This window comes from Mesorhizobium sp. P2_A8 (assembly GCF_056404935.1).
The window spans coordinates 278,249-732,174 of record NZ_JBFUDB010000001.1 but is presented as its reverse complement, the minus strand read 5'-3'; the positions used below and the strand labels follow the sequence as shown (position 1 = coordinate 732,174).

The window sequence follows — 453,926 nt, the reverse complement described above, 5'->3', positions numbered from 1 at the left end:
GCGCTGGGCAACCACCATCGACGACGCGCTCGGCGAGGCCTTCGACAAGACGGCCAAGATGCTCGGCCTTCCCTATCCCGGTGGACCGAATGTCGAAAATGCGGCCCAAACCGGCGACGCGTCGCGCTTTGCCTTTCCGCGTCCGATGAAGGGCTCGGCCCAGCCCGACTTCTCCTTTTCCGGCCTCAAGACCGCCGTGCGCCAGGCCGCAACCGCCATTGCTCCGCTGAGCGACCAGGATGTCGCCGACATCTGCGCCTCATTCCAGGCGGCGGTGGCCGATGCGCTGGCCGACCGTGTCGCGCGCGCGCTGGCGCGCTTTGGTGAAACATTTCCCGGCACCAAAAATCCGGCGCTGGTGGTGGCGGGCGGTGTCGCCGCCAACCGCACCATCAAGGCAACGCTGGAGCGGCAGTGCGCGGAGGCCGGTTTCGCCTTTGTCGCGCCGCCGCTCAAACTTTGCACCGACAATGCGGCGATGATCGCCTGGGCCGGCATCGAACGGTTGCGTGAAGGCATGGCGCAGGAGAACGGCTTCGACTTCGTGCCGCGCTCGCGCTGGCCGCTGGACAGCATCTCGACGCCGATGGTCGGCTCCGGCCGGCGCGGAGCCAAGGCATGACTGATCGGGACATGAGCGGCCAGGAAAAAAGCGGCTGGCGCGTCAGCGTGCTGGGCGGCGGCGCCTGGGGCACGGCACTGGCACTGGCCATGCTGCGCGCCGGCCATTCGGTGCGGCTGTTCGCGCGCGACCCGGACACCGTCGCCGCGATCGGCCGGGGCCAGAACCCGCGCTATCTGCCCGGCATCGCCATCGCGACCGGCATCGAGGCGACGAGCGACATTAAGGCAGCCCTCGCTGGGGCCGATTGCGTGCTGGCAGTGACGCCGGCGCAATCGCTGCGGGCAACCCTGGCGGTCGCCAAAGTCCACATGCCTGCCGGCGTCCCGCTTGTTCTCTGCGCCAAGGGCATCGAGCGCGACACCGGCGCCTTGCTGTCGGCGATTGTCGAGGAGATTCTGCCGCGAAATCCGGTCGCCGCTCTGTCGGGTCCGAGCTTCGCCACCGATGTCGCCCGCGGCCTGCCGACAGCGGTGGTGGTCGCCGCCCGCGACGAGGCCCTGGCCGCAGACCTCGCCGCCCGCTTTTCGGCGGAGAATCTGCGCTGCTATTCGAGTGACGACCTGATCGGCGTTGAGATCGGCGGCGCCTTGAAGAACGTCTTCGCCATTGCCGCCGGCGCGGTCACCGGCGCCGGGCTCGGCGCCAGCGCCCAGGCCGCCATGGTGACGCGCGGCTTTGTCGAACTGCGGCGCATCGGCGCCGCTTTCGGCGCCCGGCCGGAAACGCTGATGGGGCTTTCCGGCCTTGGTGACCTGCTGCTCACCTGCTCATCGACCCAGTCGCGCAATTTCGCCTATGGGCTGGCGCTCGGGCAAGGCAAGCCGCTTGCCGGATTACCGCTGGCCGAGGGTGTGCCGACGGCCGCCATCGCCGCCCGCATCGCCACCGAGCGCGACATCGATGCGCCGATCATCGCCGCCGTCGCAGCCATACTGGACGGCAGCATCACCATCCGGCAGGCTGTGACGGCGTTGATGACCCGGCCGCTGAAGACCGAAACCAACGATTGATCCCCAAGACAGTGATCCCAAGACCAGGAGAACGACCATGCTGTTTGCGCTGATTTGCAAGGACAAACCCGGAAGCCTGCAGGTGCGCCTCGACACGCGGCCCGAGCATGTCGCCTTTCTCGAAGGGTTGAATGGCGACAAGAAACTGGCTTTCGCCGGTCCGTTCCTTGACGCTGAAGGCAAGCCCAATGGCAGCCTCGTGGTCGTCGAGGCGCCGGATTTGGCCGGTGCACAGGCCCTTTCGGCCGCCGACCCTTACGCCAAGGCTGGGCTGTTCGAAAGCGTCGAAATCCGCCAGTGGAACTGGACGTTCAACAAGCCGGCGGCTAGTTAAATCCTGGTCGCTGGCGAGCGAGCGCAAGGAGGAGCAAAAGCATGAACTACTGGCTGTTCAAATCCGAACCCTCGGTCTTCTCCTTCGAGGCGCTGAAGGCGAAGGGCAAGGCCGGCACGCAATGGGATGGCGTGCGCAACTATGCCGCGCGCAACAACATGAAGGCGATGCAGATCGGCGATCTCGGCTTCTTCTACCATTCCAATGAGGGGCTGAACGTGGTTGGCATTGCCGAAGTCTGCGCGCTTGCCCATCCCGACACCACATCGGACGATCCACGCTGGGAATGCGTCGACATCCGCGCTTTCAAGGATGTGCCGAACCCGCCGACGCTGGAACAGGTCAAGGCCAATCCGAAGCTTGCCGAAATGGCGCTGGTGCGGCTCGGGCGGCTTTCCGTGCAGCCGGTAACGCCGGCCGAATGGAAGGAAGTCTGCCGCATGGGCGGCTTGACACCCGCTCCGTGACGGCGCTGACGCCGGACAGCGCGAAACAATTCATCCTCGACAACACGGCGCTGATGGCGCCGCCGCATGTGCCGGAGATTGCGCTTCATCTTGCCGACGAGGCGCACGATTTGTGGCAGCGGACCGAGGACGAGCTGGTCGAGATCGGCCTGCCGCCACCCTTCTGGGCCTTTGCCTGGGCCGGCGGCCAGGGCCTTGCCCGCTATGTCATCGACAATCCCGACGCGGTGCGGGGAAAGCGTGTGCTTGATTTCGCTTCCGGCTCAGGCCTTGTCGCCATCGCCGCCGCCAAGGCAGGTGCTGCCGAGGTGATCGCCACTGACATCGATCCGTTCTGCGTGACCGCGATCCGTCTCAATGCGCAAGCCAACGGCGTCGGGATCGAATTCCTCGGTACGGATTGCATCGGCACCGATGCGGGCTGGGACGTGATCCTGGCCGGCGATGTTTTCTACGACAAATCCTTCGCCGACCGGCTAATGCCATGGTTTGCAACGCTGAAGGCGCGCGGCGCGGATATCCTCGTCGGCGATCCCGGCCGGTCGTATATGCCGAAGGCAGGCTTGGAACCACTAGCGGTCTATGAAGTGGCGGTCACGAGGGCACTGGAGGATTCGCTGGTCAAGCGCACCACCGTCTGGCGGTTTGCTTGACGCCATCGCCGAACAGGCGTTCCATCAAATCCGCATCGGAGGGGGCTATTCATGGATTTTGAAGCGGTGAACTGGCTGGCGGTGATCGCCGCCGCCGTCGTGGCATGGTTGTTCGGCGCCGCCTGGTACATGGGCCTGAGCAAGCCGTGGCTGAAGGCCGCCAAGCTTGATCCGGCAACAATGAAAAAGTCGCCGCTGCCCTTCGTCATCAGCTTCATTGCCGAACTGGTCATGGCCTACACAATGGCCCTGGTCGTCGGCGCGATGACCGGCGGCGAGCCGACATGGCTGGCCGGACTTGTCTTCGGTTTCGTGCTTTGGCTGGGCTTCGTCGCCACGACGCTTTCGGTCAACCATCGCTATGAGAATTTCGGCTGGGACCTGACCCTCATCGACGGCGGCCACTGGCTCGGCGTGCTGCTGATCATCGGTGCGGTGATCGGCTGGTTCGGTGCGACAGCAAGCTGAGACGGTGCTTTGATGCTGGCAGACGATTCCGGATTTCCCCGCGAACTGGTGTTCACCCGGGTCTGCCATGTCAAACAGGGCTACGAGGACCGGCGCCGGCACATCGTCAGCGAGTTCGAGCGGCGCGGAGTGCCCGTTTACTTCTACACCGAATGGGACCAGGCGGACGTCACCCCGGAGATTCGCGATGAATTGATCGCCCCCGGCTTTGTCCACCCGGCAGGCGTCTCGCTGTCGCTGAAGCACGTCGGCATCTGGCGCGACTTCCTCGAGACCGACCTGCCCTATTGCCTGGTTTTCGAGGACGACGTGTTCCTGGCCCGCGACTTTAACGCCAAGTTCCGGCAAGGGCTGGCCGAATTCGGTGATCCCTTACGCAAGGCCGTCATTTCTCTCGGCAATGGCGGCAACTACTACACGCCGAGCTGGAAATTGCGCAAAGGCCGCAGGCTCTACCCGGCACGGCATGGCAGATGCACCGATTCCTATCTCATCACGCGTCCGGTCGCCGAAGCCCGCTGCGCCTGGGTCGCCCAGAACCGGATATCCAAAGTGATCGATCACCAGATCGAACAGATGGACGACGAACTGGGAATTGAAATGCTGTGGTTCGAACGGCCGATTGCCGAACAAGGAACCCACAACGGAACGTTCCAGACGTCCATTGGCGGGAAAAACTATCCGCTTCTCTACAGGCGTCTGAAATGGAACTGGGAAAAATACACCCGGATGATCCTCGGCCACAAAGCCCGGTAAACGGTTAAGTGGTCTGCGTCCTGGCGACCTCCTCGAGAATCCATTCGCGAAAGGCGACGATGCGCGGGTCGTCGGCACTGCTCTCCGGATAGACGAGGAAATAGGCGAACTCGGCCCCCACCCGCAGGCCGAGCTCAAAAGGCTGCACCAGCCTGCCCTCGGAGAGGTCGTTTGCCACCATGGCGAAGTCGGCGAGCGCGACGGCATTGCCCTCGATCGCCGCCTGAACGGCGTCGGTGGAGTTCCTGAACACGATGGTCCGGCTGTCGTCGAAATCGTTGATGCCGGCCGCCGCCATCCACATCCGCCAGTTCGGCCATGTCACGCCCTGTCGCGCCCATTCGATATGGGCAAGCGTGTGATTGAAGAGATCGCGGGGCTCGCGCAGCGGCGGACCGGAGGTCAGCAGGCCCGGGCTGCACACCGGAATGATGATGTTGTCGAACAGGCGATGGGCGCGAAGGCCCGGGTACTTCCCGACGCCGAACCGGATGCCGACATCGACGTCGTCGAGGTCGAAATCCCGCACTTCGTAGGCGATGTCGAACCTGAGCTCGATATTGGGCTGACGCCGGCGAAAATCGTCGACGCGCCGCATCAGCCATTTTGACGCGAACTGCGCGTCGAGCGTCACCTTCAGCAGTGCGGTGCCGCGCGTCAGCTTGCGCGCCCGCGACACGGCCCGGCCAAGCAGGTCGAGCGCATCGATCGAGGCCTCGAACAGCACCGTGCCAGCCGCCGTCAGCCGAATGGTGCGGCTGGTGCGGGTGAACAGCACGATGCCCAGCTGATCCTCGATTTCCTTGATCTGATGGCTGACCGCGGCCGGCGTCAGACCGAGCTCGTCTGCGGCACGGGTGAAGTTGAGGTGCCGGGCGGCGGCTTCCAGCGTCCTCAGCGCTCTGGTTCCAGGCAGCAAGCGGGACATGATATCCTCAAATAAAACTTGATGATCTCGAAAGAACTACTCGTTTCTCATTTAATTTTCAATGCAGCATGATGTTTTCATCGAAACACCATCAAGCCGGATTTGATATCTGGAGAAACCGAGCACATCATGTCCGTCACCGTTTTAAACCCACCCGCGCCCTCGCCGGTCTGGCTTCGCGCGGTGCTTGACTGGCTTCGTCATGCCAGGGTCGCCGTACGCCTCGCACACCAAGATGTCGCCCACCAGGACGTCGAGGATCTCTCCGATCGCCAGTTGCGCGACATCGGCGCCGAGCGCCGTGACGTCGCCCGCGCAATGGACAGGGAGCTTGGCCGGTTGGGCCTGCTCGACATCGGCTGGCAGCCGCCGCGCCGACCGAACCATTGATACGCTCGAAGGGCTGTTGAGAATCAGGCATTACCTGAATATCAACAGTCCTTACCGCACCACCTTCATCACGGTCCTGTCCGACAACAACGGCAGCAGCCGTGCCATCGTTTGCGCCGTCACCGCCACGCACCCTTGCGTCGGGGTGAAGCCAGGGCGCGCAAGATGGAAGAAGATGGCGCTGCCACGCCCACGCCGGCGTGGCGCCAGGTTCCAGTCGAGCACCAGGCAGGCGTCATAGAGCCGGTCGTCGCGCCGCATGCGTTCGTGGCTGGCGCCGTAGGGAATCGTGACCGGCCTGTTATAGTTGCGGTCGCCAGGCACTTCGCACCAGCCCAGATCAGGCCCGATCGGCGTCATCGCCAGACGGGTCCTGCGGCCGCTGGAGAACTGATCTCCCCGGAAATAGCCCGACAGGATTCGCATGTGGCCAAGCGGCGTGGCGCCGTCGCCTTCGCGCTTGTCGGCCGAGATGCCGCCCCGTCCCAAGGCACAGGCAAACACCGTTCTGCCGGCCTGCAGCAGGCCCTGGCTTGGGTTGCCGGGCCTTGCCCGCACGGTCAGCACGCGCAGCCCTTTTCGCAAAATTGCGCCGGCTGCATTGCGATCGCGTTTTTTCTTGTATGATCGTGCCACGGAACAAATCACTGTGATCGGCTGTTGTGTCGGTCAGCTTCCGCATAAACAGGCAGCGGTCAACTGAATTTTCTTTTCAAAACAACGGATTGATCCATGACTTCACGCACCATTCTAATCGTCGACGACGATGACGACCTGCGCGGCACACTGGTCGAGCAATTGTCCCTCTACGAGGAATTCGACGTGCTGCAGGAAGCGACTGCGGCAAAAGGCGTAGCCACGGCGCGCGGAGGCCTCATCGATCTGCTCATCATGGATGTCGGCTTGCCCGACATGGATGGCCGCGAAGCGGTAAAGATCCTGCGCAAGGGCGGCTACAAGGCGCCCATCATCATGCTGACCGGGCACGACACCGATTCCGATACCATCCTTGGTCTCGAAGCCGGCGCCAACGACTATGTGACGAAGCCGTTCCGCTTCGCCGTTCTGCTGGCGCGCATCCGTGCCCAACTGCGCCAGCATGAACAGAGCGAAGACGCCACCTTCTCGGTCGGGCCTTACACCTTCAAGCCGAGCCAGAAACTGCTGATCGACCCGCGCGGCGGCAAGGTACGGCTGACGGAGAAGGAGGCCTCGATCATCAAGTATCTCTATCGCGCCGACCAGAAGGTGGTGACGCGCGACGTGCTGCTCGAGGAGGTATGGGGCTACAATTCCGGCGTCACCACGCACACGCTGGAAACCCATGTCTACCGGCTGCGCCAGAAGATCGAGCGCGATCCTTCCAATGCGGAAATTCTTGTGACAGAAAGCGGCGGCTACAAGCTGGTTCCTTAAACATTTCATTATCCAATGAGCGATCGGGCGGGGCCGCTTTCGGGGTACGATCCAGTTGGAGGGGGTTTTGGATCGTACCGCAGAGGAGGGACTGGACTGACCGTTCGGGGACACAGCTAGATGGCGCTGGATGACGACATCCGCATCCTGTCCGCCGTGAGGCTCTTCGAGGGCTTCACGCAGGAACAGTTGCGCCTGCTCGCCTTCGGCGCCGAAAACACCGTGCTGCTTGCCAACCACAAGCTTTACCGCGAGGACGACGAGGCCGATTCCGCCTATATCGTGGTCAGCGGGCGCATTGTGCTCTATCGAGAGCAGAATGGCGAACGCATCCCGATAGGCACGGCCGGCCCCGGCACGATCCTGAGCGAACTGGCATTGATCGCCGACACCAACCGGCTGACCAGCGCCTCGGCCGAAATCGATTCGGAAGTGATACGGCTCAGCCGCAAGATGTTCCGCCGCATTCTGGAAGAATACCCGGAAATCGCTGTCAACCTGCACAAGCGCATCTCCGAGGAATTTCAGGCGATGATCCGCCGCATCGAGGAACTGGCGCCACGCTTCTCCGGCTGATGCATGTCGCCCAAAGTGCTTAGCGGTTTTGGGAGAACGACATGCTTGAAGACAAGACCTAAAGCGCGACGTGTTGGTCATCTCGCCCTGCCAACACCTGAGGGACGAGGTTCCGTTGACAGGCAAGGAGTGAAATCCTACAGAACCTCGACGGCGGGCGGCATAGCAGGCACCGCCACCACCAAGCTCCTTGGGGGGAGCGGCATGCTGCCAGCTCGCTACGAGACGATTATCCTGTATTCCCGGAACGACGCGTTCGGCGATGGATTGATCCGAGTCCCGGCTTTGCGGGCCGCCAGAACGGCATTTCCCGACAGTTTCATCGTATACGGAACCACCGGGGCATCGACCCTCGAACATGTGCTCAATCGCCATGTTAACCACCTGGTCGATGCCATCAATGTACGCACACCGCTGGCGCATATGGTGGCCAGCCACCGCAAGGGCAAGGAGCGGGTGGCCGTTGTCGATTTCCGCATCGTGGCGCCTTGGCTGATTCAGACCTGGGCCTCGCTGCTCGGACGCGGGATCGCCTATGAAGCGAACTTTCCGGCCTTCGCTCTGTCCTGGCCTCCCGGCCGAAAACCCGAAGCACGCCCCGAGCACAATGCATGGCGCTGCCATCGCCTTGTCGAGCGTCTTGCGGGGAGACGGTTGCCTTTCGATCATCGGCTGGAGCCCACCCCGGCCGCACGGGCGGCGGCCACGCGCCTGGCCGGCGGCAGGCATGGTCCATTGATCGTCATTGCGGCGCATGGCGATGGCGACAAACGAATGACAGCGGATCAAATTGTCGCGATATCCGACAGTATGATCACCGACGGGGCAAATCTTATCTATGTGAAAACGCCCGGTGATGGCCCCGACGTGGCTGAACTGGTTCAGCGCGTGCCGAAGTTGCAACTTGTCGATTCCGGCACGGTGGAGGATGTCGACGTCAGCGATATTCTGCTGGCGCTTGGAGAACTTGCCGATCTCTACATTGGCGCCGAAGGCGGTACGGCACATCTCATGGCCACGGTGATGACGCCGACGGTTATCGTCAGCGGCGGCGCCAACATGCGCCGTTGGCGGCCACTTTCAAACAACGTGGACGTGGTTGAGGCACGCCATGCAAGTCCAGCCGGCCTGGTCGCCAATGTTCCGGCGCCGAAAATCATCGAAGCGGCTGAACGCATGTTGTCGACGCGCCGCCGCGACCATCCCTATTTGCTGGATGGCGCTGACAAGGCAGGATGCCTGCCTGCGCAGCAGTCTTTGGACAACAACAAGCACACAGACGAAGACTTGAAACGCGCCGTTTGAACTGCCTGGTCGCGACGCAGATTTGACGGCGATCCCAGGAAGGCTTCAAAGTGTGTTGAGATTCAGGTCAGGCCGGCATCACCTGAATATCAACGCCAGCTTAATCGAGATCGAACCGCGCGATGACGGGCACATGATCCGACGGGCGCTCCCAGCCGCGCGCCAGGCGCAGGATCTCGTAGCCGGTAAAATCAGGCACAAGGTTTGGCGACGACCAGACATGGTCGAGCCTCCGGCCGCGGTCCGAGGCTTCCCAGTCCTGTGCGCGATAGCTCCACCAGGTATAGAGTTTCTGCTCATGCGGCACGTTGAGCCGCATCAGATCGACCCAGTTGCCGGCCAGCCGCATCGCCTCGAAATTTTCCGTCTCGACCGGCGTATGGCTGACCACGTTGAGCAGCTGCTTGTGCGACCACACGTCGTGTTCGAGCGGGGCGATGTTGAGGTCGCCGACCAAGACAGAGCCGGACACCTCGTCATGCTCTGCGCGGATGGCATTCATCTCGGCAACGAAATCGAGCTTGTGCTTGAACTTCCTGTTGATGACAGGGTCCGGTTCGTCGCCGCCCGCCGGAACGTAGAAATTGTGCAACAGGATCGCCTTGCCGCCGGCCCGCACCGTCACCGACAGGTGCCGGCTGTCCTCGATCTCGCAGAAGCGGCGCTTCTCGACCACCTCGATCGGTCGCCGCGCCACCGTCGCGACGCCGTGATAGCCCTTCTGGCCGTGGAAGGCGATGTGCTCGTAGCCGAGCTTGCGGAACGCTTTTTCGGGAAAAAGCTCGTCTGGAACCTTCGTTTCCTGCAGGCAGAGCACATCAGGCGCATGCTCGACAAGCAGGCGTTCGACGATCGGCATGCGCAGGCGAACGGAGTTGATGTTCCAGGTGGCGATGGAAAAGGGCATTGGCAATCCAGGGCAGCGTACGGCCAGCCAGAACCGATGGGCCCTGACGGGGAAGACGCCTTTTGACGGAGTCAGTCCGGGAAACTGCCAGCCGCAAGCCGCAAAGACAAGCCGGGCCGAGCCGGACAAGGCACAGCCCGCGACTTTCCACAGCCAATGAAAGGCTATCGCGACTTGGTGTTGACTTCGCGATTCGCGGTGTAGTCGATGGCGAAGGTATCGGCGGCGAAACTGACGCCTTCCTTGACGTTGAAGATCATCACCGTCGTGTCCTTGCCCTGTGCGTCGGTGATCGTCCACTGGCGCAGCTCGTAGGATTTGGGATCGAACATCATCGTGATCTTCGAATTGCCGAACACCGATTTGTCGGCGAGCTGGATGGTGGTGAGGTCGTCCTCCTGCTTGACGCTTTTAACACGGTCGCCCGAGAGGTCGATCTTGTCGTCGAGCAGCAGCTTCAGCGGTGTCTTCGCCAACGGATAGAGATCCGATGTGTTCAGCTTCTTGTTCAGGACGACCACCGACTTGCCGTCCGAGATCACCCGGAAATTCGAGGAACCGTCATAATTGAAGCGGATCTTGCCCGGCCGTTCGAGGAAGAACTTGCCGCCGGTCTGCTCGCCCTTGGGGCCGAATTGCACGAATTCGCCGCTCATCGATTTGACCGAGGAAAAATGGTCGGCGATCTTCTGTGCGGCAGGCGGCACGGCGGCCTGCGCCGAAGCCAGCAACTGGAAGCCTGGTATCACGTTGAAGGCTGCCGCCCCTGCAAACGCCAACCCTAGGCCCAGCAACTGGCGCCGCGTGGGGGCAAAATCGCTCAGCGTTGAAGGATCGTTTTTCATGTCGTTCACTCTCATCTGATTCCTGAGTTGCCCTAGTGCTTGGACCCCCAGTTGGGCTGAAGTTTGGCGGGTCGGCCGCCCCTCATTCGCTTCAACGCCTTGAACGCCTCAAGGTTGCCAGACAGGAGATGTCAAAGGTCGGGCCTTCTGGTCAGAACTTGTCGTCTTCGGTCGGCACCAGGATCTCGCGCTTGCCGGCGTGGTTGGCCGGACCGACGATACCTTCCTTCTCCATCTTCTCGATGATCGAGGCGGCGCGGTTGTAGCCGATGCCGAGCCGTCGCTGGATATAGCTGGTGGAAGCCTTGCCGTCGCGCAGCACTACGGAAACCGCCTGGTCGTAAGGATCATCGGAATCCTCGAAATTGCTGTTGCCGCCACCGCCGCCGGAACCGCCCTTGCCCGACGGCTCGTCGTCGTCCTCGCCGTCGTCCTCGGTGATGGCGTCGAGATATTCCGGCACGCCCTGCAGCTTCAGATGCGCGACGATCTTCTCGACCTCTTCATCGGCGACGAACGGGCCGTGCACGCGCTGGATACGGCCACCGCCGGCCATGTAGAGCATGTCGCCCATGCCGAGCAGCTGTTCGGCGCCCTGCTCGCCCAGAATGGTGCGGCTGTCGATCTTCGACGTCACCTGGAAGGAGATGCGGGTCGGGAAGTTGGCCTTGATGGTGCCGGTGATGACATCGACCGATGGGCGCTGCGTCGCCATGATGACATGGATGCCGGCCGCGCGTGCCATCTGCGCCAGGCGTTGCACGGCACCCTCGATGTCCTTGCCGGCGACCATCATCAGGTCGGCCATCTCATCGATGATGACGACGATGTAGGGCATCGGTTCGAGATCGAGGTTCTCGGTCTCGTAGATCGCCTCGCCGGTCTGGCGGTCGAAACCGGTCTGCACGGTGCGCGAGATCTTCTCGCCCTTCTTGTCGGCTTGCTGCACACGGGCGTTGAAACCGTCGATGTTGCGCACGCCGACCTTCGACATCTTGCGGTAGCGGTCCTCCATCTCGCGTACGGTCCATTTCAGCGCCACCACCGCCTTCTTCGGATCGGTGACCACGGGCGTGAGCAGATGCGGGATGCCGTCATAGACCGAGAGTTCCAGCATCTTCGGATCGATCATGATCAGCCGGCAATCCTGCGGCGTCAGCCGGTAGAGCAGCGACAGGATCATGGTGTTGATGGCGACCGACTTGCCCGAGCCGGTGGTGCCGGCGACCAGCACGTGCGGCATCTTGGCGATGTCCACGATGACCGCCTCGCCATTGATGGTCTTGCCCAACGCCAATGCCAGCTTGGCCTTGGTCGTCTCGAAATCGCGGCTCGCCAGGATCTCCCTGAGATAGACCGTTTCACGCTTGGCGTTCGGCAGTTCGATGCCGATGGCGTTGCGGCCGGGCACCACGGCGACGCGGCAGGCGATGGCGCTCATCGAGCGGGCGATGTCGTCGGACAGGCCGATGACCCGTGACGATTTGATGCCGGGTGCCGGTTCGAGTTCGTAAAGCGTGACGACCGGACCGGGACGGACGGCGATGATCTCGCCCTTGACGCCGAAATCCTCCAGTACGCCTTCGAGCAGGCGCGCATTCTGCTCCAGCGCGTCCTTGGACAGGCTGGCGTCGCGCACCACGTTCTTCGGTTCGGACAGGAAATGCAGCGACGGCATTTCGAACTTTTCCGACCCGATCAGCGATGTCTGCGCCTCACGCTGGACGCGGGCACCCGGAGCCGGACGCGGCGCCGGCGCCTCGACGCGCGTGGCGGCATCGGAGCGGAACTGCTGGACCCTAGCGGTTGGGGCCGCGCGGCGTCGCATGACTGGCTCATCGTCGAGATCGGCATCTTCGCCGTCATTGTCGAAACGATCGCCGAAGATATCGTCATCGTCCGGATCGACGGAAAGGTTGCGGTCGTTGACCATGGCGGCGAAGAATTCAGGCTCGACGCGGGCGCGGCCAGCCTGGCTCATGCGCGATTCGGCGAACTCAGCCGATTCGACCCGTTCGGCGGCGCGCCGCCAGGCAGTGGAGCGCTGCTCCATCTCCGGCTCGTACTCGTCCCGCTCCTGCCTGCGGCGCGCGGCGCGGCGATGCATCCAGGCGCGCAGCGACAGCCACCAGTGGGTGATCGCGCCGAGTGCCAGGATGCCCTCGTCGCCTTCATCCTCGTCATTGTCGAACAAAAGATCGTCCTCGCGCGGATCGGCGGCAGGCTCGTCCTCCATCACGGCGAAGCCGTTCTTGCGTCCGATCAGCGCCGAACCGTGGGCGAAAAGCCACAGCGCCGGTGCGGCCAGCAAGATGGCGATGATGCTGGCGAACAGCCCGGTCGGATAGCCGCCTATGACAACGCCGGGGATTTTCAGCACCATGTCGCCGAACACGCCGCCGAGGCCGGTGGGCAGCGGCCAGGTCTTGGGCGGCACCACGCAGCCGGCCATGGCGGCGGCCAGCAGCGCGAAACCGAACCAGGACAGCCCGCGCCTGGGCAGCCGGTCGACGCCGCGCGCGGAAAACAGCAGGAAGCCCCAGATGACGGTCGGAACCAGTGCCGCGACGGCGGCCAGGCCGAAGAACTGCATGGCAAGGTCGGAGAACACAGCACCTGCATAGCCCATGGCATTGGTGACGGTGTTGTTCGTCGCATGGGAGAAGCTCGGATCGGCGACGTTCCAGGTGGCCAGGCTGGCGACACCGAAGGCGGCCAGGACGAACAGTCCGGCACCGACCAGCCGCCCGACCTGGCGCCGCGCGAACGCCTGGATGCCGTGCCCCGTATCGGCCAGCGCGAGCGGTGCTGAAGCCCCTGAACGCATGCTCTTCCCCGTCTGTCATTGCTTCGTGCGGGTGCGTGGCGCACTCCGGCAGATTCGGGTCTCAGACTATCGGCGGGAAGGTTAAGGGCGCATTAACTATAAGAGGTTGAGATGATCAAACCTCGTTACCGCCGGTTGAGCCGCTTGCTGCCGAAGAAAGCGGTCCGAGCCGCAGGGCCATCAATTTGGGTAGGGGCATGCAATCTGTCATCCTTCGCGTGGCGCTCCTAGCCTGGGCAGGACTCAGTCTCCTGCTCGCCCTGCACTGGTTTGTCGACCTCGGCATGGTGGGCTTCCCGGATGGCTACGTGACGCCCTTTGCCAGGGCGACCGGCCCGCTCCTGCACATCCTCGCCACGGCCTGCCTGATGCAAGGCCTGTATTTTCTGTACAGGGGTGTTTTCGGTAAGGGGTTTGCGGTGCCGGGTCTCGGCCTGCAGATTCTGATCGCGGCGGTCCTGACGGTGGCGGCTGTGCTGATTGTCAGGAATTGCCCTCATTCGCTGACATGCAGCAGGGCCTATGAGGCGCTGACAAACACCATGATGGACGACGGCGCCGGCGGATAGAAACGTCTTTCCCAGCGCGGCTACGCGACCAAAAAAGAGGCCCGGACGTGATCCGGGCCTCAATGCGTGAACTCCTTTCGGGAGCGTCACGACGGGATCTTTTCAAAGCAATTCCAGGAAAACGTGCAGCGGCTTTCCGTTCGGAACTGCGAAACAAGGGGGCCGGCGGGAGGAGGGTTCCGCCGGCCCCGTTGGCTAAGCTGGCCTTACGGCACAACTTCGCCATGCTGGGAGATGTCGAGGCCTTCGACCTCTTCCTGGGTCGTCGGACGCAGGCCGACCAGCGCCTTGACGATGTAGAGGATCACGAAGGTGGCAATGGCCGTCCACACGATGGTGACGGCGACGCCATAGATCTGCTTGCCGAGCGAAGCACCCGACGACAGGCTGTTGATCGCCGGATCGGCCAGCACGCCGGTGAGCAGGGCGCCGATGATACCGCCGACGCCGTGCACGCCAAAGGCGTCGAGCGAGTCGTCATAGCCGAACATGTGCTTGACCTTCACCGCCGAGAGGTAGCAGACGACGCCGGCAACGATGCCGACGATGAAGGCGCCGGTCGGGTTGACGAAACCCGAGGCCGGCGTCACCGCAACCAGGCCGGCGACGGCGCCCGAGATGATGCCGAGCACGGAGGGCTTCTTGGCGACGATCCATTCGGCGAACATCCAGGCCAGCGCCGCAGCCGCGGTGGCAACCTGGGTGTTGAGCATGGCGGCGCCGGCAAGGCCGTCGGCCGCGAGTTCCGAACCGGCGTTGAAGCCGAACCAGCCGACCCACAGCAGCGAAGCGCCGATCACCGAGTAAACGAGGTTGTGCGGCGCCATGTTGGTGGTGCCGTAACCCTCACGCTTGCCGAGAACCAGCGCGCAGACGAGGCCGGCGACACCGGCGTTGATATGGACGACCGTACCGCCGGCGAAGTCGAGCACGCCGGCCGTGCCGAGGAATCCGCCACCCCAGACCCAATGCGCGATCGGCACGTAGACGACGAGCAGCCACAGCGCCATGAAGATCAGCAGCGCCGAGAATTTGAAACGTTCGGCGAAGGCGCCGGCAATCAGCGCCGGGGTGATGATGGCGAAGGTCATCTGGAACATCGAGAAGACGAATTCAGGAATGTTCGCGACGCCCGGCAGCCACAGCGAGGAGGTGGTGATGCCGTGATGGAAGAATTTCGAGGTGCCGCCGAGATAGGCATTCATGCCGCCGCCGTCGGAGAAGGCCAGCGAATAGCCGAACATGAACCACAGCACTGTCACCAGGCAGGTGATGGCAAAGCTCTGCATGATGGTGGCGAGCACGTTCTTCTTGCGCACCATGCCGCCGTAGAACAGCGCCAGACCCGGGATGGTCATCATCAGCACGAGGGCCGTCGAGGTCAGCATCCAGGCGGTGTTGCCGGTGTCGAGCACCGGGGTGGGGGCAGCAGCCGGTGCAGCCGCCGCCGCGGCCGGAGCCGCTTCCTGCGCGAAGGCGGCGACCGTGCCCAATGCTGCGAGAGCGAGCGAACCCAAAAGGGCGGCGCGTCCCGTCTTCTTCAAAGTGGAAGGAATATTCATTGAACTCTCCATTGGAATACGTGTTCGCCGCTCAGAGCGCGTCGGTGTCTGTTTCGCCGGTGCGGATGCGCACCGCCTGGTCGATGCCGAAAACGAAGATCTTGCCGTCGCCGATCTGACCGGTCTTGGCGGCCGCGGTGATGGCCTCGACGGCCTTGTCGACCAGGTCCGCACTGACCGCGACTTCGATCTTGATCTTCGGCAGGAAGCTGACCGCGTATTCCGCTCCGCGATAGATTTCCGTATGCCCCTTCTGACGCCCGTAGCCTTTGACTTCGGTGACGGTCAGGCCCTGGATGCCGACGGCGGTAAGCGCTTCGCGTACCTCGTCGAGCTTGAACGGCTTGATGATGGCCATCACGATTTTCATAAGGTTTCACCCTTTGCTGTTGCGGTCCCCCGCGTTTGCACGACTTCACCGATCCCAAAGAGCCGGAGAGTGCCCACGAGGATTCAAGCTCCGTGCCAATTGCCGAAGAAGGGTGTTAACCTGTTGTAAACAAAGGAATTGAAGCGACTATCTCGGCGACGTGCACGCAACGCCGGCAAAGCGACTGCTTAAAAATTAGGCAATTTTCTCAAATTGCCTACTATGCAGGCGATCGCTTGAGCCGGATCAGCCCTTCCTGCGCAACCGAGGCGATCAGCGTGCCGTCGCGGGCAAACAGCGAGCCGCGCGTAAAGCCGCGCGACCCTTGTGTCGACGGGCTGTCTTGCGTGTAGAGCATCCAGTCGTCGAGCGGATGGCTGCGATGGAACCACATGGCGTGATCGAGGCTCGCCGCCTGGATATCGCGATCGAAAATGGCGCGGCCATGCGCGAAGGTCGAAGTATCGAGCAGCGTCATGTCGGAAAGATAGGCGAGCACCGCCGCCTGGGTGGCACGATCCGCCGGCACCGGACCGGTCGTGCGGATCCAGATGTTCTGCTTCGGCTCCAGCTTTTCGCGGCTGGTGTAGTGCTTCAGCATCACCGGCTTCATCTCGATCGGCCGGTCGCGCTCCCAGTAGCGCTTGATGCCTTCGGGCACCGCTTCGCCGAACTTGCCCAGCAATTCGCGCTGCGACAGCAATGTGTCCGGCGCCGGTACGTCCTGCGGCATTGGCACCTGATGTTCGAGACCGACCTCGTCCTGCTGGAACGAAGCCTCCAGCGAAAAGATCGCCTGGCCGTGCTGGATCGCCACCACGCGGCGCGTGGTGAAGGAGCCGCCGTCGCGGATGCGGTCGACCTCGTAGACGATCGGCACCTTGGTGTCGCCGGGGCGCATGAAATAGCCGTGCAGCGAATGCACGTGGCGATCGGGGTCGACGGTTCGCTGTGCCGCCACCAGCGCCTGGGCGATGGTCTGGCCGCCGAAGACGCGCTGCCAGTCGAGCAACGGGCTGCGACCACGATACAGATTGTGTTCCAGCTTCTCGAGGTCGAGAATGCCGAGAAGCTCGTCCATGGCTGCCGTCATATTTCGCGCCCTCGCCGCAGAAGTGTTATGGCGGTTTCCGACAGGACGGACAGGCAGTCAAGGGCGCACCACCTGGTCTGAGCGCAAGGAGCGAAGAAGATGGAACGCAAGGCGGACGCGAAAACCAGGTCCGGGCTCGATGTTCTGGTCGCCGGCGCCGGCTATGTCGGCCTTGCCGCGGCCGTCTCGCTGAAGCAGGCGCGTCCGGGCCTCGCCGTGGCTCTCGTCGATGCCGCGCCCGCTGGCGTCTGGCAAAGGGATGGCCGCGCATCGGCCATTGCAGCCGCCGCCTGCCGCATGCTCGACCAGCTCGGCGTGTGGGCCGAGATCGCGCCGCAGGCACAGGCGATCACCGAGATGATCATCACCGATTCGCGGACCTCCGACCCGGTGCGTCCGGTCTTCCTGACCTTCGACGGCGAGGTCGCGCCGGGCGAGCCCTTTGCGCATATGGTCGCCAACCGGGCGCTGAACGGCGCCTTGCGGGCCAGCGCCGAAAAGCTCGGCATCGACATTATCGAAGGCGTCGCCGTGCAGGGTTTCGAGACCAATGGCGCCGGCATCACAGTGCATCTTGCCGACGGTGCGACGCTGAAGGCCCGGCTGCTGGTTGCCGCCGACGGCGTCAACTCGAAGCTGCGCGACATGGCCGGCATCAAGACGGTGAAGTGGGAATATGGCCAGTCCGGCATCGTCTGCACCGTGGCGCATGAACGCCCGCACAATGGCCGCGCCGAGGAGCATTTCCTCCCCGCCGGCCCGTTCGCCACGCTGCCGCTGAAACCCGGCGAGGACGGCACCAACCGCTCGTCGATCGTCTGGGTCGAGCGCACGCCCGATGCCGAGAAGCTGGTTGCCGGTGACGATCTCGTCTTCGAACACGAACTCGAACAGCGCTTCAGCCTCAAGCTTGGCGAAATCCGCGTCGCCGACAAGCCGCGCGCCTGGCCGCTCGGCCTGACCATCGCGCGCGCCTTCGTCGCGCCGCGCATCGCGCTCGCCGGCGATGCCGCCCACGGCATCCACCCGATCGCCGGCCAGGGCCTCAATCTCGGCTTCAAAGATGTCGCCGCTTTGGCCGAAGTGATCGTCGAGGCCGACCGCCTCGGCCAGGACATCGGTGGGCTCGACGTGCTCGAACGCTACCAGCAGTGGCGGCGCTTCGACACCGTGCAGATGGGCGTCACCACCGACGTCCTGAACCGGCTGTTCTCCAACGACATCGGTCCGCTGCGCACCGTCCGTGACATCGGTCTCGGTCTCGTCGAGCGCATGCCGCGCCTGAAGGAGTTTTTTATTCGCCAGGCGTCCGGGCTTTCCGCCAGCACGCCAAGACTGTTGAAAGGCGAGGCGATCTAAACCCTGTCGCTAGTTCACTTCGAAGCCTAGCTTCTGCCGCAGCCGCAATATGCGCTGGTCGGAAATTTCGAGGCGTTTCTCGCCGCCTTGTGCGGCGCGGTTGACCATCTGCAGCAGATCGTTTCGCTCGGCCACATCGAGCCGATCACGCAGGAACGGCGCTAGCTTGTCGATGACAACAGTGGTGTCGTCGATCTGTGACGCGGCCCATTTGGCGTAGATCACCGCCTCGTCGGTCTTCTTCTTGTCGGCGATTTCTGAAATCACGGCGCGAATGACTGCTTCGCGCTGCGGCAGCACGGGCCCATCCTCGGACACGATGGCGGTGATCAGCGTCGCCGCGGCCACCACCGGATCGTCAATTGCCGTCAGCGGCGACAAGGCCGCCTGCTTGCGCAGCTTCTTGCGGCGCACGGAGCCCTGAACCCGGCCGATGACATCGGCAACGTCGCGCGCGGCCTCATTCATCGCCTTCATCCGGTACCACCAGAACGCCGCCGCACCCAACGCGCCAAGGATAGCAATCAAGAACGGCATGCCGACATCCCCCAAGATCCCGGCGACGATAGGAGAACTCTTGCCTTGCTTCAACACGCAAAAGTTGCGCACGGAATGAACCAGGACGTTCGCTCAACCGCACGCCCGGGTTCCAGGTCGCTGCAATGCGTGGCGGGACTTTATGACCCCGGTATCTCGTAGATCGCCCGAACCTCGATGGTGCCGAATTCGGCCAGCGGAATGCCGGCGGCAATGTCCAGCGCCTCTTCGAGATTTCCCGCCTCGATCATGACGAAACCAAGCAATTGTTCCTTGGTTTCGGCGAAGGGACCGTCGGTGACCAGCCGCTTGCCCTTGCGCCGGCGCACGGTTTTGGCTGACGTCACCGACTGCAACGCCTGGGCGACGATCAGCAGGCCTTTTTGTTCCAGCAATCGGTCATAGGCCAGCGAATCGGCGTCGAGCTTGGCCGACCCTGCCGGGGTCAGCGCGTGAAGATCCTTTTCCTCACCATAGACCAGGCAAACATATTTCATTTCCAGCTCCCATGCTGTGACGAGGCGACAGGCACGTCGGCCCGGCTCTTGCCTGCCGCCGCATGGTCGAGAATGCACACCGCAACCCCGATGATGGCAACCGCCGCCAGAAACCGGCCAAACGCGGGCGCTGGCTGGTGCATCCAGTCGGCCTCGTGCCCGCCCGATCTGCGGCCGTCTTTCTTCCAGTGCGCACAAAACAACATATCCATATGATCCTCCATCCGGCCATCACTTGCGTGGCCGCCCGCAGGACGGGCGAGGCGGATCGAAGTCGACATTTTTGCACGCGCATTTTTTTCAAAGAAATCGAAGCCATCGCTGTCGACAGCGTGCAATGGCACAAAGAGCGCAGTGGCCTTCGCGTCCGCGCGCGCTATAGTTGACCGGACGCCGGGCCAAGCCCCGACCAAGCCTCGGCACCCAGCCACGACAACCAAGGAGGAATTCATGGACCGCACCGCAAACGCCGTCTGGAAAGGCAATCTGAAAGAGGGCAAAGGCACGCTCGACAGCCAAAGCGGGATCCTGAAGGGCACGCCCTATTCGTTCAAGGCGCGCTTCGAGGATGAAAGCGGCAAATCCGGCACCAATCCGGAAGAGCTGATCGCCGCTGCACACGCCGGCTGCTTTGCCATGCAGTTCTCGCATTTCCTGGCCGAAAACGGCACGCCAGCCACCGAACTCGACGCCAAAGCCGTGGTGACGCTGGTCCCAGGCACGGGGATCACCGGCAGCGCCCTCACGGTGGTCGGTAAGGTGCCGGGCATCGATGCGGCGAAATTCAAGGAATTGGCCGAGAAGGCCAAGGCCGAATGCCCGGTCTCCAAGGCACTCGGCGCCATAAAAGTGTCGCTCGACGCCAAGCTCGGTTGAACGAAAAACGACCTCGTACCAGGAAACGCCGGCCTCAGGGCCGGCGTTTCTATTTGTGGCGATCCTCAATGGCGAAAGGCAGAGATTGTGAAGGGCGGAGAACGAGCGTCGGGATCCTTCGCCAGTGTCTCAAATAATTGTCAGCTCCCTTCGCCGGTCAGCGCCTCGATGCGGGCGCGCAGTCTTGCGACTTCTTCCTCGAGCGCACTGATGCGCTCTTCGAGGCCGGATGCCGATGAAGCGCCCGATTGGGCGTGATGCACGGCGGTGGCCGCGATCTGCGGCGTCCCGCTGAGCAGATGCACAAAACGCTCCTCGCGCTGGCCGGGTCCGCGCTCGATCAGCATGACCAGCGGTGGCCTGCGGCCGATCAGCAGGTCGAGGTCGGTGCGCAGCGCATCGATCGACGAAAACCGCGCCATGCGCTCGGCGCGCGCCAGCAATTCATGCGCCGTCTGCGCGCCGCGCAGGAGCATCAGACCGATCAGCGCGATCTGCGCCGAGGTCAGCGAGAAACGCTGCGCCACCAGGTGCTCGTAGCGCTCGACGCGCGAAGCGAAGACCTGCCGGACCAGGCCCTTCTGCTCCAGCTGGCTCAGCGCCCGCCTGACCTCGACAAGCTCGGCCGCCATCACCGGTTCGCGCGCCGTCTTCTGGTTGGCGGCGGCATGCGCGCCGTTGAGCGTCAGCGGATAGACATCCGGCGTCAGCTCCTTTTTCTCGATCAAGCAACCGAGCACGCGCGCTTCGATGGGGGAGAGAATGGGAAGGTCGTCGCTCATTGAAGTTCAGCCTCCCGGCGGTAAAACTCGGTTGCAAGAGCACGGTTCCGCGCCTGACGGGCCTCATCACGGACCACGCCAGCAAGGTTCATTTCGTGATGACCATAGCGTGCCTCGAGATAGCGCGCGATTGCGGTCGGGATGAGACCGGACCCCATCTCTCGCGTATCGCTTTTCCGGTCGATCAGGCTGCGGATTTCGTCGCTTGCCTGCGTGGGCACTTCGGTCTGATCGAGGCACTCGCCAAGGTTCATCGGAGGCAGGCTGGCAAAGCCGTGCTGCTCCATCCAGTCCAGGGCCACCAGCGGGCGAATGAGGTAAAACAGCTTCTTCAGCTTCACCTCGCCAGAAAAGCTGCCGATCTTCGTGACATGCGAACGCGCGAGGCCGAGATAGTGGCGTGACACCTTTGCCGGATCGACGATTTCGGCCAGCAGGTCGAGAAGGCGCCGGCGAAATCCCGCGACCTCCTCGTAGACGATTGGCGACTTTGCCCATTCGACGATGACCGCGTTGCCGCCGAGCGCGAGCAGCAAGGCCTTGCGCAGATCCCAGCCGCCGGCATCGATTTCACTTTCGATGGGAAACTCGATCACGTCGCGTGCCTGCTCCAGCACGAGATGGTCGGACACAGGCCTGACATAGACGAAGCGGCAGTCATAGTCGCTGTCGGGAGACGGGAACCCCCAAGCGCGACTGCCGCTTTCAATGGCGAACAGGATTCTTACCCGTTGTGTTCGCACCAAGTCGAGACGAGCACGGATCGCCGCGACGGCGTCCGGCGAGAAATCAGCAGGCAGCGGCTCCATCCAGATGCCTAAACCCGCCGCTCCACCATCATCTTCTTGATCTCGGCGATCGCCTTGGCCGGGTTGAGGCCCTTGGGGCAGGTCTGCGCGCAGTTCATGATGGTGTGGCAGCGATAGAGCCGGAACGGGTCTTCGAGATTGTCGAGCCGCTCGCCCTTGGCCTCGTCGCGCGAATCGATCAGCCAGCGATAGGCCTGCAATAGCGTGGCCGGGCCGAGATAGCGGTCGCCGTTCCACCAGTAGCTCGGGCACGATGTCGAACAGCAGGCGCACAGGATGCACTCGTAGAGGCCATCGAGCTTTTCACGGTCCTCATGGCTCTGCAGCCACTCCTTGGCCGGCTCCGGCGACACCGTCTTCAGCCACGGTTGGATCGAGGCGTGCTGGGCATAGAAATTGGTGAGGTCGGGTACCAGATCCTTGACCACCTGCATATGCGGCAGCGGGTAGACCTTGACGGCGCCGGAAATGTCGTCGCAGCCCTTTGTGCAAGCGAGCGTGTTGGAACCGTCGATGTTCATGGCGCAGGAGCCGCAAATGCCCTCGCGGCAGGAGCGGCGCAAGGTCAGCGTCGGGTCGATCTTGTTCTTGATCCAGAGCAGCGCGTCGAGCACCATCGGCCCGCAATCGTCCATGTCGACGAAATAGGTGTCGATGCGCGGATTCTCGTCATCGTCCGGCGACCAGCGATAGATGCGGTATTCGCGCAAATTGGTGGCGCCTTCCGGCTTCGGCCAGGTCTTGCCCTGCTTGATCTGCGAGTTCTTGGGGAGCGTCAGTTCGACCATTACCTGCGGTCCTTTCGGATGACGAGCTTCAGCCCGGACCAGATTTCATTCACGGCGGCGACTTTCACATCGACCAGGTCGAGTTTCAGCGCCTCGGCGCGAACGACGCCCTCGGTGACGTCGGTCGGCACTTTCGATGCCTTCTTCGGCCAGGACACCCAGACCATGCCATCGCGCTTGATCGCAGCCTCGACATCGCCGAGGCGATCCTCGATCTCGGCGCGCTGCCGGGTGAAGGCATGAACGGCGTCGTATTTCAGGGTCGTTCCTGAAATACTGGACCAATCGGCCAGCCGGTCGACATCGGCAAAGGCCACGGCGCCGGTCAGGTCGTCGAGTTCCGATGGCAGTGCGACAAAGGCGGCGGTCATGCCGTCCTTCAGGCCGAGCTTGGCGGGAAGGGGCGTGCCGGAATATCCCGAGGCCGACATCGCCATCGTCAGTACACCCGTGCCTTGGGTGCTATCTTGGCGAGGCTGATGCCGCCGTCCTTTTCCGCCAAAAGCGGCTCGGTGTGCACCGGCCGGTACGAGAGCGTCACCTTGCCGTCTTCGCTGAGCCGCGCCAGCGTGTGCTTGCGCCAGACCTTGTCGTCGCGGGCTGAAAAATCTTCGCGCGCATGCGCGCCACGGCTCTCCTTGCGCGCCTCGGCGCCATAGACCGTGGTGATGGCATTGGCCATTAGGTTTTCCAGCTCCAGCGTCTCGACCAGATCCGAATTCCAGATCATCGAGCGGTCGAACACTTTGACGTCCTTGAGCTCGCCCCAGATCTGCGAAATGCGCTTGCAGCCGTTTTCCAGCGATTCCTGCGTGCGGAACACCGCCGCGTCTTCCTGCATCGCCTTCTGCATCTTCTCGCGCAGCACCGCCGTCGGCGTCGAGCCGTTGGCGTGGCGCAGACGGTCGAAGCGGTCCATGATCTTTTCGATAGAGGCTTCATTGGGTGCCGGGATTGCCGACTTGCGGTCGATGACCTGGCCGGCCCGGATCGCCGCCGCGCGGCCGAACACGACCAGATCGATCAGCGAGTTCGAACCCAGCCGGTTGGCGCCGTGCACCGAGGCGCAGCCGGCTTCGCCGACAGCCATCAGGCCGGGCGACACCTTGTCCGGGCTCCTCGGCGTCGGGTTGAGCACCTCGCCCCAGTAATTGGTTGGCACGCCGCCCATATTGTAGTGCACCGTCGGCAGCACCGGGATCGGCTCCTTGGTCAGGTCGACGCCGGCAAAGATCTTCGCCGATTCCGAAATGCCCGGCAGCCGCTCATGCAGCACCGCCGGATCGAGATGGTCGAGGTGCAGGAAGATGTGGTCCTTCTTCTTGCCGACGCCGCGCCCTTCGCGGATTTCCAACGTCATGCAGCGCGAGACGACGTCGCGCGAGGCAAGGTCCTTGGCCGACGGCGCGTAGCGTTCCATGAAGCGCTCGCCCTCGGAATTGACGAGATAGCCGCCCTCGCCGCGCGCGCCTTCGGTGATCAGGCAGCCGGCGCCATAGATGCCGGTCGGGTGGAACTGCACGAACTCCATGTCCTGCAGCGGAAAGCCGGCGCGCGCCGCCATGCCGCCGCCGTCGCCGGTGCAGGTGTGCGCCGAGGTCGCCGAGAAATAGGCACGGCCGTAGCCGCCGGTCGCCAGCACCACCATCTTGGCCGAGAAGCGGTGGATGGTGCCGTCGTCGAGGTTCCAGGCGACGACGCCGGTGCAGGTGCCGTCTGGCTCCATGATCAGGTCGAGCGCGAAATACTCGATGAAGAACTGCGCGTTGTTCTTCAGCGACTGGCCGTAGAGCGTGTGCAGGATGGCGTGGCCAGTGCGGTCGGCGGCCGCACAGGTGCGCTGCACCGGCGGGCCGTCGCCGTAATTCATCATGTGGCCGCCGAACGGCCGCTGGTAGATCTTGCCCTCTTCGGTGCGCGAGAACGGCACGCCGTAATGTTCGAGCTCGTAGACCGCCGCCGGCGCTTCGCGCACCAGATATTCCATGGCGTCGACGTCGCCCAGCCAGTCCGAACCCTTGACCGTGTCGTACATGTGCCACTGCCAGGAATCGGGGCCCATGTTGGACAGCGACGCGGCAATGCCGCCCTGCGCCGCCACCGTGTGCGAGCGGGTCGGGAACACTTTGGAGATACAAGCGGTGCGCAGACCCTGTTCGGCCATGCCGAGCGTGGCGCGCAGGCCCGCGCCCCCAGCGCCGACGACGACCACATCGAATTTGTGGTCGACATAGGTGTAGGCGGAACCGGTGTTGGCGGTTTTTGCGTCCTTGGCCAACTCAGCCTCCGAATGCCAGCTTGAGCAGGGCGAAGATCGAGGCGACGCCGACCGCTATGGTGAAAAACGTATTGAGCGCGATCAGCGCCAGCTTCATGCCTTCGCCATGCACGTAATCCTCGATGATCACCTGCATGCCGAGCCGCATATGGATGAGCCCGGAGATGAGCACCAGGGCCAGCACCAGCGCCACGAACGGATTGGCAAGCGCTGCCCGCACGTCGGCATAGCCGGCGCCGTTGAGCGCGATGAGAAAGCCGACGAAGAACAGCGTCAGCGGGATGTTGGCGATCGCGGTGAGGCGCTGGCGCCAGAAATGCCCGGTGCCCTCGCGGGCCGAACCGAGGCCGCGGACTTTCGCCAGCGGCGTGCGCATATCGGTCTTTCCAGTGCTCATGATCAGGCTCCCCGCGCCATGTAGCCGGCAATCCAGATCAGCAGCGTGAGTAGGATCGAGCCGGCCAGTGTCGCCCAGGCGATCTTCGAGGCCGTGTGCTTCTCCAGGCCGGCGCCGGTATCCCATACCAGATGACGTACGCCACCCAGCATGTGGTGCATCAGCGCCCAGGTGTAGCCGAACAGGATGAGCCGGCCGAGCCAGCTGCCGAAGGCCCAGTTGACCCAGTCGAACGTCGCCTGCGAGCTCGCCGCCGCCATCAGCCACAGAGCGACCAGCAGTGTGCCAAAATAAAGCGCGCCACCGGTGATGCGATGAATGATCGACATCGTCATGGTGATCGGAGGCCGGTACACGGTCAGGTGCGGCGAAAGTGGCCGTTCACGTCTGGCAAATTCGCGGGTGGCTGGTGATTTGCTCATGGCTCCCCCAGTTCGGCGTCCCTGGAGCCTCAGGTGGAAATGCGGCATTGCCGCTTTCGGTTGCGACTTCGGACAGCCGGTTTCTAATGCTCTTTTTGCACCGCGTCAAAGCCAGAAAACCGTTTCGAAAACGTAATTTAGTCTGACTTAAAGGCAGGCTTGGGCTTCAATCGATTAGGGGCTGGAGGCTGCAGCCGGCTCGGTATCGCTGCAGTGCAGCATGCGCATGGCATCCGCCGTTTCGGCTAGCGGGTGCAGGTCAAGGGCGTGGAGCCCGCCTTCATGACCAGCGCCTCGCGGCCATCGATCACAATCGCGTCATGCTCCTGGCCGAAGCGGCTGTGTTGATTGGCGGGCGAGGCCGGCAGATCTTCGCTGACTCCGTCGGCACCGAGAACGCGCACCGAGGTGCCGAGATTCTCGATGGTCATCTTGCCGCCATCGGCGCACGTGTAGGTCGCGGTGCGCGGCTGCGGCGCGGACACGTCGGTGACGGCGGCTTTCGGAGAATTATTCTGCGGCACGCAGGCCATGGCGACCATGAGCGGCGAAAGGGCAAGCGTCACCTGAAACGTCCGACGCAACGCCATGTGCTGTCCCTCCCGCGCGGCAAAACTGGCCGCGATGCATCGCTAAGATCAAGGTCGACGCCGAACTCAACGCCGGCCGCAATGGTGCGGCCAAGCATGGCCGAAAGATGGCCGCCGGGTTTTCCACCCAGTCGGATATTAACCATGTTTACCGAGACCTCGCCGCGAAACGCGTAAGCCTCTTAACAAAGGTTAAGAAAAGGTTAATTTCTGATTCGAGGAGGCTTTCCTCTAAACAAAGGAGGACGCCATGCGTTCGAACCCGGGAAGAATGCGCTTTGCGGCGCTCATGGTGGCGGCTTCCGTCGTTGGCCTGGCAGCGCCAGCCCTCGCCGGCGCACGTCATCAGGACCGTGTCTACGCCGATTCGTTCGGCAATCTCGTCATCGACAGCGCCGCCGGCTACAAGCGCATCCTGGTCGGCGAAGGCAAATTGGCCAAGCAACTGTCCGACTACACCAGCGCCGGTCAGCCCAAGGTGATCTACGAGAATGAATCGGACGAGATATCAGGCTCCAGCGACTGCTACCGGCCGCCGGTGTTCGTGAAGGGTCGCAGCTATATGTACGGCCTTTCCGACGGCGAGATGCCCGAACTCAGCCCCTGCCGCTGATGCGGATCTAACCAGCGCTGGCCGCAGCCACTCGTTCGCCGGCCGGCCCGGCCGACACCCGCACGCAATCGCGCCCGGCATTCTTCGCCTGATAGAGTGCCTGGTCGGCGCGCCGCATCAGCTCGGCAAAATCCTCGCTCGGATGAAGTTCGGCGACGCCGAAGCTCGCGGTGCAACGATTGTCCGCCGGCAGCCCGTCGATGGGCAGCGCACCGAAAGCGCTGCGTGTGCCCTCGGCGAACAGCCGGGCGGCGGCAAGGTTGGTTCCCGGCAGGATGATGGCGAACTCCTCGCCGCCGATGCGCCCGGCGACATGGTGACCGGCGGCGGCCTCGCGCAGGAAGCCGGCGAAAGTCTCGATCACCCGGTCGCCCGACGCATGGCCGAAACTGTCGTTGACGCTCTTGAAGTGATCAAGGTCGGCGATGACCAGCGCGACCGGCACGCCTTGCCGCATCGCGCCAAGCACCGCCAGTTCCGCGTGGCGGGTGAAGCCGCCACGGTTGAGCAGGCGCGACAGCGTGTCCGTCTCCGACCTCGACGTCACCTCGGCAAGCACGTCGCGAACCAGGATGGCCAGCATCAGCAGCGCCAGCGCCAGACCGAAGACAGTGCCGAGCGACTGCGACACCAGCGCGTAGCTACTTTGCACATAGGCCTGCGGGTTGGCGCCCCAGCCGCCGAGCGCATGCGCGATGAACGGCTTTGACGCAAACTGCAGCCCGCTGGCCGCGAGGACCGCCATCAAAATGCGATCGAGGCGGGCGCGCCTTTGCCTCGACGACCAGACGATCGCGAGACCGATGAACTGCATGACTGCATAGGGAAGCTGATAGGCCATCATGCGGGGCAGCGACTGGCGCGGCAGGTCCTGCACGACATACACCGCGACGGCGGTGGCGAGCAGGAAGAACAGCATTGGCGCCCATGGCGGCGCCACGGCGTATTTGTGCGCAAGCCCGCCGTTGAAGGCGATGGTGGCGCCAAGGAAGACGGCGAAGGCAGCGACGACCACCGGCCGCGCATTGTCGAAGGCGGGGATGCTGAATTCGATTGCGAAATAGACCATGCCCAGGAGATAGCCGAACGCCAGCCAGCGCGGCGCGGCGCGGCCGGTCTCATGCAACGCGACCGCCAGGAAGGATGCCGCCAGCAGGCCGGCAACCGCCAGATTGATCAACAGGATGAAATTGGCGCCGCTCATGTTCTTCCCGCACCCGCCCCGACAGCTAAGCATCGACGGGCGAAGAAGACGTTAACGCTGGCCCGGCCGGGCAGGATCAGCCCGCCTTGAGCGGTTCCGGCACGAACACCGTTTCTGGCCGCTCGTAGGACAGGCGCACGCTGTCACGGCCATTCTTCTTGGCCTTATATAGCGCGTCGTCGGCACGCCGCATCAGCGGCTCCAGGGCCTCGTCGCCGCTGCGGGCTGCCACGCCGAAGCTGGCCGTCACCTTTGTGCCGGCAGGAAGCCCGTCGACATGGCCGGCCGAATAGACCGTTCGCACCGCCTCGGCGAACAGCCGCGCCGCGGCGAGATCGCTGAGTGGCAGCAGCACGGCAAACTCCTCGCCGCCGATACGCCCGGCAACGCCGCGCGCGCCGGCGGCCAAGCGAAGCTTGCTGGCGAAGTCGGCGATTACGCGATCGCCCGCGGCATGCCCGTGCACGTCGTTGAGCGCCTTGAAATGATCGAGATCGGCCAGCACCAGCGCGACCGGGAAGCGCGCGGTGGCGCAGTGCCGCAGCAGCAGCATGCCTCGCTCCTCGAAACCACGGCGATTGAGAAGGCCCGAAAGCGGGTCGGTGTAGGTCTCGGTCTTCAGCGCTTTCAGCACGTCGAGTGCTGCGGCGGAGAACAGGCAGAGCGCAATGAGCAGCGACAGCAGTGCGTGCGACAGCAGCGCCGTCGTCCAGTAGGACGAGCCGTAGAACCCGTCATAGCTGGTGAAGGGTCCGTGCGCGATGACGACGACAAGGGTGCGCACGAAGAAGTTCAGGCCCGACAGCAGCGACAGCACGAACAGGATGTTTTCGGTCGGGCCGTTGCGGCGCACCGGTCGCAGTTCGGCGGCGACCAGGAGACTGATCCCGCCGAAAGCGAAATTCATCGCCAGGATGCGCCAGGTGAGATCCGGCACGACGAACAGGAACCAGCACAATGACGCGAGGCCACCGCCGGCCAGCACGCCGATCCCCACATAGGGCACCTTGCGGCCATAGCGGTGGATGACGGCGCTGGACAGGCAGCAGGCGGCAACGGCGAAGCAGATGTTCGACGTCACCTTGGTCAGCGGCATGCCGATGGGCAAGGTGAAATACTGCAGCAGGAAGCCGGCCGCCGAGAGACTGTAGCTGGTCGCCAGCACGGCGAGGTAAGGGCGGTGGCGCTGATAGGACCATAGCACGAGGAAGGCCGCGCCGAGCGCCAGCGCGATCGTCGGATTGAGCAGCGCTATCAACAGGCCGGTGTCCAAAGGACTGTGACTTCCCCTCGCTTACGTCAGGGAAGACCTTAGGGTGCAAGCCCAAACAAGCGGTTAAGCAAAATCGAATATGCGTTCGGGTGGATGAAAAAAGACCCCGGAGCCGCAAAGCTCCGGGCCTGGCATGCATTCGCAGCTGGAAGCTGTGCGCTATTTCCACTCGCGGATGTCGACGAAGTGGCCGGCGATCGCTGCCGCCGCCGCCATCGCTGGCGACACCAGATGGGTGCGGCCCTTGAAGCCTTGCCGGCCCTCGAAATTGCGGTTCGAGGTCGAGGCGCAGCGTTCATGCGGCTTCAGCCGGTCGTCGTTCATGGCAAGGCACATCGAGCAGCCCGGCTCGCGCCAGTCAAAACCGGCGGCGACGAAGATCTTGTCGAGGCCTTCGGCCTCCGCCTGTTCCTTGACCAAGCCGGAGCCCGGCACGATCATCGCATCGACATGCGGGCTGACTGTCTTGCCTTCGACCACCTTGGCGACGGCGCGCAGGTCCTCGATGCGGCCGTTGGTGCAGGAGCCGATGAAGACGCGGTCAAGCGATATATCGGTGATCTTGGTGCCCGGCGTCAGCCCCATATAGTCGAGCGCGCGCTGCTTGGAGGTGCGCTTGTTTTCATCGGTGATGTCGTCCGGGTTCGGCACGATACCTTGCACCGACACGACATCCTCGGGCGAGGAGCCCCACGAGACGATCGGCGGCAGCTTGGCCGCGTCGAGCACGATCACCTTGTCGAAATGCGCGCCCTCGTCGGACTGCAGCGTCTTCCAGTATTCGAGCGCCGCATCCCAGGCCGCGCCTTTCGGGGCGCGCGGCTTGTCCTTGACATAGGCGAAAGTCGTCTCGTCGGCGGCGATCAGACCGGCGCGCGCGCCGCCCTCGATCGACATGTTGCAGATCGTCATGCGGCCTTCCATCGACAGCGCACGGATCGCCTCGCCGGCATATTCGATGACATAGCCGGTGCCGCCGGCGGTGCCGATCTCGCCGATGATGGCGAGGATGATGTCCTTGGCGGTGACGCCATCAGGCAACTGGCCGTCGACGCGCACCAGCATGTTCTTGGCCTTGCGCTGGATCAGCGTCTGCGTCGCCAGCACATGCTCGACCTCCGAGGTGCCGATGCCGTGCGCCAGCGCGCCGAAAGCACCGTGGGTCGAGGTGTGGCTGTCACCGCAGACGATGGTCATGCCGGGCAAGGTAAAGCCCTGCTCCGGACCGATGATATGGACGATGCCCTGTCGGATATCGTTTTCGGAATAATATTCGACGCCGAAATCCTTGGCGTTCTTGGCCAGCGCCTCGACCTGGATGCGGCTTTCCTCGTTCTTGATGCCGAATTTGCGCTCGGGCGAGGTCGAGACATTGTGATCGACCACGGCCAGCGTCTTTTCCGGATGCCGGACCTTGCGGCCGCTCAGGCGCAGGCCTTCGAAGGCCTGCGGGCTGGTCACTTCATGGACGAGGTGGCGATCGATGTAGAGCAGGCAGGTGCCGTCATCCTGGCGGTCGACGACGTGGTCTTCGAAAATCTTGTCGTAGAGGGTGCGCGGTGCGCTCATGTGCGTAAATCCGTCGATATGAGAATGGGAAAGAGATGCCAGACCCCCGGCCCGGCGAAACGACCTGGACAGGTCGGCCTAGGTAAGTCGGCTGGTAAGTGCGCCGGACACGCGCGCGGAGAAACGCGACGGCAGGCGTTTTCTGTCCTGCAGCACGAACCCCTTGTAAGCCGGATCGCCAAAAAGCTCTTCCATGGCGTGGCTCATATCAATGTTTTGGGTTTTCGGCAATGTGGCGGTGTCACGCGCGCTTTCCCTTCTCCCCTTGGGAGAAGGTAAGGACGCCGCTCACAAAACCTCGAAGACAAAAGTCTTCACCAGCGCGTCGGGCTCGGCGATCGCGTAGCACCGGAACCACGGGCTCTGCTCGACCGGCCGCCATTTTTTCGCCTGCTCGAGTTCGTCGAAAACAGCCTGGAACCCGCCGCTCGCAAAAACCTGGTCGCGAACGGTGAAGATGGCGTGGCCACCCTTCCGGGTGATGCGCACCAGTTCGTGCAGGCCCGATGCCGGCGCATGGCTGATGGTGAAGACGCCGGTCGAGAAGAAGGCGCGGAAATGGCCATCCGGCCAAGGCAGCGGCCCGCCCAGCATCGCCTGTTTCAGCTCACTGTAAGCATTGCGGCTGCCGGCGATCTTCAGCATGTCGTCGGAGAGGTCCAGCCCGGCGATATCGTAGTAACTAAGCGCCTTCAGCGAAGGGCCCGACAGGCCGGTGCCGCAGCCGGCATCGAGCAAGGGGCCGTCGCCCGCCGGCACGTGGCGCGCCACCCAGGCGTTGATCAGGAAAGGCAGCAAATAACCGAGCGACGCGGTCTCGCTGTCATAGGTCGCGGCCCATGCGGCATAGGCCTCGGCGAGCGCTTCCGGCGTATCGGCCGTATAGACGGAATCCAGCGCCGCATTGGCTTTGTCGACGATCATGTGACCTCCTCAACGAGAATACCGACAACGATCGTAGCGCCGTCTTGGCCCGAAAACTATTCCTCTTGCTGGCGGCGCAGCCGCCGTTCCAGCGCCCGCAAGGCGAGCGACAGGCCGACGGTCAGGATGAGATAGACATAGGCGACGATCGAATAGGTCTCGAAGAAGCGGAACGAGCCGGCGGCGTAGACCTTGCCCATCTGCGTGATGTCGGCGACGCCGAGCACCGAGACCAGCGAGGAATCCTTGACCAGGGCGACGAAATCATTGCCGAGCGGCGGCAGGATGGTGCGGATGGCCTGTGGGAACACGATCAGCCGGAAGCGTTGCGCCCGCGTCAGCCCCAGCGCCTTCGCCGCCTCGATCTGGCCTTTCTCCACGGCCTGGATGCCGGCGCGAAAAACCTCCGAGATGAAGGCAGAGTAGCCGATGGTCAGCGCCATGATGGCGCGCCACAACAGCGACACGTCGCGCACCAGCAATTCGCCCACGAGGCCGGCATTCTGCAGCGGCGCTGTCAGCGCGTTCCAGCCCGCGACGAAGGCCGGCGCGCCGACGAATGCGATCCAGAACAACAGCACCAGGATCGGCACGCCGCGAATGATCTCGACATAGAAGCGGGCGACCTGGCGCAGCAAGCGCGAGCCCGACAGCCCCATCAGCGAAATGCCCAGTCCGATGGCGGACGCCAGCACGAAGGCGACCACGGTGACGAAGATGGTGATGCCGATGCCCTTGGCGACGGTGGCGAAAACCTGGGCGTAGAGGTTACTGGTCGCGACGAAGATGGCCACCGCGATCGCGATGGCCACGGCCACGACAAGCCACCATGGGAAGTCGGATCTGGGGGTGGCAGGGGCCTGCATCAGAAGGATTGCACCGCGGCATCCCTCGACGGTCGTGCAGGTTTCAGCGCGCTAGCATCACCCCACACCCGCGCCAAGACGAACTACTGCCCCATCTTGTAATCAAGGAACCACTTCTTGTTGAGCGTGTCGAACGTCCCATCCGCCTTGAGCGCCGCGATGGCCGCGTTGACCGGCTTCACCAGATCGGAACCCTTCGGGAAGATGAACCCGAAATCCTCGGTGCCGAGCGGCCCACCGATCAGCTTCAGCTTGCCGTCGGAAGCGTCGACATAGCCCTTGCCCGCGGTGCCGTCGGTCAACACGACATCGACGTCGCCCGACTTCAGTGCCTGCACCGTCGCGCCGAAGGTCTCGAACAGTTTGATGCGCGGGTTCTGCTCGTTGCCGTCGAGCACGCTGTAGACGGCGGTGTAGAACGGCGTCGTGCCGGCCTGCGCACCGATCAGCCCGTCCTTGAAGGCACCGAACGTCTTGGCGTCGGTGAAGCGGCTTTCGTCGCCACGCACCAGCATGAACTGTTCCGAACGCATATAGGGGTCGGAGAAATCCACCTTCTGCTTGCGGTCGTCCTTGATGGTGATGCCGGTCATGCCGATGTTGTACTGGTTGTCGGAAACCGCCTGGATCATCGCGTCCCAGGAGGTGTTCTGGTACTCGACGGTGAAGTTCAGCCGCTTGGCGATCTCGTTCATCGCATCATATTCCCAGCCGATCTGTTTTCCCGTCTTGGCATCGATGAACTGCAGCGGCGGATAGGCGTTTTCCGTCACCACCACCACCTTCTTGCCGCCGAGATCGGGCAGCGCCTGCGCGAAGGCGGCAACGGGCGCCAGCATGAGGGCAAGCAGGCCGGCCAGCAGCAGTTTCGATTTGGTCATGACACACTCCCCGGAAGTGAAAGCGCCCGGACATCGGCCGGGCTTGCAGGAAAATCCGGCGCCGACTTTAGCTTTCCGCAAGCGTCATGCAAGACGGTCCGCTGCGTCAGCGCACGCGAAAGCGGATTACAGTACCTTCAATCCGGGAATTCCAGGACGATCCTTGCGGGTCCGCTGTCAATCACCGTCCGCGGCATTGGCGCCCGCTTCCCGCAGACCGTCGATCAGCCGGGTCAAACTGTGATGCAGGGATTTCAGCTCGTCGCCATCGAGTACCGAATGGCACCGCATCGCGGCCGACACTGCCTTGGCGCTTTCCCGCAGTGCTTGGCCCCGATGTGTCGGTTCGACCAGCACCCGGCGTTCGTCGGCGGCATCGCGCCGGCGCGTCACCAGGCCGTTCGCTTCGAGGCGCTTGAGCAGCGGCGTCAGCGTTGCCGAATCGAGCCCCAGGGCATCACCGAGCTCGCCGACGGTGCGCGGTGCATGCTCCCACAGTGCCAGCATGGTCAGATATTGCGGGTAGGTAAGGCCGAGCGGCTCGAGCAGCGGCCGGTAGAGCCGTGTCATCAGCCCGCTCGCCGAATAGAGCGCGAAACAGAGATGCTGCTCAAGCTTCGGTATCCCGGCGAAATCCGCCGGGACGTCCAGGGGCGAAGCGGTCGTTCTGGTGGTCATGCTGCCTTTGCCGGAAGCGCCTTTGCCGAAATCGCCACTTCGATGTTGCCTTTGATCGCATTGGAATAAGGGCAAACCTGATGCGCTGCCGATACAAGCGCTTCCGCCGCCGCCTGATCAAGACCTTTCGTCTCGGCCGCGAGCGAAACGCCGAGCAGGAAACCGCCCTGGCCATTGGGATGCAGGCTGACATAAGCCGTCACCGAGGCATCCTGCAGCGGCAGTTTCTGCTTGCCGGCGATGAAGCGCATGGCGCTTTCGAAGCACGCCGCATAACCAGCCGCAAAAAGCTGCTCGGGATTGGTGGCACCGCCCTTGCCGCCCAGTTCCTTCGGCATGGCAAGGTCGAGGCTGAGCAGGCCATCGCCGCTCTGGACATGGCCGGCGCGGCCGCCGACGGCCCGAGCTTGAGTGGAATACAATGCGGTCATCAAGTTTCTCCATTTATCTTGTGCACGATTGTTTAGTACACGATGTAAATCGAGTCAACCGCGGATTTTCTGCCAGGCCATGAAACCTCAAAACGAAAAAAGGCGGCCGAAGCCGCCTTTTTGGAAACTTGTCGAAGACCTTATTCGGCGGTGGCTGCTTCCGCGGCCTTGGCTGCCTCGGCGGCGGCCTTCTTCTCGGCGGCGTCCTGGGCGGCCTTCTCGGCGGCCAAAGCCTCGGCGGCTGCCACCTTCTCGGCCTCGATGCGGGCCTTCTCGGCGTTCAGCGCATCGCGCTCCTCATCGTTCAGCTTGCGGGCGCGCACGCCGGTGTTTTCCGAGATACGGGCCGACTTACCGCGACGATCGCGCAGATAGTACAGCTTGGCACGACGCACCTTGCCGCGGCGGACGATCTCGACGCCTTCGACCATCGGCGAGTAGACCGGGAACACGCGCTCGACACCTTCGCCGTAGGAGATCTTGCGGACGGTGAAATTTTCCTGGAAGCCGGAACCGGCGCGGGCGATGACGACGCCCTCATAGGCCTGGACGCGGGTGCGGGTGCCTTCGGTCACGCGGACCTGGACGCGCACGGTGTCGCCGGGCTGGAATTCGGGAAGCTTGCGCTTGGCTTCGATCTTGGCGGCCTGTTCGGCCTCGAGCTGACGGAGAATATCCATCTCTAAAAATCCACTTCTTGTTCTTCCGACAGTCAGAGCGTCCGACACTCGCCTTGCAGTTCCAATGACCGCTCGGCTATGCCCTTTGTTCGAAAACATTGGGCAGGGGCGACTACACCGTCATTGTTGACGGGTCCGGCAGAGTTTTTCTTGCCAGTACGGGCGGGCACATACAGCTATTTCAGCGCTTTGTCACGCCTGACCCCGAGTCTTTTTTGCTCCCATGGCACCATCATAACCTTCCGGTGCCGGGTTGCGTCCGTCCTGCAAGCTTCCTAAGCCGGGCGCAGCACAGTCTTCCGCGGCGGCATTCCATGTCCATCTTCGACGCCATCCTGCTTTTCCTCGCGGGCTTTCTGTCCGGCGCCGCCAATGCGGTCGCCGGCGGCGGCACCTTCATCACCTTCGGCGCCATGACATTGGTTGGCCTGCCACCGATCGTCGCCAATGCCACCTCCTCGGTGACGCAATTTCCCGGCTACATCACCTCCACGCTCGCCTACTCGGCCGACATCAGGCATTTCTGGCGCGGTGCGCTGCTGCTGTGCCTGATCTCGGCGGTCGGCGCGCTGGCCGGTGCGCTGATCCTACTTGCGCTCGACAATCCGTCGTTTCGTGTCCTGGTGCCGTGGCTGCTGTTGGGCGCAACTGCATTGTTCGCCGCCGGGCCGTGGCTGAAGCCGGCGCCAAAACCCGGGCACGAAGCCGCCGTGGGGTCACTGGCCGGTTCGCTGGCGCAATTCGTCACCGCCGTCTATGGCGGCTTCTTCGGCGCCGGCATGGGCGTCATGATGTTGGCGACACTCGGCCTCACCCAGGCCGGCGACTATCACCGGCTGAACGCGCTGAAGAACATGCTGGCCATGGTCATCGCAGCGGTCGCGATCGTCGTCTTCGTATCGGGCGGCGTCGTCGCGTGGCCGCAGGCCATCATCATGATCCCCGGCGGCGCACTCGGCGGCTATGCCGGCGTCTGGATCGCCAAGCGCGTGCCGCAGAATTTGGTGCGCGGCTTCGTCGTCGCGGTCGGCCTGTTTCTCGCCTTTTACTATTTCAGCAAAGGCTGAGCGCCGGGCAAATCCGGCCGCCGCTCCTTCGTCAGCGCTTCCGATTGAGCGCGCCGCCATGCGGCGATCTTCTTGTGATTGCCCGAAATCAACACCTCGGGAATCTCGCGCCCCTCGAACTCCTGCGGCCGTGTATAGTGGGGATGTTCGAGCAGGCCGTTCTCGAAACTCTCCTCCTCGCCCGATACCGCATTGCCCATGACGCCGGGCAACAGGCGCACCACCGCGTCGAGCAGCACGAGTGCCGCCGGCTCGCCGCCCGAGAGAATGAAATCGCCGACCGAAACCTCTTCCAGACCGCGCGCCTCGATCAGCCGCTGGTCGACACCTTCGAAACGACCGCACAGGATGACCGCACCCGGCCCGGCGGCCAGTTCGCGCACCCGGGCCTGGGTCAGTGGTTTGCCGCGCGGGCTCATCAGCAGCCGCGGCCGCAAATCGCCCGCCGGCGAGGTGTGGTCGATGGCTTTCGCCAGAACATCGGCGCGCATCACCATGCCGGCGCCGCCGCCGGCTGGCGTGTCGTCGACGGTGCGGTGGCGGTCGGTGGCGAAGTCGCGGATCTGGATCGCTTCGAGCGACCACGTGCCGGCTTCGAGCGCCCGGCCGGCGAGCGACAGGCCAAGCGCACCCGGGAACATCTCGGGATAGAGCGTCAGCACCGAGGCTTCGAACGTCACCGGTTGCCCCCGGCGTCGCTTGGTCCGCGTGGCCTGCCCTTCGGATCGAAGTCTTCCTCGCGCGGGCCATCGCCGTCCTCGTCGTCGACAAGTCCGGCCGCCGCCGGGTCGACGCGGACAAAACCCTCGGCGATCGACACATCAGGCACGGCGGCCTGCGTGAACGGGATCAGCACGCCCTTGCGCCCGCCCAAGGTCACATCGAGAATGTCGCCACCACCGAAATTGTGCACGGCGACGACCTTGCCGATGGCAGCACCGGTCTCGTCCCGGACCTCGAGGCCGACGAGATCGGCATGGTAGAATTCGTCCTCCTCGCCATCGTCAGGCAGCATCGAACGGTCGACGAACAGCTCTGTGCCGGCGAGCGCCTCGGCGGCGTTACGGTCGGCAACACCCTTGAAACGGACCACGACAACGGTGTTGGCCGGCCTGATATCGATGATCTGGAAGGCGCGGCCGTCCCTGGCGTAGAGCGGCCCGTAATCGGCCAGCGCCAGCGGCTCACCGGTGAAGGTTTTCACCCGCAATTCGCCCTTGATGCCGTGGGCGGCGCCGATCACGGCCATCTGGACAGGGTTCTGGGGCTTGCTCATGGCGACATCCTTTGGCTTTGCTCTAACGCTCCCCGATTGTCATTTCAATGACGCGCTCTTCACCGCTTCCTAACCCGGTTGCCGGAAAATGGCCGCCAATGCATGTCTCCCAGAAGTGGTTCCCGGTTTTTGGGATGACGACATGCATGAAAGATTGGAAGCACGCCATGCAGGAATTCCTCATCCCGGCAAAACCCGATCTCCAGGCGGCGCGTGAAAGCTGGCTGAAGATGCTCGCGCGTGAACGTCGCCTGTCACCCGAGACAGTGGAAGCCTATGAGCGCGACACGCGCCAGTTCCTGCATTTCCTCACCGGCCATTGTGGCGGCTCGCCCGGCATCTCGGACATCGCCACTCTGCGCCCGGCCGATCTGCGCGGCTTCCTCGCCGCCCGCCGCAACGCCGGCGCCGGCGCCCGCACTCTAGGCCGCGGGCTGGCCGGCATCCGCTCGCTGCTGCGGTTCCTCGAACGGCGCGGCCTCGTCAATGCGGCGGGTGCTGCCGCGCTGCGCGCTCCGCGCCAGCCCAAATCGCTGCCCAAGCCACTGACGGCGAGCGATGCAAAGCATATCGTTTCGGTCGAAGGCCAACTGGCGGAAGAGCCGTGGATCGCGGCCCGCAATGCCGCCGTGCTGACGCTGCTCTACGGCTCCGGCCTGCGCATTTCCGAGGCGCTCGGCCTCGCCGGTGCCGATCTGGCATTGGCGACCGACACGGTGCTGCGCGTCACCGGCAAGGGCGGCAAGACGCGGCTGGTGCCGGTGCTGCCGGTGGCACTGCGGGCGATCGCCGAATACCGCCGGCTGTGTCCCTATCACCTCGACCCGAAGGGCCTGTTGTTTCGCGGCGCGCGCGGCGGCCCGCTCAACCCGGCCATCGTCCAGCGCGACATGGCCAAACTGCGCTCGGCGCTCAACCTGCCCGATACCGCGACGCCGCATGCGCTGCGCCATTCCTTCGCCACGCATCTGCTCGGCCGCGGTGGCGACCTGCGCACCATCCAGGAGCTGCTCGGCCACGCCAGCCTCTCGACGACGCAGATCTACACCGGCGTCGACACCGCAAGGCTGCTCGAAATCTACGAATCGGCGCATCCGAGGGCATGAAGCTTCAATTTTCCAGTGTCGGTTAACCGTTTTGCCGCTTTTTGCGTCTAGGAACGGTGTCATGAAACGCGTGATCGCCATCGCCGACCGGGCAGCTTCCATATCGCTGAAGCTGCTTGTAGCGCTCAATGTCCTGTTTTTCCTGTCGTTCCTCGCCGTCTTGCTGTTTGCCGCCGGCCGGGCGCATGCCGAAATCCCGACCTGCACCGGCGCCGACATGCTGTCCGCCTTGCAGACGAGCGATCCGGCTATCTATAGGAAGATCGAAGCGGAAGCCGCTGCAACGCCCAACGGCAAGGGCCTGCTGTGGAAGCTGGAAAAGCCGGGCGAAGAGCCGTCCTTCCTGTTCGGCACCATGCACATGACCGACCCGCGCGTCACCACGCTGCCGCCGGCCGCGCAGAAGGCCTATGACGCCGCCGCCACCATCGTCATCGAAACCACCGACGTGCTCGACAAGCAGCAGATGATGGCGGCGATGCTCAAGGAGCCGGACCTGATGATGTTCACCGACTCTACGACGCTGTCGTCTTTGCTGTCGCCGAACGATGCGGCGGCCATGAATGCCGCACTTGACGCGCGCGGCATCCCGCCGGCAACCGTTGCCAAGATGAAGCCGTGGATGCTCTCGGCCATGATGGCGCTCCCGGCTTGCGAACTGGCCCGCCAGTCCGGCGGCGCCCCGGTGCTCGACGTCAAGCTTGCGGAGGGTGCCAAGGCTGCTGGAAAGCCGGTGGAAGGCCTGGAAACGGCTGCCAGCCAGCTGCGCGCCATGGCCTCGCTGCCCCTCGCCTTTCACATGAAGGGCCTGGTCGACACGCTGAAGCTGGGCGACAAGGTCAACGACATCAACGAAACCATGATCGTTCTCTACCAGCGCGGCGACACCGGCATGTTCTGGCCGCTGTTCCGTGCGGCCATGCCGGACCAGCAGGACGACCCCGCGGGTTATGCGGCGTTCGAGGAAACCATGATCACCAGCCGCAACAAGGTGATGGTCGAGCATGCCGAGCCGATCCTTGCCAGGGGCAATGCGTTCATGGCGGTCGGCGCCCTCCACCTTCCCGGCCCCGAAGGCCTGGTCGAGGATTTCCGCAAGGCCGGTTATACCGTCACCGCCATGGGCCTTTAGCTTTTACTTGATCAAGATCTGAGCCAGCATCGCCGGAACGATGATCCGGTGAAACGGCTTGACGATCGCGAGATAGGCCCGTCCGAGCCAATTGTGCGTTTTGACGACCGTCGACGCAGCCACCTCCTGCCGGCCCATGCCAAGCTCCCTGACTTCGACCAGGACGCGGAAATCGAGATGCCGGTCGTCCAGTCCAAGGACGACCTTGCCTGGAACCCGGCTGATGAGCGGAAATATCCCGATCCTGCCGTCCGGCAACACAGCAGGTTCCAGGCCCGTCTTCAGTCGAAATGGCCGGACGGCAAAGTTGCGCAGCGCCATGAGCCTGCCGACCCATAAAGGTGTCCGCCCCAAGGCGCGCTCGGCCGCGTTGATTGCGGTCAACGCAAGACCTTCGGTGATCAGCACGTAGCGGTCGGCGAATTGGGCTCCGGCAAGAGCCTCGTTGGGATTCGGGACAATCTGCGCTGTGGGGTTTGTCACGGCAAAATCCTCTGAACCGACCATAGCCAACACAGACACGCCGCGTCGCGTGGCGAATCGCCGCCACTCCCGGCCCGGAAAGAGCGGATTGCCCTTGTTTTTGGCGTTTTCCAACCCTAGCGTGAAACCTGTTCAACGATTGCGCGTTGAGTCGTGTTGATTGATATTTTTCATCCACGGAGGACACTTTTATGGCGAACACACCGAATCCAAACGATCCGTTCAATTCAGCCACCACCCCCCCACCGCCACGCGGCGGCGGCGGTAGCACCTGGCTGATTGCGCTGGTCGTCGTTATTCTGGCGGTTGTCGCGTATTATGTTTTCGGAAGAAGCGGCGGTGAGCATCCGGCACCCGCCGAAGCGCCAGCGGCCAGCACACCGGCGCCTGCCCCGGCTCCTGCAGAACCGATGAAGCCAGCCGAACCCGCTCCGGCTGCACCCGCTCCGGCAGCTCCTGCCCCTGCAGAACCGGCACCTGCACCCGCGCCGGCCCCAGCGCCCGCACCGGCTCCTGCCGCACCGGCCAACTGATCGGCTCGATATCAAATACGAACGGCCCGCTTTTCAGCGGGCCGTTTTGCTTTTGACGGGAGGTCGCCTGAAAGCCCTTTAGATGTGGATCGGCTTGAAGAAGGTCGCCAGCGCCGCCTCCTTGACCGCCTCCGACATCGTCGGATGCGCGTGGCAGGTGCGGGCGAGATCTTCCGAGGAACCGCCGAATTCCATCAGCACCGCCGCCTCGTGGATCATCTCGCCGGCGCCGAAGCCGACAATGTGGACGCCGAGCACCCGGTCGCTCGCCTTGTCGGCGAGGATCTTGACGAAGCCGTCGGTGTGCAGCATGGCGCGCGCCCGGCCATTGGCGCTGAATGGGAACTTTCCCGCCTTGTACTCGATGCCGGCCTTCTTCAGCTCTTCCTCTGTCTTGCCGACCGAGGCGATTTCCGGGCTGGTGTAGACGACGCTCGGAATGACGTCATAGTTCACGTGGCCGGCCTGGCCGGCAATGGTTTCCGCCACCGCCACGCCCTCGTCCTCGGCCTTGTGCGCCAGCATCGGCCCGGCGATGACATCGCCGATGGCGTAGATGCCGGGCACGTTGGTCTTGAGATGGCCATCGGTTTTCACCCGGCCGCGCTCGTCGACCTCAACGCCGGCCTCCTTCAGCCCGAGACTGTCCGCATAGGCGCGGCGTCCGGTGGCGATCAGCACCGCGTCCGCCTCGATGGTCTCGGCGCCGCCGCCCTCGACCGGCTCGAAGGTGACTGTCGCGCCCTTCTTGGCCTTGGCGACGCCGGTGACCTTGGCACCAAGCTTGAACTCGAAACCCTGTTTCGACAGCAGCCGCTGGAACTGTTTGGAGACCTCGCCATCCATGCCGCCGAGGATGGTGTCGAGGAATTCGACGACGGTAACCTTGGCGCCGAGCCGCGCCCAGACTGAGCCGAGCTCGAGGCCGATGACACCGCCGCCGACCACCACCAGATGGCCAGGCACTTTCTCCAGCGACAGCGCGCCGGTCGACGACACGATGACCTTCTCGTCGATGTCGACCTTGACGCCGGGAATGCCGGCAACGTCCGAGCCGGTGGCGATGACGATGTTTTTGGTCTCGATCTCCTCGACCTTGCCGTCTTCGCCGGTTACCGACACCTTGCCGGCCGCGATCACCTTGCCGGTGCCGCGAAAGCTATCGATCTTGTTCTTCTTGAACAGGAAGGCGACGCCGTTGACGTTCGACGACACCGTCGCATCCTTGTGCGCCATCATCTTCTTCAGGTTCAATTTCGGCGCTGATACCTCGACGCCGAGCGTATCGAAGGAATGGCCGGCCTCGGCGAACATCTCGGAGGCGTAAAGCAGCGCCTTGGACGGGATGCAGCCGATGTTGAGGCAGGTGCCCCCGAAGGTCGCGTTCTTCTCGACCACCGCCGTCTTCAGTCCGAGCTGCGCCGCCTTGATGGCGCAGACATAGCCGCCCGGTCCCGATCCGATGATAACGACGTCATAAGCCATGATACTGTCCTTCTTCACTGGGGCTCAGCGGCCGCCGCTTACATTCAGGATGGCGCCCGTCGTATAGGACGCCGCGTCGGATAGAAGATAGAGAACCGCGCCGGCGACTTCATCAGCCCTGCCGGCTCTTTTCATCGGCAGCATATCCCGGAACCGCTCCACCCGGTCCGGCTGTCCGCCGGAGGCATGGATGTCCGTGTCGATGATGCCCGGCCGCACCGCATTGACGCGGATGCCTTCCATCGCCACCTCGCGGGCGAGCCCGATGGTGAACGTGTCGATGGCGCCCTTGGAAGCGGCGTAGTCGACATATTCGCCTGGCGAACCCAATGTCGCTGCGGCCGACGAGATGTTGACGATCGATCCGCCCTTGCCGCCATGGCGGGTCGACATGCGCTTGACCGCCTCGCGGGCGCAGAGAAAGGAACCCACGACATTGATGCGCATCATGCGCTCCAGACGCGAAACGTCCATCTCGTCGATGCGCGCCTTGACGTCGACGATGCCGGCATTGTTGACGAAGGCATCGAGCCGGCCATAGGCGCGGTCGACGGCGCCGAACATGGCAACGATATCGGCCTCAACGCCGACATCGCCCTTGACGGCAAAGGCTTCGCCACCGGCGGCCTTGATCTCGGCGACCAGCACATCGGCGGCGTCCTGATTCGCAGCGTAGTTGACCGCGACGCGGTAGCCGGCCTTCGAGCCGAGCCGGCAGATCGCGGCACCGATGCCGCGGCTGCCGCCGGTGACCAGCAGCACCTTCCCGCTCACTCCTGGCATCCCTTCAAGGCAAACACATCCCACGGCACTTTCGAAAATCCGCTGCCGCCATAGGCCGTCGACTGACGCAACCACGATCCAAGATCCGGCAGGATCAGCGTCTTCGGCGCGTCGACGCCTTCGGCCGGCAGCAGCCCGATGCTGCCCTTGTCATCCGACGTGTAGATGACACCGTGCCAGGACGTGCAGGCGGCAAGCTCCTCGCCGGTGACGTCGCCCTCCGGGCATTTGTACATCAGCGCGCCATTCGGCCGCGACACGCCCTCGTTCCACATGACGATGCCATTCAGCACCACATTGTTGTCGAGGATCATCCGGAACGAGTTGGTGACGGTCGCCGAGCTGCCGGTCGGGGTAAAATCGATCTCGCTACCGCTCTGGGCCTCGCCATAGACGGCAAGCTCGATCGGGCAGGCGGTGGTCGCGCCCAAGCCAGTGAACAAAGCTGCCAGAGACCCGGCTAGGCATGCGATTGCGGACGGCAACGGGCTTTGCATCGCGGCGACCTAACGGCTCTTGCGGCCATCGGCGTTTTCAAGCACTCCAAAATCGGTCATCAGGAGCAGCGGCTCGCCAGCCGCGCTGAGTCCCCAGAACGATGGATAGATTCCATCACCCCAGCCGCTCGAGAACATCGCAATGTTGGGGGGATTGCCGGCAACGGGGTGATGCATCACGAACCGATCCTGGTTGGGCGCAAACTCGGCTGCCAGCACGTCGTCATAGTAATTCTGCCCGGCTTCAAGCTTGTCCTGCTGCGCAGACATCAACGCCAGTGCCATCTTGTCCATGAACGAACCAAGACCGGCATCGACGGGATAGCCGAATACCTCGTCGCCCTTCAGCGTCGATGCATCCTGATCGGGCAAGGTTGCCAGTTCCCAGCGAAACGGCCTGCCGGGCCGGAAACGCAGGACTGCTGCGGCAACGCCGCCTTGTGCCTCAAGCAACGAAACAGGGTAGTGCCCTGGTTTGACCTTGCGGCTTAACGCTGGCCAGTCGGTTCCGGTAATCAGCGGATCGCAGGCGATAATTTCGCCTGTCGGCAAATCCAGCTCGCCGATCACCGTGACGGTTATCTCACGCTCCGCCATTTGCGCTTCGCTCAGGTCGAAGAGGCCGAGATTGCTGCTCGCCTGCGCCGGATCCCATTCGGCCGACACCACCGCCGGCGTGGACATAGAGGTCCAAGGCTCACGCCGTAAAATCCGTAGCGCACGGCCCAGCCTGAACCCTAACTGCTCCACCCAGCCGCTCATTGCGGATCAGCTCCGATCACAGGTCGAGAACCAGCCGCTCCGGATCCTCCAGGCTTTCCTTGACGCGCACCAGGAAGGTCACCGCTTCCTTGCCATCGACGATGCGGTGATCGTAGCTGAGCGCCAGATACATCATCGGCCGGATCACGATCTGGCCGCCGACCACCACCGGCCGGTCCTGGATCTTGTGCATACCCAAAATGCCCGACTGCGGCGCGTTGAGGATCGGCGTCGACATCAGCGACCCGTAAACGCCACCGTTGGAAATCGTAAACGTGCCGCCCTGCATGTCCGCAACCGACAGCTTGCCGTCGCGCGCCGCGATGCCGAGCCGGCCGATTTCCTTTTCGATCTCGGCGATCGACATCTGGTCGGCATTGCGCACGACCGGCACGACGAGGCCCTTCTCGGTGCCGACGGCGACGCCGATATGGGCGTAGTTCTTGAAGATGATGTCGGTGGCGTCGATCTCGGCGTTGACCGAGGGGATTTCCTTCAGCGCGTGGGTGACGGCCTTGGTGAAGAAGCCCATGAAGCCGAGCTTCACGCCATGCTTCTTCTCGAACACGTCCTTGTACTTCGTCCTCAGCGCCATCACCGCGCTCATGTCGACCTCGTTGAAAGTGGTCAGCATGGCGGCTGTCGACTGCGCTTCCTTGAGGCGGCGCGCGATGGTCTGGCGCAGCTTGGTCATGCGCACGCGCTCCTCGCGCGATGCATCGTCGCCCGAGGACGGCGCCCGCACCGCAACCGGCGCAGGGGCCGGCGCTGCCTTCGGCGTCTCGGCCGGCTGCGACGGCGCGCCCTTGGAGATAGCGTCGAGCACGTCGCCCTTCAGCACCTGGCCGCGCTTGCCCGAGCCGGAGACCTGATCGACCGCCAGATTGTTCTCGGCGATCAATTTTGCCGCAGCCGGCGCCGGCGGCATGGATCGCGGCTCGACCGCGCCGGCGTCGCCGGCGATCTTGGCGGTTTCGGCCGCCGCCTGCTTGCCGGTCGATGCCGCATCCGGCGACGAGGCCTGCGACACCGCCTGTGGCTTGGTCGCCGGAGCCGCGGCCCCGCCACCCGCCGAAATCGAACCCAGCAACGCGCCGACGCCGACCGTTTCACCTTCCTTGACGGTGATCTCACCCAGCGTGCCGGCGGCGGCGGCAGGCACCTCCACCGTCACCTTGTCGGTCTCGAGCTCGAGCAGTGGCTCATCGGCGGCGATCGTGTCGCCGACCTTCTTGAACCATTTGCCGACGGTCGCTTCGGTGACGGATTCGCCGAGAGTGGGAACGCGGATTTCGGTAGCCATTGTGCCTGTCCGTTTCTTTCGGTTCTGTTTTATTCGCCCGGATCTGTTCTATTCACCGAGCGCGTCTTCGAGCAAGGCGGCGAGCTGGGCAAGGTGCTTCGACATCAGTCCGGTCGCCGGCGAGGCGGCCGCGGGGCGGCCGGTGTAGCGCACCCGCTGATGCTTGGCGTCGATATGCGCCAGCACCCATTCCAGATACGGATCGATGAACGACCAGGCGCCCATGTTCTTGGGCTCCTCCTGGCACCACACCATCTCGGCGTTGCGGAAGCGCGACAGCTCGGTGATCAGCGCCTTGGCCGGGAACGGATAGAGCTGTTCGACGCGCAGCAGATAGATGTCGTTGATACCGCGCTTCTCGCGCTCTTCGTAGAGGTCGTAATAGACCTTGCCCGAGCACAGCACGACGCGGCGGATCTTCGAATCCTTGGTGAGCTTGATCGCCTGGTTGGGCAGCAGCTGCGCATCGTCCCACAACAGCCGGTGGAACGAGCTTTCGCCGGAAATTTCCGGCAGCGTCGACACCGCCCGCTTGTGGCGTAGCAGCGACTTCGGCGTCATCAGGATCAGCGGCTTGCGGAAGTCCCGCTTCAGCTGCCGGCGCAGGATGTGGAAGTAGTTGGCCGGCGTCGTGCAGTTCGCCACTTGCATGTTGTCTTCGGCACAAAGCTGCAGGAAGCGCTCGAGCCGGGCCGAGGAATGTTCCGGACCCTGGCCTTCATAGCCATGCGGCAAGAGACACACGAGGCCCGACATTCTAAGCCACTTGCGCTCGCCCGATGAGATGAACTGGTCGAACACCACCTGGGCGCCGTTGGCGAAGTCGCCGAACTGCGCCTCCCACAGCGTCAGCGCCTTCGGCTCGGCCAGGCTGTAGCCATATTCGAAGCCCAGCACCGCCTCTTCCGACAGCATCGAGTTGATGACTTCGTAGCCGGCCTGTGCCGCCGACAGGTTGTTGAGCGGGATGTAGCGGGTCTCGTCGCGCTGGTCGTAGAGCACGGAATGGCGCTGCGAGAAGGTGCCGCGCTCGGAATCCTGCCCCGACAGGCGGATCGGATTGCCGTCGAGCAGGATGGCGCCGAAGGCCAGCGCCTCGGCCGTCGACCAGTCGATGCCTTCGCCGGATTCGATTGCCTGGCGGCGGTTCTCGAGGAAGCGGATGATCGTCTTGTGCGCCTCGAAATCCTTCGGCACCTCGGTCAGCTTCTTGCCGATTTCCTTCAGCGTCTTGACCGGCACGGCGGTCTTACCGCGCCGCTGTTCGTCCTGGTTGTCGGCGGTGCGCAGGCCCGACCAGGCGCCGTCGAGCCAGTCGGCCTTGTTGGGCTTGTAGTGCTGGCCGACCTCCCACTCGGATTCCAGATGTGCCCGCCAGTCGGCCTTCAGCTGGTCGAATTCGGCCTGGGTGATGTGACCTTCAGCTATCAGCCGGTCGGCATAGATCTGCACCGTCGTCTGGTGGGTGCGGATGTTGCGATACATGATCGGCTGGGTGAAGGCCGGCTCATCGCCCTCATTGTGGCCGAAGCGGCGGTAACAGAACATGTCGACCACAACGGGCTTGTGGAACTTCATCCGGAATTCGATCGCCACCTTGGTGGCATGGACCACCGCTTCCGGGTCGTCGCCATTGACGTGGAAGATCGGCGCCTCGATCATCTTGGCCACGTCAGACGGATAGGGCGACGAGCGCGAGAAGCGCGGATTGGTGGTGAAGCCGATCTGGTTGTTGATGATGAAATGCAGCGTGCCGGCGACGCGGTGGCCGCGCAGGCCGGACAGGCCGAGGATTTCGGCAATGACGCCCTGGCCGGCGAAGGCCGCATCACCGTGCAGCAACAGCGGCAGCACCTTGGCGCGCTCTTCCAGAGGCACGATCTCCTCGCGGCTGCGGCCGAACAGGTAGTCCTGCTTGGCGCGCGCCTTGCCCATCACCACCGGGTCGACGATTTCCAGATGCGAGGGATTGGCGGTCAGCGACAGGTGCACCTTGTTGCCGTCGAACTCGCGGTCCGACGAGGCGCCAAGATGGTACTTGACGTCGCCCGAGCCCTCGACCTCGTCGGGTGCGGCCGAGCCGCCCTTGAACTCGTGGAAGATGGCGCGGTGCGGCTTGGCCATCACCTGGGAGAGCACATTCAGCCGGCCGCGATGCGCCATGCCGAGCACGATCTCCTTCATGCCGAGCTGGCCGCCGCGCTTGACGATCTGCTCCAGCGCCGGGATCAGCGCTTCGCTGCCATCGAGGCCGAAGCGCTTGGTGCCCTTGTACTTGACGTCGATGAACTGCTCGAAGCCTTCGGCCTCGACCAGCTTCTGCAGGATCGCCTTCTTGCCGGTGGCGGTGAAGGTGATCTCCTTGTCGGCACCCTCGATGCGTGCCTGGATCCAGGCCTTTTCCTCAGGATCGGAAATATGCATGAACTCGACGCCGAGCGTCGAGCAATAGGTGCGCGTGAGGATCTCCAGCATCTGCCGTATGGTGCCGAATTCGAGCCCGAGCACATTGTCGAGGAAGATCGGCCGGTCGTAGTCGGCTGATGTGAAGCCGTAATTCTCCGGCGACAATTCATTGTAGTCCTCGAGCGGCTTGGCGATGCCGAGCGGGTCGAGATTGGCGTGCAGATGGCCGCGCATGCGGTAGGCGCGGATCATCATGATGGCGCGCACCGAATCGCGCGTCGCCTGGTGCACGTCGGCATCGGAAAGCGCGACACCGTTGACGACGGCCTTGTCCTTGACCTTCTTTTCGATGTGCTTCTCGACGATGCCCCAGTTGCCGTCGAGCGCCGACACCAGTTCGCCATTGGCCTGCAGCGGCCAGGAGGGCTTTGCCCAGGAGGCGCCCTTGGCATTCTTGCGCACATCCCCTGAATCGTCCTTCAGCCCGGCGAAGAACTCCTGCCATTCGGGATTGACCGAAGCTGGATCGTCCTCATAGGCGGCGTAGAGCGCGTCGATATAGTCGGCGTTGCCGCCATAGAGGAATGAGGTGAGCGAAAATTGGTCGTTGGCCTGATCTTGTCTTGCCATGTCTCTATCGAAGCCTTGGCTTCGTCTCCTTGTCAGAGCGAATAGGGAGTAGCGAATAGCGAGCAGATTCCCCTGAGTCGCGCCGTTACTCTGTTTTCTCTATTCGCTATTCACTACTCACTTAACCCTTGATCGCCTCGACCAGCGTCGTGCCGAGCCTAGCCGGCGAGGGCGAAACTTTTATCCCGGCCGATTCCATGGCCGCGATCTTGTCCTCGGCGCCGCCCTTGCCGCCGGAGATGACCGCGCCCGCATGACCCATGGTGCGGCCGGCCGGCGCCGTGCGCCCGGCGATGAAGCCGGCCATCGGCTTCTTGCGGCCACGCTTGGCTTCGTCCTTGAGGAACTGCGCGGCGTCTTCCTCGGCCGAACCGCCGATCTCGCCGATCATGATGATCGACTTGGTCTCGTCATCGGCGAGGAACATCTCGAGCACGTCGATGAATTCGGTGCCCTTGACGGGGTCGCCGCCAATGCCGACGGCGGTGGTCTGGCCGAGGCCGACATTGGTGGTCTGGAACACAGCCTCATAGGTAAGCGTTCCCGAGCGCGAAACAACGCCGACCGAACCCTTGCGGAAGATGTTTCCCGGCATGATGCCGATCTTGCATTCGTTGGGGGTGAGCACGCCCGGGCAGTTCGGCCCGATCAGCCGCGAGGTCGAACGGTCGAGCCGCGCCTTGACCCTGATCATGTCCATCACCGGAATGCCTTCGGTGATGCAGATGATCAGCGGGATCTCGGCCTCGATCGCTTCCAGGATGGCTTCGGCGGCACCCGCCGGCGGCACATAGACGACGGACGCGTTGGCGCCGGTCTTTTCCTTGCCCTCGGCGACGGTGGCGAAGATCGGCAGGCTTTCGCCCTTCGAGCCGATCCAGGTCTCGCCACCCTTCTTGGGATGGATCCCGCCGACCATTTTTGTCCCGTGATAGGCCAGCGCCTGTTCGGTGTGAAACGTGCCGGTCTTGCCGGTCAGGCCCTGCACCAGCACCTTGGTGTTCTTGTCGACGAGAATGGACATGGTGGCCCTTTTCTTAGAAATCGTTGATCGAGGAAGGTGAGACACGGCTGTAGACGCCGCTCACCATGTCTTGCCAGGAATTGCCGCCGGCGGGCTGGAACTCCAGCCGCATGCGGTAGCGGTCATTGCTGTCGAAATCGTAGGTCACCCGGGCCGACCCGCGCGGCGATGAGCGCAGCAGCATCAGCCTATTGCCATCCCACGTGCCCGTTGCCGGTGTCGCTGGCACCAACCCCATCGAATCGAACTGATGCATGGTTACGGCACTGGTTTGTTGGTCGAAGCCGAACACGCTGTGCGCGCCGAACGAAACCGTGCCATCGCGGCGCTGGCGATAGCGCTGCACTACGAACAGGCCGCCAAATTCAGCCACGGCAACCGCTTCGGCCGTCGCTGTGCCGGCATCGGTCCATTGCGTGGCGGCCACCTGTTCTTCGCCACGCCACGTGCCGACCAGCGCCTGCAGGCGCTGGTGATCGGCCGAGAGCGAAGAAAAGGAGGCTGCGGTCATGGTCAGAGCCGCTTCAGATCGGCGACGGTGAGGTCGCTCTTGGCGTTGCCAGTGTTGAGCGTCGTCGCCGGCTCGAACATCAGCACGACAGGCTGTTCGCTCAGCGACCGCGGCCGATGCTCGACGGCGCGCGGCACGACGATGAACTCGCCGCTGGCAAGCTCCACCGTGCCATCGCGAAAATCGATGGCGATGCGGCCGCGCAGCACCAGGAAGGCCTCATCCTCGTTCTCATGCGCGTGCCAGTCGAAGACATCGCCAAACTTGGCGATCTTGACCTGCGATTCGTTGACGTCGCCGGCGATATGCGGATCGAAGACCTTCTTGATCTTTTGATCCGCCGCCTCGATGAGGTTTATCTTGTGCGGAGGCACCAGATCAGCCCTTCACCGCCGCCACGATCTTCTTGGCTGCGTCGTCGAGATCGTCGGCTGACACCACGTTGAGGCCGCTGTCGTTGATGATCTTCTTGCCGAGCTCGGCATTGGTGCCTTCCAGACGCACCACCAGCGGCACTTCCAGGCCGACTTCCTTGACCGCGGCAATCACGCCCTCGGCGATGATGTCGCACTTCATGATGCCGCCGAAGATGTTGATCAGGATGCCTTTGACCGCCGGATCCTTGGTAATGATCTTGAACGCCGCCGTCACCTTCTCCTTCGATGCGCCACCGCCGACATCGAGGAAGTTGGCGGGTTCGGCGCCATAGAGCTTGATGATGTCCATCGTCGCCATGGCGAGGCCGGCGCCGTTGACCATGCAGCCGATATTGCCGTCGAGCGCGACATAGGCGAGGTCGTATTTCGACGCCTCGATTTCCTTCTCGTCCTCTTCGGTGGTGTCGCGCAGTTCGAGCACGTCGGGATGGCGAAACAGCGCGTTGTTGTCGAACGACACTTTTGCGTCGAGCACGCGCAGCCGGCCGTTCTTCATCACGATCAGCGGATTGACCTCGAGCAGGCTCATGTCCTTCTCGACAAAGGCCTTGTAAAGGATCGGGAACAGCGTATCGCCATCCCGGCCCGCGTCGCCGTCGAGCTTCAGCGCGCCGTTGAGCGCCTTCAGATCTGCTGATGTGACGCCCTTTTCCGGGTCGATGGCGACGGTGATGATCTTTTCCGGCGTGTCATGCGCGACCGCCTCGATGTCCATGCCGCCTTCGGTCGAGACGACGAAGGCAACGCGGCCGACCGAACGGTCGACCAGGATCGACAGATAGAGCTCGCGCTCGATGTCGGCGCCGTCCTCGATATAGAGGCGGTTCACCTGCTTGCCGGCCGGGCCGGTCTGCTTGGTCACCAGAGTATGCCCAAGCATCTCGTTGGCGTTGGTGACCACGTCGGCCACCGACTTCGCCAGGCGCACGCCACCCTTGGCGTCGGGGCCGAGTTCCTTGAACTTGCCCTTGCCGCGGCCGCCGGCATGGATCTGGCTCTTCACCACATAGAGCGGGCCGGGCAGCGCCTTGGCCGCGGCTTCCGCCTCGCTCGCCTTGAACACCGGCACGCCTTCGGCCACCGGCGCGCCGAACGTCTTCAGCAGCGCCTTGCCCTGATACTCATGGATGTTCATCTTCGATATCTCCGGGTCGACTGCTGGGGGTCACTTCGAGGCGAGATGCGGCGCGATCTTGACGCAGGCCTCGGTCAGGCCCTGCACCGTCGCCACCGAACTGTCGAACATCTTCTGCTCGCTCTTGTTGAGGTCGATCTCGATGATGCGCTCGACACCGCCGGCGCCGATCACCACGGGAACGCCGACATAGGTGTTCTTGACGCCATACTGGCCGGAGAGATGCGCGGCACACGGCAGCACGCGCTTCTTGTCCTTGAGATAGGCTTCCGCCATCGAGATCGCCGAAGCGGCCGGCGCGTAATAGGCCGAGCCGGTCTTGAGCAGGCCGACGATCTCGGCGCCACCGTCGCGGGTGCGCTGGACGATCTGGTCGAGCTTTTCCTTCGAGGTCCAGCCCATCTTGACGAGGTCGGGCAGCGGAATGCCGGCAACCGTCGAATAGCGGATCATCGGCACCATGGAATCGCCGTGGCCACCGAGCACGAAAGCGGTGACGTCCTCGACCGAGACCTTGAACTCCTCGGCAAGGAAATAGCGGAAACGCGCGCTGTCGAGCACGCCGGCCATGCCCACGACATGGCTGTTCGGAAGGCCCGAGAACTTCTGCAGGGCCCAGACCATGGCGTCGAGCGGGTTGGTGATGCAGATGACGAAGGCCTTCGGCGCATATTTCTTCAGGCCGGCGCCGACCTGCTCCATGACCTTCAAATTGATGCCGAGCAAATCGTCGCGGCTCATGCCAGGCTTGCGCGGCACGCCGGCGGTGACGATGCAGACGTCCGCGCCCTCGATGCCCGCATAGTCGTTGATACCGGTGAGGCGGCTGTCGAAGCCATCGACCGGCGACGACTGCGCGATATCGAGCCCCTTGCCCTGCGGGATACCCTCGGCGATATCGAACAACACCACGTCGCCGAGATCCTTGAGGCCGATCATGTGGGCGAGCGTGCCGCCGATCATGCCAGAGCCGATGAGCGCTATCTTGTTGCGTGCCATGTCAGGATGTTTTCCCTTTGTCAGTGACGGCGCCATACGGCGTCGAGGAAGAGGCCGGAATGCTGCGAGGAAACCGCGGAATTTCGCCGCACCCAATAGCCCCAGCACGAAATAAATTCAAACGATTATTTCGGAGCTAGCGTTTTCAATCGGTTAGATAGATTGGGATTTACGTAAACGTCAAAGTTTGTGAGCCGACTTGGGAGAATTTAAACAATGAAGATGGAAATCAGAAGGCTATTCCCAGGCGATGACGCCCTTGTGATGCAGGTCGCTGAGGACGTCTTCGACGAGCCGGTCAGGCCGGATCGGCTGCCAGCCTATCTCCGTGAACCCGGCCATTTCATGATCGTAGCGCTCGCTGATGGCCTGGTCGTCGGGCAATGCGCCGCGGTCGTCCATCGCCATCCCGACAAGGTCAGTGAACTCTATATCGACGAGGTCGGCGTATCGCCCGCCTTCCGGCGCCAGGGCATCGCGCGGAAAATGCTCGACGCGATGTTCTCGATCGGCAGAGAGCATGGTTGCGAGCAGGCCTGGGTCGGCACCGAGCCGGACAATGTGGCTGCGCGCGCGCTTTATGAGTCGCGCAGGGAGGCACACGCGCCGGCGGAGAGCTTCGTCATGTATGTGTATGAATTATAGGCGTCGGCGGGACAGCGTCCCCTCTGTCCTGCCGGACATCTCGATTGGCAGCTGCAGCGCCTCGCACACCCTGAAGACTATCTAGGCCTGCGCCTGTTGCGCCTCGGATAGATGCGCCTTCGGCTTCCGCCGCTCCGCCCAATCCTCCAGCCAGTCGCGGCTTTGCATCTCGATCAGGCGTGATGCGGTGCGTTCGAACTCGAAGACCTCGACGCCTCGCTTGGCCACGTAGAGCTGCGGCGGCGGAGCCTCGGCGCTGACCACCAGCCGCACATGATGGTCGTACAGCGTGTCGATCAAAAGGATGAAGCGTTTGGCCTCGTTGCGCTTGCCTTCGGCGAGCACCGGGATGTGATCGATGAAGACGGTCGAGAAGCGCCCGGCAATCGCCAGGAAATCGCGGGCGCCGAGCGGCTTTTCGCAGAGATCGGCGAAGGAAAACCGCGCCGCATCGCCGGCAGCACGCGGCACGACCACTTGCCGTCCCTTGAGGGTCAGCGAGGTCTCGGCTGTCGGCACGCCACGCGTCATGGTCTGCCAGGCGTCGTCGAGCATATGGTCGGCCGCCGCATCTGCCGGCGTGACGTAGACCGGTGTGCGGGCAAGCTTTTCCAGCCGGTAGTCCTTGTCGGCGTCAAGTGACAGCACCTGCGCGTGCCGCTCCAAAATGCCGATGAACGGCAGGAAAAGCTGGCGGTTCAGGCCGTCGCCATAAAGATTTTCCGGCGCCACGTTCGAGGTGGCGACCAGCACCACGCCGCTGGCAAACAGCGCCGAGAAGAGCCGCGACAGGATCATCGCGTCGGCAATGTCGGTGACCGAGAACTCGTCGAAGCACAGCACCCACGCCTGCTCCGCAAGCGCCTTGGCCACCGGCGGGATCGGGTCGTCCTCCTTGACCGTACCGTCCTTGCGCGCCTGCCGGTGCTTCTGGATACGGTCCTGCACATCGGCCATGAAGTCGTTGAAGTGGACGCGGCGCTTGCGCCGCACCGGCAGCAATTCGAAGAACATGTCCATCAGCATGGTCTTGCCGCGGCCGACGCCGCCATGGATGTAGAGGCCCTTGACGGGCTCATGCGTCTCGCGCTTGCGGGCAAACAGCCAGCCCAGCGCACTGGACTTGTGTGCCAGCCGCTTGGCCGAGATCTCGTCGGTCAGCCGGTCGAGCGCGGCGGCGATCCGTTCCTGCGCCGGATCGCGTTCGATCGCGCCGGTTTCCACCAGATGGTCATAGCGCTGCCTGACGGTCGCATGGGTCTGGAGGCCGTCACGCAGATGCATCGGTCACGTCGTTCTGGAGCAATTCCAGGAAAAGTGTGTAGCGGTTTTCCATCCGGAATTGCGTAAAAAACAAATGAGGGGCAGGTCAGCCTATCTTGTAAGGGAAATCGCCTGGCCGTTGGAAGTCTGGCCGTCGAATTTCGAGCCGCCCGACGAATAGAGCCGCGCTAGCGTGCCGCCATTTTCGTCATAGAGCGTCAACTGCTTGCCGGCGACGTTCCACGACTTGATGCCGTCGATCGGCGCCGGGCAGTGCAGCGGTCCGGCGCGGAAGCCGGCGCCGAACTTGGTCTGCGGCGTCGCCACCTTGCAGGTCTGGCCGGAAACGCTGGCGTTCCAGACACCGGCAACGGCGGCCGCGGTCAGATCCGCGGCACCGGCGGGCGCCGAGCCGTCCGGCGGCAAGGATGCAACCTGCGTATTGGCCGGTGCGGTCGGGAATTGCGAGGGGTCGGTGGCGCCAGGTGCTGCCGGTGGCGGCAGCTGATTGGCGGTCACCTGGCCTGCCGGGGCCGGCTGCAACGGCGCCGGCTGCTGGTCATCCATCGACGAGAAGCGTGAGGTCGAACAGCCACTCGCAACGAGCGCCGCCAGCGATACGGCCATCAGGCCACTTTTCGAAAAAATCATTCCAACCTCCGTCGGATCCGGCTGGGGGGACGCCGTCCGCGCAATCTCACCCCCACCAAGATGGAGAAGGTGGCGAAATTTCAACCCGATATGGTTAAAATACGGTTTGCAGCAAAATCTGTTGCAAATTTATCGCAATCACAACGGCACTGCCGCCCGGCTCGCCGGGATCCGGTCTACGCCGTGTTGCTCCCGGCACTCGGCAAGCCGGAAGCCGCGCTTGCGGTCTTCCAAATGCTTGCGCCGGCCGGCATTGCTCCTATCTCTTGGAAACTGAAACCTGCCGGAGCCGGAAAATTGGCCGCGAGAAAGAGAGCCGCCAATCCCTACTACAGCGGCCCGCCAAGCGATCATTTCGACGGCACCTTGTTCTTCAATCCCGACGGCCAGCCACCTGGTCGTTTCGCCGATCTGCTGAAATGGCAGTTGAGCGGCAAGCGCTCGAAATGGCCGTCGACCATTCCGAGCCCCTTTCCGCAGGCAAAACCGGCGACACGGGTCGAAGGCACCGCGCTGAACGTGACTATGGTCGGCCATTCCACCTTGCTGATCCAGACGGCCGGCCTGAACATCCTCACCGATCCGGTCTGGGCGCCGCGTGCTTCGCCGCTTTCCTTTGCCGGGCCGAAACGGATCAACCCGCCGGGCATCGCCTTCGCCGACCTGCCGCCGATCGACCTTGTTCTGGTCAGCCACAACCATTACGACCATCTCGACCTCGCCACGCTGAAGCGGCTGAAGGCCAGCCACGACCCGCTGGTGATCACCCCGCTCGGCAACGATGTCCTGATTGGCGATGCGGTTCCAGCGATGCGGCTGTCGGCGCATGACTGGGGCAACAAGGTCGAGGTCGGCAACGGCGTTGCTGTCCATGTCGAGCCGGTGCACCACTGGTCGGCGCGCGGCGCCCGCGACCGGCGCATGGCGCTGTGGGCTGGCTTCGTCATCGAAACGCAGGGTGGCAAGGTCTATTTCGCCGGCGACACCGGCTTCCACGATGGCATCAACTACCGGCTGATGGCTGAAAAGCATGGCGGCTTCCGTTTCGCCATCCTGCCGATCGGCGCCTATGAGCCGCGCTGGTTCATGGCGCCGCAGCACCAGAATCCGGAGGAGGCCGTACAGGGCATGCAACTGTGCAAGGCCGCCTTCGCCGCCGGCTGCCACTGGGGCACCTTCCAGCTCACCGACGAACCGATCGACGAGCCGGCCCGGAAATTGACCGAGGCGCTGGAGGCGCAAGGCCTGCCGCAGGAACGCTTTCGCGCCCTGCGGCCCGGCGAGGTCTGGGACGTGCCAGCCATCTAGCCAGGCAGCTCACCAAGGAACCCAAATTGCTGAAACGCGTTGCTTCCCAACGCAATTTGGCTGGGAGCCTCTCCATGATCAAATGGATCATCATTCTGCTGATCGTCGCCGCGGCGGCGAGCCTGCTCGGCATGCCGGCGCTGGCAGGTGCCGCCGCCACCGGCGCGCGCATCCTCATCGGCATTGTCCTGGTCATCTTCCTGCTGGTGGTGCTCGGCATCTTCGCAGTGACGTGAGAGACCGTTTGGAAACTCTACTCTGGCGGCTATCTGAAGGCGTCTTTTTGCGCTTCCGGTGCTCACGGACCAAACGTCCGCTGTGCACCGGTTCTCGAAACCATCATCATATGGCTGCCAGAGCGAATTTCGAAACGGTCTCTAAGCCGCCTGCGCACTGGTAATTCCCGCCCGTTTCCGCCATATAGCGCCAAACGGACACGGAATTCGCGGAGCAATGGCCAGCACTGCCCCTTTCGCCAAGATGAACGGCATCGGCAACGAGATCATCGTTGCCGACATGCGTAGCCGTGCCGATCGGGTGACGGCGGCAGCGGCAATCGCGCTCAACGCCGATGCCGCGACCAGGTTCGACCAAATCATGGCGATCCACGACGCCAGGACGCCGGGCACCGCCTTTTTCATCGACATCTTGAATTCCGACGGCTCCAAGGCACAGGCCTGCGGCAACGGCATGCGCTGTGTCGTCCAGGCGCTCGCCGCCGAGACCGGCCAGAAGACCTTCACCTTCGAGACCGTGGCCGGCATCCTGAACGCACGCGAACATGCCGACGGGTCGATCTCGGTCGACATGGGCACGCCGCGTTTCGGCTGGCAGGACATCCCGCTGGCCGAGGAATTCCATGACACCCGCATGATCGAGCTGCAGATCGGCCCGATCGACGCGCCGGTGCTGCACTCGCCCTCGGCCGTCTCGATGGGCAACCCGCACGCCATCTTCTGGGTCGACCGCGACGTCTGGTCCTATGAGCTCGACCGCTTCGGTCCGCTGCTCGAAAACCACCCGATGTTTCCCGAGCGCGCCAACATTACCATTGCCCAGGTCACTTCGCCCGACACCATGGTCATCCGCACCTGGGAGCGCGGCGCCGGCCTGACCAAGGCCTGCGGCTCGGCCGCATGTGCATCGGTGGTCGCCGCGGCCCGCACCAACCGGACCGGCCGCAGCGTCAGCCTGGTGACCCCCGGCGGCGGCTCGCTGCATGTCGAATGGCGCGGCGACGACCACGTCATCCTCACCGGTGCCGCCGAATGGGAATTTTCGGGCAGCTTCGATCCGTCGACCGGCACCTGGGCCCGCGATACCGAAAGCGCGGCCTGATGACGTCCCTCTCCAAGGGTATCGATGTCGTCACCTTCGGCTGCCGGCTGAACACCTATGAATCCGAGGTGATGCGGCGCGAGGCGGAAAGCGCCGGCCTCGGCGCGCTTGAAGGCGGCGCCGTGATCTTCAATACCTGCGCCGTCACCGGCGAAGCGGTGCGCCAGGCCAGGCAGGCGATCCGCAAGGCGCGCCGCGACAACCCTGAGGCGCGCATCATCGTCACCGGCTGCGCCGCGCAGACCGAGCCGCAGAATTTCGCCGCCATGGACGAGGTCGATCTCGTGCTTGGCAATGAGGAGAAGCTGAAGGCGAACTCCTATCGCGCCCTGCCGGATTTCGGCGTCAACGACACCGAGAAGGCACGCGTCAACGACATCTTTTCGGTGCGCGAGACCGCCGGCCACATGGTCGACGCCATCGAGGGCCGGGCGCGCGCCTTCGTCCAGGTGCAGAATGGCTGCGATCACCGCTGCACCTTCTGCATCATCCCCTACGGCCGCGGCAATTCGCGCTCGGTGCCGATGGGCGCCGTGGTCGAGCAGGTCAAGCGGCTTGCCGGCAATGGCTATGCCGAGATCGTGCTGACCGGCGTCGACATGACCAGTTTTGGCGCCGACCTGCCGGGCGCCCCCAAGCTTGGCAGACTTGTAAAAACCATTCTCAAGCAGGTGCCCGATGTGAAGCGCCTGCGGCTGTCGTCGATCGATTCGATCGAGGCTGACGACGACTTGCTCGACGCCATCGCCACCGAACCGCGGCTGATGCCGCATCTGCACCTGTCGCTGCAGTCGGGCGACGACATGATCCTGAAGCGCATGAAACGTCGGCATCTGCGCGATCAGTCGATCCGCTTCTGCGAGGATGTTCGCAAGCTGCGCCCCGGCATCGTCTTCGGTGCCGACATCATTGCCGGCTTCCCGACCGAAACGGATGACATGTTCAAAAACTCGGAAAAAATCGTCGAGGAATGCGGGCTGACGCATCTGCATGTCTTTCCGTTCAGCCCACGCGAAGGCACGCCCGCCGCGCGCATGCCGCAGGTCCGCCGCGAGGTGGTCAAGCAGCGCGCCGCCCGGTTGCGCGCCGCCGGCGAAGCTGCGTACCGGCGCCATCTGTCGTCGCTTTCCGGAACGCGTCAGTCGATCCTGATCGAGCGTGACGGCCTTGGTCGCACCGAAGGGTTCACGCTTGCGGCACTCGGCGCGGGCGTGCCGGGTGAGATCGTCGAGGCCGATGTCACCGGCCACGATGGCGCCCGGCTGATCGCGGCGCCCCTTGCCGCCCGCGCCGCCTGAGAAACGCAAATCATGGCTGGTTTTTTCAAGAAGATATTTTCGTTCGGCAAGAAGGAAGTGGTCGAGGAGCGCGTCGACGAGACCGCCCCGCTGCCGCCGATCAAATGGGAAGCGCTCGATGCGTTGAAGCCGGCGGCCGAACAGGTTGTTCCGGAATTTTTGAAGCGCGACGAGCCTCAGCCCGAGGCGGAAATTGTGCCGACACCGCCGGCCGAGCCGGAAGTGCCGTCGCAGCCGGGGCCTGTCGAGGAACCAGCGCCCGAGCCGGCACCGATCGTTCCGCCCGAACCTGAAATCCAGCCCGAGCCTGCCCCGGTCGAAGAGCCGCAGCCGGTTGAACCGGAAGCGCCCGCCGAGGAGCCTGCGCCCGAGGAAATCCCACCCGCGCCTGTGGTGCCCGAGCCGGTTCCTGCACCGCAGCCGCAGGAAATTCCCGAGCCAAAGCGGCCGGAGGTCGTCCCGCCGCAACCGGAGAGACAGCCCGAGCCAGCGCCGGTCGAAGTGCCGGCACCGCCGGTCGAAGCTCCAGCCGAAACGCCGGCACCCGAAATCCCGCCGGCCGAAATCTCGCCACCCATTCGCCAGCCGGCTCCGTTCGAGCAGCAGCCGGTGCGCGCCGAGAGCGCGCCGGAGATCGAGATTGCACGGGCGCCCCGCACCCCCATCGAGGGGGAGGTACAGCCCGCGCCAGCGCCGGTCGAGGCTCCAGTCGAAACGCCGGCACCCGAAATCCCGCCGGTCGAAATCTCGCCACCCATTCGCCAGCCGGCTCTGTTCGAGCAGCAGCCGGTGCGCGCCGAGAGCGCGCCGGAGATCGAGATTGCACCGGCACCGCGCACCCCCATCGAGGGGGAGGTACAGCCCGCGCCCGAACCGCAGGCCGCCCCGCCACCTGGGCCAAAGCCCGTTCCCGCCCCCGGCAAGGTGACCGTCACCAAAAAGGTCGAGCAGAAAGCCGAACCGCTGAAGGCGCCGGAACCGGCACCGAGGCGTTCATGGTTCCAGCGCATGAGGGACGGGCTTGCCCGTTCGTCGCGCGAACTCACCGGCAACATCGCCGGCGTCTTCACCAAGCGCAAGCTCGACGAAGAGACCCTGCAGGACCTCGAGGACGTGCTGATCCGCGCCGACCTCGGCATGGAAACGGCGCTGCGCGTCACCGATGCGCTGGCTTCCAGCCGCTACGGCAAGGATGTCTCCGACACAGAAGTGCGCGCCATCATGGCGGCCGAAGTGGAAAAGGTGCTGACCCACGTCGCCATGCCGCTCGAGCTCGATCTCTCGCACAAGCCGCATGTCATTCTGGTGGTCGGCGTCAACGGCACCGGCAAGACCACCACCATCGGCAAGCTGGCGGCAAAACTGACCGATGGCGGCCTGTCGGTGATGCTTGCGGCGGGCGACACTTTCCGCGCCGCCGCGATCGAGCAATTGAAGATCTGGGGCGAGCGGACGAAATCGCCGGTCATTGCCTCCAAGATCGGCGCCGATGCCGCGGGCCTCGCCTATGACGCCTTCGAGAAGGCCAGGGAAGCCGGCTCCGACGTGCTGATCATCGACACTGCCGGCCGCCTGCAGAACAAGACCGAGCTGATGGCCGAGCTCGAAAAGATCGTCCGCGTGCTGGGCAAGCTCGACCCGGAAGCGCCGCACACGGTGCTGCAGACGGTCGATGCCACCACCGGCCAGAACGCGCTCAACCAGGTCGAGATCTTTCGCAATGTCGCCGGCGTCAACGGCCTGGTGATGACCAAGCTGGACGGCACGGCGCGTGGCGGTATTCTGGTGGCGATCGCGGCAAAGCACAAACTGCCGGTCTATTTCATCGGCGTCGGCGAACAGGTCGACGACCTCGAACCTTTTTCAGCCAGCGAATTCGCCAGGGCGATCGCTGGTGTGGCTTAACAAGCATATCCCAAAAAGTTGCAGACTTTTTGGATCAGATCATGCGCAAGAAAGAAACTCCATGAACCCACCCATTCTCGAACGCGATCCGTCCGACCCGCAAAAAGAGAAGAAGGAAGGCGTCAATCCGCTGCTCAAGCTGGTGCTGGAGCTGGGGCCTTTGATGGTGTTCTTCTTCGCCAATGCGCGCGGCGAATGGCTGGTGCGGAAATTCCCCGTCCTGGCCGAATTCGGCGGGCCGATCTTCGTCGCCACCGGCCTGTTCATGGCCGCCACGGCCATCGCGCTGATCGCCTCATGGCTGCTGATGCGCACCTTGCCGATCATGCCGATGGTGTCGGGCGTCGTCGTCTTCATATTCGGCGCGCTGACGCTCTATCTGCAGGACGACATCTTCATCAAGATGAAGCCGACCATCGTGAACACCCTGTTCGGCGGCGTGCTGCTCGGCGGCCTCTATTTCGGCAGATCGCTGCTCGGCTATGTCTTCGATTCCGCCTTCAGCCTCGACGCCGAAGGCTGGAGGAAGCTGACCTTCCGCTGGGGCTTGTTCTTCCTGTTCCTGGCCCTTGCCAACGAGGTGGTGTGGCGGAATTTTTCCACCGACGCCTGGGTTACCTTCAAGGTTTGGGGCATCATGCCGATCACGCTTCTGTTCACCTTCAGCCAGATGCCGCTGATCCTTCGCCATTCGCTCGAGGACAAGACCGGGAAGGAAGAGAGCGCCGGGAAATAGAGCAATTCCAGGAAAAGTGTGAAACGGTTTTCCGTCCGGAATTGTGCCAAACAAAGAGAAAGAGCGGCTCTGCGTTTTTGTGGAACGATGAACCGCTCTGGGGAGAGGGCCATGGAATTCGTCACCACGCGCGATGAGCTGCGGGCGATCTACAAGACGCCGCGCCCGACCGACGGCTCGATCCGCAAGGAATTGAAGGCGCTCGACGGCCATTGCCGCTCCTTCATCGGCAAGAGCCCGTTCGTGCTGATTGGCTCGTCCGACGGTGCCGGCAATGCCGACGTGACGCCGAAGGGCGACAGGCCAGGCTTCGCCGCCGTGCTCGACGACACAACCATCGCCATTCCAGACCGGCCCGGCAACAACCGGCTCGACACGCTGGAAAACATCCTCCTTAATCCGTCGGTCGGCCTGCTCTTCCTCATCCCCGGCATGAACGAGACGCTGCGCGTCAATGGCGACGCCCGCATCACCGTCGACGCGACCTTGCGCGAACGGCTCGCCGTCGACGGCAAGGAACCGCAAAGCGTCGTCGTGGTCACCGTCAAGGCCGCCTACATGCATTGCGCCAAGGCCTTCATGCGCTCGGATCTGTGGAAGCCGGAAACCTGGTACGACCGCGCGACGCTGCCGACGCTCGGCCAGATCCTGCGCGACCAGCTGGCGCTGGCCGAGACTGCCGGCAGCATCGACCGCGAGCTGGACCAGGATTACCGCAAGACCTTGTGGTAGTTTTTCGCGTCACGATTCACCTGTATCCGGCCGCTCTCCCTTGATCGAAATCCTAGCCATTTCCGGCAGCCTGCGGGCGGCCTCCACCAATTCCGCACTGGTCTCGGCATTGGCGCGCAACGCCCCGCCCGGCTGTCGCGTCACCGTCCATGACCGGCTTGGCCGCCTGCCGATCTTCAATCCCGACGATGAGGGCGACCGGACGCCGCAAGAAGCCTCCGCGCTGATCGACGCCGTCACTCAAGCCGATGGCGTCATCATCTCCTGTCCGGAGTATGCCCATGGCGTGCCCGGCGGGCTGAAGAACGCCCTCGACTGGCTGGTGTCGCGCGACGCCGCCGTCGCCAAGCCGGCCATGCTGGTGCACGCCTCGCCGCGCTCGCTGTTCGCCCGCGCCGCATTGGCCGAGATCATGCGCACCATGTCGTTTGCGCTTTGCGAAGATGTGCTGGAGATCGCCCTGCTTGGCAGGAAGCCGCCGGAAGTGGAGGGCATCCTGGCTGAGCCGGAAAACCAGCTGGTGATGCGCAACACGCTATCAGCCTTCGCGGACTTTATCCGCTCGCATTGAGCGGCGGCCACATGCCCTCGTCGTTCCAGGAGCAGACGGGGCGCTGTCCCGCCACCCTGCGTCGAGGAATTAGCCCTTCCGTCTCAGCGTCTCGACATCGGTCTTGCCGACATACCAGTCGCGGGCGTTGACCTCCTCGAAGACCACCCAGACATCGTCATTGCCCAGTCCGGTGGCGTCCATGATGGCCGCAGTGACCCTTTTGGCAATGTCCGCCTTCTTGCCCGCCGGATCGGCGGCGATCACTTCCTTGACGATGCGGATGTTGACGAATGGCATTTGTGTCCTCCCAGGATGTTCCTATTCGCGATCGTTTGACCAAACCACCTGCGCCGTAATCGAGACAGTCTCAATAGGTCTTGGCGCCGTTGACCATCAGCCGCACCATGTAGAGCGAAGTGGTGCCGGCGATGTAGAGGCAATTCAGCTTGTTGCCGCCGAACACGCAATTGGCGGTCACCTCCGGCACCTTGACCTTGCCGATCAGCGTGCCGTCCGGATCGTAGCAGTGGATGCCGTCGGCCGCACTGGTCCAGATGCGGCCGTCCTCATCAAGCCTGAAGCCGTCGAACAGGCCGGCCGTGCAGTCGGCGAAGACCTTTTCGCCCGACACCTTCTTGCCGCCCTTGCCGACATTGAACACCCGCATATGGGCCGGATTCTGCGCGCCATGCGTACGGCCGGTGTCGACGACATAGAGCTTGCTCTCGTCGAGAGAGAAGGCAAGCCCGTTGGGCCTGACCATGTCGGTGATGACGGCTTCGACCTCACCGGTGCCGGGATCGACCCGGTAGACATTGCAGGCACCGATCTCGCTTTCCGCCTTGTCGCCCTCATAGTCGGTGTCGATGCCGTAGCTCGGATCGGTGAACCAGATCGAGCCATCGGATTTCACCACCGTGTCATTGGGTGAATTCAGCCGCTTGCCGCGCCATTTATCGGCGATGGTGGTGACCGAGCCGTCAAACTCGGTGCGGCTGACACGGCGGCCCGAATGCTCGCAGGTCACCAGACGGCCCTGCCGGTCGACCGTATTGCCATTGGAATTGCCGGATGGCTGGCGGAAGACGCTGACATTGCCGTCGGTCTCGTCGTAGCGCAGCATGCGGTTGTTGGGGATGTCGGACCAGACGACATAGCGGCCGGCGGCGAACCAGGCTGGCCCCTCCGCCCACTGGCATCCGGTGAAAAGCTTTTCCACTTGCGCGTTGGAACTGAAGAGCCGCGCGAAACGCGGATCGAGAATTTCATAATAGTCTGCGGCGGCCATGCTTTTCCTCCCGGCGTTCAGGCTAGCGCATGACCCCGAAAATCGATTCCGATTTTCGGAACGGATCCTGCGCAAAGTGAAAGTGCTACAGCGTTCCTTGCGCGTCCGGAAGGACGTGGCGCTGCAGGCTCGATCAAGCCAGCCGGAGATCGATCTGGCAAGATCGATGATGAGTGCTTCACCGCATCTTGAGGTCTCGCGACAGGCGGAAGTGATGCCACCTCGTCAGAACTGCCGGTAAGGGCCGGTTAACCGGCTATGCGCTGGGCGCAATGGTGCATTGCAACATCTTCTTTTTGCAACGCACCATTACTATGTCATGCTTCGTATCGATCAAGGGAGGAAGAAACGTCCGCGAAAATGCGGCACCAAAAGGAACACCTTGCTATGATCATCGACAGCCTCATGACCCGCGCTCGTGCCAGCATTGCCAAGCGCAAGCACTACAACCGCCTGGTCGCCGAAATCGACAGCTTCACCAGCCGCGATCTGGCCGACATGCGCGCCGACCGCTCAGAAATGCTCTACCAGGTCCACAAGCAGATCTACGGTTGATCCTAAAATCCATCGACTCGGCGCCACCCGGGCGCGTTGAGATTCAGGTCAGGCCGAGCCGAAAACTGTGGCTTCCGAGAACCGGAGCGGAGCGTACTTTTCGTACGTGAGCACCTGAAGCGTAGGAAGCCGCCGTTTGCAGGCCGGCATCACCTGAATATCAATGCGCTGCCAGTGCCTTGTCGATCTGCGGCAACAGCAGCGTCTGCACCGCTTCGGCCGTCAACGGGCCGACATGTTTGTAGGCGATCTTGCCGTCCTTGCCGACGACGAAGGTCTCCGGCACGCCATAGACGCCCCAGTCGATCGCCGTACGGCCGGCTTCGTCGACACCGATCGCCTGGAACGGATTGCCGAGATCGCCGAGGAACCGCCGGGCGTTTTCCGGTTGGTCCTTGTAGTTCAGCGCCGCCATGACGAAACGCTTGTCCTGCGCCAGCGCCAGCAGCACCGGATGCTCTTCGCGGCACGGCGCGCACCACGACGCAAAGACGTTGACCAGCGTGACCTTGCCGGCGAACGCTTTCGAATCGAGCCCGGGCAGGTTGATGCCATCCAGCGCCGGTAGGTTGGTCTGCGGCGCCGGCAGGCCGATCAAGGCCGACGGCACTTCCGAAACGTCGCGCCCCGACAACAGCTGCGCCAGGAACAGTCCGGCCAGGCCGAGGAAGATCAACAGCGGCAAGAGCACGAACAGGCGGCGACGGGGCGTCGGCGTTTCCGTCTCTGTACTCATGGCTTGGCGCCCTTGTCGGAACGACGCCGCACCCCGGCCGCCTCCAGCTCCGCGAGTTCCCTCTTGCGCGCCCGTTGGTCGAGCAGGATCCAGCCCACCAGCCCGGCCAGCACCACGGCGGTGATCGTATAGGCGGCGGTCACATAGAGTGCGTGCGCGCTCATGCGGCAGGCCCCGCCAAACTGCCACTTTCCAAACCGATCGTTTCGCCCAATTCGAACATGCCTTCCCTTAGCCCCGCGCCATCGGCTTCGCAATCGGTCGCCGCGCCGCAGCCTTTGACGTTGCGCAAACCACGACTGACGTCACTCAATCCGTGCCGTGGCGCAGGGCCAGCGCCGCCGAGACCGGGCCCAGCACAGCCAGAAACAAGGTCAGCGCGGCAAGAATGAGGAAGGGCTGCAGAAACGGATCGGGATCGGCCGTCGCGCCATAGCTCGCCGAAACGCCGAAGATCAGCACCGGAATTGTCAGCGGCAGCACCAGCACCGAGATCAGCAGTCCGCCACGCGGCAGCGCCACCGCCACCGCCGCACCCGCGGCGCCGATGAAGGTGATCGCCGGGGTGCCGACCAGCAGCGTCAGCGCCGTGGCGCCGATGGCCAGCGGCTCCATGTTCATGAACAGGCCGAGCAAGGGAGCGGCGACGACCAGCGGCAGCACGCTGCCCGCCCAATGCGCGAGGCATTTGGTCAGCACCGTCAAGGCCAGCATGTGGCGGTCGTTGCCGAGAACCAGCAGATCGAGCGAGCCGTCCTCGCGGTCGGCCTGGAACAGCCGGTCGAGACCAAGCAGGCAAGACAGCAACGCACCAATCCACAGGATCGCCGGGCCGATGCGGGCAAGCAGCTTGAGATCCGGCCCGACCCCGAACGGGATGGTGGCGATGACAGCGAGGAAGAAGATGACCCCGGTCAACGCTCCACCGCCGGCGCGGATGTTGAGGCGGATGTCGCGCAGGAAGAGCGCCAGCATCTTACCCTCTCCCTAGTGGGGAGGGTGAGGCTCCCATCCTCAACGCTTCCGCCCCATCCAGCCCAAGCGGCAAATGCGTTGCCGCAACGATCATTCCGCCCGCTCCACAATGCTTCGTCATCAGCTCCCCGAAGCGCGCCTCCGAAGCCTTGTCCAGCCCCGCCGTAGGCTCGTCCAGCAGCCACAGCGGCCGCTGGCTGACCAAAAGCTTGGCGATCGCCGCCCGCCGTCGTTGCCCGGTCGAGAGATAGCCGAATGGCAGATGGCCGATGCCGCCCAGGCCGACCGTTTCCAGCGCCTCTTCGACGCCGACATCTCCATCGCCGTTGAAGTCGCGCCAGAAGCGCAGGTTTTCCGCAACGCTGAGCGCCGGCTTCATCGCGTTCTGGTGACCAAGATAGTGACAGGCTGAAGCGATCGACGGAAATGCCTCGCCCCCGTCTTCAATCTTCATAACGCCTTCGATCCGCACGCTGCCTTCCGCCACCGGCAGCAGCCCGGCGATGACCCGCAGCAAGGTCGATTTGCCCGCGCCGTTCGGCCCGGTGACGACCAGCGCCTGGCCGTCCTGCAGGGCAAAGCCGATGCCGGAAAACACCGTGTCGCCGCCGCGTTCGCCGCCCAGATTTTCGGCGATCAGCCGCATCCCTCGCCTGCCCTGAAAACCATCTGCCGCGGCAGCTGCCGCATCGCACAAATTTGCTTTGCAACTGTCTAGAACTATTCCAGAAAATTCTCTATATGCGGTGCATCCGTGCCAGCGGTCGGCGCGGGAACAGAATTAGCGCCGAACCAGCGCACGCGCCGCCTTGAACGGCTCGGGTTGCTTGGGAACGGACAGCGGAAATGGCCGTACCCGCACCTTTGCGCGTGATTGCATGCCATCGGCGTCCGTTCCCTTTCAGGCTGAACAGACAAGGATCGCACGTGTCAAAATCCCTCGATAGTTTCAATTGCCGCCGCACGCTGACCGCAAGCGGCACGGAGTATGTCTATTTCGATCTGATCGAGGCCGAGAAGAACGGCCTCACCGGCATCGCCCAGCTGCCCTATTCGATGAAGGTGCTGCTGGAGAACCTGCTGCGCAACGAGGACGGCCGCTCCGTCACCAAGGAATCGATCCAGGCGGTCGCCGGCTGGCTGACCGACAAGGGCACGGCGGGCGTCGAGATCGCCTATCGTCCGGCCCGCGTGCTGATGCAGGACTTCACCGGTGTTCCGGCCGTGGTCGACCTTGCCGCCATGCGCGACGCCATGGCCTCGCTCGGCGGTGACCCGCAGAAGATCAACCCGCTGGTGCCCGTCGACCTCGTCATCGACCATTCCGTCATCGTCGATGAGTTCGGCACGCCGATGGCCTTCGCCCGCAATGTCGAGCTCGAATACGAGCGCAACGAGGAACGCTACAAATTCCTGAAATGGGGCCAGCAGGCGTTCCGCAACTTCCGCGTCGTGCCGCCCGGCACCGGCATCTGCCATCAGGTCAACCTCGAATATCTCGGCCAGGTTGTGTGGACCAACACCGAGGACGGCGAAACCACCGCCTATCCCGACACCTGCGTCGGCACTGATTCGCACACCACGATGATCAACGGCCTTGGCGTGCTGGGCTGGGGCGTCGGTGGCATCGAGGCCGAGGCGGCGATGCTCGGCCAGCCCGTCTCCATGCTGTTGCCCGAGGTCATCGGCTTCCGGCTCACCGGCAGGCTGAAAGAAGGCGTCACCGCCACCGACCTCGTGCTCACCGTCACCCAGATGCTGCGCAAGAAGGGCGTCGTCGGCAAGTTCGTCGAGTTCTTCGGACCGGGTCTCTCCAACATGACGCTGGCCGACCGCGCCACCATCGGCAACATGGCGCCCGAATACGGCGCCACCTGCGGCTTCTTCCCGGTCGACAGCGAGACCATCCGCTATCTCACCATGTCCGGCCGCAGCGAGGATCGCATCGCGCTGGTCGAGGCCTATGCGAAGGCGCAAGGGTTGTGGCGCGACACCGGTTCGGCCGACCCCGTGTTCACCGACCTGCTCGAGCTGGAACTTGGTTCGGTCGTGCCGTCTATGGCCGGCCCCAAGCGGCCTGAAGGCCGCGTCGCGCTGGAAGGCATTCCGGAAGGCTTCGCCAAGGCGATGGAGACCGAATACAAAAAGGCCGCCGAGATCCACAAGCGCTACGCCGTCGAAGGCACCAGCCACGATCTCGGTCATGGCGACGTCGTCATCGCCGCCATCACCTCCTGCACCAACACCTCGAACCCGAGCGTGCTGATCGGTGCCGGCCTCCTGGCCCGCAATGCCAACCGCCTCGGTTTGAAGCAGAAGCCTTGGGTCAAGACCTCGCTGGCGCCAGGCAGCCAGGTGGTGGCCGAATATCTGGAGAAATCCGGCCTGCAGAAGGAACTCGACCAGATCGGCTTCAACCTGGTCGGCTTCGGCTGCACCACCTGCATCGGCAATTCCGGTCCGCTGCCGGCGCCGATCTCGAAAACCATCAACGAAAAAGGCCTGATTGCCGCCGCTGTCCTGTCCGGCAACCGCAATTTCGAAGGCCGCGTCTCACCTGACGTGCAGGCGAACTATCTCGCCTCGCCGCCACTGGTCGTCGCCCACGCGCTGGCTGGAACCGTCACCAAGGACCTCACCACCGAGCCGCTCGGCGAGGACAAGAACGGCAACCCGGTCTACCTCAAGGATATCTGGCCGAGCTCGGCCGAGATCCAGGAGTTCATCGAGAAGAACGTCACCCGCGAGCTGTTCGCCCGCAAATATGCCGACGTCTTCAAGGGCGACGAATACTGGCAGAACGTCAAGGCGCCGGAAGGCCAGACCTATGCCTGGGACGACAATTCGACCTATGTGCAGAACCCGCCCTATTTCGCCGGCATGACCGCTGGTTTCGGCAAGATCGGCGACATCAAGGGCGCCCGCGTGCTTGGCCTGTTCGGCGACAAGATCACGACAGACCACATCTCGCCGGCGGGTTCGATCAAGGCGGCCTCACCGGCCGGCAAATACCTCACCGACCATGGTGTCGGCGTCGCCGACTTCAACCAGTATGGCACGCGCCGCGGCAACCACGAGGTGATGATGCGCGGCACTTTCGCCAACATCCGCATCCGCAACCACATGCTGGGCGAGAACGGCCGCGAGGGCGGCTACACCATCCACTACCCGTCGAAGGAAGAGGAATCGATCTACGACGCGGCGATGGAATACAAGAAGGAAGGCGTGCCGCTGGTCGTCTTCGCCGGTGTCGAATACGGCAATGGCTCGTCGCGCGACTGGGCGGCCAAGGGCACCAATCTGCTCGGCGTGCGCGCTGTCATCGCCCAGTCCTTCGAGCGCATCCACCGCTCGAACCTGGTCGGCATGGGCGTCATCCCCTTCGTCTTCGAGGAGGGCACGTCCTGGGCCTCGCTCAATCTGAAGGGTGACGAGCTGGTCGAGATCGACGGGCTGAGCACCATCAAGCCGCGCCAGACGATGACAGCCAAGGTCACCTATGGCGACGGCACGGTGAAGAACGTGCCGATCATCTGCCGCATCGATACGCTGGACGAACTCGACTACTTCAAGAACGGCGGCATCCTGCAATACGTGCTGCGCGATCTTGCGGCCTAATGCATGTCGCCCAAAAGTGCGTAGCGGTTTTGGGACAACGATAAAAACAAAGACGTAAATGCCGAGCCGCCGGAGGAAACTCCGGCGGCTCTTCTTTGGCCGGACCTATCTGTATTCCGAGCGTGGCGCACCAAACCGCGCCGTTGCCGCCAGCAGCACGCCGAGCATTAGCCCGTTGAAAATATGCCAGAGGAAGTGCGTGCCGAGCGGGAAGCTGCCGCAGACCAGCGGGTCGATCATGCGGCAGATGACGGACACGACGAAGATCGCCGATCCCGCCAGATTGTACCAGCCGGCGCGATTGCCGCTCGCCGCCACAAGGGCGCCGAAGAAGGCGAGCGCCAGGAACGGCGGCAGATAGCCCGTTGTGCCGTTCGAGGCCTGGCGCAGCCAGTCCGGCACGGCGAAGGTTATCGCCCCGGCAATCACGTAGAAGATAACGAAGATGGCAATCGCCTTGCCCCATCGCATGCCGAGGAAGCGGCGCAGGTTGAACAGCGTGTAGGCCAGCGTGAAGCCGGCAATCGGCAGCACGTCGGCCCAGATCGTGCCCTTGGTGGCGAAGGTATGGAAGATCGTCGAGCCGATGCCGATCGCCACCACCCACCAGGCCAGTACCTCGGCGAAGGTGCCGGTGCCCAGTCTTCGCACCTCGCGCACGCCCCACAGACCTGCGGCGATGAAGACAAGGTTTGTCAGCGCGTTGACAGGTTCGGACCAGAATTCCGGCCCGGTCCGCTCGCAATAGAGATCGACCGGCGCCAAAAGAGATTGCCACATCGTGATTGCCGCCCGAATCGATTTCTACCCTTAAGTGCAAGCCTTTCTCCTATTGCGCCGTCACAGTCGGTTGCAATGGCAAAATTTCACCGCAACGTGACTTCCCGTTGACTTCCGGTTCTGCCACATATTTTAGCAACCAAAATAAAGCCGGCGCCACCGGCGGGAATCGGAATGGCCATGGCATCGCGAAAATCATTGTGGCTGGCAGCCTTTGCGCTGGCCTTCTCGGCGTTTGCCGGCGCCGGGCAAACCGCCGAGCCCGACAAACCCTTGGGCGTGGTCGAGCTGTTCACCAGCCAGGGCTGCAATTCCTGCCCGCCGGCCGATGCGCTGTTCGCCGAGCTTGCCGCCAAGGAAGACATCATCGCGCTCGCCTATCATGTCGACTACTGGGACTATCTCGGCTGGCAGGACACGCTGAGCCGCAAGGAGAACACCGAGCGGCAATATGACTATATGCGCGCCTTCGGCAGCCGCTCGGTCTATACGCCACAGGCGGTCATCAACGGTCGCGTCCATGTCAACGGCGCCAGCCGCGGCGAGGTCGATGGGGCGCTTGCCCGCATGGCCAGGAGCGGCGAAGGCATGCGCGTCGCCGTCAAGGTCAGCCGCACCAGCGACCGCGTGATGATCGACGCTGGCGATGCCGGGGCCGGCCCCAGCGATGCTCATGTCGTCATCGTCTATTTCGACCCGCCGCAGACGATCAAGATCGCCGAGGGCGAGAACACCGGCCGCAAGATGACCTACTGGAACGCGGTCTCGGGCATCCAGACCGCCGGCATGTGGCACGGCAAGGCGCAGCGCTACGAATTGCCGATGAGCGAGATTTCCAAGAAGGGCGGCTGCGCCGTGCTGCTGCAGTCGGTCGGTAAGGACGGCCTGCCCGGCCCCATTCTGGGCGCCGCCTTCATTCACAAGCCTTAGAGCAATTCCAGGAAAAGTGTGAAACGGTTTTCCCGAGAAAAACGCATAGCACTTTTCCCTTGGGAATTGCGTCAAAACAAAGAGATAGAGCGGTTCGGCGTTTCCGTGAAACGATGAACCGCTCTGGAAGCTTTCACATCTCGATTGAGGCGCTCCATTGAGATGTCGGCGGCACAGCGCCTCCCTCTGTCCTGCCGGACATCTCCCCCACGAGGGGGAGATCGGCAGCTTGGCCGTCCAGCCCGTCTTTCCGCGTTGAAGATTGGCGAAGGTGGAGATGACGGCCAGATGTCCGGCAGGACAGAGGGGCGCGAAGGAGCGCCTGTGTTGGATAGAACAACCGAATGCGGGGTACTTCCGCCTCGCGCTCCACCCTGAAAACAAAAAACCGACGTCAGCTTGCTTCTGACGTCGGTCATTTAGGTTTTGGGATCGTCGCACCCGGCTTTTCCAAGGAAAAACCGAGGTTGGTTCGATCCGACGCAGACCCGTGGGCGGGGGGCTTGGGGTTTACGAGCCGGTGCCGGACCGAACCGTCTCAGGCAACGCCGGTAAATTCGTCGGACATTGGGGCATGAGCGCGGATAAATAATGGCGAGAATGTGGCGAAGCATCACCAATTCCAACAGGGCGTTTCATAAAAGTGACTGGACGTTGCCAAAACAGCGCGGCGCCGCCCTCGCTTTGCCGGGTCTTGCAATTCAGCCGCGAACGCGCCAACTTTGGTTGGCAAAGATTCATTTTGAAGGATCGAGGCATGACCGATGACGGCAGCGGGACGGGGGATGGGGACGCATCCGCAATATTGATCCCGCTGCACGAGGCACGACGCGAGCGCCTCGATCAGCCGGTGCGCTTCGACCGGCGTGAACTGGACCAGATCCTCAGGCTCTACGGACGCATGGTCGCCGCCAATGAATGGCGCGACTACGCCATCGACCATCTCACCGACAGGGCGGTGTTTTCCGTGTTCCGCCGCGCCAGCGAAGTGCCGCTGTTCCAGATCGTCAAGGATCCCAAACTGGCCCGCAAGCAGGGCGCCTTTGCCGTCATCGCCGCGGGCGGCCGCATCCTGAAGCGTGGCCAGGAACTCGGCCGCGTGCTGGGCATCTTCGACGGCAAGCTGAAGCTCGTCGAGGCTTAACCCTTTATTTTTGCTGGCGGAATTTTCGCTCCGGCAGCGAGTCGGGATCAGGCGGAGCGAGCGCCCCGCCATTCAGCGACAGCTGCATGAACACCGTGTCCAGCCAGCGTCCATGCTTGTAACCGGAGCCTTCGAGGCGTCCCGAATGGCGAAAGCCGAGCTTTTCGTGCAGCCGCACCGAAGCGCTGTCCGGCCGCCCGTCGCCGATCACCGCGATGATCTGGCGAAAGCCCGCAGCTCGGCATGCCTCGATCAGGCTTTGCATCAGCATCAGCCCGACGCCCTGGCCCTTGGCCTCGGGCGCGACATAGACGGAATCCTCGACGATGAAGCGGTAGGCCGGGCGCGGCCGGAAGGCGCCGGCATAGGCATAGCCGAGCATGGCGCCGTCCTTTTCCGCCACCAGATAGGGAAATCCGCCAGCCATCAAACTGTCGAATCGCGCGCCCATCTCGGCGCGGCTGGGCGGCTCCAGCTCATAGCTCGCCGTTCCTTGAGTGACCGCATCGGCATAGATTTCCGTGATTCGGTCGAGGTCGGCCGCAATTGCCGGCCGGATGATGATGCTGCTCATTATTTATGCATGCCATTGTTCTGCCCGCGATAACAGCAAAACCCGACACAAAAGGAAAGGGCGGCCGTTGGGCCGCCCTTCAAGAACCAGATGGTCCACCGCTGCTGATTAACGGCGGTCGCCCATGAACTGCAGCAGGAACATGAACAGGTTGATGAAGTCGAGATAGAGCGTCAGCGCGCCCATGATCGCCTTGCGGCCGGCGACATCCGAAGCGTCGCCCTCGAAATACATCTCCTTGATCTTCTGCGTGTCATAGGCGGTGAGGCCCGAAAAGATCAGCACGCCGAGCGCCGAGACGGCGAAGGACAGCGCCGACGACTGCAGGAAGATATTGATCACCGACGCGATGATGATGCCGAACACGCCCATGATCAGGAACGAGCCGAAAGCGGTCAGGTCGCGCTTGGTGGTGTAGCCGTAGAGCGACAGCGCGCTGAAGGCCGCGGCGGTGGCGAAGAAGGTCTGCGAAATGCTGGCCGTGGTGTAGACCAGGAAGATCGACGACAGCGACAGGCCGACGAGGCCGGCATAGACCCAGAACGTCGTCTGCGCCGCCGAAACGCTCATCGACTGGACGCGGAACGACAGGAACAGCACGGCGGCCAACGGAGCCAGCATCACCACCCAGCGCAGCGGCGACCCGAAGATCGCGTAGCCGAAGGAGGTCAGCATCTCGCCGCTCGGCAGCGTAGCAACAGCCGAGGCCGGATCGGTAGTGGTGGCAAGCATGATCGTGCCAACGGCGGCAAGGCCGGTGATGAGGAGGCCAAGCCCCATCAGATTGTAGACCTTGATCATGTAGGCGCGCAGGCCCTGATCGATGCCTGCATCAACGCCGGCGCCGGGCACGGCGCGCGTCTGATAGTTGCGAATGGGTTCAGCCATGGGAGTCCTCTATTGCTTCTGCCCCGTCGGGTGTCAGGTCCATCGGACCCAGGCGCCGCTGGCGGGGCTCCAGCATGCCTGTGGCGAAATATGATGGTTATTCGCGTCAAGAACAAGTCCGTAACCGGGTGTAATGCTTCGTGAGGCACACACCATCGGGTTTTCCGGCCTTTGGCGGGGCAACATTACGCCGATTTAACCAAATCCCGGTCCCGACAGACGGGTTTCACAGGTTGCGCAGCACCGGCGCGGCCTTGTGGCCGAGCACCCGCCAGGTGCCGGCAAGTCCAATGCCGACCGTGATCACCAGCGCAAAGACGATGGTCGCCACCGCCACCTCGGGCATGAAATGCGATGGCAACGTCATGATGCGCGCGACGACGAACCAGGCAGCCGCACTGCCCGCCGCCAGGGCAAAGATCGCGGTGGCGAGCCCGATCAGCATGTATTCGAGCGAGAAGGCGGCAATCAGCGTCGTGCGTGTCGCGCCCAGCGTCTTCAGCACCACCGCGTCATGGATGCGCGCCCGGTTGCCGGCGGCAAGCGCGCCGGCCAGCACCAGCACGGAAGCGATCAGCGCCACGCCTGCCGCCGCCCGGATCGCCGTGCCGAGTTGCCCGACCAGCCGGTTGACGACATCGAGCGCATCCTTGACCCGGACCGTCGTCACCGCCGGGAAGGCGCGGGTGACGGCATTGAGGATGCGCGCGTCGTCGGCCGTCGAGGCATTCTTTTCGGTCAGGGTCGCCATCCAGCCATGCGGCGCGCCGGCAAATGTGTTGGGCGAGAACACCATGACGAAATTGATGCCCATCGTCTCCCATTCGACCTGGCGGAAATTGGCGATCCTGGCCGTCACGTTGCGGCCGAGCACGTTGATGGTGATGGTGTCGCCGAGCTTCAGGCCAATCTGTTTGCCTTCCTCGGCCGAAAACGAGACCAGCGGCTCGCCGGCATAATTGTCCGGCCACCAGCTGCCCTCGGTCAGCGTTGCGTTGTCCGGCTGCTTCGCGTCATAGGTCAGGCCGCGATCGCCCTTCAGCACCCAGGCGCCTTCCGCCGGCACCTTCACCTTGTCGACATCGACGCCGTTGAGCGCCATCACCCGGCCGCGCAGCATCGGCACCTTGGCCAGTGTTCCCTGCGGCGCTTGCCTGCCGATCAGGGCGGAGAACGCATCGACATCGCTGCTCTGGATGTCGACGAAGAAGAAGTTCGGCGCCCGCTCAGGCAGGCTGCCGGAAATCTGTTGCCTGAGATTGCCGTCGATCAGCGCCAGCGTCACCAGCAGCGTCAGGCCGAGCCCCAGCGACAGCACCACCGACGGCGTCAAGGCGCCGGGCCGGTGGATGTTGCCGACAGCGAGGCGCAGCGCCACGAAGCGCACGCGCGGGCTCTTCCTGGCCGCCCATTGCACCAGCGCGCCGACCAGCCGCAGCACCAGGAAGGCGAAGATGGTGGCACCGACGAAGATCGAGGCGATGCGGCGGTCGCCCGAAAACAGGATCGCCAGCGCCGCCAGCAGCAGCGTTATGCCGACGGCCGCCGCAACATAGACAGGGCGCGGAAAGCCGCGGCCCTCGAGCCCCATCTCGCGAAACAATGCGGTCGCCGGCACATCGCGGGCGCGGCCGAGCGGCAGAAGCGCGAAGGCCAGCGTCACCAGCAGGCCGAACAGCGCCGCCATGCCGAGCGCGCCGGGATAGAAGCCGCCTTCCGCCGGGACCGGAATAACAGACTGAAGTGCCGCACTGGCAGCGAACGGCATCAGCGCCCCGAGCACCAGGCCGAGCACAATGCCCAAGGCGGCGATGATCAGGATCTGCACCAGATAGACGGCAAAGACGAAGCCGCCCGAAGCGCCCAGGCTCTTGAAGGTGGCGATGACGCCGCGCTTGCCGTCGAGATACGCGCGCACCGCGTTGGCGACGCCAACGCCGCCGACCACCAGCGCCGTCAACCCGACCAGCGTCAGGAACTGCGAGAAGCGTTCGATGTTGGACGACAGCGCCGGCGCGGCATTGCTGCGCGTGCGGATCGACCAGCCGGCTTGCGGAAAATCCCTGGCCGCCTGATCCTGGATGGCCTTGAGCCGCGCCTCATCGGCATCAATGGGCAGCCGGATCTTGTAGGCATTTTCGACCAGGCTACCCGGTTGGACGAGACCGGAAGCGGCCAGCCCTTCGGTCGAGATCATCAGCCGCGGCGCGAAGCCGAACCCGTCGGACACGGCGTCCGGCTCGGTGACCAGCCTGGCGCGCAGTTCGAAGGTCGCGGTGCCGAGCTTCAGCCGGTCGCCGATCTGAAGATGCAGCCGCTCGAACAGCAGATCGGGGGCGGCGGCGCCGAAAACGCCGAACTCTTCGCCGAACAGTTCCTGCTTTGACAGTGCCGGCTCCGTCTCCAGCGCGCCATAGAGCGGATAGGCATGGTCGACCGCCTTGGCCTCGACCAGCGCCTGGTCGCTTCCGTCGGCAAGACGCGCCATCGAGCGCATGCTGGCGGTTCTGGAAATGACGCCCAACCCGTCAAGGAAGCCACCTTCGGCCTGGCTGGCGGCGCGCTGGTTGATCTGGAAGCGAAGATCGCCGCCGAGCAGCGTCTGGCCCTGATTGACGACACCGGCGGTGATCGACCGCGCCACCGAGTTGACGCCGCCGATGGCCGCGACGCCGAGCGCGATGCAGGCAAGGAAGATGAGGAAGCCCGACAGGCCGCCACGCATTTCGCGCAGCGAGAAACGGACGGCAAGCCTCAGCGTCCGTGACAACGGCATCAGGCGGTGACCTTGACGGCTGCCGGCGCCTCGATCCGCCCCGACCGCATCGAAACCTGGCGCGAGCAGCGCGCCGCAAGTGCCGGATCATGGGTGACCAGCACAAGCGTCATGCCGCGCTCGGCCGCCTTGGCGAACAGCAGATCGGCAACCTGCCGCCCTGTCGCCTGGTCGAGATTGCCGGTCGGCTCGTCGGCGATCAGAATGCGCGGCGACGGCGCCAGCGCCCGGGCGATCGCCACGCGCTGCTGTTCGCCGCCCGACAATTCGCCGGGATAATGGGTGACGCGGTCGCTGAGGCCAACGGCTGCCAGTTCGCGCGCCGCCACCGAAAACGGATCGGCGTGGCCGGCCAGCTCCAGCGGCACCGCGACATTTTCGAGCGCCGTCATGTTGGGAATGAGGTGGAAGGACTGGAACACGATGCCAATGTTTCGGCCGCGAAACGAAGCAATCTGGTCCTCGCTTTTGCCGTTGAGCAACTCGCCGGCGATTCGTACCGTTCCCGAATCGACCTTTTCCAGGCCTGCCAGAACCATCAGCAATGTCGACTTGCCCGAACCTGAAGGACCGACGATGCCGGTCGCCTCGCCAGGTGCCACATCGAGGCTGACACCCTTCAGCACATGCACGGACGACGCCCCTTCGCCAAGTGTCAGCGATACGTCTTTCAGCGCGATGACGGCTTCTGTCAAAATGAAAGCGTCCTATATGGGAGAATGAAGGCTCTGCTTGCCGGATGCCGTCGGAAGAATTCCTTGGTCATATGGGGCCTGCCGCATGTCTTTCAAACGCCTGATTGCCGCAGGCTTCGTCGTTTTCCTCGCCATTTGCGGCGCCATTTCGTCGACGCGTGCCGAGCCGTTCAAGATCGTCGGCTTCGGCGACAGCCTGACGGCGGGCTATGGCCTTGGGCCGGACCAGGGCTTTACCGACAAACTGCAGGCTGCCCTTCGCGCCAAGGGCCATGATGTGACGGTCGCCAATGCCGGTGTTTCCGGCGACACGACGAGCGGCGGCCTGGCGCGGCTAGACTGGTCGGTGCCGGACGGCACGCGGCTGGTCATTCTCGAACTCGGCGCCAACGACATGCTGCGCGGCGTCTCGCCCGACATCGCCAGAAAGAACCTGGATGAGATGCTGGGCAAGCTCAAAGAGCGCGGGATTGCCGTGCTCCTGGCCGGCATGCGCGCCGCGCCCAATCTCGGCCCCGACTACCAGAACGCCTTCGACGCCATCTTTCCGGACCTTGCCAAGAAATACAGTGTTCCGCTCTATCCGTTCTTTCTCGACGGCGTCGCCGGCCAGCCTGGCATGCAGCTCGAGGACGGCTTGCATCCCAGCGTGCAAGGCGTCGGCCAGATAGTCGAACGCATCTTGCCGACGGTCGAAAAGGCGATCGCGGCAGTGCCGGGAGGTTCGTGAGATCAGACCGATTGCTTCCGTTAGGGAAGCTTTTAGCAAAGCCTGCGACCAACAAACCTCTTGCTCCGTTTGATTTTCGATGATTCGCTAGGGCTAATGTTTCGATTCGAGGAAGGGAGGCTCTTCATGCCGCGTCTTTTCACCGCCCTCGAAATACCGCGTGACGCCGCACTTTCGCTGTCCCTGTTGCGGGGCGGCCTGCCCGGTGCCCGCTGGATCGACGTCGAGAACTACCATCTGACGCTGCGCTTCATCGGCGATGTACCGGGTCACGTCGCCGACGAGATCGCCAACGCGCTCGACCGCGTCCATCGCCCCTCCTTCTCGCTAACGCTGTCCGGCGTTGGCGCTTTCGGCCAGAAGAAACCGCACGCGGTGTGGGCGGGCGCATCCGCCTCGCCCGATCTTGCCGCCCTTCAGGGCGAGATCGACCGCATCTGCCAGCGGCTCGGCATCCCCGCCGACCCGCGCAAGTTCATGCCGCATGTGACGCTGGCGCGCCTGCGCAATTCGACCCCCCTGGACGTCGCCCAGTATCTGTCGGCACGCGGCAATTTCTCGACGCTGCCGTTTCGCATCGGTCGTTTCGTGCTGATGTCGTCGCGCGATTCGGTCGGGGGTGGCCCCTATATCGTCGAGGAAGCCTGGCCGCTGTCGGGCACGGATGCCCGCGCCTCCAGCCTTGCCGCCAGCGCCTCCGACGCCTCGCGGATCATGCGGTAGACCGACGCAAAGGCATCCGCCCCGTCATAATAGGGGTCCGGCACGTCGCGCGCCTTCGCCGCGGCGAATTCCAGGAACAGATGGATACGGTCGTGCATGGCCGCCGGCGCCAGCGCTTTCAGGTCGCGAACATTCGCCCGGTCCATGCCGAGGATCAGGTCGAAGCGATGAAAATCCTGCGGCGTGACCTTGCGCGCCCGCTGCCGGGAAATGTCGATGCCGTGACGAACCGCAACCGCGATCGAGCGTGGATCGGGGGCAGAGCCGACCTCCCAGCCGCTGGTTGCGGCTGAATCGAGCAGCATATCGCGGCCCAATCCGCGCTCCGCCCAAACGGCGCGAAAAACGCCCTCGGCCAGCGGCGACCGGCAGATGTTGCCGAGGCAGACGAAAAGAATGGAATTTATGGGCTTCGCGCTCATCGATCCGGAATTGTTTTTGTGCATGTCGTTATCCCAAAACCGCAACGCACTTTTTGGCGACATGCATTATGGTGAGGGTCATTTTTCGATTAGCACAGGAAATGGATATGACGAGAGAGAAACTGGGCAAGGAAGCAGTCGCCGCGGCGTTGACCGGGCTCGAAGGCTGGGCGCCGGCCGCGGACGGGGCCTCCATCAAGCGTACATTCACCTTCGCGAATTTCTCCGAAGCCTTCGCCTTCATGACCCGCGTCGCGCTCGCCGCCGAAAAGATGGACCATCATCCCGACTGGTCGAATGTCTACAAGACCGTCGACGTGACGCTGAACACCCACGATGCCGGCGGCGTGACCGCGCTCGACATCGATCTGGCCAAGAAGATGAACCGCTATTTCGGTGGCTGAGCGCCTCCTGTCCGTGCTGCAATCGAGCAGCAAGACCCAAATCGGCGCCGGCATCTTGCAGCGGGGGTCGGGTTTCACCACATTTTCCCTCGCGGGCATGCGCCGGGATGCGCATGAGCCCTGCTAGGAGACATTGATGGCGCAACAATCCGGTTTTGATTTCTTCGGCTTTGGCGGCAAGCTGGGCGGCGAGAACGAAGTGCGCGAGAAATTCTGGCGGACGGTGAAGAAGGCCGCGCGGCAGATCCCCTTCATGGAAGAGGTCGTGGCCGCCTATTACTGCGCCATGGACAAGAACACGCCGATGCGCGCCAAGGGCATTCTGCTGGCTGCGCTCGGCTATTTCGTGCTGCCGGTGGACGTCATCCCCGACTTCGTCCTGGGGCTTGGCTTCACCGACGACATCGCCGTGCTCACCGCCGCGATCACCGCCGTCAGCGCCCACATCACGCCGGCGCACCGCCAAGCCGCCAAGGATGCCATCGCCGACAAGGGCTGAGCATCCCGTCGCGCGCCAAACGCCTTTGAAGCCGGCATTTGGCGGCAAAACAAAAAGTCAAACTCTTGCCGCTTTCGTGGCCTCCAAGTCGCCAAAGGGACGTCGCGCCACCCGCTCGCAAGGCGGCGGCGCGGGAATGGCGGCGGTTTCCTGGGGTGAGGATCCTTTTCTCAAAGGAAATTCACCGTTTGGTAACCCAGATTAAATCAAAATGAAGCGACGGGCAGGACGCCGAGCCGGCCTGCCTCCGCACCTTTGGAATACGGGAAAAGCGATGCGCGGATTGATTGCTATAGTTTCGAGCCTGGTCCTGGTGGCCGCGGCAGCGCCGGCACTGGCGCAGTCGGCAACCAAGATCGGCCAGCACAATGCCTGGGGCACCTACAGCTACCAGGCATCGGGCGGCAAGGTCTGCTATGTCCTGACCGTGCCGACCGACAAGCAGCCGCCGACGCTCGACCATGGCGACATGTTCTTCTTCGTCAGCCAGCGGCCCGGCCAGCAAGTGTCCTACGAGCCGCAATTCATCGCCGGCTACAATTTCCAGGAAGGCTCGAAGGCCACCGTCACCATCGACAAGAAGTCGTTCTCGATGTTCACGCGCGGCAAGTCGGCCTGGGTCGAGAATGCCGCCGAGGAGCCGGTGCTGATCGCCGCCATGAAGACCGGCACCGACATGAAGGTGACGGCAAAGTCCGGCCGCGGCAACCCGACCTCCTATGTCTTCTCGCTGAAGGGCATTTCGGCGGCTCTGTCATCGATCGCCAAGTGCAAATAGGCAAAGCTTTGTCCTGACCGACAGGCCGGGCCGCAAAGCCGACCTTTAGCTTTTTGGGCCGATCAGTGGATCTCTGAAGAGGGTGCGTCACCGCACAGCGCATGACTCCGCCCTCAACCTGTGCTATGCGCCGCGCTCCATTTCCGGCACGATGAGTGAAATCGGCCGCAAACCGCTTATATCAGTGCAACCATGACCCTTTCATTCGATCTCACCACCGAGGGCGCCCGCGACGCGTTGCGCGCCCGCGCAGCACAGCCGGAAAAGCAGTCGCTGATCGGCCTGACGCGGGCCGAGCTCGGCGAGGCGCTGGTTGCTTCGGGCACCGTGCCGGAGCGCCAGGCCAAGATGCGCGCCCAGCAGCTGTGGCACTGGATGTATGTGCGCGGCGTTTCCGACTTCGCCGGCATGTTCAACATTTCGAAGGATCTGCGCGCCGAACTCGACAAGCACTTCACCGTCGCCAGGCCAGAGATCGTCGAGGAACAGATTTCCTCCGACGGCACGCGAAAGTGGCTGTTCCGCTTTCCGCCGCGCGGCGCCGGCCGGCCGGTCGAGATCGAGACCGTCTATATCCCGGAGGAAGGCCGTGGCACGCTCTGCATTTCCTCGCAGGTCGGCTGCACGCTGACCTGTTCGTTCTGCCACACCGGCACGCAGAAGCTGGTGCGCAATTTGACGGCCGAGGAGATCCTCGCCCAGTTGCTCACCGCCCGCGACCGGCTTGGCGATTTCCCCGACCGAGACACGCCCGACGGCGCCATCGTGCCGGCCGAGGGCCGGAAGGTGTCCAACATCGTCATGATGGGCATGGGCGAGCCGCTCTACAATTTCGAGGCGGTGAAGAAGGCGTTGCTGATCGCCTCAGACGGCGACGGCCTGTCCTTGTCGAAGCGCCGCATCACGCTGTCGACCTCCGGTGTCGTGCCGGAAATCTTCCGCACCGGCGAGGAGATCGGCGTCATGCTGGCAATCTCGCTGCACGCCACCAATGACGATCTGCGCGACCTTTTGGTGCCGATCAACAAGAAGTATCCGCTCAAGGAGCTGATCGCCGCCTGCCGCGCCTATCCCGGCCTGTCGAACGCCAAGCGCATCACCTTCGAATACGTGATGCTGAAGGACGTCAACGATTCCATCGAGGACGCCAAGGGCTTGATCAAGCTGCTCAAGGGCATTCCGGCCAAGATCAATTTGATCCCGTTCAACCCGTGGCCGGGCACCAACTACCAGTGCTCGGACTGGGAGACGATCGAGAAATTCGCCGACTACATCAACAATGCCGGCTATGCCTCGCCGATCCGCACGCCGCGCGGCCGTGACATCCTCGCCGCCTGCGGCCAGCTGAAATCCGACTCCGAGCGCATGCGCAAGGTCGACCGGCTGGCGCTGGAAGCAATGATGATTGCGGGGCACGGCGAGGCGTGAATCGCCTCTTCGCCTGGCCGAAGCGCCTCGCCATGATCGCTGTCGGCTATATCGCCGGTGTGCTGACCTCGATCCTGGTCCCCGTGCTGTTGATCGCTCTTTTGGAAGGCATAGAAGACGGCAACTGGTCGATCATTTTCGCCTTCGACTGGCTGGGCTCGTTCCCGCTCGCCGTGTTGACCGTGATGGTCGCCGCGCTGTTGATCGTCGGCCCGGCAATCCTTGTCGCCGAACGCTTCTCGCTTCGAGGATGGCTCTATTTTGCCATCACCGGTGCGGTCACGTCCACCGCCTTTGGTGTCTCCATGCCGCGCTCGGCCGGAGGCTTTGTCTTCAATCCGGGCTACCTCGGGTTTCTGGCCACGGCCGGCATTGCCGCCGGTTCGGTCTACTGGCTTCTGGCCGGGCGCAAGTCCGGCATGCGCCGAGATTTGGAATGAGCCGCCTCATTGCCTACCTCATCCGTTTTGCCGTCATCCTGTTCGGCTACACGGTCGCCTCGCTGGCGACGAGCGCCTTCCTCAACATCCTGTTCCTGGCCTCGCTCGCGCCGGAGCACGCGCATCCGACGGCGACCGCTTCGCTGTATTTTTCAATTCCCTTCGTCGCCCTGTTCGTCGCCTATTTCGCCCTGATGCCGGCCTGCGTCGTCATTCTGGTTGCCGAAATCCTCGGCCGGCGCGACTGGCTGTTCTACGCGCTGGCGGGTGCGGCGGTCGCGGCCGTTTTCCTCGGCCTGGTCGACCACGCCGGCGATGCCACCTTTGCGGTCAGGGAGACCAGCGCGATCATGGCGGTGATTGGCGGCGGCATGGTCGGCGGCATCTTCTACTGGCTCAGCGCCGGGCGCTGGGCCGGAAGCTGGTGGTTGAAGAACGAAAAAACGCCTATTTCGCCTGGGCCGTCAGGATCTTGAGCGCAAAAGCCGAAAACACCCCGGCGAAGAGATAGTCGACCACTCGCGTGACGCGGGGGCTGGCCTTCATCGCAGCCGAGAATTTTTCCGCCGCCAGCACCATCGGCACGGTCACAGGGATCGACAGCACGATGAACATCGAGCCGAGGAAAAACAGCTTTCCCGGCGCATTCGCGTCATGCGCGGAAACGAACTGCGGCAGGAAGGTCATGAAGAACAGGATGATCTTCGGGTTGAGCAGATTGACGCCGAGCCCCGCCGCCCAGCTGCGCAACAGCGAAATCTCGGGTCCCGTCTTCTTCTCCGGCGAAAAGGCCGAGCCCTTGGTGATCGCCTGCCAGGCCAGGAAGACGAGATAGCCGGCACCAAAGATCTTCAACACGAAGAAGGCCATCGGCGAGGCGACGATCAGCGCCGAGATACCGACCACCACCAGCGTGGTGTGGATCAGCGTGCCGCACAGCGCGCCGGCCATCGAGGCGAAGCCGGTGGCGCGGCCCTGGCTCAGCGTGCGTGAGACGAACAAGGTCATGTCCGGCCCCGGCGTGATCGCCAGGATCACGGTGGCGATGGCGAACTGGATCAGCGTGGTGGTGTCAGGAATGAACGACATGAGCGGCCCCAGCGGAATGAAAGCGCCTATACAGGATGCGCCGTGCCGGTTCCAGATGCAGGGGCGCTTCGACGGTCGATCCAGCGGGCACGCAACGAGGGCGCCGACGGGCGGCCACCCGCCACAATCCTATGCCAGCCTGCTCAGGCGCATCCTGGCGGGTTCCTCGGCGACGGGCCGATCGTTCGGGACATGGAGGCCTGCCGCGCTGGGGAGCAGGATCTGATCGATCGGCTTGGGTCGGCCGAGGAAATAGCCTTGCGCCTCGTTGCAACCTTCCACCTGCAGGATGGTCAGCTGGACATCAGTCTCGACGCCCTCGGCGAGCACCGGAATGTCGAGGCTTCGGCCCAGCGTCAGCACCGCCCGGACGATCGCCTTGGCCTGCGGGCTTCGCTCGACATCGGCCATGAAGGAGCGGTCGAGCTTGATCTTGTCGAAGGGAAACGAGCGCAGCGTATCGAGCGACGAATAGCCGGTACCGAAATCGTCGATCGCGATCGTCACCCCCAGCGCCTTGATCTGGCGCAGGACATGCAGCGTCCGCACCTTGTCGGCAACGATCGTCGATTCGGTCAGTTCCAGCTCCAGGCGCTTCGGCGACAGCCCGGTCTCGACCAGGATCTGGTGGACGAGCTTGGCCAGGTCGGCATGGGCGAACTGCACCGGCGACAGGTTGACCGCGATCTTGTGGCCATTGTCCCAGGAGGCCGCCTGGCGGCATGCGGTCCGCAGCACCCATTCGCCGATCGCCATGATGGAGCCGTTCTCCTCGGCAATCGGGATGAATTCAGCTGGCGGGATCATGCCATGTATGGGATGCGTCCAGCGCAGCAACGCCTCGTAGCCGCAGGTGGCGCCGGTCGGAACCGAGGTCTGCACCTGATAGTGGAGCGAAAGCTCGCCGCGCTCGATCGCCTGCCGAAGGTCGGTGGCCAGCGCGCGGCGCGCCCGAGCCGTCTCGTCCATGGCGGATTCGTAAAAGCAGACGGCCCGCGACACGTCGTTCTTTGCCCGGTACATGGCGAGGTCGGCGTTGCTGACCAGTCGCTCGCGGTCGGCCCCGTCGCGCGGATAGACGGCGACGCCGATGCTGGCGCCAGCGGCGATTTCGAAATCGTCGAGCAGCAAGGGCTGGAACAGCGACTTCTCCAGCCTCGAGACCAGGCCGAGAAGCTCGTTCTGGTCCTTGAAGCGCTTGATCGCGGCGAACTCGTCACCGCCGAGCCGTGCGACGAATTCGCCGTCACTGGTGAGTTTCCCCAGCCGGCGGGCGACGATCTTGAGAGCCTGGTCGCCGGCCGCATGTCCCCTGAGATCGTTGATCTCCTTGAAGCGGTCGAGATCGATGACGATAACGGCCGTCATCGTAACCTCGTCCTCCCGCGCCCGATCGATCTCATGGTCGAGGCGGTCGTTGAAGGAGACCCGGTTGGGAAGACCGGTGAGGGCGTCGTTGAGGGCGAGATGCTGAAGCCGCTCGAAGCTTTCCAGGCGGCCGCGCTCATCGATCAGATAGCTGGCGAAGCCGGTGGCGGCGACGATCAGGCCGACGACGGCGACGGCGACCGCCATTGCCACGAGAATGTCGGGATTGGTGCCGGTGGTGATGAAGGACAGCGGCGTTACCGCCACCGCCGCCATCGCCGTGAAATGCAGCCCGACGATTGCCAGCACCAGCAGCCCGATGGCGAGATATTGCGACCAGCGGTATGGCCGGCGCACGGCATGGCCGACAGCCACGGCGGAGAACACCGCCGAGATGAGCAGCGAGGCGACAACATAGGAACCGTCCCACTCGACGATGCCGGCAACGTGATAGGCCATCATGCCGGTGTAGTGCATGGCCGAGATTCCCAGTCCGACGACGCATCCACCCCACTCCGGCGCAATACGCCGGCACTTGTCGGATGCAAGGGAGAAGCCCACTCCGGTTCCGGCGATGGCGATGACCAGCGACACCATGGTCAGGACCGGATCGAAGGTGATCGGCGCGCCGGGCTGGTAGGCCAGCATGGCGATGAAGTGCGTGCACCAGATCGACGAGCCGGCGGCGACCGCGGTCAGGAACAGCCAGCCTCTCATCTGCACGCCGGCGGTTTTCCTGGCACGGTCGAAGAGGCCGATCGTCACCCAGCAGCCGGTGACACACATCAGCGCGGCCAGCAGGACAAGCCACAGATTATGCTCCGTGGCGATACATGATATGACGCGCATCAAGAACGGTCCAAGCCGGAGGGTGCCCGTAACGAAGCAGGCAAGAGCCGCCCGGCAGGTGGCCAAGGCGGATTTGTCCGCATTGTTAGCGCCGGGGCGTGAAAACTTGATTAAATGCTGCAAGTAAATGCAGCCTTTGATTGCAGCAGGTTGTTTCCCTTGCCGGCACCACCCCTCGCGATGCGCTGGACCAGAAACCATGCGCGCACGCCTGCTTGCTCGCTCTGCCGTTCCTGCTAAAAGGCCCTCCGACAATCCGTGACGCTCGGTGAGGGCGTCCGCCATCGACGGGGTAAAAATGTCCAGCGCCAAAGACGTCAAGAAAGTCGTGCTCGCCTATTCCGGCGGCCTCGACACATCCATCATCCTGAAATGGCTGCAGACCGAACTCGGCGCCGAAGTCGTCACCTTCACCGCCGATCTCGGCCAGGGCGGCGAACTCGAGCCGGCCCGCCGCAAGGCCGAGATGATGGGCATCAAGGACATCCGCGTCGTCGACGTGCGCGAGGAATTCGTCTCCGACTTCGTCTTCCCGATGTTCCGCGCCAACGCCGTCTACGAAGGCACCTACCTGCTCGGCACCTCGATCGCGCGGCCCCTGATCTCCAAGCATCTGGTCGAGATCGCCAGGGAGACCGGTGCCGACGCGATCGCGCACGGCGCCACCGGCAAGGGCAACGACCAGGTCCGCTTCGAGCTTTCCGCCTATGCGCTGAACCCCGACATCAAGGTCATCGCGCCATGGCGCGACTGGTCGTTCAAGTCGCGCACCGACCTGATCAACTTCGCCGAGCAGCATCAAATCCCGGTGCCGAAGGACAAGAAGGGCGACGCGCCGTTCTCGGTCGACGCCAATCTTCTGCATTCGTCCTCCGAGGGCAAAGTGCTGGAAGACCCGTGGAGCGAGCCGCCGGAATTCGTCCACCAGCGCACCGTTTCGCCGATGGACGCGCCGGACGCCGTCACTGAGATCGAGATCGAATTCCTCAAGGGCGATCCGATCGCGCTCAACGGCAAGAAACTGTCGCCGGCGACGATGCTGGCGGCACTCAACGATCTCGGCCGCGACAACGGCATCGGCCGGCTCGATCTAGTCGAGAACCGCTTCGTCGGCATGAAATCGCGCGGCGTCTACGAGACGCCGGGCGGCACCATCCTGATATCAGCCCACCGCGCCATCGAATCGATCACGCTCGACCGCGGAGCCGCCCACCTCAAGGACGAGTTCATGCCGCGCTACGCCGAGCTGATCTACAACGGCTTCTGGTTCGCGCCCGAACGCCTGATGCTGCAGGCGATGATCGACAAGAGCCAGGAAGACGTCGAAGGCACGGTGCGCCTCAAGCTCTACAAGGGCAACGTCATCGTCACCGGCCGCAAGTCGAAGAAGACACTCTATTCCGATGCGCTGGTCACCTTCGAGGACGACCGCGGCGCCTACGACCAGAAGGACGCCGCCGGCTTCATCCGCCTCAATGCGCTGAGGCTGCGTACGCTGGCGGCACGCAGCCGCAACAAGTAATCCGGATGCGCGGGCTCGGTCGATGCCTGGCGCCGCTGGTTTTTCTGGCGACGCCAGCGGTGGCCGAGGATTTCGACCCGGCCTCCCTCGACCTTGCCGCGCTGATCGAATGCCGGGCCGACGTGCCGGCCTATAACGGTTTTGGCTTTTGGCTGGCCGGCGAGCCCGGCGCCGCGGAGAGGCTGGGCTGGAAAGAGGTCGCGGCCGGCAATCCGTTCCTCATTCAATACGAGTTGCCGACCAAAATTCGTGTCTTCGGGCGTGAGACGGCATCCATTGTCTTGACCGCAACCGGGCCGATGGCCGTGTTCGAAGGCGTTGCCGCGCCGGACCTGGCCAGAGAGCTCGATGTCCCGGCGACAGTCTCGACACCGGACAAATTCCTTGGCGAGAAAATTATTGTCGAAAGCACAGAGGACGCCAGCGGCGTCAACCTCGCCACGCGCATCACGCTCAACGTCTCGACCGTCGAGTCACACCCCGGCAAGACGCTGGCCGGCTGCTCCTACGCGCTCGACGTGAAATGAAAAGCCCGGCGCATGGCCGGGCTTTCTGTCGAAAAAACAAAGAGATAGAGAATCCTATCAGTCGCCGTCGATCGCCGTGGCAATGCGAGCGATGGCCTGCTGATAGACGCTGGCGGAATTCCAGCCGGCAATGGCGCCGAGATTCGACTGCGCACTCGCGCCGGCCCGCCAGCCATGACCCTTGAGGAAGTTGGCGGTGGAAGCCAACGCGGTGGCCTTGTCGCGCAGGTTTCCGCTGCCGACGCCATACTTCAAGACATTTCCGGGCAGGAACTGCGTGTGGCCGATCTCGCCATGCGCCGCGCCGACCGACGAGGCGGTCAACGCTCCACGATCGACCAGCTTCAGGGCTGCAATGGCATGCGGGTAAAAGAACTCCGGGCGGCGGCAATCATAGGCAAGCGTCAAAATGGCAGAAACCGTATTCTGGTTGCCCATGGCCGAACCGAAGCCGGTCTCCATACCCCAGATGGCGAGCAACACACCTGGCGACACGCCGTAGTTGCTTTCGATTTTGCTGAACAGCGCCGCGTTCGATTTCTTCAGCGAACGACCCTTGGAAATGATCGCGGCGCCGCCACGGCGCTTCATGAAATCATCCACCGAGCCGCTGAACGCCTTGTGAATGCCGCGGTCGACGCTAATCGTCTTCGTCGCGTAGGTCGCGCCAGCCAGCGCGGCCAGACCTTTCGGGCCGACACCTTCGGACTTGGCCTCTGCGGCGAACTCCGGCTTCCAGGCTTCGAAACCGGCGCCGGTCTTGCCACAGCTGGCCGCCGCCTCCGCGCCCGTCGCCAGCGCAAGCACCGCCACCACCGAAGCCACAAAAATCTTTCCCTTGGCAAGTAATGCCATGCTTTTCTCTCCTGATTGCCTGAATCACGTCCCGGTTGCGAATTTGCCAGCGAAACCCGCACTTGTCACTGTCTCTGCTGCAGTGCTGGCGAATGCCGGGGAATTTGCCTACGATCAAGTGAATATTGTGGCGGGGTCGAAATAACCATGGAAGACGTTGATGTTGTGATCATCGGCGCCGGTTCGGCGGGTCTGGCTGCGGCCAGGACCTTGCAGGCAGCCGGCCTCTCCTTCAAGCTGCTCGAAGCGATGGGCCGCATCGGCGGCCGCGCATGGACCAGCGACCAGCATTTCGGCGTGCCCTTCGATATCGGCTGCGCCTGGCTGCATGCCGCCGACCGCAACCCGTATTTTCCCGAAGCCCGGGCTGCCGGCTGGACGCTGCATCATCACGACATGAATGTCGACCATCTCTACTATCGCCAGCGCAAGGCAAGCGAGGACGAGGAAGCGGAGATGAAGGCCGCCGACGCGCGGTTGTTCGAACTGCTGGCCAAGCATGAAGTGAAGGAGGGCGACGACGACCGGCTTTCGGCGCTGCTCGCCAAGGGCCACGCGCCGCGCGCCGCGGCCACCTTCGCCGGACCGATGGATTTCGGCGCCGATGAGGACGAAATCTCGATCCGCGACTTCCAGGCCGCCGCCGATCTCGACCCCAACTACTTCAGCAAGGAGGGCTTTGGCGCGCTGGTCGCCCGCTTCGGCGCCGACCTGCCGGTCGAATTGTCGACGCCGGTGCGCAAGATCCTCTGGGACGTGCCCGGTGTCGCCTGCGTCACCGATCGCGGCACCGTTCGCGCCAAGGCGGTCATCGTCACAGCCTCGCCGGCGGTGCTCGCCTTCGAGGAGATCGAATTCTCGCCGGCACTTCCCGACACGCATTTTGGAGCCTTCTTCGACCTGCCGATGGGCATGCTGACCAAATTGCCGGTCGAGATCCGGGGCACGCGGCTTGGGCTGCAGCCCTTCGACGACCTTCTGATCGAACGGATGGCCAGGCATGACATCTATTTCCTGTGCTTTCCCTTCGATCTCGACCTGATGGTCGGTTTCGTCGGCGGCGATTTCGCCTGGGAAATGTCGGCGGCGGGCGAGGCGGCGGGCATCGATTTCGTCGTTGACCGGCTGTGCGGCATTTTCGGCGGCGACACACGAAAGCACGTGGCGCGCGCCATGATGACCAATTGGGGCGGCGAGCGCTTCGTGCGCGGCGCCTATGCGGCGGCCCGCCCGGGCCGTTCGGCTGCGCGCGCCGCGCTTATGCAGCCGGTGGCCGACAAGATCTTCTTTGCCGGCGAGCACCTCGCCGGTCCGCTGATCCAGACTTGCGGCGGCGCACGGCTGTCAGGCGAAGCAGTGGCCAGACAGGTCGCCGCGCAGCTTGCGGCAAAATAGCCTCGATCGAACGCGGAACGCCGGCCGGCGGTTGGCCGTTGGGCACCTGCCGCCGCGCACCTATATGCTGGCTCTGAAGGTTCGAGACCGACATGAAACTCTTCGACTGCCCGCATTGCGGCCACCGTCTCTATTTCGAGAACGCCCAGTGCCTGAATTGCTCGAGCCTCGTGCTCTACGATCCTGAGCATGCGCGTTTTGCCTTGTCGGGTGTCGACGGCATCTTCCAGTGCACCAACGCCGACGAATGCGCCTGCAACTGGATGGCCGAGCCGGGACAGGCCTTTTGCCGCGCTTGCGTGCTGAACCAGCTGATCCCGGATCTCTCCGTCGACGGCAACCGCCGCCGCTGGATCCGCGTCGAGGCGGCGAAGAAGCGCGCCATCTATTCGCTGCTCGCCTCAGGGCTGCCGGTCGCGCCCAAGCAGAACCCTGCCGACGAGATCGGCCTTGCCTTCGACTTCCTGGCCGATCCGATCGGCGGCGGCCCCGGCGGCGAGCGCATCCTGACCGGCCACGACAATGGTCTGATCACGCTCAACGTCGCCGAGGCCGATTCCGCCGAGCGTGAAAAACGGCGCGTCGAAATGGGCGAGAACTATCGCACCTTGCTCGGCCATTTTCGCCACGAACTCGGCCATTACTACTGGGATCGCCTGATCCGCGACGATCCGCAAAGGCTGGAGGCTTTTCGCACCTTGTTCGGCGACCATCGAGCCGACTACGAACAGGCGCTGAAGACCTATTACGCCAATGGCGCGCCACCCGACTGGCAGCAAAGCCACATCTCGGCCTATGCGACCTCCCATCCATGGGAAGACTGGGCGGAAACATGGGCCCACCATTTGCACATCACCGACACGCTGGAGATGGTCCACGCGCTGAACTTTCCGCTCGGCCGGCTGGAGACCGTGGAGGCCAACGACTTGCCGCAAGGCGACACCGGCGGTGGATTGCAGGCGGCGCCATCGGAACCGGCCGCAGCACCCGAGCCTTTCGAAAAGATCCTCGCCCGCTGGCTGGTGCTGTCGGAGGCCTCCAATTCGATCAACCGCTGCATGGGCCTGCCCGACCTGTACCCCTTCGTCATTTCGGACGTCACGGCGCGGAAATTGGCCTTCGTTCACGACCTTCTGACCGGTTTGCCGCAAGATGCCGGAACAAATCGTGAGTTGGCGGGGGCATTTTAGCGGGAACGCATGCGCCGCTGCTCCGTTTTCGTGGCGAGGGATCATGAAAACGGAGAGAAACCATGAAATCCGTATTGTTTCCCGCGGTCGCCGGAATGCTGACGATCATGTCGGGCGCCGCGTTTGCCGACACCGCCGTATCCGCCGTCACCGCCGTCACCGCCGTCACCGATCTCAACGTGCGTGCCGGCCCGGGTCCGCAATATCCTGTGATCGGCGTGCTCGCCGCCGGTCAGTCGGCGACGCTCAATGGCTGCATCGAAAACAGCAAATGGTGCACCATCGCCGAAGCCGGTGGCCAGGGCTGGGTCTATTCCGACTATGTGACGGCTGATTTCGGCGGCAGCCGGGTGGTGCTGACGCAGCGCCCGCACGGATCCAGCACTGCCGTCGTCGCGCCGCCGGACGGCTACTCGACCGACTACACCGGAGCGATCATCGCCAGCGATCCGCTCAACGACGCCTTCCCGCCACCTCCGACCGAAGTCAGAACCTATGTCGACACGCATCGGCTCGACCCCGTCTATCTCGACGGCGAGGTGGTGACCGGCGCGACCTTGCCCGACACCGTCGAGCTGCGCGAAATCCCGGACTACAACTACCGCTATGTCTATGTGAACGGCCAGCCGGCGCTGATCGATCCGCAGACGCGGCGCATCATGTACGTGGTACGCTGACGCTGACGGGCTGACCGCTGCCAAGCGCAGCGGCGGTCGCCCTTCTCGCCGTGTCGCCACATCGGATCGGTCGGTGCGAATCGTCGAAGTCGGCGCTGCCTCTCATTGCCCTGGTCGGGCATTTCTTCCCGTAGAGCGGGAGAAAGACGCTCGCCGGCACGTCCGCGCCCTTTTTTGCAACTCTGGTAGGGCGCCAACGGTCTCCGACCAGGCACGATTGCGCCCAGGACGGCGATCCCCTAAATCATGCGACCTGAAGCACTTGCCCGGGAATTCGTGTGATCGACCCTGCCGCCTTCGAACGCTACCGGCATTCGCCGAACGCCAGGACGACAGTGCCGCGCCTGTTCCTGGGAGCGGCGATCGTGATCCTGCTCTGGGCCGCAACGACCGTGGCCGTGCTGATCGGCGGCACCTACCTCTTCCTTACCTGGCAGGCATCGGCGGCTCCGCCACCCGAAGGAGCGATGCAGGGGTTCCTCGCCTCGCCCATCGGCATCCTCACCGCGCTTACCTCTTTTGCCGGCATCTGGATTGGCCTTTGGATGGCCATGCGCTGGGTGCATGGCGAGCCCCTTTCGGCGCTCTTCGGTGTCAGCCGTCGCGTGTCGCTGTCAGGCTTCGTCAAGGGGCTGATCGCGGTGCTGATAACCTCGCTGGTGTCGGAGATCCTGCTCTATCTGTTGCAGCCCGAGATCGCCCGTGGCCCGATCAGCCTGTCGTCCTGGCTGCTGTTCCTGATCCCGATCGTCGCCCTCACCTTGCTGCAGACGTCTTCGGAGGAGGTTCTGTTCCGAGGCTATCTGCTGCGCGGTTTGGCCAACCGGTTCAGGAGCCCGTTCATCTGGGCGCTGCTGCCGGCCCTGCTGTTCACTTCGCTGCATTGGAGCAACAGTTCGTCGCCCGCCATCAACGCCTGCGTACTGGCCTCGATCGCCGCTTTCGCGCTGCTGCTGACGGTTGTGGTCTTTGCCACCGGCAATCTCGGAGCTGCCTTCGGCGCCCATATCGGCAACAATCTGACCGGATTCCTGCTCATCTCGCATCAGCAGAGCTACAATTCCTTCGCCTTGTTCGGCGCCAGGCCGCTCGAAGGGCCGGGCTGGACGACGTCGGATGCCGCTCTCATTGCCTTCATCGGCATCGCCTGCAGCCTGCTGACGGTTGTGCTGCTCCTGCATCCGCGCTCACCGCTGAACGTCGCGGCCAACAGATCGGAAGCGAGCAGCGCGAACTGATTCTGGCTCGGCGCGACACGATTGGCACGGGCATCACCCAGGCCTTGTCTTGACTCTGCCGCCGATTTCCTGTCTACACGCCCCGAATTCCGCGACGAGTATCCCTCCGAGCAAGCCGACCAGGACGCCGAAACCTCTAGGGGTGGAGTGCTGTAAATCGATCCTGGAGGCCAACACCCGGCAGCGCTGAGCGCCCCCGGGTGCTTTTTGGTTTTGGTTTTTGCTCGCCATGAGACTTGGACACCTGGCGCGAACGCATTACCTCTCCGGCACCATACGGGTGCCAGGGAAAAGGAAAACGAATGTTTGAATCGCTACAGGAACGTCTTGGTTCGATCCTGAACGGCCTGACCGGTCGCGGCGCGCTGTCGGAGGCGGATGTCTCGGCAGCACTTCGCGAGGTGCGCCGTGCGCTGCTCGAGGCCGACGTGGCGCTGGAAGTGGTGCGCTCGTTTACCGACAAGGTGCGCGAGAAGGCCGTCGGCGCTGCCGTCGTCAAGTCGATCAAACCCGGCCAGATGGTCGTCAAGATCGTCCATGACGAGCTGGTAGAGATGCTCGGCGCCGAAGGCGTCGCCGTCGACCTCAATGCGCCGGCGCCGGTCGTCATCATGATGGTCGGCCTGCAGGGCTCCGGCAAGACGACCACTTCGGCCAAGATCGCCAAGCGCCTTTCCGAGCGTCAGAACAAGAAGGTCCTGATGGCCTCGCTCGACACGCGGCGCCCGGCCGCGCAGGAGCAGCTCCGCCAGCTCGGCGAGCAGGTCAAGGTGGCGACGCTGCCGATCATCGACGGCCAGTCGCCAGTCGACATCGCGCGACGCGCCGTGCAGGCGGCCAAGCTCGGCGGCCACGACGTCGTCATCCTCGACACCGCCGGCCGCACCCATATCGACGAACCGCTGATGGTCGAGATGGCCGACATCAAGAAGGTGTCGAGCCCGCACGAAATCCTGCTGGTCGCCGACTCGCTCACCGGCCAGGACGCCGTCAACCTGGCCAAGAGCTTCGACGAGCGCGTCGGCATCACCGGCCTTGTGCTGACCCGCATGGACGGCGACGGCCGCGGCGGCGCCGCTCTCTCCATGCGCGCCGTCACCGGCAAGCCGATCAAGCTGATCGGCACCGGCGAAAAGATGGACGGGCTGGAGGAATTCCACCCCAAGCGCATCGCCGACCGCATCCTCGGCATGGGCGACATTGTCAGCCTGGTCGAAAAGGCCGCCGAAAACATCGACGCCGAGCAGGCGGCGGCGATGGCCAGGAAGATGCAGTCGGGCAAGTTCGATTTGAACGACCTCGCCGGCCAGCTTCAGCAGATGTCGAAGATGGGCGGCATGGGCGGCATCATGGGCATGATGCCCGGCATGGGCAAGATGAAGGACCAGATGGCCGCCGCCGGTCTCGACGACAAGATGTTCGGCCGCCAGCTCGCCATCATCTCGTCGATGACCAAGGCCGAGCGCGCCAATCCCGATATTCTCAAACACTCGCGCAAGAAGCGCATCGCCGCCGGTTCCGGCACCGACGCTGCCGAGATCAACAAGCTGTTGAAGATGCATCGCGGCATGGCCGACATGATGAAGGCGATGGGCGGCAAGGGCAAAGGCGGTGGCCTGATGCGCGGCATGATGGGCGGCCTTGCCTCCAAGATGGGCCTCGGCGGCATGATGCCGGGCATGGGCGGCATGGGCGGCGGTATGCCCGACCTGTCGAAGATGGATCCCAAGCAGCTCGAAGCGCTGCAGAAGCAGGCACAGGCGGCCGGCCTCGGCGGCATGAAGGGCCTGCCCGGCGGTCTTCCAGGCGGCGGTGGCCTGCCCGGTCTGCCTGGCGGCATGAAACTTCCGGGGCTTCCCGGTCTGGGCGGCGGCGGGCTGCCCGGCCTTGGCAAGAAGAAGTGAGGACGCGATGAACGAAGAAAAGGACATGGCCGACGCACGTACCATCCTGGCCGACTATCGCGCCTCGATCGACAACATCGACGCAGCCCTCATCCACATGCTGGCCGAGCGCTTCCGCTGCACCAAGGCGGTTGGCGTGCTGAAGGCGACGCATGGGCTGCCGCCGGCCGACCCGGCGCGCGAGCAGCAGCAGATCGCCCGCCTTCGCCAGCTGGCGAAGGATGCACATCTCGACCCGGATTTCGCGGAAAAATTCCTCAACTTCGTCGTCCGTGAAGTGATCCGCCACCACGAACAGATCGCCGCTTCCAACGGCGTGATGAAAGCCGGCTGAGTAACCAGCCACAACCAACTAACGAAATCAGAGTTTTTAGGAGAAAAGAAATGCCCTTGAAGATCAGACTGGCCCGTGCGGGCTCGAAGAAGCGTCCTTACTACCACGTCGTCGTCGCCGACGCCCGTTCGCCGCGCGACGGCCGTTTCATCGAGTCGCTCGGCTCGTGGAACCCGCTGCTGCCCAAGGACGGCGAGCGCGTCAAGGTTGACGCAGACCGCGTCAAGCACTGGCTGTCGCACGGCGCCCAGCCGACCGACCGCGTGCTGCGCTTCCTCGACGAGGCCGGCATTGCCAAGCGCGACGCCCGCTCCAACCCGAAGAAGGCCGAGCCGGGCAAGAAGGCGCAGGAACGCGCCGCCCTTTTGAAGAAGGCGCAGGAAGACGCCGCCGCTGCCGTCGCGGCCGCCGCAGCTGCACCGGCCGAGGCAGAAGCCGCCACCGCCGAATAAGCATTGCCTTATCGCATCCAGGAAACGGCGGGCCCAAGCCCGCCGTTTTGCTATTTCGACGTCTTTTTAGGATCAATAGCCCTGCGGGCAGCGCGCGACATAGACCCGTCCATAGCGGTCGCGGTAACGGCAGCGATCCGGTTCGCTGGCTCTGCCAATCAAAGCGCCTGCCACGGCACCAACCGCGCCACCGACGACGGCGCCTTCCACCGGGTCGTTTGCTACGGCCGCGCCAATCGCAGCGCCGCCAAGGCCGCCGACAGCAGCGCCTTTTTCCGTTTGCGAGCATGCGGCAAGCGGCACCAACAGGGCCATTACAAGCATCGTTTTCTTCATTGTCGTTCCTCTCCCAGCAAGACAGACCTCCGCCGCCAGTGAGTCTCTAACTCCCGACTCGGCGATTTGATCCAAGGAGAGGAAAAGGATTGCCGGCTCAGGGATTGACCACGATCGTTTGCCAATGATCCCAACCACTGCCGTGCTGCCAAAATCCTGGCAGGGCACGTCACTTTTCGCCGAGGCGCTTCAGATTGGCGAGGCCGGCCTCGAAATCCTTGCCGATCAGCGTGTCGAAGTTCATGAACAGGCCCATCAGCTTGGCGATGAAGGGCCGGCTGCCGCGCATCGCCCAGCTAACGGCCGTGTTGTCGCCGGACGGCGTCAGGGTGAAGTCGACGCTGTTGTTGGCCCTGAACGGCTTCTCGAAATCGAGCTTGAGCGACACCCGCGAGGACGGCACCGAATTGGTGATTTCCATGCGCCCCTTTCCGGCCTTGGCATTGCCTTCCCAGGCATAGGCCGCGCCCTTGCCGCTTGTCGCGCCGGACAGCGTGCGCTTCATCTCAGGGTCGAGCTTTTCGTAAGGCGACCATGCCGGCCAGCGGCTAAAATCGTTGATCAGCGGAAAGATCGCTTCCGGCGGCGCTTCGATGCTGGCCGAGCGGGTGACGACGAAATCATCAGGCCGTGTCGCGGCGTAGATGAGCACGGCGGCAATCAGGACCAGCAGGGCGATGGCAATGGTGGTGAACATCTAATTTTCCTTTGCAAATCTTAACGAGAAAACGGGATCAGCGCGCGCACCCGGGGGTCGCGCAGGTACAGGCCACCCCAAAGGATGACACCGAGATAGACGCCGAACAGCGTGTGCGAGAACAGCGGATTGTCGACACGCACATTGGTGGCGATGGCGCCGCCCATATAGGCGGTGAGCAGGATGGCGCCGAGCACCGCTGTGCGCGGCAAGGCGTAGAGCGCGGTCGAGACCAGACCGATGACGCCGAGCATGCGCGCGACATTCGCGTCGGCCGGCCAGCCAAGCGGCACCATGGTCTGGGTGACGATGTCGAGCGGCGGCAATTTGATGACGCCGTCGAAGATCATGAACAGGACGATGACGGCGCTGAGCGCGCGGCCGGTCCACAGGGCGCCTGATGAGACGGGCGCGGTTTCGGAAATGCTCATGGTGTTCCCTCCTGATGTTTCGAGCCCTTTTCACTGGGTCGAACCAAGGACGCGGCATGGGGTGGCAATCCTACAGGGTCCGGATTTTTTTGGCGCCGTAACGGCAAAAGAAGGCAGCGATGCAGATTGAGCCGTGTAGCGATACTTCGCGCCAGCGTTCGCGCTTCACATTGCGGCGGCAGACAGAACGCCGTGTCGAACACCTACGAAAAATAGAACTTCTCGGGCGGCAGCATTTTCGGTGGCGTCTCGCCGAGCGCCTCGAACACCGAGATCTCGCAGACACGGCACAGACCGTCGAGGGCGAGGTCGTTGGCCTCGGTGCCGAACGGATCCTCCAGCTCTTCCGACAGCGCATCGAGGCCGAAGAAGGTGTAGGCGATCAGCGCCGTGAACAGCGGCGTCGCCCAGCCGGTGCTCGAGATCAGGCCGATGGGCAGCAGCAGGCAGACGATGTAGGCCGTGCGATGCACCAAAAGCGTATAGGCGAACGGCAAGGGCGTGCCGGCGATCCGCTCGCAGCCGGCCTGGATAGCGGTGAGCGATGCCAACCTTTCATCGAGAATGCGAAAGCCGATCGGATCGACCTCGCTGGTCCGCCGCTGCGCGTTGGCGCGGCGGCCCATGCGCCTGACCATCTCGTCCGCGGGGTTGGCGAAATTTGCGGCCGTGTCGGCCTCGGCGGCAATGAAGGCGCGGGCGTCCTTCATGCTGTCGATCTTGCGCAACTGGCCGCGCAGGAAATGACAGAAGGCAAGCGCCTCCATCAGCAGCGCACGCTGTTCGGCCGGATCGGCGATGAGGCTGGTGGTGGCGCGCGCCAGATTGCGGATTTCGAAGACCAGCGTGCCCCACAGCTTGCGCGCCTCCCACCAGCGGTCGTAGGCGGCGTTGTTGCGGAACGACAGATAGATCGACAATGTCACGCCCACCAACCCGAACGGCGTGATGTTGAAGACGCTGAAATCGAGATGGAACTGGCGCGCCACGGCAAGAATGACCGCGGAATAAAGCGCAAAACCCAGGATCTGCGGCAGGATGCGTGGCACCACCGAGCCGCGCATGACGAAGAACAGCTGCAGGAACGTCGGGCGCGGGCGAACGATCATGGGGAGGCCTTTCACGGACCGGCACTGGTCTCAGCCTTTCTATTGTGCGAGGCAACAGACGGGCAAGCTCAGCCGTCAGCGACATCGCCATGTCGCCCGTGCAGCGCGTGTCGGCTTTCGGCACCCGCCGGTCGCGGATATGAGAAGCATGTGGGCTGCGGCCCGTTCCTGCATCGGACGAGAGAAGACAAATGACCGGCGAGACCGATCTGAAAAAGCTGCTGGCGACAATGACGCCGGAACTGCTGGCCGGCACCTATGTCTTCGTCACGCTGGCGCCTGGCGTCGCCCAGCCGGAAGGCCTCGAACCGGTGATGGTGTTTCGCGAACGCGAGGGTGTGACGCTGATCTTGCATGAGGATGCCGCGAGGAAAGCGGGGCTGACCGCTTCCTTCCGCAGTCGCATGGTGACACTGAACATCCATTCGTCGCTGGAAGCCGTCGGCTTCCTCGCCGCCATCACCACGCGGCTGGCTGCTGCCGGCATGGGCGTCAACCCGGTCTCGGCTTTCTACCACGACCATCTGTTCGTCCCCGCCGAGCGGGCGGAAGAGGCGCTGGAACTGCTGCGCCGGCTGGCCAAGGACAACGCCGGCTGAATCAGCGCCTGCGGACATAGAGGAGGTCCGGCAGGCCTTCCTCGTTGTTGGTGCCGTCGCCAAAACCCTCGGCAATGAACCCATGCCGCTCATAGAAGCGCCGGGCGCCGGTGTTGGCTTGGAAGCAATGCAGCTTGACCACCGGCAGGGCGGCGGTCGCGTCCGTCAGCAACCGGCTGCCGATGCCGTGTCCCGTCCGGGCCGGCTCGAGATAGAGCTGCTCCACCCATTCATTGCTGACGGCGATGAAGCCGACAGTCTCCTTGCCGGCCTCGGCGACCGTCACCTGCTGCCCTGGCAGCACAATGTCGCGGATGAAGGCAAGATCCTCGTCCGGCGTATGCAGCACCGGCATCCAGTCGAACGCGCCAAGCGCCGCCCGCAAAAGCCGTGCAATGTCAGCTGCATCCGAGCCGATGGCCGGACGCAGCACGACTTTAGCGCTATCGCTCACAATTGATCACCAATCGGCCAAAGGCCGAGCCCGCGGGCCACCGGTCGTCCGGCGCCCCCGCGGAGGGCCCGCCGCGGCAGCGGCGATACGGCCCGTGAGCGAAAACTAAGCCGCCTTCTTCTTCGGCTGGATCAGGCCGCGCTCGACCAGCAGCTCGGCGATCTGCACCGCGTTGAGTGCCGCGCCCTTGCGCAGATTGTCGGAGACGATCCACATCGACAGGCCGTTGTCGATGGTTGAATCCTCGCGGATGCGCGAGATGAAGGTGGCGTCCTCGCCGGCCGATTCCAGCGGCGTGATATAGCCGCCGTCCTCGCGCTTGTCCAAGACCTGGCAGCCCGGCGCCTCACGCAGGATATCGCGCGCCTCGTCGGCGGTGATCGGCTTCTCGAACTCGATGTTGACCGCTTCCGAATGGCCGATGAACACCGGCACTCGCACGCAGGTCGCAGTCAGCTTGATCTTGGGGTCGAGCATCTTCTTGGTCTCGGCGACCATCTTCCACTCTTCCTTGGTGAAGCCGTCGTCGAGGAAGACGTCGATATGCGGAATGACGTTGAAGGCGATGCGCTTGGTGAACTTCTTGACGTCGACGCTGTCGGCGACGAACACGGCGCGCGTCTGCGTGAACAGCTCGTCCATGCCTTCCTTGCCGGCGCCCGACACCGACTGGTAGGTGGCGACAACGACGCGCTTGATGGTGGCGAAATCATGCAGCGGCTTCAGCGCCACCACCAGCTGCGCCGTCGAGCAGTTCGGGTTGGCGATGATGTTCTTGCGCGTGAACAGCGAGATCGCGTCCGGGTTCACTTCCGGCACGATCAACGGCACGTCCTGGTCGTAGCGGAAGGCCGACGAATTATCGATGACAACGCAGCCCTGCTTGCCGATCTTCGGCGACCATTCCTTGGAGACATTGCCGCCGGCCGACATGATGCAAATGTCGGTGTCGGAGAAATCATACTGGTCGAGCGTCCTGACCTTCAGCGTGCGATCGCCGAACGACACTTCGGTGCCCTGGCTGCGCCGCGACGCCAGCGCCACGACTTCACTCACTGGAAAGCCGCGCTCTTCCAGTATGTTGAGCATTTCCCGGCCTACATTGCCCGTGGCGCCGACGACTGCAACCTTGAAACTCATAAAGATCTCCTGTCCCTCTCCGCTCGGTTTTTGGAGAAACCCCGCCGGCCGATGCGGGTTTCAACCCCCGGGCCGGACCCGGGAGAGGGTGGTTAGGCCAAGGGAATCAGACCGTTTTGGTGGTCGTTTTGCCAGTTTTGGCCAAGAACATGGTTTTGCTGGAACGAGGAGACGCGCCGACGCGCCCGGCCCAATGATTTGCATTGTGGCCAGGGAAATCGAATGCAAGAACCGCCATCAAAAGGCCGCGCATCGAAAACTGTCCTGTTCGGTGCCGGCTTTTACGCGGTTTGCGTCAAGAGTCAATCACTGCCAGCCGCCCGCTTTCCCGCGTGCCCTGTACAATAGCGGCTGCGCGAAGTACGAACGGCAAGATCGTTCGGCTCGTGGCGCTGTCAGATGGCGCTCGCCGACGGATGACCCATTGCCGGGCATACAAGAATCCGAATTCCGAAAGAGTAAGATGTCCAACTTCGAAGCTATTGTTCCAGCGCTTGCCAGGGCGCTGGAAAAACGCGGCTATTCCGAACTGACGCCGGTGCAGAAGGCGGTTCTGGCTCCCGAGCTCGGTGAGGCGGATGCGCTGGTGTCGGCACAGACCGGCTCCGGCAAGACCGTGGCCTTCGGCCTCGCCTTGGCGCCAACCCTGCTGGGCGGCGCGGAGCGCTTTGCCCATGCTTCGGCGCCGCTGGCGCTGGCGGTGGCGCCGACGCGCGAGCTGGCCTTGCAGGTGACGCGCGAGCTGGAATGGCTCTACGAGCTGACCGGCGCCACGGTGGCGTCCTGCGTCGGCGGCATGGACATGCGCAGCGAGCGGCGTGTGCTGGAGCGCGGAGCCCATATTGTCGTCGGCACGCCCGGCCGCCTGCGCGATCACATCACGCGGCACTCGCTCGACATGTCGGCGCTCAAGGCCGTCGTGCTCGACGAAGCCGACGAGATGCTCGATCTCGGCTTTCGCGAAGACCTCGAATTCATCCTCGACGCCGCGCCGGCCGAGCGCCGCACGCTGATGTTCTCGGCCACCGTGCCGCGCTCGATCGCGACGCTCGCCCAGGGCTACCAGCGCAATGCCGTGCGCATTTCGGCCGCCGGCGAGGAAAAGCAGCATCTCGACATCGAATACCGGGCGCTGAGCGTTGCCCAGGCCGACCGCGAGAACGCCATCATCAACGTGCTGCGTTTTTATGAGGCGAAGAACGCACTGGTGTTCTGCAACACGCGTGCCGCCGTCAACCATCTGACCGCGCGCTTCAACAACCGCAACTTTTCCGTCGTGGCGCTGTCGGGCGAACTCAGCCAGAACGAGCGCAGCCATGCGCTGCAGGCGATGCGCGACGGCCGTGCCAAGGTCTGCATCGCCACCGACGTCGCGGCGCGCGGCATCGACCTGCCCAATCTCGAGCTGGTGATCCACGCCGACCTGCCGACCAACCCGGAGACGCTGCTGCATCGCAGCGGCCGAACCGGCCGCGCCGGGCGCAAGGGCGTCAGCGCGCTGATCGTACCCAACAGTGCCCGCAAGCGCACCGAGCGGCTGCTGCAGAATGCCGGTCTCAAGGCGACATGGGCCAGCCCGCCTTCGGCCGACGACGTTATCCAGCGCGACGACGAGCGCATCCTTGCCGATCCGGCTTTCGGCGAGCCTGTGAAGGACGACGAGCGCGGTTTCATCGACGCGCTTCTCGCCCGGCATGGCGCCGAACAGGTCGCCGCCGCTTTCGTGCGCCAGTGCCGCGCCAGCCGCTCTGCACCTGAGGATCTCATGGAGATCGCGCCGTTCACGCCATCGCGTGAAAAACTGGCGGGCGAAAACTTCGCGCGCCGGGACGAGGCGCCCAGCCGCCGCGAGGATTTCGGCGTCAGCGTCTGGTTCTCGCTGTCGATCGGACGCCGGCAGAATGCCGAGCCGCGCTGGCTGATCCCGATGCTGTGCCGCGCCGGCAGCATCAGCAAGCGCGAGATCGGCGCCATCAAGATGCAGCCGGAAGAGACCTTCGTGCAGATCGCTGCCGATTGGGCCGACCGCTTCCTGGCGGCGATCGGTCCCGATCGCAAATTGCAGAACAACATCGTGGTGAAGCGGTTGGACGGCACGCCCGATCTGTCGCGGGCCGGCTATCAGCCGCCAAGCCCTGACAAGAAACCGCATCGCGGCAAGGCGCCGTTCGACCCCAACGCACCGAAGCGCAAATTCGAGAAGCGTGCGCCGGCGCCCGCATCGGCAGATCAGCGCCCCGCCGGCGCCTTCGCGGCAAAGCCCTGGGCCAAGAAGCCGGGCAAGCCGAAGTTCGAAAACACCGGCGCGCCGAAGCACAAGAAGGCGAAGAAGCGGCCCTCGTAGGATCCGGAAGCTGCTTCATCCGCCGCAGTGACGGCAGCCACGGCCTTGCCGATGGGCTCGGCCCTGTGCCACATCTTGGCCGGGACGTGGCGAGAGGGGGTGGCAAATGCGCGGCGAAGTGCTTCACTATGACGAGGATCAGGGCTTCGGCTTCATCACCGGAGCCGACGGCAACCGCTACACCTTCACCCGCGAGAGCCTGCGCCGGAAAACCGCCATGCCCAAGGGCACGGCCGTCGAGTTCCAGCCGGGCGGCGGGCAAGCGCGAGACGTCTTTTCGATCGCCGCTCAGACCGCAGCCCCGGCCCTCGACGCCGGCACGAGCGCCGCACAGCCCCAACCCGGCAGTAAAGCTGCCGCCGCTGCATCCCAGGCACAGCATTTCGGCCGTTCCTCCGAGCCTGCCGAACCCACCGATTTGTGGGGCTATTTCTGGCGCGGCGTGACGCGGAACTACTTCAACTTCGCCGGCCGCGCCCGGCGCAAGGAATATTGGGGCTACTGCCTTTTTTGGACGGTTTGCCTGCTGATCATTGGCGGCATCGGCCTGTTCACCGATATGGATATGGGCGATTTCGACAGCGATGTGTCGGCAGCGGTAACGGTTGGGCTTTGCGGCACCTTCATTTTGGCGACGTTCCTGCCCAGCCTCGGCATGATCGTGCGCCGGCTGCACGATATTGGCGTGACGGGCTGGCTCTGCCTGGTGATCCTCATTCCGACCATCGGCAGCCTGATCATCCTGGTCTGCGCGCTGATTCCGACGCAGGCCAGGGAAAACAAGTGGGGACCGGTACCGGCGGGCGTCAGGCTTTTACCCTAACGTGTATATTGCAATCATCGGCAATCCTGAGTAGTATTTGTACGACGCAATGTGAGAGGGGCGGCGCATGCGCGGCACGGTGTTCCACTACGACCAAGACCAGGACTTCGGCTACATCAACGGAAACGACGCCAAGCGGTATATCTTCGCTCGTAGCGATCTGCGCCAGGACGTGGCCCTCGTCAGGGGCGCTCTTGTCGAGTTCGAACCGGGCGACGGTACGGCGCACAACATAGTCGCCGTGGCCTCAACCGCGCCGTCGTCAAGCACCGCTCGGCCACGGCAGCCAGGACGTTCTGCCCGAAGCCGGGCCGCCTACTCTACAGGGCTGTGGGCTTACTTCTGGCGCGCGGTGATTGCGGATTATAGCAATTTCAACGGACGCGCCCGCCGCAGGGAATTCTGGGCTTTTTGGCTGTTCTATATTCTCGGGATGTTCGCGCTTTTCGGCTTCGGGATACTTGTTGACCTGGCGATCAACGGCTTCGAAACCAACGCGGACAGAACGCCGATGGGGGTCATAGGGTTCATACCCGTCCTGGCTTTCTTTTCGGGATTGATCCTGCCATCGATTGCGCTCGTCGTGCGGCGTGTGCATGACGCCGGTCAGAGCGGCTGGTTTGCCCTGCTCTGCTTCATTCCACCCATTGGCAGCGTTGCGTTGCTGGTCTTCGGATTCATACCGTCTCAGGTGGGCGACAATCCCTGGGGGCCAGTGCCGGCGGGCGTCAAAATCTAGCCGCCTTCAGCGCTTCGCCTGAAAGCCTGAGAAAGACCTTCTGGCCGTGGCGCTCGACGCCAAGCCGGTCATAGAAACGCAGCGCGCCCTCGTTCCAGTCCTCAGTGGTCAGGTCGATGCGGCCGATGCCTTCGCGCATGCAGTGGCCGGCGAGAAAGCCGATCAGCGCCCGGCCGACGCCGGCGTTACGGGCACCGTCCCGCACGAACAGGTCCTTGAGGAACAGCAATCGCTCGAGATCGATGCCGGGATGCGCGATCGCCACCGAGGCCAAGCCGCTGACCTCACCCTCGACGAAGGCCAGCGCGAAATGCGGATAGGCCGGGCTTTCCTCGCCGAGCCATTTCCGCGCCGCGGACAAGGCGCGGTCGGCAGCAAGAGGCGGCTGCCGGTAGTGAACAGCCATCTCGCACAGCATATCGGCGAGCGCCGTCGCGTCCCCGGTCGTCGCCCAGCGGACGTCGACTGCCACGGTATCAGCCGAGGAACTTGGCGATGATCGCGTCGCCCATCTGAACGGTGCCGACCTCGGTCATGCCCTCGGACAGGATGTCCTTTGTCCGCAGGCCTTCGTCGAGCACGGCGGCGATCGCGGCCTCGACACGGTCGGCTTCATCAACCATGCCGAAGGAATAGCGCAAGCACATGGCGAAGGAGGCGATCATGGCGATCGGGTTGGCGATGCCCTTGCCGGCAATATCCGGCGCCGAGCCGTGCACCGGCTCGTACAGCGCCTTGCGCTTCTTGGTCTTCACATCCGGCGCACCGAGCGAGGCCGACGGCAGCATGCCGATCGAGCCGGTCAGCATGGCGGCGATGTCGGACAGCATGTCGCCGAACAGATTGTCGGTGACGATGACGTCGAACTGCTTCGGCCAGCGCACCAGCTGCATACCGCCGGCGTCGGCCAGCATGTGGTCGAGCTTGACGTCTGAATAGCGCGCCTTGTGGGTCTGGGTGACGACCTCGTTCCACAGCACGCCCGACTTCATGACGTTGCGCTTTTCCATCGAGGTGACGTGGTTCTTGCGCGTGCGCGCCAGTTCGAACGCGACACCCGAAATGCGCTCGATCTCGAACGTGTCGTAGACCTGGGTGTCGATGCCGCGCTTCTGGCCATTGCCGAGATCGATGATCTGCTTCGGCTCGCCGAAATAGACGCCGCCGGTCAATTCGCGCACGATCAGGATGTCGAGGCCCTCGACCACCTCCTGCTTGAGCGAGGAGGACGCGGCGAGTGCCGGATAGCAGATGGCGGGGCGCAGATTGGCGAACAGCTCCATGTCCTTGCGCAGGCGCAGCAAGCCGGCTTCCGGGCGCACCTCGTAAGGCACGGCATCCCATTTCGGGCCGCCGACGGCGCCGAAAAGCACCGCATCCGCGGCCATAGCCTTCGCCATGTCGGCATCGGAAATCGCCGCGCCATGCGCGTCATAGGCGCAGCCGCCGACCAGGCCGTCCTCGGTGGTAAAACCGCTGCCGAGCTTGTCGTTCATGGCGGCGATCAGCTTCTTGACCTCGGCCATCGCCTCTGGACCGATGCCGTCACCGGCGAGCAGGAAAAGATGCTTCGTTGCCATGGAGAACCGTCCCGGAAAGAATTTGAACCGCGGCCTTGCTAAACGCCAAGCGACCGGCGCGCAAGCCTGCAGGTCACAACCGCAATCACCGATGCGAGAGAATGTTGACCAGCCTGCCGAACGGATCGCGGACATAGAAGCGCCGCACGCCCCAGGGCTCGTCGGCCGGGCCGTATTCGATGGCGAAGCCGGCGGTCTTCATCGCATCGAGCGCCGCATCGACATCGTCGACCTCGATCGAGAGATCCGGCACCGGCGAGCCGGAGCCGCCCTCGACGGCAAAGCTGATCTGGACGTCCATTTTTGCTTGCGAGCCGAAGGTCGCGATCCAGCCATGGTCCATGAGCACGTCGAGGGCGAGCACCTCCTGGTAGAAGGACTTCGCCGCCGCGATGTCTGATGTCTCGATGTTGGCAACGATCCGCCGGACTTTCATCGTCTGCCCGCCTTTCATGCCGTGCGCCGCAGCGCCGTCACTTCGATCTCGATCTTCATTTCCGGCTTGTTGAGCTGGCAGACGATCATCGTCGCAGCCGGCCTGACGTCACCGAACGTCTCGCCCAGGATCGGGAAGACGATATCCACGAAAGCGGCATCGGTGATGTAGTAATGCGCCCGCACCACGTCGGCAATCTCGAAGCCGCCATCCTGCAACGCCTTGCGGATGGTCGCCAGGCAATTGCGCGCCTGCGCCTCGACCGTGGCCGGCATCGTCATTGTCGTATAGTCGTAGCCGGTCGTCCCCGACACGAAACACCAGTCGCCCTGCACCACCGCGCGCGAATAGCCGGCTGTCTTTTCGAACGGCGAGCCGGTGGAGATGAGTTTTCGCATGGATCTCCTCACAGGATGTGGCGCCCATTTTGAAAGGAAGGAGACTTTCCGACCATAGGCCACGCAGAGTTGACTGTTGTCCCGACGCTGGGTCAAGCCGAGGGTAATGACGGCGCGATAGGCATGCCGTGCAAAGGCCTAATTCGCCCACCCCAGCGCCCTGTCCATGGCTTCCGCCACATCAACCGGCCAAGTCTCTACCGCAGGCCACGCGTCCGGCTTTGGCTCGCCGCTCATTTGGGCAAAAAATAGCTTTTGATTGGTTGGATCGACCGCCATGAACGTATCGACCCCGCAATTGTGCGGTGCACAGCCGCTGGCAAAGAAGACTCCTGACCCCGTCTTTTTGATGCCATCGCTGACAATCATGTGGGTCGCTATCTCGGTAATTTTCTTGCCGAGCAGACTTTCGGCCTCCCTGTAGACCCCTTCGTTACGGAAAATTTCAATCATATCGATCTTGGATGAATCGATATCTTTCCACCCTGTGCCGGGTTCAGGCGTGTAGGTTACATTGCCCAAGGTGACGAGCCCCTCGACCGGTGACCATCGCAGCAGAGCGCTCGAAGCCCCCGGCAGCAGGTAAGGCACGAAATAGATCACACCATCGGATATCGCGGCCTCTGGCGCGCCGCATCGGTTCTGATCTACCGTCGTGCTCCGGATCATGCCGCCTTTCGGCTTCCATACAATCACCTTGGCCGGGCTGCACAGATTGCCGCCGTCGAAGACGTTGACAAGCGCCACCTTGACATTCCCAAGGTCGACGATCTTGTCGATGTCGACCACATAGTTGCGGGCCAACTCCTTGCCGTCGAAGGCCAGTAATTTTTCTCCGTATTGCTTCTGCTGGGTGATGGTCAGCTGACCGCCTTCGAACGGAACCGACGTCGGCTCGTCGGCAACGCCCAGCGCCTGCGTTTGCGAAAACGCACTCGCGACCAATATCAGCACAACAGCCAGCCCGCAGGTACCCGAGAGAAGTGTCCGCACCATCACATTCCTCCAAAGCGGCAGACACGCGCGCAAGAGATGCAATCAGTTCGCCGACCCCAGCGCCTTGTCCAGCGCCTCCTTCACATCCGCCGGCCACGTCGCCACCGCCGGCCAGGCGTCGGGCTCGGGCTTGTCGCCGCGGCGGGCGAAATAGAGCTTGTGGTTGGCTGGGTCGACCGCCATGAAGCCGTCATTGCCGCCGCAGTCATGCGGCACGCAGCCGCTGGCGTAGAAGGCGCCTGAGGCGGTCTTTTCCGTGCCGCCGCCGACCAGCAGGCTGGTCGCCATGTCGGGCATGTCCTTGCCGAGCAGCTTTTGCGCTTCCTTGTAGACGGCCTCGTTGTGGAAGGCGTCGATGATGTTCTGGTACTTTTCCGGATTGATGTCTTTCCAGTCCGTGCCGGGTTCCGGCATGTAGGACAGATTGCCGGCAGTCGTCAGCCCCTCGGTCGGCGACCATTGCAAAGCCGGCTTCTCATCACCCGGCAACAGATAGGGCACGAAATAGATGGCGTTGTCGGACACCGCCGACGGCGGCGCGCCGCACTCGTCCTGTTCGACCGTCGTGCTCTGGATGGTGCCGCCTTCCGGCTTCCAGACGATCACGGTGGCCGGGCCGCATTGGTTGCCGCCATCGCCGACATCGAACAGCGCCACCTTGACGCCGCCGACCTCGACTATTCTATCGAAGAATACGTCGTAATTGGTGGCCAGCTGCTGGCCATCATAGGCAAGCACTTTCTCACCGTCCTGTTCCGGCTGGGTGATGGTCAGCTGGCCGCCCTCGAACGGCACAGGCGCCTGCTTGTCATCGTCGGAAGCATCGGCGGCGCCCGTACCCTGATCGGCGGCGGGCTTCTCGGCCGACGGCGCCAGCTGTGCCGCGGGCGTCTGCGTCTGGGCCTGACCCACAGCCGCCGTCAGCAGAAAAAACGCCAGCCCACAGGCGCCGGCAAGAAGCGAGCGAGTCATGATGATCCTCCGTTTCCCGAGATCATAGCCGGTCATCATGGAAACGAAACATCAGTCCGCACCGCAGCGCAGGAAAAGGCGCGCGGGGCGAAAAGCTGGTCAGGCTATGTGTTTCAGGCCCAAGGGCGCTGTTCGGCGTTCTTCTTCTCGAACGATGCGATGGCGCCGGCCTTCTCCATGGTCAGGCCGATATCGTCGAGCCCGTTGAGCATGCAGTGCCGCTTGAAGTCGTCGAGATCGAACGCGACCACGCCGCCATCGGGGCCGCGGATTTCCTTGGCCTCGAGGTCGATCGACAGGGTGGCGTTCGAGCCGCGCGAGGCGTCATCCATCAACTTTTCGAGATCCTCGGGACTGACGGTGATCGGCAGCACGCCGTTCTTGAAGCAGTTGTTGTAGAAGATGTCGGCGAACGAGGTCGAGATGACGCAGCGAATGCCGAAATCGAGCAGCGCCCACGGCGCATGCTCGCGGCTCGAACCGCAGCCGAAATTGTCGCCGGCGACCAGGATCTGCGCCTTGCGGTAGGCCGGCTTGTTGAGCACGAAATCCGGATTTTCCGAACCGTCGTCATTGTAGCGCATTTCGGCGAACAGGCCGGTGCCGAGCCCGGTGCGCTTGATCGTCTTGAGATAATCCTTGGGGATGATCATGTCGGTGTCGACATTGACGATCGGCATCGGAGCGGCGACGCCGGTGAGCTTGGTGAATTTTTCCATGGCTTTTGCCCGTGTTTTCGTTGCGGGGGGATTGCTGACGCACCGTTTACACAAAGCCGCAGGCAAATAAAAGGCAACTGTTTGTGCATGGCGCCCAAGCCAGCCGCGCGAAACGACTTCGATTTCGCCGGTCGATGGTGCAGTCTGGCGGTCATGGCAGAAAACTCCCATGTCCTCTATGCACGCGAGCCCGCGCTCGACCTCGCCGAATTCCGCCGTGTGCTGGTGGAATCCGGCCTCGGCGAGACACGCCCCGTCGATGACGGCGCCCGCCTGCAGGAGATGCTTTCGAGTGCCAATCTGGTGCTGACCGCGCGTCTCGACGTGGAGGGCAAGCCGCTGATCGGCTTTATCAGGGCCCTCACCGACTTTTCCTGGGTCTGCTACATCTCGGAGCTCGCCGTCTCCCAATCGGCGTAGGGGCTCGGCATCGGCAAGGGCCTGATGGACGAGGCGCGGCGGCAGCTCGGGCCATCCGTCGCCATCAGCCTGATCTCGATGCCCGACGCCGTCGGCTTTTACGAGCGGATCGGCATGAAGCGCATGCCTGACGCCTTCTGGTTCTCCCGCAAGGGCTGATATTTTTTTCCCATGTGCCCGCATCCAGCCGTCAAACGGCGTGGAAACTGTGCCTTGACATGCAACCAAATGGTTGCATATTAAAGCCATGAGCATGGATGCAGTCTTTCGCGCCTTGGCCGACCCGACACGCCGGCAATTGCTGGACAGCCTCCATGCCAGGAACGGGCAGACGCTGAACGCGCTGTGCGGTGTGATGGACATGACGCGCCAGGCGGTGACCAAGCATTTGGCGATCCTGGAGGAGGCCAACCTCGTCACCACCATCCGCAAGGGGCGCGAGAAGGAACATTACCTCAACCCGGTTCCGATCAACGAGATCGCCGAACGCTGGATCGGCAAGTTCGAGCGCCATCGGCTGGATGCATTGAGTGACCTGAAGAAACGCCTCGAAAGGGAAGACTGATGAGCAACAGCTTCGTTTACGTGACCTACATCCGCACCACGCCCGAAAAACTCTGGGAGGCGCTGACCGATCCGGAGTTCAACCGGCAGTTCTTCCTCTGCTCCTATCAGGAGAGCGAGTGGAAGGTCGGCTCCAGCTGGAAACTCATCTTCCCCGACGGCAGCGTCGCCGACAGCGGCGAGATCCTCGAAATCGACGCGCCGCGACGCCTGGTCATCAAATGGCGCAATGAATGGATGCCGGAGGTCAAGGAAGATGGCTACACGCGCTGCACCTTCGCCATCGAACAGGATGGCGAGTTGATGAAGCTTGCCGTCACCCACGAGGCCGACGGCCCGCACCGGCTGATCCCGAATGTCACCAAGGGCTGGCCGCTGGTGCTGGCGAGCCTCAAGAGCCTACTCGAGACCGGCAAGGGTTTCGAGCGTCCGCCATCAAAAGGGTGAAAGGCTCGTTTCGATACCGAAACAAAACGGAGAGGCACCGATGATGCACGTCCTCAAGGTACAGAGCATGACGAATGGCGAGACGATCATGGCGTCAGCCGAGATCGAAGCGCCTGTGGAACGCATCTTCCGCGCGCTGGTCACGAGAGAAATCGAGCAATGGTGGGGTTCCGCCGACACCTACAGCATGGCCGACTGGTCGGCCGACCTTCGCGTCGGCGGCCGCTGGACGGTTGTCGTCCGCACGGCCGACGGCAGGGACTTGCCGGCCGGCGGCGAATTCCTCGAGATCGAAGCGCCGCGCCGGATCGTGCAGACGCGAGCCTATGCCTGGGACCATCCGACGCTTGGCCGGCGGCAAACCACGGTCGCCTGGCTGCTTGAGCCGATCGCCACCGGCACGCGCCTCACCATCTGCCATGGCGGCTTTGCCGGGCTGGAGCAAGCGGCGGCTGAACATGCCGAAGGCTGGGGACGGGTGCTAAGCCGGCTGCAGGCTTATTTCGGGGCGGGTAGACGGGCGGCGGCTTAGCCGCGCGTCTCTCTCAAATCACATTCAATTCCCTAAACGCCCGCCCCTCCGCAACCCGGCCATAGCCGAACGCCGAGCAGTCCACCGTGCGGTAGCCGCCATGCACGATCAGCTCGGCCAGCGCCTTGCCGACCGCCGGCGCCTGCTGCAGGCCGTGGCCGGAAAAACCGTTGGCGAACAGGAAATTGCCGACTTGCGGGTGCGGGCCGATCACCGCGTTCTGGTCGAGCGTGTTGTAGTCGTAATGGCCGGCCCAGGCGCGCGTCGGCTTGATCGCCTCGAAGGCCGGGATGCGGGTCGCCAGCACTGGCCAGATGACCTCTTCGAACAGCGGCCAGTCGGGCTCGAAATCGGCGGGGTCAGCGGGACCGTCGCCCTCTTCCGGCTCGGCGCCACCGGTGATGTAGACCGAGCCTTCCGGCCGCACATAGATGCCCGAAGGGTCGACCAGCAGCGGCATGTCGGCATATTTCTCGCGCGCCTCGAAGACGAAGACGTTGCGCTTGCGCGGCTCGACCGGCAGCACCAGCCCGGCCATCGCTGCCACCTTGCCGGCATTCGGCCCGGCGGCGTTGATGACGGTACCGGCTTCGAGCGTCTCGCCATTGTCGAGGCTGACGCTGGTGACGCGGTCGCCCTGCCGCTCGATGCCGGTGACATCGGCGGTGATGAAATCGATCTTCTTGCTGCGCAGTGCCTTGCGGAACAGCATCAGCATCGCGTGCGCATCGAACCAGCCCTCACCAGTTCGGCCATAGGCGCCAGCGGTGATGCCTTCGGCCGACAGCCACGGGAAGCGGCGCACCAGGGTATCCGCATCCTCGAGCACGATGTCGGCGCCCTCGGCCATCTGTGCCTCGTGATTGGCTTTCAGGATCGGCAAGCCGTTTTCGCCGGCGAGGATGAGATAGCCGCCCTCGCGAAAGCCGATATCGGCATCGGTGCCGAACTCTTCCGTCAACCGCCGGAACAGTTTTAGCGTAAACTGCGACAGGCGGATGTTTTCGGGGATGGAGAACTGCTGGCGAATGGAGGCGCAGGACAGTGTCGTTGCCGCGTGCGCGAATTGCGGATCGCGCTCGATCAGCGCGATCGAGCCCGAAAACCCTTCCTCGCGCATATAATAGGCGATCGAGGACCCGACGATGGCCCCGCCGATGATGACGATGTCGTAGCGCACGCTTTTATGCCCTTTCCGGTTCGAGCCGCTGATAGAAAATCACGCGACCGGCAAAACAATCTCGAAGCGCGTGCCGCGTTCGGAGTCAACCAGCCGGATCATACCATCATGCGCTTTCAGGAGGGCCAGCACGATGCCGAGGCCCATGCCGGTGCCGCCGGAATCACGCCGCGTGGTGAAGAACGGCTCGAAGATGCGGCCCCGATTGCTCGGCGAAATGCCGGCGCCGTCGTCGCTGACCAGCACCGTCGCCTTGCCGCTTGCGCTCGCGGCGGCAATCGAAACCAGCGTTGCGCCGTGCCTGGCGGAATTGTCGATGAGATTGGCAAGCACGATTGCCGCGTTCTCGGCCGAGATGCGCAGGCCGATCTCGCCGCCGGCCTCGACGCGAACCGCCAGCCTGATATCGGCGGGCAGCAGTGCCAGTGCGGCGCCAAGCGAGGTGCTCTCGCCGCTCGGCGCGAGATTTTCGGCCCGCGCCAGGTCGAGCAGCCGGCGCACCAGCAGGTTGAGCCGCCCCGCATCGGTGACGATATTGTTGGAGAAGCGCCGCCGCTCCGTCTCGTCCATCGCTGAACCGGAATCGCGCAGCAGCTCGGCCGCGCCCTGGATCGCCGTCAGCGGCGATTTGAGCTCGTGCGAGACATGGGTGGCAAAGGTCTGGATGCTGTCCGAGCGCGCCTGCAGCTTTTCGGCCATGTCGAGGAAGGCGGCAGACAGCTCCGCCATTTCGTAAGTGCCATGGTGGTCGAGCGGCCGGATCGCCGCACGATCGCCGGCAGCGATACGCTCTGTGCGGTCGATCAGCGCATAGATCGGCCGGCTGACGGTGCGCAGGAAGACCAGGCCGATGAGCAGCGTGCCGCCAAGGATGGCGATTGCCGCCAGGGTCACCTTGCCGCGCTCGCCATAGAGATGCTTGACGATGTTGTTGGGCGTCCGTGACACATAGACCACGCCGGCGACCTGGCCGTCGACGGCCACCGGCAGGGCGACGAAGACACGCACCTTGGTGCCGCGGCTGACCGAATAGAGCGGCGGCGCCGGCTGGTCGGGGATGCGCAGCCTGAGGGCGCTGGCATAGCGGCCGACGAGCGCCTCCCGCACCTCTTCGACCCCGCCAAGCGACTGCCCGACCTCGTTGCGCCCGGCAATGACGACGCCCCTGGGGTCGAGCAGCCGGAAGCCGGCCAGCGTGGTTTTCTGCGTCGCATCGAGAATGCCCGACAGGCGCGCGCCGATCGCCGCGAAGGCGGGATCGATGGTCGCGGTTTGTGCCGCCGGCCGGGTCGGGAGAACGTAGTCCGAGGCGAGATCGAGGCGGGGTTCGATCGGCCTGTACAAAGGATCCGGATTGACGCTGCGGCTCGCATCCTTGTGTGCCTCGGGCATCGGTGCGCCGAGCTTGTCGGCGGCAATGCCGGCGTCACGCACATCCTGCGCATAGATGGCGGCAATGGCAGCACCTTGCGCGATCAGCTCCGCCTCGGTCTGGCGGATCAGCTGGTTCTCGTAAAGCCGGAAGAAGAACAGGCCGACCAGCGGCAGCGCCATCACCAGGATCAGGATGGCGACGACAACCGTGGCGAGGCGAGGCCGCCATTTGCGGCCGATCCATTTGCGAGAGGCCGTCAGCCGCATCGGCCGAGCCGGAAGCCGACGCCATGCACGGTCTCGATGGCATCCAGGCAACCCGCCGCCGCCAGCTTGGCGCGGATGTTGCGGATATGGCTGTCGACGGTGCGGTCGGCGACGTGGATGTTCGCCGCATAGGCGTTTGCCATCACCGCGTCGCGGTCGAGCACATGCGTCGGCCGCGCCAAAAACCCCTTCAGGATCGAGAACTCTATGCCCGTCAGCGCAAGCGGCTTGCCGTCGAAGCTGGCGCTATGGCTGGCCGGCGCCAAGGCGAGCTTGCCCTGCGCGAATTGCCTGTCGTCGGCCGGTTCGGCCGGCGCCGGGCGGGCGCGCCGCAGGATGACGTTGACGCGGGCGACCAGTTCGCGCGGGCTGAACGGTTTTGTCACATAGTCGTCGCCGCCCATTTCCAAACCCAGCACCCGATCGATTTCTTCATCTCGCGCGGACAGGAACAGCACCGGCACATCGGACGTGTGACGCAGCCGCCGGCAGACCTCCAGCCCGTCCATCTCCGGCATGCCAATGTCGAGCACGACCAGGTCAGGTGTGCGCCGTTCGATTGCCCGCAGAGCGGCGGCGCCATCGGAAACGGCAGCCGTCTTCATGCCGGCCTTTTCCAGCGCAAAGCAGATCACCTCGCGGATATGCGGATCATCGTCGGCGACGAGGATGTGATGCGGCATGGATCAGCGGCCCGGCCCGAAAGATTTGCTGGCGTCAGGAACCACGACAGGCCCCCTCGTGTCGAGATAGGCAAGCAAACGCCGGTCGCGAAAGCTCCAGGCCCGCCAGTTCTGCTGGAGGGTGCGATACCACCCTTCATCGCTGCCGCGCAGCTCCACAAGTTCGCGGACAGCGCCGGCGGCAGCCGTCCGGCTCTGATGATCGAGGAAGCGATCGAGCGCCGGAAACGCGCCCGGGCCGAGCGAGCGTACATACCAGGCGTCGAGGGAAATGCCCTGGCCGGTCATTTCGAGGGAATGGTCGACATTGTAGTTGGCGATCGTTGCTGCAAAATTGATGAAACAGCCGGCATAAAGCGTCAGAGATAACGTCAGAAGATTGGCGGACAGCAGCCATTCATTGGATTTTCCAAGCGCGATGCGCGCGATGATCAGGGCAAGGCCGGCCGCCACCAGCCCCATCCAGACGAAAGCGGCGACCCGCCAGTAGGTCAGCGCATAGATGCCGATATAGAGGTCGAGCCGCAGGATCGACGAGATGACCAGCATGATGTTCTGCGCCACCCAGGCATAGACCAGCCGGCGGATGAGCGGATCGGCCGATGTCGCACTGCCCGGCCGCAGCGCCGCCAGCACAAAGCCGGCGGCAAGCAGCGCGGTGACGATCAAGGGATAGGCGCCGCGATGCGCATAGGCGGCATAGCTCAGCCCGTCGGGAAGTGCTGCCCCGCCCCACAGATAGGCGGCGTCGAGCCCGGTCTGCAGTGCAAACAGCATGTTGAAGATAACAAGCGCGCGCAGGATGGCGGCTTTGCCGAAGAGGATGTCCTCGATGGTGGTGGTTTTCTCTGCTTGAGTGCTGACCACCGCCGGTGCCGCGCGCGGGATGCGACGAACCAGGCGCGGCAGGCGTGGCCGCAGAAAGGCCCAGACACAGACCAGCACGAACAGCCAGAAGACAATCCGCGTGAGCTGGATGAGATCGAGCAGCTTCAGAAGGTCGATCAGCGACAGCCAGTAGTCGATGACCGGATTGGCGGCGCCGAACAGCGCCAGGAAGACCGCGCCCAGGGTCAGCGGCATCACCCAGACGGCGATCGCCGCCAACCGGACGCGGCGGCGGCCGAACCGGCGCGCCGTCTTGCGCCAGCGGATGAAATCACCGATGAACCGGAACGGCGCCGCCAGCCCGAACAGCGCGATCTGGCCGGCGATGCGGGCGATCCGGTGCCGCAGCCGCCCGCTGAGCGAAAGCGCGAAGACGATCATGGCCGCAAGCGCGATCGACACCGACAAGGCGCTGACGTTTTCGGCAAGCGGCAGCAGCGCGACAAGCAGCGCGGCGGGCTTGATCCACAGCCGGCCGTCGCTGAAGGCAGCGGGATGCACGGCCACGACCGCGGCGGCAATCAGGATGGCGAACAGGAAAATCGAGATGCCGGCGGGCTGGCCGTAGAAGAGAAAATCCGCCAGTGCTGCCAGCAGCACGGCAACACCAAAGCGGGCGCAATAGCTGGGTGCGGCGGTAACGAGCGCTGTCATGACCTGGCTCTCCGGATGACTTCCAGCCGGATGATCGGCGGGCATTTGCGGGCGAAAGGGATGAGGGTTGCCACCGAATTCGCCCGTGGTGGATCGACCAGCCACCAGCCTTCGCTGCGCAGCCGGTAAGGAAGGGACCAACGGGGTTTTGATCGCTTTTGCATGCGCCTGTCTCGCAGGCTGGCAGGGAGACGGCGGGGCGGATCCGAGGAGGTTTTCCGCAAGCGTGTGCAGTTTTCGTGCAGGGTTGGAGATGACTTGCCTCGACCACCCGCAGACGGCATAGATCACTCATGGAAACCTATCACCCGCGCCGTTCGGTGCTTTACGTCCCGGCCTCCAACGACAAGGCGCTGGCCAAGATCGCGCAGCTTGCCTGCGACACCGTCATCATCGACCTGGAGGACGCAGTCGCTCCGGCCGACAAGATTGCGACACGTGAAAAACTGGCCGGCATTCTCGCCAACCGCCCGGTTGCCAACCACCTTGGCCGCCGCTGCGAGATGGTGGTGCGCATCAATGTGCTGGCCAGCGAATGGGGCGCCGACGACCTGCTGGCCGCTGCGGGCTGCGAGCCCGACGGCATCCTGCTGCCCAAGGTCGACACGCCGCGTGACCTGCTCGAAGCCGGCGATGTGCTCGACGACAATTTTGCTCCCGACAGCGTCAAATTGTGGGCGATGATCGAGACGCCCAAGGCCATGCTCAACATCGGCGCCATCGCCGAGCTTGGCCGCGACCCGGCTTCGCGATTGGCTTGTTTCGTTGCCGGAACGAATGATCTGCTCAACGACACCGGCGTGTTGGCGACGCCCGACCGGCGCTATCTGGTGCCGTGGCTGATGCAGATGGTGCTGGCCGCGCGCGCTGGCGGCCTCGACATGCTCGACGGCGTCTTCAATGATTTCCGCGACCTCGACGCTTTCGCCCATGAATGCGCGGAAGCGGCCGCGATGGGGTTCGACGGCAAGAGCCTCATCCATCCGGCCCAGATCGAAGCGGCGAACCGCGCCTTTGCGCCGTCCCGGCAGGCGGTGGCCGAGGCGCGTCTGGTAAGAGATGCCTTTGCGCTTCCGGAAAATGCCGGCAAGGGTGTGATCGCGCTGAATGGAAAAATGGTCGAGCGGCTGCACCTTGCGCAAGCTGAAAAACTGCTGGCGAAGGCGGCCGCCATCGGCGCATGATATCATGCCCATGCTTGCCGGCTAAGGTACTCACGACAGGACTTGAGACATGAAACTCTACCGCTTTCTGACTGGCCCGGACGATGCCAGCTTCTGCCACAAGGTAACGGCAGCCTTGAACAAGGGCTGGCACCTGTTCGGCTCGCCGACCTATGCCTACGACAAGAAGGCCAAGACGATGTGCTGCGGCCAGGCCGTGGTCAAGGATATCGACGGTCAGGAATACGGGCCGGACACCAAGCTGAGCGACTGGTAGGCGCTCGCATCCACAACCACCCCGCCAGCCAGGCGATCGCTGCCGCAAGCGTTACCAAGCCCAGGTCAAGAGCCCACTCCGGCACGAACGCACGGAGCGCGATAGGCGCCGCGCCAATGAAATAGAGGGCGAGAGGAATGCGCGGCACGCCTCTTCCAACGGCAAGAGCGATTACAAACGCGAGCGTTCCAAGCAGAAAAAGAACCGAACTGACGACCAGAGCCAATCCGAGCGGCCCGGCTCGCAGGTCGATGATGGTCGTCAGCGGAAGTTTCGAAAATATGAGATTGATCACCACTTCCACGCCTACCAAGCTTGCCAATGCAACGAAGTTGATGACAAACGCGATAGTGCCGAACAAGCCCGCGCGCCGGCCAAACGCAAGAAACAAGCCTATGACAAGACCAAGCGCCAATATCTCGGCGACTGGTGCGAGAAGTTGCGTCAGATCGGTGGTCGCGATGAGCGAGCTGCGTTTAGCCGCGTTGACCAGAAGAATAAGCGCGCTTCCCATCCCTGCGACGGAGGCAAGCCGATAAAGCGTGACGCTGGGCACAGCCGCGCTCGACTGAACAATCGCGAAATTCTCCTCGTGCTGAGGTTCTTCGGCTGGACTCTGAAGCGAAATGACCGATTGCGGACGGCGGGGTTCGGCGGTTCTGGCAAGCATGTTCGTCTCCTCATCGGGAATTCGGGAGCCGCGAAGACCGCAGGCCTGTTCCGATCCCATCTGTAATCACCGCTTACATGGTCTCCTCAGAGATGTAAACAATGATTACATAAATCGAGAAATCATGCTACGACGCGTGAAGTCAACGGAACGAAGGGAATGAGATGGCAAAAGCCAAGACGCCTGGCCGCTCCAGCTACCACCATGGCAATTTGCGCGACACGCTGATCGATGCCGCGGTTCAACTAATCGAGGAAGGTGGCCCCGACAATGTGAGCGTGCGCGAAGCCGCGAAGCGTGCCGGCGTTTCCCCCGGCGCGCCATTCCGCCACTTCAGCAACAAGACCGCATTGATGACGGCTGTCGCAGAGCAGGCAATGAGCCGATTCCGCTCGGAGATTACGAATGCAGTCGAGAACGTTGCGACGGACGACCCGATTGAGCGGTTTGCCGCTGTTGGAATCGCCTATTTGCGCTGGGCAATTCGAAACCCCACCCATTTCCAGATCATCTCGACACGCAGTCTTATTGATTGGGATAGTTCGGAGTCGCTGCGTCGCGATAACGAAGCGGTACGTTCGCTAATGGAAGGGTCGATGGCAGAAGCGCAGCGACGAAACATGCTCCGATCAGACGACATAACAGAGACCCAGATTGCCGCGAGGGCGCTCGTCTACGGGCTCGCACGCATGTACATTGATGGGCACTTTGCGCAATGGGCAGTGGCCGGACATACTGAAGAGCAGACTGCGCAGAACGTATTAAAGCATTTCGTGACACTCATTGGGAAATGATGGCGCGACGTAGGAATTAGTTTACTCGGCCGCCTCTTCGATCTTCTCCATATCGTCATCCGAGAGACCGAAATGGTGGCCGATCTCGTGGATCAGCACGTGGGTGACGATGTCGCCCAGCGTCTCCTCGTTCTCGGACCAGTAGTCGAGGATGGCGCGGCGGTAGAGCGTGATGCGGTTCGGACCTTCGCCGGTCTGCGGATTCCAGCGTTCGGCAATGCCGCGTCCCTCGAACAGGCCGAGCAGGTCGAACGGCGTTTCCAGCGACAGGTCGTCCATGATTTCGTCGGTCGGGAATTCGGCGATCTGGATGACGATCTCGCCGGTCAGCTTGCGAAAATCCTCCGGCAGATGCGCGTAAGCCTCCAGCGCCAGGAACTCCATCTCCTCCATCGAAGGCGAGAGTTCGTCGTGCCAGGTGCGGGTCTTGTAGATGCGGGCCATGCTTTGTCCTTTGATCCCGGCATATAGGCTTTCGCACCGGAATCGGCAAATGATGCCGGCAATTCCGGCTTCGGGTGCTTTGCCGCCGCGGAGGAATCGCGTAGGGGTCAGTTCCGGCCATGTAACAGGAGTTCTCATGCCGGACCTTTCCATCATTGGACTTTTCGCCATTGCTTGCCTCGCTCTGACCGCGACGCCGGGGCCGGACATGCTGTTGATCGCATCCCGCAGCGCCAGCCAGGGGCGCGCCTCGGGCCTTGCGACCTATGCCGGCATCGCCACCGGCACCTATTGCCATGCGCTGGCCGCCGCCTTCGGCCTGTCGCAACTGTTCCTTGCCGCGCCCATCGCTTACGACATCGTCCGCTATGCCGGAGCGGCCTACCTCGCCTATCTCGCCTGGAAGGCGTTCCGCTCCGATGGAACAGCGCTTGCACCGGTCACTGGCCTGCCGCGCTACTCGCAAGGCCGCATCTTCCGGCAGGGATTGTTGACCAATCTGCTCAACCCGAAGATGGCGCTGTTCGTGCTGGCGCTTTTCCCGCAGTTCGTGCAGCCGCAGGCCGGTTCGGTGGCGGCACAGATCCTGGTGCTGGCGACCGTGCTCAACCTGATCGGGCTGGTGGTCAATGGCGTGGTCATCCTGACCGCAAGCCGGATCGGTGCGGCCTTGTCGAGGCGCACGCGGTTTCGGCGGGCGCCGCAGATTCTGCTGGGAACCGTCTTTGCAGGGCTTGCGGCACGACTGGCCTTGGGCGGCCAGCGCTAGATCAAACGACTGTAGAGGAATAAATTCCCCATGACTCTGCTTGACTCTTGGGGTCCCCTCTGGAATCTATAGGAACATAACAGGAACAATTGTGAGTGGAAGCTGACCGTCATGGCGATGACCGCCGTGGCGCAGGAGACTGTTTTTGCCCTGCGCCGCCAGATCGCGAAGATCGAGGGAACGCTACCCGAGCGCCTGCAGGCGCCGGTCGGCGCGACCCCTGATGCCGATGTCAGCGCCGATCTCACCATCATCCGGCGCGGCGTTGCCGCGGCTTTGCCGGATGCGTTCCTGCCCACCGGCGTCGAGCGGCTCGATGCCGCCCTGAGCGGCGGCCTGCCGAAAGCCGCCTTGAACGAAATCCATGGCATTGAAACCCGCGATGCCGGAGCCGTCGCCGGCTTCGCTTTGTCGCTGACAAGCCTGATCCTCAAGCGGACACAAGGGCTGCCGGTGCTGTGGATCGGCACATCGGAGATTTTCCGCGAGGCGGGCTTTCCCTATGCCAGGGGGCTTCATGCCTCGTTCGGCATCGAGCCCGAGCAATTGCTGTTTTCCGAGGCGCCAAAACTTGTCGATGCGCTGTGGGTCGCCGAAGAGGCTGCAAAGATGACGGCGCTCGCCGCCGTCATCCTCGAGATCCGCGGCAATCCGCAGCGGCTCGACCTGACCGCAACCCGCCGGCTGCATGCAAGGGCACAGAGTGCCGGCCGGCCGGTGTTCCTGCTGCGGCAGGCCGCCGGGCCCGAACCGACGGCGGCACCGGTTCGTCTCATTGTCGCGTCGGCGCCGGCTGTGCCGCGCGACACCATCGCCGGGCCACTGGCCGGCTCGATCGGCCGCCCGGCCTTCACCATCACCATCGGCAAGAGCCGCACGGCCCTGCCTGGACAATTCACACTGGAGTGGAACCCCGATGAACGCGGATTCGATGAAAGAAGGGGCGAGGAAAGAGCAAAGAATCCTGTCCCTGTGGTTTCCCTATCTGGCAGTGGAAAGGATCCTGCGGCAGCGTCTGGGGCGGTCCTGGCGTTCCCGGCCGTCGGATCACCTGCCGCTGGTGATCAGCCATCGCCGTGGGAACGCGCAGCGCATCTCGGCCCTCGACGAGCGGGCTAAAGCGCTGCACCTGAAGCGCGACATGGGCATTGCCGACGCGCGCGCCATGCACCCCTCGATCGACATCGTCGAGGCCGATCCGCAGGCCGACCGTCGCCTGCTCGAAGGCCTTGCCGACTGGTGCGACCGCTACACACCGCTGGTGGCGCTGGACGCAACGGACGGCCTGTTTCTCGACGTCACCGGCTGCACCCATCTTTTCGGTGGCGAACGCGCCATGCTGGACGACATCCTGTCGCGCTTCTTCCATCAGGGTTTCGATGTCCGCGCCGGGCTTGCCGCGACACCGGGCGCGGCCTGGGCGGCGGCACGGTTTTCCGGCGACCGCATCGTCGCTGGCGGCGAGGAGGAAGCGCTGCTCGCGCCCTTGCCGCTGACAGCACTGCGCATCGAACCGGCGACCCGCACCAGCCTGGAAAGCGTCGGCTTGCGCACGGCGGGCGCCGTCATGGCGGCACCGCGCGCGCCACTCGCCCGCCGCTTCGGCGCCTCGCTGCTTTTGCGCCTCGACCAGGCGCTTGGTCGTCTCGACGAGGCGGTCTCGCCGCGCCTTCCCGTCGCGCCGCTTTCGGTCGAACGCCATCTCAGCGAGCCCGTCACCCTGACCGAGGACATCGAACGGCTGGTCGGCATGCTGGCGACGGCATTGAAGACCGACCTCGAGCGTCGCGGCGAGGGTGCCAGGACGCTGGCGCTGCTCTTGTTTCGTGTCGACGGCGCCGTCAGCCGCATTGCCATCGGCACCTCGCGGCCGATGCGCGAACCCTCGCTGATCCAGAAATTGTTCCATGAAAGGCTGGCCGCGCTCGAGCAGGATATCGATGCCGGCTATGGCTTCGATCTGGTGCGGCTCTCGGTGCTGACGGCCGCCGCCTTCGACATGCAGCAGGCCGACCTTGCCGGCGAGGTAACCGACGACGGGGCCGATATCGCGCTGTTCGCCGACCGCATCCGCGCCCGGCTCGGCGAGGGCGCGGTCCTGCAGCCGGTCGTCGTCGAAAGCCATCTGCCGGAGCGCGCCGTCGCCACGATCCCCTTCACCGAGGCCCCGCGCCGGACCACGCCGCCGAAGAAGCCGGACAGGATGCAGGCGCCGACGACCATCTTCCCGCCGGAACGGCCGATCCGGCTTTTCCGCGCGCCCGAACCCATCGAGGTGCCGGCCACCGAAATGCCGGAGGGACCGCCGCTGAACTTCCGCTGGCGCCGCGCGCTCTACCGGGTGACGCGTGCCGAGGGGCCGGAACGCATCGCCGCGGAATGGTGGCGCGAGGCCGCGAGCGACGAGGCGGCATCGACGCGCGACTACTACCGCATCGAGGATACCGACGGCCGCCGCTACTGGCTCTACCGGCAAGGTCTTTATGGCGGCGCTCAAATCCCGCCGCGCTGGTTCTTGCATGGGGTCTTCGCATGAACGCGCTGACCGTCATTCCCTATGCAGAATTCGGCATCCAGTCGAATTTCTCCTTCCTGCGCGGCGCCTCCAAGCCGGAGGAGCTGGTGGTCGCGGCCAAGCTGATGGGCTTCTCGGCGATCGGGCTTGCCGACCGCAACACGGTGGCCGGCGTGGTGCGCGCCTGGCAGCAGGCCAGGGTCGAGACGCTCTCCTACCATCCCGGCTGCCGGCTGGTTTTTGGCGACGGCACGCCGGACATTCTCGCCTATCCGCAGGACCGCAAGGGCTGGGGGCATCTCTGCCGCATGCTGACGCAAGCCAATCTGCGCGACGAAAACGAAAAGGGCGCCACCCTTCTCCGGCGCAGCGACCTGCTCGAATGGGGAGACCTGATGTCGCTCGCGGTCCTGCCCGATCTGTCGGCGGGCGTGGAAGACAGTCTCGCTTTGCTTCGCCGGCTCAAGGATCGTTTCGGAAGAAACCTCCGTCTGGCCGTTTCGCCGGACTATGCGGGCAATGACCGTTTCCGGATCGAGCAGGCAGCGGCGATGGCGGAAAATGGCGGCATCCCGCTGATGGCGACCAACGACGTTCTCTACCACACTGCCGAACGGCGCCCGTTGCAGGACGTGCTGACCGCGATCCGCCTCAACACGCCCGTCGCCGAGGTCGGACTGCAGCTGGCCGCCAATGCCGAGCGCCATTTGAAGCCGCCGATGGAAATGGCGCGCCTGTTCCGCAGGCATCCACAGGCGCTGGCCGAGACCTTGCGCTTTGCGCAGGAGCTGACCTTCTCGCTCAGTGACCTCCAGTACAACTACCCCGACGAGCCGACGCAATCGGGTCTCGGGCCACAGGCCGAGCTGGAACGGCTGGCGCGGGAAGGGGCGGCCAACCGCTATCCGGCGGGCGTACCTGCATCCGTGACCGGGCGCATCGAGGAGGAGCTCGCTCTGATCGAGCGCCTCAACTACGCCCGCTATTTCCTGACGGTCCATGACATCGTCCAATTCGCCCGCAGCCAGGACATCCTCTGCCAGGGACGTGGTTCGGCCGCCAATTCGATCGTCTGCTTCTGCATCGGCATCACCGAAGTCGGACCGGATCGGATCGACACGCTGTTCGAGCGCTTCATTTCCGAGGAGAGGAACGAGCCGCCCGACATCGACGTCGACTTCGAGCATGAAAAACGCGAAATCGTCATCCAGTACATCTACGAGAAATACAGCGCCAAGCGCACCGCACTGGCCGCCGCCGTCATCAGCTATCGCGGCCGCTCGGCGCTGCGCGAAGTGTCGAAGGCAATGGGCCTCTCCGAGGATGTCAGGGGGTCGTTGTCCGGCTCGATCTGGGGCTGGTCGACCTCGGAGCTCGGCGAGAAGGAAGCCCGCGCCGGCGGCCTCGACCGCACCGACCCGGTGTCGCGGCACGTGATCGAACGCGCCAACGAGATCATGGGCTTTCCCCGTCATTTGTCGCAGCATGTCGGCGGCTTCGTCATCACCAGGGACCGGCTCGACGAGATCGTGCCCATCGTCAAGACGGCGATGGACGAGCGCAAGATGGTCGAATGGGACAAGGACGATCTCGACGCGGTGAAGATCCTGAAAGTGGACGTGCTGGCACTCGGCATGCTGACCTGCCTGAAGCGCGCCTTCACCTTGCTTACGGATCACTATCCAGATGCGCGGGATGCGTATGGGCAGCCCTATGTGCTGGCCACCCTGCCGCCGGAGGATAAGCAGGTCTACAAAATGATCTGCCGCGCCGACACGCTCGGCGTCTTCCAGATCGAATCCCGCGCCCAGATGTCGATGCTGCCGCGTCTCAAGCCAGAGAATTTTTACGATCTCGTCATCGAGGTGGCGATCGTCCGGCCGGGCCCGATCCAGGGCGATATGGTTCATCCCTACCTGCGCCGACGGCAAGGCAAGGAGGCAGCCGAGTATCAAAAGCCAGAGCTGGAGGCGATCCTTAGCAAGACGCTTGGTGTACCGCTGTTCCAGGAACAGGCGATGAAGATCGCCATCGTCGCCGGCGGCTTCAGGCCGGGCGAAGCCGACGAACTGCGCCGCGCCATGGCCACCTTCAAGCGCACCGGCACGATCGGCAATTATCGCCAGCGCATGATCGACGGCATGGTCGGCAAAGGCTACACGAAGGACTTCGCCGAGCGCTGCTTCAAGCAGATCGAGGGCTTTGGCGAATATGGCTTTCCCGAAAGCCATGCCGCTTCCTTCGCCCTGCTCGTCTATGCCTCCTGCTGGTTCAAGACCTTCTATCCCGACGTGTTCTGCGCCGCGATCCTGAATTCGCAGCCGATGGGGTTTTACCAGCCGGCCCAGCTCGTCCGTGACGCGCGTGACCATGGTGTCGACGTCCGCGACGTCGACGTCAATTTCTCCGTCTGGGACTGCACTTTGGAAAAAGCGCCCTTCGACCCGGCCCGCATCCTCGAACGCCACGCCACGATGCGTGGTGTCATCGACACAGATCATGCGCTGCGGCTCGGCTTCAGGCAGATCAAGGGCCTGTCGGAGGAGCGCATGGACCTGTTCGTCGAGCGGCGCGGTTCAGGCTACGAGTCGGTCAGGGATGTCTGGCTGCGCTCCGGCCTCGATGTCGACGAGATCGAGAAGCTGGCGCAGGCCGACGCCTACCGCTCGCTTGGCCTTGATCGTCGTGAAGCCTTGTGGGCGGTGCGCGCGCTCGACGGCAAGAGCGCTGCTGAAAAGCTGCCGCTGTTCGACCAGAAGGATATCCGCCTGCGCGAGCTGGAGCCCGAGACGAAGCTGCCCAAAATGCCGCTCGGCGAACATGTCATCCACGACTACCGCTCGCTCGGCCTGTCGCTGAAGGCGCATCCGGTCGCCTTCCTGCGCGAGCGGCTCGACCGGGCCGGCGTCACGCCCAATGCCCGATTGCCATCCGTGCGCGATGGCAGGCGTGTCTCCGTCGCCGGCCTCGTGCTGGTGCGCCAGCGCCCCGGCAAGGGCAACGCGATCTTCCTGACGCTGGAGGACGACAAGGCCGTCGCCAACATCATCATCTGGCAGAGAACCTTCGACCGCTATCGGCCCGTCATCATGGGCGCCAGGTTCGTCCGCGTCACCGGCAAACTGCAATCGGAATCGGATGTCATCCATATCGTCGCGGAGAAGATCGAGGACCTGACGCCCTGGCTGACCGTGCTCCTGGAGAAGGTCAGCCAGGCCAGCCTGGCGGTCGCCGGTTCGCCGGACGCCAGGGGTCCGGATCGCGACAGTCGGCCCCCGCTACACAACGCGCCGATTAGACAGGACCTCGCAACGCTGTCGGAAGAGGCGGAAAAGGTCATGCCCAAGGGACGCAATTTTCAGTAGGGCACGGCCTCCGGGGTGAACGCCGGCGATCCTTCCGCCAGCCTCCGGCAACCTTTTGCGCCGCCGGCAAAGACGCCCTCGTTCAAGCCGGCCCACCCAAACGCGGCGGCGACAGCACGTCCTCCACGGAGAGCGTCCGCGCTTCGGAAGGCAGCATGATCGGGATGCCGTCACGCACCGGGTAGGCGAGCTTGGCGACCCTGGAGATCAGTTCGCCGCGCTCCGGATCCCAGCTCAGCGGCCCCTTGGTCAGCGGGCAGGCCAGCAGCTCCAGCAGCTTGGGGTCGACATTGATCTTCTTCCCGTCACGTCCATCCGCCGCCATGTGGTCACTCTCCCCCGGCCTCTATTGCAGGCTCGAACCAAAATCCTCATTCTCGCGCGCCAGCGCCATTTCGGTGATGGCGATCAGCGTTTCGGCCCGGGTCTTCAAATCCGCCGCTTCGAGCAGCGCCTGTTTCTCGGCCGGCCCGTAGGGCGCCATCATCGACAGCGCGTTGACCAGCATGGCGTTTTCGGCCCGGCTGACGCTTTCCCAGTCGGCCTCCAGGTCATTGGCCTGCAGATAGGCGCGAAATGCCTTGAGCAGCGATGGCCTGTCGATCTCGTTCGCCGCCTGGTCCTCGTCGAGATCGGCAAGGAAGGGCGCCAGCTTGCACTGGCGAAACGGGGTCTTGACCGTTAGCTCGTGGGCGATGCGGAACCGGCACACGCCCTGCAGCGAAATCAGGTAGCGGCCGTCGCCGGACTCGGACAGGGCGATGATGCGCCCGGCGCATCCGACATTGCAGAGCTCCGGCTCGCCGTCGTCGCGCAGCGCGCCGTCGAGACGGGGCTGGATGATGCCGATGAGCCGCGAGCCGGCGATGGCCTCGTCCACCATCTGCAGGTAGCGCGGCTCGAAGACGTTGAGCGGCATGCGGCCTCCCGGCAACAAAAGCGCACCCTCGAGCGGAAAGATCGGTATCGTCGACGGCAAATCCTTGGCGAGCCGGTAATGCGCGTTTCCCGCTTGCACCTCATTCCTCCGATCGCTTCCATAGGGAAGCGGGTGTTGTTCTGTGCATGTCGCTCTCACAAAACCGTGACCACTTTTGCGCGACATGCATTGAGGTCTGGTAATCTGGCGCAATCATCGCCGGCCGCAAGCCCGTACGGCAAAAACAACCCTCAGGAAAACAGCAGGGCCGACAATTTGCGGCGCGCCGCAAGCGTCGCCTCGTCGGTCATGCCCCAGGCCTCGAACAGCTGCAGCAATTGCGTCCTGGCGCCGTCCTCGTTCCAGCTCCGGTCAGCCTTGATGATGGCCAGCAGATTGTCGGCGGCGGCCGTGCGGTCGCCGTTGGCGTTCTGGATCATGGCCAGATCGAAACGCGCCTGATGGTCTTTGGGATTTTCCGCCAGGCGGCGCTCGAACTCGGCCGGGTTGCCGAGCGCTGCCGCTTGCGCCGCAAGCGCCATCTTGGCGCGCAGGGCCGCCAGCGGCGGCGCATCCTTCTTCGCCTCCGGCGCCGTTGCCAGCAGGGCCTCGGCACCCTCGGTGTCGCCGGCCTCGAACAACAGGTCGCCCAGCCCGCCAATCGCCTCGATCGTCTCCGGCGCCTGCGCCAGGATGGCATCGTAGATATCGGCCGCCGTCTGCATGTCGCCGGCCTCGCGCGCTTCGGCCGCCGCGGCCAAGGCCTCGGCCACCGGCGGCGCGCCATTGCCCTTGCCGCCGACCTTGGTGATGAATTCAGCGATCTGGCTCTCGGGGATGGCGCCCATGAAGCCATCGACCGGCTGGCCGTCCTTGAAGGCGATGACCGCGGGAATCGACTGGATGCCGAGCTGCCCGGCGATCGAGGGATGGTCGTCGATATTCATCTTGACCAGCTTGACCCGGCCGGCGGCGGCCTTGACCGCCTTTTCCAGCTGCGGCGTCAGCTGCTTGCAAGGTCCGCACCACGGCGCCCAGAAATCCACCAGCACCGGCTGGCGGCGCGATTCCTGGATGACGTCGGCGGCAAAGGCGGCGGTCGTCGTGTCCTTGATGACATCGCCTGTGGGAGCGCCAGCGGGGGCCAACGCCGTATCACTAGGCGCGGCCTTCTCGCGCGCAGCCGCGGCTCCGCCATACTGCACGGTGGTGGCATACTGCCCGCCAGTGCCGCCAAAGGGGCCGCCAAACGGATTGTTGTCGCTCATCTCTTTACCCTTCCGTGGCGCGGCCGCCACATCCTCTCAGACAATCGGTTTCAAGCCATCCATGTGGCGATCACGCGGAGACTTTCAAGATAGCAGCATCGTGCCCGGTTGCCTCGACGAATCTGATCAGGTCCGCCGCTGCGACCGACGTCGTCGCCTCATTGGTCAGCGGATGCGCGTTGATCACCGCATGCTGCATCAGCGCGGTGTCGAGCACGACCGTGATCCGGCCCGCCGTGTCGTTGATCAGGCCGAAGACCGTGACCGCGCCCGGCGTCACGCCGAGCAGCTCCATCAGCATCTCCGGCCTGCCGAAGGAAACGCGGCTCGCGGCGCCGATCAGCTGGTGGATCTGCTTCAGGTCGACGACCGCGTCCTCGCCGACCGTGACCAGGAAGAAATTGTCCTTCTTGTCCTTCAGGAACAGGTTTTTCGTGTGCCCGCCGGCGATTTCGCCGCGCAGCGCCTGCGAATCGGCGACCGTGAACAGCGGCGGATGGCGCCGCGTCGAGGCAGCGATCCCGAGTTCGGCAAGAAATTCCATCAGGTCACTTTCGGTCTTCGGCATCGGTTTTGTCTTCGTCCCGTTTCCTGCCAAGCCGTTTACGGCCAACAGGGCGGCCGACACAAGACCGTCATGCGACATCGCGGCGAACGCGCCGGCCGCCTAAAGCGCGTCGTGTTTGAACGGATTAAGGCGACGCGCTTTAGCCTCTTTGTCTTTATGCATGTCGTTCTCCCAAAACCGGAGCCACTTTTGGGCGATATGCATTGGTGCCGGCGCCGCCTGGCACCTGCAAAAAGCCTGACATTTCCCTGTTGCAATCGCCGCGCTCTTCAGCCATATAGGCCCGGCTTGCGGCCAAGACGCCGTGTGAGCGGGTGTAGCTCAGGGGTAGAGCACAACCTTGCCAAGGTTGGGGTCGAGCGTTCGAATCGCTTCACCCGCTCCAGTTTTCCTTAGGGAAATCAAGCATTTAGATAAGGGCCACCGCACGGTGGCCCTTTCTGTTTTTGCTATTGGTCAACACCCGGTCAACACGCACGTAGATCGATTTCCCACGTAGCCGATAGCGCGCGGGCTGGGCTATAGCGCAGCTCGGTCACGTTCTACCGGTCCCAATCGCGGCCGTTGAAGACTCCACTCCTTGCCAGGGCAACCAACGCGATGGCGGAGGAGCGGGTCGAAGCAGGCGCAACCGATCCTCCTTCACCAAACCACGCACAGCGCCGGATGGCTATGAAACCGGACTTGCTTGTCCTACACCGCCGATGCTTCAGTGATAGGAGGAGAGCCAAAATGTCTAAGCGGTTCAATCATACGCAAGCTTTTGCGCATTTCGATACTGTGCCAACGAACGTCCAATGGAGTTGGTCAGCGAGAAACGAGAGCAAAGGAACCGTTGTGGTTACTCTCTGGCAGGACGAGTTCAAAAAGGTTGACGGAAAGCTTGTTTATACCCGAGGCGCGTTGTGGGACGACGCCAAAAGGCGGAATGGGCACAACGAGCTTATGAAGAACCTCCGTTGGGCTCTAGATCATTGTGACGGTTGGCTAAAGGTCATTACTGCCATTGCTAAGGACAAGAACGCACGACCCCGTTCCATCGACGAGTGTTTTCCTAGCAAGATGCAGGTGCGAGTGGTGCAGCTCGACGAAGCCACGGGTGAGTTCGCGCTTGAAGCGGCATCTCAGATGACCGCCTAGAGGGCAGGAACGTCACATTTTTGGAGGATTTATGCCGGTTAGATACTATTCTCAAGAGAAGAGACGGAATCTACGCGCGATACAGATTTTCAGCATTCTCTCGGCAGCAGCCCACCGTCGGCAAACATTGACCTACTCGGGTTTGGCCGAATTGCTGGGCTTTGGCGGGGCAGGGGTTTTCGCGCAGACGCTCGATTTGATCCTTAGATGGTGCGACGGAAATGAGCTTCCGCCACTTACAGTGTTGGTCGTAAATTCTGAGACCGGTCTTCCTGGAGTCGGTTTCCAGACCGCTGACGATCTGCATGCAGCAAGGGAACAGGTCTTTAGTTTTAGATGGTTGGATGTATTGCCGCCGACAGTCGAAGAACTGGATGCGGTCCACGTTTAGGGCTACGGTCGCCTAACGGACACCTACCTCGATCAAGCCGCCTTGTCTTTGGCCAGGGCGGGTTTGCCCCGCTCACTGTCTTTTTGCGCCTCCAAGGCTACCAATTCCTCCCCTAATGCGGAGATCAGGGCAGAGACGCGGCCGCGCACTCGCGGATGAAGCCTAATTAGCCTCTCAATCAGACGCCGGCCTTCCGCGCTGGCGATAAAGTCTATGCGTTCATCGACCGGCAGGGTCAGGATTTGAGCGCCAGTCTCAATGTTATCCGGCAGGCCTTCGAAGAAGCGGCTGACAGGGACGCCCAGCGATCTGGCGATCTCGTACAGCATGGAGGCGCTCACACGGTTTCTCGCGTTCTCGTATTTCTGGAGTTGTTGGAAACTGATGCCTATAGATTGGGCTAGCTGGGCTTGCGAGACGTCCGATTGTACGCGAACGATCGCGATCTGCCTGCCAACATGTTGATCGGCGTGGTGAGGGCCACTCTCGGAATTGGCCCCTGCTCCCGTCTGAACGAAACGGGAGTGTTTCGATTCTAACAAGGCCCTTCGGTTCTGCATCTGTTACTCCCCGATGGTGAGTTATCGCGAGATTGGTCCGCGAAACTCACTAAATTTCCGAATGACTGGGGCGTTGAAACGGCATGAAAGCCTTCACCTCTGCTCTCTATCGGATAGCCCCAGCAATATCCTCGAAGACCGAGCGGATTTGCGGCCAAGGAAACTCGGCGTCATCCTCTGAAGACTGGCCTACCCTGAGGACGGCATCTAGCTTGGCCGCCACACCGGCAAGGGTAGTCGCAGGCGTTCCGGACAATACCTCAAGCAACGCCTCCGCTCGATCGGCAGCATCGTGTTCAGCGCGCAACGTGGCGGAATATCCAATTGCACTATCGGCGGCATCCCAGCGAGCCTGATGGGCCGCGAAGTCGGCTTCAGCCTTCGTACGGATCGCTGCGTCGATAGGACCTATGCCTAGCAACTCACGAATTTCCTTCGTTGAATGCAGCGTCACGCTCTCTCCATTCGACTCCAGAATGGTTGCGCACGGAAAGCCAACAGTTTCGACAAGCTTCCGCTCCAGCCGCTGTTGCTCACGGCACAGCCGCTCGGTCAAATTGTAGGCATGCTCCCAATCGCGCCAAACCGTTACCGCACGATCGGGAGTTTGGTCCTTGTCTAGGTCATCGCGAGCAAACACGGCTTGCTGTGATCCCACCATTGCAATTGCCGTACGCGCCACTACCCTCCGGCGGGTGACGGAAGGCAAAGTCGTGCTATTGTCGGAATCAGCCATGATCCGAGCTCCAAACAGCTTGGGTTGTGGTCAGGCCGAGCGACGTGTTCGAGCACGTCGTTCGGCTGCAAAGCGTGAACCACAACTTACGGACATACCGTACATTACGGACACTCTGATTGTCAAATACACCCAATCCTATTGACATCAAAACTGAGCGATTTGAGTTGCGACTCTCAAGTGACTTGCTTGCTCGCGTTGACGAATGGCGTCGCAATCAGCCCGATCTTCCCACTAGATCGGAGGCGTTCCGCCGGTTGGTGGAGGCTGGGCTCGCCGCTAGATAGTTGCCATTTGACGGGTAGCCGCCATTTCGCATACCTGCCGGATCGTCCGGTATCGGCCGCAATCCAGCCATTCAGGCAGATCCGCCTCATCACCCGGATGATGCCGAAGCGAGAGTCCGAAATATCGGTGTAGCCGGCGTCTGCAGTTATGCCTGATCGGTCTGGAAGCCAAGGTCGATGACCTGCTGGACCGGCGCGACGACGAGACCATCGCGTCCAACAAGCGAGCGGTCACCAATGCGCTGCCGCTCGCGAGGCGCCAGCCGCTGTCCCTGCAGATAGTCAGTAAAAACACTTTCCTCGAGACCAACGAAGCGCACGAGGTCGGGATTTGGCAGTAAATCCGAAAGCTCTTTCGCCTGATCGAAATCCAAATCGAGGGGGCCGAAGGGCGTGATGATTGATCCGGCGAAGTGCCGCTTGACGTGGTCGTCGGCCACCTGCACCAAGCGACGTGGCGTGACAGTGACCCGGTCGTCGGTGCTCTTCAACAGCCCTAGGCCAAGCGCTGTCTGCTCGATATGGGTCCGCGCGACCGCTTGCACCAGTTCATCAATCTCCTCGGGCGTGGGCTTTTCGCCCTCCGTCTCAGGGTCGAGAGCGTAGAGGAACGGACTGCGTGGTGGGTTGGCCAGCCCCCAGCGCGACATAACGGCCCAGCCTTTCACCCCCTTCGACTGCCAGGTTGTCCGGGTGCGATGGCGAACCCGCTTCTGGACGCGGACACCGCTGATCTGGCCATCGGCGGTCTTAATCGGACCTGGCATGCCGCCCCGGGTGGCATTGCCTTTCTGATGTGAGCCCTTGGCCTCGCCTATCGCGAGCTCGCCGGGGCGCGCACAGATCCAGTCAGGCATCTCAGTCTGTGATTTCGGACGGCGGCTGACCCGCCAATTCCGTGACAGATGGAAATTGTCGCCGTCGATCGCTGCGAACCACACAAAGTCGAGGTGCGTTTCTAGAAAGGCGCGCGCGAAGAAGCGGCCGAACATTCCAGAGAAGCTGCGGCGCATCTCGGTACCGCGCCCGGGTCCCTTTTCCCGCCAGACGAGGTTGGGGCCTGGCTCCAGCAGATCTTCGAGAAAGGCGAACAGAGATGTTGCGCGCGGCGCAGTCTGGAGGATTTCGTTCCAGGCGCAGCGGGCAACTTCATCTATTTCGAACGTGACCTGCGGCATGGGGCGGCCACTCGAAAGGCGCAGGTGCGGCGGACAAGCGGACGGCGGGTTGATGATGAAGCGCTGGGATCGTGTGCTCACGGCAAGACTCGTCTGCTTTTTGTCGCGTCTATTGCCTACGCTAAAACTCGTGCGCTTTGCTACAGTGACGTGAGTAATCGATGATGATTCGCAGGAAATGATTGGTGTATATTTCTGAAATTTACGCGAGTGGCTTCCGGTGCTTCGATTTGACCGCACCGTTGCGGTTGAAGCTCTCTTCCGGTCTCAATATTCTCGTGGGGCCGAATGACGCCGGGAAGAGCGCGATTATCGACGCTGCCCGTTACGTCCTCTGGACACGTGGTGACGACTATATCCGCCCAGACGAACACGACTTCCACGTCGGCGCTGACGGCATGCGGGGTTGCGATTTCGTCGTGCGATGCACTTTCGACGACCTCAGCGCTGATGAGGAAGCCCGTTTTTTGGAATGGTGCGCCAACGAAAAGGGCAAGCTTCGTCTGCACGTCTGCATGCGCGGCGCGCGGCGGGTTTCTCCAGGCGGTGGCAGCATCATCTCCAGCCAGCACCGCGCTGGCGCCGAAGGCGAAGGCCTGCCGCTCGACGGAGAACTGCGCGAGTATCTGAAGGCCACCTATCTTAAGCCCTTGCGGGACGCCGAGCGAGAGATGCGAACAGGACGCCGGTCGCGTCTGTCGCGCATTCTTGGCGCCATGCCCTCGATGGGTCCCCAGAGCAAGCCGGCTGCGCCGGGTGCCAAAGCTACGCTTCACGACACGCTTGCCGCTGCTGACGGGGCGGTTCGAGACAACGCTGCCGTAGGTGGCGTTGCCAGCAGCGTGAATACAGATTTTCTCGATAAGCTATCGTTTGTCGATGATCGCCTCGTCGCGACGCTGGACCTCGGCGCGGGCGCGTCATTCGATCAGATCCTCGAACGATTCGAGCTCTATCTCAACGCCAAGGCAGGTACAGAGCGCGTGCAGCGCGGGTTGGGCTACAACAACCTGCTGTTCATGGCGGCCGAGCTGCTGTTGCTTCAGTCGCATCCCGATCAGGTACCGTTTCTGTTGATCGAGGAGCCGGAAGCTCACCTGCATCCCCAGCATCAGACGCTGTTCATGGAAGTGCTCGCGGCCCGCGCCGCTAAAGCGGATCCAGAGAAAGGCGAAACACATCAGCAGGTCCAGGTCCTGCTCACCACCCATAGCCCGCAACTCGCGGCCGGCGCCGACCTTGAGACCATGATGATGATCGTCGGTCATCGCGCCTTTCCGTTGGGCGCGGCGCATACCCGGCTCGAGGCCAACGACTATGAGTTCCTTCGCCGGTTCCTCGACGCGACCAAGGCCAACCTGTTCTTCGCCCGCGCGCTGATCGTCGTGGAGGGCGACGGCGAGCACCTGTTACTGCCTGCGATCGCCGAAAAGCTCGGCCGTCCGCTTAGCCGCCACGGCGTGTCTATCGTCAATGTCGGTCACCGCGGCCTGTTTCGCTACAGCCGGATTCTGCAGCGGAGGGTCGGGAACGCCATCGCGGTGCCCGTGGCGCTTATCCCCGACAGGGATATTCCGCCCGCCGAGGCGAAAGACCTCGTCGGCGACCGCAAGACTGAGAACGAGTTGACCCAAGACGAGATCGCCGCACGGCTGAAGACGCTGCGGCGCGACGTCGGGGACCCCGTCGACGCTTTCATCGCCGATAGCTGGACACTTGAGTTCGATCTTGCTCTCAGGGCCGAGCTTGCCGAGAGCGTTCACCAAGCGGTCCAACTCGCCAAGACCAGCAGTCGCAAGCCCGAGCGGCTTGCGAAGATCGTGAAGAAGGCCAGTGAAACCTACGCAGGCTGGAAGGAGGCCGGGCTCTCCACGACCGAGATCGCCGTCAAGATCTACAAGCCCGTCCACGACAAGGAGGCCTCCAAGGCCGAGGTCGCCGAGCAACTTGCCGCCATACTGCGCAAACGCACCGATACGCCGGAGCAGATGCGCGATCGGCTCCCGCCCTACCTGGTGCGCGCAATCGACTACGTGACGGATGGCTATGTCCCCGGGGCACCGGCGATCGCCCCCGAGCCGGAAGACGAAGAGATCGGAGTTGCCGGAATGGAAGGTGCAGCGGCGGAGGCGGAGGTGTAGCACCATGTTCGAGATTCTACCGCTCACGCCCGAACTGCTCGCCGAACTTGGCGACGAGCTGGGCGGTTGCGATTTCACCGATCCTAGCCAGACTGACTTCCTGGCGAAGGCCACTGCCTGTGACGTCCAGGCGGCGCCCGGTAACGGCAAGACGACGCTGCTGGCGGCAAAGCTTGCGCTGCTTTCGCGCAACTGGTCGACCTGCAGGCGCGGCGTCTGCGTGATCTCGCACACCAATGCCGCGCGGACGGAGGTCGAAGACTTGATCGCCCGTCACCCGACCGCAGGGCGACTGATGGCCTATCCGCATTTCACCGGTACGGTAACAGCGTTCATCAACCAATACCTCGCCTTGCCCTATCTTCGGGGACTGGGCTGGACAGTGCGTCAGGTTGACGACGATGCCTTCGCGGCTGAGGCGTTGCGGCGTTATCCGTCGTTCTGGGCGTTGAAGAAGCAAGCAGAGAGGGCTAGCGGAACTGTAGCCAAATGGGTTGGTAAACTCACGCTCGATCCAGCCTTCGATGACGGAAGGCATGAGCCCGAAAGCCTGATAGTACAGCGGCAAAAGGGTCAGCACGGTGCTGATACAAATTGCGGCAAGGCTCTAGCAAAGCTGAAGGCTTCGATGGTCAGGAGCGGCCTCTATAGGTACGCCGACATGACGGCGCTGGCGTGGCGTGCACTTCGTGAAACTCCTGCTCTTGCCGAGCGGCTTCGCGACCGCTTTCCACTCGTCATCCTCGATGAAGCGCAGGACACCAATGGCGATCAACTTCGGTTGTTGGAACACGTGTTCAAGCAAGGGGGGACGGCGTTCCAGCGCCTTGGGGACAGCAATCAGACGCTCTATGAGGACGACGGAGCAGCCCCGGTCTATTGGACGCCAGGCCCCGGCTGCATCCCCCTCGATACGAGCCGCAGGTTCGGCGGAGAGATCGCTGGCTTTGCAAGCCGGCTGACCGCGCGCCAGGCTCAGACCATTGTGGGCATGGGCCTACGGCCTGCGTCGCGGGTGATATTCTTGTTCGATGAAGCCACGATCGGTGGCGTTCTCGGAGCCTTCGCTGAAGAGGCACGCACGCTGTGGGGCGGCGATTGCAGCAGCCGCGAGGTCTGGGCGGTCGCGTCGCGTCACAATCTGCCCGGTAAGAAAGGGGCGTGGCAGCCAAAGAGCCTTGTCGACTATCATCCCGCATATCGCAGCGAGGGCGGATCTCGATCGAAGGCCAACCTCCTTTGTGGGCACCTTCAGAAGGCTGCGGTATACCACGCCGCAGCGCGTCCTCCCGCAGAGGTCAGCGAGATGCTCGCCGTGGGGGTTTCCGGGCTGGCGCGGGCGCATGGCTGGAAAGCGGCGAATGATCGTCCGATTACTGCGCATAATGTCTGGCCGGCTCTGTCGCATCACGACCTTGCGTTGCCGCGCGCTGTACGTCGACTGCTCCGGGACCATGTGCTTGCCGGCGATGCCGTATGGGAGCAGGCGGCATGGCTGGCGTTCATCGAACAGTTGCTGCCACTCTTCAGTCCGCAGCCTGAAGGCGCTGAGGCCGAAATCGCCGATCTTTGCGGCTTCGTCGCGGAGCAAAAGGCCGATCTCGCCGATCCCGAGCGCCGCTCCACGAAACAGATGCAATTCGACAATCTCACCTTGCAGTTGGGGTCGATCCACTCGGTCAAGGGCAAGAGCGTAGATGGCATTCTCGTTGTTGAGAGCGAGGTTTGGAAAGGCAGTAGCGCAGACGAGCGGTGCATTGACCTGACTACGGTACTTCCACGTGCGTTCGGCGTTAACAACGAGGCCTTTACAGGGGTAAGGCTCACAGCCGCGACAAACGTCTTCGTAGGCGTGACGAGACCGCGGGAGCTGCTTGGACTGGCGGTGCGCAAATCCCATTCAGCAGCTTTTGTGGGGCCGGCTCAGGTTCAGGGATGGAGGATCGTTGACCTCGCCGCGAAGGAATAGGAAGGGCACGCATGAACCAGCGCCGCGTCCGGTCCGCTAGCCAACCCGGACAGTCTGCTGCGACAGCCATGCCTACCGCCCATCGCGAGCCACCGCAGGTAGGTCGAAGTGGTTCGGATATTGGCCATCCACCAGCTCGTTATCTGCCGACGAGAGGCTATTTCAGCGGTCGTGTCTGACCACGCCTCCCTTCCCGGCCCCACCCCTCCTCAAGAACCGGCAGAGCCCTTGCACATTGCACTAAGCCACGGAAATGGCTGAGATATCGTGATTCTGGCAATGTGCGGTGAACATGCGAACATTGCGAAATCACCTCGTAACCCGTTGAAAAACAAAGACCCAACCGCAGCGCAATGTGCTCCCTTTTATCTTGCCATCGGTCTTCGGTCGCGTTTCGCATTCTCCATCGACGGCACCAAACCCGCGCTCTGCCAACGAGGCAATGTCCGGCAGACCCCCTATCGCGCGAGGAACTACGAAAGGAAACGGATGCCTGCCGAAGTATCGCGCTGATGCTCACTGAGCCGGTATTTCAGCTACAGCCGATCTGCAGCCGCCTTGACAACGAAAGCGCATCCCCTGGCACGATCGATGGCACGTCGGAGTTGCCAGATTTGACCTTAGATGGCACTGGCCGGCCTGTCACATTGACACTGCGAAGCCGTGCCAAAAGCAGCCTGGCTGAACAAATGGAGGTAAGCCGACGTGTGGCAGAATGACATTCTTGTGTTGCCTGACGATCTGATTGCGTTCGCCTGGTCTGCACCGATGCGGGACTTGGCGGCGAAGCTCGAACTGTCCGACGTCGGGCTGAAGAAGCTGCTGACGCGATGTGGTGTTGCGTCGCCGCCGCAAGGCTATTGGAACAAAATCCGTGCCGGAAAGAGAGTGCCAGCACTACCCAAGGCGCCACCGCGGCGCCCCGGTGAATTGGGCCGAGCAAGTGTCGACGCGCGTTTTCGGGAGGTACTGCCGATTGCAGCCCCTCTTGCATCCGCCGGGCCATTTGCGTCCACGTTGGTTCCAGAAGACCTCGACGAACTCCACGCACAGGAATTGAAGGCGATTGGCAAAGTTTCAGTCCCTCAGTCGTTGGACAGGCCTCACAAAGGGCTCGTTCAAATGCTCAAACAGGAGCAGCGTCGCCGCGACAAAAATGCAGAACGCGAGTGGACCTTTGACGAACCCAAGTTCGACAATCCACTGGGCAAGCGGCGGCTGAAAATCTTCAATGCGCTGTTTTTAGCGCTCAGCAAGCGTGGCCATGACGGTGATGCCTACGAACGCGATGGCGAAATTTACGCGCGAGCAGCCATCGGCGACACCTATCTTGGTTTGGACATTGGAATAGTCGGCAGCCACCGCACCGTGCGTCAACAGGGCTACATGCGCCCGGCGCCAGACCTACCAGCATCAACCCCGCTTGCCCTGCGGATCGATCCGGGTTTCGACCGCAAGAATGCGGTTTCTTGGCAGGATGACGGTGACACTAAGCTTGAGTCAAGGATCGCTGAAATCGCGGCTGCGACCATCGTGGCCGGCGAGAAGAAGTTTCGACTTAGCCTGCGGGAAGCCGAGGAGCGTGCAGAGCGGGAGCGGATTGAAAAGGAGAAGCAGCGCCAGGAATGGCTAATCCAACTTAACCAAAAGCGCCTGCAAAACCTGCGGACCAGCGGGGAGCTGCTGCGTCAGGCTGAAGACATCCGTGCGCTTGTTGAGCGCGTCCGCCGCGCGATCGATGAAGGTTCTGCTGATATCGATGCCTCGGCACTGGAAGCATGGCAACGTTGGGCACTCGCAGAGGCAGACAGGATCGATCCAGTGCGTTCTGGTCAAATCTTAACGCATCTCAACGAGCCGTTGCTATAGTCGGCCAACAGCTTTCTGACCGACAAGCCTGCTGCAGGCGAACATCGCTGGAAGCGATGTGGAATAGCGAAGAAAAGAGACGAGCGACGCGATGGATGTTACTCCACGAAGTTTGAACTTTAGCATCGCGCAAATGACGATCGAAGAACGCAAATATCCCGGTGAGCTTGCATCCCCGCAGCAGCTTCACGAGCTGGCGGAAGAATACCGCAAGGCGGCAAACTTGCTCCTTCAACAAGGCCGTCCCGGCAAACCGTTGACACGCGCGCCGTTCAGATTGTCGGCAATCCATGCGATCGAACTCTATCTGACCGCGCTCTTGCTCCATTGTGGGCATAATCCCAATCAGATCCGCAAAATGCAGCACGACCTGGCGGCGCGAACAGAACACGCGCTGAAAGCCGGGCTGCGCCTTCGCACGAAAACCGCCACCCATCTGCAGTCTTTAAGCCAGAACCGGGAATATCTCGTCACCCGTTACGGCCCTGAACTGGCGGCAACCACCTCGCAGATAAACCGCCTTACCGCCACCCTCGAAGAGGTGGCGGCGAAGGTCACGATATTGATCGCGTTGCCCCCTAGAACGCCGCGGAAATCAGAACTTGCTGCGGGCGGCGAGGCTCAAGGCCTGGATTCGGCCGCCTCTCTGTCCGCTTCGACCCCAAGCCAACTACGTGACGCACAAGGAGCACCGACCTAATCACTAGGATCCCAAGCGCTTCGGTTTAGCGCCTCCTCGAACGTGGCGCTGGCGGCCTCAATGAGCAGTCAGAGCGTCTGGCAGGGACGCAATAGCGGCACGGGACTCCATGGAGAGCTTTTCCTTTGGAATGGTTGGCCATTCCGACGTGGGTGACCAGTCGAAGCGCTAGGCACCACGTTGTGATCAAAAGGCATCGTTACCTCGGGAAATGCAAACGGGGGCGCCGCCCTGATTGCGGATCAGGCCGTCATTGAACATCTCTTGATTTGAGCCGCCAAGACGGCTGGCCGCACAGGCCGTTGGCTGACATTTCCGCTGACGAAGTTGACCGCCGATGTCCCGATAACTGCGGCCTTCCTAACAGGAAGCTGTCGCAAGCCAGCAGTTATTCGTCCGTCAAATCGGAAACCGTGCAATTTCCTGTAGCTGTTTGACGGCAATTGTGCTAATGTCTGCATATTGCGGTTTGCAAACCTCGATACACTAGATGATGAAAAAACATCTGTTGCGCGAAATCAACGAAGGTCATTTGAGGCGCAGTTATCGATGAAATCGACAACGAATTTCGCGTCGGCTAGCTGTGTCGGGAGCGCACCCGACGCCGTGGTCATCACCATCTGCACCCTTCGAAAGAAGGCGCGACCACCTTTCGCTGCAACGCCGATTTCTTTGCCAATTGGTCCGCAGAATGCCATCCAAACTGCTTGGATGGAAAAGCTACGCGCCCTACGACCCGAACTCCTTGCTGGAGCACTTTATGCTGGTCGCGGGTTTGGACTAGCGACCCAGGCAGCACAGATCGCTGAGGGCAGACTCTACATTATTTCTGCCGGATTGGGCCTAGTGGCCGCCGACCGGCAAGTCCCCATCTATGGGCTCACCGTCTCGAACGGATACGCAGAGTCTGTCGCCTCCCGGATCTCAAATGAATTCGATGTCGGCGCTTGGTTTTCCAACCTGCTGTCAGGTCCGCATTCGGATCAGTGGACCGATGTGTTCGGCCAAAGTTCAGGACGGGTGCTGATAGCACTCACCCGTCCTTATGCCGAGATGGTGGGCAAAAGCCTCAGTGAACTGGAACCTCAAGCCATGGCGCGATTGCGAATCTTCGGCGCGTCCCTTGCATCTTCCTTGCCGGCCGCACTTCGCCCATCGCTTGTGCCGTATGATGATCGGTTGGATACGATCCTACCGGGCACTCGATCCGACTTTCCTCAACGAGCCTTGCTCCACTTTGCTCGGTTGGTGACCTTCAACGACGGCTCATATGACCGGGATGCCGACTATACAGCCGTGGAGGCGGCCATGAACTCGGTGACGGCCCCCGAACGCGTGCTGCGGCCGCGCCGCAATGACGCGGAGATCCTCCAACTAATTTTGGCACGGCTTCACACACAATCAGGTATTGCACGAATCCTCCGTGCGCTTCGAGATGAAGATGGGGTCGCGTGCGAGCAATCGCGGTTCAGTCGTCTTTACCGGACTGCTATGGACCTAAGGGAAGCAGCATGACCCGTCCGCGAAGGACCACCGAAGCAATGCTGGCTGTTCGTGCCGTTCGTACCGAACAGGCAAATAAGGCTGTCTATGCATTCTTCGTAGCGGGTGCCGATCTTCTCAAGTTTGCGGAGATCAGCCGCGTCCACCGCGACAGCGAAGGTTCCTTGCAGGGATTTCAGCGCAAAGGCATTAGGAGCCACGTTCAATCGATCACGGAGTTCCTTGATCAGGGGCCTGTTCTATTCCCAAACGCGATCATTCTCGCGCTTTCGCCGCGCGCGCGTTTCACCCAGACGCGGGGCGAAAAGCCGGGCGGCGACGTAAAGTCGTGCGAGGCCGGAACACTGCGCATCCCGCTTCCAAACGACGGACCAAAGGCGGCTTGGATTGTCGACGGGCAGCAGCGTTCGATTGCACTATCGCAAGCTCAGAACAAGAGCTTTCCGGTTCCCGTCGTCGCCTTTGTGTCGGAGGAACTGTCAGTTCATCGCGAACAGTTCATCTTGGTCAACAAAGCCAAACCGCTCGATCCTCGGCTAATCAACGAATTGCTCCCAGAAGTGGACACAGCCTTTCCGCGTGACTTGTCGTCTCGGAAAATCCCGAGCGAACTCGTCAATCTCCTTCAGACCTCTTCCGATTCTCCCTTCCAAGGCCTGATCAAAAGGCTTTCCGAAGATTCTGGGATCGCCGTGATCACGGACTCCGCATTGATCAAGGCGATTCGTAACAGCATCAACAGCCCTCTTGGCGCTCTCGCTCCGTACAAGGCGACACCCGAATATCCCGCCGATGTCGATGCAATGTACCGCATACTTGTCGCTTACTGGACTGCTGTGCGCCGCGTCTTTCCTGAGGCGTGGGGTCGTCCACCAACCGAAAGCCGGCTTATGCATTCGGCCGGTATCGAAGCCATGAGCCTCTTGATGGACCGCATGATGTCTCGCGCGGCTCCTGGTACCGACCTGCTCCTTCACGCGACCGAGTCGCTGGCGCGCATCGCTCCATACTGTCGCTGGACGAGCGGTAGATGGGCGGAGTTGCAGCGGGACTGGAACGAGATTCAGAACGTCGGGCGCGACATTAAATTGTTGTCTGGGCATCTAGCGCGCCTTGACCACATGCATGCCTTTGCAAAGGTCGCGTAATGCAATTCGTTTTCGCTGACAGCGTTGATACGATCGATCCAGAGTACGACTTTGTTGCTGATCGCAACGGCGCGGGCCGATCGGTTCACCGCGATGACCAGTACCCGCACGAGTTCCTAGAGCAAGCACCGTATGACGGTATCCTGGTTTCCCGCGGCATCGTCGGCGATGCTCGCCAGCCAGGAAAATATTCAGAAGCTCAGTTGATGCGCTTTCGTCGCGAGGGGGCTCGACGCTTTCTGCGCTATCCGATCGATCGATTTCCGAGAAGCTTGTTGATAGGCGACTGCGGCGCCTTCACCTATCGGAACCTGCCGGAACCGCCCTACAAGGCCGACGACACAGCGGAATTCTATGCTGATGCCGGTTTCACGCATGGATGTTCGCCCGATCACCTTATCTTCGACTTTGACGACCTTGGGGTGACGCGGGCCCTGGACGACGTGCCAGATGATGTGCGCCGTCGCTACGAGATCACGCTGCAGAACGCGACTGAGTTCTACAAGTCTGCCAAGAGCATAGGCCCAGGCTTCACGCCGATGGGGGTCATACAGGGTTGGTCGGCTGAGAGTATGGCGCAAGCTGCCTGCAACCTGGCCAACATGGGATACGACTATTTAGCGATCGGCGGCACCGTGCCGTTGAGGATCGAACAGATTCGCCGAGTCTTACAAGCCCTGCGTGATGCTCTCCCCGACCGGGTTCGACTGCATCTTCTCGGTTTCGGGAAAATCGAGGAACTGGCCGTACTGGAGCAGTACCGCGTAACCAGTTTCGATACGACGTCGCCGCTCTTGCGCGCCTTCAAGGATGCCCGGAAAAATTACTGGATGCGGACGCCCAACGGCGACCTCTCGTACTACACCGCAATTCGTATTCCGCAGGCCACCCAGAACAACAAGCTCAAGCATAAGGCGCTGGAAGGCAGCCTCAACCAGGAAGACGCGAGGCGTCTTGAAGACGCCGCGCTTCGCGGCGTCCGCGCTTACGCTGACGGTGGCGCGACCCTGGACCAAAGTCTTGATGCCGTGATGGACTATTGGGCCGCCCTGAACTGGCACGACGAGGCGTCACCAAGCCGTCGTGCCGACGCCGCAACCCGACAGCGCAAGGTCTACGCCCAAACCCTTGGCGATCGTCCCTGGGAGCGATGTAGCTGCCGAGTTTGTCGGGAGAGCGGCGTAGAGGCCGTGATCTTCCGGACGTCAAATCGCAACAAGCGACGCGGCATCCACAACCTCCACGTCTTTCACACCCATTTGAGCGAATTTCGACGGGAGAGCCTATGAACAAGGAACATTTTCTTCGGTTTGATGCGCTGGCGCCGGTTCAGAGCGAGAAGCTGACGGTCTTCACCTTCATTGCGAATGCTGCGCAGGTTGCACGCATTGCTCGAATCGAGCGGGCGGGTCGCGATGATGGCGGCGCCCTCCAAGGTTTTCAGCGACCGCAGATCGCGGGGCACATTCGCGAAATCCGTGACTATCTCGAAAAGCCGAACGCGATCTTGCCCAATGCTATCGTCGTGGCTTTCATGGGTCATGCTCGGCTCGAGCCGGCAGCGAGCCCAGAAAGCCGACTCTGCCAACTGGTGATCGACACATCCGACGGCCCACCTGGTTGGATCGTCGACGGGCAACAGCGCTTTACAGCCCTGTCTGAACTTCGAAGCCGTGATTTTGAAGTGCTCGTGTCGGGCTTCATCTGTGAGACCGAGGAGGAGTTGCAAAAGCAGTTCATCCTCGTGAACAACACCCGCCCGCTACCAAAGGCACTGGTTTACGAACTCCTCCCCAAAGTGGGAGACCTGCCGCACCGCATGTCGAGTCGATCACAAGCGGCACTTGCTACTGAGGCGCTCAATTATCGCAAGGGGTCGTCGCTGAGAGGTTTGATCAAGCAGCAAACCAATCCAAAGGGGGTGATCCGGGACACTGTGCTCCAGAGGGTTATCATGAATTCGCTGAGTGACGGCGCGCTGCGTCTCTATGCCGGCGAGGATAAGCTTTTGCTAGATCAAGGCGTCACGATGATGAGCGAGTTCTATCATGCAGTGCAACACGTCTTTGCAGACGATTGGGCCGACAAGACGCCCAAGACCTCTCGGCTGATTCATGGCACGGGCATTGTCGCGCTTGGATATGTCATGGACTTTCTCAACAGTGTTACCGGTGCTGCCACACGCGACGAATTCGCAAGTGGCTTGCGACTCCTAAAGGGAAAGACTGCTTGGAGCGAGGGCGAGTGGGAGTTCGGCGCCGAGCGCCGACGTTGGAACGGGCTTCAGAACGTTCCGTCCGATGTCCGCCAATTATCACTTTACCTAGTCCAGGTCCTCAAGCGACGCCTGGCCGAATCCGCTCGGGCGGCCTGATGGCTTACGCAGTCAAAGAGATATTCTATACGCTGCAGGGCGAAGGACGGAACACTGGCCGTCCTGCCGTGTTCTGCCGGTTTGCGGGTTGCAACCTGTGGTCGGGACGCGACTCTGATCGCGCGGCGGCAATTTGCAAGTTCTGTGATACCGACTTCGTGGGCACGAATGGCGAGGGGGGCGGCCGCTTCAGCACCGCAGGAGACCTCGCAAACGCGATCGCGGCGTGCTGGACGGCAGCCAAGGAGCACCGCCTTGTAGTCTTGACTGGAGGCGAACCGTTGCTTCAAGTCGACGAGGCTCTCGTCGCAGCGATTCATGACCACGGCTTCGAGATCGCGATTGAGACGAATGGCACGCTTGCCCCACCTCCCGGGCTGGACTGGATTTGCGTGAGTCCGAAGGCTGGCTCAGCACTTGCGTTAACACGCGGGGATGAACTCAAATTGGTCTATCCGCAAGCGGGCGCCGAACCGGAGCGATTCGAAGATCTCGCGTTCTCTCATTTCTTGCTTTCGCCGATGGACGGACCGGAACGCGACGCGAACACGGCTGCGGCCATCGCGTATTGCCTCGCGAACCCCCGTTGGCGCCTCAACCTGCAAACGCACAAATTTCTGGGAATTCCATGAAGATCACACAAGCGTTCACCTTCGAGGCAGCGCATCGCCTTCCGAATGTACCTACAACACATCGATGCTCCAGGATGCACGGTCACTCATACCGGGTCGAACTCACACTGCAGGGCGCAGTTGATCCGCACAGCGGATTCGTCGTCGATTTCTTCGATGTGGAAGCCGCGTTCGGCCCCCTTCTAGAAAGGCTCGATCATCACTGCCTCAACGAGATCGAGGGCCTTGAGAACCCGACAGCCGAGAATATCGCCATTTGGATCTGGGATCGCGTGAAGCCGATCCTTCCTCCAATCTCGGCGGTGAAGGTCTATGAAACCCCCTATTGCTGGGCTGAGCACGAAGGCTGAAAACGCGATGAACGACACGCATGCACTGGTATTGTTCTCAGGCGGACAGGATTCAACAACCTGCCTCGCGTGGGCTCTCAACCACTTCGCGCGAGTTGAGACTATTGGTTTTGACTACGGGCAGCGGCACCGGATCGAACTAGACGCAAGACTGCATGTGCTTGACGCATTGCGTAGGGATTTTCCGGATTGGGCCGGGAAACTTGGCGATGATCACGTGGTTGAAATTGCTGCCTTGGCCCAAGTGAGCGAAACCTCGCTAACCCGTGACGTGGAAATCACCATGCAGGCCAACGGGCTTCCGAATTCTTTTGTACCCGGGCGCAATCTGCTCTTTCTCACCTTTGCAGCTGCAGTGGCCTATCGACGGGGTATCAAGCATCTCGTCACGGGTGTCTGTGAGACAGACTATTCCGGTTATCCAGACTGCCGAGACGATACAATCAAAGCCATGCAATTGGCCATCAATCTAGGAATGGAAGCGCGCTTCGTCATCCATACTCCGCTGATGTTCATCGACAAGGCTGGCACGTGGGAGTTGGCGAAAACTCATGGAGGTGCCGGCCTTGTGAACGTGATCGTTCAGGAGACGCACACTTGCTATAACGGTGATCGTTCGCTGCAGCACGGATGGGGATATGGCTGCGCTCGGTGCCCAGCATGCGAACTACGTTCGGCCGGATGGGATCGATTCATCGCTTCCGCAGCCTAAGCCGCAAATCTGCATACAGACTTGTTTATATACAGCGTACCTGGCGGGCGGTTGGGGGTAAGGCTACGGCGTTTGTACGATCTACGGCGCAAAGGACCACGCCCCCCGGCACGCTTGCAAAAGGCGGCGACCATTTAGGATGTCTCGCTCGGCTTTGAACTTGGCGACCTCACGCGGTAAGAGCTCGGTCGACCTATTCTGGCGTTATCTTCTCGCAGTGCGGAAATACGTGCTGTCCGTATTGCGCAAACTCTCGCGCCCACTGGGCGGTACCTTGTGCACGTCGAGATCATGGCCGCTTGTGAGCGAATGCATCCCCATTTATTGGGTGAACGATCTCTATCTCACAATCCAAGATAACTTCCGTTCTCGCGTCTGGCGCTTCGAGGCTCATGAAGCCCCGGGGGTGGATACCTGAAACCGGAGGCAGGTCAATGGCAAGGGAGTAATCGGGCTTGATTGAGCTTTCGGTGGCGCGCGATCAGATTCATGCGCTATGGTTGAGAGATCGTCAGAGTCTTGCGATAGATGAAAGAGGCGCCGACTATGGCTCTTGCCTTGAGCGCGTCGACAGTGAAAGCTTGGTTCCAGTACCGCTGTGAGCGCAAGGTTCGATACGAGCTATTCACGGACGAAGAGCTAGCGACACTGCCCATTGCAGTTGATGTGCGTGAACAATCCTGGGCGGTACTCGGCGTTGACTACGAAGAGCGGGTACTGCGCCGGCTGAATGCAGAAGCGGGCGTACTGCGACCGTCACCGGGTGACTTTGGGCTGCTTGAGGCTGACGCCATCAGCTTCCTCCGTGGACATTCACGCCAGCCCTACGCGTCACAGCTGAACCTGCGGCCCCGGGCGCCCTTTCGCCTTTTGGAGGGGGCGGGGGTTAGCCTGAAGCGCGTATTCCCAGACCTAGTCCACCGCCAGATCGTCGGCGAGCGAACGATCTTCACCGTAATCGATGTGAAGGCGACACGCCGGGCCACTCCCTTTCACAAAACCCAGATTGCCTTCTATGTCCGGGTGCTCGAAGCGTTGCTGCAGGAACTCGGGGTATCAGCGGAGGTGAGTCCAATCGCGTACGTTTGGCGGATCCCCAACCTTGGCACGGCAGATGGCGACGACTTTCACCCGGAGGAATTTGGGCTCGCGCCGTATCTGCGTCTTGTGGACGATTTTTGTGGCAACTTGCTGCCGCAAATCGCCAGTCGCGCCGTTGAGCCTGGCCAGGGCGCCCCGCGGCGCGACGAGACCTTCTTCCATCTCTACTTCAAGTGCGAGCAGTGCAAATTCCTGGAGCACTGTATGACGGCGGTGTCTGACCCTAGGTCACCGGCCTCCTGGGATGTCTCTGCGGTGGCAGGGATCACGCACGAGGCTAAGCGTTCCTTACACAACCTCGGTGTGCGAAAGGTGGGGGACCTGGCGCGGGCAGCGGGGCTAGCAAACGCGCCCGGTATTGGCTGGTCCCTGAGTCGGCGGGCGGATCTGTTGACAACCCGCGCCCAAGCTATCATCGCACAAGAGCCGCGCCGGACGGAGGAGGCTCACACATATCTAATGCCGCCGCGAGTTGACGCAGTACTGCTTCTGTCCGTTGATCATGACCCGGTGGACGATCGTTTGGCAGCGATTGGCTACGCCCAGTATCGAGATGGTACGCGTGTGCGGGAAGTGGTGCAGGTGCCCCCTACAGGCTCAGCCGCCGACGAAGCCGCCGCCATTGAGGCGGTGCTCGGCCAACTTGTTTTGGACTTGGTCGATATCGACGCCACAAACCAAGCCGGCGCCGAGATTCACGCCCACATTTTCCTCTATGAACCCTCGGAAGCAGTCCGGTTGCAGGAGGCGGTCGGCCGTCACCTCGACGATCCGCGGATCAGGGGCGGACTGTTGCACCTCGTCCGGCTCTTTCCACCCGAGGATATCGTGCCCGAACCGGAATTTCGAGGTGCGCACCACCTGCCGGCCACAGCCGTTCGCACGGTGGTTGAGCAACTCTACGCCTTGCCCACGCGGGTTTCGTACGATCTTCGACAGGTCAGCCACGCCCTAGCAGCAGTGAACGCCATCGCCGAGCCGTATGTTCCGGAGGCGGCCTTTGAGCGGCCGTTCTCATCCTTGCTGTCGATCGAGGTGATTCGAGGACTGCGGGCGGGCCGACCCACCGCACCCAGCCGGGACCGAGTGGTGGCAGACGTCTCGGCGCGGCTCCGAGCGCTGCAGCAGATAATCACGTGGCTCTTTGCCCAAAACATGACGTCATCTCAGCAACTCTTGCGGCTCGCGAAACGACCGTTCCGGCTCCATGCTACATTCGATCCGCTTAACGCAGAAGATCTTGACCTCCTACTTGCCTGCGAAATCCTTGAAAGTCGGGCCGGATTGCTGGAGGCTTTGATAGGGTTGGCGCAGACCGCTCGGCGGCGCCGGGACTCCGGCCGCGCTATGACTGGACTTCATATCGTTCGGCACTGGGCCGAGCGAGGGCGGCGGCAGTTTATCTTTCGCGTTCCGCCGCAGAGTAGGGAAACCGACCTCGCTCCAGGTGCATTCAATCTGATTCTTACAGACGATGATCCAGACTTACGATTGGATCCCACCGCCTGGCCCGCAATCGCCTGCCGCTTTGAGCCGCCGCGCGCAGGATTCGAGGGCCGCATAGACCAGATCCGGATCAGCATGATGGAGAGCGACTTCCTAGGAACAACCTTCCGGACCATGTTCGATCGGTCACTTACAGAGAGTGTCTGGTGCCTTGATCAAGCCTTTGGCGACATCAACGGTCCGCGCGCAGCGCAGTTCTTGGTCGATCTCGCGCAAGCGCGGACGGTCGCATGAGTGTTCGCACTGAACTGCTTCGCTTCCTTCGTGAGCCAGCGAGGTTCGCTGCTACTGCAGACGATCCGCAGGTTTGGCTGAGCGCCCTCGAGACCTTCGTTGAACCGACGCTCGAGAGACCAGGTCAGTATCCGCTCCGCCCAGCGCAACTCGTCGCCTGGCGTGGGCTGGCGAACGCCCGTGCGGGCTTGGTCCTGGGCCCGCCGGGGACCGGCAAGACCCATCTGCTGGCTTGGCTAATTCTCGGCTACATGCATGCCCGCGTAGCGGCGGGGCTGCCATGCCGGGTCTTCGTGAGCGCCTTCACGCGCAACGCCATCGGTAATCTGCTTGATGCAGTCTCTGCAAGGCGAGACGAGGCGTGGCCCCCGGGCCCCGAGGTATGGTTTTTCGGCAATCCGCCGGAAGGCGGCTTGGCGCCGAGCGTGGAGGTGCAGAACCGCCTCTATGGCGATGGTCTTGATGACGCCTTCGCTGTGCTGAATGCACCGGCTGTAGTCGTTGGCGGTTCGGTCTGGTCGCTTTATCGCCTGCTGGCCGACGGTCGTGCGCCGAACGCCGATGGCCTGACGGCCGAACTGTTCGACCTCGTCTGCATCGATGAGGCCTCGCAATTGGTGCTCAGCCATGGACTGTTGGGTCTTGCGGGCCTGAAGCCAGGCGGCCGCATCGTGGTGGCGGGAGATGACCGTCAGCTGCCGCCGATCCGCGCGGGGCGAGAGGTTGTCCTAGATGGTCGCGCGCTCGGCGGCTCGCTATACGGCTTTATGGCGTCCGCTGGTGCGCCGGAGTTTTGTCTCGACGAAACCTTCCGCTTGAACGCACCGCTCGCCCGTTTTCCAGAAGCAGCATTTTATCCGGGCGCATATCGCTCCGCCGTGCCAGATGCGGTGTTGGCGCTGCGACCTGGTTGGCAAGACGGTCTCGCGGACTGGGAGCAGGCCGTCATCGGTCCCGACCTACCATTGTGCGTGCTTCTGCATGACGGGCCGCCGGCCGCGACGAGCAATCCGTTCGAGGCTCAGTTGGCGGTGAGGTTTGCCGAATTGCTGGAGCCACGCCTGGACACTGCCGCCTTCTGGACAGATGGCCTGGCGATCGTAAGTCCTCACCGAGCGCAGAATGCAGCGATCCGAAGCCTTCTGCCGCCTACGCTTCGGCGTGGAGCTTTCGTGGATACGATCGACAGGATCCAAGGCAAAGAGCGGGATGCCGTCATCCTTACTTATTCGGTCGCAGATGCAGAGTTCGCACTAGCCGAGGCGGAGTTCATCTTCAGCTCGGAGCGATTGAATGTCGCCATCACCCGAGCCCGGCGGAAGCTCATTGTCCTAATCAGCCGTCGGCTTTTAGATGCTGTGCCAGGTGACCAAGACCTCATGGACAAAGCCGAGCGTCTCCGGGAGTTTGTCTTCGGGTGCGCTGTCATCGGCGATAGAACTATGCCCGACGGCCTGGGCGGCAGTGTTCGAGTTCAAATTCGAGCTCGCGGCTTCCAAGAACCTGCCGTCTTGGCCGATGCGCCGAAGCGCGTCGAACCGCCTATGCCAGACCTCACAGCCGCCCAACTCGCTATGCTAGCGGCAGTCCGGAAAGTTGCTTTAGCCGACCGGCGCAACGGGGCTGGGCTCAGAGCTTTGGGCCAAGCCCTGGCACGCCGTGATGATCTGCTGCCAGACCTTGTGGCACTACACCATGCCGGTCGGATCACCCTGAGCGAGCCGCGGGCCGGCTTCTGGGTGGCACGTCCGCTAGATGCGCCTCGAACTGTGTATCCCGCGACATTGGAGAGCGCGCGTGCGCGCATCGCTCAGGTCGTGACGGAGTCTCGGTCCGGTCCCTTTGCGCCGTTTTACTGGCGGCTGCGAGATCGCTTCGCTTGGATGAACGCCCGAGGCTACGACATCCTGCTTCCGATCCTGCAGGCGCTCGCGCTGGATGGCGTCGTCATGATCAAAGATTCGGAACGCGGTCTGACCGTCGACATTCCCGCGACAGTAGAACCGCCGCCCACGGCGCCTGATGAGCCAGTGCCCGAACTCAGCGATGAGGACTTTGAGGTTCTCAACGCGCTCGAGGATGCCGAGGCCCGCCGGATCAACTTCGGTGTATTCGAATCATGGACGTCGGCTGCGAGGCTCGCCGATGAGATGCGCCGCGATCGCACCCAGGTGTCGGCGACGATTGGTCGGCTGGCGGGCGACGGCTGGGTGCTGCTCGCGGAGGAGGGCCGCATCCGCAGCCGGATGGCAGAATTGGCACGGGAAATCCGATACGCCAAGCAGCGGTTCGCAGCAGGCGACGCCGCTCGACGGCCGTATGTTGTTCGCAGCATTAAGGTTGAGATGCGAGACCGCGACAAGCCGCATCGGGGCAAATATGTCGACGAGGCCTTCGCGGCGATTTCGGCTGGACTCCCCAGAGAAGAGCAGCAGGTGCTTAAGGCGTTGCAGCACACCTTGGTGGACATGTGGGGACCGAAGGCCGCCATCGCTGGTTTTCAGGCTCGGGGCTTGGAAAGCCTCCTGAACGCGTGGGGTGGGAGTGGCCCACAGAGCTTCGTGATTGCTGCGGACACAGGTTCTGGGAAGACCGAGGCCGCCGTCTTGCCGCTAATCACTGCGGTGGCAGCTGACCGCCTGCGTGCCGTCCGAGGTGTGCGCGCCGTTCTCGCCTATCCGCGAACCCGGCTGGCGGCCAACCAGGCTCAGCGGATGGCTGGCTATCTGGCCGCTCTGTCTCGGCAGAGTGGTATGCCGACGGTAACGATGGGGTTGCAGTTCGCGCAAGTGCCTCGGACCTTTGACGCGGCGGATGAGGCGGCCGGCTGGCGGCGTCAGGCAAATGGGGTTTGGAGCTTCCCGCTCTTCGGCTGCCCCGCATGCGAACGCGAACTCTTGGCGCATGAGGCGGAAGGCGAAGAAAGGGCAGACTCTCTCCGCTGCACAAACTGTGGCTGGAGGTACGACGGCTGGATCGGGACCAAGGCCGGTTTGGCGCGGACGCCGCCGAACTTCTTTCTTCCAACGACCGACAGCCTGCACCAATGGCTGCACGCGCCGCATTACGGCTCGCTCTTCGGCGACCGGGAGGGTTGGGCACCGCCCCGCGCCCTCCTCGCCGACGAGATCCACCTTTACTCCCATGTCCACGGCGCTCAGGTGGGCTATGCGCTTCGCCGCTTGGCGGCACGCAGCGCCCGCAATACCGGCGGCGGGAAGATTTTGGCGATCGGAATGAGTGCTACCCTTGGCGATCCGGCCACCGCGTGGGGCCGGCTGATCGGCCGCGAGGACGTGCAGCCAATCACTCCCGATACTGCGGCCGGGGAGCGTCAGCCCAACCCCAGAGGCCGAGAGTACTACTACTTCGTCCAACCGGAGGCGGAATCCCGCGGTCAGGACATCAGCGGAGCCTCCACCACGGTCCAGAGCTTCATGTGCCTGGCCCACGGGATGCGCCGGCGCACCGGCCGCCATGGCGGGTATCGTAGTCTGGTGTTCTTGGACTCCATTGACAAGATTCGCCGGTTGCACGCCGTCTACCAGGACGCTGAGGAGATCAAGCGTTTGGCGAGTTTCCGAACGCGCTACTATCCCGACGATCCTATTACAGGGCAGCCTCGCACCGACTGCTGCCGCGAGCCGCACGGCTGCGAAATCTTCCGGGACGGCGAATGCTGGTGGTTCGCGGCCAACGATAGCCGCCAAGTTGGGTCCGCTGGGTTGCGACGCCGAGACTGGCCGCTCACCGTAGCCGCCCAGCCGGTCACTTCGGGGACAACAGGGCGAGTGGAGGAACTGATCCGTCGCAGCGACGTGGTTTTCGCCACCTCCTCGCTGGAAGTCGGTTACGACGACCCCGACATCACCCTTGTCTACCAGCAGTACGCGCCGCAGAATTTGGCAAGCTTCATCCAGCGAAAAGGCCGGGGTGGTCGAGGCGTGGATGACAGACCCATCACGGGTGTGACCCTCTCGCTTTACTCAGCACGGGACAGCTGGTGGTTCAGGCGACCCTCGGAGATGGTCAATCCTATAGGGTTTGAAACACCACTAAATCCAAATAACCATTTTGTCCGTCGCGGTCAGGTTCTCTCAGCGACCCTAGACGGAGCGGCACGCTTTGCGGCTGTTATGGGAGCATCGCCGTTGTCGGCCGGCGGACAGCTGGTTCCAGGAGCCTTGGCCGAGGCGGAAACGACAGTGCGCGAAGTATTCGGAGAGGACGTGTGGCTGGAGTTCGGCGCTGCTAACCTCGAACACCTCTGGACTCGCGCCTTGGAGCAGGCCCGACCTGGGTATCGACTTGAGACCCTCGCCGAGATCCGAAGTGCGGTTGGCTGGATCCCCAACTTCCTCTTCGAGAACGTAAACCTGCCCCAACTGCAGGTAATCACGCCGGAGGATCGACCTGACGCTTTGCGGCGAGAAGACATCAGCTTGGCACTATACTCTGCCGCGCCCGGCAACGTCACGCGTCGCTTCGATTCGAGAGCGGTCCATTGGCGACCGCCGACTCATGGTCTCGCGCCATGGTTCGACGCCGTTGACTATCAGTCTGCCCATCGGGTCACGCCGTTTGCGTCCGGTAAATTGGTCAACCACGTACCGGCGGCGGTGAGGCCGAGCCTTGCAGGTCTTGGGGATGTGGTGATCCGGCCTTTGACACTGCGTTTGGAAACCCTCGGCGTAATGCAGGGCTCGGGTTGGACCTCGGCGTGGGCAGTCGCGCCGGACGGTCTGTCGGTTTTGCGAACCAATGACCCGGCCGCCGACCCCCGGAGGGTGCAGCACGACAGCCGCTCTAGCCTGCGGGGCTTCCCGGTCATCAAGCCTGATTCGACGTTGGCGCGCCCTGTACAGGCGGACTTCGGGGGCTGGCTGGCTCGACTCGACAGCTTCGTCGGGCAGAGCCTTGGTGGGCGTCTGACTGGTCTAGCCATGGCCAGGCTGTTCTGGGGCGCCGACGCTGAGATAAAGATGCAGGACCCTACCCTGGAGCCGGCGGTTTTCAGCCAGAGATTCAGCGACACAACGGGGACTGCACCGATGCTGCACGGCTATCATGTGCAGACCGAGGGAGTGCAGTTCCGCCTCGACACTTTGCACGTAGATGCCTTCATCGCCGCCGAGAGCGAGCACCTGATGGAGAACCAAGAGACACGGCGTTGGCATACGGGCCAGATGCTCCGCTACATGGTGGAGGACGCTGCCCAGGCTATTGGCATGAACGTCTTTGAAGCTCGACGAGGGGCGGACCTCTTCGTCTCTGCAGCCGCCGATCCGGCCTTGCGCCCGCGGCTCCTAGAGGCGATCCGGTTCTGGGACGGCGGCGGCTTGGCTCGATTGCTGGAGGACGTGCGGGCTCGGCGGCTTTCCCAGCATCCTCTAATGACGGCGACACGGGTGGCGCGAGTGGCTGACACTATGGCGGACCGCCGCCTGCAGCCTGCCTTCCAGGATGCAGTACGGGCGGCGGAAAATCCTACAAGGTTCTCTGCCTGGCTGCGCACCTGTCTGCTGAATGGGCTTACGGCACGCCTTAAGGATCTTGTCGTTCACCTAGGGCGTGGTGACGATCGGCAGGTGATCGGGCATGTGAGCTTACCGGCGCAATTCGATGGTTCGACCGACGACGTGATCACCGTCTGCGAGGCGGGTGCTTATGGCGACGGTACGACGCGTGCCTTTGTGGATGGCATCGCGCAGGTCTCGGCGGAATGGGTGAATGATTTTATCGGGCGTTGCCCCAACGCAGAAGAGGACGCACTCTTGCGCGCAGCCCTGGCCCGGTCCGAACGCCATCCAGAATGGCGTAGGATCGATCCTAACGACCCTGCGGCTATAGCGGCATGGGCGGCCGAACTCGGGCAGGCACCGGGCCAACCGCTACCCGCAAGCCTGCTACGCATCTTCTTCGATGCGGAGCGCATAAGCGGAGAGCGGATCGAACTCTACGACCTCGCCATTGCGGCGGCACAGACCGAGGCGCGCCTCTCTGGGGAGATGGGTCGTCGACCCACCGCGTGGGAGCACGTCAGCGCTGTAGTTGTAGCTGCAGAGGCTGAGCAAGTGTCGGCGCCCGGTCGCCTCCTTAGGGCTTATGAGGCCCTAGAGGATGCCTCGCAAGAGGGCTCGCTGAGCGCCGCATCGCGCCTGGCGGACCAAATCTATCGCTTGGGTGCACACCTGTGCGTGGACGGTTGCCAGGCTTGTGTTCACCAGCCAAGCGACTTGATGTCCGAAACTATGGCGGAGGCTTCGACGAGTAGGCGGCTTCTTCAGAGGTTCCTAGCCTCCTGAGCGGCAGTCACTTTCAACGATTTGAGTGCGCCCTGGCCCTTCAGCCATTCGAGCACCTCCGTCTCAAGGAGATCGAGGGTAGCACGATTCGCGGCCAAGGCTTGCAGGAATGCAGCTACCTTCGGATTGCCCGCCACGGTCTGCTGCTCGTCGACTAGCGTCTCCCGCACTTTTTGGAGGTCTCTCACCTTCGGCGGCAGGTCGATGAGGGGAGCCTGGCTATTTTGCCGAGCGTCAGCTGCCACTTGAACCATTTTGAGCCCAAGGTCGCGAGCACCGGGAAACGCGCTCAACAGTGACCCGACAGATCCCAACGGACCAAATTGCTGGTCAATCATCCGCGTCCAAAGCAGTCGCAACTGGCCCTCTAGTACACCAAGTGACTGGATAAAGGTCGGATACTCTTCGAATGCGTACTCCAGGGTTTGTTCGTCGCAGACTTCTTCCATCGCTTTGGATACTTCGAAGGCAGCGTCTAAAGCGCGGCCGACCTGCTCCTTCACTTGTACATCGGAACGACCGTTGAGAAGAACTGCCAACTCCACCAGCGCCTTGAGACGAAGTTCGTGTCGACCCGCGTCAGAAAACCGTTGCAAACGCTGGGTGGCGCGGTCTCCAAGTCGAACGCCCGCGACTGCGGCCGGCAGGATCTGCGAGGTGTTCTCTAGTTCTTCCAATGGGTCAGTCATAGCGTCTGCTCCCACACCAGATTGGCTCCAGCCACGGCGGCATTCAGGCTTTGTCCGACCTGATTGATCTTGGCTAGTGCGCTACCGGCACCAGCAGCACGCAAGTACGAAGCGGCGGCATTGTTTAGGTCTTTGCAAAGTTGCTCCCCGAACTTCAACGCCTCAAGCACGGTTCGGAGGTCGCCGGCGGGCTGCGAGATCAGCCAGGCTAAGTTCTCAGATGGTCGTTGCGGAATAGACTCACGATCCTCCACCGCTTGTATGAGACGTTGCAGCGCCGAAACATAGTCGAGGCGCTCCAAGTCGCCTAACATCCTTTCCCAAATTTCGCGCCAACGCCGCTCCAGATCAGGCGGAAGTTCCCGGAGAAGCGGGAAAACCTTCCCAGTCGCCATGTTCAGTCTAGCAAAGCGCGCAGCAAGGCCCTCGCCGCGGAGCAGGCCGTCCATCTCTGTGGCACGGTCCTGCAGCAATTTGAATTCTAGATTCGGGATCCGTCTCAGACAATCGGCTACCTTTGCGGCCGTCTCTCGCAAGCCTCGGTCATCCAGAATACCGGTGCTTCCGGATACCTCAGCGACAGGCAAGAAGCTGAGGTGACGTTGGAGTCTAACAATGGCTCGGGCGGCAGATCCGGCGGCAGCTAACCCAAACTCGATTGAGTTGCCCTGCGGCAGGCTAACCATCTCGTGCAGCATTGCGCGTATTTTCTCGTGCTGCTGGTCGGTATTGCGAAGCGCGTCCTGCCACGGTTCCGTACGCGACTGAGGCGCTGTGGTTGCCCCGTCTTCGTCGCTGAGCACAACCCGCCAGAGATCCGCAGTCGGCGCATCAGGCGGCACAGAGCCCTTGAGCCATGCTCTGGCGAGCAGCACCTGCGTGGCGCTTGCGGCAATATCCCAGCGAGACCCGTCAGGCAAAACTGGCAGTGCACGTGCCGCATAGGCCCGGGCCAGTATCCCGAGGCGGCGCATCATAAAGGCGAGGCGGCGACGATTGTATTCCTGACCGAGTTCCGAGTCGCCTCCAGTGCGAAGCGCACAGTAGGCCTCAAGCCCATCGTATAGCCAGGGCTCCCGAGGCACGGCGAAGGTGTAGCTACGGACTTGGGATGACCCGGCGACCTGAACTCTGTTCACCGTGAAGATGCTGTTCCAAATCCAGCGATCGAGGCCAAGGTCTCGCGGATCAAGACAGTTAAGTAGTTCGAAAAGCACCTCGTTCCAGAGTTGCGGCTCCTTAATCGCGGGGCTTCCCTTTCGGGCCTCGGCCACATGGGTTTGGAGGCGTTGGAGCTTGGTCTTGGCTGTAACAGTGGCGGCTACCCGTTGGGATGCCGGAGTGGCCTGCAGTGCTGCACGAGGAATCACAGACGCTGCGGCAGGTGATGTCGAAGGTGCAGCAGCGGCAATCTGTTGGGGAGCGGGCTGCGCTTCAGGTCCCGTGGTAGTTCCGTCGAATTCATGCAGTTGTTCGCGATTCGTCATCGGCGGGGTAGTTACACTGACGTCGCCAAGCCACGGCAGCCGGAAGGATGTGAACAGGGGCTCGGGCACCTCGGCAAGCCGCATGATACCGTCCGCGCCCAATGTGGTTTCCGGCTGGTTCGGATCTCCCCAGTAGACGAACGTGCGGCGGAGTCGTTCCCGTCTTTGCGGATCGGTCTCATTCGCTTCGACCAAGGCACGCATCGGACCGCTTAGTAACCCGGCGCGTTCATCGAATTTTTCAGTTTCAATATCCGGGCCAGGATACCGCGCCTCGTCGAGAGTTGAAGGATTGAGAAGAGTGGGACCAAGGACGTTTTGTAGTAGCCCGCGAGGCGTGCGGTGGGTTTGTCCTTTGTCATCGGTTTTCAAAGCATAGAACAGCGTATCAAGCGCCGTTTTTGTGAAGGGGAACAAGCCCATGTCATCCACTTCGCCAAACACGGCGTGGCAGGCTGGTCGCTCGGGGCACGCCAGACACGGATTCGGCGGCGGAAGATCTCTATGCTGTTGGATCTTTTGCCCCCACGCGATGAGAGCGTTCTTGCCCGCTCGCGTGGCGTTCAGATATCTACTCGCGAAAGCAAGGCGATCCGCGCTTTGGCGAAGCGTGACCGCCTCATCGCTACCAGCAGACTCTCCGAGTTGGACCTCGTGCGTGATCCGATCCTTGTAGTTCTTCTGTAGATCATCGTAATAGTTGGGCGTCACGCCGACGACGGAAATCAAGGGGCACACATCCGGGCGCGTGGCGCTGTCAAGGACCAGAGCATCGATGAGGCCATTATCGAGGCCTTGCCAGGCGGTGATGTCCTCAAGCAGAAGGACCAGGCGCGCTTGGCCTTTGAGTGCCGTGCGCACTTTGCGGAAGAGAAGGATGAGATCTTCGCTCGTAACCCCAATCACGCTTTGGACGGCATCGTTCAAACGTAGATTGAGGGCCTTGATCAGAGGCAAGCTGGCTGGAAGTTCACTCCCATGCCGTGTGCGGATGTCGTCTTCGGTTTCCCCCTCATCTATCCAGTCGCGGATCTTGTCCGCCTCGGCAATCAGCTTTCGCGCAAACCGCTCGCTTGCCACGCTGTCGCTGACGCCCCGGCAAACACGCGCCAGAGATAGGATGTCATCGAGATTGAACTGAGCGCTCTCGGAATTCCGAGAGTTAGACTTGCCGTCCATTAGTTCGAGGATCCGACGCGGGCTCTTCCAGCCTTTGCGGACGTCCAAGCTCTGGATCAACAGGGACAAATCGTACTTGTCACACCAAGCTGCATCCGGCCGAGCCTCTTCGAAGTAGGAACCCTTGAGCATCGCACCGAGCGTCGACTGGAAAACCTCTGCACGTCCAGCGATGCCTGCCGCCTGGCGTCGGAGACTTAGATTTTCAAAAAGCGACCCAGACTCCGGCCATCTCAGAGTCATCGCTGTCCTCAGTTGGTCAAGGGCTCCCTGGAGGCTGCCGTCCGCGCGTTGCAAAAGGAGCACGAGGTCTCCGCCCTTGGGCCAGTGCACCGCGAGCCAACGTATCAGGTGCGATTTGCCTGATCCAGGATCGCCTTGCACCACGCAGAATGCGTGGCCCCGATCACTGGCAGACAGTGTGTCGAGTAAGCCGGCTTCCGTCGGTTCGGAAACTTCGTGGCGTTTGGCCCCAGACACGGCGAAACCCCGAATAGGCGAGTGGGTTGCCAGAAACAGAGTGTCGTCGACCCCTAGAGCCTCGATGCGCAGCATGGCATCCGCGTCGTCCTTATCCCAGCATGCTTTCGATGGTAGCGGCTCAAGCATCTGCGCGCTCCGTAGGCAGGGTTACGAACTGGACTGCCTTGATCCGGCTGAAGCGATCGTCAGCTAGATTCACAAGGCCTGCTGCGTCCGTCAGCGAACCGAGGGCGAGCACGCCTTCTTCATCAAGATCCCGAAGCGCCGTACTGAGAATGGGAGAGACCCCGCGTCCATGAGTAGGCAAGCCTAGCTTTTCGGCGGCTGAGTTGTAGAGGGCGCCTCCATCCAGATATGGCATGCGCTCGGCGATAACTTCTAGGAATCGGCGGATCGGGATCTGCTCGCCACGTGGCAGGTCGGACTGAGCCAGTTCTCGCGCCAAACGCGACGAGACATACGGGTGAGGACCGTCGCCTGGAAGATCGAGAGCGAGACCGATGAGGATCATCCAGCGCCAGAATGGCGCAAATTTGTATTCGTTGAAGCGACGCCCCTCCGCGGCAGTGTTCACGCGCCTGGGCAGGACCGCATTGAGGGCGTCCGCGAGAGCTTTATTAGTCGCGGCGTGCAGCCATGCAGTTCCTTTTGCCTGTTCCGAACGTGCAACAATGTACGCGAAGGCCTGCGGGAGCACAGCATCGGCGTGCTCGGAGTCTAGACTGAGCAATCGTTGATGCGTGAGGTCGGCGAGATCATCAAGGCTGGCGAACTCCTGACCGTCGTTGACCTGGCATCGTCCGTCCTCCTGACTAACAAAGTTGAGACTCAAGGCCGCTCCCAGCGTTTGCTCCGCCGCAGGGCCGATAATCGCTCGTGGGGTAGCCTGGATGAACGGGGGATTGAGCCATGCCAGCAAGTCGGCCCGGCCCATTTGACCATCGTGGGCTGCTAATACCTGAAGGAGGGACAACACCCGGTCTGGGGTGCCTTGAGTGGATGATAGTAGACTCATGGCACTTCTTCCGTCGCCAAAGTTTCGAGGTACGTTTCAAGATAACAGCCAAGAGGCGAGGCAACTTGATCCAGTCGGCGGCCGCCAACAAGTGTGGCAGGGTCCGCGACCAGCACAAGTCGTTGCTTTGGGAAGTGCGCAGAGAATATCTCCGTTTGCCGAAGCCATTCATCGATTTCGGAGGCCGGGTCCGGTAAGATCGTGGCGGTTGACAGGTCGGCGAGCGACCACCGGCCCTCCAACCATTCGGAGTGAGGAAGGACGAAGCCGAGGTTCGCGTTGTGGCGGGCGAACGTCTCCGCGGCGTCCTTCTCCCAGCCATTTGGGACAACGACCTGTTGGATACCTGCCCGGGCCAAACGCTCGAGAAGCCGCGTCTTACCAACGGTCGAATGGTATGCTTCAGGGCTGACTAGCAGGCGTCCTGAGGGACCTCGCCGGACTGGCGGTCCCTCACTCCAAAACTCTTTCAATCCTCCGGACGGAATGTGTTTGGGTGCTGATCGATTTCGCTCGCGACATGCTACACAACGTCCACACACTGGGGCATCCCAGACTTCCGGCTCGATCAGACTGAAAGCGGAGACCAAAAGGCAGTCCTTCTCCCGAGATCGCATAAGTCTAAGGAACTGCCGAGCTTCGGAGACAGCCGTCGCCTGCTCGGCTTCCCGTAAGGCAAACACTTCGTCCCATACGGGTGCTGAGATTTGTTCGTCACCAAGCAATTCGTCTCGGTGCAGCACAACGTGCCAAGTTGGGTGGTCTTGATGCTCCTCAACCATAATGACTTCAAGCATTGCGGCCCGCTGCAGCAGATTTAGGAGGCTTTGGTTCCAGCGCCTGTTGTAGCTACCAGTGTGGCGGCCGAGTCGCGGAGGTGCTGCATCTAGAGGCAAGGTCAGACGTCGCTGTGTGCCAGGAAGCCAATGGGTTTCCGCTTGGTCGCGAAGGGCCTCCCAATGTTCCTCGGCAAACGGTCGGGTCAACCAGTCACTCGCCGCCATTCGCATGGCGTCGCTTGCATCGTCTCTGTCGGGACCTTCAGTCCACAGCGCAAGCGCAAGCGCCTGATGGCCGTCTCGACCGCCGCGGCCGATCTCCTGGTACCAGCGGGCTGCACTTTCCGGCAAACATGCGTGGATAACGGAACGAACGTTTTTCTTGTCGATTCCGAGTCCAAAAGCGGAGGTTGCAACAATGAGATCGAGGTCGCCGTTGGCCCAGCGAGCTATCACCTCTTGCCGCTCTGCCGCCTGCGTATCACCCGTGAAGAGCGCGAGGCGTCTGTAGCCACGAGCGTAAAGTTCATCATGGAGATCTTGTGCGGCGCGGACGCGGGTCGTGTATACGATTGAAGGTCGGGGGCTTAGGTCCACTGCGCGCAGAATCGCTTCATGTCGCTCCGCTGAGTCGTGGAAGCGCCGGGTGACCACGTCAAAGTCATAGCGTGGGACGCCGGCGTGAATCTCAAGCCAGGGATCTTGTCCATAACTACGCTTGAGGACGTCACGAGCGCTAGGGGAAAGCGTGGCCGAGAGCAGCACGGTGAGCAATTTCGGATTAGCTTGCCGCAGCGCAGCGACGAGCCCTGGAAGACGCTGGAAGTCCGGCCGGAAGGTGCGCCCCCAGCTTTCGATGATATGCGCTTCGTCGACGAAAATGGCCTCAAGCCGGGCCACCAGACCGAATTTCTCCTCGGGTGGCTTCGCCACTTCTAGTAGCGCCTCACGGGCTCGGCCGAAAGCCACCTCCGGCGACATGAATAGCACCGGAATCTCGCCCCGCCGGAAGGCGAACAGGATCTCCTCACGATCCGAATCGGTTAAAGCGCCATGGATCGCACGGCTGCGCTCAAGCCCCTCCAGCCCACTTAATGTTCGCTCGTGATCTTGAGCTAGCCCAACCAGTGGCGTGATCACAAGCGCGCAGGCGCCTGGCCGAGCGAATCGCCATGACCTTGGGCCGATCTGGAACAGAAGGCTCTTTCCCGAACCGGTGGGCATCGAGACAGCAAGGGAGGCTCCTGGCGGCGCGGTTAGCAGCGCTCTAACAGCAGCTTTCTGAGTCTCACTTTGATAACTGTCATACGCCGAGAACTGAAGTAGGACCGCGTCTGCCGTGGCGGGCTGGAAAGCTCGGCGAAATTGCGAATCGAAGCGCAAAGCATCTTCGAGTCCAGGGGCGATCTCATCGAGTTCTTCCACGCGAAGCCGAACGCCGAACCTGTCGACCGCCAGACCATATTGGTCCGCGCCAGCTAATTCGGCTGGTTCAAGGTGATCAAAATCGTCTGTTGCGAGCCATCCGCCGGCAGCACGAACCCAACTGCGCAGCAGGGCCAGACGGTCAGCTACCGCACTCGCAGCCCGATATGCAGCCCGAATATCCGAAATGTGCGCTATGCGCCAATCTTCTGATTCGCCCACTTTAGCCCCCGACTAATACTTGCTCGAAGGAGCGAGTTGCGCAACATCTTCCTGCGGTGAGCCAAGCAGTTTCATCAGTTTAGGCTAATAGATGGGCAGGCGCCGTAGCCTGGCTACTAGCGAAGTCGCACTGCCTGCTGCAATTGCAAGGCCGACATCGAATCATAGATTTGGATGCTAAGGTAGCGAAGCGGGAGGGACGCAATGACCAATCGAGAAATAGAATCACAAATCGAGGGCGCAACGGATCGCAATCAAAGCAGCCATTCGGGTGCTCAGCCTGCAAAAATGAGAACCGGAGCAAGCCTTTCATCGCTTGGTGCGGTCGGTCGTGCCCTCTGGAACGTCGAAATCGATTTTTATCCGCGGCTCGGAACGGACAAGATCAAGAGCGTCTCATCAGATGAAATCATCCTTGAGATGGCTAAGGCGATGAAGGCTTGGGAGACCATACCCCCGTCTCATAAAGACTTGGACAAAGCGATCGAACTCGCGAAGGCCTCACTCAACGAGGCAAAGCAACAGACAGAATATCAGGATCAGAAAGCCACCAGACTCCTAACAGTGACCACGTTTTTGACGGCATTGGCAGGCGCTTTTTTCACGGCGTTCGGCAGCGACTATCCGTTGCGGACGATTGGTTCGGCTTCCGGTCCGTCATTCTTTTTTTTGGTCGCCACGTACTTGGCTTTCGTGATGTTCGTTTTATGCGCACTGACTGGGGCACTCGTGACCTTTCACGGAACGCGAACGAGATTCAAATACCCAGCGGAGGCGACGGTTTCCAGGCAAGTCGGGCCGACTCGATCTTTTCTCTTTTTTCGTGAAATCATTGGCGTTTCCCCAACAGGTTGGGCTAATTCCTTTGTCGACGTCACTGAGGAGCGAGGCAGAATTGAATGTACGCTTAGGCCGGACCTTAAAGTGCAATATCTGAAAAATTACGTTGGCGAGGCTTATTTAGTTTCCGCGAAGACCGCCGATAAGTTGCGCTACCTGGAGCCCGCACAAAATCTTCTCGCTTGGGCGCTTCGATTACTTCTCTTGTACATTATCCTCTTAGTTGGAGTGACCGCGAATATAAAGCCTACCAAGCCACCCATTGAGCCTTACCTTATAAGATTTGCCCCGTTGACCCCACCTCCATTCGAAGCCGGCTTGGGGGCTAATCGTGATGTTTCAACCACAGCCGGGAGAAGTCGCCATGAACAATGATCCTGGTCGCACCGCGATTTTCATGGATGCTGACAATACGTTGTGGGATACCGACACGGTATTCGCACGGGCCCAACTCGGCCTGCTCGGGGCCGTTGAAACCGCGATGGGCGTCGCACTTTCAGACCTCGACCGCCTTGCATTTCTCCGAGCGATCGATCAGGCCATCGCTGTCCGCCATCATGCGGGATTGCGCTACCCGCCGCAGTTGTTGGTCCGCGCGACTGAATTAGCTCTCGGGGGCATGAAGGCCGATGAAGCTGCTCGGACAGCATGGCGGGGCGGAGCGAGTTATTCCCTCTCCGATAGCGATGTTGTTACGATTGAGCAGCACTTCTTGAGTGATTTGGCAGCGACACCGCAGCCTAGACCTGGTGCCACCGAGGGGCTTAACAAACTTGAGCAGATGGGCTGCCTGCTCTTGATAGTAACTGAAGGTCCTAAGGCCAAATTTGAGCGAATCGCCGATCGCCTGGAACTCGCTAAGTTCTTCGATCGGATTATCGAAGGCCACAAGGGCCCCGAACTTTATCGGCGGGTGCTTTCTCTTACTCGCGCTTCCGCGCCGGCTTATATGATTGGTGACCAACTCGATCGGGACATCAAGCCAGCGAAAGATGCGGGGCTAGCGACGATTTACTTCCCAGGAGGATTTCGGCCACGCTGGGCGCCGGACGAGGATTCGATACAACCAGACTACATCATCTCTAGCCTAGATGAAGTGCCCGCTATCGTTTCGAAAGCCAAGCTCGCACGTAGCCAGAGCTAAATGCCCTGCTCGTAACTGCTAGCCTCGATCGCACCGTCGCCATACCGGAGTATACCGTCGGCACTTGCCCGCCATCGAGCGCGGGCGCAAACTTGAGGTTAGGCCGATTTGGCACCGGCCTCACGCGCGTCAATCATGTCCGTGACGATGCGTTCGACTTGCGCAGCGTCAATCCCCTCGGCCAATAAACGAGCGGACAATAGCTGGACCCAAGTTTCCTTATCAACCAAACCCTCCAGTCCCGCAGATTTCCTCGAAAGCTTGCGCGACGTCAGGTTGTTTCCGGCGAGCGCCGCTGCGATTTTCTTCGTCACTCGATTGGCGGCACGCCGAGACGGGTCGGTTTGCACGTGAGCATAAATCGCGGTCGAACGCGGATTTGAATGCCCCAGGATCGCGCCGGTCAATGCCAGCGCTTCGCCCGTTGAGATCGCGGTAGAACCGATTGTATGCCGAAGGGTGTGGGGCGTAACGCCGGGGAGCTTAGCCTTCTTGATTGCCTTCGCCCAGATGCGCTTGGTACCCTGGAAATAGCTGTCGCCGCGTTCAGCCGGGAATACGAAATTGCTGCCTGCCTCACGCGGCAGGCTTTCGAGCAGCGCAACCGCAGCAGTTCCTAAGGGTCGGATTGACTTACCCGTCTTGCTATCGTCGAGTTGCAATAGTCCATCGCCAAGATTTACCTCGGTCCATTTGAGCGATGCAATTTCCTCTCGGCGGCAGCCAGTCAGCGCCCAGAGCCGTGCAATATTGACCGCCTTTGAGTTGACCCCTTCGGCCTCCAGTTCATCCAGCGCCGACCCAAGGCGCGTCACTTCGTCGAGGGCGAGGAAGCGCTTTCGCTGATTGTCGGTCTTGCGGACAGCCGCCGTCTCGCAAGGATTCCTCTGGACGATCTCGCTGCGGATCGCGAAGCTGAAAACGGCAGACAAGTCTCGAACGACCTTACGAGCCGCGCCCTCACCGCCGCGTACAATGATGCGTTTGCGCGGACCGATTTTCTCATCTCTGTTCGTCTTGCCAGCGGTGACGTCACGGACGAAGCGTTCGATGTCACCGGCATTCAATTCGCTGACGCGCTTATGTCCGAGCAACGGCACAACATGGTTGCGCAGGCGTGCCAGTGTGAGTTGCTTGGTCAACGGTTTCATCGGCTGACCTTGCCGCTGTCCGCGCTGGATAACGCAGCCTTCTTCTTCATACAGGTCGATCAGGCCGCCGATCCTCATCTCACGCCGCTTCAAGCGGCGCTCATCCGCTGGATCCTCGCCCTTGGCGACACCGCCGAGAACAATCTTCGCCTGCTTGCGTGCCTGTTCGGGAGTGAGAGGGCCAAACCGACCTATCGTGACGAAACGCTGGGCCGCCGATCGACCACCGCCTTCGGCACGGTACCGGACGACGAAGGTCTTGGCGCCACTCGTTTCGACCCGCAGGCCGAAGCCGGCCAGTTCGCTGTCCCAAATGAAGTACCGCTGGTCCCTCTTATCGGCGGCATCGACCACCCGTTTTGTAAGAGCTACGCCAACGCGCTTTGCCACAGAACCATCTCCTCAAAACTTCCCTTTGGTCAACACATGGTCAACACCGTGAAGGAAAAGCTCAGGTTAGCCTAGCGAACTGTCGAAAATATTGTCAAGTGTTATCAACACCTTATAGTGCTTCTGGATATTAGCGGATAGCGTGGAGTACCCCATCTCTAACCTTGCCAAGGTTGGGGTCGAGCGTTCGAATCGCTTGACCCGCTCCAGTTTCCTCCTAGGGAATCAAGCATCGAAAAGCCGCGGTCCGCCGCGGCTTTTTCGTTTTTGAGACTGCCGGTCAGGCACGCTGATCATTGGTTTTGACATCGGACGACTGCAGGCTCCTGCGATAGCGGCCAGGCGCCCGGCCGGTGAGGCGGCTGAAAGCCTGCGAGAACGAACGCGCCGACTCACAGCCGAAGGCGCGGCCGATCTCGTCGATGGTCCGGTTGGTTTGCCGCAAGGCCCTCGCCGCGCGATTGATCCGCCAGCGCGCGACTGCCGCCGGGAGTGGGGTTTCGCTAGAGAAGCGGGGCTTCCGGTGGTACCCTCCAGGGAAACCCGACGTCTTTGGGTAGGGAGGCAGAGTGGCGCGGCCGGAACGGAAGCTCGTGGCGGTCCTGGCTGCGGACGTTGTCGGGTACTCGCGTCTGATGGGGGCCGACGAGGCCGGAACCCTTTTGCACCTAAAGACACTGCGCGCCGAGGTGATCGATCCGAAGATCGCGCAATTCAATGGTCGGCTGGTCGGCACGGCGGGTGACAGCTTGCTGATCGAGTTTCGCAGCGCCGTCGATGCATTGCAGTGTGCAGTCGAGACTCAAGTGCGGATAGCGGCACGCAATGATGACCTTCCCGAAGAAAAGCGCATGGCCTTCAGAATGGGCGTCAACGCCGGCGAGGTTATCCTGGATGATACGACCATCCACGGTGACTGCGTAAACGTCGCTGCCAGGCTGGAAAAAGTCAGCGAGGCCGGAGGCGTTGTCATTGGCCGCAGTGTCTACGAGCACGTGAAAGGAAAGCTTGCCTACGAGCTCGTCGATCTCGGTGAGCAGGCGATGAAGAACATCGCTGGGGCTGTTCGTGCTTACCAGGTCCAAATGGGACAACGGGGACCGGAAGCTCCTCGCTCTATCGATTCGGCGGAGGATTTGCCGCTCCCGTTCAAACCGTCGGTGGCCGTGCTTCCCTTCACCAATATGTCGGCGGACCCTGAGCAGGAATACTTCTCGGATGGAATAACCGAGGACCTCATCACGGAACTTAGCCGTAGCCAGACCCTGTTCGTAATCGCTCGCAATTCCTCGTTCGTTTTCAAGGGGCAGTCCGTAAGCATTACCGAGGTCGGGAGGAAGCTCGGCGTACGCTACGTCGTCGAAGGAAGCGTTCGGAAGGCCGGAGCACGGGTGAGGATCACGGCGCAGCTGATAGAAGCATCATCCGGCAATCACGTCTGGGCTGAGCGATATGATCGAAGCATCGATGACCTCTTTGCCGTGCAAGACGAGGTGACAGAACGGATCGCTTGGGCGTTGGTCGGCAAGGTTGGAGCTGCCGAGATCGGCCGGACCCGACAGGCGAAAACGAGCCTTGGTGCCTATGACGCATTCTTGCGCGGACTCGAGGCTACGCACCGTTTTACGGAAGACGACACCGTCGCTGCTGTCGAGTTCTTCAAGCGAGCTCTTGGCTGGGAGCCTGATTCGGCGCGGGTGCATGCATGCCTCGCGGACGCCTACGCGACGCTCTCTGCCTTCAGGGCTGACGGAGGTCTGAAAGCGCTGGCGATGCAGTCGGCCTTGCGGGCGATTGAGCTCGGCGATGCCAGCGGACTCGCAGAGGCAGTAGTTGCCGCTCTCCATGCATGGAAAGGCGACTTCGAGACTGCTGAGACCCATTGGCAACGCGCGCTCGTGCTCGGACCCACAAATGCGATGGCACTCAACTGGGTTGGCTACATCTCCCTTTGAGACGGTCAACTCGTCAAGGCCAGCGAGATAGGCGAGCGGCTGCGACGGCTCAATCCACTGGAAGACCGCGATATCCACGAGCTGCTCGCATTTACGCATTATCTGCTCGGCGACTATGAGGCGTCACTGCAGTCGTTCCGCCGCTGGGATAACAACAACTATGATCGGGGATTCGCCAATCTGGCTGCGTGTTTGGGCCAGCTGGGACGCGCCGAAGAGGCACGATTGGCCTGGGGCAGATGCCTTGAACGGACGCCAGGTTTCACTCTGTCTGATTACAGGCGCGACTCTCCATATCGTCGGCAAGGGGACGTAGAGCACTGGCTCGACGGGCTGCGGAAAGCAGGCATTTCGGACTGACGTGCTCACCTGAGCCGCTTCCACAGCATGTTGCGAGCCTTCCCTCGGAGAAGAACGGGCTCGTAGACGATCGCTCCATTCCCACAAGATCTGACATTAACGCGCGCGTGGGCACCTCGCCGCCTTCGAGTGTTACCTTGCTCTGGCGCGGCCGGAACAGGCCCGTGCGCGTCGATCCTTTCGTCCCTCGCGCGGGTGGCGTTGGCGCTGGGCAGGTAAATCAGATAGAACTAAATCAGGCAGAACCATTGTCCTGCGATTTCAGGAGACGACATGTCTGAGGAGCATGTTGAGCGTCGGCTGGCGGCGATCCTGGCCGCGGATGTGGTCGGCTATAGCCGTCTCATGGAGGTCGACGAAGAGCACACGCTCAATCTCCTTCGGCAGCATCGGCGGGAGTTCTTCGATCCGACCGTCACCAAGCACGGTGGTCGCATCTTCAAGGTGATGGGTGACGGCTTCCTGGTGGAGTTCGGCAGCGTAATCAATGCGGCGCGCTGCGCGGTCGAGATCCAACGCGGCATGTCCGAGCGGAATGCCGGCATCCCCGAGGACCGGCATTTCAAGTTTCGCATGGGCATCAACCTTGGCGACATCATCGTCGACGGAGATGATTTCCATGGCGACGGCGTCAACCTTGCAGTGCGGCTGCAGGGCCTCGCGATACCCGGCGGCATCGCCTGCTCGGAAGCGGTTCGCCAAGCGGTCGGCAACAAGCTGGGCGTCGACTTCGCCGATCAGGGCGCCAGGACCGTCAAGAACATTGCTCAGCCGGTGCACGTCTATTTCGCCAACTGGGACCAGGGCGTCCCGCATGTCGAGACGCATATTGCGGCCAGGAGCGCCCAGACGCTGGTGCGGTCCGACAAGCCATCGGTGGCGATCCTACCCTTCGCCAATCTGAGCAATGATCCCGACCAGCAGTATTTCAGCGACGGCATCACTGAAGATATCATAACCGATCTCTCGAACGTCTCCGGCCTGTTCGTGCTTAGCCGCAACACAGTCTTCGCCTTCAAGGGCAGGACCGACAAGATGGAACGCATCGCCAGGGAGCTTGGCGTCGGCTACATTGTCGAGGGCAGCGTCCGCAAGGCGGGAAACCGGGTCAGGATCAATGCCGAGCTGATCGAGGGCGCCACAGACGGACACGTCTGGGCTGCCCGCTACGACCGCGACCTCACCGACATCTTCGCCGTGCAGGACGAAATCGCCAAGGCGGTCGTGGCGCAGCTCAAGGTCAGCCTCCTGCCCGCGGAGAAGAAGGCTATTGAGAAGGCGCCGACGGACAACGTGGAAGCCTATACGCATTATCTTCGAGGCCGCGATTACAGCCACATCGCGACCAGGGCGAACCACCTGATGGCCAGACAAAGTTATATCAGGGCCATCGAGCTTGATCCGGGATATGCCCGCGCCTATGCAGGCTTGGCGGTCAGCGACATACGCCTTCAGTCGATGTACGGCTCACCGATCCAGGTGGACAACATTCTCGCGACCGCCGATAAGGCCCTGGCTCTGGACGCGAATTTGGCCGAGGCGCATTCAGCCAGGGGCTTTGCCCTGTCCCTCGCCGACCGCCGTTCCGAGGCCGAGGCGGCGTTCGAACGGGCCCTCGCGCTCGACCCCAATTGCCACGAGGCCAACCGCTACTATGCCGAGTTCTGCGTAACCGGCGGCCAGTTCGAGCTCGCAGCGACGTACTTCATACGCGCGATGGAGATCAAACCGACCGACTACGGCGGACCGGTCATGCTGGTGAACGTCTTCAGCACTCTCGGCCGACAGAACGACGCCGAGCTTTATGCGCGGATCGCATTGGAGAGAGCTGAGGAGGAACTCCGTCTGCATCCGGAGAACGCCAATTGTGCCTGCCTGGGGGCGATCGTGCTGGCCTTCCTTGGAGAACGCGATAAGGCTGCGAAATGGCTTGACCGGGCTCTGGCGATAGACCCCAGCGATATCAACGTCCAATACAACGCCGCTTGTACCTATGCGTTGCTGGGGGAGTTCGAACGCTCGATCGACCTTTTGGAAGCGTGGCTGCCGCAGGCTGGCGCCGAGATGAGACTCTGGTTCCAGAACGATTCCGATTTCGCCTCTGTTCGCAGTCATCCTCGCTACCAAAAGTTGCTCCAGCTCCTGCAGTAGCGATACGCATTGTTCTTGAGGCAATTGCCGATAATCAAGAACGGCCTTCAGGATGATTTACCCGACAAACCAACGGCCTCGCCATTCCACGGATATTATGTTATGTTACTAATATAACCGAGAGGTGGGGAATGGGTACCCGGTTCAGGTTGTTCGTTCAGCCTCCGTTCGAAGACCCGACGTCAAGCCCTGAGATCATTACGGTTTCGTCCCCGCCAGGCAGCGTCGGACCTGGCCCGTCCGACGATCGTATGTATGTCGTCGAGCCGGTCGACAAGACGCGGCCCTATGGCGTCAACCACGGCCCGCTGGGCACGCCCTTGATCAACCTGCCGCCCTGGACGCGAGCGATCCTCGATCAGGCCGTTCCCGACGAGGACGGCAATTTCGATCACTATCAGCCCTCGACGCCCGGCTTCGAAGCGGCGCACGCGTTCGGTTGCGTGCGCTTCACGCTCGACGTTTGGGAGCGTTACATCGGCCAGCCGCTCACCTGGCATTTCGGCGATCACTACGACCGTCTGGAAATCTCGATCCTGCCGGGTTGGGATAACGCCCAATACGGCTATGGCTTCCTCGAGCTCGGCAGCCAATTCCTGAAAGACGGACGCGCGCTCCCCTTCAGCCTCGACTTCGATATTATCGCGCACGAGGTTGGCCATGCGTTCGTCTACAGCGTCCTCGGCATCCCGAACCCGGGAGCTGAGTTCCCAGAATATCTTGGCTTTCAGGAGGCCTTTTCCGACTGCGTTTCGTTGATCGCGGCCATGCATTTTCCCTCCGTGATCGAAAATGTTCTGATGGAGACGCGTGGCAATCTCTACATCGCCAACCAACTCTCCCGCTTCTCGGAATTCTCGCCGCACCGCCAGATACGCGAAGCCAACAACAAACTGACGATGGCCGATTTTGCGGACGGCTGGACCGACGAGCATGCACTGTCGCAACCTCTCACGGGCGCCGTCTTCGACATTCTGGTGGATGTCTTTCACGAGAGCTTGGTGGCTCGAGGCCTGATCTCGCCGGAGGCCGAAGATCTTGCCGACCTCGCCGAGATCGACCCAGCCGCGGAGCTGCCGGTCCAGGAAGTCTTCGACCGCGATTTCGCCCGCAATCCAGAAGGTTTCGTCGAAGCGCTGCTCGACGCGCGGGATATCGTGGGTACCTATCTTGCCGAGACGCTGTGGGCTCTCGCCCCGGATTTCCTGGACTACGGTGACGTGGCGAGAACGATGCTCGCGGTCGACGACAATATGACCGGAGGAGAACTATCAAGCATCATCTTCCGGGATTTCGACCGGAGAGGGATTTTTCGCTACCGTGCCGGGCCTCGCCTGACGAAGTCAGGCCGAAAGAGCCATGTCCATGAGGGCCGAATCGTTCGTCCACGGGACCAGGCGCGTCTGCCGGATATGAGTTATCTCGAGAAATACTGGATGTCCAGAAGTGGCGCCGATCTTTGATCGGCATGCAGAAGATGGGGTGATCTATGGTAACTGAAACCATCCTAAGTAGCTCAGCCATACATTTGTTCGGTCGAGTTCTTGAAGACTTGAAGCTTACGAAGAGGATCGATGGGGGGCGGCCTCCAAGGCTTGGCAACAATAGATTCCTGCAGAGCCAGATCGACGCCTCCGGTAGCCTGCTGGCAAGGATTTATGCGTTCACCTTTGAAGCTCAGTTCTACGAGCTGGCCCGACCGACCATACTTCTTGTCCATGGGCCTGGAACTGTCGTTGATTATCCAGCCCCGACCGAAACCGATCTCAAGGTCATGAGCCGCGGTCCAAGCGACCCTGCCTATACCGGACTGTCATCGCAGATAGGCTCGTTTGCGCGCGGAATGCAGGTCTGGATCTACGACAAGAGTGACCTGACAATGCGGCTGGAACTCGACACCGGAACGCTCGAGGATGTCCTTTTGAGTGCAGAGCTGGACCCGCGTTCGTTTGGTCGATCGGGTGGAGCAATGGGCAGATCCGGCGGTGCGATGGGACGATCTGGCGGCGCCATGGGCAGGTCCGGCGGTGCGATGGGACGGTCCGGTGGCGCCATGAACCGCAGCGGGCGCGGCGATTTGGACTAGAGCATGATGCCGAAAAGTGTGAAGCGGTTTTCGGACGACATCATGCTCTATCTCTTTGATTTAGAGGCGGATTCAGATTTCAGGTAGATTCGGACCTGAAGTCATCCGGCTCTAGCGTTTCCGATCGATAATTGAGAATGCCGAAGGGAGATGGACCATGGCAAGTGTAGTTATAGTGCGTGTTGAGACACCTGAAGGGAATGCTGTAAGAGGCGGAGATCCGGTTACGGTCAATGTGACGATAGACCCCTCAGATACTGGTTGGTTCGACGACAAAAAAGACTTGGCAATTGGCTTTGTTTATGCTTACAACTTAGCCATCACGCCGCATCTGAAAGTATACGGAAGTATATCCATTATAGATAATATAACTATCACCTTTAAGGTTAGCGCAAAAGCTGATGCGTCACTCGGAGAGTACTGTGTTATAATCAAGAATACAAACCTAAATGAAATTGTTATAAGTGACCCTAAGGTTGGAACTATTACGGTATCACAAAACTAAACGCCTCCAAAAAAACGCTGTGATGACCCGCAAAGTCACATCGGCATCAGCGGCTCTGCTCTCATGCCGGCAAGATCTTGCCGGGTTTCATGATGTCTGCGATCATGCGGCTTCGGCAGTTGCTTCCTCAAGTCTTTCATCTCGCCTCCTTGTTACCGGCAAACTTGAGGGCCAGCGAGAAATCAGCCCGCCTTGCGCAGCGACGCCTGGTGGACCAGCGACGTCCAGCTGTTGGTCGAGGCGAGGTGGCAGTAGAGCAGGCCGAGCGCGCCTGATTTGCGCAGATCGAGGAATGCCTCGTCGCTAAGTTTGTTGAAGGCCGGCTCGTCGATCACCTGGAAGTCGGTGAGGTTGAGCACCTCGCCGCCTTCGAGTGTCACCTTGCTCTGGCGCGGCGCGAACAGGCCGTGCGCATCGATCCTTGCGACCATCACGCGGGTGGCGTTGAAATCGATCTGGAACTGGTTGCAGAAGGCGAGCGCCTGTTTCGTCGCTTCGGTCGCCTCGGTGCCGGCGAAGAACGGCAGCATCTTCTCGTCACGGAACGGCGCCAGCAACTGGTCGACGATGCGGTCGCTTGCCCGGTCGACGCACAGCGTCAGCCGGCCGGGGGCCTTCGGGTCTTCGGCCAGGATGAAGGGATAGCGGCGGACATAGGCAGGGATGTAGTGCGGTCCGGTCCATTTGCCGTCGGCGCCGACGAACAGGTTCTCGTCCTGGCGCACGCCGGTGATGATCACTGGTGCCTTGGCCGGGCCGATGAAGACGATCGGGTAGGAGCGCATCGCCGCCGGCATTTCCGACGCCACCACCGGGATGGCGTGCGCGGCACGGGCAAAGCCGAAGTTGCTGCGCGCGGTCAGGCCGAGCGAGCCGTGCCGCACGGGGTTGAGTGCCTCCGGCCAGGAATAGAACAACGGCATCGTTTCGCTTGCCACGTCCGTCTTTGCGCCAGTCTCTGCCATCCGTCCGTCCTTCTCCCGCAAGCCGCTCAGGCCGCCACTGCCGGACCCCGAAGGCCGGAATCCGTTTTGCTGCGCTGATCTTGTTCTGGAAACAATTCCGCGCAGGAACAAAGTACTACAGCGTCTCTTGCGCGCAGAAAAGGACAGGCAGTGCTGTATTTGGGGGTTTGCGCCAGCGAATTGACTTGGGCGTCGCCCGGCAGCCGACGGTTTCCAACTTGTGGTGGAGACCACCAATTGTCGAAAGTTGGCGCCGCCCCTCATTAACCTGCCGGGCACGTCTGGAGAAGGGTGGGTGCATAACCTGAAGCGATTGTCCTGGCGGTCGTCACACAACCCGCCGACCAGCCGCCTGTCAGTCCGCCGGATGCGCGTCCGCAGCAGCCGCTTGCCCGGCATCTTGCCGCTTGATTGTCGACACCCGGAGTGCTCCGTTACCGCTTCGGACGGAGAAGATTCATGACAGGCTTTGTCGACCGCGAGCGCGCGGCTGAACTGATGGAGCGCGCCGGCATCGAGGCTCTGGTGCTTTGCGCGCCCGAGGCATTCCATTATGCGACCGGTGCCTGGATCGGCCCGGCGGGACTGTTCCGGCGGGCGGGCGCCGGCTTCGTCGTCATCCCGGCCCGGCAAGAGCTGCCGATCGGCGTCGTGGTGGCGGACTTCAACGCGGCACAGCTGCAAGCGGCACTCCCCGGCACTGTAATCCACAGCCACCCGATATGGATCGAAGCCGCGACGCTCGACGCCTCGACCTCCGGTCAAGCGCTGGCGCAACGCATCGAGGCCGGTCTCGCATCCTCTGGCCGTTCGCCCGACTTTTCCCGGCCGGCGACGTTCGAGCTGGCCAATTCCGTCCGCGAGCTGAAGCAGATCTTGACCGGGTTCGGGCTCGACCGCGTGACGATCGGCCTCGATCTCGACTTCATTGCCGTCGCCGATTTCTCAGCCATGCAGGCGATGCTGCCGGGCTGTTCGATGGTCGACGGTTCGGCGGTGCTCGATCGGTTGCGAGCGGTCAAGTCGCAACGCGAGGTCGACCTGCTCCAGCAAGGCATCATCCTGTCGGAAGCCGGGCTCGACCGGCTGCAGGTGGATGCAATGGCCGGCATGCGCCAGGCCGATCTCATTTCCCTCTACCGTGAGGGCATCGCCACGGCTGCGGCGGGCCTGTCGCATCCAGTGACGACGGCCGAATATGTGACCCTGGGCGCCCGGGCCAAAGGCGCCGATGCGAAGGCCATGCCTGGCGATCCGCTGAAGTGCGACATGGTCTGCACGGTGGGCGGCTACGCCTCCGACATGTCGCGCAACTTCATTTTCGGGCCGCCATCCGCCCAACAGGCCGAGCTTCACGCCATCGCCGAGCAGGCCTTCGAGGATGGGCTGGCATCCCTCGTGCCTGGGAATAAGCTCGCCCACGTGCATCGCGTCGCCACCGAGAGCCTGGCCCGGCAAGGCCTGCACTCCTATCGTCGCGGCCATTTCGGCCATGGCGTCGGCCAGTCGGTGTTTTCCGAGCAATGGCCGTTCGTTGCGGCCGACAGCGATGTCGCGATCGAAGCCGGCATGGTGCTGGCCTTCGAGGTCCCGCTCTACATCGACGGCCTCGCCAGCTTCAATCTCGAGGACCAGTTCCTGATCACGCCGGACGGGCCTGTTGCCATGAACCGCTTGCCAAGGCGGCTGGAGACGATCGGCTAGTGAGGGCGGGTTGTTCGGGTCGCGCTCCACGTGGAGCCATGGCCTGCAATCATGCTAAGACGTGAGCCTCGCAACCCAGGGAAAGACTAGGACTTCATGAGCGAAGCTGGCAGCCAGGAAGGGCCTGTTCCAAACTACCAGGGGGAGGGCCACGAAGCGGAGGGCCGCGAGCCCGTCCGGCGCATCCCCGACATCATCTCGCTGGTCAAGGATTCCTACAGCGAGTTGCGCCCAGCCGAACGCCGCGTCGCCGATGTCGTGCTCGACGACGTCAAATACGCCGTCGACGCCTCCAACGCCGCACTCGCGCAGCGCGCCGGGGTCAGCGAGCCGACGGTAACCCGGTTCTGCCGCGCCATCGGCTGCGAAGGCGTGCGCGACTTCAAGCTGAAGCTGGCACAGAGCCTCGTCGTCGGCGCGCTCTATCTGAGCAAGCCGCCGCAAGCCAGCGACGACAATGGCATGCCGTTCTGGAACGCCGTGTTCGGCGAGGCCCGCCGGGCACTGCAGGAAGCCGAGCGGCAGCTCGATCCGGCACAGCTGCGGAAGGCGGCCGAGTTGATCGCCAAGGCGCGCCAGGTCACGGTGTTCGGCCTCGGCGGCAGCTCCTCGGCGCTGGCACAGGAAACCCAGTACCGGCTGTTCCGCTACGGCATCACGGTCAATGCCCAGTGCGACCCCTATCTGATGCGCATGACTGCTTCGACCCTGAAGCCGGGCGACCTGGTGATCGCCATTTCGGCGACGGGACGCACCCGCGAAGTGATCGAGGCGGTCGAACTCGCCAAGCACTACCGTGCCAACGCGATCGCCGTGACGGCGCCCGACACCGAACTCGCACGCGCCTGCGATGTCCGGCTGACGGTCGCGGTGCCCGAATATCCCGACACACTGAAGCCGACCGCATCGCGCTTTGCTTTCCTGGCCGCGATCGACCTGCTGGCGGTGGCGTCCGCCTACAGGCTCGACGGCTCGGCCCGCGAAACCGTGCGCCGCATCAAGTACAACGCCCAGATCCACCGCACTGGCAAGGAGATGGAGCCGCTCGGGGATTGAGGCGCCCCTTTCCCTTCCCCAGGGGGAGAAGGAGAGGACCGGGCCGCGCCAATGTGAACAGGAAGAGGGAAGAAATGCTCGACATGGCACCATCGAAACAGGCAGCCGCATGGCTGGGGTCCTTTGCCAAGGCGCTCGAAACGGGCGACGTGGCGGCAGCGGGCAACCTGTTCGTCGACGACTGCTACTGGCGCGACCTCCTGACCTTCACCTGGAACGTCGCCACCATGGAAGGCCGCGAGGCGATCGCCGGCATGCTGGCGGCGACGCTGGCGGCAACAAAGCCGACGGCCTGGCAATTGACCGGCGAGGCGACCTCCGACCAAGGCGCCATCGAGGCCTGGTTCAGCTTCGAAACGGCGGTCGCTTCAGGCCAGGGCGTCATGCGCCTGCGCGATGGCCGCTGCCGCACCCTGTTCACCGCGATGACCGACCTGAAAGGGTTCGAGGAGCGCAAAGGGCCGGCGCGGCCGCTGGGCGTGCGCCACAAGGCCGATCCCAACCGGGAAACCTGGTCGGAGGCGCGGGCCCGCGAGACGCGCGACCTCGGCGCCGGCGAACAGCCCTACTGCCTGGTCATCGGCGGCGGCCAGGGCGGCATCATGCTGGGCGCGCGGCTCAGGCAGCTCGGCGTGCCGACCATCGTCATCGAGAAGAACGCCCGGCCCGGCGATTCCTGGCGCAACCGCTATCGCACGCTCGTGCTGCACGACCCGGTCTGGTACGACCATCTGCCTTACATTCCGTTTCCGGAAAACTGGCCGGTGTTCACGCCCAAGGACAAGATGGGCGACTGGCTGGAAATGTACACGCGCGTCATGGAGCTCAATTACTGGGTCGCCACCAAGTGCATCAGTGCTTCCTACGACGAGGCGGAAAAGGTCTGGACCGTCGTCGTCGATCGTGTCGGCCGCCACATCACGCTGAAGCCCAAGCACATCGTCTTCGCCACCGGCGCCTATGGCCCGCCGCGGCGGATCGATCTGCCGGGCGCCGACACGTTCAAAGGCGAGTTGCTGCACTCCAGCCAGTATTCCAGCGGCGAGAAATTTCGCGGCAGACGCGTCGCGGTCATCGGCGCGGCAAGCTCCGGGCATGATGTCAGCGTCGATCTCTGGGAGAGCGGCGCCAACGTCACCATGATCCAACGCTCGCCGACGACGGTGGTCAAATCGGACACGCTGATGGAAGTGGGCTTCGAGATCTTCTCGGAGAACGCACTGGCGCGCGGCATTACCACCGAGAAGGCCGACATGATCGTCGCCTCGACGCCCTTCGCGCTGGTGCCCGGGGGCCAGCGAGCGCTCTACGAGGTCATCAAGGCGCGCGACGCGGCCTTCTACGACCGCCTGCGCGCCGCCGGCTTCGCCATCGATTTCGGCGACGACGAGACCGGCCTCTTGATGAAGGCCTACCGCACCGGTTCCGGCTACTACATCGATGTCGGCGCTTCCGAGCTGATCATCGGCGGCGAGATCGGCGTCCGCAGCGGCGCCGCCATCAAATCGCTGACGCCGACCGGCATTCTTTTCGAGGATGGCAGCGAACTCGCCGCCGACGCGATCATCGCCTGCACCGGCTATCAGTCGATGAACGAGACGGTGGCCGCGATCGTCTCGCGCGAGGTCGCCGACAAGGTCGGTCCGTGCTGGGGGCTTGGCTCCGGCGTGAAAGGCGACCCCGGCCCATGGCAGGGCGAGCTGCGCAACATGTGGAAGCCGACGGCACAGCAAGCGATGTGGTTCCACGGCGGCAACCTGGCGCTGTCGCGCTTCTATTCGAAATACGTGGCGCTGCAGATCAAGGCACGGATGGAAGGCATCGCGACGCCGGTTTATGGGGCGCCGAGTAACTCCAGCCGGTCGTAAGCTGATCTGCTCCCACGAGTGTGGAGATCAGCTGTCACTCATGCCGGTGTCCGAAGTGCCGGGCCGCGACCTCGACATGGGTGTGGTGCGTCTGCGCTTCGAAACGCTCGGTTTCGCTGGCATCGTTCACCGCCTCGTTCGGCCACCAGGTGCCGCCGACGACGATGCCTTCGCAGACCAGCCGCTGGTCGGCGACCAGCGAGGCGCCGACCGCGTCGACGAAGGTGAAGCGGCCCGGGCGTTGGCGGAGCAGGGCGACGTCGCCGACGGTGCCGACCGCGAGCGTGCCGAGGTCGGGCCTGGCGATCGCCCGAGCCGGAGCTTGCGTCGCAGCGCGCAGAACCTCGACCAGCGGCATGCCGAGCGCCAGAAGCTTCGACATGCAGACCAGGATGTCGAAGGCCGGTCCGTCGACGCAGTAGAGATGCACGTCGCTGCTGATGACGTCCGGCGCCAGCCCTTCCTCGAGCATGGCCCGTGCGACGGCGAAATCGAACGAGCCCATGCCATGGCCGAGATCGAAGATGACGCCGCGCTCGCGCGCCAGCCGCATGTCCGGCCGCACTGCGCCGGAGGCGAAGACGGGCGCATTGGGAAACGGCCGGAAGCAGTGCGTGAGGATGTCGCCCTTGCGCAGCCGCGGCAGCACGTCGGAACGGCCGGGCGGCGGCTCGTCGATGTGCGCCATCAGCGGCAGGCCGGCCTGGTCGGCTGCCTCCAGCGCCAGGTCGACCGGGGCGATGCCGCTGGTGCCGCCGGCATGGCGTCCGGAACGGACTTTCACGCCGACCACGACATCGCGGTGTTCGCGCGCCGCCGCGACGACCTCGCGCGGCTCGCACAGCCTGAGATCGCTACACTCGCCGACCGACACCGTCTGCGAGAAGCCGAAGATGCCGGCAAAGGAGATGTTGACATAGGCGAGGATGCGGACCTTCGAGCGCTCCATGACATGGCGGCGGAAGCCGAGGAAATTGCCGGCGCCCGCGCTGCCCGCGTCGATGAAGGTGGTGGTGCCGCTCTTGGCCGCCAGCCGGTCGGCATCGACGCCAAGCGAAGTGCCGCCCCAATAGACATGGCTGTGCAGGTCGACGAGGCCCGGCGTGACCATGCAGCCGCCAGCATCGACGACCTGAGCGGCGCGGTCGGCCGGAATGTCGGAGTCGACCGCAGCAATGCGGCCATTGGCAATGGCGACATCACGCGGCGCGTCGAACCCGGACGCCGGGTCGATCAGCCGTCCGCCCTTCAGCAGCAGGTCGAATTGCATTGAGGTCACCTCCGGTTCATTGTTTTGCCGGCTCAGTCTTTCAGACCGGCCGGTAGGCGACCGCCTCGACTTCGATCTTGATGTCGATCATCAGCCGCGACTCTACCGTGCTGCGGGCCGGCGGATTTTTCGGAAAATGCCTGGCATAGACAAGGTTGAAGGCGCCGAAATCGCGCGCGTCTTCCAGCCAGACCGTCGTCTTGACGACATCGTCCAGGGTACAGCCGGCGAGCGCCAGTGCTGCCTTCACGTTGGCGAGCACCTGCTCGGTCTGTTCTGTTATGCCGCCCTTGACCACGATGCCGTCGCTGCCGACGGGCACCTGGCCGGAGACATAGACCAGATCGCCCGCGCGCACTGCCGGCGACAGCGGCACATGCGACGTTCCAAAACACTGCTTCGGCAAGGGATGACCTCCTCTGATGACAGGACGGGATGCCGTGGCGGCTCCCGCTTCGGCCGACATTTACCCCGATCGGCGCGTTCCTCATAGGGGCCATGTTGGAAAGCAACATCCCCAGCAATTCATGTTGCTTTCTTACATAAGTGCTTGCATCGTGCGCGCCCGCGGGTTGCTTTGCAGCCGCAACGGACAGACGCATTTTCAGACCGGAGAAGACCGAGAATGACCTACGACAGGAACCCGTTTCCGGCCGGCGATGCCGATCGTCACGCGCTCTGGGAAATGCTGGTGCGGCACGACATCGACGCCTTCATCGGCCAGGACTGGTCGATGGTCGAGCATGATTTCGTGGCTGAAAGCTTCTTCGGCATGCACGCGCATTTCCTTCACAACGCGGACGCCTGGCGGCTGCAGTTTCCGAGACTGGACATCTATCGCGACGAGTGGCTGCGCCAGGCCAAGGAGACGGCGGCGACGAAGTTTGCCGAGCCGCTGCGCGAGGCGCTGTTCCGCGTCACCAACATGCGCGACATCGATGTCGACGGCGACCGCGCGGTGCTGCACAAGAAATTCGACGGCTCCGTCGCCAAGGCGGACGGCAGCGTCGACAGGCTGAAATGGCAGACGCTTTATTTCTGCACCAAGGTCGGCGGCAGCTGGAAGATCACGGGCTTCGTCGGCTACATGCCGCATCCGCTTGGGAGCTAAGCAATTCCAGGAAAGTGTGAAGCGGTTTCCCGGGAAATGCGCATAGCGCTTTCCCTGGGGAATTGCCTCAAGCAAAGAGAGAGCCGCCGCTGATCAGTAGAGCGTGACGAAGGCCGGGAACAGCACGCCGGTCGCCCGGAAATGCTCGACCAGTTCGATGGCCGGGAAGATGGCGAGGAAATAGAGCCCGTCATAGAATGTGCTCTTCAGCGCCCGCGTCGAGAACTGCATCTGGTCATGATCATGGTACAGAAGTGGATTTGGCCAGAACCGGGGCGTGCTCTTGGCATAGGCAAGGTAGGCCGGACCGAACTTGCCGAGCAGAAATCCGGCTTCCTTGCGCGCCGTGACGCGAAAGATGAAAAAACTGGCCAGGCCCAGCGCGACGGCCGCCAGCAGCGAGCCGAAGAGCAATCCGACGCCGACCGCCCCGACCGTCGAGAAGAAGTAGAGCGGATTCTGGGTTACCGAGAACGGTCCGGTCGAAACCAGTTCCTCGTTCTTCCTGCCCCCGACATAGAGGATGCTCCACAGCCGTCCGGCGACGCAGACGAGCACCAGGCAGAGGCCGACGAATTCGAGCGTTTCGTGCCCGTTCGAGCCCTCGCTGAGTGCCGGTTTGGTGAGAAACAGAAGCAGCACCGCGAGCGTCGCCGCAACCCGCACGAAGATCAGCCGCTTGCGCTGGTCGAAGGCCCGTGAAACCGGTTTTAGGGAAGCGTAGGTCATCGTGTTTCCTGGCGCGCTGGCAAGCGGGCGTTGGCAAGCTTGGGGATACTGGGCCACCATATTGATGGCGGATGCAAGGCACCCGGCTTCTATCGGCGCACCGCAAGGCATTCGTAAAGGCCTTTCGCGCCGCCGCGCCCAATCTTACGAATTTGTATGCCGCCGGACAGGCGGGCGAGAACTCTGCCGCCTACCGTGCGGATGCCGGATCGCTTCCGCTCCGCCGTATCATCAGGACGTCCGTCATGCTCTCGCCCGGCACGCAACACTCCGCCGCACCGGGCCACAACAGGGTCCCGGACGTCACCGTCGATTTCTGGCTGATCAAGCTGATGGCGGTGACCATGGGCGAGACGGCGGCCGACTACCTAGCCGTCAATCTCGGCCTCGGGCTGACCGTCACGTCGCTGATCATGACCGGCATCCTGATCGCCGCGCTTGTCCTGCAGTTCGCGCAGAAGCGTTACGTGCCCTGGGCCTACTGGCTGGCGGTGGTGCTGATCAGCATCGTCGGCACGCTGGTCACCGACAACCTCGTCGATAATTTCGGCGTGCGCCTGCAGACGACGACCATTGCCTTCTCGGTGGCGCTCGCCGCGACATTCGCGGTCTGGTACGCCAGCGAAAGAACGCTGTCGATCCACACCATCGTCACCACCCGCCGCGAGATCTTCTACTGGCTGGCGATCCTGTTCACCTTCTCGCTCGGCACCGCCGCCGGGGACCTTGTCGCCGAAAGCTTAGACATCGGCTATCTCGCCACCGGCCTGCTGTTCGGCGGCGTCATCGCGCTCATCGCGCTCGCCTGGTATCTGCTCAACCTGGACGGCATCCTGGCCTTCTGGCTCGCCTATATCCTGACGCGGCCGCTCGGCGCCTCCTTCGGCGACCTGCTTTCACGGTCGGCCAGACATGGTGGCCTGGGCTTCGGCACGATTTTCATCAGCCTGCTCTTCCTCGGCTGCATCATCGCCCTCGTCCTCCACATGACCCTGAACGGGACCACCGACGAGGCCGACGAGCTCTTGGTGGAATCGGACTGACTCCAGAGGAGAACAGGAGCCCATGGCTCATGCCATCCTAGGAACGGACTCATGCCGGTGCTAGCCTGTCGCCGATCTCGGCAACGGACCGGAACTGCCATGCGACTTCTTCTTGTCGAGGACGACCACAGGACGGCCGACTACATCGTCAGGGGATTGACCGAGGCCGGCCATGTCTGTGACTTGCTGCGCAACGGCCACGACGCGCTGTTCGCGGCGGCCAGCGGCAGCTATGACGTGATCATCGCCGATCGCATGATCCCGGGCCTCGACGGCCTGTCGATGGTCAAGGCGATCCGCGCAGCCGGCGTGCGGACGCCGGCGATCTTTCTCACTTCCGTCGGCGGTGTCGATGACCGCGTCGAAGGACTCGAGGCCGGCGGCGACGACTACCTGGTCAAGCCCTTCGCCTTTTCCGAGCTTCTCGCCCGCATCAACGCGCTTGGCCGGCGGCCCGCCGCGCAGGAGCAGAAGACAGTTCTGCGGGTTGCCGATCTCGAGATGGACCTGATCATGCGGCGCGTCACGCGGCAGGGCCAGACGATCGACCTGCAGCCGCGGGAGTTCAGCCTGCTGGAGGTGCTGATGCGCGGCGAAGGCCGCGTCATCACCCGCACCATGCTTCTGGAGCGGGTCTGGGATTTTCATTTCGATCCCAGGACCAGCGTCGTCGAAACCCATATCAGCCGGCTGCGCACCAAGATCGACAAGCCGTTCGAAACCCAGCTCATCCACACGGTCCGCAACACCGGCTACAGCCTGCACGCACCCTCATGACCGGAACATGGACCCGCCTGCTGCGCAGCACGCCGTTCCGGCTCGCTCTGACCTTCGCCTTCCTGTTCATGCTGGCCTTCGTGCTGTCGGGCGCAATCGTCTACCAGATGATGAGCGCCGATCTTGCCGAGCGGCTCGACGACACCATCAAGGAGACCTACGCCGTCGTTGCCGCGACCTATGCCGACAATGATCTCAAGGAGCTGGTGGAGACCATCGAAAGCCACTCCATGCGCAGCCCCAGGAAGGAACAGCTGTTTTCGCTGACTGACGCGGCCGGCAATCGCCTGGCCGGCAATTTCATCGCGGCAGGGCTTCCCGACGGTTTCTCGATGTTCAACGCCGAAATGCCCGGCGTGCCCCCGGGTGCCGAATATCGGGCCTATTCCGGCTCGATCGGCGGCAACAATCTGACGGTCGCCTTCAGCCTCGACGAGACGGAGGAACTGGAAACGATCATGCTGATGAGTTTCGGCTGGGCAACGCTGATCATCACCGGGCTGGCGGTCGCCGGCGGCGCCCTGCTCGCCTCGCGCGTCCAGAGCCGACTCGACGGCATCGCCGCCACCATGGTCGATGTCTCGCATGGCCGGCTGGACACCCGTATTCCGCTGACCGGCAAGGGCGACGATATCGACATCGTCTCCAGCCAGGTCAATGCAGCGCTCGACCGCCTGTCGGCGCTGGTCGAAGGCATGAAACAGGTCAGCACCAACATCGCCCACGATCTGAAGACGCCGCTCAACCGTCTGCAGATGATCCTCGACTCCGCTTCGGAAAAGAACCTGTCGGGCAAAACGATCTCCGGCGACCTGGCGGAGGCGCATGCCGAGAGCCTGCAGATCAACGAGACCTTCGACGCCCTGCTGCGCATCGCGCAGATCGAGGCCGGCGCGCGCAGGGCGCGGTTCACCGACGTCGATCTCGGCGAGATCCTGGAGACCATCGCCGAGATCTACACCGACGTTGCCGAGGATGACGGCAAGTCGCTGTCGTCGTCGCAACTGCATGAAAAGACGGAGCGGATCCACGGCGATCGCGAGTTGCTGACGCAGATGTTCGCCAATCTGGTCGAGAATGCGCTGCGCCATTGCCCGCCCGGCACGACGATCAAGCTGTCGGTGACGCGCCAGGGCGAACGCGTTGTCGCCAGCGTTGCCGACAACGGGCCCGGCATTCCCGCCGACGAGCGCGAGAAGGTGTTTCAGCGGCTCTATCGGCTCGACCACAGCCGGTCGACGCCGGGTAGCGGCCTCGGCCTCAGCCTTGTCAGGGCCATCGCCGATCTGCACGGTGCATCCATTGCCCTTGACGATTGTCGGCCGGGCCTCGCCGTGGTGGTGAGCTTTCCCCTGGTGATGGATTAGCCGGCGAAATGCCTGGTGCCGGCGGCGCTGGTTCAGCTTGGGTCGTCAGAAGTCCGCTTAGCGGTCGATGCGTGTCGACAGGATGATCGACGACAAGGTTCGCTCGACCCCGTCCATGGCGCCGATCTGGTCGAGCAGCATGTCGAGGTCCCGGATCGACGGCGCGTCGACGATGACGATCATATCGAAATTGCCGCTGACCGAATGCAGCGTCCTGACCGGCGCCAGCGCCTGCAGGCCGCGCACCACCTTGTCGGCGAGCTTGGGCGTCACGGTGAGCAGCACATGCGCCCGCACCAGCCCCTGTTCGTAGTCCGGCGCCAACCTGACACCGTAGCCGGTGATGATGCCGCGCTGCTCCAGCCGTTCGATCCGGCTCTGCACCGTCGTGCGCGAGACACCGAGCTTGCGCGCAAGTTCGGCGGTCGAGGCGCGCGCATTGTCGCGCAGCAGGGAGAGCAGGGCCTGTTCGGCGTCACTGAGCATTTCGACGGTTTCCGTCGGCAGATTGCACAATCAGAGTTTCGTTTCGAACAATTCCACGCTTCCTTTCGACGGGCAAGCTGCGATTCTATCCATCAAGTTCAGCTTTTGGGTGAGGGACGTCTCATGAAGAAAATTGTTGTTGTCGGCGCCGGCAAGATCGGCTCGACCATTGCGGAGATGCTCGCCGCCACCGGTGACTACCACGTTACCCTAGTCGACCGCTCGGCGGCACAACTCACTGCAGCCGAGCTGCCGGCCACGGTTGCCACGCTGGAACTCGACATCGAAGCCGCGGGCACGCTCGAAGCGGCCCTGGCCGGCAAGTTCGCGGTGCTCAGCGCCGCCCCCTTCCACCTGACCACGCGCATCGCCGAAGCGGCGGCAAGTGCCGGCGTGCACTATCTCGACCTCACCGAGGATGTCGTCAGCACCAGGCGGGTCAAGGAACTGGCGCGTTCGGGCAAAGGCGCCTTCATCCCGCAATGCGGCCTGGCGCCGGGTTTCATCTCGATCGTCGCCAATGATCTGGCCAGCCGCTTCGATTCGCTGGAAAGCGTGCGCATGCGCGTCGGCGCCCTGCCGCAATACCCGTCCAATGCGCTGAACTACAATCTGACCTGGAGCACCGACGGCGTCATCAACGAATATTGCGAGCCTTGCGAGGCGATCGTCGAGGGCGAGCTGATCGAAGTGCCACCGCTCGAGGAGCGAGAGGAATTCTCGCTCGACGGCGTTACCTACGAAGCGTTCAACACCTCAGGCGGGTTGGGCACTTTGGCCGAAACGCTGAAGGGCAAGGTGCGCACGCTGAACTACCGCACCATCCGCTATCCCGGTCACGCGGCGATCATGAAGGCGCTGCTCAACGACCTTGGCCTGCGCCACCGCCGCGACGTGCTGAAGGACATCTTCGAGAGCGCCCTGCCGGCGACGCTGCAGGACGTGGTCATCGTCTTCGTCACCGTCTCGGGCCGCAAGAACGGCCGCCTGCTGCAGGAGACCTACGCCAACAAGATCTACTCAAAGCGGGTAGGTGACGTCGTGCGCAGCGCCATCCAGATCACCACCGCCTCCGGCATCTGCGCCGTGCTCGACATGCTTGCCGACGGGACTTTGCCCGCGACCGGCTTCGTCAAGCAGGAAGACATCGCACTCGACGCCTTCCTCGCCAACCGCTTCGGCCGCGCCTATGCGCAGCACGAGATGGTGAGCCGGCTCGCGAGCTGAGGCGCCGCCTTCCCTTCTCCCCTTGTGGGGGTGAGAAGCGGTTCGCGCAGCGAACGAAAAGCCAATTGCTTGGCTTTTCGAGCTTCGAACGCCCTGAGCCTGCGAAGGGCCGGGGAATGAATGGCCAACCGCCCGCCGGGTCCCCGCTGCTTCGCAGCGTCCCGGCGTTCGCCGGCCTTTCATCGTGCCACTGGCACGATGAATTCGCTTCGCGAACCGGCTGCTCACCCTCAAATATGCAGCGCGTGCCCCAGCGCCTTGAGCGCCGCTTCCTGGAACCCTTCGCCTTGCGTCGGATGGGCATGGATGGTGCCTGCGATATCCTCCAGCCTTGCGCCCATCTCCAACGCCAGCCCAAAAGCCGCCGACAGTTCCGACACGCCTTGCCCGACCGCCTGGATGCCGAGCACCAGATGATTGTCCGCGCGTGCCACCACGCGGACGAAACCATCCTCGCCGAGCTTCGTCATCGCCCGGCCGTTGGCGGCAAACGGGAACATGCCGATCTTGATTTCGCCGCCCAACGCCTTCGCCTCCTCCGGCGACAGGCCAGCCGTCACCAGCTCCGGATCGGTGAAGCACACCGCGGGAATGGAGCGCTTGTCCCAGCTGCGTTTGTGGCCGGCGATGATCTCGGCGACCATTTCGCCTTGCGCCATCGCCCGATGCGCCAGCATCGGCTCGCCGGTGACGTCGCCGATGGCGAAGATGCCGCGCATCGAGGTCCGGCACTGATCGTCGATGCGGATGAACTTTCCCGCCATGTCGAGGTCGATCTGCTCGAGCCCCCAGCCTTCGGTCACCGGCTTGCGGCCGACCGTCACCAGAATCCTGTCGGCGGCGATTTTGGCACTCTTGCCATCAGATGTCTCGACCAGCAGCGCGTCGCCCTTGGTCCCCTTGGCCTTGGCACCCAGCATCACCTCGATGCCGAGGGCGGCGAGCCGCTTGACGACGGGCCGCGTCAGCTCCGCATCATACTGCGCCAGCACGCGCGGCAAGGCCTCGACCACGGTCACTTCAGCCCCCATCTTGGCAAAGGCTATGCCGAGTTCGAGGCAGATATAGCCGCCACCGACCACGGCGAGCTTCTTCGGCACTTCGTTCAGCGCCAGTGCGTCGGTGGATGAAATCACCGGGCCGCCGAACGGCAGGAACGGCAGTTCGACCGGCGCCGAGCCGGTGGCGATGACGATCGTTTCGGCCCGGATCACCTGCACGCCGGTCTCGGTCTCGACCGCGACTGTCTTGCCGTCGCGAAACGCCGCCCAGCCATGCACCGTCTTGACCCCGGCCTTCTTGAGCAGGCCGGCGACACCGCTGTTGAGCCGGCTGACGATACCGTCCTTCCAGGCGACGGTCCTGCCGAGATCGAGCACGGGTGCAGTCACCGAGATGCCGAGCGGGCTGTTGCCGCCAGCCATATGCGAGACCTTCTCGAATTCCTCCGCCGCATGGATCAGCGCCTTGGAGGGGATGCAGCCGACATTGAGGCAGGTGCCGCCCGGCTTGCCGGCTTCGACGATCACCGTATCGACGCCGAGCTGGCCGGCACGGATGGCGCAGATATAGCCGCCGGGGCCAGCGCCGATGACGAGCAGCTTGCAGGAGATTTCTTTCATGTCAGCTGTCCTTTCGGCGATGGCCAATGCGCGCGGTCCCTTCTCCCTTTGTGGGAGAAGGTGGATCGGCGCGCAGCGCCGAGACGGATGCGGGATGTTGGACGGAGTGCCGTTGTCGCCAAGCTGGAGCACCCCTCATCCGCCGCCTTCGGCGACATCTTCTCCCACAGGGGGAGAAGGGGGAGCCAGCGTTCCGTCGCCGCCGACTTCCAACGATCCTTCTCATGCTTCGGGACGTTCGGGATGAGGCCCATGGAATCAATCCACAAAGATCAGCGCTGGCGTTTCCAGCAGCGCCTTGATGCGCTGGATGAAGACCGCGGCGTCCCAGCCGTCGATCACCCGGTGGTCGAAGCTGGAGGACAGGTTCATCATCTTGCGCGGGATGAACTGGGTGCCGTCCCACACCGGCCGCACCATCATCTTGTTGACGCCGATGATTGCCACTTCCGGATGGTTGATGACAGGCGTCGTCGCCACCCCGCCCATGGCGCCGAGCGAGGTGATGGTGATCGTCGAGCCGGACAGCTCGTCGCGTGTCGCGGTGCCGGACTTGGCAGCCTCGGCAAGCCTGATGACCTCGGCACCGCACTCCCAGATGTCGCGCGCCTCGGCATGCTTGACCACCGGCACCACCAGCCCCGACGGCGTCTGCGCGGCAATGCCGATATGGATGCCGCCATGCTGGTGGATGATGCCGGCCTCGTCGTCGAACAGCGAGTTGAGATTGGGTTGGTCGGCGATAGCCTTGACCATCGCCCGCATCAGGAATGGCAGCAGCGTCAGCTTCGGCCGCTCCGCCTTGCCCGCGCGCTTTTCCTTGTTAAGCGCGGCGCGCAGATCCTCCAGCGCGGTGACATCGATCTCCTCGACATAGGTGATGTGCGGGATGCGCGATTTGGACAGCGTCATCTTCTCGGCGATCTTGCGCCGCAACCCAACCACCTTGATGTCCTGGATGGCGTCGTTGCGGGCGAGGCCGGATGTCCTGGCGATCTGCGGACCACGCGCCAGGAAGGCCTCGATGTCCTCATGACCGATGCGGCCGGCCGGTCCGCTTCCCGAAACTTGCCGCAGATCGATGCCGGCCTCTTTTGCCCGCAGGCGGACCGCAGGCGATGCCAGCGGCTTTTCACCTTCCGGACGCGGCGCGCCGGAAACGGAAGGCTGCTGCGCGCTTTTCGAGACGGCCGGTGCAGGTTTCACGTCCGTCCCGCCTGCCTTTGGCGGCGTCTTCGCGGTTGGCGCGGCGGCCTCGGGCTTCGGCGTCGGCAGCTTCGCCGGTGGCTCGGCGGCCACCGCTGCCACGTCGCCGCCTTGCGGCTTCACATTGCCCTCGCCCGCCACTTTCAGGCGCACGATGGGCGAGCCGATCGCCACCGTGTCGCCGATCTCGGCGCCGAGCCACAGGATTTCGCCATCGACGGGCGACGGGATTTCAACCGTCGCCTTGTCGGTCATGACGGCGGCGAGCACCGTGTCCTCGCGCACGATGTCACCGATCTTGACGTGCCATTCGACGAGCTCGGCCTCGGCGACGCCTTCGCCGACATCGGGCAGCTTGATGATGTGTTCGCCCATCTCAGGCTCCCATGGTTTCGAGCAGCGCCCGGCCGACACGGGCCGGGCCGGGGAAATAGTCCCATTCCTGCGCATGCGGATAGGGCGTGTCCCAGCCGGCGACCCGCGCCACCGGCGCTTCCAGATGGTAGAAGCAGTTCTCCTGCACCAGCGCCGACAGCTCGGCGCCGAAGCCTGAGGTCAGCGTCGCCTCATGCACGATGACACAGCGCCCGGTCTTCGTGACCGAAGCGACGATGGTGTCGAGATCGAGCGGCAAAAGGGTCCTGAGATCGATGATCTCGGCGTCGATGCCGGTCTCCTCGACGGCGGCCTGCGCGACATAGACCATGGTGCCGTAGGCCAGCACCGTTACCGCCGAGCCCGCCCGGCGGATCGCCGCCTTGCCGAGCGGCACCGTGTAGTGGCCGTCGGCGACTTCGCCGAGCTCGTGCTTCGACCAGGGCGTCACCGGCCGGTCGTGGTGGCCGTCGAACGGACCGTTGTAGAGCCGCTTCGGTTCGAGGAAGATCACCGGATCGGGATCCTCGATCGCCGCGATCAGCAGCCCCTTGGCGTCATGCGGGTTGGACGGCACCACGGTCTTCAGCCCCGACACATGGGTGAACAGTGCTTCCGGGCTCTGGCTGTGGGTCTGGCCGCCGAAAATGCCGCCGCCGGTCGGCATCCGCACCACGATCGGACAGGTGAAATCGCCGTTCGAGCGGTAGCGCAGCCGCGCCGCTTCTTGGGTCAGCTGGTCATAGGCCGGATACATGTAGTCGGCAAACTGAATCTCCACGCACGGCTTCAGCCCGTAGGCGGCCATGCCGATGGCCGAGCCGACAATGCCGGATTCGTTGATCGGCGCGTCGAAGCAGCGGCTCTTGCCGTATTTGGCCTGCAGGCCCTGCGTGCAGCGGAAGACGCCGCCGAAGAAGCCGACATCCTCGCCGAACACGACGACGCGTTCGTCGCGCGCCATCGACACATCCATGGCGTCGCGAATGGCCTCGATCATGGTCCGTCTTGGCATGGTCAGACCCCCGCCTGCTGGCGCTGGCGCCGCAGATGCGGCGGCATCTCGGCATAGAGCCCTTCGAACATGTCGCGGGTCGACGGCTTGCCGCCGGCATGCAGCGTGCCGTGGCTTTCGGCTTCCTTCTGCGCCGTGATCACCGTGTCGAGGATTTCCGCCTCGGCCTGAGCGTGCCGCTCGTCCGACCAGACCCCGAGCCCTATCAGATGGTTCTTCAGCCGCACGATCGGATCGCCGAGCGGCCAGGCGTCGGATTCGGTCTTTGGCCGGTAGGCCGAGGGGTCATCCGAACTCGAATGCGCGCCGGCGCGATAGGTGACATATTCGACCAGGGTCGGCCCGAGATTGCTGCGCGCGCGCTCCGCCGCCCATTTGGCCACCGAATGGACGGCGAGATAATCATTGCCGTCGACGCGCAGTGACGGGATGCCGAAACCGAGGCCTCGGGCCGCGAAGGTGCCCGAGCCGCCACGGGCGATGCCCTGGAATGTCGAGATCGCCCACTGGTTGTTGACGACATTGAGCACGACGGGCGCCTTGTAGGTGGAGGCGAACACCAGCGCCGAATGGAAATCGGATTCGGCGGTCGAGCCATCGCCGATCCAGGCGGCGGCGATCTTCGAATCGTTCGAGATCGCCGAGGCCATCGCCCAGCCGACCGCCTGGATGTACTGCGTCGCCAGATTGCCGGAGATCGAGAAGAAGCCGTGTTCCTTCGACGAATACATGATCGGCAATTGGCGACCCTTCAGCGGGTCGGCCTCGTTGGAATAGATCTGGTTCATCATCGTGACCATCGGATAGCCGTCGGCGATGAGCAGCCCTGCCTGGCGATAGGTCGGGAAATTCATGTCGCCTGGCGCCAGCGCCTTGCGGAAGGCGCAGGCCACGGCCTCTTCGCCCAGATGCTGCATGTAGAAGGAGGTCTTGCCCTGGCGCTGCGCCATCTGCATGCGGGCATCGAATGTCCTCAGCGTCATCATGTGGCGCAGGCCAGCCAGAAGCTCGTCGCTGGAGAGCAGGCCGGCCCAGGGACCGACGGCTTCGCCATTGCGGTTCAGCACCCGGATGATCGAGAAGGCGAGATCGCGGATCGTGCGCGGATCGACATCGATGTCGGGGCGCGGCACTGAGCCGGCCTTCGGGATGGGCACGTTGGAAAAGTCAGGCGTTCCGCCCGGCCGCACTTCCGGTTCCGGAACGTGAAAACGCAACATCCCAGCATCGGCCATGACCTTTGTCCTCCAATGTTGCCTGGCGCTGATATTTGCATATCTGCGCCGCCAGACCAGTGCGATTCGTCGGGCAAACCTTCGGGCGTCGGTCCCGGCCGCGCCGGCCGATGCAGCCTCCCCCCACAAAATGAAGATATGTCCGCGAAATTTCTTGTCGATCTTGGGCAGGGACGCGCAATTTGGCGCAAGATAGCGCCGCGTTTTCCGGAAGATAAGGTGATTGGGGGCGGATTGCGGCGACTTGTGCTGTGGTCGAACCTGCCAATCTCCCCCCGTGTGAGGGAGATCGCGCGCGCCGCGGTTTCGCTCGAACTCCGTTCACCCGGCGCTCGCGCTGTGCTAACCACCCTCCATGGCACAGAAGAAAGCTTTCGAGGTCGATTCCTGGCTGGCCCGACCGGACCAGCGCATCTCGATCGTCCTGCTCTATGGTCCCGACCGAGGCCTCGTCACCGAGCGCGCAAAAGCCTTTGCCGGGAAGACCGGCCTGCCGCTCGACGATCCGTTCTCGGTGGTCAGGCTGGACGGCTCGGAGGTCGACCGCGACGAGGGCCGGCTGCTCGACGAGGCACGCACCGTGCCGATGTTTTCCGACCGGCGGCTGCTCTGGGTGCGCAACGCCAGCGGCCAGAAGGCGTTGGCCGACGACGTCAAGGCACTCACGGCCGAGCCCCCGCGTGACGCCATCATCCTGATCGAGGCCGGCGATCTCAAGAAGGGCGTCGGCCTGCGTGCCATCGTCGAAGCGGCTGACAACGCCATGGCGCTGCCATGCTATGCCGACGAGGCCCGCGACATCGATACGGTCATCGACGGAGAACTGCAGAAAGCGGGCATGTCGATGACCATGGAAGCCAGGCAGGCCCTGCGCCGCAATCTCGGCGGCGACCGGCTGGCGTCGCGTGGCGAGATCGAAAAGCTCATTCTCTACGCCCACGGCCAGACGGAAATCGGCCTGGAAGAGGTCCGGGCGATGTCAGGCGACGTGTCCGGCGCTTCTTTCGATGACGCGGTCGACGCGCTTCTCGAAGGCAAGGTCGGTGACTTCGACACCGCTTTCACCCGCCATTGCCAGTCCGGCGGCCAGCCCTTCCTGGTGCTGTCCTCGGCGATGCGGCAGTTGCAAAGCATCCAGGCCATGCGCGGCCAGATGGATTCTGCTGGCCGCAACGCGGCTTCGGTGGTTGCCGCCGCCCGCCCGCCGGTGTTTTTCTCGCGGCGCAAGCTGGTCGAGAAAGCGCTGGAGCGCTGGAGCAGCGAAGCCCTCGGCCGCGCGCTGACCCGGCTGCAGACCGCGGTACTGCAGACGCGGCGGCGGCCGGATCTGTCGGTTGCGCTGGCACGCCAGGCGCTGCTCGGCATTGTGGTGGAGAGCAGCCGGCTTGCGCAGAGGTAGGGTTCTTCCCTTCTCCCCCTTGTGGGAGAGGGTGGATCGGCGCGCAGCGCCGAGACGGTTGAGGGGTGTTGGACGGAATGAGGCGCAGGTGTTTTCTGGAACACCCCTCATCCGTCGCTTCGGCGACACCTTCTCCCACAAGGGGAGAAGGGAAGGGAGGACGGCGCGAGGCCTCAAGTCTGACTGGCCAAGCAAGCTTTCAAGTCAGAGCACTTCGTCGGCTAACTACCGCTCCTGCTTCAGCCGTCGACACAGCTCGTCGAGCTGCTCCAGCGACCGATACGCGACACGAAGTTCACCGCCCTTGGCCTTGTGATCGATCGACACGATCATACCGATGGTGTTGGTCATCAGCCTTTCCAGCGCTAGCGTATCGGTATCCTTTTCCGGCGTACTTTGCGCTTGCTTCGGCTTGGCTGGGGTAGGGCCGGCCGGCATCTGCGCCAGCGCCTCGGCCTGGCGCACCGAAAGCCCTTCCTTGACGATGCGCTTGGCAAGGCCGGCCGGATCCTCCGCCGTCACCAGCGTACGGGCATGGCCCGCCGACAGCGCGCCATCGACCAGCATATCGCGGATCACATCCGGCAGCTTCAGCAGCCGCAGCGTGTTGGCGACATGGCTGCGGCTCTTGCCGATCACCTGGCCGAGGTCGGCCTGGGTGTAGCCGTGATCGTCGATCAGTTGCTGATAGCCAAGCGCTTCCTCGACCGCATTGAGGTCGGTGCGCTGGACGTTCTCGATGATCGCCAGTTCGAGCGCGGTGCGGTCGTTGACCTCGCGGACGATGACCGGGATCTCGGTCAGCCCGGCGCGCTGCGCCGCTCGCCAGCGCCGCTCGCCGGCGATGATCTCGTAGCGGCCAGCCAGCGTCGGCGAAGGCCGCGCCACCACCGGCTGCACCACGCCATGCTCGCGGATGGACTGGGCAAGATCGGTCAGCTCGGCCTCGCCGAAATGCCGGCGCGGATTTTTCGGATTAGGGGTCAGGAACTCGATCGGCACCTTGCCGTCGCCGCTCATACCAGGTTTTTCGGGTGCGGCCGGACGATCGATCTCACCGATCAGCGCCGCCAGCCCACGGCCCAGTCTTTTTCTCGAAAGGTCTTCGCTCATAACACTTCCAGTTGGCTATTCCAGATCGTTTCGGTATCGAATCGGCTATTAATTATGCATGTCAGCTAATCAAGCGGCGCGCAATTTGCGCTCGCGGCGGATCACTTCCGACGCCAACTGCAGATAGGCCTGGCTGCCCGAGCATTTGAGATCGTAGAGGATCGCCGGCTTGCCGTAGGATGGCGCCTCGGACACTCGCACATTGCGCGGAATGATGGTCTCGTAGACCTTGTCGCCCATATGCGCGCGCACGTCCTGCACCACCTGGTTGGCGAGATTGTTGCGGCCGTCATACATGGTCAGCACGATGCCCTGGATGGTCAGGTCCGGATTGATCGAACGGCGCACCTGCTCGACGGTTTCGAGCAACTGGCTGAGGCCTTCGAGAGCGAAGAACTCGCATTGCAGCGGCACCAGCACCGAATCGGCGGCAGCCATCGAATTCAACGTCAGCAGGTTGAGCGACGGCGGGCAATCGATCAGCACATAGCCGAAGCCGGCCGAGCGTTCGGCCGAGGCGCGCAAGGCGTTGCGCAGCCGCAGCACCCGGTCCGGCGCCGAGGCGATCTCCATCTCGATGCCGAGCAGATCGAGCGTCGACGGCACGATCGATAGGCCAGGCACAGCCGTCGGGATCGCGGCGGCTTCGAGATCCAGTTCGCCGGTCAGCACGTCGTAGGACGAGACCGTCCGATCCTTGCGATCGATGCCGAGGCCGGTGCTCGCATTGCCTTGCGGATCTAGGTCGACGATCAGCACCTTTTCACCGATTGCCGCCAGCGCGGTAGCCAGATTGATGGCGGTGGTCGTCTTGCCGACGCCGCCCTTCTGGTTGGCTACGGTGATGATTCGGGGGCCATTCTTCATCATGGGTCTATGCCAGGCATTCATCTCGTGGATCGCCAAACGCAAGTCAAACGGGTCGCACGTTCGACAGTTCAAGGATGACCCCATGCGGGTCGGTCACACTTGGATGTTCTACCAGATCGAAGGCCCATCGGTGAACGCTTTCTTGCACTTCCGCGCGGTAATCCCGGCCTTTGTGGAACAGGCCGCGCGCGCCTGACTTCAGCCATGGCGCCGACAGATCCAGCAAGGTCGAAAGCGTGGCCAAAGCGCGCGCCGTGACGATTTGTGGCGTCGAAACAAGCGCATGGCTGTCTTCGATGCGGCGCGCCACCACCCGCGCCGGCAGGCTGAACTGACCGATGACGGTCTGCAGGAACGACGCCTTTTTGCGATTGCTTTCAACCAGGTCGATGCTGGCGCCCTCGCGCTCGGCAAGCAGGAAGGCCATGACAAGTCCGGGAAATCCGCCACCCGAGCCTATGTCGACCCAGCGTATGGCCGTGGGCTCGATGCGCCCGAGTTGCGCGCTGTCCAATATGTGACGCTGCCAGACATCACCGGACGTCGAGTGCGCAACCAGATTGATGCTGCGATTCCATTTCTGGAACATCTGCTCGAACGCCACCAGTCGATCGAATGTTTCACGTGAAACCGGGCCTGCCGCGTCCTGCAGGCTCTCCCATGAAAAAGAACTCACGCAACATCCCTTTGGTCAGTTCGTTGCGCACTCTCGGCATGGCGGACATGCGCGACGATGATCGCCAGCGCCGCCGGCGTCATGCCTTCCATGCGTTGGGCATCGGCGATCGAACGCGGCCGCCGCGCCTGCATCTTCTGCTTGAGCTCGTTGGAGAGGCCCGGCACGCCGGCAAAATCGACCGTCTCGGGGATCAGTCGGCTTTCCTCAAGCCGGATCTGCGCCACATCCGTCTTCTGACGATCGAGATAGACCGAATATTTCGCTTCCGTTTCGAGCCGCTCCGCCGTCTTGGCGTCGATGTCCCCAAATCTTGGCTCGACACGAGCCAGCCAGGCGACATCGACACCGGGATAGGCCAGCAACTCATAGCCGGAGCGGCGCACGCCATCCCGGTTGATCTCCAGCCCATGCCGCGCCGCTTCGTTGGGGGTCAAGCTCAGCGACACCGCCAACTGGCGCGCTTCGTCGAGCTGCCGCATCATGTCGCCATAGCGCTGCATCCGCTGCGCCGAAGCGATCCCGAGCTTCCCCGCCAAAGGCGTCAGCCGCTCATCCGCATTGTCGGCGCGCAGCGACAACCGGAATTCGGCCCGCGAGGTAAACATCCGGTAGGGCTCGGCAATGCCGCGGCTGGTCAGATCGTCGACCATGACACCGATATAGGCTTCAGTGCGGCTGAGCACGATTTGCTCGTCCCCCGCCGAACGCCGCGCGGCGTTCAAGCCGGCGAGCAGGCCCTGCCCGGCCGCCTCTTCATATCCGGTGGTGCCGTTGATCTGCCCGGCGAGGAAGAGACCGCCAACCCGTTTCGTCTCAAGCGTCTGATGCAATTCGCGCGGATCGACATGATCATATTCAATGGCATAGCCCGGCTGCAGCATGACGGCGCGCTCAAGCCCGGGGATGGTTTTGAGAATCTCGAGCTGCACATCCTGCGGCAGCGAGGTGGAGATCCCGTTGGGATAGACCGTATCGTCGTCGAGCCCTTCCGGCTCGAGAAAAATCTGGTGCCCGTCCCTGTCACCGAACTTGACGATCTTGTCCTCGATCGATGGGCAATAACGAGGCCCGACGCCCTCGATCGAACCGGAATACATGGCCGACCGGCTGAGATTGGCGCGGATCAGATCATGCGTCGCCGTTGTTGTGCGCGTGATGCCGCACTCGATTTGTGGTGTGGTGATGCGATCGGTCATCAGCGAGAACGGCACCGGATCCTCATCCGCCGCCTGGCTTTCCAGCGACGCCCAATCGATGGTTTTCCCATCCAGCCTTGGCGGCGTGCCCGTCTTCAGCCTGCCGAGCTTGAAGCCGGCACGGTCCATTGTTGCCGACAGGCCGAGGCTGGCCTGCTCGTTCATGCGGCCGGCGACGATCTTCTTGTCACCGATGTGGATGAGCCCGCGCAGGAATGTCCCGGTCGTCAGAACCACGGCGCCGCAGGCCAGCCGCCTGCCGTCGGCCAGGAGAACAGCGGCGATCTGCCCGTCGTCGATTTCGAAGTCGAGCACTTCGCCCTCGACCACGGCGAGATCGTTCTGGAGCCGAATCGCTTCTTGCATGGCAAGGCGATAGAGCTTTCGGTCAGCCTGCGTGCGCGGGCCGCGCACCGCCGGCCCCTTGCGGCGGTTGAGCAGGCGGAACTGGATGCCCGCGGCGTCCGCCACCCGGCCCATCAACCCGTCCATGGCATCGATCTCACGAACCAGATGGCCTTTGCCGAGCCCGCCGATGGCCGGATTGCACGACATCACGCCGATCGTGTCGAAGCGCAGCGTCACCAGGGCGGTTCTAGCACCGGCGCGTGCGGCTGCACTGGCCGCCTCGCAACCAGCGTGGCCGCCGCCCACCACAACCACATCAAAGTGATCGGTCATTTCCAAACGTCCTGGACTCAAAAGATTGAGCGACACATGTCCCCGCAAGGCGATGCTGTCAAGAAAACTCCGCGAGTCGTTTCACGTGAAACAGGTAGCGAGGCCTTGCAGCCATGTTCCACCTGATCAGCGCAAGGGGGATCCATTAGTGGTCAGCGTGTCCGCACCTGCCTGCCGGCATCCTCTACCCATATAGTGGAGGGGAGACGGGCACTGCGCGGCAGGCGACAGTCCGCACCACCATGCGCGAAGAAATGCCCGACAGGGCATTGTGGGGCGGCGCCAGCATCTGCCACTACGTTTCACGTGAGTCATCCCGCCCATCTCTGAACGGGCTGTGATTGTTTCACGTGAGTCATTTCCCAATGCAGAACTGCGCGAAGATGACGTCCAGCATGTCCTCGACATCGATGGCTCCGACGATCCGGCCGAGCCGATCTGCCGCGAGGCGCAGCTCCTCTGCGCGCAGTTCCTGCCCGATAGCCCGGTCGTCAACGGCTCGGCGCAGATGGCGGTTTGCTTCGCCGAGCAATTCGACATGGCGCAGGCGTGACGGAAGAATATCGCCGGTGCTGCCGGCAGCGCTCGCGGCGCGCTGGCCGATTTCCGCCAGCAATGTCTCCACACCCGTCCCGTCCACAACCGAGATGGTGTGATCGTAGCGCTTGCCCACATCGCGAACCGCCTGCCTGTCCAACAGGTCGAGCTTGGTGCCGACGCGCAAAGCTGGTATCCCCGCCGGCATCGAACCAACAGTCTTTGGATCCGCAACGTCCTGTAACGACAGCAAGAGGTCGGCGCGATCGGCCTTGGCCCTTGCCTTCTCGATGCCGATCGCCTCGACCTTCCCGGCCGCATCGCGCAGTCCGGCAGTGTCGGTCAGGCGGACGCGCAGCCCATCGAGATCCAGCACCACCTCGAGCAGGTCACGGGTGGTGCCGGGCTCATCCGTTACAATAGCAGCATCGCGCCGCGCCAAGGCGTTGAACAGACTCGACTTGCCGGCATTGGGCGCGCCGAGAATGACGACCTCAAACCCATCGCGGATGATCTCGGCGGCGCGAAATCCGGCCATGTGCTGGTCGATCTCACCGATCATAGCCCGAACGTCAGACCAGACCGTATCCGAAACGGAACCTGGCACATCGTCCTCGTCGGCAAAATCGATCTCGGCCTCGATCATGGCTCGGGCATGGATCAGCTGGCGGCGCCAACCGAGATAGAGTTCGCTCTGCACGCCTTCAGCATTCTGGACCGCAAAGCGCCGCTGCGCCTCGGTCTCGGCATTGACGAGATCCGCCAACGCCTCGGTCTCCACCAGATCGAACTTGCCGTTGAGGAAGGCGCGGCGCGTGAATTCACCGGGTTCGGCATGCCTGATACCGTCGATACGTGTGATCGTCTCCAGCATCCTTGCCACCACGGCGCGGCCGCCATGAACGTGGAATTCCGCCACATCCTCACCCGTAAAACTTGCGGGACCAGGAAAAAAGACCGCCAGACCGTTGTCGAGCACGGTGCCATCGGGTGCTCGGAACTTGCGCAGAACCGCCGCCCGGTCCTTAACCATGCCGCCGGCAATCGTTTCGACTGCGAATCGAGTCTGGGGGCCGGAAATTCGGATGACGGCAACGCCAGCCGGCAGGCGGCCGCTCGACAATGCAACGATCGAATCCCTTGAAATCATTTGCCCGCTCTGTTGAACCGCCCTAGCTTCCCGTTCAATGATTGCCGGGTAGCCTGATCGTGACGTTGCCACCACAAAACCTGCTTGCTGAAGAAGCCAGCCCCTATCTGCAGCAGCACAGCGGCAATCCCGTCCATTGGCGGGCCTGGTCGCCGGCTTCGCTTAAAGAGGCGAAGGCTCTGGACCGACCGATCCTGCTCTCGGTCGGCTATGCCGCCTGCCACTGGTGCCATGTCATGGCGCACGAAAGCTTCGAGAACGACGACGTCGCCGCCGTCATGAACCGTCTGTTCGTCAATATCAAGGTCGACCGCGAGGAGCGGCCCGACATCGACCAGATCTACATGGCGGCTTTGTCGTCGATGGGCGAGCAAGGCGGCTGGCCGCTGACCATGTTCCTGACGCCGGACGGCAAGCCGTTCTGGGGTGGCACCTACTTCCCACGCGAGCCTCGCTATGGCCGCCCGGGTTTCATCCAGGTGATGCAGGCGATCGACAAGGCGTGGCAGGAGAAGCGGGCGAGCCTGAACCAGAGCGCCGACGGCCTGACCACGCATGTCGAGGCGCGGCTCGCCGGTGCGCATCCGGCAACAGTGCTTGACCGCGACACGCTGGAAAACCTCGCCAGGGGCATCGACGGCATGATCGATCGCGATCTCGGCGGCCTGCGCGGGGCGCCGAAATTCCCCAATGCGCCGTTCATGCTGACGCTTTGGCTGTCCTGGCTGCGCGACGGCAACGCGACGCATCGCGACGATGTCCTGCTCAGCCTCGACCGGATGTTGAGCGGCGGCATCTACGACCATATTGGCGGCGGGCTCAGCCGCTACTCGACGGATGCCGAATGGCTGGTGCCGCATTTCGAGAAGATGCTCTACGACAACGCCCAGCTCGTCCGCTTCTGCAACTGGGCCTATGTCGCCAGCGGCGATGAGTTGTTCCGGGTACGAATCGAAGAGACGGTCGACTGGCTGCTACGCGAAATGCGTGTTGACGGCGGCGGCTTTGCCGCCAGCCTCGACGCCGACAGCGATGGCGAGGAGGGGCTGTTCTACACCTGGAGCAGGGAAGAGATCGAAGCCGCGCTCGGCGACGATTCCACCTTGTTTTTCAAACACTTCACGCTATCCAGCCCGCACGGCTGGGAGGGCAAGCCGGTCGTCCATCAAACCCGTTTCCAGCAAGCACAGGGTGTGGTCAATCGCGACCAACTCGTTCCGCTCAAGGCCAAACTCCTCGCCGTCCGGGAAAAGCGGGTCAGGCCCGGCCTCGACGCAAAGACCCTCACCGACTGGAACGGCCTGATGATTGCAGCCCTGGCCGAGGCTGGCCGGTCGCTGGCGCGGCGGGACTGGGTCGACGCCGCGGCAAAGGCCTTCGCCCATATCAGCGCCGCCAGCCGCGACAACCGTTTGCCGCATTCGATGCTCGGCGCCAGGAAATTGTTCCCCGCGCTGTCCAGCGACTACGCCGCCATGACCAACGCGGCGATCTCGCTATTCGAGGCCACGGGTGATTGGAGCTACGCAGAACAGGCCAGCCAGTTCATCGAGCAGCTCGACCATTGGCACGCGGGCGCCGATAAGACCGGCTACTATCTGACCGCTTCGGACAGCACCGACGTGCCGATCCGCATTCGGGGCGATGTTGACGAGGCCATTCCTTCCGCCACCGGCCAGATCATCGAAGCGCTGGTTCGGCTCGCTTCCATCACTGGCGATCTCGATCTGCAGGAGAGAGCCTGGAAGGTTGCCGAGCATGCTGCAGGCCGGGCCGCACAGCAGTCCTATGGCCAAGCTGGCATCGTCAACGCCTGCGCGCTGGCAATCGAGCCGTTTAAGCTGGTGCTGATAGACGATCTCACCAATCCCGGACTTGTTCCGGTTGCGAATCGAAACCCCGACCCTCGTCGGGTCGATATCGTCGTTTCGGTCGGTTCGGAAGCGAATCGACCCGTGCTGCCCGGCGGTATCTTGCCACCAACCGACAGGCCGGGTGCATGGTTGTGCACGGGGCAGGTGTGTTTGCCGGTGGTAATGGGTCCTGACGAACTCGAGCGTCTGTTGCGTCGGCGGTAGTCAGGCTGCCTCTGGCCGCTTCGCTTTGCTTCAAAGCGCTGGCGCTGCACTCACCTGCCTGCCGGCATCCTGTCCCCGCAAACGGGGCGAGGGACGCTGTCATCAATATTCGCACGAAAGGTGCCGGCGTTGCGGCCAGCCTCTTTCTCCCCGTCCCTATACGGGGAGTTGAGAAGTGGTCCGCGTCGCGGACGAAAAGCCAACTGCTTGGCTTTTTCAAACGACGAACGCCAGGCAGGGCAATGAGCGGCGGCGCCGGCTTTCGCGAGGTCGCCGCCAACCCTTACGTATTCATTGAATCGAAGAAGTCGGCATTGGTCTTGGTCTGCTTGAGCTTGTCGATCAGGAACTCGATCGCGTCGGTGGTTCCCATCGGCGCCAGGATGCGGCGCAGCACGAAGATCTTCTGCAGGTCCTGGCGGGCGACCAGCAGGTCTTCCTTGCGGGTGCCGGACTTCAGGATGTCCATGGCCGGATAGATGCGCTTGTCGGCAACCTTGCGGTCGAGCACGATTTCCGAATTGCCGGTGCCCTTGAACTCTTCGAAGATGACTTCGTCCATGCGGCTTCCGGTATCGATCAGCGCGGTGGCGATGATGGTCAGCGACCCGCCTTCCTCAATGTTGCGGGCGGCGCCGAAGAAGCGCTTCGGCCGCTGCAAGGCGTTGGCGTCGACACCGCCGGTCAGCACCTTGCCAGATGACGGCACCACGGTGTTGTAGGCACGGCCGAGGCGGGTGATCGAATCGAGCAGGATAACGACGTCGCGGCCATGTTCGACCAGCCGCTTGGCCTTCTCGATGACCATTTCGGCGACCTGGACGTGGCGCACCGCCGGTTCGTCGAAGGTCGAGGAAACGACCTCGCCCTTCACCGAGCGCTGCATGTCGGTGACTTCTTCCGGCCGCTCGTCGATCAGAAGTACGATCAGGTAGCATTCGGGATGATTGGTGGTGATCGAATGGGCGATGTTCTGCAAGAGCACCGTCTTGCCGGTGCGCGGCTGCGCCACGATCAAGGCGCGCTGGCCCTTGCCGAGGGGCGCCACGAGGTCGATGACGCGGGCCGAGATGTCCTTGGAGGTCGGAACCTCCATTTCCATCTTCAGCCGCGAGGTCGGGTAGAGCGGTGTCAGATTGTCGAAGTGGATCTTGTGACGGATCTTTTCGGGATCGTCGAAATTGATCGTGTTGACCTTGAGCAGCGCGAAATAGCGCTCGCCCTCTTTCGGGCTGCGGATCGGCCCTTCGACCGTATCCCCGGTCTTCAGCGAAAAGCGCCTGATCTGCGACGGCGAAATATAGATGTCGTCGGGACCTGGCAGATAATTGGCGTTGGCCGAACGCAGGAAGCCAAAACCGTCCTGCAGCACCTCGACCACACCGTCGCCGATGATCTCGACGTCCTGGGCGGCCAGCTTCTTCAGGATCGCGAACATCAGCTCCTGCTTGCGCATGACGCTGGCGTTTTCGACCTCGAGCGATTCGGCATAAGCGATCAGCTCTGGCGGTTTTTTGTTCTTGAACTCGGCGAGTTTCATTTCTTGCATAGACGGACCTTGAATAGATGGAGTCTGGGTAAGCTTTGGGAAAATATCGGCGGGATGCGACAAATGCCGGGCGCGGCCGAAAGCAACGAAGGGCGGCGCATGACGGGAAGGAAGACCCGTCTTTTATCGTCGGTCGGATGAAAGAGCAAGCTGCGTTTTACAAGGCCCAAAAGACCTAGAACGGCTTGACGACAACCAGGATCACGATTGCGATCATCAGCAATGTGGGGATCTCGTTGACGATCCGCCAGTGCCTCGCCGGTTTTTCGTTGCGGTCCTCGGCAAATTTGCGCACCGCGCCGGCGAGATAGCCATGAACGGCGGACAGTAAAAGCACCGCCCCGATCTTGGCATGCAGCCAGCCGCCCTGGAAACCAAAGCCTTTCCAGGCCAGCCACAGACCAAAAACCCAGGTCACGATCATCGCCGGATTGATGATGCCACGCAGCAGACGCCGCTCCATCACCTTGAAGGTCTCGGACTGTACCGAACCCTTCTCGGCATCGGCGTGATAGACGAGCAACCGCGGCAGATAGAGCATGCCGGCCATCCACGAGATGACGGCAAGGATGTGGATCGCTTTCGCCCATGGATAAAAGCCGTCGGGCGCGGCGAAATACAAAAGCGCCGTCAGCACAATCAAGACACCTATGCCTATGGTCATGCGCATCATCGCCTGGCCGGTGCTGTTCGTGTTGCCAGTGTTGTTCGATTGAGCCATCAGCGTGTCGCGCTCCTCACCAGTTTCACCATCGCCTCGACATGGGCTATCGGCGTCTCCGGCGTGATGCCGTGACCGAGATTGAAGATCAGCGGCCCGTCTCCGAGCGCCCCGAGGATCGCCTCGACACCATCGGACAGCGCTTTGCCGCCAGCCACGAGCCGCAAGGGATCGAGGTTGCCCTGGACCGCACCCAAGCGCTGCAAATCCTTCGCCGCTATCAGGGGCACCGTCCAGTCGATCCCCAGGGCCGTTACGCCGGTCTTCTGGCGATAAGTTCGGTAGCGCGCACCGGCCCCCTTCGGAAAACCGATGATCGGAACATCGGGATAAACCGCCCGAACCCGGCCAACGATCTCGGCCACCGGCTGAACGCAGAACAGATCGAACGATGCATCATCGAGCACGCCGGACCAGGAATCGAATATCTGCACCACATCCGCCCCCGCCTCGATCTGGCGAATGAGATAGGCGGCCGAATGATCGGCAAGCACTTTCAGCAAGTGTTGAAAGGCCGCTGGTTCACGATAGGCGAACAGCCGCGCCGGCGCCTGGTCGGGCGTGCCGTGGCCGGCGATCATATAGGTCGCCACCGTCCACGGCGCGCCGCAGAAGCCGATCAGCGTCGTCTCGTCCGGCAGTTTGGCTCGCAATCGCCGAACCGTTTCGTAGACCGGTTCGAGATTCACGTGAAACGTTTTGCTTTCCAGAGCCGCAATCTCGGCCACGGTGATCGGCGTCAGCAGAGGTCCTCGGCCCTCTTCGAAGCGTACGTCGCGGCCAAGCGCATGCGGAACGACGAGGATGTCCGAAAACAGGATCGAGGCATCGAAGCCGAAGCGCTCGATCGGCTGCAGCGTCACTTCGACGGCAAGGTCCGGATCGTAGCAAAGCTCGAGGAACGAACCGGCGCGCCTGCGTGTCTCACGATATTCCGGCAGGTAGCGCCCGGCCTGACGCATCATCCAGAGCGGAGGAGGGAACACCGCCTTGCCCTTCAGGACGTCCAGCATGATCCGGTTCTGGGGCATCGAGCGCTCGCTTCTCCAAGCCTCTCTATAATCAAATATTCTTATATCTAAGATTCTTCTGATTCTAAGAGTCTGTTGGTTGTGGTGGTTGTCACCTGTCCCGCTTTGCCCCGCAAAACACCAGCCAGCATATTGTCGCGCGCTTCGCTTTCCAAACTGTAGGGTTCTGGGGAAAGCCAGGAATCCGTCACTGGAGTCAAGGCGTTAGGAAATGCCGGAAAAAGCTCGTCCTGTGGACAGATGATAGTCAAAGGAAGCCATCCCCAGACTTGTCCCCAACCGCCCGACGAAGCTGACAGCACAACGAATTGTGGACAAACTGCCATCTGATACAGTCGCCTGTGACCGGCGCGTTTTTCCATCCCGCTTTATCCACAGCCGCCCACAGCCTGGAGTGACCCCCTGTGAACAAACCCCAGAGCTTCTTCCATCTGCACCTGATTTCCGACGCCACCGGCGAAACGCTGCTCGCCGCCGGCCGGGCGGCTTCCGCGCAATACAAGGATGCGCGCGCCATCGAGCACATCTACCCGCTCATCCGCACGGAAAAGCAGGTGGCCAAGGTGTTCGAGGACATCGAGGAGGAGCCCGGCATTATCCTCTATACGGTCGTCGACCAGAAGCTTGCGCGCGGCATCGACGAGCGCTGCGCGACCATGGGCCTGCCCTGTGTGTCGGTGCTCGAGCCGGTGCTGACCGTGTTCCAGTCTTATCTCGGCACGCCGGCCGGCCGCCGGGTCGGCGCCCAGCATGTCCTCGATGCCGAATATTTCCGCCGCATCGATGCGCTGAACTTCACCATGGAACATGATGACGGCCAGCTGCCGGCCAACATGGACGATGCCGATATCGTGCTGATCGGCATCTCGCGCACGTCGAAGACGCCGACCAGCATCTATCTCGCCAATCGCGGCATCAAGACCGCCAACATTCCCATCGTCCTCGGCGTGCCGGTGCCGGAAAGCCTGGTCAACGCCAAGACGCCGCTGATCGTCGGATTGATCGCGACCGCCGAGCGCATCTCGCATGTCCGGCAAAACCGCATTCTCGGCAACAGCAGCACCTACGAGGCGAGCGACTATGTCGACCGTGCCGCGATTACCGAGGAGCTTGCCTACGCCCGCCAGATCTGCACGCGCCATGGCTGGCCGATGATCGATGTCAGCCGCCGCTCGATCGAGGAAACGGCGGCAGCGATCGTTGCCCTGCGTGGCAAGACGCGCTAGGCGTGGCGATATTCAGGCGATGCCGGCCTGACCTGAATCTCAACAGACCTGGGCGGTGCCGGAAGTCAGGCGCGAAAAAATCATGACCGAGACAATCATCCTCGCTTCGGGCAGTCCGTTCCGCAAAGCGATGCTCGTCAATGCCGGTGTCGACGTCGAGGCGGTTGCGGCCGATGTCGACGAGCGTGCGCTCGAGGCACCTTTGCAGGACAGCGGTGTTTCACCGGAGGACGTCGCGCTTGTGCTGGCCGAAGCCAAGGCCACCGAGGTGAGCGAGCGCCGGCCCGGTGCCCTGGTGCTTGGCTGCGACCAGACGCTGTCGCTCGGCGACGAGGTGTTCCACAAACCGGAAGACATGGAAGGCGCGCGCCGTCATCTGCTGGCGCTGTCGGGCAAGACCCATCAGCTCAACAGCGCCGCCGTGCTGGTTCGCGATGGCGCGGTGCTGTGGCGGCATGTCGGCATCGCCAGCATGACCATGCGCAAGCTCGATCCAGCCTTCATCGGCCGCCATCTCGCCCGCGTCGGCGCCAGGGCGCTGGCAAGCGTCGGCGCCTACCAGATCGAGGGCGAAGGCATCCAGCTGTTCGAGAAGGTCGAGGGCGACCATTTCACCATCGTCGGCCTGCCGCTCCTGCCGCTTTTGGCCGAACTTCGTGATCTCGGAGCGATCGATGGCTGACGCGACAAAGAAGGCCTTCGTCACCGGCCATCCTATCAAGCATTCGCGCTCGCCGAAGATTCATGGTCACTGGCTGGCCAAATATGGCATCGATGGCAGCTACCAGGCCATCGACATCGAGCCGCAAGACTTTGCCGAGTTCCTGGCGACGTTGCAGGCGAACGGCTATCAGGGTGGCAATGTCACCATCCCGCACAAGGAAGCCGCCTTCGTGCTGGTCGACCGCCGCGATCAGGCGGCCGACGAGATCGGCGCCGTCAACACGTTGTGGTTCGAGGATCGCGCCCTGTGGGGCGGCAACACCGACGGCCACGGCTTTGCCGCCAACCTCGATGACCATGCGCCGGACTGGGCAAGCAACGGCCCGGCGGTGGTGCTTGGCGCCGGCGGCGCGTCTCGCGCCGTCATCCATGCGCTGAAGCAACGTGGTGTCGCCGACATCCGCATCGTCAACCGGACGCTGGCCCGGGCGCAGGAATTGCGCGATCGTTTCGGCGCCGGCGTTTCGGCACATGGCATGGCGCAGACCGGCGAATTGCTTGCCGACGCCGGCCTGCTGGTCAACACCACGGCGCTCGGCATGCATGGCAATGAAGGCCTGTCAGCCGATCCGGAGCTGCTGCCGGACCACGCCATCGTCACCGACATCGTCTATGTGCCGCTGGAGACGCCGCTGCTTGCCGCGGCCCGCGCAAGGAAGCTGAAAACCGTCGACGGGCTTGGCATGCTGCTCAACCAGGCCGTGCCCGGCTTCGAGCGCTGGTTCGGCGTGAAGCCGCAGGTAACAACCGAACTGCGCGCGCTCATCGTGGCCGACCTGGTGCCGAAACCATGATCGTGCTTGGCCTCACCGGCTCGATCGGCATGGGCAAGTCGACCACGGCAAGGATGTTTGCCGAGGCCGGCGTGCCGGTTCATGATTCCGACGAGGCGGTGCATCGCCTCTATGCTGGCAAGGCCGCACCCCTGGTCGAGGCCGCCTTTCCCGGCACGACCGTTTCCGGCGTGGTCGATCGCGCAAAGCTTGGCGAGCGTGTGCTCGCCGACGCCGCCGCGCTGAAGCGGCTCGAGGCCATCATCCACCCGCTGGTGCGTGCCGATGCCGATGCCTTCCTCGCGCGCAATCGGGCCGCCGGCGCGCCGCTTGCCGTGCTCGATATCCCGCTTCTGTTTGAGACCGGCGGCCGCAACCGCGTCGACAAGGTCGTCGTCGTCACCGCGCCGGCCGAAGTGCAGCGCCAGCGCGTGCTGGCGCGGCCGGGCATGACGCAAGAAAAGCTGGCGTCGATCCTGGACAAGCAGGTGCCGGATGCGGAAAAGCGCCGTCAGGCCGATTTCATCGTCGACACCGGCCAGGGGATGGATGCCGCCCGCGCCGCCGTCGCGGCGATCATTGCCGAACTCTCCGGGGATAAGTCGGGCAGGGCCGGCTCCTGACGGCAGGCCGTCAGCATTGCCCATTGCCATTTTGTTCCAGTCTCATGATTCTGCTCGCTTGGAGCGGACTGATTCGATGCGCGAGATCATCTTCGATACGGAAACCACCGGCCTCGATTCGCGCGACGACCGCGTCATCGAGCTTGGCGGCATCGAACTGGTCAACCGTTTCCCGACCGGCAAGACCTTCCACCACTATATCAACCCTCAAGGGCGGGCGATCCACGCCGAAGCGCAGGCCGTTCACGGCATCAGCATGGCGGACCTCGCGGGCAAGCCGACCTTCGCCGAGATTGCCGAGGAGTGGCTGACCTTCATCGACGGCGCCAAGCTGGTCGCCCATAACGCGACGTTCGACGTCGGCTTCCTCAATGTCGAATTCGGCCGGCTGGGTCACCCGGTCATCGACAATGGCCGTGTTGTCGACACGCTGGCGCTGGCGCGCCGCAAGCACCCGATGGGTCCCAATTCGCTCGACGCGCTTTGCCGGCGCTACGGCATCGACAACACAAGGCGCACCAAGCACGGCGCCTTGCTCGATTCCGAATTGCTGGCCGAGGTCTATATCGAGCTGATCGGCGGCAAGCAGGCGGCTCTCATCCTCGACAGCGCGACAGCGCCGGCCCAGGGCAATGAGAATGTCCGCCAGATCGAAATCACCATCAGCCAGCGCCCGGCGCCCTTGCCGCCGCGCCTGACCGCCGCCGAGCGCGACGCGCATGCCGGGATGGTCGCCACGCTCGGCGAAAAGGCGCTGTGGCTGAAGGTTGCCTCCTGGACGCCATAGCGACGGGTAGAACCCGAATCCTTGCCGGATTTGTTTCTGGCATGCGGCAGCCGAGATCGTTGGTGACACCGATATAGATGATGCCGCCTTCTTCTGGCTCGCAGTCATGAGCGCGTCCCTGAACTCGCGCGGACACCCCGCGCGCCGCTGACACTGCGCTTCGGACCGGCCGTCGCCTCGACCAAGCCTTGAGTCGCATTTGCGCCTTGACCGACCACCTAGAGCGAGATCATGATCGAACTTGTATTAGCTATGCCATAAGTTTGCGCCCAGGTTGTCCCGCGTCAAAGGACTACCATTCATGAGCTGGCGGCGAGAAATCATTGCGGCTGTATTGATCGGCGTTTCGTCGTTCGCGCACGCTTCCATCATAGATGACGCTGAAGACGCAATCGCGCGCGCAGATTATGCAGCGGCAATGAGAATGCTGGAGCCGCTTGCAGACGCTGGGAACGCAGTGGCTGAGAATGATATTGGATGGCTCTACTATGAAGGTTTAGGCGTCGCTCGCGATGAAGCCCGTGCGGTGAATTGGTTCCTCAAGGCCGCAACCCAAGGCCAGCCGGCTGCGCAGTTGAACCTTTGGGATGCGTATCTGAATGGCCGCGGCGTTAGCGCTGATGAAGCCAAAGCGACAACTTGGCTTCGCGCTGCGGCAGACCAGCGTCTTCCCTGGGCGCTGGTTGAACTAAGTTTCGCTCACCTTGAAGGCCGCGGCGTCCGACAAAACGCAGACGAGGCATTTCGTCTGATGCAATTGGCTGCCGATCAGGGTCTGCCATTTGCCCAGAATGAACTGGGTTGGATGTACGAAACCGGGCTTGGTACTTCGCCAAACGATGATCAGGCGATTGCCTGGTACCGACAAGCGGCAAAGAATGGCAACACATCCGCGGGCTGGAACGTGGAGTACATGTATCGGTCGGGCAGAGCCGCTCCCGTCGATCCCTCGGAGGCAAAGCAATGGAATAGGAGGCGAAATTTCCGTTAGGGTGCCACTCTGAGCGCTTGTGCGGATTGGGCGGCCGATGAAAACTCACATCCGTCGATTGGGCATGCGGTTAAATGTGGTCCTCCAAGCGGTGCTACGCCGAGGGATTCCGCATGATGGGGTGGCATCGGGCCGGCGCGTTTATGTGGTAAACGTGGTTGCGTTGGGAGCGGCTTCCATCTGTCTGTTTTTCTGCGGCTTCAATATGGTTGCAGGAGCCGTTCATCACGACAGGTTCCTAGCGATAAATCTTGTCGCCAGTTTGTTATTTCTGTCGGTGCCACTCACAAACGGCTTCTCAAACGCCGTTGCAGCTTACCTTCTGTTGGCTTTCATGTTCGTGATTGTGGTGCTGTTGGCGCTGCTGTCTGGGAGGGATTCCGGAGCACATTTCTTTCTAATTTCCGCCGGACCGATTCTACCGCTGCTACTGGGTACCCGGCGGCCGATACTTGTTGCAGCGTTTACATTTATTGCTATTTCGACGTTCTTGGTGCTTGAATTCACACTACCGACGCTGGTGTTCACCGGGCGCCCTTGGCTTCCGCAAATACGCAATCCGTTTTCCGAGTCGCTAGATATTGGATTTGACGATAGCGTCTTCATCTTGTCGATGTTCGCCCTTGAGGCAGTTTTGGCCTGCACAACGTTCGTTGCCTTCCGCCTGGCGGAGTCGGCCGAAGCGTCCCTGCAGCGAGAATACGCTCGGTCTGAGCTTCTCCTGCAGAACCTCCTGCCAAATCCCATAGCAACGCGCCTCAAGGAGCGTCCTGACAGCGTCATTGCGGACAAGTTCGATTCGGTGACCGTTCTTTTCGCAGATGTTGTCGGTTTCACATCAAGCGCAGCGCGCAAGCGACCAGAGGAACTTGTGGCATTCCTTGAGCGCATTTTTGGGGAATTCGACCTGTTGGCAGAAAAGCACGGCCTGGAAAAAATCAAAACGATTGGCGACGCTTACATGGTGGCCGGAGGAATGCCGATTCCTGCTGAGGGGCACACAAACTCGGTCGCGAACATGGCTCTGGACATGATCAATGTGGCAGGGCGCCTGACCGTCGAATTCGGTGAGGAAGTCGCAGTTCGCATCGGATTCCACTCCGGGCCTGCTGTCGCAGGTGTCATAGGCCGTCGCAAGCCTTTCTACGATGTTTGGGGTGATACGATAAATGTAGCGGCTCGGATGGAATCCTCCGGTGTACCCGGGCGTATTCAAATTACCCCAGAAGTGAAGCGCGTCTTAGGAGCAAGCTACACGTTCGAGGAGCGTGGAACGGTCAACGTGAAGGGTAAGGGCCAAATGCCACTTTTCTTCCTCACGGGTAGGTCCATCGACGATCCCGGCGTCGGAGGAGTTCGATAATTGCTTCGGCTACGGCGGCCGAGATCGATGGAGGATGACGGAGGCGTTGGGGGTCTGCTGCCAATCGCAAATGACGAAATTTGGGAACCGGTGACAGGCCTGCGTTCAGAAATTTGCCACACTCTTCTCAAAACAAAAAACCCGGCGCGAGGCCGGGCTTTTCAAACGCTACCGAGACAGCAGGCCTCAGCTCACCTTGACGTTGGACGCGGCCTGGTCTTCGGCCAGCTTCTGCTGGAACATTTGCGCGAAATCGATCGGGTCGAGCATCAGCGGCGGGAAGCCGCCATTGCGCGTCGCCTCGGCGATGATCTGCCTGGCGAAGGGGAACAGCAGGCGCGGGCATTCGATGAACAGGATCGGCAGCATGTGTTCCTGCGGGAAGCCGGCGATCGCGAACACGCCGCCATAGACCAGCTCGACATTGAACAGCACTTCCTGGTCGAAGGAGGCCTTGGCGTTCAGCGTCAGGTTGACGTCGAACTGCTTGTCGGAGAGCGGGTTGGCGTTGACATTGACGTTGATGGCGATGCCGGGGGCCTTGTCGCGGCCGCGCAGCGAATTCGGCGCGCCGGGGCTTTCGAAGGACAGGTCCTTCACATACTGGGCCAGCACGTTGAGCGACGGCTGCGCCGCGGTGTTGCCGTTTCCGTTGGCCGCGCCGACCGGCGCGTCATCTTTGCTGGCCATAAGCCTTCGTCCTCTTGCCTGGGCAGCATCGCTGACCGAATTGAAATCGGGCGTTCGCTACCATGGTCGGCATGACAAGACAAGGTTTGCCGCCTTGCTTCGGGCGAAGCAGGCCAGACGCTGCCTACTCGTCCTTGAGGCGTCGCCAGGGAGAGTTGTGGTCCGGGCCGCGCGCATAGTCGTCGCTGCGCGAATAGTCGCCATCGTCGAGGTCGATGGTCTTGTCGCGCTGCCGGCCGCGGAAGCCGCCGGTGCTGAAATTGGTGGCCAGCACGACGCGGCCCTTCAAGGCCCGCCAGGCGAGATCCCGGATCGGCGGCAGGAGCAGCAGCAGGCCGATAATGTCGGTGATGAAGCCGGGGATGATCAAAAGGATCGCCGCCAGCACGATCATCGCGCCATGCGCGAGCTGGCGGCTCGGATCGCGGCCGGCGTCCATCTCGGCCCGGATCCGCGTCATGACGCTGAACCCCTGGTGTCGGAGCAGCAGCGCGCCGGCGATGCTCGACGCCAGCACCAGGCCGACAGTCGCCAGCGCGCCGACCTGGCGCCCGACAACCACGAAGCCGGCGATTTCCAGCAGCGGAAGCGCGAGGACAAAAAGCGGAAGGAACGAAATGCGCAAGTCTTGCCAACCCTCTCGATCGTTTGGCCGTTTCGATGTTTTGGCCGCCGGCGAGCAATCGCCGCTGGCACTGAGGCTGTTAGATAGGTATGCCTGCCTTTGATTTGAATGATTGCGCCTTGCGTTCTATATGCTTTGAATGTTGAACGCTATGCGACCGTGGCCTTTGGGGCCGGCGGTCTGGCCACGGGGCAGGGATTGATTGGCGGAAGATATGGGATTCTTCGACTTCGGCACGATTTTCTTCCTGATTGCGGCGGTGGTCATCTTTTTCCAGCTGCGTAATGTACTGGGCCGTCGCACCGGCAGCGAACGGCCGCCCTTCGACCCCTATACGGCGGCCCGCAGCGGCGACAAGGATGCCGCCCAGAAATCCGAGAATGTCGTGTCGCTGCCGCGCAAGCGGTTGCCGGGCGAGCCGGCGGCCGACACCTATGCGGCGATCGACGCCTTCGCCAAGCCCGACACCGACCTCAACAAGGGTCTGCGCACGATCAAGGACAATGATCCGTCCTTCGAGCCGAAGGGCTTCGTCGACGGCGCCAAGATGGCTTATGAGATGATCGTCATGGCCTATGCCGACGGCGATCGCAAAACGCTGAAGAACCTGTTGTCACGCGAAGTCTTTGACGGCTTTGTCGCCGCGATCGGCGAACGCGAGGCCAAGGCGGAAAAGATCCAGTCCTCTTTCGTCGGTATCGACAAGGCCGACATCGTCTCGGCCGAGATGAAGGGCGGCGAGGCGCATGTCACGCTGCGCATCATCAGCGAGTTGATTTCGGCGACCCGCGACAAGGCCGGCGCCGTCATCGACGGCGACCCCGAAACCGTGGCCGAGGTCAAGGATGTCTGGACCTTCGCCCGCGACACACGCTCGCGCGATCCGAACTGGAAGCTCGTCGCCACCGAGGAAGAAGACTGAACCCGGCACAAGCCGCGAGGCTCCGGTGTCGCTATCGCCTCTCTTTGTCGCCAGGTCTTTTGCCGATCTCCCCGGCTGGGGCGACGATGACCATCTGGCGGCCTTCGCGGCCTTTCGCCGTTCCGCCTTTCATGTCCTGACCAAGCCCTATCGCAGCGGTTCGCTCGGCGTCGACTTCGACGCTTTTGCCGAGGCCTATGCCGAGGCGCGCTTTGTTTCGCCGGCGAATCGGTCGCAGGCCCGCGCCTTCTTCGAGCGCCATTTCACGCCCGTGCACATCCGCGCCGAGCATGGCGGCGCCGGCCTCGTCACCGGCTTCTATGAGCCCGAGGTCGAGGCATCACCGATACGAACGGACCGCTTTTCGGTGCCACTGCTGTCGCGCCCGGTCGATCTCGTCGATATCGATGACGCCAACCGGCCGCGCGGCATGGATCCCTACCTCGCCTTTGCCCGCCAGACGCCGGATGGACCGGTCGAATATCCCGACCGGGGCGAGATCGAGCGCGGCGCGCTTGACGGCAAGGGCCTGGAAATCGCCTGGCTGGCCGAGAAGGTCGATGCCTTCTTCATTCACGTGCAGGGTGCGGCACGGCTCGCCATGACCGATGGCCGGCTTCGCCGCGTCACCTATGCCGCCAAATCCGGCCAGCGCTTTACCGGGCCTGGCAAGATTCTCAGCGAGATTGGCGAAATTCCGCTGGAAAAGGTGACGATGCAGTCGATCCGCGCCTGGTTCAAGGCGCACCCTGATCGTATCGACGAGATCCTTTGGCAGAACCGCTCCTACATCTTCTTCCGCGAGGCTGATGTCGAGGACGCGGCCCTTGGCCCGATCGCCGCCGCCAAGGTGCCGCTGACACCGGGCCGCTCCATCGCCGTCGACCGCCTGCTGCACACATTCGGTACGCCGTTCCATATCGATGCGCCATCCTTGACGGCTTTCGACGCAAAACCGTTCCGCCGCCTGATGATCGCGCAGGACACCGGCTCGGCCATCACCGGACCGGCGCGCGGCGATCTCTTCGCCGGCTCGGGCGATGCGGCCGGCGAGATCGCCGGCGTGGTGCGTCATGCGGCGGATTTTTATGCGTTGATCCCGCGCGCGCTCGTTCCGGATGCGAATCGATGACCCGGCGCCCGGATAAGCTTAGCGAAGACGACCGGGTGCTGTGGAACCTGGTGGCGCGCACCGCCAAGCCGCTCAAGGGCAGGATCGCCGTCGATATTCCCGACATTCCTGCCGAGGCCAGGCCAACGCCGTCGCAGCCGGCCCAGCCCGTGGCCAATCAGCCAGGCGCGGCAAAGCCGAAGGCGCAGCATGTCGCCCATGCGCTCGACGAACCAACGCTGGACAAACTGTCGAAGGGCCGGCTGCCGATCGAGGGCCGCGTCGATCTGCACGGCCTGACCCAGGACGAGGCCTATTCGCTGCTGTTCTCGTTCCTGCACCGGGCGCATGCCGGCGGCATCCGCTATGTGCTGGTCATCACCGGCAAGGGCTCGTCCTCGGGCGGCGACGGGGTGCTGCGGCGGGCCGTGCCCGCCTGGCTGTCGACGCCTGCCTTTCGGCCGCTGGTCTCCAGCCACGACCATGCCGCCCGCAACCATGGTGGTTCGGGCGCGCTCTATATCCGGTTGCGCAGGCTGCGCGCATGAGGATGGGCGCATGACCCCGTTCGGCGAGAAGCTGCGGACGCTGCGAAGCGAGCGCGGCGTCAGCCAGAAGGACATGGCGGCGGCGATCGGCGTCAGCGCCGCCTATCTGTCGGCGCTGGAGCATGGAAGGCGCGGTGCGCCGACCTGGACGCTGATTCAGAAGATCATCGGTTATTTCAACGTCATCTGGGATGACGCCGAGGAACTGGCGCGGCTGGCCGAAGCTTCGCACCCGCGCGTGAAGCTCGACACGTCGGGCCTCAGTCCCGCCGCCACCGAGCTCGCAAATCTGCTGGCCGAGAACATCGAAAAACTCGACGAGGCGGAACTGCGCCGCATCACCGCGTCGATCCGCGCGGCACTGGGTCGCCAGGCGTAACCTGGCGGGTCCGCCAGGGGCGCGAGTTTCCCGCGCGCGCGCCGGCGTTCGCTTCACCTGAAGGGCCCGCCGGCGTTCAGCAGTGATGAGATCATTTTTTGCCGGCAGCGCCATTATTTCCACGGCCGCCCTTGTCGCCATGGTCGTTGCCGTTGTTTCCACCGCCCAGACAGTTCGAGTCGCCGGCACTGCAACAGCGCCCGCTCCACAAATCGTTGGTCAACGTCTTGGCGCAGCTTATGGTCTGGTCGGCGAAGGCCGATCCGGCCATTCCAGACACCGCGACGGCGGCAAGCAGTGCATTACGCAAAAGTGCAGTCATTTGAAGTCTCCATGGTTGGTTTCCGTCTACGGCCATGTGTCGTCGGCCGGGAGGAAATGGTTCACGGAGAAATGCGAGATTTGTCGGAGGTTGGCATGATGCGCGCGGCGCTAAGCCAGTAGCAAGACGCCGGCGGGACAGCGCGGAGGATCGCCGACCCTTCGCGAAGTCGCTCTGTTTGCCTACGGCTACTGGACCGAGCCGACCAGGACCTGTTGGCCACCACGGATCGAGACCCAGCGGCCGGTGTTGTCGATCGCCTGCCGCTTGAGGAAGCGGTAGCCGGTCTGGTCCCACGCCTTGACCTTGTCGTTCAGATTATCGAGCACATAGTCGCCGTCGTCGGTGCGCACCGTCAGCACCGCGTGGCCCTCGCCGTCCGGCTTGCGCACGACCGTTATCAGAAGGTCGGCAAGCGATATGCCCATGCGCGAAAGCTGGCGCCGCTTCTCCAGCACGTAGTCCTCGCAGTCACCGACGCCCTTGTCGGGATAGGCCCAGACTTCGTCCTTGCCGTAGATTTCCATGTCGCTCATCGGCTTGACGGCGGCATTGACCCTGGCGGTGACGTTGATCAGCTTGCGCATCAGCCCGTCGGTCATCGCGGCCGGCGCGAGATTGGCGGGGCGGATCGAGCATTCGCCCGGATGGAGCTTGCAGAAATCATAGTGGCCGATCGGCTGTGAGGTGAGGCCCCCGGTCGCCATCGCTCCGGCCGCCAAAGCCGGTGCCACCCAGCCTCCCGTTACTGTCAGCCCGGCCGCCACATACGCGCGCAGCCTTCGCGCCATTGGTGAGGAAATCATTGTCCCCGCTCGCCCTTTGTTATTAACGAAAGGTTAAGGGGGATTTACAGTCCGTGTCAATTACGACGGCGGTCGGATTGATAGCATGGTTACCCGAGGGGTAGGACAGCGGCACTTGTGCAACAGAATCGGCCCGTCGGCCACATTTTACCGGCCAATTGGCCCGGATTGTCGCTGCTGGGTCGCGTTGGCACGGTTTTAGCTTTTGTCCCTATGCATGTCGTTGTCCAAAAACCGCTGCGCACTTTTGGACGACATGCACTATCGCTTGGCGCTGCGGACCAGCCTCGGCTTCACCGCCACCCGGTCCTGGCGGCCATAGCTGGTGATGAAGTCGACGATGCGCGGCACGATTTCGGAGCGGAAGCGCGAGCCGTTGAACACGCCGTAATGGCCGACCGCCGGCTGCATGTAGTGGGCATGCCTGTCGGCGGGGATGTTGGGGCACAGATCATGCGCCGCCTTGGTCTGGCCGAGGCCGGAAATGTCGTCGTTCTCGCCTTCGACCGTGAACAGGGCGACGTTGCGGATGTCAGACGGATCGATCCTGGTGCCGCGATGCGTCATCTCGCCCTTGGGCAAGGCATGGCGCACGAAGACGGTGTCGACGGTCTGCAGGTAGAATTCGGCCGTCAGATCCATCACCGCCAGATATTCGTCGTAGAAATCGCGGTGCTTCTCGGCGTTGTCGCCATCATGCTTCACCAGGTGCATGAAGAATTCCTTGTGGGCGATGATGTGGCGGTCGAGGTTCATGCTCATGAAGCCGGACAGCTGCAGGAAGCCGGGATAAACCTCGCGGCCGAAGCCCGGCACCGGCCAGGGCGCCCGCATCACGACATTGTCGCGGAACCAGTCGATGCCTTTTTCCTCGGCCAGCAGATTGACCGCGGTCGGGTTGCGGCGGGTGTCGATCGGTCCGCCCATCAAGGTCATCGTCGAGGGCACGAAGGGGTCGCCGCGCGTTTCCATCAGCGCCACGGCGGCCAGCACCGGCACCGAAGGCTGGCATACCGCCATCACATGCGTATCGGGGCCCAGCGTGTGCAGGATGTCGATGATGTAATCGATGTAGTCGTCGAGATCGAAGCTGCCGTCGGCGAGCGGAACCATGCGGGCATCGACCCAGTCGGTGATGTGCACGTCGGCATAGGGCAGCATCGCTTCGACGGTGCCGCGCAGCAGCGTCGCGTAGTGGCCCGACATCGGCGCCACGATCAACAGCTTCGGATCCGGCCGGCGCCCGGCAGGCACGGCGCGTTCGAAGCGGACGAGATTGCAGAACGGCCGCGACCACACCGTCTTCTCGGCGACTTCGACGCTCTTCCAGTCGATCACCGTCTTGGTGAGGCCGAATGTCGGCTTGCCGTAGCGGCGCGTGGTGCGCTCGAACAGTTCGGCGGTCGCCGCGATCGAACGGCCCCAGGGCGTATGGGAAAACGGATTGAGCGGATTGGTGTAGAACAGGCGGACCGCATCGGCATAGAGGCGCGCGGGCTGCACGGCGGCATGGTTCATTTCATAGAGCTGGTAGAACATCGAGAACCCCGCTGCTGCATGCGACCGAAGGGACGACGAGCAGCGCCATGCCTTTGATATCTCGCGGGGAGGTTAACAACTAATTGCTGCGATGCAATACGTCACTTGGCGTGACCAACGCTTCTTTCGTCCAAAGCCTTGAAAATCCGGCCCGAACGGCGCAGCCGGCTCACTGTGCGTTGCGAAGTGTGTACGAAATGTGTCCGGCCGGCCGGACACTCCGACCATGATCCCGAAAAGTGGATTGCGGTTTTCTCGGACAAACGGAAAACCGTTTTGTCCAGAGATTATGGTCCAGGCAACAGCTGCGTCACACGCGCGCCATGCAGACGGAGGTATGGCCGGAGCCGATGAAGCCGAGCTGGCCGGCGGCACCCTTCGACAGGTCGAGCACGCGTCCCCTGATGAACGGGCCACGATCGTTGATGCGCACGATGACGCTGCGGCCGTTGTTCTTGTTGGTCACCCGGAGCTTGGTGCCGAAAGGCAAGGTGCGATGCGCGGCGGTCATCGCCGAAGGATTCATGCGCTCGCCCGATGCGGTCTTCGAATGCAGCGCGTACCAGGAGGCACGGCCGCACTGGCCGGCGGCGGTTGCCGAAGTGGCGGAAGCGCCGACCATCAGGCCAGCAGCGATCGTTACCGCGACAAGCGCGGTCTGTTTTGTAGTATTCATATTTGGGGGATGGCTCCGTTTTTGACAGACCCCAGCCGTTATGTGTCGAATAAGGCGACAAATGCGGCAAGTATCTGGCGGTTCCATGGCGGCGGCACACGTTTGGAGTCGCTGGGTAATAGTCTGTTAGGGATTTTCGCCAGGCCGGTAATCAATTCTCGATGATCTTGGTGCTGAAGTCGGGGACTTGTTTGACAAGATCGAGTGTTGATATCCAAGTAGAAGTGAACGCGGTCTGGTCACTTCCTTCAGTTCTTTCATCGTGCCCACAACGCCGCAACCGATCGACTTCGAAAGGGAGATCCGTCAATGAGACTGACCAAAAATCTGCTGGCGTTGATTGTGCTTGCCATCGGCGTGCTGTGGTCGCTGCAGGGCGTCGGCGTGGTCGGCGGCAGCTTCATGACCGGCCAGTCGCAATGGCTCTATGTCGGCCTTGTCACCGCGCTGGTCGGTCTGGTGGGACTGTTCTGGGCCAACCGTTCGCGGGTGTGAGTTGTGAACGAGCACTGGCGATCCTTCGCGCGGGCATCGCAAAGGGTGGTGTCTGTCCTGGAACAGCTGGTTGCGATTGGCGAAAACGCCCATCGCAGTTGAGAAGGGCTTCGGCCAATCCCGAATGCCTACAATGCTCCTGCCCCGCAGGAGCTAGCCGAACAGCCGATCCAAAATCCTGCCTTCGAGGCGGGCAAGTTCGACCGAACCGCGCCGCCGTGGCCGTTCCACCGGCACATCCAGGTCAAGCGCGATCTTGCCGGCATTGATCACCACGACCCGGTCGGCGAGCGCTACCGCTTCGGCGACATCATGCGTGACCAGCACGGCGGTGAACTTTTGCGCGAGCCAGATGCGTTCAAGAAGCTGCTGCATCTCGATGCGGGTCAAGGCGTCGAGCGCCCCCAGCGGCTCGTCGAGCGCCAGGATCTGCGGGTGGCCGACCAGCGCGCGGGCCAGCGCCACGCGCTGCTTCTGACCGCCGGACAGTACCGACGGCCATTCGTCGGCGCGATCGGCGAGCCCGACCTCGCCAAGAATGGCGCGCGCGCGTTGCCTTGCGCCCGCGCCGGAGGCGATGCCGGTCAGCCCGACCTCGACGTTTTTCACCACGCTGGCCCAGGGCAGCAGCCGCGGCTCCTGGAACATGAAGCGCGTGCGGCTGTGGCCTTCCTCTTCCGATCCAAATGTCAGCGACCCGGCCGTCGGCCGGTCGAGCCCGGCCAGCAGCCGCAAAAGCGTGCTCTTGCCGCAGCCGCTCTTGCCGATGACGGCGACGAACTGCCCAACCGGCACGTCGAGGTCGACGCCGTCGAGCACGGCCTTGTCGCCGAAGCGCTTGCCGACATTCCTGAAGGCGAAGGCTCGCCGTCCTTCGACGGAGCCGATGGGCCGCGCTGGAGTGGCGACGAAGGAGCGGGCTGCGGTCAGGCTGGCGGCTGTCATGGGCACTGTCTCATCCGTTTTGGAACGCCGGATGCCAGCCGAGCGACAACCGCTCGAGCAGGCGGGCGAGGCTGTCGGCAAGCTTCCCGAGCAGCGCGTAGATCAGGATCGACAGCACGACGACATCGATCAGCAGGAACTCGCGCGCCTGCATCGCCATGTAGCCGAGGCCGGAGCTCGCCGAAATGGTTTCGGCGACGATCAGCGTCAGCCACATGATGCCGAGCGCATAGCGCAGGCCGACGAAGATTGCCGGCAGCGCGCCGGGCAGGATCACGCGGAAGAAAAGTGTCGAGCGGTCCATGCCGTAGACGCGGCCCATCTCGACCAGCTGTGGGTCGACGCTCTGGATGCCGAGCAGCGTGTTGACGTAGATCGGAAAGAACACGCCGAGCGCTACCAGGAACAGTTTTGCTTCCTCGTCGATGCCGAACCACAGGATGACCAGCGGGATTAGCGCCAGGTGCGGGATGTTGCGGATCATCTGCAGCGTCGTGTCGGTCAGGCCGCGGCTGAGCGTCGACAGCCCGTTGGCAAGGCCAAGCGCAAAACCGATCGAGCCGCCGACGGCGAAGCCGGCAAGCGCGCGTGCCGTGCTGACCCCGATGTTGTGGATCAGCTCGCCCGACAACGTCAGTCGCCAGAAGGCCTCGGCGACGGCGCTTGGCGCCGGCAGCACGTTGGGCGGCATGACGCCGGCGCGGCTGGCAATCTCCCAGCCTGCAATCACCAGCACCGGCAGCAGCCAGCCGATGCCGTTCCTGTGGAGGCGCGTGGAAAAACTCATGACGCGGCCTGCAGGCGGGCCGCGCCATGGAAGCCGACCGAAAATTCGTTGGCGATGTCTTCGCGCGCCCGCAGCCGCCTGCTGCCGAGCCCGAGCTTCGGAAACAACAGCTCGGCGACGCGATAGGCTTCCTCCAGATGCGGATAGCCCGAACCGATGATGGTATCGATGCCGATCGCCTGGTACTCGCGGATGCGCTCAGTGATCTGCTCCGGCGTGCCGACCAGCGCCGTGCCTGCGCCGCCGCGCACCAGCCCGACGCCGGCCCACAGATTGGGCGAGACGACCAGCCGGTCGCGGCGGCCGCCATGCAGTTCGGCCATGCGGCGCTGGCCGACCGAATCCATCTGGTTGAGGAAGCGCGCCTGCGCATTTTCGATCTGGGCATCGGTGACGTGGCTGATCAGCCGGTCGGCGGCGCGCCAGGCTTCATCCTCGGTCTCGCGAACGATGAAATGCAGCCTGATGCCGAAGCGCAGCGTGCGGCCGCGCAACGCTGCCTTCTTGCGTGCCGAAGCGAGTTTCTCGGCCACCTGTGCCGGCGGCTCGCCCCAGGTCAGGTACATGTCGACCAGATCGGCGGCGAGGTCCTGTCCGGCGTCCGACGATCCGCCGAAATAGAGCGGCGGCCGCTCCTGCAGCGGCAGAAGGTCGAGGCGGCCATTCTCGACGCGGTAGTATTTGCCGTCGAAATTGACGCGTTCGCCCGACACCAGGCCGCGCCAGATGGTCAGGAATTCATGCGCCTGGGCATAGCGCTCGTCATGCGGCAGGAAGACTCCGTCGCCGGCGAGTTCAGTGGGGTTGCCGCCGACCACGACATTGAGCAGCAGGCGGCCATTGCTCAGCCGGTCGAGCGCCGCCGTCTGGCGCGCGGCGAAGGTCGGCAGCGTCACGCCGGGTCTGAGCGCAACGAGGAATTTGAGTTTTTCGGTCAGGGTCGCGAGGCCTGTGGCGGTGATCCAGGAATCCTCGCAGTTCTGCCCGGTCGGCAACAGCACGCCGGGAAAGCCGAGCCGGTCGACCGCCTGGGCGATCTCCTTGAAATAGCCGAACTCCGGCGGCCGCTGCTGTTGCTCGGAGCCGAGATAGGAGCCGTCACCATGCGTCGGGATGAACCAGAAGAAATCGAGTGGTGCGATGCTGGCTGACGCGGTCATGACGGCCTCTCGAAGATGCAGGCGAAAACGGGAAACGGCGCCGGGCGATCTCACCCGGCGCCGTCCGGACAAAAATCAGTTGCCTGGTGCGGTCCACACCGCGTCGGAAATCCGCACCGCGTTCGGGATCAGCCCGAGTTTGTAGAAGCGGTCGGCGGTCGCCTGCTGGCCGGCGATGATCTCGTCGGTGATCGGAAAGATGCCGAACTTGGTGCGGTTGGCGGCGATGGTCTGTGCGTCGAGCGGCACGCCGGTCACCTCGTGCAGCGCCGCGGCCACCTTGTCGCGATTCTGGTCAGCCCATTTCGCCGCCTCGCCGAGGGCTGCAATCGTCGTGGTGACGATCTCGGGATGCGCCTTGGCGAAATCCTTGTTGGCGAGGAAATAGGTGTTGACCTTGAGCACCTCGCTGGAGCGGGCTAGCACGCGCGGCTGGTAGCGGGTTTCGGCGATGGCAAAGAACGGATCCCAGACGGTCCAGGCATCGATCTGGTCGCTGGCGAAGGCGGCGGCCGCGTCAGCCGGGCTGAGATAGACCGGCGTGATCTGGTCGAAGGGGACGCCAGCCTTTTCCAGGGCCGCAACGAGCAGATTATGCGCACTGGTGCCCTTGCCGACGCCGATGCGCTTGCCCTTGAGGTCGGCGACCGACTGGATCGGCGACGCCGGCTTGACGAAGATCGCCTCACCGTCGCCATTGGACGGCAGTGCTGCCGCATAGACGATGTTGGCGCCGGCCGACTGGCCGAAGATCGGCGGTGCGTCGCCGGTCCAGCCGGCATCGATGGCGCCGACATTGAGCGCCTCCACCAGTGGCGGACCGGCGGTAAACTCGACCCATTTGACCGTGACGCCCTTGTCGCTCAGCGCCTTTTCGATCACCTGCTGCTGCCTGGCGATCACCGGCAGGCCGGTCTTCTGATAGCCGATGCTGAACTGCTTCAGCTCCTGCGCCGCGGCACCGAACGACATGGCGACGCCCGCCGCCAGCAGGCCGATGCCGAAAACACGTCTCGTCAGATTGAACATGATCCCTCTCCTTCAAGCGGATCGGCGTCGGGAAATGTCCTCGCCGGGTGGAAGATGGATCAGGCTAGGTAGGTCTATAAACGTAGTAGAGAAACGATTTTGCGAGTTGAATCGAGAAAGAGGAATCATTTTCCGCGATTGGCGGGACAGAGGGGGCGACAAGGATCACTGCGTTCGTTCGAACCGCCGCCTTGACCGCCCGTCACTGCGACCAATACTGCCAGGCCCAGTAAAAACTCTCGTCGCGCGGCGGCAGGCGGTTGTGCCTGGCCGGCGGCTGGACTGGCATCGGCGACGCCGGGCCGTCCTCTTGCGGCCTGTCCTTGGGCGGATTGTCCCTGGAAAGGCTGAGCAGCCAGGCGCCGAAATGGCTGAACAACACGGCGGTGGAATGCGTCATCGTCATTCTCCCTTTTCCGATCATTCCCGTCCCGCCCACGGGACGAGCACGCGCTCGATCCTGCGGATGGTGAATTCGAGCACGAAGGCGATGGCCGCGATCACCAGTATGCCCATCACGACGACGTCGGTGACGAGGAACTGGGCCGCCGACTGGATCATGAAGCCAAGCCCGCGCGTCGCCGCCACCAGTTCGGCGGCGACCAGCGTCGACCAGCCGGCGCCGAGCGCGATGCGCAGTCCGGTCAGGATCGACGGCAGCGCGCTGGGCAGGATCACGTGGCGGACCACTTGCACGCGCGTCGCGCCAAGCGAGCGCGCCGCGTTGATGCGCTCCTGCGAAACGCCGCGAACGCCCGAGGCGGTCGACAATGCCACCGGCGCCAGCATGGCGATGGCGATCACCAGGATCTTCGACGGTTCGCCGATACCGAACCAGATGATGACCAGCGGCAGATAGGCGAGCGGCGGGATCGGTCGCAGGAATTCCAGCAGCGGATCGAAAATGCCGCGCCCGATGGTGCTGATGCCGATGGCCAGCCCGACCGGCACACCAATGAGGATGGCGGCGATCAGCGCGGCGAACACTCTGGCCAGGCTGGCGACGGCATGCTGCAGCAGCGTCGCATCGACGAAGCCGTCGCGGGCGACGACGATGAACTTGTTCCACACGGCGATCGGCGATGGCAGGAAGACCGGCGACACCAGCTGCAGGCGGGCCGAAAGCGCCCACACAGCCAGCACCACCAGAATGGTGACCGCGCTGATCATGCGCGCCGAAATGGCTTTGCGCTTCGGGCTGGGCCGCGACCATGGCACCGACAGGCCGTCGGCCTCGTCGATCTGGCGGCTCGGCCGTTCCGTATAGGAGGAAATGGTCACGCCGCTTCTCCCTCGAAGATCGCGTCGGTCAGTTCGCCGCGCGCCGCTGCGAAGGCCGGGTCGGCCTTGATGGTGCGAATGGCCTCGCCGGCGGCATAGCGACGGCTGAAGCCGGGCTCGAAGGTTTGCACCACACGGCCAGGTCCGGGAGCCAGCACGACGATGCGGGTGGCGAGCACTAGCGCCTCCTCGATGCCATGCGTGACCATCAGCACGCCGACATCGCTGGCCGTCCACAAATCGAGCAGCGTCGTCTGCATGCGCTCGCGCGTCAGCGCGTCAAGCGCGCCGAGCGGCTCGTCGAGCAGCAGGAATTCGGGTTCGGCGGCCAGGGCGCGGGCCAGGCCGACACGCTGGCGCATGCCGCCGGAAAGCTCCCAGATGCGCTTGTCGCCGGCATCCGCGAGTTTCACCACACCAAGCAATTCATCGGCGCGGCGCGCCCGCTCGGCTGGCCTGACACCACGCAGCCGCAGCGCGAAGGCAACGTTCTCGCGCGCCGTCAGCCATGGGAACAAGGCATCGTTCTGGAATACCACCGCCCGGTCCGACCCCGGCGCTTTGATCGGCCTGCCACCGATCGTCGCGGTGCCACGCGCCGGTGCGACCAGGCCGGCGGCGACATTGAGCAGCGAGGTTTTGCCGCAGCCGGAACGGCCGACAAGCACGACGAAATCGCCCTTGGCGACATCGATCGACACCCGCTCGACGGCCGGCGCCGCCTGGCCGTCATAGTGGATCGAGACCTTGTCGAGCACGAGATGCGGCATGGAGCCTCGCAGGAGGTTCTAGAACATGATCCCGAAACGTGACGTCCGGTTTTCGCTAGAGATCATGCTCGAATGAAGGGACAATCCGACTGCCCCGGAACCGCTCCTCGTCAGCGGTTCCGGGGCAGGCAGCACGCGGCGTCGGGGAAGGAGATCCGCGCGCATTCCATGGCACGCAGGCGCTCAGTTCGAGGCCAGCGCCTCGGTGACATATTTCGAGGAGACGTATTTCGAATAGTCAGGCAGCACCGCGTCGATCTTGCCTTGCTCCTTGAGGAAGGCGGAGGTTGCCTCGACCGCCTCGACCGTTCCGCCGCCGAGGAACTTGTCCGAGGCCTGCTCTTCGAGTGTCGGGAAGACATAGCCCTTGAGCAGCTGCGGCACCTCTTCCAGCTTGGCGCCGGTGAGCTTGGCGATCTTGGCTGCCTGCGGCGACGACACCGACCACGCATCCGGCTTGGCCAGGAATTCGGCATAGGACGCGCCCGTCACCTTGACGAAATCACGCACGGCTTCCGGGTTCTTTTCGGCGAAGTCGGTGCGCACGATCCAGGCATCGAAGGTCGGTGCGCCCCAGGCGGCGACCTGCGAAGAATCCAGCACGACCTTGCCCGTCGTCTTGATCTGGCCGAGCGCCGGATCCCAGACATAGGCGGCGTCGATGTCGCCGCGCGCGAACGCCGCGGCGATTTCCGGTGGCCTGAGATTGAGGATCTCGACCGACTTCGGATCGACGCCCTCATGCTTCAGCGCGGCAAGCAGGCTGTAATGCGTCGTCGAGACGAAAGGCACGGCCACCTTCTTGCCGGCGAGGTCGGCAATTTTCTCGACGCCGGCGCCGTTGCGGGCGACCAGCGCCTCGGATTCGCCGATCAGGCCGACGATGAAAATGGTCTGGATCGGCAGCTCGCGGCTGGCCGCTGCCGCCAGCGGGCTCGAGCCGACATAGCCGATGTCGACCGAGCCGGAAGCGACCGCGGCGATGACATCGGCGCCGGAATCGAATTTGCGCCAGTCTATTGCTGCCTTGGTCGCCTTTTCATAGGTGCCGTCGGCCTGCGGCACTTTCGAGGGCTCGACCACCGTCTGGTAGCCGATGGTGATCTTGAGGTCGTCGGCAAAGGCCGGGCTGAGGAACGCAGCACCCGCAAGTGCCGCCGATGAGAGGAGAATGATGCGTCGCGAAATGGTGGACATGAAGGGCTCCTGAAAAAGAGAAAATCGGAATGCCCCATGATAGTCAGCTAATTCTATCGTTCTTGTGGAGTTAAATCCTTCTAGCCGAAGCGGTCTTGTTAGAAAAAAGCTACCGGTGGCGGGCTGCTGAAGCGGATAGGGTGGCTGCGGCCGACTTGTCCCGACGACCAGCCTGCCGGGAATGGGAGCGCTTTGCGAACCTCTCGACTGCGTCAGAAGGGGCTGGCCTATCGACAACGGTCCGCGCTACCCACCGCGAACGAGAATTCCTATCCCGCCCAATTTCAGGCAAATCCATGCCTCAAACAGCCGTGGAATTAAAACCCTCGTTTCGCGTGTTCGGGGGTAAGTATAGTAATCTTATCGACATTGGGAACTGGAGGCGACGATGAGCGGCCACCACATCGCGATCTTCGCTGGCAACGCGCTTCGGGCGCCAAAATCGTACGCTTTTGTGTCCCCGCGGGCACAAAGTCCTGACAAAATGGCCGTAGCGGTTTGAAAACGAAGCAAAATCAACAACTCTCGGCTTGTACACCATGTCACTAGAATTTATGTGTCATGTGGGCTTGGACGTGGCGGAGACGCACGGCAGGCGTTTCGCAACCGATGGTTTCGCGCCGTCGCATGACAGAGAAATTTTGATTTCATGCTCACGAAAAAGGGCAAGTACGGCCTCAAGGCGCTCGTACACCTCGCGCAACTGCCGGTCGGACAGCTCGCTTTCGTCAACGACATCGCCACCGGCAACAACATCCCGAAGAAATTCCTCGACGCCATTCTCGGCGAGCTGCGCAATGCCGGCTTCGTCCAGAGCCGCAAGGGCAAGGATGGCGGCTATCGCCTGGCGCGGCCTGCCGATGAGATCAAGGTTGGCCACGTCGTGCGCGTGCTCGACGGGCCGCTGGCGCCAATTCCTTGCGCCAGCCGCACCCAGTACCAGCGCTGTGAAGATTGCAACGAGGCGACATGCCAAGTCCGACATCTGATGCTCGAGGTCCGGCAGGCGATCGCCGAGGTGCTCGATCAGCGCAGCCTCGCCGAAATGCGCGACATGGCTGGCGACGAGCTTTCGACGGCGCTGAAAATCCAGGCCTGACACCGGCACATCGGCCAAGGCAGTCCTGCGCATGACCGGGCGCGCCAACTCGATCATCATTGTCGGCGGCGGTGCCAGCGGCGTCGTGATGGCCGCGCATCTCCTGAAATCGCCCAATCCCGATCTGCGTGTCACGCTGATCGAAAAGCGCCCGCATTTCGGCCAGGGCATCGCCTATTCGACATTGCTGTCGGCGCATGTGCTCAATGTCAGTGCCGCCGGCATGAGCGCTTATGCGGACGATCCCGGTAATTTCTGGCGCTGGCTGCTGGAGCGCGGCCTGGCGACCCCCGACCAGGCGCCGGTCTACGCGCCGCGTAGCCTCTATGCCCGTTACCTCAAGGAACTGCTAGACGATCTGGAAACGCGCGAGCGCGAAACCGGCCGGCTGCGCCTGATCCGCGAGGAGAGCCTCTCGATCATGCCCACCCCGTCCGGCGTCGAGGTGGCACTCGCCAACGGCACCAGCGTCGTCGCTCATCTCGCCGTGCTGGCGACCGGCCATGACGAGGAGGCGGCGCAAGGGCATGCCATCAGAATGGGCTCGGAAGCCGACACGGCACTGCCCTCGGACAGCCGCGTCATGGTGCTGGGCACGGGTCTCAGCATGGTCGATGCCTTCCTCGCGTTGGAGCAGCGCGGCCATCGCGGCGACATCATCGCGGTGTCGCGGCGCGGCCTGCTGCCCTCGCCGCATCGCAAGGGCAATCCGATCAAACTCGACGTCGCCGACATTCCATTGGGCACCCAGCTGTCCTATTTCGTCGGCTGGTTCCGCGACCTGATCAAGGAGAACCAGAAGGCCGGCATCGACTGGCGCGACGTCGTCGACGGCTTGCGGCCGTTCAACCAGAAGATCTGGCAGAACTGGCCGGCTTCCGCCAAGCGCCGCTTCGTCGAGCACACCAAGGCCTGGTGGGACATCCACCGCCATCGCATGGCACCCGAAGTCTACGCCCGCGTCACCGAGGCGGTGCAATCCAGCCGCATCCGCCTTGTCGCCGGGCGCGTCGTCGACATCGAGGGCAACGGCGAGTTCACGGTCCAGGTCCAGTCGCGCCACACGCAGCGTCTCGAAACGTTCGAGGTCGCCCGCATCTATGATTGCTCGGGCATCGTCAGGGACATCTCGACCTCGTCGAACAGCGTGGTGCGCTCGCTGGTCGATCGCGGCCTGGCGCGGCCGGATCCCTTGCGCATCGGTCTCGACGTGTCGGCCAATTGCGAGATCATCGCCAGCGACGGCGGCGTGTCCGCCAAGATCCTGGCGGTCGGCCCGCTGACGCGCGGCACCTTTTTCGAGATCGACGCCATCCCGGATATTCGCGTTCAATGCGCCAGGCTGAGCAAGCAGCTGCTGGGTTAGGGTGTGTCGATATTCAGGTGGTGCCGGCCTGCGAATGGCGGTTTCCTGCGCTTCCGGTGCTCACGTACTTTTAAGTCCGCTCCGCTCCGGTTCTCGGAATCCACCATCTCGGCTCGGCCTGACCCGAATCGCGACGCACCCTCGGAGCCCTTGAGGCGAACCTGGAATTTCATTCCTCATCTGGCCGGTTGATTGGTACGATCTATCTTCTTTCCGACTGTAAAGGACTGGAAAAGAGGATACGCTGCCGCTCTGCCCCGAGGCGGTCGCTTGATCATGGAGCATCGATATGAGCGAGCACAAGATCGCCGCGTCGGAAAGCACAATGTCCCGCCTGCGTCCGCCCTATGCGTCGGTTCTCGACCTGATCGGCCAGACGCCGGTGGTCGAGCTGACCAAGTTCGACACCGGCAAATGCCGGCTGTTCATCAAGCTCGAAAGCCAGAACCCCGGCGGCTCGATCAAGGACCGCATTGCGCAGTCGATGATCGCGGCGGCTGAAAAACAGGGCAAGCTCAGGCGGGGCGGCACCATTGTCGAGGCGACCGCCGGCAACACCGGGCTCGGCCTCGCCCAGGTCGGCATCCCCAAGGGCTACCGCATCGTGCTGGTCGTGCCCGACAAGATGTCGCGCGAAAAGATCCAGCATCTGCGTGCGCTCGGCGCCGAGGTGCGCATGACCCGCTCAGATGTCGGCAAGGGCCACCCCGAATATTATCAGGACATGGCCGAGAAGATCGCCGCCGAGGTGCCGGGCGCCTTCTATGCCAACCAGTTCGCCAACCCGGCCAATCCGCTGGCGCATGAAACGACCACCGGGCCGGAGATTTTCGCCCAGCTCGACGGCGATGTCGACGCGGTGGTCGTCGGCGTCGGCTCGGGCGGCACGCTGACCGGGCTTGGCCGTTACTTCGCCAAAGTGTCGCCGAAGACCGAGATGGTGCTGGCCGATCCGGTCGGCTCGGTGCTGGCGCCACTGATCAAGACCGGCAAGATGGAAGAGGCCGGCAGCTGGACGGTGGAAGGCATCGGCGAGGATTTCGTGCCGCCCAATGCCGACCTGTCGCTGGTCAAGAAGGCCTATGCGATTCCCGACAAGCAGAGCATGCTGGCGGTGCGCGATCTCTTGTCGAAGGAAGGCATCCTCGCCGGCTCGTCGTCGGGCACGCTGCTCTCGGCCGCCTTGCGCTATTGCCGCGAACAGACTGTGCCCAAGCGCGTCGTCACCTTCGTCTGCGACAGCGGCAACAAATATCTGTCGAAGGTGTTCGACGATTTCTGGCTGGCCGAGCAAGGCCTGGCCGAGCAGGAGCAGCATGGCGATTTGCGCGACCTGGTCATGCGCTCGCACCGCACCGGAGATACCGTCGCTGTCGGTCCGGACGAAAGCCTGCTCAACGCCTATGGCCGCATGCGCCGCTCCGACGTTTCGCAACTGCCGGTGCTCGACAATGGCAAGCTCGTCGGCATCGTCGACGAAAGCGACATCCTGGCCAAGGTCGATGGCCCGCATGATGGCCGCTGGGAGCGCTTCAACGGTCCGGTGCGCACGGCGATGACCTCCAATCTGCATACGCTGCAGGCGAGCCAGACCCTGGACGCGCTGCTGCCGGTGTTCGACCGCAACGAGGTCGCCATCATCTTCGACGGCGACGAATTCGTTGGCCTGATAACCCGCATCGACCTGATCAACCATCTGAGGCGCGCACGATGACCAGCAACACACCACCATCGGGCCCATCATCATCGGGCAAGAACCGCCTGGCCTTCTCGACGCGCACCATCCATGGCGGCCAGAGCCACGATCCGCTGACCGGCGCGGTGATGGTGCCGATCTACGCCACCTCGACCTATGGCCAGCAATCGCCCGGCGTGCACAAGGGTTTCGAATATGCCCGCAGCCAGAACCCGACCCGCTTCGCCTTCGAGCGCGCGGTGGCCGACCTCGAAAGCGGCACGGCGGCTTTCGCCTTCGCCTCCGGACTGGCGTCGATCGCCACCGTGCTGGAGCTGCTCGATGCCGGCGCCCATATCGTCGCCACCGACGACATCTATGGCGGCTCCTTCCGGCTGATGGAGCGGGTGCGCAAGCGCTCGGCCGATCTCAAGGTCAGCTTCGTCGATTTCACCGACCTCGCCGCCGTCGAGGCGGCGATCCGCCCGGAGACGAAGCTGCTCTGGGTCGAGACGCCGACCAACCCGCTGCTGCGCATCGTCGACCTCGAAGGTGTCGCCGCCCTTGCCAAACGCAAGGGTGTGCTCACCGTCGCCGACAACACGTTTTGCAGCCCTTATATTCAGCGGCCGCTGGAGCTCGGCATCGACATCGTCATCCACTCGACGACCAAATATCTCAACGGCCATTCCGACATGATCGGCGGCGTCGCCGTGGTCGGGGACAACAAGGACCTCGCCGCCCAGCTGAAATTCCTGCAGAACGCCATCGGCGCCATCTCAGGCCCGTTCGACAGTTTTCTGGCGCTGCGCGGGCTGAAGACGCTGGCGCTCAGGATGGAACGCCATTCGTCCAACGGCCTGAAGATCGCGCAATGGCTGGAAGGCCGCAAGGACGTGCGCCGCGTCATCTATCCGGGCCTCGCCAGCCATCCGCAGCACGACATCGCCAAACGGCAGATGCATGCCTTCGGCGGCATGATATCAGCCGTGCTCGACCGTGACCTTGCCGGCACAAAACGCTTCCTTGAACGTACGCAACTGTTCACACTGGCCGAAAGCCTCGGCGGGGTGGAGAGCCTGATCGAACACCCCGCGCTGATGACGCATGGCTCGATTCCGGCGGAGAAGCGGACCGAGATCGGCATTTCCGATTCGCTGGTACGGCTGTCGGCCGGTATCGAGGACGGCGATGATCTGATCGCGGATCTGGACCAGGCGCTGGGGGGCTAGAAAGTATTCGCGATCTAATGGCAAAGGGGCAGCGCCAACCTCTCACGTAATAGGGCCCACCAGCCCGGTTGACCCCGAACCCCATCTGCCCGAATTGTAGCGCCCCGATCCTCCCGGCTCCGGACGCCATGGCCACGCGCGAACCACCCAAACCCACGGAAACGCCCCTCACCTTCGCCGTGCTGGTGTTTCCCGGCTTTCCGATGATGGCGTTCAGCTCCGTCATCGAGCCGCTGCGCGCCGCCAATGTGCTGGCCAAGCGGCAGTGCTATCGCTGGATCATCGTCGGCGGCACAAGGGGCCCGGTCGAGGCCTCGAACGGCGTCGTCATCCAGCCGGGCTTTTATGCCGCGGACGCGCCCAAGGTCGACCGTATCGTCGTCTGCTCCGGCGGCGATGCCGATCACCTCGTCGCCGAGGACGCCGCCAGCTGGATCCGCAAAAGCCTGCGCAACGGCGCCCATATCGGCGCGGTGGCGGATGCGGCGTTCTTCCTGGCACGCGCCGGCCTGCTCGACGGCCATGCCTGCACCTTGCACTGGACCAGCCAGGCCGCCTTCACCGAGGCGTTCCCCAACATCGAGCTGCGGCGCGACCTCTATGTCATCGACCGCAAGCGCTTCACCTCGGCCGGCGGCGTCGGCAGCCTCGACATGATGCTGGAGATCATCACCCGCGACTATGGCGCCGAGCTCGCCGCCGGCGTCGCCGAATGGTTCGTGCACAGCCAGCTGCGCTCCAGCATCGACCGCAAGATGATGCCGCTGCGCCTGCGCACCGGCGTCCAGAACGAACTGGTGCTGTCGGCCATCGCCATCATGGAGGACGCGGTCGAGGAGCGGCTCGGCATGGCCGAACTCACCGCCAGGCTCGGCGTGTCGTCCGACAAGCTCGAACGCTCCTTTCGCTCCGAACTCGCCATCTCGCCCAACGGCTACTACCGCCGCCTCAGGCTGAAACGCGCCGCCGACCTGCTGGCGCATTCGACGCTTGCCGTGCGCGACGTGGCGCTGGCTTGCGGCTTTGCCTCGATGTCGAGCTTTGCGCGGGCTTTTCGCGAGGAGCACGGGCATCCGCCGAAGCTGGCGAGACGGCATTAGGGCGCCAGGCGGCGTGACGTCGAGTTCCGTCCCACCCCCCTCTGTCCTGCCGGACAGAGGGGGGTGCTGTCCCTCCAGCGCCTCGCCTCATCCGCCAGCGGCATCCCGCACAACATATGCGGTTTTCCGCACAATCCCTCCGCCCCGTTTGCGCCATGCTCAGATCTCGCAACCCACGCAAGGCCAGGCACCCCCATGAGCATCGTCGTATTCGACCCCGACAGCACCGAGGACGTCGACTTCAAGGATCGCATGCGCCACCCGGCGGCGGCCGATCCGGCCGGCGGCATGTGGCTGTCCGACACCGAGCCGTCCTTCATCGATGCCGACGCCCTGCGTAAAGGCCGGCTGGCAAAACTGCGCGGCTGGATGCGCGCGGCCGGCTATGGCGGCGTGGTCCTGTTCGACCCCTACAACCAGCGCTACGCCACCGGCTCGCGCAACATGTTCGGCTATTTCCTGCGCAACTCGACCCGCTATTTCTTCATTCCGACCGAAGGGCCGATCGTGCTGTTCGAATACCCGCAGAGCTACCATGTCTCGATGGTGCTCGACACGATCGACGAGGCGCGGCCCTCCAAGCTGGTCTGGTCATCGGTCTCCGGCCGCGACGACGAGACCGCCGGCCCGTTCGCCGACGAGATCGCCGAGCTTCTCAAGCAGCATGGCGGCGGCTCGATGAAGCTCGGCCTCGACCGTTGCAGCCATCTGCAGGCGCTGGCCCTGGAAAAGCGCGGCTGCGAGGTCCGCGATTGCCAGGGCGAAATCCTCGCCGTGCGCGCGGTGAAGACGCCGGAGGAAGTCAAATGCCTGCAGGTGTCGATGGCCGGCGCCGAGGCCGCGGTCTATGCGGTGCGCGAGGCGATCAAGCCCGGCGTCTCCGAAAACGACCTGTTCGCCATCATGTATGGCGAGGTCATCCGCCAGGGCGGCGAGTTCATCGAGACGCGGCTCTTGACCTCCGGCCAGCGCACCAACCCGTGGTTCAACGAGGCCAGCGGCCGCAAGATCCGGCCCGGCGAATTGTTGGCGCTCGATACCGACACCATCGGCTGCTACGGCTATTATTCCGATTTCTCCCGCACCTTCCGCTGCGGGCCGGGCAAGCCGACGCCCTACCAAAAATCGCTCTACCGCATGGCGCACGACCAGGTTCAGCACAACATCGGGGTCGTCAAACCCGGCATGGCCTTTCGCGAGATCGCCGAAAAGGCCTGGAAAATCCCCGACCGCTTCGTCGACCAGCGCTACACCTCGGTCATGCACGGCGTCGGCATGCATGGCGAAACGCCCTTCATTGCCCACGCCATGGATTACGAGACCTATGGCCGCGACGGCCATATCGTGCCAGGCATGGTGGTCAGCGTCGAAAGCTATATCGGCGAGAAGGGCGGCCGCGAGGGCGTCAAGCTGGAGGACGAGATCCTGATCACCGGCACCGGCACCGAACTCCTGTCGCGCTTTCCTTATGAGGACGCGTTCCTCGCGTGAAGGCTCCCATCGCCATCAAGCGCGGCGCAGTGGCCGCGGTGTTCATCGACCTGCAGGAAGAGCACCGGCAGGACCAGCGCTATCTGGTCGAGGGCTTTGCCGGCATCCTCGCCAACGTCCAGCGCCTGCAGGCGGCGGCGCGGCAGAACCATGTGCCGCTCTACCACTGGGCTTACATCGTCGATCTCGACAAGCAGGACCGGCCGTTTCATCCGCTGGGTGCCGACGGCAAGTCGGCCTTTTCCGACAAGAGCGATCCGCTGACCGAAATCTGCCATGAGGTCGCGCCCGTCAATGGCGAGGCCCTGCTGATCAAGGCCGAGGCCAGCGCCTTCCGGTCGGGTCCGGCGGCCCGCGACCTCAAGTCGGGCGGCTTCGAATGGCTGGTCGTTGCCGGCGTGTGGACCGAGGCCTGCATCGACGCCACCGTCAAGGATGCCGTGGCCAAAGGCTTTCGCGTGCTCTTGGTCAAGGATGCCTGCGGCAGCGGCAGTGCGGCCATGCACCAGACCGGCATCCTCAACCTCGCCAACCGGCTCTATGGCGGCGCCGTCACCGACACCGACGGCGCCTGCCGGCTGCTGGCGGGTGAGACCGTCACCGTCTGGCAGGTCGAAGGCTCGGTGCCGCTGCGCTTCACTTTTGAAAACGCGGCGGAGCTCTACGCCGATCTATGACTCCCGCACCAAGCACGCGCGGAAAATACGCGGCCCGGCTCGACCCGGCCCTGTGGGCCTATATCGACGCGGTCAATGCCTGGTATCCGCCCGAGATCATCGGCCTGCCGATCGACAAGCAGCGCGCGGTCTACGACAGGATGTGCCGGGCCTTCCACCGGGGCCGCCCACCCGGGGTCAAGACCAGCGACGGCCTGATTGCCGCCGCCGGCCGCGACATCCCGGTCCGCCGCTACCAGCTTGCCGGCAAGGCCGCGCGGGCGATGGTGCTCTACTACCACGGCGGCGGTTTCATCCTCGGCGGGCTCGACAGCCATGACGACATCTGCGCCGAAATCTGCGCCGGCACCGGCTTCGACGTGCTGTCGGTCGACTACCGGCTGGCGCCGGAGCATGTCCACCCGGCCGCCTTCGACGATGCCGTCACCGCCTTCGAATGGGCGGCGGCGAGCACTGGCCTGCCGCTCGTGCTGTGCGGCGAAAGCGCCGGCGGCAATCTCGCGGCAGGGGTGGCGCAGGCGACGCGCCGTCACGCCCGCGCCGCGATCGGCCAGGTGCTGATCTACCCCGAGCTTGGCGGCGACGAGAGCGCCGGCTCCTACATCGAGCACGCCGACGCGCCGCTGCTGTCGCTGCACGACATCGCCTTCTACCGCGACGTCCGCTCGGCCAAGCGCCAATCATCGGGCGATCCGACCTTCTCGCCGCTGCGCGACACCGACTTTTCCGGCCTGCCGCCGACGGTGATCGTCACCGCCGAATGCGATCCGCTGTCGTCGGACGGCGAGACCTATCGCGATCGCCTTGTGGCTAGCGGTGGCAAGGCACGGTGGCACGAGGAGCCGAGACTGGTGCACAGCTTCCTGCGCGCCCGCGCGACCGTGCCGGCGGCGGCGGAAGCGTTTGGGCGGATCATTGCGGCGGTTGCGGCGCTGGGCCGAGGTGAATGGCCGTATTGAGCGGCTGAGGAGAGGCGCCAGCGCCGCGGCGCCAATCTCCCCAACGAGGGGGGAGATCGGCTGAAACCCTGCGGAGCACCGCACAATCACTGCGGAAAACCGAACACTCCCCGGCGTCACCCCGCTCTATCATTCGCCTGCTCAGGCAACGGCGTCCTGGCGGTCCGCCCACACCGCGTTGGATGTGTCCGCCGGGGCGCCCAACGACAGGGGAACGACGATGAAATTCATGCTGACTGACTGCAAATTGCACCCGCAGGCCAAACCCGTCGCCGACGATTTCAGGACCGGCGGCATCAGCCGCCGCGAATATCTCGCTTTGATGGCCGGCCTTGGCGTCAGCGCCGCCGGCGCCCTGGCGCTTGGCGGCCTCGCCCCTACCCCTGCCCGCGCCGCCGAGCCCAAGCGCGGCGGCACCTTGCGCGTCGCCATGAACGTCAAGGGTTTCAAGGATCCGCGCACCTTCGACGGCGTCGAGATGTCCAACGTCGCCCGCCACTGCAACGAATATCTGGTGCGCTGGAACACCGACTTCTCCTTCGAGCCCTGGCTGCTCGAAAGCTGGGAGGCGAGCGACGACGCCAAGACCCTGACGCTGCATGTGCGCAAGGGCATCACCTGGTCGAACGGCGATGCCTTCAACGCCGACGATGTCATCCACAACCTCACCCGCTGGTGCGACGCCTCGGCAGCAGGCAATTCGGTCGCCGCGCGCATGGGCGCGCTGGTCAATGCCGACACCAAGAAGCTGGTCGATGGCGGCATCGCCAGGGTCGACGACTTCACCATAAAACTCAACCTGCCGAAGCCCGACATCTCGCTGATCGCCGGCATGGCCGACTATCCGGCGCTGATCATGCACCGCTCCTATGAGGGCGACGGCGACCCCAAGAAGGCCCTTTCCATCACCACCGGCCCCTGCGAGCTGGTCAGCTGGGATGCCGAGACCGGCGCCGAGGTGAAACGCAAAGACAAATGGTGGAAGGGCGAGTTCTGGCTCGACGGCATCAAATGGGTCGACTACGGCTCCGACCCCAATGCCATGCTGTCGGCGTTCGAATCCGGCGAGATCGACACCGACCACGAAACCGCCTCCGACGCCGTCTCGCAGACCGAGCAGATGGGGCTCAAGAATTCCGAGATCGCCACCGGCTCCACCATCGTCGCCCGCTTCAATGTCGGCAACGCGCCCTATGACGACGCCAAGGTGCGCCGCGCCGCCCAGCTCGCCGTCGACAATTCCGCCGTGCTGGCGCTCGGGCTCGGCGGCCGCGGCAAGCCCGCCGACAACCACCATGTCGGCCCCATGCACCCCGAATATGCCGATATCGGCCCGGCCAAGCGTGACGTGGAGGGGTCGAAGAAACTGCTCGCCGAGGCCGGCAAGGCCGACCACGAATTCGACCTCATCTCCGTCGACGTCGAATGGCAAAAGAGCACCGGCGACGCCATCGCCGCGCAGATGCGCGAGGCCGGCTTGAAGATCAAGCGCACCGTGCTGCCGGCCGCCACCTTCTGGAACGACTGGAGCAAATACCCCTTCTCCTGCACCGAGTGGCTCGGCCGCCCGCTCGGCGTCCAGGTGCTGGCGCTGGCTTACAAATCCGGCGCCGCCTGGAACGAAAGCGCCTACGCCAATCCCGAGTTCGACACCCTGCTCGACAAGGCGCTGGCGACCCCGGACGCCAAGGCCCGCAAGGAGATCATGGGAAAGATCGAGCAGAATCTGCGCGACAGCGGCATCATCATCCAACCCTACTGGCGCTCGGTCTACCGCACCTACCGCAAGGGTGTTGAAGGTTGCGAGCAGCACCAGGCGCTGGAACAGCATTTTGAGAAGGTGTGGATTGAGTCCTGATCTGTACTTGGGTCCTCATCGCTGGTGAAGGCGGAGCGCGATCTTGCCTTCTCCCACAAGGGGAGAAGGTCAGCAGCGTCACCGCTCGCCCTGCAGCAGCGTCCAGATCCACCCAACAACGTGAGCACCAGGAACGGATAACCTGCGGTGGGCAACAGCGCCTTCTGTGCCGGTAGGTTCACACGTCGATAGGAATTTATTCTTGACAGGGTGAGGGCAGCTATGCTACATATTCGCCATAGTGCTGATTTGCGCCAATGACCCGCTGCCGAGGCGGGTTTTTACGGTTTCGTCAAAGAACGCGTCGGCGAAGGCTTCGAAGAGACCCGTTAACCGGATTCGCTGCCCCGCGATCTTCCCTTCTCCCACAGGGGACAAGGCAAGGGGCGCAGGCCTGCCGCCGCCCCCTGATCACCGCCCGGGCCTCATCAAGGTCCAGATCCAGCCGATGAAGGTCAGCACCAGGAACGGATAGCCGGCGGCGGGCAGCGGCGACGAGGTCGGCAGCAAGGGTGCGCCCCAGAGGATCATGCCCACTGAGGCGACAAACAGCGCGGCGGCCACGACACCGGTGAGCCGCATCCACAAGGCGAAAGTTTTCGGCGCGCTGACCATGACAAGTGCTGCCGCCCACAGCAATATGCCGCCGACATAGGAGGGAACGCTGGCCTGCAGGCCCGCCGCATTGCCGGCAAGCAACAGGCTCTCGCCGGCAAGGAAGGTGAGGAATCCGGCCGCGACGCAGTCATTGCCCAGCCGCTGATATCTCATCGTCAGCAGCGCGGTCGCGACCACGAGTGCCACGCCATCGATCGTCCACAGCGTTTCGCGCAGCGCGTCGCTGCCAACGAAAGTGCCGGCAAGGCCTAGTGCGCCGCCGATCGCCAGGCCGATCGCGGCGACGGTGTCCAGAGTATTGGAACGCATGTGAAATCTCCCCCAAGCCGTGCGGAGGATACTTCAGGGCGGGGCGTTCTCAAAGAGTGGCCCGCAGGGCAGCACGAAACGAAAAGCGGACGGTTATCGGGAGGTCGCCACCTGCTTCGGGTGATTGCCACCCATCCGCACCGTCCGGGGAAATGGCCGGCGCGATGCCGGTGAGACAATTGCCTGAGCCTCGCGCCGGCCACTGGCGAACTGATTAAGGTCCGCCGCGCGGTTTTTCTAGCCCGCCATTGTGGCACGAGCAACCAACTCAGGGTTGGAGTGGGTTCGTACAACCCTTCCATGCCATCATTTCTTATTCGGGACAGAAGGGCGCGTTCGACTTAACGAGCCATTCCATTTTGAAGCCATCATTTTTCGAGCCGGCGACAGAATCGGTCCAGCAGAGTTGCTGACCCGCTTATCTCAAGGCCTTGCGCCGTTTTCTTGGTGGTGGCGCCCGCTGAGATTGCCGCGTTTCTTGTTGCGTTCGATCCCATCAGCGACATCCGTTGGACAGGGTTGCAGCACTGCCGCAACCCCCGGGGTGGGACCCGCTGCCTTCGGCAGCTCCCACCCGGACTTGCGCTCGCATCGACCCGCCGGGTCGATGCGTCCGGCCAAGGGCCGGACCGCTTAGTCCCCCATCTTCAGCGCCTGAATAAACGCCTCCTGCGGGATATCCACCTTGCCGAACTGCCGCATCCGCTTCTTGCCCTCTTTCTGCTTGTCCAGCAGCTTGCGCTTGCGCGAGACGTCGCCGCCGTAGCACTTGGCGGTGACGTCCTTGCGCAGCGCAGAGATGGTTTCGCGGGCGATGACCTTGCCGCCGATCGCGGCCTGGATCGGGATCTTGAACAGGTGGTTCGGGATCAGCTCCTTCAGCTTCTCGCACATCTGCCGGCCGCGCTTTTCCGCCGCCGTGCGGTGCACCAGCATCGACAGCGCGTCGACCGGCTCCTCATTGACCAGGATCGACATCTTCACCAGGTCGCCTTCCTTGTAGTCCGTGAGGTGATAGTCGAACGAGGCGTAGCCTTTCGAAATCGACTTCAGCCGGTCGTAGAAATCGAACACGACTTCGTTGAGCGGCAAATCGTAGATCAGCATGGCGCGCTTGCCGACATAGGACAGGTCGGCCTGGATGCCGCGCCGGTCCTGGCAGAGTTTCAGGATGCCGCCGAGATAGTCGTCGGGGGTCAGGATGGTGGCGCGGATCCACGGCTCCTCGATCGCCGAAATCTTGACCACGTCGGGCATGTCGGCCGGGTTGTGCAGTTCCTTCATCGAGCCGTCGGTGAGCAGCAGCCGGTAGACGACTGATGGCGCGGTGGCGATCAGGTCGAGGTTGAACTCGCGCTCCAGCCGCTCCTGGATGATTTCGAGATGCAAGAGGCCAAGGAAACCGCAGCGATAGCCGAAGCCGAGTGCTGCGCTGGTTTCCATTTCATAAGAGAAGGACGCGTCGTTGAGGCGCAGTTTCCCGACCGCTGCGCGCAGATCCTCGAAATCGGCGGCGTCGACCGGGAACAGGCCGCAGAACACCACCGGCTGCGCCGGCTTGAAGCCGGGCAGCGCCTTGGCCGTCTGGCGCTTGTCCTCGGTGATGGTGTCGCCGACGCGGGTGTCGGCCACTTCCTTGATCGAGCCGGTGAAGAAGCCGAATTCGCCGGGGCCGAGCTCGTCGACATTGATGCGGGCCGGCGTGAACACGCCGGTGCGCTCGACCAGGTGCTTGGCACCGGTGCCCATCATGCGGATGGTCTGGCCCTTCTTCAGCACGCCGTCGATGATGCGCACCAAAACGATGACGCCGAGATAGGCGTCGTACCAGGAGTCGACCAGCATCGCCTTCAACGGGGCCGTGGCGTCGCCCTCGCGCGGCGGCGGCAATTGGTGGACGATCGCCTCCAGCACATCGGGAATGCCAAGCCCGGTCTTGGCCGAGATCAGCACGGCGTTGGAAGCGTCGATGCCGATCACCTCCTCGACCTGCTCGCGGATGCGTTCGGGCTCGGCGGCCGGCAGGTCGACCTTGTTCAGCACCACGACGATCTCGTGGTTGTTGTCGATCGCCTGGTAGACATTGGCCAGCGTCTGCGCCTCGACGCCCTGGCTGGCGTCGACGACCAGCAGCGAGCCCTCGCAGGCGGCGAGCGAACGCGACACTTCATAGGCGAAGTCGACATGGCCGGGGGTGTCGATCAGGTTGAGGATATAGTCCTCGCCATTGTTGGCGCGGTATTTCAGCCGCACCGTCTGCGCCTTGATGGTGATGCCGCGCTCGCGCTCGATGTCCATCGAGTCCAGCACCTGTTCCTTCATGTCGCGCAGCTCCAGCCCGCCGGTCAGCTGGATCAGCCGGTCGGCAAGCGTGGATTTGCCATGGTCGATATGGGCGACGATGGAGAAATTTCGGATGTGGTCGAGGGGCGTGCTCATGTCGCGCGCTTTAGCAGGGGCAGCTTGCCCGGGCAAGCGGCGCAGCCCGCCGCCAGCACGGGCACTTGTCGGCTTTTCCCTGGGATTTGTCAGAAAGTCGATAAATTTTAACCAAGTCCGTTAGAGCATAATTTGTGAGTGGCATGTTAGCGACAGGAGATATTCGGTTGTAAGGATTACGGCATGCGGGGGTTAGCAGGCAGGTTTATCAGGTCGAGGAGCGGCTCGTTCGCGCCGATACTCGTCCTCAGCATGATGCCGATACTTGCCGCCATCGGCTTTTCGGTCGACTACACCTCGGCGGTACAGACCCGGTCGAACATGCAGGCAGCGCTTGATGCCGCGATCCTGTCGATCACCACGATGGCGACGAATTCGACGCTGGCGCAGCGCCAGGTGGCGCTGCAGACTTCCTACGACGCCAACGGTGGACAGGGCACCACGACGCTGAAGAACTTCGTGGTTGACGCCGGCGGCACCGCCACCGCGCAGGCCACGGCAAGCTTCTCCATGCCGACCGTCTTCATGCAGATCGCCAGGATCACCGCTGTGCCGGTCGCCGTCGGGTCGGCGGTGAGCAAGACGCCGGCGCTGGTGCAGAGCACCTTCAAGGTCGAGAAGGTGTCGGGCTGGTGGAACAAGACGATGACGCTGTACGGCACGCAATTCGGTGCGACCGTGGCCAAGCCGCTGATGACGATCACCTACACCTATAATGGCGCTGGCGATCCGAAAGGCTACGGCACGACCACCGTATCCACGATCACCAACAATGGCGGCGCCGACATCAGCACGGTCGTCCAGTCGCAGGTTTGCTCGACCAGCACTGTGAACAACTTCAACAATGTGCCCACCGGCGGGATCACCCAGACCAGCGGCAACAAGAAATACCTGACCACCTGCGCCAACACCATGTACCCGGCCAACAGCGCCGGCGCGGCGATCGACGTCAGCCAGATGGGCGGCCTCTACCTGCAGATGAACGTGCCGTCGGGCAACCCGCAAAACCTCAAGTCGAACGATCCGGCCACTTCCAACCGGCTCTATATCGACGGCACCGAGGTGGCGACCGGCCAGATCGTCGACATCTTCACCGCAGTGCCCTGCGGCCAGCCCAGCAGCCAGGCCTGGGAAGACGGCGGCTCCACGGTGCCGACGAGTGCCGCGGTCGGCACGACCCAGGCCGACTTCTTCTACAACGTCACCGGCAAGTGCGACTTCAACAAGCGGCCCTCCGATACGCTGCTGACGCAGTAGGGCCGACAGCGCCGATCTCCCCTCTTGTGGGGTCAAAGGGCGGGCGAGACCCGTGACTCGCCCAGGGCGGCGGATCGGCGCGCAGCGCAGAGACGGATGGGGGTGCCGGACGGAACGCAACGGCCGGTTAATCTGCCACTATCCCGCATCAACCTGTCCCTCCGGCCAAACGCAGCTTTGCCCGTTCGCTCCGACGCGAAATGACGGAGGCGCAAGACAGGCTGTGGCATGAGCTGCGTGACCGCAGGCTCGAGCGGATAAAATTTCGTCGCCAGGTTCCAGCTTGGCACCGACGGCACTCCGTCCAACACCCCTCATCCGTCTCGGCGCTACGCGCCGATCCACCTTCTCCCACAAGTGGGAGAAGGGAAACGAACCCGATCACAAACCGGTGAGCGCTGTAACGAAATCCGCGGCAGCGGCGAAGTGGGGATATCAGCGGCGCATCCGGGCGTCGCCACCCACGGAGCAAGCCGATGTCGGGATCCAGAAAGTTCGTCGCAGTGTCCAGCCTGGGAGCGCTTGCGCTGGCAGTGTCGCTTGGCGCGGCCGCTGCCCAGCCGCTCACCGTGGTCGAGCTGTTCACCAGCCAGGGCTGCTCGTCCTGCCCGCCGGCCAATGCCAATCTGATCAAGGTCAAGGACCATCCCGGCGTGCTGGCACTCTCGTTCAACGTCACCTATTGGGATTATCTCGGCTGGAAGGACACGTTCGGCCGCCAGGAATTCACTCAGCGCCAGGTCACCTACGAGCCGGCGCTTGGCCATGACGGCCCGTTCACCCCGCAGGTGGTGGTCAACGGCCATGCCGATGTCGTCGGCGCCGCATCCGGCGAAATCCAGAACCTGATCTCGAGCGCCGGCCATATCAGCGGCCCGTCGCTGTCGCTTGATGGCGGCAAGGTCAGCATCGGCGCCGGTTCGGCGCCGGGCGGCCGGGCCGATGTCTGGCTGGTTAGCTATGCCAAGGGTGTGATCGAGGTGCCGGTGGCGCGTGGCGAAAACACCGGCCGCACCTTGCCGCACGCCAATGTCGTGCATGCGCTGAAGAAGCTCGGCAGCTGGACCGGCACCGCGACGGCGCTGGATGTGCCGGCGGCCTCGGACGGACTGAGCACCGCCGTGCTCGTGCAGTCGCCGGGCGGCGGACCGATCCTCGCCGCCGCCACCAACTGAAGTTCCCCTGCGCATGATCCCGGAAAGGATCATGCGCAGACAACGGCCCGCGCTACGCCGCAAGAGCGGCGCCGCAACAGCCCGGCCACCGAAAGGTGGGCCATCAATGACCAACCCCCAAAGGAGACCATCATGACCACTTTCTCCCGCCTGACGCTGCCGGCGCTCGCTCTCGCTCTGTGCTCGACGGCACTGTTTGCCGGCGGCATCGCTCGTGCCGACGACGCGGCCAACGCCATGAAGCCCGCCGTCAATGCGATGAAGCCGGCGACCGATGCGATGAAACCGGCCGGCGCGATGGCGCCCGACGCGATGAGCACGAACGCGATGAAGCCCGCCGCCGACGCCATGAAGCCAGCGGCCGATGCGATGAAGCCTGCCGGCGCGATGGCGCCCGACGCGATGAGCACGAACGCCATGAAGCCCGCCGCCAAGGCCATGAAGCCAGCGGCCGATGCGATGAAGCCTGCCGTCGACGCCATGAAACCGGCAGCGGATGCCATGGCTCCGGCCAATTAGCGCGGTTTCCGGATTCGGTCCCGACCAGGGCTGAATCCGGACGCACGTGAAAGTGAGGCCTCGCCCACGACTCACCCGTCGCATGATCCACTCTTATCCAATAGACTCCACAGGATGGACGTCACAGGAGCTCAGCCATGACCGACATGCAAAAACCAGCTGCCAGATCGTCGAATGTCTTCAGGAGCGCGCTCGCAGCCCTCGCCCTTGCCGCCGCGGGCGCCGCCTTCTGGCTGACGCCGGCCGTTTCCGCGGAGGACGCGGTGGTGATCCCGCCGCCGTCGATCGATGAAAAGGCGGCCAGCGGCAGTGAAAAGGCAATCTTTGCCGGCGGTTGTTTCTGGGGCGTGCAAGGCGTGTTCCAGCACGTCAAGGGCGTCAGCAAGGCCGTCTCCGGCTACACCGGCGGCAGCAAGGATGAAGCCGTCTACGAGACGGTCGGCTCAGGCCGCACCGGCCACGCCGAATCCGTCGAGATCACCTACGACCCTTCAAAGGTCACCTATGGCCAGCTGCTGCAGGTCTATTTCTCGGTCGCCCACAACCCGACCCAGTTGAATTTCCAGGGTCCCGACTCGGGCACGCAGTACCGCTCGACGATCTTTGCCGAAAACGATGCACAGAAGAAGATCGCGCAGAGCTACATTGCCCAGCTCGACCAGGCCAAGGTCTTCTCCAAGCCGATCGTCACCACGCTGGAAACCGGCAAGACCTTCTATCCGGCCGAGGACTATCACCAGGACTTCCTGACGCTGAACCCGACCTATCCCTACATCGTCTACAACGACCTGCCCAAGGTGGCGAACCTGAAGCAGCTGTTCCCGGCGCTCTACAGCGAGAAGCCGGTGCTGGTGCTGTCGGCCAGCAACTGAGCCGGCTTATCGAAGAGATATCGGCGGGACAGCGCGTCCCTCTGCCCTGCCGGGCAGAGGGGGTACCTCGCTGCGAAGGTCAGTGCTTTCAACCACTCTCAGTCGTAGGTCAGGTCAGTCGCCTTGCCGCCGAACACCCGGTAGGCATAGAACGAATAGAAGATGATGACCGGCAGCACGACCACGGTGCCGGCCAGGATGATGGCGAGGCTTTCCGGCGCCGAAGCCGCCTGCCAGATGGTCAGACGATCGGGCACCACGAACGGATAGAACGACCAGGCGAGCCCGGCAAAGCCGAGCGCGAAGATGGCGGCCAGCGTCAGAAACGGCGTCAGCGAATGGCGGTCGTCGGGCCTGGGCAGATGGAAGGTCTGCCGCCACAGCCACAGGAACAGCAGCGCCGACAGGATCGGCAGCGGCGACAGATAGAGCATCGACGGCCAGACGAACCATTTGTCGAAGATGCGCGGGCTGGCGAAGGGCGTCGCCAGCGACACCGCGGCCATGCCGAGCGCGGTCACCACCAGTGCGGTGCGCAGCCAGCGCACCGCCTTCTTCTGCAACTCGCCTTCGGTCTTGTAGATCACCCAGGCGGCGCCCATCGCCGCGTAAGCCGCGGCAAGGCAGAACGCCACCAGCACGCCGAACGCCATGCCGCCCAGGCCGACGTCGAGGCCGAGCACATAGACGCCCAGCATATAGCCCTGTGCCAGCGAGGCGATGACGGAACCCAGGAAGAAAATACGGTTCCAGCGATGCTTCTTGCCGCTCGGCACCTTGGCACGAAAATCGAACGCGACGCCGCGCAGGATCAGCCCGATCAAAAGCACGAACACCGGAATGTAGAGCGCGGACAGGATGACGCCGTGCGCCAGCGGGAAGGCGACTAGCAGCAGGCCGACGGCCAGCACCAGCCAGGTCTCGTTGGCGTCCCAGAACGGACCGATCGCGGCGATCATCGTGTCCTGCTCGGCGTCCTCGGCGGCAGCGAACAGAATGCCGATGCCGAGATCGAAACCGTCGAGAATGACGTAGATCAGGATGGCGAGGCCCATCAGGCCGGCAAAGATCAGCGGCAGCAGGGTTGGCCAGTCGAAGGTCATTTTCTTCTCCTCACTCGCCCGCCGCCGGCTGCGACAGAGCTGCGTTCATCACGCCCGGCAGCGGCGATGAATCACCGTCCTTCGCCGCCTTCAGCGCCAGATGCACCAGCACGCCGAGATAGGCGATCAACAAGAGCACATAGAGAATGAGGTAGATCGCAAGCGTCAGCGCGACATGGCTGCCGGCCACCGGGCCGACGGCGTCGGCGGTCTTCAGCACGCCGGTCACCAGCCAGGGCTGGCGGCCGATTTCGGTGGTGTACCAGCCGGCCAGCGTCGCCAGCCAGCCCGATAGCGCCATCGGCACCATCAGCATGGCGAGCGGCTTCGGCAGGCTGTGCCGGCGCTTGAGGAAGAAGGCGGCCGACCAAGACACGGCGAGCATCAGCAGTCCGGTGCCGACCATGATGCGGAAGCTCCAGAAGATTGGAAAGACCGGCGGATGGTTGCCGGGATAGTCGTTCAGCCCCGGCACCACGCCGCTGATGCTGTGCCGCAGCACCAGGCTGGCGCCGTCGGGAATGGCGATTTCGAACCTGTTCTCCTTGGCCGCCTCGTCGGGCAGGGCAAAGAGAACCAGCGGTACGTTGGGGCCGGTGTTCCAGTTGGCCTCCATGGCGGCGATCTTCTGCGGCTGGTGCTCCAGCGTGTTCAGTCCGTGCTGGTCGCCGGCCAGGATCTGGATCGGGATCAGGATCGCGGCGGTGAAGACGCCGGTGCGCAGTGCCTTCCACATCGATTCCGAGCGGTCGCCATTGAGATAGCGCAGTGCCGACAGGCCGGCGACCAGGAACGATACCGTCAGGCCGGAGGCGAGCAGCATGTGGACCAGCCGGTAGGGCATCGACGGGTTGAAGACGATCGCCCACCAGTCGACGGCGTGCGCCACGCCGTCGCGCATCTCGAAGCCGGCCGGCGTCTGCATCCAGGAATTGAGCGCGATGATCCAGAACGCCGAGAGGGTCGTGCCGCCGGCCACCAGCACTGTCGCCATCGTGTGGATACGGTTGGAGACGCGGCGGAAGCCGAACAGCATGATGCCGAGGAAGGCGGCTTCCAGGAAGAAGGCGGTGAGGATTTCGTAGGCCAGCAGCGGCCCGGCAATGTTGCCGACCTTTTCCATGTAGCCCGGCCAATTGGTGCCGAACTGGAAGCTCATGGTCACGCCCGACACCACGCCCATGGCGAATGACAGCGCGAACACCTTCACCCAGGTGAAATAGGCGCGCATCCAGGCGGAATCATTTGTCGCGTTGTAACGGAGCTTGAAGAACAGCAGCACCCAGCCAAGCGCAATGGTGATCGTCGGAAACAGGATGTGGAACGAAATGTTCGCGCCGAATTGCATGCGCGACAGGATGAGCGGGTCCATGCTGGGCTCCGGCTGCTTCTAATAAGGCAAGAATAGGCCTGTCGCGTTGGTCGGTCAAAGCGGCGTCCCGCCGCGAGGCGGAACGCCGCAGCGCTCGGCCAAGATGACGCATGCGCCGCAGAGCCCAGCCTATGCGCCAGTGGCCGGCGCCTCGCCAAGTGCATCCGCCGCACCGTGTTCACGCCGGACGGACAGCATGCCAGATCTCGGCCGTCTTCTGGTCATGAACGGACTGTAACCGCCGCCGCACTGGCCGTCCTGCAACGATTGTCGAGAACTGTCAGCAGCGGCACCGACTTGCGGTTGCACGCACCGACATACAGCCTATATCAGGGGACCTCTTTCAGGCAGCCGTTTTCAAACATGCCCTCCATCCTGTCCATTTCCGGGGTCTCCAAGACCTACGCAACCGGCTTCACTGCGCTCAAGGAAGTCAACCTCGATATCGAGCGCGGCGAGATCTTCGCGCTGCTCGGCCCCAATGGCGCCGGCAAGACGACGCTGATCTCGATCGTCTGCGGCATCGTCAACCGCTCGTCGGGCACCGTCACCGTCGACGGCCACGACATCAACAAGGATTACCGCGCCGCGCGCAGCCTGATCGGACTGGTGCCGCAGGAACTGACCATCGACGCTTTCGAGAGCGTCTGGGCGACGGTCAATTTCAGCCGCGGCCTGTTCGGCAAGCCGGCCAACCCGGCTTTCGTCGAGAAGGTGCTGCGCGACCTTTCGCTGTGGGACAAGAAGGACGCCAAGGCGATTACGCTCTCGGGCGGCATGAAGCGCCGGCTGATGATCGCCAAGGCGCTGTCGCACGAACCGCGCATCCTGTTCCTCGACGAGCCGACCGCCGGCGTCGACGTCGAATTGCGCCAGGACATGTGGGCGATGGTGCGTCGGCTGCGCGAGGACGGCGTCACCATCATCCTCACCACCCACTATATCGAGGAAGCCGAAGCGATGGCCGACCGCGTCGGCGTCATCAATCGCGGCGAGATCATCCTGGTCGAGAACAAGGCCGAACTGATGCACAAGCTCGGCCGCAAGCGGCTGGTGCTGGAACTGCGCAGCCCGCTGACGGCCATCCCGGAGGCTTTTTCGCGCTACGCGCTGGAGCTGTCGCCGGATGGCGGGCAGCTGACCTACACCTATGACAACCAGGCCGAGCGGCCGGGCGTCGCCTCGCTGATCCGCGACCTCGAGGCATCAGGCATCCAGTTCCGCGACATCGACACGCAAAACAGCTCGCTCGAGGAGATCTTCGTCAATCTGGTGAGGAGAGAGCCATGAACCTGCGCGCAGTCTGGGCCATCTACCGGATGGAAATGGCGCGTGCCTTCCGCACCGTGCTGCAGAGCATCGTCTCGCCGGTCATCTCGACATCGCTCTATTTCGTCGTCTTCGGCTCGGCCATCGGCTCGCGCATCACCGAGATCGACGGCATCAGCTACGGCGCCTTCATCGTACCGGGGCTGATCATGCTGTCGCTGCTGACGCAGTCGATCTCCAACGCCTCCTTCGCCATCTACTTTCCGAAATTCGTCGGCTCGATCTACGAGCTTCTGTCGGCGCCGGTCTCCTATCTCGAGATCGTCATTGCCTATGTCGGCGGCGCGGCAACCAAGTCGATCATTCTCGGCCTGATCATCCTCGCCACCGCATCGCTGTTCGTGCCGCTCACCATCCTGCATCCGTTCTGGATGGTCGCCTTCCTGGTGCTGACGGCGGTGACCTTCAGCCTGTTCGGCTTCATCATCGGCATCTGGGCGAAGAGTTTCGAGCAGCTGCAGCTGGTGCCGCTCTTGATCATCACGCCGCTGACCTTCCTCGGCGGCAGCTTCTATTCGATCAACATGTTGCCCGGAATCTGGCGCACGGTGACGCTGTTCAACCCGGTCGTCTATTTGATCAGCGGCTTCCGCTGGAGCTTTTATGGCAAGTCCGATGTCTCGGTCGGCATCAGCCTCGGCATGACCATCGTCTTCCTGGCTGTCTGCATCGCGATCGTCGCCTGGATCTTCAGGACCGGCTACCGGCTGCGCAACTGAGGGGGGTCCCGCTCAGACCTCAAATGGCCTTGACCAGCCGCAGCAGCCCCAGCATCTCGACATAAGTCCCCTCGCGGAAGGCGATGTAGACCGGCTCTTCGACACCGTGGAAGCGGCGCTTGAACGCCGCCTGGCCCTGCAGGTTGAACCTGCGGCGGTTGACCCATGGCGACGAGTAGGCGCGCTGGAAGGTGTTGCGCCAGAAATCGCTTTCGGCAAATCCGCTTGGCCCGATGTCGACGAGCGGCGACAGGCCAAGCGTGACCACCGAGATGCCTTGCTCGCGGAAACGGTCGACGGCGAATTTGGTCAGGCCGATCTCGGCATGCGGCGAGGCGTCGATGTGCTTGCGCTTGAAAGCCGTGGTGTAGCCAATGACCTTGCCGTCGGCAAACAGCGGGTCGAAGTCGAGCAGGGCGATCAGCTCGCCATCGGGGCCATGCAGGACGAAACGGCGCATGTCGATGCCGAGATGGTCGGCGAACGGGCGGTTGAGAAAGCCCATCTCCCAGCGCTTGACGATGCGGTCGCCGCGCCAGTTCTCAGAGAGCCGGGCAATTTCATCCAAAAAGACCGTCCGTCTGTCCTCGGCGAATGAAAAGCCCTTCTTCAACAGCCAGCGCTCGGAATAACGTACGGTCTCGTTGCGCTTGCCGGAAAAATCATGGTCGGGCAGGTTGAGGCGGGTGTCGATGCCGAGACGATTGACCTTGTAGCCGAGCCCTGCCAGCACCCGCGCCGTCGGTTCGCCGATCTGCACGAACCACGGGCTGCCGGCGCTTTCGACGAAGCGTCTGATGTAATCGGGGCGCAGGATTGGATCCGCCACCGGATCGCCGAGCGCGAAATGATGCTTCATCTTGGTGCCGAAGGCGATGTAGCCGTCGGCATCGCCGAAATAGGAAAGCTTGTTTTGGACCGCGGTCGAATAGGCAAGCGAGAAGTCGCCATGGCGGCGCACGAGCCCCAGGCGCTCGACATGGGTCAGCTCCCGCCGCGCCACCTTGGGTGCGGCGCCCTCAAGGATTTTGTCGAAATAGATCCGCAAGGAGGGCATGGTCGAGATTCCGGTGCCGCCTACAGCGCCGCGCGTCGAGGACGCGCAAAGGTGCTGTAACACTTTGATTCTGCGTATGACCTCGGAAATCTAACGCGATTTCGGGCATGCGCGTGGGGGATAACAGAGACCCGCCAGCCCCCCGAGGCCTCGAATCAATCACATTGCCGCGACCTGATTACCGCTGGTATCGCGCATATGCCATATAGTGCGCAACCGCGGCCCCGGCGTGTGGCTCGAAAATCGGCAGCGGTTTGTTATATGGATCCCTCCCTGCGGGGGATCAAACGGTTACAGCGTCCTGCGACGCTTTGGCCGCGACGGTCGAACAGGGAACTCGAGAGTGAATGGCTGATACGACAATCAGATGGGCGGCTGACCAGCCGGTGACAATCGAGCCGGCAATCGTCGTCGGCGCCGGTGCTGCCGGATTGGCCGTCGCGCATGCCCTGATGAACGCCGGCGTGCCGACGGCGATCCTGGAAAAGGAAAGCCGGCTGGCCGAGCCGTGGCACCGGCGGCACCGGCAGTTGCACCTCAACACACATCGGGATCTTTCTTCGCTGCCAGGTCTTGCCTATCCCCCGGGAACCCCTGCCTTTCCGCACAGGACGGTCGTCATCAGCCATATGAATGATTTCAGGGAGGAGAACCGGCTGCCGGTGCAGTTTGGCGTTGCCGTCGAAGAGATCACCTTCAAGGGCGATCACTGGGCGGTGCTGACCAGCGCCGGACTGCGCCTGGCCCGCCATGTCGTCATCGCCACCGGGCGCGACAGGCAGCCCTTCATTCCCGAATGGAAGGGGATGAAGGGTTTCGCCGGCCGCATCATCCACGCGGCGGATTTCGGCGACGCGCAGGACTATGCCGGCAAGAAGGTGCTGGTCGTCGGCGCCGGCAATTCGGGCTTCGACGCCCTCAATCATCTGGCCGGCATAGACACGGCCGCCATCTGGCTGTCGGCCCGCAACGGTCCCGCCATCCTGCCCAAGCGAATCGGCAAGATCGCCGTGCACCGGCTTTCGCCGTTTATGGCGCACTTGCCCTTGCGAGCCGCCGATGCGTTGATGGCAGCAACGCAGCGCCTGGTTTTCGGCGACCTGACCAAGTTCGGCATGCCGCCCGCTCCGTCGGGCGGCGCCAGCCGACTGACTTCGGACTACACCGCGATCGCTGCCGATGATGGCGCCGTCAGCGCCATCAAGGCCGGCAAGATCACCGTGGTGCCGGTCATACGGGATTTCACCCGCGACGGCGTGATCCTGGCCAATGGCAACCTGATCCACCCCGACATCGTCATTGCCGCGACAGGCTACCGCACCGGGCTGGAGCCCATGGTCGGCAAGCTCGGCGTGCTCGACGGCAAGGGCGTTCCGCTCTTCAACGGTGGGCAAGCCGATCCGAACTTGCCCGGCCTGTGGTTCACCGGCATGCGGCCAAGCATTCGCGGCTGCTTCGCCAATGCCGGCATCATGGCCAAGGCGATCGCCAAGCGGATTGCCGGCTCAGCCGGTGTGTCCCGCCAATCCGGCGCTTGACGCTGATTTCGGCGTGAGCGCGGCGAGATACCCGTCTTCACGCCTATGCCAGCAACGCCGCAGCCATAGGTTTGTACGAGACCATCGGCTTCAGCTTGAGAAGCAGGATGAATGTAGCTGTGGTTCAGCGCGCAGGATGAGCGAACCCGCTTGTCGGGCTTCAGGCCGACTTCGGTTCGAGCCGGCGGAAGCCGACGACTTCCATCAGCATGTCCTCTTCGACCATGCCGGCATTGTGCAGCGCTAGCAGGGTGAGAGCCAGTTCGCGCGCCTCGGCCGATTCGGGATGCGCGTCGCGCTGCCGGCAGGCTTCGTCGAACACACGTTGCAAGGTGGCGACTTCTGCAGGTTTGAGCAGGCCACGGTCATAGACGGACTTCGGCATGGCGATCTCCTGGTAAAGACCTAGGGCGCCCTGTGTAAATTGCCAATCTTTCCTGAGGCTTGACTGATTTCACACGAAAAAAGGAGGAGCCACGGATCACCGCAGCCCCTCCTTCCGATTGCGAACCGGCGTGTCAGACCGCGATCTTGCCGCCGCCCTGTTTGGTGATGGCGACGACCGCCGGCCGCACCGGCATGTCGGGCTTGAAGTCGGGCCAGCGCGTCGACAGGTCCTCATAGTAGGACGGGCGGCCGAACGCTTCCCAGTCTTCGCCGCCGTCGCCCGGATGCTGGACGGCGACGAAGGCGGTCTGGTCATCGGGCGCAAACAGCGGGCCGCACATTTCGGCACCGATCGGCACACGGAAGAACAGTTTTGAGGTCGCCCGTGCCGACCCTTCGGTGTCGACCGCCCACAGGCCGTCGGTGCGGCCAGTGGCTTTCGGGCCCTGGCCGTCGGTGGCCACCCACAGGCGTCCAGCCGAATCGACCGCGCAATTGTCGGGCATGCCGAACCAGCCATTGGCCGTCGTTGCCGTCGAGAAGGTGGCGCCGACATCGGCAACCGCCGGATCGCCGCACTTCAAAAGCACTTCCCACTTGCCCTTGGTGGCAGCGAAATCGCCACCATCCTCGGCGATCTCGATGATATGGCCGAAGGCGTTTTCGGCGCGCGGGTTGGCGGCGTCGATCTGGTCTGCCTTGCGCTTCGAATTGTTGGTCAGCATGACATAGACCTTGCCGTTGACGCCGTTGGGCTGGATGTCCTCGGGGCGGTCCATCTTGGTGGCGCCGAGCAGGTCGGCGGCGCGCCGTGTCTCGATCAGCACGTCGGCCTGGCTGGCAAAGCCGTTTTCGGGGGTCAGCGGGCCCTGGCCGAAGACGATCGGCAGCCATTCCACCGAGCCGTCCTCGGCGAACTTGGCGACATGCAGCGTGCCGTCGTCGAGCAGATCCTTGTTGGCGGCGCGGTCGTTCGGATTGAAGGCTGCCTTGGTGACGAACTTGTAGGCATAGTCGAAGCGCTCGTCGTCGCCGAGATAGAAGACGACGCGGCCATCCTTGGCGACGATCGATTCTGCGCCCTCATGCTTGAAGCGGCCCATGGCGGTGCGCTTCCTCGGCGTCGAGGTCGGATCGTTGACGTCGACTTCGACGATCCAGCCGAAACGATTGGCCTCGTTCGGCTCCTTGGACAGGTCGAAACGGTCTTGGTGTGCCGCCCATTCATAGGCGCCTTCGGGAATGCCGAGGCGCTTGTAATTGGCGGCTTCCTTGTGGCCCTCGGGCAATTCGCCGGAGAAATAGCCGTGGATGTTCTCCTCGGCCATCACATAGGTGCCCCAGGGTGTGACGCCGCCGGCGCAGTTGTTGATGGTGCCGAACACCTTGGTGCCGGACGGATCGGCGTTGGTCTTGACGCGGTCATGGCCGGCAACTGGACCGGACAGCGCCATTTCGGTGTTGGAGGTGATGCGGCGATTGAGCCTGCCGTCGCGCACCACCTTCCATTTGCCGCCGTCCTTGCGGATCTCGACGATGGTGCCGCCATGCGCGGCCATCTCGACATCGACCTGCTCCTTGCTGAGCGGCGCGACGTCGGCCGATTTCTTGCCGTCCTTCTCGACGATCTTCACGATGCCGGGGAACATCAGATGCGGGGTGGTGTATTCGTGGTTTACGACCAGCAGGCCGTGTTCGGCCGAGCCGTCGATCGCGATGTAGCCGACATAGTCGTTGTTGTAGCCAAACTGTCTGGACTGCGCTTGCGCCGTCTGTCTGGTCGGGTCGAACTCCGGCGAATCGGCAAACAGCGGATCGCCCCAGCGCAGCAGCACATCGGCATCGTAGCCCGGCGCGACATGATGCTTGTCGTCGATGCCGGCCTCCAACTCGTCGAACGCGAAGGCCGAGCCTTCGGCGGCCCGGGCCTGGTCGGCGCTGACCAGCGCCAGTGGGCTGACGGTGGCGGCAATGGCCGAGACGGCCAGCGAGCCCTTGAGGAAACCACGCCGCGAGAACCGCGCGGCGATGATCTCGCCCATGGTGCGGTTGTCGGTGGGATTGGTGGCCGGGCCGTCATTTTCCTCAAGCAGGCTGGTGCGGAATTTGGCGTCGGGGGAGCGGTGTTCGGTCATCGGGCTTGCCTCTGGCTTAGGGTGGCTGGAGCGGGTTGCCTGTTCAACCCCTTATAGTCGCCGGATCACATTTTCGTGACACCAAGGACCCTTCAGCCGCAACAGGCATTGCGCGCCGTTGGCCAAGCATTCTGCGAGCAGCAGGAAGCGCTGGGACAAAGGTCCCTTGTCAGACCCGGCAAAGGTCCCTTGGCGGCATCGCATCGGTCGTGGGCCGGTTACGCGAGGCGGCGATGTCGGCGATGGTCGGCCGCTTGCGAACACCGGCCCTGAAATCCGCCTGCCTGAATCGGCCGGCCCGATTGAAGAGGAGACCAGGATGCGCAGATCGATCACGATCCGTTATTGCTGGCTGGCGCTGAGGGCGACGTCGGCATTGGCGCTGGCCGTCGCCCCCTGTCAACTCGCTTTCCACGGCGCGGCTCCTGGCATCGTTGCGGCAAGCGCGCATGCCAAGGATGGCGGACAAGGTGGCGGCAGCGGCGGGATTGGCAACAGCAACAGCGGAAACGACGGGGATGGCGGCAATTCCGGTTCCGACGAAGGACACGACGATGCTGGGCGTCATGTCAATGCGGCAACCGGCGACAGGGTCGAAGTGGAAGGCGACAAGATCGAGGTCGAGCATCCCGACGGCATCACGGAGGAGATCGAGAACGGTCGCTTCGAGATGAAGGATGCACTCGGCCGCACGATTGTCGAACGTCCGGCGACGGCGGACGACATCAGTCGTCTCCAAGCTTTGTGAAGGTTTTACAAGTCACCTCCGCCGCCCCCGGCGGAGGTGACTTGATGTTCGGCGTCTGCCGCCGCTCGGCGTCAGGAAAGCCAGTTTCCCGTCGGCGATGGCGGTCGCCGCCGTTCATAGAAGGCATTTATTATCACACTCTTGGGACTTTAGTCCAATCTTGCGCTTGCAAAGGTCCTAGGTGACAAGCGCAACGGTCGGACGCGGCTTTCGGGGATCGTTTCTTTCGGCGATGCTGCTGCAACTGCAACGTCGACGGTGGGCGCGCCAGCTCAATCGACGGAGATCAGGATGCACAGATCGACCACGCCCCGTTGTTGCCGGCTGGCACTCAGATCGGCAGCCGCGCTGGCGTTGATCATCGCTCCCTATCAGATTGACTTCCACGGCTACGCCCCGGGGATCCACGCCGCGAGTGCACAGGCCGGCAAGGGCGGCGGTGGCGGCGGCGGAAACGGCGGCGGGGGCGGTGGCGGAAACGGCAATGGTGGTAACAGCGGCGGCAACAGCAGCGGCGGCAACGGCAAGGGAAACAGCGCCGGGGCCGGCAAGGGGCAGAACGACAACGGCCATCATGTCAACGCCAAGACCGGTGACGAGGTTGACGTGGACGGCAACAAGATCACGGTCCAGCATCCCGACGGCATAACGGAAACGATCGAGAACGGCCGTTTCAGGATGGAGGATGCGCTCGGGCGTACGATCATCGATCGCCAGGCCACGCCGGCGGATGTCAGCCGCCTCAAGGCCTTGTGAAGTCGGCCAACAGGCAACGGCCGGCTTCACACGTCACCTCCGCCGCCCCCGGCGGAGGTGACCTCGTTTTTGTCCGGCGTCACCCGGTTTTCCAGCAGTGCGCTGACGGAAGCCTCTACGAATGGTTCCGGTCTCGGTCGCGCGCCTCACGCATCATCAAGGCGGCTTCAGTGCGGTTTCGCACGTTGAGTTTCGAGAGCACGCCGGTCATGTGATGCTTCACGGTCTTCTCTTGCAACGCCAGCCGCAAGGCCACTTCCTTGTTGCTCAGCCCCTCCGCCACCAGCCGCAGAATTTCTGCCTGTCGCTCGGTGAGTTGCCGCAGCCGGTCCTCTATGCCGTTGGTCGGCTGCAGGGACTGGAGATCCGAAAGCAGGCGGGCCGACAGCGTCGGCGAAAGATAGCTTTCGCCGGCCGCCACGTTATGCAGAATGTCGGCCAGCGCGCGCGACCCGATACCTTTGAGGACATAGCCACGCACCCCTGCATTCAGGGCCCTGGTCACATCGGCATTGGCCTCCGAAACGGTCAGCATGACGATCTTCTGGGCGGGATGGCCGTCAAGGATGGCCGCAACTGCGGCCAGACCGCCGCCCGGCATGGAGATGTCGAGCAGCAATATGTCGGGCTGTATCGTCGAGACGATGCGTTCGGCATCCTGCGCAGTGGCGCCCTCGCCAACCATCTCGAAGCCTCCGAGTTCCGTCAGGCTGCGCGTCACGCCTTCGCGGAAGAGGGGATGATCGTCGATAATGGCGATACGAATGGCACCAATCATGCTTGCTCCTCGACCGATAAACGGATCACCAATCGCGTGCCTTGCGGCCCGGTCACGGTTTCGAACTGGCCGCCAATACTTTCAACCCGCTCTCTGAGGCCAGCGAGGCCAAGCCCCTCGACCCGTGCCGGATCGAAGCCTGGCCCACCGTCCGATACTTCGACAAAGAGCCTGCCACCTTTCATCCCGGCAGTCACCGCCTGATCCTTGCCTCGCCCGTGGCGATAGGCATTGTTCAGCCCTTCCTGCACGAAGCGGTAAATGCTGATCTTCTCAGAGGCGCCGGGCTCTCGCAACTGTCCGGCCAGCGTGAGTCTCACGGACGTTCCCGTCCTCGCCTCGTGTTCGTTGACGGCCAGCCGTAGAATGTCCGTTGCGGCAGCCGTCTCTATCTGCGGCAGGACGAGGCCGGTGCAGATACCGCGTATTTCGCGCATCGCATCCTCCAGTGTCTTGCGGATCATCGCGACCTCGGTCGTTCGGCTTTCGCTTGAATGGCCATCGCCGGAAAATACCGGACTGTCCATGCGCAGCGCCGCCAGCGCCACAAGTTGGGCCGGACCGTCATGGAGGTCGGCGCCGATGCGACGCAGGTAGCTTTCGTTGAGCGCGGTGGCGCGGCGGGACGCCCGCTGCACGCGCAGCCGCAAGGCGCTGTTTTGCGCCACCAGGCCCTGCAACTCCGACACCTGGCGGCGCAGCGCCCCGCGCTGATCGTCGATGGTGCGGCTGCCGCGCAAGACTATGCCGGACAGCAGCAGAAATGCCGCCAGGGTGGCACTGGCCACGATCAGCCAGCTTGACAGGAGAGCGGAAGCCAGTGTGGCTTTGAAGTCGTCGGCGATCTCATAGAATTCGGTGACGGCCACCACTTCGCCGGACCAGGGCTCGCGCACGGGATTGTAGATCTCCAGCAACGGCACGCCGATCGCCTGTTCCTGGCTTTCGTTCTCATCGAACGTATCGAATTGGGCGACGACGTTGCCCTGGAAGGCGGACCGCAGACCGACGCTCGGATCGAAGCGGCGGCCAATCAAGGCCGCCTCCTTCGCATAGAGTACCGTGCCGTCACGGCGCCAGAGCCTGAACGACACGATGCGCTTGCCGAGCGCGCCTTGGCCAAGCGTTTCGTCGAGCGCCTGCTTGACGGAGTCGCTGAGCTCCTGGCTCTTGCGCAAGTCGGGCAGCAGCGGCGCAATCACGCTGTCGACATAGAGGGCCGTCGTGGCGGCTGAATTGCGCATGACGCCTTCCCGGATCTGAGTCGTCACCCAGGCGCCCACCACCAGCATGACGGCCAGCAGGCCAAAGCCGCCGGCAATGACGAATTGCAGGGCAAGAGAAAGCTCGCTCCAGCGCCGCGCCAAGTCTTGAAAAAAACGAATCATGGCCCCCTGACCGCCCTTCAATCGATAGCTGGGCGATGCCAGCACATTGAGCTTCCCTCTTGCTGTTGCCAAGACCTACGTTTGATCAACGTCGCTTGACGTCCCGGCGCGCTTCGGAAACAAGGTCCGCGAGACACGCGGCGCGAGCCGCTTCGAGAGGGGTGGGACGTGAGCTTTTCGGGGTTGCTGCAGCTTGGTTTTTCGACGGTGATCTTCCTGCTGGCGGCGACGGCGGCCAAGCAATGGGGTCTGGCGCCGAGCCTCGGCAAGATCCTGCTGACGCTGGCGCTCTATTCGCTGGGCAATCTGGTCATGCTGCGGCTGATCCGCGAATTCGGCATGTCGGTGTCGTTCAGCCTCTCGGCCGTCATCCAGCTGGTGTCGGTGAATGTCGTCGCCCTGGCCTTCTTCGGCGAGCGCGTCAACGCGCTGCAGGCGACCGGCATCGTTCTGGCGATCGCCGCCGTGGCGCTGATCACGCTCGGGCCCTATCTGCAAGGGCGGTTGTAACAGGCGAGTTGCCGATGAAGAACGCCGCGAACGCTTTCATGAACCGGGTCGAATTCCCGGTGCTGCTGGCCGGCCTGGTCATCGCCGGCTGCCTGTGGGGGTTCGAGGAGCTGATGGAGGTGGCGCGGGCCACCACGCCGCACGCCTTCGACACCGAAATCCTGCTCGCCTTCCGCCAGCCGGGCCAGCCGGGGGTGCCGATCGGCCCACTTTGGCTGGAGGGCGCGATGCGCGACATCACCAGCCTTGGCAGCTCAGCCGTGCTGGTGCTGATCACGGCAGCGACGATCGTCTATCTTCTGTTGATCCGCCGGCCGGCGACGGCGCTGCTCATCTTCGTTGCTGTGGCGGGCGGCCAGGTGCTGTCGAGCCTGCTGAAGCTCGGCGTCGACCGGCCGCGGCCCGAGCTGGTTTCGCATCTCGTCAACGAGACGTCGCTCTCATTCCCAAGCGGGCATGCCATGCTGTCGGCGGTGACCTATCTGACCCTCGGCTCGCTGGCGGCCCGCTTCCTGCCAGGCCGGGTGACGAAGATCTATGTGTTGTCGCTCGCCGTGCTGACGGCGGTGCTGGTCGGCGTCAGCCGCATCTATCTCGGCGTCCACTGGCCATCGGATGTGCTGGCCGGCTGGTGCGCCGGCTTCGCCTGGGCGATGCTGTGCTGGCTGGCGGCGCGGGCTCTGCAACGATGGCGCGGGCAGGGCGATACCGCCTGACCGGTCGCCGTCAGATAAGCCTGTTGATCAGGTGTCCGCAGCCCGTCAGCAGGAAAACCACCGACAGCAACCATGCCGATCTCATGATGGTCCTCAAAATAGTCAACCGCGTTACCCCCCTGCCCCAGATGGAACATCTCTAGCTCGCATTCCTCAGGAAGTATCTGAAAAAATGGTCATGCAGGCAACGGCAGTTACGTCTCAAACATTCCTATTGATGCTTGAAACATCACAATGATGGTATTATACGCTAGATCTGCAGACTCAGACGGGGATTTCGGCCGATGATCACTGCCGCGCAGATGCGCGCCGCAAGGGCGCTGGCCGGCATCGATCAGAAGACGCTCGCCGAACGGGCCGGCGTTTCGCTTCCGACCATCCAGCGCATGGAGGCGAGCGACGGCGTGGTCAGGGGCGTGGTCGATACGCTGGTGAAGGTCATCCAGGCTCTCGACGAGGCCGGGGTGGAACTGATCGGCGAGAACCAGACCAGCGAGCGCGGCGGCAGGGGCGTGCGCCTCAAGCCAGTCGTGCCGCCAGATCCGAAAGCTGAGCCGGCATAAAGTCGCGACGGCGACCGCCGACAGTCCTGCCGACGATCCCGCCGCCTTCTGGAGCCGAAGGCCATGGATCAGACACAGCGAGCAGTGCATCAACCGGCCCAGAAGTCGGCCCAGAGGTCGGCGAAGCCGACATTCTCCGAATTGTTCACGCCAAAACTGGTGACGGTCTGGCGCGAGGGTTACCGCCTGCCGCAGTTCAAGGCCGACTTCATGGCCGGCCTGACCGTCGCTATTGTCGCGTTGCCGCTGTCGATGGCGATTGCGATTGCCTCGGGCGTGACGCCGGAGCGTGGCCTGTTCACCGCCATCGTCGGCGGCTTCATCGTCTCGGCGCTGGGGGGCAGCCGCTTCCAGATCGGCGGGCCGGCCGGCGCCTTCATCGTGCTGGTAGCGGCAACGGTTCAGCGCGAAGGCGTCGACGGGCTGCTGATGGCGACAATGATGTCGGGCGTCTTCCTGCTTGCCATCGGCTATCTCCGGCTTGGCACCTACATCAAATTCATCCCCTATCCGGTGACGGTCGGCTTCACCGCCGGCATCTCGATCATCATCTTCTCCGGCCAGATCGTCGAACTGTTCGGACTGAAACTCGGCCGGCCGGAGCCCGGGCCGCTGCTGCCGAAACTGGTGGCGATCGGCGAGGCGGCCGGCACGCTCAACATCTCGGCGACGCTGGTGGCGGTGCTGACCATCGTCACCATCGTCGCGGTGAAACGCTGGCGGCCGGGCTGGCCGGGCATGCTGATCGCCGTTGGCCTCGCCTCGCTGGTGGTGGCGCTGCTGGCGCTGCCGGCGGAAACGATCGGCACGCGCTACGGCGGCATTCCGCGCAGCCTGCCGTTTCCGGCGCTGCCGGCGCTCAGCCTGGACAAGGCAATCGCCGTGCTGCCGGACGCCGTCGCCTTCGCGCTGCTCGGCGCCATCGAATCGCTGCTGTCGGCGGTCGTCGCCGACGGCATGACGGGACGTCGGCACCGTTCCAATTGCGAACTGGTGGCGCAAGGCTTCGCCAACATGGCCTCGGCCCTGTTCGGCGGCATCTGCACCACCGGCACCATCGCCCGCACCGCGACCAATGTGCGGGCCGGCGCGTACGGGCCGGTTTCGGGCATGCTGCACTCTGTCTTCCTGCTGGTCTTCATGCTGGTGGCCGCACCGCTCGCCAGCTACATCCCGCTTGCCGCCCTTGCCGGCGTGCTGGCGGTGGTCTGCTGGAACATGTTCGAGAAGCAGGCCTTCGCCACGCTGCTGCGCGCCTCGCGCGGCGACGCGCTGGTGCTGCTGGCGACCTTCTTGATCGTCGTCTTCCGCGACTTGACCGAAGGCATCGTCGTCGGCTTCGCGCTAGGCTCGATCCTGTTCATCGACCGGATGGCCAAGTCGATTGCGGTGGAGGCGGATTTGCCACTGGTGCAGGACGATGTCGCCGACAGCAGCGGCCGCGCCTATGATGCCAGCGAGGCCAGCGACGCTGACACCGTCGTCTACCGCATTTCGGGCGCCTTCTTCTTCGGTGCCGCCTCTACCGTCGGCACCGTGCTCGACCGCATCGCCGACCAGCGCAGGAATTTCATCCTCGATTGTTCCGCGGTGCCGTTCTTCGATTCGACGGCGGCCAATGTCATTGAGGGCGCCGCGCACAAGGCCAAGCGCGCCGGCGTCCGGTTCATCATATCAGGCGCCTCGCCGCAGACACGGCGCATGCTGATCAACCACGGCGTCAAGCGGCCGCTGGTGACCTACGCCGCCTCGATCCGGGATGCACGGGCGCAGCTGAACGGGAAATTGGAGACGGAATAGCAAGCAGGATCTGCCGTCCGGTGGTTGCACCATCAGCATGAATCACCCGCCCGACATTAGGACCAGCTAACGCTTCATTGTCCGGAAGCATGCGATCTGCTACTGTTTTGGTACCGGCAAACGGCTCTGGATAGCCGCGCGTCCGACATCATGCACAAGACCAACTCAAACCGGAGAACGGCCATGAAACGGCTTCTGACGGTCGCTGCCCTTTTGGCGGCGAGCAGTTTGTTTGCAATGCATAGGGCAGCGGCCGATGATGCTGCGATGATCAAGAGCGCTGAATCCGCCGCGCCCGCCACAGTGGGAAGCGGCGCTGCGATCTACGCCATGGATGAGAAGGGTGCCATGCGCACGCTGCGCGAGGGCAAAAACGGCTTCTGGTGCATGCCGGACAGCCCGTCCACGCCTGGTCCCGATCCGATGTGTGGCGATGCCAACTCCATGGAATGGGCAATGGCCTGGATCGAAAAGAAGGAACCGCCCAAGGGCAAGGTCGGCTTCATGTATATGCTGTCCGGCGGCACCGACGGCAGCAACACCGACCCTTATGCGACGAAACCCGAGGAAGGCAACAATTGGGTAGAGACCGGCCCGCACGTCATGATCGTCAACGCAATGGACATGATGCAGGGCTATCCGACGGATCCCAAGCCTGACACGTCCAAGCCATATGTGATGTGGGCGGGCACTCCGTACGCACATCTCATGATCCCGGTTAAGTAGCTGAACAGAGCGCCACGCGGGCGCAAACGCGACAGAGCATTCCCGCTTCAAGACGATCGCGGCGGTCAAGGCTGAACTGAAGCGCGTGGGCTATTAGCCGCCGCGGAGGTCGTAGAATGCTGCCGTGGTCGCCTCGCTTGCCGGCACAAATTGTCCGCCGGTTGAATGTCAACTTTCGAACCCAGAACCGCGTTCATCAGCCAGTCGATGTGGCAGTGAAAACCGCCAATTGAGCGTCGAAAGCACGCCCGAAGGCGGGCCGCGCTTCGCCGCGGGCGACATAGGCGGCGAGGTTCGGATCCAGCAGGCCCGATCCGTTCAACCGGCGCAGGACACCCACCATCATGAGGTCGCCCGCGCTGAACGCACCATCGAGCCAGTCGGCATCACCCAGGCGATTGGAAAGCTGGCCCACCCGGTCACGGATGCGCTTCTCGACAAGCGGCAGGCGCTGCTCGTACCAGATCTCGTCGCGCTCGAGGAACCTCGCGGTTTCCCGTTCAAGGATCGGCGGTTCAACCGTGCTGAGCGCGGCAAACATCCAAGTGATCGCGCGCGCTCGGGCATCGGCATCATCCGGCAGCAGGCCCGCATGGCGCTGCGCGATATGGAACACGATCGCGCCTGACTCGAACAGAGCGAGATCGCCTTCTTCATAGGTCGGAATCTGCCCGAAGGGATGCAGCGCACGATGCGCGGGCTCCTTCATCTCGGCGAACGAAACAAGACGAACGCTGTAGGGCTGGCCCACTTCTTCGAGCGCCCAGCGAACACGCATGTCACGTGCCTGTCCCCTGCCGCGGTCGGGCGAGCGCTCAAAGGCTGTGATGGTGGGTGTCATTGGAAGGCTCCGGGAGGTTGCTCGGTGAGGTGTCCAGTTCTTGCTTGCCCACAGGACGAACGACCGGCATGATTTCCGACAACCAGGCTGCTTTTTGCCGACTGTTTCGTCGCCCGAACCCGAGTGCCCTAGGCTCCGCTTGCGACCGCGCTAGCGCAGCAGTCCCTCGTCTTCGAACGCGTCCCAGCCTTCCAGTCTTGGCCGTGCGGTATCTGCTTCGCGGGCATTCCTGGCATCGGCGGTCTTGCCCTTTCCAGCACGCGTCAGCGCCGCCTTTCCGGCCGCGCGCCGCCTGTTTTCAGCGGCTTCCCGTACGTCCTCCTCTCTCCAGATGGCCGGCAGGTCGCGATCCAGGACGTCCTCGATGTGTCGCGGGTCGAAGACGTGGAAGGTGACGGCCTTGGCTCGGCCGCGCAACTTGACGGTGCGCGTGCCGATGCTGGGCAGGCGACCGTCCTTGAGCCATTTGTGACGCTCTCGGGCAGAGATCGTCAAAATGTCCTCCGCCTCGCGCGGAAGCACGGGCAGTTCCTCGATGCCGTGCAACGTCCTCAAGATTTTCGCAGAGGCCGCGCTGAACTCGGCCGCCGCGGCTTGCGGCATACGCAATGCAATGTGCCCGGCCTCGGCCTTGACGCATTTGCTCGCGGCCCACGGCAGACGTGCCCGTATCTCGCGTTCGATCCCCTTCACACGCACCGACGACCCAAGCGTCGCCGATGGCGGTAGCGGCCATTCGGCAATCAACAGCGGGGGTTTACTCATGCTTTGCCCGGACGTTACCGGTCCAACCTACGATTCCGGATGCAGAATTCAACTCAGCCTACGCTTTCCGGTTCCTCAATGTCGATTTCCGTTCCGAAAATGCCGCATGTATCGGCGAGCTTTGACGACGCGGGGAGAACTGCGCATGCTATGCAGAATTGAGCCTGAGCGGAGAGGAAAATTGACCCTGACCAATCGAGACGTCGTCGAGCTTACGGCGTGGCGGCGCAAGCTGCACCAGCATCCGGAAATCTCGAATGAAGAGGAGAGGACCGCCAGGGAGGTCGTCGAGTTCCTCGCCGATACAAGGCCGGACGCGGTGCTGACCGGATTGGGTGGGCACGGCGTGGCGGCGATCTACGAAAGCGGCAAGCCGGGACCGACCGTGTTGTTCCGCTCGGAACTCGATGCGCTGCCGATCCACGAACTTTCGGGCGCGCCCCATTCATCACTGGTGCCAGGCAAGTCGCATATGTGTGGCCATGACGGACACACCGCGATCCTCGCGGCACTTGGCCGCCAGCTGGGGCGCGAGAGGCCGGCTCAAGGGCGTGTCGTGCTGATGTTTCAGCCGGCGGAAGAAACCGGCAATGGTGCTGCCGGCGTGGTCGCCGATCCGCGCTTCGGCGCGATCGCGCCGGATTTCGCGTTCTCATTGCATAACCTGCCCGGCGTGCCGCTCGGCGAGGTCCGGCTCAAGACGGGCGTGGTGAACTGTGCCTCACGCGGCATGCGCATCGTGTTGGAGGGGAAGACCGCCCATTCGTCCATGCCCGAGACCGGCATCTCACCCATGATGGCTGTCAGCCAGCTGATGCCGGCACTGCCTGCGCTCGGGCGTGGAACCTTCGCCGACGACGAATTCAGCATGGTGACAGTCACGCATGCCACGATGGGTGAAGCCGTGTTCGGCATCGCGCCCGGTCATGCCGAGGTTTGGGCGACGTTGCGCACCCGGCGCGACGACCGCATGGCCAGCCTGTGCGCCGCTGCTGAATCGCTGGTCACTGAGATCGCTGGCCAGCATGATCTTGCTGCTCGCTGGGGCTACCACGAGATCTTCGTTGCCAGCGTCAACGCACCGGAGGCGGTGGAGCATCTGCGGCGAGCGCTCGATGAGGAGGGCGTCTCGCACGGAGAGGAAAACCTGCCGATGCGCGCCTCTGAAGATTTTGGCGTGTTCGGTCACGCAGCCGCATCGGCGATGTTGTTTCTTGGTGCGGGCGAGCGGCACCCGGCGCTGCACAATCCCGACTATGACTTTCCCGACGACCTGATCCCGATCGGCTCGAGGGTATTCTTGCGCACAGTGCGCAACCTTCTGGCTTGACGTCAGCCATGTCACCGCTAGTGCAGAAACCCCGACATTCCGCCGGCTCATAGGGACATCGTTCGTGGCCTGGGGGCGGAACATCAGATGGCCTGAGTGCATTCTATGTTCGTGGGGCGCCGTCGAGGCCGACTGTGAACCCGCCCCCCGGGGGCGCGGGAAACCGGGCCGGAATGGCTTCAGAAGCGAAAGGGACAAGCAATGGCAATTGCCAAGAACACGATCTGCCTGTGGTACGACAAGGACGCCGAGGCTGCAGCCCGCTTCTACGCCGAGACTTTTCCTGACAGCTCGGTGAGTGCCGTCCACCGTGCTCCCAGCGACTATCCTTCCGGCAAGGCGGGCGATGTGTTGACGGTCGAATTCACGGTCGCCGGCATCCCCTGTCTCGGCCTCAATGGCGGACCCGCGTTCAAACCCAACGAAGCCTTCTCGTTCCAGATTGCCACTGACGATCAGCAGGAGACCGACCGCTACTGGAACGCCATCGTCGGCAATGGCGGCCAGGAAAGCGCATGTGGTTGGTGCAAGGACAAATGGGGCGTCTCCTGGCAAATCACGCCGCGCGTGCTGACCGAGGCGATGGCTGCCGGCGGCGACGAAGCAAAACGCGCGTTTGATGCCATGATGGACATGAAGAAAATCGACGTCGCCGCGATCGAGGCGGCGCGGCGCGGCTGACGGTGTCAGGGGGGATAAGGCTTCAGGCAGGTTCACGCGCCTATTCGACTTCGCCAAACCATCGCGACGCGGCCTGGGCGGCGCCCTCATAGTCAGGGGCAGTGTCAGCGGCCCAGGCGACGAAGCCATCGGGGCGCACGAGCACAGCGCTCAGGCCCAGCCGATCCTTGGCGTCGCCTGCTGCATAATTGATCCGCCCACTCCAGCGGCTTGCAAGCGCTTGAAGCTGCGTACCAGCGTCAAAGTCCAGCAACAGGCCTCTTCCCTCCCTGAGGAGCTCGCCGAGCCTCGTCCCATCGGCCAGCTCGAAGTCGGGAGCGCTGCGGCCTATCAGCGGGTGACTGCCGCCAAGATCATGGCGCAGAGAAACGCCCCACACGCGCTCGGCGAAATAGGTAGCGCCGTCGCGCGTGTCGATGAGATCGCGGATGATGGCTTCGAGCGCGCGCGAACTCCGGCTCGGCCGCATGAGCGCGACCTGGGCGCGCGACCAGTCGAGAACCTGCGCGCCTACTGGATGTCGTTCATCCAAATAGCTGTCGAGCAGGCCGACCGGAGCGTCGCCTCGGATGGTGGAAGCCAGCTTCCAGCCGAGGTTCATCGCGTCGCCAAGCCCGAGGTTGAGCCCCTGACCGCCCAAGGGGGAATGGATGTGCGCGGCGTCGCCGGCGAGCAGCACCCGCCCCCTGCGGTAAGCGGTCGCCTGATAGGCGCGATCCGTCCAGGTCGTGGCAGACCGGAGGGCCGTCACGGTGACGTCGGCACCGGAGACGCGGCGCAACACCGCCTGCACATGCTCGATCGTGATTGGCTGGGTTCTGTGGAAAGCGCCCCCATCGAACTCGACCATCGCGATCGTCCCGGGCAGTGAGTAAGTATACATGCCCGTCGGGGTGTAGTGGCGACCCAGGCGGAGCTTGTCCGGATCGGCCATCTCGACTTCAACGGAATAGCCGGTGAACTCGGGATCGGTGCCGACGAACTCAAAGCCGCCAGCTTTGCGAACCGTGCTGCGGCCGCCATCACAACCGACGAGCCAGCGTCCGCGGAAAGTCTCGCCACCAGCGCGAATGGTCACCTCCCCGTCCGCCTGTTCGAAGTCTTCGACGCCGAGGCCCCGCCTGATCTCGACGCCCATCGCGCTTGCGCGAGCGGCCAAGGCGGATTCGAGATATTCGATCTCGACCGCCATGCTGGTGGCGGCCGGACCTGGCAGGCGATAACGCCACTTCGAGGTGTCAACGATGTCGTGGTAGAACTGGATGCCGGCGAAATGGCCGCCCGGGCGGCGCGGCTGTTGCATCCAATGCGCAGCAGCCGAAGCGCTGCTGCGACCCGGGTCATCGTTCGAGCGTTGCGGCGCGGCGATGTCGTTCAGCAGGCCGCGGCGGTAGAAGGCCTCGATGGTGGGGGCGGAAAGGCCGCGCATGCCGAACGGAAGCCGCTTCAACGGAGAGCGCGGGTCCTTGGCCTGCTCCAGCACCAGGACCGAAAGGTCTGCGAGGCGAAGCTCACAGGCGAGAAACAAGCCGACGGGGCCGGCGCCAGAGATTACGACGTCATAAAGTGGGGGATGTCGGTCGTGCATGGACTACTCCTTGGTCGATGTTCGACCGGAGCGTTCCTCGAGTTTGAACACCACACGGACGAACGATTGGACGCTTGAGAAGCGTCCGATGTTCGTCGTGGGGATCTCGTGCACGAAGCCAAAGACCAGAGCTTTCGTTACCGAAAGGACTTGGGCTTACCAAACCAAGTCTGCCTTTTCCGACGCTGGCTATATAACGGTGTGGCGATTGATCCGCAACGGGCACGGCTGCCGCGGTGGCCAGTGGCAACGCCATTGGGGGCGCTGCCCGTCAGACGCGACGACCGTCAGCTTTGCGCCAAAAGCATCAGGGATTCCGGTTCTGAGTTGTGAAAAATGACTGACAACGATAACCGTTTCTCCGGCTGACTCATCGGAGATATCTCCCTGTGGAAGAAGAGATTCGTGGACTCAGAACTATGCTTTGGGGAGGCTTTCGGATGAGAATTGCAATCTTGGTCGCTTTGGCCGCGACATTGGCTGGATGTGTGACCTCTCCGGTCGTCTACGAAGCGTCGCTTTCGCAGCAGGACCCGAAATGGGTGTCGCCGGAATGCCAGCAAGCGCGCATGGCGGCCTCGGACTACGAAGCTCGCGAAAAAGAGCACCCGGGGTGGGGCTTCGGCGTCTTGCTTGGCCCGTACTCATTGGGGCTCGTGGCGGCCATCAAAGAGCACGAGCAGAAGCAACGAAAATTGTTCTCTCGCGAGGTGCACCTGCGCTGCTCGAGTCTTCCCCTGCCGGGGGAGCTGCAGGGCGATTCAAGCGCCCAGGACGCGATCGCAAATCAGACGAAGTATCCGTAGACATCACGATCGGCCTCCTTCGAGACGAAGCGGAGGTGCCCGCACTGTGCTGGATGGCTCGGGTGCTTCAGGATACGACAATACTCTGGAGCGGTTCCAGGGCCCGTGGTCCAATCGCGTGAGGTAGCCTTTCGCCAGGGAAGACAGGCTTGCTCAAACTGTCGCTTCGATCGGCTCGGCAAGCTTCGGATTGGCGCGCGCAGCGATCAGGCAGCCGGCGACGATCAGGCATGCTCCTGCCAGCGTGGTCCAGGCTGCCTCCTCGTCGAAAAAGAACCAGCCAAGCGCGATCGCCCAGATGAAGGCCGAGTATTCCGTCGGGATCAGATATTGCGCCTCGGCGCGGGCGTAGGACCAGCTCATCAGGAATTGCCCGGCAAGCGACAGCACCGTCACCCCGGCTAGAGGAAGCCAAAGGTGGGTTGGCAAGGCAACGGCAAGCCACGGCGCGGCGAGGCCGAGGATGATGGCAACGCAAAGGTTCTGGAACAGCATGATCTCGATCGGCTTGGCCAACTGCGCCTGTTGCCGCGCCAGGATCAAATTGTAGCCGTAGAACACCGTCGACACGAGCACCGCTGCCGTGCCGAGCATGGCATCTTGAGAGTAGCTTGCCTGGCCGAACTGGCCGGCCATGATGATTGCGACGCCGGCAATGCCGGCCAGCGATGCCCAGATTGCCTGCCGCCGGATTCGTTCGCCCAGCAACAGCGCAGCGAGGAAGAGAGCGAACAGCGGTGCGATGAAGCTGAGCCCGATCGCCTCCGCCAGCGGCAGCCTGGCGAGCCCCCAGAAGAAGCATATCAGAACGATGCCGACAACGGCGGCACGCAGCGCATGCAGCCGCAGCACCGCAAGGGTTGGCCGGGAGCGCGGCCCTGCCGACCAGGCAGCGCCTGCGACGACAGTCGCGACCATGCTGCGCCACAGCACCGTGTTGTAGACGCCTACGGCAATAACCAGGGTCTTCATCGCCGCGTCCATCCCCGACAGCAGGAAGATCCCGAGCGCGCATACGAGCACGGGGATCATCGGGGAAACGGCGCCGGTCAGGCTGGGTGTCTTCACGGCTTCACTCATGTGGCAGCCGGATATCTCAGGGCGAACCGTAGGGCCAGATGGCAGCATCGCCGATATGGCGGTCCAATCCGCAGGGATGGAGCGCCGGTCCCCCTTTGACGTGAGGGGGAGGGCGCGGCTGCGGGGGGGTCCCTTACGCGTTGAGCGATCCTGGACCGCTGACGAACGGGCTCTTCCTAATATAAAATCGCAGCAGGCGGTTCGCATCTTTTGAAATGCCGATCCTGGTGCTTTGCCCGATTTCGTCGGCTTCGTGGCCATCGCCTGCGAGCCATAGCGGGCCTTTCCGGCAAAGGTCGTGTCCGTCGAGTGAACGATCTATCCGCAACGCCTGGGCCAGCCTTCCCGGTCCCCGCGCCAGGTCGCGCAAACGCTCGATGCCGCGGTTGAGCCGCATGACCCCGATGCCCTCGAGCGGCTCGAGGGCCCGGATCAGGACACCGGTGCCGGTCCCTTGCATCTCGCTCGAGACATTCAGCATGGTGGAGATGCCGTAGGCGAGATAGACATAGGCGTGGCCGCGCTCGAGAAACAGCGAACGGTTGCGCGGGGTCATCCCCCGGTAGCCATGCCCGGCTGCGTCGCCGACGACATAGGCCTCGGTCTCGACGATGCGACCGCTGGCGATGCCTTCAGGCAGCTCCCGCACCACCAGCTTGCCAATGAGATAGCGGGCGAGGGAGACCGTATCCGCCGGCAGCTCCGCGCGGGCGAGCGGCGGATGGTCATCCCTGTAGCGGTTCACGGTATCCGCTCGACCCATTGCGCGCGCGAAGGCCCCGGCTCGAACGGATCGCCGAAATACTGCGTCTCGCGAGCCGCCTTGCCATCGAGGAACTCCATGATGCTCACGGTGTAAGATGGCTGCCCGTCATAGGCCAGGACATATTCAGTGACCCAAAAGTCGCCCGCGCCGACGATCCGCCGCACTGTGAAGCGCTTCCGGTTCGGCTGCGCGGCGCGAGACGACTGAATGTTTCGCCGCCCGCGGACGCGCTCACCCGATTGCGGATAGTCGAGCACCGCGTCCTCCCGGTAGATCTGATGCTCCTCCTCGAAATCGTTCGCGTCGGAGGCAGCCCAGTGGCGATCCAGAGCCGCTCGTATCTCACGGTCGTCCATGTCAAACCTCCCTTCGCCCTCGATACTGGGCCGGCGCACCATACGCCGGCCTGGAGCGGCCCTTCCAGAGGGGGAGGGGAGTGCCAAGCAAGGTTGGATGGCCCATTCGCTAAGTCGGCTAATTAAACTGGGAGATAGTTCTCAGTCGAGCTTCAGTGCTGCGACTTCGCCCTCGTTCATCAGCGGCACATAGAGGATCGACTTGCCGTCGGTACCGATGTCGGCGCTGCCCGGCTTGAAATGCGCCACCACTTCCGGAGCGCCGCCGGCATGATAGCGGTAGAGCGTGCCGGTCATGTAGGCGGTGGCGTAGACGGTGTCGCCGATGGCGATGACGCCGTCGAGGTCGGCGAATTTCTGCGCGCCTGGCAATGGCGAAACCACCTTGCTGGCGAGATCGACCGACAGCAGCCCGCCCGGCTCGGCGGTGCTGAAGTCGCGCTTGATGCCCTTGCCCCAGGAGGCGACGATCAGCCGGTCGCCGTCGGCGAAGACGCCGTTGGGCGAAGCCAGCGCCGCGTCTTTGATGAACAGTTCCGGCCGGTCGCCGTCGATGCGGTAAATCGCGTCGGCCAGCATGTCGGTGACATAGACCTTGCCAGACTGGTCCGATGTCATGTCGTTGAGGAAGACTGCATTCGGCACCGTGATGCTGGCGACGAGCTTGCCGCTGGCCAGATCGACGACGCGAACCTTGGTGATGTCGGCGGCATAGAGCTTGCCGCCCGAAATCGCCATGCCCTTAGGCGCGTCCATGCCGTCGGTCCAGTGCTGGGTGACTGTCTTGCCGTCGATCGAAAGCACCGACAGATAGCCGTTGCCGTCGGCGTCGCCGGGGTTGCCGACGATGTTGGAAACGATGATGCGGTTGTTGGCGGCGTCGAACAGCGCTGATTCCGGTTGTTCGAGGCCCGTCGCGCGCCAGAGTTCGCCCGCCTGGGCGGCAGGGCCCGCCGCGATGCCGATGACTGCGAAAAGGGCTGAGGTGATGAAGCGGTTCATGAGTGCTCTCCTGTGATGACGGATGGAGAGCTATGATTTTCGATACTTTTCGGAAAGGCTGATTACCTCTAGTATCGAAAGCCGATACGAAACTGCCGGCAAGAGGTGCATCCGATGAACGGTCTGATCTTCGAGGCGCTGAAGCGGACGCTGAAGGCGAAGGGCGTCACCTATCGCGAACTGGCCGAACGCATGGGCGTTTCCGAGCCGACGGTGAAGCGCATCTTCCACGAGCGCAACTGCAAGCTCGACCGGCTGATGGAGATCTGCACGGCTGCCGGCGTCGAGCTGGAAAATGTGCTCGGCTCGATGAACCGGGGGCCAGGACCGGTCAACCACATCGCACCAGAGATCGAGCGCAAGCTCGCCGGCCGGCCGGCGCTGCTGTTCATCTTCGTCATGCTGTCGGAAAAATTCACGCCCGAAGGCATCATGCGCTCGCAAGGCCTGAGCGAGGCCTCGATGTTTCTTTATCTGCGCGATCTGGAGGAGCTCGGCCTGATCGCGCTCGGCCGGGGTCTCACCGCGCGATTGCTGGTCGAGACGCCGATCCAGTGGAATTTCGAAGGGCCGCTGCGGCCGCTGTTCGAGATGACCAACAAGAATTTTGTCGGCTGGGCCATCACCCATATCGACAAGGAAGCGACCTTTGTCAGCTTCTCGAGGCGGATGCGGCCGGAGACGGCGGAGATGGTGCGTCGCGAGGCGGAGGAGCTGGCGAACCGCGCCAAACTGCTTGCCCATCACGACCAGCACACCACGCCGGAGGACGGGTTGGTCGGCTACAAATGGACATTTGCTTTTGGCGCAACCCCGTTTCCGGCGATCATGCCGATCGGCCCGCACCCGCGCGATGCCGGCGCGTTCGATCGGCCCGCCACTCCTGCAAAGGGACGCCGCCGGTTACCGGCCTGACACGGCCAATTATCCCGAGCAGGATAGGGCGCGTTGGGACAGAACAGATCCGGCACCAACACGGTTAGCCCTCTGCAGCCATGCGTTCCGCCATGCCGCCCAGCGCCGGCCGCGGGCCGAACGCATCCATGTAGAGAATGACGCCGGGCACTGCGGTTTTTTGGTGACCTGAACAGGGAAGCCTCCGCCTGTCCTGCTTTGGTTTTCACCGTGATCTTTTGTCCGGACATTTTTGCTCTTTGCAGCCGCGTTTCAAAAATGAAATCACATTCATGATAGAGTTCGCGCACTGATTTGCCAGACTGTAGAGTGCGGGTTTGCCGAGTGCGTGACACGTCCCCCTGAAATCGAAGTGTTCCTATGCCGACCGCGCCAACACTTGAACTTCGCCGCTATTCGCGCCTGAAAAATTTGCGGGCGCGCGCAGAACGCCAGGGTGCTGCATTGCAGTTCTGGGCGCGTACGGCATCGCTCGCTGCGATCTCCTGCTTCTTTTCATTGATCAGCCGCTGGGATGCTTCGCTGCTCTTCGTGCTGGCGGGCCTCGCGCTGTTCCAGCTCGTCGGCCTGATCCAGTTTCTCTTTGCGCGCCGTCGCACGGCGCGATGGTGGATCGGTTACGTCGTCGGTACGCTGGACATCATTCTTTTGACCGTTCTGCTGGTAACGCCCAACCCGTTTTCCCTGGAGGTCGCGCCGGCCGCGATGCAACTGCGCGAGGGCAGCTTCAAATTCCTGCTGATTTTCGTATGCCTTGGCGCGCTGACCCTTTCGACACGATTGGCGCTCTATCTCGGCGCGCTCGCTGCCTTGACATGGGCGATCGGGGTGGGATGGGTGATTTCTCATCCGGGAACCGTCATTCCGGCGACGAACCTCTATTCGCTGCCGATGACAGAGCAACTGAACCTCTATCTCAACCCCAATTTCGTCGATACATTTGCGCAGGCGACCAACGTGTTGATTGTGCTGATTATCGGCGCGATCATGGCGCTGGTCGTCTATCGTTCCCGACATCTGTCGGAAGACTATGTCAAGGCAGAGCGCGCCCGCGCCAATCTCGCCCGGCATTTTTCGCCCAATGTCGTCGACCAGCTCGCCACCGATGACGAGCCCTTCGGCCCGGTCCGCCGACAGGATATCGCGGTGCTGTTCGCCGACATCGTCGGTTTCACACACTATTCCGAGGATCATCCGGCCGAAGCAGTGTTCGAACTCCTGCGTCAGTTCCACCGTCGCATGGAACAGGTCGTTTTCGACCACCAGGGCACCGTCGATAACTATATCGGCGATTGCATCATGGCGACATTCGGGGTTCCGCAAGCTAGCCATGACGACGCGACCCGGGCCATCCAGTGCGCTGAAGCAATGGTCGCCGCTCTCGAAGACTGGAATGTACAGCGGGTGTCCAGGGGATACCCGCCGCTGGACGTTCGGATCGGTGCACAATATGGCGCAGTGGTCATCGGCGCGGTCGGCAGCGAGCGCAACCTGTCCTTCGCGGTGGTGGGCGACACCGTCAACGTCGCCAGCCGTTTGCAGTCGCTCTGCCGCGAGCTTCAGGCGAGTATCTGCTTTGGGTCACGACTGATTGAGGCCGCGAAGGCGGAATCGCCCACGACACAGCTGAATGCGCGCGATCATGGACCGGTGAGCATCCGCGGCCGGGACGAACCGGTCCATGTCTGGGTCGAACACAGAGCCGAAAACCAGGGTGCTATTGCGGTTTCGGCGTGATTTAGGCCGCCATGTGAAACGCCTGCGCCTCGGCTGGAGGCCGCGCCGTAGGGGCATGTCCTGACCTGGGCCGAAAGCCATCACGTGTCTGAGGCGATTGCGCCAGCCTTTGCGGCTGCGGCGTCTGTGCTTGCCTTGTCGTCCCAGGTCACCGCCCGGTAGTCGAAGCCATATTCCAGCGTCGGCTTGACGATGCGGAAATAGGGCGACAGGTCGAAGTCACGCGGCGTGTACAGCGAGTGGTGGCGGATGTGCAGGATTTCCTTGCGCGAATAGTTCGACTGCGCCGAAGCGCGGCCGGGCGCGCGGGTGATTTCGGGCAGGATCGGATAGCGGATCTGGCCGTAGGCCTCGGCGATCAGCGAGGAACAGATGGCCCGGGTCGGGTCGCCTGAGCCGAATGCCAGCATGCGGCGGCGCCAGCGCACCGGCACCGGCGGTGCCGGCAGGAAATAACGCAGCATGTCGAGGATGTTCTTGAGATCGTATTTCAGGCCAAGCTTGCCGATCATGAAGGCGACGACCCTGTCGCGGTCCTCAGGCGCCAGGCCGCTCGCCCGGCAGATGCGGGTGTTGTAGGTGCGATAGCGCGACAGCGGTACGGCGACGCAGCCTTCGCCCATCGAGACCTCGATCAGCCGTGGCCGCTCCGTTCCGTCTTGCGGCTCGGGCAACGCATCGCCGACATAAAGGGCCGCATGCGACCAGGTCGACTGGGTCAGGTACTTGATCACCGCCGAGATCTTCTGGTTGCCCTCGATCAACAGGATGTCGCCCGGCTCCAGCGCACGGCGCAGCGTCTCGGCATCGGACGGGGTATAAGGTTCGTAGCCGGAAGACTCTTCCTGCAGCGCGCCGGCGAGCCGGCGGCCAAGTCGATCCAGAAGCGTGTCTCTGAGCTCGGTCATGCCATATGGCGATTAACATATGCAGGCGGCTGGACGCCAGCCGTCCGTCCGTCAACTGGCGGTCGCCACGGCATCTTCCTGCAATGGGGCGGCACCCAGGTCGTCGCGCGCCTTGCGGGCCAGTTTGCGTGTCGAGCGTTTGGGACTGTCGCCGAACAGCTCGGACGCCTCGGCGAGACAGCTTTTCTTCAGCTGCTTCTCCGACCGCTTCAAAAGCTTGCCCAGAAGCTTGGTGTCCTCGGACGGTCCGAACGGACGGTCATCGGCCTCGAGCAGCGCGCGCATCACCAGCACATCGTGCAGGTCGCCCAGCCGCTCGCCCAGGTCGTCGACCGCCTTGCGCCTGGCCTTGATCGGCGTCGGCCACAGCCTGCCGAGCAGCGACAGATGCATGCCGTGGGTCTTGGCCGCCTTGCGCAGGTCGTGGAAATCATTGGCCGCGCCGCGCGATCCGGCCTTGTCGAGCGCCTTCCTGGCCCGGCGCAGGGTGATGCGGGCGCCTTGGGCAAGCACGTCGGCTGCCTGTTCCGGCTGATCGGGCAGAGCGAGTGTGTCGATCCGGTGCAGGCCCTCCTCGCAAGCGGCGGTCGCAGCAGCTATCGCCGCCTCGAGCCCGGCACCTTCATGCAATTCATGCTGGCGCGCAATCAGCCTGTCGCGCACCGCGCCCAGTCCATCGCCGGCACTCTCCTTGGGAAAGCTTGCCGCCAGCCGGTCGATGGTCTCGATCAGCGCGGTCGCCTCGCGCGGCCCGGCAAGCAGGCCCGCCACGTTGCGGTAGCACTGGTTCTCCGTCTCACAGAATGTTTCGTCACCGGAACGAACCAGGCGCAGCAACGCCCGCGCGCTCTTCAGCCGCTTGCGGCATTTGTGCAGCGCCTGTTCCGGCCGGCTGCGCGCGGCGTCAAGATGGGCCAATGCCTTGCCGATCTCCTCGGCAAGGATACGCCTGACCTCGCCGGTCAGCGGCAGGCGCGGATCGATACGAAAACTCATGCGGCGATCTCCGGAATCCCCCCGAGGGCGAGCGACGCGTTGTAGAACTCAGACTCGCCGGTGACTTCGCGGCCGAGCCAGTCAGGCAGCATTTCGTCCGGCACGTCCTCCGGCGTCTCGAGTTCGGCGACCACAAGTCCCGCAAGCGGGCCGCCAAAGACATCGACCTCATAGAGATAGCCGCGATGCCTAACATGGTGGCGTGTCTTCTCTATGACACGCCCAAGCGCGAAGGCCAGCATCTCCTCGGCCTCCGCCAGCGGGATCGGATACTCGAATTCATCGCGCTCGCGCGCCCTGCTGCCGAATTTGAGCGTCAGCTTGGCGGACGTGTCATCGCTGATGCGGACGCGCAGGGTTCGACCGGGTGACGCGTCGAGATAGAACTGACGAATGCGGATATCCGCCTCGGCCAGTTCTTGCCATGCGGTGCTGGAGACCAGGAACTTGCGTTCGACTTCCTTGCCCATGGCCGCGCACTAAAGCGTTTGCCGCCGACGATGGCAAGACAGTCGCGCTCACACAGATTGACTCATGGATTGACTTTAATCAATCGATTGATTAAATAGCTCTCATGATCAAATTGCCGGACACACAAACCCAAAACCATCGCCGCGAAGCGTCTCCCGCCGACATGACGCGCGCGGCCCTTGTCCAGGCAGCGCTGAAACTGTTCGGCCGGCAGGGTTTCGACGGCACCTCGACGCGTCAGATCGCGGCGGAAGCGCAAGCCAATATCGGTTCGATCGCCTATCATTTCGGCGGCAAGGAAGGTCTTCGAACCGCCGCCGCCGACTTTATCGTCGAGACCATCCAGACGGTTGCCGGCCAGGCGCTCGGCAATGTGCAGGCACCTGCGCCGGGACCGGCCAGTCCAGAGGCAGCGCAAGCGCAGCTCTTCGCGGCGCTGGAGCGGATGGTCGGCTTTGTCGTGGCAAGTCCGCAGGCCGGCGAGATCGTTCAGTTCGTGTTGCGCGAGCTTTCGCATCCGACGGCAGCGCTCGATCGCATCTATGACGGCGTGTTCGAGCCGACGCACCGCCGGCTTTGCCAGCTCTGGGAACAGGCGACAGGGGAGCCGGCCGAAAGCGAGACCACGAGGCTCACTGTGTTCACGCTGATCGGCCAGGTCATCTATTTCCGCATCGGCCGCGAGGCGGTGATGCGCCGGATGGGCTGGAACGATATTGGCGCCACCGAAGCGGCCAAGGTGGTGGCGACCACATCGGGCAATCTCAAGGCCATTTTGGCTGCCAGGAGGGGGCAAAGATGAAGGGGCAAACACCATGAGCTTTCTGTGTTCGCTGCCGCTCGCCGCGCAGCTGTTCAGTGCCTGCGCGCCGGCGGCACCGCTGGCCGTCGGCTATGTCGAGGGCGACTATGTGCTGCTGGCGCCGATCGAGGTGGCGCAGGTCGAGACCGTCACGGTCAAGCGCGGCGATCGTGTCACACCCGGCACGACCGTGGTGACGCTCGAAAGCGCCGATGCCAAGATCGCGGTCGCGCAGGCCGAGGCCGGCCTTGCCCAGGCGCAGGCGCAGTTGGCCGACCTGCAGATCGGCAAGCGTCCGGAAGAAATCGCGGTGCTCAGGGCCGAGGTCGACATGGCCAGCGCCCAGGCCGCCGACGCCAAGCGCAAATACGACCGGGCTGCCGATCTGTTCAAGCGCGGCGCCGGCACGCAGGCCGATTTCGACACCGCCTCGGCGACGCTGGAGACGGCCAACGCCCAGGTCGGTCAGGCCAATGCCAATCTCGCGGTCGGCGGCCTGCCGGCGCGGCCGGAGACGATCAAGGCCGCCGACAATCAGGTCAAGCAGGCGCAGGCAACCCTGGAGCAGGCGCAATGGCGGCTGTCGAAACGGGTGCTGGCGGCGCCTTCACCAGGCCGCGTCAACGATGTCATCCGCAATCCGGGCGACACCGCCGGCCCGACCGCGCCGGTCATTTCGATCCTGCCCGACGGCGCGGTGAAGCTCAGCGTCTACATCCCGGAAGCCGCCTTCTCCTCGGTCAAGGTCGGCACCTTGCTCGGCGTCCACTGCGACGGCTGCGGCCCGGACGTCAAGGCGCGGGTCAGCTATGTCTCGCCGGATCCCGAATTCACCCCGCCGGTGATCTATTCCTTGGAGAACCGGCAGAAGCTGGTCTACCTGGTCGAGGCGCGGCCGGAGGGCAATGCCGGCCCGTTGCAGCCCGGCCAGATCGTCGATGTCGATCTCGCGGACGCCGGAAAATGAACGCCATCGATGTCCACGGCCTGGTCAAGCGCTTTGGCGACAAGACCGTCGTCGACCATGTGACGATGACGGTCGCCGAAGGCGAGATCGTCGGCTTCCTCGGACCCAACGGTTCGGGCAAGACCACCACCATCCGCATCATGTGCGGCCTGCTGACGCCCGACGAGGGCGAAGGCACGGTGCTCGGCTTCGACATCCGCACCGACAGTCTGCGCATCAAGCGCGAAGTCGGCTACATGACGCAGAAATTCTCCTTCTACGAGGATCTGACGATCGGCGAGAATCTCGAATTCGTCGCGCGGCTCTACCGGTTGAAGCCGGTCGAGGAACATGTAGCACGCACATTGGAGGACCTCGGCCTGACCTCGCGCCGCAATCAGCTGGCCGGCACCCTGTCCGGCGGCTGGAAGCAGCGGCTGGCGCTGGCCGCCTGCATCATGCACAAGCCGAAGCTGCTGTTGCTCGACGAGCCGACGGCGGGCGTCGATCCGAAGGCGCGGCGCGAATTCTGGGACGAGATCCATCGCCTCGCCAGCGGCGGGCTGACCGTGCTGGTCTCAACCCACTACATGGACGAGGCCGAGCGCTGCCACCGCATCAGCTACATTTCCTACGGCAAGATGCTGGCCACCGGAACCGTTGCCGAGGTGGTGAAGAATGCCGGGCTAACCACCTTTGTCGTGCAGGGCCCGCGGCTCGACCAGGTGGCTGAAGCGCTTCAGGGTCGCCCCGGCGTCGACCAGGTGGCACCGTTCGGCGCGACGCTGCATGTCGTCGGCTCCGACGGCAAGAAGCTCAAAACAGCACTCGCCGATGTCGAGAAGCAGCACGAGGGCGTGACGGTGACGCCGGGCGAGACCAGCCTCGAGGATGTCTTCATCCAGTTCATGTCCGGCTCAAAGGACAACATGGCATGAACAGCATCTTTTCCTTCGCCCGGCTCGGCGCGCTGCTGATCAAGGAGTTCATCCAGATGCGGCGCGACCGCATCACCTTCGCCATGATGCTCGGCGTGCCGCTGATGCAGCTGGTGCTGTTCGGCTACGCCATCAACAATGACCCGAAGAGCCTGCCGGCGGCGCTGGTGGCAACAAGCAGCGACCCCTATACGCGGGCCATGGTCTCGGCCCTGCAGACCACCGGTTACTACCGCTTCGACCATGTCTCGCAAAGTGCGGCCGACGCGGAATTCCTGATGTCGCGTGGCGATGTCGCCTTCGTCGTCACCATCCCCGCCGATTTCGCCCGGCGGGTGGAGCGCGGCGACAGCCCGCAGATCCTGATCGAGGCCGATGCCACCGACCCCGCCGTCGCCAGCGGCGCCATCTCGACGCTCGGCACCGTCGCCAGCCAGGCGCTGCTCCGGGCGCGCGGCATGCAGGAGGCGGCCGCCGAGGCCGCCCTTGGCCAGCTCGAAGTGGTGGTGCACCGGCGCTACAATCCCGAAGGCATCTCGCAATACAACATCGTGCCCGGCCTGCTCGGCGTCATCCTGCAGATGACGATGGTGATGATGACCTCGATCGCGCTGACGCGCGAGACCGAGCGCGGCACGATGGAAAACCTGCTGGCGATGCCGTCCAGCCCGCTCGAGATCATGATGGGCAAGGTGCTGCCCTATCTGGCGGTCGGCGGCGTGCAGGTGGTGGTGGTGCTGGCGGCGGCCAAGCTGTTGTTTGCCATTCCCTTCACCGGGTCGATGTCGTTGCTGTTGAGCGCCGTGCTGATCTTCGTGCTGGCGCTGGTGCTGCTCGGCTATACGATCTCCACCATCGCCCGCACGCAGATGCAGGCGCTGCAGCTCACCTTCTTCTTCTTCCTGCCGTCGATCATGCTGTCGGGCTTCATGTTCCCCTATCGCGGCATGCCGGGCTGGGCGCAGGTGTTCGGCGAGATCCTGCCGCTGACGCATTTCCTGCGCATCATTCGCGCGGTGATGCTGAAGGGCGCCGAACTGCCGGCTGTGGCGACGGAGATCGGCTGGCTGGTGGTATTCGTCGCGCTGTTTGCCGGCGTCGCGCTGGTACGATTCAGACGGACGCTTGACTAAGGCAATTCCAGCAAAGCGCCCTCATCCAAGACTGCCGGCGAAACGCTCGGCAAGGCGTTCGCGCCGAAAGGCGTCGACGACGAAGTCGATGAAGACGCGGGTTTTGGCCGGCAGCAGCGTGCGGCTGGAGAAATAGATCGAGAGCGCGCCGGCGTCGGCATACCAACGCGGCAGCAGGCGGACGAGCTTGCCGCTTTCAAGATGGGCCAGTGCGTCCGGCAGGGCGATCATGGTGACTCCAAGCCCGAGCAGGGCGGCTTGCCGCATGGCAGCCGGATCGTTGACCACGATGGTTTCGCGGGGCGAGCCGGCCATCTCGGTGCCTTCCGCATCCCGCATCGTCCAGTGACGGATGCGGCCGGTACCGAGCGACCGCATGAGGATGCCGTCGAAGGCGGCAAGGCCGGCCGGATCGGTCGGCGGTGTTCGCCCTGTCATATAGGCGGGCGAGGCAACGGCGATGACATGGACGGGCGCCAGCGACCTCGAGACGACGCCCGGCGACAGGTCGAAGCCGCCGCCGATTGCGGCGTCATAACCCTCGGCCACCAGGTCGACCTGCCGGTTCTCGAAATGCCATTCCGGGCGGATGAGCGGATAGCGCATGAGGAATGTCGGCAGCAAAGGCAGGCAATAGGCGATGCCAAGCGTTGGCGACAGGCTGAGCTTGAGTACGCCGGCAGGTTCGCTGCCGCCGCTGGACGCCGCGGCAATGGCGTCCTGCAGCGCTTCGAGATTGCCGCCAATGTCATGCAGGAAACGTTCGCCGGCTTCGGTCAGGGCCAGTTTGCGTGTCGAACGCTGGAACAGACGCTGGCCGAGATTGCGCTCCAGCATGGCAACGTTGCGGCTGACGGCGGCCGGCGTCAGCCCGAGCAGGCGCGCGGCGGCGGAAAAGCCGCCGGCCTCGGCGCTGCGAACGAAGGATTCGAGATTGGCGAGCGTCTCCATCGGCTCCTGATCTTCAACGGACGCTTGAGAATAAAACAAGCAAATACCGGCTAATCCTAGACCAATAAAAGAGCGATATCCACTTCAACAAACCCAACGGATTGAGATCACCATGAACAGCATCGGCATCATCGGCGCCGGCAATATCGGCCAGGCATTCGCTCGCACGCTCGCCAGGAAGGGTATCGAGGCCACCATCGCCAACAGCCGCGGCCCGCAGACATTGGCCGAACTCGTCGCGTCGATCGGCCCCTCGATCAAGGCCGGCGCGCTGCAAGACGCGGCAGCGAAGGACATCGTGCTCGTCGCCATCAACTGGTCGAAGCTTCCAGCAGCGCTCGCCGGCCTGCCCGACTGGAATGGGCGCATCGTTGTCGATGCCAACAATTCGATCGAGGCACCGTTGTTCAAGCCAGTCGATCTCGGTGGGCGTTTCTCAAGCGAGGTGTTTGCAGGTCTCGTACCCGGCGCAAGGGTGGTGAAGGCGTTCAACCATTTGCGGGCGCCCCTGCTGGCGGGTGACCCGGCGGCGGAGGGTGGCAAGCGCGTGCTGTTCTATTCGGGTGACGACGTGCAGGCCAAGGCCGAGGTCGGCGCACTGATCGACAGGCTTGGCTTCCACGGCATCGATCTCGGCTCGCTGGCGATCGGCGCGCGTCTCGCCCAGTTCCCCGGCGGTCCGTTGCCGGTCCTCAATCTCGTCCGCTTCGAGTGATGCGCCCGGTGGCGTGGCACCGATAGCGATTCTAGGCCGCCGCCATGATCTCGGCATAGGTACCGAAATCGACATTGCCGCCGGACAGCACCACGGCAACGCATTTGCCTGTCAACTCGATCTCGCCCGATGACAGCGCCGCCAGCGCCACGCAGCCGCCGGGCTCGACCACCAGCTTGAGATAGGCCATGGCGTCGCGCATCGCCTGCGCAGTCGCCTTGTCGGAGACGGCAATGCCGCCGGCGAGGTTCCTGCGGTTGATCTCGAAGGTGATCACGCCGGGTTCGGCAGTCAGGATCGCGTCGCAGATCGAACTGTGGCCCGGCTCGTTCGAAACCCTGGCGCCTGCGGCCAGCGAACGGCGGGTGTCGTCGAAATGCTCGGGCTCCACCGCCCACACCGCGGTGTCCGGCGAGGCGTCCTTGACTGCAACGGAAATGCCGCTCGACAGGCCGCCGCCGCCGCAAGGGATGATCACCGCGTCGAGGCTGACGCCAAGCGCTTTGGCCTGGCGCATCAATTCGAGGCCGATCGTGCCCTGGCCAGCGATGATGGCCGGGTCGTCGAAGGGCGGTACCAGCACCATGCCTTTCTCGATGTAAGGGCGCACCACGCTCATGCGGTCGTCGCGAAAGCGGTCGAACGGCACCACCTCCGCCCCCATCTTGCGGACATTGCCGATCTTCATCGCCGGCGCGTCGGCCGGCATGGCGATGACCGCCTTGACGCCGAACATCGCCGCCGACGCTGCGACGCCTTGCGCATGGTTGCCAGACGAGAAGGCGACGACGCCTCGGCTGCGCTCTTCCTCGCTCAGCGACGACAGCTTGTTGTAGGCGCCGCGGAACTTGAACGAACCGGTGCGCTGCAGCGTCTCCGGCTTGAACAGGATGCGGGCGCCGAAACGCTTGTTCAATTCCTGCGATTCGATCAGCGGGGTTTCGACGATCAGCCCGGAAAGCCGGGCCGCGGCTCGGTGGATGTCTTCTATGCCGGGAGCGGTGGTCATGGCGATCCTGCGAAGCTGTGGTCCGGTCATGGTGCACGGAAAGGGCCGCGCGACACCAACGAAAAAATGTGACCGTTACAAAGTTTGGGAAGTCATGACCGGCGTTGCGCTGCCCCTAGCCTGCCTGCCGGCATCCTCTCCAAATAAGAGACGGGGAGAGGGACTGTCGCCGGCGGCTTCGCCAAACGGCCAACCACCGCTCACCCCAACAGTGCCCGCTGCCGCTTTGTCCCACCCAGTTTGCGCCAGGTGTTGAAGCGATGCGTGGCGGCGGCGAAGGAGATCTTCATCTGCTGGGCGACCGAGTAGCGCGACTTGCCGTCGTCGAACATGCGGTAGCAGCATTCGACGCCCTCTTCGGTCAGCTTGCCGTCCGGGGCCTTGTTGTGCGGATTGGCAGGATCGAATTTCTCCACCTGCTGCTCGACCAGGCCTTTCAGGCGCTGCAGGTCAGCCTCGATGCTGGCGATGAGATCGAGAACGGGCTTTGGGTCATAGTGGTGCGGAGGCTGCTTTGCCGTCATCTGCGGATTCCCTTTTTTAGCTCGGTCCCACATATAGGCGAACATTACCTGATAATGAAGAGGTGAGCCTCGTGCACTGGCTTCAACAATTCTTGACCGCCACCCAAGCGCGCAATTGACCTTGGGCACGTCAAACCCTAGTTTAGAATAATTCTAAACTAGGGTGAATTCCTCATGCTTTCCCGTGTTTTCGGCTTCGGCCGCCGTCCCTTCGAATCGCTCTCCGAACAGGAGATCCTGGCGTTGGCCATTTCGTCCGAGGAAGACGATGGACGCATCTACCGGGCCTACGCCGACGGGCTGGCGGAAAACTTTCCGCAATCGGCAAAAGTGTTCGAGGAGATGGCCGAGGAAGAAGATGGCCATCGCGACGCGCTGATCGAGCTTTTCCGCAAGCGTTTCGGCGAGCGCATTCCGCTGATCCGGCGCGAGCATGTGAAAGGCTACTTCGAGCGCAAGCCCGACTGGCTGGTGAGACCGCTCGGCATCGAGCATGTGCGCAGCCAGGCCGAAGCGATGGAGCGGCGCGCCTATCTGTTCTATGTCGAGGCGGCCAAGCGCACCACCGATGCCTCGACTAGAAAACTGCTCGACGATTTGGCGATAGCCGAGCAGGGCCATGAAACGCTGGCGCAGCGTCTGGAGCAAAAGCACGTGCCGGGCGAAGTGAAGGACGAAGAGGCCGTTGCCGAGCAGCGCCAGTTCATCCTCACCTATGTGCAGCCGGGACTGGCCGGATTGATGGATGGATCGGTGTCGACGCTGGCGCCGATCTTTGCCGCCGCGTTTGCCACGCATGACACCTGGCAGACGCTTCTGGTCGGGCTTGCCGCCTCGATCGGCGCCGGCATTTCGATGGGCTTCACCGAGGTCGCTTCCGACGACGGCAAGCTGTCGGGCCGCGGCTCGCCGGTCAAGCGCGGCCTGACCGTCGGCATCATGACGACGCTGGGCGGGCTGGGCCACGCGCTGCCCTATCTCATCCCGCAGTTCTGGACGGCGACCGTCGTTGCCGCCGTGGTGGTGTTCTTCGAATTGTGGGCCATCGCCTTCGTCCAGAACCGCTACATGCAGACGCCCTTCCTGCGCGCCGCCTTCCAGGTGGTGCTAGGCGGCGCCCTGGTGTTCGCGGCGGGTGTGCTGATCGGGAATGCTTAGCGTGGAGAAGGAAGGGGCAGTCAGCCATTCACCGCCCGGCTATCCTCTGGCGCCTCGGCCCTCTCCGTCAGCCCATAATCGCGCACGACATGGGCGATGCGCAGACGGTAGCCGGCAAAGATACCGCCACGGCCGGCTTTCTGCGCCTGCCGGTGCTCCTCGGTGTTGCGCCAGGCCTTGACCGCTTCCTCGTCGCGCCAGAACGACAGCGACAGGATCCGGTTCGGGTCGACCAGGCTCTGGAAGCGCTCGATGGAGAGAAATCCGTCAATGCCGTCGAGCAGCGGCCGCAAGTCGGCGGCGATGCCGAGATAGGCGTCGCGTTTGCCGGCCGCTGGCTCGACTTCGAAGATGACGGCGATCACGGCAGCACCAGTTTCGCGTGCGGGCCGGAGGCCAGTTTCAGGAACATGCGATCCTCCCTATGGATGAACTTTTCGCGGCGGGCGAACTCGTAGTTTGCCTTGCCGGCTGGGTCGGCGGCAAGGCGCGCGCGGTAGGCCTCGTAGGCCGCCAGGCTCTCGATGTTGTAGGCGGCGTAGGCAGTCGTCGCCGAGCCCTCATGAGGCGCGAAATAGCCGATCAGATCGGCGCCGCAGCGCGGAATGGCCTGGCCCCAGTTGCGGGCATACTCCTCGAACGCGGCTTTGCCGAACGGGTCGATCTCGTAACGGATGAAGCAAGTGATGGTCATGGTCGTCTCCTTGGCGGGTTGATTTCGTCTTGCGGCGACATTTCGAGCGGGGTCGAAGCATCCCCAGGGTCGGTGTGCTAGGCAATTCCCTCGCGGGTCATGCCTGCCAGAAGGGTTTCGCGCATTCGCGGCGCACGTCCTGTGGCGTCAGGCCAAGGTCGCGCAGCAAATGATCGTCGATCTCGGCAAGGTCGAGGCGCTGCAGGCGGCGATCATACCAGCGGGCCAGCAGCCGCGAACGGAACCAGGTGACGAACGGGAACCATTGGCAGCTGGGGACGGGCGCGGAGGTGGTAGCGGTTCGTGCGGTCATCGTCGTCTCCTTGATCTGGTTGGAGAATAGTGGTTATCTGACAAGAATGCTTCGATGAGGAACGAACTATGCGTGAAGGACCCGATATTGCCCGCATCGCCAGCCTGGTCGGCGATCCGGCGCGCGCAAACATGCTCAACGCGCTGATGGGCGGCACGGCACTGACGGCGAGCGAACTGGCGCTCGAGGCCGGCGTGTCGCTGCCGACCGCCAGCTCGCATCTGTCCAAACTGATGGAGGGCGGGCTGCTGACGCTGGCGAGCCAGGGCCGGCATCGCTATTACGGCCTCGCCGGTCCGCAGGTGGCGGGCATGATCGAAGCCATCACCGGTGTCGCGGAAGCCGTTGGCCCAAAGCGCGTACGACCGGGTCCGCGCGATGGAGCCATGCGCGTGGCAAGGGTGTGCTACGACCACCTTGCCGGCGAGCAGGCCGTGGCGATGCTTGATCGTCTGGTCGAGAAAGACATACTCTTGCGCGACGATAAGGAGATCAGGCTCGGCCAATCGGCGGCATCGCATTTCGCGGCAATAGGCATCGACGTCGATGCCAAGCCGCGTCGGCCGGTCTGTCGCGCCTGTCTTGATTGGAGCGTGCGCCGCTCGCACCTCGCCGGCACGCTGGGTGCCGCCATCCTCGACAAGATCCTTGCCGAAAAATGGGCGCGCCGCGAGAAAGACAGCCGCGCGGTCATTTTCTCGCCGCCGGGCAAGCAGGCTTTCGAGAAGGTGTTTCTGGGCTGAGATGCCGGGGCGAAGGATCGCCACGCTTGCGCGTATGCGGAAGAAACTAACCGCGCTTCAACACCTTCCCCTGCTTGAAGAAATCCGCCCACGGATCGGCTTCCGCCAGCCGCTTCGACGTCGTCTTGTCGCCGATTGGAAAGGCGGTCGGCGCCAGCCCGGCCTCGATCTCGGCCCAGGTCACCGGCATCGACACGGTGGCGCCCTTCTTGGCGCGCGACGAATAGGGCGCGACGGTCGTCGAGCCCCGGCCATTGCGTAGATAGTCGACGAAGATCTTTCCGGTGCGCGCCTTCTTCGACAGCGTCGCCGTGTAGCGGTCGGGGGAGGCCTGTTCGAGCGCCTTGGCGAAATCATGGGTGAAGGTCTTCACCGCTTCCCAGTCCGCCGATGGTTTCAGCGGCACGACGACATGAAAACCCTTGCCGCCCGATGTCTTGACGAAGTTCGGCAACGACAGCTCGTTGAGCTTGCCCCTGATATCGAGCGCCGCGTCGCGCACCGCCTTCACGTCGACGCCTTCATCGGGGTCGAGATCGAAGATGATCTGGTCTGGCCTCTCCAGCTCATCGATCGTGCAGCCCCAGATGTGGATCTCGACCACGCCATACTGGACCAGTGCTGCAACGCCGTCGAAATCGCGGATGAACAGGATCTCCTCGCCGTCCGTCGGGTCCTTCATTCGGGCGATCTTGTCGCTCATGCCGGCCGAGGCATGTTTCTGGAAGAAGCGCGGGCCGCCGACGCCGTCCGGCGCGCGCACCAGGCTGAGCGGCCGGTTGACGATAAATTGCTCCATCCGCGGCCACACCAAGGCGTAGTGATCGAGCAAGCCCTGCTTGGAGATCTTTTCCTCGGGCCACAGCAGCTTGTCGGGATGAGAGAGTTTAACCGTGGTCGTCATGGCTCCGGCAGGATAGGTGGCGCCACTTGCCGCCGGCTTCGCCTTGGCCGGGTTCTTGTCTGTCGATGCCTTGCCTGTCGATGCCTTGGGCCTTTCCTGCACGACTTCCTCCGCCGGCTTGTCCTCGCGCAATCCCTGGAACGAGGCATGGCGTATTATACGGTCGGATGTCCAGCTGCGGAACTCCACTTCGCCGACCAGTTCGGGCTTCACCCAGACCAGGCCCTTGCCCTTCGGCACGGCCGCATCGAACGGCGAATCCTTCGCCTTCAGCGCATCGAGTTTTGTCTTGAGGTCGATGGCGCCTCTGGCGGAGAAGCCGGTGCCGACGCGGCCGGCATAGTGAAGCTTGCCGCCCTCGTGATAGCCGACCAGCAGCGAACGCAAGCCACGCCCGGTCTTGTCCGACGGCAGAAAGCCGCCGATGACGAACTCCTGCCGCGCCGTGCATTTCGATTTCACCCACGAAGGACCACGCCCGCTGCGATAGGGCGCATCGGCGCGCTTGGAGACGACGCCCTCCAGCCCCATGCGGCAGGCATGCTCCAGCATGATCTTGCCGGGCTCGGCGAAATGGTCGGAGAAACGGACCGCCGCATTCTCCGGCTGCTTGCCAAGCAGGTCCTGCAAGGCCTGCTTGCGCTCGACCAGCGGTTCGCGGCCCAAATCGTTCCCATCGAGCCGCATCAGGTCGAAGGCATAGTAGACGAAGCGATCCGTTCGTTTCGCCGACAGATCGGCCTGCAGCAGCGCGAAGGAGGAAACACCGCTGTCGGCGAGCACGACGATCTCGCCGTCGATGATGGCGTCGCTGCATTTCAGTCCGGCGAGTTCCGCGACGATCGCCCTGCCGAATTTTTGCGTCCAGTCGAGGCCGGTACGGGTGAGCAGCCGCACCTCGGTGCCGGCAATCTGGGCCTGCATGCGATAGCCGTCGAACTTCACTTCGTGCAGCCAGTCCTTGCCCGGCGGTGCCTCCCGCTCCAGCGTAGCGAGCTGCGGCTCGACAAAGTCGAGCCGGCCACCGGCTTTCGCGTTGCCGGCGGCCGGCTTGTTGGAATGCCAGACCTTTGGTTTCTTGCCCTTGGCGGTCTTGCCCTCGCCGACCTCCTCGATCGTCAGGCCCGACTTCACCGATTCCGGCGCGTCCTTGAGAATATCCTCACCTGGGCGCGCGGCGGCATCGTCCGACTTGATCAGCAGCCAGTTGTCGCGCTTTTCGCCGGCGCGCCGCTTCAACCGCACCAGATGCCAGAGCCCATGCAGCTTGTGGCCCTCGAGCTCGAAGCTGATGTGGCCCTTCTTCATCGCTTTGGCCGGGTCGATTTCGGGGGTCCAGGTGCCCTCGTCCCAGACGATGACCGAGCCGCCGCCATATTCGCCCTTGGGAATGGTGCCCTCGAACGGCGCATAGTCGATCGGATGGTCCTCGACATGAACGGCCAGCCGTTTCTCATGCGGGTCGAGGCTCGGGCCGCGCGTCACCGCCCAGCTCCACAGCACGCCGTCATGCTCGAGGCGAAGGTCGTAATGCAGCCGGGTCGCCGCGTGCTTGTGGATGACGAAGATACCGCCCGCCTTGGCGTTCTCGGCGCGCGCGACCTTGCCTGCCGGCTCGGCGGTCTTCTTGAAATCGCGTTTGGAATGGTACTGTTCGAGGCTGGCCATCTCTACAGTGTCCTCAGGCCGATTTGTGCTTGGCAGCAGCGGCTCTCGGCTTGGCGCGCTTGGCCGTTGGCTTGGCTTTTGCCGACGTGGAAGCCTTCGACGAGCCGGCATCCGACGACAGGCTCTTCTTCAACGCGTCGAACAGGTTGACGACATTGGACGACCTGGGCACTGCCTTGGCCTTCGGCGCCTTCTTGCCGGCCTTCCGGGCGCGGATCAGCTGGAGCAGCGCATTCTCGTATTTGTCTTCGAATTGCGACGGATCGAACTTGGCCCTCTTCTTGTCGATGATCCGCTCGGCCAGATCGGTCATTTCGTGATCGCTCTTCACCTCCTTGATGTCGCCGAAGACAGTAGCCGCCTCGCGCACCGTGTCGTCGTAGCGCAGTGTCGTTAGCACCATGCCCTTGCCGCGCGGTTCGATGACCACCGGGCGTTCGCGGCTGTAGAGCACGATGCGGGCCAGCCCCGCCATCTTCTTGTCCGCCATGGCGTCGCGGATGACAGCGAAAGCCTCTTCCGACATCTTGTCGGCCGGCGCCACATAATAGGGCGTGTCGAGATAGATCTGCTGGATCGAGGTTTTGTCGACAAAACCTTCGAGGCTCAACGTGTGCGAGGACTCGATCTGCACCGCCTCGATCTCGTCTTCCTCGATTTGAAGGAAATCGCCGTCGTTGACTTCATAGCCCTTGATCTCGTCGCCATCGCGCAACGGCTTGCCGCTTTCCGCATCGACATAGATGCGCTTCACCGTGTTGCCGGTCTTGCGGTTCAGCACCCGGAACGAGACCTTCTCGGCGTGGCTGACGACGTTGGTCAATTCGACGGCACAGGTGACCAGCGACAGCTTCAGATAGCCCTTCCAGGCCGGACGCGGCGCCATGATTTTTTCCCTTCAAGAACCCGATGAGGGTGAGAACGGACAGACGCCGCTCCAGTTCCGCGCCAGCACGCTGATTGGGAGGACCAGGTTCGCCTGGGGCATTGTGGCGGCCAGCATGGAAATTTCCTGGGCGCGGCAGAAATTGAAACAGAACCGCGCGCGGGCGACATCCAAACGAAACATATGTGATGCAAAAGTCACATTGGCAGAAATGTCGACGGACTACACGCAAAGACCCCGAATCAGCCGCATTCCGGCCACGAACCAAGGCCTTTTCGACCAGATATTAACATCGTGTTCACCGACTATTCACGCCTCGACGCTATGATGACCGCAATTCGGAAGGGACATCCGAAAATCGGGACAGGGACAGGTAAAATGAACTTCCTCACGCACCTCATCGGCTATGCCGCCGCCATCCGCGAATTCGTTTCGCCGACCTATCGGCCGGAGCGCTACTACATGCGCGGCCCCGGTCCGGCTAGCGCCCGTCGCGGCAATTCGCTGGGCGCGCGCTGACCATGACCTTCGAGAGCCGCCACGATAGCCGGATCTGCAGGCCGGCCGCAGAATCCCGCGCCACCACCTATCGCGCCGAGCGTTCGGTTTTCGCCGACAGACGGCGTGCGACATCGCCACGGCTTTGATGCCGCCTCTGGCTGGCTTAGTGTCTCAGGGCACAAGCAGCCGAGGCCCGCGTGACCGACCTTCGCCATTCAAGTCGGCTCCATCCAAGTCGACCCAAGTCAAGCCATCCCTCTGAACCCCTCGAAGCACGCCACCCGCTGATCGTTTTCGACGGTGTCTGCGTGCTGTGCTCCGGCTTCGTGCGCATGGTTGTCAGGGTCGACCGCAAAAGCCGCTTCCGTTTCGCCACCGCGCAGTCGCCGTTTGGCGAGGCGCTGTTCAAAAAGCACGGGCTGCATACGGACTCCTACGAAACCAATCTCGTCCTGGTCGACGGCGCCGCCTTCACGCAGCTCGACAGCTTCGTTGCCGTCATGGCGGAGCTCGGCTGGCCATGGCGGGCGGCCAAGCTGCTGTTGCTGCTGCCGCGCCCGCTTCGCGACTGGCTTTACAACCGCATCGCCAAAAACCGCTATGCCTTGTTCGGGCGGAAGGAGAGCTGTGACATTCCTTCGGCGGAGCTGCGGGGACGGCTGATCGACTAATGCTTGTCGCTCAAAAGTGGCCCCGGTTTTGAGACAACGTCGCGCATCGAAACAAAGAGGCGCTTGGGGGAACGGCGGATGAAGCTTCTCGTTGTCGGCGGCTACGGCATTTTTGGCGGCCGCATCGTCCAATTGCTGGAGAACGAACCGCGCCTGACCGTGATCGTCGCCGGACGATCCTTGGCCAGGGCCGAGGCGTGGTGCGGCAGGCGTGGCGCTGTCGCAGCGCGACTGGTGCCGGCGGTGTTCGACAGGGATGGTGAGCTGGCCGCACAACTGGCGTCGATGCGCCCCGATACGCTGGTCGATGCCAGCGGTCCGTTCCAGGCCTATGGCGAGGGGCGCTATCGCCTGATCGAGGCCTGCATCGGCCAAGGCGTCAACTATCTCGATCTTGCCGACGGGTCTGATTTCGTCGCCGGCGTGCCGGCTTTCGACGCGGCCGCGAAGCAGGCCGGGTTGTTCGTGCTGTCAGGTGTTTCCAGCTTTCCTGTGCTGACGGCGGCGGTGGTGCGCCGGCTGGCATCCGAAATGACACGGGTCGACGCCATCCGTGGCGGCATCGCGCCGTCGCCCTATGCCGGCGTCGGCGAAAATGTCATTCGCGCCATTGCAGGCTACGCCGGCCAGCCGGTCGCACTGGTGCGCGACGGCGGCAAGGCGCAAGGCCATCCGCTCACCGAACAGATGCGCTATACGATCGCGCCGCCCGGCCGCGTGCCGCTCAACGATACGCTGTTCTCGCTCGTCGACGTGCCGGACCTGCGTGCTTTGGCGGAACTCTGGCCGCAGGCGAAAACCATCTGGATGGGCGCCGGTCCGGTTCCCGAGATCCTGCATCGCGCCCTGATCGGACTTGCCTGGCTGGTGCGTCTGCGGCTGCTTCGCTCCCTGTCGCCACTGGCTCCGCTGATGCATTGGGCGACCAACCGGCTGCGCTGGGGCGAGCATCGCGGCGGCATGTTCGTCGCGGTGGAGGGGGCAGACCAGTCCGGCGCGCCGGTCAAACGCTCATGGCATCTCCTGGCCGAAGGCGACGACGGGTCGCTGATCCCGTCGATGGCGGTCGAGGCCTTGGTTCGCAAAGCGCTGGACGGTCATGCGCCCGCGGCCGGCGCTCGGGCGGCGGTACGCGATCTCGAATTTGAGGACTACGAAGCCCTGTTTGCCGGCAGGACGATCTACACCGGCTTTCGCGACGACAGCGCCGCCAGTGCCGATAAACCGCTCTATACCGCCTTGCTCGGCGAGGTCTGGCAGGGCATCCCCAAGGAAATCCGCTCCATGCATGACCGCGCGAGCATGGCCGAGGGCCGCGCCAGTGTCGAGCGCGGGAACAATATCCTTGGCCGGCTAATGGCATCGCTGGTCAGATTTCCCAAGGTGAGCGCCGATATTCCGGTGCAGGTCCGTTTCGACGTCGACAAGGATGGCGAGACCTGGACGCGGACATTCGGCACGCACCGCTTTTCCAGCCGCCAGTTTGCTGGCCGTGGCCGTTCGCAGCGGCTGCTGTGCGAGCGATTTGGCCCGCTGACCTTTGCCATGGCGCTGGTGACCGAGGACGGAAAACTGTCGCTGGTCCTGCGCCGCTGGAGCATCCTCGGGCTGCCATTGCCGATGTGGCTCTGTCCGCTTTCGACATCGTTTGAGACCGTGAAGGATGGACGCTTCCGCTTTCATGTCGAGATTTCGCATCCGCTCACTGGGCTGATCGTGCGCTATCGCGGCTGGCTGGAACCGGTGGATTCGGATGGCTCCAGCCGGGCCGTGTCCGCAGCCGCCGGCTAGCGCAGTCGGCGCATCTCCTTGCACAATGGCCGGCCAGGGGCGAAAAGTTTTTTCTGGCGCCTGTCGAAATCGGGCAATGCCGCGCGACATACGTCCGGCTCGCAACGACGCGGCCCTGTAACCACGGGAGATGACCATGCAGTATCTGCTTCTTATCTATTCGAACGAAGCCGGAATGGCAGCCGCGCCCAAGGAGGCGGCCGTTCAGATGAGCGCCGCCTATGGCGCCTATACCGAAGCGATGAAGAAGGCCGGCGTGTTCCTGGCCGGTGAGCGATTGAAACCGACAAAGATAGCAACCACCGTACGCGTGGCCGGTGGCAAGACCAATGTGATTGATGGCCCTTATGCCGATACCAAGGAGCAACTCGGCGGCTACTATTTGATCGAGGCGGCCGACATGGACGCGGCGATCTCGTGGGCGGCGCGCTGTCCCGGTGCCAGCACCGGCACCATGGAAGTGCGGCCGATCTGGCCGATGGCAGAATACATGCCAGAATACACTGCGTGACGGCTGTGAGCGCAGATACGGCCCGGGCGGCCGCCGAGGCCGCCGCCCGGCAGAGCTATGGCAAGCTGGTTGCCTGGCTCGCGGCGCGCACGCGTGACGTGGCCGCCGCCGAGGATGCGCTGGCCGACGCCTTTGCCGCGGCACTCGAGCGCTGGCCGCGAACCGGCGTGCCCGAAAAGCCGGAAGCCTGGCTGCTGGCGGTGGCACGGCGGCGGCGTGTCGATGCGGTGCGGCGGCGGCTGACCAGCGAAGCCGGCCGCGAGCATCTCAAGCTGATCGCGCAGGAGATGGAGGCGCGCATGACCGATGAGGACCTGCCCGACGAACGGCTGCGGCTGATGTTCGCCTGCGCGCATCCGGCGATTGAATCGAGTGTGCGGGCGCCGCTTATCCTGCAGACCATCCTGGGCTTCGATGCCTCGACGATCGCCTCTGCCTTCCTGGTATCGCCGGCAACGATGGGACAGCGTCTGGTACGTGCCAAGGCCCGCATCCGGGAAACCGGCATTCCGTTCCGCGTGCCGGAACGGGCCGAACTCGGCGAGCGGCTGGATGCGGTGCTGGAGGCGATCTACGCCGCCTTCGCCGAAGGCTGGTCCGATCCGGCAGGCACCGAAACGCAGCGCCGCAACCTGGCGACCGAGGGCATCTGGCTTGGCCGGCTGGTGGCCTCGCTGATGCCCGATGAGCCGGAGGCGCTCGGCCTGCTGGCGCTGATGCTGTTTGCCGAGGCGCGCCGCCCGGCGCGCCGTGACGGGGCCGGAGATTATGTGCCGCTGGCCGAGCAGGATTGCGCGCTTTGGGATCACGATTTGGTCGACGAAGCGGAATCCCTGCTCCGCCGCGCCGCCACCATGGGCGTCATCGGCCGCTACCAGTTAGAGGCGGCGGTGCAGTCCGTCCATGCGGCGCGGCGGCTGACCGGCCTGACCGACTGGGGCGCGATCCGAGGCTTCTACGATGCGCTGTCGGTCATCGCCGGCTCCCCGGTGGTGGCGATCAACCGAGCCGTGGCGATCGCCGAGGCCGAGGGCGCCGCGGCGGGACTGGCGGCCCTTTACGTGCTGGGCGACGACAAGCGGCTTGATGATTATCAGCCTTATTGGGCAGCCCGTGCGGGGCTGCTGGCCAGGCTGGGCACAATCGGGAAAGCGGTGGAGGCCTATGATCGGGCGATTGGCCTGGAACGCGACCCGGCGGTGCGCCGCTTCCTGCAAGGAAAACGGGCAGCGCTCAGGACTTAGGCGTCGAAGGATGGAACTTCGCCGCCGGCAATCCGCTCAGGCTGGCCACATCTCGTGCGACAGGTTGAGCGTCTGCATCAGCGGATGTTCGCGCAGCCCGGCCCACAGACGTTCAACGTTCGGCCAGGCCGCTCGCGCCCTGTCGGCGTCGGGATGCCAGGCCACCAGCATGACGAGATAGATGTCGGCCAGTGACATCCGGTCGCCGACCAGCCAGTCACGGCCCTCAAGCGGTATCGAGAACGGCGAAGCCGCGATCCATCTCGGCAATGGCTGCCTGCTTGACCGCCTTCGTGCCGTCGGCATCGGTCGTGTAGCGATGGGCGTAGTACAGCCGCAGGATCGCTGGATAGAGCACCGACGACATGAAGGCCATCCAGCGCAGGAAGTCGACGCGGGCCGGCGCGTCGACTGCCGGCGCCAGGCCGGCATTGGGGTGCCGCTCGGCAAGCAGGATGCAGATCGCCGCTGATTCGGTCATCGAGCGGCCGTCCGGCAAGGTCAGCACCGGAACCTGGTTCAACGGACTGATGTCGAGGAACGCCGGATCGGGCCGGTCCGCCTTCGGCACGTCGATCTGCTCGAATGGCGCGTTCGCCAGCGCCAGCGCCGCCTCGACGACGAAGCCACCGCTGCCCGCACGGGTGTAAAGCTTGTACATGAAGTCCTCCCCCGCCCGCTCAAAGCAGGCCGGTGGCGATATGAACCGGAAGCAGGGTCCTGCTCAAGCCGGTGGCGGCGGCCACGGCCGGCTTTTCGGCGGGCCAGGCCGAAACGCCGATGCAGAACTTTTGATGCCGGCAGGAGAGAGAGGGCGCGAAGGATCGCGCCCAATCTGTTCCCTACGCCCCCAGCCCCTCAAACAGGATCGTCGACAAGTAGCGTTCGGCGAAGGACGGGATGACCACGACAAGGTTCTTGCCCTTGTTCTCCGGCCGCGAGCCGACGACGATTGCCGCCTGCAGGGCCGCGCCCGACGAGATGCCGACCGGCACGCCTTCGAGGCGGGCGACGAGGCGGGCATTGGCGACCGAATCCTCGTTCGAGACCTTGACGATCTCGTCATAGATCGTAGTGTCGAGGATTTTTGGCGCAAAGCCGGCGCCGATGCCCTGGATCTTGTGCGGGCCGGGCTGGCCACCCGACAACACCGGTGAGGATTCCGGCTCGACTGCGACGACATGCACCGAGGGCTTGCGCTTCTTCAGCACCTGGCCGACGCCGGTGATGGTGCCGCCGGTGCCGATGCCGGCGACGAAGATATCGACCTCGCCATGCGTATCGTTCCAGATTTCCTCGGCCGTCGTCGTGCGATGGATTTCCGGGTTGGCCGGGTTCTCGAACTGCTGCGGGATGATCGCGTTGGGGATCGTCGCTGCCAGTTCATCGGCCTTGGCGATGGCGCCCTTCATGCCTTTCGGGCCCTCGGTCAGCACCAGTTCGGCACCGAGCAGCGCCAGCATTTTCCTGCGCTCGATCGACATCGTTTCCGGCATGGTCAGGATCAGCTTGTAGCCCTTGGCGGCGGCGGCGAAGGCAAGCGCGATGCCGGTGTTGCCAGACGTCGGTTCGATCAGCGTCGTCTTGCCAGGAGAAATCTTGCCGGAGGCCTCCAGCGCCTCGATCATCGCCACGCCGATGCGGTCCTTGACCGAGGCGATCGGATTGAAGAATTCGAGCTTGGCGATGAGATTGGCAACGATGCCCTTTTCCTTGGCGAACTTGTCGAGCCGCACCAGCGGCGTGTCGCCGATCGTGTCTGTGATGGAATTGTAGACGCGGCCGCGACCGGGCACGCGGGCAGGGGTGACGGGCTTGTTCATTGGTTTCGCTCCCAGGACTTCAGGCAAGTGAGAATTTCAGGCACATGGCATTGCAGCCGGCAAGATAGGGCCTTCGGTCGCGCAAGATAGCCTGTCGGTCGAAAATATCGAGTGGGGCCCGTGTCTAAAACATCAGGCTCCCGGAAAAGCATTTCCCGGAAAAGCCTGCCCCTGGAATGTTTTGGCCGAAAGCGGCCTACTGGCGGGCGGCAATCGCCGCCGCGGCGCCGACCATGAAGCCGGCGGCGGTACGGTTCAACGCCTTGAGCGCGCGCGGCGACTTCAGGAACCAGCGCGCCTTGGCCGCCAGCGCCAGATAGGGCACCAGAACCACGAGGAGCACGACAACCGTCAGTGCGACGAGAATGCCGTAATCGGCCAGCGAGATCGTCTTCAGGTCGACGATGGTCGGTGTGATCGCCAGGTAGAAGATCATCGTCTTCGGATTGCCGAGCGTGACGGTGAGCCCGGCGATGAAGCTTGAAACCAGCCCGCCCTTGCCCTTCTTTGCCTCGACCGTCTCGGGCGTGATGCCGCTGGTCCAGAAGCGCCAGCCAAGGAAGGCGAGGTAGGCGACACCGAGCCATTTGATGGCCAGGAAAACCATGCCGAAGGTCTGCGCGACGAAGGCAAGGCCCAGCACCACGGCGGTCAGATAGGTGAGGTCGCCAAGCATCAGGCCAAAGGACATCGCCAGCGACGAGCGGAATCCGGAGCCGAGCGCACGCGCGACGAGCGCGGTGACGCCGGGGCCGGGAATGGCGGCGGCGATGCCGAGAGCGGCACTGTAGGCGAGGAAGCCGGTAAGGGTCATGGTTGCGGCCTTGCGCGTCAAAAGTCTTGGTCTTTATGCATCTCGTTGTCCCAAAACCGCTGCGTACTTTTGCGCGACATGCATTATGACGGCGCCTTATGACACAAGGTCAACCAGGCGTGAATTCCCTGGAGCCGGATTCGATTGCACCAAGCCGACATGCGCCCAGGCGCATCAGGAGCGGCCGCCATAGGTGACGCGCCAGATTGTGCCGTTGCCATCTTCGGTCACGATCAGCGCGCCATCCCCGGCCACCGCCACGCCGACAGGCCGTCCCCACACCTCGCCGTTGGAGACGACGAAACCGGTGATGAAATCCTCATACTCGCCGGTCGGCTTGCCGTCCTTGAACAGCAACCTCACCACCTTGTAGCCGGTCCTGTTGCCGCGGTTCCATGAACCGTGCAAGGCGACGAAGGCGTCGCCTTTGTATTCGGCCGGAAAGCCGGAACCGGCGGGCAAGTTTTTTCCGTCGTAGAAGGCGATGTTGAGCGGCGCCGAATGCGCCTGCATCAGCACATCGGGAATGGTCGCCTTGCCGGCAAGGTCGGGGCGTTCGCCCTTGTGGCGCGGATCCTCGTTGTTGCCGATATAATACCAGGGCCAGCCATAGAAGGCGCCGTCCTTGACCGCGGTCGCATATTCGGTCGGCACATTGTCGCCGAGCGCATCGCGCTCGTTGACGACGCACCACAGCGCGCCGGTCGCCGGCTGAACGGTCATGCCCGAACAGTTGCGCAGGCCGGTGGCGACGATGCGGCCATTCTTGCCGTCGGGGTCGAAGGCCAGCACATCGGCGCGGCCGTCTTCAGACCCCCAGGCGGCACCCAGCGGCTTCGACTTCGCCCAGGCGTCGAGGCCGCCATCCGGCTCCCTTGTCATGTCCTGCGCGACATTCGAACCCGAGCCGACCGACAGGTAAAGCGTCTTGCCGTCCGGCGAGAAAACGATGTCGCGGGTCCAATGATGACTGGCAGGGATGCTATCGACGATGGTTTCCGGATCACCGGCGGCCTTCAGGTCGCCATCGCGGTAGGCAAAGCGCACGATGCCGTCGCTGTTGGCGACGTAGACCCATTGCGGATCATTGCCCGGCGGATAGAAGGCGATGCCGTAGGGCTGGTTGAGATCGCCAGCAAAGATGCCGTCCTTCGCCAGCTTCGCGCTGCCCTCGGCGAGACGATAGACGCGGATCTGGTTGGCTTGGCTGTCGGCGACGAAGAGATCGCCGTTCGGCGCGATGCGCACGACGCGCGGATTGTTGATACCCGACGCGATCAGCTCGGCCGAAAAGCCCGGCGGCAGCTTCGGCTTCGCGTCAGCTGGCCTTTCGACCAGGCCGGCGCTGTTCGAGGTGGATTTGCTGACGTAAGGCCTTGGCAGGTCCTCCGGCCTGATCAGGCGGCGCACCCCCGGCCTGTCGGCGCGCCAGTCGCCGAAGGCGGCCGCGCCTCTCAGCACCGGCTGCTCCGCCTGCTGGGCGAATGTTATGGCGGTGAGAAACAGTGCCGCGGGAATAGCCAGCCCGGCCGATCGGATCATTCTGTTCTCCAATTCCGGCCACAGAGACCGGTTGCGAAGAGAACAAACGGGCAGTTTCGTCGATCGTTCCGTGGCACACGATGAGTTCAAGTGAAACGGAGGTTGCCAGCCTCAGTTGCCGGCGGCGTAAAAATCGTCGTCGAGGCGTTTTTCCAGTTCGACGAGATCGGCCGGCAGCGGCAGGCCCATGGCGCGCATTTCCCGCAGTTTTTCGCGCAACTGCTCGTGGATTTCGTGCTGGTCTTCCGGCTGGTTGATCATCTCTTCCAGCAACAGGCTGATCCGGGCCTTGAATTCTTCGAGCGCCATCGTCGTCTCCTCGGTTACCCAGCTCAACGCAGCATGCGGGAAATCAGCTGCGCCGTATAGTCGACCATCGGCACGATACGGGCATAGTTGAGCCGGGTCGGGCCGATGACGCCGAGCGCACCGACGACGCGGGCATCCTTGTCGCGATAGGGCGCGACCACCAGCGACGAGCCCGACAGCGAAAACAGCTTGTTTTCCGAACCGATGAAGATGCGCACGCCCGATCCCTGTTCGGCCAGGTCGAGCAGCTGGATCAACCCGTCCTGCGTCTCCATGTCCTCGAACAGGTGGCGCAACAATTCGATGTCGGCCTGGGCGGTAACGTTTTCGAGCAGATTGGCGCGGCCGCGCACGATGAGCCGCGCCGGCAGGCCGCTGTCGGCGCCCGCCCACACCGCCAGCCCTTTTTCGACCAGGTCCTGCGACAGCGTGTCGAGCGCGGCCCTGGTCTCTTCCTTGATGCGGGCAATCTCGATCCGCGCCTCGGCCAGCGTGCGGCCGCGAATATGGGCGTTGAGGAAGTTCGAGGCTTCGTGCAATTGCGAAACGGTGATGCCGGCCGGCAACTCGACGACGCGGTTTTCGACGTCGCCATTCTGCGACACCAGCACCGCCAGCGCCTTGGTCGGCTCGAGCTGGATGAATTCGATATGCTTCAGCGCCACCTCGTTCTTGGCGGCCAGCACCAGGCCGGCGCCGCGCGACATGCCCGACAGCATCTGGCTGGCCTCGGTCAGCATATGCTCCAGTGTCGCGCCTGAGCCGGACGCCCGGACCTGCGCCTCGATGGTGCGCCGCTCCTCGTCGGAAAGGTCGCCGAGTTCCATGAAGGCATCGACGAAGAAGCGCAGGCCGGCCTGCGTCGGCAACCGGCCGGCCGAGATGTGCGGCGCATAGATCAGGCCGAGATGCTCGAGGTCGCTCATCACATTGCGGATGGTGGCGGGCGATAGTGAGGACGGCAGGATGCGCGACAGGCTGCGCGAGCCGACCGGTTCGCCGTCCTTCAGGTAGGAATCGACGATGCGCCGGAAGATGTCGCGCGAACGCATGTCGAGCGACTGAAGCGCGGGCGACAGCAGACTGGGTTCGGCGACTGCCTTGGTCATTCGGCCAAAAACCTCCGGCCCAAGGATATAGACTTCACCACGGCCCGCGCAACCGGTGTCTGAGTCAGATCACCCGCTGTCTGAGTCAGATCATCCGGCCATTTTCCTTTGCGCCACGCGCCCCATGTGGTTACAAGCCGGCCAAGAATCCGAAAAATGACGGGAAAGAGCCTGAATGCGCCCCTCCAAACGCCAATTCGATGAAATGCGCGCCATCTCCTTCGAGCGCGGCGTCTCCAAGCACGCCGAAGGCTCATGCCTGGTGAAGTTCGGCGACACGCATGTCCTGTGCACGGCCAGCCTCGAGGAGAAGGTGCCGGGCTGGATGCGCAATTCCGGCAAAGGCTGGGTCACGGCGGAATACGGCATGCTGCCGCGCTCGACCGGCGAGCGCATGCGCCGCGAAGCCTCCGCCGGCAAGCAGGGTGGCCGCACGCTGGAAATCCAGCGGCTGATCGGCCGCTCCTTGCGCGCCGTAGTCGACCTGCAGGCGCTGGGCGAACAGCAGATCACCGTCGACTGTGACGTTATCCAGGCCGATGGCGGCACCCGCACCGCGTCGATCACCGGCGGCTGGGTGGCGCTGTATGATTGCCTGCGCTGGATGGAAGCCCGCCAGATGGCCAGCGTCGCCAAGGTGCTGAAGGATCATGTCGCGGCGATCTCCTGCGGCATCCATGACGGCCAGCCGGTTATCGACCTCGATTATCTCGAGGATTCCTCTGCCGGCACCGACGCCAATTTCGTCATGACCGGCAAGGGCGGCATCGTCGAGATCCAGGGCACCGCCGAGGGCGAGCCTTTCTCCGAAGAACAGTTCGCAGCCCTGATGGGTCTGGCCAAGAAGGGCATCCAGCGCCTGGTCAGCCTGCAGCAGATGGCGGTGGCTTAGTTTTTTATGCCGAGCTTGAGCGCCCCCCTTTGGCCTGCCGGCCATCTCCGCCTCCAGGGGGGAGATCGGCTTTCGCCAACTGTCGGCGGCGCGATTTGTGCGGAGGCGCTGAAGCTGCCGATCTCCCCATTTGAGGGGGGTCCGAAGGACGGGCCGAGACCGGTGGCTCGGGCCAGGCAAGCCGGCAGGCCAAAGGGGAGCGCTTCGTGACGCCTCCCGCAATCCTGGAATCCGCTCTCTACGTTACAGACTTGCAAGCCGCCGAAAGCTTCTACGCCGACGTGCTTGGACTTCCCCTCCTCGGCAAGGTCGACGGTAGGCATCTTTTTTTCCGCTGCGGGCCTGGCGTGCTGCTCATCTTCAACGCCGAGGCGACGAAAGTGCCGCCCGCAGCCGACGCGAGACTGAAAGTGCCGCCGCATGGCGCGGTCGGCGAGGGTCATCTGTGCTTTGCGGCCAGCGCCGACGAGATCGCGGAGTGGAAAGCGCATCTTGAAGCAAAGAAGATCGCCATCGAAAGCGAATTTGAATGGCCGCAGGGCGGCCGTTCGATCTATATACGCGACCCCTCGGGCAATTCGATCGAATTCGCCGAGCCACGAATCTGGGGCATATGATGCATTCGCCAACCATTCACTCGCTTGACGGAAAAAAGATCGTCGTCGCCAGCCACAATGCCGGCAAGCTGCGCGAATTCGCCGATCTGATGGGGCCGTTCGGCTTCGAAGCGAAGTCGGCCAAGGACTATGGCCTGCCGGAACCGGACGAGACCGGCACCACCTTCGAGGAGAACGCCTACATCAAGGCGCTCGCCGCTGCCCAGGCGACCGGCCTGCCGGCGCTGTCGGATGATTCCGGCCTGTGCGTCGACGCGCTCGACGGCGCGCCCGGCGTCTACACCGCCAACTGGGCCGAAACCCCGGACGGTTCGCGTGATTTCGGCATGGCCATGCAGCGCACCGAAGTGGCACTGCAGGAAGTCGGCGCCGCCTTGCCGGAACAGCGCACGGGGCGCTTTGTCGCCGTGATCTGCCTGGCCTTTCCCGACGGTGACGCCGAATATTATCGCGGCGAGGCCGAAGGCACGCTGGTCTGGCCGCCGCGCGGCGAACTCGGCTTCGGCTACGACCCGGTGTTTTTGCCCAACGGCTTCGACAAGACCTTTGGCGAGATGAGCGCCGAGGAAAAGCACGGCTGGAAACCCGGCCAGCCGACCGCGCTGTCGCACCGCGCCCGCGCATTCCAGAAATTCGCCCAGGCGCGATTGGATCTGGCCAGATCGGGCTCGGTATGAGCATGCTGCTTGACCGGGCGCCCGGCTTTGGCGTCTACGTCCATTGGCCGTTCTGCGCGGCCAAATGCCCCTATTGCGACTTCAACAGCCACGTCCGCCACCAGCCGGTCGACCAGGACCGCTTCGCCGCCGCTTTCGAGGCCGAGCTTGCGACAATGCGCGAGCGTACCGGGCCGCGTGAGGTGACCAGCATTTTTCTCGGCGGCGGCACACCGTCGCTGATGAAGCCGGAAACCGTGGCCAGGGTTTTGGACGCCGTGGCGAAGAACTGGACGGTGCCTGATGGCATCGAGGTGACGCTGGAGGCCAATCCGTCCTCAGTCGAGGCCGAACGTTTTCGCGGCTACCGGGCTGCAGGGGTCAATCGCGTGTCGCTCGGCGTGCAGGCACTGAACGATGGGGATTTGCGTTTCCTCGGCCGGCTGCACAATGTCGAAGAAGCGCTTCATGCGATCGGTCTGGCGCGAGAAATCTTTCCGCGCCTGTCCTTCGACCTGATCTATGCCCGGCCCGGCCAGACGCCCGACGCCTGGCAGGCCGAGCTCGAACAGGCGATCAGCCATGCCGCCGATCATCTGTCGCTCTACCAGCTGACCATCGAGGAGGGGACGCCCTTCCACGCCCTGCATGCGGCGAAGAAATTCATCATTCCCGACAACGACGCCGCCGCCGACCTCTATGCGCTGACACAGGAGATCACATCGGCGCACGGACTACCGGCCTACGAGATTTCCAACCACGCCCGGCCGGGCGCCGAGAGCCGGCACAATCTGACCTACTGGCGCTATGGTGAATATGTCGGCGTCGGGCCGGGCGCGCATGGCCGCTTCGTCGAAAACGGGCGCCGCACGGTCACGATCGCCGAACGGATGCCGGAAACCTGGGCCAATCTGGTCGAGGCCAAGGGCCATGGCGTCACCGGCGGCGAGATCCTGACGCGCTCGGAAGAGGCCGACGAATTCCTGCTGATGGGCCTGCGGCTGGCCGAAGGCATCGACCTCTCGCGCTACGAGGCGTTTTCCGGACGCGCTCTGTCGAGCGCGCGACTATCGGTGCTGCAGGGCGAGGGGCTGGTGGCGCCGATCGGCAACGCTCGGCTCCGCGCCACGCCGACCGGCATGATCGTGCTCGACGCCGTGGTGGCGGATCTGGCGCGCTGAAGCATGATCCCGAAAAGTGGGTCCCGGTTTTCGGACAAGATCATGTTCGGTCCTTGAAAAACGTCCTCTTCGTCTGCAGCCAGAACCGCTTGCGCAGCCCGACCGCCGAGCAGGTGTTTTCCAAGCGCAGGGATGTCGAGGTCGCGTCGGCCGGAACCAACCACGATGCCGACACGCCGTTGACGCATGGACTCGTCGCCTGGGCCGACATCATCTTCGTCATGGAAAAGGCGCACCGCGCCAAGCTGCAGAAGAAATTCAAGGCCAGCCTGAAGAACGCCCGGGTCATCTGCCTCGACATACCGGACGACTATGAATTCATGGACCCGGTTCTGATTCGCCTTCTGGAAACACGCGTTTCGCGATATCTCGGTTGAGACGTCATCCGCGAGGCCACCGAATGAACCTGACCGTTTCCTCCTGGCAATTCTGGGCACTGTTGTCGGCGGCTTTCGCAGCGCTTACGGCGATCTTCGCCAAGGTCGGCATCGAAAACATCAATTCGGATTTCGCCACCTTCATCCGCACGATGATAATCCTCGTCGTGCTCGGTGCCATCCTGCTGGCCAGCGGCCAGTTCCAATCACCGGCTACGATCTCTGGAAAGACCTGGCTTTTCCTCGGCCTGTCCGGTCTGGCCACCGGAGCCTCGTGGCTTTGCTACTTCCGCGCCCTGAAGATCGGCAATGCGGCGCAGGTGGCGCCGATCGACAAGCTAAGCGTCGTGCTTGTGGCGGTGTTTGGCGCGATCTTTCTCGGCGAGCGACTCTCCGGAGCGAACTGGCTTGGCGTCGCCCTTATCGCGGCGGGGGCGGTGCTGGTCGCCTATCGGGGCTAGCGGTACGCCGTTGCGGGCGTTTTTCGTTTCAAGACGGGTGATGAAGATATCGAAGCGATTGGGCATCGTCCGGTCAGTGCTCCGTCGTGCTGTCGGTTTCGGAAAGTTCTACGCTCGCGGGTAAAGTGCGCGCGGCAGGCTCTTGGCCCGGGGTGCTCTCGGGTTTGGCAGCCAGGCGCCTGTCCCTAGGCTTGGCAACGCGCTTGCGGCCGGCATAGTAGGGCTCGAAAGCGTCCTGTATCGTCAGGGTGTCCATCCTGTCCTCCTCCGGAATCAGGAGCTAAATCTGCCGAACCCGGTTTCGTTCCCCACTGTGGCAAAGGAATGGCGGAATCTCACATCGATCCACGCTTTTGCAACCGGGCGTGAGCCGTGCCAAACAGGGCTGAACGGAGAAGGCATCAGTGACCGGCGAGACAGCCAAGCGCAGCTATGTGGTCGGGCAGACCGAGATCGCGGCCCGCCCGCTCGAGCCGGCGCTCTACCTGGTGGCGACCCCGATCGGCAATCTCGCCGACATCACGCTGCGCGCGCTGGAAACGCTGGCCGCCGCCGACATCGTCGCTTGTGAGGACACGCGGGTTTCACGCGTGCTGCTCGACCGTTACGGCATTCGCCGCCGCACCACGGCCTATCACGAGCACAATGCCGGCGAGGCCGGGCCGAAACTGATCGCGGCACTTCAATCTGGACAGAGCGTGGCGCTGATTTCCGATGCCGGCACGCCGTTGGTGTCCGATCCTGGCTACCGGCTGGTCGGCGAGGCGATCGATCATGGCATTCGCGTCGTACCGATCCCTGGTCCGTCGGCGCCACTCGCGGCGCTGACGGCGTCCGGCCTGCCTTCCGATGCGTTCCTGTTCGCCGGCTTCCTGCCGGTCAAGACCGGGCAGCGGCTGACGCGGCTGGAAGCGTTGAAAGCCGTGCCGGCGACGTTGATCTTCTTTGAATCGCCGCGCCGGCTGGCCGAGTCCCTCGGCGCCATGGTCGAAGCGCTTGGCGGCGAGCGCAAAGCTGCGATTGGCAGGGAATTGACCAAGACTTTCGAGGAGATGCGCACCGGCACGCTGCAGGTGCTGGCCGACCACTATGCGGCGGCCGATACGCCGAAGGGCGAGATCGTCGTCTGCATCGGCCCCGCCGAGGCCAAGGCCGACGAGCCGGCCGACATCGACCGCCTGTTGTTGTCGCTCGCCGCAGAAATGCCTGCCTCCAAGGCGGCGGCGGAAGCCGCGAAAATGACCGGCGGCCAGAAACAGGCGCTCTATCGGCGGCTGCTGGAGCTCAGGGATGCCGCCGAAGACCCCATCGCGGAAGGCGACGGTGGCTGAGCGGCCCAGCGCCAGTCGCCAGAAGGCCTATCGGCGCGGCCATCGCGGCGAATGGCTGGCGGCGGCAGCGCTGATGCTGAAGGGCTACCGGATTCTCGCGCGCCGTCATCGCACCCGCTTCGGCGAGATCGATCTGATCGCCCGGCGCGGCGACCTGGTGCTGTTCGTCGAGGTCAAGGCGCGCCGCACGCTGATCGAGGCCATGGAGGCGATCGGCCATGAATCGGAGCGCCGCATCGAAGCGGCTGCCGACATCTGGCTGTCGCGCCAGTCCGACTATGGCAAACTGTCAATGCGCTTCGACATGGTCGCGGTGCTGCCCTGGCGCTGGCCGGTGCACATCGAGAACGCGTTTTATGGAAGGAATTAGGGGAGAACCGTTGCTCGCCCTTCGCCTGGCGCAGGGCGTTCGTCGTTCGGAAAACCAAGCAATTGGCTTTCAGTCCGCTTCGCGGACGACAGCTCACCCCCAAATCATTAGCGCCACCAGCCCGACGCCGCCAACCACCAGCCGCCACCAACCGAACAGCGAGTAGCCGTTGCGCGAGACGTAACCGAGCAGGAAGCGCACGACGATGAGCGCCGTGACGAAGGCGGCGACGAAGCCGATGGCGATGATCGGCAGATCGGCGCTGCTCAGAACGTTGCGGTTCTTGAACAGGTCGAAAGCGAAGGCACCGACCATTGTCGGGATGGCGAGGAAGAAGGAGAATTCCGCCGCCGCGCGTTTGTCGACGCCCAGAAGCAGCGCCCCGACGATCGTCGATCCCGAGCGAGACGTGCCGGGGATCAGCGACAGGCACTGGAAAAGCCCAATCTGCAGGTAAAGCCGGGTCGGGAACCGCTCGACGTCGCGGTAGACCGGCTTGAGGTTCATGCGGTCCACCGCCAGCAGCACGACGCCGCCGATGATCAGCATAATGCAGATCAGCCTTGGCGATTCGAACAGCACCGTCTTGATGAAATCATGCGCCAGCGCGCCGATGAGGGCCGCTGGCAGGAAGGCGATGAGGATGCCGATGACGAAGTGCCGCGTCAGCCGGTCATGCGGCAGGTCGAGCAGCATTTGCCACAGCCGGCGGAAATAGACGCTGAGAATCGCCAGGATCGCGCCGAGCTGGATCAGGATTTCGAAGGCCTTGCCTGTCGAATGGAAGCCGAGGAAATGCCCGGCGAGCAGGATGTGGCCGGTCGACGAAACCGGTATGAACTCGGTCAGCCCCTCCAGCAGGCCGAGCAGCAGGGCTTCGACGATGGTCTGGCTTTCCATGGCTACCTCGGCATTCGCGTGACGGCTAACAGAACGGCTTGCTTGTCATGGCCTGCAAGTCCCCCTATAGGTCGCAACACCTGACGGCCCGCAGACCGGGCGGCCAAGACTTACCGGTGCGACCGGCGATTCGCCAGTGCGCTTTATCATCGCGGAACCATGCTGACGCTTTTCCATCATCCCATGTTCGCCACCTGTCGCTTCGTCCGCCTCGCTTTCGGCGAGTATGGCGAGGAGTTGGCCCTGATCGAGGAAAAGCCGTGGACGCGGCGCAAGGAGTTCCTGGCGCTGAACCCGGCCGGCACGCTGCCGATTCTGCTGGCCGAAGGCGACGTGCCGATCGTCGGCGCAACCGTCATCGCCGAATATCTCGATGAGACGCGCGGCGTCTTGAAGCGTGACAAGCGGCTGTTCGCAGAGGATCCGATGCAGCGCGCCGAAATCCGCCGGCTGATCGACTGGTATCTCAACAAGGCCGAAAGCGAAGTCACCCGTCATCTGGTGCGCGAACGGGTGCTGAAGCCGGTCATGCCGGAAACGGCAGGCGGTGGCTCGCCCGATTCGGGCGCGATCCGCGCCGCGCGCGCCAACATCCGCCAGCACATGAAATACACCAACTGGCTGGCAGGCACCCGCCATTGGCTGGCTGGCAGCAGGGTCACCTATGCCGACCTCGCGGCCGCCGCGACGCTGTCGGTGCTCGATTATCTCGGCGAGATCGACTGGCGCGAACACGCCGCCGCGCGCGAATGGTACACGCGGGTGAAGTCGCGGCCCTCCTTCCGGCCGCTCTTGACCGACCGGGTGCGCGGCCTGTCGCCGGTGTCGCATTATGCGGACCTCGACTTCTGACGCCGCGAAACTGCGCGCGCTGATCGACGCAGAGGCGCATCGTGCCGGCTTCGATGCCGTCGCCGTCACCACCCCCGATGCGATCCCGCTGGCGCCGGCGCGCCTGGCCGAATTTGTCGCCGACGGGTTTCACGGTTCGATGGACTGGATCGCCGAGACGCTCGAACGCCGCAGCGAACCAACCGCGCTGTGGCCGCAGGTGCGCTCGATCATCGTGCTGGCGATGAATTACGGCCCCGACCAAGATCCGCGCGGGGTGCTGGCCAAGCGCGACCGCGGCGCGATCTCCGCCTATGCGCAGAACCGCGACTATCACGAGGTGATGAAGGGCCGGCTCAAGGAAATCGCCGGCAAGCTTGTGGCGCGCGCCGGCGGCGACGTGAAGGTGTTTGTCGACACCGCACCGGTGATGGAAAAGCCGCTGGCCGAGGCCGCCGGGCTCGGCTGGCAGGGCAAGCACACCAATCTGGTCAGCCGCGAGCATGGCTCCTGGCTGTTCCTGGGCACCATCTTCACCACAGCCGAACTCCTGCCCGACCGGGCCGAGATCGACCATTGCGGTTCCTGCCGCGCCTGTCTCGACGTCTGCCCCACCGACGCTTTCCCGGCACCCTACCGGCTCGATGCGCGGCGCTGTATTTCCTATCTGACCATCGAGAACAAGGGGCCGATCCCACATGAATTCCGCGAGAAGATCGGCAACCGCATCTATGGCTGCGACGACTGCCTCGCCGCATGCCCGTGGAATAAGTTCGCCCGGGCGGCTTCCGAGGCAAAGCTCGCCGCACGTGACGAATTGCGCGAGCCGCCGCTCGCCGAATTGCTGCATCTCGACGACGCAGCCTTCCGCACCTTCTTCTCCGGTTCGCCGATAAAACGCATTGGCCGCGACCGTTTCGTCCGCAACGTGCTGATCGCCGCGGGCAATTCCGGCGATGCCGTGCTTGCCGGTGCAGTGCGTGCACTGCTGGACGACGCCTCGCCGCTGGTGCGGGGCGCGGCAATATGGGCGCTGGCGCGGCTTGTGCCCGATGCCGAATATTCCGAACGGGCCGTTGCCGGCCTGAAAACCGAGAACGATGCGGCGGTGCGCGACGAATGGCGTCTGGCGCTGGCAACCAGGGCACATGCATGAGCGAAAAGCAGATCTTCATCTTCGGCGCCGGCTATTCCGGCAAGGCTTTTGCCCGAGCCAGCAAAGATGCCGCCAGGATCTTTGGCACGACGCGTTCGCCGGAGAAGTTCGAGGCGCTGCCGCAGGCCGGCATCGCGCCGCTGCTGTTCGACGGCGCACTGACCGGTGAAATCGGCGAGGCGCTGGGAAAAACCACGCATCTGGTGATTTCGGTCGCCCCGGAAGAGGCCGGTGATCCCGTGCTGAATGCCGCCCGCGCCGCGATCGTGACCCGGATGCCGGCGCTCGAATGGATCGGCTATCTCTCTACGGTCGGCGTCTACGGCAATTATGATGGCGCATGGGTCGATGAAACGGCCGAGTGCCGGCCCGTGTCGAAGCGCTCGGTGATGCGAGTGGCGGCCGAACAGGACTGGCTGGAATTGGGCCGGGAGATCGGCCGGCCGGCGGCGATCCTGCGGCTGTCCGGCATTTATGGCCCCGGCCGCAACGCGCTGGTCAATCTGGAAAACGGCACCGCCAGGCGGCTGGTCAAGCCGGACCAGGTGTTCAACCGCATCCATTGCGACGATATCGCGGGCGCGCTGTGGCAGCTTATCGACCGCAATACCGGCGGCATCTTCAACGTCACCGACGACCTGCCGGCGCCGCCGCAGGATGTCGTCGCCTATGCCGCTTCGCTGATGGGTGTCACACCGCCGCCCGAAATTCCCTTCGACGCCGCCCAACTTTCGCCCATGGCGCGATCCTTCTATGGCGAGAACAAGCGCGTCGCCAATGCGGCGATCAAGGTGGCGGGCTATTCCCTGCGCTTTTCGGACTACCGCGCCGCTTTCGACCATATGTGGGCAAGCGGCGACTGGCGCGACGGCGAAGCGCGCAGCCCGATGAAGCGCTAATCATCGAAGCGCCGCGCGTTGCGTGTTATGATTCGGTCTTGGAATTGCGGTGGGGGATCCGGGTTCATGAAGACAGCGATGCGGCCATCTCTTGGCAAGAAATCATTGCTGGCGGCAGCACTTGGTCTGCTCGCCCTGACCAGCCTCGCCGTGCAGCCGGCAACGGCCGAAGAGCGCGCAAAAGACCTGTTCGGCGCCAAGAAACTGCCGGCGGCAACAGCCGCGCAGTCGATCGGCTTCTATTCAAGAGGCTGTTTTGCCGGCGGCGTCGCCATCCCGATGGATGGCCCGACCTGGGAGGTGATGCGGCCGTCACGCAACCGCCGCTGGGGCCACCCGGCGATGATCGCCGTGATCGAGAGACTGTCGCGCGACGCCGCGGCCGATGGCTGGCCCGGCTTGCTGATCGGCGACATTTCGCAGCCGCGTGGCGGCCCGATGATGACAGGCCATGCCTCCCACCAGATCGGCCTCGACGCCGACATCTGGCTGACGCCGATGCCCAGCTCTCCACTGTCGATGGCTCAACGCGAAACCAAAAGCGCCACCTTGATGGTCGACGAGAAGACCCATCTGGTGAAGGATGCGCTGTGGACGCCGGCGCATACGCGGCTTCTGCAGCGGGCGGCGAGCTACCCGCAAGTCGAACGCATCCTGGTCAATCCGGGCATCAAGAAAAAGCTCTGCGACACCGTCAAGGGCGACCGCGACTGGCTGCGCAAGATCCGGCCGTTCTGGGGCCACGACTATCATTTCCACATGCGCATCGGCTGTCAGCCGGGCTCGCCCGACTGCAAGGCCCAGGAAGCAACGCCGGCCGATGACGGCTGCGGCAAGCCGCTCGCCTGGTGGTTCACGCAGGAGCCGTGGCGGCCCAACAAGAACCCGGATGCGCCCAAGGCGCGCGACCTGATGACGATGGCGAACCTGCCGAAGGAATGCCGCGCCGTGCTCGACGCGCCGGGACCGGCGTCCGCCGAGGCCGCGACCTATCATGGCGGCGGTGTGCCGGTCGCGGTCGCGGCGCCCGAGCCCGAAGCACCTTCGCTGCCCGCCAGCACGGCCAGTGGAGCGGCCGGCTTGCCAACCTCGGTGAACGCTTTCACCGCGACCCCCGAGATCGGCATCCCGCTGCCGCGGCCACGACCGGGAAACTGACCGCCGTGGTGTTTAACCAGGGTTGAACCGGTTTAGCGTGCGGTTTTGCGAAATAGTGGCCGTTTGGCCGCAGAACCCGTTCCTGCGCGCCGCTGGTCTCGAAAAGCGATTTCCCTTTTCAAACTCATGCGCTAGTCAACGGGTGAACGGCGAGACGCCGTCGGGGGCGCCGGGGAACGGATGAGAGCATGCCAAGCACGGGCGATGACGATACTTTGTTGCGGTTTCCGGTCCTGATCGGCGACATTGGCGGCACCAATGCGCGCTTTTCGATCGTGCTCGACTCGAATTCGGAAGCGACTGAGCCGCAGATCGTCCAGACCGCCAATTACAACACCATCGACGAGGCAATCCAGGCGGCCGTGCTCGACCGCTCCTCGATCCGGCCCAATTCGGCGGTGCTGGCGGTGGCCGGCCCAGTCGACAGCGACGAGATCCAGCTCACCAACTGCCCGTGGGTCGTCAAGCCCAGGCAGATGTTCGCCAGCCTCGGCTTGAGCGACATCGTCGTGCTCAACGATTTCGAGGCGCAGGCGCTGGCCGTCGTCGCGCTCGGCGAAGAGCACATGGAAAAGATCGGCGGCGGCACGCCGGAACCCAATGCCGGGCGCGTGGTGCTGGGTCCGGGAACCGGGCTCGGCGTCGCCGGGCTGGTCTATGCGCTTGCCCACTGGATCCCGGTGCCCGGCGAGGGCGGCCATATGGATATCGGCCCACGCACGCCGCGCGATTTCGAGGTTTTCCCGCATATCGAGAAGCTCGAGGGCCGCATTTCGGGCGAGCAGATCCTGTGTGGACGCGGCCTCGTCAACGTCTACCGGGCGGTGGCCAAGGCGGATGGTAAGCCCGCCCCCTTCTCCACGCCGGCCGAGATCACCGGTGCGGCACTGGCCAAGACCGATCCGGTCGCGGAAGAAGCGCTGGAGACCTTCGTCACCTGCCTCGGGCGCACCGCCGGCGATCTTGCCTTGGTGTTCATGAGCCGCGGCGGCGTGTTCCTCACCGGCGGCATCGCGCAGAAGATCGTGCCGGCGCTGAAGGCCGGCAATTTCCGCGCCGCCTTCGAGGACAAGGCGCCGCACAGCGCGCTGATGCGCACCATGCCGGTCTATGTCATCACCCACCCGCTGGCAGCGCTTTTGGGCCTTGCCGCCTACGCCCGCAACCCGTCGCTGTTCGGGGTCCAGACCGAGGGCCGCCGCTGGCGCGACGAAGTTAGTCATCCCAAGGCATAGGCAAGCCGGCCGCTTGGCGCTAAGAGGAGTGCCGAATTGCCCGGCCGCGGGAAGCGGAAACCTGTGAAGCGCCCGATTTGACACTTCCACCCCCTAATTCGTCGAGACCCCGTGCGGGCGAGATCGTGGCGGTCATCCGCCGCATCCTCGAGGAAAATGGCCGCGACTACCGAGGCGCGTACATTTTCACGATCCTCTGCCTGCTGACCGTGTCGGCGACGACGGCCCTCGCCGCCTGGATCATGAGCCCGGTCGTCAATCAGATCTTCTACGAACGCCGCGGCGATCTGATCCCATGGATCTGTGCCGCATTGCTCGGCGCTTTCATTCTGCGCGGCCTTGCCGGCTACGGCCAGGCGGTGACGATGGCCAGGATCGGCAACAATCTGGTGGCGCGCTACCAGCAGCGCATCTTCAACCACCTGATGAAGCTCGGCGTCAGCTTCTTCAACGACACCCGGTCCGGCCGGCTTGCGGCGCAGGTCAACGAGAACGTCAACGGCATTCGCGACCTGCTGTCGATGACGGTGACCTCGACCGCGCGCGACGCCGTCTCGCTGATCGGCCTGGTCGGCGTCATGATCTACCAGGATCCCATACTCTCCTTGAGCTCGCTGCTGATCGGGCCGCCGCTGATCTGGACCGTCACCTACCTGATGCGCCGGGTGCGGCGCATCACGCGGGAATCGGTGCAGATCAACTCGCGGCTGATCGGCGCCATGCAGGAGGCCACCCAGGGCATCGCCATCGTCAAGGCCTTCACCATGGAGGACGAGCTGTCGCGCCGGATCAGCAAGCTCGCCGACGATGCGGAACAGCGATCGAACAAGATCGCCCGCGTGTCCGAGCGGTTGACGCCGATTTCCGAACTTCTGGCCGGCATCGCGTTCGCCAGCGTCATCGCCTATTCCGGCTATCGGGCCACCGTTCTCGGCCAGCCGCCGGGCGCGGTCTTTTCCTTCATCACGGCGCTGACGCTGGCCTATGATCCGGCTCGCCGACTGGCACGCATGCAGGTCGGCATGGAACGCGCGCTGGTCAATGCGCGCATGATCTACGAGCTTCTCGACATCGAGCCGCAGCAGGGTGATGTGTCCGGAGCCGCCGAGGCGAAATTCACCTCCGGCGAAGTGCGTTTCAACAACGTGTCCTTCCGCTATGTCGAGGAAGCGCCGGTCCTGCAGGACCTGAGTTTCGTCGCCGCCGCCGGCAAGGTGACCGCCATCGTCGGCGCTTCGGGTGCCGGCAAGACGACGCTGGTAGCGCTGCTGCAGCGCTTCTACGACGTCGAGGCGGGCAGCATTGAGATCGACGGCCAGGACATCTCGAAGATCACCAAACAGTCGCTGCGCGGCTCCATCGCCTATGTCTCGCAGCAGCCCTATTTGTTTGAAGGCACCATCCGCGACAACATCCGCTACGGCCGGCTGGGCGCCACCGATGCCGAGATCGAGCGTGCCGCGCAACAGGCCGCGGCCGACGATTTCATCCGCCAGCAGCCGCAGGGTTATGACACCGCGGTCGGCGAGAACGGCGTGACGCTGTCAGGCGGCCAACGCCAGCGCGTGTCGATCGCGCGTGCCATCGTGAGGCAGGCGCCGATCCTTTTGCTCGACGAGGCGACATCGGCGCTCGACAACGAGGCCGAAGCCCGTGTCCAGCAGGCGCTCACCCAGGTCATGGAAGGGCGCACCACCATCGTCATCGCGCACCGGCTGTCGACGGTGGTCAATGCCGATCACATCATCGTCATGGAGCAGGGCCGGCTGGTCGAAGAGGGCACGCATGCCTCGCTGATGGCCGATCCGCACAGCGTCTATGCGCGCTTCCACCGCATACAGGGCGTCAAGGGCCTGGGGCTTGTCGACGACAGCGCGCCGATCCAGACTTCGGCGCGAGGCCCAGTTCAGGGCCCAGTCCAAGGCATCGAGACGCAGAGCATCGCCGGGAGCACAACATGAGCGATACGTCCGCAACCGAGATGGGCCTGGTGGTGGTGGGCGCTGCCGGCCGCATGGGCCAGACTCTGATCCGCGCCATCCACACCATTCCTGGCGCGCGGGTCATCGGCGCCGTCGAGCGTGCGGGCTCGCCCTATCTTGGCAAGGATGCCGGCGAACTTGCCGGTGTCGGCCGCATCGACGTGCCAATCAGCGATGATCCGTTGCCGGTCTTCGCCAAAGCCGACGGCGTGCTCGATTTCACCACGCCGGCCTCGAGTGTCGAATTCGCCGGCTATGCGGCGCAGGCGCGCATCGCCCATGTCATCGGCACGACGGGATGCTCGGCCGACGACAATGAGAAAATCGCAGCGGCGGCGCGCCATGCGGCGATCGTCAAGTCCGGCAACATGAGCCTCGGCGTCAATCTTCTCGCGGTGCTGGTCGAACAGGCGGCGCGTGCGCTCGACGCCGACGATTTCGACATCGAGATCCTCGAAATGCACCACAAGCACAAGGTCGACGCGCCGTCGGGCACGGCGCTGCTGCTCGGCGAGGCCGCCGCCGCCGGGCGCGGCATCCCGCTTGAAGGCAACGATGTGCGCGTCCGCGACGGCCACACCGGCGTGCGCAAGACCGGCTCGATCGGCTTCGCCACGCTGCGCGGCGGCTCGGTGGTCGGCGATCACAGCGTGATGCTGGCCGGCACCGGCGAGCGCATCACGCTGGCCCACCATGCCGAGGACCGCGCCATCTTCGCCCGCGGCGCGGTCAAGGCCGCGCTGTGGGCGCGCGGCCGCAAGCCGGGACTGTATTCGATGCGGGATGTGCTCGGCCTTAGCTGAGCGGCCAATCCACACCTTGTTTTAACGCAATTCCGGACGGAAAACCGCTTCACACTTTTCCTGGAATTGCTCTTGAAGGGAGCAAACATGTCGAGAACCCTTGTGCTCGTGCGCCACGGCCAGAGCGAATGGAACCTGAAGAACCTGTTCACCGGCTGGCGCGATGTCGACCTGACCGAGCAGGGCCACGCCGAGGCCAAGGCCGCCGGCCAGAAACTCAGGGCGCGCGGCCTGAAATTCGACATCGCCTTCACCTCGGCGCTGGTCCGGGCGCAAAAGACCTGCCAGCACATTCTCGACGCCGTCGGCCAGAGCGATCTGACAACCATCCGCGACCAGGCGCTGAACGAGCGTGACTATGGCGATCTCTCCGGCCTCAACAAGGACGACGCGCGCAAGAAATGGGGCGAGGAGCAGGTGCATGTCTGGCGCCGCTCCTACGACGTGCCGCCGCCCGCCGGCGAAAGCCTGAAGGACACCGGCGCGCGCGTCTGGCCCTACTACCTGCACGACCTGCAGCCGCACGTGCTGCGCGGTGGCACCGTGCTGGTCGCCGCGCACGGCAACTCGCTGCGCGCGCTGATCATGGCGCTGGACGGCAAGTCCGGCGAGGAGATCGTCAAGCTGGAGCTCGGCACAGGCGTGCCGGTCATCTACACGCTCAACGCCGATTCCACGGTGGCTTCCAAGGAAGTCCTGGAGAGCTGAGCCGGCAAGCAGCAAACGCTTTGAAAAAAGCGCGTTGACACACATCGCTTGCCCGCTTACATGAGCCCGCACCAGCCCAGATGGCGGAATTGGTAGACGCGCACGGTTCAGGTCCGTGTTCCGCAAGGAGTGGAGGTTCGAGTCCTCTTCTGGGCACCAAATTCCCGTTTCGAACCTTTCGATGGTTCAGAAACCTCAAAGAAAAAGCCCGGCTTGTCCGGGCTTTTTCTTTGCCGCCACCTCGCCTCCCGGCCAGGCGCTGAACAAACCGCTTCAAACTCTGCAGCCGCTTCGGTACGGTCGAAACCATGTCTCAAACCAGCAATCCGATCTTCGGCGCGCGTCGCGATCAGGCGTTTCCCACGCTGGCTGAAGCCGACATCGATCGCATGCGGCGGTTCGGCGAGGCCAGCTTCTATGCCGCCGGCGAGCACATCGTCACGGCCGGCGATGTGGCGCCCGGTTTGATCGTCGTGCTGTCGGGCAAGGTCGACATCATCCAGGACGGCGGTCTCGGCCGGCGCGAAACGATCGTCACCCATGGTCCGGGCAGCTTCGTCGGCGAACTGGCCCAGCTTTCGGCCCGGCCCTCGCTGGTGAATGCGCAGGCCGCCGAGCCTGTGGAGGCGTTCGTCATCGCCTCGCAGAGGCTGCGCGACCTGATGGTGCAGGAAGCCAATCTCGGCGAGCGCATCATGCGCGCGCTGATCCTGCGCCGTGTCGGGCTGCTGGAGAGCGCCACCAGCGGGCCGATCATCATCGGACCCGTCGACAATGCCGACGTGTTGCGGCTGCAGGGTTTCCTGGCTCGCAGCGGTCAGCCGCACCGGGTGCTTGATTCCAACAGCGATCCTTGCGCCAAAACCCTGGTCGAGCGCTTCGATGTCGACCCTCACCATCTGCCGATCGTGCTGTGTCCGAACGGCCGGCTTTTGCTCAATCCCGGCGAGAAGGACCTCGCCCGCTGCATCGGCCTGCTGCGGCCGATCGATGCCGACAAATTATACGACGTCGCCATCGTCGGCGCTGGACCGGCCGGGCTGGCGGCGGCCGTCTATGCGGCTTCCGAAGGGCTGTCGACGATCGTGCTTGATTGCCGCGCATTCGGCGGACAGGCCGGCGCCTCCTCGCGTATCGAGAACTATCTCGGCTTCCCGACCGGCATTTCGGGCATGGCGCTGATGGCGCGCGCCTACAACCAGGCGCAGAAATTCGGCGTCGAAATGGTGATACCGGACGAGGCGAAGCTGCTGAGCGCCGCGACCGACGGCGCCCGTTACACGCTTGATGTCGGCGACGGCGAGACCGTGCGGACACGCACCGTGGTGATCGCCAGCGGCGCGCGCTATCGTCGCCTCGATGTCGCCAATCTGGCGCAGTTCGAGGGTACATGTGTGCATTATTGGGCCTCGCCGATCGAAGCGCGGCTTTGCGCGGGCCAGGAAGTGGCATTGGTCGGCGCCGGCAATTCGGCTGGACAGGCGGCTGTCTACCTGGCCAGCCATGTGCGCAAGGTGGCACTGCTGGCGCGCGGCGGCAGCCTCGATGCCAGCATGTCGCGCTATCTGGTCGAGCGCATCAAGGCGCAGCCGAACATCGAGGTGCTGACCGGAACCGAGGTCGAGGCGCTGGAGGGCGACGAGGGCAATCTCGGCTCCGTGCGGTGGCGCAACCGCGCCAACGGTGCGGAAACGACGCGCCCGATCCGCCATCTCTTTCTGTTCATCGGCGCCGATCCGAATACGGACTGGCTGGCGAACTGCGACGTGGCGCTGGACGCCAAGGGTTTCGTCCGCACCGGATCGGACCTAGGATCGGCGCATGGTGTGATGGAGACGAGCCGCAGCGGGGTGTTTGCCATAGGCGACGTCCGCGCCGGCTCGGTCAAGCGCGTTGCGGCGGCTGTCGGCGAAGGTGCCCAGGTGGTTGCGGCGTTGCACGCCTATCTCGCGCAAGACGGCAGCCACGCCGTTACGCCGGAACGGATCGGGAGAGTGTGATGGCGGATGAATGCAGGCATGCGGCTGATATCAAGGACGTGACGCCGAGCGCCTTCGGCTGCGAGGAATGCCTGAAGAGCGGTTCGCAATGGGTGCATCTGCGGCTCTGCCGCACCTGCGGCCATGTCGGCTGCTGCGACGACTCGCCCAACCGTCATGCCACCAAGCATTTTCACGCGACCCACCATCCCATCATCGAGGGCTACGATCCGCCGGAAGGCTGGGGTTGGTGCTACATCGACGAGGTCTTCTTGGATCTCGGCGACCGCACCACGCCACAGAACGGTCCGATCCCGCGCTTTTATTGAGGAGGCAGCCAGGGTGATCGCGCGATCAGTCTCGCTTCGGCGATGCCGGCGCGGGCTCCTGGTTCTCCACGCTGTTGTCGTTTACCTGGAAGGCTATTCCTTCAACCTTCTTTTTCTTTAGGTCGCCGGTCTGTTGCTGCGGCGGGCGCTTTGGATTTTCCGCGGTGTTGTCGTTCACGTCGAGGGCTCTCGTCATCATGTCCTCCATGCCTGGAACACAATGTTCGACGCTGCGTGGGGTTCCCAGCCAGAAGAAAGCGCTCTCCCGAGAGGAGAACAGCCGACGGGTATGCGCTTATCGCACGGAGCCGGTGACGGTCGGGTCGACCGTGCCGGGAACGGATTTGCGTTCGTTGCCGGCAAGTGCGGCGATGAGCAGCAGGCTGGCGACAACCGGCACGAACAGGATGGCAACGCGGGCTTGCACGTAAAAGATGGTGCGCCATTCGTTGCGCTTCTCGGGGCTGTTGCTCATCATACTCACTTTGTCAGACCCCCCGGCCATGATATAGCCGGGAACGGTTAAGCAACTCCTTCCGACTTTGTTAACCCGGCGGAATTGAGGCGAAGGTCTTGGGTCACCTTCCCCCGGCTTCAGCCCAGCCTGATCCGCCTTGCGCCTTGCCGGAACAGCGCCACCGCGTCCGGTTCGAAGCGGAAGGTACCGATGAAATCGTCGACGCCGTAGTTCGGCAACGTCTTGCGGATGGCAGCGGCAAAGCCGCGCGCCTCGTCGAGCCGGCCCGCCAGCGCCAGGCAGTGTGCGGCGATCGCCAGGATGATGGCGTGGGCGTTGGGCCGCGCCGCCGCCTTCAGCGCCCATTCGGCCGCTTCCTCGAACTGGCCGAGCCGTACATGCGCCATCGCCCGCGCCCCCAGCATGCCGAACAGCAGCGGGTCGAACGGGCTGAGATGGCGCGAATGATCGGACGAGCCGATCGCCGCCCGCGGGTCGCCCGACTGCGAATGCACGAAGGACAAAGCATAGTGGCCCAGCGCGAAGTTGGGGCTGAGATCCACCGCCCGTTCCAGTTCGAGCAGCGAGCCATCGTGTTCGCCGCGCAGCCACAGCGCCCGGCCCATCGCCCAGTGCGCGGCCGGATTGTGGTCGTCGACCAGCAGGCTGTGGCCGGCGCTTTCGAAGGCCAGCCCGCTTTCCCGGTCGCGGTCGCCCCAGCGCTGGAAGGCGTTCTGCCAATGGGTAAAGGAGAGGCCGGCATAGGCGCGGGCGAAGGTGGGATCGAGCTGCACGGCCATGTCGAAAAAATGCCGCGCCTGCTCGTTCTCGGCCCGGGTGAAGCGGTACATGTGCCAGAGGCCGCGGTGATAAGCTTCCCAGGCGTTGAGCGAATTGGGCGCCTTGAGCATGGCGCGGTTGCGCTCGACCGTCTCGATCTCGGCCGAGATCGAAGAGACGATGCTGTTGCCGATATCGTCAAGCACGCCGAAGATGTCGTCGGGCCGGCGCTCGAATGTCTCGGCCCAGACGATCCTGGCCGTGCGCACCTCGATGAGTTCGACGCTGACAATCAGGCGGCCGGGCGGGCTGCGGACAGTGCCGGTGGCGACGTAGTCGACATTCAGCCGGCGGCCGGCATCCTCCGGCGCGATGCTCTTCTCTGCCAGCGCGAACACCGATCCGCGTGCGATGACGAAGAAATCCCTAAGCTTGGCGAGACGGGTGATGATGTCGTGGGTAAAGCCGTCGGCGAGCCCGCCGCGTGTGCCGGTTTCCTCGACAAACGGCATCACCGCGAGCGAAGCCTGGCTGGGCTCGACCGCGCCGGCGTCGCCAGGCGCGGCGACCAGCTGCGACACCGCAGACAGGCAGGTAGGCTGTGCCGGGAGCAAGATACCTGACCGTTGCTCGCGCATCGCCCGCCAGGCGATTTGAACCGGCCCGAAATCGAGTTCCTCCGACTGGAACAGCCGAGCCGCCGACGCCAAATGCTCCTCGGCCGCGCCGATGGCGCCACGCTCCGCCAGATTGGACAGCAACGCCAGATGCGCGCGCGTGTCGAATGGCGCCAGCTCGACCCATTTGTCGAGATGCGCTGACACATCCGGTGTGTCAGCGGGAGGGTTTGCGGCGAGATGTTCCAGCACGGCGGCATGGCATGAGTGAAAGCGGCGGCGCTGGGCGACAAGCCAGCTGTTGAAATGCGGGCTGCGGTCGAGTTCCAGCCCGTCGAGAAAATCGCCGGCGAACAATTCGGCGAGTGTCCGGAGCCGCTCCGTATCGAGCGTGTCGATCCCCTGCGCGGCCGCACGGGCGACCTCCAGCGCATCGACCAGGCAATCGCTCAGGTCAAGCGCGACCGTGTCGCCTTGCGTCTCGACCCGGCGCCGGTCCGGCGCGTCGAGCGCACCGCGCAGCTTGCTGAGGCACCATCGCAATTCGCCACGGGGGTCGTTGGGCACGTCCCACAACAGCTCGCACAGGCGACTGCGGCCGACGGCATGCGGCGCCAGCGCCAGATAGGCGAGCAGCGCGCGCAGCTTGCGTGACGCCGGCAGCGCAACCGGAACGCCGTTGCGGGAGATCGTCAGCGATCCAAGCAGGCGCACGGATAGGCCGGTCGCTTCGCCGTCCAGTCTCGATCTGGCGGATTCCACGTGCGTTTCCACGCCTGCTCCCACGCTGGCCTGTCGGCCTCTCCTATACCACCGAAGGCGACACGGCGCATCCGACGGCGATTTTCCGCGCCGGATACCGCCATTGCCACATCGTCGGCAGTCAGTCCTATCGCGGCAAGGTCTCGAAACCTCGCCGCCCAAGCCGCCGGTTTGTAACCGGCTTGTGATGGAAAACGATCGAGGAGATCAAAGATGTTGCATCAGCAGAAAATCAGAACCACGGCCGGGCGCGGCCACCTGTTCGACAGCATTCTCGACACCGTCGGCGATACGCCGGTGGTCCGCATCAACAATCTGGGGCCGGCCCATGCGACGATCTTTGTGAAGGCCGAGTTCTTCAACCCCGGCGCTTCGGTGAAGGACCGGCTGGCGCTCAACATCATCGAGGAAGGCGAGCGCACTGGTGCGCTGAAGCCGGGCCAGACGGTGGTCGAGGCGACCAGCGGCAACACCGGCATCGGGCTGGCCATGGTCTGCGCGCAAAAGGGCTATCCGCTGGTCGTCACCATGGCCGACAGCTTTTCCGTCGAGCGCCGCAAGCTGATGCGCATGCTGGGCGCCAAGGTGGTGCTGACGCCGCGCGCCGAGAAGGGGTTTGGCATGTACAAGAAGGCGGTGGAGCTGGCTGAGGCCAATGGCTGGTTCCTCGCCCGCCAGTTCGAGACGGCCGCCAATGCCGCCATCCACGAAGCGACCACGGCGCGCGAGATCGTCAATGATTTCGCCGGTTCGCGGCTCGACTGCTTCGTCACCGGCTATGGCACCGGCGGCACCGTCGTCGGCGTGGCGCGCGTGCTGCGCCGCGAACGGCCGGACACCCGCATCGTCCTGTCCGAGCCGGCCAACGCGCAGCTCATCGGCAGCGGCAAGGCGCAGCAGCGCGGTGCCAATGGCGCTCCCGCGGCCACCCACCCGGCCTTCGAGCCGCACCCGATCCAGGGCTGGACGCCGGACTTCATCCCCAACGTGCTGCAGGAGGCAATCGACGCCAGCCTCTATGACGAGGTGATGCCGGTTGCCGGGCCCGAGGGCATCAAATGGGCCAAGGCGCTGGCGCGTCAGGAAGGCATCTTCACCGGCATTTCCGGCGGCGCCACCTTCGCCGTGGCGCGGCAGGTCGCCGAACGGGCGGCGGCCGGCGCGGTGATCCTGTGCATGCTGCCCGACACCGGCGAGCGCTACATGTCGACGCCACTGTTCGACGGCATCGAGGCCGAAATGGACGCCGACGAGATCGCCTTGTCGCGCTCAACGCCTGCATGCCAGTTTCCGGCGGCTTGAGGGAGACAGTCATGGACACGGCGCAGGAAATCCTCGGCATAGCAGCCGAGGAAACGCTTGACCCCTTGGACTGGGCCGATGTGCAGGCCCTGTCGCACCGGGTCATCGATGACGCGATCGACTACCTGCAGGACGTACGCGACCGCCCGGTCTGGCGAGAGATGCCGGCGGATGTGCGAGATGTCTTCGCGACACCCTTGCCTCGATCGCCGGCGCCCCTTGCCGCTGTCTATGGCGAGGTCTCGCGGACCGTGATGTCCTATCCGATGGGCAACATCCATCCGCGCTTCTGGTCCTGGTATATGGGGTCAAGCAACTTCACCGGCGCGCTCGGCGATTTCCTGGCGGCAATCCAGGGCTCCAACCTCGGCGGCGGCAACCACGCCGCCGGGCTGATGGACAGCCAGGTGGTCAACTGGTGCAAGCAGATGCTGGGTTTGCCCGCGTCGGCCAGCGGCACGCTGGTCAGCGGCGGCTCGATGGCCAACATCATCGGGCTGACCGTGGCGCGCAACACCAAGGCCGGCATCGACGTGCGCGAGCACGGCGTTGCCGCCATCGAGAAGCCGCTGCGCTTCTATGGCTCGGACCAGATCCATTCCTGCCACCGCAAGGCGATGGAAGCGCTCGGCCTGGGCAACCGGGCGCTGCGCCGCATCCCGACCGATGCCGGACTGCGCATCGACATCGCTGCCTTGCGCGCGGCGATCGCCGAGGACCGCGCGGCCGGGTTCAAACCGGCCTGCGTCATCGGCACGGCGGGCACGGTCAACACCGGGGCGATCGATGACCTGCAGGCGCTTGCCAAGCTGGCGCATGAGGAAGACCTCTGGTTCCATGTCGACGGCTGCATCGGTGCGCTGATCGCCATCGCGCCCGACAATGCCCATCGCGTCGCCGGCATCGAATGGGCCGATTCGGTTGCGCTTGATCCGCACAAATGGCTGCACGCGCCTTTCGAGGTCGGCTGCGCCCTGGTCAGGGACGCCGCCGCGCACCGCAGGACCTTCACCGTGACGCCAGAATATCTGGAATCGACACCGCGCGGTCTCGCCTCCGGCGAATGGCTGCATGACTACGGCTTGCAGACGTCGCGCGGCTTTCGCGCGCTGAAGGTGTGGATGGCGCTGAAGGAGCATGGCGCCGATAAGTTCGGCCGCCTGATCGACCAGAACATCGCGCAGGCGGGTTACCTCGCCGGGCTGATCGAGGCCGAGCCGCAGCTCGAGCTGGCCGCCAAGCCGACCATCAACATCGTCTGTTTCCGCTATCAGGCCGGCCTCGCCGGTGAGGCGCTGAAGGCGCTCAACACCGAGATCATGTTGAGGCTGCAGGAAGAGGGCATTGCCGCGCTGTCGGACACCACCGTGCATGGCCAGCACTGGCTGCGGGTGGCGATCACCAATCATCGCACCCGGCGCGAGGATCTCGACCTTCTGGTGCGTGAAACGGTGCGGCTGGGACGGCGGATCGCGGCACAACGCCCTGCGTCTTCCTAGTTCCCGGCGGGCATGCGATTCTGCCGCCATGATTCGGGAGATCGAGACTGTGACGCTGGTTCGCATGGCTGCACTTGTTGCCGTGCTCTTCACCACCTCGGCCGAGGCCACCGAGATGGCCTTCTTCGTCAAGAACCTGCGCAAGGAAGCGGTTGCGGTCGAGCTGTTCAGCCGCGACCGCGAAACGGTCTGGCCAGGCAACGATCAGGTGTTCCTGATCGACCCCGGCTCGCAGAAATCGGTGCCGCTCACCTGCAATCAGGGCGAACACATCTGCTACGGCGCCTGGGTTGATGGCAACGACAGCATCTCCGCCGGCGTCGGGCCGGACAATGACCAGCCCTGCGATACCTGCTGCTTCATCTGTGTGGAACATTCGACCGAGGCGATCGATCTGGTGCCCTAGGGGACGCGTCTTGCCGTCTCCCCGGATGGAGAAGGGAAAGAAGTGCACCAATATCCCCAAAATCAGTCCGGAATTGTTGCAATCGTCCCTTTGGCGGCCACGTGCACCATGCGATGATTGCGCGGCGGCCAAGTGGGCCGCTTATTCAGGGGGTTACCATGTCTTACGCTTATGCGCGCCGCACGCTGGCCGCGCTGTCTCTCGTCATGCTGGTCGCACCGTCGGCGCATGCCGGCGATGTCACCTTCGCCATCAAGAACAGCCATCCCAATGCCATGCGCCTCGAGCTTTACAGCCAGGACCGTGACTATGTCTGGCCGGGCAACGACCAGGATTTCTACCTCAATGACGGCGAGACCAAGTCGTTGCCGGTTTCCTGCAACGAGGGCGAGTCGATCTGCTACGGCGCCTGGGTCGATGGCGACGAAGAGACCTATTGGGGCGTCGGTCCCGGCAACAAGGAAAAATGCGACGACTGCTGCTATACCTGCAGTGGCGGCGAGACCGAGGAGATCGATCTGGTTCCCTGACCGGTTTGCCAGCTTGACGGCTTTCCGGCTGGAGCCATAGAGCAATTCCAGGAAAAGTGTGACACGGTTTTCTCGGGAAAAGCGCGTAGCGCTTTCCCCCAGGGAATTGCGTTAAACACAGCGTGCACAAATACCCAAAGCGCGCCGCGTCGGACTGTTCGGGCGCGACGCGCTTCAGGCAACAGGAGCCCAGCCATGGCCGGCATGGTCGAAAGTGACAAGATCGACGTCGGGTTTTCCGGCAAGCGCTGCATCCATTCGCGCAACTGCGTGCTTGGCGATCCGCATGTCTTCGTGCCTAACGCGCCAGGGCAATGGATCCATCCCGAGGCCGCCAGCGTCGAGAAGATCGTCGCTATCGCCGAAAGCTGCCCCTCGGGCGCCATCACCTATACCAGGAAGGATGGCGGGCCGCAGGAACAGCCGCCGGTGGTCAACACCGTGCGGCTGCGGGAAAACGGCCCGCTGGCAGTGCATGCCGAGATCGTGCTCGACGGCGAGACCTTTTATCGCGCCACGCTCTGCCGCTGCGGTGCGTCGGAAAACAAGCCGTTCTGCGACGGCAGCCACAACAAATCAGGGTTCACCGCCACCGGCGAGCCGCCGCTGAAGGACACGCCGGCGCTGGAAATGCGCGACGGGCCGCTCAACGTCACGCCGACGAAAAACGGTCCGCTCAAGTTCGAGGGCAATCTGGAGATCGTCACCGGCACCGGCCACACCGTCGATCGCACGCAACGCACCTTCCTCTGCCGCTGCGGCCACTCGGCCAACAAGCCGTTTTGCGATGGGACGCACAAGAAGGTTGGGTTTGTGGGCTAAGGTGTCGAGAGTCAGGTGAGGCCGGCATGCAAATGGCGGCGTCGTGCGCTTTCGCTGCTCACGTACTTCAAGCACGCTCCGCTCCGGCTCTCGGGAGCCACCATTTTCGACTCGGCTTGACCTGAATCTCGACACCTTAGCGGAGGTGCTAATGCCTCTTGGGGAGATCGAACCCATCGTGGCCTAGCGCTCGCGTCTTTATCGCCCGGCCCGTATCGGCTAAGGGGCGGGGAGCAAAAACACCTCGCCCCCGCCGGATCCGCAAAGAATGACCGCCAAGACCAAGCCAAAGCCGCTGTTCCTCGGGATCGACACCGGCGGCACCTACACCGATGCCGTGCTGTGGTCTGAAACGGAAGGTAAGCAAGAGGGGCCGAACAAGGGCAAGGTGCTGGCCAAGGCCAAGGCGCTGACCACGCGGCACGACCTGGCCGTAGGCATTTCCGGCGCGGTCGATGCGGTGCTGCAGAAGGCCGGCACCGATCCGGCCGCCATCAAACTGGTCTCGATGTCGACGACGCTTGCCACCAACGCGCTGGTCGAGGGCCAGGGCGGCCGAGTGGCGCTGGTGATGATCGGCTTCTCCGAGGCCGACCTTGCTCGTGACGGGCTGAAGGCCGCCCTCGGCACCGACCCTGTGGTGTTCTGCTCCGGCGGCCACGACGTGCATGGCAATGCCGCCAAGCTCGACCTGTCCGGCCTGGAGGCAGCGCTGCCGGAACTTGGCGCCTCGGTCTCGGGCTTTGCCGTCTGCGCCTATTTCGCCACCCGCAATCCGGCGCATGAGATCACTGCCCGCGAGCTGATCCGCGAAAAGACCGGCCTGCCGGTCACATCAAGCCATGAGCTGTCGGCCAAGCTCGGCGGTCCGCGCCGGGCGCTCACCACACTGCTCAATGCCAGGCTGATCTCGATGATCGACCGGCTGGTGGCGGCGACCGAAGGCTTCCTCGAAGCGCGCAACATCGCCGCACCCCTGATGGTGGTGCGCGGCGACGGCGCGCTGGTGTCGGCGGCGTTTGCCCGCCAGCGGCCGATCGAGACCATCCTGTCCGGCCCGGCCGCCAGCCTGGTCGGCGCCCGCCACATGACCGGGCTCGACAACGCCATGGTGTCCGACATCGGCGGCACCACCACCGACGTCGCCGTGCTCGACCAGGGCCGGCCGCGGCTCGATCCGGAAGGCGCCACCGTCGGTGGCTTCCGCACCATGGTCGAGGCGGTGGCCATGCGCACCTTCGGCCTTGGCGGCGATTCCGAAGTGGCGCTGGAGGATGGCTCGCTCAACCCCAAGATCCTGCTCGGACCGCGCCGCCTGGTGCCGCTGGCGCTGGCCGGCATGGCGCATGGCGAAGCGGTGACAGCCGAGCTGGAGCGCCAGCTGCGCGCGCCCAATCCTGGCCGCATGGACGGCCGCTTCGCGGTGCGCACCGGCGTGCCGGACCGGCTCGCCGCCGGATTGACCGGCGCCGAAGCCCGGCTTTACGAGGGGATTGGTGCCGTGCCGCTCGCCGTCGACAGGCTCTTGACCTCGAACGCGCAGAACGCGACGCTGAACCGGCTGGTGTCGCGCGGGCTGGTGCATGTCGCCGGCTTCACGCCGTCGGACGCTGCCCATGTGCTGGGCAAGCAGGCGAACTGGGATCCGGTCGCCGCTCGGCTGGGGGCCGAACTCTTCGCCCGCAAGCGCGACGGCCGCGGCCAGCCGATCGCTGCGTCGCCGGAGGTGATCTCGGAAAGGGTGCTGGTGACGCTGACACGCTGGTCGGCCGAATACATCCTTGAAACCGCCTTTGCCGAGGACGGCCTCGACGGCGCCTCTACGGTGGCGCATGCGCTGGTGCAGCGCGCCGTCGATGCCCATCCCGGCATTGCCCGGCTGAGCGTCACGCTCGACCGCCCGGTCATCGGCCTCGGCGCTTCGGCGCCACTGCATTATGCCGGCCTGCCGCCGCTGATCGGCAATGAGTGTGTGGTGCCGGAAGATACCGATGTCGCCAACGCGCTCGGCGCCGTCGTCGGACAGGTGCGGGTGTCGGCCGAAGCACGGGTCAGCCAGCCCAGCGAAGGGCTGTTTCGCCTTGCCTCAGGGGAAACCGTGCGCGATTTCCTCGACGAGGCGGCGGCGATCGCGGCCGCCGAGGCCGATGTCCGGGCCATCGTCGCCGAGCGCGCCAGGGATGCCGGCACCGACAGCGCCGAGATCGAAGTCGCGACCGAATTCCGCGTCTCCACCGTCGAAGCCCAGCGCATGTTCATCGAGGCGCATGTGGTGGCCGTGGCCTCGGGAAGGCCGAGGATTGCCGTGTAGATTCAGGTGATGCCGGCCTGCAAATGGCGGCTTCCTGCGCTACCGGTGCTCACGTACTCAAAAGTATGCTCCGCTCCGGTTCTCGGAATCCGCCATTTTCGACTCGGCCTGATCTGAATCTCGGACGCCGTGTGAAGCGATGCAAATACACCGCCTTCACCCTAAGCTGAATTGACCCGGCAAACCTGACATGCCAAAGGCCCGCAAAGCCTTTCATCTGGAGAAGCCTGATGACCGATCGCATCGAGATCGCCGGATTGCGGATTGCCCGCGAGCTGCATGACTTTGTGGCAGGCGAGGCGTTGCCCGGCACCGGCATCGAAGCGGCGGACTTCTGGAACGGCTTCTCGGCCATCGTCCACGACCTCGGCACCAAGAACCGGGCGCTGCTGGCGAAACGCGACGCCATGCAGGAAAAGCTCGACGGCTGGTATCGCGACCACGGCGCGCCCGTCGACATGGAGGCCTACAAAGCCTTCCTCAAGGAAATCGGCTACCTTGTTCCCGAAGGCCCCGCCTTCAGCGTCTCGACCGATAATGTCGATCCGGAAATCGCGGTCGTTGCGGGCCCGCAGCTGGTCGTGCCGGTGATGAATGCCCGCTATGCGCTCAACGCCGCCAATGCGCGCTGGGGTTCGCTCTATGATGCGCTCTATGGCACCGACGCCATTCCCGAGACGGACGGCGCCGAAAAAGGCAAAAGCTTCAACCCGACGCGCGGCGCCAAGGTCGTTGCCTGGACGAAGACCTTCCTCGATGAGGCTGCCCCGCTCACCCTCGGCAAATGGGCTGGGGTGAACGGCCTGTCGCTGGCGCAAGGCGCGCTGCGACTGAGTGCCGGCGCGGGTTCGACCACGCTGGCCAACCCGAAACAATTCGTCGGCTACCGCGGCGATGCAGCCAATCCCGATGCCGTTCTGCTTGTCAGGAACGGCCTGCATATCGAGATCGTGATCGACCGCAACAACCAGATCGGCCGCACCGATCCGGCGGGCGTCGCCGATGTCATCCTGGAATCGGCGCTGACCACCATCCAGGACTGCGAGGATTCGGTCGCGGCGGTCGATGCCGAAGACAAGGTCGTGATCTACCGCAACTGGCTCGGCCTGATGAAAGGCGACCTGGCGGAAGAGATCACCAAGGGCGGCAAGAGCTTTGTCCGCAAGCTCAATCCCGACCGCGCCTACACCACGCCGGCCGGCGGCACGCTGACGGTGCCTGGCCGGTCGCTGATGCTGGTCAGGAATGTCGGCCACCTGATGACCAATCCGGCGATCCTTGACCGCGACGGCAACGAAGTGCCGGAAGGCATCATGGATGCGGCGATGACGGCGCTGATCGCGCTGCACGATGTCGGGCCGAGCGGCCGCCGCGCCAATTCCCGCGCCGGCTCGATGTATGTCGTGAAACCCAAGATGCACGGGCCGGAGGAAGTCGCCTTCGCCGTCGAGATCTTCGACCGTGTCGAAGCCCTGCTCGGCATGGCCAGGAACACCATCAAGATGGGCATCATGGACGAGGAGCGGCGCACCACCGTCAACCTCAAGGAGGCGATCCGCGCTGCCCGGGAACGCGTCGTGTTCATCAACACCGGCTTCCTCGACCGCACCGGTGACGAGATCCATACCTCGATGGAAGCCGGCCCGATGATCCGCAAGGGCGACATGAAGCAGGCCGCCTGGATCTCCGCCTACGAGGCCTGGAATGTCGACACCGGGCTGGAGTGCGGGCTGGCCGGCCACGCCCAGATCGGCAAGGGCATGTGGGCGATGCCCGATCTGATGGCGGCAATGCTCACCGAGAAGATCGCCCATCCCAGGGCCGGCGCCAACACCGCCTGGGTGCCGTCGCCGACCGCGGCGACGCTGCATGCCACGCACTACCACAAGGTCGACGTCCATGCCGTACAGGCGGCGCTGAAGAGCCGGCCGAAGGCGAAACTCGACGACATATTGTCGGTGCCGGTCGCGGTGCGGCCGAACTGGACTCCCGATGAGATCCAGCGCGAGCTCGACAACAACGCGCAGGGCATTCTGGGCTATGTCGTGCGCTGGATCGACCAGGGCGTCGGCTGTTCGAAAGTCCCTGACATCAACGATGTCGGCCTGATGGAGGACCGCGCCACGCTGCGCATCTCCTCGCAGCATATCGCCAACTGGCTGCACCACGACGTCTGCTCGCGCATCCAGGTGATGGATTCCCTGCGGCGCATGGCGGCCATCGTCGACCTGCAGAATGTCGGCGACCCGCTCTACCACCCGATGGCCGCCGACTTCGACCGCTCCATCGCCTTCCAGGCCGCCTGCGACCTGGTCTTCAAGGGCCGCAACCAGCCCAACGGCTACACCGAGCCAGTACTGCACGCACGGCGGCTGGAGTTGAAGGCGCAGCAGAAGTAATAGCGTCTGAACGCCTGCGCCATGCGAAAAGCGAGTGCCGGGAAAAAGCCGATCCAACCCACCGGCATATAGGCACTGCGGCCGCTGCGCCTGAGCTGGCTGGCGATGACGCCGACGATTGCGGCGGCTTCGCCGAACATGATCTGCAACGATTCTGGCATCCAGCCGAGCCGGCGGGGTGGCCTTTGAGAGGCTGCACCTGTGCTGGTGCCAAGCGCCGGTCGTCCAGACGACTGCCCGCCATTGGATTTCAGGGTGCGGAGGGTCCCGAGCTCACGCAGCCGAGTTCGCGGTTGCGTACGGATATTTTCAAGCTATGATGAAAATCTCCACAGATGGAAAAGCTATGAAAAAAAACTTCATACCCACCGTCGAGACAGCCACCGCGGAGGATGCCCCGGAGATAGCTGCCTTGCTAAGCTGGGCCTTCGGCTTCGGCAAGGCTCGGTCCGAGGAATACATTGCCAATGTCGGCCTCGACTCGCTCCGGCTGCTGCGCAGCGGGGGCAAGGCCGCCGCCTGCGCGGCGCTGCTAGAGACTGCGCACGGTTTCCATGGCAAGCCGGTGCCGGCGGCCAACATCGCGCATGTGGCGATAGCGCCGGAGCATCGCGGTCGGGGTCTGGCCGTGCCCTTCGTCGATGCCTTGTGCGCGGAGGCGCAAGGCAAAGGTGTTGTCATCGCCACGCTGTTCGCCTCGACGCGGCCGGTCTATCGCAAGAGCGGCTTCGAGCTCGCCGGCCATGAGATCATCTACGAGGCGCAGACCATCAGCCTGCCGGTTGCGAGCAAGCTTGCCTTCGAGCGCGTCGAGCTGGATGATCCACGCATCGCCAGGGCCTATTCCGCCAAGACGACCCGGGAGGCCGGTTTGCTCAGCCGTAGCCAGCCGCACTGGAATGAGCTGTGCCGAACACCGACCGATGCGCTGGCTGCCTATCTGGCCGAAGGTGACGCTGCCTATCTCATCCTCGACATGGGTGACGAGACCTGCCTGATGGTTCGCGACTGGTACGCCGGCTCGCCGCAGGCGGCGCAAGGCGTTCTTTCCTTCCTCGCCAGGTTCCGCTCGGTCTATCCTGTCGTGCGCTGGCATGGCGGCCCGCAGGACGATCTGGTGGCGGCGATGCCGGACAAGGGCTGGCGTCTGGCCCATCAGGAGGAATGGCTTTTGAGGGTGCTCGATCCCGCCGCCGCCTTGCGGCAGCGCGGCTATCCTGTCGACGAAACCCGGCTGGCGCTGCGCATCGGTGAGGCGGAGACGGCGCTGGAGATCGAAATCAAGTCCGGCGCGGTCGAGGTTCGCGAGGCGACCGGCGCGTGCCCGACCGTCACCCTTCAAGGCCCTGCCTTCGTGCAGATATTCACAGGCTTTCGAAGCGCCTCGAAACTGGCGCAGTATGGCCAGGTCGTCGGCACCGCGGCGGACATACGCCTGTGTGACCAGCTGTTTGCCGGCCCGCCGCCCTGGGTGGCGGAGCATTTCTGAGCATGATCCCAAAAGAGGATACCGGTTTTTGGACAAGATCATGCTCAAACGAAAAGAATCGTAGCAGCAAGGACTCTTCATGACACATGCGCTTATTGCCTCGCTGAGGGCAGCCGCCGGAGACATGACGCCTGCGCTGGCGCGCGTCGCCGACACGGTGCTGGCACAGCCCGAAGCCACTTTGCGCCAGAGCATAACCGAGCTTGCCGAAGCCTCCGCTTCGTCCGAGGCCAGCGTCATGCGCTTCTGTCGCGATCAGGGCTTCACCGGTTTCCAGGATTTCAAGCTCGCTCTGGCCAAGGAACTGGCAACCGACGAACGGGCCAGGGACATCGGCTTGCCGACCGATGACATCCAGCGGCTGGTGGAAACCGCCATCATCTCGTTGCGCGAAACCGAGCAGCTGATTGTCAGGGAAGACATTGCCAAGGCCGCGCGGCAGCTTCTGGCGGCAACTGTAGTCGACTGCTTCGGCATTGCCGCCTCCGGCGTGACGGCGCAATATCTTGCCTACAAGATGACCCGCATCGGCAAGCTGAGCCGCGCGCTGGGCGATGCGCATCTGGCGGTCATGGCGGCGGGAACCGCGCAACCGGGCACCGTGCAGGTGGTCATTTCGAGTTCGGGCTCGACCGTGGACGCGGTGCGGATCGCCGAGCTCGCCCGGTCGCAAGGCGCCTTCGTGATCGGAATATCCAACCGCTCGAAGAGCCCGCTGGTCGCGGCCTGCGATCTTGCTCTGATCGCGTCCTGGCCGGAAACGCCGCTGACCGGCGGTGCCTTCCCCTCGAAGATCAGCCAGCTTCTGATCGTCGATGCGCTGGTGGCCGAGATGACGCGGCAGGATCCGGCGCGGCTGGTGCTGCTCGGCCGCACGGCGGAGGTTGTGAGTGACCGCAGCTTCTGATCGTCCGGTCTTTGCCGTTGACATCGGCGGCACCAAGATTGCCGCCGCAGAGGTTCTCGGGCGGCAGGTGCTCGACCGGCGGCAGACGGCGACGCCGAGGACAGGCAGAGGCGACGATCTTGTCGCGGCAATCGCCGGCCTGGCACCGAAACATGCGCTCAGTGCCGTCGCCGTCGCCACCACCGGCATCGTTCGCGACGGAGCGCTGACCGCGCTCAACCCAGGGACCTTGCCGATCGAGAACAGCTATCCGCTGGCGCGGGCGCTCGAACAGGCGCTCGGCGTGCCGCCACTGGTCGTCAACGATGCCCAGGCAGCCGCCTGGGCCGAATTCGCAGTCGGTGCCGGCCACGGCTTCAACAATTTCGCCTTCATTACGGTCTCGACCGGTATTGGCTGCGGCCTGGTTATCGACGGCCGCTTGCTGACCGGTGCCGCCGGGCTGGCTGGCCATGCCGGCCATACCATGTCCGATCCCGGTGGCGTCGCCTGCGGCTGCGGCCGGCGCGGCTGCCTGGAAACGATCGCCTCGGGCACCGCGCTTGCCCGTCGCGGCAGCGAGCGGCTTGGCCGCTCGGTTGGTGCGCCCGACCTGTTCGAAGCCGCCGCGCAAGGCGACGGGATCGCCGCCGAGGTGATCGCTTCGGCCGTCGATGCGCTGGTCAACGCCTTTGCCGACCTGACCGCGGCAGCGGACATCGATTGCTTCGCCGTCGGCGGCGGCGTTGGACTGGCCGCCGGCTTCATCGAGGCTTTGCAGGCACGTTCCCTACAGCTGCCGCCCATTTTCCAGCGACCGATCGTTGCCGCCCGGGCGGGTGCCGATGCGGGTCTGCTCGGGGTCGCTTTGCTAAGTGACGGAAATTTTCATCATAAATGATTGCTTGACAAAAACTTTCATCCGCGATTGATTGCAGGGGTAACGCTTCCCGACGTGAGGAGATGCCCCCGGTGCAGGTCCCCCAGGCGCAAGGCAATGTGCTGGCTCAGCTCGATGGCACGCTGGTGGTCTCGTGCCAGGCCGAAGCAGGCATGCCGCTCGACACGCCCGACCACATTGCCGCCATTGCCCGGTCGGTCGTCCTCGGCGGCGCGACCGGCGTGCGCATCGAAGGTGCCGCCAACATTGAAGCCGTCCGCCGGCGGATCAGCGTTCCGGTCATCGGCCTGATCAAGGCCCGCCGCGCCGACGCCGAAATCTACATCACCCCGACGCTCGATGACGTGGCCGTCGTCATTGACGCGGGTGCCGACATCGTCGCCATGGACGCCACCAATCGGCCCCGCCCCGCCACCCTCGAAGCAATGTTCGGCGCGATCGCGGCCAGGGGACGCCTGTCGATGGGCGACGTCAGCACGCTCGGCGAAGGCAAGCGCGCCATCGATGCCGGCGCCTCGGTCATCAGCACCACCATGGCCGGCTACACCCCTTATTCCACCCAACAGCGCGGCCCCGACTTCAAGCTGATGGAGCAGCTCGCCGGCGCCGGCCTGCCGTTCGTCGCCGAAGGCCGCATCTGGACGCCGCAGGAGGCCGTCCGCTGTTTCGAGCTCGGTGCCCGTTTCATCGTTGTCGGCGGCGCCATAACCCGGCCGGACGCCATCACCCGGGGGTTCGTCGACCAGGTCGCGTCGTGGGGCGCCAACCCGCAATTGAAGAGGAACCAGTCATGATCAAGCGCCGCCGCGTCGCCGTTATCGGAGCGGGCTTCATGGGCTCCATGCACGCTGCGATCTTCGCCAACATGGTCGGCTGCGAACTGGCGGCGATCGTCGACCCCAATCTGGAGCTGGCCGGTGCCGTCGCGGCCAAGGCGCCGGGCTGCAAGGTCTATGGCAGCCACGAGGCGCTGCTGGCGGCCGAGCGCGATCTCGACCTCGTCTCGATCTGCACACCCGACAATCTGCATCTGGCGCCGGCGGTTGCCGTGGCCGAGGCCGGCATCAACGTCTTCGTCGAGAAGCCGATCTCCTCCAAAATCGAGGATGCGCAGGCGATCATCGCCGCATGCGAGGCGGCCGGGGTCAAGCTCGGGGTGGGTTATCTCCTGCGCTTCGACCCCCGCTACGCGGCGGCCAGGGACTTGATAACATCGGGCAGGATCGGCGAGCCGATCCACATCTATGTCCGGCGCAACAGCGCCCGCACCGAGGGCCCGAAGCGCTATGGCGGCAAGCTGCCGCTGGCACTGCATGTCACTGTGCACGATGTCGACATGGTGCTGTGGATGCTCGACGGCCAGCACCCGGTTTCCGTCTACGCCCAGCAGACCGACCGGCTGCTCGGCGCCTCCGGCACCCAGGACAGCATCGCTGCGATCGTGCGCTTCTCCGGCGGCACGGTGGTGAATTTCGAAAGCGCCTGGTCGCTGCCGGCCGGCGCTCGCCACATGATCGACGCCCGCATGGAACTGATCGGCACCGAAGGCTCGTTCGAAGTCCAGTGCGGCGACAGTGGTCTCTACTATGCCAACAATGAAAGCTCACGCGAGATCGACACCCAGCATTGGCCTGTCGTCAACGGTCGCCTCGACGGCGACCTGGCGCGCCAGCTCAGCGGTTTGCTTGCCTGGCTTGATGGTGCGGCGATGCCGATCGCCAGCGGTCGCGATGCCCTTCGTTCGCTCGAACTCACCCTTGCAATGATGCAATCGGCCGAGAGCGGCGAAATCGTGCGCCTCGGTGGAGCATGATCCCGAAAGGTGGATACCGGTTTTCGGAAAAGATCATGTTCAAACAAGCAGATGGCGCGAATCCAACGAGGCCAAGCGGCCCAACAATGGGAGACGAAAAATGCTTACCAGACGCAATGTGTTGATGCTTACCGCGGCCGTCGCCGCACTCGCCACGGCCATGCCGGCCTCGGCGCAGGACAAGCCGTTCGACGGGGTGCAGCTGTCGGTGCTGCTCGAAGGTCATCCGACGACCGACGCCATCCAGAGGATGCTGCCGGAATTCAAGCAGCAGACCGGCATCGACGTCGCGCTCGAAATCGTTCCCGAAGGCGACATCACGGCCAAGGAGCTGCTGGAGTTTTCCTCCAAGTCCGGCCGCTATGACGTCGTCCAGAACAACATCATCTACCTGCCAGGCTTCGTGAAGTCCGGCTTCATCGTGCCGCTCGACGACTTCCTGGCCAAGCACGCAGCGCAGTTCGACAAGGCCGATTTCGTGCCCGGTTATTTCAACACCAATGTTCTCGACGGCAAGATCTACGGGCTGCCGGTCTATGGCGAGAGCACCTTCGTCATGTACCGCAAGGACCTGTTCGAACAGTATGGTCTCGCCGCGCCCAAGACGTTCGAGGACATCGAGAACGCGGCCAAGACCATCTCCGAGAAAACCAACAAACAGATCGCCGGCATCACCATGCGCGGCCAGCAAGGCATCCAGGGCGTCTATGTCTGGGCTGCCTATCTGTGGGGCTTCGGCGGCTCGTTCCTCGACGCCAGCGGCAAGTCGGCGCTGGCAACGCCGGAAGGCATCGCTGCACTCGACGCCTTCACCAAGGTGCTGAAGGACTACGGTCCGGTGGGCGTCGCCAATTTCGGTTGGGAGGAAAACCGCCTGCTGTTCCAGCAGGGCAAGGCGGCGATCACGCTCGATGCCACGGTCAACGGCGCCTACAATGAAGATCCCACGGCCTCGTCGGTGGTCGGCAAGGTCGGCTATGTGCCGGTGCCGATGCAGTCGTCGTCGCCCAAGGGCGGTTCGTCGTCACTCGCCGTCCACTCGATGTATGTCTCCGCCGAATCCAAGAATCAGGAAGCGGCCGCGTTCTTCGCCGCCTGGGCGACCGCGAAGGAGCAGCAGCTGAAGGCGATCGAAACCGATCCCAATTCCGGCGTGACATCGCTTGCGGTGCTGAACAGCGACAGTTTCAACAAGCGCTACGGCGCCTTCAAGGAAGGCATGATCGCCGCCATCAATGCCGGCAATCCGCAATATCTGCCGACCGTCGAGCAAGCCAACGAGATCATCAACAACACCGGCATTGCCGTCTCCAAGGCGCTTTCCGGCACCGCCAGCGCTGCCGATGCCCTGAAGGAAGCAGATGAAGCCAACAACGCCGCGCTCGCCCGATAAGCGGGCAGGCGTGCCCTGCCGCGTGCGCTCCCTGTGCGCGGCAGGGCGAAATCCCGAATTGATGGATTGAACCGTGGCAACAGCAGCGTCGGATCCGACCAGGCACTTCTTCCAGCCGATCATCCTCTGCTTGACCGTTGCCTCGGTCGCGCTGACGCTGTTCGTGATCTGGATATCGCTGCACGACCTGTCTTTGATGCGCGCCGGGCGCGAGAAGTTCGTCGGTCTCGACAACTATCTCCGCTTCTTCGGCGATCCGCGCGCCATGGCCGCACTGTGGCGCACGGTGCTGTTCACGACGCTGGCGACCGTGATCGAGATCGCGCTCGGGCTCGCCGTCGTGCTGTTTCTCGACCGCGACTTCGCTATGAAGCGGCTGGTCAGGACGCTGCTGCTGGTGCCGATCATCATGACGCCGGTGGTCGTCGGCCTGACATGGCGCTTCCTCTTCGATCCGGCCACCGGCATGGCGAACTTCCTTCTGTCGCTGGCCGGCCTGTCCCAGGTCGACTGGTTGGGCAGCCCGCAGCTGGCGCTGTATTCGGTGCTCATCGCCGACATCTGGCAGTGGACGCCTTTCGTCATCCTTTTGGTGATGGCGGCATTGGAATCGGCGCCGACCGACCCGCTCAATGCCGCCCGCGTCGATGGTGCGCGCGAATGGCAGGTCACCTGGTATGTGCTGTTGCCGATGCTGCGCCGCGCGCTCGCCATCGTCGCGCTGATCAGGGCGATCGATAGCATCAAGGCTTTCGACCTGTTCTACATCATGACACGCGGCGGGCCGGCGCTGTCGACCGAAACGCTGAACTATTACGGCTACATCGCCGCCTTCACCAATTTCGACATCTCCTACGCGCTGGCCATCGCCATCATCCTGACGATCTTCACCAATGTCGCGCTGCTGACCATGTACAGCGTTCTGTTCCCGAAATCGGGAGAGCGCTGATGGCCCGGCGGGCGCTTTTCTATGTCGGGCTGCTGCTGCTTTTGCTGGCTGCGCTGTTTCCGCTCTACTGGGTCGTCGTCACCTCGTTCAAGACGACGCGCGATGCCTTTGCCATTCCCCCGGTCTGGCTGTTCAGCCCGACGCTGGAAAACTACCGCACGGTGTTCGCCAACCGAGGCTTCCTCAGCGCCTTCGCCAACAGCTTCATCATCTCCATCCTGTCCAGCGCGCTTGCGGTTGCCGTCGGCTCGATCGCCGCCTACGGACTGGCACAGCAGCCGGGCGACCTGCGCCGCTCCAAGGAAAAATTCATCCTCAGCCTACGCATCGCGCCGGCTCTGCTGTTCGTCATCCCGATGTATTATCTGGCGACCCGGATCGGCGCGCTCAACCAGCATTGGCTGCTGATCGCCGCCTATGCCTTCGTCAACGTACCGTTCGCCATCTCGCTGCTGATCACCTTTTTCGACGACATTCCCAAGGAGTTGCGCGACGCGGCCCGCGTCGACGGCGCACGCGAGTTTAGCGTGTTCTGGCATGTCTATCTGCCGGCCGCCCGCGGCGGCATGGTGGCGACACTGATCCTGTGCGTGCTGTTCACCTGGAACGAGTTCTTCGTTGCCCTTGTGCTGACCGGCCGCGACACGCAGACGCTTCCAGTCAGTATCACCTCGTTCCTGACATTCCAGGGCATTCAATGGGGCGCGCTCACCGCCGCCGCCACCCTCATCATGCTGCCGATGATCGTGCTTGGCATTCTGGTGCAAGGGCAGATCGTGCGCGGTATGACACTTGGCAGCGTGAAGGGTTAGATCCGATGGCGAATTTGTCTATAAGGTCGGTGTCGAAATCCTACGGTGCGGTCAGCGTGCTGGACGATGTCTCTGTCGAGGTCGAGGAGGGGTCCTTCGTCGTGTTGCTCGGGCCGTCCGGCTGCGGGAAATCGACTCTGCTGCATGCCGTTGCCGGACTGAACCCGATCGATTCCGGCACCATCGTCATCGGCGACCGCAACGTCACCAATCTTCCCGCGCGTGATCGCGACGTGGCGATGGTGTTCCAGTCCTACGCGCTCTACCCGACCATGTCGGTGGCCGAGAACATTGCGTTCCCGCTGAAGATGCGCGGGCTCGACCGCAAGACATCAGACGAGAAGGTCGCTGCGGTGGCGAAGCTGCTGCAGATCGAACCCTTGCTGGGTCGCAAGCCGCGTGAGCTATCCGGCGGCCAACGACAACGCGTCGCCATCGGCCGGGCGCTGGTGCGCGATCCCCGGCTGTTCCTGTTCGACGAGCCGCTGTCCAACCTCGACGCGGCGCTGCGCACGGAACTCAGGGCCGAGATCAAGCGCCTGCACCAGTCGATCCGCCGGACCATGGTCTATGTGACGCATGACCAGACCGAGGCGCTGACGCTGGCCGACAAGATCGTCGTGCTCAAAGCCGGCAAGATCGAGCAGATCGGTACGCCGCTGTCGCTCTATGACGATCCCGACAATGCCTTCGTCGCCGGCTTCATCGGCTCGCCGCGCATGAATTTTCTAAAAGGCAAGGTGGCCGAGGACGGCCAAAGCCTGCTCGTCGGCGACGCCAGGGTCGACATCGCCCATCTGGCAACGAGGCTTGGACATGGCCAGCAGGTCAGTTTGGGCATCAGGCCGGAACATCTCGACGACAAGCAGGGGGTTGAGCTTTCGCTCACCGTCGACGTCACCGAGCGCCTGGGATCGACCTCCTATGTCCACGGTGTGCTGCCGAGCGGCGAAACGGTGGTTGCCGAACGGCGCGAGGACCAGCCCCATTTCGGCGAAACCATAACGCTGCGCTTCCTGCCCGGCCGCACGCGCATTTTCGACGCGCAAGGGGCACGCGTTCGCTGATGCCACCGCGCCGGTTTGCCGCTTCCATCAAGGAGCGAATGCGTCAAGCCGCCTGCGCGACGCGTTCCGAACTCATGCGGTAGGAGATTGCTTCCGCCAAATGGATGCGGCCGACCGTCTCGCTGGCGTCGAGATCGGCCAGCGTGCGTGCCACCTTCAGCACGCGATGATAGGCGCGGGCGGAAAACGCGAGCTTTTCGCTGGCGTCCTTGAGCAGCGACAGGCCGGCGTCGTCGGGCATGGCAATCTCCTCGATGACCGACGGCGCGCAATGCGCGTTAGTGGTGGCTCGGGCGCCGAGCCGTTCGAAACGCTCGCGCTGGATGGTGCGGGCTCGCGCCACACGCAGCGCCACGGCCGCACTTTTCTCCGCCCGGTCCGGCCGGATCAGGTCGCTGGCCGAGACCGCCGGCACCTCGATCCGGAGGTCAATGCGGTCGAGCAGCGGGCCCGAGATGCGCGCCTGGTAATCGGTGCGGCAGCGCTCGCCGCGCAGGCAGCGGTATCCTGGCTCGCCGGCCATGCCGCATCGGCACGGGTTCATCGCCGCGACCAACTGGATGCGCGCCGGATAGGTGACGCGATGGTTGGCGCGCGCGATCATGCAGTCGCCGGTCTCCAGCGGCTGGCGTAGCGCGTCGAGCGTCTGCGGCGTGAACTCGGGAAACTCGTCGAGGAACAGCACGCCGTGATGGGCAAGCGACACTTCTCCCGGCCGTGCGCGCAGGCCGCCGCCGACCATCGCCGCCATCGAGGCCGAATGGTGCGGGGCGCGGAACGGCCGCCGGTCGGTCAGCTTGCCTTCACCGAGTTCTCCCGCCACCGAGGCGATCATTGAGACTTCGAGCAATTCCTTCGGCGCCAGCGGCGGCAGGATCGACGGCAACCGCTGCGCCAGCATCGACTTGCCCGATCCAGGCGGCCCGACCATCAGTAGGTTGTGTCCACCAGCCGCCGCCACTTCCAGCGCCCGCTTGGCGGTCTCCTGGCCCTTGATGTCGGCGAGGTCGGGCAGGTCGCGCGCCGACGTGTGGATGCCGGCCTCCGGCCGCGACAGCACCTGCGTGCCGCGAAAATGATTGGCAATCGCAATCAGGCTGCGCGGCGCCAGAATGTCGAAATCGGCGCCGGCCCAGGCCGCTTCCGGCCCGCAGGCGAACGGGCAGATCAGGCCCTTGCCTTCGGCGTTGGCGCCGATCGCCGCCGGCAAGGCACCGGCGACCGCGGCAATCGTGCCGTCGAGCGACAATTCGCCAAGCACGACATAGCTGGCCAGCATGTCGCCCGGAATGGCGCCTAGGGCCGCCATCAGGCCAAGCGCGATCGGCAAATCGTAGTGGCTGCCTTCCTTGGGCAGGTCGGCTGGCGCCAGATTGACCGTGACCTTCTTCGACGGCATCGACAGGCCGGAGGCATGCAATGCCGCCTGCACCCGTTCGCGGCTCTCCGCCACCGCCTTGTCGGCCAAGCCGACGATATGCATGTTGACCTTGCCGGGTGCGATCATCACCTGCACGTCGACCGGCACGGCCTCGATGCCCTGGAAAGCGACCGTGCGAACCCGCGCCACCATTCGTGCAACCCCGATATGGGCTGGCCCCAGCCCGTGTGAGGCCGGGAATGGCCCCACAGGGAGACAATCACAGTTCCCCGGTCAAAGGCGATTATATCGTTGACAAACCTAGCTCGAAATAGGAATGCTGTCCTCGACAGGCCGGCGCTCACGAAATGGTAAAAACCGTACATTAGAATTCCATTGAATCCGTCATCAGACGTATTATGGATTCCCCATGTCACCATTCTGTTTCCAGCCCTTGGATGGGAGGTTTCACCATGGATAAGCTGGGTGGTTCGGTATCCGCTTTTGACTGCGACATCATTCGCAGCGCCTTCACAAAATCCGTCATCGAAGAGAGCATCCCGGAAGACCGATGGAGAGAACATGCGGTGCTTCTGATCCGGGACTTTACCGGCAGTGATGACATCGATCCCGACTTTCTGGAATGGCTCGTGCGGAAGTAGCCAGCGGCACACACAAGGCGCATACTCGCTCCATGAAGCCGCCAGTGCACGCCGACCTCGCCAATGACAACGGCAAGCCGGAAGATCGCCTCGCAGTCGCAACCGTGGCTCTGCACAGGGCTATGGAAGGCTTGGACGCACCGCCGAAGCTGATTGATGCTTTGGCCGTCAAGCCGCGTGTAGGCGCCACCCAGCCGTAGAGCAACACACGGTCATTTGAATTGCGGCGCGGGCGGTGACTGATTACCTGCTCGCCATGAACCGAACGAAACTCATGCTCTGGATTGCGCTCGCCGTGCTGGTAGTGCTGCTCGTGGTCGGCATTTATCTGTTCGTACAAGCGGACGCGCCAGACTGGTCAACGCGGCTCTAGGCGCTACCCAGCCGTAGGGGAATGGCAGGGGGTTACCTTGCCAAACGCCTCTGCCGGTCTTTCCGATCTTCCTCGATTGTAAGTCGGACACGCTCGGTGCTGCGGCGCGTGGCGTTCTCACACGCCAGATCGCCAAGCGGGTTCTCTTCGTCAATGCGACGCTTCGATAGCATCTCGGCGAACATGACTGAGACCAATTCGTCTGAACTCATTGCGTCACGTAGGTTCGCATTTGCGGGAAGGCCGCGCGTCTGTTTCAGCGAACGTGTGCGAGCATCGAAGAGAGTTTCGTAAATCGCGTCTGTGCAAATGGCGTATCCCAGGTTCTTGACCCCATGGGCCTGTAGAGCAGCGGTAAACTCATTCCGCTTTGCTCGACCCAATGCCCTTGTGCCGGCCCATTCGTTTGCCTCCGGTGTAGCGCGCTCCAAGATTTCATCGGCGAGCGTGGCGTCTCCGGCGCGGTAGCGAAGCCAAACTTCGCGAGTCTCGATTTCGAGCTTTTCGCTAAGATACCCGGCATAGGAGGCCGCGAGAATGGGATGCGCGAAGGTGCCTGCGTTGCCGCGCCCGCGCGCCGCGTAAATGACAGGGATGATATCGCCGCCCTTTAAAAGGTAACCGCTGGTTACCTTTTTCTGGAGCGCGTCGATTAGGCGCTTTACAGTCTTGTTCCCACGCCAATGCTTAGGGGCTTTGGCAATGGGTGACTTCGCCAGAGCCCAAATGTCATTTAAATTCCAGTGGCCGTTTTCGTCCTCGCTGATGCGAGTGCCACGGATCACGATATCTGTCGGACTATCTTCTTCGGTATTCGCCATTTGAGTCATTCTCTCCGCCGCAACGGGCTCGAATCATTAGATTGCGAGCATTGTCGCATGACGCGGCGGAAAGGCGAGTCCGCCGACAAGGAATATATCGTGAACTAAACGAGCCTCTACTAGGGCCGCTCTTTCTGCGACCCTTTTGGAGGTGGCACCTTCACAATCTTTTTCAACACGCGGTCGAAGTTCTCTTCGGACTCGTCTGTCCCCAGCTCGCGCGCCTTTTCTACAAACTTCTGGTACTGCCTGTCTTTCAGTGACTCGGCTTTTTTTGAAGAATCGGCCATTGTTGCCTCATGTATCGGATGTATCTGGACGAAGTAGGCGTGGACGCAATGAAACGGCTCCACGACGACAACTTTCGCTATCTAAGTCTCACTGGCGTGATCATGAAGACCGATCACGCCCGCGACTATCTTGTCCCCGCTTTTGACCGCATCAAGGCCGATATTCTTAACCAAGACCCCGACTCGCCAGTCTGCTTTCACAGGGTAGATATTAGAAACTTTCGAGGCCCATTTCAGCCGTTGCGCGATGACGATAAGCGCGAAGAGTTTGACCGCCGCATTCTACAGATAATGTCGGACGCGGACTACCGTGTTATCACCGCCCTTATCGACAAGCAGTGGATGACGATGCAGACGCATTGGATCCAGACCCATCCATACCACTTCCTGATGGAAATCATTGTCGAGAAATACGCCCAATACCTCAAGCGAATGGCCGGGACCGGGGACATCATGCCGGAGGCGCGCGGCAACAACCAGGACAAGGAATTGCAGTTCCAATTTTCCCGCTATCGGCTAGCGGGAACAAGATATGCAGACTCTGCTCTGACGCTCTCGCGGTTGCCGCGATCAAGCCTTTGGTTCCGGACCAAGAAAGACAACATAGCCGGCTTACAGCTATGCGATCTGCTTGCGCATCCAAGCCATTTTACGATCCGCCAGAACCTCAAACATCAGGTGTACCTAGGTCCGTTCGGAGAGCGCGTATCCGAAATCTTGGTCAGGCAAAAGTACGACCGATCGTATTCCGGAGACGTTCGGGGCTATGGGTTCAAGGCCCTGCCTTAAACTAGAAAGGGGCTTGCGCCCCCTCCGATGGATTGATGTACCATCAATTACCGACCGCCGAAGCATCGGGTTGATGCTTATCATATGGCAAAGTCCTTAAGAATCAAGTTTTCTTCCGCTTCCGAAACGGTTCTCCCCTCCAAAGAGGTAGCTTTAACTGGACCGGCTTTCGGTAGTGATCCTTCTTGGCGTCAAGCAGGTTGACGATAGGTCAGGCGCTTACCAGCGGCACCCTTCAAGGCAATGAGCGAGCGAACGTTGTCTTCAATGCCCATGGCCGAACGGTTCGAATAGCGGAAATCGAATTCAGCCAGATAGCGGTGCAAATGGTGTTCCGCGCAATGCTGGTAAACGCCCTTCATGCCGCGCTTGAACACGCTGTAGAAGCCTTCCACGGTGTTGGTGTGGACCTTGCCGCGAACGTATTCGCCAGCGCTATGCTCGACGGTGCCATGGGCGGCAAAGTCCGGGCCGAAGTTCTGGTAGACGCGGGCTTCGTCGGTCATGAGAACGCTTTCCTTGTGGATGTTGGCGTTCACGATAGGCAGGACGCGGGCAACCGTGGCGCTGTCGATATGGAAGGAACGGGCAATGCCGCCACGCTCGACAAGGGTCAGCACAACGTTCTTGTGAGCGCCGCTAGGAGCCTTCGGAACGCCCTTCAAACGACCGATGTAGGTTTCGTCTGCCTCAACGAATTTGCCAGCGCCGCCCATGGGCGTGAAGTCATCCGAGCGCATGGCCTCGCGGATACGATGGCAAAGGAACCAAGCTGTCTTGTAGGTGATTTCCAAGGTGCGGTGCAGCTGATGGGCGCTGATACCTTTCTTGGACGAGCACATGAGGTGGATAGCCTGTAGCCAAGTGGTGAGCGGCAAATGGCTGTCTTCCAAGACCGTGCCCATGCGGACGGTGAACTGGCCGTGGCAGTCGCGGCACTTGTAGAGGCCATGGCGCTCAACGCCGTTCGGGTTCTTCTTCGAAGGCTTCGAACGGACGCCTACCAGCTTGTAGGGCTTTTCCATCGATCCGCAGTGGTGGCAGACCGGGCCGAGCGGCCAAAGCATACCCTCGACATGTTCGAAAGCTGCGGCTTCGTCGCGGAAGTGAGGGCGGGTAAGAACGGACATGACGCAAGGTTCCCAAGTGGTTAGGAGCTTTGTACCTAATCCGTTTTGGTTTGTCAACGATATAATCGCCCGGTCAAATCAAGAACATTACAGGAACATGCAGTCGCGCCGGTCGCGGCCGGGTTGTGCCTGGTTGAAAAGGCGGAACATGGTTAAGACAAAATGAAAACGGACTAGGTCCGCCGCTTGTCCTCGACCGCGTCCCAGAACAGGCTGGCAATGTCGGCGCCGCCAAAACGCCTGACTTCGCGCACGCCGGTCGGCGAGGTCACGTTGATCTCGGTCATGTAGTCGCCGATGACGTCGATGCCGACGAGGATGAAGCCGCGTTCCTTCAGCGCCGGCCCGATGCGGGCGCAAATCTCGCGCTCACGCTCCGTCAGCTCTGTCTTTTCGGCGCGGCCGCCGACATGCATGTTGGAGCGTGAATCGTGCTCGGCGGGCACCCGGTTGATGGCGCCGACCGGTTCGCCATCAATCAGGATGATACGCTTGTCGCCCTTGCGCACATCCTTCAGGTAGCGCTGCACGATATAGGGCTCGCGGAACATCTGGCCGAACATTTCCAGGAGCGAGGCGAGGTTGCGGTCGGCCTCCAGCAGATGGAAGATGCCGGCGCCGCCATTGCCGTAGAGCGGCTTGATGATGATGTCGCCGAACTCCTTGCGGAAGGCGGCAACCTCGAGCGGATCCTTGGTGATCAGCGTGTCCGGCATCAGGTCGGAGAACTCGGTGACGAAGATCTTTTCCGGGCTGTTGCGCACCCAGGCCGGGTCGTTGACCACCAGCGTCTTCGGATGGATGCGCTCCAGGATATGCGTGGTGGTGATGTAGTTCATGTCGAAGGGCGGGTCCTGGCGCAGCAGGACGACATCCATTTCCGAAAGGTCCGTGCGCACCTTTTCGCCGAGCGAGTAATGGCTGCCCTTCTCGTCGCGCACCTGCATCTCCTCGATGCGGGCAAACACCTTGCCGTCGCGCAGCGACAGCCGGTCGGGCGTATAGTGGAACAGCTGATGGCCGCGCCGCTGCGCTTCCAGCGACAGCGCGAACGAGGTGTCGCCGGCGATCGACACCGTGGAGATATGGTCCATCTGGACGGCGATCTTCAGCTTCATGGCAAGTCTCCGGCGGCTCGGATGGGCGACTGTCTTGCCTGTACAGGCTCATTGCCCGTCTGCCAATCGCGACATTTTGAAGTTGGCATCAGCGATCCGCAAACGCGGGGGAGGCCCTGACCGTTCTGGTCATTTGGAGACAAGGCGAGGCTGTGCGTCATCGTTTTCTTAAGCCTTGCCGTGCAAGGGTAAGCTCCGAATGCGCCCGGCCGAACTGACGCAGCCGGCACTCGATGGAACAACGACCAATGAACGCCGTCACCGCCATCCGCGCCACCGCAACCAAACAGCTCGAACTCACCATCCTGATGCCATGCCTCAACGAGGCCGAGACGCTGGCCATCTGCATCGGCAAGGCCAGGGCCTTCCTCGACCAGGCGGGCATCTCCGGCGAGGTGCTGATATCAGACAATGGCAGCACCGACGGATCGCAGGCGATTGCCGAGGAGAGCGGCGCCCGTGTCGTCCCGGTTGCACAGAAGGGCTATGGCGCAGCCCTTCTGGGCGGCATCGCCGCCGCCAAGGGCCGCTTCATCATCATGGGCGATGCCGACGACAGCTATGATTTCGGCGCGCTGGAAGCGTTCGTTGCGCGGCTGCGCGATGGCGCCGACCTGGTCATGGGCAATCGCTTCCAGGGCGGCATCGAAGCCGGCGCCATGCCGCCGCTGCATCGCTATCTCGGCAACCCGGTGCTGAGCTTTGTCGGCCGCCTGTTCTTCCGTATCAAGACCGGTGATTTCCACTGCGGCCTACGCGGCTTCAACGCCGACAGCATCAGGAAGCTCGACCTGCAGACGACAGGCATGGAATTCGCCAGCGAGATGGTGGTGCGCGGCGCCCTTGCCGGCCTGCGCATCGAGGAAGTCCCGACCAAACTCAAGCCCGACGGCCGCAGCCGGCCGCCGCATCTCAGGACCTGGCGCGACGGCTGGCGGCATCTGAAATTCCTGCTCGTCTACAATCCGCGCTGGATGTTCTTCATCCCGGGCACGGTGCTCGGCGGCCTTGGCATCGTGTTCGCGGCGCTGCTGGTGTTCGGGCCGCTGCGCGTGATCAACAATCTGTCGCTCGACCTCAACACCTTCGTTGCCGCCTGTTTCATGGTCGTCACCGGCGTCCAGCTCATCACCTTCGGTGCCATTTCGCGCTACTATGCCGAGATAACCGGAATCCTGCCGCGCAGCAGCCGGTCCGACTGGCTGACCAGAACCATCAGCACAGACCGTCTCGCCGCCAATGCCGGCATCTGCTTTGCCGGCGGCGTGCTGTTCTTCGGCTATGCCGTGGCACGCTGGGCGCATCTCGGCTTCGGCCCGCTGAACGATTCCGAAATCCCGCGCATCGTCGTGCTGGGCCTCAGCCTGATGGTCATTTCACTCCAGGCCTTCTTCTCCGCCTTCCTGCTCGGTGTCCTGGAAATACCCGTCAAGCGACTGAAAGCCGGCCAAGCCGGTCGTTCCAATGAATCGCCGGCCAGTGAATCGCCGGCTAACCAACCATCGGCGCGCGACGCATGAGCGAAGCACTGCCGGCCTTTGCCCAGACGCGCCTGTTCCGCTTCCTGACGGTCGGCGTCGGCGCCGCATTGTTGCTTTTCGTCCTGTCATGGCTGCTGGTATCGCTGGGCTTCTCGCCCTTCATCGGCAGTGTCGTCGCCTATGCGATCACCTTCCTGGTCGCCTACAGCGCGCAGCGCGGCTGGACATTCGGCGGCCAGCACGATCATGCCAGCGCCATGCCGCGCTATCTCGCGCTGCAGCTCGGATGCGCGCTGTTTTCGGGCCTGGTGTCGCACCTGGCGGTCACCCGGTTCGGCATGTCGGCGCTTGCCATGTCGGCGCTGATGACGGTTGCCGCAAGCACGGTGAGCTACATTCTGTCGTCCCTATGGGTGTTTCCGGCGCGCGATTAGCTGGATCGCGGGCGGCTTTACGCTTTGTGAAGCGGCCTGCGTTAGCCTGCGCTGATAGACATTGGCTGAAAGCCCATCCCATGCCCACCGCACATACCGCGATGCTTTCCAAAGATGGGGCACGCGCCTCCTGGCGAGCGGACCTCATTCTGGCGCTGCTTGCCACGCTCGGCTTCCTTGCCGTCAACGCCTGGGCCGGGTTCCCGGCGCTGACCAATGCCGGCGGCGACAATGACGATCTGCTGCGGCTGGTCGAGGTGCGCGACCTGCTGGCCGGCCAGGGCTGGTTCGACCTGCATCAATACCGGATGGGCCTGGACGGCGGCTTCGTCATGCATTGGTCGCGGCTGGTCGATGCGCCGATCGCCGCCATCGTGTTCGCCGTATCGAGCCTGACCGGCAGCACCACGCTTGCCGAGGACATCGCGCAGGTGGCGTGGCCGGCACTGCTCTTCGGCCTGACCATGGTCTTCATCATTCGTGCCGCACGCAGCTTTGCCGGCGATGGCGCGGTGCTGCCCGCCGTCATCGTCGGCGCGGCGGCATTGTATTTCATCGGCATCTTCGCGCCGGGCGCGCTCGATCATCACAATGTCCAGCTGATGCTGACCGTTGCCAGCCTGAGTTTCCTGCTCGAAGCGCCTGTGCACCGGCCGGCGGCATTGCTTGCTGGCCTGTGCGCCGCGCTGACCTTGGCCGTCGGCATGGAAACTGCCCCCTACGTCGCCAGCATCGGCGTCGGCGTGGCGGCGCTGTTTGCCTTTGATGCAGCCGGCGAAAGGGGGATCGCCAGGGATTTCGGCCTTGGCTTTGCCGGCGTATCGGCTCTTGTCTTCGTCGCCACCATCCCGATCTCGGCCTGGAGCCAGGCACAATGCGATGCCTTCTCGACGGCACAGTTCGTCGTGGCGGCCCTTACCGGAACCGGCCTTGCGGCGATCGCCTCGATCGAAGCGGTCGGCCTCTCGCGCGGACGGCGTCTGCTGTCGCTTGGCGTGCTTGCCCTCGTGCTCGGCGCGGTCCTCCTTCTGCTGTTCCCGCAATGCCTCTCCTCTCCCTATGCCGGGCTTGATCCGCGGCTGCAGACGCTATGGCTCGATCATATCGAGGAGGCGCAGTCGCTGTTCCAGCTGGTCGCCCACGATCCCGCCGAGGTGGCGGCGCGCTATGCCACGCCGCTGGTGGCGATCGTGCTGATGGCGCAGCGCTTCGTCCGTGGCGGCTGGCGGCGGCAGGACAGTCTAGTTGCCGTGCTGCTGGTCGTGGCGTTCGTGGTCAGCGCCTGGCAAGTGCGCGGCTCGACCTTCTCGATCGCCTTCGCGGTGATCCCTCTTTCGGCCTGGATCGCCAAATGGCGGCGGCGGGCCGAAACCAGCCCGTCGCGCAGCTCGGCGCTGCGCATGGCCGCGGCCTGGCTCATCTCGGTGAACTCGATCTGGTCAGGTGCCGCCCAGGCGGCGTCGGCGGCGCTCGCAACCGGTGCAAAGATCGCCAGCGACGCTGGCGTCGACCCGGCCTGCCAGGCCAAGGCCAGCTTTGCCGCACTCGGCAGGCTGCCGGATACCACCGTGCTCGCTGTTTCCAATCTCGGATCGCCGATCCTGATTTACTCCGGACATCGCGTGTTCGCCGGGCCCTACCACCGCAACGTCGCCGGAAACCTGCTCGCGCTCGACGCTTTCCTCGGGTCCGATGCGCAAGCCAGGTCGATCGTCGGGGAGCATCACGTCGGTCTTGTCGCGCTCTGCCGCGGCAACCCCGAAAGCCAGCTTCTCGCCTTCACCGCGCCGGGCGGTTTTCTCGCCGGGCTGATGCGCGGCGACGTACCGGAATGGCTGGAGCCGATCGCGGACACACGTGGCGCCTCGCTCGAACTCTATCGCGTCCGGCCCAACGGCTGAGGATCTGCGTGAAGGCCTGACGCGCGTGGCGTCAACCCTGCTGAAAGCAATGCCTTTTACCCGCGAATAATCGATTTGGGGATACGTTTCCTAAAGGGTTTGCTGCCAGTCTGAGACTAAATTCCGACGTCACAAAACAGGGACACCGATGCAAACTTCGTTTGGCACCGGACAGGCAAACAGAGAGAGCACGGATCTGGCATTCACCGATCCGTTGACCGGGCTTGGCAACCATCGCCGCTTCTTCGACAAGGTCGATCGCCTGATCAGCGACCGTGCCGACGACCCGGCGCCGTTCACCGTCGGCATTCTCGATCTGGACGGCTTCAAGCCGATCAACGACCTGTTCGGGCACAAGGCCGGTGACGATATCCTGATCCAGGTCGCGATGCGGCTGCGCGCCTCGATGGACGGCTATTCCACGGTCTGCCGCATCGGCGCCGACGAATTCGCCTTTCTCTATCCGATGGTGTTCAGCGAGGACGCTGCGGCCGACAAGTCCCGCATGCTGATCGAGATTCTTTCGGCGCCCTATGATGTCGGCGAACGCACCGCCAGGCTTTCGGCCTCGGTCGGCTGCTCGCTGTTTTATTCGGGCGACGAGACCACCGAGATCCTGGTCAACAAGGCAGAGACGGCGCTCTACCACGCCAAGCGTTCCGGCCGTGGCCGCGTCGTCGTCTACACTCGCGAGATGGAAGAGGCGGCCAAGCGCGTCACCCGCATCGAACAGGCGCTGCGCCGCGCTGTCTCGGCCGGCGAGGTGGAGCCGCATTTCCAGCCCATCGTCGACCTCAACACGCGCCGCACCATCGGCTTCGAGACGCTGGCACGCTGGACCGATCGGGACCTCGGCTCCGTGCCGCCAACGGTGTTCATTCCCATCGCCGAGGAGCGCGGCATCATCGGCCCGCTGTCGCAGCTGGTGCTGCGCAAGGCGACCGAAGCGGCCAGAAGCTGGCCGAAGGACCTGTTCCTGTCGTTCAACCTGTCGCCCTCGCAGCTCGTCGACCAGAACACCGGCCTGCACATACTGGCAATTCTCGACCGCACCGGCTTCGATCCGCGCCGACTGGAGATCGAGATCACCGAGACCGGCCTGATGAACGATCCTGCCTCGGCCGAGAAGATCGTCGAGGATCTGCGCCGCGTCGGCATCCGCGTTTCGCTCGACGATTTCGGCACCGGCCAATCCTCGCTCGGCCGCTTGCGCGAGTTCCATTTCGACAAGCTCAAGATCGATCGCGCCTTCGTCTCTTCCATTCTCGACGACCGCCCGTCCGAACACATCATCCGCGCCATTCTCGCCATGTGCGAGGGGCTCGGCATGGACGTGGTCGCCGAAGGCATCGAGCAGGAGGCGCAGGCCGACCGCCTGGTCCAGTTCGGCTGCGCCGGCGGGCAGGGCTATCTGTTCGGCAAGCCCGTCGATGCCGATGCCACGCTCGGCTACCTCCGCGATTCCTTCCGCGGCGCCTTGCACGCCAAGGCGGTCTGACCGCCAATTTCGAAGAGGTCCACAATCCCGATGATGCCGCCCTGCGCATCCGGTGCGGCGCATTGTCGTTTTGTCTGACATAAGCCCGCAAATCCGCCTTTTCGCCCTTGCCCGCAGGACTTCTCTGGCTAGGATGCGCGCCGGTCATGCTGGGAGAGAACAGATTATGATGCCTTCGGCGCATTTTGCCGACCTCGAAGGAGCCTCGGTGCTGATCACTGGCGGCGGCTCCGGAATTGGCGCGGCGCTGACCGAGGGTTTTGTGCGCCAGGGCGCCCATGTCGCCTTCATCGACATCGCCGATGGCCCAAGCATCGCCCTTGCCGACCGCATCGAGAAGGCGTTCGGCCGCCGGCCGCTGTATCTCAAGACCGACCTGCGCGACGTCGAAGCCCTGCGTGCGTCCGCCGCCAGGGCGGCCGACACACATGGCGATGTCACCGTGCTGATCAACAACGCGGCGTGGGACGAACGCCACGCCGTGGAAGACGTGACAGTGGAGTTCTGGGACAACAACCAGGCGGTCAATCTGCGGCCGCATTTCTTCACCGCACAAGCGGTAGCGCCGGGCATGAAGCGGTCCGGCGGCGGCTCGATCATCAACTTCACCTCGACGTCCTATCTGATCAATCACCCCGACATGCCGGCCTACACTGCCGCCAAGGCCGGCATCCTCGGCCTGACCAAGGGGCTGGCCGGCAAGCTCGGCGTTGATGGCATCCGCGTCAACGCCGTAGCACCCGGCTGGGTGATCACCGAGCGGCAGAAAGAGCTCTGGGTGACCGAACAGGCGCTGGCCGCCCATGTCGCCAAGCAGTGCATCAAGCAGGTGATGCAACCGGACGACATCGTCGGCACGGTGCTGTTCCTGGCCTCGGACGCATCGCGCATGCTGACCGCGCAGATGCTGATCGTCGATGGAGGTTTCCTGTGAGCGAAGCGCCGGCGGTAGCGGCCGTGGACTGGGGCACGACCCGCATGCGGGTCTGGCTGATCGATAAGGGCGGCAAGGTTGTTGCCGAACGGCGTGGCGATGACGGCCTCATCACCGCTCAGCAGAAAGGCTTTTCGAGCATCCTCGAAGGGCATCTGGCGGCGATGGCCGCGCCGGAGGCGCTGCCCGTCATCATCTGCGGCATGGCCGGCTCGCGCCAGGGCTGGCTCGAGGCGCCCTATGTCACCGTGCCGGCGCCGCTTAGTGCCATCCTGGCAGGTGCCGCCCGGGTGCCCGGCCAGGACCGCGACATCCGCATCGTGCCGGGCCTTGCCCAACGGCTGGCCGATGCGCCCGACGTCATGCGGGGCGAGGAAACCCAGCTTGCCGGCGCCGGCCTGCCGGCCAACGGACGCCAGCTGGTCTGTATGCCAGGCACCCATTCGAAATGGGTGCTGGTCGAGGACGGCGCTGTTGCCGGCTTTGGCACCTGGCCGACCGGCGAGCTGTTCTCGGTGCTTGCCGCGCACTCGATCCTGCGCCATTCGCTTGGCGAACACCCCAAGCCGGTCACCTCGGACAATCCATTCTTCCGCCGCTGGTGCGAAACGGCATTGACTGAGGACGGCGATGTCACCTCGCGGCTGTTTTCCATCCGCGCCGCCGGCCTGCTGCAGGATCTGCAAGCGGACGATGCCGCCGCCTGCCTGTCCGGCCTGCTGATCGGTGGCGAGATTGCCTCGGCCAGCCGCCGCCATGGCGCCGGTGCGGAACCCGTCGTGCTGGTCGCGTCCGGCGCGCTTGCAGCACTCTACCAAGTCGCACTCGGCCTTGCCGGGCTTAAGGTCCGCACCGTCGATGCCGACGAGGCGGTGCGTGCCGGTCTCGTCGAAGCCGCGCGCGAGAACGGCATGATCGCCAGAACCGGAGCAGCCCTATGAGCCAGACCGCACCTTTTCCCAAGCTCAAGCGAGGACTGGTCGCCATCCTGCGCGGCCTCAAGCCGGCCGAGGCGATCGCGATCGGCCAGGCGCTGTTCGACGCCGGCATCGAGGCGATCGAAGTGCCGCTCAACTCACCGGAGCCCTTTACGTCGATCGCCCGGATCGTCGAGGTGCTGCCGAAAACAGCGCTCGTCGGCGCCGGCACGGTGCTGACAGCAACCGATGTCGATGGCTTGCACAAGGCCGGCGGGAGACTGCTGGTCAGCCCCAACATCGATGCCGAGGTGATGGCGCGTGCGATGCAGTACGGCCTGGTGACGATGCCCGGCGTGTTCACGCCCACCGAGGCTTTCCAGGCGATCCGGCTCGGCGCCTCGGCGTTGAAATTCTTCCCGGCGAGCGTGCTCGGTGCGGTAGGCATTTCCGCGATCCGGGCTGTGTTGCCGGCGCAGACATTGGTCGGCGCTGTCGGCGGTGTCTCGGAAAAGGACTTTGCCGGCTACAAGGCTGTCGGGGTGACGGTGTTTGGTCTTGGCTCCAGCCTGTTCAAGCCGGGCATGAGCGTCGACGAGGTGGCAGTGCGCGCGCACGCCGCCGTCACGGCCTGGGACGCGGTGTTCGGAGAAGCATGATGAGCGAAGCGGCCGTTTCGGTTTTTTCCGATCATATCTGCCAGCTCGGCGAAGGGCCGAGCTACGATCACGCCACCGATGCGCTGTTCTGGTTCGACATCGTCAACGGCCAGCTTCTGGAAAAGCCCGTGGCCGGCGGCGCCCTGAAAATCCACGAGCTTGGCCAGATGGCAAGCGCCATCGCCATCATCGACGACCAGCGCCAGCTGATCGCCACCGAGACCGGCCTCCATGTCCGCGATGTCGCGACCGGCACCATGACGCTGCACACGCCTATCGAGGCCGACAATCCAGCCACCCGGTCCAACGATTCCCGTGTCCATCCCTGTGGTGCGCTGTGGACGGGCACGATGGGCAAGGCGGAGGAAAAGGGGGCCGGTTCGATCTACTGGTTTTTCAAAGGCGAACTGCGCCGCCTGTTTTCGGACATCACCGTGTCGAACTCGATCTGCTTTTCGCCGGATGGCGCGCTCGCCTACTACACCGACACCTCGACCGGACTGTTGATGCGGGTCGACTGTGACCCGGCGACCGGCCTGCCTTCCGGCGAGCCGAAAATCTTCGTCGATCACCGTTCGGCCAAGGGTTATATCGACGGCTCGGTGCTCGACCGTGACGGCGTGCTGTGGAATGCCGTCTGGGGCGGCAAGGTGCTCAAGGCCTACGCCCCTGACGGCACGCTGCTGCGGTCTGTCGCCATGCCGGTGACGCAGCCATCCTGTCCGGCCTTTGTTGGCAAGAACGCCGACCGGCTGGCAGTGACGTCCGCCTGGAAGGGGAAAGACGACAAGCAGCGCCAGCTCGATCCGCAGGCGGGCATGACCTTCCTGCTCGACATCAAGGTCAACGGCCGTTTCGAGCCGCGCGTGCTGATCGCGTGATTGAACCGCGATCGGCCGGTTCGCTGTCACGCAACCGTCCGACCCGGTCGGTTTCGCGAGAGCCGATTGCCCTCGCCGTGCGATGGTAGGCGATCCAACCGCTGGAAAGCCGTGCCAAGTCATGACGAGCCAAAAGCCAAAACTGATCCTCGTCCATGAGCCGGAAAAAGCCTGCTTCGACCGTCTGGTCGCCGACGGCCATGCACCGGAGCGTGCCGCCGAAATCGCTTCCTATCTGGCGCAGTCGACCGATCTCGCCCCCGAATTCGACGCGCTTGCCGCCGCCTCCCAGGCACGCGGCCTGTCGTTCACGGCACTGGCGCTCGACGATGCGGCAAGCGTGCTCGCCGGCGAGCATCCCGGCACGGCACTGGTCTGGACGCTGACCGACGGCATTGCCTATTTCCGCGGCGGCGCCGCACCCGCTTTGGCGAGGCTGGGCGGGCTCAAAACGATCGGCGCCGACGATGCGCTGTTCGCGCTCTGCCAGGATAAGTTCCGCTCCGGGGCGGTGCTTGGCGCGCTCGGCCTGCGGGTGCCGCCGGCCGGTCTTGCCCGCGATGGCAGATGGCTGGTCGAACCGCCAGCGTCTGCCGCCGGCTGGTTCGTCAAGCCCAACCGGCTTGGCGCCAAGATCGGCATCTGGGCGGATTCGCGCACCAGCGATCTCGGCCATGCCCTGGAGCTCAGCCGCCGCGTGTTTGCGGCCTATCGCGATGACGTCGTCGTCCAACCCTATGTCGCCGGCCGCAACGTGCGCGCCAGTTTCCTCGGCCTGGTGCAGGGCGCTGGCGTCGAAGCGCTTGGCGTCGCCTTTGTCGATTCGGGCGGCGATTTCCAGACCATGGCGGACAGCTTGGCGCTCTACGGCGACACTGGCGAGGCGGCGAAGGCGGCGGGACATTATGCCGAACCGGAGCTCGTTGCGGTCGCCGACAGCCAGCCGGTCGCCGACGCCAGGATTCGCGCGATCGCCGAGCGGCTGATGAGCGGGCTCGGCCTGCGCGACGTATTCTCCATCGATCTCCGGGTCGAGGCGGATGACACGGTCCATCTCATAGAGTTCGAAGTCTGCCCCGGCCTGCCCTGCTTCGACTTTCGCGCCTATTGCCGCCAGCAATGGGGTCTGGAGCTTGCCGACGCCATGGCAGAGGCCGCGGCGAGCCGGCTGGTTGGCCCAAACCATCGTATTTGAACGGCGCGGCAGCTCCGGTTGTGCGCCTTGACGCGTCCTGCCTTGCGTCTAGTGTCGGCTCACGACCCTCAAGCCGAAGGCCGCGCGATGACCACCACGCCCGTCAACCCCGAAGCCCTTCATCATCATGTCAGGCGCATGGCCGGGCGCGATCCGCATGAGGTGCATCGTGTCGCGACGCCGCTCGAGCTTCTGTTCGACCTGACCTTCGTGACCGCGTTCAGCTTCGCCTCGTCCCAGCTCGCCCATGCGCTGGCCGAGGGCCACTACGCTGCCGCCTTGCTCGGCTTCGCTTTCGCCAGCTTCTCCATCTGCTGGGCCTGGATCAATTTCTCCTGGTTCTCCTCGGCCTATGACACAGACGACTGGATCTTCCGCCTCGTCACCATGGTACAGATGATCGGCGTGCTGGTGCTGGCGATCGGCCTGCCACGCATGTTCGCCTCGATCGAGCACGGCGAGCACCTCAACAATTCGGTGATGGTGCTTGGCTATGTAATCATGCGGGTGGCGATGGTCTTCCAGTGGCTGCGCGCTGCCCGGCAGGACCCCGCCCGGCGCCGCGCCTGCCTGACCTACGCCACCGCCATCGCGGTCGCCCAGATCGGCTGGTTGGTGCAGATCGTCGTGGATTTCCCAGTCGGCACCAGCATCATACTCGCCTGCATTCTCGGGCTCATCGAACTGGCGGGGCCAGTGATCGCCGAACGCAAGGATGGCGGCACGCCCTGGCATGCGCACCACGTGACCGAACGCTACAGCCTGTTCGCCATCATCGCCCTGGGCGAGGGGGTCGTCGGCACGCTGGCGACCCTGTCGGCCGTGGTCGAGGAGCAGGGCTGGACCGTGGATGCGGCACTGGTCTGCGTCGCTGGTACCGGGCTCACCTTCGGCATGTGGTGGGTCTACTATATGCTGCCCTCAGCCCCGATCCTGCATGCGCACCGCAACCGATCATTCATCTGGGGCTACGGGCAGATGCTGATTGTCGCTGCCATTGTCGCGACGGGCGCCGGGCTGCATGTCGCGGCCTATTTCATCGAGCACAAGGCGCATATCGGCCCGGTTGCAACGTTGCTTACCACCGCCGTTCCCGTCGCTTTTTTCCTGGCGGCGATCTATGCGCTCTACACGTATCTTGTTCAGCGCTTCGACCCGTTCCACATCTGGCTGCTGCTCGCCACCGCGGCTGTGGTGGCGCTTGCCGTCCTCGCAGCACTTGCCGGCGTCGACATGGCGGTCTGCCTGATCATTCTGATGCTGGCGCCGGCCGTCTCCATCGTCGGCTACGAAATGCTCGGGCACCATCATCAGGCGGAAGCGCTGGCGGGCGTCGAACACTCGACACGACAAGAAGCGAACCGCTAGTTCGGATCATATCGGCCGGTTTGCGACTGCCCAGCAGAGCTATCCATGCGGCATTCGCTCGAATGCCTGCAACGAGGAATCAATCGTGTCCCAGGCATGGCCGCCGACCGTGTAGGTGACTACCTGTGGATTGAAATCGCCGGGGTCGTCGAGGCTGGTCGCGTGGACCGCAATCAGTTCCGGCATGGCGGCGAATGTCAGGTAGACCGGTGCTCCGCAGGTCGGGCAGAAGGCATGGATTTTTTCGTTGCCGCTGGCGCCTTTCACACGCCAGGTGCTCACCTCACCGGTGATTTTCATGTCGGCGCGCCGGCCGAAGGTCAGATAGGATCCATGGCCGGTGCCCGCGCGCTTCTGGCAATCGAGGCATTGGCAGTGGTTCTGGAAGATGGGCTCACCGCTTGTTTCATAGCGGATCGCGCCGCACGCACAGCCGCCGATATAGCGCTTGGTCATTGTCGTTCTCCCACTGGGGTCAGGCTGATTTCGGCTTGGCGAAAAGGTCGATGCCGCTGCCGGTTTCGAGGAAGGATTTCATGCTAGACAGCACGGCCGGCCATCCTTGGCTGATGCCTTTCGCCATGCCGCTGCCAGCTTCGAGTTCGTCATGGGTGACGGTCAGCCGCACCATGGTGTCGTATTCCTCGATGCCGAACGTCACCCGGCTGTATTGTGACGGATCGCCGGCCTGCGAGGCGTTCGCCCAGGTCATGACGAGACGGGTCGGCGGCGAGATCTCGACGACCTTGCCGACGAGTTCGACGGTCCGCTCGTCATTGGCGCGGATATGTTCCCACTTCGATCCCGGCTTCCAGTCGGAGACGTTCTCGTGGCCCCAGTAGCGCTTCGCGATGTCAGGCCTGATTATGGCCTCGAACACTTTTTGCGGCGTCGATCTGATGTAGGTCACGTAGACAAAGCTGGTCGTTTCTCGGGTCATTGGTCGTCTCCTTCGAGTTCTTGCTTCAGGTCGTGCAGCAGGCTCAGCCGCTGGCGTTCGAATTTCCGCACCCACCGCTCGTAGACTTCGTGCAGCGGCACAGGGTTGATGAAATGCAGCTTTTCCCGGCCGCGCTTGACCGTGCTCACCAGATTGGCCGCCTCCAGCAGGTCGATGTGCTGGGTGGCGGATTGCCGGGCCATGTCCAGGTTTTCGCAGAGCTGACCGAGCGTCTGCCCGTTCTTCTCACACAGAAGGTCAAGCAGCCTCCTGCGTGTCGGGTCGCCCAGTGCCTTGAAAACCTTGTCGGCGTCCATCAGCCTCACTCGTCCGCTTGTAAGGCTACAATATGCAGGTATTTACCTGCATGTCAACGGCAGCAATTCCAGGAAAGTGTGAAACGGTTTTCCCGGGAAAAGCGCGTAGCGCTTTCCCTGGGGAATTGCGTCAAACAAAGAGATACCGGCGCCGTGGCGATCAGCTGGCAAAGGCTACTCGGGCTGAATGGGCCGTGCGCCGGCCATGTAGCGGTCGTTGTCGAACGGCTCCGCATGGCTGTCGGCCAGACTCCACAGCTGGCGGCTGGTGCCTGGCAGATCACCCAGGTAAACGTGAAGCGCTCCCGAGCGGCCATTGCCCGTATTCGCAACCGAGTGAATTGTATCGGGGGACATGTGCGTCACCGCCGGTGCCACGAAATCCTGCCGTTCTGGAGTGTCAATTTCGTCGCCGGTGGCCGGGTAGATGAAATTTGTCTCGCTGCCCCTGTAGATGCCGATCAAGGCATCCATCAGGTGGTTGTGCGGCGGATACTGCACGCCGGGAGAGAGCGTGATGTGATAGATCGTCAGGTTGGGGCTCGCATGCAGGAGCAACTCATCGTCTTCCTCCTCGTGAACGAGCCTGCCGAGCGAATGGAAACGGTTTGTATAGAAGCTCAGCACGGCCTTGACCTCATCGAAGGGATCGGGGTCTGCCGCCGCGTTGACGATATCCGTGATGGCAGGGTACAGAGGGGAGTCGGCGGATAGGGGCATTCCACGGTTCCTGTCTGGGATGCTCAGTTGAGGTATCTAGGACGATCAACGCTAGCCAATGCCGATGCCGACGTCAATCGGGGCATCATCCCGAAAAGGGGAATCCGGTTTTCTCGGACAAACGGTTTGCAGGAATAAATGGATAGTGCGAAATCATGAAATCGACAAAAGCCACGCCATCGAAGTCGCCCGATACCACGGTCGGGACGACGGCACTGTCGACGGCGGACGTCCTGCGCAGCGAGCAGGCATACGAGCAGTTGAAGAGCGACATCGTCGCCTGCGTCCTGTCGCCCGGCGAAGCCTTGACGGAGAAGCAGATCGAGGCCCGCTACGCGATCAAGAAGGCGACGATCCGCTCAGCCCTGGCCCGCCTCATGCAGGAAGGGCTGGTCAGGAGCGAGCCGCGTCGCGGTTATATCATCACCACGTTGACCTTGCGCGACGTCGGCGAGATCTTCGACGTCCGCAGCCTGATCGAACCGGAAGTGTTCAGGTTTGCCGCCCCAGGCATCACCGAGCGGGGGCTGGATGACATCAGGCTGGCCGCAAGAAAGGTGCTGAAACCCGAAACGCTGCGCAGCCATGTTGCGTTCCTAGCGGCCGACCGTGGCTTTCGTCTGGCGATTGCCGAACTGTCCGGGAACCTGCGGCTGGCACAGCTCCTCAGTCAGATTCTCGATCAGTCGGAGCGCGCGCTGCATCTCGGCTTCAAGTCACGCGATTTCACCCAACTGATCATCGAACAGCAGAAGCAATTGCTGCAAGCCTGCGAGAAGAGCGACGTTCCCGGCATTGTCAAACTTGCCCGCTCGCACTGCCTCGCCCTCAAGCACCAGCTGATCGGAGCCCTGCTTGGCGGGGCGAAGCTGAGGGAAGTGAACCTTCAGGACTTCGTCTGACGCGGCGATTTCAGATGCCTTCGACCAGCACGATCTCGCCGTCGGCGACCTTCTGGCGGATGGCGACGGCGCGCTGGTATTCCGGCGAGTGGTAGCAGTCATGCGCCGCGGCGAGCGATTCGAATTCGATGACGACGTTGCGGGCGCGCCCGACACCCTCGGCCAGCTCATGCGCACCGCCGCGCGCCAGGAATTTCGCGCCGAAGCGCTCGAAGGCAGGCTTGGCAGCGGCAACGTAGTCCTTGTAGCCTTCGGTGTCGTGCACATCGACACGAGCGATCCAGTATCCCTTGGGCATTCTTTTTCTCCCTGGTCCTTACGCCGAGCGCATTTCGGCGATGATCGCTTCGGCCGCTTCTCGCCTGTCGGCCACCGCGACGATCGGTCGGCCGACAACGAGGTGGCTGGCACCGTTGCGGATTGCTTGCCCCGGCGTCACCACGCGCTTCTGGTCGCCATGGTCGCTGCCGGCCGGCCGGATGCCGGGCGTCACCACCGCCATGTTGGGCCCGACGATGCGGCGCACCGCTTCGGCTTCCGCGGCCGAGCAGACGATGCCGCCCATGCCGGCATGCAGCGCCTGTTCCGAGCGTCTCAGCACCAGCGTATGCGGGTCATATTCATAGCCGACGTCGATCATGTCCTGCTCGTCCATTGAGGTCAGCACGCTGACGGCAAGCAGGCAAAGCTCGCTGGCCCTGGCCGCTTCCACCGCTGCCCGCATCGCCTTGGGATATGCATGGATGGTCAGCATGGTCACGCCCATCTTGACGATGTTCTCGACGCCCTTGGCCACCGTGTGGTCGATGTCGAGCAGCTTCATGTCGAGGAAGATCTTCGTCCCGCCGCTGGCCAGTTCCCTGGCGAAGTCGAGCCCGCCGGCGAAGGCCAGCTGATAGCCGATCTTGTAGAAGGAGACGACGCCGTCGAGTTCGCGCACTGCCTTCTCGGCCTCCTGCACCGTCGGCACGTCGAGGCCGACGATCAGTCTTTCCTGGATGGATTGGGCCTGTATCGATTGGGGCTGCATGGATTTGGTCCGCATGGTATCGGCGATCACGCCTCGATCCGGGTGGACAGCATGCGCGATGTTTCGATCAGCGTGCGGCATAGGTGCTCCATCGATTTGTACAGTCTTTCGTCGCGGAAATTGCCGTCCTCGTCGAAGGCGCTGCCGCCCTCGGGCACCGAGCATTCCGGTGTCACCACCTCCATCTGGCAGCGCACCAGCACGGCGCGCAGATGGTTGATGCAGCGGATACCGGCAAAGTGGCCGTTGGAGGACGAGCAGAGGCCGGCCACCTTGCCGGCAAGCGGCCTGACCGTCCGGCCGCCATCCCTGCGCACCCGGCTTACCCAGTCGATCGTGTTCTTGAGCAGCGGCGGAATGGAGCCGTTATATTCGGGCGTGGCGATCAGCAGCCCGTCATGGGCGTTCACCAGGCGGCCGAGTTTCAGGGCATTTTCGGGAACGCCTTTTTCCTTTTCCAGGTCCTCGTCGAGGATTGGCAGGGGATAGTCGGCGAGCGTGATGCGGGTCACCTCGGCGCCCTGCATGGCGAGCTCCTTTTGCGCCACATCGGCCGTCCTGCCGCTGTAGGCGCCGCTGCGCACCGAGCCGGCGAAGACGAGGATTTTCGGGATCACTGCCATTGGCCAACCTTGTTCCCGGACAGGTACAGCCAGAGACCGCTCAAATCAACGCACCGGTCCAAAAATCGAAACCGATTTTGGCGGCATGCGTGAAGGGTGTGTTGAAATTCAGGTCAGGCCGAGCCGAAAATGGTGGCTTCCGAGAAACGGAGCGGAGCGTACTTTTCGCACGTGAGCACCGGAAGCCGCCGATTGCAGGCCGGGCTCACCTGAATATCGGCACACCCTAAAGCGCTTCGCGCCGGTAGATCCATAGCTGTGTCGGCGGGATGTTGCGGAAGATGAAATCGAAATGCTTGACCGTGTAATCACCACGGCCGGCTGGGATCGGCGACATCGGGCCATAGGTCAGCTGCACGATCGGCCGGCCGACCGGGATGCGGTCGAGCAGGCTCTCGATATAGGCGATGCGCTGGGCGACCGGAAAATTGAGCAGCGGTACGCCGGAAACGACGGAATCGAAGATCATCCCGCTCTTGTCGCCAAGCGTGGCGTTGAGGTTGAAGGCATCGCCCTCGATGACGTTGACGCCGGGATAGAGCTGCCGCAGGTGGCGGACGAAATCGGTGGAATATTCGACCGCGTAGAGGTTTTCAGGCCGCACGCCCTGGGCCAGGATGGCGCGGGTGATGACGCCGGTGCCGGGACCGACCTCGAGCACCGGCAGGCCGGATTTCGGATTGACGATCGAGGCCATCTTGCGGGCGGTGATCGAGCTGGTCGGCACGATCGAGCCGACCGTCTTCGGCTTGTCGATCCAGCCCTTGAAGAATTTGAGTTCGTCGTCGAACTTTTCGGCAAGCGCCTTCCGCAGTCCGGGACGTGTCATGCAAGCTCTCCTCAACTCTCCCCGCAAGTTACTTAACACCTGAGCGGCGCAAGGCAAGGCAAGGCGGCGCCGATGTCGTGGATAAGATAACTTTCGTCGCGTCTCGAGATATGCATCACCGCTCGCCGAAGGACTCGAAGAAATCCTTCATGCGAGCGAAAAAGCCGCTCGATTGGGGCGAATTGTCCTGCGAGGAGAGCTGTTCGAACTCCTCCAGCAGCTCGCGCTGGCGGCGGGTGAGGTTCTGCGGCGTCTCGACCGCGGTCTGGATGTAGAGGTCGCCGACATTGGGCTGGCGCAGCACCGGCATGCCCTTGCCCTTGAGGCGGAACTGGCGTCCGTTCTGGGTGCCTTCCGGCACCTTCACCTTGGTCTGCGTGCCATCCAGCGTCGTCACTTCGAAGGAACCGCCAAGGGCGGCCGTCGTCATCGAGATCGGCACCTTGCAGTAGAGATCGGCGCCATCGCGCTGGAAGAACTCGTGCGGCTTCACCGCCAGGAAAATATAGAGGTCGCCTGACGGCCCGCCGCGCAGGCCGGCCTCGCCCTCATTGGCAAGGCGGATGCGGGTGCCGTCCTCGATGCCTGCCGGGATGTTGACCGACAGCGAACGCTCTTCGGTGACGCGGCCCTGGCCGGCGCATTTCGGGCATGGGTCCTTGATGGTCTGGCCGCGCCCCTGGCATTGCGGGCAGGTGCGCTCGATCGAGAAGAAGCCCTGCGTGGCGCGCACCTTGCCATGGCCGTTGCACATCGAGCAGGTGACAGGCTGGGTGCCGGGCTTGGCGCCGCTGCCCGAGCATTCCGAGCAGGAGATCGAAGCCGGCACGCGGATCTGCGCTGTCTTGCCGGCAAAGGCCTCCTCCAGCGAGATCTCCATATTGTAGCGCAGGTCGGCGCCGCGCTCGCGGCCGCCCGACGAGCGGCGCTGGCGCCCGCCCATCATGTCGCCGAAAATATCCTCGAAGATGTCGGCGAAGCCACCGGCGCCAAAGCCTTGCGCACCGCCATTCATCCCGCCCTGCTCGAAGGCCGCGTGGCCGAAGCGGTCATAGGCGGCGCGCTTCTGCGGGTCCTTCAGCGTCTCGTAGGCTTCGTTGATTTCCTTGAACTTGTGCTCGCAGGAATGATCGCCGGGGTTGCGGTCGGGGTGGAACTGCATGGCGAGCTTGCGGAAAGCGCTCTTGAGCTCCTTCTCGTCGGCGCCTTTCTGGACACCCAGCGTTTCGTAGAAATCAGCTTTCATTTTTTCCCGCTGTCCGGATGCTCAACGTCTTGAAGCATTGTTGCGTCTTTTGCCGGCACTGACGTTTCGATTTAGGTGCGATGGAACCGCGATGCCAGTGTCGACGCGGCTTTGCTCGCAATTTTTTGGCGAGGTCCGTGCTTTTTCTGCAAGGGGTTGCAAAAAAGCCCGGCCTTGCGCCGGGCTTTCAGCATTATCTTGCCGTCAAACGGTTCAGGCCGACTTCTTCTTGTCGTCGTCCTCGTCGATTTCCTCGAAATCGGCGTCGACCACGTCGGAGTCCTTGGCGGCGTCCGCCTTGGCGTCGGCTTCCGCGGCTTCCTTCTGCGAAGCCTCGTACATGGCCTGGCCAAGCTTCATCGAAGCCTCGGCCAGCGCCTGCGACTTGGCCTCGATGTCGGCCGCGTCGTCGCCTTCGGCCGCAGCCTTCAGCGCCGTGATCGCGTCTGCGATCGCCGTGCGGTCGGCTTCCGAGACCTTGTCGCCATATTCCTTCAGCGACTTCTCGGAAGAATGCACCAGAGCTTCGGCCTGGTTGCGGGCCTCGACCAGCGCACGCCGCTTCTTGTCGCTCTCGGCATTGGCCTCGGCGTCCTTGACCATCTTCTCGATGTCGGCGTCAGAAAGACCACCCGAAGCCTGGATGCGGATCTGGTGCTCCTTGCCGGTGCCCTTGTCCTTGGCCGAAACGTTGACGATGCCGTTGGCGTCGATGTCGAAGGTGACCTCGATCTGCGGAACGCCGCGCGGCGCCGGCGGAATGCCGACCAGGTCGAACTGGCCGAGCGCCTTGTTGTCGGCGGCCATTTCGCGCTCGCCCTGGAAGACGCGGATGGTCACGGCCGACTGACTGTCCTCGGCCGTCGAGAACACCTGGCTCTTCTTGGTCGGGATCGTCGTGTTGCGCTCGATCAGCCGCGTGAACACGCCACCCAGCGTCTCGATGCCGAGCGACAGCGGCGTCACGTCGAGCAAAAGCACGTCCTTGACGTCGCCCTGCAGCACGCCGGCCTGGATGGCGGCGCCGAGTGCGACGACCTCATCCGGGTTGACGCCCTTGTGCGGCTCCTTGCCGAAGAACTGCTTCACGATCTCCTGGATCTTGGGCATGCGGGTCATGCCGCCGACCAGGACGACTTCGTCGATTTCGCCAGCCTTTAGGCCGGCATCCTTGAGCGCCGCCTTGCAGGGGTCGATGGTGCGCTGGACGAGGTCGTCGACCAGTTGCTCGAACTTGGCCCGCGTCAGCTTCAGCGTCAGGTGCTTCGGCCCGGTCGCATCGGCGGTGATGAAGGGCAGGTTGATCTCGGTCTGCGTCGTCGACGACAGCTCGATCTTGGCCTTTTCAGCCGCCTCTTTGAGGCGCTGCAGGGCCAGCTTGTCGTTCTTCAGGTCGATGCCCTGTTCCTTCTTGAACTCGGCCGCCAGGTACTCGACCAGGCGCATGTCGAAATCCTCGCCGCCGAGGAAGGTGTCGCCATTGGTCGACTTCACCTCGAACACGCCGTCGCCGATCTCGAGCACCGAAATGTCGAACGTGCCGCCGCCAAGGTCATAGACGGCAATGGTCTTGCCTTCCTTCTTGTCGAGGCCGTAGGCGAGCGCGGCGGCAGTCGGCTCGTTGATGATGCGAAGCACTTCCAGGCCGGCGATCTTGCCGGCGTCCTTGGTTGCCTGGCGCTGGGCGTCGTTGAAATAGGCCGGAACGGTGATGACCGCCTTCTCGACCTTCTCGCCGAGATAGGCTTCCGCCGTTTCCTTCATCTTCTGCAGGATCATGGCCGAGATCTGGCTGGGCGACTGCTTCTTGCCGCCGGCCTCGACCCAGGCATCGCCATTGTCGCCCTTGACGATCTTGTAGGGGACAAGCTTCTTGTCCTTCTCCGTCACCGGATCGTCATAGCGGCGGCCGATCAGGCGCTTGACCGCGAAGATGGTGTTTTCAGGATTGGTGACCGCCTGGCGCTTGGCCGGCTGGCCGACGAGACGTTCGCCGTCGCCGCTGATGGCGACGATGGAAGGCGTCGTGCGCGCGCCTTCCGCATTCTCGATCACCTTCGGCTCCTTGCCATCCATGATGGCGATGCAGGAGTTGGTGGTGCCGAGATCGATACCGATTACTTTTGCCATTTTTCTAGTCTCTCCGCTAAGCAGGCTCTCAGGACCCGTACAGGCGTTCCGACGAAAGCCCCTGTTCACAAGAAAATCCGTTCCGGCAACCGGCGTTCCGGCGCCGAACGGCTTGGCGCGTATATAAGAACAGGCGGCATCGCGCGCAAGCATTCTGCGCAAGGCTTCCATGAACCTTTCCACCGCCGCCTGCGACTGATGTCCAGGTGCCGCATGGTGCGGCCCGGAAAGGAAGCCCCCATGACCAGTAACCCAGAGGCTCTGCGGTCTCCGGGAACGACAGGAGCTCGGCGCGACCACCGCCTTCGGGACGGGGTCGATGCGCTGGGCTTTCTGCTCATTCCGTTGACCCTGCGTAAGAGCAGGCGTATCGTGAGGTTGAGGAAAGCAGACAATTCGATCAGGGAAGAACGTGCCGGACCACCGCGCCTTGCCCTGTTTTGCGCGGCAAGGCCGGACGTTTCTCCCGTGGCTAACGGGGGTAGCTTCATGTCTCGCGTCCGCGGCACGTTCGTGTCTTCTCTTGACGGCCGCGTGCGCCGGGCCATGCGTCCAGGCGGATTGCTGGCGCTGGCGCTCGCCGCCATTCTGTGGCTGGGTGGCGCCGCGCAGGCGCAGGACAGCCAGACCCAGATCATCTATCCCGGCTCGATGGCGGTGACCGGATTTTCCGGCACCATCATTCCCAATTTCGACGAGGGTCTGCCGCCCGGCGTCGATCCGGTCGACGAAACCTTCATCGACACCACGCGCGCCACCTTGCGCGTGTTCGACGTCTCGCATCTCGGCGGGCCGGCCGCGGGCCAGCTCGTCTTCACGCCGCCGCCCTTCGAGGTTACGGCCGAACAGATCGGCCAGGTGTTCGGCCTCACCTATGATGACGGCGTGCGCGACGGTGTTCCGTCCGGCATTCCCAATCTTTATGCCGGCGCCACCTCGCTGCACGGCATCCGCATCGTCACCCCGGATGCCGACGACGATGGCAGGCCGGAGCGGCAGCGCCGCGGCACTGCCGGCGCCACCTTCATGGAAGGCCAGTTCGGCACCGAAAACGGTGGCGGGCCGGGCACCGTCTGGAAAATCGACGGCATCACCGGCCAGGTCTCCAAGTTTGCCGACATCGACACCAACAGCGGTCCCGGCGTCGGCAATCTCACCTTCGATCCCATCCACCGCCAGTTCTTCGCCTCCGACCTCGACACTGGCCTGATCCATCGCATCGACGCCGACGGCCGGCTGATCGACAGCTTCGACCATGGTGTTGCCGGCCGTCCGGCGCATGGGCTGGCTCCGCTCGCCGACGATGGTTCGGTGATGGACATACAGGGCGCGGCCTTCGACAGCGAAGACCCCGACAGCTGGGGCTACACGCAGGACGAGCGCCGCGTCTGGGGCGTCTCCTATCATGGCGGCCGGCTCTATTATTCGGTCGGCGAAAAGTCTGAAATCTGGTCGGTGGGCATTGCCCGCGACGGTACCTTTGCCGGCGACCCGCGCTGGGAACTGACGGTCAAGGCCGACAAGGACTACGCCGTCACCGACATCGCCTTCGACAACAGCGGCTTCATGTACCTGGCCCAGCGCGGCCCGGTCGAAAACCGTTACGACTACAGCCAGTTCGCCGATTCCGGTAAGGGCGAGGTCATCCGCTACTGGCGCGAGAATCCGGACGATCCGGCGACGGAATCGGTCTGGGTCGAAGTGCCGCAGGAATATGCCGTCGGCTTCCCGCAAGGTAACCGGCAGTCGGCCGGCGGTCTCGACTTGCAATATGGCTATGACGCGGACGGCAATCTCGACACCTCGGTCTGTACGCAGACGCTGGTCAACACCGGCGACAAGCTGCGCGACAATCCGGCTCTCGCCGAGCAGCTCGCTACCGGTGGGCCGCTCGCCGTGCATGGCGTGCAGATCACGCCCAAGGAACTGGTCAAGCCGGCCAACGTGCCGCCCTTCGGCTCCTGGTTCGTCGATTTCGACGGCTATTTCGAAGATCCCGAAGTGGAAGGCCATGTCGGTGACGTCGCCGTCTGGCATCCCTGTGAGGGCCGCGCCGGCTATTATGAAGAAATCCCGGGCGGCTACCTGCCACCCTTCTATCCGCCGGACTTCCCACCGCCCGGCAATCTGCCCCCCTGTCTCGATGTCGAGGACGTCCAGTATTTCTGCACGCCTTCCGGTCTCGAGGCCGATCTCTATCTCCATGACCATGCCGGCTTCGGCGGCGATTCGATCAAGGCCCAGTCCAGGACGCCAGGCGTCGGGGTGACTTCCCCCATGTCGCATGCGCCCGGCACGCCATACACGATCGGCATCACCGGCCACTATCCGGGCGACACAGTCGATGTTGGGCTCTGCTTCTACAGGAAGTCCGACAAGGACAAGGGTGGCTACTACCCTTGCTGCAAGATGACTTTGCCGCTCAGAACCCCAGCCGTCAGCTGCGAACGTTGAGGAGGGGAAGATGAAAAATCTCGCACTTTCCCCGCTCGCGGCAAGCAACAAGTCAACCGTCATGGAGACGATCATGAAACCCCTGTCATACGCCAGGCGCGGCGCGCGCTGGCTGATGGCGGCCGGTATCGCGGTCGCCATGCTAACCCCTGTGCAAGGCTTCGCGGAAAGCGCCACGCCGATCAGTCCGGAGCTGAGGCTCGACCTCGACAACTCGCGCGTCGTCACTCCGGGGCCGGACTGGGTCGTGCCCTTCTTCACCAAGAAAGGCACTCAGAGGAGCTGCGACTATGTCGTCTTTTCCCTGAGCTTCGGCTTGCGCGGCGATCCGCAGGGCTTTGCCGACCCCAGCTTCGCGGCCAGACTGAAAAAAGCTCGGCTCGACTTCAGGGACCAGCTTCCGCACGGCCTTGAGATCGTCAACGTCAATGTGTCCGGCGACGGCACGGATGCGGCCGGCGGACCCCTGCCGGGTGCAACGATCAGCACATCGGCAAGTCCGAACGATACGGCGACGGTTTCCGATTTCCGGATTTCCGCCTCCGACCTCGACGGCGTCGGCGCTCCCAACGAGCGCGTCATCACCTTCCAGATCACGGCCAAGATCGACCATGCGGCGTTTCCTTCGCCGACGATCGTCGACAACCAGGGCATGATCAAAGTGACGCCGGAAGCCGGCACGGGGAGCATCATCCCGTCGCAGGATCCGAGCAAGCCCGACGACGGCGACTTCAAGACCGGAGAAAAGACCTCGATCAAGATCGACGTCACCAAGTGCAATCCGCCGCCGCCACCTCCCGGCAAGGAATGCTTCAAGGTGGAACGCGGCACGGTTGATTGCGTGCCCGGTGGCGGCGCCTTCATCTACCACATGCCTGTCGGCCCCGAGATGGGCGGCAAGTGGGTGCAGGTTTCGACGACAACGCCCGGCATCACCATCATCCCCGACACCCAATTGGTGCCGGCGGGCGGCGGCGTGCTCAACTGGAAGATCGTGGGTGCGTCACCCGGCGATGTCATCCACCTCATCGTCACCGGCATCGAAACCTATGCCGGCCCGAAGGAGGGCTGGGGCCTGTGCTGCACGCAGACCATCGACATCGTCATCCCGCGCGACCAGAGATGCCCGCCCAAGGACAAGGAACCTGACCTCAAGGTTGAAAAGCGCGCCGAAGTCCAGCGTTGCACGATGAGCGGCGGCTGCGACTTCACCATCAGGATCACCAATGTCGGCACCGGTGCCTATCACGGCAAGATCGTGCTCGATGAGGTGACGCTGCCGGCCGGCTCGACGCTGGATTCAGGGCCCAATCCGCCCTGGGTCTGCGTACCCGGCACCACCCCGATGACGTGCACCTATCCGGTGACCACGCTCAATCCGGGGGCCTTCGTCGACCTCAAGCTCGGCTTCAAGCCGGCTGGCGGCTGGCGAGGCAGCGTCCTGCGCAACTGCGCCGCCTACAACTATGCGGCCAGCGGCAAGCCGCTGTTCGGCAGCCAGTCGAACGATCGCGGCTGCGCCTCGATCCCGATCTGCCGGCGTGGCGATCGTGACCGCGAGTGCCAGCCACCGGTCGACAAGAAGGTCGACCTGATCCTCAAGAAGCGTGCCCGCACAGAGGTCTGCACGGCCGACGGCATCTGCACGTTCGTGATCGACATCATCAACAACGGCACCTTCACCTACAATGGGCCGCTGACGGTGATCGACAGCTATCCGGGCGGTGCGCCGGCCTCCTCGACCTTCGGCCCGACCCCGCCTTGGACATGCGGCCCGACCGGCCCCGGCCTGTTCCGCTGCGACAATGCGGGCATCTCCCTCGCACCGGGCGCCTCGACGCCGATCTTCGTCAAGGCGGTCATGCCGGCCGGCTACCAGTCGGACACGGTGGAGAACTGTGCCGAGGTGAAGGCCATTCCTGGTGAAAACGACCTCACCAACAACAAGGCTTGCGCCAAGGAACGCATCCGTCACCCCAATGGCGGCAAGCCCGCTTTGCGCATTACCAAGGTGTGCAATGGCTCGCTGGCCGGCGCCGCGGTCGTCTCTTGCCGCATCACCGTCGTCAATGCCGGCACGGCTGCCCCCACCGGTCCGGTGCGGGTCAACGACGCCGCCACGCTGGTGTCGGGCGGCGCGCCCGTCCAGATCCAGACCGTCACTCCCGACGGCGCGGAATGGGCGTGCGGACCGGTTCCGGCCAATGCGCTGTCGTGCCAGATTCCTGGTGCGGTCATGACACCCGGAACCAGCCGCCACTTCGACGTGACGGTTTCGGCGAACGGCGAGTTCGAGAACTGCGCGCGGGGTTCGTATGGTCCGGCGCCAGGCGACGACGTCGTCTATCCGATCGGCCAGGCCTGCGCCAAGGGCGGCGGCACTTCGACCATTCGCGTCGAAAAGACCGGCGACCGCGAATGCAAGCTCGGCCAACCCTGCACGTTCGAGATCACCATCACGAACGACGGTGCAAGTCCCTTCTCCGGTCCGGTTCGCATCGGTGATGCGATCGGCGTGGAGGGTCTCGGCCGGCTGGACGGCGTTGCGATCACCTCGATCGAACCGCCCTTCGGTTGCTCGCCGGAGCCGGCAACCTTGCCGCTGTCCTGTATTGCCAACCTGACGCTCGGCGCCGGGGAAAGCCAGGTGCATCATGTCACCGTGGTCATACCCGAAGACGGCCGCCTGGCCAATCTGCGGGGCAACGTCAACGGCCAGAACTGCGTCGGCGTCCTGTCTCCCGACACACGGGTGCAAGGCGGCGACGTGCTCCCCGGCGACCAGGCCAATGTGCAGGGCGATCGCGGCAAGGCCTATGCGTGCCACCCCTTCACCATCACGCATGAGGTGAAGAAGGAGTGCTCGCAAGGCTTTGTCATGAACGATGCCGGCCGGTGCGTCTGCCCGGCAGGCACCACCTTTCGCAACGGCCAGTGCTCACCCGACGGTGGTGTCATCGTCGAGCCAAAGCCGAAGCCCTGCGTACTGCTCGAAGGCCAGATCCGCACCGAGGACGGACGTTGCGTCTGCCCACGCGGAAGCGGGCTTGAAAACGGAAGATGCGTCAAGACTGACAAGCCCGAGCAGTGCACCATCCGAGGCCAAGTCCATAACTCTGACGGCAATTGCGTCTGCCCGAAGGGTACGGAAGTCAGGGGCAATGCCTGCCGACCGATCCGGCCGAAGCCTGAGCAGTGCATGATCCGAGGCCAGGTCCACAATTCGGAGGGCGATTGCGTCTGCCCGAAGGGTACGGAAGTCAGGGGCAATGCCTGTCGTCCGATCCGGCCAAAGCCTGAGCAGTGCACGATCCGCGGCCAGGTCCACAATTCGGACGGCGACTGCGTCTGCCCGAAGGGTACGGAAGTCAGGGGCAATGCCTGTCGTCCGATCCGGCCGAAGCCCGAGCAGTGCACCATCCGTGGCCAGATCCACGACGCCAACGGCAATTGTGTCTGCCCGAGGGGTACCGAGGTGCAAGGCAATGCCTGCCGGCGCAAGCAGCCGACGGTGGAGCAGTGCGAGATACGTGGCCAGGTCCACAACAAGCGCGGCGAGTGTGTCTGTCCGCGTGGGACCGAGGTGATCGACGGCGCATGCCGCAGGTCCAGGCCGCAGGTTGAGTGCGCACCGGGTTCGCAGCTGATCAACGGCCAGTGCCAGCCGATCATCAAGCGGCGCTGCCCGGTCGGGACAGTTGGGCGGTATCCAAACTGCAGGCCAATCCGCGGACAACCGTCGTTGGAACCGGGCCTGCTGAACCCGAACGTCCTGCAGCAGCTTTTGCCGCGGCGCAAGACGCAAAGCGACCAGCAACTGCAGGACGATTCGGCTGGAAACATCCAGAACACCAAGCCGTAACCGTCTGCGACACAGACCAGAACCCGCCGGATCTGATCCGGCGGGTTTTTGTTTGGATCGCGCCAATCGGCGCCAACACGGGCGGTGACGTTCTAGCCTGTGCAGCCGCGGCGCCTGCGCACTCGACAAGTCACCTGTGGCGCATTAGGCAGTCGATCCAGAGTGGCCGGATGAAGGGCGCTCGGAAAGGCCGCACCTAATGAGCAAAAAGACCTTGATCGCACCATCGGTGCTGGCATCGGATTTTTCCAGGCTCGGCGACGAAGTCGAGGCTGTGGTGGCTGCCGGCGCCGACTGGATCCACCTTGATGTGATGGACGGGCATTTCGTCCCCAACATCACTTTTGGGCCGCCGGTGATCAAGGCGATCCGCAACCGCACCAAGGCCTTCTTCGACTGCCACCTGATGATCGCGCCGGCCGACCCCTATCTGGCCGCCTTCGCCGAGGCCGGATGCGACGGCATGACGGTGCATGCCGAGGCCGGGCCGCATCTCGATCGTTCGCTGCAGACGATCAGGAACCTTGGTAAGAAGGCCGGTGTGTCGCTCAATCCGGCAACGCCGGAAAGTGCGGTCGAATATGTGCTCGACCGGCTCGACCTGATCCTGATCATGACCGTCAATCCGGGCTTCGGCGGCCAGGCCTTCATTCCGGCGATCGTCGACAAGGTGAAGCGGGTCAAGGCGCTGATCGGCGGCCGGCCGATCCGCATCGAGATCGACGGCGGTGTGTCGGCCGAAACCGCGCCGCTGGTCACCGCCGCCGGCGCCGACGTGCTGGTGGCAGGCGCTGCCATCTTCAAGGGCGGCAGCGTCGACGCTTACCGGCAAAATATCCAGGCGATCAGGACGGCAGCAGACAACGCAGCCGGCTAACCCATTGCGTTCATCTCGTCCTTGGCCCTCACGCTGGCCAAACGGCTCTCGTGCCGGGCACGCTCCGTCAGGATGATTCGCAAAGCATCGCGCCCCCGATGGGGGTCTGCGTAGATCCTTCTTTGCGCGCGATAGAAAGGACGATCGCGCGTGCACACAAGAACAGATGATCCTGCGTGCATACAAAACATGTTAAGTTTCCGAAGGTTGTAGAAATGAGCGGATTTGCTGGATCGAACAGCGAAACATCGCATATTTCTTCGTGCTTAAGTACAATAACGGTATCTTCAGCTTGAGCGTTAGCGGGCGAAGGCTGTAGAGTACACGTACGGAAGGGACTGCTTTCGGACTCGAATTGCCCAAACAGAATTGGGGACAAGGAGTCGCTTTGACATACGGAGCTGCCAATCTGAATGACGACGGCGCAGGACCCAAGAGCACGCTTGCCAGCACGGTCTATCACCAATTGCGGGACGACCTTCTCGGTGGAGTTCTTGAAGCCGAGAGCAAGCTGCGGGTCGAATGGGTGGTTTCCAAGTATGGGGCCGGCGCTTCCCCTGTCCGTGAGGCTCTCAATCGCCTCGCCTCGGAGGGGCTTCTCGGCAGGCACGACCAGCGCGGCTTCTTCATCATGCCCGTCAGCGCGTCGGAACTCGAAGAGCTGACGCGCACCCGTTGCTGGCTCGAGGAACGAGCGCTTCGCGAATCCATCGCTCACCGCACCGCCGAATGGGAAGAACAACTCGTACTGGCGTTGCATCGCCTGGGGCGTGCGTCACGTCTTTCGCAGGAGGATCTCTCTTCGCTCAATCCGGATTGGGAGAGGCTGCACCGCATCTTTCATCGGGTCCTGGTTTCGGCCTGCCGGTCGCAATGGCTGGTGGGCTTCTGTGAGCAGCTTTCCGATCACGCCTATCGCTACCGGCAAATGGCAAGTGACGGCGAAAGCGTCAAGCGCGACGATTTCGGCGAGCATCGCCTGATCGCCGAATGTGCGCTGGACGGCAATGCCGACGGTGCCGTCGAAGCCCTGATCAACCACTACCAGTTGACCGCTGCCATGTGCATGGAACGCTTCCAGCGAGGCGAAGGTCCAAAGGCGGTTGTCGGCAAGGCCGAACGCGCCCGGCGATAGCGTCGGTTCCCGGCACTCTTTTGCGGCCATTGCTCGCAACCCGTTGGTGCGGTGAGTGACCGCTGTCGGTGGTCTTGACGGCGCGGCCAAGAACCGCGAACTCTCGCCGCCAATGCATGCCAATCGAAAAGCATGCCCAGCGCCGCCGTTTCCGCCACCCCCAGGAAGACTCTATGAGCAACCATCTGTTCGACGCGTTCCGTTCCCGGATGCCGGCGCCCGCGCGCCTGTTGATGGAAACCGATGATGGGCGCTCGCTGACCTATGGCGATATGCTGACGCGGTCGGCGCAGCTGGCGCATGCGCTCTTGCAATTGGATGTCGAGCCCGGCGACCGGGTCGCCGTTCAGGTCGAGAAGAGTCCCGAAGCCGTCCTGCTCTATCTCGCCTGCCTGCGTGCCGGTGCCGTCTTCCTGCCGCTCAACACCGCCTACACACTGGCCGAGCTGGAGTACTTCTTCAGCGATGCTGCACCACGCCTGGTCGTCTGCGATCCGACCAGAGCGGCCGGCATCGGCGCACTGGCGGAAAAATCGGGCGCTGCCACCGTCACGCTCGGCCGCAATGGCGAAGGATCCCTGACGGAGCAGGCCTCACGCCTGCCGGCGGACTTCCACGATGTGGTGCGCGGCGGGGACGATCTCGCGGCGATCCTCTACACGTCGGGAACGACCGGTCGCTCGAAAGGCGCCATGCTCAGCCACGAGAACCTCGCCTCGAACGCGCGGGTGCTGGTCGACCACTGGCGCTTCACGAGGGACGATGTGCTGATCCACGCGCTGCCGATCTTCCACACCCATGGTCTGTTCGTCGCGACCAACGTCGTGCTGATGGCCGGCGCCTCGATGCTGTTCGAACAGAAATTCGACCCCGCCCGCATCGTCTCGCTTTTGCCGCGCGCCACCGCCCTGATGGGTGTGCCGACCTTCTACGTGCGCCTGCTGCAGCAGGACGGCCTGGACCGTCAGGCGGCGAAAGCCATCCGCCTGTTCATTTCCGGTTCGGCGCCGCTGCTGGCCGAGACGCACAAGGCCTGGCGCGCGCGCACCGGCCACGCGATCCTCGAACGCTACGGCATGACCGAGACCAACATGAACACCTCGAACCCCTATGACGGCGAACGGCGCGCCGGCACGGTCGGCTTCCCTTTGCCGGGCGTAGCAGTTCGCATCGCCGATCCCGACAATGGCCGGCCGCTTGCCCAGGGTGAGGTCGGCATGATCGAGGTCAAGGGCCCGAACGTCTTCGGCGGCTACTGGCGCATGCCGGAGAAGACCAAAGCGGAATTCCGCGCCGACGGCTTCTTCATCACAGGCGATCTCGGCATGGTCGACCCCGACGGCTACGTCCACATCGTCGGCCGCGGCAAGGATCTGATCATTTCCGGCGGCTACAACATCTATCCGAAGGAACTCGAAAGCGAGATCGACGCGCTCGACGGGGTTAGCGAAAGCGCCGTCATCGGCGTTGCCCATCCGGATTTCGGCGAAGGCGTCACCGCCGTCGTGGTGCGGTCGCCGGCGTCGCAAATCACCGGGGCCGAAATTCTCGGCGCAATCGCTGAGCGCGTCGCAAAATACAAGCACCCGAAACGGGTGATCTTCGTCGACGAACTGCCGCGCAACACCATGGGCAAGGTGCAGAAGAATCTTTTGCGCGACACCTACAAGGGTCTCTACACATCCTGAGGCTGGAAGTGCTTAAGGCTGGAAGTGCTTAAGGCTGGGGGTGCGCAAGCGGTTGTCAGCCCGGGTGCAACAGCTCCACGACATGCTCGGCGATCGCCAGGCTTGACGTCAGGCCGGGGCTCTCGATGCCGAACAGATTGACGATCTGGCCGGCGCCATGGTCGGCCGGACCCTGGATCGTGAAGTCGGCCGCCGGCTGGCCCGGGCCGGACAGTTTTGGCCGGACGCCGGCATAGGCAGGCTGCAGGGCACCGTCGGCAAGACCAGGCCAATAGCGTCTGATCTCGTCGTAGAAGGCCTCGCCGCGGGTGGGATCGACCGTATAATCCACGCTGTCGATCCATTCGACATCCGGGCCAAAGCGCGCGCTGCCGGCGAGATCGAGGGTGAGATGAACCCCGAGGCCGCCATTGACCGGCACGGGATAGATCAACCGCGAGAAAGGCGACCGTCCCGAGAGTGAAAAATAGTTGCCGCGTGCCAGCCAGTGCGGCGGAATGTGGGCTTGCGGGAAACCTTCGATCCGGCCTGCCACGGCCTGTGCATCGAGACCCGCAGCGTTGACGAAGGCGCCGGCCTGCAAGGCGAAGCTCTCGCCATTGGCATCACGCGTATCGATCCGGATGCCGCCGGCCTCGATGGCCGCGTTGGAAACGGTGGTGAGGAACGCAAAAGAAGCGCCGGCGGCCTCCGCGTCGCCGCGCAGCGACAGCATCAGCGCCTGGCTGTCGATGATGCCGGTCGATGGCGACAGCAGCGCGCCGGCGCATCGCAGCGCGGGTTCGAGGCTTTCGGCTTGTGCCTGCGTCAAGATTTCGAGATCGGCGACCCCACAGCTCTGAGCGTTGGTCCGGATCGCGCCCAGCCTGTCCAACTGGTCCGGTTCCACGGCGACGATCAGCTTGCCGGTGCGGGCATGGGCGACATTGTGCTCGCGGCAATAGGCGTAGAGCCGCTCGCGGCCCTCGACGCAGAACTGGGCCTTCAGGCTGCCCGGCGCATAATGGAGCCCGGCATGGATGACTTCGGAATTGCGCGAACTGGTGCCGGTGCCGATCGTGCCGGCCTGTTCGACCACCAGCACCTCGCGGCCCGACAGGGCAAGCGCCCTGGCGATGGCGAGCCCGACGACGCCCGCTCCCGCAATGACGCAATCGACGTCATGCATGGCCTGATATCACCTCGCGCTATCGGTTGAAAAAACCCTGTCGCCGCCGATCCAGACGTTTCTGATATCGAGATCGTTCGACAGTGCGACAATGTCCGCCGCCGTGCCGTTGGCGAAGCGCCCGAGCCGGTGCGACTGGCCGATCGCCTGCGCCGGATAGAGCGAGGCCATCCGCAACGCCTCCGACAGGTCCAGTCCGACAACCCGGTGGACGTATCGAATAGCCGAGATCATGTCGAGATCCGCACCCGCCAGCGTGCCGTCGGCGAGCCGAAGGCTGCCATCCCTGCGATAGATGGTGCGGCCGTTGAGCGTAAACGAGGTCATGTCGGTGCCGATCGTCGCCATGGCGTCGGTGACCAGCACGATCCGGGCCGGTCCCTGCTTGGCGCGCAGCGCGATCTTGATGGTGGCGGGATCGACATGGATGCCGTCGGCGATGATACCGGCCGACAAGGTGCCGATGTCGATGGCCGCACCCGCCAGCCCGGGCTCGCGGTTGCCGATCTGGCTCATTGCGTTGAACAGATGGGTGACCATCGATGCACCGGCCGCGGCAAAGGTGCTGGCCGTGGCGTAGCCGGTGTCGGAATGGCCGAGGCTGACGATGGTGCCGGCCCTGGTCAGCGCCGAGACGCGCACCGGTTCGACGGATTCCGGTGCTATGGTGGTGAGCAGCACCGGCAGTCTTTGCCGCGCCGCGACCAACGTCGCCTGGTCGGCGTCCGTCATCGGCCGTATCAGCGCCGGATCATGCGCGCCCTTGCGGGCGATCGACAAATGCGGTCCTTCCAGATGCAGGCCGAGGAAACCCGGCAGCTTGCGCAGCGCCGCTGTTTCGCCGGCAGAAATGGCGGCGGTGGTGATGGCGGGCGTGTCGGTGATCAGCGTCACCAGCAACGCCGTCGTGCCGAAGGGCACGTGTGCCCGGCAAATGGTTTCGATCGAGGCGACATCGGGGTGGTCGTTGAGCATGACGCCGCCGCCGCCATTGACCTGCAGGTCGACGAAGCCGGGGGCCAGCATACCGCCGCCGGTCTCGATGACGCGGATGTCGGAGGGAATGGCGCCTGTGGGCAGGATGGCCTCGACGAGACCGTCACGCACGACGAGTGCGTGGCCGTCATGCCAGTCGTCGCCATCGAAAATGCGGGCGCCAGTCAGGGCAAAGCGGTCGCTCATACGGTCTCCGTCACCTTGCGAAGATTGCGTGGCGTGTCCGGATCGAGGCCGCGATGGCGGGCGAAGGCCTCGACGAACATGTAGAAGGAGACGATCAGCGTCAGCGGATCGGTCAGCGGATGGCCGGTGGCGACATGCGGCAGGCGCACAGCGCGCTGGGCAAGTGCGGAGGTGACGAACACCGGCGCTCCCTTGGCCGCCAGGCTGTCGGCGGCTTCGGCGACGGACGGTTCGGATGCATCGCGCGCGGCCAGCGCCAGCACCGGAAAGTCCGGGCCGATCAGTGCCAGCGGGCCATGCATGACTTCGGCGGCACTGTAGGCCTCGGCATGCATGCCGCAGGTCTCCTTGAATTTCAGCGCCGCCTCGTTGGCCATCGCCGCCGACGGGCCGCGGCCGAGGATGAACAGCGACTTCTGCTTCTCGATCGTCTCGGACAGCACCGTCATCCAGTCGCAGGCGATCGCCTTGTGGAAATGCTCGGGCAATTGGAAAAGTGCTGCCAGCAGGGCCTCGTCGCCGGTGGCATGCGCCATCAAGGCAAGGCCCGCAACGGCGGAATTGATGAAGGTCTTGGTCGCTGCCACGCTGCGCTCCGGCCCGGCCAGGATATCGATCGCGTAGTCCGAGGCGCGGGCCAGCGGCGAATCGGCGGTGTTGGTTATGGCGATGGTCAGCGCGCCGCCGGCTCGCGCGGCCTCGGCCATGGCGACGATGTCGGGGCTCTTGCCCGACTGCGAGATCGCCAGGCAGGCCGAGCCGCCGAGCCTGAGCCTGGCTCCATAGATCGAGGCGATCGACGGACCGACCGAAGCGACGGCAAGTCCGGCGGTGAGCTCGACGGCATATTTCATGAAGGTGGCGGCATGGTCGGACGAACCGCGCGCCACGGTGACGACAAACTGTGGGTCACGTTCGCGGATGCCGCGCCCGGCCTCGCTCAGCACCGCGCCGGAGCCGTCGAGCAGGCGGGCGACGGCCTGCGGGATCTCTTCGATCTCGCGCCGCATATGGGTCATCTCAGTCGACATCGTCGGCTCAGTCGGCTCTGCAGTCATGGTCGGCCCTCTTCGCTCGGCCCTGTCAGCCGCAGTTCGGCGACGAAATCATAGGCGTCGCCCCGGTAGATGGAGCGGGTGAATTCGATCACCTTGCCGCTCGCCAGATAGGAAATGCGTTCGATGTGCAGGCCGGCAATTCCCGGCGGCACTTCGAGCAGGCGCGCGTCGCCGTCGCCGAGATTGGCGGCGGAGATGCGCTGCACCGCCCGCACCGGCCGGTTGCCGGTCAATTCCAGCGCCGCATAGAGCGAGGAGCCTATCCCCGCCGGGTCGGGCAGCACGCTGGCCGACAGCGACGCGCGTTCGATCGCCAGCGGCGTGTCGTTGGCAATGCGCAGGCGCGCCACCCGCGCCACAAGTTCGTTCGACGACAGGCCGAGCACCATCATCTCGTCCGGCGAGGGCGCGTAAAGGCCGCGGTCGAGCCAGGCCGAACGCACCGCCATGCCGCGCCGCGCCATGTCCTCGGTAAACGAGGTCAGCCGCGACAGCGATTGCTCGACGCGTTCCATGCGCGGCGCCACGAACGTGCCGGAGCCGTGGCGTTGCACCAGGATGCCGCCCTTGACCAGGTCCTGCACCGCCTTGCGCACGGTGACGCGCGAAATGTCGGCCTTGGTGGCGATGTCGCGCTCGGAGGGTAGCGCGTCGCCCGGTCCGATCAGGCCGCGATTGACCGCGTCCTCGATGCTCTTGCGCAGTTGCAGATAGAGCGGCGCGCCGCTTTGCGACGACTGTTTCAGCGTGGCGAAGATCTGGTCGGCGGCATCGCTCATCGAGCCGCCTCCGCTGTCCCGGTAAAAAGGCGGGCCGCCATCTGCACCGCGCCGCCCAGCGCATCGTCGAGCGGCGGCTTCAGCAGGACCCGGTAGCGCGCCGACAGGCGCGGCGCGTAGAGCGGCGCCAGCCCGCCGAGCAGGCATAGCGGCGCGTCGTCGGCGAGGTCGAGCGCGCCGAGCGCGGCTTCGACATCGGCGACCACCCTGTCCAAAATCCAGTTGGCGACGCTGTCGCCTTTTTCGGCATGCTCGAACACCTTGGGCGCGAAGCCGCCGAAATCGCCGGGCTTGGCGTTGGTGGTGAATTCGACCACGTCCTCAGGATTGTTGCGGAAGACCGCGAGCATGCTCTGCGTCAGCGGTGAGCCCTGGCGGACGCCGTCATAGGCGAGCAATGTCTGTTCGAGCAGGTCGCGGCCGATGCGCGCGCCGCTGCCCTGGTCGCCGACCTGAAACCCCCAGCCGCCGATGGCGCGCGATTTGCCGTTCTTGCGTGCCATATAGGCGGTGCCGGTGCCTAGGATCGCCATGGCGCCGTCGCCGGAGCCGACAGCGCCTTCCAGCGCGATCTCGGCGTCGGTCTCGACGCGGCTGATGCTGAACGGCAGGATGGCCTCGAGTTGCTGCCGGTAGGTGCCGACATTGGCGCCGGCGAGGCCGAGAATGGCCGGTGTCTGCGGAATCAGGTTCGGATCCTGCCCGGCGGCGATGAACGCCTGCCGCGCGGCCTCGACGATGTTCGACCGGGCACCGGTCAGGTCGGTGCGGATGTTGGCGGCGCCGCTCTTGGCGCGGCCAACAACGGCGCCATCCGCAGTTGCCAGGGCGGCCCTGCAGCTGGTGCCGCCGCCATCGATACCGAGCACGAAATTCACGCGATTTCTCCTCCGGGCGGATAATACCAATAATATACCAATAGCCAAGGATTAATTTGCGTTTCAAAAAGATTAAGCCGTATTTTATTGAAAAACCTACATATTTCGTCGACTCAGCGATTTCCGGTCAGCGAATTCGTTAATGCATGTGGACAAGTGGTATTTTTTTGGTATTGTTTTCCGAATTGGAGGAACCGGGATGGCCGAAACGCGCACCGAAGCGCTTCACCAGAATGCCGAGGGGCTGGATATCCAGGCCCCGGACGCCATCCTTTCTTCTTTAGCCGATGCGCAGATCGAGGCTGCAAAGGTCGTGCACAATGCCATTCCCGAAATCGCCAGGGCAGCCGAGATCATCGCGGGTAGACTGAAGGGCGGCGGCAAGCTTGCCTATGCCGCGGCCGGCAGTTCCGGCCTGATGGCGCTGGCCGACGCGCTCGAGTTGCCCGGTACGTTCGGCATTCACCGTGACCGCATCGCCATCCTGATCGCCGGCGGCGACGAAGCCTTCCGGACGCTGGCCGGCGGGCCGGAAGATGATACCGAGGAGGCCGCAGCAGCCGTCATCAATGCCGGCATCGGCAAGGGCGACTGCCTGATCGCTATTTCCGCCAGCGGCACCACGCCCTATGCGGTGCGGGCCATCGAGGAAGCCGCTCGTCGCGGTGCCGCCACCATCGGCATTGCCAACAACCGGGACTCGGCTCTGCTGCGGCAGGCCGAAACCGCGATCCTGCTCGAAACGCCGCCGGAACTGATTGCCGGTTCGACACGCATGGGCGCCGGCACCGCCCAGAAGATCGCGCTCAACATGCTGTCGACGCTGACCGCCGTCCATCTCGGCCATGTGCATGACGGCTACATGGTCAACCTGATGGCCGACAACATCAAGCTGCGCGACCGCGCGGCGCGCATCGTCGCCGCCGTCAGCGGGCGCGGCAGGGACGAAGCGGCGCGCCTGCTCGAGAAGAGCGGCGGCGCGGTCAAGACCGCCATTCTGCTCGCCGCCGGCGCCGACAGCGCCGATGCGGCGGAGAAACTGCTGGAAGGAACCGGCCAGAAGCTGAGGCCGGCGCTTTCCGCGATCGAGGGGAGCAAGGGGCGCACTGCCTCTGTTCTCATCAAAACCGAACCTGAAAAAGGTCAACAGGGAGACTGAGCATGACAACGAAACTACTGACGGCACTGCTTTTGGGCACCAGCATTCTCGGCTCGGCCGGGGTGGCTTATGCCGCCGACGTAACGCTCAACATCGAAAGCTGGCGCGGCGACGACCTTGCCATCTGGAAGGATAAGCTGATCCCGGCTTTCGAAGCCAAGAACCCCGGCATCAAGGTGGTGTTCGCACCATCGGCGCCGACCGAGTACGACGCCGCCCTTGGCGCCAAGCTCGCCGCCGGCTCGGCGGGCGACCTGATCACCTGCCGCCCGTTCGACAAGTCGCTTGAACTGTACAAGAAGGGCAACCTCGCCGACCTCTCGGCGCTGCCCGGCATGGAGAACTTCTCGCCGGTGGCCAAGTCCGCCTGGCAGACCGACGACGGCAAGGCGAGCTTCTGCGTGCCGATGGCCTCGGTCATCCACGGCTTCATCTACAACAAGGACGCCTTCGACAAGCTCGGTATCAAGGTGCCGGAGACCCGCGACGAGTTCTTCGCCGCGCTCGACAAGATCAAGGCCGACGGCACCTACATCCCGATGGCGATGGGCACCAAGGATCTCTGGGAAGCCGCGACCATGGGCTACCAGAACATCGGCCCCAACTACTGGAAGGGCGAGGATGGCCGCGCGGCCCTGATCAAGGGCGACCAGAAGCTGACCGACAAGGACTGGGTCGCGCCGTATGAGGAACTGGCCAAGTGGAAGCCGTATCTCGGCGACGGCTTCGAGGCACAGACCTATCCGGACAGCCAGAACCTGTTCACCCTTGGCCGCGCCGCCATCTACCCGGCCGGCTCGTGGGAAATCGGCCTGTTCAACACCCAGGCCCAGTTCAAGATGGGCGCCTTCCCGCCACCGGTCGAGAAGGCCGGCGACACCTGCTACATCTCCGACCATACCGATATCGGCATGGGTCTGAATGCGGCTTCGAAGAACGCCGATGCGGCCAAGACCTTCTTGTCCTGGGTCGCCTCGCCGGACTTCGCCACCATCTACGCCAACGCGCTGCCGGGCTTCTTCAGCCTGAACTCCTCGCCGGTGAAGATGGCGGACCCGCTGGCGCAGGAATTCGTCTCCTGGCGCGGCAAGTGCAAGTCGACGATCCGCTCGACCTACCAGATCCTGTCGCGCGGCACGCCGAACCTCGAGAACGAGACCTGGGTTGAATCGGCCAACGTCATCAACGGCACCGACACGCCGGAAGCTGCCGCCAAGAAGCTGCAGACCGGCCTCGACAGCTGGTACAAGCCGGCGAAGTAAGAGCTCAGGCAGCGAGATCGGCCGGGCGTATGCCTGGCCGGTCTCGGACTATCCTGGTTTTTCAGATAGCGATTGTCGGCACCGCCTCTCGGCCTTACCCTCCCTTCGTGGGGAAAGGCTGGCTGACCTGTCGCAAGCCTTTGTCCTTCCTGCACCGGAAGGACATTCGGGCCGTGCATCGAGGCGTCATCTAGATCAACTCCCATTTGGAACCGAGAGACGGCGGGGACCGAACTCATGGCCGCAGAAATTCGACCGAAACGACCGTTCCGCTGGCACATTGGCGTCTTCCTGGCGCCGGCGCTGCTTGTCTACACGGCGATCATGATCCTGCCGCTGGCCGGCACGCTGCAGCTGTCGCTGTTCCGCAACATCGAGCAGCACCAGGTATTCGTCGGGCTGCAAAACTTCCGCACGCTGTTCGGCGACCCCAACTGGTCGGTGAATTTCTGGAACGCGCTCCGCAACAATGTCTGGTTCTTCATCATCCACATGCTGGTGCAGAACCCGATCGGCGTGATGCTGGCGGCACTGCTGTCCAGCCCGAGACTGAGATTCTCGGCCTTCTACCGCACGGCGATCTTCGTGCCGACCATCCTGTCCTTCGTCATCGTCGGCTTCGCCTGGAAGCTGATCCTCTCGCCGCTATGGGGCGTGGCGCCGCATCTGCTCGATCTCGTCGGCCTGAAAAGCCTGTTCACGCCATGGCTGGGCAAGGAAGAATACGCGCTGACGGCGCTCAGCCTGATCTCGGTGTGGCAGTTCGTCGGCATTCCGATGATGCTGATCTATGCCGCCCTGCTGTCGATCCCCGAAGAGGTGATCGAAGCCGCCGAATGCGACGGCATCACCGGCATGTCGCAGTTCTGGAAGATCAAGCTGCCGCTGATCCTGCCGTCGATCGGCATCATCTCGATCCTCACCTTCGTCGGCAACTTCAACGCCTTCGACCTGATCTACACCGCGCAAGGCGCGCTCGCCGGGCCGAACTATTCGACCGATATTCTCGGCACCTTCCTTTACCGCGCCTTCTTCGGCTTCCAGCTCCAGGTGGGCGACCCCAACATGGGCGCGGCGATCGCCACGATGATGTTCCTGATCATCCTCGGCGGCGTCTGCGTCTATCTCTTCCTCGTGCAGACGCGCCTGCGTCGCTACCAGTTCTGAGAGGCACGAGATGAGCACCGCAACCCGTTCCCTGCCCCGCACCATCGGTGCCCACGCGATCCTGTTGACCTACACGGCGATCGCGCTGTTCCCGGTGATCCTCGTCATCATGAACTCGTTCAAGTCGCGCGCCGGCATTTTCGGCGCGCCGCTGACGCCGCCGACACCCAAGACCTTCGACCTGATCGGCTACACCACGGTGATCGGCCAGGGCGACTTCATCCACTATTTCCAGAACAGCCTCGTCGTCACCGTGGCGTCGCTGTTCTTCGTGCTTTTGTTCGGCGCCATGGCTGCCTTCGCGCTGTCGGAATACCGTTTTCGCGGCAGTTCGCTGATGGGGCTTTATCTGGCGCTCGGCATCATGATCCCGATCCGCCTCGGCACCGTCGCCATCCTGCAGCTGATGGTGGCGAGCGGCCTGGTCAACACGCTGACGGCGCTGATCCTGGTCTACACCGCGCAAGGCCTGCCGCTCGCCGTCTTCATCCTGTCGGAATTCATGAAGCAGGTGTCCGACGATTTGAAGAACGCCGGCCGCATCGACGGGCTGTCCGAATACACCATCTTCTTCCGGCTGGTGCTGCCGCTGGTGCGGCCATCGATGGCGACGGTCGCCGTCTTCACCATGATCCCGATCTGGAACGATCTGTGGTTCCCGCTGATCCTGGCGCCGTCGGAAGAGACCAAAACGGTGACCCTCGGCGCGCAATTGTTCCTCGGTCAGTTCGTCACCAACTGGAACGCCATCCTGGCCGCCCTGTCGCTGGCGATCATGCCGGTGCTGATCCTCTATGTCATCTTCTCGCGGCAGCTGATCCGCGGCATCACGTCTGGAGCCGTCAAGTGAGTTCGCAAACCCCCCTTCGCGTCCCAAATCCTCTACGGGTAATTGTCGCCGGCCTCGGTAATATGGGCCGCAGCCATGCGCTGGCCTATCACACCAATCCGGGGTTTGAGATCGCAGCCCTGATCAACCGTTCCGACGTGCCGCTGCCGGACGGGCTGTCGGGCTACGGCATCCGCCGTTCCTTCGACGAGGCGCTGCGCGATGAAGAGCCTGACGTCGCCTGCATCGCCACCTATTCCGACAGCCATGCCGACTATGCGGTGAAGGCATTCGAGGCCGGCTGCCACGTCTTCGTCGAAAAGCCGCTGGCAACGACGGTGGCCGACGCAAAACGCGTCGTCGCCGCGGCCAAGGCCAACGGCCGGAAGCTGGTGATCGGCTACATCCTGCGCCATCACCCGTCCTGGGTCCGGCTGATCGCCGAGGCGCGCAAGCTCGGCGGCCCCTACGTGTTCCGCATGAATTTGAATCAGCAATCCTCCGGCCACACCTGGGAAACGCACAAGCAGTTGATGAAGACGACCTCGCCGATCGTCGACTGCGGCGTGCACTATCTCGACGTGATGCTGCAGATCACCGACGCGAAGCCGGTCGAGGTGCGCGGCATGGGGCTGCGGCTGACCGAAGATGTCGCGCCCACGATGTACAATTACGGCCATTTGCAGGTGCTGTTCGATGACGGTTCGGTCGGCTGGTACGAAGCCGGCTGGGGTCCGATGATTTCGGAAACCGCTTTCTTCGTGAAGGACGTCATCTCACCGAATGGCTGCGTGTCGATCGTCATGAAGGAGGGGGTGAAGTCCGATGACATCGACACCCACACCAAGACCTCGACCATCCGCCTGCACAGTGCCGCGACCCGCCCCGACGGCAAGTTCGTCAAGCCTGACGAGATGCTGTCGATGGCAGGCGAACCCGGCCATCAGGATCTCTGCGATCTCGAACAGGCCTTCGTGCTGAAGGCGATCCGCGAGGATCTGGATCTCACCAAACATATGGACGACGCTGTGAAATCGCTCGCCGTCTGCCTTGCCGCAGACGAGAGCGTGCGCAGCGGCGCCGCCATCAAACTCTAGAACAGGGACGAAGCCGTGGGCTCGCTGAACATCGAGAACGTGAAGAAGGCCTTCGGGCCGGTCGAGGTGCTGAAGGGCATCAACCTCGAAGTGAATGATGGCGAATTCGTCGTCTTCGTCGGCCCGTCGGGCTGCGGCAAGTCGACCTTGCTCAGGGTCATTGCCGGGCTGGAGGATTCGACCTCGGGCCGCGTCGTCATCGACGGCGCGGATGTCTCCGCCACGCCGCCGGCCAAGCGCGGCATCGCCATGGTGTTCCAGACCTATGCGCTCTACCCGCATCTGACGGTGAAGAACAATATGGGCCTCGGCCTCAAGCAGGCCGGCACGCCGGCGGCCGAGATCGAGCGCCGCATCGGCATCGCCTCGTCGATGCTGTCGCTGGAGCCCTATCTCGAAAGGCGGCCGGCCGAGCTGTCCGGCGGCCAGCGCCAGCGCGTCGCCATCGGCCGCGCCGTGGTGCGCGAACCCAAGCTGTTCCTGTTCGATGAGCCATTGTCCAACCTCGACGCGGCACTGCGTGTCAACACGCGGTTGGAAATCGCGCAGCTGCACCGCCGGCTGAAGGCGACGATGATCTACGTCACCCATGACCAGGTCGAGGCGATGACGCTGGCCGACAAGATCGTGGTGCTGAATGCCGGCCGGATCGAGCAGATCGGCGGCCCGATGGAGCTCTACAATTCGCCGGCAAACGAGTTTGTCGCCGGCTTCATCGGCTCGCCGAAGATGAATTTCGTCGATGGAGCCCGCCTGGGCGAGACAGCCAAGACCATCGGCGTGCGGCCGGAACATCTGACCGTCGATCCCAAATCCGGTGCCTGGAAGGGTACGGTCGTCCACGCCGAGCATCTCGGCGCCGACACCAACCTCTATCTCGACTGCGAGAAGGCCGGACTGATCACTGTACGCATCTTCGGCGTCTACGACGCCGAACCCGGCGCCACGCTTTATGCGACGCCGGACCCGGCGAAAACCTATCGGTTTGGCGCGGATGGGAAGGTGCTGAAGTAGGGCGCGCGTAGCGCGGCAGGTCTTTCCTTCTCCCACAAGGGGAGAAGGTGGAGAGACGCCTACACGTCAGCCTTGAACGTCTGCTTCTGCTGTCCCAGGCCCTCGATACCCAACTCGACGACATCACCAGCCTTCAAAAACACAGGCGGCTTCATGCCGAGCCCCACGCCGGGCGGCGTGCCGGTCGAAATGATGTCGCCCGGGTGCAGCGACATGAACTGGCTGAGATAGGACACCAGGTAAGCGACGCCGTAGACCATGGTCTTGGTCGAGCCGTTCTGCATCGTCTTGCCGTTGACCGTCAGCCACATCTTGATGTTCTGCGGGTCGGCGACCTCGTCCTTGGTCACCAGCCACGGGCCGATCGGCCCGAACGTGTCGCAGGACTTGCCCTTGGTCCACTGTCCCTGCCGCTCGGCCTGGAAGGCGCGTTCGGACACGTCGTGGGCGACGCAATAGCCGGCGACATAATCGAGCGCGTCGGCTTCGCTGACATATTTGGCGGTCTTGCCGATGACCACGGCCAGTTCGACTTCCCAGTCGGTCTTCACCGAGCCGCGCGGGATCAGCACGTCGTCATCCGGTCCGACGATGGCCGAGCTTGCCTTCATGAAGATGATCGGCTCGGGCGGCACGGTGGCGCCGGTCTCGGCGGCGTGGTCGGAATAGTTGAGGCCGATGCAGATGAACTTGCCGGTGCCGGCAACGCAGGCGCCGATGCGGGGCTTGCCGGAAACCGCAGGCAGCGACTTCGGATCGAGCTTGGCCAGCGTCGCCAGCGCCGCCGGATCGAGCGCCTTGCCGCCGATGTCGGTGACGTGGCCGGTGAGATCACGGATCGTTCCATCCGCATCGAGCAGGCCGGGGCGTTCGCTCCCTGCCTCGCCATAGCGCAGCAGCTTCATGGTGTGTCTCCTCAGTCAGAATGGTTCAGATCGACCAGCCGCCGTCGATATTATAGGCCTGTCCGGACGTATAGGTGGCGCCGGCCAGGTAGACGGCGAGATCGGCGATTTCCTCCGGCGTGCCGAGCCGGCCCATTGGCTGGCGGGCGATAAAGGCAGCGCGGGCGGCATCGTAGTCGCCTTGCGCATGCATGCGATCCTGCAGCGACGGGCTTTCGACCGTGCCGGGGCAAATGGCGTTGCAGCGTATGCCCTTGCCGACATAGTCGGCGGCAATCGCCTTCGTCAAGCCAATGACCGCGGCCTTGGTGACGCCATAGGCGAAGCGGTTCGGCACGCCTTTGCCGGCGCCGGCAACCGAAGACATGTTGATGATCGATCCGTCACCACGCTCCAGCATGCCGGGCAGAACGGCCCTTACGGTACGGATCATGGCGCGGACGTTGAGGTTGAAGGCGAAATCGAGATCGGCGTCCTTCATCTCGAGGATCGAGCCGGAATGGACGAACCCGGCGCAGTTGAACAGCACGTCGACTTTGCCGATCTCGGCAAAGGCGGCGTTGACGGCCTCGTCATTGAGCACATCGAGCTTACGGGTCTTGATGCCGGAAGTCTTGGCGAGTTCGGCGAGAAGTGCTTCGTTGATGTCGGTTGCATGGACGACGGCACCTGCCTTGGCGAAGGCCAGCGCGCTCGCCTTGCCGATGCCTTGCGCCGCTGCCGTGACGACAACGACCTTGCCTGCCAGATCCGCCATGCTTCTTCTCCTCGTCCGCTTGGGATCGTTCGGGTCTATCGGCTGTCGGCCGGGGCGTCATGGGCCAGTCGGACGCCACTATGCGGCCTGCGCGCCTGTTAGCCCACAGATAAAGATGTTTTTTCTCGTTAAAGAACATGCATCCGGGCGTCAAGCCCGAACACGGTCACCATCGCGGCAGCGGCGCCGAAACTGCTCAAAGCGCGTTTGATGCATGTCGTTGCCCCAAAACCGCTCCGCACTTTTGGGCGACATGCATTAGTCGCCGTAAGGCACCCAGACGTTCTTGACCTCGATGGCGCGGCGCAGGAAGGCGTCGCCGGCGGCTTCGTCGGACGCCCAGTCGAGACCGCGGCCGTTGCCGCTCCAGACGCGCTTGAGGTTGCCGATGGATTCGGCCTCCGCCTTGGCGCAGGTCTCGGCATCGGCGAACACCCAGAGCCCGTCGACATCGTCATGCTTGGCCAGCACGCCGGCAAGTTCGGCCGTGCGGCCCGTCACGATGTTGATCGCGCCGGCCGGAACGTCGGAATATTCGATGACCTGATAGAGATCGGTGGCGAGCAGCGGATAGCGTTCGGACGGCACCGCGACCACGGTGTTGCCCATGGCGAGCGCTGGTGCAATCAGCGAGATCAGGCCGAGCAGCGGCGAGGCGTCGGGTGCTACGATGCCGACGACGCCGACCGGCTCGTGCAATGCCAGTGTCACGGCGCGGGCCGGCGGCTGGTGCACCCGGCCCTCGAACTTGTCGGCAAGGCCGGCATAGAGGAACAGCCGCTCGATCGACTGGTCGACCTCGTCGCGTGCCGCCTTGGCGCTGGCGCCGGTGAGCTCGGTGAGACGGTTGGCAAACTCGCCGGCGCGGCCGGAAAGGTTCTCGGCCAGATAGTAAAGCACCTGGCACCGATTGTAGGCAGTCGCCTCCGGCCAACCCTTGCAGCCCCGCGCCGCCGAAACGGCGTCGCGGATATCCTTGCGGCTGCCGAGCCCGACTTCACCGGCGAGCTTGCCCTTGGCGGTTGCGATGGCAAGTGAATAATTGCCGTCCGGCCGCACTTGCTTGCCGCCGATGAAAAGCTTTGCCGTGCGGTCGATCGTGCCGCCGTCGGACTGCTCGACAGGCTGTGCCGAGACCGTCGCGGGTTTGATGGCCGGGCCGAGCGGCAGTTTTGCCGAGAGATATTCGAACATGCCTTCGCGCCCGCCTTCGCGGCCGAAACCGCTCTCGCGGTAGCCCCCGAAACCGCAGGCGGCGTCGAACATGTTGGTGCCGTTGACCCAGACGACGCCGGCCTTCAACTGCGGCGCGACATGCAAGGCGAGATTGACATTTTCACTCCACACCGAGGCGGCCAGCCCATAGCGCGTGTTGTTGGCGAGCTCGATCGCTTCCTCGGTGTTGCGGAAGGTCATGGTCGCCAGAACCGGACCGAACACCTCTTCCTGCGCCAAGATATTAGCCGGCGAAACACCTGTGGCAAGCGTCGGCAAATGGTAGTAGCCGGAGGACGGCAGCGCGGCGTCCGGCTGCCAGCAGACGGCGCCCTGTCTGGCGCCTTCGGCGACCAGACCCTTGACCCGGTCGAGTTGTGTGGCGTCGACCAGTGGTCCGATGTCGGTGTTCTTGTCGAGCGGGCTGCCGACGCGCAGCCGGCTCATCCGCGTCTTGACCTTGGCAATGAGGGCATCGGCGATGCCTTCCTGCACCAGCAGCCGCGAGCCGGCGCAGCAGACCTGGCCCTGGTTGAACCAGATACCGTCAACCAGCCCTTCGACAGCGCTGTCGAGATCGGCATCCTCGAAGACGATGAAGGCCGATTTGCCGCCAAGCTCCAGCGACAGTTTTTTCCCTGAGCCCGCCGTGGCTTTCCTGATGATCTTGCCGACTTCCGACGAGCCGGTGAAGGCGATCTTCTGAATGCCGGGATGGTTGACGATGGCCGCGCCGGCCTCCGGGCCGCCCTGGACGATGTTGACGACACCCTTCGGCACGCCCGCACGTTCGCAGATCTCGGCGAACAGGATGGCGGTCAGCGGCGTGAATTCGGCCGGCTTCAGCACCACGGTGCAGCCGGCGGCAAGCGCCGGCGCGATCTTCCAGGCCAGCATCAGCAGCGGAAAATTCCACGGGATGATCTGGCCGACGACACCGACGCCCTTGTGGCCGGGGAAATCCCTGTCCAGCGCCTGCGCCCAGCCGGCGTGGTGGATGAAATGGCGGATGGCCAGCGGCACGTCGATGTCGCGGCTTTCGCGGATCGGCTTGCCATTGTCGATCGATTCCAGCACCGCGAACAGGCGCTGGTGGCGCTGCATGGCGCGGCCGATGGCGTAAAGCACTTTCGCTCGGCTGTAGCCTGAAGACGCCGCCCATTTCGGCAGCGCCTTGGCTGCGGCCGAAACCGCCGCGTGGATATCGGCGGCATTGGCATCGGACACTTTGGCCAGCAGCTTGCCGGAAGACGGCTCATTGGTGTCGAAGGTCTTGCCGCCGGCAGCGGCTTTCCAGTCGCCACCGATGAACAGCGCCTTGCCGAAGTCGCGCGCGGCGAGCCACGCATCGGCCTCGTTGGGGGCTTCCGGCGCCGGGCCGTACTCCATGGCGTGATAGCGGTCGAGAATGTTCATCAGGTGCCTCCTTCACCCTCCCCCTTGTGGGGAGGGGTCGATCGGCAAGCCGATCGGGTGGGTCGCTCAAGCCATCGCGTGGCGATGATTGGCCGAATAGTGACCGGTCAGGTGATGCTCGAGCTGCCGCTCGATGTCGGTCAAAAGGCTCGAGGCGCCGAAGCGGAACAGGTCCGGCTCCAGCCACGGCCGGCCGAGCTCTTCCTTCATCAGCACCAGCCAGTCGAGCGAAGCCTTTGCCGTGGAAATGCCGCCGGCCGGCTTGAAGCCGATGAGATAGCCGGTCTCCTCGAAATAGGCACGGATGGCGCGCACCATGGCGAGACCAACGGGCAGCGTCGCGTTGACACTTTCCTTGCCGGTCGAAGTCTTGATGAAGTCAGCACCAGCCATCATCGCCACCATCGAGGCCAGCATGACATTGCGCAACGTGGCGAGGTCGCCGGTGCCGAGGATGACCTTCAGATGCGCGTCCCCGCAGGCGGCGCGCATCGAGACGATCTCATTGTAGAGCTCCCGCCACTTGGCGCCGAACACCAGCCCGCGCGGAATGACGACGTCGATCTCGTCGGCGCCGTCCTTCACCGAGGCCTCGATCTCCTGCAGGCGGGTCGACAGCGGCGCAAGGCCGTGCGGGAAGGCGGTGGAGACGGCGGCGACATGGATGCCGGTGCCGCGCACGGCGTCGACGGCGGTGGCGACGAACGGATGATAGACGCAGACGGCCGCCGGCCGGATCGTCTCGCCCGCGATGCCGAGCCCCTCGACGATGTCGCGGCGGAACGGATTGATCGCCTTGGCGCACAGCCGGCGCACGCGTTCTTCGGTGTCGTTGGAATTCAGCGTCGTCAAATCCATGCAGGCGACGGCGCGCAGCAGCCAGGCTGCCTGGTTGTCAGCCTTGATCGAGCGTCGCTTGGTCAGGCTGGCGACGCGGCGTTCCAGCGCCGAGCGGTTGACGCTGCGCACCGATTCCATGAAGCCGAGATCGAGCTTCATGCCAGGGTTGCGGGCAATGCGGTGGTCCGGCGGGACGGGAGTGTTGGCGGCGGCACGCGCCGGCAGCGGCGTCACCTTCGACGCGCCGGCACCAAGCTCGGCTTCGCGGATTGTGCTGCTCATCTCCTGCCCTTTCATTCAGCGATCATGCCGAAGATAGCCCGCGAAGTCGTCCTTCACGAGTCCCTTAATGCATGTCGCCCAAAAGTGCGCAGCGGTTTTGGGACAACGACATGCATCGACAAAAACATAAGGCACGTCGCGTCAGTCGACGCGACGTGCCTTAGCCGCTCATAGCTGAAAAAGGCTGCGGATGCAGCTGGTTTTTGACCGAAAGGTCAAAATGCAGATTGAGGCGTCGGCGCCCGGCTCAGCCGACGAAAGCGCGTTCGACAACAAAACTCGCCGGATGATGCAGCGAACCTTCCTCGAAGCCGAGGCTTTCGGCCAGCTCCTTGACGTCCTTCAGCATGTGCATCGAACCGCAGATCATGATCCGGTCGGTTTCCGGATTGAGCTTGTCGATGCCGAGATCGGTATAGAACTTGCCGGATCCAATCAGCGCGGTGATGCGGCCCATGCGTGCCGAGTCTTCGCGGGTCGTCGAATTGTAGAGGGTGACGCGGCCGCCGGTCAGCTCGCCGATCAGCGGATCGCTTTCAAGCGCCGCCACCAACTCCTGGCCATAGGTGAGCTCGGCATTGTCGCGGCAGGTGTGCGTCAGGATGACCTGCTCGAACTTCTCGTAGGTGTCGGGGTCGCGCAGCAGGCTGGCGAAGGGCGCGATGCCGGTGCCGGTCGAGATCATGAACAGGCGTTTTGCCGGCGTCAGCGCGTCGACGACCAGCGTACCGGTCGACTTCTGGCGCATGATGACGGTGTCGCCGACCTGGATCTTCTGCAGTTCCGAGGTCAGCGGGCCATCCGGCACCTTGATCGAGAAGAATTCCAGCTCGTCGTCCCAGGCCGGGCTCGCCACCGAATAGGCGCGGAACACCGGCTTCTCGGCATTGGGCAGGCCGATCATGACGAACTCGCCGGAGCGGAAGCGCAGCGACTGCGGCCGGGTGATGCGGAACGAAAACAGCCGGTCGGTATAGTGCTTCACCGAGACCACGGTCTCGGCATAGACATTGGCCGGAATCGGAAACTGCAGCGGGCGGGCGCCGGCGATGTTGAGTGCGGATGTGGTGTTCATCAAATCCAACCTTCTGGCCCAATTCCGAACGCGGGCACCAAACCTTCACCTGCGCGCCCGAACCATTCAGGTTTCGGCGTGCTGTCTGCACACTCCAAAGCGGTAAGCTCTTGTGTCCGGAATTTATTAGTATACAAACGATATTTGCGTCAAGATACCAGCGTAAAACACCTTTCCAAACTGACGCATATCCGTAGTCCGGGCATTTCGGGTTTCGACAATGAAAGAGAATTTTTCGGCGCAAGCGCGCGATTCCCTGGGAAATGTGGTTGCCGGTATCGATGTCGGCGGGACCTTCACCGACCTGCTTCTGATCGACGGCCGCGACGGTGGCCGGGTGCATATCGCCAAGACGCCGACCACGGTCGACAACCAGGCTTTCGGCGTCGTGTCGGCGCTCGGTGCCACCGGATTTCCGATCGACGGCATCGACCTCATCGTGCACGGCACGACCACCACCACCAATGCGGTGCTCGAGCGCCGGCTGGCGAAAACCGGCATGATCACCACACGCGGCTTTCGCGACGTGATCGAGCTCGGCCGGCGCACACGGCCGCAGGCCTATGGCATGACCGGCAGCTTCGTACCGATCATCCCGCGCAATCTCAGGCTCGAAGTCTCGGAACGCGTCGAGGCGTCGGGCACGGTGCGCACGCCGCTCGACGAGGCCGAAATGCGCGCGGCGGTGAAGACGCTGATCCAGGCCGGTTGCGAATCCCTCGTCATTCATTTCCTGCATTCCTACGCCAACCCTGCGCATGAGCGGCGCGCCGCCGAGATCGCCGCCGAGCTCTGGCCGAACGGCTACATCACGTCGGGCCATGCGCTGCTGTCGGAAGCGCGCGAATTCGAGCGCGGCGTCACCGCCTCGGTCAACGCCTCCGTGCAGCCGATCCTCGAGCGCTATGTCGAGCGGCTGCGCAAGGAATTGGGGGCAAAAGGCTATGCCCGCGACTTCCTGATCATGAACGGCAATGGCGGCATGATCTCGGCCCGCTTCGTCACACGTGAGTCGGCCAAGACCGTGATGTCCGGTCCGGCTTCGGGCGTCATCGCCGCCGCCTATACGGGAAAACGCGCCGGCTTCGAAAACCTCGTCACCTACGACATGGGCGGCACCTCGACCGATGTGGCGCTGATCCGCAACGCCGAGCCGGCGGTGTCGAACGAGATCGAGATCGAATACGCCATGCCGATCCATGTGCCGATGGTGGCGGTGCACACGGTCGGCGCCGGCGGCGGCTCGATCGCTCGCGTCGATGCGGCCGGCTTGATCCAGATCGGTCCGGAAAGCGCCGGTGCCAATCCCGGCCCGATCTGCTACGGGCGCGGCGGCCTGGAGCCGACCATCACCGACGCCAATCTGGTGCTCGGCCGGCTGGCACCGAAGAAGCTGCTGGCGGTCGAAAATCCGGTCACCGTCGAGCGCGTCACCGGCATCTTCGAGGACAGGATCGGCAAGGCGACCGGCCTGTCCGGCGTCGAGGCGGCGGGCGCGGTGCTGCGGCTCGGCAACATGAAGATGGCCGGCGCCATCCGCATGGTCTCGGTGTCGCGCGGCCATGATCCGCGTGATTTCGCGCTGTTCGCCTTCGGCGGCGCCGGGCCGCTGCATGCGACGGCCCTGGCGCGCGAACTCGGCCTGCCGAAAGTGCTGGTGCCGGCGCGGCCAGGCATCACCAACGCACTCGGCTGCGTCGTCGCCGACCTGCGCCATGACTTCGTCAACACCATCAACCAGCCGGTTGCCGTTCTCGATGAAACCCAGCTCCACACCATATTGGAACGGCATCGAATCGAAGGCGAGGAGCTGATCGGCAAAGAAGCGGTGAAGCCGGAGACGATCCGCGTCAGCCACTCCGCCGACATGCAGTTCGTCGGCCAGACCCACATTATCAATGTGCCATTGCCATCCTCGTCGGTGACTAGGCACGAGCTGCAAAACCTGTTCGAAAAGGCCTATTTCGCCCGCTTCAAGGTCGAACTGCCGGAAATCCGCGCCAACCTGGTCAACCTCAACACCTCGGTGACCGGTGTGCGGCCCGCGATCGACCTGTCGCGATTGATCGATCCGGCGGGGCGCGGAAAAACGCTGGACGAGGCGCGGCGCGAGATCCGGCCGGTCTGGTATGGCGGGCGCTGGCACGACACGCCGGTATACGCACGCGAAAAGCTGCCGCTCGACGCGGTCATCGAAGGCCCGGCGATCCTCGAGCAGATGGACGCCACCACCGTGCTCGAACCCGGTGACCGAGCGCGCTCGGACGCCGACGGCAACATCATCATCGATATTGGCGAGGTCTGAGATGAAGCTCGACGCCATCACGCTTTCGGTTCTCCAGGCCGCTCTGCAGCAGGTCTGCGACGAGATGGACCTGACGTTTTCCCGTGCCGCCTTCTCGCCGGTTATCGCTGAAGCCAACGACCGTTCCGACGGCATCTATTCGGCGGTCGATGGCTCGCTGATAGCGCAAGGCTCGCAGGGCCTGCCGGTGTTCGTCGGCGTGATGCAGTATTCGACCAGGACGGTGATCGAGATGATCGCCGACGGCCGCTGCCTGCCGCCCGAGCCCGGCGACATCTACATCGTCAACGACCCCTATCTCGGCGGCACGCATCTGATGGATGTGCGCTTCGCCATGCCGGTCTACAGGGACGGCACGATTTTCTGCTGGCTGTCCAACACCGGCCACTGGCCTGACATTGGCGGCTCGGTGCCGGGCGGCTTCTCGGCGTCGGCGACGGCGGTCGAGCAGGAAGGCCTGCGGTTGCCACCGGTCAAACTGTTCAAGAAGGGCGTGCTCGATCCCGAGATCTACGCCATCATCTGCTCCAACATCCGCGTTGCCGACCAGCGCATCGGCGACATCCGCGCCCAGGCCGCCGCATTGCTGATCGGCCAGGACCGGCTTAACGGAATCCTGGATCGTTACGGAGATGAAACAGTTGTCGAGGCGATTGCCGAACTGCGTCGGCGCGCCGCCGAGCAGATGCGCGCCAACATATCCGCCATCCCCGAAGGCACCTACCATTCCAAGGCATTTGTCGATTCCGACGGGGTGGTCAACGAGCCGCTGACCATCGCGCTTGCGGTCGAGAAACAGGGCGACACGCTGACCTTCGATTTCGCCGGCTCGTCAAAGCCGTGCGCCGGGCCGATGAACAGCGTGCTGGCGACGACGCTGTCCTCGGTTTACCTCGCCATGCGCCATATTTTCCCGGACGTGCCGATCAGCGCCGGCGCCTTCGAGCCACTCATCGTCAAGCGGCCGGAAGGCACTTTCCTCGACGCCAAATATCCGCGCCCCGTCTCCGGCTGCGCCGCCGAAGTGTCCCAGCGCATCGCCGAGGCGGTGTTCGCGGCCATGGTGCAGGCGCTGCCCGACAAAGTGACGGCGGCCCCCGCCGGCTCCAGTGGCAATTTCGCGCTCGGCGGCAACGACCCAGCGCGCGGCCGCGATTACGTCATGTACCAGATCTCCGGTGGAGGTTATGGCGGCAATGCCGGCCATGACGGCCTGACCAATGGCTGCTCGACCATCGGTATCTCCAAATCGCCGCCGGTCGAGATCATGGAGCAGGCCTTCCCGGTGCTCTACCGCCACTATGCCTTGCGCGAGGGTTCGGGCGGCGCCGGCAAGCATCGCGGTGGTTTTGGCCTCGCCTATGAGGTCGAGATCCTGCGCGGCGACGCCCGCGCCTCCTTCGTCATGGACCACGGACGTTTCGGCCCGCAAGGCGCGCTCGGCGGCAAGGACGGCGCGGTCAACACGGTGACGGTCTTCCGCGGCGGCGAGGAACACGTGCCGCCGCATCTCTCCAAGGAGCAGGACATCGCCCTGAAGGCCGGCGACCGTGTGCGCGTCGGCACGCCGGGCGGTGGCGGTTATGGTGATCCGCGTGAGCGGGATGCCGAGCTGGTGCTGCGCGACGTGGCGCTGGGGTATTACACGTCGGAGGAAGCCGGCGAAAAATTCGGCGTTGTCTTGTCGGCAGGCGAGCTCGCCGTTGACCGGGAGGCGACGGACAAGCAGCGCGCCGGCTGATACTGCCGGCGGCTTGGATCGCCGGCCGCGCCGTGATCGGCGCATGACATGTCGTTTCCGTCTCCGCCGCGGGTATGAAAGACCGTAGACTTCTCCGGTCAACGGAGATCTCGGACATGCGTCTTTTCGGTCGTTTCGTGCTTGCCGCCTCGGTCGCCCTGGTTCTCGCCACGGGTGCCGCTTCCGCCCAGGACAAGAAGCTCAGGATCGGCACTGAGGGCGCCTATCCGCCCTTCAACTACGCCAATGCCGACGGCACGCTTGGCGGCTTCGACATCGACCTCGGCAAGGCGCTGTGCGCCGAGATGAAGGCCGAGTGCGAGTTCACCGTGCAGGATTTCGACGGCTCGATACCGGCGCTGCAGGCCGGCAAGTTCGATGCGATCATCAACATCACCATCACCCCGGAGCGGGCCGAGAAGGTCGAGTTCACCCACAAATACTACCAGACGCCGCCGGCCATCGCGGTGCCGAAGGATTCGACCATCGCCGGCACCGCCCCGGACGACCTGAAAGGCAAGGCGCTCGGCGTCCAGACCGCGACCATCCACCAGAAATTCGCCGAGCAGAAATACTCGGGCTCGACCGTCAAGGCTTACCCGACCGGTGATGACGCCCGCACCGACATGGCCAATGGCCGCCTCGACGCGATGATGGATGGCTCGATCATCCTGACCGAATGGCTGAAGAAACCCGACGGCGCCTGCTGCAAGCTGCTTGGCACCTTGACCGCCGATCCGGCCATTCACGGACCCGGCGTCGGCATCGCGCTGCAGAAGGGCGACAAGGAGCTGGCCGACAAGTTCAATGCGGCAATAGACGCACTGCGTGCCAACGGAAAATACAAGGAAATCAACGACAAGTATTTCTCGTTCGACGTCTACGGCAGCTGATCCCTGCACCAGTGCACTTCGGCGGCGCCGCCCGGCGCAGCCGATTTCCATGAATGATGGAGACTTCGTTGGCTGAGCGGCGCTCCCCCTTCTACAGCAGCATCGTCGGACTGGGCGCGACCATGGGTCGGGTCGGTGGCGATTTCATCTCGGCCAAGACCTATTCCGGCATTGCCGACGAGCACCTGAACACGCGCAGGAATGTCGGCGTCCAGGATCTCAGCACCATGGGCAAGATGGACATCAAGGGGCCGGACGCCGAGGCGCTGGTCAACCATGTCATCGTCAATGACGCAGCGGCGATGAAGCCGGGCCAGGTCCGCTATTCCACCGTCTGCCGCGACGATGGCGGCATCATGGACGACCTCACCGTGTTCCGGCTGGCGCCGGAGCATTTCATGCTGGTGACCGGCTCGGTCAACCGCCTGAAGATGCTGCCGTGGCTTTTGCATCATGCGCAGGGCCGCAAGGCCTATGTCATCGACATCACCGCGGCCATCGCCTTCCCGACCATCCAGGGGCCGCGCTCGCGCGACTTATTGAAGGCGCTTGTCGCGGATGCCGATCTGGACGGGCTCAAGCGCTGGTCGTTCGCCTCAGGGCGCATTGGTGAGACGAAGATACTGATCTCGCGCACCGGCGTGACGGGCGAGCTCGGCTTCGAACTGTTCGTGCCGGCCGACGAGGCGGCTTCGCTCTGGAACGCGCTGATGACAACCGGCCGCGACTTTGGCCTGAAACCCTATGGCGTGCTGGCGATGTTCACGCTGGGGCTGGAAAAGGCCTATCCGGCGCATGGCATCGACATGGACGAGACCCGCACGCCGTTCCATGTCGGCCTCGACCGCTGGATCAAGTTCGACAAGGGCGATTTCGTCGGCCGCGAAGCGCTGCTCAAGCTCCGCGACAACGGTCTCGACGAGCAATGGGGTGGGCTCATCCTCGACGGCGACAGGCCGGCCGCGACCGACGCCAGGGTTCTGGCTGATGGCGAGGATGCCGGCGTCGTCACCTACAGCGACCACGGCTATTCGCTGGGCAAGGTGCTGGCAACCGCGCATTTGCGGCTGCCGTTCACGGCTGTCGGCACCGAACTCAGCATCGACATCGACGGCAAGCCGACCCGCGCGGTCGTGGCGCCGATCCCGTTCTTCGACCCCGAGGGGGTGAGGCTGAGGGGCTAGCGCGGCTTGTTCCGGAAATCGCTTTTGGGCTTTCCTTTTGGGTTAAGGGAATGAACGGGTATCGTCGCGGAAAGCCGACATTCATCCATCGGGTATGCCGACAGCGAGCAGGTCTCTCCGAAGATCCTCCAGGATTTTTGGGTTGCGATACGGATCGATCAAGATGGTGCTTACAGTCACACCGGGCCTTGCCGCCAGACACTGTCTAGCTGCGTGAGCGGCGAGTTGCTCGTCACCCATTCTCAAATGACAGACCGCTAGAAACGCATAGGCCCAAATGCATAGGAATTGAGATTCCGGTAGGAGGCTATCGCCTCAGGATACCGTCCGAGAATCAGAAGAACTTGTCCGCGTAGATCCCAGAACCAATCGTAATTTAGGGGATCACGGGCGATACAGACGTCCAGATCGGACAAAGCTTCTTCATGCCGACCGAGATAGCTCCAGCACAAGCCCCGTATCGCCCTTGCCCGGGTTTCGTTCGGGTTAAGGTTCACACCCTGCTCAAGATGCAGCAGCGCCTCCTCTAACTGTCCCATGAAGATCAGCGTGTGACCCGCCGCAATATGGCTCCATGCCTCTTTCGGCCCAAGCTTTAGAGCGCGGCGAGCATGGGCAAGAGCGATCTTGAGCGTATTCCCGTCCCCCTCAAGCAGCCATTTGCTTGTGAGTACAGTCGCCATCATTGCATGGATGGTAGCGACATTCGGGTCGAGCTCAATCGCCCTGGCAAGATAGGGCTCTGCTTCCAGCGTAGTGTCATAGCGAACCATCCGAACGCGAGCCTGAAGATACAGATCGTAGGCATCGAGCTGGGTGATCGGAAGGCGCCGGATCTTCTCCACACCCGAAGTTCGGATTGTGCCGACGACGGTGATAGCGACACTTCTTGCGATCTCCTCCTGGAGCTCAAAAATATCTGTCAGCTCCCGATCGAATCGATCGGCCCAGATTTGATTGCCGGATCTGGCCTCTATGAGTTGCGATGAGATCCTCACCCTGTCGCCGGCACGGCGAATGCTACCCCGAAGCAGGTAGTCGACGGACAACTGCTTCGCGATGGTGACGGCATCGACAATCTTTCCCTTGAACACAAAGGAGGAATTGCGGGCTATGAGATGAAGTTCACCGAATCGCCCCAGTTCGGTGATGATGTCCTCGGTGACCCCGTCGCTGAAATATTCCTGGCTGGGGTCGCTGCTCATATTCTCGAATGCAAGAACTGCAACGACTGGCCCGCGGCTTGATGCGCCACCGGTCTGCGGTCTGGGCGTCTCGTCCATGCTCCTGCGCAATAGCCGAAGCTCGTCACCTGGCTCCAGGTTCAGCTCGCGCTTCAGCAACAGCTTGCACGCCTCATACTGCTTGATGGCGAGCGCAGCCTGACCCGAGGCGATATGCGCCCGCATCAGTGCGGCATGCGACGGCTCCCGCAGCGGATCAAGAGCAACCAGCCGTTCGGAAATAGCAACGCGCTCGGCACCGCTCACCGATTCAGCCAAAACTTGGAACACATCGATTGCGCGCGAGGACAGGTCGGCACGGACTTCGCGCAGCCAATCCTCGAAAGCGTTGTCGGACGTGCTCAACCCATCAAGAAAAGGTCCGGCATAGAGGGTGGCTGCCCGCCGAAGATCGGCTGTATCGCGGCTCGCGGATGCAGCGACGAATTCAGTTACGTCGACGGTGAACAATTTCGGATTGAGCGCGACGCGATCTCCGACCAGGACCAAGGCATCGGCTCCCAACCCGGCAAAGTCTTTGCGGATAGCAGCCAGGGCCTGGCGCAGGCTGTTTCTCGCCTGCTCCTCACCTCGATCGCTCCACAGAAGAGCAGCCAGCTTGTGACGCGTCACCTCCTGGTTCGGCGCTACGGAGAGAATGCCCAGGAGTGCTCTATTCTTCTTGGCGGGCATCTCCAAGGGTTTCCCCTGCGGCGACGTCAGGTGAAAACCACCCAGGAGATCGAGCCGGGCCGGGCTCATCGCGATGTACTCTGAATTTCTGCTTTTTTCGCGATATTCACGAGCTTTTCACAGGCATCTCACGCCCCGCATTCGATGTTGCCTCTCGCAACTAACAACATCCGAGAGGAAACTCCAATGTCCATCGTCACAGAGGTTTTGGGAAAGGCAGGTGAAACGCTCGCGAACGAACTGCCGAAGTGGCGTAAGGTCCACCTTGGCCGATTTTTGTACAGCATAGCAGCGGCATATGCCTCTGCGACCTGGAAGGCTTACGGGGTGGCTACTGGCCTTGGTGCGAATAGTCCAGGACGTCAACCTGACGACGACGTCGGCAACTACTGAACTTCTTCGTCCCAACCTCGCGACGCAGACCTCGTCCAAGTCATGATCTGCGGGCTTTTTGGTTCAGAAAGCACAGCTAGAGGCTCGTATGGAAGGCAACGTCCCCAATCGGCGGCCAGTCCTTAGGACCGCCGATCCAGCCTCGCCACCAGCCGGTCGCCCGCCCACTGGATGCCGCAGACCAGGATGATCAGCACGATGACCACGGCGATCATGACTGACGTTTCGAAGCGCTGATAGCCGTAGCGGATAGCGAGGTCGCCGAGCCCGCCGGCACCGATGGCGCCGGCCATGGCCGAGGCTCCGATCAGCGTCACCAGCGTTACCGTGAAGCCGGCGACGATGCCGGGCAGCGCTTCGGGCACCAGCACCTCGCGGATGATCGTCCAGCGGTTGCCGCCCATGGCGCGCGCCGCTTCGATCAAGCCGCGGTCGACCTCGCGCAGGGACACTTCGGCGATGCGCGCATAATAGGGCGTGGCGGCGATCGACAGCGGCACGATCGCCGCCCAGGTGCCGATCGAGGTGCCGACGATCAGGCGTGTCACCGGGATCAGTGCCACCAGAAGGATGATGAAGGGCACCGAGCGGAAGCCGTTGATGACGGCGCCGAGCGCGCGGTTCAACCACAGGCTTTCGGCAATGCCGCCGCGTTCGGTGACGATCAGCGCCAGCCCCAGCGGCAGGCCGAAGACCAGCGAGATCAGGCCGGACGCGGCCGTCATCAGCACGGTTTCCCAGATCGAACGCAGCAAAAGCTCAAACAGGATTGGCGACATGGCCGAGCACCTCCACCCGCGCCTGGCGGGCCTTCAAGAATGTGATTACGTGCGCGAGATGTCCTGCGTCGCTGCCCGGCACGGCCAGGAACAGCGTACCGACAGGCTGCTGCTGGATATGGTCGATGCCGCCATGGACGAGGCGGAACGAGCCCGGAACAGCAACGGCAAGGTCGGACAGCAGCGGACCGCGCGCCGCTTCGCCGGCCACGTCGACGCGCAGGATTGTTTCCGTGCCGGCTGACGGCACCAGCCGGGCTGCGAGTTCTGCCGGCAATTGCGGCCGGATGGCGCCGAGCAGGCTTCTTGTGATGTCCGAGCGCGGGTCGGCAAACACCGACCAGACCGGCCCTTCCTCGACGATGCGCCCGGCATCGATCACCGCCACACCATCGGCAATCGAACGGATTACCTCCATCTCATGGGTGATCAGCAGGATGGTCAGGCCAAGCTGCCGGTTGATGTCTTTCAGCAAGGCAAGGATCGACCGCGTCGTCTCCGGATCGAGCGCCGAGGTGGCTTCGTCCGACAGCAGCAGCGCCGGCCGCGCCGCAAGCGCCCTGGCGATGCCGACGCGCTGCTTCTGGCCGCCTGACAGTGACGCCGGATAGGCCTTGGCCTTCTTCGACAGGCCGACGAGGTCAAGCAGTTCGGCGGCCCGTTGCAGCCGCTCGGCCTTAGGCCGCCCCTCGATCTTCAGCGGCAGCGCCACATTGTCCTCGACCGTCTTGGCCGACAGCAGGTTGAAATGCTGGAAGATCATGCCGATGCGCCTTCGCAGCGGCTGCAGATCGCGCTCGCGGAGCCGGCTGATCTCGCGACCCTCGATGAACACCTCGCCGGAATCGGGCCGTTCCAGCCCGTTCAGGCAGCGGATCAGAGTCGATTTGCCGGCGCCGCTGCGGCCGATGATGCCGAGGATCTCGCCCTTGCGCACCGTCAGCGAGATGCCATCGAGTGCCGGCGTGGTGCCAAAGCGGCGCTTCAGGTCGACAAGGCGCACAACGTCCTGCGGTGTTGCGGCGGCCTGGTCCGTGGTTTCGGCTGTTGCGGCAAAATGCTGGTTCATGCGCATATCCCAAAAATACGATTGCGGCCCGCGCGTTGCGCGGACCGCCTTCCCAGTCAAAGCAGGCACATTATCCCCTAGTAGGCGCTGAGGCCGGTGCCCTTGTAGACCTTGTCGAACTCGGCCTTCACCGCCTCGTTCTGATAGGACGCGACCAACGTCTTGACCCAGCCCTCGTTCTCATTGCCGGCCTTCACCGCGATGAAGTTGCGGTATGGGTTGTCGGCGATGGGCTCCTGCGCGATTCGATTTTCCGGCGTCAGGCCACTTTTCAGCGCCCAGTCGGTGTTGACTACCGCCGCGTCGAGATCCTCCACCGAGCGGCCGACGATGCCGGCGTCGAGTTCCTTGATCACCACCTTCTTGGCATTTTCGGCGATGTCGGCGGTGGTGGCGAGAATGCCGGTGCCCTCCTTCAGCTTGATCACGCCCTCGTTCTGCAGCACGCGCAGCGCCCGGCCTTCATTGGATGGATCGTTCGGCACGCCGATCACCGCGCCCTCGGGCAGGTCGGCGACCTCTTTGTACTTCTTCGAGTAGAGGCCGATCGGCCAGACGCCGGTGTAGCCGACGCGAACGATATGGTAGCCCTGCGTCTTGATCTGATTGTCGAGATAGGGCTGGTGCTGGAAGGCATTGGCGTCGATTTCGCCGCGCTCCAGCGCCTCGTTGGGCTGGGTGTAGTCGTTGAACACCACGGTCTCGATGGCGAGGCCCTTTTCGGCCGCCTGCGCGACGACGACCCGCCACACGTCCTCGTCCTCGCCGCTGATGATGCCGACCTTGATCGCCTTCTTGTCCTCGGCGAACGACGCATGGGGCGCCATCAGGCTGCCGATGGCGACGGCCGATGCGAACAGCAGAGCAAGGCCGCTGCGCCGGTTGAGGGGTGACCAAAGGGAAGATGGAAAAGTGTTTCTGAAGTCAGTCATGATTGATCTCTGCGGTTGTGAAGTCATGCAGCCAGGTGGATTGCCGAGCCTTGATCACATCGTCAGAAATTCTATCGACTTTATCAAAGAACGCGTTTCGCCGTTCTCGTCAAAGCCGGGAATATTCTCTCAAAGTTTTCAGGAGAGTGAGCACAAGACGTCGCCGGACGACCGCAGCGGGCTGCGCTGCGATCCGGTACGCCTTGGCGGGAATGTCAGATTCGGAGGGAGACCAGCGCTGACGCAGATCTCAAAGCGCGATCCATGCCGTCTTCAGATCGAGATATTTGTCCATCGCGTGCAGCGACTTGTCGCGGCCGAAGCCGGACTGCTTGACGCCACCGAGCGGCACGGTGATGTCGGCGCCGCCATAGGTGTTGACGTGGACGACGCCGGCATTGATGGCGCGCACCATGCGGTGGGCGGTGGAAAGGTTGGCGGTCCACACCGCTGAGGCAAGGCCGTAGACGGTCGAATTGGCAAGGCGCACCGCTTCGTCCTCGGTCTCGAAACGCATGACGCCGAGCACCGGCCCGAACACCTCCTCGCGGGCAAGCTGCATCTCTTGCGTCACATTCTCGAATATCGTCGGCGCCATGTAGCTGCCGCCGGTCTCAGTAAGAATGCGTTCGCCACCGGTGACGAGACGGGCGCCCTCAGCCTCGGCTCGGGCGACGAAGTCGAGATTCTTGCTCAGCTGTTCGGCGCTCGACACCGCGCCGACGTCGCTCGAGAGATCGAGCGGATCGCCAACCTTCAGCCGTGTGGTTGCCGAGAGAAGCTCGTCCATGAAGCGGTTATAGACCGACGATTGAACAAGAAGGCGCGAGCCGGCAACGCAGACCTGGCCGGAATTGCGAAAGATGCCATTGGCCGAGACGACCGCCGCTTGTTTCAGGTCCGAGGCATCGGCAAAGACGATGTTGGGCGACTTGCCGCCGAGTTCGAGAAAGACGCGCTTCAGATTGGAACGCGCGGAGTATTCGAGCAGCCGGCGGCCGACCGGCCCCGAGCCGGTGAAGGCGATGGCGTCGACATCCATATGCACGCCGAGCGCTTCACCGGTTACCGCACCGCGCCCGGTGACGACATTGAGCACACCGGCGGGAAGTCCAGCCTCGCTGGCCAGCTCGGCCAGCCGCAGCAGGGTGAGCGAGGCGATCTCAGGCGGCTTGACCACCACGCAATTGCCGGCGGCCAGCGCGGGCGCGATCTTCCAGGCGCCGATCATCAGCGGAAAATTCCACGGCACGATGACACCGACGACGCCGAGCGGCTCTTTGTGAATCAGCCCGAGCACATTGTCGGCCGTCGGCGCGATCTCGCCATAGATCTTGTCGATCGCCTCGGCATAGTAGCGGATGGTACCAGCCGCCGAGAGCGGTTCCGCCTTGTAGGCCATGCCGATCTCGGTGCCATTGTCGCGCACGCCAAGCACCGCCAGCTCGTCGGCATGCTTTTCGACCAGCTCGGCGAGTTTTGTCAGCACTTTCTTGCGAAAGGCGGGTGCCGAGCGCGACCACGAACCGTTCTCGAAGGCCTTGCGCGCCGACCGGACGGCACGGTCGATGTCGGCGGCATTGCCGTCGGCGATGCTGGCGAAGGGGCGACCGTCGATCGGCGATATCACCGGCAGCGTCGCGCCGCTTGTCCCTTCGGTTTGTTCGCCATCGATGAACAGGCCCCGCGCGCCGATTTCCGTCTTGCGCAGCGTGTCGATGGCATTCTGGCTGATCATTTGGGATTGGCTCCGAAACTAACATGCAATGTGGTTGGCGCCCGGAATTCCCAGCCGCGAAACACCGGCTCCTTGCCCGGCACCAGGCGGAGATCGGGGAAGCGCAGCAGCAGCAGCCTTACCGCAAGGCACATCTGCTCGCGCGCGAAAAACCGGCCCGAACAGAAATGATGGCCAAAGCCGAAGGCGGCATGGTTGCCTTCGTCGCGGTTGATATCGAAACGGTCGGGGTCGGCAAAGCGGCTCTCGTCGCGGCTGGCCGAGGAGACAAGTGCCGCGACCGCGGCGGCGGCCGGGATCGTCACGCCGCCAAGCTCGACCGCCCGCGTCGTCTGCCGCGTCTGCGTACCGATCGGCGCGACCCAGCGCAGACCCTCGTCGACGGCCTTCGGCACGAAGATTTCCAGGTCGTCGAGGACCTGCCGCAATTGTGCGGGATGCGAAAGCAGGCCGGCGAGGATCGAGCCGGCGCCATGTCCGGGCTCCTGCATGCCGCCGAGCAGGATGACCTTGATGCTTGGCATCAGGAAGTCGATCGGTCGCGTTGTGCCTTCCGGCATGCCGTCATGCAGCATGTGCGACAGCGCGGAGTCATCGGGCTCACGCGCAAGCCGCTCCAACGTCGGCAGGATGGCGGCGCCGACCTCAGCGCTGATCGCATCGGCGATCTCCTGCCGCTTGGGATCGTTCTCGAAATTGATGGCACCTTGGGCAAGGCCGTAAAACCAGCGGCGCAGCGTCGGCATGTCGAAGTCGGCAAGGCCGAGCGAGCGCGCCAGGCTGAGCGTCGACACCGGCTCGAAATAGTCGGCCATCAGCTCGGCCGAGCCGCGTTCGGCGATCTGGTCGAGAAAAGGTTTGGCGATCGACCGCACGAGATCGCCGGCATAGGCGGCGACGGTGCGCGGCCGGTACTTCGGGTCGACACCTCCGCGCAATTGCTTGTGCGTCTCGCCGTCGGTGGTCAGGATCGTCGGCTTGCCGAACGAGCGCTCGACGGGCGATGAGCCGACGACGGCGGAAAAGATGTCGGGCGATTTCGCCACGCTCTCGACATCCTTCCAGCGGGTGACGAACCACAGATTGACCGCCGGCACAAAGGCGACAGGGGCGCTGCGCCGGAGCTCGGCATAGATAGGATAGGGATCGGCCTCCAGCGCCTCGACGGTGATGTTTTCGGCAAAGCTCAAGGCCGCCACTCCCTTTGCGTGAGGGGGCGGCATGACCGCCCTTTCTGCTTTGCTCAATCTTTCAATGGCTGGCCGAGGTTTTCGAAGGCGACCGGATCGCGGCTCTTCAGCGCGCTCGCCAGCAGCAGGCCGACAACCGCCGCAATCAGCACGAGCCCCGGCAGGAATACGCCGAGGAAGCCGCTGGCGCCCGACAGGCCACCGAAATTGATGACGATCAGATAGATGATGACGACGAAGGCGATGAAGGTCAGTCCGGGCAGGATGGAGGTCTTCAACGCATTCTCCTGCGCAGCCGGATTGGCCCGGAAGAACATCACCACGGCGAGCGACGCCACCGCCATCATGACGATGACGCCGAGCGTCGCGACATTGGTCAGCCACGAAAACAGTGCCAGCACCGGATCGAGGCCGAGCACGGCGAACAGCCCGACGACGATTGCAGCGAGCACGCTCTGGATGACCGAGGCGACATGCGGGCTCTGGTGCACCGAATGCGTCACACCGATCGTTTGCGGCAAAAGCTTCTCGCGACCAGAGACATAGATGTAGCGGGCAACCGCGTTGTGGAACGCCAGCACGCCGGCAAACAGGCTCGACACGAACAGGATGCTCATCGCCTGCGACAGCATCGTTCCGGCATAACGATCAGACAGGCCGAACAGGAAGGTCGTTGGATCCTGCAGCCCCTGCAGCGCCGGCAGCAGCTTGTCGACACCGGCGCCGACCGCCATCAGCCATGCCGTGACCATGTAGAAGACACCGATCAGCAGCACGGAGAAATAGGTGGCGCGCGGAACCGTGACCTCGGGGTCGCGGGCTTCCTCGGCATAGATGGTCGTCGCCTCGAAACCGATGAAGGCGGCAAAGCAGAACAGGATGGCGATGGCCGGCGCGCCTGATGTGATCTGGCTCCAGCTGAACGGCGCCATCGACAGGCCGCTATCGCCACCGGTCTTGAGGATGGCGACGTCGAGGACCAGCACCACCAGATATTCGCACAGCACCAGCACCGTCAGGATCTTGGCCGACAGGTCGACCTGCCGGTAACCGAGCACGGCGACCAGCGCGATGGCGATGAAACTCCACACCCACCAGGGCAGGTTGATGCCCCAGCCGGCGAACAGCCCTGATGTGGCCGCACCGAGCAGGCCCATGACGCCGATCTGCATGGCGTTGTAGGACAGGATGGCGATCAGGGCCGTGGCGCCGCCGGCCAGGCCGCCGAGCCCGCGCGCCGCATAGGCATAGAAGGCGCCGGCATTGCCGACATGGCGCGACATCGTCACATAGCCGACGGCGAACAAAAGCAGCAGGATGGTCACGATGAGATAGGTGCCGGCGAAGCCGGCGCCATTGCCCATCAGCATGCCGAGCGGCGTGCCGCCGGCGACCGCGGTAAGGGGAGCCGCCGCTGAAATCACCATGAAGGTGATGGCGCCGACGCCGAGACTGTTCTTGCGCAGCCTGTTGGCTGGCGCCTGCTCCGAAACTGCTGACATTGGTCCCTCCTGTATGCGAACCCTCAGGCTCGCCGGCCGATCGGCCTGTCCCATGCGCTCTGGATGTCGGTTCATTATTTGAACCCTTATTTTGAATATAGACTTGCAAACAAAGCCGATGCCTGTCAAGTTAATTCACACGTTAAATGATTATCCGGAGGCAGGGTTGGGTACGGTCGGCAAGGCGATTTCACTTCTGGAGCTGTTCACCGTCGACGAGCCCGCGCTCGGACTGTCCGACCTGGCGCGCCGGTCGGGCTTCGACAAGGCGACGACACGACGGCTGCTGTTGGCGCTGACCGGCCACGGCTTCGTCGAGCAGGATGCCGCCACCCGGCACTATCGCCTCGGCGCCGGTCTGTCGCGGCTGGCGCGCATCCGCGAGGCGCGCTTTCCCTTCCTGCAGACGGCGGTTCCCCTGGTGCGGGATCTCGCGGCCTCGACCGCAGAGACCGTGCACCTCTCGGAATTCGGCGTCGACACGCTGGTTACCGTCCATGTCGAACATCCGGCCTGGGCAAATCGGGTCAATGTCGATATCGGCCAGCTTTTGCCCTTGCACTCCACCGCATCGGGCATCGCCTACCTGGCCTTCGCCCGCGACGAGACCGTCAAGGCATGCCTGACGGGCTCGCTCGATGCCTTCACGGCGCATACGCTCATCGAGCCGGCCGCTATTTCCCGCTCCATCGGCGAGACGCGTGACCGCGGCTATTCGATCTGCGATCAGGGTTTCGAGGAGGGCGTGATCAGCGTCGCGGCGGCGATCCGCGCTGCGGACGGCTTTGCGCTCGGCACGATCGCGGTGGCGGCGCCAAAGGCCAGGACGACGGCGGCGGCGATCGCGGAACGGGGACTTGCGGTGATGGCCGCGGCACGGGAGATTTCGATGCGCCTCAATGGCGAAAACCTGCAAAACCTGAGGAGGCAGGCATGATGTCTGCAGAGGCGGCAACGGCGCCCCGCATCCTGGTGATCGGCACGGGTGACACCAAGGCTGATGAGCTTCAGTTCATGAAGCAATGCATCGAGGCCTCGGGCGGCAGCGCGGTGATGATGGATGTCAGCGTGCTGGGCGACCCGCCCTACAGCCCGGATCACGACAAGCACGCCGTCGCCCGGGCCGTGGAAGTGACGATCGCCGAGATCGTCTCGAGCGGTGATGAAAACACCGCCATGACACTGATGGCCGGCGGCGCCGTGCAACTGGCGCGTCAGCTTCATCAACGCGGCCAGATCGACGCCTTCATCGCCATCGGCGGCTCGATGGGAACCGACCTGGCGCTCGATGTCGCGCTTTGCCTGCCGCTCGGCGTGCCGAAATTCGTCGTCTCGACCATCGCCTATTCGCATCTCATCCCGCCCGAACGCGTCGCGCCCGACCTGATGATGATCCTCTGGGCAGGGGGGCTCTATGGCCTCAACAGCATCTGCAAGCTGGTCCTGTCGCAAGCCTGCGGCGCGGTCGTCGGCGCGGCGAAGATCGTGCTGGCGTCGCGCACGTCAGCACCCGCCATCGGACCGACCATCGGCATGACGTCGCTGGGCAGCAGCTGCCTGCGCTACATGAAGACGCTGAAGCCTGCGTTGGAGCGGCGCGGCTATGACGTCGCCGTCTTCCACACCACCGGCATGGGCGGCCGCGCCTTCGAATCGATTGCCGGACAAGGGCACTTCTGCGCGGTGTTCGACTTCAGCCTGCAGGAAATCACCAACCATCTCGCCGGCTCCGTCGTCAGTTCCGGCGCGGACCGCCTGGAAAATGCCGGCGCCCGTGGAATTCCGCAGATCGCCGCGCCCGGGGCGGTCGACATGGTCGACCTGCCGACCTGGCAGGATTTGCCGGCTAAGTTCTCCGAGCGCCCGTTCCATGCCCACAACCGGCTGATCGGCTCGGTCACAGTCGACGCCGACGATCGTCGCCAGGTCGCCAGAACCATCGCCGCCAAGCTCGGCGCGGCGAAGGGGCGCTCAGCCTTCATCCTGCCCTCCGGCGGCATCCAGGAATGGGACATGCAGGGCGAGCCGCTGTATGAGCCCGAAGCCCTTGCCGCCTTCGTCGACGAAATGCGCAAGACCATTCCCGCAGGCGTCGAGTTCCATGAGATCGACGCCCACATCAACAGCGACGACTTCGTCGGCAAGGCGCTCGAGATTTTTGACCGCTGGGTCGAGGAGGGCATTGTCCCGCGCGGCACACCAGTTAAGGGAGTCGCCGCGTGAGCACTCCTTTGGCCCAGGCGCTGGTTCTTGATTTCGGCGGTGTCGTCACTCGGACGCTGTTCGAGACACATGCGCTGACCGAACAGGCGCTCGGCCTCATCGAGGGAACGTTGCAATGGCGCGGGCCGTTCGATCCGGACAGCGATCCGCTGTGGCGCTCGATGCAGGCCGACGAGATTAGCGAGCGCGACTACTGGCGCACCCGCACCGGTGAAGTCGGCCGGCTCGTCGGCGAGGATTGGCAGGCGATGGAAACCTTCGTCCAGCGTGCGCGCGGCGCCGAACCGGAGAAAGTGGTGCGGCCCGAGGCCGACAGTGCCATCCGCGCCGTCCATGCGGCGGGTTTTCGGCTCGCAATCCTGTCCAACGAGCTCGACCTGTTCTATGGCGCCGACTTCCGCCGGCGGCTGCCGCTGCTCGGCCTGTTCGACTTCATCATAGACGCCACCTATACCGGCATCCTCAAGCCCGATCCCCGCGCCTATGCCTTCGTCACCGAGGCGCTTAGCCTGCCTGCCGAGTCTTGCGTCTTCGTCGACGACCAGCAACGCAATGTCGATGGCGGTCGTGCCGTAGGCATGCGCACCGTTCATTTCGACGTTGCGCGGCCAGCACTTTCCTATGCCGAGGCCCTCGGCCATTTCAACCTCGTCCCGGCCGTCTGAGACCATTTGCGGAGCCTGTCATGCGCGACATCAATTTCCTCACCGAGACAAACGCCAAGCCGATCTGGCATCCGATGGCGCATCCAGCCGAGATGCGGGCCAATCCGCCGAAGATTATCATGAAGGGTGAGGGTGTCACCGTCACCGACATCGACGGCAACAGCGTGCTCGACGCGGTCGGCGGCCTGTGGAACGTCAATCTCGGCTACAGCTGCGACCCGATCAAGAAGGCGATCGCCGACCAGCTCGGCGCGCTGCCCTACTATTCCGGCTTTCGCGGCACCTCGACCGGACCGTCGATCGAGCTCGCCTACGAGCTCAGTGAATGGTTCGAACCGGAAGGCATGGTGCGGACGTTTTTCACCTCGGGCGGCTCGGATTCGGTCGAAACCGCGCTGCGGCTGGCCCGGCAATACTGGAAGATCCGTGGCCAGGGCGACCGCACCAAGTTTCTCGCCCTGAAGAAGGGCTATCATGGCACGCATTTCGGCGGCGCGTCGGTCAACGGCAACGCCAATTTCCGCCGCAACTACGAGCCGCTGCTGCCCGGTGTCTTCCACATCCCGGCGCCGTGGACCTTCCGCAACCCTTTCGACGAGGCCGACCCGGAACGCCTGGCGAAACTGTGCGCCAAGGCGCTGGAGGACGAAATCGCCTTCCAGGGCGGCGACACGATCGCCGCTTTCATCATGGAGCCGGTCCTGGGTGCCGGCGGCGTCATCGTCCCGCATGAAAGCTTCATGCCGCTGGTGCGTGAAATCTGCGACCGCCACGAAATCCTGCTGATCGCCGATGAGGTGGTGACAGGCTTCGGCCGCTCGGGCGCATGGTCGGGCTCGCGGCTGTCGGGCGTGAAGCCGGATTTCATGACCATCGCCAAGGCGATCACCTCGGGCTATTTCCCGCTCGGCGCCACGTTGATCGGCGCCAAGGTGGCCGATGTCTTTGAAACCGATAAGACCAGCTTCGGCTCGATCGGCCATGGCTATACCTATTCCGGCCACCCGGTCGGCTGCGCCGCGGGGCTGGCGGCCCTTGCCGAGACAAAGCGGCTTCGCCTGGACGAGAACGCGGCCGCGCGGGGCATCGAGCTGGCAGCCGTGCTGGAAGGGCTGAAGGCAAGGCACGCCATCGTCGGCGATGTCAGGTACAAGGGCCTGATGGCGGCGCTCGAACTGGTCTCGGATCGAACCACCAAGAAGCCTGCCGACAAGAAAACCATGGCCGTGGTTTCGGAGGCGGCTTATGAAGCCGGCGTCATGCTGCGCGTCTCCGGCAACAACATCATCCTGTCGCCGCCGCTCATCATCAGCGCCGCCGACGTCGCGAAGATCGGCGAAGCGCTGGATGCTGGCCTGTCGAAGTTCTGACGGATTAGCGGACACAACGGAGTTCGGTAAGAAATGGCTTATTCGCAGGAAAAACTGGCCGAGGATGCGCTGGTTAGCCGGCGTTCCCGCCTGCTCGGCGCAAAATCGCAATTGTTCTATGACGAGCCCGTGCATCTGGTGCGCGGCGAAGGCGTCTGGCTCCATGACGCCGACGGCCGCAAATATCTCGATGCCTACAACAATGTCGCCCATGTCGGCCATTGCCACCCGCATGTGGTCGAGGCCCTGTGCCGGCAGGCAAGCCTGCTCAACACCCACACGCGTTATTTGCACACGGCCATCCTCGACTATGTCGAACGGCTGACCGCGACCTTCGATGCCAGCCTGTCCACCGCCATCCTGACCTGCACCGGCAGCGAGGCCAACGACATCGCGCTGCGCATGGCGCAGGCGGCGACCGGCCGCATGGGCATCATCGCCACCGACGCCACCTATCACGGCAACACTTCCGCCGTTTCGCAGCTCAGCACGCGCATGCCGCCGGTCGGCGGCCGTGCCCGCCATGTCAGGCTGGTGCCGGCGCCCGACAGCTATCGCCATCCGGATGCGATGGCCAACGGCAAGGCTTTTGGCGACGCGGTGCTTCAAGCCATCGCCTCGCTGCAGCAGGACGGCATCGGCCTGTCCGGCATGATCCTGTGTCCGCTGCTCGCCAACGAAGGCTTCCCGGCGCTGCCATCCGGATTCTTCGAAGACGCGGTGCATGCCGTGCGCGAGGCCGGCGGCCTGGTCATCGCCGACGAGGTGCAGCCGGGATTCGGCCGCACCGGCAGCCATTTCTGGGGCCATCAGCGCGCCGGCTTCGTTCCCGACATCGTCACCATGGGCAAGCCGATGGGCAACGGCCATCCGGTCGCCGCCGTGGTCACCACCAGGGAGATCCTGGCGACCTTCCGCAATGCTTTCCGCTACTTCAACACGTTTGGCGGCAACCCGGTTTCGTCTGTGGTGGCGAATGCCGTTCTCGATGTATTGGAGCAGGAGAACCTCGTCGCCAACGCGCGCGATGTCGGCGCCTATGCACTGGGCCTGCTGCGCCCGCTTGCCGACCGCCATGAATGCATCGGCGAGGTCAGGGGCGCCGGGCTGTTCTTTGGTGCCGAGCTGGTTCACGACCGCGAGACGCGCGAACCAGCGCCAGACATTGCCGAGCAAGTCGCCAACCGGATGCGCCATCGCGGCGTGCTTATGGGCAAGACCGGCATCCACGGCAATGTGCTGAAGATCCGCCCGCCGATGCCGTTCTCGCGCGACAATGCCGCCTTTCTGATCGGCACGCTCGACGAGGTGCTTGGCGAAGTTGGCGGAGTACCGGCGTGAACGCTGTTTCCACGAAGTCAGAGCCAGAAACGGAAGCGGATGTCACAGAGCTTGCCCGGCGTGCGCTCGAACATTGGGGGGTTCGTTACGGTGAGCCGGAGCTGCTGAAGTACCGCGAGAATGCGGTGTTTCGTGTCCGCCTACCCGATGGGCGACCGGCGGCCATGCGCATTCATCGGCTTGGCTATCACTCGGACGAGGCGTTGCTCTCGGAGCTGCAATGGATGGGCTTCCTGCAATCTGCCGGCGTCGCCACGCCATCTCCCATCCCGGCGCTGAGCGGCGACTTGTTCGTACCGGTCAGCACAGGCTCTCTAACGCCGCCGCGTCAGGTCGATTGTCTCTCCTGGCTGGAAGGCCGCGCTGTCGGCGCACGAGGCGTGCCGCTGGATTTCACGCCCGAGCAGGCAAGACAGGTCTTCACGGCGATCGGCCGAACCATCGCCCACATGCACAATGTCTCTGCCGTCTGGACACCACCCGCCGGCTTCGCCCGCCATGCCTGGGATTTCGACGGTTTCTTCGGCCCGAACCCGAACTGGGGCCGCTTCGAGACCTCTCCCTTCCTCGACGGCCCCCGTCGGGAGCTGGTTTTCCAGGCGCGCGAAAAGGCCGTGCAGGCGCTGTCGGATCATGAACGCAGCGCCCGCAATTTTGGCATCATCCATGCCGACCTGGTGCGCGAGAATGTGCTCGTCCATGAGGGCGCGATCCGCATCATCGACTTCGACGATTGCGGCTATGGATGGCACATGTATGACCTTGCCGTCGCCCTCTACCAGAACCGCGAGGAGGCGATCTATCCACTGATCGAGACCGCCCTGCTCGACGGATATCGGCTAGAGCGGGATCTGACCCCGCGGGACATCGCCGCACTGCCGCTGTTTTCAGCGTTGCGCGCCTTCGCCTTCCTCGGATGGGTGCAGAGCCGTGTCGAAGGCGACATCACCAGGGATGTCGGCATGCGCATGTCGAGCATCGCCGCCGATGTGGTGATTGCCTATCTGCATGGCGGCTGATCGGGGTTGGCCGCCCGTCAGGCAAAGTGAATGCTGACGGTTCCCGAACTGCCGAAATCGGCGACGATAGTGTCGCCGGGCCGCGCCTCGACGGGTCGAACGAAGGACCCCGACAGGACCACCTCTCCAGCCGCGATCGACAGGCCGTAGCGGGCGAGCCTGTCGGCCAGCCAGGCAATGCCCATCGCCGGATGGTTGAGCACGCCGGCGCCAAGCCCGGTCTCCTCGACCTCGGCATTGCGCGAGACGATGGCGCCGATCCAGCGCATGTCGGTCTCCTGCGGCCGCTGCGGCCTTCCGCCGATGACGATGCCGGCATTGGCGGCATTGTCGGAAATCGTGTCGAAGAAGGTGCGCGACTTCTTCGTCTCCGCATTGACGCGCTCGATGCGCGTGTCGAGGATTTCGAGCGCCGGCGTGATGTAGTCAGTGGCGTCGAGCACGTCGGAGATGGTCACGCCGGGGCCCTTCAACGGTGTCTTCATGACAAAGGCGATCTCGGCCTCGACACGCGGCTGGATAAAGCGGCCGGGGGGAACCGTCGCTCCATCACTGAAGAACATGTCGTCGAACAGCACGCCCGAATCGGGCGTGTCGATGGCGAGCGCATATTGCATGGCCTTGGAGGTCAGCCCGATCTTCCAGCCCTTCGGCTTCAGCCCGGCATCGACCTTGCGCCGCACCAGCGCCGCCTGGACGCGATAGGCGTCCTCCATCGTTGCCTCGGGAAAATCGAGGCTGAGCAGGCGGATCTGGCGGCGCGAACGCTCGGCCTCGAACAGCCGCGCCGCGGCGTCTTCCACTTGCAGAGGGGTCATTGGGCCGCCTCGTCGACGACGCCATTTTTTAGCACGCCGATGCCTTCGGCCTCCACTTCGATCACATCGCCCGGCTTCAGCCAGATCGGCGGCTCGAAGCGGGCGCCGGCACCTGTCGGTGTACCGGTGACGATGACGTCGCCGGGCACCAGCGTGGTGAAGGTCGAGATATAGGCGATGATCTTGCGGAACGAGAAGATCATCCGGCTGGTGCGGTCCTGCTGGCGCAACTCGCCATTGACGCGGGTGGTCAGCGCGATGTCGGCAATCTGCGCCTCATCCGTGAAAGGCACCAGCCACGGGCCGATCGAGCCGCTGCGGTCGAAATTCTTGCCTTGCGTGACGTTGAACTTGGCATGCCGCACCCAGTCGCGGAGGGTGCCCTCGTTACACAGCGACAGCGCCGCGATGTGACCGAGCGCGTCGGCCTCGGCAATGCGCCGGCCGGCCTTGCCGATGACGATGACGATCTCGCCCTCATAGTCGAGCTGCGAAGAGTCCGGCGGCCGCACCAGCGGCGCGCCATGGCCGACGAAGGAGCGCGGAAAGCGGATGAACAGCGACGGGTTCGAAGGCGCCGCCTGGCCGTCCTTGTACTCCTCGTTGCGGTCCGGATAATTAACGCCGACGCAGATGATCTTTTCCGGTGACGGGATCGGGATGTCGTAGGCGATGGCGTCGAGCGGGAAATCGGCGGCGTAGGCGTCAGCCTCTTCCGCCAGCCGCAGCAAGGCGCCGGCCTCGATCACCTCGCGCAGCGTCGGCCACTGGCCATGGCGGGCCGACAGGTCGACCACGCCCTTACTGGTGATCGCGCCAAAACGCACCGTGCCGCCGACGGTAAAAGTGGCGAGCCGCCAATGTCCAGTCATCTGGGCCTCCTCATGCGGTCTGCGTCCGCCATCAAGGCGCGATGATCGGCGACGCCGTCAGATCCGGCTGGCGTGCCGCAACCCCGGCAAATGCACTGCCTTCCTCGAACCAGCTTTTTGGCGCCGGTGCGCCCCACAGGGTCTGGCGCTGCGGGTCCTTGAGGTCCCACTTGATCGGCTCGAGGTCCGGATCGACCGTCTGGTAGTCCGAGCAGTAGATCTCGATGCGGTGATTGTCCGGGTCGCGGACGTAAAGGAAAAAGGCGTTGGAGATGCCGTGCCGGCCGGGGCCGCGTTCGATGTTCGGCAAATAGCCGGTCGTCGCCATCAGGTCGAGCAGGTCGATGATGTTGAGTGGCGTAGGCACCCAGAAGGCGACGTGATGCAGGCGCGGCCCAATGCCGTTGGTGAAGGCGATATCGTGGACGCCGCCCTTGCGATGCGTCCAGGCGGCCCACAGCTTTCCGCTGCTGGCATCCTCGGTGTATTCGGTAACGCGGAAGCCGAGCTCGTTGTAGAAGGCGACGGACTCGTCAACATTGGGCGAGAAGCAGTTGAAGTGGTCGATGCGCAGCGGCTTGACGCCGTGATAGAGCGCATACTTCTGATGGATCGGCGGCAGCCGCTCCATCTGGGCGTAGAACTCAAGCGGTATGCCGTGCGGATCGCGCGTGCGGAAGGTGCGCGACTGGTAGGGCCGCTCGACCCATTCGACCGGCAGGCCTTTTCCCTTGAAGAAGTGCTCGGCCTTGTCGAGATCGTCCTCGGAGAACAGCTTGAAGCCGAGGTCGCGCGCTTCGGCGGTGTCGGCCTTCTTCAAGACGATGCAATGGTGCCCGCGCTCCTCCAGCGCCCGCAGATAGATCGTGTCTGGTGTCTCGTCGGTGACCTGCAGGCCGAGTGTGTCGACATAGAACGCACGGGATCTGGCGAGGTCGGTGACGGCCAGTTCGACATGGCTGAGGCGCACGATGTTGAATTCAGGGTAGAGATTGGGCTTGGGCAAGGGCATTTGATTTCCTCTGATCAGCCGCCGAGTTTTTGGATCGCGTGCGCCGTCGTGGCGAAGGCGATGTTCTTCGTCTCCATGTAGAAGTCGAAGGAATGGTCGCCACCGTCGCGGCCGATGCCGGAATTCTTGACGCCGCCGAACGGCGTCGGCAAATGGCGCACATTTTCCGAATTGACCCAGATCATGCCGGCGTCCAGCGCGTCGGTGAAGCGGAAGGCGCGGGTAACGTCCGACGTCCAGAGGTAGCCGGTCAGGCCGTATTGCGTGTCGTTGGCGAGCGCCAGCGCCTCGGCTTCGTCGGCGAACGGAATGGCGCTCAGCACCGGCCCGAAGATCTCCTCCTGCGCGATGCGCATCGTGTTGGTGACGTTGGTGAACAGGGTCGGGCCGACATAGCAGCCGCCGCCCGGCCCTTCGACCTTGCCGCCGCCGGCCGCGAGCGTCGCACCCTCCGATCTGCCGATGTCGATGTAGGATAGCACCTTCTTTTCATGCACCGGATGGATCAGCGGCCCGACCACCGTTTTCGGATCGAGCGGGTGACCGACGACGATGCGCTTCGCCCTTTCGGCGACCTTGGCGGTGAAGCTTTCATAGACCGATCCCTCCACCAGCAGGCGCGACGACGAGGTGCAGCGTTCGCCGTTCAGCGAATAGATCATGAAAACGGCCGCATCGGCGGCGCGCTCCAGATCGGCGTCGGCAAAGACGATCACGGGGTTCTTGCCGCCGAGCTCGAAATGCACGCGCTTCAGCGTGTCGGCGCCTTGGCGCATGATCATCGAACCGGTGCGGCTTTCGCCAACGAAGCCGATCGCCTTGATATCTGGGTGCTCGGTCAGCGCCTTGCCGGCGTCTTCGCCCAGACCGTTGACGAGGTTCCAGACGCCTTTCGGCAGCCCGGCCTCCTCGGCGATCTCGACCAGCAGGCGGGCGGTCAGTGGCGAGAATTCAGCCGGCTTATGAACCACGGTGCAGCCGGCCGCCAGCGCCGGCGCGATCTTCCAGGTCGACAGCATGAACGGCGTGTTCCAAGGCGTGATGATGCCGACCGGGCCGATCGGCACCCGGGTCGTCAGGTTGACCTGGCCCGTGGTCCGCAGCGTCTCGCCGTCGCGCGCCTCGGGCGCGCGGTCGGCGAAGAAGCGGAAATTCTCGGCACCCCGCAACGCCGCCTTGGCCATGAACTTCAGCGCCTGGCCGGTGTCCATGCATTCGACGAAGGCGATCTCCTCGGCGCGCGCCTCGATCGCGTCGGCTATTTTGTGCAGCAGCTTCTTGCGCGCCTCGCCCGGCATTGCGGCCCAGGCCGGAAACGCCGCCTTCGCCGCCCTGGCGGCGCGGTCGATGTCGGCGCCGCCGCCTCGCGCAACGCTCGCCAATGGCTTGAGGTCGACCGGCGACAGCGTTTCGAACGTCGCGCCGTCGAGCGCCGGCACCGCTTCGCCACCGATCTGGTTCAACACGCCGTCTCGCTTGAAGCGGGCCAGATAGGCTTCGACCTTCGTCAGATTGCCTTGCAGGTCGGACATATCAGCTTCCGTCACTTGCCGCGCAGTCGCGGGTGGATTGCGTTTTTCTTCCAGCTCAGCACCGGGTCGATTTCCCGGATCTCGAGCGACAGGGCGAAATGCGGCGTCTCGAACAGCGCCGCAAGGTGCTCGCTCACCGCCGCGAAGACGGCCTCGCCGGTCCGCTTCTTCTCCTCCGCACTGCGCCCGGTGCCGATGCGAAACGACATGTCTAGGAAGGCGTTTTCCGGCAGCCTGTCGGCCACGGCATAGGACTCGGCGCGAAAAGCCCGGACCCGCACGGCGCCGGTCTCGAACAGCCCGGTATCCAGCACTGTGCGCAACACCAGCGCGCACAATTCGCCCATGTCGACCCTGGCATCGAGATTGGCCGAATACTCGATGGAGAAGTGAGGCACGGCGTTTCGCTCCCCGATCACTTGCCTTGCTGTAGTTAACGCGTTAATTACATGAGGCATCCGCGAAGTCAAGTCTTGCATCGGGCTTGGCGCAACGATACGGGATGGCAAGGACGGGCTTTTGGCGGGCGGAATCAGCTGAAGGAAGGCCTGTTTTCGATCGCAAGCCACCGTGGGAGGCTCTTCTTCTTGCTGCCTGAAAACACCCGCCGTTCCCTGCCAATGGCGCTTCTGCACGCCCGCGAAGCGGTGATGGCGCGGTTTCGCCCGATGCTTGCGGCGCATGACGTGACCGAACAGCAATGGCGCGTGCTGCGTGTGCTGAGCGAAGCCGGCCCGGTCGAGGCGACGGAACTTGCCGATCGCGCATCGGTGTTGCCGCCCAGCCTGACGCGCATCATCAAGGCGCTTGAGGGACGCAAATTCATCACCCGCAACAAGGCTGAAGGTGATGGCCGCCGTGTCGTATTGACCATCGCCCCGGCCGGTTCCGCCCTGATCGATGCCCTCTCGCCCGAGCGTCGCGTCATCTATGACGAGATCGAACAGCGCTTTGGCCACGAGAAACTTGAGCAGTTGCTCGATCTCCTGGAGAGCCTCATCGACGGCGAGAGCTGAGGCTCTCCGGTCCGGGCGGCTTCGCCCTGTTCAGCCGCCAAAACTGCCAAGCCGCGTCGGCTGCGTATAATTGCGGTCGACATAGAGCAGCGCCGAGCCGCCGCTGCCGTGCCTGACATCGATGACCCGGCCGATCATCACATTGTGCGTGCCGACGACGTGAACTGTCTCGATCTCGCAATCGAAATTGACGATCGCATCCGACAGCGCCGGCGTGCCGGAGGTCAGTGTCTGCCAGCGCGCGGCCGAATAGCGCGCTTCCATGTCCCTGGTCGCGCCGGCGAACTTTCCCGCCAGATGCATGTGGTCATGCGTCAGCACGTTGACGCAGAAGCGCTGGTTGGACAGGAACATGGCAGCCTGCGTCGAGCGGCCGTTCATGCAGACGAGGAGCGTCGGCGGCTCGTCGGAGACGCTGCACATGGCGGTGGCGGTGAAGCCGCCGCGTCCCGCTGGACCGTCGGTGGTGACGATGTTCACCGGCGCGCAGACCCTCGCCATGGCGTCGCGGAAATCGGCTTTCGAAATCTGCGTGGCCATCTGATTTCACTCAGCCGGCGAAGCAAGTGGATTGAGCCAGGTATCTCCGGTCCAGCCATTCTCGTCATAGTCGGCCATGCAGGTATCGACCAGTTCCTCCATCGCCTTCAGCCGCCCACCGCGTTCGGCACCCTTCAGCACCTGCAGTCGCACCTCTTCCGGCGCGCCGGCATAGTTGAGCTCGTAGAGCGCGTGGCGGCCGCCGAACTCGGTGCCGGTCGCGTCCCACAACAGCTTCATGATTTTGATGCGCTCGATGTGGCCCATGTCGTTGGAGCCGCGCACATATTGGGCGAGGTATTTGTCGATCTCGGGATTGGCGAAGTCGCGCACCGATGACGGCAGGTAGATCAAGCCGGAGGCGATCACCCGGCGCACGGTGTCGATGACGCGCGGATAGGCTTCCGACATGAAGGTCCGGTAGGCGAGCGCAGCCTCCAGATTGGGCAACACCGCGCCATTCGCCCACGGGATCGGATTGTAGGCCATGGCGTTGGAAAAGCTCCAGAACATGTGCCGCAGCGCGATGACCTCGCCAAGTGCTGCCTGGTTGCCGCGGAAGGCATCGCCGCCGGTGGCGCGCAACGCCTTCGCCAGCAGTCCGGCGAGGAAGTCGAGTTTGACGGCGAAACGCGTGCAGCCCTGGAAGCAATAGCCATGCATGAAGCCGGAAGCCGGGTGGAACGACAGGATTTTCTGCGCATCGCGCAGCACCAGCACGTCCTCCCAGGGGATGAAGACATTGTCGAGCACCAGGATCGCGTCGTTCTCGTCGAAACGCGAAGACAGCGGATAGTCGAAAGGTGCAGCCACCGTATTGGCCGTCTGCTCGTAGGAGACGCGGCAGAACATCTTTATCCCCGGCGCATTCATCGGCACGATGAACATCACCGATAGCGACGGATCCTCGGTCACCGTCGCCGATCCCTGTGCCAGGAAATTGTAGTGGGTCAGCGCCGAGGACGTCGCCACCACCTTGGCACCGGAGACATAGATGCCGGCATCGGTCTCCCTGGTGATGTGGACGAAGACGTCCTTCACCTGTTCGGCTGGCTTGTGGCGGTCGATCGGCGGGTTGACGATGGCGTGGTTCATGAACAGCGCCGCTTCCTGGGCTCTCTTGTGCCAGGAAAGCGCATTGTCCTTGAACGGCCCATACCAGTCGGCATTGGCGCCGAGCGTGTTCATCAGCGCCGCCTTGTAGTCGGGCGTGCGCCCCATCCAGCCATAGGACATGCGTGACCACTCGGCGATTGCCGTCTGCTGCGCGACCAGCTCGGCGGAGGACTTGGCGACGCGGAAATATTTGTGGGTGTAGCCGCCGGAACCGGTGTCGGTCGGCGAGGTCAAAGCGTCGCGCTGTTTGGCATCGTGCAGGGCGTCGTAGAGGCGCGCCAGCGACCGCACCGAATTGCGCATCGCCGGGTGCGTGGTGACGTCGGCGATGCGTTCGCCGTTGATATAGACCTCGCGGCCATCCCGCAGGCTTTCCAGATACTCGGCCCCGGTGAACGGGCGCCCCTTGTCGGCACGGAAGTCTTCTGACCGCATGATGTTCCTCCACTTGAGCGCCAACCCTAGCGCCCCGGGCGTGGAACGGTTATGGACGGAACGGCAAAATCGATTGGACTTTTTCCGACGCCATGAGCCAGAATTCCATCCCTGACTTCTTCGTCTATGGCGAGCCGGTGCGGCCGCTCGATGTCGGTTTCCTGCATGTCGAGACGGTGCTGGCCCGCAGCAACATCCATCTTGGCGAGGTTGCCGCGCACAAGCATCCGCAGATGGGTCAGATCACCTTCTGGACTAGCGGCTCGGGAACCTACCGCATCGAAGACCGGTCCTGGGACTTTTCGGCACCCGCCGTCAGCTTCGTGCCGAGCAATGTCGTGCATGGCTTCTCGATCGGACCCGCTACCGACGCCATCGTCGTCTCGGTCGCTGACGGCGCGCTCGCCGCCATTGCCGGCCAGAGCTTGCTGCCGCTGGACAGGCCGGTGTTTGCCGACGGCCTGCCGCGGCATGCCGCGTGGAAAAAGCTGGCCGCGGTGCTGGACATGATCGCTGCCGAATACACCGAGGCGCAAGCCGGCAACGACAAGGTCCTGCCGGCGCTGATCGCCGTCGCGCTCTCCCACATTGCCCGCCTCGGTCCCGGCGCGACCGCCTCCGCAATGTCTTCCGAGGCTTCGCTGGCACTGGGCCTGCGTCGGCTCGTCGATGTGCATTTCCGCGACAACTGGCCGGTCGACCGCTATGTCGAGACGCTGGCCACGACCCCGCATCTGCTCGACAAGGCCGCCCGCGCGGTGCTGGGCAGCGGCGTCAAGCGGGTCGTCAGCGAGCGGCGGCTGCTGGAGGCCAAACGGCTGCTGCTGTTCACCGTGCGCACGGTCGAGGACATCGCCTACGAAATCGGCTTCGACGACCCGGCGTACTTCTCAAGAGTCTTCCGCGCGCGGGTCGGCGAGGCGCCCGCCGCCTGGCGCCGGAAGCAGTTGCGAGAGGGTTGAGTTGAATGCCGCACTTTCCCGCTTGACTGACCCGCCGTACCGAATACGCTAGGACAAAATACCGGCTCTGATCGCCGGACGGCAAGAATGCCTCGTATGCCTCGCCCCTCCGGCGCTGGCTGCGGGGCATTGTCATTTTTGGGGATCTGTTTGAAACGGCGTATCGAGATCGGCATCCTTTATTCCCGCTCGGGCAGCTATCAGCTCGTGTCCGATGCGTGCCGGATGGGTGCCATGCGCGCCATCGCCGACATCAACGCCGACCGCCGCTATGGCATCGAACTGGTGCCGGTCGAGCGCGATCCGCAAAGCAATGCGGACCGCTACGCGACGCTTTGCGAGGACATCTTCAAGACCAGCAGCGCGCGCCATGTCGTCGGCTGTGTCACCTCCTGGAGCCGCAAGGAGACGATCCCGGTGCTGGAGAAAGCAGGCGGCATGCTCTGGTACGCCTGCCCCTATGAGGGCTTCGAGGCCAACGAGCACGTCGTCTACATGCACGCTTGCCCCAACCAGCATCTGGTTCCGCTGATGGCGCATGTCGTGCCGCGCTTCGGCGCCAACGGCTTCCTGCTCGGCTCGAACTATATCTGGGGCTGGGAGATGAACCGCGTGGCGCGCGACCTGATCGCGGATGCCGGCGGCAAGGTTCTGGGCGAACGGTACCTGCGCATCGGCGAGACCGACGTGTCGCGTCTGATCGCCGAAATCCGGGCGACACGGCCGAACTTCATCCTCAACAATTTGATCGGCACATCGTCCTACGCCTTCCTGGCGGCTTATCGCGACCTGGCAGGTGAGGATCCGGCCTTTGGCCCCGAAGCCTGCCCCGTCATCTCCTGCAACCTCACGGAGGGCGAGCTGCCGGCGCTCGGCGTATCCGGGAAAGGCCATCTGTCGGTCGGGCCCTATTTCGCGCCGCAGCCGGCCGCCTTTGCCTCGTCCTTCGAGGCGTCCGCCTATGCCTCGGTGCAAGTGATGGCCGACGTGCTCTCGCACGATGCCGACGCCGGTCCGGCGGAATTTTCCAAGGCCTTCGCCGAACGGCGCTTTTCCACCCGGCTCGGGCCGATCGCCATCGACGCGCACTCCCAGCATGCCACGCTGCCGGTGATCATCGGGCGCATCGCGGATGGGTTCTTCGAGGTTGTCAGCCGCGAGGACGAGGTTGCGCCGGACCCCTATCTGTCGCGCTACGACCCTGCCAGGACCTTCGGTCGCCCGCGCCTGAGGGTGGTGTCGTGAGCAAGACGCCACGCATCCCCAATCTCGGTGGAGCCAGGGCCTTCGTCCTGCATCGCCCGCATCCGACGGTGCAGGCGATAACCAGGCAATTGTCGGCGATCGGCCTCATCACGCTGGATTGCTGGCCGGAACTGCCGCCCGAAGCGCTCGCGGCCGATTTCGTCTTCTTCGACGCCGATCTCGGCTTCGACGAGCAATTCCCGTGGAAGCCGGGTGAGGCGCCGATGCCACTGGTGGCGCTTATAGGCTCCGAAGCGCCGGGCCGCATCGAATGGGCGTTGTCGCACAAGGCCGACGCCCAGCTGCTGAAGCCGGTCGGCAATGCCGGTGTCTACAGCGCGCTGCTGATCGCGCGGCAGAGTTTCGAGGCCCGCAAACACCTGGCCAGCGAAATCGCCTCGCTTCGCCAGCGCGTCGCCGAGCGCCAGACCATCGTGCGCGCAGTGGCCGCGCTATCGAAGGGCACCGACGACGACCGCGCCTATGCGCAGCTGCGCTCGCTGGCTATGAGCTGGCAGATCAGCGTCGAGGACGCCGCGCGCCGGATCGTGGCCATGACGGACGAGGAGGGCGGCGATGACCAGTCCCATCGCGCCTGATATGCCGGCGGCCGGGCGCATGCCGATCAAACCGCGCGCCGGCGTCTGGCGCCGTCTGGTCAAACGCCGTCTGGTGCTGCTCGGCCTGGTGATCGTCGCCATCGTCGTCGCCGGCGCCGTGCTGGCGCCGTGGCTGACCGGCTATGATCCCAACGAGCAGATGTTCGACGGCCTGACGTTGGAAGGCTCGCCCTTGCCGCCCAACGCCCAGTTCTGGCTCGGCACAGATCTGCTCGGCCGTGACCTCTTGACCCGCATCCTATACGGTGCGCGCACCTCGCTGGTCATCGGCATCGTCGCCAATGGCGTAGCGCTTTTCATCGGCACTTTGGTCGGCGTCACCGCGGGCTATTTCCGCGGCTGGATCGGCGGCGCGTTGATGCGCTTCACCGACCTGATGATGGCCTTTCCGGCATTGCTGCTCGCCATCTGCCTGGCGGCGGTGTTCGAGCCCAGCCTGTGGATCGTCGCCATGGTCATCGCCCTGGTCAACTGGGTGCAGACCGCCCGCGTCATCTACACCGAGACCAGCTCGCTCGCCGAGCGCGAGTTCATTGACGCCGAACGCACCATCGGGGCGAGCGCGCCACGCATCCTGTTTCGCCACATCCTGCCGCATCTCCTGCCGACCATCATCGTCTGGGGCACGCTCGGCATCTCGACCACGGTGCTGTTGGAGGCGACGCTCTCCTTCCTCGGCATCGGCGTGCAGCCGCCGACGGCGTCGTGGGGCAACATCATCTTCGAGAACCAGACCTACTTCCAGGCCGCACCCTGGCTGGTGTTCTTCCCCGGCGCCGCGATCCTGGCGCTGGCGCTGGCTTTCAACCTGATCGGCGATGCGCTGCGCGACATCCTCGATCCGACGCAAAGGGGCCGGGCATGATCGCCTATCTCGGTCGCCGCCTGATCCAGTCGCTGCTCATCCTGCTCGGCGTCTCGCTGATCACCTTCGCGCTGCTCTATCTCCTGCCCGCCGATCCGGTGCGCCAGATCGCCGGCCACAGCGCCACGCCGCAGACGATCGCGAACATCCGCCAGCAACTCGGCCTCGACCAGCCCTTCGCCGTCCAGTACTGGCGCTATCTGACCAAGCTCATCAGCGGCGATCTCGGCCGCTCCTACATCCAGCGCTCCGAAGTCACGGAGCTGATCGTCTCGCGACTGCCCGCAAGCCTGCTGCTGATGGTCGGCGCCATCCTGTGCGAGCTGCTGATCGGCCTGAGCATGGGCCTGATCGCCGCCGTCAAGCGCGGCACCGGGACCGACCAGACGCTGATGGTCGCCTCCTTCGTCGGCGTCTCGGCGCCGCAATTCGTCGTCGGCCTTTTGCTGCTCTACGTCTTTGCCGTGCGGCTGAGCTGGTTTCCGATCGGCGGCTACGGCACCTGGCGTCATCTGGTGCTGCCGTCGCTGACCATGGGCATCCTCGGCGCCGGCTGGTACGCGCGCATGATGCGCTCGTCGATGATCGACGTGCTGCGCCAGGATTATGTGCGTACCGCGCGCGCCAAGGGTCTGGCGCGTCGCGCCATCCTCTTCCGCCACGCACTGCCCAACGCCATTCTGCCGGTCATCGCCATGATCGGCATCGACATCGGCATCTTCATGGGCGGCATCGTCGTCGTCGAAAGTGTGTTCGGCTGGCCCGGCATCGGCCAGCTCGCCTGGCAGGCCATCCAGCGCGTCGACATTCCGATCATCATGGGTGTCACGCTGGTGTCGGCCCTCGCCATCGTGCTCGGCAACCTGCTCGCCGACATCATCGCGCCCTTCATCGATCCTCGCATCAAACTCAGATGACAACCAGGACATGATCGAAAACAAACAGAGAAAGGGAACGTAACAATGAAAAAGTTTCTGGCATCCACAGTAGCGGCATCGGCGCTGGCGCTGATGCTCGGCATGACAAGCGCTCGCGCCGAAGACACCATCGATCCGAACGCCAAGCAGGGCGGCGAAATCATTGCCACATACAAGGACGATGTCACCACGCTCGACCCGGCGATCGGTTACGACTGGCAGAACTGGTCGATGATCAAGAGCCTGTTCGACGGGCTGATGGACTACGAGCCTGGCACCACCAACCTGAAGCCCGACCTCGCCGAAAGCTACGAGATTTCGCCCGACGGCAAGACCTTCACCTTCAAGCTGCGCCATGGCGTGAAGTTCCACAATGGCCGCGAAATGACGGCCGATGATGTGAAGTACTCGCTTGACCGCGTCACCAATCCGAAGACGCAGAGCCCCGGCGCCGGCTTCTTCGGTTCGATCAAGGGCTATGACGATGTCGCCGCCGGCAAGGCCGAAAGCCTCTCCGGCGTCACCGTGGTCGACCCCTACACCGTCAAGTTCGAGCTGACCCGCCCGGACGCCACCTTCCTGCATGTCATGGCCATCAACTTCTCGCATGTCGTGCCGAAGGAGGAAGTCGAGAAATACGGCGCCGATTTCGGCAAGCACCCGGTTGGCACCGGCGCGTTCAAGTTCGCCGAGTGGACGCTCGGCCAGCGCATCGTCTTTGTGCGCAACCCGGATTATTGGCACAAGGGCCTACCGCATCTCGACAAGATCACCTTCGAGGTTGGCCAGGAGCCGATCGTGGCGATGCTGCGCATGCAGAAAGGCGAGATCGACCTGCCCCTTGATGGCATTCCGCCGGCAAAATTCCAGGAGGTGATGGCCGATCCCGAGCAGAAGGCGCGCGTCGTCGAAGGCGGGCAACTGCACACTGGCTACATCACCATGAACACCACAATGCCGCCCTTCGACAATGTGAAGGTCAGGCAAGCCGTCAACATGGCGATCAACAAGGCGCGCATCGTCCAGATCATCAACAACCGCGCGGTGCCGGCCAACCAGCCGCTGCCGCCGTCGATGCCGGGCTACGACAAGGAGTTCAAGGGCTATCCCTATGACGTCGCCAAGGCCAAGGCGCTGCTTGCCGAGGCTGGTCATCCCGATGGCTTCGACACGCAATTGTTCGCCATGAACACCGATCCCAATCCGCGCATCGCCCAGGCGATCCAGCAGGATCTGGCGGCCGTCGGCATCAAGGCCAGCATCCAGGCATTGGCCCAGGCCAACGTCATTGCCGCAGGCGGCGACAAGGCCGGTGCGCCGATGATCTGGTCCGGCGGCATGGGCTGGATCGCGGATTTCCCCGACCCCTCAAACTTCTACGGTCCGATCCTCGGCTGCGCCGGGGCGGTTCCCGGCGGCTGGAACTGGTCATGGTATTGCAACAAGGATCTCGACGCCAAGGCGGCCGTGGCCGACTCGATAACCGATCCGGCGAAGTCGGAAGAACGCAACAAGATGTGGAGCGCCATCTACGACAAGATCATGGAAGACGCGCCCTGGGTGCCGGTCTTCAACGAGCAGCGCTTCAGCATGAAATCCGCACGCATGGGCGGCGCCGACAAACTCTATGTCGATCCGGTCCATGTCTTCATCAACTACGACAATGTGTACGTAAAAGATGTGCAATAACTGCGACTACACCATCCACGGGCGCCATCACCATTTCGGCTGGGACAATTCGTTTGCCCCGGCCGAGCGGGTGGCGCCCGGCTCGACCATCGAGTTCCAGTGCCTTGATGCCGGCGGCGGTCAGTTGCAGGCCGACAGCACGGTCGACGACATCGCCAAGCTGGAATTCGCCAGGGTCAACCCGGTCACCGGGCCGATCTTCGTCGAAGGGGCCGAGCCCGGAGATGCCTTGAAGGTGACGATCGAGATGTTCAAGCCGTCCGGCTTCGGCTGGACGGCGAACATCCCGGGTTTCGGGCTGCTCGCCGACGACTTCAAGGAGCCGGCGCTCAACATCTGGAAGTATGACGCCGCCTCGCTCGCGTCGGCGCTGTTCGGCAAAAATGCGCGCGTGCCGCTGAAACCGTTCGCCGGCACCATCGGCAATGCGCCGGCTGAGATGGGCCACCACTCGGTGGTGCCGCCAAGGCGGGTCGGCGGCAATCTCGACATCCGCGATCTCGCCGCCGGCACCACGCTCTATTTGCCGGTCGAAGTGGCCGGTGCGCTGTTTTCAGTCGGCGACACCCATGCGGCGCAAGGCGATGGCGAGGTCTGCGGCACGGCGATCGAAAGCCCGATGGACGTCGTGCTCAAGCTCGACCTGGTCAAGGATGCCAGGCTGAAGACGCCGCGCTTCACCACCTCGGGCCCGGTGACCCGTCATCTCGACGCCAAGGGTTATGAGGTCACGACCGGCATTGGCCCCGACCTGATGGCCGGCGCCAGGGAGGCGGTCGCGCAGATGGTCGACCTGCTCGCTGGCCGCTACAAGCTCGATCCCGTCGAGGCCTATATGCTGGCCTCGGTCTGCGGCGATCTCCGCATCAGCGAGATCGTCGACATGCCGAACTGGGTGGTGTCGTTCTACTTCCCGCGCTGCGTCTTCGAATGAACGCAGGCGTGGACAAGAAGCGGGCCGGAGCAACCGCTCCGGCGACGGCTGGGCCGGTGCTCGACATCGCCGGCCTGTCGGTCAGAGTGCGCGGCGAGGACGGCGAGCGGGACGTCGTCTCCAACCTGTCGCTGACATTGGCTCGTGGCGAAACACTCTGCATCGCCGGCGAATCCGGCTCCGGCAAGTCGATGACGGCGCTGGCGATCATGCAGCTCCTGCCGCAACCTGCCGCGCGCATATTTTCGGGGAAAATTCGACTTCATGCTGTGGATCTTGGCGATACCGATCTGGCAACGCTCGACGAGCGCCAGATGCGCCGCATTCGCGGCGACCGCATCGCCATGATCTTCCAGGAGCCGATGACCTCGCTCAATCCCGTGCTGTCGATCGGCCGGCAGCTGACCGAGTCGATCGAAGCGCATACCAACCTGTCACGGGCGCAGGCTCGCCAGCGCGCCATCGAGGCGCTGAAGGCGGTGCGCATCTCGGAGGCCGAAAGCCGGCTAAGGCAGTTTCCCCACGAGTTGTCCGGCGGCATGCGCCAGCGGGTGATGATCGCCATGGCCCTGGCGCTCGAACCCGACGTGCTGATCGCCGACGAGCCGACGACGGCGCTCGACGTCACCGTGCAGGGCGAGGTGCTGGAACTGCTGCGCGACCTGCAGCGCCAGCACGGCACCAGCGTCATCCTCATCACCCATGACATGGGCGTGGTCGCCGAAATGGCCGATCGCGTCATCATCATGCGGCACGGCCGCATGGTCGAGGAAGGCACCACATCGGACATCTTCGCCCGACCGCAGGCCGACTACACGCGCGAGCTGCTGGCCGCCGTGCCGCGCATCGGCAGTGGCGCCGGCCGCCAGAAATCCAGGGATGCCGAGATGGTGGCGCCGGCTCACGTCGCTGAGGTCAACGATCTGCATGTCCGCTTCGATCTGCGTGGCGGCGTCTTCGGCCGGGTCAACCGCCGCGTCCACGCCGTCGAGGGCGTTAGCTTTTCGATCGCCCCGAACGAGACGCTGGCATTGGTCGGCGAGTCCGGTTGCGGCAAGTCGACCACCGCCAAGGCGCTGGCCGGGCTGGTGCCTTACAGCGGCGACATCGTCATTGGCGGACGCAATCTGTCGGGGCTTGGCCGCGACGAACGCAAGGCGGTCCGCCGCGACGTGCAGATGATCTTCCAGGACCCCTTCGCCTCGCTCGACCCACGCATGCGCGTCGGCGACCTCGTTGCCGAGCCACTTGTGATCCACGGCATTGCCTCGAAGGAAGAGCGCCGGGAGCGTGTGGCAGCGCTGTTCGAGCGCGTCGGCTTGTCGGCCGACCAGATGGAGCTCTATCCGCATGAATTCTCGGGCGGCCAGCGCCAGCGCGTCTGCATCGCCCGGGCGTTGGCGCTGCGGCCGAAGCTGATCATCGCCGATGAAAGCGTCTCGGCGCTCGACGTCTCGGTGCAGGCGCGCGTGCTCGACCTGTTGAAGGAATTGCAACGCGAGTTCGGCGTCGCCTACCTGTTCATCTCGCACGACATGGCGGTGGTTGAGAACATCTCCGACCGCGTCGCCGTCATGTATCTCGGCCAGATCGTCGAGATGGGCACGCGCGACCAGGTCTTTTCCAACCCGCGCCACCCCTACACCATGCGGCTGATCGATGCCGTGCCGGTGCCCGACCCTGCCAGGCGAAGAAGCCGCTTCGCCCGCCTCGATCAGGAGATCCCGAGCGCCACGCGCAGGATCGGCGAGGCGCCGCTGAAACTGGCGCTGACGGATGTCGGCAACGGCCATCTCGTCGCCGCAGAGAGCTGAGGCGTTGCTGCCCGGCGAAGAGCACCCGTAAGCCTCTCACCGAGACTCCAGCCGCTCAAGACGACCTCGCCGTGCCGCAGGTCACGGTTCACATGTTCGTGTTCCACCTTGGAAACCCGGCTGGCGTCATGCCACCAAGCGCGTCGCGTGGAAACGGGTTCATTCGGCGCGCTTTAAGCTCTTGTTTTTTATGAGTGCCGACGGCCCAAAACCGTTGCACACGTTTGGGCGACGTGACGACAGTCGGCCTTGCTGCCCATGCAGCGGCGGCACCTTCGGGAGCCGGTCCGGCGAGGAAGGATGTGCACGCCTTCGAATATGAATCCGCAATGGCCCCTTGCTGTTCATCCGCATCTTCCTCATGTTCAATTTTCTGGTGATCGATCGTGGAGGGGCGGTCGGCTTCATCGTGGATGGGAGGAAGTAGACAATGAAGGCATGCTATCTCGTTTCTGCCGCGCTGCTAGCCGCGGCCGCGATCCCCGCCTCGGCCGCCGAAATTTCCGACGGCAAGGTCAAGATCGGCATCCTCAATGACCAATCGGGTGTCTATGCCGATTTCGGCGGCAAGTGGTCGGTCGAGGCAGCCAAGATGGCGGTCGAGGATTTCGGCGGCAAGGTGCAGGGAGCGCCGATCGAGGTCATCAGTGCCGACCATCAGAACAAGCCGGATATCGCCTCCAACATCGCGCGGCAGTGGTATGACACCGAACAGGTCGATGCCATCATGGAACTGACGACTTCCTCGGTGGCGCTCGCCGTCCAGGGGATTTCCAAGGAAAAGAAGAAGATCGATATCGTTACCGGTGCGGCGACCACGGATCTCACCGGCAAACAGTGCTCGCCCTACGGCTTCCACTGGGCCTATGACACCCACTCGCAGGCAGTGGGAACCGGCGGCTCTCTCGTGCAGCAGGGCGGCGACAGCTGGTTCTTCGTCACCGTCGACTATGCATTCGGCTATTCGCTCAAGGATCAGACCACCAAGTTCGTCGAGGGTCACGGCGGCAAGGTATTGGGCGAAGTGCGTTATCCCTTGGGGTCGACCGATTATTCCTCCTTCCTGCTGCAGGCGCAATCGTCGGGCGCCAAGGTCATCGGGTTGGCGAATGCTGGCCTCGATACCTCCAACTCCATCAAGCAGGCGGCCGAATTCGGCATCGTGCAGGGCGGCCAGCGTCTGGCAGCACTTCTCTTCACGCTGGCCGAGGTGCATGGACTGGGCCTTCAGGCAGCGCAAGGCGTTGTGCTGACCGAGGGCTTCTACTGGGATCGCGATGACAAGAGCCGCGAATTCGCGCAGCGCTTTTTCAAGCGCACCAACCGCATGCCGAACATGATCCAGGCCGCGACTTATTCAGCGGTGACGCAGTACCTGAAGGCGATCGACAAGGCTGGCACCGACGAGACCGAGGCCGTCGCCAAGCAATTGCATTCGATGCCGGTGAACGACGTTTTCACGGCCAACGGCAAAGTGCAGTCCGACGGCAACATGGTCCACGACATGTACCTCTATCAGGTCAAGTCGCCCAGCGAGAGCACCAAGGAATGGGACTACTACAAATATCTCGCCACCATTCCCGGCAATGAGGCATTCCTGAGCGAGAAGGAGAGCGGCTGTCCAACGGCCGGCCAGTGATCGGCGCGGCCCGTGGCGCCGCCTGACCTAAACGGGAATGAGCCGCGGGTGGTGCTTTCCGCCCGCGGGTTGCGGCGCGACTTCGCCGGCTTCGTCGCCGTCAGAAACGTCGATCTCGATGTCCGCCATGGCAACATCCATGCACTGATCGGACCCAACGGCGCCGGCAAGACGACCGTCTTCAATCTGCTCACCAAGTTCCTGGCGCCGACCAGCGGCAGGATCGAACTGCTTGGCCACGACATCACCCGCACGTCGCCGGCCAAGGTTGCGCGGATGGGTCTGGTGCGCTCGTTCCAGATATCTGCAATTTTTCCGCACCTCAGCGTGCTCGACAATGTGCGCGTCGCGCTGCAGCGGCCGGGCGGACTTGCCGTTCAGTTCTGGCGCTCGCTCGCGGCGCTCGATCGGCTGACGCCGCGCGCCGTGGAACTGCTGCGCTCGGTCGGTCTCGACGACGCCAAGGACAGGCTCGCCGGCGATCTTTCCTATGGCAGGAAACGCGTGCTCGAGATCGCCACCACCCTGGCGCTCGATCCGAAAGTGCTGCTGTTGGACGAGCCGATGGCGGGCATGGGGCATGAGGATGTCGGCACGGTTTCCGACCTCATCCGCTCGGTGGCCAAGGATCGCGCCGTGCTGATGGTCGAGCACAATCTGACTGTCGTGGCCGATCTTTGCGATTGGATAACGGTCATGCAGCGCGGCGAGGTCCTTGCCGCCGGCGACTACGCCACCGTCAGCCGCGACGAACGCGTGAAGGTCGCCTATATGGGCACCGCCGATGACTAGTGCAGCACCTCTGCTTGCGGTCCGCGGCCTCAACGCCTGGTATGGCGAGAGCCATGCGCTGCATGGTGTCGACCTGGAGGTGTTTCGCGGCGAGACGGTCACGCTGCTGGGCCGCAACGGTGTCGGCAAGACGACGACGCTGCGCGCCATCATCGGGCTGATCCGCAAGCGAACCGGCCAGGTTGTTTTCGACGGCAAGGATCTGATGCAACTGCCGCTGCACCGGACCGCGCATCAAGGCATCGGCTTCGTGCCGGAGGAACGTGGAATCTTCGCCACGCTGACCGTCGACGAGAATTTGATCCTGCCGCCGGTCGTCGCCGAGGGCGGCATGAGCGTCGACGAAATATTGGATCTGTTCCCCAATCTGAAGGAGCGACGCAACAGCCCCGGCACAAGGCTCTCGGGTGGCGAACAGCAGATGCTGGCGATCGCGCGAATGCTGAGAACCGGCGTGAAAATGCTGCTTCTCGACGAGCCGACAGAAGGTCTGGCTCCGGTCATCGTGCAGCGTATCGGCGAATTGCTGGCGACGTTGAAAAAGCGCGGCATGACGATCCTGCTGGTCGAGCAGAATTTCCGTTTCGCCAGCCGTGTCGCCGACCGATTCTATCTGATGGAGCACGGCAAGGTCGTGGCCGGATTTCCGACCGGCGAACTGGCGGACCGCATGACCCTGCTCCACGAAGTTCTGGGTGTATGATGACGATGATCTTCGGCATCCCCGTTCAGGCATTGCTCGGCCAGTTGCTGGTCGGGCTGATCAACGGCTCGTTCTACGCCATGCTGAGCCTGGGCCTGGCCGTCATATTCGGCCTGCTTCGCGTCATCAATTTCGCCCATGGCGCCCAGTATATGTTAGGCGCCTTCGTCGGCTATCTGCTTCTCACGCATCTCGGCATTGGCTACTGGCCCGCTTTGATCCTTTCACCGCTGATCGTCGGCGTTTTCGGCATCGTGGTCGAGCGCCTGGCGCTGTCGAGACTGTATGATCTCGATCCGCTCTATGGCCTGCTCTTCACCTTCGGCCTCGCGCTCGTTCTCGAAGGCGTGTTCCGCTATTATTACGGCGTGTCGGGAAATCCCTACACGGTGCCGCCGCTGCTTTCCGGGGGCACCAATCTCGGCTTCATGTTTCTGCCCAATTATCGCGGCTGGGTCGTGGTCGCCTCGATGATCGTCTGCTTCGGAACCTGGGCGCTGATCGAAAAGACCAGGCTGGGTTCCTATCTACGCGCGGCAACCGAGAATCCCCGTCTCGTCCAGGCTTTCGGCGTCAACGTGCCGTTGCTGCTGACCCTTACCTACGGTCTGGGCTCTGCCCTTGCCGGGCTGGCCGGAATTCTGGCCGCGCCAATCTACCAGGTGAGCCCTCTGATGGGATCGGATCTCATCATCGTCGTCTTCGCGGTCGTGGTGGTCGGCGGCATGGGATCGATCCTTGGCGCGATCGTCACCGGCTACATGCTCGGCCTTGCCGAAGGCTTGACCAAGGTCTTCTACCCCGAGGCCTCCAACCTCGTGGTGTTCGTCATCATGGCCATCGTGCTGCTGGTCCGGCCGGCCGGCCTGTTCGGGAGGGACGCCTGACATGGCCGAACTGACGCTTCGCGAGGCGCCCGCCAGGACCTCGGCACGGCTTGAATGGACGCTGGTCGGGCTTGGCATCCTGGCACTGCTGGTGGCGCCTTTCCTGGTCTACCCGATCTTCCTGATGAAAATGCTGTGCTTCGCGCTGTTCGCCTGCGCGTTCAATCTCCTGCTCGGTTATACCGGGCTCCTGTCGTTCGGCCACGCCACCTTCTTTGGCGGCGCCGCCTACTTCACCGCGCATGCCATCAAGGTCTGGGGGTGGCCGCCGGAGGCGGGTATCCTGCTCGGCATGGCGGGCGCGGCACTGCTCGGCCTGGTCATGGGCTTTTTCGCCATTCGCCGGCAAGGCATCTATTTCGCCATGATCACGCTGGCGCTATCGCAGATGTTCTTCTTCTTCTGCGTTCAGGCGCCCTTCACCGAAGGCGAGGATGGCATTCAAGGTGTGCCGCGCGGCATCCTGCTTGGCGTCCTCGACCTGAACGTCTCGATGAACATGTACTATTTCGTGCTGGCGGTGTTCCTGGTCGGCGTCTTCGCCATCTGGCGCATCGTCAATTCGCCCTTCGGCATGATCCTGCGCTCGATCCGCGAAAACGAGAATCGCGCCATTTCGCTGGGCTATTCCGTCGCCAATTACAAGCTGGGAGCTTTCGTCATGTCGGCGACACTGGCCGGGCTGGCCGGTGCGCTCAAGGCGATCGTTTTCCAGTTTGCCACGCTCACCGACGTCACCTGGCAGATGTCGGGCGAGGTGATCCTGATGACGCTGCTCGGTGGCATCGGCACCATGGTCGGGCCGATCATCGGCGCGAGCCTCGTCGTCGGGCTGGAAAACACGCTTGCCACTTCCGGCTTCCCGGTGACCATCGCCACCGGGCTGATCTTCATGGTCTGCGTGCTGGTCTTCCGGCGCGGCATTGTCGGCGAGCTTTATGCACGGGTGCTCGGGCAGCTGGGCAAGGGCTGATCAGCTCCAGATCTACTACGCGGTTGATCGGCCCGCGGTTGAGTGACTACGGATTTTGCTGGACACGCTTTTCGAGTTCGGCCGTGCGTGCGCTCAAATCGTCCAATTCAAACCCTTGAGATGTGAAGAAGGCGCCTTCTCCGTTGTCGGGATCGGCGGCAAGACGGTGCGTCTCCCGTAGATGATGCTTCAGCCAGGCGCGCTGCTCGCGCTGCAACCGGGCACGTTCGGTGCCATGCTCGCGACCCATCAATGTATTGTAAGCCGCGTTCAGCCTGGCATCGAACTTGTCGATCTCGACTTTCCCGCAATCCAACATTTTCCACGTGTAGCCGCCGGATCGGTCGATGCACGCTTTCATTTCGGCGTCGCTCTGCGCCATTGCGGGATGAGCCGCTGTCACTGCCAAAATTCCAAGGAGGGAGGCATATCGGAGCATGGAGGCGGTTCCTTGATACCAAAGGCTGGATGGACACATCCGTTTCGGCACGCCCTTCTCGGATCGCCAACAAGGCGGGCCCACGATATGTTGGGGCAGGGCGCGAGCGCGTCAAGGTTGGGAGTGCCTTGCCTCACCCATAACACCCGCGCTCCACTGCCAGCCGGCGCACGAGCGCCTGCACGGCATCGATGGTGGGGGTCGGCTTGTCCGTTAGCCGGCCAAGCTCCTGCACGGCCGTCACCAGTGCGTCGATCTCCATCGGCCGGCCGCGCTCCAGATCCTGCAGCATCGAGGTCTTGTGCTCGCCGACATCGCCGGCGCCCTTGATGCGGCGGTCGACCGCGATCGGGAAGCGCACGCCGAGGCTTTCGCCGATCGCCTGGGCTTCCAGCATCATGGTGCGGGCGAGTGTCCGGGTGCCCTCGTCGGCAACGATCGCGGCCAGCGTGCTGCCGGTCAGCGCCGAGATCGGGTTGAAGGAAAGATTGCCCCACAGCTTGACCCAGATTTCGCCGCGGATGTCGTCGCGGACCGGCACCTGCAGCCCGGCCTTGACCATCTCCTCGGCCAGCCGCGTGACCCGTTCGCTGCGCTCGCCGGAGGGTTCGCCGAGCGAGAAGCGCTTGCCCTCGACATGGCGGATGAGACCGGGCGCGTCGACTTCGACGGCGGGATAGACCACCGAGCCAATGACGCGTTTGGGCCCGATCCGCTCCCAGATCTTGCCGCCGGGGTCCACCGCGTTCAACCTGGTGCCTTCGAGCGGCCCGCCGACCTCATGGAAGTACCACCATGGCACGCCGTTCTGCATGGTGACGACGGCGGTGTCCTGCCCGAGCAACGGTGCGATCTGGTCAAGAGCAGGGGTGAGGGAATGAGCCTTCAGCGCCAGCACCACATAGTCCTGGGCGCCAAGCTCCTCGGCTTTCGCGGCGGCCCGGACGGGAGCCAGCGATTCCTGGCCGTCTTCGATCAGGCGCAGGCCATCTGCCTTGATCGCGTCGAGGTGGGCGCCGCGAGCGACGATCGAGAGCTCGGTCCGGCCGGCCATGGCAAGCTTGGCGGCGAGATAGCCGCCGATCGCGCCCGCGCCAAAGATGGTGATCCTCATCATCAAAGTCCGAGTTTGGCGGCAAGCCCGATGCGCTGCAATTTGCCGGTGGCGCCTTTCGGGATCTCGTCCAGGATCAGGATCTTGCGCGGCACCTTGAAGTCGGCGAGCCGCGTCGCGGCATAGATGCGAATGTCGCTCTCATTGGCTGTCATGCCTTCGCGCAGCACCACCGCCGCCGCCACTTCCTCGCCAAGCTTGTCATGCGGCATGGCGAAGGTGACGACCTGCGCCACCGCGGGATGATCCATCAGCACGTCGTCGACCTCGAGCGGCGAGATTTTTTCGCCGCCGCGGTTGATGATCTCCTTAAGCCGGCCGGTCACCCGCAAATAGCCGTCCTCGTCGAGCACGCCCTGGTCGCCGGTGTGGAACCAGCCATGCGCGAAAGCCGTAGCATTGGCATCCGGGTTCTTCTCGTAGCCTGCCGTCACATTGGGTCCGCGAATGACGATCTCGCCGGTCTCGCCCGCACTGAGCAGTCGCCCGTCAGGCGCCATCACCGCCACTTCCGGTCCGGCGGAGGCGCCAACGCTGCCCGGCTTGCGCAGGCCGGGCGGCAGCCGGTTCGACGCCATCTGGTGCGCTGCCTCGGTCATCCCATAGGATTCGATCACCGGACAGCCGAAGGTCGCCTCCAGCTCGGCCATCACTTGCGCCGGCAGCGACGCCGAGGACGAGCGGATGAAGCGCAGGCGCGCTGCCGCCAGCGCCTCGGCATTGCGTGCCGCCCGCGGCAGGATCGCCTGGTGCATCGTCGGCACCGCCGTGTACCAGCTTGGCCGCGCCTCGCTCAGCCACTGGAAGAAGCGCAGCGCGTTGAAGCCCGGCGTGCAGTAGATGCTGCCGCCGGCGGCCAAGGAGGAGAGCACGGCCGCGATCAGTCCGTGAATGTGGAACAGCGGCATGATGTTGAGGCAGCGGTCATCGGCCGTCAGGCCGAGCGTCGCGCCGATATGGGCCGCCGAGGCCGCGATGTTGGCGTGGCTGAGCGGCACCAGCTTGGGCCGGGACGTGGTGCCGGAGGTATGCAGCAAAAGCGCGATGTCGCCGTCCTGCGCCATGTCAGAAGCGGCCTGCGGGCCGATCGCCGCGCCCTCGATCGCAAAACTTCCGGCTGGTGCGTCAGGCAAGCCAACAAGCCGGAGCACGCCGATGCCGAGACGCTCGGCAACCGCCACTGCAGGTCCGGTCTCGCCCTCTGCAACGAGGATCGCCTTGGCGCCGATATCGGTCAGGTAGAAATCGAGCTCGTCCGCGCGATAGGCGGGATTGAGCGGCGCCGTCGAGGCGGCTGCGGCCACCGCGATGAAGGCGGTGGCCATCTCCGGCCCGTTCGGCAGCACGATGGCCACCCTGTCGCCCCGGCCGATGCCGCGTGCATGCAGTGCGCCAGCGGTGGTGGCGATCAGGCTGCGCAATCCGCCATGGGTGAGCGTCGCCCTGTCGGGCGCCGAAATCGCCGGGGCATCGTCCGCCCCTGCGACAAGACGGCGAGAGAGCTCTGAGATATCTGCGATATTGGTCATGATCACCGACTATCTTTTCAACCCGTCAAAATCCAGTCACGACACGCCACTGTGATGCCATGGCAAAATCGGAGCCATCAATAGCCAAGCGCCAATCCATCCTTGCGCGGATCGGAGGCGCCGGTCAGGGTTCCCTTCTCCCAGTCGATCAGCACAACCTGTCCACCACCCAGCGGGTGATGCGGTTCGGCTGTGCGATGGCCGCGCCGGCGCAGGCCCTCGATCGCCTCTGTGGAAACGCTGCGTTCGGCCTCCACGGTATCGTCATTGTAGAACACCCTCGGCGCGTCCAGCGCCTGCTGCGGGTCCATGCCGAAGTCGATCATGTTGGTGAGCAGATGGACATGCCCGAACGGCTGGTAGCCGCCGCCCATGACGCCGAACGGCATCACCACGCGGCCGTTCCTGGTTGCCATGCCGGGCATGATCGTGTGCATCGGCCGCTTGCCGGGCGCGATGGCGTTCGGGTGCGCCGGATCGAGGCGGAAGCTCGAGCCACGGTTCTGCAGGACGATACCGGTCTTCGGGCCGACGACGCCGCTGCCGAACGAATAATAGGTCGAGTTGATGAACGAGACCGCATTGCGGTCGCGGTCGACGACGGAGATGTAGACCGTGTCGCTGCCGGGCAGGTCCACGCGCGGCAGATGCGTCATGGCGCGTTCGCGGTCGATCTCGGCGCGCAGCCGGTCGGCGTAGGCGCTGGACAGAAGCTGCGCCACCGGCACCGGAACATGGTCCTGGTCGCCGACGAAGCGGTCGCGGTCGCGATAGGCAAGCCGTCCTGCCTCGATCTCCAGATGCAGGCGCTCGGCGCCATTGGGGTCAAGCCCGCCAAGCTTGAAACCCGACAGCACATTCAGCATCAAAAGCGCCGTCAGCCCCTGATTGTTCGGCGGCATCTGGTGAATGGCGTAACCGCCATAGGAGGTACTGACCGGCGGCACATAGTCGCCCCTGGTCGCGGCGAAATCCTCGGTCGAATGCAGTCCGCCCAGTTCATTGAGCCGGCTGACGATGTCGTCGGCAACGGCGCCCTCGTAAAAGCCGGCACGGCCCTGCCTGGCGATTGTCCGCAAGGTGGCGGCGAGTTCCGGTTGCCGGTGGACATCGCCGGCCTTCGGCGCCTTGCCGCCCGGCAGGAAGATGCGCGCGGCATGCTCGTCGGCCGACAGGTCCGTCTCTGGTTCCGCCCAGTCGAAAGCAACGCGGTCGTGCACGACATAGCCGTTCTCGGCATAATGGATGGCCGGCGCCAGCGCCTCGGCAAGGCCCTTGCGGCCATGGTCCTCAAGCAACCGGGCCCAGGCGTCAACGGCACCCGGCACGGTGACCGCATGTGGTCCCTGCAGCGGGATACGGTCGAAGCCTTTTTCCAGATACCAGTCGACCGTCGCCTTGGCCGGGGCGCGGCCGGAGCCGTTGAAGGCCAGCACGTTGCCTTGTCCCGCCGGGCAGTAGAGCACGAAGCAATCGCCGCCGATGCCGGTCGACTGCGGTTCGACCACGCCCTGCACGGCGGCGGCGCAGACGGCTGCATCCATGGCATTGCCGCCGGAGCGCAGCATCTCGAGCGCGGCAAGGGTCGAAAGCGGGTGCGACGTTGCCGCCATCGCTTCCGTGGCACGAACCGGCGATCGGCCGGGAAACTGGAAATCACGCATTCTGTCTGGATATCCCATGGTCACTTGAAATCAATGCCGTCGGCCGAAGATCTGCGCAACCGACAACAGAACGACCGACAGCACGATCAGGCAGGTCGAGATCGCGGCGATCGTCGGGTCGATCTGGTCGCGCAGCGCATTGAACATGCGGCGCGTCAATGTCGTCGTCTCACCGCCCGAGATGAACAGCGAAACCACCACTTCGTCGAAGGAGGTGATGAAGGCGAACAGCGCGCCGGAGACGATCGAGAAGCGGATCTGCGGCATGGTCACCTGCCAGAATGCGGCGATCCGTCCCGCGCCGAGGCTGCGCGCCACCCGCTCCTGGTTCATGTCGTAGGAGCGCAAGCCCGACAGCACGGTCAGCACCACCAGCGGCAAGGCCTGCACCGTATGCGCGATGACCAGGCCGGTCAGCGTGTTGTTGAGCCCGATCCGCGCATAGAGGAAGAAGGTGCCGATGCCGATCAGGATCACCGGGATGATCAGCGATGCCGTCAGCAGCGCGTTGATGGTGCCGTTGAAGCGCAGCGTGCCCCTGTTGATCGCATAGGCGGCGGCGGTGCCGAGCGGCGTCGCCACCAATGTCGTCATGATCGCCACCTTGACCGAGACGATCGTCGCGTCGCGCCACTCCAGCGACTGGAAATAGGTTTTATACCAGCGCAGCGACCATTGCTGTGGCGGGAATTGCAGCAGCGTTGAATCCGAAAAGGACATGATGACGATGATGATCGACGGCGCGATCAGGAACAACAGCACGAGGCCATTGAGCGCGTAGAGCCACAGACGTTGCCGGTGCGAAATCGGCAGGCCGAAATCCTCGCTCATCGTGAACTCCACGCACCGGTGGCGCGCGCGCCGAGCAGCCATTGGAACAGGCCGAGAAGCGCCAGCGTGACCACCAGCAGCACCACGCCGAGGGCCGCTCCGGCTCCCCAGTTCGAATAGAGGCTGGTGGTCTGTTCCATGCGCATCGCCCACATGATCACCTTGCCGCCGCCCATCAGCGCTGGCGTGACGAAGAACCCGAGGCACAGCACGAAGACGATGACCACGCCCGAAGCAAGGCCGGGCAGAGACAGCGGAAAGAAGATCTGCCGGAAGGTGGCGGCCGGTCCGGCGCCAAGATTCATCCCGGCGCGCAGGCAGTCGGTGTCGATGGTCTTCATCGAGGCGTAGAGCGGCAGTACGAGGAACGGCAGCAAAATGTGCGTCATGCCGATGACGACACCCGACAGATTGTTGGCGAGCGACAGCGGCTGGCTGATCACGCCGAGGTCGATCAGCCAGCTGTTGATCAGGCCCTTGCGCTGCAGGATCACCAACCAGGCATAGGTGCGCACCAGAACCGAGGTCCAGAACGGCAGGATGACGAAGATCAGACAGATAGACGCCGCCCGGCGCGGCAATTGCGACAGCATGTAGGCCAGGGGATAGCCGAGCAGGACGCAGGCGCCGGTGACGATGAAGGCGACCTTGAAGGTGGTGACGAAGGTCTTGATGTAGGAGGGCTGCTCGAAGAAGCGCGCATAATTGGCGACGCTGAAGGCGCCGGCCTCGTCGAACAGCGACAACCAGAACAACCAGCCGATCGGCACGATGATAATGGCGAAGACCAGGAACAGGCTTGGCGACAGCAGCACCAGCAACCGCATCGATTCGCGCCGCGCATCGTCGCGCAACGCCTGCGCGTTCAGATCAGCGCCGGCAGAGTCGTGGAAGGCGGATTGCGCGCTCATAAGTCGGATGCCACCAGGATGGTGTCCTGTGCATCGAGGCCGAGGCTGATCGGCTGGCCGGGAGCCGGCATTCTGGCCAGCACGTCGCTCCGGCAATAGTCGCGCAGCGTCAGCTGGCGGCCATCGCGCAGCACCGCGTAGCAGACGAAGCTGTCGCCCTGATAGATGATGTCGCCAACCGTCGCATCGAGCACATTGATGCTGCTCTGCGGTTCGCCATTTGCCAGCAGCCGCAGCTTCTCCGGCCGCACCACCATCAACTGCTGGCCCGATGCCGGCGCCGGTGCGGCGGTATGAATTCTCCTGTCCTCATACCAGACCGAACCGTTGCGGCATTCGACCGGAATGAAATTCGATTCACCGATGAAGCCGGCTACAAACCGCGTCCGCGGCGTGGCGTAGAGGGCTTCGGGTCTGTCGAGCTGTTCGATGCGCCCGCCGTTCATGACAGCGATGCGGTCCGACATGGTGATGGCTTCGCGCTGGTCATGGGTGACATAGACGGTGGTCATGCCAAGCCTGCGATGCAGGCTGCGCAGCTCGATCTGCATGTGCTCGCGCAGCCCCTTGTCGAGCGCCGACAAGGGTTCGTCCATCAGCACAATGCGCGGCTCGAAGACGATGGCACGCGCAAGCGCCACGCGCTGACGCTGGCCGCCGGAAAGCTGATCGACCCGGCGCTCGCCCAGGCCCTGCAGCTTGACCAGATCCAGCGCCTTCTCGACACGCTCGGCCGTCTCGGCGGCGGCGACGCGGCGCTGCTTCAGCGGAAAGGCGATGTTGTGGGAGACGTTCATATGCGGAAACAGCGCGTAGTTCTGGAACACCATGCCGATGTTGCGCTTGTGCGGCGGCGTGGTGATGATCTCGTCGTCGCCAACCCTGATCGAGCCGGCATTGGCCCGCACAAAGCCGGCCAGGATCATCAGCAGTGTCGTCTTGCCGGAGCCGGACGGCCCGAGCAGCGTCAGGAATTCACCGGCCTCGACATCGAGGTTGAGGTCGCGCAGCACCGCTACGCTGCCAAATCGTTTCTCGATCCGGCGCATGCTGATCGGCAGCGCGGATGGCGCAATGGACAAGATCATCGTCTCCTGGGCAAGGGCGGCAAAAGCAGGGCGAGGCGTCGCCCTGCCGTGATTTGGGTTCTGGCCGCAGCCTATTGCTGGACCAGATTGTTGAACTTCTCCGTTGCTTCCACCAGCGTGTCGCGCCAGAACTCGGCATCCTGCAGCACCTGCTTCTTGACGTTCTCGGGCGCCGAATTGATGTCCTTGATCCGGTCCTGCGGGATCTTGCCCGTCTCGAAGGCCTTCTCGTTGACCGGCCCGTTGTCGACATAGAGCGGCAGGTTGGCCTGCAGCTGCGGGCTGACGAACATTGCCAGCGCCTTCATGGCCGCATCCTTGTTCTTGGCGCCCTTGGGAATGACCATGCAGTCGGCGGTCAGAACACCCTGGTCGAACGAGAAGCTGACCGGCGCGCCTTCCTTCTTCAAGGTGCCGGCGCGGCCGTTCCAGATGCTCGCCATGTCGACTTCGCCGTCCTTGACCAGCTGCATGGCCTGGGCACCGGAGGTCCACCAGGCATCGACATGGCCGCGGATCTTGTCGACGGATTTCAGCGCGCCGTCGATATCGACCGGATAGACCTTGTCGATCGGAATGCCTTCGGCCAGTGCGGCGACACTCAGCGTTTCGGTCGCCTGGCTGCCGCTCAGCGCGCGCCGTCCCGGAAACTTCTCGACGTTCCAGAAATCGGCCCAGGTCTTCGGCCCCTTGTCGCCAAAGACATCGGTTCGGTAGATGAGCACGACCGACGTGTAGGAAATGCCGACCCAGTCGTCATGGACGAGCTTGGGGTTGATGCCGCTTTTGTCGATGATGCCGTAGTCGAGCTTTTCGAACAGGCCTTCCTTCGAGCCGCGCGCGCATTCGTCGGCGCCAAGTTCGGTGATGTCCCACTTGACGGCATTGCCGGTTACCTGCAGCCGCACATCGTCCAGGCCGTTGGTGGTGTCTTCCTTGATGGTGATGCCGAGCGCATCGGCGGTCGGCTTGAAGAACGCCTTGGTCTGCGCTTCCTGGTAGGTGCCGCCCCATGAGGCCACGGTGATGGTATCACCCGCCACGGCGGGGGCTGCGAGTGAGGCCATGAGGCCCGCCATCGCAACAACGCTAACGCTTCTGATCCTGTTCATTTTCGGCTCTCCAACCGGTGTTCCCATTATTTTTGATTTCGCATGCTATTTTGTATACAATTTTGAGTGTAACCTAGCGATCGATGTTGTCAACACCAGTCGGCGCGATCGAATTTTATGCGTGTCGTGCCGGACAAGGGATGGCTTCGCCGGGGCGTGGCAAATTACGCCGACTGCGACTACAGCTAGTGCGTGTTCCGGCTGAAAGACCGGAGAACTGGGAACGGGACCTTGGCCAAGGAAACCAAAAATACGTTGCGCGACTCGGTCTACTCCTCGCTCAAGGCGATGATCGTGACCGGCCAGATTCCGCCGGGCTCGCGCGTCACCGAGAGCGACATCGCCGCGAAGCTGAATGTCAGCCGCACGCCGGTGCGCGAGGCCTTCAACCGCCTCGAGCGCGACGGCCTGGTTACCGGCAGGCCACGCCAGGGCTATGTCGTCACCGAGTTCGACATCAACATGTTCCGCGAGGCCTTCGAGATCCGCGAACTGCTCGACGGCCATGCGACCGAACTGGCCGCAGCCGCGGCGACGGAAAAGGACAAGGCGCGGCTGCGCGCCATGCTGGCCGAATGCGAGCGGCTGGCCGCCATTCCCGAGCGCACTAACCGGGAAAAATTCCAGGAGCTCGAGGTCGGCATCGACCTGCATCGCGTCATTGCCGAAATCAGCGGCAATGTGATGCTGCACGGCATGCTGTGCGGCATCCTCGACAAGTGCCAGCACTATGTGTGGACGGAGCTCTTGTGGCTGGACGAATGGAAGATCGCCCGCGACGAGCACTCGGAGATCGTCGACGCCATCTGCGCTGGCGACGCCAGCCGAGCCGGCACCCTGGCGCGCGCCCATGTGCGGGGATCGCGTGACAATGTGTTGCGCCTGCTGCAGGCCAAGTCGGATTACCAGAATTTCCTCGCCAAGGCATCTTGAACACACCGAAGGATGAAGCGCCCGGCAGGCCTTCATGGGCACGCCCGAAGAAATTCGAACGCCTTAGCGGCCGGCGCCTCTCACGGGCTGAGTTCTATGCGCTGTGGCCGAATCTGTGGCCGGCCAACGATAACGAGCGGAGGGGAGCCGGCGAGTCCGGCTGCATTCGGCCGCTGGAATGACGTGACAGCCAGTCGCGTCCTGGTTTTCCAAATCGGCACGAGGTGCCAGTGGCTCCTGCTTAGCGACGAATATGGATCCGGCTGGCGCCCCCGCCGATCGAAGTGGACCGCCAGGCTTTCGTTGACTGCGGCCAATACAACGCACCGCTCGAGTTGATCGTCCGACAGCTCGCAATCAGGGACTTTATCTCGCACCGACTGAACTGCCGAAAAGGTCGAGATGATGCGTCCGGGAGCAGAGGAGTCGATATATCCAGCGATAGCGTCGGTGACGTCATCGGGAACAAGAAAGTTGAATTGGCGCGAGCCGGTCGTGGAAGCTACGATCCGATTTAGCATTTCGCCTGCTGAAAGCCCCACCGGATGCTATCGCTGCGAAGGGCATATCAGCAAGAACTAATGGGCATCGATAGGGCGTTATGCACCGAATTCTAGATTGAACTGACGAAAAGACGCGCTGCCTCGTTCGTCCCGGCGAAGCGCCTTTGGCCTTCATTTCTTGCGCTCCTGAAGGCTGTTGCCGCCATCGACCACCAACAGGGTGCCGTTGACATAGCTGGCGCCTTCCGATGCCAGGAACACCACCGCTGCCGCGACTTCCTCCGGCCGGCCGGCCCGCGCGGGTGGCGTATGCAGGGCCGCCATCCGCTCCATCTCGCTCGACGACCCCGTTTCGATCCAGCCGGGGGCCACGGCGTTGGCCGTGATGCCGTGTCTCGCCACTTCGAGCGCCAGCGTGCGCGTCAGGCCGACCATGCCGGCCTTGGCGGCGGAATAGGCGGCCGTACCTTCGAAAGACACCAGCGGCCCGGTGACCGACGCCACATTGACGATGCGCCCGTAACCCGCCTCGACCATCGCCGGCAGAAACGCCCGGGTGACCAGGAACGCGGTCTTCAGGCTGACGTCGATCCCTCGGTCCCAGTCGGCCTCGGTCATGGAGAGGAACGCCTTGTCGACCGATGGCGATGCCAGCGAGCCCATGCCGGCATTGTTGACCAGGATATCGACGGCGCCGACGCGCGCCCGCAGCCGCACGACATCGGCAGCGATGGTCAGATCGGCGACCGCGCCTGCGGCATCGATGCCTTCGGCGCAAAGCTCGGCGGCGCGATCGAGCACGCGCGCACTGGCGCCGGTGAGGAAAACGGCATGGCCGGCATGGCCGAGCTGCCGGGCAACGACAAAGCCTATGCCGTCAGCGGCACCGGCCCCGGTGATCAGCGCACGCTTGATGCTGGCAGGGGACATCGCGAGTCCTCAAGTGTGAAGGCTCGACTCGCCGCCGGCCTTCGAATGGGCCAACCGAACGGCCTGTGGCGTCGATCCGGTCCAAGTCTGGAACGCCCGCACGAAGGAGTTGGGGGCCTCGAAGCCGAGCAGGAACGATATCTCCGTGCTGGATAGTGACGAGTTGTGCAGGTAGTGATGCGCAAGTGAATTGCGCAGGGCATCGAGCGTCTTCTGGAAGCTGCTCCCCTCCTCTCGCAACCTGCGCTGCAGCGTGCGCTTGCTGACGCCGAGCTTTCTGCACACGCCTGGCATGGACAACTCGCCGGCGGGCAAGGCCTCGAGCAGGACACTGCGCAAGCGTTCGACGGTGCTGGCATGTTCCAGGTCGGCCAGGCGCTGTCGAAGGGCCGGTTCGAAGAACTTCCACATGCCATGGTTCGCCGTGAGGAATGGGCGCTGCGTGTCTTCTGCCGCGAACACCACGGAGGGCACGGGCAGGTCTTCCACCGGAACGCCGAACCAAGTGGCGTAGGCGCGCGCATCACTCGCCGACAGGTCGGGTGCGGGCCATCCCACGCGCAGCGGGTGAACCGGGGTGCGAGTGGCAAGGCGCGCGAGCTGCACGAGGAAGACCAGCTTGAACGCCATGAGCACGCGTGGCGGGGTTAGCGCGCGGTCGAGGAACTCCAGCGCGGTGGTGGTGCGGCATGGGTCGTGCTCAAGCTTCAGCGCCACCGGCCCGCTCTTGTATTTGGCGAGGCGGTCGAGCGCACCGTTCATGTCTTCGCTGCACAAAGCGACGAAGAGTTCCGGATTGAACCAGTCGGTCGACATCTTCTGCGCAAAGCGCAACGGCGCCGGGCCGCCTGCGTTCCCGGCCTCCTCATCGATGGCGTCCCAGAGCCGGAAGTAGGTCGCGGAGTCGAGCCGGACACTTTCGCCTGCGAACAGGTCGCCCCGCAATTTCGCGCGGCGCAGCACGTTGGCCCCACTTACCCCGGCGTCTTGCATCATCACCCGCCAACTGGACCAGACCGAGAAGGTGCGGGCGTGGACGAGGCGGTCGTTGGGGGCGGTCAGGCCGTCGGTAGGCGCAGATGGCATGTATCGAGTCTAGGTCGCGCATCGCACCAGCGCAATGACCGATCGCGCCAAACAGGCGGTGGCTGGTTGGCGCGTTTGGCGCAATTACGGCGCCATCGGCGATTGCGCGCGGCCATGCCGTTGGTAAAAAGCCGTCGTTCACCGAAAGAGCAGGCGACATGAAGCTGACCGTCAACGGAAAGTCCTACGCGATCGACGTGGAGCCCGAGATGCCCCTGCTGTGGGTACTGCGCGATGAACTGAACTTGCCTGGCACCAAGTTCGGCTGCGGCATGGCGCAGTGCGGCGCGTGCACCGTGCAGGTGGACGGTACGGCCGTGCGCTCGTGCGTGACGCCGGTCGGCTCCGTCAGCGGTGCTGTCACCACGATCGAGGGCCTGGGCGCCCCTACCACCTTGCACGCCGTGCAGGCGGCCTGGGTGGAGCGCCAGGTCGCCCAGTGCGGCTACTGCCAGTCGGGCCAGATCATGAGTGCTGCCGCCCTGCTGCAGGAGAACCCGGCGCCCACCGACGCTGACATCGACCAAGCCATGTCAGGCAACCTGTGCCGCTGCGGGGCCTATCCGCGCATTCGCGCGGCCATTCACGACGCTGCCAAGCGCATCCAGGGAGCCTGACCGTGGGCAAGCTTGGAACCATCGCTCGCCGCACGTTCCTGATCGGCTCGGCCGCTGTCGTCGGTGGCGTCGCCTTCGGCGTCTACAAGGTCAGGCAACCGGCGCCCAATCCGCTGCTGGACGACCTGCCGCAAGGCGCTACCGCACTTACGCCCTATGTGCGCATTGATGGCCAGGGCGTGACGCTGATCACCCCGCGCGCCGAGATGGGCCA

At 63.5% G+C, this 453,926-nt stretch carries 442 protein-coding genes, 3 tRNA genes and 2 pseudogenes (2 of these 447 running past the window's edge); 238 read left to right on the top strand and 209 right to left on the bottom strand.

Features of this window, described 5'->3' with window-relative positions; genetic code table 11:
* The 7 genes in view from tsaD to AC1D10_RS03570 are tightly spaced (at most 53 nt apart) and all read left to right on the top strand, a layout consistent with a single transcriptional unit that may run on beyond the window.
* On the top strand, positions 1-622 hold the 3' portion of the coding sequence (tsaD, locus tag AC1D10_RS03600; RefSeq protein WP_477269832.1) for a tRNA (adenosine(37)-N6)-threonylcarbamoyltransferase complex transferase subunit TsaD. It extends 464 nt beyond the left edge of the window; 622 of the gene's 1,086 nt are visible here — the last part of the coding sequence; the start codon falls outside the window, past its left edge; it ends in the stop codon at positions 620-622.
* Positions 619-1,635 (top strand): NAD(P)H-dependent glycerol-3-phosphate dehydrogenase, encoded by a 1,017-nt coding sequence (locus AC1D10_RS03595; RefSeq protein ID WP_477268933.1) that lies wholly within the window; start codon positions 619-621, stop codon positions 1,633-1,635. Before tsaD ends, AC1D10_RS03595 begins: the two co-directional genes overlap by 4 nt.
* A gap of 37 nt (positions 1,636-1,672) precedes the next feature.
* Entirely contained in the window at positions 1,673-1,969 is a 297-nt protein-coding gene (locus AC1D10_RS03590) for a YciI-like protein (protein ID WP_379094626.1), read from the top strand.
* A 41-nt stretch (positions 1,970-2,010) separates the two neighbouring features.
* On the top strand, positions 2,011-2,436 hold the full coding sequence (locus AC1D10_RS03585) for an EVE domain-containing protein (protein ID WP_256751992.1): 426 nt from the start codon (positions 2,011-2,013) through the stop codon (positions 2,434-2,436).
* A 53-nt stretch (positions 2,437-2,489) separates the two neighbouring features.
* Positions 2,490-3,089 carry a class I SAM-dependent methyltransferase gene (locus tag AC1D10_RS03580; RefSeq protein ID WP_477269830.1) on the top strand — a complete coding sequence of 200 codons (600 nt, stop codon included), beginning with the start codon at positions 2,490-2,492 and terminating at the stop codon, positions 3,087-3,089.
* Between the two features lie 51 nt (positions 3,090-3,140).
* Entirely contained in the window at positions 3,141-3,557 is a 417-nt protein-coding gene (locus AC1D10_RS03575; RefSeq protein WP_477268932.1) for a DUF1761 domain-containing protein, read from the top strand.
* Between the two features lie 12 nt (positions 3,558-3,569).
* Entirely contained in the window at positions 3,570-4,313 is a 744-nt protein-coding gene (locus tag AC1D10_RS03570; RefSeq protein WP_477268931.1) for a glycosyltransferase family 25 protein, read from the top strand.
* Between the two features lie 4 nt (positions 4,314-4,317).
* Here AC1D10_RS03570 and gcvA read toward each other — a convergent pair whose 3' ends face one another.
* On the bottom strand, positions 4,318-5,241 hold the full coding sequence (gene gcvA / locus AC1D10_RS03565) for a transcriptional regulator GcvA (protein ID WP_477268930.1): 924 nt from the start codon (positions 5,239-5,241) through the stop codon (positions 4,318-4,320).
* 129 nt (positions 5,242-5,370) lie between these two features.
* On the opposite strand from gcvA, the gene AC1D10_RS03560 reads away from it, so the two are divergent.
* Positions 5,371-5,631, top strand: a complete 261-nt coding sequence (locus AC1D10_RS03560) for a hypothetical protein (protein ID WP_477268929.1) — start codon at positions 5,371-5,373, stop codon at positions 5,629-5,631.
* 51 nt (positions 5,632-5,682) lie between these two features.
* On the opposite strand, the gene AC1D10_RS03555 is transcribed toward AC1D10_RS03560, so the two are convergent.
* On the bottom strand, positions 5,683-6,219 hold the full coding sequence (locus AC1D10_RS03555; protein ID WP_477269828.1) for a L,D-transpeptidase family protein: 537 nt from the start codon (positions 6,217-6,219) through the stop codon (positions 5,683-5,685).
* A 144-nt stretch (positions 6,220-6,363) separates the two neighbouring features.
* Here AC1D10_RS03555 and AC1D10_RS03550 point away from each other — a divergent pair, with 144 nt between their 5' ends.
* The 3 genes from AC1D10_RS03550 to AC1D10_RS03540 all read left to right on the top strand — a co-directional run bounded on the left by AC1D10_RS03550 (position 6,364) and on the right by AC1D10_RS03540 (position 8,928).
* Positions 6,364-7,047: a response regulator transcription factor gene (locus tag AC1D10_RS03550; RefSeq protein WP_477268928.1), complete on the top strand. Its 684-nt coding sequence runs from the start codon at positions 6,364-6,366 to the stop codon at positions 7,045-7,047.
* A gap of 120 nt (positions 7,048-7,167) precedes the next feature.
* Positions 7,168-7,623, top strand: a complete 456-nt coding sequence (locus tag AC1D10_RS03545) for a Crp/Fnr family transcriptional regulator (protein WP_477268927.1) — start codon at positions 7,168-7,170, stop codon at positions 7,621-7,623.
* A 129-nt stretch (positions 7,624-7,752) separates the two neighbouring features.
* Positions 7,753-8,928: a glycosyltransferase family 9 protein gene (locus AC1D10_RS03540; protein WP_477268926.1), complete on the top strand. Its 1,176-nt coding sequence runs from the start codon at positions 7,753-7,755 to the stop codon at positions 8,926-8,928.
* Between the two features lie 100 nt (positions 8,929-9,028).
* Here AC1D10_RS03540 and AC1D10_RS03535 read toward each other — a convergent pair whose 3' ends face one another.
* The 3 genes from AC1D10_RS03535 to AC1D10_RS03525 form a co-directional block, all read right to left on the bottom strand.
* Positions 9,029-9,835: an exodeoxyribonuclease III gene (locus AC1D10_RS03535; protein WP_379094610.1), complete on the bottom strand. Its 807-nt coding sequence runs from the start codon at positions 9,833-9,835 to the stop codon at positions 9,029-9,031.
* 164 nt (positions 9,836-9,999) lie between these two features.
* Entirely contained in the window at positions 10,000-10,680 is a 681-nt protein-coding gene (locus AC1D10_RS03530) for an outer membrane lipoprotein carrier protein LolA (RefSeq protein ID WP_477269826.1), read from the bottom strand.
* Between the two features lie 151 nt (positions 10,681-10,831).
* A complete protein-coding gene (locus AC1D10_RS03525) occupies positions 10,832-13,507 on the bottom strand; it encodes a DNA translocase FtsK (RefSeq protein ID WP_477268925.1) in 2,676 nt (891 codons plus the stop codon).
* A gap of 197 nt (positions 13,508-13,704) precedes the next feature.
* Between AC1D10_RS03525 and AC1D10_RS03520 the strand changes: the two genes are divergently transcribed.
* Positions 13,705-14,076, top strand: a complete 372-nt coding sequence (locus AC1D10_RS03520) for a hypothetical protein (protein WP_477268924.1) — start codon at positions 13,705-13,707, stop codon at positions 14,074-14,076.
* Between the two features lie 206 nt (positions 14,077-14,282).
* Here the strand turns inward: AC1D10_RS03520 and AC1D10_RS03515 are convergent, their stop codons facing one another.
* The 3 genes from AC1D10_RS03515 to tesB all read right to left on the bottom strand — a co-directional run bounded on the left by AC1D10_RS03515 (position 14,283) and on the right by tesB (position 17,101).
* The gene (locus AC1D10_RS03515; RefSeq protein ID WP_379094602.1) at positions 14,283-15,638 is read right to left on the bottom strand and encodes an ammonium transporter; all 1,356 of its coding nucleotides are present in this window, start codon (positions 15,636-15,638) and stop codon (positions 14,283-14,285) included.
* A 31-nt stretch (positions 15,639-15,669) separates the two neighbouring features.
* The gene (locus tag AC1D10_RS03510; protein ID WP_379094600.1) at positions 15,670-16,008 is read right to left on the bottom strand and encodes a P-II family nitrogen regulator; all 339 of its coding nucleotides are present in this window, start codon (positions 16,006-16,008) and stop codon (positions 15,670-15,672) included.
* 220 nt (positions 16,009-16,228) lie between these two features.
* Positions 16,229-17,101 carry an acyl-CoA thioesterase II gene (gene tesB, locus AC1D10_RS03505; RefSeq protein ID WP_477268923.1) on the bottom strand — a complete coding sequence of 291 codons (873 nt, stop codon included), beginning with the start codon at positions 17,099-17,101 and terminating at the stop codon, positions 16,229-16,231.
* Between the two features lie 99 nt (positions 17,102-17,200).
* On the opposite strand from tesB, the gene AC1D10_RS03500 reads away from it, so the two are divergent.
* Positions 17,201-18,460: a ubiquinone biosynthesis hydroxylase gene (locus AC1D10_RS03500; RefSeq protein ID WP_477268922.1), complete on the top strand. Its 1,260-nt coding sequence runs from the start codon at positions 17,201-17,203 to the stop codon at positions 18,458-18,460.
* A 9-nt stretch (positions 18,461-18,469) separates the two neighbouring features.
* Here the strand turns inward: AC1D10_RS03500 and AC1D10_RS03495 are convergent, their stop codons facing one another.
* From AC1D10_RS03495 to AC1D10_RS03485, 3 genes are all read right to left on the bottom strand, one after another.
* Positions 18,470-18,997, bottom strand: coding sequence for a hypothetical protein (locus AC1D10_RS03495; protein ID WP_379094594.1), 528 nt, complete (start codon positions 18,995-18,997; stop codon positions 18,470-18,472).
* Positions 18,998-19,137: 140 nt separating this feature from the next.
* A complete protein-coding gene (locus AC1D10_RS03490) occupies positions 19,138-19,494 on the bottom strand; it encodes a YciI family protein (RefSeq protein ID WP_477268921.1) in 357 nt (118 codons plus the stop codon).
* The gene (locus tag AC1D10_RS03485; protein WP_477268920.1) at positions 19,491-19,832 is read right to left on the bottom strand and encodes a hypothetical protein; all 342 of its coding nucleotides are present in this window, start codon (positions 19,830-19,832) and stop codon (positions 19,491-19,493) included. The genes AC1D10_RS03490 and AC1D10_RS03485 overlap by 4 nt, the downstream gene beginning before the upstream one ends.
* Positions 19,833-19,944: 112 nt before the next feature.
* On the opposite strand from AC1D10_RS03485, the gene AC1D10_RS03480 reads away from it, so the two are divergent.
* Complete coding sequence (locus AC1D10_RS03480) at positions 19,945-20,370, top strand: OsmC family protein (RefSeq protein WP_477268919.1); 426 nt, start codon at positions 19,945-19,947, stop codon at positions 20,368-20,370.
* A 140-nt stretch (positions 20,371-20,510) separates the two neighbouring features.
* Here AC1D10_RS03480 and AC1D10_RS03475 read toward each other — a convergent pair whose 3' ends face one another.
* The 8 genes from AC1D10_RS03475 to AC1D10_RS03440 all read right to left on the bottom strand — a co-directional run bounded on the left by AC1D10_RS03475 (position 20,511) and on the right by AC1D10_RS03440 (position 26,436).
* The gene (locus tag AC1D10_RS03475) at positions 20,511-21,152 is read right to left on the bottom strand and encodes a YceH family protein (RefSeq protein ID WP_477268918.1); all 642 of its coding nucleotides are present in this window, start codon (positions 21,150-21,152) and stop codon (positions 20,511-20,513) included.
* Positions 21,149-21,961 carry a nucleotidyltransferase domain-containing protein gene (locus AC1D10_RS03470; RefSeq protein WP_477268917.1) on the bottom strand — a complete coding sequence of 271 codons (813 nt, stop codon included), beginning with the start codon at positions 21,959-21,961 and terminating at the stop codon, positions 21,149-21,151. Before AC1D10_RS03470 ends, AC1D10_RS03475 begins: the two co-directional genes overlap by 4 nt.
* Positions 21,962-21,969: 8 nt before the next feature.
* Positions 21,970-22,749 carry a succinate dehydrogenase iron-sulfur subunit gene (locus AC1D10_RS03465; protein WP_111548527.1) on the bottom strand — a complete coding sequence of 260 codons (780 nt, stop codon included), beginning with the start codon at positions 22,747-22,749 and terminating at the stop codon, positions 21,970-21,972.
* On the bottom strand, positions 22,749-23,186 hold the full coding sequence (locus tag AC1D10_RS03460) for a DUF3052 domain-containing protein (protein WP_477268916.1): 438 nt from the start codon (positions 23,184-23,186) through the stop codon (positions 22,749-22,751). Before AC1D10_RS03460 ends, AC1D10_RS03465 begins: the two co-directional genes overlap by 1 nt.
* A gap of 2 nt (positions 23,187-23,188) precedes the next feature.
* Positions 23,189-25,027 carry a succinate dehydrogenase flavoprotein subunit gene (gene sdhA, locus AC1D10_RS03455; protein ID WP_477268915.1) on the bottom strand — a complete coding sequence of 613 codons (1,839 nt, stop codon included), beginning with the start codon at positions 25,025-25,027 and terminating at the stop codon, positions 23,189-23,191.
* Position 25,028: 1 nt separating this feature from the next.
* The gene (gene sdhD, locus AC1D10_RS03450; RefSeq protein WP_379023756.1) at positions 25,029-25,424 is read right to left on the bottom strand and encodes a succinate dehydrogenase, hydrophobic membrane anchor protein; all 396 of its coding nucleotides are present in this window, start codon (positions 25,422-25,424) and stop codon (positions 25,029-25,031) included.
* Positions 25,425-25,426: 2 nt separating this feature from the next.
* Positions 25,427-25,846 carry a succinate dehydrogenase, cytochrome b556 subunit gene (gene sdhC / locus AC1D10_RS03445; protein ID WP_477268914.1) on the bottom strand — a complete coding sequence of 140 codons (420 nt, stop codon included), beginning with the start codon at positions 25,844-25,846 and terminating at the stop codon, positions 25,427-25,429.
* A gap of 245 nt (positions 25,847-26,091) precedes the next feature.
* Positions 26,092-26,436, bottom strand: coding sequence for a hypothetical protein (locus AC1D10_RS03440; RefSeq protein ID WP_477268913.1), 345 nt, complete (start codon positions 26,434-26,436; stop codon positions 26,092-26,094).
* Between the two features lie 250 nt (positions 26,437-26,686).
* On the opposite strand from AC1D10_RS03440, the gene AC1D10_RS03435 reads away from it, so the two are divergent.
* The gene (locus tag AC1D10_RS03435) at positions 26,687-27,049 is read left to right on the top strand and encodes a hypothetical protein (RefSeq protein ID WP_477268912.1); all 363 of its coding nucleotides are present in this window, start codon (positions 26,687-26,689) and stop codon (positions 27,047-27,049) included.
* 7 nt (positions 27,050-27,056) lie between these two features.
* Here the strand turns inward: AC1D10_RS03435 and AC1D10_RS03430 are convergent, their stop codons facing one another.
* From AC1D10_RS03430 to rplS, 9 genes are all read right to left on the bottom strand, one after another.
* Complete coding sequence (locus tag AC1D10_RS03430; protein WP_477268911.1) at positions 27,057-28,253, bottom strand: GGDEF domain-containing protein; 1,197 nt, start codon at positions 28,251-28,253, stop codon at positions 27,057-27,059.
* Positions 28,254-28,329: 76 nt separating this feature from the next.
* A complete protein-coding gene (locus tag AC1D10_RS03425; RefSeq protein WP_477268910.1) occupies positions 28,330-29,526 on the bottom strand; it encodes a GGDEF domain-containing protein in 1,197 nt (398 codons plus the stop codon).
* Between the two features lie 159 nt (positions 29,527-29,685).
* Complete coding sequence (gene leuC / locus AC1D10_RS03420) at positions 29,686-31,095, bottom strand: 3-isopropylmalate dehydratase large subunit (RefSeq protein ID WP_477268909.1); 1,410 nt, start codon at positions 31,093-31,095, stop codon at positions 29,686-29,688.
* Positions 31,096-31,383: 288 nt separating this feature from the next.
* On the bottom strand, positions 31,384-32,019 hold the full coding sequence (locus tag AC1D10_RS03415; RefSeq protein WP_477268908.1) for a class I SAM-dependent DNA methyltransferase: 636 nt from the start codon (positions 32,017-32,019) through the stop codon (positions 31,384-31,386).
* Between the two features lie 56 nt (positions 32,020-32,075).
* A complete protein-coding gene (locus AC1D10_RS03410) occupies positions 32,076-32,885 on the bottom strand; it encodes an amino acid ABC transporter permease (RefSeq protein WP_477268907.1) in 810 nt (269 codons plus the stop codon).
* An 83-nt stretch (positions 32,886-32,968) separates the two neighbouring features.
* Positions 32,969-33,766, bottom strand: a complete 798-nt coding sequence (locus tag AC1D10_RS03405; protein ID WP_379094564.1) for a transporter substrate-binding domain-containing protein — start codon at positions 33,764-33,766, stop codon at positions 32,969-32,971.
* A gap of 177 nt (positions 33,767-33,943) precedes the next feature.
* Positions 33,944-34,444 (bottom strand): MarR family winged helix-turn-helix transcriptional regulator, encoded by a 501-nt coding sequence (locus tag AC1D10_RS03400; RefSeq protein ID WP_477268906.1) that lies wholly within the window; start codon positions 34,442-34,444, stop codon positions 33,944-33,946.
* Positions 34,441-34,875 carry an organic hydroperoxide resistance protein gene (locus tag AC1D10_RS03395; protein WP_477268905.1) on the bottom strand — a complete coding sequence of 145 codons (435 nt, stop codon included), beginning with the start codon at positions 34,873-34,875 and terminating at the stop codon, positions 34,441-34,443. Before AC1D10_RS03395 ends, AC1D10_RS03400 begins: the two co-directional genes overlap by 4 nt.
* Before the next feature lie 140 nt (positions 34,876-35,015).
* Positions 35,016-35,555, bottom strand: a complete 540-nt coding sequence (gene rplS / locus AC1D10_RS03390) for a 50S ribosomal protein L19 (RefSeq protein ID WP_477268904.1) — start codon at positions 35,553-35,555, stop codon at positions 35,016-35,018.
* Positions 35,556-35,869: 314 nt separating this feature from the next.
* Between rplS and AC1D10_RS03385 the strand changes: the two genes are divergently transcribed.
* Positions 35,870-36,622, top strand: a complete 753-nt coding sequence (locus tag AC1D10_RS03385; protein ID WP_477268903.1) for a sulfite exporter TauE/SafE family protein — start codon at positions 35,870-35,872, stop codon at positions 36,620-36,622.
* On the opposite strand, the gene trmD is transcribed toward AC1D10_RS03385, so the two are convergent.
* Both trmD and rimM read right to left on the bottom strand, forming a co-directional pair.
* Positions 36,604-37,302 (bottom strand): tRNA (guanosine(37)-N1)-methyltransferase TrmD, encoded by a 699-nt coding sequence (gene trmD, locus AC1D10_RS03380; protein WP_477268902.1) that lies wholly within the window; start codon positions 37,300-37,302, stop codon positions 36,604-36,606. The two genes, AC1D10_RS03385 and trmD, sit on opposite strands and share 19 nt — an antisense overlap.
* Positions 37,299-37,898: a ribosome maturation factor RimM gene (gene rimM, locus AC1D10_RS03375; RefSeq protein WP_379094551.1), complete on the bottom strand. Its 600-nt coding sequence runs from the start codon at positions 37,896-37,898 to the stop codon at positions 37,299-37,301. The genes trmD and rimM overlap by 4 nt, the downstream gene beginning before the upstream one ends.
* Positions 37,899-38,065: 167 nt before the next feature.
* Here rimM and AC1D10_RS03370 point away from each other — a divergent pair, with 167 nt between their 5' ends.
* Both AC1D10_RS03370 and AC1D10_RS03365 read left to right on the top strand, forming a co-directional pair.
* Positions 38,066-39,004, top strand: coding sequence for a tyrosine recombinase XerC (locus AC1D10_RS03370; RefSeq protein WP_477269824.1), 939 nt, complete (start codon positions 38,066-38,068; stop codon positions 39,002-39,004).
* 61 nt (positions 39,005-39,065) lie between these two features.
* Positions 39,066-40,136 (top strand): TraB/GumN family protein, encoded by a 1,071-nt coding sequence (locus AC1D10_RS03365; protein ID WP_477268901.1) that lies wholly within the window; start codon positions 39,066-39,068, stop codon positions 40,134-40,136.
* A 3-nt stretch (positions 40,137-40,139) separates the two neighbouring features.
* Here the strand turns inward: AC1D10_RS03365 and AC1D10_RS03360 are convergent, their stop codons facing one another.
* From AC1D10_RS03360 to mdh, 12 genes are all read right to left on the bottom strand, one after another.
* Positions 40,140-40,733, bottom strand: coding sequence for a DUF2867 domain-containing protein (locus AC1D10_RS03360; protein WP_477268900.1), 594 nt, complete (start codon positions 40,731-40,733; stop codon positions 40,140-40,142).
* 497 nt (positions 40,734-41,230) lie between these two features.
* Entirely contained in the window at positions 41,231-42,637 is a 1,407-nt protein-coding gene (gene lpdA / locus AC1D10_RS03355) for a dihydrolipoyl dehydrogenase (protein ID WP_477268899.1), read from the bottom strand.
* Between the two features lie 24 nt (positions 42,638-42,661).
* Positions 42,662-43,420: an SDR family oxidoreductase gene (locus tag AC1D10_RS03350; protein WP_477268898.1), complete on the bottom strand. Its 759-nt coding sequence runs from the start codon at positions 43,418-43,420 to the stop codon at positions 42,662-42,664.
* On the bottom strand, positions 43,408-43,917 hold the full coding sequence (locus AC1D10_RS03345) for a hypothetical protein (RefSeq protein ID WP_477268897.1): 510 nt from the start codon (positions 43,915-43,917) through the stop codon (positions 43,408-43,410). Before AC1D10_RS03345 ends, AC1D10_RS03350 begins: the two co-directional genes overlap by 13 nt.
* Positions 43,918-43,926: 9 nt before the next feature.
* Positions 43,927-44,679, bottom strand: a complete 753-nt coding sequence (locus AC1D10_RS03340; RefSeq protein WP_477268896.1) for a DUF4241 domain-containing protein — start codon at positions 44,677-44,679, stop codon at positions 43,927-43,929.
* Positions 44,680-44,695: 16 nt separating this feature from the next.
* On the bottom strand, positions 44,696-45,982 hold the full coding sequence (gene odhB / locus AC1D10_RS03335) for a 2-oxoglutarate dehydrogenase complex dihydrolipoyllysine-residue succinyltransferase (protein ID WP_477268895.1): 1,287 nt from the start codon (positions 45,980-45,982) through the stop codon (positions 44,696-44,698).
* Positions 45,983-46,030: 48 nt separating this feature from the next.
* A complete protein-coding gene (locus AC1D10_RS03330; protein ID WP_477268894.1) occupies positions 46,031-49,018 on the bottom strand; it encodes a 2-oxoglutarate dehydrogenase E1 component in 2,988 nt (995 codons plus the stop codon).
* 121 nt (positions 49,019-49,139) lie between these two features.
* On the bottom strand, positions 49,140-50,042 hold the full coding sequence (gene sucD / locus AC1D10_RS03325; protein WP_477268893.1) for a succinate--CoA ligase subunit alpha: 903 nt from the start codon (positions 50,040-50,042) through the stop codon (positions 49,140-49,142).
* A 13-nt stretch (positions 50,043-50,055) separates the two neighbouring features.
* Entirely contained in the window at positions 50,056-50,553 is a 498-nt protein-coding gene (locus tag AC1D10_RS03320; protein ID WP_477268892.1) for a DUF1579 family protein, read from the bottom strand.
* 2 nt (positions 50,554-50,555) lie between these two features.
* Positions 50,556-50,927, bottom strand: a complete 372-nt coding sequence (locus AC1D10_RS03315; protein WP_379094525.1) for a cupin domain-containing protein — start codon at positions 50,925-50,927, stop codon at positions 50,556-50,558.
* A 4-nt stretch (positions 50,928-50,931) separates the two neighbouring features.
* On the bottom strand, positions 50,932-52,125 hold the full coding sequence (gene sucC / locus AC1D10_RS03310; RefSeq protein ID WP_477268891.1) for an ADP-forming succinate--CoA ligase subunit beta: 1,194 nt from the start codon (positions 52,123-52,125) through the stop codon (positions 50,932-50,934).
* A 30-nt stretch (positions 52,126-52,155) separates the two neighbouring features.
* Positions 52,156-53,124, bottom strand: coding sequence for a malate dehydrogenase (gene mdh / locus AC1D10_RS03305; RefSeq protein WP_379094521.1), 969 nt, complete (start codon positions 53,122-53,124; stop codon positions 52,156-52,158).
* A gap of 216 nt (positions 53,125-53,340) precedes the next feature.
* Here mdh and AC1D10_RS03300 point away from each other — a divergent pair, with 216 nt between their 5' ends.
* Positions 53,341-53,769, top strand: coding sequence for an N-acetyltransferase family protein (locus AC1D10_RS03300; protein ID WP_477268890.1), 429 nt, complete (start codon positions 53,341-53,343; stop codon positions 53,767-53,769).
* A gap of 81 nt (positions 53,770-53,850) precedes the next feature.
* On the opposite strand, the gene zapE is transcribed toward AC1D10_RS03300, so the two are convergent.
* Both zapE and AC1D10_RS03290 read right to left on the bottom strand, forming a co-directional pair.
* On the bottom strand, positions 53,851-55,053 hold the full coding sequence (zapE, locus tag AC1D10_RS03295) for a cell division protein ZapE (RefSeq protein WP_477268889.1): 1,203 nt from the start codon (positions 55,051-55,053) through the stop codon (positions 53,851-53,853).
* A 90-nt stretch (positions 55,054-55,143) separates the two neighbouring features.
* Positions 55,144-55,683, bottom strand: a complete 540-nt coding sequence (locus AC1D10_RS03290; protein WP_477268888.1) for an AprI/Inh family metalloprotease inhibitor — start codon at positions 55,681-55,683, stop codon at positions 55,144-55,146.
* Between the two features lie 297 nt (positions 55,684-55,980).
* On the opposite strand from AC1D10_RS03290, the gene AC1D10_RS03285 reads away from it, so the two are divergent.
* The 8 genes from AC1D10_RS03285 (at position 55,981) to AC1D10_RS03250 (ending at position 63,571) form a co-directional block, all read left to right on the top strand.
* Complete coding sequence (locus AC1D10_RS03285) at positions 55,981-56,991, top strand: MBL fold metallo-hydrolase (protein ID WP_477268887.1); 1,011 nt, start codon at positions 55,981-55,983, stop codon at positions 56,989-56,991.
* Between the two features lie 74 nt (positions 56,992-57,065).
* Positions 57,066-57,227: a DUF1328 family protein gene (locus tag AC1D10_RS03280; RefSeq protein ID WP_010912345.1), complete on the top strand. Its 162-nt coding sequence runs from the start codon at positions 57,066-57,068 to the stop codon at positions 57,225-57,227.
* A gap of 217 nt (positions 57,228-57,444) precedes the next feature.
* Positions 57,445-58,329: a diaminopimelate epimerase gene (gene dapF, locus AC1D10_RS03275; protein ID WP_379094510.1), complete on the top strand. Its 885-nt coding sequence runs from the start codon at positions 57,445-57,447 to the stop codon at positions 58,327-58,329.
* Positions 58,329-59,627, top strand: coding sequence for a tRNA (N(6)-L-threonylcarbamoyladenosine(37)-C(2))-methylthiotransferase MtaB (gene mtaB, locus AC1D10_RS03270; protein ID WP_477268886.1), 1,299 nt, complete (start codon positions 58,329-58,331; stop codon positions 59,625-59,627). Before dapF ends, mtaB begins: the two co-directional genes overlap by 1 nt.
* Before the next feature lie 12 nt (positions 59,628-59,639).
* Positions 59,640-61,532 carry a signal recognition particle-docking protein FtsY gene (ftsY, locus tag AC1D10_RS03265; RefSeq protein ID WP_477268885.1) on the top strand — a complete coding sequence of 631 codons (1,893 nt, stop codon included), beginning with the start codon at positions 59,640-59,642 and terminating at the stop codon, positions 61,530-61,532.
* Between the two features lie 61 nt (positions 61,533-61,593).
* Positions 61,594-62,268, top strand: a complete 675-nt coding sequence (locus tag AC1D10_RS03260) for a septation protein A (protein ID WP_477268884.1) — start codon at positions 61,594-61,596, stop codon at positions 62,266-62,268.
* 111 nt (positions 62,269-62,379) lie between these two features.
* On the top strand, positions 62,380-63,000 hold the full coding sequence (locus tag AC1D10_RS03255; protein WP_477268883.1) for a pyridoxamine 5'-phosphate oxidase family protein: 621 nt from the start codon (positions 62,380-62,382) through the stop codon (positions 62,998-63,000).
* Between the two features lie 40 nt (positions 63,001-63,040).
* Positions 63,041-63,571: an NADPH-dependent FMN reductase gene (locus AC1D10_RS03250; RefSeq protein WP_477268882.1), complete on the top strand. Its 531-nt coding sequence runs from the start codon at positions 63,041-63,043 to the stop codon at positions 63,569-63,571.
* 69 nt (positions 63,572-63,640) lie between these two features.
* On the opposite strand, the gene AC1D10_RS03245 is transcribed toward AC1D10_RS03250, so the two are convergent.
* Together AC1D10_RS03245 and AC1D10_RS03240 are read right to left on the bottom strand one after the other, a co-directional pair.
* Complete coding sequence (locus AC1D10_RS03245) at positions 63,641-63,850, bottom strand: tautomerase family protein (protein ID WP_379094498.1); 210 nt, start codon at positions 63,848-63,850, stop codon at positions 63,641-63,643.
* A gap of 70 nt (positions 63,851-63,920) precedes the next feature.
* Complete coding sequence (locus AC1D10_RS03240) at positions 63,921-64,841, bottom strand: SMP-30/gluconolactonase/LRE family protein (protein ID WP_477268881.1); 921 nt, start codon at positions 64,839-64,841, stop codon at positions 63,921-63,923.
* A gap of 387 nt (positions 64,842-65,228) precedes the next feature.
* On the opposite strand from AC1D10_RS03240, the gene AC1D10_RS03235 reads away from it, so the two are divergent.
* Positions 65,229-65,396, top strand: a complete 168-nt coding sequence (locus AC1D10_RS03235; protein WP_379094494.1) for a hypothetical protein — start codon at positions 65,229-65,231, stop codon at positions 65,394-65,396.
* A gap of 160 nt (positions 65,397-65,556) precedes the next feature.
* Here AC1D10_RS03235 and AC1D10_RS03230 read toward each other — a convergent pair whose 3' ends face one another.
* From AC1D10_RS03230 to ccmA, 4 genes are all read right to left on the bottom strand, one after another.
* Positions 65,557-66,132 carry a DsbE family thiol:disulfide interchange protein gene (locus tag AC1D10_RS03230; RefSeq protein WP_477268880.1) on the bottom strand — a complete coding sequence of 192 codons (576 nt, stop codon included), beginning with the start codon at positions 66,130-66,132 and terminating at the stop codon, positions 65,557-65,559.
* A complete protein-coding gene (gene ccmD / locus AC1D10_RS03225) occupies positions 66,129-66,296 on the bottom strand; it encodes a heme exporter protein CcmD (RefSeq protein WP_477268879.1) in 168 nt (55 codons plus the stop codon). The genes AC1D10_RS03230 and ccmD overlap by 4 nt, the downstream gene beginning before the upstream one ends.
* Positions 66,297-66,441: 145 nt before the next feature.
* Positions 66,442-67,107, bottom strand: a complete 666-nt coding sequence (gene ccmB / locus AC1D10_RS03220) for a heme exporter protein CcmB (RefSeq protein ID WP_477268878.1) — start codon at positions 67,105-67,107, stop codon at positions 66,442-66,444.
* A 1-nt stretch (position 67,108) separates the two neighbouring features.
* Positions 67,109-67,753, bottom strand: a complete 645-nt coding sequence (gene ccmA, locus AC1D10_RS03215; RefSeq protein WP_477268877.1) for a heme ABC exporter ATP-binding protein CcmA — start codon at positions 67,751-67,753, stop codon at positions 67,109-67,111.
* Positions 67,754-68,034: 281 nt separating this feature from the next.
* Between ccmA and acnA the strand changes: the two genes are divergently transcribed.
* The gene (acnA, locus tag AC1D10_RS03210; RefSeq protein ID WP_477268876.1) at positions 68,035-70,725 is read left to right on the top strand and encodes an aconitate hydratase AcnA; all 2,691 of its coding nucleotides are present in this window, start codon (positions 68,035-68,037) and stop codon (positions 70,723-70,725) included.
* 105 nt (positions 70,726-70,830) lie between these two features.
* Here the strand turns inward: acnA and AC1D10_RS03205 are convergent, their stop codons facing one another.
* Complete coding sequence (locus tag AC1D10_RS03205) at positions 70,831-71,505, bottom strand: ceramidase domain-containing protein (protein WP_477268875.1); 675 nt, start codon at positions 71,503-71,505, stop codon at positions 70,831-70,833.
* A 174-nt stretch (positions 71,506-71,679) separates the two neighbouring features.
* Between AC1D10_RS03205 and AC1D10_RS03200 the strand changes: the two genes are divergently transcribed.
* Together AC1D10_RS03200 and AC1D10_RS03195 are read left to right on the top strand one after the other, a co-directional pair.
* Complete coding sequence (locus AC1D10_RS03200) at positions 71,680-72,435, top strand: DUF1223 domain-containing protein (RefSeq protein ID WP_477268874.1); 756 nt, start codon at positions 71,680-71,682, stop codon at positions 72,433-72,435.
* Positions 72,436-73,192: 757 nt separating this feature from the next.
* A complete protein-coding gene (locus tag AC1D10_RS03195) occupies positions 73,193-73,579 on the top strand; it encodes a DUF2794 domain-containing protein (RefSeq protein ID WP_379094483.1) in 387 nt (128 codons plus the stop codon).
* Between the two features lie 4 nt (positions 73,580-73,583).
* Here AC1D10_RS03195 and AC1D10_RS03190 read toward each other — a convergent pair whose 3' ends face one another.
* From AC1D10_RS03190 to AC1D10_RS03175, 4 genes are all read right to left on the bottom strand, one after another.
* Positions 73,584-74,153: an N-acetyltransferase family protein gene (locus AC1D10_RS03190; protein WP_477268873.1), complete on the bottom strand. Its 570-nt coding sequence runs from the start codon at positions 74,151-74,153 to the stop codon at positions 73,584-73,586.
* 108 nt (positions 74,154-74,261) lie between these two features.
* Positions 74,262-75,041 (bottom strand): Bax inhibitor-1/YccA family protein, encoded by a 780-nt coding sequence (locus AC1D10_RS03185; RefSeq protein WP_477268872.1) that lies wholly within the window; start codon positions 75,039-75,041, stop codon positions 74,262-74,264.
* Positions 75,042-75,267: 226 nt separating this feature from the next.
* Positions 75,268-77,817, bottom strand: a complete 2,550-nt coding sequence (locus tag AC1D10_RS03180; RefSeq protein ID WP_477268871.1) for an ABC transporter permease — start codon at positions 77,815-77,817, stop codon at positions 75,268-75,270.
* Entirely contained in the window at positions 77,817-78,512 is a 696-nt protein-coding gene (locus tag AC1D10_RS03175) for an ABC transporter ATP-binding protein (RefSeq protein ID WP_477268870.1), read from the bottom strand. The genes AC1D10_RS03180 and AC1D10_RS03175 overlap by 1 nt, the downstream gene beginning before the upstream one ends.
* A gap of 85 nt (positions 78,513-78,597) precedes the next feature.
* Here AC1D10_RS03175 and AC1D10_RS03170 point away from each other — a divergent pair, with 85 nt between their 5' ends.
* The gene (locus AC1D10_RS03170) at positions 78,598-79,242 is read left to right on the top strand and encodes an arylesterase (protein WP_477268869.1); all 645 of its coding nucleotides are present in this window, start codon (positions 78,598-78,600) and stop codon (positions 79,240-79,242) included.
* Positions 79,243-79,368: 126 nt separating this feature from the next.
* Positions 79,369-79,965 (top strand): RNA 2',3'-cyclic phosphodiesterase, encoded by a 597-nt coding sequence (gene thpR / locus AC1D10_RS03165; protein WP_477268868.1) that lies wholly within the window; start codon positions 79,369-79,371, stop codon positions 79,963-79,965.
* On the opposite strand, the gene AC1D10_RS03160 is transcribed toward thpR, so the two are convergent.
* Positions 79,869-80,387, bottom strand: coding sequence for a low molecular weight protein-tyrosine-phosphatase (locus AC1D10_RS03160; RefSeq protein ID WP_477269822.1), 519 nt, complete (start codon positions 80,385-80,387; stop codon positions 79,869-79,871). The genes thpR and AC1D10_RS03160 overlap by 97 nt on opposite strands.
* 107 nt (positions 80,388-80,494) lie before the next feature.
* Here AC1D10_RS03160 and AC1D10_RS03155 point away from each other — a divergent pair, with 107 nt between their 5' ends.
* The 6 genes from AC1D10_RS03155 to AC1D10_RS03130 all read left to right on the top strand — a co-directional run bounded on the left by AC1D10_RS03155 (position 80,495) and on the right by AC1D10_RS03130 (position 84,412).
* Positions 80,495-80,791: a 4a-hydroxytetrahydrobiopterin dehydratase gene (locus tag AC1D10_RS03155; protein WP_477268867.1), complete on the top strand. Its 297-nt coding sequence runs from the start codon at positions 80,495-80,497 to the stop codon at positions 80,789-80,791.
* A gap of 136 nt (positions 80,792-80,927) precedes the next feature.
* Entirely contained in the window at positions 80,928-81,290 is a 363-nt protein-coding gene (locus AC1D10_RS03150; RefSeq protein WP_477268866.1) for a YkvA family protein, read from the top strand.
* A gap of 274 nt (positions 81,291-81,564) precedes the next feature.
* Positions 81,565-82,068 (top strand): invasion associated locus B family protein, encoded by a 504-nt coding sequence (locus AC1D10_RS03145; protein WP_091575980.1) that lies wholly within the window; start codon positions 81,565-81,567, stop codon positions 82,066-82,068.
* Positions 82,069-82,260: 192 nt separating this feature from the next.
* Complete coding sequence (gene rlmN, locus AC1D10_RS03140; RefSeq protein ID WP_379094463.1) at positions 82,261-83,496, top strand: dual-specificity RNA methyltransferase RlmN; 1,236 nt, start codon at positions 82,261-82,263, stop codon at positions 83,494-83,496.
* On the top strand, positions 83,493-83,936 hold the full coding sequence (locus AC1D10_RS03135; RefSeq protein ID WP_477268865.1) for a hypothetical protein: 444 nt from the start codon (positions 83,493-83,495) through the stop codon (positions 83,934-83,936). The genes rlmN and AC1D10_RS03135 overlap by 4 nt, the downstream gene beginning before the upstream one ends.
* The gene (locus AC1D10_RS03130) at positions 83,933-84,412 is read left to right on the top strand and encodes a hypothetical protein (protein ID WP_477268864.1); all 480 of its coding nucleotides are present in this window, start codon (positions 83,933-83,935) and stop codon (positions 84,410-84,412) included. The genes AC1D10_RS03135 and AC1D10_RS03130 overlap by 4 nt, the downstream gene beginning before the upstream one ends.
* Here the strand turns inward: AC1D10_RS03130 and AC1D10_RS03125 are convergent.
* Complete coding sequence (locus AC1D10_RS03125) at positions 84,384-85,025, bottom strand: LysE family translocator (protein ID WP_477268863.1); 642 nt, start codon at positions 85,023-85,025, stop codon at positions 84,384-84,386. The genes AC1D10_RS03130 and AC1D10_RS03125 overlap by 29 nt on opposite strands.
* Positions 85,026-85,154: 129 nt before the next feature.
* Positions 85,155-87,242: a putative bifunctional diguanylate cyclase/phosphodiesterase gene (locus AC1D10_RS03120; RefSeq protein WP_477268862.1), complete on the bottom strand. Its 2,088-nt coding sequence runs from the start codon at positions 87,240-87,242 to the stop codon at positions 85,155-85,157.
* Positions 87,243-87,540: 298 nt separating this feature from the next.
* On the opposite strand from AC1D10_RS03120, the gene AC1D10_RS03115 reads away from it, so the two are divergent.
* Both AC1D10_RS03115 and AC1D10_RS03110 read left to right on the top strand, forming a co-directional pair.
* Positions 87,541-88,764: an argininosuccinate synthase gene (locus tag AC1D10_RS03115; RefSeq protein WP_477268861.1), complete on the top strand. Its 1,224-nt coding sequence runs from the start codon at positions 87,541-87,543 to the stop codon at positions 88,762-88,764.
* A 5-nt stretch (positions 88,765-88,769) separates the two neighbouring features.
* Entirely contained in the window at positions 88,770-89,291 is a 522-nt protein-coding gene (locus tag AC1D10_RS03110; RefSeq protein WP_477268860.1) for a hypothetical protein, read from the top strand.
* 57 nt (positions 89,292-89,348) lie between these two features.
* Here AC1D10_RS03110 and AC1D10_RS03105 read toward each other — a convergent pair whose 3' ends face one another.
* Positions 89,349-90,146, bottom strand: a complete 798-nt coding sequence (locus tag AC1D10_RS03105; RefSeq protein WP_477268859.1) for a lytic murein transglycosylase — start codon at positions 90,144-90,146, stop codon at positions 89,349-89,351.
* Between the two features lie 147 nt (positions 90,147-90,293).
* Here AC1D10_RS03105 and AC1D10_RS03100 point away from each other — a divergent pair, with 147 nt between their 5' ends.
* From AC1D10_RS03100 to rpsP, 7 genes are all read left to right on the top strand, one after another.
* Entirely contained in the window at positions 90,294-91,541 is a 1,248-nt protein-coding gene (locus AC1D10_RS03100) for a flavin monoamine oxidase family protein (RefSeq protein ID WP_477268858.1), read from the top strand.
* A gap of 92 nt (positions 91,542-91,633) precedes the next feature.
* The gene (locus tag AC1D10_RS03095) at positions 91,634-92,731 is read left to right on the top strand and encodes a zinc-binding metallopeptidase family protein (RefSeq protein WP_477268857.1); all 1,098 of its coding nucleotides are present in this window, start codon (positions 91,634-91,636) and stop codon (positions 92,729-92,731) included.
* A gap of 62 nt (positions 92,732-92,793) precedes the next feature.
* Positions 92,794-93,408 carry a DUF1236 domain-containing protein gene (locus tag AC1D10_RS03090; RefSeq protein WP_477268856.1) on the top strand — a complete coding sequence of 205 codons (615 nt, stop codon included), beginning with the start codon at positions 92,794-92,796 and terminating at the stop codon, positions 93,406-93,408.
* Positions 93,409-93,686: 278 nt separating this feature from the next.
* Positions 93,687-94,646, top strand: a complete 960-nt coding sequence (locus tag AC1D10_RS03085; protein WP_477268855.1) for a lysostaphin resistance A-like protein — start codon at positions 93,687-93,689, stop codon at positions 94,644-94,646.
* A gap of 302 nt (positions 94,647-94,948) precedes the next feature.
* Complete coding sequence (gene ffh / locus AC1D10_RS03080) at positions 94,949-96,550, top strand: signal recognition particle protein (RefSeq protein ID WP_477268854.1); 1,602 nt, start codon at positions 94,949-94,951, stop codon at positions 96,548-96,550.
* A 7-nt stretch (positions 96,551-96,557) separates the two neighbouring features.
* On the top strand, positions 96,558-96,884 hold the full coding sequence (locus AC1D10_RS03075; RefSeq protein ID WP_111544094.1) for a chorismate mutase: 327 nt from the start codon (positions 96,558-96,560) through the stop codon (positions 96,882-96,884).
* A gap of 50 nt (positions 96,885-96,934) precedes the next feature.
* Entirely contained in the window at positions 96,935-97,336 is a 402-nt protein-coding gene (gene rpsP, locus AC1D10_RS03070) for a 30S ribosomal protein S16 (protein ID WP_184872646.1), read from the top strand.
* A gap of 72 nt (positions 97,337-97,408) precedes the next feature.
* On the opposite strand, the gene AC1D10_RS03065 is transcribed toward rpsP, so the two are convergent.
* The 4 genes from AC1D10_RS03065 to AC1D10_RS03050 form a co-directional block, all read right to left on the bottom strand.
* Positions 97,409-97,672 (bottom strand): glycine zipper domain-containing protein, encoded by a 264-nt coding sequence (locus tag AC1D10_RS03065; protein WP_477268853.1) that lies wholly within the window; start codon positions 97,670-97,672, stop codon positions 97,409-97,411.
* Between the two features lie 169 nt (positions 97,673-97,841).
* A complete protein-coding gene (locus tag AC1D10_RS03060; RefSeq protein ID WP_477268852.1) occupies positions 97,842-98,369 on the bottom strand; it encodes an SRPBCC family protein in 528 nt (175 codons plus the stop codon).
* Positions 98,370-98,389: 20 nt separating this feature from the next.
* Positions 98,390-98,800 (bottom strand): DoxX family protein, encoded by a 411-nt coding sequence (locus tag AC1D10_RS03055; RefSeq protein ID WP_477268851.1) that lies wholly within the window; start codon positions 98,798-98,800, stop codon positions 98,390-98,392.
* Positions 98,801-99,003: 203 nt separating this feature from the next.
* Positions 99,004-99,909, bottom strand: a complete 906-nt coding sequence (locus tag AC1D10_RS03050; protein WP_477268850.1) for a bestrophin family protein — start codon at positions 99,907-99,909, stop codon at positions 99,004-99,006.
* A gap of 191 nt (positions 99,910-100,100) precedes the next feature.
* Between AC1D10_RS03050 and AC1D10_RS03045 the strand changes: the two genes are divergently transcribed.
* The gene (locus AC1D10_RS03045) at positions 100,101-100,508 is read left to right on the top strand and encodes an ACT domain-containing protein (protein WP_477268849.1); all 408 of its coding nucleotides are present in this window, start codon (positions 100,101-100,103) and stop codon (positions 100,506-100,508) included.
* 1 nt (position 100,509) lies between these two features.
* On the opposite strand, the gene AC1D10_RS03040 is transcribed toward AC1D10_RS03045, so the two are convergent.
* On the bottom strand, positions 100,510-100,962 hold the full coding sequence (locus AC1D10_RS03040) for an N-acetyltransferase family protein (protein ID WP_477268848.1): 453 nt from the start codon (positions 100,960-100,962) through the stop codon (positions 100,510-100,512).
* Between the two features lie 105 nt (positions 100,963-101,067).
* Positions 101,068-102,102, bottom strand: a complete 1,035-nt coding sequence (locus AC1D10_RS03035; RefSeq protein ID WP_379094426.1) for an aspartate-semialdehyde dehydrogenase — start codon at positions 102,100-102,102, stop codon at positions 101,068-101,070.
* Positions 102,103-102,565: 463 nt separating this feature from the next.
* On the opposite strand from AC1D10_RS03035, the gene AC1D10_RS03030 reads away from it, so the two are divergent.
* The 3 genes from AC1D10_RS03030 to AC1D10_RS03020 all read left to right on the top strand — a co-directional run bounded on the left by AC1D10_RS03030 (position 102,566) and on the right by AC1D10_RS03020 (position 106,008).
* Positions 102,566-104,446, top strand: coding sequence for a DEAD/DEAH box helicase (locus AC1D10_RS03030; protein ID WP_477268847.1), 1,881 nt, complete (start codon positions 102,566-102,568; stop codon positions 104,444-104,446).
* A gap of 106 nt (positions 104,447-104,552) precedes the next feature.
* Complete coding sequence (locus AC1D10_RS03025; protein ID WP_477268846.1) at positions 104,553-105,269, top strand: DUF805 domain-containing protein; 717 nt, start codon at positions 104,553-104,555, stop codon at positions 105,267-105,269.
* 67 nt (positions 105,270-105,336) lie between these two features.
* On the top strand, positions 105,337-106,008 hold the full coding sequence (locus tag AC1D10_RS03020) for a DUF805 domain-containing protein (protein WP_477268845.1): 672 nt from the start codon (positions 105,337-105,339) through the stop codon (positions 106,006-106,008).
* Here AC1D10_RS03020 and AC1D10_RS03015 read toward each other — a convergent pair.
* The 7 genes from AC1D10_RS03015 to leuD form a co-directional block, all read right to left on the bottom strand.
* The gene (locus tag AC1D10_RS03015; RefSeq protein ID WP_477268844.1) at positions 105,998-106,480 is read right to left on the bottom strand and encodes an N-acetyltransferase family protein; all 483 of its coding nucleotides are present in this window, start codon (positions 106,478-106,480) and stop codon (positions 105,998-106,000) included. The two genes, AC1D10_RS03020 and AC1D10_RS03015, sit on opposite strands and share 11 nt — an antisense overlap.
* A 4-nt stretch (positions 106,481-106,484) precedes the next feature.
* A complete protein-coding gene (gene leuB / locus AC1D10_RS03010; RefSeq protein ID WP_477268843.1) occupies positions 106,485-107,588 on the bottom strand; it encodes a 3-isopropylmalate dehydrogenase in 1,104 nt (367 codons plus the stop codon).
* Positions 107,589-107,673: 85 nt separating this feature from the next.
* Positions 107,674-108,024, bottom strand: coding sequence for a VOC family protein (locus AC1D10_RS03005; RefSeq protein ID WP_477268842.1), 351 nt, complete (start codon positions 108,022-108,024; stop codon positions 107,674-107,676).
* A gap of 14 nt (positions 108,025-108,038) precedes the next feature.
* A complete protein-coding gene (locus tag AC1D10_RS03000) occupies positions 108,039-108,422 on the bottom strand; it encodes a RidA family protein (protein ID WP_477268841.1) in 384 nt (127 codons plus the stop codon).
* Between the two features lie 138 nt (positions 108,423-108,560).
* Positions 108,561-109,418: a hypothetical protein gene (locus tag AC1D10_RS02995; RefSeq protein ID WP_477268840.1), complete on the bottom strand. Its 858-nt coding sequence runs from the start codon at positions 109,416-109,418 to the stop codon at positions 108,561-108,563.
* Positions 109,419-109,460: 42 nt separating this feature from the next.
* Positions 109,461-110,390 carry a hypothetical protein gene (locus AC1D10_RS02990; RefSeq protein ID WP_477268839.1) on the bottom strand — a complete coding sequence of 310 codons (930 nt, stop codon included), beginning with the start codon at positions 110,388-110,390 and terminating at the stop codon, positions 109,461-109,463.
* Between the two features lie 113 nt (positions 110,391-110,503).
* Positions 110,504-111,109, bottom strand: coding sequence for a 3-isopropylmalate dehydratase small subunit (gene leuD / locus AC1D10_RS02985; protein WP_184872662.1), 606 nt, complete (start codon positions 111,107-111,109; stop codon positions 110,504-110,506).
* A gap of 153 nt (positions 111,110-111,262) precedes the next feature.
* Between leuD and AC1D10_RS02980 the strand changes: the two are divergent.
* The 4 genes and pseudogenes from AC1D10_RS02980 to AC1D10_RS02965 all read left to right on the top strand — a co-directional run bounded on the left by AC1D10_RS02980 (position 111,263) and on the right by AC1D10_RS02965 (position 113,072).
* Positions 111,263-111,688: pseudogene (locus AC1D10_RS02980) on the top strand (GNAT family N-acetyltransferase).
* A 94-nt stretch (positions 111,689-111,782) separates the two neighbouring features.
* Positions 111,783-112,094 (top strand): ArsR/SmtB family transcription factor, encoded by a 312-nt coding sequence (locus AC1D10_RS02975; RefSeq protein ID WP_477269820.1) that lies wholly within the window; start codon positions 111,783-111,785, stop codon positions 112,092-112,094.
* Positions 112,094-112,540: an SRPBCC family protein gene (locus tag AC1D10_RS02970; RefSeq protein ID WP_477268838.1), complete on the top strand. Its 447-nt coding sequence runs from the start codon at positions 112,094-112,096 to the stop codon at positions 112,538-112,540. Before AC1D10_RS02975 ends, AC1D10_RS02970 begins: the two co-directional genes overlap by 1 nt.
* Positions 112,541-112,580: 40 nt before the next feature.
* The gene (locus AC1D10_RS02965; RefSeq protein ID WP_477268837.1) at positions 112,581-113,072 is read left to right on the top strand and encodes an SRPBCC family protein; all 492 of its coding nucleotides are present in this window, start codon (positions 112,581-112,583) and stop codon (positions 113,070-113,072) included.
* A 13-nt stretch (positions 113,073-113,085) separates the two neighbouring features.
* Here AC1D10_RS02965 and AC1D10_RS02960 read toward each other — a convergent pair whose 3' ends face one another.
* The 4 genes from AC1D10_RS02960 to AC1D10_RS02945 are packed head-to-tail and all read right to left on the bottom strand — an operon-like array spanning position 113,086 to position 118,118.
* On the bottom strand, positions 113,086-114,252 hold the full coding sequence (locus AC1D10_RS02960; RefSeq protein ID WP_477268836.1) for an NAD(P)/FAD-dependent oxidoreductase: 1,167 nt from the start codon (positions 114,250-114,252) through the stop codon (positions 113,086-113,088).
* A 39-nt stretch (positions 114,253-114,291) separates the two neighbouring features.
* Positions 114,292-115,893 (bottom strand): ATP-binding protein, encoded by a 1,602-nt coding sequence (locus AC1D10_RS02955; RefSeq protein WP_477268835.1) that lies wholly within the window; start codon positions 115,891-115,893, stop codon positions 114,292-114,294.
* Complete coding sequence (locus AC1D10_RS02950; protein WP_477268834.1) at positions 115,884-116,576, bottom strand: response regulator; 693 nt, start codon at positions 116,574-116,576, stop codon at positions 115,884-115,886. The genes AC1D10_RS02955 and AC1D10_RS02950 overlap by 10 nt, the downstream gene beginning before the upstream one ends.
* Before the next feature lie 3 nt (positions 116,577-116,579).
* A complete protein-coding gene (locus tag AC1D10_RS02945; protein WP_477268833.1) occupies positions 116,580-118,118 on the bottom strand; it encodes a DUF4153 domain-containing protein in 1,539 nt (512 codons plus the stop codon).
* A gap of 293 nt (positions 118,119-118,411) precedes the next feature.
* Between AC1D10_RS02945 and AC1D10_RS02940 the strand changes: the two genes are divergently transcribed.
* Positions 118,412-119,302: an HpcH/HpaI aldolase/citrate lyase family protein gene (locus AC1D10_RS02940; RefSeq protein ID WP_477268832.1), complete on the top strand. Its 891-nt coding sequence runs from the start codon at positions 118,412-118,414 to the stop codon at positions 119,300-119,302.
* 49 nt (positions 119,303-119,351) lie between these two features.
* Positions 119,352-119,558 carry a DUF1737 domain-containing protein gene (locus AC1D10_RS02935; RefSeq protein ID WP_023763029.1) on the top strand — a complete coding sequence of 69 codons (207 nt, stop codon included), beginning with the start codon at positions 119,352-119,354 and terminating at the stop codon, positions 119,556-119,558.
* Here AC1D10_RS02935 and AC1D10_RS02930 read toward each other — a convergent pair.
* Complete coding sequence (locus AC1D10_RS02930; protein ID WP_477268831.1) at positions 119,503-120,228, bottom strand: hypothetical protein; 726 nt, start codon at positions 120,226-120,228, stop codon at positions 119,503-119,505. The two genes, AC1D10_RS02935 and AC1D10_RS02930, sit on opposite strands and share 56 nt — an antisense overlap.
* A gap of 164 nt (positions 120,229-120,392) precedes the next feature.
* On the opposite strand from AC1D10_RS02930, the gene AC1D10_RS02925 reads away from it, so the two are divergent.
* Positions 120,393-121,022 (top strand): TetR/AcrR family transcriptional regulator, encoded by a 630-nt coding sequence (locus tag AC1D10_RS02925; protein ID WP_477268830.1) that lies wholly within the window; start codon positions 120,393-120,395, stop codon positions 121,020-121,022.
* Between the two features lie 21 nt (positions 121,023-121,043).
* Here the strand turns inward: AC1D10_RS02925 and AC1D10_RS02920 are convergent, their stop codons facing one another.
* On the bottom strand, positions 121,044-121,466 hold the full coding sequence (locus AC1D10_RS02920) for a metallopeptidase family protein (RefSeq protein WP_111544069.1): 423 nt from the start codon (positions 121,464-121,466) through the stop codon (positions 121,044-121,046).
* A gap of 136 nt (positions 121,467-121,602) precedes the next feature.
* On the opposite strand from AC1D10_RS02920, the gene AC1D10_RS02915 reads away from it, so the two are divergent.
* From AC1D10_RS02915 to AC1D10_RS02900, 4 genes are all read left to right on the top strand, one after another.
* The gene (locus AC1D10_RS02915) at positions 121,603-122,235 is read left to right on the top strand and encodes a LysE family translocator (RefSeq protein WP_477268829.1); all 633 of its coding nucleotides are present in this window, start codon (positions 121,603-121,605) and stop codon (positions 122,233-122,235) included.
* A gap of 111 nt (positions 122,236-122,346) precedes the next feature.
* Positions 122,347-123,354, top strand: a complete 1,008-nt coding sequence (locus tag AC1D10_RS02910) for an ImuA family protein (protein ID WP_477268828.1) — start codon at positions 122,347-122,349, stop codon at positions 123,352-123,354.
* Positions 123,296-124,771 carry a DUF6504 family protein gene (locus tag AC1D10_RS02905; protein ID WP_477268827.1) on the top strand — a complete coding sequence of 492 codons (1,476 nt, stop codon included), beginning with the start codon at positions 123,296-123,298 and terminating at the stop codon, positions 124,769-124,771. The genes AC1D10_RS02910 and AC1D10_RS02905 overlap by 59 nt, the downstream gene beginning before the upstream one ends.
* Positions 124,768-128,115: an error-prone DNA polymerase gene (locus tag AC1D10_RS02900; RefSeq protein WP_477268826.1), complete on the top strand. Its 3,348-nt coding sequence runs from the start codon at positions 124,768-124,770 to the stop codon at positions 128,113-128,115. The genes AC1D10_RS02905 and AC1D10_RS02900 overlap by 4 nt, the downstream gene beginning before the upstream one ends.
* A gap of 82 nt (positions 128,116-128,197) precedes the next feature.
* Here AC1D10_RS02900 and AC1D10_RS02895 read toward each other — a convergent pair whose 3' ends face one another.
* The 4 genes from AC1D10_RS02895 to AC1D10_RS02880 all read right to left on the bottom strand — a co-directional run bounded on the left by AC1D10_RS02895 (position 128,198) and on the right by AC1D10_RS02880 (position 130,870).
* Entirely contained in the window at positions 128,198-128,440 is a 243-nt protein-coding gene (locus AC1D10_RS02895; protein WP_477268825.1) for a Trm112 family protein, read from the bottom strand.
* A gap of 21 nt (positions 128,441-128,461) precedes the next feature.
* A complete protein-coding gene (locus AC1D10_RS02890) occupies positions 128,462-129,133 on the bottom strand; it encodes an LON peptidase substrate-binding domain-containing protein (protein ID WP_477268824.1) in 672 nt (223 codons plus the stop codon).
* Positions 129,134-129,285: 152 nt separating this feature from the next.
* Positions 129,286-130,302: a thioredoxin gene (gene trxA, locus AC1D10_RS02885; RefSeq protein ID WP_477268823.1), complete on the bottom strand. Its 1,017-nt coding sequence runs from the start codon at positions 130,300-130,302 to the stop codon at positions 129,286-129,288.
* A 70-nt stretch (positions 130,303-130,372) separates the two neighbouring features.
* Positions 130,373-130,870: a prolyl-tRNA synthetase associated domain-containing protein gene (locus tag AC1D10_RS02880; RefSeq protein WP_477268822.1), complete on the bottom strand. Its 498-nt coding sequence runs from the start codon at positions 130,868-130,870 to the stop codon at positions 130,373-130,375.
* A gap of 310 nt (positions 130,871-131,180) precedes the next feature.
* On the opposite strand from AC1D10_RS02880, the gene AC1D10_RS02875 reads away from it, so the two are divergent.
* Together AC1D10_RS02875 and AC1D10_RS02870 are read left to right on the top strand one after the other, a co-directional pair.
* A tRNA-Gly gene (locus AC1D10_RS02875) sits at positions 131,181-131,255 on the top strand.
* A gap of 347 nt (positions 131,256-131,602) precedes the next feature.
* Positions 131,603-132,010 carry a hypothetical protein gene (locus AC1D10_RS02870; protein WP_477268821.1) on the top strand — a complete coding sequence of 136 codons (408 nt, stop codon included), beginning with the start codon at positions 131,603-131,605 and terminating at the stop codon, positions 132,008-132,010.
* A 423-nt stretch (positions 132,011-132,433) separates the two neighbouring features.
* Here AC1D10_RS02870 and AC1D10_RS02865 read toward each other — a convergent pair whose 3' ends face one another.
* The 3 genes from AC1D10_RS02865 to AC1D10_RS02855 form a co-directional block, all read right to left on the bottom strand.
* Positions 132,434-132,961, bottom strand: coding sequence for a helix-turn-helix domain-containing protein (locus AC1D10_RS02865; protein ID WP_477268820.1), 528 nt, complete (start codon positions 132,959-132,961; stop codon positions 132,434-132,436).
* Between the two features lie 106 nt (positions 132,962-133,067).
* Positions 133,068-133,697, bottom strand: a complete 630-nt coding sequence (locus AC1D10_RS02860) for a hypothetical protein (RefSeq protein WP_477268819.1) — start codon at positions 133,695-133,697, stop codon at positions 133,068-133,070.
* 433 nt (positions 133,698-134,130) lie between these two features.
* Positions 134,131-135,243 carry a hypothetical protein gene (locus tag AC1D10_RS02855; protein ID WP_477268818.1) on the bottom strand — a complete coding sequence of 371 codons (1,113 nt, stop codon included), beginning with the start codon at positions 135,241-135,243 and terminating at the stop codon, positions 134,131-134,133.
* A gap of 104 nt (positions 135,244-135,347) precedes the next feature.
* Here AC1D10_RS02855 and AC1D10_RS02850 point away from each other — a divergent pair, with 104 nt between their 5' ends.
* From AC1D10_RS02850 to AC1D10_RS02790, 13 genes are all read left to right on the top strand, one after another.
* Positions 135,348-137,303, top strand: a complete 1,956-nt coding sequence (locus AC1D10_RS02850) for an ATP-dependent nuclease (RefSeq protein WP_477268817.1) — start codon at positions 135,348-135,350, stop codon at positions 137,301-137,303.
* Between the two features lie 4 nt (positions 137,304-137,307).
* Positions 137,308-139,272 (top strand): UvrD-helicase domain-containing protein, encoded by a 1,965-nt coding sequence (locus tag AC1D10_RS02845; protein WP_477268816.1) that lies wholly within the window; start codon positions 137,308-137,310, stop codon positions 139,270-139,272.
* A gap of 705 nt (positions 139,273-139,977) precedes the next feature.
* On the top strand, positions 139,978-141,141 hold the full coding sequence (locus AC1D10_RS02840; RefSeq protein ID WP_477268815.1) for a hypothetical protein: 1,164 nt from the start codon (positions 139,978-139,980) through the stop codon (positions 141,139-141,141).
* A gap of 133 nt (positions 141,142-141,274) precedes the next feature.
* Positions 141,275-141,841, top strand: a complete 567-nt coding sequence (locus tag AC1D10_RS02835; protein ID WP_477268814.1) for a hypothetical protein — start codon at positions 141,275-141,277, stop codon at positions 141,839-141,841.
* Positions 141,842-142,390: 549 nt separating this feature from the next.
* Entirely contained in the window at positions 142,391-143,356 is a 966-nt protein-coding gene (locus AC1D10_RS02830) for a hypothetical protein (protein WP_477268813.1), read from the top strand.
* A complete protein-coding gene (dbpB, locus tag AC1D10_RS02825; protein ID WP_477268812.1) occupies positions 143,353-144,492 on the top strand; it encodes a DGQHR domain-containing protein DpdB in 1,140 nt (379 codons plus the stop codon). Before AC1D10_RS02830 ends, dbpB (AC1D10_RS02825) begins: the two co-directional genes overlap by 4 nt.
* Positions 144,492-145,781 carry a tRNA-guanine transglycosylase DpdA gene (gene dpdA, locus AC1D10_RS02820; RefSeq protein WP_477268811.1) on the top strand — a complete coding sequence of 430 codons (1,290 nt, stop codon included), beginning with the start codon at positions 144,492-144,494 and terminating at the stop codon, positions 145,779-145,781. The genes dbpB (AC1D10_RS02825) and dpdA overlap by 1 nt, the downstream gene beginning before the upstream one ends.
* Positions 145,778-146,866: a DGQHR domain-containing protein DpdB gene (gene dbpB / locus AC1D10_RS02815; protein ID WP_477268810.1), complete on the top strand. Its 1,089-nt coding sequence runs from the start codon at positions 145,778-145,780 to the stop codon at positions 146,864-146,866. The genes dpdA and dbpB (AC1D10_RS02815) overlap by 4 nt, the downstream gene beginning before the upstream one ends.
* A complete protein-coding gene (gene queE / locus AC1D10_RS02810; RefSeq protein ID WP_477268809.1) occupies positions 146,866-147,498 on the top strand; it encodes a 7-carboxy-7-deazaguanine synthase in 633 nt (210 codons plus the stop codon). The genes dbpB (AC1D10_RS02815) and queE overlap by 1 nt, the downstream gene beginning before the upstream one ends.
* The gene (queD, locus tag AC1D10_RS02805; RefSeq protein ID WP_477268808.1) at positions 147,495-147,848 is read left to right on the top strand and encodes a 6-carboxytetrahydropterin synthase QueD; all 354 of its coding nucleotides are present in this window, start codon (positions 147,495-147,497) and stop codon (positions 147,846-147,848) included. Before queE ends, queD begins: the two co-directional genes overlap by 4 nt.
* 7 nt (positions 147,849-147,855) lie before the next feature.
* Positions 147,856-148,560 (top strand): 7-cyano-7-deazaguanine synthase QueC, encoded by a 705-nt coding sequence (queC, locus tag AC1D10_RS02800; RefSeq protein ID WP_477268807.1) that lies wholly within the window; start codon positions 147,856-147,858, stop codon positions 148,558-148,560.
* A gap of 546 nt (positions 148,561-149,106) precedes the next feature.
* Positions 149,107-151,401 (top strand): hypothetical protein, encoded by a 2,295-nt coding sequence (locus AC1D10_RS02795; RefSeq protein WP_477268806.1) that lies wholly within the window; start codon positions 149,107-149,109, stop codon positions 151,399-151,401.
* Positions 151,402-151,694: 293 nt separating this feature from the next.
* The gene (locus AC1D10_RS02790) at positions 151,695-157,706 is read left to right on the top strand and encodes an AAA domain-containing protein (protein WP_477268805.1); all 6,012 of its coding nucleotides are present in this window, start codon (positions 151,695-151,697) and stop codon (positions 157,704-157,706) included.
* Here the strand turns inward: AC1D10_RS02790 and AC1D10_RS02785 are convergent.
* The 4 genes from AC1D10_RS02785 to AC1D10_RS02770 form a co-directional block, all read right to left on the bottom strand.
* Positions 157,685-158,395: a hypothetical protein gene (locus AC1D10_RS02785; RefSeq protein WP_477268804.1), complete on the bottom strand. Its 711-nt coding sequence runs from the start codon at positions 158,393-158,395 to the stop codon at positions 157,685-157,687. The two genes, AC1D10_RS02790 and AC1D10_RS02785, sit on opposite strands and share 22 nt — an antisense overlap.
* Positions 158,392-161,670 carry a hypothetical protein gene (locus tag AC1D10_RS02780; RefSeq protein ID WP_477268803.1) on the bottom strand — a complete coding sequence of 1,093 codons (3,279 nt, stop codon included), beginning with the start codon at positions 161,668-161,670 and terminating at the stop codon, positions 158,392-158,394. Before AC1D10_RS02780 ends, AC1D10_RS02785 begins: the two co-directional genes overlap by 4 nt.
* Entirely contained in the window at positions 161,663-162,478 is an 816-nt protein-coding gene (locus tag AC1D10_RS02775) for a hypothetical protein (RefSeq protein WP_477268802.1), read from the bottom strand. The genes AC1D10_RS02780 and AC1D10_RS02775 overlap by 8 nt, the downstream gene beginning before the upstream one ends.
* Before the next feature lie 77 nt (positions 162,479-162,555).
* Positions 162,556-164,763, bottom strand: a complete 2,208-nt coding sequence (locus tag AC1D10_RS02770) for a helicase-related protein (protein ID WP_477268801.1) — start codon at positions 164,761-164,763, stop codon at positions 162,556-162,558.
* A gap of 426 nt (positions 164,764-165,189) precedes the next feature.
* Between AC1D10_RS02770 and AC1D10_RS02765 the strand changes: the two genes are divergently transcribed.
* On the top strand, positions 165,190-166,200 hold the full coding sequence (locus tag AC1D10_RS02765; RefSeq protein ID WP_477268800.1) for a Pycsar system effector family protein: 1,011 nt from the start codon (positions 165,190-165,192) through the stop codon (positions 166,198-166,200).
* A complete protein-coding gene (locus AC1D10_RS02760) occupies positions 166,190-166,969 on the top strand; it encodes an HAD family hydrolase (protein ID WP_477268799.1) in 780 nt (259 codons plus the stop codon). Before AC1D10_RS02765 ends, AC1D10_RS02760 begins: the two co-directional genes overlap by 11 nt.
* 98 nt (positions 166,970-167,067) lie before the next feature.
* On the opposite strand, the gene AC1D10_RS02755 is transcribed toward AC1D10_RS02760, so the two are convergent.
* Positions 167,068-168,510, bottom strand: coding sequence for a tyrosine-type recombinase/integrase (locus AC1D10_RS02755; protein WP_477268798.1), 1,443 nt, complete (start codon positions 168,508-168,510; stop codon positions 167,068-167,070).
* A gap of 133 nt (positions 168,511-168,643) precedes the next feature.
* On the opposite strand from AC1D10_RS02755, the gene AC1D10_RS02750 reads away from it, so the two are divergent.
* A tRNA-Gly gene (locus AC1D10_RS02750) sits at positions 168,644-168,719 on the top strand.
* Between the two features lie 71 nt (positions 168,720-168,790).
* Here the strand turns inward: AC1D10_RS02750 and AC1D10_RS02745 are convergent.
* Entirely contained in the window at positions 168,791-169,078 is a 288-nt protein-coding gene (locus AC1D10_RS02745) for a helix-turn-helix domain-containing protein (protein WP_477269818.1), read from the bottom strand.
* A 1-nt stretch (position 169,079) separates the two neighbouring features.
* Between AC1D10_RS02745 and AC1D10_RS02740 the strand changes: the two genes are divergently transcribed.
* The 5 genes from AC1D10_RS02740 (at position 169,080) to AC1D10_RS02720 (ending at position 175,567) form a co-directional block, all read left to right on the top strand.
* Positions 169,080-170,465: an adenylate/guanylate cyclase domain-containing protein gene (locus AC1D10_RS02740; protein ID WP_477268797.1), complete on the top strand. Its 1,386-nt coding sequence runs from the start codon at positions 169,080-169,082 to the stop codon at positions 170,463-170,465.
* Between the two features lie 633 nt (positions 170,466-171,098).
* On the top strand, positions 171,099-172,976 hold the full coding sequence (locus tag AC1D10_RS02735; protein ID WP_477268796.1) for an adenylate/guanylate cyclase domain-containing protein: 1,878 nt from the start codon (positions 171,099-171,101) through the stop codon (positions 172,974-172,976).
* A 131-nt stretch (positions 172,977-173,107) separates the two neighbouring features.
* Positions 173,108-174,439, top strand: coding sequence for a gluzincin family metallopeptidase (locus tag AC1D10_RS02730; protein ID WP_477268795.1), 1,332 nt, complete (start codon positions 173,108-173,110; stop codon positions 174,437-174,439).
* A gap of 26 nt (positions 174,440-174,465) precedes the next feature.
* Entirely contained in the window at positions 174,466-175,062 is a 597-nt protein-coding gene (locus AC1D10_RS02725) for a hypothetical protein (protein WP_477268794.1), read from the top strand.
* A gap of 157 nt (positions 175,063-175,219) precedes the next feature.
* Positions 175,220-175,567 (top strand): hypothetical protein, encoded by a 348-nt coding sequence (locus tag AC1D10_RS02720; RefSeq protein WP_477268793.1) that lies wholly within the window; start codon positions 175,220-175,222, stop codon positions 175,565-175,567.
* A 182-nt stretch (positions 175,568-175,749) separates the two neighbouring features.
* Here AC1D10_RS02720 and AC1D10_RS02715 read toward each other — a convergent pair whose 3' ends face one another.
* Complete coding sequence (locus AC1D10_RS02715; protein ID WP_477268792.1) at positions 175,750-176,532, bottom strand: SapC family protein; 783 nt, start codon at positions 176,530-176,532, stop codon at positions 175,750-175,752.
* Between the two features lie 459 nt (positions 176,533-176,991).
* Here AC1D10_RS02715 and AC1D10_RS02710 point away from each other — a divergent pair, with 459 nt between their 5' ends.
* The 3 genes from AC1D10_RS02710 (at position 176,992) to AC1D10_RS02700 (ending at position 181,160) form a co-directional block, all read left to right on the top strand.
* Positions 176,992-178,236, top strand: a complete 1,245-nt coding sequence (locus AC1D10_RS02710) for a M24 family metallopeptidase (protein ID WP_477268791.1) — start codon at positions 176,992-176,994, stop codon at positions 178,234-178,236.
* A gap of 96 nt (positions 178,237-178,332) precedes the next feature.
* On the top strand, positions 178,333-179,292 hold the full coding sequence (locus AC1D10_RS02705; protein WP_477268790.1) for a MurR/RpiR family transcriptional regulator: 960 nt from the start codon (positions 178,333-178,335) through the stop codon (positions 179,290-179,292).
* Positions 179,293-179,366: 74 nt separating this feature from the next.
* A complete protein-coding gene (locus AC1D10_RS02700; RefSeq protein WP_477268789.1) occupies positions 179,367-181,160 on the top strand; it encodes an NAD(P)-binding domain-containing protein in 1,794 nt (597 codons plus the stop codon).
* A 34-nt stretch (positions 181,161-181,194) separates the two neighbouring features.
* Here the strand turns inward: AC1D10_RS02700 and AC1D10_RS02695 are convergent, their stop codons facing one another.
* Both AC1D10_RS02695 and AC1D10_RS02690 read right to left on the bottom strand, forming a co-directional pair.
* Entirely contained in the window at positions 181,195-182,430 is a 1,236-nt protein-coding gene (locus AC1D10_RS02695; protein WP_477268788.1) for an amidohydrolase/deacetylase family metallohydrolase, read from the bottom strand.
* A 40-nt stretch (positions 182,431-182,470) separates the two neighbouring features.
* A complete protein-coding gene (locus tag AC1D10_RS02690; RefSeq protein ID WP_477268787.1) occupies positions 182,471-182,836 on the bottom strand; it encodes a RidA family protein in 366 nt (121 codons plus the stop codon).
* Positions 182,837-183,055: 219 nt separating this feature from the next.
* Between AC1D10_RS02690 and AC1D10_RS02685 the strand changes: the two genes are divergently transcribed.
* On the top strand, positions 183,056-183,541 hold the full coding sequence (locus AC1D10_RS02685; protein ID WP_477268786.1) for a hypothetical protein: 486 nt from the start codon (positions 183,056-183,058) through the stop codon (positions 183,539-183,541).
* Between the two features lie 93 nt (positions 183,542-183,634).
* On the opposite strand, the gene AC1D10_RS02680 is transcribed toward AC1D10_RS02685, so the two are convergent.
* The gene (locus AC1D10_RS02680; protein WP_477268785.1) at positions 183,635-184,270 is read right to left on the bottom strand and encodes a methyltransferase family protein; all 636 of its coding nucleotides are present in this window, start codon (positions 184,268-184,270) and stop codon (positions 183,635-183,637) included.
* Positions 184,271-184,515: 245 nt separating this feature from the next.
* Between AC1D10_RS02680 and AC1D10_RS02675 the strand changes: the two genes are divergently transcribed.
* The 3 genes from AC1D10_RS02675 to AC1D10_RS02665 all read left to right on the top strand — a co-directional run bounded on the left by AC1D10_RS02675 (position 184,516) and on the right by AC1D10_RS02665 (position 187,457).
* Complete coding sequence (locus tag AC1D10_RS02675) at positions 184,516-185,313, top strand: COG4705 family protein (protein WP_477268784.1); 798 nt, start codon at positions 184,516-184,518, stop codon at positions 185,311-185,313.
* Positions 185,314-185,412: 99 nt separating this feature from the next.
* Positions 185,413-186,090 carry a winged helix-turn-helix domain-containing protein gene (locus AC1D10_RS02670; RefSeq protein WP_477268783.1) on the top strand — a complete coding sequence of 226 codons (678 nt, stop codon included), beginning with the start codon at positions 185,413-185,415 and terminating at the stop codon, positions 186,088-186,090.
* Entirely contained in the window at positions 186,087-187,457 is a 1,371-nt protein-coding gene (locus AC1D10_RS02665; protein WP_477268782.1) for a HAMP domain-containing sensor histidine kinase, read from the top strand. The genes AC1D10_RS02670 and AC1D10_RS02665 overlap by 4 nt, the downstream gene beginning before the upstream one ends.
* Positions 187,458-187,514: 57 nt before the next feature.
* On the opposite strand, the gene AC1D10_RS02660 is transcribed toward AC1D10_RS02665, so the two are convergent.
* On the bottom strand, positions 187,515-187,943 hold the full coding sequence (locus AC1D10_RS02660) for an Lrp/AsnC family transcriptional regulator (protein WP_477268781.1): 429 nt from the start codon (positions 187,941-187,943) through the stop codon (positions 187,515-187,517).
* A gap of 123 nt (positions 187,944-188,066) precedes the next feature.
* On the opposite strand from AC1D10_RS02660, the gene AC1D10_RS02655 reads away from it, so the two are divergent.
* The gene (locus tag AC1D10_RS02655; protein ID WP_477268780.1) at positions 188,067-189,170 is read left to right on the top strand and encodes a saccharopine dehydrogenase family protein; all 1,104 of its coding nucleotides are present in this window, start codon (positions 188,067-188,069) and stop codon (positions 189,168-189,170) included.
* Positions 189,171-189,400: 230 nt separating this feature from the next.
* Here the strand turns inward: AC1D10_RS02655 and lpdA (AC1D10_RS02650) are convergent, their stop codons facing one another.
* The 4 genes from lpdA (AC1D10_RS02650) to AC1D10_RS02635 form a co-directional block, all read right to left on the bottom strand.
* Positions 189,401-190,792 carry a dihydrolipoyl dehydrogenase gene (lpdA, locus tag AC1D10_RS02650; RefSeq protein WP_477268779.1) on the bottom strand — a complete coding sequence of 464 codons (1,392 nt, stop codon included), beginning with the start codon at positions 190,790-190,792 and terminating at the stop codon, positions 189,401-189,403.
* Positions 190,793-191,050: 258 nt separating this feature from the next.
* Positions 191,051-192,373 carry a dihydrolipoamide acetyltransferase family protein gene (locus AC1D10_RS02645; RefSeq protein WP_477268778.1) on the bottom strand — a complete coding sequence of 441 codons (1,323 nt, stop codon included), beginning with the start codon at positions 192,371-192,373 and terminating at the stop codon, positions 191,051-191,053.
* Between the two features lies 1 nt (position 192,374).
* Complete coding sequence (locus AC1D10_RS02640; protein ID WP_477268777.1) at positions 192,375-193,388, bottom strand: alpha-ketoacid dehydrogenase subunit beta; 1,014 nt, start codon at positions 193,386-193,388, stop codon at positions 192,375-192,377.
* A 2-nt stretch (positions 193,389-193,390) separates the two neighbouring features.
* Entirely contained in the window at positions 193,391-194,623 is a 1,233-nt protein-coding gene (locus tag AC1D10_RS02635; protein ID WP_477268776.1) for a thiamine pyrophosphate-dependent enzyme, read from the bottom strand.
* 355 nt (positions 194,624-194,978) lie between these two features.
* On the opposite strand from AC1D10_RS02635, the gene holA reads away from it, so the two are divergent.
* The gene (gene holA, locus AC1D10_RS02630; protein ID WP_477268775.1) at positions 194,979-196,022 is read left to right on the top strand and encodes a DNA polymerase III subunit delta; all 1,044 of its coding nucleotides are present in this window, start codon (positions 194,979-194,981) and stop codon (positions 196,020-196,022) included.
* A gap of 225 nt (positions 196,023-196,247) precedes the next feature.
* Here holA and AC1D10_RS02625 read toward each other — a convergent pair whose 3' ends face one another.
* The 5 genes from AC1D10_RS02625 to mnmE all read right to left on the bottom strand — a co-directional run bounded on the left by AC1D10_RS02625 (position 196,248) and on the right by mnmE (position 202,248).
* Positions 196,248-197,135: a ParB/RepB/Spo0J family partition protein gene (locus AC1D10_RS02625; protein WP_477268774.1), complete on the bottom strand. Its 888-nt coding sequence runs from the start codon at positions 197,133-197,135 to the stop codon at positions 196,248-196,250.
* Positions 197,136-197,204: 69 nt separating this feature from the next.
* A complete protein-coding gene (locus AC1D10_RS02620) occupies positions 197,205-198,005 on the bottom strand; it encodes a ParA family protein (RefSeq protein WP_184873318.1) in 801 nt (266 codons plus the stop codon).
* Positions 198,006-198,048: 43 nt separating this feature from the next.
* Positions 198,049-198,681, bottom strand: coding sequence for a 16S rRNA (guanine(527)-N(7))-methyltransferase RsmG (gene rsmG / locus AC1D10_RS02615; protein ID WP_477268773.1), 633 nt, complete (start codon positions 198,679-198,681; stop codon positions 198,049-198,051).
* Complete coding sequence (gene mnmG, locus AC1D10_RS02610) at positions 198,678-200,561, bottom strand: tRNA uridine-5-carboxymethylaminomethyl(34) synthesis enzyme MnmG (protein ID WP_477268772.1); 1,884 nt, start codon at positions 200,559-200,561, stop codon at positions 198,678-198,680. Before mnmG ends, rsmG begins: the two co-directional genes overlap by 4 nt.
* Before the next feature lie 355 nt (positions 200,562-200,916).
* Entirely contained in the window at positions 200,917-202,248 is a 1,332-nt protein-coding gene (gene mnmE / locus AC1D10_RS02605; protein ID WP_477268771.1) for a tRNA uridine-5-carboxymethylaminomethyl(34) synthesis GTPase MnmE, read from the bottom strand.
* A gap of 59 nt (positions 202,249-202,307) precedes the next feature.
* Here mnmE and AC1D10_RS02600 point away from each other — a divergent pair, with 59 nt between their 5' ends.
* The gene (locus tag AC1D10_RS02600; RefSeq protein ID WP_477268770.1) at positions 202,308-204,326 is read left to right on the top strand and encodes a thioredoxin domain-containing protein; all 2,019 of its coding nucleotides are present in this window, start codon (positions 202,308-202,310) and stop codon (positions 204,324-204,326) included.
* A 283-nt stretch (positions 204,327-204,609) separates the two neighbouring features.
* Here the strand turns inward: AC1D10_RS02600 and rho are convergent, their stop codons facing one another.
* The 4 genes from rho to AC1D10_RS02580 all read right to left on the bottom strand — a co-directional run bounded on the left by rho (position 204,610) and on the right by AC1D10_RS02580 (position 207,989).
* Entirely contained in the window at positions 204,610-205,875 is a 1,266-nt protein-coding gene (gene rho / locus AC1D10_RS02595) for a transcription termination factor Rho (RefSeq protein ID WP_109663581.1), read from the bottom strand.
* A gap of 175 nt (positions 205,876-206,050) precedes the next feature.
* The gene (gene hemJ, locus AC1D10_RS02590; RefSeq protein ID WP_477268769.1) at positions 206,051-206,596 is read right to left on the bottom strand and encodes a protoporphyrinogen oxidase HemJ; all 546 of its coding nucleotides are present in this window, start codon (positions 206,594-206,596) and stop codon (positions 206,051-206,053) included.
* Positions 206,596-207,627 (bottom strand): uroporphyrinogen decarboxylase, encoded by a 1,032-nt coding sequence (hemE, locus tag AC1D10_RS02585; protein WP_477268768.1) that lies wholly within the window; start codon positions 207,625-207,627, stop codon positions 206,596-206,598. Before hemE ends, hemJ begins: the two co-directional genes overlap by 1 nt.
* A gap of 47 nt (positions 207,628-207,674) precedes the next feature.
* Positions 207,675-207,989, bottom strand: coding sequence for a hypothetical protein (locus AC1D10_RS02580; RefSeq protein WP_477268767.1), 315 nt, complete (start codon positions 207,987-207,989; stop codon positions 207,675-207,677).
* A gap of 42 nt (positions 207,990-208,031) precedes the next feature.
* Here AC1D10_RS02580 and AC1D10_RS02575 point away from each other — a divergent pair, with 42 nt between their 5' ends.
* The 7 genes from AC1D10_RS02575 to AC1D10_RS02545 all read left to right on the top strand — a co-directional run bounded on the left by AC1D10_RS02575 (position 208,032) and on the right by AC1D10_RS02545 (position 214,113).
* Positions 208,032-208,853 (top strand): pyruvate, water dikinase regulatory protein, encoded by an 822-nt coding sequence (locus AC1D10_RS02575; protein ID WP_477268766.1) that lies wholly within the window; start codon positions 208,032-208,034, stop codon positions 208,851-208,853.
* Between the two features lie 82 nt (positions 208,854-208,935).
* Positions 208,936-209,535 carry a Maf-like protein gene (locus AC1D10_RS02570; protein ID WP_477268765.1) on the top strand — a complete coding sequence of 200 codons (600 nt, stop codon included), beginning with the start codon at positions 208,936-208,938 and terminating at the stop codon, positions 209,533-209,535.
* Complete coding sequence (locus AC1D10_RS02565; RefSeq protein WP_477268764.1) at positions 209,528-210,370, top strand: shikimate dehydrogenase; 843 nt, start codon at positions 209,528-209,530, stop codon at positions 210,368-210,370. The genes AC1D10_RS02570 and AC1D10_RS02565 overlap by 8 nt, the downstream gene beginning before the upstream one ends.
* A complete protein-coding gene (coaE, locus tag AC1D10_RS02560) occupies positions 210,367-210,972 on the top strand; it encodes a dephospho-CoA kinase (protein ID WP_477268763.1) in 606 nt (201 codons plus the stop codon). The genes AC1D10_RS02565 and coaE overlap by 4 nt, the downstream gene beginning before the upstream one ends.
* Positions 210,973-211,048: 76 nt before the next feature.
* A complete protein-coding gene (gene dnaQ, locus AC1D10_RS02555) occupies positions 211,049-211,759 on the top strand; it encodes a DNA polymerase III subunit epsilon (RefSeq protein ID WP_477268762.1) in 711 nt (236 codons plus the stop codon).
* A gap of 301 nt (positions 211,760-212,060) precedes the next feature.
* Positions 212,061-212,750: a tetratricopeptide repeat protein gene (locus tag AC1D10_RS02550; RefSeq protein WP_477268761.1), complete on the top strand. Its 690-nt coding sequence runs from the start codon at positions 212,061-212,063 to the stop codon at positions 212,748-212,750.
* Between the two features lie 37 nt (positions 212,751-212,787).
* Complete coding sequence (locus tag AC1D10_RS02545; protein WP_477268760.1) at positions 212,788-214,113, top strand: adenylate/guanylate cyclase domain-containing protein; 1,326 nt, start codon at positions 212,788-212,790, stop codon at positions 214,111-214,113.
* 186 nt (positions 214,114-214,299) lie between these two features.
* Here the strand turns inward: AC1D10_RS02545 and secB are convergent, their stop codons facing one another.
* Together secB and AC1D10_RS02535 are read right to left on the bottom strand one after the other, a co-directional pair.
* Positions 214,300-214,803: a protein-export chaperone SecB gene (gene secB / locus AC1D10_RS02540; RefSeq protein ID WP_379094290.1), complete on the bottom strand. Its 504-nt coding sequence runs from the start codon at positions 214,801-214,803 to the stop codon at positions 214,300-214,302.
* A gap of 124 nt (positions 214,804-214,927) precedes the next feature.
* A complete protein-coding gene (locus AC1D10_RS02535) occupies positions 214,928-215,428 on the bottom strand; it encodes an FxsA family protein (protein WP_477268759.1) in 501 nt (166 codons plus the stop codon).
* Between the two features lie 214 nt (positions 215,429-215,642).
* Here AC1D10_RS02535 and AC1D10_RS02530 point away from each other — a divergent pair, with 214 nt between their 5' ends.
* From AC1D10_RS02530 to AC1D10_RS02515, 4 genes are read left to right on the top strand one after another with little or no spacing between them, the layout of a single operon-like run.
* Positions 215,643-216,350, top strand: coding sequence for a Tim44/TimA family putative adaptor protein (locus AC1D10_RS02530; protein ID WP_379094286.1), 708 nt, complete (start codon positions 215,643-215,645; stop codon positions 216,348-216,350).
* Positions 216,351-216,375: 25 nt separating this feature from the next.
* Positions 216,376-217,482: a murein transglycosylase A gene (gene mltA / locus AC1D10_RS02525; protein WP_477268758.1), complete on the top strand. Its 1,107-nt coding sequence runs from the start codon at positions 216,376-216,378 to the stop codon at positions 217,480-217,482.
* Complete coding sequence (locus AC1D10_RS02520) at positions 217,479-218,009, top strand: Smr/MutS family protein (protein ID WP_477268757.1); 531 nt, start codon at positions 217,479-217,481, stop codon at positions 218,007-218,009. The genes mltA and AC1D10_RS02520 overlap by 4 nt, the downstream gene beginning before the upstream one ends.
* Positions 218,010-218,019: 10 nt before the next feature.
* Positions 218,020-218,388: a helix-turn-helix domain-containing protein gene (locus AC1D10_RS02515; protein WP_379094280.1), complete on the top strand. Its 369-nt coding sequence runs from the start codon at positions 218,020-218,022 to the stop codon at positions 218,386-218,388.
* 91 nt (positions 218,389-218,479) lie between these two features.
* Here the strand turns inward: AC1D10_RS02515 and AC1D10_RS02510 are convergent, their stop codons facing one another.
* The 4 genes from AC1D10_RS02510 to AC1D10_RS02495 form a co-directional block, all read right to left on the bottom strand.
* The gene (locus tag AC1D10_RS02510; RefSeq protein ID WP_477268756.1) at positions 218,480-218,710 is read right to left on the bottom strand and encodes a hypothetical protein; all 231 of its coding nucleotides are present in this window, start codon (positions 218,708-218,710) and stop codon (positions 218,480-218,482) included.
* A gap of 188 nt (positions 218,711-218,898) precedes the next feature.
* Positions 218,899-219,516 (bottom strand): transglutaminase-like cysteine peptidase, encoded by a 618-nt coding sequence (locus AC1D10_RS02505; RefSeq protein WP_477268755.1) that lies wholly within the window; start codon positions 219,514-219,516, stop codon positions 218,899-218,901.
* A 261-nt stretch (positions 219,517-219,777) separates the two neighbouring features.
* The gene (locus AC1D10_RS02500) at positions 219,778-221,055 is read right to left on the bottom strand and encodes a polyhydroxyalkanoate depolymerase (protein ID WP_477268754.1); all 1,278 of its coding nucleotides are present in this window, start codon (positions 221,053-221,055) and stop codon (positions 219,778-219,780) included.
* A 310-nt stretch (positions 221,056-221,365) separates the two neighbouring features.
* Positions 221,366-221,731 (bottom strand): septal ring lytic transglycosylase RlpA family protein, encoded by a 366-nt coding sequence (locus tag AC1D10_RS02495; RefSeq protein ID WP_477268753.1) that lies wholly within the window; start codon positions 221,729-221,731, stop codon positions 221,366-221,368.
* A 309-nt stretch (positions 221,732-222,040) separates the two neighbouring features.
* Between AC1D10_RS02495 and AC1D10_RS02490 the strand changes: the two genes are divergently transcribed.
* Positions 222,041-222,226, top strand: coding sequence for a hypothetical protein (locus AC1D10_RS02490; RefSeq protein WP_477268752.1), 186 nt, complete (start codon positions 222,041-222,043; stop codon positions 222,224-222,226).
* A gap of 153 nt (positions 222,227-222,379) precedes the next feature.
* Here AC1D10_RS02490 and AC1D10_RS02485 read toward each other — a convergent pair whose 3' ends face one another.
* The 8 genes from AC1D10_RS02485 to tauA form a co-directional block, all read right to left on the bottom strand.
* On the bottom strand, positions 222,380-223,171 hold the full coding sequence (locus AC1D10_RS02485; protein WP_477268751.1) for an ATP-binding cassette domain-containing protein: 792 nt from the start codon (positions 223,169-223,171) through the stop codon (positions 222,380-222,382).
* A gap of 10 nt (positions 223,172-223,181) precedes the next feature.
* Positions 223,182-223,958, bottom strand: a complete 777-nt coding sequence (locus AC1D10_RS02480; protein ID WP_477268750.1) for an ABC transporter permease subunit — start codon at positions 223,956-223,958, stop codon at positions 223,182-223,184.
* The gene (gene ssuD, locus AC1D10_RS02475) at positions 223,955-225,118 is read right to left on the bottom strand and encodes an FMNH2-dependent alkanesulfonate monooxygenase (protein ID WP_477268749.1); all 1,164 of its coding nucleotides are present in this window, start codon (positions 225,116-225,118) and stop codon (positions 223,955-223,957) included. Before ssuD ends, AC1D10_RS02480 begins: the two co-directional genes overlap by 4 nt.
* A 75-nt stretch (positions 225,119-225,193) precedes the next feature.
* Complete coding sequence (locus tag AC1D10_RS02470) at positions 225,194-226,090, bottom strand: sulfonate ABC transporter substrate-binding protein (protein ID WP_477269816.1); 897 nt, start codon at positions 226,088-226,090, stop codon at positions 225,194-225,196.
* Between the two features lie 259 nt (positions 226,091-226,349).
* A complete protein-coding gene (locus AC1D10_RS02465) occupies positions 226,350-226,547 on the bottom strand; it encodes a hypothetical protein (RefSeq protein WP_477268748.1) in 198 nt (65 codons plus the stop codon).
* A gap of 20 nt (positions 226,548-226,567) precedes the next feature.
* Positions 226,568-227,428 (bottom strand): ABC transporter permease subunit, encoded by an 861-nt coding sequence (locus AC1D10_RS02460; protein WP_477268747.1) that lies wholly within the window; start codon positions 227,426-227,428, stop codon positions 226,568-226,570.
* Positions 227,425-228,198 carry a taurine ABC transporter ATP-binding protein gene (locus tag AC1D10_RS02455; RefSeq protein ID WP_477268746.1) on the bottom strand — a complete coding sequence of 258 codons (774 nt, stop codon included), beginning with the start codon at positions 228,196-228,198 and terminating at the stop codon, positions 227,425-227,427. The genes AC1D10_RS02460 and AC1D10_RS02455 overlap by 4 nt, the downstream gene beginning before the upstream one ends.
* A 183-nt stretch (positions 228,199-228,381) precedes the next feature.
* Positions 228,382-229,395 carry a taurine ABC transporter substrate-binding protein gene (gene tauA, locus AC1D10_RS02450; protein ID WP_477268745.1) on the bottom strand — a complete coding sequence of 338 codons (1,014 nt, stop codon included), beginning with the start codon at positions 229,393-229,395 and terminating at the stop codon, positions 228,382-228,384.
* A 649-nt stretch (positions 229,396-230,044) separates the two neighbouring features.
* On the opposite strand from tauA, the gene AC1D10_RS02445 reads away from it, so the two are divergent.
* From AC1D10_RS02445 to AC1D10_RS02405, 9 genes are all read left to right on the top strand, one after another.
* On the top strand, positions 230,045-230,494 hold the full coding sequence (locus AC1D10_RS02445; protein ID WP_477268744.1) for an RrF2 family transcriptional regulator: 450 nt from the start codon (positions 230,045-230,047) through the stop codon (positions 230,492-230,494).
* Between the two features lie 31 nt (positions 230,495-230,525).
* A complete protein-coding gene (locus AC1D10_RS02440; RefSeq protein ID WP_477268743.1) occupies positions 230,526-231,860 on the top strand; it encodes an FAD/NAD(P)-binding protein in 1,335 nt (444 codons plus the stop codon).
* 289 nt (positions 231,861-232,149) lie between these two features.
* Positions 232,150-233,574 carry a pyridoxal-phosphate dependent enzyme gene (locus tag AC1D10_RS02435; RefSeq protein ID WP_477268742.1) on the top strand — a complete coding sequence of 475 codons (1,425 nt, stop codon included), beginning with the start codon at positions 232,150-232,152 and terminating at the stop codon, positions 233,572-233,574.
* Entirely contained in the window at positions 233,571-234,767 is a 1,197-nt protein-coding gene (locus tag AC1D10_RS02430) for a trans-sulfuration enzyme family protein (RefSeq protein WP_477268741.1), read from the top strand. The genes AC1D10_RS02435 and AC1D10_RS02430 overlap by 4 nt, the downstream gene beginning before the upstream one ends.
* A gap of 128 nt (positions 234,768-234,895) precedes the next feature.
* Positions 234,896-235,867, top strand: coding sequence for a GlxA family transcriptional regulator (locus tag AC1D10_RS02425; RefSeq protein WP_477268740.1), 972 nt, complete (start codon positions 234,896-234,898; stop codon positions 235,865-235,867).
* 195 nt (positions 235,868-236,062) lie between these two features.
* On the top strand, positions 236,063-237,358 hold the full coding sequence (locus tag AC1D10_RS02420; RefSeq protein WP_477268739.1) for a M24 family metallopeptidase: 1,296 nt from the start codon (positions 236,063-236,065) through the stop codon (positions 237,356-237,358).
* Complete coding sequence (locus AC1D10_RS02415) at positions 237,355-238,035, top strand: isochorismatase family protein (RefSeq protein ID WP_477268738.1); 681 nt, start codon at positions 237,355-237,357, stop codon at positions 238,033-238,035. The genes AC1D10_RS02420 and AC1D10_RS02415 overlap by 4 nt, the downstream gene beginning before the upstream one ends.
* Positions 238,032-238,994, top strand: coding sequence for an alpha/beta hydrolase (locus AC1D10_RS02410; protein ID WP_477268737.1), 963 nt, complete (start codon positions 238,032-238,034; stop codon positions 238,992-238,994). The genes AC1D10_RS02415 and AC1D10_RS02410 overlap by 4 nt, the downstream gene beginning before the upstream one ends.
* 220 nt (positions 238,995-239,214) lie before the next feature.
* Complete coding sequence (locus AC1D10_RS02405; RefSeq protein ID WP_477268736.1) at positions 239,215-240,852, top strand: ABC transporter substrate-binding protein; 1,638 nt, start codon at positions 239,215-239,217, stop codon at positions 240,850-240,852.
* Between the two features lie 411 nt (positions 240,853-241,263).
* On the opposite strand, the gene AC1D10_RS02400 is transcribed toward AC1D10_RS02405, so the two are convergent.
* Together AC1D10_RS02400 and lepA are read right to left on the bottom strand one after the other, a co-directional pair.
* A complete protein-coding gene (locus tag AC1D10_RS02400) occupies positions 241,264-241,779 on the bottom strand; it encodes a hypothetical protein (protein WP_477268735.1) in 516 nt (171 codons plus the stop codon).
* A gap of 633 nt (positions 241,780-242,412) precedes the next feature.
* Positions 242,413-244,218: a translation elongation factor 4 gene (gene lepA / locus AC1D10_RS02395; RefSeq protein ID WP_477268734.1), complete on the bottom strand. Its 1,806-nt coding sequence runs from the start codon at positions 244,216-244,218 to the stop codon at positions 242,413-242,415.
* A 183-nt stretch (positions 244,219-244,401) separates the two neighbouring features.
* Here lepA and AC1D10_RS02390 point away from each other — a divergent pair, with 183 nt between their 5' ends.
* The 5 genes from AC1D10_RS02390 to msrA all read left to right on the top strand — a co-directional run bounded on the left by AC1D10_RS02390 (position 244,402) and on the right by msrA (position 248,041).
* A complete protein-coding gene (locus AC1D10_RS02390) occupies positions 244,402-245,475 on the top strand; it encodes a TadE/TadG family type IV pilus assembly protein (protein WP_477268733.1) in 1,074 nt (357 codons plus the stop codon).
* A gap of 140 nt (positions 245,476-245,615) precedes the next feature.
* On the top strand, positions 245,616-245,870 hold the full coding sequence (locus AC1D10_RS02385) for a DUF559 domain-containing protein (RefSeq protein ID WP_477269814.1): 255 nt from the start codon (positions 245,616-245,618) through the stop codon (positions 245,868-245,870).
* A gap of 81 nt (positions 245,871-245,951) precedes the next feature.
* The gene (locus AC1D10_RS02380) at positions 245,952-246,650 is read left to right on the top strand and encodes a DUF1223 domain-containing protein (protein WP_477268732.1); all 699 of its coding nucleotides are present in this window, start codon (positions 245,952-245,954) and stop codon (positions 246,648-246,650) included.
* A 132-nt stretch (positions 246,651-246,782) separates the two neighbouring features.
* Positions 246,783-247,169 (top strand): hypothetical protein, encoded by a 387-nt coding sequence (locus AC1D10_RS02375; protein ID WP_477268731.1) that lies wholly within the window; start codon positions 246,783-246,785, stop codon positions 247,167-247,169.
* Between the two features lie 137 nt (positions 247,170-247,306).
* Positions 247,307-248,041 (top strand): peptide-methionine (S)-S-oxide reductase MsrA, encoded by a 735-nt coding sequence (msrA, locus tag AC1D10_RS02370; RefSeq protein ID WP_477268730.1) that lies wholly within the window; start codon positions 247,307-247,309, stop codon positions 248,039-248,041.
* 98 nt (positions 248,042-248,139) lie between these two features.
* On the opposite strand, the gene AC1D10_RS02365 is transcribed toward msrA, so the two are convergent.
* On the bottom strand, positions 248,140-249,144 hold the full coding sequence (locus AC1D10_RS02365) for a cytochrome d ubiquinol oxidase subunit II (protein ID WP_477268729.1): 1,005 nt from the start codon (positions 249,142-249,144) through the stop codon (positions 248,140-248,142).
* Between the two features lie 10 nt (positions 249,145-249,154).
* A complete protein-coding gene (locus AC1D10_RS02360; protein ID WP_477268728.1) occupies positions 249,155-250,516 on the bottom strand; it encodes a cytochrome ubiquinol oxidase subunit I in 1,362 nt (453 codons plus the stop codon).
* 363 nt (positions 250,517-250,879) lie between these two features.
* On the opposite strand from AC1D10_RS02360, the gene AC1D10_RS02355 reads away from it, so the two are divergent.
* Positions 250,880-251,806: an ABC transporter ATP-binding protein gene (locus AC1D10_RS02355; protein WP_477268727.1), complete on the top strand. Its 927-nt coding sequence runs from the start codon at positions 250,880-250,882 to the stop codon at positions 251,804-251,806.
* On the top strand, positions 251,803-252,564 hold the full coding sequence (locus AC1D10_RS02350; protein WP_477268726.1) for an ABC transporter permease: 762 nt from the start codon (positions 251,803-251,805) through the stop codon (positions 252,562-252,564). The genes AC1D10_RS02355 and AC1D10_RS02350 overlap by 4 nt, the downstream gene beginning before the upstream one ends.
* A 19-nt stretch (positions 252,565-252,583) precedes the next feature.
* Here AC1D10_RS02350 and AC1D10_RS02345 read toward each other — a convergent pair whose 3' ends face one another.
* The gene (locus AC1D10_RS02345; RefSeq protein ID WP_477268725.1) at positions 252,584-253,621 is read right to left on the bottom strand and encodes a phosphatidylglycerol lysyltransferase domain-containing protein; all 1,038 of its coding nucleotides are present in this window, start codon (positions 253,619-253,621) and stop codon (positions 252,584-252,586) included.
* A gap of 347 nt (positions 253,622-253,968) precedes the next feature.
* Here AC1D10_RS02345 and AC1D10_RS02340 point away from each other — a divergent pair, with 347 nt between their 5' ends.
* On the top strand, positions 253,969-255,159 hold the full coding sequence (locus AC1D10_RS02340) for a flavin-containing monooxygenase (RefSeq protein WP_477268724.1): 1,191 nt from the start codon (positions 253,969-253,971) through the stop codon (positions 255,157-255,159).
* 160 nt (positions 255,160-255,319) lie between these two features.
* Here the strand turns inward: AC1D10_RS02340 and AC1D10_RS02335 are convergent, their stop codons facing one another.
* Together AC1D10_RS02335 and AC1D10_RS02330 are read right to left on the bottom strand one after the other, a co-directional pair.
* Positions 255,320-255,544 (bottom strand): hypothetical protein, encoded by a 225-nt coding sequence (locus tag AC1D10_RS02335; RefSeq protein ID WP_477268723.1) that lies wholly within the window; start codon positions 255,542-255,544, stop codon positions 255,320-255,322.
* A gap of 133 nt (positions 255,545-255,677) precedes the next feature.
* On the bottom strand, positions 255,678-257,681 hold the full coding sequence (locus AC1D10_RS02330) for a PhoX family protein (protein WP_477268722.1): 2,004 nt from the start codon (positions 257,679-257,681) through the stop codon (positions 255,678-255,680).
* 319 nt (positions 257,682-258,000) lie between these two features.
* Here AC1D10_RS02330 and AC1D10_RS02325 point away from each other — a divergent pair, with 319 nt between their 5' ends.
* Both AC1D10_RS02325 and AC1D10_RS02320 read left to right on the top strand, forming a co-directional pair.
* On the top strand, positions 258,001-258,429 hold the full coding sequence (locus AC1D10_RS02325) for a hypothetical protein (protein ID WP_477268721.1): 429 nt from the start codon (positions 258,001-258,003) through the stop codon (positions 258,427-258,429).
* 354 nt (positions 258,430-258,783) lie between these two features.
* Positions 258,784-259,185, top strand: a complete 402-nt coding sequence (locus tag AC1D10_RS02320; protein WP_477268720.1) for a hypothetical protein — start codon at positions 258,784-258,786, stop codon at positions 259,183-259,185.
* 115 nt (positions 259,186-259,300) lie between these two features.
* Here AC1D10_RS02320 and AC1D10_RS02315 read toward each other — a convergent pair whose 3' ends face one another.
* Both AC1D10_RS02315 and AC1D10_RS02310 read right to left on the bottom strand, forming a co-directional pair.
* Entirely contained in the window at positions 259,301-259,963 is a 663-nt protein-coding gene (locus tag AC1D10_RS02315; protein ID WP_477268719.1) for a response regulator, read from the bottom strand.
* Positions 259,960-261,351: a sensor histidine kinase gene (locus AC1D10_RS02310; RefSeq protein ID WP_477268718.1), complete on the bottom strand. Its 1,392-nt coding sequence runs from the start codon at positions 261,349-261,351 to the stop codon at positions 259,960-259,962. Before AC1D10_RS02310 ends, AC1D10_RS02315 begins: the two co-directional genes overlap by 4 nt.
* Before the next feature lie 168 nt (positions 261,352-261,519).
* Here AC1D10_RS02310 and AC1D10_RS02305 point away from each other — a divergent pair, with 168 nt between their 5' ends.
* The 5 genes from AC1D10_RS02305 to AC1D10_RS02285 all read left to right on the top strand — a co-directional run bounded on the left by AC1D10_RS02305 (position 261,520) and on the right by AC1D10_RS02285 (position 265,666).
* Positions 261,520-261,861: a hypothetical protein gene (locus AC1D10_RS02305; protein ID WP_477268717.1), complete on the top strand. Its 342-nt coding sequence runs from the start codon at positions 261,520-261,522 to the stop codon at positions 261,859-261,861.
* Between the two features lie 14 nt (positions 261,862-261,875).
* Complete coding sequence (locus AC1D10_RS02300; RefSeq protein WP_477268716.1) at positions 261,876-262,577, top strand: phosphatase PAP2 family protein; 702 nt, start codon at positions 261,876-261,878, stop codon at positions 262,575-262,577.
* 284 nt (positions 262,578-262,861) lie between these two features.
* A complete protein-coding gene (locus tag AC1D10_RS02295; RefSeq protein WP_477268715.1) occupies positions 262,862-263,140 on the top strand; it encodes a helix-turn-helix domain-containing protein in 279 nt (92 codons plus the stop codon).
* A 63-nt stretch (positions 263,141-263,203) separates the two neighbouring features.
* A complete protein-coding gene (locus AC1D10_RS02290; protein ID WP_477268714.1) occupies positions 263,204-264,940 on the top strand; it encodes a SulP family inorganic anion transporter in 1,737 nt (578 codons plus the stop codon).
* 183 nt (positions 264,941-265,123) lie between these two features.
* A complete protein-coding gene (locus AC1D10_RS02285) occupies positions 265,124-265,666 on the top strand; it encodes a hypothetical protein (RefSeq protein WP_477268713.1) in 543 nt (180 codons plus the stop codon).
* Positions 265,667-265,862: 196 nt separating this feature from the next.
* On the opposite strand, the gene AC1D10_RS02280 is transcribed toward AC1D10_RS02285, so the two are convergent.
* Together AC1D10_RS02280 and AC1D10_RS02275 are read right to left on the bottom strand one after the other, a co-directional pair.
* Complete coding sequence (locus tag AC1D10_RS02280) at positions 265,863-266,507, bottom strand: glutathione S-transferase family protein (RefSeq protein WP_477268712.1); 645 nt, start codon at positions 266,505-266,507, stop codon at positions 265,863-265,865.
* 150 nt (positions 266,508-266,657) lie between these two features.
* Entirely contained in the window at positions 266,658-267,272 is a 615-nt protein-coding gene (locus tag AC1D10_RS02275) for a hypothetical protein (RefSeq protein WP_477268711.1), read from the bottom strand.
* Positions 267,273-267,453: 181 nt separating this feature from the next.
* Here AC1D10_RS02275 and AC1D10_RS02270 point away from each other — a divergent pair, with 181 nt between their 5' ends.
* The gene (locus tag AC1D10_RS02270; RefSeq protein ID WP_477268710.1) at positions 267,454-268,602 is read left to right on the top strand and encodes an amidohydrolase; all 1,149 of its coding nucleotides are present in this window, start codon (positions 267,454-267,456) and stop codon (positions 268,600-268,602) included.
* Between the two features lie 207 nt (positions 268,603-268,809).
* The gene (locus tag AC1D10_RS02265) at positions 268,810-269,283 is read left to right on the top strand and encodes a VOC family protein (protein ID WP_477269812.1); all 474 of its coding nucleotides are present in this window, start codon (positions 268,810-268,812) and stop codon (positions 269,281-269,283) included.
* 40 nt (positions 269,284-269,323) lie between these two features.
* Here the strand turns inward: AC1D10_RS02265 and AC1D10_RS02260 are convergent, their stop codons facing one another.
* Positions 269,324-270,871 carry an FAD-dependent monooxygenase gene (locus AC1D10_RS02260; RefSeq protein WP_477268709.1) on the bottom strand — a complete coding sequence of 516 codons (1,548 nt, stop codon included), beginning with the start codon at positions 270,869-270,871 and terminating at the stop codon, positions 269,324-269,326.
* Between the two features lie 440 nt (positions 270,872-271,311).
* On the opposite strand from AC1D10_RS02260, the gene AC1D10_RS02255 reads away from it, so the two are divergent.
* Entirely contained in the window at positions 271,312-271,677 is a 366-nt protein-coding gene (locus AC1D10_RS02255; RefSeq protein ID WP_477268708.1) for a hypothetical protein, read from the top strand.
* A gap of 153 nt (positions 271,678-271,830) precedes the next feature.
* On the opposite strand, the gene AC1D10_RS02250 is transcribed toward AC1D10_RS02255, so the two are convergent.
* The 4 genes from AC1D10_RS02250 to AC1D10_RS02235 form a co-directional block, all read right to left on the bottom strand.
* A complete protein-coding gene (locus AC1D10_RS02250) occupies positions 271,831-272,757 on the bottom strand; it encodes a DMT family transporter (RefSeq protein ID WP_477268707.1) in 927 nt (308 codons plus the stop codon).
* Between the two features lie 133 nt (positions 272,758-272,890).
* Positions 272,891-273,520: a DNA-3-methyladenine glycosylase gene (locus AC1D10_RS02245; protein WP_477268706.1), complete on the bottom strand. Its 630-nt coding sequence runs from the start codon at positions 273,518-273,520 to the stop codon at positions 272,891-272,893.
* Positions 273,499-273,879 (bottom strand): nuclear transport factor 2 family protein, encoded by a 381-nt coding sequence (locus AC1D10_RS02240; RefSeq protein WP_477268705.1) that lies wholly within the window; start codon positions 273,877-273,879, stop codon positions 273,499-273,501. Before AC1D10_RS02240 ends, AC1D10_RS02245 begins: the two co-directional genes overlap by 22 nt.
* 141 nt (positions 273,880-274,020) lie before the next feature.
* Positions 274,021-274,881 carry an SMP-30/gluconolactonase/LRE family protein gene (locus tag AC1D10_RS02235; RefSeq protein WP_477268704.1) on the bottom strand — a complete coding sequence of 287 codons (861 nt, stop codon included), beginning with the start codon at positions 274,879-274,881 and terminating at the stop codon, positions 274,021-274,023.
* 114 nt (positions 274,882-274,995) lie between these two features.
* On the opposite strand from AC1D10_RS02235, the gene AC1D10_RS02230 reads away from it, so the two are divergent.
* Entirely contained in the window at positions 274,996-275,796 is an 801-nt protein-coding gene (locus tag AC1D10_RS02230; protein WP_477268703.1) for a helix-turn-helix domain-containing protein, read from the top strand.
* A gap of 360 nt (positions 275,797-276,156) precedes the next feature.
* Positions 276,157-277,533, top strand: coding sequence for an adenylate/guanylate cyclase domain-containing protein (locus AC1D10_RS02225; protein WP_477268702.1), 1,377 nt, complete (start codon positions 276,157-276,159; stop codon positions 277,531-277,533).
* An 80-nt stretch (positions 277,534-277,613) separates the two neighbouring features.
* On the opposite strand, the gene AC1D10_RS02220 is transcribed toward AC1D10_RS02225, so the two are convergent.
* From AC1D10_RS02220 to AC1D10_RS02210, 3 genes are read right to left on the bottom strand one after another with little or no spacing between them, the layout of a single operon-like run.
* The gene (locus AC1D10_RS02220) at positions 277,614-278,441 is read right to left on the bottom strand and encodes a C40 family peptidase (RefSeq protein WP_477268701.1); all 828 of its coding nucleotides are present in this window, start codon (positions 278,439-278,441) and stop codon (positions 277,614-277,616) included.
* A gap of 51 nt (positions 278,442-278,492) precedes the next feature.
* Positions 278,493-279,437 (bottom strand): CHAD domain-containing protein, encoded by a 945-nt coding sequence (locus tag AC1D10_RS02215; protein WP_477268700.1) that lies wholly within the window; start codon positions 279,435-279,437, stop codon positions 278,493-278,495.
* On the bottom strand, positions 279,434-279,907 hold the full coding sequence (locus AC1D10_RS02210) for a CYTH domain-containing protein (RefSeq protein ID WP_477268699.1): 474 nt from the start codon (positions 279,905-279,907) through the stop codon (positions 279,434-279,436). The genes AC1D10_RS02215 and AC1D10_RS02210 overlap by 4 nt, the downstream gene beginning before the upstream one ends.
* A gap of 104 nt (positions 279,908-280,011) precedes the next feature.
* On the opposite strand from AC1D10_RS02210, the gene AC1D10_RS02205 reads away from it, so the two are divergent.
* Genes AC1D10_RS02205 through AC1D10_RS02190 form a run of 4 tightly spaced genes read left to right on the top strand, consistent with a single transcriptional unit; the run spans position 280,012 to position 283,727 of the window.
* Positions 280,012-280,710, top strand: a complete 699-nt coding sequence (locus AC1D10_RS02205; RefSeq protein WP_477268698.1) for a CerR family C-terminal domain-containing protein — start codon at positions 280,012-280,014, stop codon at positions 280,708-280,710.
* Between the two features lie 13 nt (positions 280,711-280,723).
* Positions 280,724-281,677 carry an HlyD family secretion protein gene (locus AC1D10_RS02200; protein ID WP_477268697.1) on the top strand — a complete coding sequence of 318 codons (954 nt, stop codon included), beginning with the start codon at positions 280,724-280,726 and terminating at the stop codon, positions 281,675-281,677.
* Positions 281,674-282,594, top strand: coding sequence for an ABC transporter ATP-binding protein (locus tag AC1D10_RS02195; RefSeq protein WP_477268696.1), 921 nt, complete (start codon positions 281,674-281,676; stop codon positions 282,592-282,594). The genes AC1D10_RS02200 and AC1D10_RS02195 overlap by 4 nt, the downstream gene beginning before the upstream one ends.
* Entirely contained in the window at positions 282,591-283,727 is a 1,137-nt protein-coding gene (locus AC1D10_RS02190; RefSeq protein ID WP_477268695.1) for an ABC transporter permease, read from the top strand. Before AC1D10_RS02195 ends, AC1D10_RS02190 begins: the two co-directional genes overlap by 4 nt.
* A 21-nt stretch (positions 283,728-283,748) precedes the next feature.
* Here the strand turns inward: AC1D10_RS02190 and AC1D10_RS02185 are convergent, their stop codons facing one another.
* Positions 283,749-284,678: a LysR substrate-binding domain-containing protein gene (locus tag AC1D10_RS02185; protein ID WP_477268694.1), complete on the bottom strand. Its 930-nt coding sequence runs from the start codon at positions 284,676-284,678 to the stop codon at positions 283,749-283,751.
* 112 nt (positions 284,679-284,790) lie between these two features.
* Between AC1D10_RS02185 and AC1D10_RS02180 the strand changes: the two genes are divergently transcribed.
* Entirely contained in the window at positions 284,791-285,393 is a 603-nt protein-coding gene (locus tag AC1D10_RS02180) for an NADPH-dependent F420 reductase (protein WP_477268693.1), read from the top strand.
* Positions 285,394-285,424: 31 nt separating this feature from the next.
* Here the strand turns inward: AC1D10_RS02180 and AC1D10_RS02175 are convergent, their stop codons facing one another.
* Both AC1D10_RS02175 and AC1D10_RS02170 read right to left on the bottom strand, forming a co-directional pair.
* Positions 285,425-286,402, bottom strand: coding sequence for a threonine/serine dehydratase (locus AC1D10_RS02175; RefSeq protein WP_477268692.1), 978 nt, complete (start codon positions 286,400-286,402; stop codon positions 285,425-285,427).
* Positions 286,403-286,602: 200 nt separating this feature from the next.
* Entirely contained in the window at positions 286,603-286,926 is a 324-nt protein-coding gene (locus tag AC1D10_RS02170) for a hypothetical protein (protein ID WP_477268691.1), read from the bottom strand.
* A gap of 174 nt (positions 286,927-287,100) precedes the next feature.
* Between AC1D10_RS02170 and mbfA the strand changes: the two genes are divergently transcribed.
* The gene (gene mbfA / locus AC1D10_RS02165) at positions 287,101-288,084 is read left to right on the top strand and encodes an iron exporter MbfA (RefSeq protein WP_477268690.1); all 984 of its coding nucleotides are present in this window, start codon (positions 287,101-287,103) and stop codon (positions 288,082-288,084) included.
* A 20-nt stretch (positions 288,085-288,104) separates the two neighbouring features.
* Here mbfA and AC1D10_RS02160 read toward each other — a convergent pair whose 3' ends face one another.
* The 3 genes from AC1D10_RS02160 to AC1D10_RS02150 all read right to left on the bottom strand — a co-directional run bounded on the left by AC1D10_RS02160 (position 288,105) and on the right by AC1D10_RS02150 (position 289,091).
* Complete coding sequence (locus AC1D10_RS02160) at positions 288,105-288,449, bottom strand: antibiotic biosynthesis monooxygenase family protein (RefSeq protein ID WP_477268689.1); 345 nt, start codon at positions 288,447-288,449, stop codon at positions 288,105-288,107.
* The gene (locus AC1D10_RS02155) at positions 288,446-288,778 is read right to left on the bottom strand and encodes an NIPSNAP family protein (RefSeq protein WP_379094105.1); all 333 of its coding nucleotides are present in this window, start codon (positions 288,776-288,778) and stop codon (positions 288,446-288,448) included. The genes AC1D10_RS02160 and AC1D10_RS02155 overlap by 4 nt, the downstream gene beginning before the upstream one ends.
* A 97-nt stretch (positions 288,779-288,875) precedes the next feature.
* Positions 288,876-289,091, bottom strand: coding sequence for a DUF1127 domain-containing protein (locus AC1D10_RS02150; RefSeq protein ID WP_477268688.1), 216 nt, complete (start codon positions 289,089-289,091; stop codon positions 288,876-288,878).
* Between the two features lie 68 nt (positions 289,092-289,159).
* Here AC1D10_RS02150 and AC1D10_RS02145 point away from each other — a divergent pair, with 68 nt between their 5' ends.
* Entirely contained in the window at positions 289,160-289,834 is a 675-nt protein-coding gene (locus AC1D10_RS02145; RefSeq protein ID WP_477268687.1) for an ArsR/SmtB family transcription factor, read from the top strand.
* Positions 289,835-289,880: 46 nt separating this feature from the next.
* Here the strand turns inward: AC1D10_RS02145 and ligD are convergent, their stop codons facing one another.
* Positions 289,881-292,406 (bottom strand): DNA ligase D, encoded by a 2,526-nt coding sequence (gene ligD, locus AC1D10_RS02140; RefSeq protein WP_477268686.1) that lies wholly within the window; start codon positions 292,404-292,406, stop codon positions 289,881-289,883.
* A gap of 13 nt (positions 292,407-292,419) precedes the next feature.
* Complete coding sequence (gene ku, locus AC1D10_RS02135; RefSeq protein ID WP_477268685.1) at positions 292,420-293,292, bottom strand: non-homologous end joining protein Ku; 873 nt, start codon at positions 293,290-293,292, stop codon at positions 292,420-292,422.
* On the opposite strand from ku, the gene AC1D10_RS02130 reads away from it, so the two are divergent.
* The 6 genes from AC1D10_RS02130 (at position 293,291) to AC1D10_RS02105 (ending at position 298,010) form a co-directional block, all read left to right on the top strand.
* Positions 293,291-293,620, top strand: coding sequence for a hypothetical protein (locus AC1D10_RS02130; protein ID WP_477268684.1), 330 nt, complete (start codon positions 293,291-293,293; stop codon positions 293,618-293,620). The two genes, ku and AC1D10_RS02130, sit on opposite strands and share 2 nt — an antisense overlap.
* A gap of 50 nt (positions 293,621-293,670) precedes the next feature.
* Entirely contained in the window at positions 293,671-293,811 is a 141-nt protein-coding gene (locus AC1D10_RS02125) for a hypothetical protein (RefSeq protein ID WP_379094091.1), read from the top strand.
* Between the two features lie 179 nt (positions 293,812-293,990).
* The gene (locus tag AC1D10_RS02120) at positions 293,991-294,464 is read left to right on the top strand and encodes a thiol-disulfide oxidoreductase DCC family protein (RefSeq protein WP_477268683.1); all 474 of its coding nucleotides are present in this window, start codon (positions 293,991-293,993) and stop codon (positions 294,462-294,464) included.
* 78 nt (positions 294,465-294,542) lie between these two features.
* Positions 294,543-296,255 (top strand): DUF4166 domain-containing protein, encoded by a 1,713-nt coding sequence (locus AC1D10_RS02115; RefSeq protein WP_477268682.1) that lies wholly within the window; start codon positions 294,543-294,545, stop codon positions 296,253-296,255.
* 136 nt (positions 296,256-296,391) lie between these two features.
* Positions 296,392-296,766 carry a YciI family protein gene (locus AC1D10_RS02110; protein WP_477268681.1) on the top strand — a complete coding sequence of 125 codons (375 nt, stop codon included), beginning with the start codon at positions 296,392-296,394 and terminating at the stop codon, positions 296,764-296,766.
* Positions 296,763-298,010, top strand: a complete 1,248-nt coding sequence (locus AC1D10_RS02105) for an RNA polymerase sigma factor (protein ID WP_477268680.1) — start codon at positions 296,763-296,765, stop codon at positions 298,008-298,010. The genes AC1D10_RS02110 and AC1D10_RS02105 overlap by 4 nt, the downstream gene beginning before the upstream one ends.
* Before the next feature lie 36 nt (positions 298,011-298,046).
* On the opposite strand, the pseudogene AC1D10_RS02100 reads toward AC1D10_RS02105, so the two are convergent.
* From AC1D10_RS02100 to hrcA, 6 genes and pseudogenes are all read right to left on the bottom strand, one after another.
* Positions 298,047-298,671, bottom strand: a pseudogene (locus AC1D10_RS02100) (glutathione S-transferase family protein).
* Positions 298,672-298,852: 181 nt separating this feature from the next.
* Entirely contained in the window at positions 298,853-299,833 is a 981-nt protein-coding gene (gene cysK / locus AC1D10_RS02095) for a cysteine synthase A (protein ID WP_379094064.1), read from the bottom strand.
* A 196-nt stretch (positions 299,834-300,029) separates the two neighbouring features.
* The gene (locus AC1D10_RS02090) at positions 300,030-300,647 is read right to left on the bottom strand and encodes a LysE family translocator (RefSeq protein WP_477268679.1); all 618 of its coding nucleotides are present in this window, start codon (positions 300,645-300,647) and stop codon (positions 300,030-300,032) included.
* A gap of 174 nt (positions 300,648-300,821) precedes the next feature.
* A complete protein-coding gene (locus AC1D10_RS02085) occupies positions 300,822-302,189 on the bottom strand; it encodes a PQQ-dependent sugar dehydrogenase (protein WP_477268678.1) in 1,368 nt (455 codons plus the stop codon).
* 111 nt (positions 302,190-302,300) lie between these two features.
* Complete coding sequence (locus AC1D10_RS02080) at positions 302,301-302,498, bottom strand: hypothetical protein (protein ID WP_379094055.1); 198 nt, start codon at positions 302,496-302,498, stop codon at positions 302,301-302,303.
* A gap of 23 nt (positions 302,499-302,521) precedes the next feature.
* Positions 302,522-303,607 carry a heat-inducible transcriptional repressor HrcA gene (gene hrcA / locus AC1D10_RS02075; protein ID WP_379094052.1) on the bottom strand — a complete coding sequence of 362 codons (1,086 nt, stop codon included), beginning with the start codon at positions 303,605-303,607 and terminating at the stop codon, positions 302,522-302,524.
* 175 nt (positions 303,608-303,782) lie between these two features.
* Here hrcA and rph point away from each other — a divergent pair, with 175 nt between their 5' ends.
* The 8 genes from rph (at position 303,783) to AC1D10_RS02035 (ending at position 309,492) form a co-directional block, all read left to right on the top strand.
* The gene (gene rph, locus AC1D10_RS02070; RefSeq protein WP_379019093.1) at positions 303,783-304,499 is read left to right on the top strand and encodes a ribonuclease PH; all 717 of its coding nucleotides are present in this window, start codon (positions 303,783-303,785) and stop codon (positions 304,497-304,499) included.
* A 206-nt stretch (positions 304,500-304,705) separates the two neighbouring features.
* Positions 304,706-305,116, top strand: a complete 411-nt coding sequence (locus tag AC1D10_RS02065; RefSeq protein WP_477268677.1) for a VOC family protein — start codon at positions 304,706-304,708, stop codon at positions 305,114-305,116.
* A 14-nt stretch (positions 305,117-305,130) separates the two neighbouring features.
* On the top strand, positions 305,131-305,793 hold the full coding sequence (gene rdgB, locus AC1D10_RS02060; protein ID WP_477269810.1) for an RdgB/HAM1 family non-canonical purine NTP pyrophosphatase: 663 nt from the start codon (positions 305,131-305,133) through the stop codon (positions 305,791-305,793).
* Entirely contained in the window at positions 305,790-306,953 is a 1,164-nt protein-coding gene (hemW, locus tag AC1D10_RS02055; RefSeq protein WP_477268676.1) for a radical SAM family heme chaperone HemW, read from the top strand. The genes rdgB and hemW overlap by 4 nt, the downstream gene beginning before the upstream one ends.
* Before the next feature lie 53 nt (positions 306,954-307,006).
* Positions 307,007-307,330 carry a low molecular weight protein tyrosine phosphatase family protein gene (locus AC1D10_RS02050; RefSeq protein WP_477268675.1) on the top strand — a complete coding sequence of 108 codons (324 nt, stop codon included), beginning with the start codon at positions 307,007-307,009 and terminating at the stop codon, positions 307,328-307,330.
* A gap of 23 nt (positions 307,331-307,353) precedes the next feature.
* The gene (locus AC1D10_RS02045) at positions 307,354-307,791 is read left to right on the top strand and encodes an EamA family transporter (protein ID WP_477268674.1); all 438 of its coding nucleotides are present in this window, start codon (positions 307,354-307,356) and stop codon (positions 307,789-307,791) included.
* 404 nt (positions 307,792-308,195) lie between these two features.
* Positions 308,196-309,122, top strand: a complete 927-nt coding sequence (gene rsmI, locus AC1D10_RS02040) for a 16S rRNA (cytidine(1402)-2'-O)-methyltransferase (RefSeq protein WP_477268673.1) — start codon at positions 308,196-308,198, stop codon at positions 309,120-309,122.
* Complete coding sequence (locus AC1D10_RS02035) at positions 309,115-309,492, top strand: YraN family protein (RefSeq protein ID WP_477268671.1); 378 nt, start codon at positions 309,115-309,117, stop codon at positions 309,490-309,492. The genes rsmI and AC1D10_RS02035 overlap by 8 nt, the downstream gene beginning before the upstream one ends.
* Positions 309,493-309,585: 93 nt before the next feature.
* Here AC1D10_RS02035 and AC1D10_RS02030 read toward each other — a convergent pair whose 3' ends face one another.
* Positions 309,586-310,392, bottom strand: a complete 807-nt coding sequence (locus tag AC1D10_RS02030; protein ID WP_477268669.1) for an undecaprenyl-diphosphate phosphatase — start codon at positions 310,390-310,392, stop codon at positions 309,586-309,588.
* Between the two features lie 159 nt (positions 310,393-310,551).
* Here AC1D10_RS02030 and AC1D10_RS02025 point away from each other — a divergent pair, with 159 nt between their 5' ends.
* The 11 genes from AC1D10_RS02025 to AC1D10_RS01975 all read left to right on the top strand — a co-directional run bounded on the left by AC1D10_RS02025 (position 310,552) and on the right by AC1D10_RS01975 (position 321,472).
* Entirely contained in the window at positions 310,552-311,244 is a 693-nt protein-coding gene (locus AC1D10_RS02025; RefSeq protein ID WP_111545347.1) for a glutathione S-transferase family protein, read from the top strand.
* Positions 311,225-312,379, top strand: a complete 1,155-nt coding sequence (queG, locus tag AC1D10_RS02020) for a tRNA epoxyqueuosine(34) reductase QueG (protein ID WP_477268667.1) — start codon at positions 311,225-311,227, stop codon at positions 312,377-312,379. The genes AC1D10_RS02025 and queG overlap by 20 nt, the downstream gene beginning before the upstream one ends.
* Positions 312,376-313,278: an SDR family oxidoreductase gene (locus AC1D10_RS02015; RefSeq protein WP_477268665.1), complete on the top strand. Its 903-nt coding sequence runs from the start codon at positions 312,376-312,378 to the stop codon at positions 313,276-313,278. The genes queG and AC1D10_RS02015 overlap by 4 nt, the downstream gene beginning before the upstream one ends.
* Before the next feature lie 66 nt (positions 313,279-313,344).
* The gene (gene mepA / locus AC1D10_RS02010; RefSeq protein ID WP_477268663.1) at positions 313,345-314,436 is read left to right on the top strand and encodes a penicillin-insensitive murein endopeptidase; all 1,092 of its coding nucleotides are present in this window, start codon (positions 313,345-313,347) and stop codon (positions 314,434-314,436) included.
* Between the two features lie 188 nt (positions 314,437-314,624).
* Positions 314,625-315,671: a glucokinase gene (locus tag AC1D10_RS02005; RefSeq protein WP_477268661.1), complete on the top strand. Its 1,047-nt coding sequence runs from the start codon at positions 314,625-314,627 to the stop codon at positions 315,669-315,671.
* 77 nt (positions 315,672-315,748) lie between these two features.
* Positions 315,749-317,632, top strand: a complete 1,884-nt coding sequence (locus AC1D10_RS02000) for an ABC transporter ATP-binding protein (protein ID WP_477268659.1) — start codon at positions 315,749-315,751, stop codon at positions 317,630-317,632.
* The gene (gene dapB, locus AC1D10_RS01995) at positions 317,629-318,456 is read left to right on the top strand and encodes a 4-hydroxy-tetrahydrodipicolinate reductase (RefSeq protein ID WP_477268657.1); all 828 of its coding nucleotides are present in this window, start codon (positions 317,629-317,631) and stop codon (positions 318,454-318,456) included. Before AC1D10_RS02000 ends, dapB begins: the two co-directional genes overlap by 4 nt.
* A gap of 87 nt (positions 318,457-318,543) precedes the next feature.
* Positions 318,544-319,164, top strand: a complete 621-nt coding sequence (locus AC1D10_RS01990) for a 2,3-bisphosphoglycerate-dependent phosphoglycerate mutase (protein WP_477268655.1) — start codon at positions 318,544-318,546, stop codon at positions 319,162-319,164.
* A 74-nt stretch (positions 319,165-319,238) separates the two neighbouring features.
* Positions 319,239-319,323 (top strand) — tRNA-Leu (locus AC1D10_RS01985).
* 149 nt (positions 319,324-319,472) lie between these two features.
* A complete protein-coding gene (locus AC1D10_RS01980) occupies positions 319,473-321,164 on the top strand; it encodes an FAD-dependent oxidoreductase (protein WP_477268653.1) in 1,692 nt (563 codons plus the stop codon).
* Positions 321,164-321,472, top strand: coding sequence for a UBP-type zinc finger domain-containing protein (locus AC1D10_RS01975; protein ID WP_477268651.1), 309 nt, complete (start codon positions 321,164-321,166; stop codon positions 321,470-321,472). The genes AC1D10_RS01980 and AC1D10_RS01975 overlap by 1 nt, the downstream gene beginning before the upstream one ends.
* A 25-nt stretch (positions 321,473-321,497) precedes the next feature.
* Here the strand turns inward: AC1D10_RS01975 and AC1D10_RS01970 are convergent, their stop codons facing one another.
* From AC1D10_RS01970 to AC1D10_RS01960, 3 genes are all read right to left on the bottom strand, one after another.
* Complete coding sequence (locus AC1D10_RS01970; protein WP_477268649.1) at positions 321,498-321,668, bottom strand: hypothetical protein; 171 nt, start codon at positions 321,666-321,668, stop codon at positions 321,498-321,500.
* Positions 321,669-321,767: 99 nt separating this feature from the next.
* Positions 321,768-321,947 carry a hypothetical protein gene (locus tag AC1D10_RS01965; protein ID WP_477268647.1) on the bottom strand — a complete coding sequence of 60 codons (180 nt, stop codon included), beginning with the start codon at positions 321,945-321,947 and terminating at the stop codon, positions 321,768-321,770.
* Between the two features lie 119 nt (positions 321,948-322,066).
* Positions 322,067-324,088 carry a transcriptional regulator gene (locus AC1D10_RS01960; protein ID WP_477268645.1) on the bottom strand — a complete coding sequence of 674 codons (2,022 nt, stop codon included), beginning with the start codon at positions 324,086-324,088 and terminating at the stop codon, positions 322,067-322,069.
* Between the two features lie 213 nt (positions 324,089-324,301).
* Between AC1D10_RS01960 and cysK (AC1D10_RS01955) the strand changes: the two genes are divergently transcribed.
* The 16 genes from cysK (AC1D10_RS01955) to AC1D10_RS01880 all read left to right on the top strand — a co-directional run bounded on the left by cysK (AC1D10_RS01955) (position 324,302) and on the right by AC1D10_RS01880 (position 342,667).
* Entirely contained in the window at positions 324,302-325,390 is a 1,089-nt protein-coding gene (gene cysK / locus AC1D10_RS01955) for a cysteine synthase A (protein WP_477268643.1), read from the top strand.
* 11 nt (positions 325,391-325,401) lie between these two features.
* Positions 325,402-326,889, top strand: coding sequence for a pyridoxal phosphate-dependent decarboxylase family protein (locus AC1D10_RS01950; protein ID WP_477268641.1), 1,488 nt, complete (start codon positions 325,402-325,404; stop codon positions 326,887-326,889).
* 28 nt (positions 326,890-326,917) lie between these two features.
* Positions 326,918-327,295 carry a hypothetical protein gene (locus tag AC1D10_RS01945; RefSeq protein WP_477268639.1) on the top strand — a complete coding sequence of 126 codons (378 nt, stop codon included), beginning with the start codon at positions 326,918-326,920 and terminating at the stop codon, positions 327,293-327,295.
* Between the two features lie 158 nt (positions 327,296-327,453).
* On the top strand, positions 327,454-327,825 hold the full coding sequence (locus tag AC1D10_RS01940) for a hypothetical protein (protein ID WP_379093985.1): 372 nt from the start codon (positions 327,454-327,456) through the stop codon (positions 327,823-327,825).
* Between the two features lie 195 nt (positions 327,826-328,020).
* Positions 328,021-328,647 carry a CDGSH iron-sulfur domain-containing protein gene (locus tag AC1D10_RS01935; RefSeq protein ID WP_477268636.1) on the top strand — a complete coding sequence of 209 codons (627 nt, stop codon included), beginning with the start codon at positions 328,021-328,023 and terminating at the stop codon, positions 328,645-328,647.
* 268 nt (positions 328,648-328,915) lie between these two features.
* Positions 328,916-330,958 carry a hydantoinase/oxoprolinase N-terminal domain-containing protein gene (locus AC1D10_RS01930; RefSeq protein ID WP_477268634.1) on the top strand — a complete coding sequence of 681 codons (2,043 nt, stop codon included), beginning with the start codon at positions 328,916-328,918 and terminating at the stop codon, positions 330,956-330,958.
* A gap of 230 nt (positions 330,959-331,188) precedes the next feature.
* Complete coding sequence (locus AC1D10_RS01925) at positions 331,189-333,357, top strand: malate synthase G (protein WP_477268632.1); 2,169 nt, start codon at positions 331,189-331,191, stop codon at positions 333,355-333,357.
* A 346-nt stretch (positions 333,358-333,703) separates the two neighbouring features.
* The gene (locus AC1D10_RS01920) at positions 333,704-334,846 is read left to right on the top strand and encodes a GNAT family N-acetyltransferase (RefSeq protein ID WP_477268629.1); all 1,143 of its coding nucleotides are present in this window, start codon (positions 333,704-333,706) and stop codon (positions 334,844-334,846) included.
* A gap of 79 nt (positions 334,847-334,925) precedes the next feature.
* A complete protein-coding gene (locus AC1D10_RS01915; protein ID WP_477268627.1) occupies positions 334,926-335,753 on the top strand; it encodes a MurR/RpiR family transcriptional regulator in 828 nt (275 codons plus the stop codon).
* Positions 335,737-336,633: an N-acetylmannosamine kinase gene (locus AC1D10_RS01910; protein ID WP_477268625.1), complete on the top strand. Its 897-nt coding sequence runs from the start codon at positions 335,737-335,739 to the stop codon at positions 336,631-336,633. Before AC1D10_RS01915 ends, AC1D10_RS01910 begins: the two co-directional genes overlap by 17 nt.
* A 71-nt stretch (positions 336,634-336,704) precedes the next feature.
* On the top strand, positions 336,705-337,427 hold the full coding sequence (locus tag AC1D10_RS01905; RefSeq protein WP_477268623.1) for an N-acetylmannosamine-6-phosphate 2-epimerase: 723 nt from the start codon (positions 336,705-336,707) through the stop codon (positions 337,425-337,427).
* Positions 337,424-338,446 (top strand): Gfo/Idh/MocA family protein, encoded by a 1,023-nt coding sequence (locus tag AC1D10_RS01900; RefSeq protein ID WP_477268621.1) that lies wholly within the window; start codon positions 337,424-337,426, stop codon positions 338,444-338,446. The genes AC1D10_RS01905 and AC1D10_RS01900 overlap by 4 nt, the downstream gene beginning before the upstream one ends.
* Positions 338,447-338,546: 100 nt before the next feature.
* Positions 338,547-339,839, top strand: a complete 1,293-nt coding sequence (locus AC1D10_RS01895) for an ABC transporter substrate-binding protein (protein ID WP_477268619.1) — start codon at positions 338,547-338,549, stop codon at positions 339,837-339,839.
* A 73-nt stretch (positions 339,840-339,912) separates the two neighbouring features.
* The gene (locus tag AC1D10_RS01890; protein ID WP_477268617.1) at positions 339,913-340,788 is read left to right on the top strand and encodes a carbohydrate ABC transporter permease; all 876 of its coding nucleotides are present in this window, start codon (positions 339,913-339,915) and stop codon (positions 340,786-340,788) included.
* On the top strand, positions 340,788-341,600 hold the full coding sequence (locus tag AC1D10_RS01885; RefSeq protein ID WP_477268615.1) for a carbohydrate ABC transporter permease: 813 nt from the start codon (positions 340,788-340,790) through the stop codon (positions 341,598-341,600). The genes AC1D10_RS01890 and AC1D10_RS01885 overlap by 1 nt, the downstream gene beginning before the upstream one ends.
* A gap of 5 nt (positions 341,601-341,605) precedes the next feature.
* Complete coding sequence (locus tag AC1D10_RS01880) at positions 341,606-342,667, top strand: ABC transporter ATP-binding protein (RefSeq protein ID WP_477268613.1); 1,062 nt, start codon at positions 341,606-341,608, stop codon at positions 342,665-342,667.
* A gap of 43 nt (positions 342,668-342,710) precedes the next feature.
* Here AC1D10_RS01880 and AC1D10_RS01875 read toward each other — a convergent pair whose 3' ends face one another.
* A complete protein-coding gene (locus AC1D10_RS01875; protein ID WP_477268611.1) occupies positions 342,711-344,240 on the bottom strand; it encodes a YifB family Mg chelatase-like AAA ATPase in 1,530 nt (509 codons plus the stop codon).
* Positions 344,241-344,500: 260 nt separating this feature from the next.
* On the opposite strand from AC1D10_RS01875, the gene AC1D10_RS01870 reads away from it, so the two are divergent.
* Both AC1D10_RS01870 and AC1D10_RS01865 read left to right on the top strand, forming a co-directional pair.
* Positions 344,501-344,689, top strand: coding sequence for a hypothetical protein (locus AC1D10_RS01870; protein ID WP_477268609.1), 189 nt, complete (start codon positions 344,501-344,503; stop codon positions 344,687-344,689).
* 235 nt (positions 344,690-344,924) lie between these two features.
* Positions 344,925-345,062, top strand: a complete 138-nt coding sequence (locus tag AC1D10_RS01865; RefSeq protein ID WP_477268607.1) for a hypothetical protein — start codon at positions 344,925-344,927, stop codon at positions 345,060-345,062.
* Between the two features lie 32 nt (positions 345,063-345,094).
* Here the strand turns inward: AC1D10_RS01865 and AC1D10_RS01860 are convergent, their stop codons facing one another.
* Positions 345,095-345,883: a KilA-N domain-containing protein gene (locus tag AC1D10_RS01860; RefSeq protein WP_477268605.1), complete on the bottom strand. Its 789-nt coding sequence runs from the start codon at positions 345,881-345,883 to the stop codon at positions 345,095-345,097.
* A gap of 119 nt (positions 345,884-346,002) precedes the next feature.
* On the bottom strand, positions 346,003-346,173 hold the full coding sequence (locus AC1D10_RS01855) for a hypothetical protein (protein WP_477268603.1): 171 nt from the start codon (positions 346,171-346,173) through the stop codon (positions 346,003-346,005).
* A gap of 9 nt (positions 346,174-346,182) precedes the next feature.
* Here AC1D10_RS01855 and AC1D10_RS01850 point away from each other — a divergent pair, with 9 nt between their 5' ends.
* Positions 346,183-346,962, top strand: a complete 780-nt coding sequence (locus AC1D10_RS01850; RefSeq protein WP_477268601.1) for a DUF3800 domain-containing protein — start codon at positions 346,183-346,185, stop codon at positions 346,960-346,962.
* Positions 346,963-347,153: 191 nt separating this feature from the next.
* Here the strand turns inward: AC1D10_RS01850 and AC1D10_RS01845 are convergent, their stop codons facing one another.
* Positions 347,154-348,092: an IS1595 family transposase gene (locus AC1D10_RS01845; RefSeq protein ID WP_477269808.1), complete on the bottom strand. Its 939-nt coding sequence runs from the start codon at positions 348,090-348,092 to the stop codon at positions 347,154-347,156.
* Between the two features lie 173 nt (positions 348,093-348,265).
* The gene (gene gshB, locus AC1D10_RS01840) at positions 348,266-349,210 is read right to left on the bottom strand and encodes a glutathione synthase (RefSeq protein ID WP_477268599.1); all 945 of its coding nucleotides are present in this window, start codon (positions 349,208-349,210) and stop codon (positions 348,266-348,268) included.
* 248 nt (positions 349,211-349,458) lie between these two features.
* Here gshB and AC1D10_RS01835 point away from each other — a divergent pair, with 248 nt between their 5' ends.
* From AC1D10_RS01835 to AC1D10_RS01790, 10 genes are all read left to right on the top strand, one after another.
* Positions 349,459-350,730, top strand: coding sequence for a glycosyltransferase family 2 protein (locus tag AC1D10_RS01835; protein ID WP_477268597.1), 1,272 nt, complete (start codon positions 349,459-349,461; stop codon positions 350,728-350,730).
* Positions 350,727-351,125 (top strand): GtrA family protein, encoded by a 399-nt coding sequence (locus tag AC1D10_RS01830; protein WP_477268595.1) that lies wholly within the window; start codon positions 350,727-350,729, stop codon positions 351,123-351,125. Before AC1D10_RS01835 ends, AC1D10_RS01830 begins: the two co-directional genes overlap by 4 nt.
* A gap of 101 nt (positions 351,126-351,226) precedes the next feature.
* Entirely contained in the window at positions 351,227-353,026 is a 1,800-nt protein-coding gene (locus tag AC1D10_RS01825) for a GtrA family protein (RefSeq protein ID WP_477268593.1), read from the top strand.
* Positions 353,027-353,174: 148 nt separating this feature from the next.
* A complete protein-coding gene (locus AC1D10_RS01820) occupies positions 353,175-354,524 on the top strand; it encodes a putative bifunctional diguanylate cyclase/phosphodiesterase (protein WP_379093946.1) in 1,350 nt (449 codons plus the stop codon).
* Positions 354,525-354,690: 166 nt separating this feature from the next.
* A complete protein-coding gene (locus AC1D10_RS01815; protein ID WP_477268590.1) occupies positions 354,691-355,458 on the top strand; it encodes an SDR family NAD(P)-dependent oxidoreductase in 768 nt (255 codons plus the stop codon).
* The gene (locus AC1D10_RS01810) at positions 355,455-356,399 is read left to right on the top strand and encodes a 2-dehydro-3-deoxygalactonokinase (RefSeq protein WP_477268588.1); all 945 of its coding nucleotides are present in this window, start codon (positions 355,455-355,457) and stop codon (positions 356,397-356,399) included. Before AC1D10_RS01815 ends, AC1D10_RS01810 begins: the two co-directional genes overlap by 4 nt.
* The gene (locus tag AC1D10_RS01805) at positions 356,396-357,034 is read left to right on the top strand and encodes a 2-dehydro-3-deoxy-6-phosphogalactonate aldolase (RefSeq protein ID WP_477268586.1); all 639 of its coding nucleotides are present in this window, start codon (positions 356,396-356,398) and stop codon (positions 357,032-357,034) included. Before AC1D10_RS01810 ends, AC1D10_RS01805 begins: the two co-directional genes overlap by 4 nt.
* Positions 357,034-357,915, top strand: a complete 882-nt coding sequence (locus AC1D10_RS01800) for an SMP-30/gluconolactonase/LRE family protein (RefSeq protein ID WP_477268584.1) — start codon at positions 357,034-357,036, stop codon at positions 357,913-357,915. The genes AC1D10_RS01805 and AC1D10_RS01800 overlap by 1 nt, the downstream gene beginning before the upstream one ends.
* A gap of 121 nt (positions 357,916-358,036) precedes the next feature.
* On the top strand, positions 358,037-359,110 hold the full coding sequence (locus tag AC1D10_RS01795) for a D-alanine--D-alanine ligase family protein (protein WP_477268582.1): 1,074 nt from the start codon (positions 358,037-358,039) through the stop codon (positions 359,108-359,110).
* An 87-nt stretch (positions 359,111-359,197) separates the two neighbouring features.
* The gene (locus tag AC1D10_RS01790; protein WP_477268580.1) at positions 359,198-360,478 is read left to right on the top strand and encodes a low temperature requirement protein A; all 1,281 of its coding nucleotides are present in this window, start codon (positions 359,198-359,200) and stop codon (positions 360,476-360,478) included.
* 39 nt (positions 360,479-360,517) lie between these two features.
* Here the strand turns inward: AC1D10_RS01790 and AC1D10_RS01785 are convergent, their stop codons facing one another.
* The 4 genes from AC1D10_RS01785 to AC1D10_RS01770 all read right to left on the bottom strand — a co-directional run bounded on the left by AC1D10_RS01785 (position 360,518) and on the right by AC1D10_RS01770 (position 362,455).
* The gene (locus AC1D10_RS01785; protein WP_477268578.1) at positions 360,518-360,934 is read right to left on the bottom strand and encodes a GFA family protein; all 417 of its coding nucleotides are present in this window, start codon (positions 360,932-360,934) and stop codon (positions 360,518-360,520) included.
* A gap of 19 nt (positions 360,935-360,953) precedes the next feature.
* Positions 360,954-361,418: an SRPBCC family protein gene (locus tag AC1D10_RS01780; RefSeq protein ID WP_477268576.1), complete on the bottom strand. Its 465-nt coding sequence runs from the start codon at positions 361,416-361,418 to the stop codon at positions 360,954-360,956.
* Entirely contained in the window at positions 361,415-361,735 is a 321-nt protein-coding gene (locus AC1D10_RS01775; RefSeq protein WP_135899705.1) for an ArsR/SmtB family transcription factor, read from the bottom strand. Before AC1D10_RS01775 ends, AC1D10_RS01780 begins: the two co-directional genes overlap by 4 nt.
* 174 nt (positions 361,736-361,909) lie before the next feature.
* On the bottom strand, positions 361,910-362,455 hold the full coding sequence (locus AC1D10_RS01770) for an autotransporter (RefSeq protein WP_477268573.1): 546 nt from the start codon (positions 362,453-362,455) through the stop codon (positions 361,910-361,912).
* 155 nt (positions 362,456-362,610) lie between these two features.
* Here AC1D10_RS01770 and AC1D10_RS01765 point away from each other — a divergent pair, with 155 nt between their 5' ends.
* Positions 362,611-363,357 (top strand): GntR family transcriptional regulator, encoded by a 747-nt coding sequence (locus tag AC1D10_RS01765; protein ID WP_477268571.1) that lies wholly within the window; start codon positions 362,611-362,613, stop codon positions 363,355-363,357.
* Positions 363,358-363,367: 10 nt separating this feature from the next.
* Here AC1D10_RS01765 and AC1D10_RS01760 read toward each other — a convergent pair whose 3' ends face one another.
* The 6 genes from AC1D10_RS01760 to dnaK form a co-directional block, all read right to left on the bottom strand.
* The gene (locus tag AC1D10_RS01760) at positions 363,368-363,655 is read right to left on the bottom strand and encodes a DUF1330 domain-containing protein (protein ID WP_477268569.1); all 288 of its coding nucleotides are present in this window, start codon (positions 363,653-363,655) and stop codon (positions 363,368-363,370) included.
* An 18-nt stretch (positions 363,656-363,673) separates the two neighbouring features.
* Complete coding sequence (pyrF, locus tag AC1D10_RS01755) at positions 363,674-364,387, bottom strand: orotidine-5'-phosphate decarboxylase (RefSeq protein ID WP_477269806.1); 714 nt, start codon at positions 364,385-364,387, stop codon at positions 363,674-363,676.
* Positions 364,388-364,413: 26 nt separating this feature from the next.
* Positions 364,414-365,010, bottom strand: coding sequence for an NADPH-dependent FMN reductase (locus tag AC1D10_RS01750; protein WP_477268566.1), 597 nt, complete (start codon positions 365,008-365,010; stop codon positions 364,414-364,416).
* 226 nt (positions 365,011-365,236) lie between these two features.
* On the bottom strand, positions 365,237-365,839 hold the full coding sequence (gene pmtA, locus AC1D10_RS01745) for a phospholipid N-methyltransferase PmtA (RefSeq protein ID WP_477268564.1): 603 nt from the start codon (positions 365,837-365,839) through the stop codon (positions 365,237-365,239).
* A 115-nt stretch (positions 365,840-365,954) separates the two neighbouring features.
* Complete coding sequence (dnaJ, locus tag AC1D10_RS01740) at positions 365,955-367,085, bottom strand: molecular chaperone DnaJ (RefSeq protein WP_378919643.1); 1,131 nt, start codon at positions 367,083-367,085, stop codon at positions 365,955-365,957.
* 213 nt (positions 367,086-367,298) lie between these two features.
* A complete protein-coding gene (dnaK, locus tag AC1D10_RS01735) occupies positions 367,299-369,215 on the bottom strand; it encodes a molecular chaperone DnaK (RefSeq protein ID WP_379093904.1) in 1,917 nt (638 codons plus the stop codon).
* Positions 369,216-369,428: 213 nt separating this feature from the next.
* Between dnaK and AC1D10_RS01730 the strand changes: the two genes are divergently transcribed.
* The 5 genes from AC1D10_RS01730 (at position 369,429) to AC1D10_RS01710 (ending at position 379,231) form a co-directional block, all read left to right on the top strand.
* Positions 369,429-371,669 (top strand): hypothetical protein, encoded by a 2,241-nt coding sequence (locus AC1D10_RS01730; RefSeq protein WP_477268561.1) that lies wholly within the window; start codon positions 369,429-369,431, stop codon positions 371,667-371,669.
* A gap of 10 nt (positions 371,670-371,679) precedes the next feature.
* The gene (locus tag AC1D10_RS01725) at positions 371,680-375,531 is read left to right on the top strand and encodes a DUF7929 domain-containing protein (protein ID WP_477268559.1); all 3,852 of its coding nucleotides are present in this window, start codon (positions 371,680-371,682) and stop codon (positions 375,529-375,531) included.
* Positions 375,532-375,730: 199 nt separating this feature from the next.
* Entirely contained in the window at positions 375,731-376,408 is a 678-nt protein-coding gene (rpe, locus tag AC1D10_RS01720; RefSeq protein ID WP_477268557.1) for a ribulose-phosphate 3-epimerase, read from the top strand.
* Between the two features lie 388 nt (positions 376,409-376,796).
* Positions 376,797-377,543 (top strand): GntR family transcriptional regulator, encoded by a 747-nt coding sequence (locus AC1D10_RS01715; RefSeq protein WP_477268555.1) that lies wholly within the window; start codon positions 376,797-376,799, stop codon positions 377,541-377,543.
* A 173-nt stretch (positions 377,544-377,716) separates the two neighbouring features.
* Entirely contained in the window at positions 377,717-379,231 is a 1,515-nt protein-coding gene (locus AC1D10_RS01710; protein WP_477268553.1) for a malonate--CoA ligase, read from the top strand.
* A 55-nt stretch (positions 379,232-379,286) separates the two neighbouring features.
* Here AC1D10_RS01710 and AC1D10_RS01705 read toward each other — a convergent pair whose 3' ends face one another.
* From AC1D10_RS01705 to AC1D10_RS01685, 5 genes are read right to left on the bottom strand one after another with little or no spacing between them, the layout of a single operon-like run.
* A complete protein-coding gene (locus tag AC1D10_RS01705) occupies positions 379,287-380,399 on the bottom strand; it encodes an NAD(P)/FAD-dependent oxidoreductase (protein WP_477268551.1) in 1,113 nt (370 codons plus the stop codon).
* A 9-nt stretch (positions 380,400-380,408) separates the two neighbouring features.
* A complete protein-coding gene (nagA, locus tag AC1D10_RS01700; protein WP_477268549.1) occupies positions 380,409-381,581 on the bottom strand; it encodes an N-acetylglucosamine-6-phosphate deacetylase in 1,173 nt (390 codons plus the stop codon).
* Entirely contained in the window at positions 381,578-382,612 is a 1,035-nt protein-coding gene (locus AC1D10_RS01695) for an SIS domain-containing protein (protein ID WP_477269804.1), read from the bottom strand. Before AC1D10_RS01695 ends, nagA begins: the two co-directional genes overlap by 4 nt.
* Before the next feature lie 23 nt (positions 382,613-382,635).
* Positions 382,636-383,418: a GntR family transcriptional regulator gene (locus tag AC1D10_RS01690; protein WP_379093883.1), complete on the bottom strand. Its 783-nt coding sequence runs from the start codon at positions 383,416-383,418 to the stop codon at positions 382,636-382,638.
* Positions 383,415-384,296 carry a glucosamine kinase nucleotide-binding domain-containing protein gene (locus tag AC1D10_RS01685; protein WP_477268546.1) on the bottom strand — a complete coding sequence of 294 codons (882 nt, stop codon included), beginning with the start codon at positions 384,294-384,296 and terminating at the stop codon, positions 383,415-383,417. Before AC1D10_RS01685 ends, AC1D10_RS01690 begins: the two co-directional genes overlap by 4 nt.
* A gap of 199 nt (positions 384,297-384,495) precedes the next feature.
* On the opposite strand from AC1D10_RS01685, the gene AC1D10_RS01680 reads away from it, so the two are divergent.
* From AC1D10_RS01680 to AC1D10_RS01655, 6 genes are all read left to right on the top strand, one after another.
* Positions 384,496-385,455 (top strand): N-acetylmuramic acid 6-phosphate etherase, encoded by a 960-nt coding sequence (locus AC1D10_RS01680; RefSeq protein ID WP_477268544.1) that lies wholly within the window; start codon positions 384,496-384,498, stop codon positions 385,453-385,455.
* Between the two features lie 2 nt (positions 385,456-385,457).
* Complete coding sequence (locus AC1D10_RS01675) at positions 385,458-386,717, top strand: ABC transporter substrate-binding protein (RefSeq protein ID WP_477268542.1); 1,260 nt, start codon at positions 385,458-385,460, stop codon at positions 386,715-386,717.
* Between the two features lie 237 nt (positions 386,718-386,954).
* Entirely contained in the window at positions 386,955-387,884 is a 930-nt protein-coding gene (locus tag AC1D10_RS01670) for a carbohydrate ABC transporter permease (protein ID WP_477268540.1), read from the top strand.
* Positions 387,885-387,894: 10 nt separating this feature from the next.
* Positions 387,895-388,734: a carbohydrate ABC transporter permease gene (locus AC1D10_RS01665; protein ID WP_477268538.1), complete on the top strand. Its 840-nt coding sequence runs from the start codon at positions 387,895-387,897 to the stop codon at positions 388,732-388,734.
* Positions 388,731-389,810, top strand: coding sequence for a Gfo/Idh/MocA family protein (locus AC1D10_RS01660; protein WP_477268536.1), 1,080 nt, complete (start codon positions 388,731-388,733; stop codon positions 389,808-389,810). The genes AC1D10_RS01665 and AC1D10_RS01660 overlap by 4 nt, the downstream gene beginning before the upstream one ends.
* A gap of 15 nt (positions 389,811-389,825) precedes the next feature.
* Complete coding sequence (locus AC1D10_RS01655) at positions 389,826-390,824, top strand: ABC transporter ATP-binding protein (protein ID WP_023810856.1); 999 nt, start codon at positions 389,826-389,828, stop codon at positions 390,822-390,824.
* A 59-nt stretch (positions 390,825-390,883) separates the two neighbouring features.
* Here the strand turns inward: AC1D10_RS01655 and AC1D10_RS01650 are convergent, their stop codons facing one another.
* The 5 genes from AC1D10_RS01650 to AC1D10_RS01630 all read right to left on the bottom strand — a co-directional run bounded on the left by AC1D10_RS01650 (position 390,884) and on the right by AC1D10_RS01630 (position 397,314).
* A complete protein-coding gene (locus AC1D10_RS01650; RefSeq protein WP_477268534.1) occupies positions 390,884-391,729 on the bottom strand; it encodes a fumarylacetoacetate hydrolase family protein in 846 nt (281 codons plus the stop codon).
* Positions 391,730-391,754: 25 nt separating this feature from the next.
* Positions 391,755-392,486, bottom strand: coding sequence for an SDR family oxidoreductase (locus AC1D10_RS01645; protein WP_477268532.1), 732 nt, complete (start codon positions 392,484-392,486; stop codon positions 391,755-391,757).
* 258 nt (positions 392,487-392,744) lie between these two features.
* A complete protein-coding gene (locus AC1D10_RS01640; RefSeq protein ID WP_477268530.1) occupies positions 392,745-395,117 on the bottom strand; it encodes an aldehyde dehydrogenase family protein in 2,373 nt (790 codons plus the stop codon).
* A 66-nt stretch (positions 395,118-395,183) separates the two neighbouring features.
* Positions 395,184-396,239 carry a deoxyribose-phosphate aldolase gene (deoC, locus tag AC1D10_RS01635; RefSeq protein ID WP_477268528.1) on the bottom strand — a complete coding sequence of 352 codons (1,056 nt, stop codon included), beginning with the start codon at positions 396,237-396,239 and terminating at the stop codon, positions 395,184-395,186.
* Between the two features lie 247 nt (positions 396,240-396,486).
* Complete coding sequence (locus AC1D10_RS01630; RefSeq protein ID WP_477268526.1) at positions 396,487-397,314, bottom strand: ferredoxin--NADP reductase; 828 nt, start codon at positions 397,312-397,314, stop codon at positions 396,487-396,489.
* Between the two features lie 220 nt (positions 397,315-397,534).
* Between AC1D10_RS01630 and AC1D10_RS01625 the strand changes: the two genes are divergently transcribed.
* From AC1D10_RS01625 to AC1D10_RS01610, 4 genes are all read left to right on the top strand, one after another.
* A complete protein-coding gene (locus tag AC1D10_RS01625; RefSeq protein ID WP_477268524.1) occupies positions 397,535-399,619 on the top strand; it encodes a hydantoinase/oxoprolinase family protein in 2,085 nt (694 codons plus the stop codon).
* 1 nt (position 399,620) lies between these two features.
* Positions 399,621-401,360 (top strand): hydantoinase B/oxoprolinase family protein, encoded by a 1,740-nt coding sequence (locus tag AC1D10_RS01620; protein WP_477268522.1) that lies wholly within the window; start codon positions 399,621-399,623, stop codon positions 401,358-401,360.
* Positions 401,361-401,476: 116 nt separating this feature from the next.
* Entirely contained in the window at positions 401,477-402,253 is a 777-nt protein-coding gene (locus AC1D10_RS01615) for an ABC transporter substrate-binding protein (protein WP_477268520.1), read from the top strand.
* 68 nt (positions 402,254-402,321) lie between these two features.
* The gene (locus AC1D10_RS01610) at positions 402,322-403,437 is read left to right on the top strand and encodes an aminomethyl transferase family protein (protein ID WP_477268518.1); all 1,116 of its coding nucleotides are present in this window, start codon (positions 402,322-402,324) and stop codon (positions 403,435-403,437) included.
* A 257-nt stretch (positions 403,438-403,694) separates the two neighbouring features.
* Here the strand turns inward: AC1D10_RS01610 and AC1D10_RS01605 are convergent, their stop codons facing one another.
* Positions 403,695-405,422 (bottom strand): BTAD domain-containing putative transcriptional regulator, encoded by a 1,728-nt coding sequence (locus AC1D10_RS01605; protein WP_477268516.1) that lies wholly within the window; start codon positions 405,420-405,422, stop codon positions 403,695-403,697.
* 117 nt (positions 405,423-405,539) lie between these two features.
* Between AC1D10_RS01605 and AC1D10_RS01600 the strand changes: the two genes are divergently transcribed.
* Positions 405,540-405,746, top strand: coding sequence for a hypothetical protein (locus AC1D10_RS01600; protein WP_477268514.1), 207 nt, complete (start codon positions 405,540-405,542; stop codon positions 405,744-405,746).
* 122 nt (positions 405,747-405,868) lie between these two features.
* Here the strand turns inward: AC1D10_RS01600 and AC1D10_RS01595 are convergent, their stop codons facing one another.
* The 6 genes from AC1D10_RS01595 to AC1D10_RS01570 form a co-directional block, all read right to left on the bottom strand.
* Positions 405,869-406,525, bottom strand: a complete 657-nt coding sequence (locus tag AC1D10_RS01595) for a methionine ABC transporter permease (protein WP_477268512.1) — start codon at positions 406,523-406,525, stop codon at positions 405,869-405,871.
* Positions 406,506-407,594 carry a methionine ABC transporter ATP-binding protein gene (locus AC1D10_RS01590; protein ID WP_477268510.1) on the bottom strand — a complete coding sequence of 363 codons (1,089 nt, stop codon included), beginning with the start codon at positions 407,592-407,594 and terminating at the stop codon, positions 406,506-406,508. Before AC1D10_RS01590 ends, AC1D10_RS01595 begins: the two co-directional genes overlap by 20 nt.
* A 77-nt stretch (positions 407,595-407,671) precedes the next feature.
* Positions 407,672-408,526: a MetQ/NlpA family lipoprotein gene (locus AC1D10_RS01585; protein ID WP_477268508.1), complete on the bottom strand. Its 855-nt coding sequence runs from the start codon at positions 408,524-408,526 to the stop codon at positions 407,672-407,674.
* Between the two features lie 250 nt (positions 408,527-408,776).
* Positions 408,777-410,264 carry an aldehyde dehydrogenase gene (locus AC1D10_RS01580; RefSeq protein WP_477268506.1) on the bottom strand — a complete coding sequence of 496 codons (1,488 nt, stop codon included), beginning with the start codon at positions 410,262-410,264 and terminating at the stop codon, positions 408,777-408,779.
* A complete protein-coding gene (locus AC1D10_RS01575; protein ID WP_477269802.1) occupies positions 410,261-411,463 on the bottom strand; it encodes a cytochrome P450 in 1,203 nt (400 codons plus the stop codon). Before AC1D10_RS01575 ends, AC1D10_RS01580 begins: the two co-directional genes overlap by 4 nt.
* A gap of 44 nt (positions 411,464-411,507) precedes the next feature.
* On the bottom strand, positions 411,508-412,956 hold the full coding sequence (locus tag AC1D10_RS01570; RefSeq protein WP_477268504.1) for an APC family permease: 1,449 nt from the start codon (positions 412,954-412,956) through the stop codon (positions 411,508-411,510).
* Between the two features lie 166 nt (positions 412,957-413,122).
* On the opposite strand from AC1D10_RS01570, the gene AC1D10_RS01565 reads away from it, so the two are divergent.
* Genes AC1D10_RS01565 through AC1D10_RS01540 form a run of 6 tightly spaced genes read left to right on the top strand, consistent with a single transcriptional unit; the run spans position 413,123 to position 419,574 of the window.
* Positions 413,123-413,893 carry an IclR family transcriptional regulator gene (locus AC1D10_RS01565; protein ID WP_477268503.1) on the top strand — a complete coding sequence of 257 codons (771 nt, stop codon included), beginning with the start codon at positions 413,123-413,125 and terminating at the stop codon, positions 413,891-413,893.
* On the top strand, positions 413,890-415,179 hold the full coding sequence (locus AC1D10_RS01560) for a Tm-1-like ATP-binding domain-containing protein (protein ID WP_477268502.1): 1,290 nt from the start codon (positions 413,890-413,892) through the stop codon (positions 415,177-415,179). Before AC1D10_RS01565 ends, AC1D10_RS01560 begins: the two co-directional genes overlap by 4 nt.
* Positions 415,180-415,187: 8 nt before the next feature.
* The gene (locus AC1D10_RS01555; RefSeq protein ID WP_477269800.1) at positions 415,188-415,844 is read left to right on the top strand and encodes an HAD family hydrolase; all 657 of its coding nucleotides are present in this window, start codon (positions 415,188-415,190) and stop codon (positions 415,842-415,844) included.
* A gap of 20 nt (positions 415,845-415,864) precedes the next feature.
* Positions 415,865-417,214, top strand: a complete 1,350-nt coding sequence (locus AC1D10_RS01550; protein ID WP_477268501.1) for an aminotransferase class III-fold pyridoxal phosphate-dependent enzyme — start codon at positions 415,865-415,867, stop codon at positions 417,212-417,214.
* 33 nt (positions 417,215-417,247) lie between these two features.
* Positions 417,248-418,555: an aminotransferase class III-fold pyridoxal phosphate-dependent enzyme gene (locus AC1D10_RS01545; RefSeq protein WP_477268499.1), complete on the top strand. Its 1,308-nt coding sequence runs from the start codon at positions 417,248-417,250 to the stop codon at positions 418,553-418,555.
* Complete coding sequence (locus tag AC1D10_RS01540; RefSeq protein ID WP_477268497.1) at positions 418,552-419,574, top strand: phosphotransferase enzyme family protein; 1,023 nt, start codon at positions 418,552-418,554, stop codon at positions 419,572-419,574. Before AC1D10_RS01545 ends, AC1D10_RS01540 begins: the two co-directional genes overlap by 4 nt.
* A gap of 17 nt (positions 419,575-419,591) precedes the next feature.
* Here the strand turns inward: AC1D10_RS01540 and hpaH are convergent, their stop codons facing one another.
* From hpaH to AC1D10_RS01515, 5 genes are read right to left on the bottom strand one after another with little or no spacing between them, the layout of a single operon-like run.
* Complete coding sequence (hpaH, locus tag AC1D10_RS01535) at positions 419,592-420,392, bottom strand: 2-oxo-hept-4-ene-1,7-dioate hydratase (RefSeq protein WP_477268495.1); 801 nt, start codon at positions 420,390-420,392, stop codon at positions 419,592-419,594.
* Positions 420,389-421,264 carry a fumarylacetoacetate hydrolase family protein gene (locus tag AC1D10_RS01530; RefSeq protein WP_477268493.1) on the bottom strand — a complete coding sequence of 292 codons (876 nt, stop codon included), beginning with the start codon at positions 421,262-421,264 and terminating at the stop codon, positions 420,389-420,391. Before AC1D10_RS01530 ends, hpaH begins: the two co-directional genes overlap by 4 nt.
* Before the next feature lie 31 nt (positions 421,265-421,295).
* Positions 421,296-422,276 carry a 3,4-dihydroxyphenylacetate 2,3-dioxygenase gene (hpaD, locus tag AC1D10_RS01525; RefSeq protein ID WP_477268491.1) on the bottom strand — a complete coding sequence of 327 codons (981 nt, stop codon included), beginning with the start codon at positions 422,274-422,276 and terminating at the stop codon, positions 421,296-421,298.
* A 14-nt stretch (positions 422,277-422,290) separates the two neighbouring features.
* A complete protein-coding gene (hpaE, locus tag AC1D10_RS01520; RefSeq protein ID WP_477268489.1) occupies positions 422,291-423,808 on the bottom strand; it encodes a 5-carboxymethyl-2-hydroxymuconate semialdehyde dehydrogenase in 1,518 nt (505 codons plus the stop codon).
* 11 nt (positions 423,809-423,819) lie between these two features.
* Complete coding sequence (locus AC1D10_RS01515; RefSeq protein ID WP_477268487.1) at positions 423,820-424,206, bottom strand: 5-carboxymethyl-2-hydroxymuconate isomerase; 387 nt, start codon at positions 424,204-424,206, stop codon at positions 423,820-423,822.
* A 222-nt stretch (positions 424,207-424,428) separates the two neighbouring features.
* On the opposite strand from AC1D10_RS01515, the gene hpaR reads away from it, so the two are divergent.
* Positions 424,429-424,824, top strand: coding sequence for a homoprotocatechuate degradation operon regulator HpaR (gene hpaR / locus AC1D10_RS01510; protein WP_477269798.1), 396 nt, complete (start codon positions 424,429-424,431; stop codon positions 424,822-424,824).
* 30 nt (positions 424,825-424,854) lie between these two features.
* Here hpaR and AC1D10_RS01505 read toward each other — a convergent pair whose 3' ends face one another.
* On the bottom strand, positions 424,855-425,364 hold the full coding sequence (locus AC1D10_RS01505; RefSeq protein ID WP_378985887.1) for a flavin reductase: 510 nt from the start codon (positions 425,362-425,364) through the stop codon (positions 424,855-424,857).
* Between the two features lie 6 nt (positions 425,365-425,370).
* Complete coding sequence (locus tag AC1D10_RS01500) at positions 425,371-426,915, bottom strand: 4-hydroxyphenylacetate 3-hydroxylase N-terminal domain-containing protein (RefSeq protein ID WP_477268484.1); 1,545 nt, start codon at positions 426,913-426,915, stop codon at positions 425,371-425,373.
* Positions 426,916-427,007: 92 nt separating this feature from the next.
* On the opposite strand from AC1D10_RS01500, the gene AC1D10_RS01495 reads away from it, so the two are divergent.
* The 13 genes from AC1D10_RS01495 (at position 427,008) to AC1D10_RS01435 (ending at position 440,955) form a co-directional block, all read left to right on the top strand.
* Positions 427,008-427,877, top strand: coding sequence for a helix-turn-helix domain-containing protein (locus AC1D10_RS01495; RefSeq protein ID WP_477268482.1), 870 nt, complete (start codon positions 427,008-427,010; stop codon positions 427,875-427,877).
* Between the two features lie 150 nt (positions 427,878-428,027).
* Entirely contained in the window at positions 428,028-429,122 is a 1,095-nt protein-coding gene (locus AC1D10_RS01490) for a transporter substrate-binding protein (protein WP_477268480.1), read from the top strand.
* On the top strand, positions 429,119-429,721 hold the full coding sequence (locus AC1D10_RS01485; protein ID WP_477268478.1) for an ANTAR domain-containing response regulator: 603 nt from the start codon (positions 429,119-429,121) through the stop codon (positions 429,719-429,721). Before AC1D10_RS01490 ends, AC1D10_RS01485 begins: the two co-directional genes overlap by 4 nt.
* Position 429,722: 1 nt before the next feature.
* Complete coding sequence (locus tag AC1D10_RS01480; RefSeq protein ID WP_477269796.1) at positions 429,723-430,607, top strand: ABC transporter permease; 885 nt, start codon at positions 429,723-429,725, stop codon at positions 430,605-430,607.
* The gene (locus AC1D10_RS01475) at positions 430,604-431,524 is read left to right on the top strand and encodes an ABC transporter permease (RefSeq protein WP_477268476.1); all 921 of its coding nucleotides are present in this window, start codon (positions 430,604-430,606) and stop codon (positions 431,522-431,524) included. Before AC1D10_RS01480 ends, AC1D10_RS01475 begins: the two co-directional genes overlap by 4 nt.
* Before the next feature lie 45 nt (positions 431,525-431,569).
* A complete protein-coding gene (locus AC1D10_RS01470) occupies positions 431,570-433,213 on the top strand; it encodes an ABC transporter substrate-binding protein (protein WP_477268474.1) in 1,644 nt (547 codons plus the stop codon).
* The gene (locus AC1D10_RS01465; RefSeq protein WP_477268472.1) at positions 433,203-434,147 is read left to right on the top strand and encodes an acetamidase/formamidase family protein; all 945 of its coding nucleotides are present in this window, start codon (positions 433,203-433,205) and stop codon (positions 434,145-434,147) included. Before AC1D10_RS01470 ends, AC1D10_RS01465 begins: the two co-directional genes overlap by 11 nt.
* On the top strand, positions 434,144-435,961 hold the full coding sequence (locus AC1D10_RS01460; RefSeq protein WP_477268470.1) for an ABC transporter ATP-binding protein: 1,818 nt from the start codon (positions 434,144-434,146) through the stop codon (positions 435,959-435,961). Before AC1D10_RS01465 ends, AC1D10_RS01460 begins: the two co-directional genes overlap by 4 nt.
* 430 nt (positions 435,962-436,391) lie before the next feature.
* Positions 436,392-437,600 carry an ABC transporter substrate-binding protein gene (locus tag AC1D10_RS01455; RefSeq protein WP_477268468.1) on the top strand — a complete coding sequence of 403 codons (1,209 nt, stop codon included), beginning with the start codon at positions 436,392-436,394 and terminating at the stop codon, positions 437,598-437,600.
* A gap of 12 nt (positions 437,601-437,612) precedes the next feature.
* On the top strand, positions 437,613-438,392 hold the full coding sequence (locus AC1D10_RS01450) for an ABC transporter ATP-binding protein (protein ID WP_477268466.1): 780 nt from the start codon (positions 437,613-437,615) through the stop codon (positions 438,390-438,392).
* On the top strand, positions 438,385-439,095 hold the full coding sequence (locus tag AC1D10_RS01445; protein WP_477268464.1) for an ABC transporter ATP-binding protein: 711 nt from the start codon (positions 438,385-438,387) through the stop codon (positions 439,093-439,095). Before AC1D10_RS01450 ends, AC1D10_RS01445 begins: the two co-directional genes overlap by 8 nt.
* Positions 439,095-439,982, top strand: coding sequence for a branched-chain amino acid ABC transporter permease (locus AC1D10_RS01440; protein ID WP_477268462.1), 888 nt, complete (start codon positions 439,095-439,097; stop codon positions 439,980-439,982). Before AC1D10_RS01445 ends, AC1D10_RS01440 begins: the two co-directional genes overlap by 1 nt.
* A 1-nt stretch (position 439,983) precedes the next feature.
* A complete protein-coding gene (locus AC1D10_RS01435) occupies positions 439,984-440,955 on the top strand; it encodes a branched-chain amino acid ABC transporter permease (RefSeq protein WP_477268460.1) in 972 nt (323 codons plus the stop codon).
* 46 nt (positions 440,956-441,001) lie between these two features.
* Here AC1D10_RS01435 and AC1D10_RS01430 read toward each other — a convergent pair whose 3' ends face one another.
* The 8 genes from AC1D10_RS01430 to AC1D10_RS01395 form a co-directional block, all read right to left on the bottom strand.
* Positions 441,002-441,394 (bottom strand): lysozyme inhibitor LprI family protein, encoded by a 393-nt coding sequence (locus AC1D10_RS01430; RefSeq protein ID WP_477268458.1) that lies wholly within the window; start codon positions 441,392-441,394, stop codon positions 441,002-441,004.
* 133 nt (positions 441,395-441,527) lie between these two features.
* A complete protein-coding gene (locus tag AC1D10_RS01425) occupies positions 441,528-442,508 on the bottom strand; it encodes a 2-dehydropantoate 2-reductase (RefSeq protein ID WP_477268456.1) in 981 nt (326 codons plus the stop codon).
* Between the two features lie 2 nt (positions 442,509-442,510).
* Positions 442,511-444,037, bottom strand: a complete 1,527-nt coding sequence (locus tag AC1D10_RS01420; RefSeq protein WP_477268454.1) for an acyl--CoA ligase — start codon at positions 444,035-444,037, stop codon at positions 442,511-442,513.
* Between the two features lie 77 nt (positions 444,038-444,114).
* Positions 444,115-445,701 carry a gamma-glutamyltransferase gene (gene ggt, locus AC1D10_RS01415; protein WP_477268452.1) on the bottom strand — a complete coding sequence of 529 codons (1,587 nt, stop codon included), beginning with the start codon at positions 445,699-445,701 and terminating at the stop codon, positions 444,115-444,117.
* A gap of 30 nt (positions 445,702-445,731) precedes the next feature.
* Entirely contained in the window at positions 445,732-446,532 is an 801-nt protein-coding gene (locus AC1D10_RS01410; protein ID WP_477268450.1) for an ABC transporter permease, read from the bottom strand.
* Entirely contained in the window at positions 446,529-447,443 is a 915-nt protein-coding gene (locus AC1D10_RS01405; protein ID WP_477268448.1) for an ABC transporter permease, read from the bottom strand. Before AC1D10_RS01405 ends, AC1D10_RS01410 begins: the two co-directional genes overlap by 4 nt.
* Positions 447,440-448,525 (bottom strand): ABC transporter ATP-binding protein, encoded by a 1,086-nt coding sequence (locus AC1D10_RS01400; RefSeq protein WP_477269794.1) that lies wholly within the window; start codon positions 448,523-448,525, stop codon positions 447,440-447,442. Before AC1D10_RS01400 ends, AC1D10_RS01405 begins: the two co-directional genes overlap by 4 nt.
* Positions 448,526-448,602: 77 nt before the next feature.
* Positions 448,603-449,643 carry an ABC transporter substrate-binding protein gene (locus tag AC1D10_RS01395; RefSeq protein WP_477268446.1) on the bottom strand — a complete coding sequence of 347 codons (1,041 nt, stop codon included), beginning with the start codon at positions 449,641-449,643 and terminating at the stop codon, positions 448,603-448,605.
* Positions 449,644-449,874: 231 nt separating this feature from the next.
* Between AC1D10_RS01395 and AC1D10_RS01390 the strand changes: the two genes are divergently transcribed.
* A complete protein-coding gene (locus AC1D10_RS01390; protein WP_477268444.1) occupies positions 449,875-450,576 on the top strand; it encodes a GntR family transcriptional regulator in 702 nt (233 codons plus the stop codon).
* Between the two features lie 674 nt (positions 450,577-451,250).
* On the opposite strand, the gene AC1D10_RS01385 is transcribed toward AC1D10_RS01390, so the two are convergent.
* Both AC1D10_RS01385 and AC1D10_RS01380 read right to left on the bottom strand, forming a co-directional pair.
* The gene (locus tag AC1D10_RS01385) at positions 451,251-452,009 is read right to left on the bottom strand and encodes an SDR family NAD(P)-dependent oxidoreductase (RefSeq protein ID WP_477268442.1); all 759 of its coding nucleotides are present in this window, start codon (positions 452,007-452,009) and stop codon (positions 451,251-451,253) included.
* Positions 452,010-452,018: 9 nt separating this feature from the next.
* Positions 452,019-453,095 (bottom strand): AraC family transcriptional regulator, encoded by a 1,077-nt coding sequence (locus AC1D10_RS01380; RefSeq protein WP_477268440.1) that lies wholly within the window; start codon positions 453,093-453,095, stop codon positions 452,019-452,021.
* Between the two features lie 158 nt (positions 453,096-453,253).
* Between AC1D10_RS01380 and AC1D10_RS01375 the strand changes: the two genes are divergently transcribed.
* Both AC1D10_RS01375 and AC1D10_RS01370 read left to right on the top strand, forming a co-directional pair.
* Complete coding sequence (locus AC1D10_RS01375) at positions 453,254-453,712, top strand: (2Fe-2S)-binding protein (protein WP_477268438.1); 459 nt, start codon at positions 453,254-453,256, stop codon at positions 453,710-453,712.
* 2 nt (positions 453,713-453,714) lie between these two features.
* Positions 453,715-453,926, top strand: the 5' end (the start) of a protein-coding gene (locus AC1D10_RS01370; protein WP_477268436.1) for a xanthine dehydrogenase family protein molybdopterin-binding subunit. 2,029 nt of this gene lie beyond the right edge of the window; only the first 212 of its 2,241 coding nucleotides appear in the window; the start codon lies at positions 453,715-453,717; its stop codon lies beyond the right edge, outside the window.

Coding starts and splice junctions, on each gene's coding strand:
- AC1D10_RS03595 (WP_477268933.1), top strand. CDS start 619: ATGACTGATCGGGACATGAGCGGCCAGGAAAAAAGCGGCTGGCGCGTC.
- AC1D10_RS03590 (WP_379094626.1), top strand. CDS start 1,673: ATGCTGTTTGCGCTGATTTGCAAGGACAAACCCGGAAGCCTGCAGGTG.
- AC1D10_RS03585 (WP_256751992.1), top strand. CDS start 2,011: ATGAACTACTGGCTGTTCAAATCCGAACCCTCGGTCTTCTCCTTCGAG.
- AC1D10_RS03580 (WP_477269830.1), top strand. CDS start 2,490: ATGGCGCCGCCGCATGTGCCGGAGATTGCGCTTCATCTTGCCGACGAG.
- AC1D10_RS03575 (WP_477268932.1), top strand. CDS start 3,141: ATGGATTTTGAAGCGGTGAACTGGCTGGCGGTGATCGCCGCCGCCGTC.
- AC1D10_RS03570 (WP_477268931.1), top strand. CDS start 3,570: ATGCTGGCAGACGATTCCGGATTTCCCCGCGAACTGGTGTTCACCCGG.
- gcvA (WP_477268930.1), bottom strand. CDS start 5,241: ATGTCCCGCTTGCTGCCTGGAACCAGAGCGCTGAGGACGCTGGAAGCC.
- AC1D10_RS03560 (WP_477268929.1), top strand. CDS start 5,371: ATGTCCGTCACCGTTTTAAACCCACCCGCGCCCTCGCCGGTCTGGCTT.
- AC1D10_RS03550 (WP_477268928.1), top strand. CDS start 6,364: ATGACTTCACGCACCATTCTAATCGTCGACGACGATGACGACCTGCGC.
- AC1D10_RS03545 (WP_477268927.1), top strand. CDS start 7,168: ATGGCGCTGGATGACGACATCCGCATCCTGTCCGCCGTGAGGCTCTTC.
- AC1D10_RS03535 (WP_379094610.1), bottom strand. CDS start 9,835: ATGCCCTTTTCCATCGCCACCTGGAACATCAACTCCGTTCGCCTGCGC.
- AC1D10_RS03530 (WP_477269826.1), bottom strand. CDS start 10,680: ATGAAAAACGATCCTTCAACGCTGAGCGATTTTGCCCCCACGCGGCGC.
- AC1D10_RS03525 (WP_477268925.1), bottom strand. CDS start 13,507: ATGCGTTCAGGGGCTTCAGCACCGCTCGCGCTGGCCGATACGGGGCAC.
- AC1D10_RS03520 (WP_477268924.1), top strand. CDS start 13,705: ATGCAATCTGTCATCCTTCGCGTGGCGCTCCTAGCCTGGGCAGGACTC.
- AC1D10_RS03515 (WP_379094602.1), bottom strand. CDS start 15,638: ATGAATATTCCTTCCACTTTGAAGAAGACGGGACGCGCCGCCCTTTTG.
- AC1D10_RS03510 (WP_379094600.1), bottom strand. CDS start 16,008: ATGAAAATCGTGATGGCCATCATCAAGCCGTTCAAGCTCGACGAGGTA.
- tesB (WP_477268923.1), bottom strand. CDS start 17,101: ATGACGGCAGCCATGGACGAGCTTCTCGGCATTCTCGACCTCGAGAAG.
- AC1D10_RS03500 (WP_477268922.1), top strand. CDS start 17,201: ATGGAACGCAAGGCGGACGCGAAAACCAGGTCCGGGCTCGATGTTCTG.
- AC1D10_RS03495 (WP_379094594.1), bottom strand. CDS start 18,997: ATGCCGTTCTTGATTGCTATCCTTGGCGCGTTGGGTGCGGCGGCGTTC.
- AC1D10_RS03490 (WP_477268921.1), bottom strand. CDS start 19,494: ATGAAATATGTTTGCCTGGTCTATGGTGAGGAAAAGGATCTTCACGCG.
- AC1D10_RS03480 (WP_477268919.1), top strand. CDS start 19,945: ATGGACCGCACCGCAAACGCCGTCTGGAAAGGCAATCTGAAAGAGGGC.
- AC1D10_RS03475 (WP_477268918.1), bottom strand. CDS start 21,152: ATGAGCGACGACCTTCCCATTCTCTCCCCCATCGAAGCGCGCGTGCTC.
- AC1D10_RS03470 (WP_477268917.1), bottom strand. CDS start 21,961: ATGGAGCCGCTGCCTGCTGATTTCTCGCCGGACGCCGTCGCGGCGATC.
- AC1D10_RS03465 (WP_111548527.1), bottom strand. CDS start 22,749: ATGGTCGAACTGACGCTCCCCAAGAACTCGCAGATCAAGCAGGGCAAG.
- AC1D10_RS03460 (WP_477268916.1), bottom strand. CDS start 23,186: ATGGCGATGTCGGCCTCGGGATATTCCGGCACGCCCCTTCCCGCCAAG.
- sdhD (WP_379023756.1), bottom strand. CDS start 25,424: ATGAGCACTGGAAAGACCGATATGCGCACGCCGCTGGCGAAAGTCCGC.
- sdhC (WP_477268914.1), bottom strand. CDS start 25,846: ATGAGCAAATCACCAGCCACCCGCGAATTTGCCAGACGTGAACGGCCA.
- AC1D10_RS03440 (WP_477268913.1), bottom strand. CDS start 26,436: ATGGCGTTGCGTCGGACGTTTCAGGTGACGCTTGCCCTTTCGCCGCTC.
- AC1D10_RS03435 (WP_477268912.1), top strand. CDS start 26,687: ATGCGTTCGAACCCGGGAAGAATGCGCTTTGCGGCGCTCATGGTGGCG.
- AC1D10_RS03430 (WP_477268911.1), bottom strand. CDS start 28,253: ATGAGCGGCGCCAATTTCATCCTGTTGATCAATCTGGCGGTTGCCGGC.
- leuC (WP_477268909.1), bottom strand. CDS start 31,095: ATGAGCGCACCGCGCACCCTCTACGACAAGATTTTCGAAGACCACGTC.
- AC1D10_RS03415 (WP_477268908.1), bottom strand. CDS start 32,019: ATGATCGTCGACAAAGCCAATGCGGCGCTGGATTCCGTCTATACGGCC.
- AC1D10_RS03410 (WP_477268907.1), bottom strand. CDS start 32,885: ATGCAGGCCCCTGCCACCCCCAGATCCGACTTCCCATGGTGGCTTGTC.
- AC1D10_RS03405 (WP_379094564.1), bottom strand. CDS start 33,766: ATGACCAAATCGAAACTGCTGCTGGCCGGCCTGCTTGCCCTCATGCTG.
- AC1D10_RS03400 (WP_477268906.1), bottom strand. CDS start 34,444: ATGACCACCAGAACGACCGCTTCGCCCCTGGACGTCCCGGCGGATTTC.
- AC1D10_RS03395 (WP_477268905.1), bottom strand. CDS start 34,875: ATGACCGCATTGTATTCCACTCAAGCTCGGGCCGTCGGCGGCCGCGCC.
- rplS (WP_477268904.1), bottom strand. CDS start 35,555: ATGGATATTCTCCGTCAGCTCGAGGCCGAACAGGCCGCCAAGATCGAA.
- AC1D10_RS03385 (WP_477268903.1), top strand. CDS start 35,870: ATGTCCATCTTCGACGCCATCCTGCTTTTCCTCGCGGGCTTTCTGTCC.
- rimM (WP_379094551.1), bottom strand. CDS start 37,898: ATGAGCAAGCCCCAGAACCCTGTCCAGATGGCCGTGATCGGCGCCGCC.
- AC1D10_RS03370 (WP_477269824.1), top strand. CDS start 38,066: ATGCAGGAATTCCTCATCCCGGCAAAACCCGATCTCCAGGCGGCGCGT.
- AC1D10_RS03365 (WP_477268901.1), top strand. CDS start 39,066: ATGAAACGCGTGATCGCCATCGCCGACCGGGCAGCTTCCATATCGCTG.
- lpdA (WP_477268899.1), bottom strand. CDS start 42,637: ATGGCTTATGACGTCGTTATCATCGGATCGGGACCGGGCGGCTATGTC.
- AC1D10_RS03350 (WP_477268898.1), bottom strand. CDS start 43,420: ATGCCAGGAGTGAGCGGGAAGGTGCTGCTGGTCACCGGCGGCAGCCGC.
- AC1D10_RS03345 (WP_477268897.1), bottom strand. CDS start 43,917: ATGCAAAGCCCGTTGCCGTCCGCAATCGCATGCCTAGCCGGGTCTCTG.
- AC1D10_RS03340 (WP_477268896.1), bottom strand. CDS start 44,679: ATGAGCGGCTGGGTGGAGCAGTTAGGGTTCAGGCTGGGCCGTGCGCTA.
- odhB (WP_477268895.1), bottom strand. CDS start 45,982: ATGGCTACCGAAATCCGCGTTCCCACTCTCGGCGAATCCGTCACCGAA.
- AC1D10_RS03330 (WP_477268894.1), bottom strand. CDS start 49,018: ATGGCAAGACAAGATCAGGCCAACGACCAATTTTCGCTCACCTCATTC.
- sucD (WP_477268893.1), bottom strand. CDS start 50,042: ATGTCCATTCTCGTCGACAAGAACACCAAGGTGCTGGTGCAGGGCCTG.
- AC1D10_RS03320 (WP_477268892.1), bottom strand. CDS start 50,553: ATGACCGCAGCCTCCTTTTCTTCGCTCTCGGCCGATCACCAGCGCCTG.
- sucC (WP_477268891.1), bottom strand. CDS start 52,125: ATGAACATCCATGAGTATCAGGGCAAGGCGCTGCTGAAGACGTTCGGC.
- mdh (WP_379094521.1), bottom strand. CDS start 53,124: ATGGCACGCAACAAGATAGCGCTCATCGGCTCTGGCATGATCGGCGGC.
- AC1D10_RS03300 (WP_477268890.1), top strand. CDS start 53,341: ATGAAGATGGAAATCAGAAGGCTATTCCCAGGCGATGACGCCCTTGTG.
- zapE (WP_477268889.1), bottom strand. CDS start 55,053: ATGCATCTGCGTGACGGCCTCCAGACCCATGCGACCGTCAGGCAGCGC.
- AC1D10_RS03290 (WP_477268888.1), bottom strand. CDS start 55,683: ATGATTTTTTCGAAAAGTGGCCTGATGGCCGTATCGCTGGCGGCGCTC.
- AC1D10_RS03280 (WP_010912345.1), top strand. CDS start 57,066: ATGATCAAATGGATCATCATTCTGCTGATCGTCGCCGCGGCGGCGAGC.
- dapF (WP_379094510.1), top strand. CDS start 57,445: ATGGCCAGCACTGCCCCTTTCGCCAAGATGAACGGCATCGGCAACGAG.
- mtaB (WP_477268886.1), top strand. CDS start 58,329: ATGACGTCCCTCTCCAAGGGTATCGATGTCGTCACCTTCGGCTGCCGG.
- ftsY (WP_477268885.1), top strand. CDS start 59,640: ATGGCTGGTTTTTTCAAGAAGATATTTTCGTTCGGCAAGAAGGAAGTG.
- AC1D10_RS03260 (WP_477268884.1), top strand. CDS start 61,594: ATGAACCCACCCATTCTCGAACGCGATCCGTCCGACCCGCAAAAAGAG.
- AC1D10_RS03255 (WP_477268883.1), top strand. CDS start 62,380: ATGGAATTCGTCACCACGCGCGATGAGCTGCGGGCGATCTACAAGACG.
- AC1D10_RS03245 (WP_379094498.1), bottom strand. CDS start 63,850: ATGCCATTCGTCAACATCCGCATCGTCAAGGAAGTGATCGCCGCCGAT.
- AC1D10_RS03240 (WP_477268881.1), bottom strand. CDS start 64,841: ATGGCCGCCGCAGACTATTATGAAATTCTCGATCCGCGTTTCGCGCGG.
- AC1D10_RS03235 (WP_379094494.1), top strand. CDS start 65,229: ATGATCATCGACAGCCTCATGACCCGCGCTCGTGCCAGCATTGCCAAG.
- AC1D10_RS03230 (WP_477268880.1), bottom strand. CDS start 66,132: ATGAGTACAGAGACGGAAACGCCGACGCCCCGTCGCCGCCTGTTCGTG.
- ccmD (WP_477268879.1), bottom strand. CDS start 66,296: ATGAGCGCGCACGCACTCTATGTGACCGCCGCCTATACGATCACCGCC.
- ccmB (WP_477268878.1), bottom strand. CDS start 67,107: ATGCTGGCGCTCTTCCTGCGCGACATCCGCCTCAACATCCGCGCCGGC.
- ccmA (WP_477268877.1), bottom strand. CDS start 67,753: ATGCGGCTGATCGCCGAAAATCTGGGCGGCGAACGCGGCGGCGACACG.
- AC1D10_RS03205 (WP_477268875.1), bottom strand. CDS start 71,505: ATGTGGCAATCTCTTTTGGCGCCGGTCGATCTCTATTGCGAGCGGACC.
- AC1D10_RS03200 (WP_477268874.1), top strand. CDS start 71,680: ATGGCCATGGCATCGCGAAAATCATTGTGGCTGGCAGCCTTTGCGCTG.
- AC1D10_RS03195 (WP_379094483.1), top strand. CDS start 73,193: ATGACCGATGACGGCAGCGGGACGGGGGATGGGGACGCATCCGCAATA.
- AC1D10_RS03190 (WP_477268873.1), bottom strand. CDS start 74,153: ATGAGCAGCATCATCATCCGGCCGGCAATTGCGGCCGACCTCGACCGA.
- AC1D10_RS03185 (WP_477268872.1), bottom strand. CDS start 75,041: ATGGCTGAACCCATTCGCAACTATCAGACGCGCGCCGTGCCCGGCGCC.
- AC1D10_RS03180 (WP_477268871.1), bottom strand. CDS start 77,817: ATGCCGTTGTCACGGACGCTGAGGCTTGCCGTCCGTTTCTCGCTGCGC.
- AC1D10_RS03170 (WP_477268869.1), top strand. CDS start 78,598: ATGTCTTTCAAACGCCTGATTGCCGCAGGCTTCGTCGTTTTCCTCGCC.
- thpR (WP_477268868.1), top strand. CDS start 79,369: ATGCCGCGTCTTTTCACCGCCCTCGAAATACCGCGTGACGCCGCACTT.
- AC1D10_RS03160 (WP_477269822.1), bottom strand. CDS start 80,387: ATGAGCGCGAAGCCCATAAATTCCATTCTTTTCGTCTGCCTCGGCAAC.
- AC1D10_RS03155 (WP_477268867.1), top strand. CDS start 80,495: ATGACGAGAGAGAAACTGGGCAAGGAAGCAGTCGCCGCGGCGTTGACC.
- AC1D10_RS03150 (WP_477268866.1), top strand. CDS start 80,928: ATGGCGCAACAATCCGGTTTTGATTTCTTCGGCTTTGGCGGCAAGCTG.
- AC1D10_RS03145 (WP_091575980.1), top strand. CDS start 81,565: ATGCGCGGATTGATTGCTATAGTTTCGAGCCTGGTCCTGGTGGCCGCG.
- rlmN (WP_379094463.1), top strand. CDS start 82,261: ATGACCCTTTCATTCGATCTCACCACCGAGGGCGCCCGCGACGCGTTG.
- AC1D10_RS03130 (WP_477268864.1), top strand. CDS start 83,933: ATGAGCCGCCTCATTGCCTACCTCATCCGTTTTGCCGTCATCCTGTTC.
- AC1D10_RS03125 (WP_477268863.1), bottom strand. CDS start 85,025: ATGTCGTTCATTCCTGACACCACCACGCTGATCCAGTTCGCCATCGCC.
- AC1D10_RS03120 (WP_477268862.1), bottom strand. CDS start 87,242: ATGCGCGTCATATCATGTATCGCCACGGAGCATAATCTGTGGCTTGTC.
- AC1D10_RS03115 (WP_477268861.1), top strand. CDS start 87,541: ATGTCCAGCGCCAAAGACGTCAAGAAAGTCGTGCTCGCCTATTCCGGC.
- AC1D10_RS03110 (WP_477268860.1), top strand. CDS start 88,770: ATGCGCGGGCTCGGTCGATGCCTGGCGCCGCTGGTTTTTCTGGCGACG.
- AC1D10_RS03105 (WP_477268859.1), bottom strand. CDS start 90,146: ATGGCATTACTTGCCAAGGGAAAGATTTTTGTGGCTTCGGTGGTGGCG.
- AC1D10_RS03100 (WP_477268858.1), top strand. CDS start 90,294: ATGGAAGACGTTGATGTTGTGATCATCGGCGCCGGTTCGGCGGGTCTG.
- AC1D10_RS03095 (WP_477268857.1), top strand. CDS start 91,634: ATGAAACTCTTCGACTGCCCGCATTGCGGCCACCGTCTCTATTTCGAG.
- AC1D10_RS03090 (WP_477268856.1), top strand. CDS start 92,794: ATGAAATCCGTATTGTTTCCCGCGGTCGCCGGAATGCTGACGATCATG.
- ffh (WP_477268854.1), top strand. CDS start 94,949: ATGTTTGAATCGCTACAGGAACGTCTTGGTTCGATCCTGAACGGCCTG.
- AC1D10_RS03075 (WP_111544094.1), top strand. CDS start 96,558: ATGAACGAAGAAAAGGACATGGCCGACGCACGTACCATCCTGGCCGAC.
- rpsP (WP_184872646.1), top strand. CDS start 96,935: ATGCCCTTGAAGATCAGACTGGCCCGTGCGGGCTCGAAGAAGCGTCCT.
- AC1D10_RS03065 (WP_477268853.1), bottom strand. CDS start 97,672: ATGAAGAAAACGATGCTTGTAATGGCCCTGTTGGTGCCGCTTGCCGCA.
- AC1D10_RS03060 (WP_477268852.1), bottom strand. CDS start 98,369: ATGTTCACCACCATTGCCATCGCCCTGCTGGTCCTGATTGCCGCCGTG.
- AC1D10_RS03055 (WP_477268851.1), bottom strand. CDS start 98,800: ATGAGCATTTCCGAAACCGCGCCCGTCTCATCAGGCGCCCTGTGGACC.
- AC1D10_RS03050 (WP_477268850.1), bottom strand. CDS start 99,909: ATGATCGTTCGCCCGCGCCCGACGTTCCTGCAGCTGTTCTTCGTCATG.
- AC1D10_RS03045 (WP_477268849.1), top strand. CDS start 100,101: ATGACCGGCGAGACCGATCTGAAAAAGCTGCTGGCGACAATGACGCCG.
- AC1D10_RS03035 (WP_379094426.1), bottom strand. CDS start 102,102: ATGAGTTTCAAGGTTGCAGTCGTCGGCGCCACGGGCAATGTAGGCCGG.
- AC1D10_RS03030 (WP_477268847.1), top strand. CDS start 102,566: ATGTCCAACTTCGAAGCTATTGTTCCAGCGCTTGCCAGGGCGCTGGAA.
- AC1D10_RS03025 (WP_477268846.1), top strand. CDS start 104,553: ATGCGCGGCGAAGTGCTTCACTATGACGAGGATCAGGGCTTCGGCTTC.
- AC1D10_RS03020 (WP_477268845.1), top strand. CDS start 105,337: ATGCGCGGCACGGTGTTCCACTACGACCAAGACCAGGACTTCGGCTAC.
- leuB (WP_477268843.1), bottom strand. CDS start 107,588: ATGGCAACGAAGCATCTTTTCCTGCTCGCCGGTGACGGCATCGGTCCA.
- AC1D10_RS03005 (WP_477268842.1), bottom strand. CDS start 108,024: ATGAAAGTCCGGCGGATCGTTGCCAACATCGAGACATCAGACATCGCG.
- AC1D10_RS03000 (WP_477268841.1), bottom strand. CDS start 108,422: ATGCGAAAACTCATCTCCACCGGCTCGCCGTTCGAAAAGACAGCCGGC.
- AC1D10_RS02995 (WP_477268840.1), bottom strand. CDS start 109,418: ATGGTGCGGACACTTCTCTCGGGTACCTGCGGGCTGGCTGTTGTGCTG.
- AC1D10_RS02990 (WP_477268839.1), bottom strand. CDS start 110,390: ATGACTCGCTCGCTTCTTGCCGGCGCCTGTGGGCTGGCGTTTTTTCTG.
- leuD (WP_184872662.1), bottom strand. CDS start 111,109: ATGGAAAAATTCACCAAGCTCACCGGCGTCGCCGCTCCGATGCCGATC.
- AC1D10_RS02975 (WP_477269820.1), top strand. CDS start 111,783: ATGGATGCAGTCTTTCGCGCCTTGGCCGACCCGACACGCCGGCAATTG.
- AC1D10_RS02970 (WP_477268838.1), top strand. CDS start 112,094: ATGAGCAACAGCTTCGTTTACGTGACCTACATCCGCACCACGCCCGAA.
- AC1D10_RS02965 (WP_477268837.1), top strand. CDS start 112,581: ATGATGCACGTCCTCAAGGTACAGAGCATGACGAATGGCGAGACGATC.
- AC1D10_RS02955 (WP_477268835.1), bottom strand. CDS start 115,893: ATGCGGCTGACGGCCTCTCGCAAATGGATCGGCCGCAAATGGCGGCCT.
- AC1D10_RS02950 (WP_477268834.1), bottom strand. CDS start 116,576: ATGCCGCATCACATCCTCGTCGCCGACGATGATCCGCATATCCGCGAG.
- AC1D10_RS02945 (WP_477268833.1), bottom strand. CDS start 118,118: ATGACAGCGCTCGTTACCGCCGCACCCAGCTATTGCGCCCGCTTTGGT.
- AC1D10_RS02940 (WP_477268832.1), top strand. CDS start 118,412: ATGGAAACCTATCACCCGCGCCGTTCGGTGCTTTACGTCCCGGCCTCC.
- AC1D10_RS02935 (WP_023763029.1), top strand. CDS start 119,352: ATGAAACTCTACCGCTTTCTGACTGGCCCGGACGATGCCAGCTTCTGC.
- AC1D10_RS02930 (WP_477268831.1), bottom strand. CDS start 120,228: ATGCTTGCCAGAACCGCCGAACCCCGCCGTCCGCAATCGGTCATTTCG.
- AC1D10_RS02925 (WP_477268830.1), top strand. CDS start 120,393: ATGGCAAAAGCCAAGACGCCTGGCCGCTCCAGCTACCACCATGGCAAT.
- AC1D10_RS02920 (WP_111544069.1), bottom strand. CDS start 121,466: ATGGCCCGCATCTACAAGACCCGCACCTGGCACGACGAACTCTCGCCT.
- AC1D10_RS02915 (WP_477268829.1), top strand. CDS start 121,603: ATGCCGGACCTTTCCATCATTGGACTTTTCGCCATTGCTTGCCTCGCT.
- AC1D10_RS02910 (WP_477268828.1), top strand. CDS start 122,347: ATGGCGATGACCGCCGTGGCGCAGGAGACTGTTTTTGCCCTGCGCCGC.
- AC1D10_RS02900 (WP_477268826.1), top strand. CDS start 124,768: ATGAACGCGCTGACCGTCATTCCCTATGCAGAATTCGGCATCCAGTCG.
- AC1D10_RS02895 (WP_477268825.1), bottom strand. CDS start 128,440: ATGGCGGCGGATGGACGTGACGGGAAGAAGATCAATGTCGACCCCAAG.
- trxA (WP_477268823.1), bottom strand. CDS start 130,302: ATGAGCGACAACAATCCGTTTGGCGGCCCCTTTGGCGGCACTGGCGGG.
- AC1D10_RS02880 (WP_477268822.1), bottom strand. CDS start 130,870: ATGCCGAAGACCGAAAGTGACCTGATGGAATTTCTTGCCGAACTCGGG.
- AC1D10_RS02870 (WP_477268821.1), top strand. CDS start 131,603: ATGTCTAAGCGGTTCAATCATACGCAAGCTTTTGCGCATTTCGATACT.
- AC1D10_RS02865 (WP_477268820.1), bottom strand. CDS start 132,961: ATGCAGAACCGAAGGGCCTTGTTAGAATCGAAACACTCCCGTTTCGTT.
- AC1D10_RS02860 (WP_477268819.1), bottom strand. CDS start 133,697: ATGGCTGATTCCGACAATAGCACGACTTTGCCTTCCGTCACCCGCCGG.
- AC1D10_RS02845 (WP_477268816.1), top strand. CDS start 137,308: ATGTTCGAGATTCTACCGCTCACGCCCGAACTGCTCGCCGAACTTGGC.
- AC1D10_RS02835 (WP_477268814.1), top strand. CDS start 141,275: ATGACGATCGAAGAACGCAAATATCCCGGTGAGCTTGCATCCCCGCAG.
- AC1D10_RS02830 (WP_477268813.1), top strand. CDS start 142,391: ATGAAATCGACAACGAATTTCGCGTCGGCTAGCTGTGTCGGGAGCGCA.
- dbpB (WP_477268812.1), top strand. CDS start 143,353: ATGACCCGTCCGCGAAGGACCACCGAAGCAATGCTGGCTGTTCGTGCC.
- dpdA (WP_477268811.1), top strand. CDS start 144,492: ATGCAATTCGTTTTCGCTGACAGCGTTGATACGATCGATCCAGAGTAC.
- dbpB (WP_477268810.1), top strand. CDS start 145,778: ATGAACAAGGAACATTTTCTTCGGTTTGATGCGCTGGCGCCGGTTCAG.
- queE (WP_477268809.1), top strand. CDS start 146,866: ATGGCTTACGCAGTCAAAGAGATATTCTATACGCTGCAGGGCGAAGGA.
- queD (WP_477268808.1), top strand. CDS start 147,495: ATGAAGATCACACAAGCGTTCACCTTCGAGGCAGCGCATCGCCTTCCG.
- queC (WP_477268807.1), top strand. CDS start 147,856: ATGAACGACACGCATGCACTGGTATTGTTCTCAGGCGGACAGGATTCA.
- AC1D10_RS02795 (WP_477268806.1), top strand. CDS start 149,107: ATGGCTCTTGCCTTGAGCGCGTCGACAGTGAAAGCTTGGTTCCAGTAC.
- AC1D10_RS02785 (WP_477268804.1), bottom strand. CDS start 158,395: ATGACTGACCCATTGGAAGAACTAGAGAACACCTCGCAGATCCTGCCG.
- AC1D10_RS02780 (WP_477268803.1), bottom strand. CDS start 161,670: ATGCTTGAGCCGCTACCATCGAAAGCATGCTGGGATAAGGACGACGCG.
- AC1D10_RS02775 (WP_477268802.1), bottom strand. CDS start 162,478: ATGGGCCGGGCCGACTTGCTGGCATGGCTCAATCCCCCGTTCATCCAG.
- AC1D10_RS02765 (WP_477268800.1), top strand. CDS start 165,190: ATGACCAATCGAGAAATAGAATCACAAATCGAGGGCGCAACGGATCGC.
- AC1D10_RS02760 (WP_477268799.1), top strand. CDS start 166,190: ATGAACAATGATCCTGGTCGCACCGCGATTTTCATGGATGCTGACAAT.
- AC1D10_RS02735 (WP_477268796.1), top strand. CDS start 171,099: ATGTCTGAGGAGCATGTTGAGCGTCGGCTGGCGGCGATCCTGGCCGCG.
- AC1D10_RS02730 (WP_477268795.1), top strand. CDS start 173,108: ATGGGTACCCGGTTCAGGTTGTTCGTTCAGCCTCCGTTCGAAGACCCG.
- AC1D10_RS02725 (WP_477268794.1), top strand. CDS start 174,466: ATGGTAACTGAAACCATCCTAAGTAGCTCAGCCATACATTTGTTCGGT.
- AC1D10_RS02720 (WP_477268793.1), top strand. CDS start 175,220: ATGGCAAGTGTAGTTATAGTGCGTGTTGAGACACCTGAAGGGAATGCT.
- AC1D10_RS02715 (WP_477268792.1), bottom strand. CDS start 176,532: ATGGCAGAGACTGGCGCAAAGACGGACGTGGCAAGCGAAACGATGCCG.
- AC1D10_RS02710 (WP_477268791.1), top strand. CDS start 176,992: ATGACAGGCTTTGTCGACCGCGAGCGCGCGGCTGAACTGATGGAGCGC.
- AC1D10_RS02705 (WP_477268790.1), top strand. CDS start 178,333: ATGAGCGAAGCTGGCAGCCAGGAAGGGCCTGTTCCAAACTACCAGGGG.
- AC1D10_RS02700 (WP_477268789.1), top strand. CDS start 179,367: ATGCTCGACATGGCACCATCGAAACAGGCAGCCGCATGGCTGGGGTCC.
- AC1D10_RS02695 (WP_477268788.1), bottom strand. CDS start 182,430: ATGCAATTCGACCTGCTGCTGAAGGGCGGACGGCTGATCGACCCGGCG.
- AC1D10_RS02685 (WP_477268786.1), top strand. CDS start 183,056: ATGACCTACGACAGGAACCCGTTTCCGGCCGGCGATGCCGATCGTCAC.
- AC1D10_RS02680 (WP_477268785.1), bottom strand. CDS start 184,270: ATGACCTACGCTTCCCTAAAACCGGTTTCACGGGCCTTCGACCAGCGC.
- AC1D10_RS02675 (WP_477268784.1), top strand. CDS start 184,516: ATGCTCTCGCCCGGCACGCAACACTCCGCCGCACCGGGCCACAACAGG.
- AC1D10_RS02670 (WP_477268783.1), top strand. CDS start 185,413: ATGCGACTTCTTCTTGTCGAGGACGACCACAGGACGGCCGACTACATC.
- AC1D10_RS02665 (WP_477268782.1), top strand. CDS start 186,087: ATGACCGGAACATGGACCCGCCTGCTGCGCAGCACGCCGTTCCGGCTC.
- AC1D10_RS02660 (WP_477268781.1), bottom strand. CDS start 187,943: ATGCTCAGTGACGCCGAACAGGCCCTGCTCTCCCTGCTGCGCGACAAT.
- AC1D10_RS02655 (WP_477268780.1), top strand. CDS start 188,067: ATGAAGAAAATTGTTGTTGTCGGCGCCGGCAAGATCGGCTCGACCATT.
- lpdA (WP_477268779.1), bottom strand. CDS start 190,792: ATGAAAGAAATCTCCTGCAAGCTGCTCGTCATCGGCGCTGGCCCCGGC.
- AC1D10_RS02645 (WP_477268778.1), bottom strand. CDS start 192,373: ATGGGCGAACACATCATCAAGCTGCCCGATGTCGGCGAAGGCGTCGCC.
- AC1D10_RS02640 (WP_477268777.1), bottom strand. CDS start 193,388: ATGCCAAGACGGACCATGATCGAGGCCATTCGCGACGCCATGGATGTG.
- AC1D10_RS02635 (WP_477268776.1), bottom strand. CDS start 194,623: ATGGCCGATGCTGGGATGTTGCGTTTTCACGTTCCGGAACCGGAAGTG.
- holA (WP_477268775.1), top strand. CDS start 194,979: ATGGCACAGAAGAAAGCTTTCGAGGTCGATTCCTGGCTGGCCCGACCG.
- AC1D10_RS02625 (WP_477268774.1), bottom strand. CDS start 197,135: ATGAGCGAAGACCTTTCGAGAAAAAGACTGGGCCGTGGGCTGGCGGCG.
- AC1D10_RS02620 (WP_184873318.1), bottom strand. CDS start 198,005: ATGATGAAGAATGGCCCCCGAATCATCACCGTAGCCAACCAGAAGGGC.
- mnmG (WP_477268772.1), bottom strand. CDS start 200,561: ATGACCGATCACTTTGATGTGGTTGTGGTGGGCGGCGGCCACGCTGGT.
- mnmE (WP_477268771.1), bottom strand. CDS start 202,248: ATGATTTCAAGGGATTCGATCGTTGCATTGTCGAGCGGCCGCCTGCCG.
- rho (WP_109663581.1), bottom strand. CDS start 205,875: ATGCAAGAAATGAAACTCGCCGAGTTCAAGAACAAAAAACCGCCAGAG.
- hemJ (WP_477268769.1), bottom strand. CDS start 206,596: ATGGCTCAATCGAACAACACTGGCAACACGAACAGCACCGGCCAGGCG.
- hemE (WP_477268768.1), bottom strand. CDS start 207,627: ATGCCCCAGAACCGGATCATGCTGGACGTCCTGAAGGGCAAGGCGGTG.
- AC1D10_RS02580 (WP_477268767.1), bottom strand. CDS start 207,989: ATGGAAAAACGCGCCGGTCACAGGCGACTGTATCAGATGGCAGTTTGT.
- AC1D10_RS02570 (WP_477268765.1), top strand. CDS start 208,936: ATGACCGAGACAATCATCCTCGCTTCGGGCAGTCCGTTCCGCAAAGCG.
- AC1D10_RS02565 (WP_477268764.1), top strand. CDS start 209,528: ATGGCTGACGCGACAAAGAAGGCCTTCGTCACCGGCCATCCTATCAAG.
- coaE (WP_477268763.1), top strand. CDS start 210,367: ATGATCGTGCTTGGCCTCACCGGCTCGATCGGCATGGGCAAGTCGACC.
- dnaQ (WP_477268762.1), top strand. CDS start 211,049: ATGCGCGAGATCATCTTCGATACGGAAACCACCGGCCTCGATTCGCGC.
- AC1D10_RS02550 (WP_477268761.1), top strand. CDS start 212,061: ATGAGCTGGCGGCGAGAAATCATTGCGGCTGTATTGATCGGCGTTTCG.
- AC1D10_RS02545 (WP_477268760.1), top strand. CDS start 212,788: ATGAAAACTCACATCCGTCGATTGGGCATGCGGTTAAATGTGGTCCTC.
- secB (WP_379094290.1), bottom strand. CDS start 214,803: ATGGCCAGCAAAGATGACGCGCCGGTCGGCGCGGCCAACGGAAACGGC.
- AC1D10_RS02530 (WP_379094286.1), top strand. CDS start 215,643: ATGGGATTCTTCGACTTCGGCACGATTTTCTTCCTGATTGCGGCGGTG.
- AC1D10_RS02520 (WP_477268757.1), top strand. CDS start 217,479: ATGACCCGGCGCCCGGATAAGCTTAGCGAAGACGACCGGGTGCTGTGG.
- AC1D10_RS02515 (WP_379094280.1), top strand. CDS start 218,020: ATGACCCCGTTCGGCGAGAAGCTGCGGACGCTGCGAAGCGAGCGCGGC.
- AC1D10_RS02510 (WP_477268756.1), bottom strand. CDS start 218,710: ATGACTGCACTTTTGCGTAATGCACTGCTTGCCGCCGTCGCGGTGTCT.
- AC1D10_RS02505 (WP_477268755.1), bottom strand. CDS start 219,516: ATGATTTCCTCACCAATGGCGCGAAGGCTGCGCGCGTATGTGGCGGCC.
- AC1D10_RS02500 (WP_477268754.1), bottom strand. CDS start 221,055: ATGTTCTACCAGCTCTATGAAATGAACCATGCCGCCGTGCAGCCCGCG.
- AC1D10_RS02495 (WP_477268753.1), bottom strand. CDS start 221,731: ATGAATACTACAAAACAGACCGCGCTTGTCGCGGTAACGATCGCTGCT.
- AC1D10_RS02490 (WP_477268752.1), top strand. CDS start 222,041: ATGAGACTGACCAAAAATCTGCTGGCGTTGATTGTGCTTGCCATCGGC.
- AC1D10_RS02485 (WP_477268751.1), bottom strand. CDS start 223,171: ATGACAGCCGCCAGCCTGACCGCAGCCCGCTCCTTCGTCGCCACTCCA.
- AC1D10_RS02480 (WP_477268750.1), bottom strand. CDS start 223,958: ATGAGTTTTTCCACGCGCCTCCACAGGAACGGCATCGGCTGGCTGCTG.
- ssuD (WP_477268749.1), bottom strand. CDS start 225,118: ATGACCGCGTCAGCCAGCATCGCACCACTCGATTTCTTCTGGTTCATC.
- AC1D10_RS02470 (WP_477269816.1), bottom strand. CDS start 226,090: ATGTCGTTCGGTGCCGCGGCGCAGGAGCTGAAGCAGTTCAGCATCGGC.
- AC1D10_RS02465 (WP_477268748.1), bottom strand. CDS start 226,547: ATGACGCATTCCACCGCCGTGTTGTTCAGCCATTTCGGCGCCTGGCTG.
- AC1D10_RS02455 (WP_477268746.1), bottom strand. CDS start 228,198: ATGCCGCATCTCGTGCTCGACAAGGTCTCGATCCACTATGACGGCCAG.
- tauA (WP_477268745.1), bottom strand. CDS start 229,395: ATGTCCACCATTTCGCGACGCATCATTCTCCTCTCATCGGCGGCACTT.
- AC1D10_RS02445 (WP_477268744.1), top strand. CDS start 230,045: ATGCTCACGAAAAAGGGCAAGTACGGCCTCAAGGCGCTCGTACACCTC.
- AC1D10_RS02440 (WP_477268743.1), top strand. CDS start 230,526: ATGACCGGGCGCGCCAACTCGATCATCATTGTCGGCGGCGGTGCCAGC.
- AC1D10_RS02435 (WP_477268742.1), top strand. CDS start 232,150: ATGAGCGAGCACAAGATCGCCGCGTCGGAAAGCACAATGTCCCGCCTG.
- AC1D10_RS02430 (WP_477268741.1), top strand. CDS start 233,571: ATGACCAGCAACACACCACCATCGGGCCCATCATCATCGGGCAAGAAC.
- AC1D10_RS02425 (WP_477268740.1), top strand. CDS start 234,896: ATGGCCACGCGCGAACCACCCAAACCCACGGAAACGCCCCTCACCTTC.
- AC1D10_RS02420 (WP_477268739.1), top strand. CDS start 236,063: ATGAGCATCGTCGTATTCGACCCCGACAGCACCGAGGACGTCGACTTC.
- AC1D10_RS02410 (WP_477268737.1), top strand. CDS start 238,032: ATGACTCCCGCACCAAGCACGCGCGGAAAATACGCGGCCCGGCTCGAC.
- AC1D10_RS02405 (WP_477268736.1), top strand. CDS start 239,215: ATGAAATTCATGCTGACTGACTGCAAATTGCACCCGCAGGCCAAACCC.
- AC1D10_RS02400 (WP_477268735.1), bottom strand. CDS start 241,779: ATGCGTTCCAATACTCTGGACACCGTCGCCGCGATCGGCCTGGCGATC.
- lepA (WP_477268734.1), bottom strand. CDS start 244,218: ATGAGCACGCCCCTCGACCACATCCGAAATTTCTCCATCGTCGCCCAT.
- AC1D10_RS02390 (WP_477268733.1), top strand. CDS start 244,402: ATGCGGGGGTTAGCAGGCAGGTTTATCAGGTCGAGGAGCGGCTCGTTC.
- AC1D10_RS02380 (WP_477268732.1), top strand. CDS start 245,952: ATGTCGGGATCCAGAAAGTTCGTCGCAGTGTCCAGCCTGGGAGCGCTT.
- AC1D10_RS02375 (WP_477268731.1), top strand. CDS start 246,783: ATGACCACTTTCTCCCGCCTGACGCTGCCGGCGCTCGCTCTCGCTCTG.
- msrA (WP_477268730.1), top strand. CDS start 247,307: ATGACCGACATGCAAAAACCAGCTGCCAGATCGTCGAATGTCTTCAGG.
- AC1D10_RS02365 (WP_477268729.1), bottom strand. CDS start 249,144: ATGACCTTCGACTGGCCAACCCTGCTGCCGCTGATCTTTGCCGGCCTG.
- AC1D10_RS02360 (WP_477268728.1), bottom strand. CDS start 250,516: ATGGACCCGCTCATCCTGTCGCGCATGCAATTCGGCGCGAACATTTCG.
- AC1D10_RS02355 (WP_477268727.1), top strand. CDS start 250,880: ATGCCCTCCATCCTGTCCATTTCCGGGGTCTCCAAGACCTACGCAACC.
- AC1D10_RS02350 (WP_477268726.1), top strand. CDS start 251,803: ATGAACCTGCGCGCAGTCTGGGCCATCTACCGGATGGAAATGGCGCGT.
- AC1D10_RS02345 (WP_477268725.1), bottom strand. CDS start 253,621: ATGCCCTCCTTGCGGATCTATTTCGACAAAATCCTTGAGGGCGCCGCA.
- AC1D10_RS02340 (WP_477268724.1), top strand. CDS start 253,969: ATGGCTGATACGACAATCAGATGGGCGGCTGACCAGCCGGTGACAATC.
- AC1D10_RS02335 (WP_477268723.1), bottom strand. CDS start 255,544: ATGCCGAAGTCCGTCTATGACCGTGGCCTGCTCAAACCTGCAGAAGTC.
- AC1D10_RS02330 (WP_477268722.1), bottom strand. CDS start 257,681: ATGACCGAACACCGCTCCCCCGACGCCAAATTCCGCACCAGCCTGCTT.
- AC1D10_RS02325 (WP_477268721.1), top strand. CDS start 258,001: ATGCGCAGATCGATCACGATCCGTTATTGCTGGCTGGCGCTGAGGGCG.
- AC1D10_RS02315 (WP_477268719.1), bottom strand. CDS start 259,963: ATGATTGGTGCCATTCGTATCGCCATTATCGACGATCATCCCCTCTTC.
- AC1D10_RS02310 (WP_477268718.1), bottom strand. CDS start 261,351: ATGATTCGTTTTTTTCAAGACTTGGCGCGGCGCTGGAGCGAGCTTTCT.
- AC1D10_RS02300 (WP_477268716.1), top strand. CDS start 261,876: ATGAAGAACGCCGCGAACGCTTTCATGAACCGGGTCGAATTCCCGGTG.
- AC1D10_RS02295 (WP_477268715.1), top strand. CDS start 262,862: ATGATCACTGCCGCGCAGATGCGCGCCGCAAGGGCGCTGGCCGGCATC.
- AC1D10_RS02290 (WP_477268714.1), top strand. CDS start 263,204: ATGGATCAGACACAGCGAGCAGTGCATCAACCGGCCCAGAAGTCGGCC.
- AC1D10_RS02285 (WP_477268713.1), top strand. CDS start 265,124: ATGAAACGGCTTCTGACGGTCGCTGCCCTTTTGGCGGCGAGCAGTTTG.
- AC1D10_RS02280 (WP_477268712.1), bottom strand. CDS start 266,507: ATGACACCCACCATCACAGCCTTTGAGCGCTCGCCCGACCGCGGCAGG.
- AC1D10_RS02275 (WP_477268711.1), bottom strand. CDS start 267,272: ATGAGTAAACCCCCGCTGTTGATTGCCGAATGGCCGCTACCGCCATCG.
- AC1D10_RS02260 (WP_477268709.1), bottom strand. CDS start 270,871: ATGCACGACCGACATCCCCCACTTTATGACGTCGTAATCTCTGGCGCC.
- AC1D10_RS02255 (WP_477268708.1), top strand. CDS start 271,312: ATGAGAATTGCAATCTTGGTCGCTTTGGCCGCGACATTGGCTGGATGT.
- AC1D10_RS02250 (WP_477268707.1), bottom strand. CDS start 272,757: ATGAGTGAAGCCGTGAAGACACCCAGCCTGACCGGCGCCGTTTCCCCG.
- AC1D10_RS02245 (WP_477268706.1), bottom strand. CDS start 273,520: ATGGGTCGAGCGGATACCGTGAACCGCTACAGGGATGACCATCCGCCG.
- AC1D10_RS02240 (WP_477268705.1), bottom strand. CDS start 273,879: ATGGACGACCGTGAGATACGAGCGGCTCTGGATCGCCACTGGGCTGCC.
- AC1D10_RS02235 (WP_477268704.1), bottom strand. CDS start 274,881: ATGAACCGCTTCATCACCTCAGCCCTTTTCGCAGTCATCGGCATCGCG.
- AC1D10_RS02230 (WP_477268703.1), top strand. CDS start 274,996: ATGAACGGTCTGATCTTCGAGGCGCTGAAGCGGACGCTGAAGGCGAAG.
- AC1D10_RS02225 (WP_477268702.1), top strand. CDS start 276,157: ATGCCGACCGCGCCAACACTTGAACTTCGCCGCTATTCGCGCCTGAAA.
- AC1D10_RS02220 (WP_477268701.1), bottom strand. CDS start 278,441: ATGACCGAGCTCAGAGACACGCTTCTGGATCGACTTGGCCGCCGGCTC.
- AC1D10_RS02215 (WP_477268700.1), bottom strand. CDS start 279,437: ATGAGTTTTCGTATCGATCCGCGCCTGCCGCTGACCGGCGAGGTCAGG.
- AC1D10_RS02210 (WP_477268699.1), bottom strand. CDS start 279,907: ATGGGCAAGGAAGTCGAACGCAAGTTCCTGGTCTCCAGCACCGCATGG.
- AC1D10_RS02205 (WP_477268698.1), top strand. CDS start 280,012: ATGATCAAATTGCCGGACACACAAACCCAAAACCATCGCCGCGAAGCG.
- AC1D10_RS02200 (WP_477268697.1), top strand. CDS start 280,724: ATGAGCTTTCTGTGTTCGCTGCCGCTCGCCGCGCAGCTGTTCAGTGCC.
- AC1D10_RS02195 (WP_477268696.1), top strand. CDS start 281,674: ATGAACGCCATCGATGTCCACGGCCTGGTCAAGCGCTTTGGCGACAAG.
- AC1D10_RS02190 (WP_477268695.1), top strand. CDS start 282,591: ATGAACAGCATCTTTTCCTTCGCCCGGCTCGGCGCGCTGCTGATCAAG.
- AC1D10_RS02185 (WP_477268694.1), bottom strand. CDS start 284,678: ATGGAGACGCTCGCCAATCTCGAATCCTTCGTTCGCAGCGCCGAGGCC.
- AC1D10_RS02180 (WP_477268693.1), top strand. CDS start 284,791: ATGAACAGCATCGGCATCATCGGCGCCGGCAATATCGGCCAGGCATTC.
- AC1D10_RS02175 (WP_477268692.1), bottom strand. CDS start 286,402: ATGACCACCGCTCCCGGCATAGAAGACATCCACCGAGCCGCGGCCCGG.
- AC1D10_RS02170 (WP_477268691.1), bottom strand. CDS start 286,926: ATGACGGCAAAGCAGCCTCCGCACCACTATGACCCAAAGCCCGTTCTC.
- mbfA (WP_477268690.1), top strand. CDS start 287,101: ATGCTTTCCCGTGTTTTCGGCTTCGGCCGCCGTCCCTTCGAATCGCTC.
- AC1D10_RS02155 (WP_379094105.1), bottom strand. CDS start 288,778: ATGACCATCACTTGCTTCATCCGTTACGAGATCGACCCGTTCGGCAAA.
- AC1D10_RS02150 (WP_477268688.1), bottom strand. CDS start 289,091: ATGACCGCACGAACCGCTACCACCTCCGCGCCCGTCCCCAGCTGCCAA.
- AC1D10_RS02145 (WP_477268687.1), top strand. CDS start 289,160: ATGCGTGAAGGACCCGATATTGCCCGCATCGCCAGCCTGGTCGGCGAT.
- ligD (WP_477268686.1), bottom strand. CDS start 292,406: ATGGCCAGCCTCGAACAGTACCATTCCAAACGCGATTTCAAGAAGACC.
- AC1D10_RS02130 (WP_477268684.1), top strand. CDS start 293,291: ATGATTTTTTCCCTTCAAGAACCCGATGAGGGTGAGAACGGACAGACG.
- ku (WP_477268685.1), bottom strand. CDS start 293,292: ATGGCGCCGCGTCCGGCCTGGAAGGGCTATCTGAAGCTGTCGCTGGTC.
- AC1D10_RS02125 (WP_379094091.1), top strand. CDS start 293,671: ATGAACTTCCTCACGCACCTCATCGGCTATGCCGCCGCCATCCGCGAA.
- AC1D10_RS02115 (WP_477268682.1), top strand. CDS start 294,543: ATGAAGCTTCTCGTTGTCGGCGGCTACGGCATTTTTGGCGGCCGCATC.
- AC1D10_RS02110 (WP_477268681.1), top strand. CDS start 296,392: ATGCAGTATCTGCTTCTTATCTATTCGAACGAAGCCGGAATGGCAGCC.
- cysK (WP_379094064.1), bottom strand. CDS start 299,833: ATGAACAAGCCCGTCACCCCTGCCCGCGTGCCCGGTCGCGGCCGCGTC.
- AC1D10_RS02090 (WP_477268679.1), bottom strand. CDS start 300,647: ATGACCCTTACCGGCTTCCTCGCCTACAGTGCCGCTCTCGGCATCGCC.
- AC1D10_RS02085 (WP_477268678.1), bottom strand. CDS start 302,189: ATGATCCGATCGGCCGGGCTGGCTATTCCCGCGGCACTGTTTCTCACC.
- AC1D10_RS02080 (WP_379094055.1), bottom strand. CDS start 302,498: ATGGCGCTCGAAGAATTCAAGGCCCGGATCAGCCTGTTGCTGGAAGAG.
- hrcA (WP_379094052.1), bottom strand. CDS start 303,607: ATGACCAAGGCAGTCGCCGAACCCAGTCTGCTGTCGCCCGCGCTTCAG.
- rph (WP_379019093.1), top strand. CDS start 303,783: ATGCGCCCCTCCAAACGCCAATTCGATGAAATGCGCGCCATCTCCTTC.
- hemW (WP_477268676.1), top strand. CDS start 305,790: ATGAGCATGCTGCTTGACCGGGCGCCCGGCTTTGGCGTCTACGTCCAT.
- AC1D10_RS02045 (WP_477268674.1), top strand. CDS start 307,354: ATGAACCTGACCGTTTCCTCCTGGCAATTCTGGGCACTGTTGTCGGCG.
- AC1D10_RS02030 (WP_477268669.1), bottom strand. CDS start 310,392: ATGGAAAGCCAGACCATCGTCGAAGCCCTGCTGCTCGGCCTGCTGGAG.
- AC1D10_RS02025 (WP_111545347.1), top strand. CDS start 310,552: ATGCTGACGCTTTTCCATCATCCCATGTTCGCCACCTGTCGCTTCGTC.
- queG (WP_477268667.1), top strand. CDS start 311,225: ATGCGGACCTCGACTTCTGACGCCGCGAAACTGCGCGCGCTGATCGAC.
- AC1D10_RS02015 (WP_477268665.1), top strand. CDS start 312,376: ATGAGCGAAAAGCAGATCTTCATCTTCGGCGCCGGCTATTCCGGCAAG.
- mepA (WP_477268663.1), top strand. CDS start 313,345: ATGAAGACAGCGATGCGGCCATCTCTTGGCAAGAAATCATTGCTGGCG.
- AC1D10_RS02005 (WP_477268661.1), top strand. CDS start 314,625: ATGCCAAGCACGGGCGATGACGATACTTTGTTGCGGTTTCCGGTCCTG.
- dapB (WP_477268657.1), top strand. CDS start 317,629: ATGAGCGATACGTCCGCAACCGAGATGGGCCTGGTGGTGGTGGGCGCT.
- AC1D10_RS01990 (WP_477268655.1), top strand. CDS start 318,544: ATGTCGAGAACCCTTGTGCTCGTGCGCCACGGCCAGAGCGAATGGAAC.
- AC1D10_RS01980 (WP_477268653.1), top strand. CDS start 319,473: ATGTCTCAAACCAGCAATCCGATCTTCGGCGCGCGTCGCGATCAGGCG.
- AC1D10_RS01975 (WP_477268651.1), top strand. CDS start 321,164: ATGGCGGATGAATGCAGGCATGCGGCTGATATCAAGGACGTGACGCCG.
- AC1D10_RS01970 (WP_477268649.1), bottom strand. CDS start 321,668: ATGACGAGAGCCCTCGACGTGAACGACAACACCGCGGAAAATCCAAAG.
- AC1D10_RS01965 (WP_477268647.1), bottom strand. CDS start 321,947: ATGAGCAACAGCCCCGAGAAGCGCAACGAATGGCGCACCATCTTTTAC.
- cysK (WP_477268643.1), top strand. CDS start 324,302: ATGTTGCATCAGCAGAAAATCAGAACCACGGCCGGGCGCGGCCACCTG.
- AC1D10_RS01950 (WP_477268641.1), top strand. CDS start 325,402: ATGGACACGGCGCAGGAAATCCTCGGCATAGCAGCCGAGGAAACGCTT.
- AC1D10_RS01945 (WP_477268639.1), top strand. CDS start 326,918: ATGATTCGGGAGATCGAGACTGTGACGCTGGTTCGCATGGCTGCACTT.
- AC1D10_RS01940 (WP_379093985.1), top strand. CDS start 327,454: ATGTCTTACGCTTATGCGCGCCGCACGCTGGCCGCGCTGTCTCTCGTC.
- AC1D10_RS01935 (WP_477268636.1), top strand. CDS start 328,021: ATGGCCGGCATGGTCGAAAGTGACAAGATCGACGTCGGGTTTTCCGGC.
- AC1D10_RS01930 (WP_477268634.1), top strand. CDS start 328,916: ATGACCGCCAAGACCAAGCCAAAGCCGCTGTTCCTCGGGATCGACACC.
- AC1D10_RS01925 (WP_477268632.1), top strand. CDS start 331,189: ATGACCGATCGCATCGAGATCGCCGGATTGCGGATTGCCCGCGAGCTG.
- AC1D10_RS01920 (WP_477268629.1), top strand. CDS start 333,704: ATGAAAAAAAACTTCATACCCACCGTCGAGACAGCCACCGCGGAGGAT.
- AC1D10_RS01915 (WP_477268627.1), top strand. CDS start 334,926: ATGACACATGCGCTTATTGCCTCGCTGAGGGCAGCCGCCGGAGACATG.
- AC1D10_RS01900 (WP_477268621.1), top strand. CDS start 337,424: ATGATCAAGCGCCGCCGCGTCGCCGTTATCGGAGCGGGCTTCATGGGC.
- AC1D10_RS01895 (WP_477268619.1), top strand. CDS start 338,547: ATGCTTACCAGACGCAATGTGTTGATGCTTACCGCGGCCGTCGCCGCA.
- AC1D10_RS01885 (WP_477268615.1), top strand. CDS start 340,788: ATGGCCCGGCGGGCGCTTTTCTATGTCGGGCTGCTGCTGCTTTTGCTG.
- AC1D10_RS01880 (WP_477268613.1), top strand. CDS start 341,606: ATGGCGAATTTGTCTATAAGGTCGGTGTCGAAATCCTACGGTGCGGTC.
- AC1D10_RS01875 (WP_477268611.1), bottom strand. CDS start 344,240: ATGGTGGCGCGGGTTCGCACGGTCGCTTTCCAGGGCATCGAGGCCGTG.
- AC1D10_RS01870 (WP_477268609.1), top strand. CDS start 344,501: ATGGATAAGCTGGGTGGTTCGGTATCCGCTTTTGACTGCGACATCATT.
- AC1D10_RS01860 (WP_477268605.1), bottom strand. CDS start 345,883: ATGGCGAATACCGAAGAAGATAGTCCGACAGATATCGTGATCCGTGGC.
- AC1D10_RS01855 (WP_477268603.1), bottom strand. CDS start 346,173: ATGGCCGATTCTTCAAAAAAAGCCGAGTCACTGAAAGACAGGCAGTAC.
- AC1D10_RS01850 (WP_477268601.1), top strand. CDS start 346,183: ATGTATCGGATGTATCTGGACGAAGTAGGCGTGGACGCAATGAAACGG.
- AC1D10_RS01845 (WP_477269808.1), bottom strand. CDS start 348,092: ATGTCCGTTCTTACCCGCCCTCACTTCCGCGACGAAGCCGCAGCTTTC.
- gshB (WP_477268599.1), bottom strand. CDS start 349,210: ATGAAGCTGAAGATCGCCGTCCAGATGGACCATATCTCCACGGTGTCG.
- AC1D10_RS01835 (WP_477268597.1), top strand. CDS start 349,459: ATGAACGCCGTCACCGCCATCCGCGCCACCGCAACCAAACAGCTCGAA.
- AC1D10_RS01830 (WP_477268595.1), top strand. CDS start 350,727: ATGAGCGAAGCACTGCCGGCCTTTGCCCAGACGCGCCTGTTCCGCTTC.
- AC1D10_RS01825 (WP_477268593.1), top strand. CDS start 351,227: ATGCTTTCCAAAGATGGGGCACGCGCCTCCTGGCGAGCGGACCTCATT.
- AC1D10_RS01820 (WP_379093946.1), top strand. CDS start 353,175: ATGCAAACTTCGTTTGGCACCGGACAGGCAAACAGAGAGAGCACGGAT.
- AC1D10_RS01815 (WP_477268590.1), top strand. CDS start 354,691: ATGATGCCTTCGGCGCATTTTGCCGACCTCGAAGGAGCCTCGGTGCTG.
- AC1D10_RS01805 (WP_477268586.1), top strand. CDS start 356,396: ATGAGCCAGACCGCACCTTTTCCCAAGCTCAAGCGAGGACTGGTCGCC.
- AC1D10_RS01800 (WP_477268584.1), top strand. CDS start 357,034: ATGAGCGAAGCGGCCGTTTCGGTTTTTTCCGATCATATCTGCCAGCTC.
- AC1D10_RS01795 (WP_477268582.1), top strand. CDS start 358,037: ATGACGAGCCAAAAGCCAAAACTGATCCTCGTCCATGAGCCGGAAAAA.
- AC1D10_RS01790 (WP_477268580.1), top strand. CDS start 359,198: ATGACCACCACGCCCGTCAACCCCGAAGCCCTTCATCATCATGTCAGG.
- AC1D10_RS01785 (WP_477268578.1), bottom strand. CDS start 360,934: ATGACCAAGCGCTATATCGGCGGCTGTGCGTGCGGCGCGATCCGCTAT.
- AC1D10_RS01780 (WP_477268576.1), bottom strand. CDS start 361,418: ATGACCCGAGAAACGACCAGCTTTGTCTACGTGACCTACATCAGATCG.
- AC1D10_RS01775 (WP_135899705.1), bottom strand. CDS start 361,735: ATGGACGCCGACAAGGTTTTCAAGGCACTGGGCGACCCGACACGCAGG.
- AC1D10_RS01770 (WP_477268573.1), bottom strand. CDS start 362,455: ATGCCCCTATCCGCCGACTCCCCTCTGTACCCTGCCATCACGGATATC.
- AC1D10_RS01765 (WP_477268571.1), top strand. CDS start 362,611: ATGAAATCGACAAAAGCCACGCCATCGAAGTCGCCCGATACCACGGTC.
- AC1D10_RS01760 (WP_477268569.1), bottom strand. CDS start 363,655: ATGCCCAAGGGATACTGGATCGCTCGTGTCGATGTGCACGACACCGAA.
- pyrF (WP_477269806.1), bottom strand. CDS start 364,387: ATGCAGCCCCAATCGATACAGGCCCAATCCATCCAGGAAAGACTGATC.
- AC1D10_RS01750 (WP_477268566.1), bottom strand. CDS start 365,010: ATGGCAGTGATCCCGAAAATCCTCGTCTTCGCCGGCTCGGTGCGCAGC.
- pmtA (WP_477268564.1), bottom strand. CDS start 365,839: ATGACACGTCCCGGACTGCGGAAGGCGCTTGCCGAAAAGTTCGACGAC.
- dnaJ (WP_378919643.1), bottom strand. CDS start 367,085: ATGAAAGCTGATTTCTACGAAACGCTGGGTGTCCAGAAAGGCGCCGAC.
- dnaK (WP_379093904.1), bottom strand. CDS start 369,215: ATGGCAAAAGTAATCGGTATCGATCTCGGCACCACCAACTCCTGCATC.
- AC1D10_RS01730 (WP_477268561.1), top strand. CDS start 369,429: ATGGTGCGGCCCGGAAAGGAAGCCCCCATGACCAGTAACCCAGAGGCT.
- AC1D10_RS01725 (WP_477268559.1), top strand. CDS start 371,680: ATGAAAAATCTCGCACTTTCCCCGCTCGCGGCAAGCAACAAGTCAACC.
- rpe (WP_477268557.1), top strand. CDS start 375,731: ATGAGCAAAAAGACCTTGATCGCACCATCGGTGCTGGCATCGGATTTT.
- AC1D10_RS01710 (WP_477268553.1), top strand. CDS start 377,717: ATGAGCAACCATCTGTTCGACGCGTTCCGTTCCCGGATGCCGGCGCCC.
- AC1D10_RS01705 (WP_477268551.1), bottom strand. CDS start 380,399: ATGCATGACGTCGATTGCGTCATTGCGGGAGCGGGCGTCGTCGGGCTC.
- nagA (WP_477268549.1), bottom strand. CDS start 381,581: ATGAGCGACCGCTTTGCCCTGACTGGCGCCCGCATTTTCGATGGCGAC.
- AC1D10_RS01695 (WP_477269804.1), bottom strand. CDS start 382,612: ATGTCGACTGAGATGACCCATATGCGGCGCGAGATCGAAGAGATCCCG.
- AC1D10_RS01690 (WP_379093883.1), bottom strand. CDS start 383,418: ATGAGCGATGCCGCCGACCAGATCTTCGCCACGCTGAAACAGTCGTCG.
- AC1D10_RS01680 (WP_477268544.1), top strand. CDS start 384,496: ATGGCCGAAACGCGCACCGAAGCGCTTCACCAGAATGCCGAGGGGCTG.
- AC1D10_RS01675 (WP_477268542.1), top strand. CDS start 385,458: ATGACAACGAAACTACTGACGGCACTGCTTTTGGGCACCAGCATTCTC.
- AC1D10_RS01670 (WP_477268540.1), top strand. CDS start 386,955: ATGGCCGCAGAAATTCGACCGAAACGACCGTTCCGCTGGCACATTGGC.
- AC1D10_RS01665 (WP_477268538.1), top strand. CDS start 387,895: ATGAGCACCGCAACCCGTTCCCTGCCCCGCACCATCGGTGCCCACGCG.
- AC1D10_RS01650 (WP_477268534.1), bottom strand. CDS start 391,729: ATGAAGCTGCTGCGCTATGGCGAGGCAGGGAGCGAACGCCCCGGCCTG.
- AC1D10_RS01645 (WP_477268532.1), bottom strand. CDS start 392,486: ATGGCGGATCTGGCAGGCAAGGTCGTTGTCGTCACGGCAGCGGCGCAA.
- AC1D10_RS01640 (WP_477268530.1), bottom strand. CDS start 395,117: ATGAACATTCTCGACCGCTATCACGCCATGGAGTACGGCCCGGCGCCG.
- deoC (WP_477268528.1), bottom strand. CDS start 396,239: ATGAGCAGCACAATCCGCGAAGCCGAGCTTGGTGCCGGCGCGTCGAAG.
- AC1D10_RS01630 (WP_477268526.1), bottom strand. CDS start 397,314: ATGAACACCACATCCGCACTCAACATCGCCGGCGCCCGCCCGCTGCAG.
- AC1D10_RS01625 (WP_477268524.1), top strand. CDS start 397,535: ATGAAAGAGAATTTTTCGGCGCAAGCGCGCGATTCCCTGGGAAATGTG.
- AC1D10_RS01620 (WP_477268522.1), top strand. CDS start 399,621: ATGAAGCTCGACGCCATCACGCTTTCGGTTCTCCAGGCCGCTCTGCAG.
- AC1D10_RS01615 (WP_477268520.1), top strand. CDS start 401,477: ATGCGTCTTTTCGGTCGTTTCGTGCTTGCCGCCTCGGTCGCCCTGGTT.
- AC1D10_RS01605 (WP_477268516.1), bottom strand. CDS start 405,422: ATGAGCCCGGCCCGGCTCGATCTCCTGGGTGGTTTTCACCTGACGTCG.
- AC1D10_RS01600 (WP_477268514.1), top strand. CDS start 405,540: ATGTCCATCGTCACAGAGGTTTTGGGAAAGGCAGGTGAAACGCTCGCG.
- AC1D10_RS01595 (WP_477268512.1), bottom strand. CDS start 406,525: ATGTCGCCAATCCTGTTTGAGCTTTTGCTGCGTTCGATCTGGGAAACC.
- AC1D10_RS01590 (WP_477268510.1), bottom strand. CDS start 407,594: ATGAACCAGCATTTTGCCGCAACAGCCGAAACCACGGACCAGGCCGCC.
- AC1D10_RS01585 (WP_477268508.1), bottom strand. CDS start 408,526: ATGACTGACTTCAGAAACACTTTTCCATCTTCCCTTTGGTCACCCCTC.
- AC1D10_RS01580 (WP_477268506.1), bottom strand. CDS start 410,264: ATGATCAGCCAGAATGCCATCGACACGCTGCGCAAGACGGAAATCGGC.
- AC1D10_RS01570 (WP_477268504.1), bottom strand. CDS start 412,956: ATGTCAGCAGTTTCGGAGCAGGCGCCAGCCAACAGGCTGCGCAAGAAC.
- AC1D10_RS01560 (WP_477268502.1), top strand. CDS start 413,890: ATGATGTCTGCAGAGGCGGCAACGGCGCCCCGCATCCTGGTGATCGGC.
- AC1D10_RS01550 (WP_477268501.1), top strand. CDS start 415,865: ATGCGCGACATCAATTTCCTCACCGAGACAAACGCCAAGCCGATCTGG.
- AC1D10_RS01545 (WP_477268499.1), top strand. CDS start 417,248: ATGGCTTATTCGCAGGAAAAACTGGCCGAGGATGCGCTGGTTAGCCGG.
- hpaH (WP_477268495.1), bottom strand. CDS start 420,392: ATGACCCCTCTGCAAGTGGAAGACGCCGCGGCGCGGCTGTTCGAGGCC.
- AC1D10_RS01530 (WP_477268493.1), bottom strand. CDS start 421,264: ATGACTGGACATTGGCGGCTCGCCACTTTTACCGTCGGCGGCACGGTG.
- hpaD (WP_477268491.1), bottom strand. CDS start 422,276: ATGCCCTTGCCCAAGCCCAATCTCTACCCTGAATTCAACATCGTGCGC.
- hpaE (WP_477268489.1), bottom strand. CDS start 423,808: ATGTCCGACCTGCAAGGCAATCTGACGAAGGTCGAAGCCTATCTGGCC.
- hpaR (WP_477269798.1), top strand. CDS start 424,429: ATGGCGCTTCTGCACGCCCGCGAAGCGGTGATGGCGCGGTTTCGCCCG.
- AC1D10_RS01505 (WP_378985887.1), bottom strand. CDS start 425,364: ATGGCCACGCAGATTTCGAAAGCCGATTTCCGCGACGCCATGGCGAGG.
- AC1D10_RS01500 (WP_477268484.1), bottom strand. CDS start 426,915: ATGCGGTCAGAAGACTTCCGTGCCGACAAGGGGCGCCCGTTCACCGGG.
- AC1D10_RS01495 (WP_477268482.1), top strand. CDS start 427,008: ATGAGCCAGAATTCCATCCCTGACTTCTTCGTCTATGGCGAGCCGGTG.
- AC1D10_RS01480 (WP_477269796.1), top strand. CDS start 429,723: ATGCCGGCGGCCGGGCGCATGCCGATCAAACCGCGCGCCGGCGTCTGG.
- AC1D10_RS01475 (WP_477268476.1), top strand. CDS start 430,604: ATGATCGCCTATCTCGGTCGCCGCCTGATCCAGTCGCTGCTCATCCTG.
- AC1D10_RS01470 (WP_477268474.1), top strand. CDS start 431,570: ATGAAAAAGTTTCTGGCATCCACAGTAGCGGCATCGGCGCTGGCGCTG.
- AC1D10_RS01465 (WP_477268472.1), top strand. CDS start 433,203: ATGTGCAATAACTGCGACTACACCATCCACGGGCGCCATCACCATTTC.
- AC1D10_RS01460 (WP_477268470.1), top strand. CDS start 434,144: ATGAACGCAGGCGTGGACAAGAAGCGGGCCGGAGCAACCGCTCCGGCG.
- AC1D10_RS01455 (WP_477268468.1), top strand. CDS start 436,392: ATGAAGGCATGCTATCTCGTTTCTGCCGCGCTGCTAGCCGCGGCCGCG.
- AC1D10_RS01445 (WP_477268464.1), top strand. CDS start 438,385: ATGACTAGTGCAGCACCTCTGCTTGCGGTCCGCGGCCTCAACGCCTGG.
- AC1D10_RS01440 (WP_477268462.1), top strand. CDS start 439,095: ATGACGATGATCTTCGGCATCCCCGTTCAGGCATTGCTCGGCCAGTTG.
- AC1D10_RS01435 (WP_477268460.1), top strand. CDS start 439,984: ATGGCCGAACTGACGCTTCGCGAGGCGCCCGCCAGGACCTCGGCACGG.
- AC1D10_RS01430 (WP_477268458.1), bottom strand. CDS start 441,394: ATGCTCCGATATGCCTCCCTCCTTGGAATTTTGGCAGTGACAGCGGCT.
- AC1D10_RS01425 (WP_477268456.1), bottom strand. CDS start 442,508: ATGAGGATCACCATCTTTGGCGCGGGCGCGATCGGCGGCTATCTCGCC.
- AC1D10_RS01420 (WP_477268454.1), bottom strand. CDS start 444,037: ATGACCAATATCGCAGATATCTCAGAGCTCTCTCGCCGTCTTGTCGCA.
- ggt (WP_477268452.1), bottom strand. CDS start 445,701: ATGCGTGATTTCCAGTTTCCCGGCCGATCGCCGGTTCGTGCCACGGAA.
- AC1D10_RS01410 (WP_477268450.1), bottom strand. CDS start 446,532: ATGAGCGAGGATTTCGGCCTGCCGATTTCGCACCGGCAACGTCTGTGG.
- AC1D10_RS01405 (WP_477268448.1), bottom strand. CDS start 447,443: ATGAGCGCGCAATCCGCCTTCCACGACTCTGCCGGCGCTGATCTGAAC.
- AC1D10_RS01395 (WP_477268446.1), bottom strand. CDS start 449,643: ATGAACAGGATCAGAAGCGTTAGCGTTGTTGCGATGGCGGGCCTCATG.
- AC1D10_RS01385 (WP_477268442.1), bottom strand. CDS start 452,009: ATGTCCCCTGCCAGCATCAAGCGTGCGCTGATCACCGGGGCCGGTGCC.
- AC1D10_RS01380 (WP_477268440.1), bottom strand. CDS start 453,095: ATGCCATCTGCGCCTACCGACGGCCTGACCGCCCCCAACGACCGCCTC.
- AC1D10_RS01375 (WP_477268438.1), top strand. CDS start 453,254: ATGAAGCTGACCGTCAACGGAAAGTCCTACGCGATCGACGTGGAGCCC.